Raw genomic sequence first — 461,373 nt, forward strand, 5'->3', positions numbered from 1 at the left:
TCCGCGATCAGCTCGCCGCAGCAGACGTTATTGTCGCCAATAAAGACGATCGCGCCACGGCGGAAAGCCAGGCCGCGCTGGACACGTGGTGGCAACATTTCGGCGGCAATCGGACGCGGGTGCAGGCCACTCAGGGGAACATTGATAGCGCCCTGCTCGATCTTCCCCGCCTGAATCTGGCGGAACTTCCAACCAGCGCGGAGCATGCGCATCACCATCCTGCAAAGCAGGGTCTGGCTGCGCTTAGCCTGCCGGAACACCAGCGCTGGCGTCGTAACCTGAACAGCGGTCAGGGGTATCAGGCCTGCGGCTGGATTTTCGATGCCGATACCGTTTTCGATACCATTGGCATCCTTGAGTGGGCCAGGCTTGCGCCGGTCGATCGCGTGAAAGGGATCATGCGCACGCCTGACGGGCTGGTGCGAATCAACCGCCAGGGCGACGATTTCTTTATCGAAACGCAAAACGTCGCGCCGCCTGACAGCCGAATAGAGTTAATTAGTGCGGTTAACGCCGACTGGAATGCCCTGCAGACCAGCCTGTTGAAGATTCGTTTAAGTTCGGGCGGCTAACGTTGCCCCAGTTTTCCTTCTATGCTGAACGTTATGACAACTCGATTTCCCCTGATACTACTGCTTAATGTCGCCGGTCTGGCGCTTTTCTTCTCCTGGTATATCCCGGTGAATCACGGTTTCTGGTTCCCGCTGGATTCAGCCCTGTTCCATTTCTTCAACCAGGGGCTGGTGAAGAGTGACGCCTTCCTGTGGCTGGTCGCGATCACCAATAACCGCGCCTTTGATGGTTTTTCCCTGCTGGCCATGGGCTGTCTGATGCTCTCTTTCTGGCTTAAAGAGGATGTCACGGGGCGCCGTCGCATCCTGATTATCGGGCTGGTGATGCTTCTGGCTGCGGTGATTATTAATCAGCTGGCGCAACATCTGATGCCGGTAAAACGCGCCAGCCCTTCGCTCTCTTTCCCGAATATTTATCGCGTGAGTGAACTGCTGCATATTCCAACAAAAGATGCCTCGAAAGACAGTTTCCCGGGCGATCACGGCATGATGCTGCTTATCTTCGCCGGTTTTATGCTCCGCTATTTCGGCAAGAAGGCCTTTGCTATCGCCCTTCTTATTGTGGTGATATTTGCATTCCCGCGCGTGATGATTGGCGCACACTGGCTGACGGATATTGTTGTGGGTTCGCTTTCCGCCGTGCTGATTGGTCTGCCGTGGGTTCTGATGACGCCTTTGAGCGATCGCCTGATTACCGTTTTCGATCGCTATCTTCCGCGTAGAAAGCAACAAAACTTGAACAAATAAATACCATTTTTTAACGTAAACTATCGGGGATCATCACGATCCCTGATAATGCTCATCCTGCGATCTTTCTGCACTGTCATATTCTTGTCATCACATTCGTGATAAAAATGAAGCAATTGCGCGATTACGCGGCGGATCTGCCGCTATTTTGTGCAATGACAAATTTTTACTTCCTGTATCACAATTTCTTATAAAAAAAAGGTTCTTTTTACTCGCAATAGCCCTGGCAATCGGTTAATCTCGAACTCGTTTTGCCCCATGGAGATAATTATTTCGATGGTGAATAATTTTGTGCGCTGCACCACAAATGTCACCAGAAACAATTGTCTCAATGTGAACAGATAATTAGTCTCGTCACGTTTGGCATTTTTATAACGATATTTGTCGTTAAGGACTTCAAGGGAAAATAAACAAAATGGTCAAATCTCAACCGTTTCTGAGATATATCTTACGGGGGATCCCGGCGATAGCAGTCGCGGTACTGTTATCGGCATGTAGTACATCGAACACCGCAAAGAATATGCATCCTGAGACGCGTGTTGTGGGAATGGAAGATTCCTCGTCACTGCAAGCCTCTCAGGATGAATTTGAAAATATGGTACGTAATCTGGACGTGAAGTCCCGCATTATGGACCAGTATGCTGACTGGAAAGGCGTGCGTTACCGTCTTGGCGGCAGCACCAAAAAAGGCATTGATTGTTCCGGTTTTGTACAGCGTACGTTCCGTGAGCAATTTGGGTTAGATCTTCCGCGTTCGACTTACGAACAGCAGGAGATGGGCAAGTCGATTTCACGTACCAAACTGCGCACCGGTGATTTAGTGCTGTTCCGTGCAGGTTCGACGGGTCGACATGTGGGCATCTATATTGGTAATGACCAGTTTGTACATGCCTCCACCAGCAGCGGTGTGACCATTTCCAGCATGAATGAACCATACTGGAAGAAGCGCTACAACGAAGCGCGCCGCGTACTGACCCGCAGTTAATATGATAATTGTATCGTTGGTTATCCCTTGGCTGGCGATACAATAAAAAAAAGCACTGCTTCGGCGGTGTTTTTTTTTGCCCGTTACACTGAATACATCCAGCGGCATTTCAGGAATCACGACGTCTATGCTCACCCGCTACTTCTCCAGTCATCGCAAGATACTGATCCTCAGTATTATTACCGGCCTGGTCACTGCCCTGCTCCTGGGTTCATTGCAATTTTTCTGGAGCTACCATAAGCGTGAAGTCCGGTTCGATACGCTGATCATGGATGTGCGCATCTATATGGAGAGCTATTTTGACGAGCTGAAAGCCTCCATCGACGTGCTCCAGCCGCTGACGCTCAATAATTGCGCGGACGTTAACGCGGAGCTGACCTCACGTGCGGCCTTCAGCCTCAACGTGCGCGCGTTTCTGCTGGTCAGGGATAAAATGGCTTTCTGCTCGTCAGCCACCGGGCCACTGAATGCTCCGATGGAGGAGCTCATACCCGGGCTGCACATCAACAAGCAGGTGGATATCGCCCTGCTGTCCGGCACGCCCATGCTGCCTAATAAGCCGGCGATTGCCATCTGGTATCGTAATCCGCTCGTGAAGGACGGCGGCGTATTCACCTCAGTGAATCTCAACCTGACGCCGTACCTGCTTTATACCGCGCGCCAGGACGAGTTTGCAGGCATCGCGATCGTCATCGGCGACAATGCGTTATCCACCACCTCAAGCACCCTCGTCAAAGCAAAGGATTTACATGAAACGCCTGCGCGCACTGCGACGCTCAAAGACGTTCCTCTGACCATCAACCTGTACGCCGAGGAGTGGACGAGCGATGAGATACTTTACGCCCTGTTCTTCGGGCTGGTGTGCGGCATTGCGGCAGGGTCGCTTAACTTCTACATCCTCACGACGCGTCTCAATCCGGGCAAAGAAATTCTGAGCGCCATTAAGCGCGGCCAGTTCTACGTAGTTTATCAGCCCGTTGTCGATGCCAAATCGCTCAGGATGACCGGGCTTGAAGTTCTGATGCGCTGGAAACACCCGACCATGGGTGAAATCCCGCCGGACGCCTTTATCAATTTTGCCGAAGCGCAGAAGTTGATTGTCCCGCTGACGCTACATCTGTTTGATCTGATTATTCACGATGCGCCAGTGTTACAGACCGTACTGCCGCCGGGGGCGAAAGTGGGCATCAATATCGCGCCGGGGCATTTGCATGCGGAAAGTTTTAAAGACGATATGCGCACCTTCAAGGCTCTGCTGCCGCCCGATTATTTCCAGATCGTACTGGAAATTACCGAGCGCGACATGCTTAATCATCGGGAAGCCAACAGCCTCTTCGAATGGCTGCACAACGAGGGGTTTGAAATTGCCATTGATGATTTCGGCACCGGCCACAGCGCGCTGATCTATCTTGAACATTTCACCATGGACTACCTGAAAATCGACCGTGGTTTTGTCAACGCAATCGGTACAGAAACCGTGACCTCCCCGGTGCTGGATGCCGTACTGACGCTGGCAAGAAGGCTGAATATGTCGACCGTTGCGGAAGGGGTGGAAACGCCGGAACAGGCAGCCTGGCTGCGCGAACATGGGGTTAATTTCCTGCAGGGATACTGGATTAGCCGCCCGATGCCGCTGGAGCAGTTCCGCACGTGGCAAAATACGCTGTCGCCTGACGGTGAATAATTTCACATTGCCCGTGGCGTCACTTATTATTCAGCTTAACTGAGCCGGTCTGTAAAAGAGGGAGCCGCCGCGAGATGTTAATGCGCTTTATGTTGCTTTGGTTGGCAGTCGTGAGCCTGTCCAGCCAGGCGCAAACCATCAAGGAGAACATCGCGTTCGCCGTGATTGGCGAGCCCAAATATGCGGTCAACTTCACGCACTTTGATTACGTCAATCCTGCCGCGCCGAAAGGCGGAAAGGTCACGCTCTCCGCGACGGGAACGTTCGACAACTTTAACCGCTTCGCCCTGCGCGGCGTGGCTGCGGCACGAACGGAATCACTTTACGATACGCTTTTTGTCACGTCGGATGATGAACCTGGCAGCTACTATCCGCTGATTGCCGACAACGTGCGCTACGCGGATAATTTTTCCTGGGCCGAAATCACGCTTAACCCTCGGGCCCGATTTCATGACGGCACACCGGTCAAGGCCAGCGACGTGGCCTTTACGTTTCACAAATTCATGACCGAAGGCGTACCTCAGTTCCGTATTGTGTATAAAGGCACGACGGTACGCGCCATTGCGCCCCTCACCGTACGCATTGAACTGAGCGAACCGAACAAAGAGAATATGCTCAGCCTGTTCTCGCTGCCGGTTATGCCTGAATCGTTCTGGAAAAACCATAAGTTAAGCGACCCGCTCTCCACACCGCCGCTGGCCGGTGGCCCTTACCGCATTACCGACTGGCGCATGGGGCAGTACGTGGTCTATTCCCGCGTGAAAGACTATTGGGCGGCAAACCTGCCGGTCAACCGCGGGCGCTGGAATTTCGACACCCTTCGCTATGACTACTACCTTGACGATAACGTGGCGTTTGAAGCGTTCAAAGCTGGCGCCTTTGATTTGCGCGTGGAGAACAGCGCCAAAAACTGGGCGACCCGCTATATCGGTAAAAATTTCGCTAAAGGCTACATCGTTAAAGACGAGCACAAAAACGAATCCGCCCAGGACACGCGCTGGCTGGCGTTTAACATTCAGCGTCCGGTATTTACCGACCGCCGCGTTCGGGAAGCAATTTCCCTCGCTTTTGATTTTGAATGGATGAACAAAGCGCTGTTTTACGGGGCGTACAGCCGCGCGAACAGCTATTTTCAGAACACCGAATATGCCGCGCGCGATTACCCGAAAGCCGACGAACTGATCCTGCTGGCGCCGCTGAAAGCGGAAGTGCCGCCAGAAGTGTTTACCACGGTGTTTCAACCTCCTGCCTCAAAGGGTGACGGCTACGACCGGGACAACCTGCTGAAGGCCAGCAAGCTGCTGGATGAGGCGGGCTGGCAGCTGAAAAATCAAAAGCGTGTGGATGCCAAAACGGGCAAGCCTCTCAGTTTTGAACTGCTGCTCTCCTCCGGCGGCAATGATCAGTGGGTGCTCCCGTTTAAGCACAACCTTGCGCGGCTGGGGATCACCATGAACATTCGTCAGGTCGATAACGCGCAGATCACCAACCGCATGCGCAGCCGCGATTACGACATGATGCAGCGCCTGTGGCCCGCGCAGCCGTGGCCCAGTTCGGACCTGCAAATCTCCTGGGCCTCCAGCTACATCGACTCTTCGTACAATGCGCCAGGCGTAAAAAGCCCGGCGATTGATGCGTTGATTGCGAAAATTGTGGCGGCGCAGGGCGATAAAGAAAAACTCCTGCCGCTCGGTCGCGCTCTCGACAGGGTGTTAACCTGGAACTACTACATGCTGCCCATGTGGTATATGGGCGAAGACCGCCTTGCTCGCTGGGATAAATTCTCCGTGCCAGCGGTGCGCCCTGTCTATTCGCTGGGCTTTGACACCTGGTGGTATGACGTTAATAAAGCAGCCAGACTTCCCGCTGAGCGGCGATAAGGAATTATCATGGGTGCCTATCTGATCCGCCGGCTCCTGCTGGTCATCCCCACGCTGTGGGCCATTATCACCATTAACTTTTTTATCGTGCAAATTGCCCCCGGCGGTCCGGTCGATCAGGCGATTGCCGCCATCGAGTTTGGCAACAGCGGCGGCATGCCCGGCGGCGGCGGAGAAGGCATGGGCGCGAGCCACGCGCGCACCGGCGTGGGGAATATCAGTGAAAGCCATTACCGCGGCGGGCGCGGGCTGGATCCGGAGGTGATCGCCGAGATCACCCACCGCTACGGTTTTGATAAGCCGATACACGAGCGCTATTTCAAAATGCTCTGGGATTACATTCGCTTTGATTTTGGCGATAGCCTGTTTCGCAGTGCGTCAGTATTAACGTTGATCAAGCAAAGCCTGCCGGTTTCGGTCACGCTGGGGCTGTGGGGGACGCTGATTATCTATCTGGTCTCTATTCCGCTCGGGATCCGCAAGGCGGTTTATAACGGCAGCCGCTTCGATATGTGGAGCAGCACCTTCATCATCATCGGCTATGCTATTCCGGCGTTCCTGTTTGCCGTTCTGCTGATTGTCTTCTTTGCCGGGGGCAGTTATTTCGACCTCTTCCCGCTGCGGGGGCTGGTTTCCGCCGATTTCAGCTCGCTGCCGTGGTACCAGAAAATCACCGACTATCTCTGGCATATCACGCTGCCGGTTCTGGCAACGGTGATCGGCGGGTTCGCCGCCCTGACCATGTTGACCAAAAACGCCTTTCTCGATGAAATCCGCAAGCAGTATGTCGTCACCGCCCGCGCCAAAGGGGTCAGCGAAAAGCAAATCATGTGGAAACACGTTTTCCGCAACGCCATGCTGCTGGTGATTGCCGGATTTCCGGCCACGTTCATCAGTATGTTTTTTACCGGCTCGCTGCTGATTGAGGTGATGTTCTCGCTCAACGGTCTGGGCCTGCTGGGCTACGAAGCCACCGTGTCGCGCGATTATCCGGTGATGTTTGGCACGCTCTATATTTTCACCCTGATTGGCCTGCTGCTGAATATCATCAGCGATATCAGCTATACGCTGGTCGATCCCCGAATTGATTTTGAGGGCCGCTGATGCCGCGTTTAAGCCCCGTTAACCAGGCCCGCTGGGCCCGTTTTCGTCACAACCGCCGCGGTTACTGGTCGCTGTGGATTTTTGCTGTTCTGTTTGTCCTGAGCATGTGTTCGGAGCTGATCGCCAACGACAAACCGTTGCTGGTGCACTTTAACGACCGCTGGTACGTGCCGGTGCTGGCTAACTACAGTGAAAGCGACTTCGGCGGCCCGTTTGCCACACCGGCGGAGTATCAGGATCCGTGGCTGCGCCAGCAGATCGAACAGCACGGCTGGGCCCTCTGGGCCCCGGTGCGCTTTGGCGCAAACAGCATTAATTTCGCCACCACAACCCCCTTCCCTTCCCCGCCCTCTGCGCAAAACTGGCTGGGGACGGATGCCAACGGCGGCGACGTGCTGGCGCGCATCCTTTACGGCACACGAATTTCGATTCTTTTTGGGCTGATGCTGACCCTCTTTTCCAGCGTGATGGGCGTGGTGGCTGGCGCCGTTCAGGGCTACTACGGCGGAAAAATTGACCTGTGGGGGCAGCGTATCATCGAAGTCTGGTCCGGTATGCCAACGCTGTTTCTGATCATTTTGCTTTCCAGCGTGGTGCAGCCGGGCTTCTGGTGGCTGCTGGGCATCACCGTTCTGTTCGGCTGGATGGCGCTGGTGGGCGTGGTGCGCGCGGAGTTTCTGCGCACCCGTAATTTTGACTACATACGCGCCGCACAGGCGCTTGGGGTGAGCGACCGGGGGATCATCTTCCGCCATATGCTGCCAAACGCCGTGGTGGCGACCCTCACCTTCCTGCCGTTTATTCTGTGCAGCTCCATCACCACCCTCACCTCGCTGGACTTTCTGGGCTTCGGCCTGCCGCTGGGCTCACCCTCGCTCGGCGAACTGCTGCTACAGGGCAAGAATAACCTGCAGGCGCCGTGGCTGGGTATCACCGCCTTCCTTTCCGTGGCGGTGCTGCTTTCGCTGCTGATTTTTATTGGCGAAGCCGTGCGCGATGCCTTCGATCCCAACAAGGCGGTATAAGATGACGCAGCCTCTTCTCAGTATTGATAACCTGTCGATTGCCTTCTCGAAGCAGGGTGAGTCGCGGACCGTAGTCACCGACCTGTCGCTGCAGATCCAGCGCGGCGAAACGCTGGCGCTGGTGGGAGAATCCGGCTCAGGCAAGAGCGTCTCGGCGCTCTCCATCCTGCGTCTGCTGCCCTCTCCGCCCGTGAGTTATCCGCAAGGGGATATTCTGTTCCACGGTCGTTCGCTGCTGCACGCTGACGAACATACCCTGCGCGGTATTCGCGGCAATAAGATTGCTATGATCTTCCAGGAGCCCATGGTTTCCCTTAACCCGCTTCATACCCTGGAAAAGCAGCTTTATGAAGTGCTCTCTCTGCACCGCGGTATGCGCAAAGAGGCCGCGCGGGGCGAAATTCTGGATTGTCTGGAACGAACAGGCATACGCAATGCGGCCAAACGGCTGAACGATTTTCCGCATCAGCTCTCCGGCGGCGAACGCCAGCGGGTGATGATTGCCATGGCTCTGCTCACGCGCCCCGAGCTGTTAATTGCCGACGAGCCGACGACGGCGCTGGACGTGACGGTGCAGGCGCAAATTCTGACGCTATTGCGTGAGCTGCGTGACGAGCTGGACATGAGCCTGCTGTTTATCACGCACAACCTGAGCATCGTGAAAAAGCTGGCCGACAGCGTCGCGGTCATGCAAAACGGACGGTGCGTTGAACAGAACACCGCCTCCACACTGCTGAACGCGCCGCAGCATCCCTATACGCAGCGCCTGCTCGACAGCGAACCTTCCGGCGACCCGGTGCCCCTCACGGCAGACAGCACACCGCTGCTGCGCGTCGATGACTTATCCGTCTCGTTCCCGATCCGCAAAGGCATTCTGCGGCGCGTCGTTGACCAGAACCCGGTCCTGAAAAACATCCGCTTCTCGCTGCGCCCGGGTGAATCCCTGGGGCTGGTGGGCGAATCCGGTTCGGGGAAAAGCACCACCGGTCTGGCGCTGCTGCGCTTAATTGCCTCTCAGGGCGAGATCCTGTTTGACGATATGCCGCTGCACCGCTGGAACCGCCGCCAGATGCTGCCCGTCCGCCCGCGCATGCAGGTGGTGTTTCAGGATCCCAACTCCTCGCTTAACCCGCGCCTCAGCGTGTTGCAGATTATCGAAGAGGGCCTGCGCGTTCACCAGTCTGAGCTGAGCGCGCAACAGCGGGAACAGGAGGTGATGCGGGTGATGGCGGAAGTGGGCTTAGATCCCGAGACCCGCCACCGCTACCCTGCGGAATTTTCCGGCGGCCAGCGCCAGCGTATCGCCATCGCCCGCGCGCTGATCCTGAAGCCGGAGCTGATTATTCTGGATGAACCGACCTCGTCGCTGGACAGAACCGTCCAGGCGCAGATCCTGGCGCTGCTGAAAGGGCTACAGGAAAAGCACCGGCTGGCCTATATCTTTATCAGCCACGATCTTCAGGTGGTTCGGGCGCTATGCCATCAGGTGATTGTGTTGCGGCAGGGTGAGGTTGTCGAACAGGGTGATTGCCAGCGCGTCTTTACTGCGCCAACGCAGAACTATACGCGCCAGCTGCTGGCAGCAGACTAGCGCTTAAAACGGGTACTGGCCGGAGAAAGGCTCAGCAATCGCAACGCCGAAGTTTTTCAGGCGGCAGGTTGCGGCAAACTCGTCCTGGCTTTTGACAAACAGGCACGGCTCCCCTTCACACTCCAGTACGGAGCTGTCCACTTCGATATCCGTCAGGGCCTGGCTGAGACGCTCCATCACCCGCCACGCATTTTCGTCGCTCGGGCTCAATAGCTTAAGCGCCACCAGGCAATTCTCGCAACCCGCGACGCTTTGCGGAATCGGTTCAACTTTCGAACCTGCAAAACCCGCCGACCAGCGATAGCTCTGGGGCAAGCGATGGACAATGGAGAGTTGTAATGTATTCACGTTCGTTCCCCGGAAGCAAAATTTACTTCACAATTTATTTACATTTATAGTAACACATCATCGCCAGCCTGCACTATTCAGCGCTTTTTTATCGGTATTCAGGCTCGCGTCGGCGCTATATGTACCCGTTTCTGCGATCTAACTCAACCTTTTTGAATACAATGATGTGACTTTTTACATAAATAGATTTTACATAAAATAAACAAACACGGGGTAAACGAACGGGGTTTGGTTGATATGCGTCAACAAAAAAGGCCCTGCCGGGCCTTCTCTGCGTTTTAGTGGGCCGCTTTTCGCGGTCGACTGGCGTAAAGACAGAAGAGTACAGAGCTGGTTGCGCAAAAAGCCATCGCCCACAGCATAGGCCAGGCCGTGCTGAAGGTCGCCATAGAGAGCAACGCCCCGACGATGGCACCAATCCCGAAGCGGAAGGTTCCCGCCAGTGACGAAGCGGTCCCCGCCATGTGCGGGAACTCATCGAGGATCACCGCCATCGCATTGGATGAGATCATCGACACGCAGCCGACAAAAGCCGCCACGCCGATCACCAGCGCCCAGAAACCCACGTCCAGAAACGCGCTCACCACCAGCCAGACCGCCATCACAAACTGGATCCACAGCCCGGCGCGGAACATGTTCAGCGCCCCCACCCGCCGGACAAAGCGGCTGTTAATGATGGTCAGCACAAACAGGAAGACAATATTGAGCGCAAAGTAATAGCCAAAGTGCTGCGGCGAAACGTGGTTCAGTTCGATATAGACAAACGGCCCGGCGCTCAGGAAAGAGAACATTCCGGCGAAGCTGAACCCGCTCGCCAGCATGTAGCTCAACACCCGCTTGTGGCGAAACAGCGAGGCGAAGTTGCCTATCGTGGTTCGAATATGAAATTTCTGGCGGCGCTCGACGGGCAGGGTTTCATCAATAAAGAAGAAAATCATTGCCGAGGCCAGCAGCGCTGCCAGCGCCAGGATCCAGAAAATCGCGTGCCAGCTAAACCACACCAGCACCGCACCACCGGCCATCGGTGCCACCAGCGGCGCAATTGTCGTCACCAGCATGACGAACGACATCATGCGGGAGAACTCTTCTTTCGGGTAGATATCACGCATCAGCGCGTTGATCACCACGCTCGCGGCAGCGGCGGCCAGCCCGTGCAAGAAACGCATGGCGATCAGCTGATCGATACTCTGCGCCAGCGCACAGGCGACCGCTGCAGCCGCAAAGACCAGCGTCCCGCCCAGAATCACCGGTTTGCGCCCCAGGCTGTCGGCCATTGGGCCATACAGCAGCTGTCCGAGGGCGAAACCGAGAATATAGGTGCTGAGCGTCATCTGCGCGCTGCCTGCCGGTACGCCGAACTGCGCGGAAATCACCGGCAGCGCAGGCAGATACATGTCAATAGACAGCGGCATCAACATCGCCAGCAGGCCAAGAATAAAGACGATTTTGAACGACGAGTGTGGCCTGGTGGTCACTGGGTTCTCCTGAAACTAGTGGAAGGCAGACCGACGCTGGCGATCTCTTCTTCCGTCAGCGGGCGATATTCGCCGGGCGCCAGGTCGGGATCGAGGGCGATTGCGCCGATGCGTTCACGGTGCAGGCCCACAACGTGGTTCCCCACGGCGGCAAACATCCGTTTGACCTGGTGGTAACGCCCTTCGCTGATGGTCAGACGGACCTCCGTCGGCGCGATCACTTCAAGCACCGCCGGTTTGGTTAGATCTTTCTCATTATGCAGCTGAACGCCTTTGGCGAATTGCTCTGCCGTGTCATCCGCAACCGGTGACTCCAGCGTGACCAGATAGGTTTTCTCGCAGTGGTGACGCGGGGAAGTGATGCGATGAGACCACTGTCCGTCGTCGGTCATCAGCACCAGCCCGGTGGTGTCGATATCGAGGCGCCCCGCAGCGTGCAGCTTGTGCGCCACCGGCTCGTCGAGAAAATAGAGTACCGTCGGGTGATCCGGATCGTCCGTTGAGCAGACATAGCCTTCCGGCTTATTAAGCATGAAGTAGCGCGGACCGTGCTGCTGGGTCAGCGGATTACCGTCGTACTCAACCTGATGATCAGGCAGGAGTTTGAACGCGCTGTCTCTCACAATCTCGCCGTCCACGGTAACGCGGTTGGCGCGAATTTCACGCCCGGCAATAGCGCGGCTTACGCCGAGTTGCTGAGCGATAAACTTATCAAGTCGCATGAAATCTTTTTAGCCTTAATGGTGCTGGAAGTCGGACCGTGTGTCCGAAAAAAGAAGCAGTCAGGAACGGTTCAGTATAATGGTCTGGTTGCGCCACTCAAGGGAAAAAGTTTCGTGGCATACTATACGCGGAATAACGAAACCGAGACCCCATGACTTTTACACTTCGTCCCTATCAGCAGGAAGCCGTCGACGCCACCCTCGCCTGGTTCCGTAAACACCGGGAACCAGCGGCGATTGTGCTGCCGACCGGTGCAGGCAAAAGCCTGGTCATCGCCGAGCTGGCCCGCCTGGCGCGCGGTCGCGTGCTGGTGCTGGCCCACGTTAAAGAGCTGGTGGCGCAAAACCATGCCAAATATTGCGCGCTTGGGCTCGAGGCTGACATTTTCGCCGCCGGGCTAAAGCGTAAAGAGAGCCACGGCAAAGTGGTCTTCGGCAGCGTGCAGTCGGTCGCGCGTAATCTGGACCTGTTTCGCAGCGAGTTTTCGCTGCTAATTGTCGATGAGTGCCACCGCATCAGCGATGACGATGACAGCCAGTATCAGCAAATCCTCACTCACCTGAAAGAGGTGAACCCTCACTTACGCCTGCTCGGCCTGACGGCCACCCCGTTTCGTCTGGGTAAAGGCTGGATCTACCGCTTTCATTATCACGGCATGGTGCGCGGCGATGAGAAGGCGCTGTTCAGCGACTGTATCTATGAACTTCCGCTGCGCTACATGATTAAGCACGGCTACCTGACCCCGCCGGAGCGGCTGGATATGCCGGTCGTGCAGTACGACTTCAGCCGCTTACAGGCGCAGAGCAACGGATTATTCAGCGAGGCCGATCTTAATCAGGAGCTGAAAAAACAAAAGCGTATTACCCCGCATATCATCAGCCAGATTGAGGAATTCGCGCAGACGCGCAAAGGGGTGATGATCTTTGCGGCCACGGTTGAACACGCGCGCGAAATCACCGGATTGCTACCCGCTGACGACGCGGCGCTGATCACCGGCGAAACGCCCGGCCCGGAACGCGATAGCCTGATTGAAGAGTTCAAAGCGCAGCAGTTTCGCTATCTGGTCAACGTCTCGGTCTTAACCACCGGCTTTGACGCCCCGCATGTCGACCTGATTGCGATTTTGCGCCCGACGGAATCCGTCAGCCTGTATCAGCAGATTGTCGGACGTGGGCTGCGCCTGGCGCCGGGCAAAACCGACTGCCTGATACTGGATTACGCCGGTAACCCGCACGATCTCTACTCCCCGGAAGTGGGCGCGCCAAAAGGCAAAAGTGACAACGTGCCGGTGCAGGTTTTCTGCCCGGCCTGCGGGTTTGCCAACACCTTCTGGGGAAAAACCACCGCCGACGGCACGCTGATTGAACACTTTGGCCGCCGCTGCCAGGGCTGGTTTGAAGATGATGAGGGGCATCGCGAGCAGTGCGATTTCCGCTTCCGCTTCAAAAACTGTCCGCAGTGCAACGCCGAAAACGACATTGCCGCCCGCCGTTGTCGTGAGTGCGACACGGTGCTGGTCGACCCGGACGACATGCTGAAAGCGGCGCTGAAGCTGAAGGATGCGCTGGTGCTGCGCTGTTCCGGCATGACGCTGCAGCCCGGTGCGGATGAAAAAGGCGAGTGGCTGAAAATTACCTATTACGACGAAGATGGCGCTGACGTCAGCGAACGGTTCCGGATCCAGACGCCTGCCCAGCGCACGGCTTTTGAACAGCTGTTTATCCGCCCGCATACCCGCACGCCGGGCGTACCACTGCGCTGGATAACCGTCGCGGATATCGTGCATCAGCAGGCGCTCCTGCGCCATCCGGATTTTGTTGTCGCCCGCAAAAAAGGCCAGTTCTGGCAGGTTCGCGAGAAGGTCTTTGACTATGAAGGACGCTTCCGCCGGGCAAATGAATTGCGCGGTTAGCGGACTTTTCATTGATGTGAGGGGCATTTGAGTATAAAATGCCGCCCGCTTCACATCCGTGAGGCAGAACACTCACCTGCTGCTGGGTCGCCTGTAGTAGGGTTTTAAATACAGAGAGAAATCAATGTTCACTATCGAAGCAGAAGTACGTAACGTGCAGGGTAAGGGTGCGAGCCGCCGCCTGCGTAACGCTAACAAGTTCCCGGCTATCGTTTACGGTGGCGAAGCTGCTCCAGTTTCTATCGAACTGGATCACGACAAAGTGTGGAACCTGCAGACCAAAGCTGAATTCTACAGCGAAGTTCTGACCATCGTTGTTGGCGGTAAAGAAGAAAAAGTGAAGGTTCAGGCTGTTCAGCGTCACGCGTTCAAGCCAAAACTGACTCACATCGACTTCGTTCGCGCGTAATCGCAAACCTGTCGAGAAAAACCCCGCTTCGGCGGGGTTTTTTTATGGCTGCTATTTACCGCCAGACGTGCGACGCTGAAGCTGATCGCGCAGGTTCGGCGGCGTGCCTTTGATGGTTAGCGTATCGGTAGCCGGATCCCAGAAGATGCGTTCCCCCAGCAGCATGGCGTCGAAGTTGATGGTTAACCCACCGCCGCTACCGGCAAACTTAGTGAGCTGGCGCAGCGTACTGCGATCCGCCGGGAAGCTCTCCTCAAGCTCATAGCCCTTCTCCGCGGTGAATTCCTGGAAGCTGACCTCGCTGACGCCCGCCAGCTCTTTTGACAGCGACTCCAGCTCAATCTCTTCACCCGCCTGCAGCTGCTCGTTACAGTAGCTGTAAACCTGCTGACGCACGGTCTGACGCTCGGATTTATCGAGCTGCGCTTCCGCCGTGAAGTCATCAACGGCCTGCAGCAGCCCTTTGTTCTGCGCTTTGGCGTTCAGGCCTTCGCTGGCACCGAGGAAGTCCATAAAGAAATCCGCCACTTTACGGCCCACGCGCCCCTTCAGGAAAGTCAGGTAGCGGGTCGACTCCGGGTTGGTTTCCCACTCGGTTAAATCAATACGTGCCACGATATCCGCATGGTTGATATCCAGATAGTGCGTTGAGCTGATGTCCAGCTGCTCGTTCACGCGCATGCTGCTTAAGTTATTCAGCACGGTAACCAGCAGGTACTCGACCGCCAGGTAGCGATAGTGGCAGAACAGGACGATACCGCCGTCGGCGAACGGATATTTCGCCAGCTCGTCGCGCAGACGCCCGGTTGCCGCGCGGCTAAACGCCAGGAAATCCTCTTCGCCCTGACGCTGCAGGCGCAGGCTATCGGCCAGCTCACTCTCTTCGCTGAACAGACCATAGGCTTTGTTTTTGGCGCTGTAGACGCGATGCAGCTCTGCCATCATTTCCACAACGGTTGCCGTGGGTTCCAGTAACGAATCGCGTAGCACCACTTCAAGGGTTTGCTCATCACGCTTGATAAGCTGGTGCAAGGCAATCTGGTTGATTTCCAGACTCATGATAAACTCTCCTTTTAGACCGGGCGGTATTCAACCACCACCAGGACATGTGTGCAACAACAGATAAAAAAGGGGAAAAAAAGCTGTTGCTACGGTAATATGTTGCCCTTTCATCAACAAACTGATTTTGATTTATGCCACAACATTCCCGCTACAGTGATGAACACGTTGAACAACTGCTCAGTGAGCTGGTCAACGTACTGGAAAAACATAAAACGCCGACCGATCTCTCCCTGATGGTTTTGGGAAATATGGTCACCAACCTTATCAATACCAGCGTTGCTCCGGCTCAGCGTCAGGCGATCGCAAAATCTTTCGCCCAGGCCTTACAGTCATCCGTCAGCAACGACCAGGCCCATTAAGGGAAACGAACAACAGTTTATGGTGACGAATCGTCAGCGCTACCGTGAAAAAGTCTCCCAGATGGTCAGCTGGGGACACTGGTTTGCCCTGTTTAACATTCTGTTAGCGACGGTGATTGGCTGTCGTTATCTGTTTGTCGCAGACTGGCCAACAACGCTAACCGGGCGTATCTACTCCTGGATGAGCGTTGTGGGTCACTTTAGCTTTTTGGTATTCGCCACCTATTTGCTGATCCTTTTCCCTCTGACGTTTATCGTCATGTCGCAGCGTCTGATGCGGTTCCTTTCCGCTATTCTTGCGACGACAGGGATGACGCTGCTGCTTATCGACAGTGAAGTGTTCACCCGCTTCCACCTGCACCTTAATCCCATCGTCTGGGAACTGGTGATTAACCCGGACCAGAACGAAACGGCCCGCGACTGGCAGCTCATGTTCATCAGCGTCCCGGTGATCCTGTTGATTGAGATGCTGTTTGCCACCTGGAGCTGGCAAAAGCTCCGCAGCCTGACCCGGCGCCGCCATTACGCGAAGCCCGTCGCCGCGCTCTTTTTTGTCTCTTTTATCAGTTCGCACATCATGTATATCTGGGCGGATGCGAACTTCTATCGCCCAATCACCATGCAGCGCGCGAACCTGCCGCTCTCTTACCCGATGACGGCCCGTCGTTTCCTGGAGAAACACGGTCTGCTTGATGCGCAGGAGTTTCAGCGCCGTCTGGTGGAACAGGGGAATCCGGAAGCGGTCAGCGTTCAGTATCCGCTGAGCGATCTGCGCTATCGCGATATGGGTCGCGGACAAAACGTCCTGCTAATCACCGTTGATGGCCTCAACTATTCTCGTTATGAGAAGCAGATGCCTGCGCTGGCTGATTTCGCCAGCAAGAACGTGTCGTTTACCCAGCATATGAGTTCCGGTAACTCAACGGATGCAGGTATCTTTGGCCTGTTCTATGGAATTTCTGCCGGTTACATGGATGGCGTACTGTCAGCCCGTATTCCTGCGGCGCTGATCACCGGGCTTAATCAGCAGGGCTACCAGTTAGGGCTGTTCTCATCGGACGGTTTCAACAGTTCACTGTACCGCCAGGCGCTGCTCTCTGATTTCTCACTGCCTGCCGCGCAGAGCCAGTCTGATACCCAGACCGCAAACCAGTGGATTAACTGGCTGCAGCGCTACGCGCAGGAAGATAACCGCTGGTTCTCGTGGGTGGCCTTTAACGGCACAACGCTCAGCGACAGCAACCAGGCTGGCTTTACGCGCCGCTACAGCCGCGCGGCCGGTGATGTCGACGCGCAGATTGGCCGCGTGCTTGATGCACTACGCGAATCAGGCAAGCTTGATAACACCGTCGTGATTGTGACCGCGGGCCATGGCGTGCCGCTAGGCGACGAGACGAAGAGCATGAGCTGGTCACGTCCGAACCTGCACGTTCCGCTGGTGATCCACTGGCCGGGCACCCCAGCGCAGCGCGTTAACATGCTTACCGAGCATAAAGACGTGATGACGACCCTGATGCAACGCCTGCTGCATGTCAGCACGCCAGCAAACGAGTATTCGCAGGGGCAGGATCTCTTCAGCGCCACGCGCCGCCACAACTGGGTAACGGCAGCGGGCGGTAACACGCTGGTGGTGACCACGCCGAAGCTGACGCTGGTGCTGAACAGCAACGGGAACTATCAGACCTATAATCTGCAGGGTGAGCGGTTGAAAGACCAGAAACCACAGCTGAGCCTGCTGCTGCAGGTCCTGACGGATGAGAAGCGTTTTATCGCTAACTGATTAATTATAAACCAGTTAGCGACAGATTCCCTTGCATTCAAAACGGAATCGAGTAGTATTCTTTTTATGCGTCGGCACGTAGCGCAGCCTGGTAGCGCACCGTCATGGGGTGTCGGGGGTCGGAGGTTCAAATCCTCTCGTGCCGACCAAAATCACATTGAAAACCAGCCTCTTATGGCTGGTTTTTTTATAATCGCTACCCTTTGGACATCATCTTCCCTGCGCTTTCCCCCTTCATCCTTATGACCAATATGTAAACACCAGCGCACCAGTATCGATATACATTGGATAGAGGCCGCCGGCACCTTACAACTTTCCTCTGCATTCGTTCGCTGAAATATTTCATTACATATTTATCATCCCCCTTCGCTTTACATTGACACTAGTGTCAATCTTGTAGATTACGACTACAGCGAGGAGAAGAGTATGCGACCATCCGATCTGGCAAAACTCACCGGAGTAAGCAACAGAGTTCTGCGTCATTATGAATCGAAAGGGCTCATCCGTTCACGGCGACTAGATAATGGATATCGTGATTATGATCCGAAGGAAGCAGAAAAAGTGAAGTGGGTAATCTCATTAATTAAATGTGGATTCAGTACCAGGCAGATAGCTGAGCTGGAAAAGTTCTCGCAGATCAGCGATATGGATGATGACCGTTTTATTATGTGCCTGGAACAGCACCGGAATAAGCTACAAGCACTGGATACGCTGATTGAGTTACTCAATGAACGTCGAAACGCACTCGCTGCACGGATACATTCTTACGAATAATGAATATTTTTATCAGAAAGAGATGAAATATGAAACGTTTAGAAAATAAGGTTGCCTTAATTACCGGAGGCAGCAGCGGCATTGGGCTGGCAACAGCAAAAATTTTTATCGATGAAGGTGCCAAAGTCATCATCACCGGAAGAGATGAAAATACGCTGAATCAGGCCATGCGTGAACTGGGGGATAAGAATGCTATTGCAATACAATCAGATATTAGTGATTTAAATAATCAAGAGGCCGTTTTTTCAACCATTGAAAAACGCTTCGGTAAACTGGATATTGTTTTTGCCAATGCAGGGATTATTTTACTTTCTGATTTTCAGGATTCCACCGAAAGTGACTTTGATCGCCAGTTTAATATTAATGTGAAAGGTACATTTTTTACCGTACAAAGGGCTCTACCGCTGATGCCACAAGGCGGGTCGATTATATTGACCTCATCCATTGCTCACTACAAGGGCCTTGACGGACACAATATCTATGCTGCGACAAAAGCTGCGTTACGTTCTTTCGCTCGAAGCTGGACAACGGATCTTAAAAACCGAAGTATCCGTGTTAACTGCATAAGCCCTGGCCCCATCGCCACGCCAATCATCAGCAAAATGGGCATTTCTGAGGCAAACCGTGAATTGTTTGATACGAACGTAGCGAGCCATATTCCTGCCGGGCGATTTGGCAAACCAGAAGAAGTTGCCGCCGCTGCGCTTTTCCTGGCCTCAGATGAAAGCCGTTTTATATCGGGTATTGACCTCAGTGTGGATGGCGGGATGGGGCAGATTTAACCTGGATAAAAAATAATATCAAATTTGATTAAAAGACATCAATTTTGATGAAGTTCTTTTTGCTGAATATCTCTATATTTGTTGCCATGAAGGGCCCATCACTATCCAGTGTTTATTAAAGGTATTTATATGAAAAAACGTATTATTATTGCCGGTGCAGGTTTTGCAGGTATGTGGGCGGCCATCTCTGCGGCCAGACTTATACATTTAAACAACGCTGACAATCAGGTCGATATATTTCTTGTTTCGCCTGAACCAAAATTAACCATACGCCCACGGCTTTATGAGGCCGTTCTTGAAAAGATGGACCCCTCGATTCTTGAGGTGCTTGAGGCGGCGAATGTGAAATATATTCGTGGCCGGGTTATTGATATTGATACACAAAATAAAACGATTACCGTCCAAAAGCCAGATGAAGAAACCCGGGTTAATTTTGATAGTTTTGTGCTGGCTGCGGGAAGTCAGGTCTTCCATCCAGAATTGAAAGGGTTGAAGGAATATAGTTTCGATGTCAACTCGCTGGAAAAAGCCCGCGAACTTGATGCGCATTTACAGTCGCTGGCAGCAGAACCTGATTCGCAGGCACGGAATACCGTCGTGGTTGCAGGAGGAGGATTAACTGGTCTGGAAACCGTAACAGAGATGCCGGAACGTTTGAACACACTGTTTGGCGTGGAAAGCCAGCCACAGGTCATCATCGTTGATAATGCGCCCAAAATTGGGCAGGCAATGGGAGAGGAAGCCTGTGAGATTATCAATCAGGCACTGGTCAGCAGCGGAATTGCGGTACGCACAGGCGTAAGGGTTTCATCCATCGAGGCGAATGGCGTCACGCTATCGGACGGTGAGTTTATTCCCAGTAAAACGGTCATCTGGACCGCCGGAATGCGTGCCAATCCATTAACCCGCTTTATCCCCGGTGAACACGATTCGCAGGGACGCGTAATCAGCGATTCCTTTTTACGCGCCCCCGAAGCCAACGGTATCTTTGTTACCGGAGACACGGTGAAGGTGCCTACTGATAATGATGGCAATTACAATGTAATGTCCTGTCAACATGCCATGAGCCTGGGGCGCGTGGCTGGACACAACGCGGCGGCTGAACTGCTGGCGTTGCCATTGCACCCCTACAGCCAGCCTAAATACGTTACCTGCCTCGATCTTGGCAAATGGGGAGCCGTTTATACCGAAGGCTGGGATCATCAGGTGATGTATCAGGGCGAGGAAGCTAAAAAAATTAAGCAGGAAATTAATACCCTGTGGATTTATCCCCCTGAGCCCGATCGGGAGAAAATGTTCTCTGTCGCGAATCCCGATTATATTATTGTGCCGTAAATTACAACGTCCTCGCTGCACTACATCGAGGTTATTTTTCTAAACCTCATTTTGCAGCATGGCTCTTTTTACGCCACTGACTGGGAGTTAATCCCGTCATTTTTCTGAATGCACTGGTAAATGCATTTTGCGAATTGTAGCCGCTTTCCAGTGCAATTTCAGAAACCTGCTTGTTGGTGGATTGTAATTGTAAAAAAGCACGTTCCATTACGCGCTGTTTGAGCCAGCCATAAGGCGTAAGACCGGTACTGTTTTTAAACGCCCGACAAAAATGTGCGGATGACATGCCCTGCTCTGCCGCCAGAGCCTGAATAGTCACCTCCCCTATCGGGCTGCTATCCAGGATTTCAAGCGAATTTTTAAGAACACGTGGGGACAGAAAATAGTTGGCCTGTTGGACATGTGCCTTAACAGGGGAATGGTTCTGTATCAGTTGAAGTACCAGCGCCAGCATTAAATGTTCGCAAAGGAGATGAGTGATTCGATTGTTATCTGAAAGGGTATCATGAATAGCTGAAATTATTTTTGCGGTTGTATCATCAAAATAAGCAGTACGGAACAGGAGCTCCGTTAGCGGGGCATCAACCTGTAATAACAGATCGTTGAACGTTTGATTGGGAATATAAAAATGAATTACATCAACGGTGCCAGACATATCCCAGCGTGACGAACTGCCACGGGGAATAGTCGTAATGGTGCCTTCTCTGATGGTATCTCTAACTTACCTGATGTCCGGTTCTTCGCTCAACGGTTTGCATATTGCCGAAGTGCGCGATGATAACGTGTTGATCCATGGGCGCAATAGTTTCGTGCAACGGCCCGTGTGGCCATCGATAACAGTTTACAGATAAGGGATTGCTGCTGGTAATGCTTAATTCTGGCTGGTTTTTTAATACTCGGGTCATCTCCTTGACGGTATCTTTAAGTATAACCTCATGATTATTCATCATAATGCTCGCAACGCCAGTGTAATTAGTCTCAAGAGTATAGGTGAAGTTTAAAACGTTAACTCAATTGCCATAAATCCGTCCGCGTTATCACCACGATAGCCGGGAGTTTACATCTGTTGTCAGGAGGTATTATGCAATTATCTAAAAATGCGGCTGAGTCAATGCCTGCAGATGATCGCCTGTCCGTCTCTCCATCTGAACCAGAATTAGTCCCATCGCGTTACCCGCTAAAGATCGGCGATATTGAAGTTCTTGTAATCAGTGATGGTGTTCTGTCCTTACCAGGCCCAATGCTGGGCCATAATGCCGATCCCTTCGTGAGATCAGCCTGGTTTAAAGAGATGTTTTTACCCTACGACGAACTCGACTGGGCTCTTAATGTCGTCGTGGTAAAAAGCGCTGACAGAACCATCCTCATCGATGCAGGTATGGGTGCCGCCTTTCCTGACCTGCCACGAGCCGGACGGACAGTCCAGCGGCTGGAATCAGCCGGTATTAATCTCGGCTCCATCACTGACGTGGCGATTACCCATCTGCATATGGACCATATAGGGGGGCTGCTTATCGAAGGAGTAAAAGAGCGTTTGCGTCCTGACCTGCGTATTCATGTGGCAGAAGCTGAAGTTAACTTCTGGGAATCGCCCGATTTTTCCCAGGTATCCATGCCTACAGGTTTCCCGGAAGCACTCAGGAAAACGGCAACACGGTTCTTACAGGAATACAGGGGCCAGTTGAAAACTTTCGAGAACCAGAGTGAGGTAGCCCCTGGCGTTCTCATGATGCGTATTGGTGGTCATACGCCTGGTCATAGCGTCGTCCGTCTGGCATCACATGGTGAACGCTTAACGTTTGCTGGCGATGCGGTATTCCCGGTCGGCTTCCAGCATCCTGACTGGTTCAATGGCTTCGATCATTATCCCGAAGAAGCTGCTCGCGTGCGGATTCAACTCTTGCGGGAACTCGCTGCCAACCGGGAGTCTCTTGTGGCAACACACCTCTCCTTCCCGTCTGTGTGCCATGTCGCCATTGATGGAGATACCTTCCGTTGTGTGCCGGGACACTGGAGGTACTGAAAACCTGACGATTGCAGAGCATACGGTCGTATAGAGTGCAATCAAAAGAGGTTTGAGAAAAAATAGGCGCCTCCCCCGGCTGAGCTATTGAAAACCAGCCTTTTACGGCTGGTTTTTTTATTTCACCTCATCCGGCGTTTTGCTCAGATACACCAGTGTCGCCAGACAAATCACCGCCCCGGCATAAAACGTATACTGCGCCCCCCACGTTTCCCAGATGGCACCGGCCCCGAGACTGGCGACTAATAACCCCACGCCGCTGACCAGGCTAAAAATACCGTAGGCGGTACCGCGCAGATCCGCAGGAGCCGTTTTAGCAATCATTGCCGCCAGCAACCCTTGCGTCATCCCCATATGAATTCCCCAAAGCGCAACGCCTAAAATAATGCCGGCCCAGTGGGTGCTCATCGCCAGAACTATGTCCGCACCAATCAGCACCACCAGCCCCCACTGCAGCAGCCGGGTGTGGTTCATCGTGTCGGATAGCTTGCCAAACGGATAGGCTGAAAGGAAGTAGAGCAGGTTCATGGCAACCATCACCAGCGGGATCAGCGCCAACGGCACCCCCGACTGCTGCGCGCGAAGGACAAGAAAAGCTTCACTGAAGCGTGCGAGCGTGAAGACGGCGCCGAGGCCAATGACCCACCAGCAGCCTTTCCCGAGGCGCCTGAGGTTCTCTTTTTTGATGGGATTCGTGCGTTTATGTTCGACGGGGGTTTTCGGCTCATGCAGGCCAAAGAAAAGCAGCGCCACAGCGAGCACGCCGGGTATCACCGCGATCCAGAAAATAGTGCGAAAATCATCGTTCCACAGCAGCATTAAGCCTACGGCCAGCAGCGGCCCGAGAAATGCGCCGATGGTGTCCATCGACTGACGCAGACCAAAAGCCGCGCCGCGAAGTTCCGGCGGCGTAACGTCAGCGACCAGCGCATCGCGCGGCGCACCACGGATCCCCTTCCCTACCCGGTCGATTAAGCGTGCCCCCAGAATCATGCCCGACGAAGAGGCGATAGCGAACAGCGGCTTACTCAGCGCGCCAAGACCGTAGCCCAGCACCGCCAGTCCTTTACGTTTGCCCAGGTAGTCACTGATTGCCCCAGAAAAAACTTTGATAAACAGCGCGGTGGCCTCAGCCAGGCCTTCAATCAAGCCAATGAAAATCACGCTGGCTCCCAGCGTCGTGACCATAAACAGCGGCAGCAGGCTGTGAATGATCTCCGAGGAGATATCCATCAGCATACTGACTCCACCTACAACCCAGACGCCTTTCGGGATCCGGCTGAGCGTTGCAAACCGGGAAAACATTGAACATCTCCTGCTTTATGTCGACCAACCTCGTTCGACACAGAATATCCTGGAAATGCGAATAAATATCATCAAACATAAAAAAAGCCAGCCCGCAGGCTGGCTTTTTATAGCAGGTGAATGCTTAGTGTTTTTCACGTCCGCCCAGGAAGAAAATGCCCAACGGGATAGCAAGCAGCACGGTGAAAACAAGGCTGTAAACGAAGATCATCGCCGATTGCAGCACATACATGCTGGTGGTCCAGGCGGAGAGAGGAATGTTGTACTGTTCGATGACGCCAACGATGGTGGCCCGCCCGACGCACGCGGCAGCAATCATAAACACGACCAGTAGCGCCAGGAGGAACTTGCGGCCTTCAGGCGTTTTCAGTTTTGCACGAACCATCTCTCTTCCCTTTTACAGATGAATAACATTATATGAGGTCTAAAATAACACGAACGCCCGCCAGACTCCACCTCAGTACAAAAAACCAATAAAACCATCAAAAACAAGTTTATTGTTCTGTATATAATGAAAATGTAAGTAAATACCACCATCCATTCATATGCGTTATGTTAATCTGTGCAGGACCGTTTTGACATAAAGGAATGACAATGAAAAACGCCCCTAAATTTGCCATCGCCCTCATCGCCGCCGCGTGCGTCAGCACCAGCGCTTTCGCCAATGATGCCCAAAAAGCACAACCGCTGGAAAAAGTCGCTCCGTATCCGCAAGCGGAAAAAGGTATGAAGCGTCAGGTGATCCAGCTGCCGGTTCAGCAGGACGAAGCGAATTACAAAGTGGAACTGTTAATTGGCAAAACGCTGGAAGTGGACTGTAACCAGCACCGTCTGGGCGGTCAGCTGGAAAGCAAAACGCTGGAAGGCTGGGGTTACGACTATTACGTCTTTGATAAAGTAACCTCTCCGGTCTCTACCATGATGGCCTGCCCGGACGGCAAGAAAGAGAAGAAATTTGTGACGGCGTATCTCGGCGACAACAGTCTGCTGCGCTACAACAGCAAGTTGCCGATCGTGGTCTATACGCCGGAAAACGTGGAAGTGAAGTATCGCGTATGGAAGGCGGACGAGAACGTCGGACAAGCGGTAGTACGTTAAAAATAAGTCGGGTGGCGGCTTCGCCTTACCCGACCCGGACAGGGTGCGCTCTGGTGCCCTCACCCCCCCTCTCCCACGGGGAGAGGGAGAAAACACTAAAAACGGTAACAGATGTTACCGTTTTGCTTTTACCTTACAGCGCGATATCCGCAACCGGTTTGTTTTCCGGCTGAGGCTTCAGCTCCGCTTTCGGCGCAGCATCCGCAGCCTGCGGCTTCACATACTGCAGTTGCAGTACGCGGCTGGTATATTCCAGCTCTTGTTCCGTCGCATCCACGTTACCGTTCAGCTTTGTGCCGTAGGATGGAATAATGGTTTTCAGCTTCGCCTGCCATTCAGGGCTGGCGACTTTGTCTTTAAACACTTTTTCCATCAGGTGCAGCATGATTGGCGCAGCGGTAGACGCACCCGGTGACGCACCCAGCAGCGCGGCAATCGTGCCATCTTTATCGCTCACCACTTCGGTACCCAGACGCAGCACACCACCCTCTTTCGGATCGCGCTTGATGATCTGCACGCGCTGACCCGCCTGCCACAGACGCCAGTCTTCTTTCTTCGCCTGCGGATAGTACTCTTTCAGCGCCTCGAAGCGTTCTTCATCAGAAAGCATCACCTGGCTAATCAGGTATTTCACCAGATCGAAGTTATCCAGACCCACGTCCATCATCGGTTTGACGTTAGAGGTAGTAGTCGCGCTCAGCAGATCCCACAGGGAGCCGTTTTTCAGGAACTTGGTTGAGAAGGTCGCGAACGGTCCGAACAGCACCACGCGTTTACCGTCAAGCATACGGGTGTCGATGTGCGGAACGGACATCGGTGGCGCGCCCACGGAAGCCTGACCGTACACTTTCGCCAGATGGCGATTCACCACTTCCGGGTTCTCGGACACCAGGAACTGGCCGCCGACCGGGAAGCCCGCGTAGTCGTCAGCTTCAGGAATACCGGACTCCTGCAGCAGCTTCAGCGCCGCGCCGCCCGCACCGATAAAGACAAACTTCGCCTTGATGACGTGCTCAGCTTCGTTGTTTTTCAGATCGGCAACGGTCACGCTCCAGCTGTTATCCGCGTTGCGCTTAAAGCCGCGCACTTCGGTGCTGAGCTGCAGATTGAAGTTCTCTTTCTTCTTCAGGGATGCAACCAACTGACGGGTGATTTCGCCGTAGTTCACGTCGGTACCAATTTCGGTACGGGTCGCCGCCACTTTCTGGTTCGGGTCACGACCTTCCATGACCAGCGGTGCCCACTCTTTGATCTGCGCGTGGTCTTCGGAATATTTCATGCCGCGGAACAGCGTGCTCTGCTGCAATGCAGCGTAACGCGCGCGCAGGAAGTTAACGTTCTGCTCACCCCACACAAAGCTCATGTGTGGCACGGTGTTAATAAAGGAGTGCGGATCGTGCATCACGCCGCTGTTAACCTGGTGAGACCAGAACTGGCGAGAAATCTGGAACGCTTCGTTGATCTCTACCGCCTTCTCGATACTAATGGAACCGTCCTTTTTCTGCGGCGTATAGTTCAGTTCCATGAGTGCCGAATGTCCGGTACCGGCGTTGTTCCAGCCGTTCGAACTCTCCTGCGCCACGCCATCGAGGCGCTCGACCATGGTCATGGACCAGTCCGGCTGCAGTTCTTGCAGATAGGTTCCCAGCGTGGCGCTCATGATGCCGCCACCAATTAAAAGGACGTCCGTTTCCTGCTCTTTTGGTGCGTCTGCTTTCGCTGCCATTGAGACGGCGTTGAGCCCGACGGCCAGAGAAAAGAGCATGGCAGTCATTTTTTTCATAATTTATGCCTTAGTGTAAAAGTGCTTGATGCGTGGAAAGTGCAGGTGAAACAAGCTGCGTGGGCACGGTAACAACTTTTAAATATTGTTTAAAGGTTACGAAATTATTGTAATTGTGAAATTTAATGATGGATTGTTTGTAGGGGATTGCGGCGCGCAACTGGCAATACGGGGAATTTATGGCTACTATGCTGCACTTTGTGATCGCGCGCACGGAAGCCTGCCCTAACCAGCGAACTGTTATGTCATTATCCCATTCTGCTGTTTCCCCTGAAGACCGTGTAGCCAGCGTACTGCGTTCCCCTAAACAACTGACGCGTGAAACGCTGGCGGGGGTGATTACCGCTCTGGCGCTGATCCCCGAAGTCATCTCATTTTCCGTGGTGGCGGGCGTTGACCCGAAGGTCAGCCTGATCGCCTCCGTGGTGCTGTGCCTGGCTCTGTCCGTGCTGGGCGGTCGTCCGGCGATGGTCACGGCAGCGGCCGGTTCCGTGGCGCTGGTCATTGGCCCGATGGTGCATCAGCACGGGGTACAGTACATTCTTCCCGCCGTACTAATGGCTGGCGTGATTCAGATTCTGTTTGGCGTGCTGGGCATGGCAAGACTGATGCGCTTTATTCCCCAGTCGGTGATGACCGGATTTGTTAACGCCCTGGGCATTTTGATCTTCTTCGCTCAGGTGCCGCATTTCTGGAGCCGAAGCCCGCTGATTGTCGGTCTGTTCGTGCTGACGCTGCTGATCGTGCTGTGGGTACCGCGCTATATCAAAAGCATCCCTTCCCCACTGATTGCGATTGTTGTGCTTACCTTATTTACCGTTTCAACCGGTCAAATCCTGCCGACCGTGGGTGATGAAGGCTCCATGAGCGGTGGTTTGCCGGGGCTTACCGAGCTGCTGGTGCCGCTTAATTTACAGACGCTGAACATTATCTGGCCGTGCGCTTTGAGTATCGCCTTCGTCGGCCTGCTGGAGTCCCTGCTGACGGCAAAGCTGGTGGATGAGCTGACCGTAACGCCATCGAGCAAACGCCGTGAGAGCATCGGGCTGGGCGTCGGCAATATTCTGGCCGGTTTTTATGGCGGTATTGCGGGCTGCGCGATGATCGGACAAACCATCGTCAACGTGGAGATGGGGAAAGGACGAAGCCGCGTTTCAACCCTTGCGGCGGGCATTGTGCTGCTGATCCTGGTGACGGCGCTCAGCGAAGTGATGGCAAAAATTCCAATGGCGGTGCTGGCGGGGATTATGGCGATTGTCGCCATCAAAACCTTCAGCTGGCACAGTCTTCAGCCCGCCACGATAAAAAAAGCCCCGATTGCCGAAACGGTGGTGATGCTGGTGACGGTAGCCGCCACGGTATCAACCGGCAACCTGGCCATTGGCGTGCTGGGCGGGATTATCGTCATGGCCCTGCTTCCCGCCCGCATTAAGCGTCGGCTTAAAGCAGAAAAATCGTTGCCAGCCCAAGAAAAATAAAGAAACCGCCGGTATCGGTGATGGCGGTGATCATCACGCTCGACCCCACCGCGGGGTCGCGCCCCAGTTTGGTCATCGTCAGCGGGATAATGACGCCCATCATTGATGCCACCAGCAAATTCAGCACCATCGCCAGCATCATCACCCCGCCTAAGGCCATATCGTCATACAGCCACCAGGTAATGCCACCCATAATCCCGCCCCACACCAGGCCGTTGATCAGCGCCACGCCCATCTCTCTGAAGATAAGAAAGGCGAAATTACCGGGCTGAATGTTTTCCAGCGCCAGCGCGCGAACGATCATGGTGATGGTCTGGTTTCCGGTGTTACCGCCAATTCCGGCCACAATCGGCATCAGCGAGGCCAGCGCCACCAGCTGCGAAATGGTGTGTTCGAAACCGTCAATCACGCGGGAGGCAATAAAGGCGGTACACAGGTTGATAGCCAGCCAGGCCCAGCGCGTTTTCACCGCCTTGCCCACAGACGCGTGGACATCATCTTCCGCGCTAATCCCGCCGAGTGCGCGCAGGTCGTTATCGGTCTCTTCATAGACTACGTCGACGATCTCATCGATGGTCAGACGGCCCATCAGCTTGCCGACGGAATCAACGACCGCCGCGCTCACCAGGTCATCACGCTCGAAGGTACGCGCCGCTTTTTCCGCATCGTCTTCCGGGGAGAATACCATCGGCTCGTTTTCCATCACCTCGCTCACCTTCCGCTGGGTGCTGTTGAGCAGGATGGTTTTCAGCTCCAGCTCGCCGAGCAGGGTTTTGTCCCGCGAGGTGACAAACAGTTTATCGGTGTTATCCGGCATTCTGCCCAGGCGGCGCAGGTAGCGCTGCACGGTGCCGAGCGTGACGTCAGGACGTACCGTGATAACGCCAAACTCCATGATCGCGCCGACGCTATTTTTCTCGTAGTGCATCACCTGACGCACGCGCGCGCGTTCATCGGCAGGCAGTGACGCCAGCAGGCGGCCGGTCAGGTTTCGCGGCAGATGCTGAACCAGATAAATCTGCTCGTCGATATCCAGGGTTTGCACCGCGTCGAGAATATCCCGGTCGCTCATCTCGTCGATCAGGTCATCCCAGACGTTTTCCGACGCCTCAAGCAGCACCTGCCCGCGCTCGTGATCCTGCACCAGGCGCCACAGGGCGTGACGCTCTTCCGAGGGAAGCGCTTCCAGGGTATCCGCCAGATCCGGCGGGGGTAGATGGGCAACCAGGGCACCTACCTCAGCAATATCGTCGGCTAAGGTGCCGACATCATATTGCTCAGCCAGGGTCAGTTTGCCTAATAGCGTAGAGGTGACCGCTTTATCAGTCGTGAGAAGCCAGATGAGTCGCGCACGCTCCTGGTCACGCTGCCTGGCGCTGTTTTTCTTTAATACCGACATTAATCATAAATCCATGAAATAAGTTGGCATTAAGCATAGCGCGGGGATATGTAAATAAGAATAAACAACGGGCCGAGGTGGAGAAAAATACGTCATTACAGCCACGATCTATCCCCTCTCCCTGTGGGAGAGGGTTAGGGTGAGGGCATCAGGCCGTACGCGCCACCGCATCACGCGACGCGGCATCGCGCTCTTCGCCGGTCAACTCGCTCAGCCTGCCGTCGCGCATCTCCAGCAGGCGGTCAGCATGTATGAAGTAATGATCGTCGTGGCTGATGGCGAAAATGGTTTTGCCCATCTCCTGCATCAGCGGCAGCAGCACCTGATAAAACTCGCGGCGGAAATGCGGATCCTGATCCGCCGCCCACTCATCCAGCAGAATGATGTCACGCTCTTCCGCCAGCGCCAGCAGCAGCGCCACGCGCTTCTTCTGGCCTTTGGAGAGCTTGAGGTTCAGGATTTTGCCGTCCTGAAGCTCCAGCTTGTGCGCCATCTGCAGCTGCGCAAGCCATTTTTCCACCAGCGCCGGATTGGCCTGCTGCCCTTCCGGCCCCAGCAGCTGGTCAAACAGCCAGACATCGGTAAATACCGCAGAGAAAAGCTTGCGATAATCCTCGGGTTTCTCCGCGCTCAGCGCCTTGCCGTCCAGCAGGATCTCGCCCGACTGCGGCTGATAGAGTCCGGTGAGCAACATCGCCAGTGTAGATTTACCGCTGCCGTTGCCGCCGATGAGGAACAGCAGTTCTCCCCGGTGAATGGTCAGATTGACCGGCCCCACGGAGAAGGCGTTGTCCTGATAGCGGAACGTTACGTCGCGCAGCTCCAGCGTCTGCCAGTTGGGGAACGCCTGCGGGCGCGGGAATTCAGCCTTAAATGGTGCCAGGTCGAACTTCTTAAGCTTGTTAAACGCTACCTGCGCACTGAGTAACGTAGGCAATGCGCCGACGGCCGAGAGCAGCGGCGTACGCAGGAACAGCAGCGTCAGCGAGTAGGTCGCCGCCACGTTGGTGTCCGCCCAGCCCAGGCTGTTTGCCATCCAGAACACCAGGCCAATGGCGCCCAGCATCATAATGTTGGACCAGTTCACCGCGCTCAGGTGGAAGGTATCGGCGCGAATAATGTGGTGCCGGTATTCGCGCGCGTCCGGGATATAGAGGTTATTGAAGATATGCTCGGCACGCTCGCGGTTGAGGGTCAGCTCTTTGCGCCCTTCCAGCACCGTCTGGTAATCGTTATAAAGTTTGTCTTCCGTTTCGCGCAGGACCGCCATGTGTTTATAGACGCGCGACACCAGCACGAAACCGCCCCAGATGGTGATGGCAATCCACACCGCGGTCACCGCCAGCATTTTTGTCGAAAGCCAGGCGAGATAGGCCGCCGAGCCAAAGGTCAGGATGATCCCCTGCACCAGCTCCGGCAGGCGGACAAACGCGATAGTAATCGCACGCACGTCGCTGGTCAGCCCCGCCAGCAGGGAAGCGCTGCCGAGCTGCTCCACGCGCTCAACCTGCGTGTCGAGGATCCGCTTAATGAATTCGCTGCGCAGGCGAAAAACGAAATGGTGGCCGAGCGCGGTCAGCGCCAGCTGGGAACCCAGCGTGACCGCCATCAGCAGCAGCAGCAGGCCGAGAAACTCCGGCAGAACCGAGAGTGAGGTGTCGACCATTTCAATCAGCCGCACGTTAATAAATGCGATCAGACCAATACCCAGCGCAGCGCTGGCGAGGCTTAACGCCATCACGGCGATGAAGGGCCAGCGGTACTGACGCCAGACAAGAAGAAGTAGTTGCATGCAGGCAATCCGGACAATAAAAATCAGCCAGCAGTGTAAACTGCCCTGCGCGGACATCAAGAATAATTCTTATTTTTGTTTGCTCAACCCCGCCTGACGGAAAGTCAGATTAAAACGGTACTCGCCCGTGAGGGGATGCACACCGGGCTTGAGGGGCTGAATTCCGTGATAAAACAGCCGTGATTCCCTGCCCCACACCACCACGTCGCCATGCTCCAGCATAATGCGCGTGAGCGGATCGTTGCGGCGTAAACCGCCAAACTGGAAGACGGCGGGCAGACCCAACGATACCGAGACGATGGGCGCGCGCAGATCGGGTTCATCTTTGTCCTGATGCAGCGAGAGCTTCGCGCCGACGGCGTAGCGGTTAATCAGACAGGCATCCGGCCGGAAGTCAGGGTAATCTGCTGCAACGGCAGCCTCGTGGCAGAGAGCCTGGAAAACCGCAGGCATCGGTGGCCACGGCTGGCCAGTGGAGGGATCGACCGGGGCATAGAGATAGCCCCGCTCGTTCGTGGCCCAACCTAACTCCCCGCAGTTAGCCATGGCAACAGACATGGTGTAGCCGCCCGGCGTCACCATATGGCGAAACGGTGAAACGGCCATCACCTCGTCGATACCGGCAAGCAGCGCCGCCGCGCGGGAGAGTGCAAAGCGGCGCAGAATCGTCGCTCCCGGCGCAAGCGGCTCCTGCCAGGGTTCAGCATCCGCAAAAAGATCGAGCATTATTCCTCCCGGCGTTTCGCCTCACGTTTCAGTAATTGCGCTTTTCGCGCCGCCCCCCATCGGTAACCCGACAGCGCGCCGTCGTTGCGAACCACGCGATGACAGGGGATTACAATCGCCAGCCTGTTTGCCGCGCAGGCACCGGCGACGGCACGCACCGCGTTGGGCTGGCCAATCGCCTGCGCCACCTGCTGATAGCTGGCCGTTTCCCCGCAGGGGATGTCACGAAGAGCCTGCCAGACCCGCTCCTGGAACGCGGTGCCGCGTATATCCAGCGGCAGCGCCAGCGGCACCGCGTGGTTATCAATACTGGCAATGACCTGACGGATACGCTGCGCAAAGGCATCTTCCCGTGGAGCACATTCCGCGTTTGGAAACAGCGTCGCCAGCTCTTCGGCTAATTCTGCATCGTTGTCACCCAGCAGTATCGCGCAAATCCCCCGCTCGCTTTCAGCGACCAGACAGCGTCCTAACGAACAGTCGTCAATGGCGTACTGCACCGATACCTCACCTTTGCGGTACTGTTTCGCCGTCATCCCCAGCGCGTCGTTGGCCTTGCGGTAATAGGTGCTGCTGTCGGGAAAACCTGCCGCCAGCACGGCATCGGTAATTTTGTTCCCCTGCGCAAGCGCCGTACGCAGACGCTGCCCCCGCGCCGCCTGCTGCCAGGCTTTTGGCGTCATCCCGGTGACGGACTTAAACAGCCGGTGGAAATGGAAAGGACTCATGGCGACCTGCTGCGCCAGCCCTTCCAGCGTCAGCGCGGGATCCTGCTCCAGAAGGCGACAGGCGTGCTCCACTTTCGCCAGCTTCTGCTGCTGCGGATCGCGTTGGTCCGGCATACAGCGCTTGCACGGGCGAAATCCGGCCTGAATGGCATGCTGGACATCAGGATAAAAGCAGACATTTTTACGCAGGGCGTGACGGGCACGGCAGGATGGGCGGCAAAAGATCCCCGTCGTCTGTACGGCAAAGACAAACCGGTCGTCAGCGCGCGGATCGCGGGCCAGCACGGCCTGCCAGCGATCCTCATCGGTCATGAAGGTTGGATTTTTCATCATCAGCTCCTCTTACAAGCATACCTTTAGCCTGCCTGAGCGCCAGCGATAAAAAACCCGCAACCTTGCTTTTTAATTTTTGTCGCTTACCAGGAAGCTGTTGAACTGCGGCGAGCTCCAGGTTTTAAACCCGTCGCCCTCTTTGGTGATCATATAAACCGCCAGCCCTTCCTGACGAACCACCTCTTTAGCTTTTTCCGGGCCGAGCACCATTAATCCGGTATCCCAGGCATCCGCTTCCAGCGCGGTGGGGGCTATCACCGTCACCGAGACCAGATTATGCGTGATGGGACGCCCGGTCTGAGGGTCAATCACGTGCGAAATACGCTTCCCGTCGAGTTCGTAATAGTTACGGTAGCTGCCGGACGTACTGATGCCGTGCCCGTTAATATCCACAATGGCCTGTACGGCGTTTTGCCGATCGGTCGGTTTTTGAATCGCTACGCGCCACGGTTTGCCGGTGGCGTTCATGCCCCGGCTGACTAACGCGCCGCCCACGGAGACCAGGTAGCGCGATATCCCTTCCTGCGTCATCAGCGCCGCAAGGTGATCCGCCGCGTAACCTTCGCCTACCGTTGACAGATCGACAAACAGATCGGGGATGTCTTTCTGCAGATACTGCTGGCCGTACTGGTTGATCACCGTCAGATGCTTTAATCCTGTCCGGGCGCGGGCATCATCAATGGCCGCCTGATCGGGGGTGGTATCCGGCTGATTGTTCGGGCCAAATCCCCACAGGTTCACCAGCGGTCCGACGGTCACGTCCATCGCGCCGTTGGTTTTATATCCCACGCGCATTGACTCGGTAACAATATCAGCCATCGCTTCGCTCACCGGCCACAGGGAGGTACTGGTGGAGAGATTAAAGCGCATCAGCGCCGAGTCATTTTTATAGGTTGAGAGCAGCTGGTCGTCGGCATCCAGCTGAGCCTGGATTTTGCCGCGAAGCTCTTCAGCGCGGGTTTTATCCAGGTTCATCACGCTGACGCGCCAGAAGGTGCCCATCGTTTTGCCTTCGAGCACCGTCGCGGCGGGTGCATCGGTTTTCACCACGGGCGCGGAATCATCACACGCGGTCAGGAAAAACAGCATAGCCAGAAAGCTGGCGCGTAAAAAAGTCATGTCCATTCATTATTATCCTCATGCCAGGGCGGCAAGAGTACACCAAAACGGTGGCATTGTGAGAACCAGAAAGACACAAAAAAGGGGCCATCAGGCCCCTTAAGTCACACGATGACGCGATTAGAACTGGTAAACCAGGCCCAGCGCGACGATATCATCAGTACCGATACCGGCCTGACGGGTGAACTCATTTTCATCAACCAGGTTGATTTTGTAATCCACGTAGGTGGACATGTTTTTGTTGAAGTAGTAAGTCGCGCCTACATCAACATATTTCAGCAGATCCTGATCGCCGTAACCTTCGATGTCTTTCCCTTTGGACTGCAGGTAAGCCACGGATGGACGCAGGCCGAAGTCGAACTGGTACTGAGCAACCACTTCGAAGTTCTGCGCTTTGTTAGCAAAACCGTAAGCGGTAGTCGGGCTGTCGCCGTTAGAGGTACCGAAGCGGGTTGCGTTGTAGGTCTGAGAGTACTGCGCTGCCAGGTAGATGTTGTTGGCGTCGTATTTCAGGCCGCCAGAATAGACTTCTGCGTGATCGCCGTTACCGTAAACGCCCGGTGCGTTCTGGTCAGCGGTACGTTTGGAGGAGGACATCGCACCACCCACGCTGAAACCTTCGCCCAGGTTATAGGTTACGGATGCACCGTAGCCGTCGCCGTTCTGTTTCAGCAGGCTACGTCCACCGACGTTCTCGCCGCTTACGCTGCCGTTTTTACCCTGATACTGCAGAGCAAAGTTCAGGCCATCCACCAGACCAAAGAAGTCCTGGTTACGGTAGGTCGCCACGCCGTTAGCACGAGACTGCAGGAAGTTATCTGAACCATAGGTATCGCCGCCAAATTCTGGCAGAACGTCAGTCCAGGAGGTTACGTCGTAGATCACACCGTAGTTACGACCGTAATCGAAAGAGCCTGCTTCAGCGAATTTCAGACCGGCAAACGCCACACGCGTCCAGGACTGGTTGTCGCTTTCAGTCGTATTGCCCTGAATCTGGTATTCCCACTGGCCGTAACCGGTCAGCTGATCGTTAACCTGAGTTTCGCCTTTGAAGCCAAGACGCATGTAAGTCTGGTCGCCGTCGGCACTCTTGTCGTCAGAGAAATAGTGCAGACCATCTACTTTGCCGTACAGATCTAATTTGTTGCCATCTTTGTTGTAAATTTCAGCCGCATTTGCTGCGCCTGCTACCAGGAGTGCTGGTACCAGGAGGGACAGAACTTTAACTTTCATTTTATTAACCCTCTGTTATATGCCTTATAATTGCCACTGCTTACTGGTTAACCCTCATTAACCAGTCGGCAATTTCATTCTCCGCAAAATTGCAGAATAATCCAATGCGAATATGATACGAAAACTTTGAAGATGTTTCATTTACCCACCAACATGTTTCAAATTGTAAATATCAAGGAACTTTTACAAAGCACAAATAGCTTAGAAACTTAGCACTTATAATCAAAAATAAAAATCACCGCATATATATCAATAAGTTAAAATAAAAACCGTTACCGCACTGAATGACAAAACAAGATCGCGCCCAAACTCTAAAATAACTCTCGCTATCATCATTAACTTTATTTATTACCGTCATTCAGCTTTGAATGTCTGTTTATCCCTAATTCAACCGGATGCATCGCATTCGGTTTTTTTTTACCCTTCTTTACGTAACTTTTCTTTTTTTGTGCTACCGCCACGTAATTGTAACGACTATTAACTAAATTCGCCGCCACGCCTCGTCATTATGACGAAATTCACTCAAAACTTAATTTCTTGTTAATTCGTGCTATTTACTGACAGGAAGCCCTGATTATTTGTACACGCATCGTGGATTTGTACACCTTTAGCGCGTTCCGCCTCTCTCGTACGGCTTATCGAAAAAGTCGCTTCTTTCCAGGACAGAGGCGCTGGAAATTCAGTTATTACCCTTTATACTGCCCTATCGCCACAGAGCACGACCATAACGGGTTAAAGATATCAATGAGTCAGACTGAAACTACCGCCCCGAGCAAATTCTCCCTCCTCCCCGGGAGCATCACCCGTTTCTTTCTTCTGTTGATCGTTGTGCTGTTAGTCACAATGGGCGTGATGGTACAGAGCGCGGTTAACGCCTGGCTGAAGGATAAGAGCTATCAGGTGGTGGATATAACCCACGCCGTCCACAAGCGCATTGATACCTGGCGCTACGCCACCTGGCAGATTTACGACAACATTGCGGCTGCGCCTGCAAGCTCATCCGGAGATGGGCTTCAGGAGACGCGGCTTAAGCAGGATGTTTACTATCTTGAAAAACCGCAGCGTAAAACTGAGGCGCTAATCTTTGGCTCCCACGACAGCGCGACCCTCGAGATGACGCAGCGTATTTCGACTTATCTGGATACCCTCTGGGGCGCCGAAACGGTGCCGTGGTCGATGTACTATCTGAACGGTCAGGACAACAGCATGATCCTGATCTCAACGCTGCCGTTGAAAGATCTCTCTTCCGGATTTAAAGAGACCACCGTGGGCAGCATCGTTGATTCCCGCCGGGCAGAGATGCTGCAGCAGGCCAACGCCCTTGATGAACGTGAAAGCTTCTCATCGCTGCGCCGGCTGGCCTGGCAAAATGGTCACTATTTTACCCTGCGTACCACCTTTAACCAGCCGGGACATCTGGCGACGGTCGTGGCCTTCGATTTACCCATTAATGATTTGATCCCGCCGGACATGCCGCTCGACAGCTTCCGCCTGGAGCCGGACAGCAGCACCCAGAACATGCGTGCGGCGCCTGATAAAGAGGCCGCAGAGAGCGTCACAATCTCCTTTAACGGCTCAAAAATTGAAATTGCCTCGTCGCTGAACTCAACCGGCATGCGTCTGGTGTGGCAGGTTCCGTTTGGTACGCTGCTGCTCGACACCCTGCAAAATATTCTGCTGCCTCTGCTGCTGAATATTGGCCTGCTGGCGCTGGCGCTGTTTGGCTACAGCACCTTCCGTTTCCAGCCTGGGCGCCAGAGCGATGCCTCTGCGGTCTCCGCGGGCAACACCAATGAGCTGCGCGTATTACGCGCGCTCAATGAAGAGATTGTTTCCGTGCTGCCGCTTGGGGTGTTAGTTCACGATCAGGAAGCGAATCGGACGGTGATGAGCAATAAAATTGCTGACCACCTGCTGCCGCACCTTAACCTACAGAACATCACCACCATGGCGGATCAGCACCAGGGGGTTATTCAGGCCACCATTAACAATGAACTGTACGAGATCCGTCAGTTCCGCAGCCAGGTAGCGCCACGCACGCAAATCTTCATTATCCGCGATCAGGATCGCGAGGTGCTGGTCAATAAAAAGCTCAAGCAGGCGCAAAGGCTGTATGAGAAGAACCAGCAGGGGCGCGCGGCATTCATGCAGAATATCGGCGATGCCTTCAAGCAGCCATTAAAAACGCTGGCGACCCAGGCGGCGGCGTTAAACACGTCTGAAAGCCACCAGCTTGCCTGCCAGGCCGACTCGCTGGTCCGTATGGTGGATGAGATCCAGCTGGCAAACATGCTGGAGAATGATTTCTGGAAAGGCACCCCTTCTCTCTTCTCCATTCAGGATCTGATCGATGAAGTGGTTCCTGAAGTCCTGCCCGTAATTAAGCGCAAAGGACTGCAGTTGCTGATCAACAACCATTTACCGGCCAATGACGAACGCCACGGCGATCGCGAGGCGCTGCGCCGTATTCTGCTGATGATTATTCAGTACGCCGTAACCACCACGCAGATCGGCAAGATCACCCTTGAAGTGAGCACCGACGAGTCGGCGGAAGATCGCCTGACGTTCCGCATTCTGGACACCGGGGAAGGCGTGACGACAAGTGAAATTGATAACCTCCACTTCCCGTTCCTGAACGACACGCAGAGCGATCATTACGGCAAGGCCAATGCTCTGACCTTCTGGCTGTGCGATCAGCTGGCGCGCAAGCTCGGCGGCCATCTGAATATTAAGGCCCGTGAATCGCTCGGCACCCGTTACTCTCTGCACGTGAAAATGGCCGCCAATCCGCAGGAAGAAGATGAAGAACGCCTGCTGGATGATGTCGTGGTGATGGTGGATGTGACCTCAAACGAGATCCGCAATATTGTGGTTCGTCAGCTCGAAAACTGGGGCGCGGCCTGCATCACGCCGGATGAAAGGCTGGCAAGTCAAGAATTTGATCTGTTTTTAACTGATAATCCGTCTAATCTTACTGCCTCCGGCTTGCTTTTAAGCGATGATGAGTCAGGCGTGCGGAAAATCGGCCCTGGCCAGCTGCGCGTCAACTTTAATATAAGCAATGCGATGCAGGAAGCTGTACTACAACTAATAGAAGAGCAACTGGCGCAGGAAGAGATAACGGAATCCCCGTTAGGCGGCAATGAAAATGCCGAGCTTCACGCCAGCGGATACTATTCACTCTTTGTTGATACAGTACCAGATGATGTTAAGCGGTTGTATACTGAGTCCGCTGCGAATGATTTTGCAGCGCTGGCGCAGACAGCACACCGGCTTAAAGGGGTGTTTGCCATGCTTAATCTGGTTCCCGGCAAGCAGTTATGTGAAACGCTGGAACATCTAATTCGTGAGAAAGATGCCTCTGGCATTGAAAAATACATCAGCGACATTGACGCCTACGTCAAAAGCTTGCTGTAGCAAGGTAGCCTTATACATGAACAATATGAACGTAATTATTGCCGATGACCATCCGATTGTACTGTTCGGTATTCGCAAATCGCTTGAACAGATCGAGTGGGTGAATGTAGTCGGTGAATTTGAAGACTCTACAGCACTGATCAATAACCTCCCAAAGCTTGATGCACACGTGCTCATTACCGATCTCTCCATGCCTGGGGACAAATACGGTGATGGGATTACGCTCATCAAATATATTAAACGTCACTTCCCTGACATTTCGATCATTGTTCTGACCATGAACAACAACCCGGCAATTCTGAGCGCCGTGCTGGATCTGGACATCGAAGGGATTGTGCTGAAACAGGGCGCACCGACCGACCTGCCAAAAGCGCTCGCTGCGCTGCAGAAAGGCAAAAAGTTCACGCCTGAGAGCGTCTCTCGCCTGCTGGAAAAAATCAGCGCGGGTGGCTACGGTGACAAACGCCTGTCCCCGAAAGAGAGTGAAGTTCTGCGCCTGTTCGCCGAAGGTTTCCTGGTGACCGAGATTGCCAAGAAACTGAACCGCAGTATTAAAACCATCAGCAGCCAGAAGAAATCAGCAATGATGAAGCTGGGCGTGGACAACGATATTGCTCTGCTGAACTATCTCTCCTCCGTAACGCTGAGCGCAACGGATAAGGATTGATCCCGGACGGGTGTGCGGCCTGATGCCCTCACCCCGCCCCTCTCCCCGTGGGAGAGGGTGAAAAACGTAAAAGGCCCTCGCGGGCCTTTTTTATATTCTGGTTTTTCTCACGCGGTCCGCATAAACCGACAACGTCTGTTTCAGTACGTCCAGCGTCACCGGTTTCGACAGGCAACTGTCCATTCCCGACTCCAGACAGCGCTGTTTCTCTTCCGCCAGCGCGTTCGCCGTTACGCCCACCACCGGCAGCGTCAGGCCAAGCTGTCGGATGCGCTGAGTCAGACGGTAGCCATCCATATTTGGCATGTTGACGTCGCTCAGCACGATATCAATATGATTTTTACTCAGCACGTTCAGCGCATCCACACCGTCATTGGCCGTTTTGCACTGATAACCCAGCGATCCAAGCTGGTCAGCCAGCAGGCGGCGGTTAATCGGATGGTCATCCACCACCAGAATCATCATATCGTCATTCACTGACGCCAGACCTTCCGGTGACGGCAGCGCGCCTGCACCGTCGCTCTCTTCCAGCTCGACTTTGTAGATACGGGCCAGCAGGCTCAACAGCTCATGCGGCGTTGCCACGCTATGCACCCACTCTCCTGGCGCGCGCTCAGCCGGGATGCCGATATGGCGGCGGCAGAAGAGTACCGTCCCTCTTCCCTGCCACGGCTGCTCCGGCATCTCGTCAGCAATCAGCACATCGTCCATGTCCGGCGTCTGGCCTTCATAGCGGCACACCCTGACGCCGCTGTACGTGAGCAACGCCGTCAGGTAATCATTCAGCGAGGCATTGTGGACTGCCAGCCAGCAGCGCTTATCGCTCAGCCCGTCAACCGTCGTTTTTGCCGGATACTGCGCCGAGTAGAGCGGAATACGGATGGTGAACTGGCTGCCCATGCCGGGCTCGGTATCCACCGAGATATCACCGTCCATCATGCTGACGAGCTTCTCACAGATCGCCAGCCCCAGGCCTGTGCCCTGGAAGTTACGCTGGACGCCGGTTCCGACCTGGAAGAACGGGTCGAACAGACGAACCACCTCTTTCGCCGGAATGCCCACCCCCGTATCGCGCACGCGAATGCTGAGGTAATCTCCCGCCCGGCAGACGTGCAACACAATACAGCCGATATCGGTGAATTTAATGGCGTTGCTGAGCAGGTTTGAGATGACCTGCTGCAGGCGCATCGGATCGCCGTGCAGCGTCAGCGGCACGTCCGGTTCAATAAAGCAGTAGAGCCCCAGCTGTTTACGCACCACCAGCGGCAGATAGTTGGCGCTGATGTGGTTCATCACCTCACGCGGCGAAAACTCGCGCGGCTCGATTTTCAGCTGCTCAGACTCAATTTTGGAGAAGTCGAGAATATCGCTGATGATCTTCAGCAGCAGACTGGAGGAGTTGTTCATCGCCGTCACCAGCCTGTCGACCCCTTTCGGCAACTCTTTCGTCTGCAGCAGATCGAGGTTACCAATGATGCCGTAAAGCGGCGTACGCAGCTCGTGGCTGACGGTAGCAAGGAACATGGATTTCGACTGGCTGGCCTGCTCCGCGGCCTGCGCCATCTCCTGCAGCGACTCTTCCATCTTCACGCGTGCGGAGACATCCACCAGCACGCAAATCGCCACGTTTTCATTGCGATAGCGGGAATGGACAAAGCTGATCTGCAGGTTGGTGTGTGTGCTGGTGAGCACGTCGACAAAGTTCACCTGCTGGCCACAGATGATTTGCGTCAGCCTTTGCCGATCCTCGTGCGTCAGCATGTTCAGGTAGTTGTGCGCCAGCTCGTTACTCAGGATGTTGGTCCCGTCCTGGGTACGCAGAATGCAGATCCCTACCGGTGCCGAGGCGACAATCTTACGGTTAAACTGCTCGTGCTCCTCCAGACGCTGGGCGTCGTTTTCGGCAGGAATAAAGATTTTCCGCTCATACATGCGCGCCAGCGTAAACAGCGCGCCCCCCACCAGCAGGTTCAGCAGAATCGCATTCATAATAAGGATGCGGATCCGCTCAAGCACCATATCCACCGGCAGCGAGTAGACGATACTCAGCGACGAAGGCGGCAGGCTTTTTTTCAGCACCAGCTCGCGGAAGCCGGAGGTATAGCCAAACCATGAGCGCTCCTGCATCCAGTGCGGCTCAACGTTCAGGCGATTATCTGGCCCGGCGAGTGAGATCAGCTGATGCCCGTTTTCATCCAGAATGGTCACGCCCATCGGCAGGCTGCCCGGCGTGAAGAAGTTTTCCATGCGGATAGTCTGCTCAATCCCCAGCAGCGCCTGCAGGCGATTGCCCAGATAAACAGGAGTGAGAGCGTAAAAATAGCCCACGCCCATGCGCGGCCCCTGGCTTATCCAGAAAATGTTGTTCCCGCGCTCATCCTGCGGCGCATTGCGATATTTCACAATGCGCTCGTGCAGGCTTTTCAGCGCATCATCGCGCTCGACGGGTACATCGCGCAGGCCAAAATCAGCCATACAGAGATTTTCGCTGCCGATCAGGAACACGCGGTTGAGATCGTAGGCGGCGGAGAAATTGTCGCGCCAGTAGCGCATAAACCAGGCGAGGGATTCCAGCGACCCGCGCCAGGTGTTGCTCATGGTGGAGCAATCGGAGTCCGGGAACAGCGGCTGGAAGTCCGGCACTTCGGTTTTGTCATTACGCCCGCGCAGGGCAAGGATACCGTTTTCCGCCGTGAGCCGATTTTCGGCGATGTACTTCAGCTCCTTCATCACGTCAGACGTTCGCTGAATGTAGCGCTGGGCCTGATCGGAGCTTAAATTAAACTCCTGACGGATCTCCGCTTCTTTCTGGTGCAGCGCATTGACGATGTAAAACACCGACAGCAAGGCCACCAGCAGCCAAAGCAGGAGCGCCAGCGCCCGGAACAGATAGCGAGAAACTTTCAGCGTAGTACGAAAGGAGACGAGGTATTTCAAAGGGGCGAGGCTCCGCCGTCGGGGTCAAAAGAATGTGGTTAAGGTAGCGGTAAACGCGGCTTGTCGCAACGTTCACGTATCTGCATCTGCAAAAGAAAAGGGCCGGAATCCGGCCCTTTTTTGCATCAGGAGACATTACTCGTCAGCGTCATCCGCTGCGTCGTCGTCGCTCTCCGCTTCCGGTGCGATTTCATCATCACCTTCCGCGACGCTGCCGTCGATAGAGTCGAGCTCTTCATCATCTACCGGCTCAGCAACGCGCTGCAGACCCACCACGTTTTCATCTTCCGCAGTACGGATGAGGATAACGCCCTGGGTGTTACGGCCTACCACGCTGATCTCAGACACGCGGGTACGCACCAGCGTACCGGCATCGGTGATCATCATGATCTGGTCAGCATCGTCCACCTGCACCGCGCCCACAACGGACCCGTTGCGCTCGGTCACTTTGATGGAGATAACGCCCTGGGTGCCGCGTGACTTGGTCGGGTATTCGCTTTCCGCCGTACGTTTACCGTAGCCGTTCTGGGTGACGGTCAGGATTGCGCCTTCGCCACGCGGAACGATCAGGGAAACTACAGAGTCTTCACCCGCCAGCTTGATACCGCGTACGCCGGTCGCCGTACGACCCATTGCGCGCACGGCGTTCTCTTTAAAGCGCACCACTTTACCGGCCGCAGAGAACAGCATCACTTCATCCGAACCGGAGGTCAGATCCACACCGATCAGCTCGTCGCCTTCGTTCAGGTTCACCGCAATAATACCGGCGGAACGTGGGCGGCTGAATTCGGTCAGCGCGGTTTTCTTCACGGTACCGCTCGCGGTCGCCATAAAGACGTTCACGCCCTCTTCGTACTCGCGTACCGGCAGGATGGCGGTGATACGTTCGTTCGCTTCCAGCGGCAGCAGGTTGACGATAGGACGACCACGTGCGCCACGGCTCGCTTCCGGCAGCTGATAGACCTTCATCCAGTACAGGCGGCCACGGCTGGAGAAGCAGAGGATCGTGTCATGGGTGTTGGCCACCAGCAGGCGGTCAATAAAGTCTTCTTCTTTAATACGTGCCGCAGATTTGCCCTTACCGCCACGACGCTGTGCTTCGTAGTCGGTCAGCGGCTGATACTTCACATAGCCCTGGTGAGACAGGGTGACCACCACGTCTTCGCGGTTGATCAGATCTTCAATGTTGATATCAGAGCTGTTCGCGGTGATTTCGGTGCGACGCTCGTCGCCGAACTGATCGCGGACCAGCTCCAGCTCTTCGCGGATCACTTCCATCAGGCGCTCGGCGCTACCCAGGATGTGCAGCAGCTCAGCAATCTGCTCCAGCAGCTCTTTGTACTCGTCGAGCAGTTTTTCATGCTCAAGGCCGGTCAGCTTCTGCAGGCGCAGATCCAGAATCGCCTGGGCCTGCTGTTCAGTCAGGTAGTACTGACCGTCACGCACGCCGAATTCAGGCTCGAGCCACTCAGGACGCGCGGCGTCATCGCCCGCACGTTCCAGCATCGCCGCCACGTTGCCCAGATCCCACGGACGCGCAACCAGCGACGCTTTCGCTTCAGCCGGGGTTGGTGCACGACGGATCAGCTCAATGATCGGGTCGATGTTGGCCAGCGCAACCGCCAGTGCTTCAAGAATGTGCGCACGGTCGCGCGCTTTGCGCAGTTCGAAGATGGTACGACGGGTCACCACTTCGCGGCGGTGACGCACGAACGCGCTCAGGATCTCTTTCAGGTTCATGATCTTCGGCTGGCCATGGTGCAGCGCAACCATGTTGATACCGAAGGAGACCTGAAGCTGAGTCTGGGAGTACAGATTGTTCAGCACAACCTCACCCACCGCGTCGCGCTTGATTTCAATCACGATGCGCATACCGTCTTTGTCAGACTCGTCGCGCAGCGCGCTGATGCCTTCAACGCGTTTTTCTTTTACCAGCTCGGCGATTTTTTCAATCAGGCGCGCTTTGTTCACCTGATACGGGATCTCGTGAACAATGATGGTTTCACGGCCGGTTTTAGCGTCCGCTTCCACTTCGGCGCGGGCACGGATGTAAATCTTGCCGCGACCGGTACGGTACGCTTCTTCAATACCGCGACGACCGTTGATGATCGCCGCCGTCGGGAAGTCCGGGCCCGGGATGTGCTCCATCAGCCCTTCAATGCTGATGTCTTCATCGTCGATATAGGCCAGGCAGCCGTTGATCACTTCCGTGATGTTGTGTGGCGGAATGTTGGTTGCCATACCGACGGCGATACCGGACGAGCCGTTCACCAGCAGGTTAGGGATCTTCGTTGGCATAACGTCAGGAATTTTTTCCGTGCCGTCGTAGTTATCAACGAAATCAACCGTCTCTTTTTCCAGGTCGGCCATCAGCTCATGGGCAATCTTCGCCAGACGGATTTCCGTATAACGCATTGCCGCGGCGGAGTCGCCGTCGATAGAACCAAAGTTACCCTGACCATCTACCAGCATGTAACGCAGCGAGAATGGCTGCGCCATACGGACGATAGTGTCGTACACCGCGATATCACCATGGGGATGGTATTTACCGATTACGTCACCAACGACACGGGCAGATTTTTTGTAGGCTTTATTCCAGTCATTGCCCAATACGTTCATGGCGTATAGTACGCGACGGTGTACCGGCTTCAGGCCATCGCGGACGTCCGGCAGCGCACGGCCAACAATGACCGACATCGCATAGTCCAGATAGGAGCTCTTCAGCTCTTCCTCGATGTTAACCGGTGTAATTTCTCTCGCAAGGTCGCTCATCTAACCGCTATCCCTCTACTGTATCCCGGATTCAAAGGTCGCAAATTATAACACAGCCGAGGTGATTGAGGTAAACCTATACGCTTTATTCACAGGGATTGCCTGATATACTCATTCGTCTTGCTAAATAAGGAGTAAAAGCGCCCATGAATGCCGAAAAATCCCCGGTGGCTCACAACGTTGACCACGAAGAGATTGCCAAATTTGAAGCGGTGGCGTCCCGCTGGTGGGATCTCGAAGGTGAGTTCAAACCGCTGCATCGCATTAACCCGCTGCGTCTGGGCTATATCGCGGAGCGTTCCGGCGGTCTGTTCGGTAAGAAGGTTCTCGACGTCGGTTGCGGCGGCGGCATCCTGGCGGAGAGCATGGCGCGCGAAGGAGCCACCGTCACCGGCCTGGACATGGGCTTTGAACCGCTGCAGGTTGCCCGTCTTCACGCGCTGGAGTCAGGTATACAGGTGGAATACGTGCAGGAAACCGTGGAAGAGCATGCGGCAAAACATGCCCACCAGTACGATGTGGTGACCTGCATGGAGATGCTGGAGCACGTTCCCGATCCGCAGTCCGTGGTAAACGCCTGTGCAAAACTGGTGAAGCCGGGCGGCCAGGTTTTCTTCTCGACCATCAACCGCAACGGCAAAGCCTGGCTGATGGCCGTGGTCGGCGCGGAGTATGTGCTGCGCATGGTGCCGAAAGGCACGCACGACGTGAAGAAATTCATCAAGCCAGCCGAGCTGTTAAGCTGGGTTGACCAGACGTGGCTGAAAGAGCAGCACATCACCGGTCTGCACTACAATCCGCTGACAGATAAATTCAAACTCGCACCGGGCGTGGATGTTAACTATATGTTGCACACCACCGCCAAAAACGACTAACGTCATTCGTTATTCTTATAAAGATTGCGCGACATCATGTTGCGCAATTCTGACCTCCCGTTGAAGAAATCAGCACTCGATCAAATTTTGAATTTTTTTTCTAAATTATTGACATCTCTTCCAGGCCTTACGGTACGAGGACTTACGCTTTTTTACCCTTTCACAACCTCAATTTAACGTCAAAATCAACCCTTGTGCTGAAAAGATTCGATACTAGAATACTCACCATATAGCGTTTTTCTTATCGCAAACCCCCTATATGTAGTATTTATCCACAGAGTTAGTCACAAGACGGATCTGTGGATAAGCGGGGGATATTTTTTATTTCACGGACAGGTAAAACCCACATGAATCAGAGTCTGCTGGTGACAAAGCGCGACGGTACAACCGAGCGTATCAATCTGGACAAAATCCATCGAGTTCTCGACTGGGCAGCAGAAGGACTGAACAACGTATCTATATCCCAGGTTGAACTGCGTTCTCATATTCAGTTCTACGACGGCATCAAAACGTCTGATATCCACGAAACGATCATTAAAGCAGCGGCAGACCTCATCTCCCGCGACGCACCGGATTATCAGTACCTCGCTGCGCGTCTGGCGATTTTCCACCTGCGTAAGAAAGCCTACGGCCAGTTTGAGCCGCCGAAGCTGTACGATCACGTAGTGAAAATGGTCGAGCTGGGCAAATACGACACGCATCTGCTGGAAGACTATACGGAAGAAGAGTTCGAGCAGATGAACGGGTTTATCGATCACTGGCGCGACATGAACTTCTCCTACGCGGCGGTGAAGCAGCTCGAAGGCAAATACCTGGTTCAGAACCGTGTAACCGGTGAGATCTACGAAAGCGCCCAGTTCCTCTATATTCTGGTGGCCGCCTGCCTGTTCTCTAACTACCCGCGTGAGACCCGTCTGGACTACGTGAAGCGTTTCTACGATGCGGTATCGACGTTCAAAATTTCTCTGCCAACGCCAATCATGTCTGGCGTGCGCACCCCTACCCGTCAGTTCAGCTCCTGCGTACTGATCGAGTGCGGTGACAGCCTGGATTCCATCAACGCCACCTCCAGCGCCATCGTGAAATACGTCTCCCAGCGTGCCGGTATCGGCATCAACGCCGGTCGCATCCGTGCGCTGGGCAGCCCGATTCGCGGCGGTGAAGCGTTCCACACCGGCTGTATCCCGTTCTACAAGCACTTCCAGACGGCGGTAAAATCCTGCTCTCAGGGCGGCGTGCGCGGCGGTGCTGCGACTCTGTTCTACCCGATGTGGCACCTGGAAGTGGAAAGCCTGCTGGTCCTGAAAAACAACCGCGGCGTGGAAGGCAACCGCGTGCGTCACATGGACTACGGCGTGCAGATCAACAAGCTGATGTACACCCGTCTGCTGAAAGGGGAAGACATCACCCTGTTCAGTCCGTCCGACGTTCCGGGCCTGTACGACGCGTTCTTCGCCGATCAGGACGAGTTTGAGCGCCTGTACACCAAATACGAAAAAGACGACAGCATCCGCAAGCAGCGCGTGAAGGCGGTAGACCTGTTCTCCCTGATGATGCAGGAACGTGCCTCTACCGGCCGTATCTACATCCAGAACGTTGACCACTGCAACACCCACAGCCCGTTTGATCCGGTGGTTGCGCCAGTGCGCCAGTCTAACCTGTGCCTGGAGATCGCCCTGCCGACCAAACCGCTGGAAGACGTGAACGACGAAAACGGTGAAATTGCGCTGTGTACGCTGTCCGCGTTCAACCTGGGTGCGATTAAGAGCCTGGACGAACTGGAAGAGCTGGCCGTGCTGGCGGTTCGCGCGCTGGATGCCCTGCTGGACTACCAGGATTACCCAATCCCGGCGGCAAAACGCGGTGCAATGGGCCGTCGCACTTTAGGTATCGGCGTGATCAACTTCGCCTACTGGCTGGCGAAAAACGGCAAGCGTTACTCTGACGGCAGCGCCAACAACCTGACCCACCAGACGTTCGAAGCGATTCAGTACTACCTGATGAAAGCTTCTAACGAGCTGGCGAAAGAGCAAGGCGCGTGCCCGTGGTTCAACGAAACCACCTACGCAAAAGGCATTCTGCCGATCGACACCTATAAGAAAGACCTGGATGCGATCGTCAGCGAGCCGCTGCATTTGGACTGGGAAGGCCTGCGCGAGTCCATCAAAACGCACGGTCTGCGTAACTCCACGCTCTCTGCCCTGATGCCGTCCGAGACCTCTTCGCAGATCTCCAACGCCACCAACGGTATTGAGCCACCGCGCGGCCACGTCAGCATCAAAGCGTCGAAAGACGGCGTGCTGCGTCAGGTGGTGCCGGATTACGAAACGCTGGGCAACAACTACGAGCTGCTGTGGGAAATGCCAAACAACGACGGCTATCTGCAGCTGGTGGGCATCATGCAGAAGTTTATCGACCAGTCGATCTCTGCCAACACCAACTATGACCCGACGCGCTTCCCGTCCGGCAAGGTACCGATGCAGCAGCTATTGAAAGACCTGCTGACCGCCTACAAATTTGGCGTGAAAACCCTGTACTATCACAACACCCGTGACGGTGCAGAAGACGCCCAGGACGACATGGTACCGTCAATTCAGGACGATGGCTGCGAAAGCGGCGCATGTAAGATCTAATGAAGGGCGGGGATATCCCCGCCTTTATTTCGTAAGACAGGACACACTCATGGCATATACCACCTTTTCACAGACGAAAAACGACCAGCTCAAAGAGCCGATGTTCTTCGGCCAGCCGGTCAACGTGGCACGCTACGATCAGCAAAAATATGACATCTTCGAAAAGCTGATTGAAAAGCAACTCTCCTTCTTCTGGCGTCCGGAAGAAGTGGACGTCTCCCGCGACCGTATTGATTACCAGTCGCTGCCGGATCACGAAAAGCATATCTTCATCAGCAACCTGAAGTACCAGACGCTGCTGGACTCCATTCAGGGCCGTAGCCCGAACGTGGCACTGCTGCCGCTGATCTCCATTCCGGAGCTGGAAACCTGGGTGGAAACCTGGGCGTTCTCCGAGACGATCCACTCCCGCTCTTACACCCACATCATCCGCAACATCGTGAACGATCCGGCGGTAGTGTTTGACGATATCGTTACCAACGAGCAGATCCAGAAGCGCGCGGAAGGCATTGCGCACTACTACGACGAGCTGATCGAGATGACCAGCTACTGGCATCTGCTGGGCGAAGGCACCCACAACGTGAACGGCAAAACCGTTACCGTGAACCTGCGCGCGCTGAAAAAGCAGCTGTACCTGTGCCTGATGAGCGTTAACGCGCTGGAAGCGATCCGCTTCTACGTGAGCTTCGCCTGCTCCTTCGCCTTTGCCGAGCGCAAACTGATGGAAGGCAACGCTAAAATTATCCGTCTGATCGCCCGCGATGAAGCCCTGCACCTGACCGGCACCCAGCACATGCTGAACCTGCTGCGCAGCGGTACGGACGATCCGGAGATGGCGGAAATCGCCGAAGAGTGCAAGCAAGAGTGCTACGACCTGTTCGTGCTGGCGGCCCAGCAGGAGAAAGAGTGGGCAGACTACCTGTTCCGCGACGGCTCCATGATTGGCCTGAACAAAGACATCCTGTGCCAGTACGTTGAGTACATCACCAACATCCGCATGCAGGCGGTTGGTCTGGACCTGCCGTTCCAGACGCGCTCTAACCCGATTCCGTGGATCAACACCTGGCTGGTATCCGATAACGTGCAGGTCGCGCCGCAGGAAGTGGAAGTAAGCTCATACCTGGTCGGTCAGATTGATTCTGAAGTCAACACCGACGACCTGAGCGACTTCCAGCTCTGATGAGCCGCGTAACGCTGAGCCTTTCTGGCACGGAAGTGCTGTGCCAGGAAGAGCACCCTTCCCTGCTGGTGGCGCTTGAGGCGCATCAGGTGGAGGTAGAGTACCAGTGTCGTGAAGGCTATTGCGGCTCCTGCCGCTGCCGTCTGGTCGCAGGCCAGGTGGACTGGCTGACCGAACCGCTGGCCTTTATCAGTGAAGGGGAAATTTTGCCCTGCTGCTGCCGGGCAAAAGGCGATATTGAGATCGAGATGTAAAAAAGGGCCTTACGGCCCTTTTTCTATTTTAAGAACGTCACCGCTTTATCCGGGAAATCCGTAAACAGCCCGTCCACGTCCGCCTGCTTATACAACACCTCGTAAAGCTGATTCACGTCCGTGGCATACGGCGGCAGCTGGTCTGCACGCACCGTATAAGGATGCACCTGCATCTTGCTGGCGTGCGCCTCTTTCACCATCGCCGTCAGCTTCACGTGGCCAGGCGTTGAGCCTTCCGCCACCAGCATGTGGTAATCCGGCCCGATGCCGTCGGCGTACTGCGCAATCTGCTTCATCGCGCCTGGCTTAAACATCCAGTCGTAGTTGTAGTTCACCCACTTCCCGTCCGGCTGCTTCTCCTGGGTTTCGTTCCAGTCGGTATAGGCAATCAGCTGTACCAGATTGAGATCCATCCCCATCTTCGGCTCCAGCTCGGTTTTAATACGCTTCAGCTCGGCGGCATCAAAACACTGCAGGTAAACTTTGTCCTTCTTGCTGGTGTAGCCGTACTGTTTCAGCACCTCCAGCGTCTTCGCGGCAATGTCCTTCCCTTCCTGATGGTGGAACCACGGCGCTTTGATCTCCGGGTAGATGCCGATATTTTTCCCGGTCGAGTGGTTCAGCCCCTGAACAAACTCAATCTCCTCCTGGAAGGTATGGATCCGGAAGTCAGATTTGCCCATCGGGAAGCGGCCCGGATAGACCTGCACCTTCTTGCCGTTTTCAATCTCGAAGCCTTCGGTAAACTTCAGGGAGCGGATTTCATCCAGGGTAAAGTCGATGGCGTAGTAACGGCCATCTTTGCGCGCGCGGTCCGGGAAGCGCTCCGCCACGTCCGTCACGCGGTCAAGATAGTGGTCATGCAGGACGACCAGCTGGTCGTCCTTGGTCATCACCAGATCCTGCTCCAGATAATCCGCGCCCTGCGCATAGGCCATCGCTTTCGCCGGCAGCGTATGCTCCGGCAGATAGCCGCTGGCACCGCGATGGGCGATAACGATTTTATCCGCCGCCAGCGCGGAGCCTGTCATCAGGCCTGCCAGCAGCATACCGGTTGCTAATTGAGTTAACTTCATCGCAATGCTCCTTATTGACGACGCGCCAGCACTTCCGCGTGGTGACGTTTCTCGCCGATCATCACAACCACCAGCAGCAGAACCGCCAGCACGCTGCCGCCAATCATCACCATAAAGCCGCCGTCCCAGCCGAAGAAGTCAACGGTGTAGCCCACGATGGCGCTCGCCGCGACCGAACCGCCCAGGTAGCCGAACAGACCGGTAAAGCCTGCCGCCGTGCCCGCCGCTTTTTTCGGCGCCAGCTCCAGCGCGTGCAGACCGATCAGCATCACCGGACCGTAAATCAGGAAGCCGATAACGATCATACAAGCCATATCTACGGACGGGTTGCCCGGCGGGTTGAGCCAGTAAACGACAGTGGCGATAGTCACCAGGGTCATAAAGAACACGCCCGTCGCGCCGCGGTTGCCCTTGAACACTTTGTCCGACATCCAGCCGCAGATCAGCGTGCCCGGGATCCCGGCGTATTCATACAGGAAATAGGCCCAGGAGGATTTATCCAGCGCGAAGTGCTTCACCTCTTTCAGATAGGTCGGGGACCAGTCGAGGATGCCATAGCGCAGCAGGTAAACGAACACGTTCGCCACCGCGATGTACCACAGCAGCTTGTTCGGCAGCACGTACTTCATGAAGATCTGTTTCGCGGTCAGCTCTTCTTCGTGCTTCTCGCTGTAATCATCCGGATAGTCGTTTTTGTACTCTTCAATTGGCGGCAGGCCGCAGGACTGCGGCGTATCGCGCATCAGCGCAAAAGCAATAATCGCCACCAGAATAGCGCCAAAGGCAGGCATGTAGAGTGCCGCGTGCCAGTCGTTGAACCAGGCCATCCCCAACAGGAACAGCAGAGGCGGAAGCCCGCCCCCGACGTTATGCGCGCAGTTCCACACCGATACAATGCCGCCGCGCTCTTTCTGCGACCACCAGTGCACCATGGTACGTCCGCACGGCGGCCACCCCATCCCCTGGAACCAGCCGCAGAGGAACAACAGCACGAACATAATCGCAATACTGGACGTCGCCCACGGCACAAAGCCCATGAACAGCATCACCGCCGCGGCCAGAATCAGACCGGCGGGCAGGAACACGCGCGGATTCGAACGGTCCGACACAGAGCCCATGATGAATTTCGAAAAACCGTAGGCGATAGAGATCCCCGACAGCGCGAACCCCAGATCGCCGCGGGAGAAGCCCTGCTCCACCAGATACGGCATGGCAAGCGCAAAGTTTTTACGTACAAGGTAGTACGCCGCGTACCCGAAGAAGATCCCGAGGAAGATTTGCCAACGCAGACGGCGGTAGAGAGGATCGATCTCTGCCTCTGGCAGTCGCGCCCGATGCGGCGCAGGTTTGAAGATACTGAGCATAACAGCCTCCGTGGCCTTTCAAAAAATGACCAGGCATCTCGCGCCCGGTTACAGAGGCGGGGATGTTAAAAAAACATGCGCTTTGTTACTGTGAATCAACGCACAGATTGTTACAGAAATATGACAGAATGCGCAAAAAAGCGCATGAAATCACGTTTCAGTTTCGAATTTCGCGCGTTTATGTTCGAAATCAAACAAACCACACGATCTATGTGGCTAAATGCTAAAAAACGAACATAGAGGAAAGGCAATGGCAATCCACGATCCACGCTATAGCGATGTGATTATCATTGGCGGTGGCGCAACCGGCGCCGGCATCGCACGCGACTGCGCCCTTCGCGGCTTAAGCGTCACGCTGCTGGAGCGCCACGATATCGCCACGGGCGCAACCGGACGAAACCACGGCCTGCTGCATAGCGGCGCGCGGTATGCGGTTACAGACGGTGAATCCGCGCGCGAATGTATTGCTGAAAACCAGATCCTCAAGCGTATCGCCCGTCACTGCACAGAGCCGACCGACGGCCTCTTTATTACCCTTCCTGAAGATGACCTCGCCTTTCAGAAGACCTTTATTACCGCCTGTACCGCAGCGGGCATTCAGGCTGAGGCCATGGATCCGGCACTGGCGCGGCGGCTGGAGCCGTCGGTGAACCCGGCGCTTATTGGCGCGGTGAAAGTCCCCGACGGCACCGTTGACCCCTTCCGCCTGACCGCCGCCAATATGCTCGACGCTCGCGAACATGGCGCGCGCATTCTGACCGGGCATGAAGTGACCGGACTTATTCGCGAAGGTCATCGCATCTGCGGCGTGCGGATCGTTGATACGCAATACAACGAACACAGCGAACTGTATGCCGCCGTGGTGGTCAACGCGGCGGGGATCTGGGGGCAGCGTATTGCGGAATACGCCGACCTGTCGGTGCGCATGTTCCCGGCAAAAGGCTCGCTGCTGATCCTCGACCACCGCATTAATAACCACGTCATCAACCGCTGCCGCAAGCCGTCTGACGCCGATATCCTCGTGCCGGGCGACACCATTTCGTTAATCGGCACGACCTCAACCCACGTGGACTACGGCGAGATTGACTACAACCGCGTGACCGCCGAAGAGGTCGACATTCTGCTGCGCGAAGGGGAAAAACTGGCGCCGGTGATGGCGCAGACGCGTATCCTGCGCGCCTACGCGGGCGTGCGTCCCCTTGTCGCCAGCGATAACGATCCGAGCGGACGTAACGTCAGCCGCGGCATCGTGCTGCTCGATCACGCCGAGCGCGACGGCATGGACGGGTTTATTACCATCACCGGCGGTAAGCTGATGACCTACCGCCTGATGGCCGAGTGGGCGACCGATGCCGTCTGCCGCAAGCTCGGAAATACCGAACCGTGCGTTACCGCAGAACAGCCGTTGCCGGGATCGCGCCAGTCTACCGAAAAAACGCTGCAGAAAATCATCTCCCTTCCCGCGCCGCTGCGCGGGTCCGCGATTTACCGCCACGGCGACAGAACGCCGCAGTGGCTCGGTGAAGGAAGATTGAGCCGCAGCCTGGTGTGCGAGTGCGAAGCCGTTACCGCGGGCGAAGTGCAGTACGCGGTAGAGAACCTGACGGTTAACAGCCTGCTGGATCTCCGCCGCCGCACCCGCGTCGGAATGGGAACCTGCCAGGGCGAGCTGTGCGCCTGTCGTGCCGCCGGGCTGCTGCAGCGTTTTCACACCACCACCGCCACCCAGTCGCTCGATCAGCTCAGCGCGTTTTTAAACGAGCGCTGGAAAGGCATTCAGCCTGTCGCCTGGGGGGATGCCCTGCGCGAAAGCGAATTTACCCGCTGGGTCTATCAGGGGCTTTGCGGTCTGGAGAAGGAGCAACACGATGAAATTTGATACCGTCATCGTCGGCGGCGGGCTGGCAGGCCTGCTCTGCGGCATCAAACTCACGAAGCAGGGACTGCGATGCGCCATTATCACCCGCGGCCAGAGCGCCCTGCATTTTTCGTCAGGCTCGCTGGATCTGGTGGACGAAGCGTACCGCGATACGCTGCCGCCGGAGCACCCCTATCACCTGATTGGCGCGCACAACGTTGACCGCTTTGCGCTGGAAACCGAAGCGCTGCTGGCGGACAGCGGCGCGCGTATGAAGGGGAGCACCAGGCAAAATCATCAGCGCATTACGCCGCTCGGCACCCTGCGTTCCTCGTGGCTTAGCCCGGAGGAAGTGCCCGTTGCCCCCTTAACTGCCGCGCGCGTGCGGGTGGTGGGCATCAGCGGCTTTCTGGATTTTCAGCCCCATCTCGCGGCAGCATCGCTCTGTCGCCAGGGGGTTAACGCCGACACGGCGGAAATAGAGCTGCCTGAGCTTGATGTCCTGCGCGATAACCCGAGCGAGTTTCGCGCGGTGAATATCGCCCGTTTTCTGGATAATGAGGACAAATGGCCGCTGCTGTATGACGCGCTCAGGCCGCTCAGCGACAACTGTGACGCCCTGCTGATGCCCGCCTGCTTTGGTTTAAACGACAACCGGCTCTGGCGCTGGCTCTCGGATCGCCTGCCCTGCTCGCTCGGCCTGCTGCCCACGCTGCCCCCTTCCGTACCCGGCATTCGCCTGCACACCCAGCTCCAGCGTCGGTTTGTGGCGCAGGGCGGCGTGTGGATGGTGGGTGACGAGGTGAAAAAAATCACCCTGACCGACGGCGCGGTGAGCGAAATCTGGACGCGCAACCACGATGATATTCCGCTTCGCGCCCGCTATACGGTTCTGGCAAGCGGGAGCTTCTTCAGCAACGGGCTGCTGAGCAGCCGGGAAGGCATTCGGGAAGCCATTATGGGGCTGGATGTTCGGCAGAGTGCCTCCCGCGCGGACTGGTACCAGAGTGATTTCTTCTCGCCGCAACCCTGGCAACAGTTTGGCGTAATTGCCGATAGCCAGCTGCATCCGCAACTTTCCGTTAAACCCGTCGGTAATCTTTTTGCCATTGGCTCGCTGCTGGGCGGTTACGATCCGATCGCTCAGGGGTGCGGTGGTGGAGTTTGCGCCGTCACGGCGCTGTATGTGGCAGAGCAGATTAGCCAGCGCACGGAGGCTGAATAATGAACGACACCCGTTTTGAAAGCTGCATTAAATGCACCGTCTGTACCACCGTCTGCCCGGTCAGCGGCGTGAACCCGCGCTACCCTGGGCCAAAGCAGGCCGGGCCGGACGGCGAGCGCCTGCGTCTGAAGGACGGCAAGCTGTATGACGAGGCGCTGAAATACTGCATTAACTGCAAACGCTGCGAAGTCGCCTGCCCGTCGGATGTGAAAATCGGCGATATCATCCAGCGCGCCCGGGCGCGCTACAGCACGCAAAAGCCGACGCTGCGCGATGCTATCCTGAGCCATACCGATTTGATGGGCAGCGTCTCAACGCCGTTTGCCCCGCTGGTGAATGCCGCGACCTCACTCAAACCGGTGCGTCAGCTGCTGGATGCGACGCTGAAGATAGACCATCACCGCAGCCTGCCGAAATATTCCCACGGCACCTTCCGTCGCTGGTATAAATCCGTCGCGGCGGAGCAGGCGCAGTATGACGATCAGGTCGCCTTTTTCCACGGCTGCTATGTGAATTACAACCATCCGCAGCTGGGAAAAGACCTGCTGAAGGTGCTGAACGCCATGGGAACGGGCGTACAGCTGCTCAGCAAGGAGAAGTGCTGCGGCGTGCCGCTGATTGCCAACGGGTTTACCGATAAAGCGCGCAAGCAGGCTAAAAGCAACGTCACCTCCCTGCGCGAAGCGATTGTCGATAAAGGCATGCCGGTGCTGGCGACGTCGTCCACCTGTACCTTCACCCTGCGCGATGAGTATCCGCACCTGCTGGACGTGGATAACACCGGCCTGCGCGAGCACATCGAGCTGGCAACACGCTTCCTGTGGCGCAAGCTCGACAGCGGTCAGACGCTGCCGCTGGGGACATTGCCGCTGAAAGTGGTGTATCACACCCCGTGTCATATGGAGAAAATGGGCTGGTCGCTCTATACGCTGGAGCTGCTGCGGTTAATTCCGGGGCTGGAGCTGACGGTGCTGGATTCGCGCTGCTGCGGCATCGCAGGCACCTACGGCTTTAAGCGTGAAAACTACGAAACCTCGCAGGCGATTGGCGCCCCGCTGTTCCGCCAGATTGAAGAGAGCGGCGCGGATATCGTGGTGACGGACTGCGAAACCTGTAAATGGCAGATTGAGATGTCCACCAGCAAGCGCTGCGAACATCCGATCAGCCTGCTGGCGAAAGCGCTGGGGTAAGCATTGCCGGGGCGAGAGCCCCCCGGCAAACGCATCATTCAATGAACAGCGAGTCCACGACGTTAATCCACCCGTGCTCGCTGGCAACCTCTTTACCGTTCAGCCAGCGGCGCAGCATGTTCAGCGCCATCATTGCACACACCTCCTGACGTACCGCCAGGCTGTGTCGCGTGATGCTCATTTTCACCCGCAGCGCATGCGTGCCCTCCGGCGTTGCCAGCGCAAAATTAAGATGTTCCTCATCCAGCCCGCCGACAAACAGCGCCAGGCCGGCAAAGTGTTTCACCCTTCTCTCGGAAGCCCAGCGCGCGGTCTGCGCCAGCGTCTCCTGCTGGAACGGCACCACCTCACTGGCAAGCAGCGGCGCGTTGACGCGCGACAGCTGCAGCGCCAGCAGGCCGCCGGTAAACTGCTCGCTTAAGGTCACGCTGAGCTGGCGAGTCTGCAGATGCTTTGCAATCTGCGCGGGTAACCCTTCCGTTCCTTCAAAGATCAGGCTTTCGCCCGCCACGCGCTGCACCTCAGGCCACAGAGCCAGCATCGCCTCTTTTTGCGTAGCCGGTCCTGTTAATTTGAGCTCAATGATCGGCATGGAGGAGCGATAGCCCATGGACACACCCGGCGGCAGCGCAAGGTGGTCAAGGCTCTGAGCGAGATCGCTTTCCGAGCGGCCAAAGGTGGTCAGACGCAGGCACAGCGGAGGTTCAGGCAGAGTAAAACGCTGGCGAAGGCGCGGCAGGATCTGCTGCTCGACCATCACTTTAAATTCAGATGGCACGCCCGGCGTGAAGAACATCAGGCAGCGGTTCAGCTGCATGGAAAACCCGCAGGCGGTACCGACCGGGTTATCGACCAGCTCAGCGCTGGCGGGGATCTCAGCCTGTTTGCGGTTGCTGGGGGCCATAACGCGGCCACGTTCGGAGAAAAAGCGCTCCATCTGCGAAAGCCACGCCTCGTGCAGCACCAGCCCTTCGCCTTTTGCGGTCGCGGCGGCCAACGCACTGAGATCGTCACTGGTGGGGCCGAGCCCACCGTTCACAATCAGCACGTCGCACTGTTCACTGCGCTCACGCAGGATGCTGACCAGTGACTCAAGATTGTCTCCCACCGTATTGCGGCGCGTTAACGGTAATCCTTGCTCAAAGAAAAGATCGGCAAGCCAGGCTGCATTGGTATCGATAATCTGTCCGTGCAGCACTTCGTCGCCGGTGGATAACATCTCCACGTTAATCATTGTGTTCTCCCGCTTATTTGGTCAAAACACTATAGCGCAAACGCGGGGTGGAGATGAGAGAAACTGGCGCGACGGAACGCCGCGCCGGAACGATTAGAAACCTGCGCTGACGCCCACGTACGGGCCGTCAGCCAGCGCGTTATCGCGGTTGCCGTCTTTGCCGGCCAGGTTCAGGTAACGATAACCCGCTTCGATGGTAATCGGACGCATGATGGTCCAGCGCGCGCCGGCGTTGGCTTCTTCATAGCTGTCGATACCGCTGGAGAGGGAATCAGGCGAGTAGTAGTACTCGCCGAACAGGCCGAAGCTGTCGCCAATTTTCCACTGCAGGCCGCCACCTACTGCCGCCGCGTAACCTTCATCACCGTCGTTCGGGTTGGTATAGATGCCTTTACCGCCGACCGTTGCCAGGAACGGCCCCAGAGGAAGGTTGAGACCGAGGCCGAGGCTTGCCGCGTCGCCGTCGTCATCATTGTGCGTCCAGCCGCCGGTCATCGCCAGGCCGGAGGTCTCCGTACCCATGCCAAAACCGAGGTGGGTATAGTCTTCACCCGCCGAGCCATTAATGCTAATGGCGTTAGCCGCCGCAGATACAACCATCAGGCCGAGGCCCAGTAATGCCACTTTTTTCATTGTCGCGATCCCGCATAATTATAGAGAAGTCCCCAAAACCGCGAGATTTTAACCTGAGTCTCCGGGGGATCAAGCACTCTGCGTGCGACAGACAGGAAGATTGTAACGATTTGAAACTCGCGGCTTTTTTACGTAAGCAGCAGAAAGCGCATTTTGACGCACAGGCCACCCAGCGTTTCGCTGCGGGTCAGCTGCAAATGTCTGCGGTGCAGCCGGGCGATGTCCCCCGCCAGCGCCAGCCCAATCCCGGAACCGGCGGCCTCCCCGACGTTGCCCAGACGGTGGAAAGGCTGCATCGCCTGATGGATCTGATCCTCTTCAATGCCTGGGCCGCTGTCTTCAACGCTCAGCTCAACGGCGCCGCAGTCCACGCGCAGGAAAACGGTCACGGTCCCGCCCGCAGGGGTATATTTAATCGCGTTTTCCAGCAGGTTGGCACACAGCTCGCCCAACAGGACGTCATCGCCTTCGATCGTGACCGGCTGCTGTATACCGTCATACCCCAGATCGATTGCTTTGCTCCGCGCCTGCGCCAGCCGTGAGAAGCAGCAGTTCTGCACCACCTGAACCAGATCCACGGGCGCAAACTGACGCTCTCCCTGCTCTTTTCCCTTCACTGCCGAAAGCTGCAACAGCCGTTCGGTGAGCACGATAGTGTCGTCCAGGGTGGCATTCATTGCCCGCAGGCTCTCCTGCCACAGGGCGGGATCCTGACGAGCGAGGGCGACGGAGACCTGGGTTTTAAGCACCGCCAGCGGAGTTTTGAGCTGGTGCGACGCATCCGCGTTAAAGCGTTCCTGACGCGACAGCACGCCGCGCAGCCGGTCAATATAGCGGTTAAAGGCGACAATCAGCAGCCGGGTCTCCGACCAGGGCAGCAGCTCCGGCAGCGGTGCGAGCAGGCCCGGCTCGCGCCGCACCATCAGAGACGAAAGCTGGCGCATCGGGCGCAGCACGCGGCGCAGCAGCCACGCGGTCAGCACCAGCGTCAACAGCACCAGCAGCCCCTGCGAGACCCAGGATGAAAAGAGCAGCTGGCTGGCGAGATAGCGGCGGGACTGGAGCGTCTCCGCGACGTAAATCTCCGCCATGCCGAAAATATTGGCTTCATTAACCGGCTGCAGCAGGCGCGCGACCCGAATGGCCTGGCCGCGATATTCAGTGTGGTAAAACCACGCCAGCGCCGGATAGAGCGTGGTGCGCGACGTCGCAGGCGGCATCTTCGGCAGATCGTCATAGCCGGAGATCACCCGCCCGTCTGGGTCGACCACCTTATAGTAGAGCCGGTCATTCATGTTGAGCTCGAAGCTGTCGAGCACCACCCACGGTACGTCCACCGCCAGCCTGCCGTTGCGCACCTCCAGCCGCTCGGAGATGGTGCGGGCAGAGGATAACAGCGTGCGGTCGTAAGCCTGCGTGGCCGCCTGCAGCGCGCTGACGTAGCTGTTAAAAGCTGACAATCCCCACAGCAGCAGCAGCGGCAGGCCAAGGAAAAGCAGCAGTTGCAGGTAGAGCGACTGCGGCTTAACCCACCTCATCGCCGCACTCCAGCACGTACCCAAGCCCCCGCAGGGTGGTGATCCGCACGCCGCTGCCGGTCAGTTTCTTACGCAGGCGATGAATATAGAGATCGATGCTTTCAGGGCTGACGTCGTCGTTCAGGCTGAACACCTGGTCGAAAAGCTGCTGACGTGAAACCGGACGGGTCCGGCGGTGCATCAGCACTTTCAGCAGGGAGAGCTCGCGCGGTGTCAGGGAAAGCGGCTCGTCGCGCAGCAGGAAAAAGCCCTCGTCGTCATACTCCAGCTCACCAAGACGCTGGCGCTCCTGCGTCCGCCCCTCACTTCGGCGCAACAGGGCGCGCAGACGTGCGTCGAGCTCCTCCAGCTCAAACGGTTTTGGCAGATAGTCGTCAGCCCCGGCGTTCAGTCCCTTCACCCGATCCGCCACGTTGCTGCGGGCGGTGAGGAACAGGACGGGCAGCGTCTGCCCCCGTTTTCTGAGGCGGTGGACCACTTCCAGGCCGTCAAAACCGGGCATGCCGATGTCCAGAATAGCGACCGCGTAGTTTTCCCCCTGCAGCAGATGGTCGGCGGCACGTCCGTCGGAGACGCAGTCCACGGCAAAGCCTTCCTGCACCAGCGCTTTCTCCAGCCAGTGAGCCAAGTCACGATTATCTTCTGCGAGTAAGAGACGCATGTCACATCCTGTAAAGTTGGTGTCCCGTTGAAAGGGAAATGAAAGGTTATTGTTTTAACAATCACGCAACGGAACCGCTACACGGTGGTTCACATAATCAGAAAAAAGACCCATACCCGTACCCCGGCGTGAGGATAAACGATGAAAAAACAATTACTTTCTACCCTTGCTGCAAGCGTATTGCTGTTGAGTACCTCTGTCGTTCAGGCCCAGGACGCTCCGTCCCGTACCGAATGTATCGCCCCGGCCAAACCGGGCGGTGGTTTCGATCTCACCTGTAAACTCATTCAGGTCAGCATGCTGGAGACGAAGGCCATTGAGAAACCGATGCGTGTCACCTACATGCCCGGCGGCGTGGGCGCGGTGGCCTATAACGCCATCGTCGCCCAACGTCCGGCGGAAGCGGGAACGGTGGTGGCCTTCTCCGGCGGCTCGCTGCTGAACCTGTCTCAGGGCAAGTTTGGCCGTTACGGCGTGGACGACGTGCGCTGGCTGGCGACCGTCGGCACCGACTACGGAATGATCGCCGTGCGTGCCGATTCCCCATGGAAATCCCTGAAAGACCTGCTCACCGCCATGGAAAAAGATCCGAACAGCGTGGTGATTGGCGCAGGGGCGTCTATCGGCAGCCAGGACTGGATGAAAGCGGCCCTTCTCGCCCAGCAGGCGAAGGTTGACCCGCACAAGATGCGCTACGTGGCCTTTGAGGGCGGCGGCGAACCGGTCACCGCGCTGATGGGCAACCACGTTCAGGCCGTTTCCGGCGATCTCAGCGAGATGGTGCCGTACCTGAGCGGGGATAAAATCCGCGTGCTGGCGGTCTTCTCCGAAAACCGTCTGCCGGGCCAGCTGGCGAACGTTCCAACCGCCAAAGAGCAGGGCTATGACCTGGTCTGGCCGATCATCCGCGGGTTCTTCGTCGGACCAAAAGTCACCGATGCCGAGTACCAGTGGTGGGTCGATGCGTTCAACAAACTCCAGCAAACCGAGGAATTTAAAAAACAGCGCGATCTGCGCGGGCTGTTTGAGTTCAACCTGACCGGTAAGCCGCTGGATGAGTACGTCAAGAAACAGGTGAATGACTACCGCGAACAGGCGAAAGCCTTTGGCCTGGCGAAATAACCGGAGGCGCTATGAGCGATCGTATTTTTGCCGGGATATGGCTGCTGCTCTGCATTGGCGGGATGTTTGTCGCCTGGCAGATCCACAGCGAATACAGCTATGAACCCGTGGGACCCCGCCCCTTCCCGATGGGCATCGTCGGCCTGATGCTGCTCTGCTCGGTGGCGCTGCTGCTTCGCCACCCGGACACCGTCGAGTGGCCGCCGCGTCGCATTCTGCAGCGTCTGCTGGTGATGGTGATTGTCCTGCTGATGTATGCCTGGGGCTTTGAATGGCTCGGCTTCCCGGTGGCGACCGCCATTCTGACGATGGTCATCGGCATGCTGTTTAACGCCACCCTCCCCGCGGCGGGGATCTCAGGCGTGGTGATGGGGATTTTACTGTGGTACGCCTTTGACCGCCTGCTGGACGTGACGTTACCGCTCGGCGCCTGGCTTAATTAACGGAGCACGCTATGGATACCTGGATTTACCTCTCGCAGGGGTTCGCCGTGGCGATGACCCCGGAAAACCTGGTGATCGCCCTGATCGGCTGTTTCGTGGGCACGATTGTCGGCCTGCTGCCGGGCCTTGGGCCGATCAACGGCGTGGCGATATTACTCCCGCTGGCGTTTGCCCTGCATCTGCCCGCGGAATCAGCGCTGATCCTGCTGGCCACGGTCTATATCGGCTGTGAATACGGCGGGCGCATCTCGTCGATCCTGCTTAACGTACCGGGGGATGCGGCGGCGATCATGACCGCCCTGGACGGCTACCCGATGGCGCGGCAGGGACGCGGCGGCGTGGCGCTCTCCATCTCTGCGGTCAGTTCATTCTTTGGCTCGCTGATTGCCATTGGCGGCATCATTCTGTTTGCCCCTGCGCTGGCCCAGTGGTCTCTGGCGTTTGGTCCGGCAGAATATTTTGCCCTGATGGTGTTCGCCATTGCCTGCCTCGGCAGCATGATGGCGCAGAATCCGCTGAAGTCGTTTTTGTCCGCGCTGATTGGCTTAGGGTTAGCCACCGTCGGCGTGGATGCCAACACCGGGGTCTATCGCTTTACCTTCGACAGCGTTCACCTGTCCGACGGCGTGCAGTTCATTGTCGTCGTGATCGGCCTGTTCTCTGTCTCGGAAATCTTACTGATGCTGGAGCATACCAGCAGCGGGCAGACGCTGGTGCGCAAAACCGGCCGGATGCTCTTTAACGCCAAAGAGGGCGCGCAGTGCATCGGCACCACGCTGCGCTCGTCGGTAATTGGCTTCTTCGTCGGCATTCTGCCGGGTGCCGGGGCGACCATCGCCAGCGCCATCACTTATATGACCGAGAAAAAGCTCAGCGGCAACAGCGACAGCTTTGGTAAAGGCGATATTCGCGGCGTCGCGGCGCCCGAGGCGGCCAATAACGCCTCGGCCTGCGGCTCGTTTATCCCGATGCTGACGCTGGGCGTGCCGGGATCCGGCACCACGGCGGTGATGATGGGCGCGCTGACGCTCTATAACATCACGCCCGGCCCGGCGATGTTCACCGAGCAGCCCGATATTGTCTGGGGGCTGATTGCCGCGCTGCTGATCGCCAACGTCATGCTGTTGGTGATGAATATCCCGCTGATTGGGCTGTTCACCCGGATGCTGACCATTCCGCTGTGGTTCCTGGTGCCCGCCATTGCCGCCGTCTCTGCGGTGGGAGTGTACGCGGTGCACAGCACCACGTTTGACCTGGTGCTGATGGTGGTTCTGGGCGTGTTCGGTTACATCTTACGAAAAATGCACTTCCCGATGTCACCGCTGATTCTGGGCTTTGTGCTGGGTGAGATGCTGGAACAGAACCTGCGCCGCGCCCTCTCCATCAGCAACGGCAATATGTCGATACTGTGGGACAGCAGCGTCGCGAAGGTTCTGTTAGCGCTGGCGGTCATGGTGATTGTGGTGCCGCCGGTATTACGCCTGCTGCGTCGCCGTCAGCGCAAACCGGAGCCGGATATCGGCTAATTATATGGACAGCTGGGCATTGACCCACTGCTTTAACGCCTGGCGGGAGATCTTAATCCCGCCATTTTTTAGCTCAGCCGGCAGCACAAGCCAGTGAACAGGCTGCTCAAAGCGCGCCAGTTTGCCTTGAACCCATTCCGGGAAACGGGTGATATCCGTTCCCGGCTCACACTCCACCACCGCCACCGGACGTTGTCCAAACTCGGCGTCGTCCAGCGGGACGATAAACACCTGGTTAATCTGCGGGTGCGCGGCAATAACGCGCTCCAGCGATTCCGGCTGGACCCCCTCTCCTCCGCTGAAAAAGAGATTGTCCATGCGGCCTAAAATCGTCAGACGGTCCCCATGCCATTCCCCGCGATCGCGGGTGGCAAACCAGCCCTGCGCGTTGGTCAGCGGAATTAGCGCGCCGTCCCGCCAGTAGCCGGAAGCCATGCTCTGCGCTTTGATCCAGACTTCACCGTTAACGACCTGCACCTCTCTGCCCGGCAGCACACGGCCTACATCTGGATCGCCGTCAGCCTCTTTTGCACAGACGGTCGAGGCAAACTCGGTCAGGCCGTAGCCGCAGTACGTCCGAATCCCCTGCTCACGGGCCTTTTGCGTCAGCGTCACGGGAATGGCCGCCCCGCCAAGCAGCACCGCTTTCAGTGCGATGTGGCTTTCGTTATTCAGAAGACGCCAGAGCTGGGTCGGCACCAGCGAGGCGTGAGTGCAGCCGCGCAGCGCCTGCTCCAGCGGCTGCTTTTCGCGCACGGTTAAGCGCGCACCGGCCTGCAGCCAGCGCCATAAAATTCCCTGGCCGGAAACATGAAACAGCGGCAGCGAAAGCAGCCAGTCGTCGTTATCCCCGTAGGGCATCAGCGACAGCACGCCGCGGGCGCTGGCAAGATGGGCGGCGCAGGTATGCACCGCCGCTTTCGGCAGCCCGGTGGAGCCGGAGGTGAGCGTCATGGAGGCCAGCCGCGCCGGCTGCCACGCAGCGTAGTACGCATCCTCTGGCTCGCGCAGGCTCAATGCAGTAAGGCCGTCGTAGCGGCCGTCCAGCACCAGCGCAAAGCGCAGCGTCATCTGCGGGAGTAATACGTCCAGCAGCGGACGCGGCAGCTGCGGATTAACGGGAAGAATACGTGCGCCGCACTGAAGCAGCGCCAGCCATGCCAGCAGCGTTTGCGGATGGTTATAGGCCAGCAGCAGTACGCCGTCGCCCTCCGCCACGCCCTGCTGGTGAAACCCTGCCGCGAGGCGGTCGACGCGCGCGCACAGCTGCTGCCAGCTAAGCACCTCGTCGTTCAGCCTGAGGGCCGGTTTTTCAGCATACTGCGCGCACCAGTGCCGCCAGGGCCAGTCGGTAAAACTCATCGCAGCGGCTCCAGCGTCTCTGCGTCGAGACACAGCAGCGCGCTGCCCGGCCACGGGCGAAGAAGCTGCGCCTGCATCAGGTTCAGCGTGTCGAGGCCGGGAACCGTGTCCGGCGTTAGCCAGGCGGCAATGCGCGCCAGCTGGGTCAGCCCCAGGCTGGACTCAATCGACGAGCTGATCACCGCCGTCAGCCCCAGCGCGTGCGCCGCCGCGACCTGCTCACGCACTTTCACCAGGCTGCCGGTCAGCGTCGGCTTAATCACCACCGCGCTGACGCCGGGCTCGGCAACAAATTCAAAATCGTCCTCGCGCAGGCTTTCATCCCAGGCGATAGCAATCCCCGTTTCGCGGGCAAAGGCGCGCGAGTCATCGCGGGTTTTGCACGGCTCTTCGAGGAAGGCAATGCGGCTGCGGTACGCCGGATTAACGTACTTCGCGAACTGCTGCGCCTTAAGCGGCGTCCATGCGCGGTTGGCATCCAGACGCAGGTGCAGGTCGGGGATCGCTTCCAGCAGCAGGTTAGCGACCATTCCGTCACGCACCGCTTCGTAGAGACCGACTTTAATTTTCGCCACTTTCTCGCCAGGCATGGCGGAGAGCTGTGCGAACAGCTCGTCAGGATCGCCCGTGCAGAGCGGTGCCGCGCGGTAGTCAGCCTCTTCCGGCAGGCTACCGTCCAGCTCCGCCAGCGCGCAGCTGATACCGAAAGCGGCGGAAGACACGTCCGGTAATGCCGGGTTTGCGCCCTCATGCCACTGTTCTGTCCACGCCAGCAGCGCCGCCTGAGCATCATCCAGCGATTCCAGGCTAAAGCCCGGCAGAGGCGAAACTTCGCCCCAGCCTTCCCGCCCGTCCTGCTGCAGATGCACGAAGAAGCCGTCACGGGTTTTTAACCGCCGTTCACGCAGCACCACGCCCGCGTCCATCGGTATCTGCCAGCGGTAAACCTGCGCGCGACGCATTACGGATTCCGTTTGTATTTGCTGAAGTCCGGCTGGCGTTTTTCGTTAAACGCGTTGCGTCCTTCCTGACCCTCTTCGGTCATGTAGAACAGCATGGTGGCGTTACCCGCCAGCTCCTGCAGGCCCGCCTGACCGTCGCAGTCGGCGTTGAGGGCCGCTTTCAGGCAGCGCAGCGCCATCGGGCTGTTTTGCAGCATTTCACGGCACCAGCGAACGGTCTCTTTTTCGAGATCGGCAATCGGCACCACGGTGTTCACCAGGCCCATATCCAGCGCTTCCTGCGCGTTGTACTGACGGCACAGGAACCAGATTTCACGGGCTTTTTTCTGCCCGACGATGCGCGCCATGTAAGAGGCACCCCAGCCGCCGTCGAAAGATCCCACTTTCGGGCCAGTCTGGCCGAAGATGGCATTTTCAGCGGCAATGGTCAGATCGCACATCATGTGCAGCACGTGGCCGCCGCCGATGGAGTAGCCCGCCACCATCGCGACAACCGGTTTCGGGCAGGTGCGGATCTGGCGCTGGAAATCGAGGACGTTCAGGTGGTGCGTACCCGCATCGTCCTGGTATCCGCCGTAGTCGCCGCGCACTTTCTGATCGCCGCCGGAGCAGAACGCTTTGTCCCCTTCCCCAGTCAGGACAATCACGCCAATGTTGTCGTCATAGCGCGCATCCGCCAGGGCCTGAATCATCTCTTTGACGGTCAGCGGACGGAAGGCGTTACGTACCTGCGGACGGTTGATGGTGATTTTGGCAATGCCGTCAGCGGATTTGTGGTAACGAATGTCGGTGTAACCTTCGGAGCAGTCCTGCCATTCAACCGGGGCGTAAAGCATGTGTTCATCAGGATAGATCATAGAGTGTCCTTTATTCGAAGACGCAGTATCTGAGCCAGACTCGCCGCGACCGCAGCGGGATTTTCCCGGTGGGCGTTGTGTCCGGCGTTGGGAATGACATGGCGAACGGCGTTGAGCTCTGCGGCAAGGGCCGCAAATTTCTCATCACGTTCACCGTAGAGATAATCAAAGGAGAAATTGCGTGCGCAGAGCGCAGCGCGCAAATCGGGCTGCACGGCCAGCGACGTTGCCTCAAGCATCATCGCCAGCGTTGTGCCATTGTTCTGGCTGCGCAGGGCGACAAGCGCATTACGCTGGGCATCGGTGAGGGAGGCAAACACGGGCTGTTGATACCAGTCGGTAAAGACGTTATTCAGCGGTTCGGTACGAAAACGCGTCGCCCAGCGGTGGTCGGATGCCCACCGCACGTGACGCTCATCGTCATCCTGCAGGCCCGGATGTCCACCTTCAACAATCACCCCCAGCAGCCCCTTCGGCTGCTGGCTGGCATGAAACATCGCAATGCGGCCGCCGAGGGAGTACCCCACCAGCCAGAATTTCAGTATGTTGTAACTAAGCAGAGTTCGGGTGAGCAATTTGCTCATCTCGTCGAACCCTGTCACGGCAATATCCCCGGACTCACCGTGGCCCGGCAGGTCAAGATAGAGCCGGGAATACTCGCTCAGATCCTTCCCGACGGCCTGCCACTCGCGGCAGTCGCCGGAAAAACCGTGCAAAAAGACCAGCCAGGGATAACCCGGTTTTCCAGCCTGCTGCACGCCTGAGAGGATCACAGCTGGCTCACCTGCGCCAGCAGGCTTTGCAGGGTCTGCGCGCCGTCGGCATCATTCACCACCAGCTCAATCAGCGTCGCGCCCGGCTGCTTCCAGGCGGTGCTTAACGCCGCATCCAGCTGTTCCCAGCTTTCCGGGCGATGGTATTTCAGGCTGAACATCGCCGCGGCGTGTTCGAACTGCACGTTCTGCGGCATCAGATAAAAGCGTTCGCGCTCGCTCTGGGGCGTTGGCAACAGGGAGAAAATCTGCCCGCCGTTGTTGTTCACGACGATCAGCACAAACGGTGCGGACGCCTGACGCAGGAGCGCCAGCGCGTTGAGATCGTAGAGCGCGGAGAGATCGCCCACGATCGCCAGCGTTGATTTCGCGCTGGCGCGCTGCACTCCTGCCGCCGTTGAGAGCAGCCCGTCGATGCCGCTGGCACCGCGATTGCTGTACACCGGATAGCCCGCTGGCAGCTTCGAAAAGGCATCAATCAGCCGCACAACCAGGCTGTTACCGACAAACAGCTGACCCTGTTCCGGCAGATACTGGTGAATGCGGTGCGCCAGCCCGGCCTCGCTGAATGCCTCACAGCGCGCTTTGGTGATTTCCCACGCCTGACGCGACAGTTCCGGGATCGCCACCGCCCAGGGCTTGCGCTTTTCCGCCGGATGAAGCGTCAGCCAGGCGTCGATACTGCTGACCAGACGACGACCGCGATGATGCGCCGGGTCAAGCCGCCCTTCCAGCGCATCCACCAGCCAGTACTCTTCCGGGGTGCAGGTTGCCTGCCACTGCAGCAGACGTTTTCCGGTGAGGCTTGCGCCGATCTGGACCACAATCTGCGCCTGCGAAAGCTCAGTAACCGCTTTCGCATTACCCAGCCAGAGGTCTGCACACGGCAGCGGCTGGCCGGTCTGGGAAAGCACGTCGCCAATCAGCGGCCAGCCGAGGGTTTGCGCCCACTCGGCGACCAGCCTGCCTTCGGCGGCGCTCATGCGCCCGGCGATGACCACACCGCGCTTTTGTCGCCAGAAAAACCAGTCGCGCTGTTTCGCGCTCTCAAGATGCGTCAGCTCGCGCAGCCAAGGTTTTTCGCTCTGCCACCAGTCGCCAAGCGACTGCTGCCAGTTAAGGCCGGTATCGTCCAGTTCGCCGTACAGCGGTTCGGCAAACGGACAGTTGATATGCAGCGCCCCGCTACGCAATGTCGCCATGGCGTGATCGACGGTGGAGACCAGCCAGCTTGCCGGGATATCCTGGGTGGGACGCGGTAGCGAAACCGTCTGCGAAGGGTGCGAAGAAAAGAGTCCCGGCTGGCGAATGGCCTGATTGGCGCCGCAGTCGATTAGCTCAGGCGGACGGTCGGCCGTGAGCAGGATCAGCTTTTCACCGGTTAACCCGGCTTCAATCAGGGCCGGATAGAGATTCGCCACGGCGGTACCGGAAGTGACAATCACCGCCACGGGTTCTTTGCTGACCTTCGCCAACCCGAGCGCGAGATGCCCCAGGCCGCGCTCATCAAAGTGGGTGTGGTGAACAAATGCCTGGTTTTCAGCCGCCGCCAGCGTCAGCGGCGTTGAACGAGAACCCGGTGCAATACACACATGCCTGACGCCATGGCGCGTCAGGGCTTCAAGGATCACCGCCGCCCAGCGTCGGTTAAAAGAACTTACTGACATGAGATTGTCCGGTATCAAGAATGCGACACAGTATAAATAATAGAAAAAATTGGAATTTTGATATGAATCGGGATTGCGCGAATCAGTATTAATCCCTTAGGAGCAGAGAACGCAATCCAGCGGCCTTATTTTCTATCTCCTGCCACTCCTGTTCCGGGTCTGACCCGCTGACAATGCCCGCCCCGGCGTAAAGCCGCAGGGCGTCATCCTGTACGCGCGCCGAGCGCAACGCCACGCAGAATTCGCTTTGTTCGGGGGATAAATACCCGGCCGATCCGGCGTACCATTCGCGGTTAAAGGGTTCAACGTGCTGAATAAACTCGCGCGCAGGCTGTCGCGGTAGCCCGGCTACGGCTGCCGTCGGCTGCAGCACGTGCAGGCACAGTTCATCGTCGGCCTGTTTGAGTTCGGTCCAGATACAGCGGCGTAAATGTTGCACTTTACGCAGGCGGACGACCTGAGCGGGCAACACCTCCAGCGCCTGCGTGTGGTGCTGAAGACGCTGGCAGATATCTTCCACAACCAACATATTTTCGCGCTGGTTTTTATCATCATTCAGCAACCAGTCGCCCAGTCGCTGCGCCTGTTTATCGTCAATATGGCTGGCGACGGTGCCCGCCAGCGCTTCGGTGCGCAGCAGCGTGCCGCGCCGCCGCCAGAGACGCTCGGGCGTGGAGCCGAGAAAGGCATTGCTGGCGTCGAAAATCATGCAGAAATGATAGCAGTTTAAATTCAGGGCGCGGCTGGCGGCCATCAGCGCGACGGGGTTAACGCGCTGCCTGCACTGCAAATCGGTCGCCCTCGCAAGAACCACCTTTTCGAAATCACCATGCGCGATGGTCTCTGTCGCCTTACGGATAAGGCTCAGCCATTGCGGTTTTTCCGGGTAATGGGTTTCACGCTTAACCTGCACGGAGAGCGGGCGGATCGGTCTGGCGGGAAGCAGATACTGTAAGAACGCCCGCGCGGTGTCGGCATCGTCCTCAAGCGAGCTGTCGCTCCACAGCTGCAGGCGCAACGTGGCGTGGCCAGCGGTACGTCGCCACAGCAGGCGCGGTAAAAAGAGGTTGCCCTGCTCAGGGTTAAAGGCGTTCAGGCCGCAGATACGGGTATCATCAGGCGCGTGTTGCGCGCTTAAAAACTGTGAGGCTAACGCCAGAGAGGAGAATTGGGTGACCGCACCCAGCGCGGCCAGCTCTTCATCGCCGTTACGTTGCTGCCAGTAAAACTGTGGATAGCATTGCTGCTCGCCCAGCCAGGCGAGGGGATCGAAGGCATCGTTTAACGGGAAAGAGACGTCGAAATGACGCAGGCCGGATGTCGCTGGCAACGCTTGCGAAAGCTGGGTACGCAGTTGCTCCAGCGCGAGGAAAATCGAATTCACGCGAACCTCTCCCTGTTAAAACCTCATATTATACGGGGTACTGGCGATAAATAGCAGTACCCACGTATAGGGAGCGGTTAAGCGCATTAACGACGGGCTAACAGCAGCCCCAGCACCAGGCCTACGGCAGCACCCACCCCAATGCCCTGCCAGGGTTTTTCATGGACGTAATCATCAGCACGATAAACCGCTTTTTTGGCGCGGTAGTAGTACGTATCAGACGCATGGCTGACGCGGTTTTTAACGTCGTGCAGCGCCTGTTCGGCACGGGCTTTCAGCTCGATATATTTCTGATCGGCAGGGTCACCCGAGGAACGTAACACCTCTTCCAGCGTTTCGCTCAGTAAGGTCAGGTCGTCGTCGATACGGGTATCCCAGGATTGAAATGACATATTTTTCTCCATGTTAGTACACCAGTTCGCTAACTATAGACAACGACGCGCCATTACGCCTGTTTCGCTTCCCGCGCCATGCCGATATGCGGAATACCGTCTTCGTCGTAGATGTCAGTCACCGGCGTAAAACCAAAATGGCCGTAGAAGGATTGCAAATGCGCCTGTGCGCCCAGGTATAACGCCTTGTCCGGCCACTGTTTTTGGCACGCTTCCAGCGTTTTTTCCATCAGCTGGTAGCCCAGCTTTTCGCCGCGCGCCTTACCGCTGATGATGACGCGGCCTATCACAACGGGCTCAAAATCGTCTTCGCTTTTCAGAATCCTCGCATACGCCACCAGCTCGTCATCCTTCCAGCCGAGAATATGGCGGTTCTCGCCAATGAGGTCATCGCCATCGATATCCTGATACGGGCAGGTCTGTTCAACCACAAACACTTCACAGCGCAGTTTAAGCAGCGCGTAAAGGGAATGAACGGTAAGCTCGCTGTGGTGTAAATCTTGCCATTGGATCATGTCAGTCTCCTTCCTGGGGTTCATCACGTTATACTAAACCCCTTCCCGGACGGCAAAGGGCTAATTGCGTTATGGAACTGATTTTTCTGGGTACGTCCGCCGGCGTGCCAACCCGCACACGAAACGTGACGGCAATTCTGCTGGATCTTAAGCACCCCACCCGCGGCGGGCTGTGGCTGTTTGACTGCGGGGAAGGGACGCAGCATCAGCTGCTGCACACCGCGTATCATCCCGGCAAGCTGGACAAAATTTTTATCACTCACCTGCACGGCGACCATCTGTTTGGCCTTCCCGGCCTGCTGTGCAGCCGCTCGATGGCCGGTAACGCTAACCCGCTGACGATTTACGGGCCTGCGGGAATTCGTGAATTTGTTGAAACCACGCTGCGCCTGAGCGGATCGTGGACCGATTATCCGCTGGAGGTGGTTGAGATCGCCGAAGGTCTGGTATTCGATGACGGGGATTATCAGGTGCGTGCTTACCCGCTTAACCATCCGGTGGAGTGCTACGGCTATCGCGTGGAAGAGCATGATAAACCCGGCGCGCTGAACGCCGCCGCGCTTGTTGCCGACGGCGTAAAGCCAGGGCCGCTGTTCCAGCGACTCAAACAGGGCGAGAGCGTTACGCTGGAGGACGGTCGCACCATCAACGGCCAGGATTATCTCGCCGCCCCTGAGCCGGGCAAGAAGCTGGCGATCTTTGGCGATACAGCGCCGTGCCCTGCCGCCCTGCAGCTTGCCCAGGGCGTGGACGTGATGGTGCACGAAGCCACGCTGGAAACGGCGATGGAAGAGAAAGCCAACGGCCGGGGCCATAGCTCCACGCGTCAGGCGGCGCAGCTTGCCCGTGACGCGGGCGTCGGGAGGCTGATCGTCACTCACGTCAGCTCTCGCTACGACGCACGGGGATGTGAAAGCCTGCTGGAAGAGTGTCTGGCGGTGTTCCCGGCGTGTGAGCTGGCCGAAGATTTCGCTAAGGTCAGCGTTTAGCCCTTCATTTTTCTCTCAGAATGCCGATAACGATTAAAAGGTCAGCATTTCTCTCGAGGGTAGAATGGATAATTTCCAGAAAGATATTGATGACAGGGCGAATCTCACCCTGTCGAACCGTTTTGAACTGTTGCTGTTCCGTCTTGGCACCTCTCTGAACGAAAATAAATCCGAGCTGTTTGGCATTAATGTTTTTAAGCTGCGTGAAATTGTGCCGATGCCGGAATTCACGAAACCCGCCGGGATGAAGTCTCCGCTGATGGGGATGGTAAATATTCGCGATCAGGTCATTCCTGTGATTGACCTGGCCGCCGTGGCAGGCTGTAAGCCCACCACCGGGCTGAACATCCTGCTGATCACCGAATATGCCCGCAGCGTACAGGCCTTTGCCGTGGAATCGGTTGAGAACATCATGCGTCTGGACTGGAAGCAGGTGCACGCGGCGGAAACCGCCGTCAGCGGTCGCTACATCACCAGTATTGCCTGCCTGGATGAGAAAACGGATACCAACGATCTGGCGATGGTACTGGACGTTGAGCAGATCCTGTATGACATCACCCCGGCCAACCACGATCTGCACGCCACCAATCTGAAAACCACCAAGTTCAACATCAAGCCGGGTTCTGTGGCGATTGTGGCGGAAGATTCTAAAGTGGCGCGTTCGATGCTGGAAAAAGGTCTTCAGGCGATGGAGATCCCGGCGCAGCTGCACATCACCGGCAAAGACGCGTGGGAGAAAATTGGCGTGCTGGCCGCACAGGCGCAGGCCGAGGGTGTGCCGATCACCGATAAGATTGCTCTGGTGCTGACCGACCTCGAAATGCCGGAGATGGACGGTTTTACGCTGACGCGCAAAATCAAAACCGACCCGGTTCTGAAGGATATTCCGGTGGTGATCCACTCCTCCCTTTCCGGCAACGCCAACGAAGATCATATTCGCAAAGTGAAGGCGGACGGGTATGTGGCGAAGTTTGAGCTGAACGAGCTGTCGTCGGTGATTGAAGAGGTGCTGGATCGCTCGATGAAGAAGATTGATGGGCCGCTTATAAGCAGGAAGCAGCTGGCTTAGTTCCTGTGCGGGCTGGTGCCCTCACCTCATCCCTCTCCCACAGGGAGAGGGCGCAAACCATAAAAAAACCCGCCGAGGCGGGTTTTTTGTTTTTACATCAGCGGCATCGCTCGCTGCACGATATCAATCAGCGGCTGCGGATAGATACCGAAGATCAGCACCAGCAGCGCAGAGATCAGCACTACGATACCACCGGCGCTGTACTGCCAGTTGGATGGCGCATCGCGGTTGAGCTGCTGAGGCGCGCTCAGGTACAGGCTCACGGCCACACGCAGGTAGTAGTAGAGACCAATCGCGGAGCCAATTACCACGCCCGCAGTCAGCCACCACAGGTGCGCCTGCACACCGACGGCCAGCACGTAGAACTTACCGATAAAGCCCAGCGTCATCGGGATACCCGCAAGAGAGAGCATCATCACGGTCATTACCGCGGACAGGATCGGACGATGCCAGAACAGACCACGGTAGGAGAACAGTGAATCGGCATCCGGACCACGGTACGGGCTGGACATCAGGCTCACCACGCCAAACGCGCCGAGGCTGCTGAACAGGTAACCGGCCAGATACACGCCTACGGCTTCCATCGACATCTCACCGCTCTGCAGCGCAATCAGCGCCACCAGCAGGTAGCCCAGATGAGAGATAGACGAGTAGCCCAGCAGACGCTTGATGTTGGTCTGGCTCAGCGCCATCAGGTTACCGAAGATGATAGAGACGAACGCGATGATGCCCAGCACCACGCGAACCGCTTCGCTGTCACCCACCGGCGCGTACAGGAACAGACGCATGACCACACCGAAGATAGCGATTTTGCTCGCCGTCGCCAGGAAGGTCGACACCGGAGCCGGAGCGCCCTGGTATACGTCTGGCGTCCACAGGTGGAACGGCACCAGAGAGAGTTTGAAGCCAAGGCCAACAATCATCATGCCCAGACCCGCCAGCAGCAGCGGCTCATGCAGCATGCCGTCGCCGAGGCTCTTGCCGAGCGCCATAAAGGAGAGGTTACCGGACTGTGCGTACAGCAGCGCAATACCAAACAGCAGGAACGAGGACGCAGCAGCAGACAGAATGGTGTACTTGATGCTCGCTTCCAGAGAGCGCTTCTGACGGAAGGCGTAACCAATCAGGCCGAACAGCGGCAGAGAGATCAACTCAATACCGAGGAACAGCGCAGCCAGGTGGTTCGCATTCGCCAGCAGAATGCCGCCCAGCGCGGCAATCAGTACCAGCAGGTAAAACTCTTCTTTGTTGTCGTTGTAGCCTTCGAGCCACGGGTACGCAAAGGTACAGGTTGCCAGGCTCGCCAGCAGCACCAGACCGGTGTAAAGCATGGCGTAACCGTCAACGCGCATCAGCGGGGTGACGTCCATCGCCCCGCCCTGGCCAACAAACCAGAGAGAGACTAACGCGGCGTTCAGGCCGATGACCGACAGCGTGGCATTCAGGAAGTGATTGCGTCGCCACGCAATGGAGAGCATCACAACCACCACCGTCAATCCGACGATCAGCAGCGGTAGCAGCGCGATCAGTTGTTGTGGAGTTATTGTCATGGCGAATTACGGCCTTGTAGTAGAAGCAGAATTAACAAACCACTGCTGGATGTTACCCATCGCGCTGTGCGAGGTATCCAGAATCGGCTGCGGGAAGAAGCCCAGCAGCACCAGCAGTACGACCAGCAGCAGGATGATGAACAGCTCACGCAGCGACATCCCCGGCAGTTCTTGTGCAGCAATTTCGCTCTTCGCTTTACCGAAGTAAGCGCGGTGCAGCATCGCCAGCGAGTAGACGGAAGCGAACACCAGACCAAAGGTGGAGATCACAGTAATCACCGGTACCACTTTGAAGCTGCCGAACAGAATCATAAATTCGCCGACGAAGTTACCGGTGCCCGGCATCCCCAGGGTAGCCACCGCGAAGAACATGGACAGCGCTGGCAGCCATTTAATTTTGCTCCACAGGCCGCCCATCATACGCATGTCGCGGGTATGCAGACGTTCGTACAGCTGACCACACAGAATGAAGAGACCGGCTGCGGACAGACCGTGCGCAATCATCTGGATCACCGCGCCCTGGTACGCCAGCTGGCTGCCGGTGTAGATAGCAATCAGCACGAAGCCCATGTGGGAAACGGAGGTGTAAGCAATCAGACGCTTGATGTCGTACTGCGTGAAGGCCATCCAGGCGCCGTAGAAGATACCGATCACACCCAGCCACATGGCAATCGGCGCGAACTCTGCGGAGGCGTTCGGGAACAGCGGCAGCGCGAAACGCAGCAGACCGTAGGCCGCCGTTTTCAGCAAGATGCCCGCCAGGTCAACGGAACCCGCCGTTGGTGCCTGAGAGTGCGCGTCTGGCAGCCAGCCGTGCAGCGGAACGACCGGCATTTTCACCGCGAACGCGATGAAGAAGCCCAGCATCAGCAGGTATTCGACGCCGTGCGACATTGGCGTCTTCAGCAGATCTTCGTAGTTGAAGGTCCAGGTGCCGGTTGCGTTGTGGTGAACGAACACCAGCGCCAGTATGGCAATCAACATCACCAGACCACTCGCCTGGGTATAGATGAAGAACTTGGTTGCCGCCGTGATACGCGTTTTACCGTCGGACGCCTTGTGGCCCCACAGCGCGATCAGGAAGTACATCGGCACCAGCATCATCTCCCAGAAGAAGAAGAACAGGAACATGTCGATGGCAAGGAACACGCCGATCACGCCGCCCAGGATCCACATCAGGTTCAGGTGGAAGAAGCCCTGGTATTTTTCGATTTCTCGCCAGGAGCAGAGTACCGCCAGAACGCCGAGCAGACCGGTCAGCACCACCATCAGCAGCGACAGACCATCAATCGCCAGGTGGATCGTAATGCCGAAACGCGGGATCCACGGCAGGATGAACTCAGACTGCCACTGCGGAATGCCCGCAGACTGGGTCAGTGAGTAACCGCCCTGCAACCACAGTTGCAGGCCAAGCGCGAGCGTCAATCCCATGGTGATCAGCGCGATCCAGCGCGGCATCTTCACGCCAAAGCGTTCGGTCTGCCAGCACAGGAAGCCGCCGATGAAGGGAATTAATATTAGCCAGGGTAGTAACATGGCGATTTACATTCCTTTTTAAGGCCCCCAGCAGGGGCCTGATTTTCAACGAATTCGAATAAAATTCACTTAACGATCAACGCAACACCATCAGCAGCGCCAGCACGACAACCGCACCGATGCTCATGGACGCCACATACCAGCGCAGGTAACCGTTCTCGCTGTACAGCAGGCCTTTACCTGCAAAGCGGGAGAGGATCGCCGGGATGTTCATCAGGCTGTTCAGCGGGTCGCGCTTCAGCAGCCACGCGATGCCCAGGAACGGCTTAACGAAGATCATGTCGTACAGCCAGTCGAAGCCCCACGCGTTGTACCACCAGGTGCCCAGCAGACGGCCCGGCGCACTGTTGGCAACGGCAGTCACCAGCGTACGTTTGCCCAGCCACAGCCATGCTGCGATCAGGATGCCCGCGATAGCGACCACACCGGAGGTGATTTCAAGCGTCAGAACGCGACCGTGCTCAAGCTCGGTGGTGTCTGGCAGTACGCCCTGCAGCGGTGGCACAATCATCGCGCCAACGAAGGTGGAGAGTACCAGCAGCACAATCAGCGGCAGGTGGTGGGTAATCCCCTTCCCTGCGTGAGCGTGAATTTGTTCTTTACCGTGGAATACGATGAAAATCATACGGAAGGTATACAGGGAGGTCATGAACGCACCGACCAGACCCGCAACCATCAGATTGATATGACCATTCGCCATGGCACCCGCAAGGATTTCGTCCTTACTGAAGAAGCCCGCGGTGATCAGCGGCAGTGCCGCCAGCGCCGCGCCGCCCACCAGGAAGCAGACATACACCAGCGGGATGGACTTACGCAGTCCGCCCATCTTGAAGATGTTCTGCTCGTGATGGCAGGCCAGAATGACGGAACCGGATGAGAGGAACAGCAGCGCTTTAAAGAACGCGTGCGTCATCAAGTGGAAAATGGCTGCGTCCCATGCCTGAACGCCCAGCGCCAGGAACATGTAGCCAATCTGGCTCATGGTGGAGTACGCGAGAACGCGTTTGATGTCGGTCTGCACCAGCGCGGCAAAGCCTGCCAGCACCAGCGTGACCGCACCGACGATACCCACCAGATGCAGAATTTCCGGGGTCATCAGGAACAGGCCATGAGTACGCGCAATCAGGTAGACACCGGCGGTGACCATGGTCGCGGCGTGGATCAGCGCGGAGACAGGGGTTGGACCCGCCATCGCGTCGGCCAGCCATGTCTGCAGCGGCAGCTGCGCGGATTTACCCACGGCACCACCCAGCAGCATCAGCGTTGCCCACCACAGCATGTTGTTGCCTGCTGCGAAGTGCGCTGGCGCCAGTTCCACCATTTCGCGGAAGTTAAGCGTGCCCAGTTCGTTGTATAGAATGAACAGCGCGAACGCGAGGAAGACGTCACCCACGCGGGTCACGACGAACGCTTTCATGGCCGCTGCGCCATTCTTCGGATCGGTGTAGTAGAAACCGATCAGCAGGTAAGAACACAGACCAACGCCTTCCCAGCCCAGATACATCAGCAGCAGGTTATCGGCCAGCACCAGAACGACCATGCTGGCGATAAACAGGTTGGTGTAGGCGAAGAAGCGGGAGTAACCCTCTTCACCGCGCATATACCAGGAGGCGAACATGTGGATCAGGAAGCCGACGCCGGTGACCACGGAAAGCATGGTCAGCGAGAGGCCGTCCAGCACCAGGTTGAAGCCGATGTTGAAGTCACCGACCGACATCCAGGTCCACAGCGGTACGCTGAAAGGCTGACGCCCGTTGTTAAAGAAGTCGATACCCGCATACGCTGTGACCAGCGCAGCCAGACCGACAGAGCCCATGCCAACGGTCGCAGACAGATTCTCAGACCAGCGGCCGCGAGAAAACGCCAGCAGCACGAAGCCAATCAGCGGAAAAATAATGGTTAAGGCAAGCATGTTCATCCACGCAACTCACTTACTGAATCGATGTTCAGATTCTGGCGGCGACGATGGAGCTGCAGCAACAGCGCCAGGCCAATACTCGCTTCGGCAGCCGCGAGGCTGATGGCGAGAATGTACATCACCTGACCATCGGTCTGGCCCCAGTAGCTTCCGGCGACCACGAAGGCCAGCGCGGAGGCGTTAATCATGATTTCCAGACCGATCAGCATAAACAGCAGATTGCGGCGGATAACCAGACCGGTCAGACCCAGAACGAATAAAATCGCAGCGAGGATCAGTCCATGTGTTAAGGGGATCATGCGCGCTCCTCCGTTTTTCTTTTCGCGCGGTCGTCAGTGCGGTTGCTCAGCACCTCGCCAGCACGCTCTTCGCGGCCAACGTGGAAAGCCACAACCAGGCCTGCCAGCAGCAGCATAGAGGCCAGTTCCACCGCCAGAACGTATGGGCCAAAGAGTGTGATACCCACCTCTTTAGCGCCGATTGGCGTGCCGTCGATGCCCTGATCGTTCACGCCCAGAATGGCGTAAACGATCACCACCAGCATGATGGCCGACAAAATTGCCGGGCCAATCCACACCTGCGGTTTTAACCACTGACGTTCCTGCTCAATTTCAGAGCCGCCCAGGTTCAGCATCATCACCACGAACACGAACAGCACCATGATGGCCCCGGCGTAGACGATGATTTCCAGCGCACCGGCAAAGTGCGCGCCCAGTGCGAAGAACACCCCGGAAATGGCCAGCAGCGAGATGATTAAGTACAGCAGCGCATGCACCGGATTGGTGTGCGTGATCACTCGCAGCGTAGCCAGGATGGCGATAAGGCCACAGATATAAAAAGCGAATTCCATTGCCCTCTCCTTACGGTAACAGGCTCTTGACGTCGATAGGCTTGGCTTCGTTCTCTGCTTCGCCCTTATCTTTGCCGTCGATTGCCATACCCGCCATCCGGTAGAAGTTATATTCCGGGTATTTGCCCGGACCGGAAATCAGCAGATCCTCTTTCTCGTACACCAGGTCCTGACGCTTGTACTCACCCAGCTCGAAGTCTGGAGTCAGCTGAATCGCCGTGGTTGGGCACGCTTCTTCACACAGACCGCAGAAGATGCAGCGTGAGAAGTTGATGCGGAAGAACTCAGGGTACCAGCGGCCGTCTACCGTTTCTGCTTTCTGCAGAGAGATACAGCCTACCGGACACGCTACCGCACACAGGTTACAGGCAACGCAGCGCTCGGAGCCGTCCGGGTCGCGCGTCAGCACGATACGGCCACGGTAGCGCGGCGGCAGATATACCGGCTCTTCCGGGTACATCCGGGTTTCGCGTTTGGCAAACGCGTGCAGGCCGATCATCCAGATACTGCGTACCTGGGTACCGAAGCCTACCAGTAATTCTTTTAAGGTCATGGTCTATAGCCCCTTATGGCTGCTGCCAGAGAATGACAGCTGCCGTTACCAACAAGTTGACGAGCGTCAGCGGCAGGCACACTTTCCAGCCGAAGGACATTACCTGGTCATAACGCGGACGCGGTAACGCTGCGCGAATCAAAATGAACATCATCATGAAGAACGCGGTTTTCAGCGCGAACCAGATGAACGGCGGTAAGAACGGGCCATGCCAGCCACCAAAGAACAGCGTTACCATCAACGCGGAAATGGTGACGATACCGATGTACTCGCCCACGAAGAACAGACCGAATTTCATACCGGAATATTCAATGTGGTAACCGTCGGCCAGTTCCTGTTCGGCTTCTGGCTGGTCAAACGGGTGACGGTGACACACGGCCACGCCCGCGATAGCAAAGGTAATAAACCCAAAGAACTGCGGGATAACGTTCCAGATGTCGGCCTGGTTGTTGACGATGTCGGTCATGTTGAATGAACCGGCCTGCGCCACCACGCCCATCAGGGAGAGACCCAGGAACACTTCGTAGCTCAGCGTCTGCGCGGAAGCACGCATCGCACCCAGCAGGGAGTATTTGTTGTTACTGGACCAGCCTGCGAACAGCACCGCGTAAACCGCGAGGCCTGCCATCATCAGGAAGAACAGAATGCCGATGTTCAGGTCAGCAACCACCCAGGTCGGGCTGACCGGAACGATAGCAAACGCCAGCAGCAGCGAGGTGAAGGCGATCATCGGTGCCAGAGTAAAGATCACGCGGTCAGAGAAGCGCGGGATCCAGTCCTCTTTAAAGAACATCTTGATCATGTCCGCGACCAGCTGGAGTGAACCACCCCAGCCCACGCGGTTCGGTCCGTAACGGTTCTGGAACAGACCGAGCAGACGACGTTCACCAAAGCTCATGAACGCGCCGCAGGTGACCACCACCAGCAGGATAACAATCGCTTTCAGAATGCTCAGCAGGATGTCGATAAGATCCGGCGTTAACCAACTCATGCTTTTGCCTCCTGCAGATTATCAAGACGCGCACCCGCCAGAACCGGCGCGATGCCAGGCATACCCATCGGCAGACCCACCTGCCCTGCTGTCAGACTTTCAGAGATAATCAGCGGCAGGCTGATTGTCTGACCGTCATAGCTAAAGGCAATGTTTGCGCCCGCGTTAACGCCAAGCTTCGCGGCATCCGCCGGGTTGAGCTTGATGTACGGCTGCGGCATACGGGTCTGGAAGACCGGTGAACGCTGGGACAGCTCGTCGCTACCGAACAGATGGTAGTACGGCGCGATACGCCAGTTGCCATCCTGCGCCTGGAAGCTCGCCGGTACGGTGGTGAAGAAGTCCAGACCGGTTTCGGAGGCTTCAATCAGACGCACGCCCGGATCGCCGTGGCGCAGGGAGCCACCCACTTCAGCCTGGAACTTGTTCCATGCCTGCGGGGAGTTCCAGCCTGGCGCCCATGCGAATGGGATTTGCGAACGCGGCGCAGACGGCTGGTTGTTCCCTTCCATGGAGAAGGCGAACATGGTGTCTTTATCCTGCGGCTGGCGCGGTTCGTGCACGCTGATATTGGCGCGCATTGCGGTACGGCCGCTGTAGCGGTGCGGTTCACGCGCCAGTTTCTGGCCGCGAATGCGGAAGCTTGCTTCAGGTGCGGCATCTTTAATGCCTGCCAGCTGAGGCAGTTTTTCGACTACCGCGTCGATAACGTGGTCGAGCTGCGTCCAGTCCACTTCACGGCTCTGTACGGTGCTGTGCAGGGAGTGCAGCCAGCGCCAGCTTTCCAGCATCACGGTGTTGCTGTCGTAGTACGCCGGGTCATAAACCTGGAAGAAACGCTGTGCGCGGCCTTCGTTGTTGATAACCGTACCGTCGCTTTCTGCGAAGCTTGCCGCAGAGAGCACCAGGTGCGCTTTGTCCATGATCGCGGTGCGCTGATGGTCAATCACCATCACCAGCGGCGCTTTGGAGAGCGCGGCGTCAACGCGAGCGGCAGACGCGTGGCGATGCAGATCGTTTTCCAGCACCACAACGGCGTCAGCGGAACCGGATTCCAGTTCACTTAACGCTTCTTCCAGCGAGCCGCCGCCGATCATGCCCAGACCAATGCTGTTCACCGCACGGGCAATCATGGTCACACCCACATCAGCACCGCGGCCTTTCAGGGCTTTGGCAACGTTGGCTGCCGCCTGAATGATCTCCGCGCTGCCGGCGTTGGTACCGGAAATAATCAGCGGTTTCTTCGCACCCGCCAGGGCCTGAACAATCACGTCGACCTTGTTTTGCAGGTCGCGATCCAGTTCGACGGCTGGCGAGTTGCTGTCCAGCGCGTGGGCAATCGCAAAGCCAAGACGCGCCTGATCTTCAACCGGCGCGCAGTAGGTCCACGCAGCGATATCGTCCAGACGGGTATTGTCAACGTTGGTCACAAACAGAGGATGCTTCGCGCGCTGGCCGATGTTGAGGATCGCCGCAATCTGCCAGTCGGCCACTTTCTGCGCCGCTGCCATTTCACGTGCTTTACCCTTCACCGCCTGACGAACCGCCAGAGCCGCGCGTGCGCCGGTTTGCGTCAGGTCTTCACCCAGCACCAGAACCGCATCATAAGATTCAATTTCGCGCAGCGCAGGGGTATGAACACCACCTTCACGCAGCACTTTCAGTACCAGCTGCAGACGTTCCTGCTCGCCCTGGGCGATACCGGTATAGAAGTTTTCCGCACCCACCAGCTCGCGCAGCGCGAAGTTGCTTTCGATGCTGGCGCGCGGGGAGCCGATACCGATCACTTTCTTCGACTGGCGCAGAATATCTGCCGCGCCCTGCATCGCCTGCTCGGCGTTCAGGGTAATGAAATCGTCGCCACGGCGCTGAACCGGCTGACGCGGACGGTCTTTCAGGTTCACATAGCCATAGCCGAAACGACCGCGGTCGCAGAGGAAGTAGTGGTTAACGGTACCGTTGTAGCGGTTTTCGATACGACGCAGTTCGCCGTAGCGTTCACCCGGGCTGGTATTACAGCCGAGGGAGCACTGCTGGCAGATGCTTGGTGCAAACTGCATATCCCATTTACGGTTGTAGCGCTCGGAGTGCGTTTTATCCGTGAATACGCCGGTCGGGCAGATTTCTACCAGGTTACCGGAGAATTCGCTCTCCAGAGTTCCGTCTTCCGGACGACCGAAGTAGACGTTATCGTGTGCGCCATATACGCCCAAATCCTGACCGTCTGCATAGTCTTTGTAGTAACGCACGCAGCGGTAGCAGGCGATGCAACGGTTCATTTCGTGAGAGATGAACGGCCCCAGGTCCTGGTTACGGTGGGTACGCTTGGTAAAGCGATAGCGACGGAAGCTGTGACCGGTCATTACGGTCATATCCTGAAGGTGGCAGTTACCGCCCTCTTCACAAACCGGACAGTCGTGCGGGTGGTTGGTCATCAACCATTCCACCACGCTTTCACGGAACTGTTTGGCTTCTTCGTCATCAATCGAAATAAAGGTGCCTTCGGTGGCTGGCGTCATACAGGACATCACCAGGCGACCACGCGTGTCTTCCGCGTTTTGATATTGCTTCACCGCACACTGGCGGCAAGCACCGACGCTGCCCAGCGCCGGATGCCAGCAAAAGTACGGAATATCGAGGCCAAGAGACAGACAAGCTTCCAGCAGGTTGTCCGCCCCGTTGACTTCGTATTCTTTGCCGTCTACATGAATCGTAGCCATTAGCATGCTTCCAGTTGGCTCGGTCGAGACCGAGCGTTAATCAAAATTCTTGTCGTTACCAGCGCGCTTTAAGCAGGTTCGGCTGAATACCATTGATTGAATGGGTATTGCTGAACGGCTGCTTGATGCCTGCTTCGAACTCGTCGCGGAAATATTTGATCGCGCTCTGCAGAGGTTCGACGGCACCCGGTGCGTGGGCACAGAAGGTTTTACCCGGGCCTAAGAATCGACACAGTTGCTCAAGCGTCTCGATATCCCCAGGCTGGCCTTCGCCACGTTCGATAGCACGCAGGATCTTCACGCTCCACGGCAGACCATCACGGCACGGCGTACACCAGCCGCAGGACTCGCGGGCGAAGAACTCTTCCAGGTTACGCACCAGCGACACCATGCCGATCTCGTGGTCGACGGCCATCGCCAGCGCCGTACCCAGACGGCTGCCTGCTTTACCAATGCTTTCGAATTCCATTGGCAGATCAAGGTGGGCTTCGGTCAGGAAGTCTGTCCCTGCCCCACCCGGCTGCCAGGCTTTAAATTTCAGGCCATCGCGCATGCCGCCGGCGTAGTCTTCAAGAATTTCGCGTGCGGTGGTACCGAACGGCAGTTCCCAGACGCCAGGATTTTTAACGCGGCCGGAGAAGCCCATCAGCTTGGTACCGGCATCTTTACTTGAGGAGATGCCCTGATACCACTCCACGCCGTTGGCGAGGATAGCCGGAACGTTGCACAGGGTTTCGACGTTGTTTACGCAGGTCGGTTTACCCCATACGCCGGAGCTTGCCGGGAACGGTGGCTTGGAACGCGGGTTCGCACGGCGACCTTCCAGGGAGTTAATCAGCGCGGTTTCTTCACCGCAGATATAACGCCCGGCACCGGTGTGAACGAACAGTTCGAAGTCAAAGCCGGTACCCAGGATGTTTTTACCCAGCAGGCCCGCTTCGGTCGCTTCGGCAATCGCGCGACGGAGGTTTTCCGCCGCTTCGATGTACTCACCGCGCAGGAAGATGTAGCCACGGTACGCTTTCAGCGCAAACGCGGAGATCAGCATACCTTCCACCAGCAGGTGCGGCAGCTGCTCCATCAGCAGGCGGTCTTTATAGGTGCCCGGCTCCATTTCATCGGCGTTACACAGCAGGTAACGGATGTTCATGGATTCGTCTTTCGGCATCAGGCTCCACTTCAGGCCGGTGGAGAAGCCCGCGCCGCCGCGCCCTTTCAGGCCCGAATCTTTTACCGCGTTAACGATGTCGTCCGGCGCCATGCCGCCAAGGGCTTTACGCGCACCGGCATAGCCGTTTTTGCTCTGGTATTCGTCGAGCCATACCGGCTGTTTGTCATCGCGCAGACGCCAGGTCAGCGGATGCGTCTCAGCAGTACGAATTACAGTTTTCATTTGTACTGCTCCAGCAGGTCAGGAATCGCTTCCGGCGTCAGATGGCTGTGAGTGTCCTCATCAATCATCATGGTCGGCCCCTTGTCGCAGTTACCCAGGCAGCAGGTTGGCAGCAGAGTAAAGCGTCCATCGAACGTGGTCTGGCCCGGCTTGATATTGAGCTTCTTCTCAATCGCAGCCTGAATGCCCTGATAGCCGGTAATGTGGCAGACAACGCTGTCACAGTAGCGGATCACATGGCGGCCAACCGGCTGACGGAAGATCTGGCTGTAGAACGTGGCTACGCCTTCTACGTCACTTGCCGGAATACCCAGCACTTTTGCGATCGCATAGATCGCCCCATCCGGCACCCAACCACGCTGTTTCTGTACGATTTTCAGCGCTTCAATGGACGCCGCACGCGGGTCTTCGTAGTGGTGCATCTCGTGCTCAATGGCGGCACGCTCTGCTTCACTCAGCTCAAAAGCCTCGGTTTGTGGTTGTTGATTCTCGTGCATAATTAGCGGTCCACATCTGACATAACAAAATCGATACTACCCAGATACACAATCAGGTCGGAGACCAGACTGCCGCGGATGGCGGACGGGATCTGCTGCAGGTGCGCAAAGCTCGGCGTACGCACGCGGGTACGGTAGCTCATGGTGCTGCCGTCGCTGGTCAGGTAGTAACTGTTAATACCCTTGGTCGCTTCAATCATCTGGAAGGATTCTTGCGCCGGCATGACCGGACCCCAGGAAACCTGCAGGAAGTGGGTGATCAGGGTTTCGATATGTTGCAGCGTGCGCTCTTTCGGTGGCGGCGTCGTCAGCGGGTGATCCGCCTTGAACGGGCCTTCCGGCATGTTGTTGAGGCACTGCTCAAGGATGCGCAGACTCTGGCGCAGCTCTTCCACTTTCAGCATCACGCGGGTGTAGCAGTCGGAAACGCCGCCGCCCACCGGGACTTCAAAGTCGAAGTTCTCGTAGCCAGAGTAAGGACGGGCTTTACGCACGTCGAAATCAATACCGGTTGCACGCAGACCAGCACCTGTGGTTCCCCACTCCAGCGCTTCTTTCGCGCCGTAGGCAGCAACGCCCTGGGAACGGCCTTTCAGGATGGTGTTGCGCAGCGCGGCTTTCTCGTAGGAGGCCAGACGTTTTGGCATCCAGTCGAGGAATTCACGCAGCAGACGGTCCCAGCCGCGCGGCAGATCGTGCGCCACGCCGCCGATACGGAACCAGGCCGGGTGCATACGGAAACCGGTAATCGCTTCCACCAGATCGTAGATTTTCTGACGGTCGGTAAAGGCGAAGAAGACCGGGGTCATCGCGCCGACGTCCTGAATGAACGTGGAGATGTACAGCAGGTGGCTGTTGATGCGGAACAGTTCTGACAGCATAACGCGAATCACGTTAACGCGATCCGGTACGGTGATGCCTGCCAGTTTCTCAACGGCCAGCACGTATGGCATTTCGTTTACGCAGCCGCCGAGGTACTCGATACGGTCAGTATACGGAATGTAGCTGTGCCAGGACTGACGCTCGCCCATCTTCTCAGCACCACGGTGGTGGTAGCCAATGTCAGGGACGCAGTCGACAATCTCTTCGCCATCAAGCTGAAGAATAATACGGAATGCACCGTGCGCAGACGGGTGGTTTGGACCGAGGTTGAGGAACATGAAGTCCTCGTTTTCGGTGCCGCGCTTCATGCCCCAGTCTTCCGGCTTGAAGGTCAGCGCTTCCATTTCCAGATCCTGCTTGGCTTTGGTCAGCTCAAACGGATCGAATTCGGTCGCACGTGCCGGATAGTCTTTACGCAGCGGGTGGCCGGTCCAGGTCTGCGGCATCATGATGCGCGTCAGGTGCGGGTGGCCGTCGAAGGTCATGCCGAACATTTCCCAGGTTTCACGCTCATACCAGTTGGCGTTCGGGAAAAGTTTGGTGATCGTCGGCAGATGCATGTCGTTTTCAGACAATGCCACCTTGAGCATGATATCCGTGTTGCGGTCTATTGAGATCAGATGGTAGAAAACGGAAAAATCCGCAGCAGGGAGACCCTGGCGGTGCGTTCTCAGACGTTCGTCCATGCCGTGTAAGTCAAACAGCATGACGTAAGGTTTTGGCAATTTCTTGAGGAAATCGACAACTTCCAGCAATTGCTCACGCTTCACCCAAACAACGGGTACCCCGGTGCGGGTCGCCTGAACGGTAAAGGCATCCGGCCCAAAACGGTTGCGCAGTTCGCCAATGACCGGGTCATCGAGATGATCCCGGGTCTGCCATGCGGCTTCTTGCGCGGTTAAGTCGGTCATATTGTTCACCATTGCAAATGGTCCGTGGTGACTGTTGAGCCTGGCTTCGCGCTATTTGAGTAGTGATATGCGAAGGTGTTCTCCAGGCCTACAGGCGCAAATTAAATTTCGTCAGGCGTACGCAGGTTGGTGACGGCAATACGTTCACCACGTTTACGCTCGCGCTCAGACTGCATGTTCGCGCGATAAACACCCTGATCGCCAACAACCCATGAGAGTGGGCGGCGTTCTTTACCGATAGATTCCTGCAGCAGCATCAGCGCCTGCATATAGGCCTCTGGACGCGGCGGGCAGCCCGGGATGTAAACATCCACCGGAATGAACTTATCAACGCCCTGCACAACGGAATAAATGTCGTACATACCGCCAGAGTTTGCACATGCGCCCATGGAAATAACCCATTTTGGCTCCAGCATCTGGTCATACAGGCGCTGAATAACAGGTGCCATCTTGGTAAAGCAGGTACCGGCCACCACCATCAGGTCAGCCTGACGTGGGGAAGCACGCAGTACCTCGGCCCCAAAACGCGCAACGTCATGCACCGCAGTGAATGACGTCACCATTTCAACGTAGCAGCAAGAAAGGCCAAAGTTGTATGGCCAGATGGAGTTCTTACGACCCCAGTTGACCATATCGTGCATGGCATGTTCGAGTTTGCCCATGTACACGCTTTTATTGACTTCTTGCTCCAGGGGGTCGGTTACGATCTCCTGTTTTTGCAGGGGGTAACGGTCATTCTCACCGTTAGGATCTATGCGGGTGAGCGTATAATCCATCTTATTGCCTCGCTGTTACTGCTGACGATTAGAGATACTGTTTTCCGGGTTGATGTGTTCACGACGTGAACGCGCAGGCGTCCAGTCAAGCGCGCCAATACGCACCAGATAAACCAGACCGGCCAGTAACACTAAAATGAAAATTGCGGCCTCGACAAAGCCCACCCAACCACTTTCGCGGATGGAGGTCGACCATGCGAACAGGTAAAGCGCTTCCACGTCGAAGATGACGAAGAACATCGCTACCAGATAGAACTTGGCAGACAGGCGTAAGCGAGCGGAACCTACTGAATCAATACCTGATTCGAAAGGTGTGTTTTTGTGCCTTGCACGGGCGCGACCGCCCAGGAACCAGCCGCCGACTAACATCAGGCAGCACAGGCCAATGGCTACAATAAGAAAGATTGCGAATGCCCAGTGATGAGCGATGACTTCTGTGGATGTTGACATACTCATTGCTTACTCATCAAAAGTGATACCGATGACACTGCTCTTGCTGGCAGATAGGCATCACATCGATTCATGGGGAGGAACAAATAACCTTACACTAACTGTCAGAAATGAGACGTAGACAGCAAAATGATGGGGTTTTTTACTCCTTTCTATAACCTATTGTCAACTTTAACAAAGGTTTCTTCACATTAAATTACATCGAGCGATTCTCATTAACATTTGGTGCCCTTTAACCCTGGTGGGTACATGACTTTCCGTCAAATGCATGTTGTTGAATCGTGTCCGTTTTGGAAGTAAAAAAAATAACCCTCCTATTTTGACAGGATTTGCCAACGATTCCTCCCCCCAAATAGGAGTATTTTCTTGATCTGAGACACGCTTTTGTTAATTCAACCAAAAAAACGGCAACATATTTGCTGTTTTTTTAACATTGATGGGTTATGGATGAACTTAGAACGGAAAGCGAACAACATTTAAGCAAAAGCATTTATAGCATTGATAAATAGCATGTATTTGTTAATCCCCTTCGCCTCAAGGGGATATCATTGCTAAAAAAAAGCCACTGCGTGCGAAAACGACACGAGTGGCTTTTTTTTACACTTACAATTTGTTACCAGAATTTTGAGCGATTGATCACTCAAAGTCACCTTCAACGATCAGGGAATCATCCCCCCCTTCGGAGGTAACATGCTCGAACTGCCACGGGTTATGGTAGTTTTGCATCGCCTCGAACACCACTTTCGCCAGCTCGTTATGACTGGACGCGTTATGGCAAAGCAGGTACTCGGTATCCGGCAGCGCAGGAAGCCCGTCTGATTTACCGAGAACACGTAGATCCGGGCTCATCATTTCCACCGGACGGGCCGTCACGCCAAGACCGGCTTTCACGGCGGCACGCACCGCTGGCAACGTGGACGCCACATATGCCAGACGCCACGGAATGTTGGCTTCATTTAACGCCGTCAACACCATGTCGCGGAACGGGCTCGGATCGTCCAGTAATACCAGCGGAACGGGTTCCCCTTTTTGCAGCACATATTCAGCCGCGCAATACCAGTGCGTTGGCGATGTGCGCAAGGTCAGACAATCAAATTGTCCGGGACGATGCGTGGTGACCACCAGGTCAACCTTATTCTCATTTAACATCTCAACCATAAAGGCATTGCGTTTAACGCTAACATCCAGCGCAAGCTTCGGATAAACCGAACTAATTCGATTGAGAAGAAACGGCAATATAGTATCCGCTGACTCATCAGATGCCCCTAAAGTTAACACCCCCTGAAGGTTGCTAAACATTAATGACATACATGCTTCATCATTAAAGCGAAGAATTTTCCTGGCATAACCCAGAAGCTGAATACCGTGTTCCGTTAAGAGCTTATTACGCCCATGTCGGGCAAAAAGCTCTTTACCAACCAGTTGCTCCAACCGCTGCATTTGCTGGCTCACGGCGGACTGAGTTCGGCAGACGGCGGCAGCAGCAGCTGCAAAAGTGTTGAGATCGGCGACCGCAACAAACGTTCTCAGCAGATCGAGGTCGAGATTCATTATCGGACGATTTGCATTTATCATATCTATTCACTTTCAGGTTGCTCGTGCGGAGCTGCCCGGGTTGAAGCTGTGTGTAACAGTTAAGCAATTCCCTCTGAAGATTTTCCCTCGCATCCCGGCCCGGCAGACTGCCTGACAGATAGTTATTGTGCTGCTTTATATCAACAGTCAGAAAGCACGTTTCATGACGTTATTTTTATTCTCTTAAACGTTCAGGATATTTAGATGTTCGCAGGTGTATGTAAATTACATTAAAGGCGTAACACCTTTTCTGCCATCTTTATCGCAGCGTTGTCAACGTAGCAGGAGATGTTTGACACATTCCGGCCAGAGATAACTCCAACAATAACAATCAATTAAATCGGAAAATCAGTTTCAGATATACAAACCCAGTACATCTTTCATCAGCTTTCCCTAAAGACATCTTAACCCAAATCCACTTTATTTATAAGTCTTATTGCAATATTAAGGATTAAAGGGCTTTGTTAAGCTTCTAAACTAATTTTATTAAAATTAACTAAAGTTGCATTTTGTTCGTTAATAATAAATAAATTTTAATTTAGATTAAGGTCATTCATTAATAACACTTAACATTAATTTCACATGAGTAACTTTTAGCCTCCTCAGGCTATTACTGCAAGATCCCGGCAACACTCAGGTTTTACGAAGTGTCACGCAACGTGATTTTTGTTGCCGATCTGCATGTCATTCATTTTACATCAGGACAATATACAACATTCATAGAAATGAACAGCATAATCAACCTAAACATGTGATTTAAGCATTGCGTTAATACACTAAAATAGCGCACAGGCAGCGTAAAAGATTCGCCATAATTTCGCGACATGCACAAAATCTTCTCCTGCACACCCTTCAAAACGAAGCGTGGGGGGAGTACATTATTCCGTGCTGACTTCCACGGCAGGGAGTGGCGATAATAGCGAAAAGGTTAAAGGTTCATGTCCCCTATCGAAAAATCCAGCAAGCTAGATAACGTCTGTTATGACATCCGTGGCCCGGTTCTGAAAGAGGCAAAACGCCTTGAAGAAGAAGGTAATAAGGTTCTTAAACTCAACATTGGTAACCCCGCGCCATTTGGTTTTGAAGCGCCGGATGAGATTCTGGTTGATGTGATCCGCAACCTGCCTACTGCACAAGGCTATTGCGACTCAAAGGGACTTTACTCCGCCCGTAAAGCCATTATGCAGCACTATCAGGCGCGCGGTATGCGTGATGTCACCGTTGAAGATATCTATATCGGCAACGGCGTGTCCGAACTGATCGTTCAGGCTATGCAGGCTCTGTTAAACAGCGGTGATGAAATGCTGGTTCCCGCGCCGGACTATCCGCTGTGGACCGCTGCCGTATCACTGTCCAGCGGTAAAGCGGTGCACTACCTGTGCGACGAATCCTCTGACTGGTTCCCGGATCTGGACGACATTCGCGCGAAAATCACGCCTCGCACGCGCGGCATCGTGATTATCAACCCGAACAACCCGACGGGCGCGGTCTACTCAAAAGAGCTGCTGATGGAGATCGTGGAGATCGCCCGCCAGCACAACCTGATCATCTTCGCTGACGAAATCTACGACAAGATCCTGTATGACGCGGCGCAGCACCACTCTATTGCCGCGCTGGCGCCGGATCTGCTGACCGTCACCTTTAACGGCCTGTCTAAAACCTACCGCGTGGCCGGTTTCCGTCAGGGCTGGATGGTGCTGAACGGCCCGAAAAAGCACGCGAAAGGCTATATTGAAGGGCTTGAGATGCTGGCATCAATGCGCCTTTGTGCCAACGTGCCGGCGCAGCACGCGATCCAGACGGCACTCGGTGGCTATCAGAGCATCAGTGAGTTTATTGTCCCTGGAGGTCGCCTGTACGAACAGCGCAACCGCGCGTGGGAACTGATCAACGATATCCCGGGCGTCTCCTGCGTCAAGCCGAACGGCGCGCTGTATATGTTCCCGAAAATTGACGCGAAGCGCTTCAATATCCATGACGATCAGAAAATGGTGCTCGATTTCCTGTTGCAGGAAAAAGTGCTGCTGGTTCAGGGGACGGCGTTTAACTGGCCGTGGCCGGATCACGTGCGTATCGTGACGCTGCCGCGCGAAGACGATCTCGAAATGGCCATCAGCCGCTTTGGGCGTTTCCTCTCCGGATATCATCAGTAATCTTAAAATCAGGCTACTTCGGTAGCCTGATTTGCATCTTCCCTCCCCTCCCCGCACAATGAACGCCTGTCGCAGTGAAGACAAAAGGTAACCTATGAGTCAGAGTCATTTCTTTGCCCACCTCTCCCGCCTGAAACTGATCAACCGCTGGCCGCTGATGCGCAACGTGCGCACCGAGAACGTGTCGGAGCACAGCCTGCAGGTTGCTATGGTCGCTCATGCGCTGGCTGCGATTAAGAATCGCAAATTTAACGGGCAGGTGAATGCCGAGCGCATCGCTCTGCTGGCGATGTATCACGATGCCTCGGAAGTACTGACCGGCGATCTGCCTACGCCGGTGAAATATTTCAATTCGCAGATTGCGCAGGAATATAAGGCTATCGAGAAGATTGCCCAGCAAAAGCTTATCGACATGGTGCCCGAAGAGCTGCGCGATATCTTTGAGCCGCTCATCGAGGAGCATCAGTATACGGAAGAGGAAAAGTCGCTGGTCAAGCAGGCCGACGCGCTGTGTGCCTATCTGAAGTGTCTGGAAGAGCTGTCTGCGGGCAATAATGAGTTTTTACTGGCGAAAACGCGTCTGGAAAAAACGCTGGAATCCCGCCGCAGCGAAGAGATGGACTATTTCATGCAGGTATTTGTGCCGAGCTTTCATCTGTCACTGGATGAAATCAGCCAGGATTCACCGTTGTGATTTTTAGCCGGGTGGCGGCTTCGCCTTACCCGGCCTACGTTTCTGCGCTCACGCTAAAACGGGAATAAAACCGGAATTAACACCACGCACACCACCATCACCAGCACGGTGAACGGCACGCCCAGCTTCACGAAATCGCTGAATTTGTAATTCCCCGGCCCCAGCACCAGCGTATTCACCGGCGAAGAAACCGGCGTCATAAACGCCGCGGACGCCGCCATCGCGACCATCATCGCAAACGGATAAGGTGAGACGCCCATGGATTTCGCCATCGCCAGCGCGATAGGCGCCATCAGCACCGCCGTCGCGGTATTGGAGATAAACAACCCAATTGAAGCGCACATGATAAACAGACAGACCATCATCATGTACGGCCCATACCCGCCGCCAACGTCCATTAAGCCTTTGACAATTAAATCCACCCCGCCGGTTTTTTGCAGCGCCAGGGCGAAGGGCATCATTCCGACGATAAGAATAATGCTCGGCCAGTGAATGGCTTTATAGGCGCTTTCAGCATCGATGCAGCGGAATTTCCCCATCAGCAGGCAGGCGATAATGGCCGCAACAGGATTGGGAATTTCATCGGTCAGCATGAGCGCGACCATCAGCACCAGACAAAAAATCGCATGCGGCGCCTGGCTGTGCGCCGGAGAAGCATCACTCTCTTCAACCGGCATGTTGAGCACCACAAAATCGCGCCCCTTTTGCCCGAGCTGGCTAATCAGCTTCCAGTTACCGACAACGAGGAAGATATCGCCCAGCAGGATCGGCTCATCCACTACCGCCCCTTCCATCGCCACGCCATCGCGTTTCAGCCCAACGACGTTCAGGCCATAGCGGGTACGGAACCCCATTTCACGCACGGTTTTACCCAGCAGTTCCGATTCCGGGATCAGAGACACCTCGGCCATGCCAACATCCAGCGCCTGATCGGAAAAATACTCCCCGCGCAGCACCATCGGCTCCAGCAGTTGTTCACTGCAAAACTCACGCAGATCCACTTCGGCGGTAGACATATCAATCAGCAGGACGTCTCGCGCGCGGAATTCGGACACCCCGTTAACGTTGACGATCACCCGGCGGAAACGGCGCCAGCGCTCCACCCCGATCACGTTCGCACCGTAGCGTTCACGCAGCCTGAGATCGTCCAGCCGCTGGCCGACCATCGGCGAACCGGGGCGAATGGCCAGCCGGCGCGCTCGCCCGGTGAGACGGTACTCTTTAATCAGATCGCGGAAGGTGCGTCGTTTCCACCCTTCTTTGCTCTTATCCTGTTTGTCGCCTTTCAGCGCAAAACGGGTCAGCAGCATGTAGACCACGCCCATTGCCAGAATCACCAGCCCAAGCGGGGTAACGCTGAAAAAACTGAAGCCCTGGAATCCTTCCCGGATCAGCTCGCTGTTGACGACCAGGTTCGGCGGCGTAGCGACCAGCGTCATCATCCCGCTGATCAAACCGGCAAAGCTCAGGGGCATCATCAGGCGCGACGGCGAGCTCTGCATCCGCATGGAGACGCTCAGCACCACCGGGATAAAGATGGCGACCACGCCCGTTGAGCTCATAAACGCCCCCAGCCCCGCGACCGTCAGCATCAGGTAGATCAACATTTTGGTTTCGCTGCTGCCGGCCACCTTGACCAGCCACGCGCCCATGATGGTCGCAACGCCAGTACGGACAAGACCATCGCCGATGATAAACAGAGCGGCAATCAGGATAACGTTGGGGTCGCTGAACCCGGAGAAAGCTTCCGGAAGCGTGAGCGTGCCGCTCAGCACAAACGCGACGATGACAAACAGGGCGACGGCATCCATGCGCACCTTGCCCGTTGCAAAGAGAATAATGGCGATTAACAGCAGGCTCAGGACCCAGATCAGTTCACCGTTCACAACCTATCCTTGTCAGTGGAAGTTGATGAATTTTGCCATAAAAAAGCCCCAGCAACGTGGGGCTATATCATGGGATTACATTTTTAGCGAGACGGTTACAACTCCGTCTGGCGCTTTCGACACCGCCAGCGCCGTCAGGGAATCAATCACAAAATCCGCCTCATCCAGCCGGTGGGATCCCGCCGGAACGTTAACGGCAATGACGTGGCTCCCTGCGTTCAGCCCTGCCAATACGCCAGCCGCCGCGTCTTCCACCACCACACAGTCTGCTGGAGCAAAACCCAGCTGTTCAGCGCCGAGCAGGAACGCATCGGGCTCGGGTTTCCCGCGCTTAACGCGCTCTGCGGTAATGAACACCTCCGGCGTCGGTAAACCGGCCGCCTTATGGCGCGCATGGGCTACAGGGATCGAACCGGACGTGACGATAGCCCACGGGATCTGTGCTTCGTTCAGCTGCTCAAGCAGTTCGCGCGCGCCGGGCAGCGCGGCGATGCCATCGGTATCGGTGGCTTCAATTTGCTCAAGATATTTGAACTCTGCCTGAATCTCTTCCTCAGAACGCCCCGCCAGGAAGTGCCGCAATGAGGTAATGGCCTGTTTGCCATGGATGAAATTCAATACGTCCTGATGGTCGATGCCGTGCCGGTCGGCCCAATGGCACCACGAGCGCTCAACAACCGGCAGCGAATCCACCAGCGTACCGTCCAGATCAAACAGAAAACCTTTACACTGCACACGCACCTCCGTCAGGCATTAATGATTTGTTGAATTTCGTTGCTGCTTAAATGGTACTGGCGCGGGCAGGCGTGCCACGCGCTCAGCATGCGCTGGTATTTATCCCACATTGGGGTCTGCGCGTTGAAGCCGTGGGTGCCCGCATCAAAGTGGGTATAACGCCCTTCGGTGTTCACCATAAAGCGAACGTAGCTCAGATAGCGCGCTTCCGTCGCAGCATCAAAGCCTAAGAAGGTCACACGACGCTCGTCAATGGTCTGCTGGTCTTTGAGATTAGTCCAGGACACATGCAGGGCGTGGTACATCTCCATAATGTCGATCACGATGCGGCAGGTTTCTTCTTTCAGCTCGCCAAACTCGCGGTCCAGTTCGCGCATTTGCAAACCAAACCCACGTTCGACGATGGTCTGCAGGCGGCTGTAGCGCGCAGCGTTGTCGGGATCAAGCATTGTCATCATCTTGTACTGGTTAGACAAAATCAGACGTTGAGCATGGGTCATTTCCATCTTTCGACTCCTGTAGCGCATTGCACTGTAAAAAAAAGACACGGTAACGGTTTGTTACTGTGCCTTCTTTTGTTAGTCGTTTCGATGATCAATCACAAGTCATCGAGGAATGTTTTATCCAGCTGCTTAAAAGCGCGCTTTAACGTGTCGGCCAGCGCCTGGTAATCCGGCTTGCCTTCAACGGGTGCCAGCGCCTGTCCGGCCTCCTCCAGTTTTCCTCGCACTTCATAAAACCAGTGTAAAATAGAAGGCGGAAGCGGCGTGATGGAACGTTTACCTAACCACCACAATCCCTGCATCGGCAGGCTTAACGCAAACAGCGCCGTGGCAACGGCTGGACCAAGCTGTCCACCCAGGGCGATTTGCCAGCACAGGGTAAAGATAGCGACAGGGGGCATAAAGCGAATCGCATAGCGCGTGGCGCGGATCGTGCGATTCTCAATAAACATCGGCGCGAGGCGCTTTTCCAGTGGCCACGTCTTTGAATAATGCTGCCCCCGGCGAAACAGACTGAAGAAGTTCACGGATGGGATTTCGGGTGTCGACATGGCTGTACCTCAACTTCACATATAAAAATTAAAATTTTCGTGCAAAACCACAACAGGCTATGACAACGTTCAAAATATTTTGTCATCGCTACCCCGTATCGGGTATTCTGTGCCAGCCTGATAGGGCCGTAGACGAGAAGCGGTAACTCGTCAAATTATCGCATATTATGCCATTGTCTGAAAAATGTTCAAAATGGCTTAAAATCATAGGTATTTCTTCCATCCTGCCAGAATGTTCGTTTGGCATGATGTTAATCATAAATGTCTGGGTCAGCATGCGTTACGCTTTTAGACTCACTGACGTTTTTTTAGCCACGTATCAATTATAGGTACTTCCATGTCGAGTAAGTTAGTACTGGTTCTGAACTGCGGTAGCTCTTCACTGAAATTCGCCATCATCGATGCGCTTAACGGTGACGAGTACCTCTCTGGTTTGGCCGAATGTTTCCATCTGCCTGAAGCACGTATCAAGTGGAAGATGGACGGCAGCAAACAAGAAGCGGCTTTAGGTGCAGGCGCCGCTCACAGTGAAGCGCTGAACTTTATCGTTAACACTATTCTGGCACAAAAACCAGAACTGTCTGCTCAGCTGACTGCGATTGGTCACCGTATCGTCCACGGCGGCGAAAAATACACCAGCTCCGTGGTGATCGACGAATCAGTGATTCAGGGGATCAAAGACTCTGCATCCTTCGCACCGCTGCACAACCCGGCTCACCTGATCGGTATCGCTGAAGCACTGAAGTCCTTCCCGAATCTGAAAGAGAAAAACGTGGCTGTGTTCGACACTGCGTTCCATCAGACCATGCCGGAAGAGTCTTACCTGTATGCCCTGCCGTACAGCCTGTATAAAGAGCACGGCGTTCGTCGTTATGGCGCACACGGCACCAGCCACTTCTATGTGACTCAGGAAGCCGCAAAAGTGCTGAACAAGCCGGTTGAAGAAGTGAACATCATCACCTGCCATCTGGGCAACGGTGGTTCTGTTTCCGCTATCCGCAGCGGTAAATGTGTTGATACTTCCATGGGTCTGACCCCGCTGGAAGGTCTGGTGATGGGTACGCGTTCCGGTGACATCGACCCGGCGATTATCTTCCACCTGCACGACACCCTGGGCATGAGCGTTGACGACATCAACAAAATGCTGACTAAAGAGTCTGGCCTGCTGGGTCTGACCGAAGTCACCAGCGACTGCCGCTATGTTGAAGACAACTACGCCGAGAAAGCAGACGCTAAACGTGCAATGGACGTTTATTGCCACCGTCTGGCGAAGTACATCGGTTCTTACACCGCGCTGATGGACGGTCGTCTGGACGCGGTTATCTTCACCGGCGGCATCGGTGAGAACGCGGCAATGGTACGTGAGCTGTCCCTGGGCAAACTGGGCGTTCTGGGCTTCGAAGTCGATCACGAGCGTAACCTGGCTGCCCGCTTCGGCAAGTCTGGCTTCATCAACAAAGAAGGCACCCGCCCGGCTATCGTTATCCCAACTAACGAAGAGCTGGTCATCGCGCAAGACGCGAGCCGCCTGACTGCCTGATTCCACACCGCCAGCAATGCTGGCGGTGCTGTTTTGTAGCCCGCCCAACGCGGCGGTAACGAAAGAGGATAAACCGTGTCCCGTACTATTATGCTGATCCCTACCGGAACCAGCGTCGGCCTGACCAGCGTCAGCCTCGGCGTGATCCGCGCTATGGAACGCAAAGGCGTTCGTCTGAGCGTCTTTAAGCCAATCGCCCAGCCACGTGCCGGTGGCGATGCGCCAGACCAGACCACCTCCATCGTTCGCAAGAACTCCAATCTGCCAGCGGCTGAACCGCTGAAGATGAGCCACGTTGAGTCTCTGCTCTCCAGCAACCAGAAAGACGTGCTGATGGAAGAGATCATCGCCAACTACCACGCTAACGCGCAGGACGCGGAAGTGGTGCTGGTTGAAGGCCTGGTCCCGACCCGCAAACACCAGTTTGCCCAGTCTCTGAACTTTGAAATCGCGAAAACCCTGAACGCAGAGATCGTTTTCGTAATGTCTCAGGGTACTGATACCCCAGAGCAGCTGAAAGAGCGTATCGAACTGACGCGCAGCAGCTTCGGCGGTGCGAAAAACACCAGCATCACCGGCGTGATCGTGAACAAACTGAACGCACCGGTTGATGAACAGGGCCGTACGCGTCCTGACCTGTCCGAGATCTTCGACGACTCTTCCAAAGCGAAAGTCATCAAGGTTGACCCGGCTAAGCTGCAGGAATCCAGCCCGCTGCCAGTTCTGGGCGCGGTGCCATGGAGCTTCGATCTGATTGCCACCCGTGCAATCGATATGGCGCGTCACCTGAACGCTACCATCGTTAACGAAGGCGACATCAACACCCGCCGCGTGAAGTCCGTGACCTTCTGCGCGCGCAGCATTCCGCACATGCTGGAGCACTTCCGCGCAGGTTCCCTGCTGGTGACCTCCGCAGACCGTCCGGACGTGCTGGTTGCTGCCTGCCTGGCGGCGATGAACGGCGTGGAAATCGGTGCAATTCTGCTGACCGGCGGCTACGAAATGGACGCGCGCATCAGCAAGCTGTGCGAACGTGCGTTCGCTACCGGCCTGCCGGTGTTCATGGTGAACACCAACACCTGGCAGACCTCTCTGAGCCTGCAAAGCTTCAACCTGGAAGTGCCGGTTGATGACCACGAGCGTATCGAGAAAGTTCAGGAATACGTTGCGGGCTACATCGACGCAGACTGGATTGAATCCCTGACCGCGACCTCCGAGCGCAGCCGCCGTCTGTCTCCTCCAGCCTTCCGCTACCAGCTGACCGAGCTGGCGCGTAAAGCGGGCAAACGCGTTGTTCTGCCAGAAGGCGACGAGCCACGTACCGTTAAAGCAGCTGCCATCTGTGCTGAGCGCGGCATCGCGACCTGCGTGCTGCTGGGTAACCCGGATGAGATCACCCGCGTTGCGGCGTCTCAGGGCGTTGAGCTGGGCGCTGGCATCGAAATCGTTGACCCGGAAGTGGTTCGCGAAAGCTACGTTGCCCGTCTGGTCGAGCTGCGTAAGAGCAAGGGCATGACCGAAGCCGTTGCGCGCGAACAGCTGGAAGACAACGTGGTGCTGGGCACGCTGATGCTGGAGCAGGACGAAGTTGACGGTCTGGTTTCCGGTGCGGTTCACACCACGGCGAACACCATCCGTCCACCGCTGCAGCTGATCAAAACCGCCCCAGGCAGCTCTCTGGTTTCTTCCGTGTTCTTCATGCTGCTGCCTGAACAGGTTTACGTTTACGGCGACTGCGCGATCAACCCGGATCCAACCGCAGAACAGCTGGCTGAAATCGCTATCCAGTCCGCGGACTCCGCGATTGCCTTCGGTATCGAACCGCGCGTGGCAATGCTCTCCTACTCCACCGGTACCTCTGGTGCAGGTAGCGACGTAGAGAAAGTCCGTGAAGCGACCCGTCTGGCGCAGGAAAAACGTCCTGACCTGATGATCGACGGCCCGCTGCAGTACGACGCAGCTGTGATGGCCGACGTTGCGAAATCCAAAGCGCCGAACTCTCCGGTTGCCGGTCGCGCTACCGTGTTCATCTTCCCGGATCTGAACACCGGTAACACCACCTATAAGGCGGTACAGCGTTCTGCAGACCTGATCTCCATCGGGCCAATGCTGCAGGGCATGCGCAAACCTGTGAACGACCTGTCCCGTGGCGCGCTGGTTGACGATATCGTCTACACCATCGCTCTGACGGCGATTCAGTCTTCGCAGCAGCAGTAATTAGGACCGTAGGCCCGGTAAGCGCGAGCGCCACCGGGCAACAAAAAAGGCGACCACCAAGGGTCGCCTTTTTTATTTACAGCAGCTCTCTCGCCGCCGACACAATGTCATGCGCCGTCAGGCCATACTCCTTCTGCAGGAACTCCTGCGTCCCCACCTGGCCGTAGCGCTCCTTCACGCCCACTCGCCGCATCGGCACCGGGCAGGTTTCCACCAGCACTTCCGCCACCGCCGACCCGAGGCCGTTGTGGATGCTGTGGTTTTCGCAGGTGACGATACGCCCGGTTTTCTCGGCGTAGTTTTTTACCAGCATCCGGTCGATGGGCTTCAGGGTAAACATGTCGATGACCGCCGCGCTTACCCCCTCCTGCTCAAGCTGGCGCGCCGCTTCCAGCGCTTCCGCCACCATGATGCCGTTGGCAATCAGCGTGATATCGTTTCCTTCGCGTAGCACGTTGCCTTTGCCAATGGTGAAGGTTGAGCCCGGCGCATAGACGCTCGGCGCCTGCTTGCGGATGGTACGTACCCAGTAGAAGCCTTCGAGATTGATAAGCTGGCGCAGCACGTCCTCGAACATTACCGCGTCGGTCACCTCCAGCACCACCGAGTGCGCCAGACCGCGAACAATGCCCATATCCTCGAACGACATGTGCGTCCCGCCGTTGTGGCAGGCCGTCACGCCCGCGTCTGAGGCAATCACCTTCACGTTGTTGCGCTGGTAGTCCAGGGACATAAACAGCTGGTCGAAGCAGCGGCGGCTGGCAAACGCGGTGAAGGTGTGCACGAACGGCTTACGGCCGGTGAGCGACAGCCCCGCCGCGGTGCCAATGACGTTGGCCTCCATAATGCCGCAGTTAATTACGTGCTGCGGATAATCGCGCGCCACGCCGTCCATCGCCATTGAGCTCATCAGGTCTGCTTCCAGAGCGATAATCTCGCTGCCGGCCTCAATCTGCTTTGCCACAAAGCCCGCGTAGACCTTACGCATCTCAACAGCATCTTTCTGTCCTGCCGGTGCAACCTTAATCATGTGAAGCCTCCAGTTGGCGAATCGTCTCGTTGAGGGCCGCTTTGCTCTCCGCGGTCAATCGCAGGTGGTGCGAATTGCTGAGCTGTTCCAGATACGGCACCCCCTGCCCTTTGATGCTGTCGAGGATGACGACTAACGGACGCGCATCAGCAGCCGGGATCCGTGACGTCACCGCCAGCAGTGCCGGAACGTCATCCCCCTTCACCGTCACCACGTCAAAGCCAAAGGCGCGGAATTTACCTTCCAGATCGAACGCGCTGATAATCTCGTCCAGCTCGCCATCGAGCTGCTGTTTGTTCCAGTCCACGAACACCGCCAGGTTGTTCAGGCGATGGTGGGCGATAAACTGGAACGCTTCCCAGCACTGGCCTTCGTTCAGTTCGCCATCACCGACGATGCAGAAGACCCGATTCGGTCGCCCCGCCAGCTTGTGCGACAGCGCCATGCCACCCGCAATGGAGATCCCCTGCCCCAGCGAGCCGGTGGTGGCATCCACACCGCGCGTTTTCAGGCGGTCCGGGTGGCTTGGCAGACGCGTACCGTTCTGGTTCAGGGTGCTCAGCTCTTCCATCGGGAAGTAGCCTTTAATCGCCAGGGTGCTGTAGAGCGCCGGGCCTGCATGACCTTTTGACAGCACAAAGTAATCGCGCTCAGGCCAGTCCGGATCCGCCGGGTCGATCTTCATCACTGCGCCGTACAGCACCGCCAGGGTTTCGACCACTGACATGCTGCCACCGTAGTGCCCAAAGCCCAGCTGCGTTAGCGATTTCAGCGTCTCAAGGCGGATCTGACGCGCCAGTTCAGTTATCTCGTTCTCATTCATGATTTGGCTCCGGTGTTTTCCTGCGCGTTACCGCCCGCAGGCTTGTTTTTCGCGAATACGTTGTAGGCCACCAGCAGCGCGAACAGCGCCACAACCAGCCCGGTAATGGCAAGCGGTGACAGGAAGCGCGCCAGATTGCCCAGCACAATCCCGACCGCGCCGAAGTCGGCGTCTGAGAAAGTGGTGTTAGCAAAGCCAATTGCGCCCAGCACCGGCAACAGCAGGACTGGCAGGAAGGTGATCAGCAGGCCGTTGGCGAAGGCGCCAATCATCGCCCCGCGGCGTCCGCCGGTGGCGTTACCAAACACGCCTGCCGTTGCGCCAGTGAAGAAGTGCGGCACCACGCCCGGCAGGATCAGCACCCAGTTGAACTGTCCGCAGATGACCAATCCCACAATTCCCCCGAGGAAGCTGAACAGGAAGCCAATCAGCACCGCGTTTGGCGCATACGGGTAGACCACCGGGCAGTCCAGCGCAGGACGCGCGTTCGGCACCAGTTTTTCCGAGAAGCCGGTAAAGGCCGGGACGATTTCCGCCAGAATCAGGCGCACGCCCTGCAGGATGATGAATACGCCCGCCGCGAAGGTGATCGCCATGATGATGGCATAGACGAGGTAGTTCTGACCGCCGCTGAAGGTCGCCTCGACGTACTCGCGTCCGGCGCTCACCGCCATGATCAGGTAGATAATCATCATGGTCAGAGAGATGGAGATCGAGCTGTCGCGCAGGAAGCTCAGATTCTTCGGCAGGTTCATCTCTTCGGTTGAGCGGGAGCCTTTGCCGACCTTGCTACCAATCCAGCCGGACAGCACGTAGCCCAGCGTGCCGAAGTGGCCGAAGGCAATTTCATCGTTGCCGGTGATGCGCTTCATGTAGCGCTGCGCAATTGCCGGGAAGAAGGCCATGATCAGGCCGAGGATTAGCGAGCCGGTAAACACCAGCCCTACCCCTTCAAAGCCCGCCACCGTCAGGATCACGCCAATCATGCACGCCATGTAGAAGGTGTGGTGCCCGGTCAGGAAGATGTACTTCAGGCGGGTAAAGCGCGCAACGATAATGTTCGCCACCATCCCGAAGGCCATAATAAGCGCGGTCGCTGCACCGTATTTTTCCAGCGCAATTGACACAATCGCTTCATTGTTGGGAATAATGCCCTGGATAGTAAAGGCGTGCTCAAACATACCGCCTAACGGATTTAACGACCCCACCAGCACCGTGGCACCACCGCCCAGCACAATAAAACCGAGAACCGTTTTAATTGTGCCTTTTACGACGTCAGAAAACGCTTTTTTCTGCGCGACCAGACCAATTAACGCAATTAACCCCACCAGAACCGACGGGACTTTTAAAATATCGACAACGAAATTCAGCGTTTCAAGGATAAACATATCCACCTCGCCTTATCAGGGTTATTGTCTGTCGAACCAGGCGCGCAGCTGCGCTTCGAGTTCGTTGATATCAATGATGTTGTTGATCACCACCAGCTGGCTTTCCGGCACGCTGGCGCTGGCCGCAATGTCTTTCGCCATCACGAACAGGTCAGCCGCACCCGGCGTGGCAGAGGAGAGATCGGAGTGTTCAACCTCGGCGTTAATGTCCAGCTTTTTGAGCACCTTTTTAATGTTCATTTCGACCATAAAACTGCTGCCCAGGCCGGAACCGCAAATAGCCATGATTTTCATTGTTGTCCCCTTATTTTGAGTAGAGTACGCCCCATCACGCTGGCGCGTAATGTTGTGAATAACCGGATTAAAAAATTAAATCAGAAGCGGTCAATAATGGCTTTAATGTCCTCCAGGGTATTCGCCTGATGTAATTTCTCCATATCTTCGTCGCTGGAAAATAATTCAGCGAGCGCGGATATCATTTCGATATGGCTATGTTTATCCGGTGCCGCAAGCATAATAATCACATCGACAGGGTCAAACTCTCCGGCACCAAAAGAGACGCCCTGTTTTAGTTTTAATAATGACAACCCCAGTCCTTTGGCTCCCTCCTCCGGCCGCGCATGCGGCATCGCCAGCCCTGGTGCCAGCACATAATAGGGTCCTAACGTATGGTGCTGCTGGATGATGGCCGTGATGTATTCAGGTTCAATCACCTGTAAATCAAGCAGCGGCTTCGCGCACAGCTCCAGCGCCTGTGGCCAGTTTTCCACGCTATCCTGCAGCGTGATGGTTGTATCATATATCCACTTTTTGAGCATTTTTTACTCCCGCGACACGACCAAGATGGGCAAACTTTATTCAACCCATCAATCATTAACTGCGATCGCGATCACAAAGATAGCGCTATCAACGGCCAACATGCAGAAATGTGATAGCGCTATCAAATTATCATCATCGTGTGAAATCACAGCAAAAAAAGGGATTTAAGGCGTATACTGCGTGTCACGTGAAACGAAGGAAAAACGCGTCTGGTCAGCAGGAAGGTGTATGTCTTTAACCCGTAAACGGCGCAGTACCGGAAAAGTAACGCTGGCTGATGTCGCACAGCTTGCCGGCGTAGGCACGATGACCGTCTCCCGTGCCCTTCGCACGCCCGAACAGGTCTCCGATAAGCTGCGTGAAAAAATTGAAGCCGCGGTGCAGGAGCTGGGTTATATGCCCAATCTCGCCGCCAGCGCACTGGCATCCGCGTCCTCATGGACGATTGCGATGGTTGTTCCCAACCTTTCCGAAGCCGGTTGCTCTGAAATGTTTGCTGGCTTACAGCAGGTGCTGCAGCCTGCCGGATACCAGATTATGCTGGCTGAATCCCAGCATCGGCTTGAGCAGGAAGAGAAGCTGCTTGAGACCCTGCTGGCGTCAAATATCGCCGCCGCGATTTTGCTCAGCGTTGAGCACACCGACACCGTTCGCCACTGGCTGAAAAATGCCTCGATTCCGGTGATGGAGATGGGGGCGATGCGCGCCGATCCGATTGATATGAATATCGGCATCGATAACGTCGCCGCCATGTTTGAGCTGACGGAAATGGTGATCAAGCGTGGCTATCAGAATATCGGCCTGCTGTGCGCCAACCAGGAGCAGTGGATTTTCCAGCAGCATCTGCAGGGCTGGTACAAGGCGATGCTGCGCCATCATCTGTCGCCGAACCGGGTTATCAACGCCGCCATGCCGCCGAGCTTCTCGACCGGCGCGGCACAGTTGCCAGAATTCCTGCTGGCGTGGCCGGAGCTGGATGCGCTGGTGTGCGTATCAGACGAGCTGGCCTGCGGCGCGCTGTATGAATGCCAGCGTCGGCGTATTAAAGTCCCGGACGATTTAGCAGTCGTGGGCTTTGGCGACAGTGACGTGAGCCGCGTTTGCCAGCCGCCGCTGACGACGATGGCGGTACCGCATCGCAGAATTGGGATTGAGGCAGGAAAAGCGCTACTGGAACGTCTGAATGATGGAGACTGGCGCGACCATAAACCCATCGCGTCCAGCCTCTGTCTGCGGGAAAGCTGTTAAGACTTACTCAGCCTCTTCCTCTTTTTCCGCTTTGCTTTCCGGCTTAGCGGACTCGTTTTTGGCGTTGCGGGTCATCCACAGCGCCAGCGCTTTTAACGAATCCGGGGTGAATTCGTCGCAACGCGCGGTAATCTCTTCCGGCGTCATCCAGCAAACTTCGCTCACTTCCTCTTCCTGCAGGGCGAAAGGCCCGTGGGATACGCAGCTAAACAGTCCGCCCCAGACGCGGCAGTTTTCGTCTTCGAAATAGAACTGGCCGTGCTCGGCAAACGGCACGCCCGCAATACCTAACTCTTCTTCCGCTTCACGACGCGCGGAATCCAGCAGCACTTCATCGGCCTGCACGACGCCGCCCGCAGTGGCATCCAGCATGCCGGGAAGAAAATCTTTGGTGTCCGTGCGGCGCTGGACCAGAATCTTGCCCATACCGTCATGCACAACGATGTACGTTGCACGGTGGCGCAGACGCTCTGCACGCATTTGTTCGCGGCTCGCCTGCGCGATCACTTCATTTTCTTCGCTGACAATGTCAACCCATTCAGTACTTGCCAAATGATTCTGCTCCACCATCGGGAAACCTTCTCGTCTAAGCGCTCTTTCGGCGCGTTTGCAGTTGTGGTGTAACTTACGGATTAATCGCTACCTGCGCAATAACTTGCTGATCATTAAGTGCGATAACGCTCAGGGTATTTCCATCCAGCAGGCCGTAGCTCGCAGGATATCCGCCTTTCGGGATGCTGACCGACCCCGGGTTAAAGTGATAGATCTCACCGCGATTTTCCGCCACCGGAATATGAGTATGGCCGTAAACCAGGACATCGCCAGCCGCGAGCGCCGGGAGATTATCCGGGCCGAAAAGGTGTCCGTGGGTCAGAAACAGGCGGCTGTTTTCCAGCAGCACCTGTTGCCACGGCGCGGTAAGGGGAAAATGCAGCAGCATCTGGTCGACTTCGCTGTCGCAATTACCGCGAACGGCGATAATGCGCGAGGCAAACGGGTTAAGCTTTTCCGCCACCTGCGCCGGGGCATAGCCTTCCGGCAGCGCATTGCGCGGACCATGATTCAATACATCACCCAGAATAATCAGCCACTGCGCGCCGCTTTGCGCGAAAATGGAGAGAACACGCTCGGTAGCGGGCAGCGATCCATGGATATCCGACGCAAACATCAGTTTCATCAGTCACTCCTCGGGAAAACAGACTGCCCCTATCATACCTGAAGCGTCAGGGCTTATCAGCCCGCGCGCTTAGCGGAGAGTGCCACATAGCGCTGTACGGAGGCCCGCTGCCACTGGAACGCCGCATAATCCACCAGCAGCTGCGGAACGTCGTCGCCGTTGAGGATCAACCGATTTAACATCAGAGCCAGATCGGTATCGGCAATACACCACTCGCCAAACAGATTCGGGTTGCCGTGAGCGAGCAGCGCGGTAGCGGTCTCAATCAGCTTTTGGGCGCTGTCGGCACCTTCTGCGCTGAGCGCGGGCTTTTTCACTCCGGCAAACACGACATCCGTGGAGCGCTCGACGCGAATCGGCACAAGGTCGCTACGCAGCCATGCCTGGATCTGCCGTGCGCGGGCGCGCTTTTGCAGATCGTGAGGATAGATGCGCTCCCACTCAGGCGGCGCAAAACGATCTTCCAGATATTCATCGATCGCCGACGATTCGCTCAGCGCAAAGCCATCGATCTCCAGCACCGGCACGCGACGGGTCAGGTCGTAACCCTGCCACTGGGGTTTGAGGTGTTCACCACCGTCGAGGTCGACGGTCTTCAGGGTAAAAGAGAGCCCCTTTTCGGCCAGCGCAACGTAAACGCTCATAACATAGGGAGAAAAGAAATTCGCATCGGACCACAGTGTGATAACGGGCTGGTTCATAACATCCTCATCGGCTGATCGGTTTTTACTCAACATATAATCTCTTTGCGTCGCTGTCACTTGATGAAAACTCACGATTTACAACAAGCACCTATACTCATTTGTCATGGCACCATTATTCGCATGGACAGGAGTTGAGAATGATTGACCTTTATTACGCCCCTACCCCAAATGGCCATAAGATCACCCTCTTTCTCGAAGAAGCCGAACTGGATTACAGAATCATTCGCGTGGATATCAGTAAAGGCGAACAGTTCAACCCCGTGTTTCTGGCTATCTCGCCGAACAATAAAATTCCGGCCATTATTGATAACCAGCCAGCGGACGGAGGCAGGCCGTTGAGCCTGTTTGAATCCGGTGAAATTTTGCTTTATCTGGCGGAGAAAACCGGCAAGCTGCTGAGCGGTGAATTGCGTGAGCGTCACCACACCCTGCAGTGGCTCTTCTGGCAGGCAAGTGGCCTGGGGCCGATGCTGGGGCAGAACCACCACTTTACCGCCTTTGCGCCGCAGACCATTCCTTACGCCATCGAACGCTATCAGGTTGAAACCCAGCGTCTTTACGGCGTTCTGAACCAGCGGCTGGAGAAAACGCCGTGGCTCGGGGGCGATCATTACAGCATTGCCGATATCGCCTGCTGGCCGTGGGTGAATACGCATGAAAAACATCGGATTGACTTAGCCTCTTACCCGGCGGTGAATAACTGGTTTGAGCGTATCCGGACCCGCCCGGCCACCGAACACGCGATGCAAAAAATCCAGCAAATTTAACCCTGTAGGAGGCTGGGTGCCTGTGAGGCTCTCATGTATTATGGGCGGGAAATACTGACACGGAGAAGACCTGCAATGTCACAGCCCGACGCTATTATTCGTATAAAAAATTTACGCTTGCGCACGTTCATTGGTATCAAAGAGGAAGAGATTGCCAACCGTCAGGATATTGTCATTAATGTGGTGATTCACTACCCGGCAGACAAAGCGCGGGCCAGCGAAGACATCAATGACGCGCTGAACTATCGCACGATCACTAAAAACATCATCCAGTACGTGGAAAACCACCGCTTCTCTCTGCTGGAGAAATTAACTCAGGATGTGCTCGATATCGCACGCGATCATCACTGGGTCACTTATGCTGAAGTAGAGATCGATAAACTTCACGCCCTGCGCTATGCCGACTCCGTCTCCATGACGTTAAGCTGGCGACGCCAGGCGTAAACCTGGAGGTTGTATGAAGATTCTGCTGACCGGCGGTACAGGCCTGATTGGGCGCCATCTCATTGCGCGTTTGCAGGCGCTGCATCACGACATTACCGTAGTGACCCGCAGCCCGGAGAAAGCGCGCCAGGTGCTGGGCGCTGGGGTCGATATCTGGAAAGGGCTGGCCGATCGGCAGAATCTGGATGGCTTCGACGCCGTCATCAATCTTGCGGGCGAACCCATCGCCGACAAGCGCTGGACCGAAGAGCAGAAACAGCGGTTGTGCAGCAGTCGCTGGAACATCACCGAGAAGCTGGTTGAGCTGATTCGCAACAGCCAGACCCCGCCCTCGGTGCTGATTTCAGGCTCTGCGACGGGCTATTACGGCGATCTTGGCGAGGTGGTGGTCACCGAAGAGGAACCGCCGCACAACGAATTTACCCATAAACTCTGCGCCCAGTGGGAGCGTATCGCCTGCGCGGCGCAGAGCGATCGTACCCGCGTCTGTCTTCTGCGTACCGGCGTGGTGCTTGCGCCGAAAGGCGGCATTCTGGGTAAAATGCTTCCTCCCTTTAAGCTGGGGCTCGGCGGGCCGATCGGCAACGGGCGTCAGTATCTGGCCTGGATCCATATCGACGATATGGTGAACGCCATTATCTGGCTGCTGGATAACGATCTGCGCGGGCCGTTTAACATGGTTGCGCCGTATCCGGTGCGTAATGAACAGTTTGCCCATGCGCTGGGGCATGCCCTGCATCGTCCGGCCATTTTACGCGTGCCTGCGACGGCGATTCGCCTGATGATGGGGGAAGCGTCAGTGCTTGTGCTGGGCGGTCAGCGCGCGCTGCCCAAACGGCTGGAAGCGACCGGGTTTGCCTTCCGCTGGTATGATTTGGAAGAGGCGCTGGGGGATGTGGTGGGCTGAATATGTTACAGTGATACGCCATGTTCCGATGAAATGGCGTAACAATGGCAACCATCACCACTCCCCGGCTTCACCTCACCCCTTTCGAACCCTCTGACTGGGCGTTCTTCCGCTCGCTGCGTGAAAACCGCGACATCATGCGCTATATGGCCTCGATTACACCTGAAAAAGAGACCCGACGCGTGTTTGCCGCACGCATGATGGCGGAGCATGTCTTCGTGATCCGCTTTCAGGATGACGATACGCCGCTGGGCGATATCGGTCTGCAAATCAGCCCTGAGAATCGTGAAGAGGCGGATATCGGCTATACGGTTGTGCCTGCCGCACAGGGGAAAGGCATCGCCAGCGAGGCGCTGCGCGCAGTGTGTGATTACGCGTTTAACCAGACCGGCGTGAGAGCGATAAACGCGTACGTGCTGGCGGACAACGGCGGGTCTGTGCGGGTGCTGGAGAAAGCCGGGTTTGTGCGCACGCAGGTGCTGGAAAAGGCGTATGAGATTGACGGCGTGCGTTATGACGACTGGGTGTATCGCCTGGAGTGTGGTGCGGCCTGAGGCCCTCTCCCAAGGGGAGAGGGAGAAAGTCGAAAGATTACTTCAACGAGCCCTTCAGGAACTGCTGCAAACGCGGGCTTTGCGGGTTCGCCAGCACCTCATCGGGGTGCCCCTGCTCTTCAATTTTCCCCTGATGCAGGAAAATCACGTGGTTCGAGACGTTACGGGCGAAGCCCATCTCGTGCGTCACCACGACCATGGTTTTGCCCTCTTCCGCCAGCTTCTGCATGATGCGCAGCACTTCGCCAACGAGTTCCGGGTCCAACGCGGAGGTCGGTTCGTCGAACAGCAGCACTTCCGGCTCCATTGCCAGCGCGCGCGCGATGGAGACGCGCTGCTGCTGACCGCCGGAGAGATGCACCGGGTACTTCATCTGCTGGCGCTCGTCGATCCCCACTTTCGCCAGATATTTCACAGCACGTTCGCGGGCTTCCTGCTTGCTCAGTCCCAGAACCTGAACCGGCGCTTCCATCACGTTCTCCAGCACCGTCATGTGGCTCCAGAGGTTGAAGTGCTGGAACACCATCGTCAGGCGCGTACGCAGCAGGCGCAGCTGATTTTTATCCGCCACCTTCAGCTGGCCGTCTTTGTCACGCACCAGATCGATGTTCTGCCCGCTCACCACAATCGAGCCTTCGCTCGGCTTTTCGAGGAAGTTAATGCAGCGCAGGAAGGTACTTTTACCCGAGCCGGATGAGCCGATGATACTGATCACGTCGCCCGCATTCGCCTGCAGCGACACCCCTTTCAGCACTTCATGTTCGCCGTAGCGTTTGTGCAAATCAATAACGTTTAATTTGTTCTCAGCCATCATCTTTCTCAGTGCGTCGAAGAAGGTTTTATATGCTGCAACCAGCGTTTTTCAGCCTTACGGAACAGGCTAATCAGAACATAAGAGATAATTAAATAGAGCACCGCCGCAATGCCAAACGCGGTAAACGGCTGATAGGTCGCGGAGTTGATATCGCGCGCGATTTTGAGCAGGTCCGGCACCGTCGCGGTAAAGGCGAGCGCGGTGGAGTGCAGCATCAAAATCACTTCATTGCTGTAGGCCGGTAGCGCAATGCGCAGCGCCGACGGCAGAATAATGCAGCGGTAAAGCTTCACGGAGGAGAAGCCGTAGGCGCGCGCCGCCTCGATCTCACCGTGCGGCACGGAACGAATGGCCCCGGCGAAAATCTCGGTGGTATAGGCGCAGGTGTTGAGCGTTAGCGCCAGCACCGTACAGTTCAGGCCGCTGCGGAAGAACGCATTCAGCATTTCCGTGCCTTTTACGATCTCAAGCGTATACATCCCCGAATAGAACACCAGCAGCTGCACGTACAGCGGCGTGCCGCGAAACACATAGGTAAACAGCCAGATCGGGAACTGAATAAATTTATTGTTCGACACGCGGCCGATGGCGAGAAACACCGCCAGAATGCCGCCCATCACCACGGAAGAAATCAGCAGCCAGAGCGTAATCGCCACGCCGGTAAAGCGATAGCCATCCGTCCACAGCAGGGATTTCCAGTATTCCTGAATAATCTCAATCACAGGTCAGCCCTCTTCACACCCACGGAGTAGCGACGTTCGAGCAGAAGCAGCACACCATTGGAGACGGTCGTAAAGACCAGATAGATCACACCGCAGACCACCGCAAAGTAGAAGGGCTCCCAGGTACTCTTGCCCGCCAGTTGAGTCGCTTTCACGACATCTTCCAGACCGAGCAGCGAGACCAGCGCCGTCGCTTTGAGGATAACCTGCCAGTTGTTACCAATGCCCGGCAGCGCGTAGCGCATCATGGCCGGGAACATGATCCGGCGAAACGTTTGTGAAGAGGTAAACCCGAACGCGGTTGCCGCTTCAATGTGTCCTCTGGGGACCGCCATATAAGCGCCACGGAAGGTTTCCGTGAAGTAGGCACCGTAGATAAAACCGAGGGTGATAATACCGGCCACCATCGGGTCGATATCAATTTGTCCCATGCCCATCGCGTCCGTTACGGCGTTCAGCGCAATCTGCAGACCGTAAAAGATAAGCAGCATCAGCACCAGATCGGGTACGCCGCGAATGAGCGTGGTATAGCCTTCGAAAATGAGCGCCAGCGGTTTGTTAGCCGAAAGCTTCGCCCCTGCGCCCGCCAGACCTATCAGCACCGCCAGTACCACGGAGCTGATAGCCAGCTCAAGGGTGACAAGCGCGCCCTGAAAAATAACGCCAGAAAATCCGTACAGCATACCGCGAGCCCTGTCGTATCGTGAGTGGTAAACCGTGTCTTATCCCCTCCCGCAGCGGGAGGGGCCGCACGTTATTTGACGGAGCGATTAGCCGCCGTACACATTAAAATCGAAGTACTTTTTCGCCAGCTTGTCGTAGGTGCCATCAGCGCGCATTTCAGCAAACGCTTTGTTCAGCGCCTCACGCAGTTCGTTGTCTTCTTTACGCAGGCCCATACCGGTGCCCACGCCAAAGAGCTTCTCGTCCTTAATGGACGGACCGCCGAACTTGTAATCTTTGCCTACCGGCTGCTTCAGGAAACCTTCGCTTGCCGCAACTTCATCCTGGAATGCCGCATCAATACGGCCTGCCGTCAGGTCTGCGTAAATATTTTCCTGACCCTGATAGGAGACGATTTCAATCCCCTTCGGTGCCCAGTGTTCGTTACCGTAGGTTTCCTGCGTGGTGCCCTGCAGCACGCCCACGCGTTTCCCTTTCAGCGACTCAAGCGTTGGCTGAATATCAGAAGATTTAGCCACCACCAGACGGGAATCGGCCGCATAGAGTTTGTCGGTGAAGGCAATCTCCTGCTGACGTTTCTCGGTGATGGAAAGCGAGGACATAATCACGTCGATTTTTTTGGCTTTCAGGGATGGGATCAGCGCATCCAGCGGGTTTTCGACGTAGGTACACTGCGCTTTGATGCGTTTGCACAGCTCGTTAGCCAGATCGATGTCAAAACCCACCAGTTCACCCTTTGAATTCTTCGATTCAAACGGGGCATAGGTTGGATCGGTACCAATACGGATTTTCTGCGGAATAGCTGCGAATGCCGCGGTGGCGCTGGAAAAGGCCAGTACCAGAGATAGTGACAACACGAGTTTTTTCATATTTGTCCTCAACAAACTGTCTTCATACGGTTTTTACGACGACGGGGTGGCATTAATGTGCCATTAATCCCCGCTGTCAGGCAAAGAATAATGCCTTCCAGACGGGAATTTTTGCATTATAAATGCTTAAGTATGCACGTGGCGACCCAATATGGTGCACACGTTGCACCATACTGAATCATCCACACCCGCGACGCACCATGTCGGTGCGTTAGTCACCGTAGACGTTGAAGTCGAAGTATTTTTTCGCCAGTTTGTCGTAAGTACCGTCTTTGCGCAGCTCCGTGAACGCTTTGTCAAAGGCGGCTTTCAGCTCTTTATCGTCCTTACGCAAGCCGATACCGGTGCCGTCACCAAAGTATTTTTTGTCTTTCACGGACGGTCCCGCAAAGGTGTAGTCTTTACCCGCAGGCTGCTTCAGGAAGCCTTCGCTCGCGGCGACTTCATCCTGGAACGCGGCATCCAGACGGCCTGCCGCCAGGTCAGAGTAGATCAGATCCTGGTTCTGGTAAGCCACCACGTCGACGCCCTTCTCGCGCCAGTTCGCATTCGCGTAACCTTCCTGGGTCGAACCCTGGAGCACGCCCACATGCTTGCCTTTCAGCGAGTCGATGGTCGGTTGAATCGGGGAGCCCTTGGCGGCAATCAGACGAGAATCCGCAGCGTAGAGCTTGTCAGAGAAGGCAATCTCCTGCTGACGCTTTTCGGTGATGGAGAGAGAAGAGATAATGGCGTCGATTTTCTTGGCTTTCAGCGACGGGATTAACGCGTCGAAGTCGCTGCCCACCCATGTGCATTTCACTTCCATACGTTTGCACATTTCATTTCCCAGATCGATATCAAACCCCACGAAATCGCCTTTCGCATCCTTGGAAGAGAATGGCGCGTAGGTTGCGTCTGTACCGATACGAACCGTCTGTGGAAGCGCTGCGTAGCTACCTGCTGCCGCACTTAACCCCACCAGCAAAGACAGAGCCAGAACCGTCTTCTTCATACATTTACCCTCAAGTACCGTGATTTTATTATGTATTGTGTTGTGTTGCAGGCTTCTCTTGCAGGTCTTATGCCACATTGCCGTCTGATCAAAACTTCGACGTTAAATATGTTAATAAAACGTTGCGATATTGCCTTAATGGTGAAAGATAGCAGGTCTGCCGAACGAACCGGAGAGAGAAAAAGGGAAAAAACGAATTAAATGTCGAGGATATGATCGCCGTTGCATAATTGCCCTGAAACAGGGCAACGTCTCTTTTCATGCACAGCATTTGTGCACAGTATCAGGCACCCTGCCAGCGGGTGAAGAGATCTTCCGGCAGGTCGATGTCAAACTGATCCAGCACGCGGTTAACGGTCTGGTTAATGACATCGTCCAGCGACTGCGGGCGATGATAGAACGCCGGAACCGGCGGCATGATCACCGCGCCCAGCTCGGCGGCCTGGGTCATCAGGCGAAGATGGCCCAGATGCAGCGGCGTTTCCCGCACGCAAAGCACCAGCGGTCGACGCTCCTTTAGCACCACATCCGCCGCGCGCGTCACCAGGGTGTCGGTATAGCTGTTCACAATCCCGGAGAGCGTTTTAATGGAACAGGGCAGGATAACCATGCCGGCGGTTTTAAACGAGCCTGAGGAGATGCTGGCGGCGATATCGCGCGCATCGTGGACTACGTCCGCCAGGGCCTGAACATCACGCAGGGAGAGATCCGTTTCAAGGGAGAGGGTCTGCCGCGCCGCCTGGCTCATTACCAGATGCGTTTCCACTTCTGCCACGTTCCGTAAAACCTGTAGCAGACGAACGCCGTAAATCGCGCCGCTGGCACCGCTAATGCCTATGATGAGTCGTTTCATGATTTCGCCCTTGCTGAATTCTGGGCTGACTGTGCAGGATTTTGCGGGGAGTTGCAAGTGAGGGCGAGCGCCCTCACCTGCAGAGAGATTAACCTTCGTTGTGCATCTCTAAGCTTTCGAGATCGTTTTGCAGCTGAACGGCTTTCGCATCGTCGTTGCGCAGCGAATCAAGATAGTCGAGGTACTGCTGGTCAACGTCTTTCGTCACGTAGACGCCGTTAAACACGGAGCATTCGAACTGCTGAATTTCCGGGTTCTCGGCGCGCACCGCGTCGATGAGATCGTTCAGATCCTGGAAAATCAGGCCGTCGGCACCGATGATCTGGCGAATTTCATCCACTTCACGACCGTGAGCGATCAGCTCGTTGGCGGTTGGCATATCAATGCCGTACACGTTCGGGAAGCGAATCTCCGGTGCGGCAGACGCCAGGTAGACTTTCTTCGCCCCTGCTTCGCGCGCCATCTCAATAATTTGCTCAGAGGTGGTGCCGCGAACAATGGAGTCATCCACCAGCAGAACGTTCTTATCGCGGAATTCCGCGCGGTTGGCGTTCAGCTTACGGCGCACGGACTTACGACGCAGGTGCTGGCCCGGCATGATAAAAGTGCGGCCAACGTAGCGGTTCTTCACGAAGCCCTGACGGTACGGCTTGTCCAGAATGCGGGCGATTTCCAGCGCGATATCGCAGGAGGTTTCCGGGATAGGAATAACCACGTCGATGTCGAGATCGTCCCACTCGCGGGCAATCTTCTCGCCAAGCTTCGTGCCCATATTCACGCGCGCGCTGTAGACGGAAATCTTATCGATGAAAGAGTCCGGGCGGGCAAAGTAAACGTATTCGAACAGGCACGGGTTGCTGACCGGGTTATCTGCACACTGGCGGGTAAACAGCTGGCCCTTCTCGGTGATATAGACCGCTTCGCCCGGCGCAACGTCGCGCAGGAACTCGAAGCCCAGGGTATCCAGCGCCACGCTCTCAGAGGCAACCATATATTCGGTACGGCCATCGCCGAGGTCGCGCTTGCCCAGCACCAGCGGGCGAATGCCGTTTGGATCGCGGAAAGCCACCATGCCGTGACCGATGATCATCGCCACGCAGGCGTACGCGCCGCGGATCTGGCGGTTGGTCGCGGCAATGGCAGCAAAGATGTTGTCTGCTTCCAGCGGGTAGTGGCGGAAGTTATCCAGCTCGCTGGCGAACACATTGAGCAGGATTTCTGAATCAGAGGTGGTGTTAATGTGGCGACGTTTCTCTTCGAACAGCTTCTTACGCAGCTCATGGGCGTTGGTCAGGTTGCCGTTATGGGCAAGCGTGATGCCATACGGTGAGTTGACGTAGAAAGGCTGTGCCTCAGAGGCGCTGGAACTGCCAGCAGTAGGATAACGAACGTGACCGATCCCCATATTACCTTGTAGACGCTGCATATGGCGGGCTTCAAACACATCGTTTACCAGGCCATTCGCCTTACGTAAACGGAAGCAGTTGTTTGCATCAATGGTGATGATACCCGCAGCATCCTGCCCACGGTGCTGAAGCACCGTTAACGCGTCATAAATCGACTGGTTTACCGGCATGAAACCGGCGATACCGACAATACCGCACATTCGTCTTTTCCTCGTTAAGCCACATCTCAGGGTTTATGCCCTGGGCAAAAAACTCGACGAGCTTTGCAGATAGTCAAAGAACCATCTGATGATGAAGCTGAACTCCGGAATGAGCTGCGATTTCTGCCAGTCTTCACTTTTGGAGAACCCGGTGAAGGTATCCAGGAAGAACAGGATCGCGGCCACAATCAGCACGCCTCGCAACGCCCCGAAACAGATGCCGAGCACCCTGTCCGTTCCTGACAGACCGGTTTTCTCGACCAGCTGACCTATCACGTAATTGACGATAGCGCCGACAATCAGCGTCGCGATAAACAGCACCGCGATGGCGATTCCATTTCGGACCAGTTCATCTTCAAAGCCCGTGAACCAGACAGACAGGTAAGTGTAGTAATGACTGGCAACAAAGAAAGCACAACCCCAGGTTACCAGCGATAACGCTTCACGAACAAAGCCACGGATCAGGCTAACCAGACAGGAAAAACCAATCACCGCAATGATGGCGTAATCAATCCAGACCATATGTGTCCCACGATTAAACGCCCTGTCATCCAGTTCGGGGCGAATTCTAACAGAAAAAGAAAACGTTTGCGTAGGGATTTCCTTCCCGCGCGTAAATAAAAAAGGCGCTGAAAAAATGTTCAACGCCCCTCACCCTAACCCTCTCCCCAAAGGGGAGAGGGGACTGTACGATGCAGTATGATACAAACGCGCTCGATGCGATTTTCACCCTCTCCCCTTTGGGGAGAGGGCCGGGGTGAGGGGGAAATCTTATCAGTTCGCGCTGTAGCTCATCACCACACCGCTCAACCCGGAGATCTGCTTCAGCTCACCCAGCGACCCTTTCAGTTTGTCTTTAGACGCTTCTGGCCCCACGAGGATACGGGTAATTTTACCCTGCACCGGCGTGGAAGGTGAAGTGTAAACACGGTATCCCGCACTGCGCAGTTTACCCACCACCTCATTCACCTTGTCCGCATTTTTCAGCGCACCGAGCTGCACCACGTAGGCTTTGCCCGTTGGGGCAGCAGCGTCCTGCTGCGTCGGTTTTGCTGGCGGAGGCGTCTCTGACGCTGCGGCGAGCTGTTCTGCCGCTTTATCACGCTGCGGTTTCGGCTTCGGTTTTTCAACAGGCTTAGGCTTCTCTACCGGCACCGGATCAATTTCAATGTTGTTATTCGCCGCCAGACGTGACGGATCGAGCGACGGTGCAGCGGCATCGCCCGCGCGAACTTCTTCCGCCGCCCCTTCAGGCGGCTGAGCAGGCAGCGCCTGGGTCGCCGCAGGCAGCATATCCGGCTCATCGCGGTCGCCCGGCTTCGGTACCAGCGGAATGGCTGCAAACTCGTCCTGATAATGCTTTTTCTGCCCGTCGAGCAGCCCGGGAAGAATAATCACCCCGAGCGCGACCAGCACAATGGTTCCTGTTAAACGGTTCTGAAACTTACTCGCCACCGGTTCTCCCCGCGTCCATCACTTCCATGACATGTGCCACCGTGTGGAAAGAGCCACACACCAGCACGGTATCTTCTGGTTTAGCCTCCGCCATCGCGGCCTGCCAGGCCTGCGCCACGCTACTGTAGATTGCGCCTTTGCCGAGATGTTCCATCAACTGCTCAGCCGTCGCGCCGCGCGGCCCCTCCAGAGGAGCACAATACCAGCTATCGACCACACTCTCCATGCAGGCCAGCGTTCCACCGATATCTTTATCATGAAGCATACCGATAACCGCCAGCACGCGCCCGGTTTTTGGTAACGATTTGAGACGTCCTGCGAGATACGCCGCCGCATGCGGGTTGTGCGCCACGTCGAGAATCAGACGCGGTGACTCGCTGACAATCTGGAAACGACCCGGCAGCAGCGCATTCTGAATGCCGTCGCGGATCGCCTGCTCGCTTATCGTTAATCCGCTGGCGCGCAGTGCCGCGAGCGCGGTTGCCGCATTCGGCTGCGGTACCTGCGGCAGCGGCAGGTTGTCCAGCGCGCCCTGCGCATCGCTGAAGCGCCAGCCGTTGTCCTGCACCTCATACTGCCAGTCAACGCCGCGGCGCAGCAACTGAGCGCCCTTCTCGTTTGCTACATCAGCGATGGTGTGCGGCATGTCTGGCTCGCCAACCACGGCGGGCTTATTCGCGCGGAAAATGCCGGCCTTCTCGCGGCCAATGCTTTCACGATCCGGACCCAGCCAGTCGGTATGATCCAGCGCGATGCTGGTGACCACCGCCACGTCCGCATCCACCATATTGGTGGCATCAAGACGTCCGCCCAGCCCCACTTCCAGGATCACCACGTCCAGCTGCGCCTGTTTGAACAGCCACAACGCCGACAGGGTGCCGTATTCAAAATAGGTTAATGAGGTTTCCCCGCGCGCAGCTTCGATAGCCGCGAACGACGCCGTATGGGCAGATTCCGCCAGCTCGCTGTTCTGCACGCGAACCCGCTCGATATAGCGGACCAGGTGGGGAGAGCTGTACACGCCAACTTTGTACCCCGCGGCCATCAGGACAGATTCCAGCGTGCGGCAGGTCGTACCTTTACCGTTGGTGCCCGCGACGGTAAACACGAAAGGCGCCGGTTTGAGCACGTCAAGACGCGTGGCGACCTGGCTTACGCGCTCAAGCCCCATATCGATGGTTTTACTGTGCAGGTTTTCCAGATAAGAAAGCCACGCGGCCAGGGGCGACGTGGCTTGGGGAATGCTTTTATTTTCCATAATGCCCGGTTGTCATTAACAGATTAGAAAGCAAAAGGGCAGCGCCAATCGGCCCTGCCCTTTTCAGTTATCAGGCCTCGGGTTCCTGATCCGGTACCACCACGCCTTCGCGCGGCTCATCCGGGTTCGGCGCAGGCAGATTCATCAGCTTCGCCAGGACGCTTGCCAGTTTCAGGCGCATTTCCGGGCGGCGGACGATCATATCGATAGCGCCTTTCTCAATGAGGAACTCACTGCGCTGGAAGCCCGGCGGCAGTTTTTCACGTACGGTCTGCTCGATAACGCGAGGACCGGCAAAGCCGATCAGCGCTTTTGGCTCGGCAATGTTCAGGTCGCCCAGCATCGCGAAGCTTGCAGATACGCCACCCATTGTTGGGTCGGTCAGCACGGAAATGTACGGCAGACCGCGCTCCTGCATTTTCGCCAGCGCCGCAGAGGTTTTCGCCATCTGCATCAGGGACATCAGCGCTTCCTGCATACGTGCACCACCGGAGGCGGAGAAGCAGATCAGCGGACAGTTGTCTTCCAGCGCCTGCTCAACGGCACGCACAAAACGTGCACCCACGACAGAACCCATTGAGCCCCCCATGAAGGAGAACTCAAACGCGGCGGCAACTACAGGCATCTCATGCAGGGTGCCTTTCATGACGATCAGCGCGTCTTTCTCGCCGGTCTCTTTCTGTGCAGAGGCCAGACGATCTTTGTATTTTTTGGAGTCGCGGAACTTCAGCACGTCTTTTGGCTCAAGCTCGCTGCCCAGTTCTACCAGAGAACCTTCGTCCAGCAGGCTATGCAGGCGGTTGCGCGCCGACATACGCATATGGTGGTCACACTTCGGACACACCTCAAGATTGCGTTCCAGCTCTGCGCGATACAGAACCTGGCCGCAGCTATCACACTTCGTCCATACCCCTTCAGGAATGCTCGCTTTGCGCGTTGGGGTAATGTTGCTTTTAATTCGTTCAATCCAGCTCATTGATAACCTTTCTGCCTGAACCTGGTCGTATGCCAGTTTTGCTGTAAGAGGCGAATAATGCCATTTTTGCCTCCAACAGACCATGAATGTTGCACATTAAAACATAACAGCCCGAAACTTTGGATAAAAAAGTGGTCGAACCGCCAGGGTGCATTTACTTCGCTTGCTTTGCCGCCGCGCGTTTGTGACGGATAATTTCGATGACGCCAGGCAGTACGGAAAGCACAATAATCGCTACAATCAGTAACTTAAGGTTTTCCTGAACCACCGGCAAATCGCCAAACAGGTAGCCTGCATAGGTGAACAGCAGCACCCACAGCAGTGCGCCTACCACGTTATACATCGCAAAATGACGATAGGACATATGGCCCATTCCCGCCACAAACGGTGCAAATGTGCGCACAATAGGCACAAAACGCGCAAGGATAATGGTTTTTCCGCCATGACGTTCATAGAAGGCATGGGTCTTGTCTAAATAGCTGCGGCGGAAAATTTTCGAGTCCGGATTGCTGAACAACCGCTCACCGAACACCCGCCCGATGGTGTAGTTGACCGCATCACCGATAATCGCCGCGACGATCATCAGCACGACCATCAGGTGGACATTCAGGTCATTGGTTGGCAGGGCAGATAACGCACCGGCCACGAACAGCAGCGAGTCTCCCGGCAGGAACGGGGTAACGACCAGACCGGTTTCACAGAACAGAATCAGGAACAGAATGGCGTAAACCCAGACGCCGTACTGCGCGACCAGCTCCGCCAGGTGAACATCAATATGCAGAATGAAATCAATCAGAAAACGTATTACATCCATATTGTCTAAGCCTTAATTGCACCTTTGTTTAGTCCGCTAAAAATAGCGGCCCCATTGGCGGCTTTGGCAGGTCAAACCGATCCGGATAGTCTACCGAAACCAGATACAGCCCTTCCGCTTTCGCCGTGGCTGCCGCAAGCGTTCTGTCCTTCGCTGCCAGCAGGTCTGCAATCCAGCTCTCCGGCTGGTGTCCGGCACCCACTTCCATCAGGCTGCCTACAATATTCCGCACCATATGATGTACAAAGGCATTGGCTTTGATATCCACCACCACATACGCGCCAAAACGACTGACGTTAATGTGCATGACGTTACGCCACGGCGTGCGGGACTGACACTGCACCGCACGAAACGACGTGAAGTCATTTTCACCAATCAGACACTGCGCCGCGCGATGCATACGTTCAGCATCGAGCGGTTCATAAAAATGCGTCACACCCTGGCTTAACACCGCCGGACGCAGACGCTGGTTGTAGATGACATAGCGATAGCGACGCGCGGTGGCGCTGAAGCGCGCGTGAAAATCATCCGGCACAGCTTTCACCCAACGCACCGCGATGTCACCAGGCAAATTCGCATTTACACCCAGCGTCCAGGCTGCATCCTTACGCACGGCGGTGGTTTCAAAGTGCACCACCTGCCCCGTGCCGTGAACACCCGCGTCCGTGCGCCCTGCACACAGGACGTTAATCGGCTCGTTTGCCACCTGAGAGAGCGCTTTCTCCAGTTTCTCCTGGACGCTGCGCACCTCATTCTGACGCTGCCAGCCATAGTATTTACTGCCATCGTATTCAATACCGAGGGCAATTTTATGAACCGGCTTTTGTTCCACTTCGGACATCAGTACAGATACTCCTGCACCAGCTTCTCAGCGATCTTGACCGCCATCAGCGCGCCGCCAAAGCGAACGTTGTCCGCAACGGACCAGAACTGAACCTGCTCCGGCATACCGTAGTCGTTACGCACGCAGCCAACGGAGAGATGCGCGCTGCCGGTAGCGTCGCCCACCTGGGTCGGGAATTCGCTCTCTTCGGAAAGGACAATGTCCTCACCGCGGCCAAACGCGTCGCGCGCTTCTTCAGCCGCCAGCGGACGCAGGGCTTCAAAGCCGACCATCTGCGCGTGGCCGTAGAAGACCGGGGACTGCACGACGCTGGCGGAGATCATCAGACCTTCATCCTGCAAAATTTTGCGGGCTTCATCGACGAGACGACGCTCTTCGCGCACGGAACCTTCACGATCCGGCAGCAGCGGCAGCATGTTGAACGCCAGCTGGCGGCCAAAGAAATCATCTTCGTCGATCGGGATGCCGTTCAGCAGCTTCGCACTCTGCCCTGCCAGCGCATCGACCGCTTTTTTACCGTTCGCCGACGCGGACAGCAGGCTGGTCACGGTAATGCGCGACAGGCCGCCGTCGTCGATCAGCGGCTTCAGCGCGGTCAGCAACTGGCTGGTCAGGCTGTTCGGTACCGCAATGACGTTACGGTTGCGGTAGTCAGCCAGCACAAACGGGTTGACGTCCGGGACCACCAGCGGCACGTCCGGCTCAAGGGAGAACAGACCACTCAGGTCGATCACCAGACAGCCTGAATTGGTCGCTTCTTCAATATAAGACGCCGTTGCCTCTGCACCCGCGGCAAAAAACGCCAGCTGCGCCTGGGTCCAGTCAAACGCGGCAGCATCCTGAACCATCACGGATTTACCGCCAAAACGCAGATGTTCGCCCGCACTGTCGGTGCGCGCCAGGGCATATATTTCTCCCACCGGGAACTGACGCTCGGCAAGGGTTTCGAGCAGGGCTTCACCCACAGCACCCGTGGCACCTAAAATGGCAATGTTCCAGCCTTCAGACATGGTGGTTTACTCCAGAAATAAAAAAGCGTCCCTGCCGGAGTATCCGACAGGGAGCATTAAGAAGACATTAATGCGCCGGGTGATGGACGGCGTTAAAACCCAGTTTTTTCAGCAATGTCGCAGCCGCTGCGTCATCGCACATCACATACAGGGAAGACCACTCGCGACGCTCAACGTAATTCTTGCGCAGCTTGTCAAACTCACCCGGGATCCACGCCACCTTACGCAGCAGTGCATCATCGCGGCGCACATCATACACCAAATGCACCAGCCTTTTCAGCGTTGCCTGATCGAGCGGGCCGTGCAGAGTGATGCGACCAAATTCAGGTGCGGGGAGTAAGGTATCCAGTGCCACCTGCTGCGGATGACCGATAAAGGCGCTGTAAGCTTCAAACACCTGCGTCGTGCCACGCGCTTTGCCTTCAAGCGTGTAACCGGCGATATGCGCGGTGGCTACATCCACCTTGTTCAGCAGCTCAACGTTGAGATCCGGCTCCGGCTCCCAGACATCCAGCACTACGCTGAGATCTTGCCCTTCATTCAGACATTTCAGCAGCGCGGCATTATCCACCACCGGGCCACGGCAGGCATTTATCAGAATAGTGCCAGCCTTCAAACGGCGAATTAGCGTCTCATCGGCCAGATGCAGAGACTTATACGGCCCCTCTTTAAACAGCGGCGTGTGGAACGTCAGCACATCGCACTGCTCAACCAGCTCATCCAGCGCGCGGAAATCCCCTTCCTCACCGTTGTCTTTGCGCGGCGGGTCACAGAGCAGCGTGCGGATCCCCAACGCTTCAAGGCGCTTTTGCAGGCGCCAGCCGACGTTACCCACGCCGACAATCCCCACGGTGCGGTCTTTCAGCGCAAAACCGTCGCGCTCGGCCAGCATCAGCAGGGAAGAGAAGACATATTCCACGACGGCAATGGCGTTACAGCCCGGCGCGGCGGAAAACCCGATCCCCGCCTGCTTCAGCCATGTATCATCCACATGATCGGTCCCTGCCGTTGCGGTTCCGACAAACTTGATCGCTTTACCGGCAAGCAACGCCTCATTTACTTTGGTCACCGAGCGCACCATCAGCGCGTCTGCGTCATCCAGTTCGTTGACCGGGATTGGGCGACCAGGGACAGCCTTAACGTTACCCAGGCGGCTAAACAGCTCACGGGCATAAGGCATATTTTCATCAACGAGGATTTTCACGTCTGAGTACCTGTTTGAGAGGAAGAAAACCTGCCAAGTGTGCCATAATCTGGCCGCCAGGCATATACGTATGCCGGGTTTACGCTGAGTTTTGACTTTAAGGATTTTTGACGATGCAGCCTATTTCAGGTACGCCGCCACGCCCTCCGGGTGAAGGCCCTGTCACGCCAAACGTTGCCGGTGAACAACCGCTATCCACGCAACAGCGCACCGTGCTGGAGCGACTGATCACGCGCCTGATTGCGCTGACTTCACAGCAAAACGCGGAAGTCTGGGCCGGGGTGAAGCATGATTTAGGCGTGAGAAACGATGCACCGCTGCAGTCGCGCCATTTCCCTGCCGCCGAGCAAAACCTGAACCAGCGTATTACTACCGCGCAGCAGAACCACACCACGCGCCAGATTGTCGCACAGCTGACCGAGCTACTGGGCCAGGGAAATAACCGCCAGGCAGTCAGTGATTTTATCCGCCAGCAGTACGGCCAGACCGCCCTGGGCCAGCTGACGCCAGACCAGCTGAAAACCGTGCTGACGCTACTGCAAAACAATCAGCTGACCATCCCGCAGCCGCAGCAGCGTCCGTCAACCGAGCGCCCGCTGCTGCCTGCCGAACACAACACGCTGAATCAGATGGTGACGAAACTGGCTGCCGCTACCGGCGAGTCGACGAAGCTTATCTGGCAATCCATGCTGGAACTCTCCGGCGTGAAGGACGGTGAGCTGATCCCGGCGAAGCAGTTTACCCATCTGGCGACCTGGCTCCAGGCGCGCCAGACGCTCAGCACTCAGAGCGCCCCTACCCTGCATAGCCTCCAGGCGGCGCTGAAACAGCCGCTGGAACCGCACGAGTTCGATATGATTCGGGATTACGCCCAACAGAACTGGCAGGCTACGCCGCAAACGGTGCTGACCACCGCGCAGGTGCAGGATGTGCTCAATCAGATCTTCGTTCGCCGCGCCGAGCGGGAAGGCGGCGCGCCGGAGGTAAGAAACATTCAGCCGATCTACAGTCCGCTGTTTGCGCCCGTTGTGGAGACATTCAGAACGCTCTCTGCCCGTCCGGGGCTGATGTTGATTGCGCTACTGATTGCGCTGGCGATTTTCTGGCTGGTTGCCTAAAACTGCCGGGTGGCGGCTACGCCTTACCCGGCCTACGGTTCGTGCGGTTGTAGGCCCGGTAAGCGGAGCGCCACCGGGCATAAAACTACGACCTGCGAAACGCCACCAGCGTCACCACAATCCCCACCACGGCAGAAACCGCACCGGCCAGGAAGACAGACGGGTAGCCAAACGAGGTGGCTAACACCCCGGCCAGCGGCCCGGTAATTCCGTATGAGATATCCTGAAACGCCGCATAGCCGCCCAGCGCCGTACCGCGCACCTGCGGGGCCACGCGTTTCACTACCTCCACGCCCAGCGCCGGGAAGATCAGCGAACAGCCGCAACCGGTAAGCGCCGCACCCAGCAGCGCAACGGAGGCGACCGGTGCCTGCCAGAGCAGCACCAGCCCAATGGTTTCAATCACCAGTGACGCTACCGCCACCTTCACACCGCCAAAGCGATCCGGCATCCAGCCGAACAGGACGCGCATAAGCACAAACGCGCCGCCAAACGCGGTAAGCGTAAAGCCCGCCATCGCCCAGCCGCGGCTCATAAAATAGAGCGAGACGAAGGTGCCAATCACCGCGAAGCCTACGCCCTGCAGCGCCAGCCCGAGTCCCGGCTGCCAGATCTGTCCAACTACACTCCAGAGGGATGGGCGCTCGCCTTTGTGAGCGGGCACCTTACGTACCGAACCGTTAAACGCCCACGCCAGCAGCGGCAATACCATCGTCGTTGCGGCCAGCGCCGCAAATCCAAACTGGCTATTGATGAGCAGCCCAAGCGGTGCGCCCGCGGCCAGCGCGCCGTAGATAGCCATGCCGTTCCAGGACATCACTTTGCCGGAACGCGCGGGTCCTACCAGCCCCATCCCCCAGGTCAGGGTGCCGGTCAGAAGCTGGCTTTCACCAAAGCCAAGGATTAAACGCCCTAGCACCAGCAACGCAAATTTATACGCGGCATCGACCGGCAGGAGAGCGGCCAGCAGCCACGCGCCGCCCGCCAGCCCGCAGGCAAACATGCCCTGCAACGCCGAGCGTTTTGCACCGTGCTGATCCGCCAGCCGACCGGCGTACCCGCGGGTTAACACCGTGGCTAAAAACTGAATGCCCACCGCAATGCCGACCAGGGTGTTGCCATAGCCCAGCTCCTGATGAACGAACAGCGGGATCACCGGCAGCGGCAGGCCGACGGTCATGTAGGTCAGGAATACCGCAAAGGCGATGCGGAAAAGAGAGAGGTTCCCAGAAGGAGTGCCCTTCTCGGGGGTAACAGCCTTCATGCATAACTCCGTGTTCAGGCATAAAAAAAGGGAGCCTTCCGGCTCCCTTCTATTATACATTCAAACGCTTATGCTTTCAGCTTGCGCATAACCAGCGTGGCGTTAGTGCCGCCGAAGCCGAAGCTGTTGGACATAACGGTGGTCAGCGTCGCGTCCATTGGTTTGGTCACGATGTTCAGGCCAGCCGCCTGCTCGTCCATCTCTTCGATGTTGATGCTTGGGGCGATAAAGCCGTTTTCCAGCATCAGCAGAGAGTAGATCGCTTCCTGCACGCCAGCCGCACCCAGAGAGTGGCCAGTCATCGCTTTGGTTGCGGAGATAGCCGGGCTGTTGTCGCCGAACACTTCACGGATCGCGCCCAGCTCTTTCACGTCGCCTACCGGCGTAGAGGTACCGTGGGAGTTCAGGTAGTCGATTGGGGTATCAACGCCGTGCATCGCCATCTTCATGCAGCGCACCGCGCCTTCACCGGACGGTGCAACCATGTCGGCGCCGTCGGACGTCGCGCCGTAGCCCACGATCTCAGCGTAGATGTGCGCGCCGCGCGCCAGCGCGTGCTCCAGCTCTTCAACCACAACCATACCGCCGCCGCCCGCGATGACGAAACCGTCACGGTGCGCGTCATAGGTACGGGAGGCTTTGTCTGGGGTTTCGTTGTACTTGGTGGACAGTGCGCCCATCGCGTCGAACTCACAGGCCATTTCCCAGCCCAGCTCTTCGCCGCCGCCAGCAAACACGATGTCCTGTTTACCCAGCTGGATCTGCTCAACCGCGTTGCCGATACAGTGTGCGGAAGTTGCACACGCGGAGCTGATGGAGTAGTTCACACCGTGGATTTTGAACGGGGTCGCCAGGCATGCGGAAACCGCAGAACCCATGGCTTTAGTGACCACGTACGGACCTACCGCTTTCAGACCACGCGGGCTACGCATGGCGTCAGCGCCGAATACCTGCGCTTTTGATGAGCCGCCGGAACCGGCAATCAGGCCCACGCGCGGGTTGTTCTGATAAACCTCTTCACTCAGGCCAGAATCTTTGATCGCTTCCTGCATGGAGAGATAAGCATAAATAGAGGCATCGTTCATGAAACGAACCACTTTACGGTCAATCAAACCGGTGGTGTCCAGTTTGACGTTACCCCATACGTGGCTACGCATACCAGAATCTTTAAACTCTTCAGAGAAAGTGATCCCGGAGCGTCCTTCACGCAGAGATGCCAGGACTTCCTGCTGGTTATTACCGATGCTGGAAACGATGCCCAGGCCAGTAATCACTGCACGTTTCATTCAATACCTCTGTAAGTCGCACTATAAAAAGTTTCGAGTCGCACAATAGCGTACACTTGTACGCCGAACAAGTCCGATCAGACATTTTCTGCGGAAATTTGCACCGATGGACTCACATCGTTAAGATCGTGCCACTGCCTGTCAGACGAGTAACTTACGTGAAACAAAACGCTATACAACCCGCCAACCTCGAATTCAACGCTGAGGGTACACCTGTTTCCCGAGATTTTGATGACGTCTATTTTTCTAATGATAACGGACTCGAAGAAACCCGCTATGTTTTCCTCGACGGAAACCAGCTCAGCACCCGCTTCCCGGCGCACCCGCGGAGCCTGTTCGTTGTCGCGGAAAGCGGATTCGGCACCGGGCTCAATTTTCTGACCCTCTGGCAGGCATTTGATCAGTTCCACGCTGCCCATCCTGAGGCTACGCTCCAAAGATTACATTTCATCAGTTTTGAAAAATTTCCGCTTACCGCACACGATCTGCGGCTCGCCCATCAGCGCTGGCCGGAACTTGCCGCCTGGGCCGAACAGCTTCAGGCGCAATGGCCGCCGCATATCGGCGGCTGCCACCGTCTGATTCTGGACGGCGGACGGGTGACGCTGGATTTATGGCTGGGCGACATCAACGACCTCACCGATACGCTCGACGACTCGATGAACCAGACGGTGGACGCGTGGTTCCTGGACGGCTTTGCCCCCGCCAAAAATCCGGATATGTGGAACCAGCATCTGTTCAGCGCGATGGCGCGTCTGGCGCGTCCTGGCGCAACGCTCGCCACCTTTACCTCTGCAGGCTTTGTTCGCCGCGGCCTGCAGGACGCGGGCTTTACCATGCAGAAGACCAAAGGCTTTGGCCGCAAGCGCGACATGCTGGTCGGCAGAATGGATCAGACGCTGGATATTCCCGCTCAGGCCCCCTGGTTTGCGCGCAGCGCGAGCACATCTCGCGAAGTGGCAATCATTGGCGGAGGGATCGCCAGCGCCCTGCTCGCGCTCGCGCTTGTGCATCGTGGCTGGGAGGTAACGCTCTATTGTGCTGACGAGATGCCCGCCAGCGGGGCCTCTGGCAACCGTCAGGGCGCGCTTTATCCGCTTTTAAGCGCGCACGACCCGGCACTGTTCCAGTTTTTCCCTGCGGCCTTTACCTTCGCCCGTCGCCTGTACGACGGGCTGCCAGTGGCATTCGACCATGACTGGTGCGGCGTGACGCAGCTCGGCTGGGATGAGAAGAGCCAACAAAAAATCGCGCAGATGCTATCGCTGGGTCTGCCGGAGGAGATTGCCCGCGCGGTAAGCGCGCAGGAAGTGGCAGACACCGCGGGCGTGGACACCGGCTGTGGCGGTATTCATTATCCGCTCGGCGGCTGGCTGTGCCCGGCTGAACTGACCGCGGCGGCGATTAGCCTGGCGCAGTCACGCGGGCTGACGGTGCACTATGCCCACAAGGTTGAATCGCTTAGCCGAAGAGAGCACTGGAATCTGCATTTTGCTGATGGCAAAGCGGCACAGCATGCCAGCGTTGTGCTGGCAAACGGACATAACATCAGCCAGTTTATCCAGACAGAGACGTTGCCGGTTTATCCGGTTGGCGGCCAGGTAAGTCATATTCCTTCCGCGCCCGAACTGAGCAAGCTGCGTCAGGTGCTGTGCTATGACGGCTATCTGACGCCGCAAAATCCGTCAAATGCTCATCACTGCATCGGTGCCAGCTACCATCGTGGCGAAGCGGATATGCGCTACAGCGAAGCGGATCAGGCGCAGAACCGCCAGCGCCTGATTGACTGTTTCCCGAACGCGGCGTGGGCGAAGGAGGTTGACGTCAGCGCGGGGGAAGCGCGCTGCGGCGTGCGCTGTGCCACCCGCGATCATCTGCCGATGGCGGGAAATGTGCCGGACTATGAGGCAACGCTTGAGGCCTATCAGGACCTTGCTGATAACCGGGATAACGCGGTAAGCGCGCCGGTTTATCCGGAGCTGTATATGCTGGGTGGATTAGGGTCTCGCGGGCTGTGTTCCGCGCCGCTGCTGGCAGAGGTGTTAGCCGCGCAAATGAGCGGCGAGCCTGTTCCGCTGGACAGAACCACGCTTGCAGGACTGAACCCGAATCGGCTGTGGGTACGGAAACTGCTGAAGGGGAAAATGATTAAGTAGGGTGCAGTCAAATCCCCTCACCCCGGCCCTCTCCCCAGAGGGGAGAGGGAAGAGAAGGCAGCTTAGCGTTTAGCCTGCTGGAACAAATTGTCCCACATGCCCAGTACCAGAGACTGGTCGCGCGGAGAGAGCTCCCCGGCCAGAATGGCTTTTTCCAGGCTGCGAGTGACTTCAGCGTGAACGGCGTCGGCAGAGTGATCGTCACCTGCTTCCAGCTCAGCTACTGCCAGCGTCAGGTGACCACGCAGATAACCGCTGGCGAACAGCTCATCATCACTGGCGTGTTCCACCATGTCATCAATTAACGCCAGAATGCGTGATTCAAATTCTGCGATCATCTTCTTTCCTCTGTTAAAGATCTTCCGGCCAAGGGAAGCATTCCGCCGTGATCTCCGGCGTGTGGTAATAATTCTGTAAAGCCTCGATCAGGCGCGCCGGACGTTCCGGGATGCCTTTCTCAAGATATTCCATCACCTGCGCATGCACGCGGCGCTGGAAGACGATACGGTCTGGCTCGAAGTCACCTTCGAGGTTGTCACAGCTTACGTTGAACGGGAAACCCGCCGCGACGCAGAATAGCCACTCCAGCGCCTGCGGCTTGACTTCCACATCCTCAAACTGCCCCTGGGTGGCGGCGTCACGCCCGTCCGGGCAGTACCAGTAGCCGAAGTCCACCAGTTCGCGCCGGGCTTTCCCCGCGATGCACCAGTGCGAAATCTCGTGCAAACCACTGGCGTAAAAACCGTGGGCAAAGACAATGCGGTTATACGGAACCTCTGCATCAGCAGGAAGATAGATCGGTTCGTCGTCGCCTTTAATCAGACGGGTATTAAAATCATCAGCAAAACAGCCGTCAAAGATCTCGATCAGCTGTTCGTATTTATGCGTACTGTTCATTAGTTCATACCCAACCAGGTGAGGATCTCCTGTCCATGGCTGTCATAAAGAAGTTTGGCGCTCATCACCGCCGAGACGATAACAATCATCGGGCGGATCAGCTTTTGCCCTTTGCTTAATACCAGACGCGAGCCCGCGCGCGCGCCCAAAAACTGCCCTGCCATCATCACAAAGCCGGTTGCCCAGATGACCTTGCCGCCTATGATAAACAGCAGCAGGCCGCCGACATTTGAGGTCGCGTTCAGTACTTTGGCATGGGCGGTGGATTTGGCGAGGTTAAACCCGGCCAGCGTCACGAACGCCAGCGCGTAAAACGAGCCTGCGCCCGGGCCGAAGAAACCGTCGTAAAAACCCACACAGCCCCCGGCAATCAGCGCAAACGGCAGGCCGTGCAGTCGTCGCGCCCGGTCTTCCTCGCCGAGCTTAGGCATCAGCAGGAAATAGAGGCCGATGCAGATAACCAGAATCGGCAGGATCTGGCGCAAAATGTCCGACTGCACATGCTGCACCAGCAAGGCGCCCCCCGTCGAGCCAATAAACGTCATCAGGATATTGAGCTTCTGGTCGGCGAGATTCACCACCTTGCGGCGAACAAAATAGAGCGAAGAAGAAAGCGAGCCGCCGCACGCCTGGAGTTTGTTGGTAGCAAGCGCCTGCGCCGGGCTCATGCCTGCCGCCAGCAGCGCGGGCACGGTTAACAACCCTCCGCCGCCCGCGAGCGCATCGATAAAACCGGCCAGCATGGCCACGAAGAACAGCACCACCAGCAGCAGCGGTGACACCATAAACAGATCGACGAAATTATCCATTAAAGTACATGCTCATCCAGTAGCGCCTGGCAGGAAGGCGGCAACGGAGGCGGTGTCTTCTTCTCAGGCTTAGAGGTTCCAGGTTTTGCTGGCTCAAACCAGCTTTGCAGTTCGTAACCACAGCCATCGCCTGGCGGAGGTAACGGCTGATCTTCACATTCCAGGCTGTTCGCCGGGCAGCGCAGACGAACGTGCATATGCGCACGATGCTGGAACCACGGGCGTACTTTGCGCAGCCAGTCGCGGTCGGTTCCCGCATCCAGACAGAGCTGCTGCTTGATGGCCGGGTTAACGAAAATCCGCGTGACGTCGTTATCTTCTGCTGCCAGCTTGATCATGCTGGAAACCTCCCTCGTCCAGAGCGAGGGCACCACGCTTTTGCCATCGCGCGCCACCAGATCCAGCGCCTGCGGTTTCAGCAGTTGCGCAGACGTCCAGCGCGTTTTCGGTAGCTGCAGGAAGATATCGACATCCAGTCCGGTCTGGTGGCTGGCGTGCCCGCCGTTAAAGCGGCCACCGGCAGGCATCCCCATATCGCCAATCAGCATCGTCCCCAGCCCCAGGTTATGCACCTGATTTCCCAGTCGCTGGATGAACAGCACCAGATCCGGGTGGCCGAAGTAACGACGCTGGTCGGTACGCATCACCTGGTAAGTGTTCGATTGCAGCGGCAGCTCCTGCGCCCCGACGATACAGCCGTTAGAGAAGGCGCCGATAGATTGTGCGCTCCCCGCCACCGGATGGGTGATTTTTTGCCACGGCGTGGCGGCCAGACTGGCTCCACTGGCAAGCAGCGCCAGCAGAGCAATTGCGGTTTTTTTCATGTTTACCAGCGTGGAATGGTGGTCGTCACATCCGCATTCTGCGCGCGCTGGCGCAGGAAGTGATCCATCAGCACGATCGCCAGCATCGCTTCTGCGATCGGCACCGCGCGGATCCCCACGCACGGATCGTGGCGTCCTTTGGTGATCATCTCAACTTCTTCACCAGAGCGGTTAATCGTGTGGCCCGGCACGGTGATGCTGGAAGTTGGCTTCAGCGCGATGTTGGCAATAATCTGCTGTCCGCTGCTGATACCGCCGAGAATGCCGCCCGCATGGTTGCTCTGGAAGCCCGCCTTCGTTATTTCATCGCGGTTCTGGCTGCCGCGAAGCGCCACCACGCCGAAACCGTCACCAATTTCGACGCCCTTCACCGCGTTGATGCTCATCAGCGCGTGAGCGATATCAGCGTCAAGACGGTCAAATACCGGCTCGCCCCAGCCCGCCGGAACGCCGTCGGCCACCACGGTGACTTTCGCCCCAATGGAGTCGCCCTCTTTTTTCAGGCCGCGCATCAGTTCGTCCAGCGCGTCAAGCTTGTCGGCATCGGCGCAGAAGAACGGATTTTGCTCGACCAGGTCCCAGTCCTTGATCGCCAGCGGGATGTCGCCCATCTGGGTCAGGCAGCCGCGAATGACGATGCCAAATTTCTGTTGCAGGTATTTCTTAGCAATCGCCCCTGCCGCCACGCGCATCGCGGTTTCACGCGCGGAAGAGCGTCCGCCGCCGCGATAGTCGCGGAAGCCGTACTTTTGCTCGTAGGTGTAATCGGCGTGGCCCGGACGGAAGACGTCCTTGATAGCACCGTAGTCCTGAGAACGCTGATCGGTGTTCTCGATCAGCAGACCAATGCTGGTCCCGGTGGTGCGGCCTTCAAAGACGCCAGAGAGAATTTTAACCTGGTCCGGCTCGCGACGCTGCGTGGTGTAGCGAGAGGTGCCCGGGCGACGACGGTCGAGGTCGTGCTGTAAATCGGCTTCGGTCAGTTCGATGCCTGGCGGTACGCCATCAACGATACAGCCCAGCGCCAGTCCGTGCGACTCGCCAAAGGTGGTCACGCGGAATAACTGTCCAATACTGTTTCCTGCCATCACGGCTCCGATGTTGTTGTTTGTGTTTGAGCGTTGTGAAACGGGCCGAAGCCCGCTGGATTAATCTTTATAGATGCTGAAGTGTTCGCGCGCGTCGAGCAGCTGCGCTTTGGTCAGCATAAAGACGCCGTCACCGCCGTTGTCGAACTCAAGCCAGGTGAACGGCACATCCGGGTACTGCTCTATCAGATGTACCATGCTGTTGCCCACTTCACAAATCAGAACGCCGTCGTCGGTCAGATAATCCGGCGCGCAGGCCAGAATGCGGCGGGTCAGCTTCAGGCCGTCTGAGCCTGACGCCAGACCCAGCTCCGGCTCGTGACGGTATTCGTTCGGCAGATCGGACATGTCTTCCGCATCGACATACGGCGGGTTAGTGACGATCAGATCGTACTGCAGCGTCGGCAGGTCGCGGAACAGGTCAGAGCGGATAGGCGTAACGTGATGAATCAGACCGTGCTCTTCAATGTTGTGTTCGGTCACGGCCAGCGCGTCGGTGGAGATGTCGACCGCGTCCACTTCCGCTTCCGGGAAGGCGTACGCGCAGGCAATTGCGATGCAGCCGCTGCCGGTGCACATATCGAGAATGTGCTGCGGCTGATGGTTAATCAGACCTTCAAAGTGGTTGTTAATCAGCTCACCAATCGGCGAGCGCGGTACCAGCACGCGTTCATCGACGTAAAACTCGTGGCCGCAGAACCAGGCTTTGTTGGTCAGATAGGCGACCGGAATGCGCTCGTTCACGCGGCGGATCACGCGCTCAACGATGCGGTGTTTTTCGCTGGAGGTCAGGCGCGCGGTGCGCATGTCTTCCGGGATATCCAGCGGCAGGTAAAGAGACGGCAGAACCAGTTGAACGGCCTCATCCCACGGGTTATCGGTACCGTGACCGTACCAGATATTGGCGGCGCTGAAGCGGCTAACCGACCAGCGCAACATGTCCTGTATGGTATGCAGCTCGTTTACTGCTTCATCGACAAATATTTTATCCACTCTTTCCTCCAGGGCATGCTCGCATAATTTTCGGCGGCTAGTTTGCCATGAAGACGGCGATAAATCAGCAATGACGCGTACCGCTTGAGGTTAAAAAATGCGTTTAGTCGGGTACACTATCGGAAATACGAGATGAGAATGACGAATGAAAAAGAAAACATCGCTCAGCGAGGAGGATCAGGCTCTCTTCCGACAGCTGATGACCGGGACGCGTAAAATTACGCAGGACACGATTGTTCACCGTCCGCAGCGTAAAAAAATCAGCGAGGTCCCGGTTAAACGACTGCTCCAGGAGCAGGCCGATAACAGCCACTATTTTTCAGATGAATTTCAGCCACTGCTCAATACGCAGGGAGCAGTGAAGTACGTGCGCGAAGACGTCAGCCATTTCGAGCTGAAAAAGTTACGCCGCGGGGATTATTCGCCGGAGCTGTTTCTCGATCTGCACGGTTTAACGCAGATGCAGGCGAAACAGGAGCTGGGGGCGTTGATTGCCGCCTGTCGCCGCGAACACGTTTTTTGCGCCTGCGTGATGCATGGCCACGGTAAACATATTCTTAAGCAACAGACGCCGCTGTGGCTGGCTCAGCACCCGCACGTGATGGCGTTTCATCAGGCACCCAAAGAGTACGGCGGCGATGCCGCATTGCTGGTGTTGATTGAAGTTGAGGAGTGGCAGCCGCCAGAGTTGCCCTGACAGAACGGCGGGAGGCACATTGCGCCCCGCCATATCGCACGTCACGTCAGATGGCTTTTGCCATCTTCAGGTTGCACGGACTCATTTGCCAGTTGAAGACCCCTTTGCCGGTTTCGTCGAGGGTGACGTTAGCAATGGCAGAAGTGGTGAACATAGGCGGCGTTTCGCCCGGGCACAGTTCAGATACCAGATAGCCGACCAGCGGCAGGTGGGAAATGACCAGTGCGGAAGCGACACCTTCATTGCACAGCGCCTGAAGGTAAGCGCTGACAAGACCGACATCGCCGCATGGCGTCAGTTCAGGGAGAACATCCACGCTGGATGGCAGGTTCATACACTCCCCTACCACGTCCAGCGTCTGTTCTGCACGCAGGAACGGACTCACCAGAACGCGTTCAATGTCCACTTTATGACCTTTAAGCCACGTCGCCATTTGACGGGATTCGTCACAGCCACAGACGGTTAAAGGACGTACTGAGTCACTGGCGGCATCGAGTGCCGCGTCGCCGTGACGCATGATAAAAACTTGCATATTGCACCGCTTTTGTTAACCAGAATCACCGGCGTTAACTACCCGCGATTAATGCTCTGAGGTAGAAAACCCGATGGCCGGGCATTGTGCCTGATCCATTCGGTGAATGAAACGCTGTTTTTTACCTCAATGGCGTAAGTATAGTCAATCTCTGTTTACAAAATCGCCAGAACAGGTTCATTCACCTCAGGATTTACCCTTCTTTGACCTCAGCTTACGAGGACAGTTTCCCTTGCAGGCCAAAACGTCTGGCCGCGTTCCGCCATCTGCAATAATTCGTCACACGGTGTAAACCGCGGACCGTACTGCGAGGCAAGACGTTGCAAAATGGCAACCACTTCACCCGCGCCGAGTGTATCCATGTAACGGAACGGGCCGCCAAGGAACGGCGGGAAACCAATACCAAATACCGCACCGATGTCGCCATCGCGTGCGCTCTTGATCACCTGTTCACCAAAGCAGCGCGCCGCTTCATTGAGCATCATCATAACGCAGCGTTCAGCGCACTGAACGGCAGACAGTTTCCCCTGGCCGGTAGCCGAAATAAGCCCATAAACCGAAGGGTCGACCTGTTTCTTGCTTTTACGCCCTTTCGCGCCGTAAAGATAGAAACCGCGTTCATTTTTTCTGCCTTTGCGATCGTCCTTCAAAATTGCGGAAACAATATTTGCAGGCGGGGAAAAACGTTCGCCATAAGCCGCTTCCAGCACAGGTATAATTTTAGTGCCGGTGTCGATTCCCACCTCATCCAAAAGTTGGATTGGCCCGACGGGGAAGCCAAACTTCACTAAAGCCTCATCGACGTGCTCAATTTTCTCCCCTTCCGTCAGCAGCCGCATGGCTTCGTTGATATACGGTGCCAGAATACGGTTGACGTAGAAGCCAGCCTTGTCCGCTACCACAATCGGGGTTTTGCCCTGTTTTTTCGCCAGCTTCACCACGGTGGCGATGGTTCGCGGGCTGGTGGTCGCGTGTGGAATAACTTCCACCAGCGGCATTTTTTCGACCGGGCTAAAGAAGTGCAGCCCTATTACCTGCTCCGGTCGCGCGGCTTTCGCCGCAATATCGCCAATCGGTAACGACGAGGTGTTTGAGGCGAAAATGGTGTGCGGTGCGCAGTGTTGCTCCACGTCAGCCACCATCTGCTGCTTAAGCGCCAGATCTTCAAATACGGCTTCAATCACCAGGTCCCGGTGTGCAAAACCGCTGTAATCCGTCGTGCCGGAGATCGTCGCCAGGGTTTTATCACGCTCGCTTGCCTTGATATGGCGGCGTTTGACCTTCTGATCAAGGTTCTGCCAGCTGTACTGCAGCGCGTGATTGATGCCCTTTGCGTTGATGTCTTTGATACGCACGGGCAATTTGCCTTTGCTGGCGGTAACAAATGCAATGCCGCCGCCCATCAGCCCCCCGCCCAGTACGCCAACGGCGTGCAGCGGCGCAGGATCTGCGTCGCTGCCGGGATCTTTTTTCACGTCCGTACTTGCGAAGAAGATGCTGCGAAGTGCCTGAGACTGCGGCGTCATCGCCAGTTCACCAAAGGCTTTGGCTTCAGCGGCATAGCCGCTGCTGCTTCCCTGAGACAACCCGTTTTCAATCACTTCCAGAATGCGCTTTGCCGCCGGGTAGTTGCCTTTGGTTTTTTGCTCGGTTTTTTTGCCCACCACGTTGAACAAAAGCGCACGCCCCAGCGGCCCGGCGAGCACGCGCTCGCGTACAGGGAGAGGACGTTTTGTCTGACGTCCTTTTAGCGCCAGCTCAACGGCAGCGTCCAGTAAAATAGTGTGCGGAACAACGTCGTCAACCAGACCCACTTTCAGCGCCTGACGGGCGCGCAGCTGCTTGCCTGTTAAGATCATCTCCAGCGCGGTGCTGACCCCCACCAGGCGAGGCAAACGCTGTGTTCCACCCGACCCCGGCAGCAGGCCTAATTGCACTTCCGGCAGGCCCAGCACGGTTTTAGCATCATCGGTGCAGATACGGCTGTGACAGGCCAGCGCCAGCTCCAGCCCGCCGCCCAGACAGGCACCGTGGATCGCGGCAATAACCGGGATCGGCAGGGCGTTGATCTCGGCCATCACCTGCTGTCCCTGACGCGCCAAATCTTCAGCTTCCTGCGCGCTTTGCGCACGTGCAATCATGTTGATATCGGCCCCGGCAATAAAGTTATCCGGCTTGGCCGAGATAAAGACCAGGCCGCGGATCGCTTTATTTTCGCGGATCTGCTTGAGCATAGCGCGAACCTGAGTGCCGAATTCAGCCTTCAGGGTATTCATCTTTTCATCAGGCACATCAATAGTGATAACCGCCACGTTATCGAGGCGAACCGTCAGATTAAATGCAGATGGCATATCCATTATTCAGCCTCCAGAACCATTGCTGCGCCAAGGCCCCCCGCCGCACACGCGGTGACAAGGCCAAACCCGCCGCCACGGCGACGGAGTTCGTGTAAAGTTTGGGTGATCATTCGCGCGCCCGTGGCTGCAAACGGATGGCCGTAGGCGATCGAGCCACCCAGCACGTTGAATTTGCTTTGATCGACTTCGCCGGTGGCGTGGGCGCGGCCCAGCACGTCGCGTGCAAAACGCTCGCTTGCCAGCAGCTGGACGTTTGCCAGGGTTTGCGCGGCAAAGGCTTCGTGCATATCAATCAGGGTTAAATCGGCCAGCGTCAGCCCCGCGCGATCCAGCGCCAGCGGCGTGGACCACGCCGGACCTAACAGCATGTCCTGCCAGACATCAATAGCGGTAAAGGCATAGCTGCGCAAATAGCCCAGCGGCGTGATGCCCAGCTCTTTTGCACGCGACTCCGTCATCAGGATCACCGCAGCAGCGCCATCGGTCAGCGGTGTGCTGTTGGCCGCCGTCACGGTGCCGTGCTTGCGGTCAAAAGCCGGACGCAGTTTGGCGTAATCCGCCAGCGTCGAGGTACCACGAATATTGTTGTCTTCAGTAAGAGGCTCACGATAGGGAGGCGTGTAGGCGGTCATAACCTCTTCGGTCAGTTTGCCCTCCGACCAGGCTTTCGCTGCCAGCTGATGCGAGCGATGCGCCAGCGCATCCTGCTGTTCGCGGGTAATACCGTAGGTTTTCGCCATCTGCTCGGCGGTATCGCCCATGCGCAGGCCGGTGGAGTATTCCGCTACGGCAGGTGGCACGGGCATGAGGTCACGCAGGCGTAAACGCGAGAAGAGTTTGAGCTTCGCACCGGTGGTGCGGGCTTTATTGGCATCCACCAGAATGCGGGCCAGCTTTTTACTGACGCCAATCGGCAGTACGGAGGAAGAATCCGCGCCACCCGCAATCCCGGCGCGAATGGTGCCCGCCATCAGACTTTCCGCCACGTTTGCGACCGCCTGGAAGCTGGTCGCGCACGCGCGGCTGACGCTGTAGGCATCGGTATGAACGTTCATGCCGGTACCGAGAACAATTTCCCGCGCAATGTTAGGGGCTTCAGGCATCTGTACGACCTGGCCGAAGACCAGCTGTTCGATGACCTCAGGCGGAATTTCGCTGCGAGCCAGCATCTCCCCCACTACCATTTTCCCCAGTTCGACAGCCGGTATACCGTGAAACGCCGTCGCCTGACGCGCAAACGGCGTACGCAGACCGCTGACAATGGCAATGCGGTCACCTTGTCGGGTGATTAGCGGTAATGCCTGACTCATAACCTTCCCCTGTGAAAAATTTTACATGACTATAAAGTGGTCTGACCTGATAACAGTCTTAACCATTTTTTTACATTCAGCCAATCAGGGAAGCATAAAAATGCGAGGTAAAACACAGAGAAGAAAAAGAAAATGCCCAGGGTAAAAGCAAAACGGTAACCCGTAGGTTACCGTTTTTAGTGTTTGCGCCCTCTCCCGTGGGAGAGGGTTGGGATGAGGGTACCAGACCGCAGGAGTTAACGCAGACCCAGCTGGAAAATCAGCGTTTCAGCTTCGCAGGCAAACACAAAGTCGATATCCAGCTTCACGCCACCGTCCACTTCCGTGAAGGTGGATTTGATTTCACACGGATCGGACTCCACATCACGCGCGCGCTTGCTCAGCGCGGCCAGCGTCTCTTCGGCTTCTGCACGGTTGGTGAATACACGGCTGTAAGACGCGGTGCAATCGGTGTTGTCCATGATGGTGCCAACATCCATACAGCAGCAAACCGGGGTTTCATCAGCACTGCATTTACTCATAGCTCAATTTCCTCTGTATTCGCGCTATGCGCGAGATAAACACGATGCTGCTATTTTACGCCCCGGCGCTGGCTCTCTCCAGCCGTTAATGGCGCAAAATCGGATAAGTGACCGATATCACACTAAAAAATGATCTAAAACAAAAACCACCCTTTTGAGTGAGCCGCGATGGTCACAATTTTGCCAACCAGATCTCGTTTCAAGAAACATGTTTGAAAATATTAATAAACAAACTTGCAACATTCCGGCTGGTCGGACCTATACTCTGGCCACTGGTCTGATTTGTCTGTCATACCTCAGACCCTACACTTCGCGCTCCTGTTACGGTATGTAACAATTATTGAATAAAAATAACTCAATGAGGTTATGGTCATGAGCCAGAAAACCCTGTTCAACAAGACTGCGCTGGCAGTCGCAGTGGCAATCGTCTCTACTTCCGCCTGGTCAGCGGGCTTTCAGCTAAACGAATTTTCTTCCTCTGGCCTTGGCCGTGCGTATTCAGGGGAAGGTGCAATCGCTGATGATGCTGGTAACGCAAGCCGTAACCCTGCATTGATCATGATGTTCGATCGCCCGACCTTCTCTGCTGGTGCGGTGTATATCGATCCTGATGTCAACATTTCCGGCACGTCACCTTCTGGTGCGAGCCTGAAAGCAGATAACATTGCGCCAACGGCGTGGGTACCTAACCTGCACTTCGTTGCACCAATCAATGAACAATTTGGCTGGGGCGCATCCGTCACGTCTAACTATGGCCTTGCTACCGAGTTCAATAACAACTACCCGGCAGGCGAATACGGCGGTAAAACAGACCTGACAACGCTGAACCTGAACCTGAGCGGTGCTTATCGTCTGAACGATAACTGGAGCTTCGGTCTGGGCTTTGATGCCGTCTACGCTGATGCAAAAATTGAGCGTTACTCCGGTGAACAAACGGCTCGCCTGCCGAAAAACAGCAACAAAATTGCCAGCCTGAAAGGCGATGAGTGGGGCTATGGCTGGAACGCCGGTATTCTTTACGAGCTGGACAAAAACAACCGCTGGGGCCTGACCTATCGTTCCGAAGTGAAAATTGACTTCGACGGCGATTACAAGAGCGGCATCCTGACGCCGGTCAACAGCCTGGTCCCTGGTGCGGGCACCACCATCCCGTGGGGAACTTCCGGTCAAACTGTCCCTGGCTCACTGTCACTGCATCTGCCAGAAATGTGGGAAGTCTCCGGTTACAACCGCGTTGCGCCACAGTGGGCTATTCACTATAGCCTGGCCTATACCAGCTGGAGCCAGTTCCAGGAGCTGAAAGCAACCGGCAATAATGGTCAAACGCTGTTCTATAAAGATGAGAGCTTCCACGACGCCTACCGCATTGCGTTGGGTACCACCTATTATATGGATGACAACTGGACATTCCGTACCGGTGTTGCATTCGATGACAGCCCGGTACCGGCTGATAAGCGCTCTATCTCCATTCCGGATCAGGACCGCTTCTGGGTGAGTGCTGGCGCCACCTACGCGTTCAACGAGAATGCGTCTGTCGATGCGGGCGTTTCTTATATGCATGGCCAGAAGGTGACCTTCAAGGAAGGCCCGTACGAATTTACCTCTGAAGGTAAGGCGTGGCTGTTCGGTACTAACTTCAACTACGCGTTTTAATCGCGCAGGGATCAAAAAAGGTGAGCGTTGCTCACCTTTTTTATTTATTCCGAATCAATATCTTTGAGTTCGTTTTCAATAGCCTTCGCGTTTGGATTATCTTCCGGCTTCAGCTTGCCACCGTTGGCAATAAAGTCATGATTCTGGAAGTACGCTTCACGCACCATAATGTACGGATCGGACGACTGGCGCAGCAGGCCATCTGAATCAAGCAGTTGCGCGCGCGTTTCAATCCCTTCCACCGTCCATTTGCCAACCGACAGCGGCCAGGTGAGCCACGACAGGACCGGATACAGCGTATCGACCATATCGCCACCCTCATCACGCACGGTGAAGCTGCCATAGAACGGCAGATGAACGTAAGGCCCGTAACCGACGCCATAATGCCCCAGCGTACTGCCGAAACGGTGCGGCTGTTCACGCTGCAGTTTCGGGTTAGCCATGCCCGCGACATCGATAAAGCCACCCATCCCCAGAAGGGAGTTCAGGAAGAAGCGCGTAAAGTGCACCATCCCCTGATACGGATCGCCCTGCAGGAAATAGTTGACCATCACCGCAGGCTCTTCCAGGTTACTGGTGAAATTGCTTAATCCGTTACGTGCGGGCTGTGGAACATAATCGCGCCATGCCACAGCCACCGGGCGAACCACATACGGGTCCAGCACGTTGTAGTTGAAGCTGTACATCGAGCGGTTAAATCCTTCGAGAGGATCGGAGCGTCCCGTTTGCTCCCCGGAGCTGGCGCAGCCCACAAGCATCGTCGCGCCCAGCGCAAGCGCCGACAGCCGAAGTTTCATAAATATCTCCCTGTTCAGTATGGCTATCGTTGATTGCCATCCGTAACGGAGCAGGTGGCGCTCCGTCTGAAAACGTGCAAGTGATTGTAACAGCACGCTTCACGATGTCTATGAGTACAATTACGGGCAGTAATCACCGTGACTCTGATCTCAGCATAGCCTGACTTTTAGAATTCGTTTCGCTGGCAATTTTATAATGTCTTTGAACGAGATGTATCACCTTTGTTGTCATTCCCGCCAAATTAAGAGCATCCCCACAGGCATCCCGATAAAAGCCGCTACGCTTAAAAGAAAGATTATCCTGTGGGAGCCGTTATGAAAGATGTGGGTGAAGAAAAAATTGGCGAGAGTAATGAGGAACATGAAATCGAAAGCGAGGAGAAAGCACGCGGCGAGAAGATAGAGATTGATGAAGATCGTCTTCCCTCCCGCGCGATGGCGATCCATGAACATATTCGCCAGGATGGTGAAAAAGAGATGGAGCGCGATGCGATGGCCCTCTTCTGGTCAGCTATCGCTGCGGGGCTGTCAATGGGGGCTTCACTGCTCGCTAAAGGAATCTTTCATGTTCAACTGGAAGGCGTTCCGGGCGGATTTTTACTGGAGAACCTCGGCTATACCTTCGGCTTTATTATCGTCATCATGGCCCGCCAGCAGCTGTTTACTGAAAACACGGTGACCGCCGTACTGCCAGTGATGCAAAACCCTACCCTCGGCAATTTTGGTTTACTGATGCGGCTGTGGAGCGTGGTTCTGCTGGGCAATATCATCGGTACGGGCATTGCGGCCTGGGCGTTCGAATATATGCCGATATTTGATGAGCCCACCCGGGACGCGTTTGTGAAGATCGGTATGGATGTGATGAAAAACACGCCGGTCGAAATGTTCTCTAATGCCATCATCTCCGGCTGGATTATCGCCACAATGGTGTGGATGTTCCCTTCTGCCGGTAGCGCTAAAATCGTGGTGATCATCCTGATGACCTGGCTGATTGCGCTGGCGGATACCACGCATATCGTGGTCGGCACCGTTGAAATACTTTATCTGGTCTTTAACGGTACACTTCACTGGAGTGATTTCTTCTGGCCGTTCGCCCTTCCAACGCTGGCGGGGAATATCTGCGGCGGAACGTTTATCTTTGCGCTGTTAAGCCATGCCCAAATCCGTAACGACATGTCTAATAAACGCAAAGCCGAGCTTAAGGCGCAGGCAGATAAAGATAAAACAGCAAAAAAATCAACCTGAATGGTGACTCTTTGAGCAGTCAGGCGGCAATGCGCTTAACGCAAAGTGTAAATAACGCTATACTCGTGCCGCCTCGTCCCCTTAGTTAAATGGATATAACGAGCCCCTCCTAAGGGCTAGTTGCAGGTTCGATTCCTGCAGGGGACACTTTGATCTTCCTTTTATTAGCCTGACAATCACCTGAACTCATTGCGCAGACATATTCTGTTTAATTTGAGCATATCGCGTTGCCAGTTGTTTAAGATGAAGCTCCAGTTGAGTCTTTTCAGCTTCAGGAAGCGCATATCCGGCAGGATATTGCGACAGGCGTCTGAGCTGTTCCTCAGCCGGTATCGTACGGTTAAATGACTGAATTGTCGAAAAAACCACGGATTTAAGCTCACTCACCGTTATATATTTTCCTTTTTGCTCATCCAGACTACTCAGGCGATTACTCAGTTGCTGAAGCTTCATCATTCCCTGATACCAGCTGTTCATGGCGTCTACAGGCAACGCCGTCGCGTTAAACTTTTTTTGCCACTGTATTATCAGCGCCTTAGACTCTTCTGGCCGTAATGTCTCGAGCTGTTCTAACAGCTGAAGACTATAAACAATACTCCAGTCAGGAGGCAGCTTATCCAGTCGTGCAAGCTGCTGCTGCGTATCTGAGATAAACGTAGACGGTAGCGTTCCTCGCTGCATTAACGCATCTTGCTGAACAGGCGTGAGCGCTTCAGGTAAGGGTGCCAGAGAGGCGACGATCTGAGCCGTTAATGGATCGGGTCTGGACAGCAATCCCCCTCCCCACGCCACGGCGATGCAAACCACCAGCGCAGAACACGCCCCAGCGACAAAAGGTTTCCACGATCTGACAGACCCGGGAACCGTTATACGGTCTTCACTATTCCGCTCAGTTTCCTGCTGCACAACATAGACCCATTTCACCTCTTCGGTCGGCTCTACCCTCTCCGGAGGCGATTCACTACCAGGCCTGCTCTCATTCAAATCCGTCATGCCATTACTGTTTTCCAGCCTTGCTGCGCTTGAATGTATCAACACTCGTAAGGTATCGAACTGGCTAAGGTGTTTGAGTTCAAGGCGCTGGAGCACCTCGCCCAGGCGGGTAAGCAACGCTTCAGCGCTATAAAGCTCGCTAAGATCACCCTTGTCCAATGGAAGCATACGCAAGAGCTGCTGCAGGCGCTGGCTCAGGCTGCTAAGAATTTCCATACGGACCTGTAACGCCTGCGGCCAGAGAACATCCCACTGACGGCTAATCAGAGCCTCCAGGATAGCGAGCCCTTCATTCAGACCAGTTAATCGAGACAGATGCGTACGGGCAAGGGTGTACCAGGCTGCGGTCTGCAACTCAACGCCGTTTTGCTCGAATAATGAAAGGCAGCACTTTTCAACGTATAGCCAGTTCACATCCGGGCGCGCCGGATGGCTCAGTTTATTCATTTCATTACGCAGGGATGTATATTCCGGCAGCGTGCGCGGGTCGCAGCCGGTTTTTAACGTTTTATGTGTGGTCATCCTGGAAGGCCTGAATATCCGTGTCGGTTAATATCGTCAGTTGATGTGTGAGGCTGTTTTACGATTTAGAATTGCAATGATGAATAGAGGGAATAAATATTATCGCTATGGCAACAGCGCTAAAATCAAACCGAAAAAAATACCTTCATCAAATAGTTGCCCTGACTGAGGCGACGTATCAGGGGGAGTGTAAGTCCAGTTATTCACTCCCCCCACCCGCATGAACAGGCGTCCTTGAGAAATCACATTTTCTCCGGAGCAGAAAGTCACCTCGACACAGCCCGCCACGCCCTGACCAAAAAGAAATACCGGCATAAACTTTACCGCCCGGCTGTCATAACGCAGAACGATACCGGTGATCTCGAAAGCTCCTCCCTCCACCAGCAGGTCAGGAACAGATGCCGTCAGCGGCTCGACATTCAGTCCGGTACCTGTCAGCCACTCATCCATTTGCGTCTGAAGTTGCTCCATTCGCAGGCGAAACTCAGCTATGTCCCTCTGACTCTTGCTACAAGGCAAAGCCGGCGCAGATTGTCTGGCCTGCAATTTTTTCATGAACTGTGATTTTATTGACATGGTGCTAACTGACCTTATATTCGGGTTGACGTGTCGAGATACTGCTGTTGCCTGAGGTGCCTCAACAGAACCCGTCCTTCGGGCTTAAACTCGGTGCCGTAGCGCACCAGCCCAATACCTTTGAGCTCTGCGTCAATGGCATAGCGCAGTTCGCCGGGTACGTTCTGCTCCAGCAGAACCACGTCTATTTTTTTCAGGCGTGGCTCATATTTGAGCAGGACGGCAGAGAGCGTCGACATCAGCTTATGTGCTGTACCTGGGAGCCCCTGCAGAATAGTGGTCATGTCCGGCAGGCCATAATCCGGTATATGTGCCAGAGTCCCGGCGCGGCAATTGAGGATCCGTTGCATATTATCTAGCACCGACAGGATGACCTGATTTTCTTCACTAATATGCTGAAGATCGAGATCACCGACAAAATTACCGTAAAGCATCTCGCATAATGAGGGTGAATTGCGCGGCATGATCAATTCCCCTCCTCAGGAGTCACAGCAAACACGCTGCCACCATCGTTTCTATCCAGTAACGACCAACGGGCCGGATGCTTCTGTCCATGGTTATCTTCAAATTCTGGCATCACCTGTCCGGCTCGAGTGTGAGTATATTGCGTTGTGCCATTAACAATGGTCGCCCAGCGACCATCGAACGGTGCAAGAATGCCGCTCCAGCAGGTAATACGTTGTTTTTCTTCCTGCAAGAGTTTCTTTTCACGCCGTGGCCAGTTATAAAGCTCTTCCGGTTTCCCCTCCGGGAAAAAACCCTCTGGCGGAACATCAATAAACTCACCTTCAACACGACGGATCAGTGTCCAGCCTGTTTTGGCCCACTCAGTTTCATCCCAACTATAATCTCTCTCCCCTGTTACTGGGTCTATCCAGTCGCAACGTGTTCTTCCCTGCAACGCTGATACTGGCTCACCATAGTCAGCATGAATAAAACGAGCAGGAGAGAAATCAACATCAGGTAAATAGATCCCACTTAAAGTGGGTTTGTCACCTAATTCGATGCGTACTAAAGTATCAAGTTCATAACGAGGAATCTGTGAGGGAAGTTCGTTTTTATATTCCAGAGTAAAATCATTATAAGTTAAAGTGCCTTCACGCCAGGTAGCATCTAATGTAATAGATAACCTTTTATCCAACTCTGCCGCTATACTTTCAAGTTCAGATATTTTTTTTATTTCATCTTCTGTCATCCAACCATTCCAGCAGTCGGTAATGCCTTTGGTGATGGAACTCATCGCCCCACCAACATGAAATGCTTTAATATCATTATTCATACGAGCAATATACCCTTTAACGTACTGCTCTTTGACTGGACGAATATTCGGCATCACACGATTTCCCCACACCATATCAACCTGTTGCCAGAGAGGGAGTTTACGGCTGTTTAACGGAATTTCTCTCAGATAACGGGCAAATGCGGCTTCATGAGCGTCGATATAGGCAATAATCGCATCGCGGGTTGCTGCGTAATGTTCAGGGGAAATAAACTTCTCCAGTAAATAACATTCCTGAGGATGTAAGACTGCCATTATTTTTTATCCTTTGGTTCATACCAGTTATGGGTGTTTTCCAGCTTCGGTAATCCCTGATATGGATAAACAGGGTCGTTAGCCGCATCACCATACCCCCAGCCTGTTTTCTGTCGTGGCCCTGTGTACTCTTTTTTCAACTGCGACGGGTCCAGAACAATCTGTACGGCTCCACCTTCCAAAGAATATTCTGTGGCACCGTACGCATCTTTTTTAAACTGTGTTCCAGCTCTTCCCTCCCAGACTTTTAGTGATTGACCTCGCGGAACGGTATAAGTGACAAACTCGCCGTTTTCATTCCAGCTCTTCCACACGGCAAATCGCCGCCGCCAGTCGCTTTTACTGGTCAGCGTGTCAAATTCAGCCTTGTGCATCCAGCAGATGTTGTTATCGCTCGACGATGGGTCAACCACACGATAGATAACCGTGCCTGGTGGGATTTCAGCCGCCTTCATGGAAGAGTCGAAGGTATCAAACTTACCTTTCAACGCCAGGTTTTCGCTGGTTTTGCTGATATCCGGCCAACCTTCAGAAATCTTATTCGTATGTTTTCTGCTGATTAGTTCAAGCGCCGGATACGCTGCTTTTGTCACCCCCACATCCACCCAATCCGGCTTCTCACGTTTGAAATAGTCGATTTCTTCACTGGCACGGGCCGCGCCGTAGAAATGAGCATTCTCACCGACATGTGCACGAAACGCATTATCCCCTTCTACTCTCAGGCGATTCGCAAGGCGCTCCAGAATGTCGTTCAGTGGTTTCAGCGCTTTCGCCAGCATTGCATTCGCTTTGCTGCGTACAGAGACCAGCGTTTCCCACAGAGCCGCGACCGGGCGTTGCAGACTGGATGGCCCCCAGCGAGTTACTGTATCGAACAGACTGCGCGTCACTTTCATCAGCTTGTCCATCACCTCAAGCAGCGACGATGTACTGAGCATGCTTTTCAGTTCATCAATTTTGCCTGCCAGATAGTGACAGGGATTGTAGATACGAAGCGTTCGTAACGTACTACGAACCGCAGAAGTATCCAGAAAACGGTTGAGCTGTGCGATACTCCCGTCCAGCAGGCGACTGTAGTTACCCGCCTTGCTCAGCTCGTTAAAATGGGCTTTGCGCACGGACAAGAACATCACTTTGGCACTCCCCTTGACCAGCGAGCCCAGAGTCGGGAAGCAGCCGACCAGCGTCAGACCAAGGCTCACCCACGGCCAGACCTCAGTATCATTTTCCTTTATCTTCTTACAGTTGGCGATAAGGTCACGGACGTCGCAAATCTGATCCACCAGAGGGATCATCGAGATAACCGTTCCGGTAACGATCTGCCCGGTCGTCTGCCGTTCGTTAAAGTCGCCCTGAAGCGTTTCCCACAGCCACTCTCCGGATGCTTTGGCTTTATCTGCCAGCTCGTCATACCAGCTTTGTGGTGGGGGCTGGTAGAAAGCCAGTGCGTTCTGAAGTTCCTGATCTATCATTTTTATCCCTCCCTGATGCTGGTTTTTTCCAGCAGTAAATCCCACGATGCCCAGGGCTTATCCGGCTCAGGCGGTGGAAGCTGGTAAGTCACGGTCGCTGACTCAAACGGCACATTTTTGTGCAGGGCATATCCCTGCTCATTCAGTACGCCAGCGAGTTCGCTGCCACCGTCGAAATGAAGGGTATAAAGCACTTTCGGGATAGCATCCTGCCCGTCAAAGAAATTAAGCGCGAGGTCGTGTTCTCCCTTGCCGGGCAGATGTGGCATTTTTACCGTCTGCGAAGCACCACTTTCCGTATCCAGCCGGCTGGCCTTACGGGTATACGTCCCCGCCGTCTCATACTTGATTTGTCCCTGCTCGATGAGGATGGAGCTTCCGCCCCCCACCAGACGTATTCGCTTCTTCCCGGCCAGCAGCATCTCTCTGGCAGAGATGAGGGTCAGTTTCTGCTCCGCGCTCAGGTGCATCACCCCGTTCTGCGCCTGAAACTGTACCGGCCCCTGTGCCGAAATCAGGCTCAGCTTGCCGTGTTGGGCAAACATTCCCACGCTGTCGCCCGCCAGTCCGGTGATATGCCCCTGGGTCCCGATACTGATATCACCACCGGCATTCAGGGCAATATTGTCAGTGGCCGCCAGCTGCAGATGCTCTGCGCTGGTAAACGCCATCCCCTCGGGTGCTGAGAAGTGAAGCATCTCATTGATAGTTTTCAGCCGTGTGGCGAACATCGCCTGCTGGCTGGCGATATCAGCTTCCAGGGCTTTTGCCTGTCGGGTTGCTGTGGCCAGTCCCTCGATTTGCGTCCGGACGGCCTCAATCTCTCTGAGAGCCACGTCCATATCCAGCACATCGCCTTCGCCGTGCACTTTGCCATCGGCGGTGACCAGCAGCCCTTTTGCCACACGGATAACCCCGTATTCATCGGTGCGCAGCTCAAAGCCGGTGCCTCGCGGCTCGTTCTGTGCATCAACGATATGGCCCTGGTTAAGGGCAGTGGCCCCGAACGGCGTGCTGAGTGCGATATGTTCACTCTTGCGCTGGTCTTCCATCCGCAGCTCGTTCTGACCCGCGGTGCGCAGGATGTTCTGGCTGCGGTTGTCGCGGGTGACCACGTCCGGATGTTCAGAATCATGGAACGCATGGGCAATGTACGGGCGATCCGGGTCGCCGCCGTCAAAGGCAACCCCCACTTCGGTGCCATTTATCAGCGGCGTGTGCCAGCCGTACGTTTCCCCGGCGTACGGTTTGGCCTGACGTATCCACAGGTAGTTATAGCCCGGCTCTGCGTCTTCACGGCTGAAGTCCAGCTTCACCCGGTAGCGCCCCGTTTCATCAAGATGCGCGTAAGGCGCGTTCTTCTCGTCGCTCTCGACACGAGCAGTCAGCGTGCCGGCGATAAGCGGGCGCGGTGCAGGCTCGGGTCTGAAGCAGAACTGCTCACTGTAGGGCATACCCCAGACGGAAACGTGCAGACGGGTGTCCCGGGCGGCGCGGAAAGTGGTAAGCGTGATAACCATGCCTTCTTTCAGCTCCGGCACATCACTGTCGCCGGTTTCCAGCACTATGCCCGGCGTCAGGTGACTGGCGTTGCTGAAGAGATGCAGGCTGATGGCCCTGTTCAGTTCACGTTCGTGATGGATACGAGCATAAAACGCCCCGCTTTCGGTTTCAGGTTCTGAGGTAGTGTCGTCGCCCGCTTCACGATAAGGGGCAAGATAGCGGTAATATTCGCCAGTTGTGACCGCTTCACTTCTGACACTGACGGTCGCATCCATCGGCGTACCGGCCGTGCGGTAGTTGTAATCCCGGGTGGCCACACTGCCAGTTACAGTGTGGTGCCATACTCTGGCATCCCATACCGCTTCGACCGCGCCGTCATACAGTGCAGAGGGCTCACGGTACGGCAGGCGCACATCAAACTGGTAGTGCAGCTGGCTGTCGGCAAAGATTACGGTGTCCAGCCCGGTGGTGGTATTCACCCCGGTACGAAACCAGATACCGACCTCAGCAAGGATTCGCTGCATAAACTGCAGGTCAGTCTCCCGCCATTGGGCGATAAGCTCACGTACCGGGTAAGAGCGTTCCAGCCGGAATTCAAAATCCCCCCCTTCCAGCCCGTGTCTACGCAGGACCTGTTCCACCAATTCTGGCACCGAAACATTCTGCCATACCGCGCAGCGGCGGGTATGAGCAAGCAGTGCCAGACGCGAGGAGAGCGTTACGGCGAAATGCGTCTGGTCCGCAGTCTCTCTTAGGACCTCAAAACCAGTGATAATGCCCTGTACCAAACGGCCTGAAAGCATGCTGAGGGTGGCATACTTCAGCAGTGCATCCTCGCGGCCGATGCCTTTCTGAGGTGTGGTGAACTCAATGCGCCATTCGAACGGGGCATTCAGCGCTTCGCGGCCGTGGAAGTTCAGCACATCCGGCTTCAGGATGCTGTCGTTAATCTCAAGGCAATATCGGGTCTGCCCGTCAAACAGCGCCAGCCAGTTATCCAGGATCGTATCCATGTACTTACTCCTTCACCGGGTCCAGGGTCAACCCGGTGCTGTTGAGCTGGATGGTACGCGGCTTATCCGGGTCGAGGTCATCGAGGCTCAGCACCAGCTTCCAGGTGTTATTATGTATATCCGGACGATTGAACAGCCCCACCACCGCTACAAATTTCGCCTCTTCATTCATTGGCATATTGAGGGTTACGCTGCCTTTGGGCATTACCAGCAGTGACTTACTGACCACAATGTCTTCTTTCAGGGTGGTGTCTGCATCGCGCAGCAGCTTCTGGTAGTCGGCAGCGTCCACCTTCTGGCGGTCTTTGAGCTGGTAAACCTGCACCATGGTGGCCAGCGGCGTCTGGCTTTCATCGGCGTTAATAGCCGCACGGGGTTCAAAATCGAGATGCAGCACCTTTATTTTTTTGTAGAAAATGGCTCTGGTTGCGCTGACCGTGCCGTCCGTTACGGCCTGAGTCAGGCCACATGCGGTCAACAGGGAACAGAACAGCATCAGTGCAGTGCTGCGCGGCAGGGAAGCGAAAGTCATTCGTGGAGTCCTTTTCAGCGTTCAGAAACAGGGGTGTGTTGAATGTGGTATGTATCTGAATATCAGTCGAAGCGATAGCCGCCGGGTTGTGCCGGCCGCAGAGTCTCACAGGTGAGCCCCTTATAGATACCCAGGCTCACAGTCAGATGCGTACGGGTCGTGGGACGGTCCCGCTTCAGTCCCAGCACGCCGGTGCGGCCCAGCTGTACCCAACTTGTCTTACCCAGACGGGGTTCAGGCAGACAGCTTACCGGTACCGTGAGGCGAAGGCGTACATCGGAACGATAACCCATGTACACCCGCAGCAGCACCATCAGGTCGGTGTGTATCTGGCCGCCGGGCAACCAGTCCAGTGCCTCTTGCGGGTTGTCGGTTGCGAGCATCAGCAGGATACGACTACAGGCCTCTTTCCCGGTCCTACCGAGCGTGGCACGCTGTGTCAGTGAAACCCGGTTTTCTTTACCGAGCCCGCTGCGATTCTCTGTGGGGACTTTCACCGGATCCGGGCTGATAACCGTGGCACGGGTTTCCGGGGCCAGCAGACTCACCAGCTGATGTATCCCTTCGGCATTGCGCGTTGGCAAACGCATGGTGCCGAGCAACGCCAGGAAGCGGGAGACCGGCGTGGCTACCTGTTCTGCAGTGCCTGGGATACCGAGACCAACTAGCCCCAGCAGACACTGAGAAGTCTCATCCACCCCGCCTGCTTCAAAGGTTGCAGGGTAGGCATATTTGCGCCAAATGCGGTAGTACTGGGTATGGATGCGATGGCTGAAGATATCAAGAAACGCGGTGGTGGCTTCATGCCCTTCCCGGCGTTGGGCGATATCATCGAGATATGCCGTCGGCAGTGGGGAGTCAACCCCGTACAGCCCAAGAAAAGTGGTGCGTACCGTCGGCGACAGATCAGGGTTGTCCTCGTCGGTTTCGACCGCCTTCAGTTCACTGACCGGGAACCCCATGCCCGGCCACGGTCGAAAACGCACCGGGTCGGCAGAGATTTTCTCGGTACTGCCGAGCTTCGGTGCATCCGGATTTTCCTGCTCCAGCAACTGACAGAAACGATAGAAATTAACCCGCCAGATATCGTCGCGAAGCCGCTCCGTCAGCCCGGAATGTGCTGGCTGTGATTCTCTTTCCATCGCAGTCGTTTCCCTGTTGGTTGCAGCACCAGTGTGAGCTGATTAAAGAGGTGAACATCGGCATACAGGCCAAAGAAGCGGTGCAGCATTTCACCAAATAGAGTGACATCGCCCTCTCCGGCAAATTTGTCCGCGTTAAGAGTGATTTCGATATCGACCCCGCGCAGCATAAAGCCCTTCTCAAAGCGGCGGATAAGGACATGCTTCACCGCCACAATTGCCTCCAGACGGCGACGGTTCATCTCATCATCGGTCCAGTCATAGAGTGCCAGCGTGCCGCGCAGCACTTCCGGGTTATCCATCATGCTTAAAAAGCTTGAACCCAGATGGCTCATCACACGCCAGTGGAAGCGATCATTTGCCGGCGGATAGAGTGGCAAGGTCGGCACCTTCAGGTTCATGACCTGAACTGGTACCTTGCCCGCTTTCACCACTCTATCCAGCAGCGTACTCTCGAGTGACCGGCGCGGCAGCTGTCCGTTGGTGCCGGTGATGCGAATGGAGAGCGACTCCGGAGCATGCGACAGTTGTTCCATCTCGAATGACTTTCCGCCGAGGATAAGCCAGGTGTCATACAGACCAGAGGGGCCGCGCTTCACGCGGGTATGGAAGTAGCGCTCAGGTGCGTCATGGCGCATCATACCGCCGCGGTGGCGGAAACTTGTGAACGGTACGTACGGATGCTTACCATTCTTCACCGCACCGAAAATGGAGTCCACGCTGTAGATTTCTGTATGCCCGTCCTGAACGCGCATCGGGCGCAGCAGGTATTCGTTCTGCAGCGGGTCAGGCGTCAGCGGGTCCGCTTCAAGTGAGAACAGGTTAATGACCGGCGCACAGTGCAGGCGGAAATTATCGGTCTCAAACGGCATGTCTGACGGCCAGCCGCCGTCGAGTACGATATCGGTCTCAAACCAGGTGGTTTTCTGACTCAGTCCGGCAAGCTCCAGACCTTTCAGCTCCACAAACATAAACTTCTCGCGGAAGCTGAAATACTCCAGCAGCAGCTGGTAGCCACTGAATGCAGAATCCCCTTTCGGCCACAGGCGATCAGCATCATCAAAGCCCATCGGCTTGCACCAGCCGTCAAAGCGGACCCGTTCAGTACGGGTTTCAGCGTGACGGACGTACATCGCCTGTACCCGTCGGGTCAGCGCCAAATGCAATGCCGAGGCCACAGGGCTGTCGGCATCAAGATAAATGGCGACCTTATCAATTCCGGCTTTAGACCAGTCCACCTTGTCCGGGCACTCAAAGCGCAGGCTAACGGCAGCCCGACCATCCGGCTCGATTTGCAGACGCGCCTCGGCCAGGTGCAGCGGCTGCAACGGTACATCACGGGTGGTGCGATACTGGCAGACCGTGTTATCGGGACCAACCGGGCGCGACAGTACGGAAAAGCCATTTTCCAGCACTTCCATTTTGCGAAGCTGACGCCAGTCCGGCGTGAAAGCCACCACGGAGAGCGATGGGATGGTGCGCATGTAATGCGGCCACAGCAGGCTCACAAGCCCTTCGGTCAGCTCCGGCAGGTCATCATCAAGCTTTTCACGCAGGCGGCCCATCAGGAAGGCGAAGCCCTCGAACAGGCGCTCCACATACGGGTCGCGAGCCCCGGTTTTATCCAGGTTGAGCATGGCTGCGCGGTCGGGGTGGGCACGGGCAAACTCTTTACCGGCTTCGCGCAGGTAGCGTAATTCGGCTTCGTAGTAGCGAAGGGTTAAATCATCCATGTAGGGAGATCCTGAATGTAGAAATCATCAAAAAAGAGACGTCATCAGTACAATGACCAGAAAATGCAGAATCTATCCGCACAGCACCATCGCACGTGCAGGATCGAGGGCGATCAGCGCGGCCAGGAGACTGTCCATTTCTGGAGCAAAACGGGCTTTGTCGCTCTCGCTGCGTCCGGCCTTCAGACGCAACAACCGAAGACGGCGGGCCTGTACATCAAACAACAGCCCGGGTTCCCACTCATTCAGAGTCAGTTGTGGGGCGCTCCCGGTAAGCTCACCCAACAAGTGCAGCGCAAGCTCATTACGCCCGTACTGCTCAGCCACCCGAGCCATAACTAAACGGAGTAACCAGCGACTGCGGGGAGAGACCATTTCTGGACGATTCTGAAGCCAGATCAGCGCAGCCTCCGGGCCATCACGATCGCCTTTTTCCATGGCCTCCACTTCCAGCGCAAATATGTCATCCGTCTGTCCTCCATTTACCACCGCAGGCTCATCAGCAAACCCTGGTATTTCATCGTTGACTTTTTCATTTATCCAGTTCAGCGTCACCTCATCGGCCAGCGGGGTACCATCGTTCCAGGCAAGTGTCTCCAGTCCTGGGAGACGTTTCAGTAACAGCCTCAGGTCGCTGAGTATGTACTCCGCCCAGAGCTCCCACGACCCGCCCGCCCGGCTCAGACCCTGCCACAGATACCACTGCAAATCGAGCCAGAAGCGGTTACCGCCTTCGGTGAACATTACATCCACCTGCTCTACCAGTTCAGTCCAGCTTTGTTGCAGGTACAGGCGTTTAAGCTGAGCTCGGTATTCTGCCTTCGGCGGCAGCAGACGCGTCCTGCCGCTCGCATCCAGTGCTGGCAGTTGCATCACCAGGTCCCAGCGGGCGGCCTTCATCATCCGGTGGGCGGCAAGCCAGCCCTGCGGCTGATCAACAACCCAGCCGGACAGCACGCGCAACTGGCGTACCAGCTCAACTTCCGATTTGACGATAGCGGCTTCCGGAACAGCAGCACCCAATGTCGGTCTGCTGTGAATGATTTCACCTGTATGGTCCTGGCATGATGAAGCAACCGGAGTATCCAGCCCGCCGCTACCTGCAATGCGGGTTTCCAGCGTACGCAGCAAGCCAGTAAACGCAGGGCGTTCCGCCTCCGGCAAGGTTCCCAGCGCGTACTCCAGCAGGCACAGCGCCGCCGCCGTTCTGGCGGTCTCTTCCCGCGTCACGTCCGGCCAGCGCGAGAATGCATCCAGCATTTTCTCACTGTTCAGCCAGTCGAGTGCAGTCAGTCTTGCAGTGCTTCGCTGCGGATGACAGTATCCCCCGGTCTGGCTGAGCATGGCAGTGAGGAGCAGGATGCCATCAGTCAGCCCGATATCGCCGTCAAGCTGCAGACGGGCAAAAGCATACCAGGTCACCACCCGGATATCCCGGGCTTGTCGGGTAAGAATACTTTCCGCCAGGCGGCACAGCACCCCGGTATCGGTGCCGGAAAGCTTGTTGATTTCCTCACGCATCAGCTGGAAATCATCCTCATAGGTTGGGTCATCCCCGGCTCCATGACCGGTCGTGAGAGGTGTCAACCACGGCGACCACCGGGAGAGACTTTCGCGGGTCTGTGCAAGCAGCACAGCACGCTGGGCTGCATCCGGAAGACACAGAGTCAGGAGTGTTTCTGCAGTCGCCATTCATTCGTCTCCGGCAAGAGTGGGCGTGCGGTCAACTTCACCCAATGTAAAGATGGTCTGCGGCAGGCTGAAGCCCTGCAGTTCGAGTAGCGCCAGCGGCCCGTCACCAAGCTCGCTGCGCATGATAAATTTCAGAGGATTACCGTCCGGGGTGATCCACACCAGTTGGGTACGACTGCTGTCGAGCGGGGTGATCAGCGCCTTATCGAGCAGACGAATAAACCCCCAGTTGCCCTGGCTGCTGTTATAGAGACGCATCTCAGAACTGGTTGAGCGCCAGCTCAAGTCGACTCCCGGATAGTACGTGTTACCAGGCCAGGTGAAACTCTGCCAGCTTTCCATCTGGTTGAAGTAATCGAGTTTCTGGCCATCGAGCGTCAATTGGGTGCGGGCCACATCGCGTGACGGTCGGGCCATCAGTTCGAAATGAACCCCGGCATCGCCCTGAGCAAAAACGATATCCGAGATATCGGCAAGCTTGTTGATGGCGGCAAGAAACGCCGGACTGATGCTCATTCCCTGACTGGCAGCCGGATCCACCACCCAGTGGTTGCCTTCCTGATGCAGCATGCCGCCGAGGTTAGTTTTGATAAATGCCGCTATACGCCCGGAGTCGCTGCGCAGGAACTGGGCCAGCAACGGCAGAGAGGCATCGCTGCCGGTGGCCTTAAACGGATAGCGTCCGGCAAATGCGGTGTTCCACTGCGAAACAATGGTGCTCTGCCAGCGGGTATTCAGGCTACCTGCGGCAGGAGCCAGCACCTGACGCCAGGCCAGGTCGAGCGGCTGCACAAACAGCGCCTGCCCGAAGCCGTTCCACTCCTGCCCGAGACTTGCCGCCACCAGAGAGCCATAGTCACGGGTATCAGTCAGGTCAATGGCTTTCCCCTGGAAGACGGTCTGAGCCAGCATTTGCGCCATCGCCTGCGGATCAGGGGCACTGGTCACCTGCTGAAGCTTGAGACGAACCTGGGTCACACGGGCAAGCCAGGACTGGAAGCTGAGGTTACCATTTGAGCCGGCACCGTCCTTGCCGGCCATCAGACCCGTGAGCGGACCAAACACGCCGTCCAGCGGCCCTTTGGGCCCCTGCGCCTGCTCGATAAACTGTTTTACGTTCTTCTTACGCCCCACTAATTTTTTCGCCGAGTCCACCAGGGTGTCAGCCAGGGCTTCACCTTTGGCTCCGGTCTGCCCCTGCCAGGCAAGCGTATTCATCAGCGCCACCAGAGGTGACTGACGCACATCTGCCAGCAGATTCAACTGGGCAATGGCTTCGGAGAGCGAGGCAGCTTCATGCCACTGAATGCTGTTGGCCATATTGAGCCAGGCGTTGCCAAAATCGGTGAAATAGCGCTCCGTCAGGCGCTGTTTCAGGGATTCGGGTGACACATCACTACCTGGCTGATGGCTTTTGTCGGTCAGCACCCAGTCGATTTCATCACGTCGGGTCTTCACCACCTCATCAATTGCATCCCCTACCTGCTCTTCCCACGCCTGACGCGTAAACATCCCTGGCACCACTTCTTCAGAAGAAAACAGGGATGACGCGTCCGTGTCACCGGTCATGTCAGATAGAGTTAAATCCGGCCAGTTACGGGCAATGCGTCCGAGCATCTCCTGGTACAGACCGGATTCGGCGTTACGCTGACCAATCTGTTTGAGTAAAATTTGGCGCACCGTACCCACCAGTTCGCGGTCAGGGGTAATTTTCCACTCCGGGTGTGCCGGCAGGTTCTGCGCCCAGAAGCCGAGCAGCTTCGGCGCCTGGGTCTGCCACACGCTGTCCGGCACGCCGCTGCGGTGCGGCCAGGCTTTCAGCATATTGCCTGCCAACCACTCCGCATCAGCTTTGTCTGGACGGGCCAGCATCAGGTAGCCTTTAAGCAGGCCGTAGGTCTTCTGAGTGGCTGACGTGCGTGCGGTGCTTGCTGGTGGCAACTGCACAAAAGCATTAAGCTGGCGGTGAAGTTCGTCTGCCAGCGCATCGCGCATCAGCTGCTGGTTGTTACGGGCGTATAATGGCCAGAGCATCTTCAGCGTGTCGCTGTCCTGGTTCAGGCCAAAGCGGGTGTACCACGGCGCACCGTGCACTTCACGGTTCTGCAGACGGGCAATGGTCTGCTGCAGTGCTAACTGGTTACGCAGGCGCTCCGGAAGAGGCTGTTTAGTGTCAGCGGCAACCCGGGCCGTATCCTGGGCCAGCCAGATTTGGGTGCGGTTGACGGAAAGAGACAGTAGCGTACCCGACCCCCAGAGCAGTACCAGACCGAGCAGTACCAGGCGCAGCACCTTTTGCCAGTGGAAACCGATTTTACGGGCATGCACCTGCAGGCTGTCGTTTTCGAGCGCCTGCCATACCGGTGGTGAAAGGCGCGCATGCGGCACCGTTTCGGTCCCTGGCAATGCCGGACTGAACATCACCCCACGCAGACGGTATGGGGCTGGCCCTGACATCAGCGTGGTCAGTAGCGGGATCAGGGAGCGTCGCAACGAGCCGCGCAGAGCTTTCGACAGGTTCAACAGCCAGTGGTGCTGTGAGTTCTCCAGCAGCGCTGCCACGCCGGGCGTCTGCAATTCTGACGACAGTGTGGTGAGTGTCTCGCGGGTCTCTTCCGTTGTTGCGCCAGAACCAAATAACGCGCCGGTTGGGGGGACACCCTTCCCGTCCTGAGACCATGAACCTTCCCGAACAAGCCACAGCCAGACCGGTAGCTGCCAGCCCAGCAGGGTATCTGTTTTCTGACGTACACGCACCAGCGTGTCCTGCTTAGCCGTATCGGGCAGTGCAGCCGCATTCATCACCTGCACCACGCCATCCAGCGGACGTTGTGGGCGCACGTCTTTCAGGACAGACAGGAACTCATCATCGGGCACGCTCTCCGCCAGACCGCCGTAAATAAGCACAATCCCGTCACTCTCCTGCCAGTGATCGCGCTTAAGACCTGGCACCACCTTTTCGATATCTTTATCACTGCCCTGTACCAGCAGCAGGCGCACTTTTGCCTTCCAGCGACGACGGTAGCGCAGACGCAGGTGATCGACCAGCACCTCAGCCACAAATCGGGAGGTGTCCGCGTCAGTATGCTTTGCCTCAGGCTGGGATGCAGCAGCCTGCTGTCCGGAGGCGACCACATCCAGCTTTCCCTGCTTCTCACCGTTCTTCGTGAATACAGTTTCAAGTACCCAACCGATGATCAGTGCTGCCAGTATTAACAGTAGGCTGATGATCACTATGCCGGTCGTACTGAACGGCCCGATGTTGAAGGTGTCCCTAACCCACTCCGGCCAGAACCAGAGTGCGCCGCCAATGAGGCAGACAGATAATGCGCCCAGGAGCAGCGCAAGCAGTAAGGTGGATGCGATTTTCATAACGGAGGAGAGCAATCCCTTGAAAGTTATTCTGGTGTGACAATACAGAGTTGTCGGTTGTCTTCAGACAGTTCCGTGACAATAAGCTGCGCTTGACTGTCATTCAGGCACTGGCGGGTTGCCAGCTGTAACGCCTGCCAGGGAGCGGCAACGCCCGCAAACCCGACAACCGTATCAATATGGGTAATTTTATCGGCTTTAAGCCCCGGGGCATGTGCCTCCCGGGCCTTGCTGAAGATATCGCCGGAGGCCATCTGACCACCGCTGGTCCAGGCCTGCTTCAGTGCAGTTCTTTCCTGTCCTGACCACATCATGACGCGCTCAAATGCCCGATCGAGATTGCCATCGCGACAGATCTGCGGTCGGTGGACCCTGACCGACACATCCGGGATGGCCTTCAGGCGGCAGTTGGTCAGCAGTAACATGGAAATGGCCTCGCCACTGTCCTCTGGCGGGTGTTCGTAAAGCTGAGCGCTGACCACCAGTAACGCAGCAGCACGGTCATAATGGCAGTCCAGCCAGTAGTCCAGGATTTCCAGCCCCGTCAGGTCGCGAATGCGCACCAGCGGATGAGACACGCTTTTTTGCAGGAGCGATGGCAGTGTCGAAAACTGTTCACCGGTATCCACCGCCAGATAACAGCTCAGCGTCGACGGGAGCAACGACACCAGATTCTGGACATGGGCGATTACCTCCTGAAAATAATGCGCCTCCCGGTCAGCCATCTCTCCGGTGGCGCCCAGCGCCCGGTGACGAACCGGATTGCCACCATTAACGGGCTCACAGGGCATCATCAGGGGTTTTTTAGCTAACACAGCCTCGTGCGTCACTGGACTGGCAGACCCCAGCCCGTTAATCAGGACTTCACCGATGAGCCAGGCAAAGCGTTGTCCACGAGCAACATCTGCGCGGTACCAGGCGGCGGCCGTGGCGTTTTTCCTTTCACAACGTTCACGGAGGAGTGTGTAACCAAAATAACGCCCGACAACCAGCAGACCCCACAACACGACAGGCAGCGCTGTTACCAGCCCCCAGAACGCTGCACCTGAGCGCTCGCCCTTCCATAACAGGAAAGTGGCCGTAACCCCTGCCAGCAACATCACAATGCCCTGGAGCAGCCAGCGTTTAAAACGCGGACGGGGCGGCAGTTTTTCCTGCGCGGGGATACGTTCTAGTTCAACTGGCACGTTTACCCCACCAGTGCATTAGGCAGTGAGCTGATAAGCGTACAACCACAGCCACACTTATGGCCGTGGAAAGCCACAGGCACACCGCGATCGCGATAATTTGGGTTACCTTCGACGATGGTGGTATCACCATGCTCAGGGCAGGAAACACGGTCACCTTTACGGGCCACACCGATATCACCGAAAAACATGGTTGTTGAACAGGACAACACTGCACCACCATGAGTGGTTTTGTCGCCGAGACGGATTATCCCTTGCATATTTATCCTTTAAGTTAGTAATATCCGTTTGTAGGTACATATTCTGATGGTCATCCCAATCAATCGACTGTCAGAACGTCAGTTCTTTGTAAAATCATTTTGGTTTGACATTCACAAATTGATGTTTTTTCATTGAGAGAAATTTCACTTTTCTCGAAACCTTTAACCTTGCCGCAGATTTTATTCTTATCGTTCAGTAACAACATCGTAACGCGAGGTCTGCGTATTGATCTTATAATTAACGCTCACATCAGGCCCAGTACTGTAACAATTCAATCGAATTTGAGAGCCATCACTTTCTATATTTTGAAAAATAGACGTCATATACGTTCCAAATTCACAGCCATTCATCTGCGGGTTGATGACCTGTATTAACTTACCACTTTTCTTATCGATAACATTTACTTTATTAATTACAATGCCATCTGTACTCGCTTCATAAACACCAATGAAACCATGTTGTTTAGTCTGACCCCAAAATGGAATATCCAATGTCTTGGCACTTCCATTTATAACACCATCACTAACTTCAACAGTCTCCTTTAAATTTACTTTTAAAGTTGACCGTTCATTGTGCCACTCTCCAAGAAAACCAGTAGAATTCCGTGTTAGATTGAAAGGGCATTTTGAGACTTCAAACCCCTCTCCTTGAACAATATACTTTTCGAAACTTTCATCGCTGACAGCCTCACATAATACAATTGAACTTGATTCGTTTACGCCATATAGAGGAATGGGTGACCTGTGGTTATCGTAATAGTAGCTCCCCTCTACATTTACCTTCCCCCCAAAGTCATAAAACTGAAGAGACAAATGCACGGGATATTTCCCGATATAACCTTCATAATTCCTTACGACATATGGCATGTATGCAGCTTGAATTGAAGCACTCAGGAATAGTGTACAAAAACAAAAAGCAACTTTAATTTTAGTCATCGTTCCTCCTCGATTTTGAATCAATTAAAACGCATCAGCAAAGACGTTAGTTGATTTGATTTTTTCAAAATGTCCGCGTCGTTTTTCATAGCTAGTTGTATGAAGATTCACTTTTGCCGTGATTTTATCTACTACTGCTCCCGTATCACCCTGATCAGCAAGTTCATAAAGTTTTTCACGGAGCCAGAAGTAAACAGCAGAGCGTACGCAATAGGTCCCTTTCTCAAGCATTGATGGATTGTTTATAAAATCAACATCGGTGCCCCAGTTCTTTTTATAGTAATCGGAAAACCCCTGGTAATTTACTTTTCCTGTTAGATGAATACCACCTCTACCTCGGTATGTACTTCCATCACCTGACGAAACACTTCCATTCCCTAATCTGTTAGCATAAACTCTATCAGCAATAGCAATCTCATTTGCATGTTTCGTGATTTTTCCATTGACTTTTGTATATGAGTATTCCTTTGCTTCTACAGGATGAGTTCTAAAATAACTAAAATTAGCCTTAAGCCCCTCTTCGCTGTAATTAAGGCCCTCGACAGGACTTGCAGCACTGCCCATCTCCTCTCTTAATTGAGCAAAAAAGTGGTTAACTCTCAAAATGGTATCCAATTTATATTCACTTGCATGAGTATTAATCTCATCCGCAATATCCTGAAGGAATGAGGACTTCGTAGGTGATTTTAAGCCATTGAACACTTTATAAAGCATATTCACTGTTATATGAATAGTACGTTTATCTGCAATGGCGTTCAAAAAAATCACCGGATGCATATGCCAGACAGACTTACCACTGCTGAATCCGTCCACCTTGCTCATCCATTCCATATCATCAAACCACTGTCTGACATAGCTGATACACAGCGGATCCAGCTGCTTTAAAAACGTTCTCCACCGGTGATGGCTGCTGCCGCCAAACCATTCGCTGTCGTGTCTGACCACCATCCGCGCCGCGATATCCCTGACATCCAGCTCCGCGTAATTCACCGCCTGACGCAGCTCTTCGCCGGAAAGGTCACCACTGTTATCGCTGTCCATTTTTCGCAGAATAGCTTTGTAGTAATCCGACACCTGTTTTTCCCGGATACCGCGCTCAGGGCGTACCCACTCTGCCATTCTGGTGAAACCGTCCTTGATCCACCCCTCACGCAGGGATTTCGTCATATCAGACGTGGACGGCTCTTCAAATGCTTTAAAGCCCAGTTTATCCAGGTCGTACTGCCCGATATCCGCATCGACATCGTCTTCGCTTACCCAGGCCCCGTCCCCGATATCAAACCAGCGCTTGCCGTTGCTGTCTTTGAACGGATGGCATTTTTCCTGCGGCATAATTTTGTGAATATCTTTCTTCACCTGTCCTCTGGTCCGGGTGAAGGTATCGCCGGAACGGCTATAAATGAAGCTTTCCGGGTGGATATAAACGTATTTCGGGCCGCTCTTCACCTGTGCCTTATTGCCCAGAAAATCGACCATCCGGCTGTCGGTGCTGAGCACTTCAATGTGTACGAACGCACTTTTCTCCACCCCGTGCATGTCACAGGGAGCAATGTCTTCCGCCAGGTAGCCCACAGCATCGCCTGCTGCAACCTCCAGTCTGGTTGCAGGTGTAGCGACGGCATCAAATGTCCCCTGCGCTACAGCCTGCTGCATCCAGGCTGGCAGGTGTGCCCTCTGTTCACCGGCAGGTGTCATGTATTGCGGGTCAAGCGACACCCAGAACGCCATGCCGGTCATTTCGGATTTGCTGTTCAGCATCCGGGCAAGACCGAACGTCTGTTTCTGTCCCTTCAGATCAAAGGTGATCTCACGCAGCACAATGACGCTGTCGCCCGTTTTCAGCTTATTCTTCGCAACCGGCGCCTTATCTCCGTCTTTTTCCTTGCCGGTATATTCACGCTGACTCAGCCCGTCACCCTTCTCAGTGACCTGATACAGGCTGTGCTCTGGGAAGGCAGACAGCGGAGCAAGCCCGATATAGAGCGAGTAAAAATCGAGGCTGTTGTCCTTTTTTTCGGGATCGGGGGTACAGGTAGATTTGACCAGCACAAACGTACTGGAATACTGCAGCGGGTTATTGATGTATTTACCGGTCAGATAGTCCTGATTAATGCGCCAGGCCACCACTTCGCCGCCCGCCATAAACTGAAGCGGCACCGCCGTGTCTGCCGTCTCGTTTGTCAGCACAGAACCCGGGGCACTCTTACGGGTGATGTGGATCCCGCCATGCCACATGTTATTCGTTCCGGCCAGCCAGGAGCCATGAGGCTCCTGTAAGAGCGGCTGCATCATGTCATCCACGGTGGCGTAGTTATCGCCATTCGCTTTTCGGGCAGGAAAACAGATTTTCATTCCGGTCATCCTTAACGTGAAGGGATATTACGTGTTTTGGGCGGCGTCACGCTGGCGTTTGTCTGGCTAAACCTGGGCGGCGTAATGTCCATGCTGCCACCCGCCATCGGTGAGCGGTAATGCGCGGATTTGACCAGGTAATCCCCCGGGGTTTCTTCCAGAATGCCGCCGTTGTCCAGCGTGATACTGGAGCCTCCGCCGTTAAGTCGCAGTTTAGGCGCACTGATGAGCAGTTCATCCATGTTACTGCTGATGGTAAACAGCAGCTCAGATGTCATCTCCATCGAACTCGCCTCTGCGCGGATCTCAACATCCCCCTGATTAGCAATCATCTTCGCCCCGGACTGATGAGCAAACAGCCCGACAGACTCACTGGCAGCCAGCGTGATGTTCTTCATTGCTCCCATATCCAGATGCTGACCTGCACTCAGGATGGTGTTCTGCTTGCTGGTCATCTGAAGATGCTCACCCGACGTGAACGCCACGCCCTGCGGTGCGCAGCCCAGCAGTGCCGCGGACTGAAGGTCTCTCAGGCGGTTTTCCAGCAGTCTGTTCTGGCTTTCGAGGTCACAGGTGAGTGCCTGAGCCTGCTGCGCAAGCAGATTGAGCCGCTTCATTTCGGCCGCTGACTGGTTCAGGCGTTCAATAGCCGGCGCCATATCCAGCATTTTGCCCTGTGCCGCCGGCTGTGCATCAGCAGTCAGGAACATCCCCCGTCCGGCACGCAGCGCCCCGTATTCATCGGTGCGCAGTTCAAAACCAGTTCCGCGGGGCTCACGCTCACTATCTACAACGTGACCGCCGTTGAGTTGCGTCTTGCCAAACGGCGTCGCCAGCTTGAAATGCTCTTCCTGACGCTTGTCTTCCAGACGGAATTTGTTGTCTCCGGCCGTACGCCAGATGTTGCGCGTGTGATTATTACGGGTGACGTGGTCCAGGTGTTCTGAATCGTGCTGAGCATGGGCGATGTAGGGACGGTCAGGGTCACCCCCGTCGAACATCACCGAGACTTCAGTGCCATCAAGCAGCGGGGAGTGGAAGCCATAGGTATCCCCGGCGTACGGTTTCGCCAGGCGAAGCCAGAGGTAGGCATAGCCCTGTTCGGTGCTGTTGCGGTCGAAATCGAGCCGGACACGGTAGCGTCCCTGATTGTCGAGGTAAGCATAGGTGTCATGCTTTTCATCACTTTCCACCCGGGCAGGCAGGGAGCCGGCCACCACCGGGCGGTTCAGCAATGCCGGGCGATAGCAGACCGTTTCGCTGTAAGGAATGCCCGTAAAGCGCAGCTGAAAGCCTTTGTCGCGTGCACCTGAGGTGTGAATACCAGTGATGACGATGCCATTCTTCAACGAGTCAGGCAGTCCACTGCCCTGCGGCTCCAGCACTTCGCCCGGAGTCAGAACCGGCCTGCTTGCTCGCCCCGTGACTGTTTGCTGATCATTGAGGTAGCGCTCATGGCGCAGTCGGGCATACCAGGCACCGCTCTCCGGAGTGTGCTCATCCCCCTGACTCAGGAACGGCTCAGCATAGTGATACACCTCACCGATGGTGGCCCCACTCTGCTGACGAACCGTCACCGAACTGTCCTGCGGGGTCAGCGCATCGCGGTAGTTATAGTCGCGGGTAGCCACACTACCTGTGACCACGTGGTCTGTTGGCCGAATATCCCAGACGCTCTCCTCGCCGTTATCACTGGTGCGTGACGGTGGAATAATGGGTAGCTTCACGCCAAACTGATACTGCATCTGGCTGTCCTGGAAAATCACCACATCCTGTTCAATGCGGCCGTCCATCTCAAAGCGCCAGAAGATACCCACCTCAGCCAGCAGGCGCTGAACAAAGGCCAGATCTGTCTCACGCCACTGGGTGATGAGCTCCCGGGCCGGATAGGTCTGAGACAGACGAAATTCAAAATCCGCTCCTTCCAGCCCATGAGAGCGCAGTAGCTGCTCCACAACTTCCGGTACGGACTGATTGAGATAGATCGCACATCGCTCGGTGTGCTGCATCAGGGCAATACGCGGCACGAGTCGCAGGGCGTAGGTGGTTTCATCCCCCGACACGGAGATGCAGCGGAAATCATCCACCACGCCATAGACCGTACGCACCGGCACGGCTGGCGTACCGTCATAAAGAGGCATCTGGAAGGTAAAGGAAGCGGGTTTAAGCATCAACTCACTGCCGGCAATGCTCGCCGCACAGGTGAAGGTGACATCATAGTGCCACGACTGACTCAGCGTTTCAGTGGCACGATAGCGCAGGACATCGAGAAAATGCGGGCAGTCATGGACGTCCACACGATAGCGGGACAACCCTAGCACTTCGTCCGTTTTCTTCTGTGCCAGACTGGTCGGGTTCTCCATCATCATGCCTCTCCTGTGGTGTCCGTGGCATCAAACTCAAGCACTATCCCCTCTTCGTCATTCCAGCCGAGCGTCAAGGCGTGCGGTTTCTGTTTTGTAGCCATGCGAGTCAGCAGTTGCTGACTCAGCACCGGCAGAATTTGCTGGTTGAGCAGACTGTCGACGTTGCGCGCCCCAGTATCCGGCAGCAGGCAGGCGGCGGTCAGAGTGTCATATAGGCTCTCGTCAATGTGCGTGGTCAGACCGTAGTGACGGTTCAGGCGCTTACTGACCTGTGCGAGTTTCATCTCCACGATGGTACGCATGGCCGCTTCGGCCAGCGGGCGATAAATCACGGTCTGAAAGCGGGCCAGCAGCGCCGGCTGGAAGTGGTCACGCAATATCGGGCGCAGCAGCTCGTGCAGGTCGCCTTCGGTGGCCTCCGGCTGTTCGTCCAGCAACTGCATCAGGTAGTCGCTCCCGAGGTTGGAGGTCATCAGAATAACCGTGTTGCGGAAGTCGATTTCACGCCCTTCGCCATCGCGCATAAAGCCGCGGTCGAAGACCTGATAGAACAGGTTCATGACGTCGCGGTGCGCTTTTTCCACTTCATCGAGCAACACCACGCTGTACGGACGCTTGCGTACCGCTTCGGTGAGGATGCCGCCCTGGCCGTAGCCAACGTAACCTGGGGGTGAGCCTTTCAGCTGGGAAACAGTGTGAGGTTCCTGGTACTCGGATAGGTTGATGGTGATGAGTGACTTCTCACCGCCGTATAGCACATCCGCCAGCGCCAGCGCGGTTTCCGTTTTCCCGACACCACTCGGGCCGACCAGCAGGAACACGCCCTGCGGACCATCCTCGGACGTGAGACCTGTTTTCGCCGCACGCAGTCGCTGGGCGATGGAGTTCAGAGCCATATCCTGCCCGACCACACGTTTACCGATTTCATTTTCCAGGGTCAGCAGTTCGGTCTGTTCATCTTTCATCAAGGAAGATAACGGCACGCCAGTCCAGTCGGCAATTACGTTAGCTACTGTGCGCGTGTCGACATCCACCTGAATCAGCGCATTACCTTGCTGTTCACTTTCCAGTTGCTGCCGAAGCTTCAGGATTTCTGCCTGCTTGCTGACACCCTGACGGCTGGCCATCAGTTGCATAGCAATGGCTTTTTCAGCATCAAAGCGGCATTCTTGCTGCAGAAGGGTGGCTTCAAGCGCATTTTGCTGCTGTTCAATAATGCTCAGACGGTCTTCGTGGTGGCAGCTGCCAGCAGCAATATCCTCCAGCAAAGCCTGCTCTTCGAGTTCAAGAGCCGTCAGTTGTGCTTTCAGACGGACAATGGCTTCCGGTACGGTGTCGAGGCTCATACGCACGCGGGCGGCCGCGGTATCAAGCAGGTCAACCGCTTTGTCCGGCAACTGGCGTCCCGTCAGGTAACGGCGAGACAGGGTGACTGCGGCTTTGATCGCGTCGTCAGTTATCTGCACATTATGATGTTCGGCGTAACGAGATTTGAGACCGCGCAGCATCAGGCAGGCAGTGTCGTCATCTGGCTCATCGACTTTCACCATCTGGAAACGGCGCTCAAGAGCGGCGTCACGCTCAAAATATTGCTTGTATTCGCTCCAGGTGGTTGCGGCAATGGTACGCAGCTCGCCACGCGCCAGGGCTGGTTTCAGTAGGTTGGCCGCATCGGCCCCCCCCGCCTGATTGCCCGCGCCAATGATTGTATGAGCTTCATCAATAAACAGTAAAATCGGGGTGGGCGACCGCTGTACAGCATCGATGACATTTTTCAGGCGCTGTTCAAATTCGCCCTTAACCCCTGCCCCCGCCTGCAACAGACCGAGGTCGAGGGTGCGCAGAGTAACCGGCTTCAGGCTTTCCGGCACGTTGCCTTCGGCGATACGTAAAGCCAGACCTTCGACCAGCGCCGTTTTGCCGACGCCTGGTTCGCCCACCAGAATCGGGTTGTTCTTGCGACGGCGGGAAAGGATATCCACCATCTGGCGGATTTCCGTATCACGACCAAACACGGGGTCAATCTTCCCTTCTTTTGCTTTGGCGGTAACGTCGAGCGTAAATTTATCCAGCGTGTTCTGCAGCGCTGGATCGAGTTCACCTTCTTTCAAGTCCACGCCGACCGGACGACCGACAAATTCCACTCCACCTCCGTAGCTCTGCGAAAGTTCCGCTTCCTGCTGCTTCTCCGGGCGTTCATCTGACTGCGCATCAAGCAGTGGACGCAGACGATCCAACTGACTCTGCCCCAGCGTCAGCAGTGGCCACAGCCCGTTGCAGCGTACCAGGTTTTGTTTTTCCACCAGTGCCATTAACAAGTGCTGGCTTCGGATTTGCTCTTCACCGTTAAGAGAAGCAATCAGCCATGCTTCCTGCATTAGCGTTTGAATAGTGTCAGACAATTGTGGACGTTGACGTATTGAGCGCGGCTGCTTGTCCAGCCAGCCCAGCAAATCCTGCCAGATGGCGTCCATGTCCCACTCGTAGCGGCGTGCCAGCACCGTCAGGTCACCTTCACCCTGCTCCAGCAGTTTCAGCAACCAGTGCTCAGGCAGAATTTCCGTATGGCCGCGGGTCTGACACAGAGAGGCTGCCCCTTCCATGGCGCGAGCGCAGTAAGGGTTGAGACGTCGAAGGAGTATTGCCGGGTTTTCCATGTTTGCTTGCTCACTGTTGAGGACCGTTCAGGCACGCTACCGCCCCTGGCCGTTACCGAGGCCCATAAGGTCTGTTTCCGGGATGTGGTGTTTTTGCTGAGCGCCCGCAAAGGCAGATGCTTAGCAAAAAGAGCGGACAGATAATTTCTGCCCGCTTGCGACTTACGCAGTGGCGCGTTCGTTCCAGGAATCGGAATGAATGATGTTGCCGTCTTTGTAGGTCCAGGTGATTTTTTCGTAACGCAGTTCGATCTGCTCAAGGTGGTTATGCTTCTCGTAAGCAGGATCCTTAATGTCGTGCATCACTGGATTTACTTTCACCACTTTCACGTTTTCCAGTTTGGTGTTGAAGTACTCCACTTCCTGGCCCGCGTCGTTGATTTTGTACCACTTGAATTCAGCAGACTTCAGGGTCTGGCCGGTGGTCACCGCCTTGTACAGATACGGGCTGGACGAGTCGATTTCCTTGGTGAACAGGAACGGAGTATGAATACGCGTACCGGTCAGCTTGCCGGTGTTGTTATCGGTCGGGATGTACAGGTTATGCTGCTGTGCAACCACTTCGATGCTGCCGTCACGATCCTGAACGTCCACGGACCCTTTGATGTCCGCGCCGCCGTCGTCTTTCAGCCAAAGATAAACAGGAATTGCCATGGAATTACTCTCCATTGTGTTGTGATGCGTCATCATCCTGCGATGACGCCTGGGTGTGGCCCGGTATCTGACAGGCATTGGCCTGCGGTACCAGACTGATTTCGACACGGCGGTTGAGCGCGCGGCCCTCCGGGGTGTCATTGGTTGCGACAGGGCGGCTTGCGCCATAGCCCTGCACCGCAAAACAGCTTTCCGGTACGTCACCGGTGTCACGCATCCAGTCGCGTACCGCTGTGGCACGCTCAAGGGACAGCGTCTGGTTCAGTTGCGCATTACCGGTGTTATCCGTATGACCCGCGACCACAATCAGCCAACCCGGTTTGGCCTTAATGCCAACCAGCGAATTGACCAGCATTTTGGTCGAGCCGGTTTTCAGCACCGCTTTGCCGGAGTCAAACAGTGACATACTGTCGAGACGGACAATTTTCGGTACTGGCTTTGGCTTCGGTTTTGGCAGTGGCGGCGGAGGCACATAGGTATCAATGGCCTGCTGTACCGCCAGCCACAGGCGGTTGCCCGGATACAGCCCGAGCCCGTAGCGATGGGGCTCTCCCTGACGCTGCCAGCGCTCCAGCAGCAATGCATCCTGCTGCAGGGCGTGCAGAGCCTGCGCTTTCGGGGAATAGTGGTTCATCGGGATGGCCTGCCAGCGCTGAAGATCTGCGCTGACCTTGCGGATAAACGACTGGTTATGCCGCACGGACAGGGCAATAGCACCCAGGACGCATAACAGCAAAACCATCACCACCCGACGCCCGGTTTTGCCACCCTGCAACGGGGTGGTGTAGGGGGCCAGCAGCGGTAGTACCGCATCGGCAAAATGCCAGCGTGGTTCATAGGTCGTGATACGACCGGCAGGGGCAATGCGGGTCTGACGGAACAATAACTTTGGCCACAGCGCTGCTGCCGAGGTGGATATCGATCCGAGACGCAGGGTGACAGCAAACGGTCGTATGATCGGACACAGCCTGTGCGCTTTGCCCAGTTCGTCCAATATCACAGAATGAAGCAACGATGTCGCCTGTGTCAGGTACGGCTGAATAAAGGCCGTTTGCGGGCACTGCTGCCATTCGCTAAGGATGACAGCAGGTTCATCTTCAGGACACACCAGGGTCGTATTGTCCCGCACCACTATCCAGGGCGTGTCCGGGCCGCTAAATTCGGTGTTCAGAACCACCGGCACGCTATAGCCGGTCAGGTCACGTAACTGCTTCATCTGCTGACGCAGCGCTGTCAGGGAGGCGCGCAACAACGCCTCATCTTCATGCTGGTCCGGCAGACAGCGGTACATCACAGTTAGCTGGCCTGCCATCGTCGGCGTACGGGCCAGAAGACGCTCTGCAAAAGGCGTAAGTCCGGTAAGTTCCGCTACCCGTAGATACCAGCCCTCCGCCGTGCCCCGGCACGGCCCCCCCGCGAACATGGCATCATCCACATCACCGCATACCAGCACCACCGGTCCGGTATGATTTTCCGGTAGAAAGTGACCAGCGTCATCCGTCTGCTGTGCCGGCCGTTTTTGTCGGTAACGCCGATGGATAAGGACAGTGGAAAGCAGCAGTGCGAGCAGCGTCAGGACCGATTTACCTGCAACCGGCCATGCGAGAAACCCCCAGACCAGCCACAACACCGCGACAATACACGGCAATACCGGCAAGGCAGCCCGAGCAAGTGTTCGTCCACGCATTAGGGCTGCTCCGGCAGTTGCTGGTGCAGCAGATCCTGCAACCACAGATGACCACTCAACCACACAGCACCAGTCAGGATCGCCGCCAGTACGGTCCAGAACCATACGGACCTCAGCAGGTTATAGTGACGACGCCCGGTCTTCTGAACCACCAGCGAGGAGCCGGTTTCAAGCGGTGGCACGCGCTCATTCAGTACTGCAATAACTTCATCACGACGGGCCTGCCCCACGCCGGACAACCGGTACTGCCCCTGAAAACCGAGTGCAAGCACCCGCTGGTAACAGGTCAGTACGGCAGGCTCGGGTGCGGGGTGTCGCAATATCTCCGCGATGCGGTCATACAGCGCTTCACCGGCACGCAGTGAGCCAAAGTACACCGCCTGCAGCGGGGCTGAACGCCAGGCTCTCTGCCCCGCGTCCAGCATGGTCATGTTCAGTGCGTCACGGAACGTATCATCAGTGGAATGATTCTCTGTGGCGTCTGTTCCGTTGATATCCGCTACTGCGGCTTTCGGTTCCTGCCTGCGGTTTAGAACGGTTTCATCAAGTAGGGCGCACTGTGCGTAGGTAATGTGATCGATACTTTCTGCATCAAATCCGACCCTGTCCAGCGCCTCACGCACGCTCTCCACCTGCGCTTTACACGCGGCATACAGTGCCGGGCCATCCGTTATCTGGCCGCCGTGACGCAATTGCGCCACTGTGAGCCAGGTTTCTGCCAACAGGGCATCAATGTCGAAGTCCTTTATCATGAGCGCAGCACCGCAAACAGTTCCAGCTCAAGCTCGCCGAGCACGGACGGAACATAAAAGACGCAGACGCCTTGATCCAGCATTTCGCGGGCCGCATTACTCTCCATATCTAGCACAAAGTACTGGTTCTCCAGACGCACCGGTAGCGCAGCAGGCACGCGGCTCAGGGCAATAAGTCCAATACCTTCAACAGCCAGACCGGACACTTCGCCAACATTAGCCGGAGCACCAGCAATACAGACTTCGGCAAAGCGTTCTGCAGTCTGCCAGGCAGGCTGATTTGCCCGAACGGAGAGATAGAAATCGGCTTCATCGCGCAGACGAATATCGTGCAGCACCGCTTTCCAGGTTTCGGGATCCAGGCGATCCATTCGGACAGCCACCACGCGTGACGGCAGGCTGGCTTCCAGCAGTTCGCTGATAAGGTCAAAGAGTGGCGGGAAGGTTTTCTCCGGCGTGAGGTGGTCGTAACCCGGAATAGCATCCAGATCGTGCTCAAGCGAGAAAGTCAGCATACTGCCGGCAAGACTAGCCAGTTCGCGCCAGACTTGCTCAGGATGCCTGTAAGGGAAACGCTCATACTCCGAGAGCACCCGGGCATGCGAATTCAAGGCATTCAGCAGCCAGAAAAGTGAAACATCGGCGACCGCAAAATCAGCCATCCTGTCGTTGCTCTCACGACGCATGGACATCAGCCGCTGACGGCGGGAGCGCAACTGACGATTCAGTAGTGCCAGGCGCTCACACAGATTACGACTTGCCGAAAAGAGTGCCATAGGAGGGATAAAGTCCGGATCCTGACGCCACCCCCCTTGCCCGTCCGGCAACAGACGGGCAATGGCACATCTATCCCAGGCGCCGTTATCTTCATGTCCGAAACGGAATGCCAGATTAAAGCGTGCCACCGCCATCGACTCTTCTTCTTGCCCGAAACGATCGGCGATCGTCTCCCAGGCTTCTCGATAGCGCAGAGGGCGCTCTGCAGGTACTGTATCCGTCTGAACGTTGACGATCCCGGCCTGCATTACTGGTAACGCCACAAACACCGTCACAGGGGCATTATTGGCAGGAGCCGGTGCCTCGATTTCACGCGGCTCCGGTGGCATGTCGCAGAACCGTGTATCGATCAACGTGTCATCCGGGAGCCAGAGACGCAGTGATTGCGCCTGGACCCGGCCGAAGGCCAGCATCGCTTCATCCAGCTCAACTAGACCAACGCCCCATGGAAAGGCATTTCCACGGGCGGCGATGCCGGCCCGGGAAAATGCTTCCCATTCGGACTGCTGCTGAAACTGTTGAGGGGCTAAAAGCGCCCCTTCATTCCATAACGGACGATGAATTTTCATCCCTGATTTCCTCTCGCCTTACGATTTCGCTTTCGGCATCTGGGAAACCAGCGACAAATTGACGTCCATGCCTTCCACCTGGAAGTGCGGGATAGCGTACAATTTCACGCGGAAGAAGCCCGGATTATCCTCAATATCTTCCACCACCACTTTCGCATCACGCAGTGGATGAGACGCCTGGAGTTCATCGCCAGGATCGGTCATTTCGGTCACCAGGCTACGGACCCAGGTATTCAGCTCCAGTTCCAGCAGTCGGCGATCCTTAGTGGTACCAATGTTTTCACGCTGAATCAGCTTCAGGTAGTGGGCGATACGCGACAACAGGAAGATGTACGGCAGACGCGCATTGATGCGGCTGTTCGCCGTTGCATCTGCGGTGTCATACAGCGCTGGTTTCTGCGTGGAGTTAGCCGAGAAGAAGCAGGCGTAGTCGCGGTTTTTGTAGTAGGACAAAGGAATGAAGCCCAGATTCGCGAATTCGAATTCACGGGTTTCCGGGATCATCACTTCGCTCGGGATTTTCACCTGGTTGCCGGTACCAAGATCGTACAGATGGATCGGCAGGTCCTGGACCGCACCGCCAGCCTGCGGGCCGCGGATTTGTACACACCAGCCATTATTGATAAAGCTACGCACCATGTTGGACGCGAAGGCAAACGATGCGTTGGTCCACAGGTATTTGTCGTGATCCGGACCTTTGACTTCTTCGACATAATTGAAGCTGCGAACCGGAACGGTATCCGGGCCATACGGCAAACGACCCAATACGCGCGGCATCACCAGGCCAATGTAGCGGGCATCGTCAGTATCGCGGAACGATTTCCACTTGATGTACTCTGCGCGGTCAAAATAGTTACCAATATCTTTAATCGCCGCGACGTCTTCCATTGACTCTTTGAGGAAGAATTTCGGGCCTGCCGAGCCGATAAACGGCATGTGTGCGGCAGCAGAGACTTTGGAGATATTGCGCAGCAGAGCGACATCCTGCGCTGAAGCGTCGAACTCGTAAGCGGAAATCAGCGCCGCAATCGGCTCGCCGCCTGGGGTGTCATATTCATCAATGTAGGTGTGTTTATAAAGACCACTCTGAATGACTTCTGGACAGTCTTCAAAGTCCTGACGCAGGTCTTCTTTAGACATGCTCAGCAACTCAATTTTCACGTTCTGGCGAAAATCGGTTTTATCCACCAGCGACTTCACGCCGCGCCACAGGCTCTCGACCGCCTGAAACTCTTCATGGTGCATCACGGCGTCAAGCTGACGGCTGATCTGATAATCAAGCTCAGCGATATGGTGATCAATCAGGCTTTTATCCAGTTTTTCGACTTTTGAGCCTGCTTTGGTCAGACATTCCAGAAAGACCTGCATACCGGCTGTCAGACGTTCATCGGCGGTGGCATCCGACATCGCCTGCGCATCTTGCCAGATATCCAGGGCGCTCAGCTCAGAGACAGGGCTCAGATTGATTTTCTCAAACAGGGAGGCGTAAACCCCACCCGCAGCCGGGCGTTCCAGCACCACGCTTTCACCGCCAGAAATATTATTTTGTACAGACATGAGCATTCCTTGATTAATCCGTTAAAACAGCCTGATGGTTACGATTTTTTTGACGCCAGTGCGGATAATTCATTTCGCAACTCAGCGCTAAGCGACTGGTCAAGAACGATTTTTTCCAGCTCCTTTCGGAAAGTCTGGTTATCCAAAAGGTTGGCTTTCAAATCACGGAGCAAGTTGCGCATCGCCAGCATTGCCTTAAGCTGCGGTATCTGGGCCGCCACCTGCTCAGGCGTGAAATCTTTCATGCTCTGGAAAGTCAGTTGAATAGCGTCCTCTCCCCCATCATCAGACAGCGTATTTTTAACGGTCAGATTAACTTTTGGGGAATATTCGGAAAGGACACTGTCAAAATTATTTTTAGTGATGTTAACTTTTTCACGCTCAGATATTGGCGCAGAATCCTGACCATTGCAGAAATCGCCTGTAACCAGCAATTTCAGCGGTAATTCCATTTTTTTGCTTGCTCCGCCAGTATGCAGGTCAAGCTTCAGGTTAATACGTGCCTTCGGCACTTCATTCTGAAAACTGTCAGCCATCTAATCATCCCTCTTTGTTTTGCTAAGCAAACTTCACGGTGTCGTTCTTGATGCGCAATAATAGAATAATGATCGGCACAAAATCAAATGTGCAGATCATTTATCCGTCATGAGGAATTTCTTAAGAATTTTCCACTGAAATATTATTATAGAAAGATTGTTCAACCCAGAAATCACACTGCTCTTTACGCATAAATCGAAGATTTATCTCGAATAAACAATCAAAGTCAGCTAAACGCTAACAAAAACATCGCGTATTGATTTGCATCATAACATTAAGCCCAAAAGCAAAGAAAGGAGCCCTTGACGTTATTTTATGCTGATTAAAAAGAGATATTAAGAAATAATGAAATCTCTCATCTTTATTGATTGCATGAATAATAAATAAGAAATATCACAGAGAATTTTCTTATTCCTTCACCTGGAACGGTAAATAATTTTCTTAGATAAGTGACCAGGCACAAATTATCTCGCCGCCCGTTTTTACCAACTCCCCTGCTGATCAAATGTTGTTTCCATCACCACCGCATGCAAACTGATGTGCTGTTAGCAAGCGAATATAAAAACTGTAAAATCAAATACCTCCCCGATTGCCGCTTTTTTAATCAAAAACGAGTAATAGCACATAACGTATAACGGTGCTACATTACGCCGACCACCCAAATCAGCAGTGATCAGGCAACGCCGTAAAGTTCGGTAAAGCCTGCAACCATCACCTTGAAGAACGGTCTTATTGGCACGTCGTATCGCACTCGCTGCGCTACCTTTACAGGCTCCACATAGGTTTCACTATTTTGTCTCAATCCAAATTTGAACGTGCGTTTTTACACCCGCGTTACTGGTTTACATGGTTTGGTCTTGGCGTTCTCTGGCTACTGGTTCAACTCCCCTATCCTGTGCTGCGTTTGCTAGGGTCGAAACTGGGCAGCGCATCCCGCTATTTCCTGAAACGTCGCGAATCCATCGCGCGCAAAAACATCGAGCTTTGCTTTCCTCAGTACAATGCTGAAGAACGTGAGAAACTCATCTCCGAAAACTTTAAATCTATCGGCATGGCGCTGTTTGAAACGGGCATGGCCTGGTTCTGGCCGGATGAACGCGTCCGCAAGTGGTTTGATGTAGAAGGGCTGGATAACCTTAAACGCGCACAGCTGCAAAAACGCGGCGTGATGGTTGTTGGCGTGCACTTTATGTCACTGGAGCTGGGCGGGCGCGTGATGGGGCTTTGTCAGCCAATGATGGCAACCTACAGACCGCACAACAGTGCGCTGATGGAGTGGGTTCAAACGCGAGGCCGCATGCGATCCAATAAAGCGATGATCAGCCGTAATAATCTGCGCGGTATGGTTGGCGCCCTGAAGAAAGGCGAGGCAGTCTGGTTTGCTCCCGATCAGGATTATGGACGCAAAGGCAGTAGCTTTGCTCCCTTCTTTGCCGTAAAAGACGTTGCGACGACCAACGGTACCTTCGTCATTTCACGTTTGTCGGGTGCCTCCATGCTGACCGTGACGATGGTGAGAAAAGCGGATAAGTCAGGCTACCGTCTGCACATCTCTCCGGAAATGGCTAACTATCCGGAAAACGAGTGTGAAGCAGCAGCGTTTATCAATAAGGTCATTGAAACTGAAATCATGCGCGCACCGGAGCAATATCTCTGGATGCATCGCCGTTTCAAAACGCGCCCTCTTGGCGAAGCCTCCCTCTATATTTAAGCCCTGCATGAAGGTTAGTTTCGCTAAGAAACTAGCCTTTTCAATCACCTGTCAACTCACTGCTAAACCGTCCTTGTTAGCGTCGCCCAAAGTGAATTTATTGCGTTGTGAAATCAAACTGTCGCCGTTCCACGACACTCGTAAGTAGCGGAAATTATTTAAAAAAATCCCTCTTGTCACTCCTCATTTTTAAGCGTACATTAGCGCCGTCTGGCACCAGGAAAGCACAGAATTCTGAGCGGGAGTCATCGGCGTAACGGGAAAATTCTCATTTCTGTTTAGCCGGGATTTCAGTTCTCTATAATCAGTTGGACTCTGTTTTTAAATGCGTACCACAAGATACGCGGAGCGATGAAACGTGAAATATTTCTTTATGGGCATTTCGGTGATCGTTTTAGTCTGGGCCGGAACCTTTGCCCTGATGATCTAGTGAGAACATGCAGTCAAAAAAACAGGAGCCATTTGGCTCCTGTTTTTTTATGTCATGAGGACACGGGGTTTTCAGCAACGCTCTTTGCTGAGAGCAGGCCATCGGCCCGGAACATACTCTTGATGCCCCTCACCGCCTGACGAATACGATCGCTGTTTTCGATTAAAGCAAAGCGCACATGGGTGTCACCATAATCACCAAAGCCGATGCCCGGGGACACACAGACCTTCGCGTCCTGCAGCAGCTTTTTAGCAAACTCCAGCGACCCCATCGCTGCGTACGGCTCCGGGATTTTCGCCCAAACGTACATGGACGCTTTCGGCATCTCTACCATCCAGCCGGCCTCATGTAACCCTTTCACCAGCACGTCGCGGCGACGTTTATACTGAGCAGCAATGTCGTGAACGCACTGCTGATCGCCCTCCAGAGCGGCAATAGCGGCAACCTGCAGCGGGGTGAAGGTACCGTAATCGTGGTAACTCTTGATACGCGCCAGTGCACTTACCAGCGTTTTGTTACCCACCATAAAGCCAATACGCCAGCCCGCCATGTTGTAACTTTTCGACAGGGTGAAGAACTCCACCGCCACGTCACGCGCGCCCGGAACCTGCATTATCGACGGGGCTTTCCAGCCGTCATAGACAATATCGGCGTAGGCTAAATCATGAACCACCAGCACGTCATAACGTTTGGCCAGAGCGACAACCTTCTCGAAGAAATCAAGCTCCACGCACTGCGCCGTTGGGTTCGACGGGAAACCGAGGATCATCATCTTCGGTTTCGGGTAGCTTTCGCGAATAGCACGTTCCAGTTCGTTAAAGAAATCGACACCTTCCACCAGCGGCACAGAGCGCACCTGCGCCCCGGCAATCACCGCGCCGTAGATATGGATTGGGTAACTTGGATTGGGTACCAGCACCGTATCGCCGTGATCCAGCGTGGCCAGCATCAGGTGTGCCAGCCCCTCTTTCGAGCCGATGGTGACAATCGCTTCACTTTCCGGATCGATATCAACCTGATAGCGATCCTGATACCAGCGCGAGATCGCGCGACGTAACCTGGGAATACCGCGCGAGGTTGAGTAGCCGTGCGTATCCGGGCGCTGAGCAACCGTGCAGAGCTTTTCAACGATATGCGGTGGCGTTGGGCCGTCAGGGTTACCCATGCTGAAATCAATGATATCTTCGCCGCGCCGACGCGCAGCCATTTTCAGTTCAGCAGTAATATTGAAAACATAAGGGGGGAGACGATCGATACGCGTGAAACGGCGTTCAGGACTGAATTCAGCCATAGATTCCTCAGATTAACGTTAGCGCCCGGACCGTCCGAGCGACGCTGCCACCGATGTGGCGTGCTTAGAAAATAACCTGAAAAAAAACACGCTGTCGAGAGGGAAATGAAAAAAAAGCGCACGCGCGAAAACCGGAACACGGCCCTGCCTGATAGCGGAAGCATGGGTTCTGATAACGCCATTCCGTTAGCCGTTATTTAACACAATGATATCAAAACAGTTACCTGGCGAACTAACGCTGAGAAAAAATCAGGGCACATCAATCCTCGGTATATAATCCCCTTTGTAAATTACGGTTTTTCCTCATTTGATAAACCTGACGGATAGCTGGTCAATGCGCCTCAGGTTTTTTATGATGGTTCTTTCCCGTTTTCCCAGGTCTGCTCGTGCACGAAATATTCACTATGCTGCTGGCGGTATTTGACCGTGCGGCATTAATGCTGATTTGCCTGTTCTTCCTCATTCGCATTCGCCTGTTTCGCGAACTGTTGCACAAATCCGCACACTCGCCGAAAGAGCTGCTGGCAGTAACCGCCATCTTTTCGCTGTTCGCCCTGTTCAGTACCTGGTCCGGGGTGCCGGTAGAGGGTTCGCTGGTTAACGTACGTATTATCGCCGTCATGTCCGGCGGGATTTTGTTTGGCCCGTGGGTGGGTATCATCACCGGCGTAATTGCCGGAACGCACCGCTACCTGATTGATATCGGTGGCGTTACGGCGGTGCCGTGCTTTATCACCAGCATTATTGCCGGGGTGCTTTCCGGCTGGATCAGCCGCAAGATCCCGAAAAAGCAGCGCTGGCGCGCCGGGATCGTCGCAGGCATGGTGTGCGAAACGCTGACCATGATCTTGGTCGTCGTCTGGGCCCCCACCACCGCGCTGGGGCTGGATATCGTCTCGAAAATTGGTATTCCGATGATCCTCGGCAGCGTCTGCATCGGTTTTATCGTGCTGCTGGTACAGAGCGTTGAAGGGGAAAAAGAGGCCAGCGCCGCCCGTCAGGCCAAGCTGGCGCTGGATATCGCCAACAAAACGCTGCCGCTTTTCCGCCACGTTAACGCGGAGTCGCTGCGTCAGGTCTGCGAGATCATTCGCCACGACATCCACGCTGACGCCGTTGCCATCACCAATATCGACCACGTTCTGGCCTACGTTGGCGTCGGGGAGCATAACTATCGCGATAATGATGACACCATTAGCCCAACCACCCGACAGGCGATTAACTACGGTAAAATCATTATTAAAAACAACGATGAAGCCCACCGGACGCCGGAAATACACTCGATGCTGGTGATCCCGCTATGGGAAAAAGGCGTGGTGACGGGCACGCTGAAAATTTATTACTGTCACGCGCATCAGATCACCTCTACGCTACAGGAGATGGCCATTGGCCTGTCGCAGATTATCTCCACCCAGCTTGAGGTCTCCCGTGCCGAGCAGCTGCGCGAGATGGCAAATAAGGCAGAGCTGCGCGCGCTGCAGAGCAAAATCAATCCCCATTTCCTGTTTAACGCGCTGAATGCCATCTCTTCCTCCATTCGTCTTAATCCGGACACCGCGCGCCAGCTGATTTTTAACCTGTCGCGCTATCTGCGCTACAACATTGAGCTGAAAGATGACGAGCAGATCGACATCAAAAAAGAGCTGTATCAGATCAAAGACTACATCGCGATCGAGCAGGCGCGCTTTGGCGACAAGCTCACGGTGATTTACGATATTGATGAAGAGGTCAACTGCGTGATACCGAGCCTGCTGATCCAGCCGCTGGTCGAAAACGCGATTGTTCATGGTATTCAGCCCTGCAAAGGCAAAGGGGTGGTCACCATCAGCATCACCGAAAGCGGCAACCGGGTGCGAATTGCCGTGCGCGATACCGGCCACGGGATTAATCCAAAAGTTATTGAACGGGTGGAATCTAACGAGATGCCGGGAAATAAAATCGGGCTGCTGAACGTGCACCATCGGGTCAAGCTTCTCTATGGCGACGGGCTGCATATTCACCGTCTTGAACCAGGCACTGAAATCGCTTTTTACGTCCCGAATGAACGCTCCCCTGTTCATACGACGACATCACTGTTACCTCAGGGTGAGTAATATGAAAGTCATCATCGTAGAAGATGAATTCCTGGCTCAACAGGAGCTCAGCTGGCTTATCAAAACCTACAGCCAGATGGAGATTGTGGGTACCTTTGATGATGGTCTGGATGTACTGAAGTTTTTGCAGCATAACCGGGTCGACGCGATTTTCCTGGATATCAATATTCCCTCCCTGGACGGCGTATTACTGGCGCAAAACATCAATCAGTTTGCCCATAAGCCGTTTATTGTGTTCGTTACCGCCTGGAAAGAGCACGCCGTTGAGGCCTTCGAGCTGGAGGCATTTGACTATATTCTGAAGCCTTACCAGGAGTCGCGAATTGTCAGCATGCTGCAAAAGCTGGAGGCCGCATGGCAGCAGCAGAGCGCTCCCGCTAGCGCCACTCCAACGGTACGCGAAAACGACACCATTAATCTCGTCAAAGACGAGCGCATCATCGTGACGCCGGTCAATGATATTTACTATGCCGAAGCCCATGAAAAGATGACGTTTGTCTATACGCGGCGGGAATCGTACGTGATGGCGATGAACATCACCGAGTTTTGCAGCAAGCTGCCGGCGGCACACTTTTTCCGCTGCCACCGTTCGTTTTGCGTCAATTTAAACAAGATCCGCGAGATCGAACCCTGGTTTAACAACACCTACATTTTGCGTCTGAAGGATCTGGATTTTCAGGTACCGGTAAGCCGCAGCAAGGTGAAAGAGTTCCGCCAGCTGATGCACCTGTAAAGAAAGCACCCTCTCCCGCGGGAGAGGGTTGTGATGCGTCAGAGGATTTGACCGAGAACCTGACGCAGATGGGCACCCGAACCCAGCAGGCCAGGGTTATCGTGCACGATGAGATAAACAGGAATATCCTGCACGTAGCTTCTGAAACGCCCTTTATCTTCAAACCCGCCGCGGAAGCCCGAGGCTTTAAAGAACTCGAGGAAGCGCGGTACGATCCCGCCCGCAATATAGACTCCACCAAAGGTGCCCAGCGTTAGCGCCAGGTTGCCGCCGAAACGCCCCATGATCACACAGAACAGCGACAAAGCACGACGGCAGTCGATGCAGCTGTCCGCCAGCGCGCGTTCAGTGACGTCTTTCGGCTGCAGGTTTTCCGGCAGACGACCGTCCGATTTCACAATCGCGCGGTACAGGTTCACAAGCCCCGGCCCTGACAGGACGCGCTCAGCGGAAACGTGGCCGATCTCCGCGCGTAACTCTTCGAGGATAATGCCCTCCTCTTCACTGTTTGGCGCAAAATCCACGTGGCCGCCTTCACCCGGCAGGCTCACCCAGCGCTGAGCAACATGCACCAGGTGCGAAACGCCCAGACCGGTACCGGCACCGTAGACCGCAATCGGCTTGCCTTCGACCGGCTCCGCGCCGCCAAACTGAATCAGGTGCTCCGGCTTGAGCATCGGGATCGCCATGGACACCGCGGTGAAGTCATTGATAATTTCCAGATGCGCGAACCCGAGGTTCTTTTTCATCTCTGCGATGGAGAATGCCCAGGTATGGTTGGTCATTGCTACCCAGTCGCCGGTGATCGGGCAGGCAATGGCGATGCAGCCGTCTTCGACGCTCACCTGATGCTCGTCCAGATAGACGCGGACAACGGCCTCGAGGCTAGGATAATCCAGCCCGGAGTAGGTTTTCGCCCGGGAAATTTCACCGCTACTTACATCGCATAATGCGAGGCGCGCGTTCGTGCCGCCCACATCGCCTACCAAAGCATACTTTGTCATTCTTCTACTGCTCCGCTAAAGTCAGAATAAATCTTTGGGACACTGTAAATTCAAGGCGTGATAACAACAACGACCGGAAGGTGAATGCCCGTGGATTATCGATCTTCGTCACAGAATAACTTTACCGTTTCAGCACCTTTTGCACTATTGCCATAAAGCTTAATGTGCAAAGTAACGTCATTGCGTTTTGTACAAGGAAATCATCATGCTCCACCCGCGAGCCAGAACCATGCTGTTGCTGGCAATTCCGGCGCTACTCATTGGCGTGGCCTCAAGCCTGGTCCTTATTATCGTGATGAAAGTCGCGTCGGTGCTGCAAAGTCTGTTATGGACGGCGCTACCGGCAAAACTGGGGGTAACCGCGGATTCGTCTGCGTGGATCATCCTGATGCTGACGTTAACCGGTATTGCGGTGGGCCTGGTGATCCGTTTCAGTCCCGGCCACGCCGGACCGGACCCGGCGCTGGAACCCCTGATTGGCGCCCCGGTTCCCCCCTCAGCGCTGCCGGGGCTGATCGTCGCGCTGATCGTGGGCCTGGCGGGTGGCGTCAGTCTGGGCCCCGAGCATCCAATTATGGCGGTGAATATTGGTCTGGCGGTTTACCTTGGCTCACGCATTCTGCCTCGCGTCGGCGCGCTGGACTGGACCATCCTCGCCTCCGCTGGCACCATCGGGGCGCTTTTCGGCACGCCCGTTGCTGCTGCCCTGATCTTTTCTCAGACGCTGACCAGTGATAACGACGTTCCGCTCTGGGATAAGCTGTTTGCTCCGCTGATGGCAGCGGCTGCCGGCGCGCTGACGACAAGCCTGTTTTTCCATCCCCATTTCTCCCTCTCCCTGCCGCACTACGGAGAGATGCAGATTGCAGATATATTCAGCGGCGCCATCGTCGTCGCGATCGCTATCGCACTGGGAATGGTGGCGGTATGGTGTCTTCCGCGCCTGCACCGACTGGTGCATAAACTCAAACATCCGGTATTGATTCTGGGAACGGGGGGATTAATCCTCGGTGTTTTAGGGACGATTGGCGGAACGGTGACCATGTTCAAAGGTCTGGACGAGATGCAGCAGCTGGCCTTCAGCCAGGTGTTTAGCGTCTCTGACTATCTGCTGTTTGCCGTCATCAAACTGGCGGCGCTGGTCGTCGCTGCCGCGTGCGGTTTCCGCGGCGGGCGCATCTTCCCGGCGGTGTTTGTCGGCGTGGCGCTGGGGCTGATGCTGCACGAGCACGTCGACGCGGTGCCGGCGGCGATTACCGTTTCCTGCTCAATTCTGGGGCTGGTACTGGTGGTGACGCGGGATGCATGGCTGAGCCTGTTTATGGCGGCGGTGGTAGTGCCGGATTCGACGCTGTTCCCGCTGCTCTGCATCGTGATGTTGCCCGCCTGGCTCCTGCTGGCGGGCAAACCGATGATGATGGCCTGGCGAAACGATAAGTAATCAGACGCTATTGCGCGCTTCCAGCGCTTTGGTAATGGCTCCCAGCAGCGGTGGGATATCGGCTTTTGGCAGCATCACCTCAATCAGCGAGAGCCGCTCGTGGTGCGCTACTTTTTCAAGCACGTCCGCCAGCTGCTCCGCTTCACTGACCCGCCAGCACTGGGCCTGAGGATCAAGGCTCAGGGCCTGCGGGATTTGCGTCCAGTTCCATAGCGCAATGTCGTTGTAGCGCTGTTCCGGCCCGTGGATCGCCCTTTCCACCGTGTATCCTTCGTTGTTGAGCACCAGAATGATGGGATGTTGTTTATCACGCAACATTGACCCGAGCTCCTGAATGGTCAGCTGTGCCGCGCCATCCCCCGTCAGCACAATCACGCGCCGGTTCGGGCATGCCGTTTGCGCCCCGAACGCCGCGGCCAGGGTGTAGCCGATCGAGCCCCACAGCGGCTGGACGATAAAATTCACGTCGGCAGGCAAACGCAGATCAATCGCACCGAAGGCCGAGGTGCCCTGATCGGCCAGGATGATGTCTCCCGGGCGAATAAACGTTTGCAGCGTCTGCCAGAAATTCTCCTGCGTAAGCGAGCCGTCCGGCTGCGGGAAATTCATCGCGCTTTGCGATGCCGGAACAGGCTTAACATGCACATGCTGTTTACACAGCTCCAGCAGCGTTTCAATGGCCTGCACCATCGGGATGCCGGTAAACCAGATATCGCCGACGCGGGCGGCATGAGGCTGGACTTCTATCGTCTGCGCCAGCGTTAACTGATGGGTAAACCCGGCCGTCAGGGTATCGGTAAAACGGGTGCCGATACACAGCACCGTGTCCGCCCCCTCTATCGCCTCTTTTACCGGGCCGGCACTGGCCGAACCGCTGTAGGTACCGTAAAAACCAGCGTTACGTTCGTCGAATATGCCTTTGCCCATCAGCATGGTGGCATGCGCCATCGGCACGTCCTTCACCCACTTCTGTAGCGCATGCTTCAGCCCGTGGCGCAGGACAAGAAAATCCGCTAACAGCGCGGTACGCTTACTGGCTACCAGTTGACGCTCCGCAGCGTCCCTGAACGCTTTCAGGCAGGCGCTGTCAGCATGCGCATGCCGAAGTGTGAGAGCGTTTACAGGCTGTGTGGCCGCTTTTTTTGCCACATCGGCAGGCAACATCAGGTAGCCAGGACGGCGCTCCCGGAGCATGGTGGTCAGTACCCTGTCGATTTCATAACAGGCGTTTTGTTCGGTCAGGATCGCCTGCGCGACGGTAATCGGCTCGCTCATATGGTAGAAATGACGGAACTCCCCATCGCCCAGCGTATGGTGCAGCAGTTCCCCTCTTTGCTGTGACGCCATCCCCGGCGCGCCAACAATATGCAGCACCGGAACGTGCTCAGCATAGCTGCCCGCAATGCCGTTCATGGCACTTAACTCTCCGACGCCGAATGTTGTCAGCAGCGCGGCGAAGCCCTTGCATCGGGCGTATCCGTCAGCGGCATAAGAGGCGTTTAACTCGTTGGCACAGCCCACCCAGCAGATATCCGGGCTGTCTATCACGTGGTCGAGAAACTGCAGGTTATAGTCGCCCGGCACGCCAAACAGATGATCGGCTCCACAATCTGTAAGACGGTCCAGCAGGTAATCGGCGACGCAGTATGGGGTACGCATAAACAGGTATCCTTCTAATGTTGACCTCACCTTGAGTATTAAATAAGCGTGATGACTGTCCAGAATTGGCGACAAGAAGAGTATGGAAAGAATGCTTTACAAAAAATGCTGGGCTATGCTGCTTTTTTTCACGTTAATGTAAACGCATACACTGTTTTTTATCTTCAGTACGAGGGGTCCTACGAATGGGTTATCAGCCGGACAAAAATCGTTATCAGACAATGCAGTATCGCCGCTGCGGGCGAAGCGGACTCAGGTTGCCCGCGGTCTCGCTGGGACTGTGGCATAATTTTGGTGACGCCACGCTTATCGAAAACAGCCGTCAACTTTTACAGCGCGCGTTCGATCTGGGTATTACACATTTCGACCTTGCCAATAACTATGGTCCCCCGCCGGGGTCGGCCGAACGTAATTTCGGCCGTATTTTGCAGGAGGATTTTCTGCCCTGGCGCGACGAGCTGATCGTCTCCACGAAGGCGGGATATACCATGTGGGATGGCCCTTACGGCGACTGGGGCTCACGTAAATACCTGCTGGCGAGCCTCGATCAAAGCCTGAAACGCACGGGTCTGGAGTATGTCGATATCTTCTATCACCACCGTCCTGACCCGGAGACGCCGCTGCAGGAAACCATGAAAGCGCTTGACCATCTGGTGCGTCAGGGAAAAGCCCTGTATGTCGGTTTATCCAACTATCCTGCCGAGCTGGCGCGAAAAGCGATTGATATCCTGAACGATCTGGGCACGCCCTGCCTGATCCACCAGCCGAAATACTCGATGTTCGAACGTGCGCCGGAAGAGGGTTTGCTGGATGTTCTGCAGGAAAAAGGGGTCGGCTGCATACCCTTCTCGCCGCTGGCAGGCGGGCAATTGACCAACCGCTATCTGAACGGTATTCCCGCAGACTCTCGCGCAGCAAGCGGCAGTCAGTTCCTTAACCCGGATCAGATCACCGAGGAGAAACTGGAGAAGGTACGTAAGCTAAACGCCCTGGCGGAAAGTCGTGGTCAGAAGCTGTCGCAGATGGCGCTCGCCTGGGTGTTACGCCATGAGGAAGTCACGTCGGTGCTGATCGGGGCCAGCAAAACGGCTCAGATTGATGATGCCGTGGGTATGCTGGAAAACCGCCAGTTTACCGCGGAAGAACTTTCTCTAATCGATCAGATCCTGAGCAGTTCAAAATAAATCCACTTTTAGCAAAAAGTGCTCTCATTCAGGAATTCGGAGTTGAGGCGATGAAACGAGCCTTTACCAACTCGTAATATTGCGTTAACAGGCTCCACAAAGGCCCCGATCGTGAAGGAGATAGAGTATGTTCAGGTCACTGATTCTTGCAGCGGTATTACTGGCTTCGGCCCCGCTCGTCGCCACTGCGGGCGAAATCACCCTGTTGCCATCAGTAAAATTACAAATTGGCGATCGTGACGACTACGGCAGATACTGGGACGGTGGCTATTGGCGCGACCGTGACTACTGGAACCGTCATTATGAATGGCGTGGTGACCGCTGGCGCAGGCACGATAACGGCCTGCATCGTGGCTGGTATAAAAACAACGCCTATGAACGCGGCTATCGCGAAGGCTGGAACGATCGTGACGACCGCCGCGGCGGCTGGGGTCACGGCGGAAAAGGACGAGGTGGTCACGGCCACGGCCACGGTCATCATTAATGCAAAAAGGAGCCACCCGGCTCCTTTTTCTTTTATAACCCGAGCGCTGTGCCAATCAACAACCACAGGTTTAGCGCTACGACCACCACCACGATGGCCCACCCGGCCCGTTTTACCCGCGTCGTGTTAACCAGATCGCCCATCAGGTTTTTGTTGCTGGTAAAAATCAGCAGCGGTACCAGCGCCAGCGCGATGCCAAAGCTTAGCAGCACCTGGCTCATCACCAGAATTCGTGTTGGATCGAGCCCCATCAGAATCACGATAAACGACGGAAGCATGGTGACAGAACGACGCACCCACAATGGAATATGGAAGCGAACAAATCCCTGCATCACCACCTGCCCTGCCAGCGTCCCCACCACCGTGGAGGAGAGACCGGCGGCTACCAGGCTCAGCCCAAATATCGTGGCGGCAGCATGGCTCAATAACGGCTCCAGCGTGAGGTAAGCCTGGTCGAGATCGGCGACGCCAGTATGACCGTTAAAGTGGAAAGCTGCAGCTGCGGTGGCCATCATCGCCAGATTCACGAAACCCGCAATGGTCATGGCGATAGCCACATCCCATTTGGTTGCCGAGTAGCGTTCTTTACGCGTACCGCCGTGAAGGTGCTGGGTCAGCGAAGAGTGGAGATAAATAACATGCGGCATGATGGTCGCCCCAAGCACACCGGCGGCGAGAAATACCGCTTCTGACGTTGGCAGGCTGGGAATGACCATCCCTTTCCCAAGCTGCGCCAGGTTCGGCTGCGAGAAAACGAGCTCGACAATATAGGCCGCAGCAACAAACAGCAGCAGGCCGCCAATGACCTTCTCCAGCGGTTTTTGCCCCCTACGCTGTAACATCAGGATCAGGAATGTGGCAATCCCCGTCAGGACCGCCCCCTGTAACAGCGACACGCCCAGAATCAGCTTAAAACCGATCGCCGCCCCGATAAATTCAGCGAGATCGGTTGCCATGGCGATGATTTCCGCCTGAACCCAGTAGAGCCACACCGCCGGACGCGGATAGTGGTCACGAATTTGCTCCGCCAGGTTTTTACCCGTGGCAATCCCCAGTTTTGCAGAAAGCATCTGAATCAGCATCGCCATCAGGTTTGCCCAGACGACCACCCACAGCAGCTTATAGCCGAAGCTGGCCCCGGCCTGAATATTGGTCGCAAAATTACCCGGATCGATATAGCCGATGGCAGCAATGAACGCAGGTCCCATTAACGCGAACCGCAACTTGCGCGCTGCTCTGCCACTGCTACCCTCTACGCGACTGTTTGTCATCATCTGCCTCTGGAAATATAGCCTTTGCTATGTTTAATGCTATCAAAATGAGAATGATTATCAAGATCATTCGGGAAGTTTAAAATGATTTCTCTGATAGCTAAGAACAATAGATGGGCAGGTGGCGCGACATCACAGAATGTGAAAATGCACGGTCATTTGTGAAGCGTAGCACACAAACTTAACTTTTCACTCATTTACCTAACATAACAAAAATGTATTGTGGATCACTAATTTTGAGACTCGTCACAGGATGTAACTATAGTGTGCCCTTGATCTCGTTTTCTTTTCGCTTGTTACATAGAATGTGCACGAAAATTAAACCTGCCTCATATTTGGAGCAAATATGGACCGCGTCCTTCATTTTGTCCTGGCACTTGTTGTCGTTACTGCACTTGCATTGCTGGTCAGCACAGACCGCAAAAAAATTCGTATTCGTTATGTTGTCCAACTGCTGGTCATTGAAGTTTTACTTGCGTGGTTCTTCCTGAACTCCAACGTAGGCCTCGGCTTCGTGAAAGGCTTCTCCGAAATGTTCGAAAAACTGCTCGGATTCGCCAACGAAGGGACCAACTTTGTCTTCGGTAAAATGAACGACGAAGGTCTGGCATTCTTCTTCCTGAAGGTGCTGTGCCCAATCGTCTTCATCTCCGCGCTGATTGGTATTCTGCAACACATCCGCGTTCTGCCGTTCGTCATTCGTGGCATTGGTTTTCTGTTATCCAAAGTAAACGGCATGGGCAAGCTGGAATCTTTCAACGCCGTAAGCTCCCTGATCCTCGGTCAGTCTGAGAACTTCATCGCGTATAAAGATATTCTCGGCAAAATGTCCCGTAACCGCATGTACACCATGGCGGCAACCGCAATGTCTACCGTATCCATGTCTATCGTGGGCGCGTATATGACCATGCTGGAGCCAAAATATGTCGTTGCTGCGCTGGTTCTGAACATGTTCAGCACCTTTATCGTTCTGTCGCTGATCAACCCGTACCGCGTTGACGCCAGCGAAGAGAATATTCAGATGTCAAACCTGCATGAAGGCCAGAGCTTCTTCGAAATGCTGGGCGAGTACATTCTGGCAGGTTTCAAAGTGGCGATTATTGTTGCCGCGATGCTGATCGGCTTTATCGCCCTGATCTCCGCACTGAACGCCCTGTTCGCCGCTGTGCTGGGCATCTCCTTCCAGGGCATCCTGGGCTACATCTTCTACCCTGTCGCATGGGTGATGGGTGTTCCGGCTCATGAAGCACTGCAGGTAGGCAGTATCATGGCGACCAAACTGGTTTCTAACGAATTCGTTGCGATGATGGATCTGCAGAAAATCGCCAGCACGCTCTCTCCACGTGCGGAAGGCATTCTGTCCGTATTCCTGGTCTCCTTCGCGAACTTCTCGTCCATCGGTATTATCGCCGGTGCGATTAAAGGCCTGAACGAAGAACAGGGTAACGTGGTTTCTCGCTTTGGCCTGAAACTGGTTTACGGCTCCACCCTGGTGAGCGTCCTGTCTGCTTCTATCGCTGCGCTGGTTCTGTAACGTTTACCGTAAAAAAAAACCGGGAGTCTTACTCCCGGTTTTTTTATGCCCGTAATTCTTCCAGCGGTTTGGGTTTGCCTATCAGGTATCCCTGCAGGTAGTCCACGCCGAAGCGTAGCAGCATCTCCCGCTGCGCTGGCGTCTCAACATATTCTGCCACCACACACAGTGATTTCGTCTTCGCCAGATTACATATCGACTGGACGATCATTGCGTCCATATCATCAGTACAAATATCTTTCACGAAACAGCCGTCAATTTTAATGATGTCTGCCTGCAGGCGTCTCAGACGCTCATAGTTGGCGTAGCCGGTTCCAAAATCATCGATGGCAATACGGAAACCGTAATCCCGCAGTTGCTGAATATTGTGGATGCTGCAGCCGGAATTGGAAAAGGCCTGCTCTTCGGTGATCTCAATCACCACAGCCTGAGGCGCAACGCCGTACCGTTCAAAGAGAGAGCAAATCTCGGTCGCCACCTCTTTTTGCATCAGCGTAAGCGGCATCAGATTGACAGAGAAACGGGCGCCAGCCTGCGTCGCTGGGTGATCGCGCAGCCACAACAGCAATTTTTCCATGATGCACATATCAAACCGATGGCTGAGGTTGAACTGGGCAATCAGCGGAATAAAGCGGTCAGGGGTGATGATCTCGCCCTCGCTCTCCATACGCGCCAGAATTTCGTAGTACCCGCTACCGTCAGCTTTCTGGATCGGCTGCGTGTATAAATGGAACTGATCCGCCTCCAGGGCGTGCTTAATCCGCGCCAGCATCAGGACACGCTCCGTTGTTTGTCCTGATGCAGCTTCCAGGCTATTCGTCAGCGCAAGAACGTTGTGCGCTCCGCAGGATTGCTCGGCCAGCCAGCTCAGTTGCCCCAGCGTGTGGTGCAGTCTCTCACCGTTTTCGACCATTCCCCAGGACGCGCCAAATTCGATATCCAGCCCGGTATTATTCCAGAAAATCTTACGGCTGTTCAGCCGATCAACCATATGCTGGAGGCGCTCAGCCGTTCCCTGCCCAAGTAATACCAGCACCAGCTCGCTTCCCGGCAGCTGGAAAAGCGTCTCATCTTTCTGCAACAGCGGCTGGAGGGAGGTCGTGATCATCCGTTTGCAGTGCACCCGCATGAGAATGCCGTAATGGCGGCTCAAAAACTCCAGATTATCCATGCGAAGGCAACACACTTTGGCATCCGGATGGTCGAGGAGAAAATCTTCCAGCGCACGAATGTTGGGTAATCCGGTCAAAGGATCGGTGAGCGCCCTGTCCTGCCAGCCCTGCTTCAACCATTCGCTACGCTGATAGATCCGCGACATATAAAGCAGGCAGATAGCAAAAGAGATCAGCACCGACAGGATAAAGGAGAGCGAATGGCCCGACTCCACACCGTTAAGAAAGTTGTAGTTGTAGGTCAACAGCAGAAGCGCGGAGGTGGCCCACAGCAGAGAGATAAGCGCGTAGCTCAGACGGCTAATCGCTAATGTAAAGAGAATGAAAGTAACCGGCATCAAATAGCCTGCAATAACAGGCGACTCAAAAGGCGCACATAAAATTGCAATAATGGCGATTAACAGCATCAGCCAGACGAATATATATAATGATTTCTTGTGTAAAAACACGGGCTTCACACTTCGCCGCCAGAATTTGACGGCATAACGAGGATTAATAATCATTCTTAACGGATAATAGAACATCATGGTAAAAATCATCGCCGCGCATATCAGACTTTGAATGTCAACGACGTTATAAATTACTGTTCCTTCGCCAAAGAAAGTGGAGATTGTGACCGGGAAATCAAAGAAATAGCCAGCCAGATACATCGACATTTTAATGCCTATCGGCACCATAAAGCCGAGCCAAAATATGCGTAAACCGATGTATTTGTTGGGCATGCAGTAGCGCCAGCGTCGGCCCAGAAGGAGGCGCAGGACGCCGCAGGCAGCGAATACGGAGAACGTCTGACAGAACAGTAATACTGAATATTGTAGCGGTGCTAAATTAACGTTAAATATATTAGCAACCATAAAACTTATAAGAATAGGCAGAATACCGCGGCGCCCCAATAACAGCATAACCGCCAGCATAACGCTTAACGGGAGCCACGCTAAATAAACGTCATGCTCATTAACAATTGCACGAGGGGAGAGATAACGGGAAACGGGAACCGCAATCAGGCAGATCGCCAGAGCAATTATAAATATCTTTACATTATTATACGTTTTTCTATTCATTAAGCTGGAGAGATTATTATCCGTTCATATCATTGACCGCATGGATAATAGGTTTATTAATTACACGAATCAAGTTGAAGTCTATTTATAGACTGATTTATTGATTTCGGTTGAGGTGAGATATGGGAAAACACCATTTTGGCAACAAAATATGTTTAGGGGTGTTACAAACACATAAAAAAACCCTCGTCTTTTGACGAGGGTTTAAAATTTTGGTGGAGCTAAGCGGGATCGAACCGCTGACCTCTTGCATGCCATGCAAGCGCTCTCCCAGCTGAGCTATAGCCCCACATTTGACTTTACTGACCGCACTCTGTTGGGTTCAGAGTTTGGTGGAGCTAAGCGGGATCGAACCGCTGACCTCCTGCATGCCATGCAGGCGCTCTCCCAGCTGAGCTATAGCCCCATCGTAAAGCTGTCATGTTGACGGGCGGCATAATATGAATTCCGCTGCGGAGTGTCAACGGCAAAATCAATGACTGCAGTTCAATCGCCGAAAAATCATGCAAATGAATCACTTTGCGAGCCTGCTCGCAGTCATGAGTTAAGCCTGTCACGTTTTCACGTAAAACGGTGCTATAAAATGAGCCGTTAATTACCCACACGAATATTCAGGAAATTGCATGATCAAGGAACGAATGACGCCAGAAGAGTTAGCCCTGCTCACTGGCTATAGCCGACAGACCATCAATAAATGGGTACGTAAAGAGGGTTGGATAACATCACCAAAACCAGGAGTCCAGGGCGGGAAAGCGCGCCTGGTGCATGTGAACGATAAGGTGCGTGAGTTTATCCGCAGCGCACGCCGGGCAACGGAAACATCCGCTATGCCTGACGGCATCAGCCATGATGGTTCGCTTCATACCCTACTCCTGACGCTGGCAAATGAAATGACGCCGGAAGAGCAGAAGCAGATGACATCGCTGTTAATGCGGGAAGGGATTACCGGTTTGCTGCAACGTTTAGGGATTCGCGACCAGAACTAATATGAAAAGATTACGTAGCAAAATGACCACGGAAGAGCTGGCGGAAAGTTTGGGCGTTGCCAGACAAACGGTGAATCGCTGGATACGCCAGCAGGGGTGGAAAACCGAAGGGCTCAACGGCGTGAAAGGCGGTCGGGCGCGGCTTATCCACGTTGATGCACGGGTGAAGGAACACATCATGAGTCTGCCCGCTATCCGTAACCGTCAGGCGGTTTATCATCTGGCTGAAGTGACCTCATCCTACAATGAACAGCCCACGCACCTGCGTCCGGGCATTATTGAAACGCTGGAGAGTATGACCGAGCTTGAACAGCAGCGCCTGGATACCTTACTAAAACGTGAAGGCATACGCGGTTTTCTTACTCGTCTGGATATTGCTGAATAAAAAAAACGGCAGGGTATCCTGCCGTTTTCTTGTATAAGGCGTTGTTACTGCTGATTTTCGCGTTCAGCAATAAAGTCCAGCGCCTTGTTAATGCGCGCCACGCTGCGTGACTTACCGATGGCATGAACGGTGACATCCAGAGCCGGAGACTGACCCGCACCGGTCACCGCAACGCGCAGCGGCATGCCGACTTTACCCATACCCACTTCCAGCTCGTCTGCCGTCGCCTGAATGGCGTGATGCACATTCTCAGCGCTCCAGTCGGTGAGCGCAGCCAGCTTGTCGCGCACCACTTCCAGCGGCTGACGCGCAACCGGGCGGAGGTGCTTCTTCGCGGCGTCAGCGTCGAACTCATCAAACTCTTCATAGAAGTAGCGGCAGCTTTCGGCAATTTCTTTCAGCGTTTTGCAGCGCTCGCCGAGCAGTTTCACCAGGTCCGCCAGCTCAGGGCCAGTGCGGGTATCAATGTTTGCCTGCTCAATGTGCCACTGCAGGTAAGTCGCCACATATTCCGGCGGCATGGTATTGATGTAGTGATGGTTCAGCCACAGCAGCTTGTCGGTGTTAAATGCGCTGGCAGATTTGCTCACAGAGCTCAGAGAGAAGAGTTCGATCATCTCTTCGCGGCTGAAGATCTCCTGGTCGCCGTGAGCCCAGCCCAGACGCACAAGATAGTTCAGCAGCGCTTCCGGCAAATAGCCGTCGTCACGATACTGCATAACGCTGACCGCACCGTGACGTTTAGACAGCTTTTTACCGTCGTCGCCATTAATCATGGAGACGTGCGCATAGACCGGAACGGGCGCATTCAGCGCTTTCAGGATGTTGATCTGACGTGGCGTGTTATTGATATGGTCTTCACCACGAACAACGTGGGTAATTTCCATATCCCAGTCGTCAACCACAACGCAGAAGTTGTAAGTTGGGGAACCGTCGGTACGGCGAATGATCAGATCGTCCAGCTCCTGGTTGCTGAATTCAATTGGGCCACGGATCTGATCGTCAAAGATCACCGAACCATCCTGCGGGTTAGCAAAACGCACCACACACGGTTCATCAGCGGCATGCTCGCTGTGGTCGTGGCGGCAGCGGCCGTCATAGCGCGGTTTCTCACCGTTCGCCATCTGCTCTTCACGCAGCGCATCCAGACGCTCTTTGGAGCAGTAGCATTTATAGGCCGTGCCCGCCACCAGCATCTCATCGATGACGGCGTTATAGCGGTCAAAGCGTTTGGTCTGGAAGTAAGGGCCTTCATCCCACTCCAGGTTCAGCCAGTTCATACCATCCATGATGGCTTCAATTGCTTCCGGCGTGGAGCGCTCAAGATCGGTATCTTCTATACGCAGCACGAACTCACCTTTGTTGTGGCGTGCAAAAAGCCAGGAATAGAGAGCAGTACGAGCACCACCGACGTGCAGATAGCCTGTCGGGCTCGGCGCGAAGCGAGTTTTGATTTTCATGAAATGGCCTTACGTTATAAAGATGCCGGCAATCGGCAAATCCCGGGGAAAAAACAATGGGCAATATTCTATCACTGTGGGGGGATTCCTCAATGTCGATCCCTTTATCGGGGTGGAGTTTGCTGTTTTTGTTTAGAAATCATGCGCCACCGCCCGTTTTGCGATCGTTTTGTTTAATTTTACGACGAACGAATAAAAACTTTAGAAAATGCGTTGACTCATTTTCAACTCTCCCTATAATGCGACTCCACACAGCGGGGGTGATTAGCTCAGTTGGTAGAGCATCTCCTTTACACGGAGGGGGTCGGCGGTTCGAGCCCGTCATCACCCACCATCTACTTCGGTAGACTCGCAGTGTAGATAAGAATTGAGATTGGGCGATTAGCTCAGTTGGTAGAGCATCTCCTTTACACGGAGGGGGTCGGCGGTTCGAGCCCGTCATCGCCCACCATTCTCACCTTATCGCAGCAGTTCCGAAATGGGCGATTAGCTCAGTTGGTAGAGCATCTCCTTTACACGGAGGGGGTCGGCGGTTCGAGCCCGTCATCGCCCACCATTTCGGGTCGTTAGCTCAGTTGGTAGAGCAGTTGACTTTTAATCAATTGGTCGCAGGTTCGAATCCTGCACGACCCACCAATGTAAAAAAGCGCCCTAAAGGCGCTTTTTTGCTATCTGCGCTTTACATCTTCAACGTCGCAATCAACGTCTTTACTGCCGGCGTCGCCTGTTTCTCGTCATACACCACATACAAATCAGCCGGTATACGCTCCCGTAACGGACGAAACACCACGCCCGGCCACTGCATTTGCGCGTAGCTGTCGGCAGCAAGCGTAATCCCCATCCCCATGCTGATCATCGCCAGTACCGTTTGCGGTTCAACGGCTTCACGCACAATCATCGGCGAAAAACCGGCCTGCTGGCAGACGCGGTGCAGAAATGCCCAGTCAGAATGGGCTGAAGGCATCGTGACAAAATACTCATCCTGCAGTTCTGCAAGCGCGATGGTAGGCTCCCTGACCAGACGGTGATCTTCCGGCATCGCCACCAGAAAAGCCGCTTCACGCAACCGCAGGCTGGTAAACCCCGCGGCAGGTTCCGTTGCCATTCGCCAGATCCCGACATCCAGCTCCCGGCGCTCAAGCAGCGCCATCTGCATTACCGGCGATTTTTCGCGAAAAACAACATCAACATTCGGATGCTCTTTCAGGAAAGCACGCATCACCGTGCGCACCTCGCTCCACATGGCCGTGCCGACAATGCCCAGCTCAATGCGCCCTGCTTCCCCCCGGCCAATTTGCTCGACGCGAGCCAGCGCCTGGTTTGCACTGGCGAGCAAACGACGTGACTCTTCCATCAGCACTTTACCGGCGTGCGTCAGGGCGACACTCCGCGAGTGGCGAATAAAAAGTAAGGTGCCCAACTGGCTTTCCAGCTCTTTAATATGCAGGCTTAACGGTGGCTGAGACATATTGAGACGGGCCGCAGCCCGTCCAAAATGCAGTTCCTCAGCCACGGCCAGAAAATAGCGCAACAGCTTGAGATCGGTTCGGTAGACACGTTCCATCAAAACATATCCTGGCGATAACACTTATGCGCCTACCTTAAAGCCTTTCAGCGTTCGGAGGGGAAATTTAGTGCGCAACTGTGCGCATCTCGCTGTTTTTACTGGTGTGGCGGTAGTTAAAGCTGAAATAAAACACCACGGCAAGCGCCAGCGCATAGGCCGCAAACACCAGCCAGATCGTCTGCCAGTCTTTCACCCCGTCAACCGAGAAATAATCGACCGCCGCACCGCTCAACACCGATCCGAAATACGCCCCAATACCGTTAACGGTCGTCATAAACAACCCTTGCGCGCTGGCGCGGATATCGGCGCTGACCTCCTGTTCAACAAATACCGAGCCGGAAATGTTGAAGAAGTCGAACGCGCAGCCGTAAACAATCATTGAGAGCATGAGCAGCGCAAAGCCCGTCGCGGACGGGTCGCCAAAGGCAAACAGACCAAACCGCAGCATCCAGGCCACCATGCTCATCAGCATGACGGCTTTAATGCCAAAGCGCCCGAGAAAGTAAGGAATGGTCAGAATGAACAATACCTCAGACATTTGCGAGACGGAGAGCAAAATTGATGGGTATTTGACGATAAAGCTGTCGGCATACGCCGGATTTCGCGCAAAATCATGCAGGAACGGACTACCGAAGGTATTGGTTATCTGCAGCACGGCGCCGAGCAGCATGGCGAATAAGAAGAACACCGCCATACGGGGCTGCTTAAACAGGATAAACGCATTGAGGCCCAGCTTGCTTGCCAGAGACGGAGACGTTTTCGACTTTATAACCGGAATGGCCGGCAGCGTCAGAGAGTAGAGCGCCAGCAGCAGAGACGCGCCAGCCGCAATGTAGAGCTGCACATTACTTAGCTCCGCTCCCATCAGGCTTATGGCCCACATTGCCGCAATAAAGCCCACGGTGCCGTACACCCGCACGCGCGGAAAATGGCTTACCGTATCAAGTCCAGCCCGTTCAAGACAGGAGTAGGAAATGGTGTTAGACAACGCAATCGTGGGCATAAAGGCCATTGCATTGACCAGCATGACCCAGAACATCAGCCCCGGCTCACTGACCTGTGCGGCATAGCAGAGCGCGACGGCGCAGACGAGGTGGCAAATAACGTAGGCGCGGTCGGCCCGCAGCCACTTGTCGGCAATAATCCCCACCAGCGAAGGCATAACGATCGCGGCAAGGCCTTTGGAGCTATAGACCATGCCCACGTCGGAGCCGGTAAAGTGTAGGGTGTTGATCATGTAAGCGCCGAGGGTAACCAGCCAGCTCCCCCAGATAAAATATTGCATAAAGGACATCAGCTTTAAGCGAGTCGTGATGTTCATAACCCATTCCTTATCGCAGTGTGGCCCTGGCGGGCCACTTTATTGTTTTACTCAGGCAATATGGCGAAGGAAACCACAGATAAGATTGATAAAGTTCTGGCGGGAAAGCTCGGCGGCGGCAAGGGTTTGTTCATGCGAGAGTTTGACCTCTCCCAGACCTTCAGCGAGATTGGTAATTGCTGAAACCGCCACGACCTTCAGGCCGCAGTGGCGCGCGGAAATCACTTCCGGCACCACGGACATGCCCACCACGTCGCCGCCGATAATTTGCATCATGCGGATCTCCGCCGCCGTCTCGAAGTTCGGACCGGGATAAGAGACAAACACCCCTTCATGCAGCGGGAAGCCTTCTTTCGTTGCCACGGTTTGCAGAACGGCGCGGTAATCCGCGTCGTAAGCATTGGCCAGTGAGAAGAAACGCTCGCCGAAGCGCTCATCGTTGAGCCCCACCATCGGCGTGCCCGGCATGGTGTTGATATGGTCGCTCAGGGCAACCAGGCTTCCAGGCTGAACCTCCGGGCGCAGTGAGCCCGCCGCGTTGGTGCTAAACAGCAGCTCGCATCCCAGCAGCGTTAAGGTGCGGATCGCGTCAGTCATGATGGTCATCCCGCGACCTTCATAGAAATGCCCCCGCCCCTTCATGCAGGCAACAGGCACGCCGGCCAGATGTCCCAGCACCAGCTCGCCAGCATGTCCATGCACGGTGCTCACCGGGAAGCCCGGCAGCTTTTCATAGCTCAGGGAAACGGCGTCCTCTATCTGGTCGGCAAGCGCGCCAAGGCCGGAGCCGAGAATAAACGCCACGCGAGGGGTGAAGTTTGGTTTAGCCGCACGGATGATATCGGCACAGTACCACGGGTTATTTGAGAGGGTCATAGAGGCTCCTTGAGAATGAAGGTTGCGATATCACGGATCGCATGACCTTAGTCTTATATCCAAAGCCTGTGCTCTACCTCCAATACACTTTCCCTGCACCATCGATACTGATTGTGTATCAATGCAACTCCCTGCCAGATATGGCAGTTTTTCTCAAGCTAATCCCGTCGGTGCCGATACCTCTGTTTTATAGCGCGAGGAAAAAGTATGACGACCATTCAGGCTTCAACCCAACCCATTCAAACCAGCAGCGGCGGAAGCGGCGCTTCCGGCAGTAACGATATCGCTGCGCAAATCAGCCGCATTCTCGACAAGATCAAAAAGCTGACTCAGCAGTTAAAAGAGCTGGCGAACAGCCCCGGCAGTGCTGATGAGAAGAAAAAGCAGCAGGAACTGATTCAGACCCAGATCAAAGTGCTGCAGGCGCAGCTCGCCGCACTGCAGCGCCAGCAGGCGGAAGAGGCCCAGAAGAAGCAGGATCAAAAAATGGGCAACGTGGAGGGGGTAAACACCCCGTCAGAGAATCATCAGATTGATATCTACATTTAATCTTCTGATGCGTTAAACAGTGGGTCGCGTATGCGGGCCTCGGTTAATCGTTGCGCCTGAATACGCACCACTTCCCAGATGGCCTGTGCCGCCCCCGAGAGGGAGCGATTTTTTCGCCGCACCAGCATCAGCTTTCTTTCGACAACGGGCGTCAATCGCTTCACCGCCAGTCGACTCCCCTGCGGCAGGGGAAGCGCCAGGGCGGGCAACACGCTGATGCCAATTCCGGCTTCCACCATCGGAAACAATGTGGCCGGGTGGCCTATCTCCTGCACGATCGTTGCGTTAACGCCCTGATTCACCAGCGCGGAATCAATCAGCGGACGGCTGCCTGAGGCATAATCCTGCAATACCAGGTTCGCCCCCTGCAGGGACTGCCAGCTGACCTCGGGCAACGCTGCCAGCGGGTCGTCGTCCCGGCAGAGCAGCAAAAAAGGCTCAGAAAGAACGCTTTCACACTCCAGATCGCTCACCTGGCCGGGATCGATCACAATACCAAAATCCACATCCCCCTGGCGGATACTCTCCAGCACCCACTGCTGCGGCCTGTCATGCAGGACAAAATCAATATCAGGGTAGCGATGGTTTCCCTCGGCGATACATTGAGGAATAAGGTGTGCGGATATCGTCTGGCTGGCCGCAACCCGCACGGTCCCCGAAAGCTGTTGTCCCAGCCGCCCCACATCCCGGAGCGTGCTGTTAAGCTCATCCAGCAGACGTTCGAGGCGCAGGGCCAGCTGCTGCCCCGCTTCGGTCAGGACCACTTCGCGCGTGGTGCGGTCAAGCAACCGGACGCCGGTCTGATTCTCCAGCTCTTTCACGCTGTGGCTGACCGCCGACTGGCTCAGGCCAATCATCTCCCCTGCCCGACTGAAGCTGCGGGCATGGGCGACGGTGACGAAAATGCGAAGCTGGCGTAGGAAGTAATTCATCTGTTTAATTCATAAATGGATGCAATAAATCAATTTTATTTCTCAAATGGAAAAAAGCACAATAGCGACATCTGTTTTCAGGAGTCATTATGAAACTATTTCGTATTCTTGATCCGTTTACACTCACCCTGGTAGCTACCGTTTTACTGGCCTCGTTCTTCCCCGCCCGCGGCGGTTTTGTCCCGTTTTTCGAGGGTCTGACGACGGCCGCCATCGCGCTGCTGTTCTTTATGCACGGTGCAAAACTCTCCCGTGAAGCGATTATTGCTGGCGGTAGCCACTGGCGACTGCATCTTTGGGTGATGTGCAGTACCTTCATCCTGTTCCCGATCCTCGGGGTGCTGTTTGCCTGGTGGGCGCCGGTTAACGTCGATCCTGCGCTCTACACTGGTTTCCTGTACCTCTGCATTCTGCCAGCCACCGTGCAGTCCGCCATTGCCTTTACCTCTCTGGCGGGCGGGAACGTTGCGGCCGCGGTCTGTTCGGCGTCGGCATCCAGCCTGTTAGGGATTTTCGTCTCCCCGCTGCTGGTGGGCCTGCTGATGAACATGCACGGCGCGGAAGGTAACCTTGAGCAGGTTGGAAAAATCTGCCTGCAACTGCTGCTGCCGTTTGTTCTGGGCCATCTCTCGCGCCCGTGGACCGGGGCGTTCGTGGCGAAGCACAAGAAATGGATCTCCAAAACCGACCAGTCGTCGATTCTGCTGGTGGTCTATTCCGCCTTCAGCGAAGCGGTTGTGAATGGGATCTGGCACAAGGTGGGTGCAGGCTCGCTGCTGTTTATCGTGGTGGTCAGCATCGTCCTGCTGGCGATTGTCATTGCGGTAAACATCTTCGTGGCGCGCAAGTGCGGCTTCAGCAAAGCCGATGAAATCACCATTGTCTTCTGCGGCTCCAAAAAGAGCCTGGCGAACGGTATCCCGATGGCGAACATTTTGTTCCCCACCTCGGTGATTGGGATGATGGTGCTGCCGCTGATGATTTTCCATCAGATCCAGCTGATGGTCTGCGCGGTGCTGGCGCGTCGCTACAAGCGCCAGACGGAAAAGCTGGCGCAGGAAGAGACCCGCGCCGCGAAGGCTTAAGGACGTTTCAGGGGCTGCACCAGTTGGGTCAGCCCCTCGGTTTTAATCAGTAGCGTGATAGCCATCAGCTCGCCCAGTCGCCCGGCAGGAAATTCGTCCTTGCGCGCGAACCACAGCAGGTACTCCTCCGGCAAATCGATCAGCCTGCGGCCCTTATATTTACCGAACGGCATCTCCGTATTAGCGATCTCAACGAGCTGCTCTTTCTCCACGTTACTCTCCTAACAGACGCATCATTTCCGCTTCGTCGATAACCTCAATGCCGAGTTCCTGAGCTTTCGCCAGCTTAGAACCCGCCGCTTCCCCGGCAATCACCAGGTCGGTTTTCTTCGACACGCTGCCCGCCACTTTGGCCCCCAGCGCCACCAGGCGCGCTTTTGCATCATCGCGTGAAAGCTGGCTCAGGCTACCGGTCAAAACCACGGTTTTCCCGGCGAACGGACTGTCGATCTCTTCGGCGTTAACCACCACCGGCGCGGGCCACTTGATGCCCTCCTCCAGAAGCTGGCCGATGACGTCGCGGTTGCTCTCTTCGGCGAAGAAGTTAAAGACGTGCGTGGCGACGACGATGCCGACGTCCGGGACTTTCTGCAGCTCGTCTATGCTTGCCTTTTCCAGCGCCTCCAGCGTACCAAAGTACGCTGCTAATCCTGCCGCCGTCGCTTCGCCCACTTCACGAATGCCCAGCGCGTACAGGAAGCGGGCGAAGGTCGTCTCTTTCGCCGTCTCCAGCGCATTAACCACGTTCTGGGCTGACTTCGGACCCATGCGATCCAGGCCGGTCAGTTTACCTGCCGTCAGCCTGAAGAGATCTGCTGGCGTATGGACATACTCTTTCTCAACCAGTTGATCGATAATCTTGTCGCCCATGCCGTCGACGTCCATCGCCCGACGGGAGACAAAGTGCTTCAGGGACTCTTTACGCTGCGCGCCGCAGATCAGGCCGCCCGTACAGCGGGCCACCGCTTCGCCTTCCACACGCTCAACGTCAGAGCCGCACACCGGGCAGTGGGTCGGGAAAACAACCTCGCGCGTATCATCAGGACGTTCTGACTCTACGACGTTGACCACCTGCGGGATAACATCGCCCGCGCGGCGAATCACCACTTTGTCGCCAATGCGCAGGCCAAGACGTTCGATTTCATCGGCGTTATGCAGCGTAGCGTTGCTCACCAGCACGCCCGCGACCTGCACCGGCTCCAGACGTGCGACCGGCGTAATGGCCCCCGTACGTCCTACCTGGAACTCCACGTCGCGAACAAAGGTCATCTGCTCCTGAGCAGGGAACTTAAACGCCACCGCCCAGCGCGGCGCGCGCGCCACAAAGCCAAGCTGCTCCTGCAGCGCCAGCGAATTGACCTTGATGACAACGCCATCAATATCAAAGCCGAGCGTCGGGCGGTCCTCTTCCACTTTGTGGTAGAACGCCAGCACCGCTTCCGGCGAGTCGCAGAGCTGAACGCGGTTGCTCACCGGCAGGCCCCAGGCTTTAAACTGCAGCAGACGCCCGAGGTGCGTATCCGGTAGATCGCCTCCCTCCAGAATACCGACACCGTAGCAGAAGAAAGTAAGCGGTCGCTTCGCGGTGATACGCGGGTCAAGCTGGCGCAGAGAGCCTGCCGCCGCGTTACGCGGGTTAGCAAACACTTTCCCACCGGTGCGACGCGCTTCTTCATTGATTTTTTCGAAGCCCGCCTGCGGGAGAAACACCTCGCCGCGCACTTCCAGACGCGCAGGAATGTTGTCACCCTGCAGCTTCAGCGGGATAGCACGGATGGTTCGCACGTTGGTGGTGATATCTTCCCCCGTCGTACCGTCGCCACGCGTGGCGGCCCGTACCAGCACGCCGTTTTCGTAAAGAAGGCTGACCGCCAGGCCGTCGAGCTTCAGCTCGCAGCACCAGGTGAGGGAGTCGCTGCTCTTCAGACGGTCCTGCACACGCTTGTTAAACGCGAGGAAGCTCTCTTCATCAAAGACGTTGTCCAGCGACAGCATTGGCACTTCGTGGCGCACCTGGCTGAATGCCCCCAGCGGCTCAGCACCGACGCGCTGGGTAGGGGAATCCGGCGTAATCAATTCCGGATGCTTCGCCTCCAGCTCGCGCAGCTCGCGCATCAGGCGGTCATACTCCGCATCCGGCACTTCCGGCGCGTCCATAACATGATAGAGATATTCATGATGGCGAAGCGTGGTTCGCAGTTCAGTGAGTTGTTGTTCGATTGAGTCCATATCGCACCATCAATGAGAAAAAACCCCCGACAGGCGGGGGTTGAGGAGGAGTTGAAGTAAACGCGACGATTACGCGTTGGCTTCCTTAACTTCGCGGATGCGGTCCTGATACTCGCGCAGCTTTTGCGGGGTCATCATTCGACGCTGATCGTCAAGCACGACGCCGCCCACTTCGTCAGCGATATGCTGAGCGGACTGCAGCATCAGCTTGAAGTTTTGCAGCTCGTCGCCGTAGGACGGCACCTGCATAAAGATAGTGACACCCGGCGTCACGAAATCACCGGTCATTTCCGGGTCAAAGGTACCCGGGTTGACCATATTGGCCAGGCTGAACAGCGCCGGCCCGCTACCGTCAGGGCTCAGGTGGCGATGGAAAATATTCATATCGCCAAATTTAAACCCTGCCTGTTGAATACTGTTAAGCAGCACGTCACCGTTGAGATGGCTGCCATGATGCGCGGCCACGTTCATGATGATCACCGCTTCTTTACGCTGCGGTTTTTCAACAACCGGTTCAGGCTCGACGACCGGCTCTGGCTCAACGTGCGGAGCCGGAGCGGGCTGTGGCGCAGGCTGTACATGCACAGGCTGCTGTGGCTGTTGTACAGGCTGCGCAGGCTGCTGTTGCACGGGCTGCTGCACAGGTTGCTGTTGAACCGGCTGCGGCGCAGCGGGTTGCTGTTGCACAGGCTGTTGCGGCGGCTGACGCACCGGTTCTTCCGCCGGCTGCGGCGCTGGCTGGCGCGGCTGGGCAGAGGCATACGGCGGTTGATACTGGTGCTGCGGAGCGCGGGGGGCTTCATGCTCCCCATGAGCCGCGCCGGGCGCAGTATTGACCCGATGAACACGAACTTCACCCACGCCGTCGTCGTCACGATCTACGATGTCATCTTCACTGTCATCGTCATCACGACTGGACTTCATGCGCTTCAGTGGGCGATCGCGAAACATCGAGGAACGCTCTTTACGGCTGGTCCAGAAACCATGTACCAGTAAAGCGATTATGGCGATCGCGCCAACAATGATTAATATCAGACGCAAATCCTGCATCATTATATTCTCTGTTGTTCTAACACCTTGCCACCACGGCAAACATTTACTCACTAAGAGTATTTGCCGTTTACGTCAAGTGCAAGTGTGTGCAGAGCATTCACAGCATAAAGATGAAGTAAATTGTGCTTTTTGCTGGTTTTTCGAACATTTCCGAACTGGTCATTGGTCCGCAAGTGGATAATATAGGCGGGCAATTCCACTGGTTGTGAAAAAAGGAGTACAGCCTGGTTATGGTTTCAACATCATCTTCTCCCCCACGCAGCGGCGTCTGGTATTTTTCTCAAGGCTGGAAACTGGTCTCACTGCCGGGTATTCGACGCTTCGTCATTCTTCCGCTGGTAATCAATATTATTCTGATGGGCGGCGCGTTCTGGTGGCTGTTCACAAAGCTCGAAAGCTGGATCCCATCGCTGATGAGCTACGTGCCGGACTGGCTGCAGTGGCTTAACTACCTGCTCTGGCCGGTGGCGGTGATCTCCGTGCTGCTGGTCTTTGGGTACTTCTTTTCGACGATTGCGAACTGGATAGCCGCACCGTTTAACGGACTGCTGGCGGAACAGCTTGAAGCGCGGCTTACTGGTGCAACACCGCCGGATACGGGCGTACTGGGGATCATGAAAGATCTCCCGCGCATCATGAAGCGCGAATGGCAGAAGTTTGCCTGGTACCTTCCCCGCGCGGTTGTGCTGCTTGCTCTCTACTTTGTACCCGGCATCGGGCAGACGGTCGCACCGGTGCTGTGGTTCCTGTTCAGCGCCTGGATGCTGGCCATTCAGTACTGCGACTACCCGTTCGATAACCACAAGGTGCCGTTTAAAGCGATGCGTACCGCCCTGCGCACACGTAAGGTTGCCAATATGCAGTTTGGCGCGCTGACCAGCCTGTTCACCATGATTCCCTTCCTGAACCTGTTCATTATGCCCGTCGCGGTCTGCGGTGCGACGGCGATGTGGGTCGACTGCTACCGTGCTAAGCACGCGTTATGGAAGTAATGCAAAAATGTGTAAAACAGGGGTGGCTTATGCCGCCCCTTATTCCATACTGATACCCATTATTTCCTTGCAGTATATAGATATGCGAATTCCTTACTTCCCCCTACCTGCTTAGCAGGTATGCTGGGTCGGTATCCCAATTTCATACAGTTAAGGACAGGCCATGAGTAAGATTTATGAAGACAACTCGCTGACTATCGGTCATACGCCCCTGGTTCGACTGAACCGTATCGGTAATGGACGCATTCTGGCGAAGGTCGAATCACGTAACCCGAGCTTCAGCGTAAAATGCCGTATCGGTGCAAACATGATTTGGGATGCGGAAAAACGTGGCGTTCTGAAGCCTGGCGTTGAGCTGGTGGAACCGACCAGCGGCAACACCGGTATCGCACTGGCCTATGTGGCTGCCGCACGCGGCTACAAACTGACGCTGACCATGCCTGAAACCATGAGCATTGAACGACGCAAACTGCTCAAAGCGCTGGGCGCGAACCTGGTGCTAACCGAAGGCGCGAAAGGCATGAAAGGTGCCATTCAGAAAGCTGAAGAAATTGTCGCCAGCGATCCGGCAAAATATCTGCTGCTTCAGCAGTTCAGCAACCCGGCTAACCCGGAAATTCACGAGAAGACCACCGGCCCGGAAATCTGGGAAGATACTGACGGCCAGGTTGACGTATTTATCTCCGGCGTAGGTACCGGCGGTACGCTGACAGGCGTGTCTCGCTATATTAAAGGCACAAAAGGTAAAAAAGAGTTGATTACCGTTGCCGTTGAACCTACCGACTCACCGGTTATCGCTCAGGCGCTGGCGGGGGAAGAGCTTAAACCTGGCCCGCATAAAATTCAGGGCATCGGCGCAGGCTTCATTCCGGGTAACCTGGATCTGAAGCTGATCGATAAAGTCGTTGCCATCACTAACGAAGAAGCCATCTCTACCGCGCGTCGTCTGATGGATGAAGAAGGTATCCTGGCGGGAATCTCTTCCGGTGCGGCCGTTGCGGCAGCGCTCAAACTTCAGGAAGATGAAGCCTTTACCAATAAGAATATTGTGGTTATCCTTCCTTCCTCGGGTGAGCGTTACTTGAGCACCGCACTGTTTGCCGATCTGTTCACTGAAAAAGAGCTGCAACAGTAGTGCCAGTATGTTAATAACGCGTAAAAAAGCACCTTTTCAGGTGCTTTTTTGTGGCCTGCTTCAAACTTTTGCCCCTCCTGGCATTGCTTCACCCCGTTGTGTCTGGTATTTAAACCAGCAATTATTTTGAAGCGTGAAATTAATCAGTGAACGAAATAGCCTTGCTGAATCGATTTTATGATTTGGTTCAAGTCTTCCTTTCGCTGCATAATGTTTAATGACGAATGAAACGTCAGCGCTAACAATACAGGCTAAAGTTAAGCCGCCAGGCTAGACTTTAGTTCCACAACACTAAACCTATAAGTTGGGGAAATACAATGTTCCAGCAAGAAGTTACCATTACCGCTCCGAACGGTCTGCACACCCGCCCTGCTGCTCAGTTTGTTAAAGAAGCGAAAGGCTTCACTTCTGAAATCACTGTAACTTCCAACGGCAAAAGCGCTAGCGCAAAAAGCCTGTTCAAACTGCAGACTCTGGGCCTGACTCAGGGCACCGTTGTTACCATCTCTGCTGAAGGTGAAGACGAGCAGAAAGCAGTTGAGCATCTGGTAAAACTGATGGCTGAGCTCGAGTAAGTTTCCGGGTTCTTTTAAATATCAGTCACAAGTAAGGTAGGGTTATGATTTCAGGCATTTTAGCATCCCCGGGTATCGCTTTCGGCAAAGCACTGCTGCTGAAAGAAGACGAGATCGTCATCGACCGGAAAAAAATTTCTGCCGACAAGGTTGATCAGGAAGTTGAACGTTTTCTGAGCGGTCGTGCCAAGGCATCTGCGCAACTGGAAGCGATCAAAACTAAAGCTGGCGAAACTTTCGGTGAAGAAAAAGAAGCCATCTTCGAAGGGCACATCATGCTGCTCGAAGATGAGGAGCTGGAGCAGGAAATCATAGCCCTGATTAAAGATAAAGGCATGACGGCCGACGCGGCTGCGCATGAAGTTATCGAAGGTCAGGCAACTGCCCTGGAAGAACTGGATGATGAATACCTGAAAGAGCGTGCGGCTGACGTGCGTGACATCGGTAAGCGCCTGCTGCGCAACATCCTGGGCCTGGCCATTATCGACCTGAGCGCGATTCAGGATGAAGTTATCCTGGTTGCCGCTGACCTGACCCCGTCAGAAACCGCACAGCTGAACCTGAAAAAGGTCCTCGGTTTCATCACCGACGCGGGCGGCCGTACCTCCCACACCTCAATCATGGCGCGTTCTCTGGAACTGCCTGCCATCGTGGGTACCGGTAGCGTCACCTCTCAGGTGAAAAACGGCGACTATCTGATTCTGGATGCCGTAAACAATCTGGTTTACGTCAACCCAACTAACGAAGAGATCGAAAAACTGCGCGCGGTTCAGGAGCAGGTTGCGACTGAAAAAGCGGAACTCGCTAAGCTGAAAGACCTGCCAGCCATCACGCTGGACGGCCATCAGGTAGAAGTGTGCGCAAACATCGGTACCGTACGCGACGTTGATGGCGCTGAGCGCAACGGTGCGGAAGGTGTTGGTCTCTATCGTACAGAATTCCTGTTCATGGACCGCGACGCGCTGCCAACTGAAGAAGAGCAGTTTGCTGCGTACAAAGCCGTCGCAGAAGCGTGTGGCTCACAGGCGGTTATCGTCCGTACTATGGACATCGGTGGCGACAAAGAGCTGCCGTACATGAACTTCCCGAAAGAAGAGAACCCGTTCCTGGGCTGGCGTGCCGTGCGTATCGCAATGGATCGTAAAGAGATCCTGCGTGATCAGGTTCGCGCTATCCTGCGTGCCTCTGCTTTCGGTAAGCTGCGCATCATGTTCCCGATGATCATCTCTGTTGAAGAAGTGCGTGCACTGAAGAAAGAGATCGAAATCTACAAACAGGAACTGCGCGACGAAGGTAAAGCATTTGACGAGTCAATCGAGATCGGCGTGATGGTGGAAACACCAGCAGCGGCGACCATTGCGCGTCATTTAGCCAAAGAAGTTGATTTCTTTAGTATCGGCACCAATGATTTAACGCAGTACACCCTGGCAGTTGACCGTGGTAATGATATGATTTCACATCTCTACCAGCCAATGTCACCGTCCGTACTGAACTTGATCAAGCAAGTTATTGATGCTTCTCATGCAGAAGGTAAATGGACTGGCATGTGTGGTGAGCTTGCAGGCGACGAACGTGCTACACTTCTGTTGCTGGGTATGGGTCTGGACGAATTCTCTATGAGCGCCATTTCCATCCCGCGCATTAAGAAGATTATCCGTAACACGAACTTCGAAGATGCGAAGGTGTTAGCAGAGCAGGCTCTTGCTCAACCGACAACGGACGAGTTAATGACGCTGGTTAACAAGTTCATTGAAGAAAAAACAATCTGCTAATCCACGAGATGCGGCCCAAATTACTGCTTAGGAGAAGATCATGGGTTTGTTCGATAAACTGAAATCTCTGGTTTCTGATGATAAGAAAGACTCCGGAACTATTGAGATTGTTGCTCCGCTCTCCGGCGAGATCGTCAACATCGAAGACGTGCCGGATGTAGTGTTTGCTGAGAAAATCGTTGGTGATGGCATTGCTATCAAACCAACTGGCAACAAAATGGTTGCTCCAGTTGACGGCACCATCGGTAAAATTTTTGAAACCAACCATGCGTTCTCTATCGAATCTGATAGCGGTATCGAACTGTTCGTTCACTTCGGTATCGACACCGTTGAACTGAAAGGCGAAGGCTTCAAACGTATCGCGGAAGAAGGCCAGCGTGTTAAAGTTGGCGACCCGGTGATTGAATTCGATCTGCCACTGCTGGAAGAAAAAGCCAAGTCTACCCTGACGCCGGTTGTTATCTCCAACATGGACGAAATCAAAGAACTGATCAAACTGTCTGGCAGCGTCACCGTGGGTGAAACCCCGGTTATCCGCATCAAGAAGTAATTCTTGCCGCACAGAAAAATGGCGCCTTCGGGCGCCATTTTTGTTTATGCGGGGAGGATAAGCTCGTCGTAGCCTTTCGACTGGGTATAAAGCATCACGTCAGTCACCCGATCGCCGGCCATGCGAATGGCATCAGCAACGGTTTTCCCCTCAACAATTCCGCTCACCAGTTCTGAACAGAACAGGTCGCCCGTCCCTTTCAGATCGGTTTCTACGCGCGGATGCGCGCTGACGGTAACGCCCTCATGCGTCACCAACACCACGTGGATGTTTTGCGGATCGTCAGCGACCGGCGCGCTGGTGATCGCCACCCATTTCAGAGTGTCAGAGAGCAATCCCTGCGCGGCGGCAATAGCGCTTTCCGGCGTCCTGCACGCCTTACCGCTTAACACTTCCAGCTCATAGACGTTTGGTGTAATCCCCTGCGCCAGCGGAAGCAGGTGCTCCCGGTAGGCTTCCGGAATATCCGGCTTGACGTACATTCCGCTGTCGATATCGCCGATAACCGGGTCGACCAGCACCAGCAGGTCAGGATGCTGCGCTTTGACCGCCCTCAGCCACTGCGCCAGCAGCGCGATCTGGCTGGCGCTGCCCATGTAACCGGTAGTGACCGCTTTAAGCTCGCGCAGGATCTCACGCTCTTCCAGTGCCTTAAGGTAGCCGCTGAACCACTCGTCGGGGATCACCCCGCCGTAGAAGGTGTCGTAGTGCGGCGTGTTGCTGAACAGCACTGTCGGCACGGCGGTGACGTTCAGCCGGTGGGTACGAATGTTCGGCACCGCAATGCTGTTCCCCACGCTGCCGTACACCACCTGCGACTGCACCGCGACAATGTCGGTTTGCTGCGCCCGGGTGTTATCCCGGAATAGAATCATCTCCATGACGCTTAAATCCCCGCCCCCTGCGAATAACTCTCTTCACCAAAGACGCCGGTAGACAGATAGCGATCGCCGCGATCGCAAATAATCGCCACCACCACCGCCCCCGGGTTTGCCTGCGCCACCCGAATCGCACCCGCTACCGCGCCGCCCGAGCTGACGCCGCAGAAGATACCTTCACGCACGGCCAGCTCACGCATGGTATTTTCCGCCTCGCGCTGATGAATATCCAGCACCTGGTCCACAAGCTGCGCATTAAAAATGCCCGGCATATACTCCGCCGGCCAGCGGCGAATGCCCGGAATGCTACTCCCCTCTTCCGGCTGCAGGCCAACGATGGTGACAGCTTTCTCCTGCTCGCGCAGAAACCGCGACACGCCGGTAATGGTGCCGGTAGTCCCCATGCTGGAGACAAAATGGGTGATGCGCCCGCCGGTCTGCTGCCAGATCTCCGGCCCGGTGGTGGTGTAGTGTGCGTACGGATTGTCCGGGTTGTTGAACTGATCGAGCAGCTTACCTTCGCCGCGCTCGGCCATCGCTAACGCTAAGTCGCGTGCCCCTTCCATCCCCTGCTCTTTGGTGACCAGAATCAGCTCGGCCCCGTAGGCGCGCATCGCGGCGCGGCGCTCCTGGCTCATGTTGTCCGGCATCAGCAGCTTCATGCGGTAGCCTTTCAGCGCGGCGATCATCGCCAGCGCAATACCGGTGTTGCCGCTGGTGGCCTCAATCAGCACGTCGCCTGGCTTAATTTCGCCGCGTTTTTCGGCCTGAACGATCATCGACAGCGCCGCGCGGTCTTTCACCGACCCCGCCGGGTTATTGCCTTCGAGTTTGACCCAGATTTCGCTGCCGTTGTTCGGCCCCATGCGCTGAAGCTTGACCAGAGGAGTGTTGCCGATGGTGTGTTCGAGTGTATTCACGATTTTTACTCAATAAAAAGCCCGGTAAGCATCACGCCACCGGGCGAAAAACATACTCAATAACCTATCAGGCTGACTCAGCCAGAGCAATATCCTCGCGCGCCTCAATCCGCTCGTTACCGTGATAAATACGGGCATGCTGCAGCCCGACAAACAGGCGCTCACCCCGGTGCGGCGGGACGTCGTCGCGCATGACCACGGTCAGCGGCTCGGTATACCATCCCAGCGGCTGTACCACCAATTGGGTGTAGTGCCCTTTAGGGCTAGCTTCCAGTACCTGTACTGGCAGCGGAGAGTCCAGGCTGGTGCGGCGGCTGACGTCCACCTCCCACGGGCGCAGGAACAGATCGACCGGCCCCTGGTGCGCAGAAGTGTAGCCCAGTGGCCAGCGGTGCGCGCCGACGTGGAACTGCCCGCCGCGAATGGTGCCCTGCAGACGGTTCACCTCGCCCATAAACTCCAGCACGAAGCGGGTCGCCGGCTCGCGCCAGAGCTGCTCCGGCTCGTCAACCTGCTCAATGTTGCCCTGGCTCATGACCACTACGCGGTCCGCGACCTCCATGGCCTCTTCCTGGTCGTGAGTCACGAAGACGCTGGTGAATTTCAGCTCTTCATGCAGCTGACGCAGCCAGCGGCGCAGCTCTTTGCGCACCTGCGCGTCCAGCGCGCCGAAGGGTTCATCCAGCAGCAAAATTTGTGGCTCAACGGCCAGCGCGCGCGCCAGCGCCACGCGCTGCTTCTGCCCGCCGGAAAGCTGGGCCGGGAAGCGGTCCGCCAGGTGAGCCAGCTGTACCATCTCCAGCAGTTTGGTCACTTTCGCCTTAATGGTTGCCGCATCCGGGCGTTCACGACGCGGCAGCACGGTCAGGCCAAAGGCGATATTGTCGAAAACGGTCATGTGGCGGAACAGCGCGTAATGCTGGAATACAAAACCCACTTTACGATCGCGGGCGTGCAGGCGGCTCACGTCAGTGCCGTGGAAGCGGATGTGCCCGCTGGTCTGATGCTCAAGCCCGGCGATAATCCGCAGCAGCGTGGTTTTGCCCGAGCCAGACGGCCCCAGCAGCGCTACCATTTGTCCGGAAGGGATATCCAGTGAGATATCATTCAGCACCTGGGTGCGACCAAAAGACTTCTTAATATTGGCAATCTCAATGCTCATGATTTCCCTCCTGATGCTGACGTTTTTCCTGATTCTCTAAACGCCACTGCACCACACTCTTCAAAAACAGGGTCAAAATGGCCATCAGCGTCAGCAACGCTGCGGCAGTAAAGGAACCGACGGTGTTGTAGTCCTGTTCCAGTAACTCAATCTGTAACGGCAGCGACAGCGTTTCACCACGAATCGAGCCGGAAACCACCGACACCGCACCAAACTCACCGATGGCGCGGGCGTTGGTCAGCACCACGCCGTAAAGCAGCGCCCAGCGAATGTTCGGCAACGTCACGCGGCGGAACATCTGCCAGCCGGATGCGCCCAGCAGCACCGCCGCTTCGTCTTCATTGCTGCCCTGGCTTAACATCACCGGCACCAGTTCGCGTACCACAAACGGACAGGTCACGAAGATGGTCACCAGCACCATGCCCGGCCAGGCGAACATGATCTGCAGGTTATGTTCATCCAGCCAGCCGCCCAGCGGGCCGTTGGAGCCGTAAAAGAGCAGGTAAACCAGACCGGCAACAACAGGCGACACGGCAAACGGGATATCCAGCAGGGTCAGCAGCAGCTGACGTCCCGGGAAGTTAAAGCGCGTCACCAGCCAGGCCAGCAGCGTACCGAAGACCAGGTTCACCGGTACGGTGATTAACGCAATCAGCACCGTCAGCCAGATGGCGTGCAGCATGTCCGGGTTCGCCAGGTTTTCCAGCGCGGGCATCAGCCCCTTGCTGAACGCCTGGACGAAGATATAAATCGTCGGCACGACGAGGATGAGGGCGGAAACCAGCACGCCCACGCCAATCAGAAACCATTTACCCCAGTTGATGCGGGGCGCATCGTATCGCTTCAATTGCGTAACTTCCGCCATCAGTGACCTACCACACGTCGACCAAAGCGACTTTGCAGAGTGTTAATCGAGTACAGCAGCAGCAGCGAGGCCGCCAGGATCACCGAGGCAATCGCGCTCGCCGCCGGATAATCAAACTCCTGCAGACGGATAAAAATCATCAGCGAGGTAACTTCCGTTTTCCAGGCGATGTTCCCGGCGATGAAAATCACCGCGCCGAACTCACCGAGGCTGCGGGTAAACGACAGCGCAACACCCGCCATCAGCGCCGGAGAGAGCTCCGGCAGAACCACCTTGCGGAAGCTCTGCCAGCGGGTGGCGCCCAGCGTTTCCGCCGCTTCTTCGTATTCCGGACCCAGCTCTTCCAGCACCGGCTGCACGGTACGGACCACAAACGGGATGCTGGTGAAGGCCATCGCCACCGCGATCCCAAGCCAGGTATAGGTCACTTTGATATCAAGCTTTGCCAGCCACTCGCCGTACAGCCCGTTCACGGAGAAGAGCGACGCGAGGGTCAAGCCCGCAACCGCCGTCGGCAGCGCAAACGGCAGATCCATCAGTGCATCAAGCAGCGTACGGCCCGGGAAGCGATAGCGGGTTAAGATCCACGCCATCAGCAGGCCAAACACGCCGTTAAAAATCGAGGCGACAAACGCCGACAGCAGCGTCACCTTGTAGGCCGCTACCACCTGCGGGTTGGTGACCACATCCCAGTACTGCGCCCAGCTCATCTGAGCAAGCTGCATCACCAGCGCGCTGAGCGGCAACAGCAGGATCAGGCAGACGAACAGCAGGCTGGTCCCGAGACTTAAGGTAAAGCCCGGCAGCACGCGTTTTGTCGAAACTGCAAACATTACTTACGCCCCGCCGCCAGCAATTTGTCTAACTCACCGCCGCTGGCAAAATGCGTTTTCATCACCTCAGGCCAGGAGCCGAAATGATCTTCCACGCGGAACAGCGCGGTCTGCGGGAATTTGTCTTTCAGTTTGTTCATGACGTCCGGGTTGTTCACGCGGTAGTAATAATCGGTGATGATGGTCTGCGCCTGCGGGCTATACAGGTAGTTGAGATAAGCTTTTGCCGCTTTCTCGGTCCCGTTTGCCTGCACGTTTTTATCCACCCACGCCACCGGGAACTCGGCCAGGATGTTGGTTTTCGGGATAACCACTTCGAAGCCCTGCGCTTCGTACTGTTTACGAATGTTATTCACTTCGGATTCAAAGCTGATCAGCACGTCGCCCAGCCCACGCTCGGCGAAGGTCGTGGTCGCCCCACGTCCGCCGGTATCAAACACTTCGACGTTTTTCAGGAACTGGGTCATGAACTGCTCGGTTTTGGCTTTGTCGTTGCCGTCAGCCTTGTCCGCCGCGCCCCACGCGGCTAAATAGGTGTAGCGCGCGTTACCGGAGGTTTTTGGGTTCGGGAAAATCAGCTTCACGTCGGAACGCACCAGGTCGCTCCAGTCGTGGATATTCTTCGGGTTACCCTTGCGCACCAGGAAGCCCATGGTGGAATAGAACGGCGAGCTGTTGTTCGGCAGACGGCTCTGCCAGTCCGCCGGGATCAGCTTGCCCTTGTCGTGCAGGATCTGCACGTCAGTCACCTGGTTGTAGGTCACCACGTCCGCTTTCAGCCCCTGCAGGATCGCCAGCGCCTGTTTGGATGAACCGGCGTGAGACTGCTTGATGGTCAGCTTATCGCCGTTATTGTCTTTCGCCCACTGCTGTTCAAACGGCGGGTTAAGGGCGGCAAACAGCTCGCGGGAGACGTCATACGAACTGTTTAACAGTTCAGTCGCCTGCGCCTGGGCCACCAGCAGTAAACCTGCCAGCGCCAGAGTTCCTTTTTTCAGTACAGTAACGGCCATTGCGCACCCTTATAAATGTGATGACTATCTTATAGTCATAATATTTATAACGAGGTCGAAAGGAGTAACGGTTTTATATACCGTTTGGTGATTTAGAAGCAGAAAAGGGAATAAGGCACTTTTCCCCTCTCCCCTGTTGGGAGAGGGACAGGGTGAGGGGTATTACAGCGCCAGCAGGCGCTCAACGGACGGCGCAAAGTAGTAGCCGCCGGTCACCGGTTTGGTGAAGCGCAGCATGGCGTCGCGCTTGCCGTCGGTGTCACCGAACATGCTCAGCAGCTGCTGCTCAATGTTGTACAGGCGCGCGCAGTAGGCGCAGAAGTAGAGGCCGTGCGTGCCGCTTGCCGTGCCGTACGGCAGGCTCTGACGAACAATCTTCAGCCCTTTACCGTTCTCTTTGAGGTCAACGCGGGACAGGTGAGAGGTCACCGGACGCTCATCGCCGTCAATCTCTTCGTTGGCTTCTTTGGTGCGGCCAATCATCATCTCCTGGTCGTGCACACTCATGCGGTTAAGCTGCTTGAGGTTGTGCTCCCAGCGCTGGACGAACACGTAGCTGCCGCCCGCGTCCACGCCGTCTTTGATCACCGCCACTTCACGGCGCGTCTCTTCACCCGCCGGGTTTTCGGTGCCGTCAACGAAGCCGCTCAGATCGCGCTCTTCCACCCAGCGGAAGCCGTGAACCTCTTCCTGCACGTCGATGCTGTCGCCAAAAGCCTCTACCGCCGCCTGTGCAACGGAAAAGTTCACGTCGTGGCGCAGGGAGAGGATGTGGATAAGTACGTCGTACTGGGTGGCCGGCGCCAGGCCTTTGCCGTAAGGGATGAAGTCTTTCAGCTCTTCCGCCCCTTCGCCGCCGCTCAGCTGACGCCAGACGTTATTGCCGAAGGCAACAACGGCACCCAGATGGGCTTCCGGGAATTTGGCCTGGAAGGTGGCCAGTTTATCAACGAAAACTTTGCTGGCCGCGCGCAGGGCATCCACGTCCCCTTTGACATTGGCTTCAATCCAAATCGCCGCGCGGCAATGTTCTGGCAAAATGCCACTCTGAACCTGAGACATCGCTCCTCCTGAAATAAAGATGCCACGTCAGCGTGGCATTGATGGCGGCTATTATACCCGGATTTCAGCGAGGCGGTTTGTTCAGGCGCAAATTACTGCTTCCAGACTATTTTGCTCACTTTCCAGCTCTTCAGCGTGTCGTCAGAGGGCATCAATCCTTCCGGGCCGCTCCAGGTTCCGGTGAAGATATAGCTGATGTGCTGGCTGCCTTCCGCCTTACATTCCACCGCGACCTTGTCGTCTGATGGTACGCTGGTGCAGTTGCCAAAGGCCTGCTTATAAAGTTCGCTAAACGGCGTACCCACTTTCACACCGCTCGCCGTCGGAATATCGTCATCCATCACGGCAATTCGGTTTACCGTGCCTTTGTCACCGTTGATCACCAGCGCCAGCTTGTCGCCCTTCAGCGCTTCAAAGTAACGCACAATGTTGCCATTCTCGGTTTTCATGCCGCTGCGCAGGCGATAGTCACTGCTCAGGGCATCCTGAATGGCGTCCTGCTCCAGCGCCGTAGACGCGGTAATTTTTCCTACGCCCTGCTCGGTGACTTCGGTGGACGAACCAAACCAGTTCCACGGATAGGCCGCAGACCAGTTAATGGAGGAGAGCGTCGAACAGCCGGTCAACGCCAGCGGGAGAGCGCATAAAAGTAAACGCAGCGATTTCATTGAAACGTCCTTTCTAATTAAATCAACGCTTGTTGGAGTGCGACTTCGGCAAAAAGTGCCGCATTAATCATCCTGATGCCTAAAACAGGCGCGAAGACGCGGGTTGGTCAGCAGCCACAGCAACGCCACGATATCCGCCACCACCAGCGTAATGCCAATACCCGTCAGCGGTTCACCGTACCACCAGAGCACCGGCTGCCAGAAGAGCAGCGCAATCTGGGCGAGGATCAGCAGCCAGCGAAGCCCGCCCCACAAGCGTGGCATCAGGTGCCGCCGCCCGCTGACCAAAAACGCCAGCACGGCAGGAATGCCCGGCAGTAATCCGATCCAGAAGGCATCGTGATCGGGATAGAAGAGATTCAGCAGCGTATCGCCCTGCCCGCGCGAGGCGCCGGCCATCACAAACAGCACCCAGGTGCGGGCCTGGAGGAGCAAAACGCACCAGAATAAGAAAGGCAGCCTGACGCGGCCCTGCGCGTCATAGTCAGCCGGGTGGATCTCAGTACTCTTCATCTTCAATCAAACGCTTACCTAGCGTCAGCACGTCGGCGTGCTCGTAGCCCAGACGCTCATACATGCCCAACACCACGTCGTTATCTTCCCGCACCATGATCTGGATTTTCGGGCAGCCTCGGGCGATGAGTTTCTTTTCCAGACGATTAAGCAGCGCATTGGCGATGCCGCGCGCCCGGTATTCCGGGTGCACGCCCAGATAATAGGCCGAGCCTCGGTGGCCATCGTAGCCGCCCATGACGGTGCCGACGACCTCGCCGTTCACTTCCGCGACCAGAAACAGGCTGACGTCGTGGTTTACCTTACGCTCGATGTCCATTTCCGGGTCGTTCCACGGACGCAGCAAATCGCAGCGCTCCCAAAGGGTGATCACCTCTTCGAAATCTTCCTGGCGAAAAACGCGTATCTCCATGGTATTAACTGCCTTTTCGGGTTTAAAAACAGTGATTATGGCGTGAACGGGACGTTTAGCCAATAACCGGGGAAAATCTCGCCAAAATTTGGCATAATGTCACTTTGTCACGTATTGAAATGAAAAGTAAAACAATTCTCAATAAGGACTGTCGTAACGGGAAACACGATACGATATAACACCAGGACCCCATTTTTTAGTATTCAGGCCGCATGAGCACATTCAAACCATTAAAAGCACTCACATCGCGTCGTCAGGTTCTCAAAGCGGGGCTGGCGGCCTTAACGTTAACGGGCATCGCTAAGCAGGCTCAGGCTAAAGACGAAAGCACGCTCAAAACCGGTAACGGACACAGCAAGCCGAAAACCAAAAAGCCGGGCGCAAAGCGTCTGGTGATGCTCGACCCGGGCCACGGCGGGATTGATACCGGCGCCATTGGCAAAAACGGGTCGAAAGAAAAACACGTCGTGCTGGCGATTGCAAAAAATGTGCGATCGATTTTACGCAGCAACGGCATTGACGCCCGCCTGACGCGCTCCGGCGACACGTTTATTCCGCTGTATGACCGCGTTGAGATCGCCCACCAGCACGGTGCGGATCTGTTTATGTCGATCCACGCGGACGGCTTTACCAACCCGTCAGCCGCAGGCGCTTCGGTGTTTGCTCTCTCCAACCGCGGCGCCAGTAGCGCCATGGCGAAGTACCTCTCCGACCGAGAAAACCGGGCGGATGAAGTGGCCGGGAAGAAAGCCACCGATAAAGATCATCTCTTACAGCAGGTGCTGTTTGACCTCGTGCAGACGGACACCATTAAAAACAGCCTGACGCTCGGCTCGCATATTCTCAAACGGATTAAGCCGGTGCATCGTCTGCACAGTAAAAGCACCGAACAGGCGGCGTTTGTGGTGCTGAAGTCACCGTCCATCCCGTCCGTGCTGGTGGAAACGTCCTTTATTACCAACCCGGAAGAAGAGCGCCTGCTCGGCACTGCGGCGTTTCGCCAGAAGATCGCCAACGCCATCGCCTCCGGCATTATCAGTTACTTCAACTGGTTCGATAACCAGAAAGCGCACTCCAGGAAACGCTGATGAAACCCAATGCACAGCTGGTCAAAACGTTCCTGCTGCAGCAGCAGGATGAGATTTGCCGGAAACTGGCCGCCGCAGACGGCGGCGAATTCCAGGAAGATAGCTGGCAGCGCGAAGCGGGCGGCGGCGGGCGCAGCCGCGTGCTGCGTAACGGCGGCATCTTCGAACAGGCGGGAGTGAATTTCTCCCACGTTCACGGCGATGCCATGCCCGCGTCTGCGACCGCGCATCGCCCTGAGCTGGCGGGCCGCAGCTTCGAAGCGATGGGCGTCTCGCTGGTGATCCACCCGCATAACCCGTTCGTGCCGACCAGCCACGCCAACGTGCGCTTTTTCATTGCAGAAAAACCGGGAGCCGAACCGGTCTGGTGGTTTGGCGGCGGTTTCGACCTCACGCCCTACTACGGCTTTGAAGAGGATGCCGTGCACTGGCACACCACCGCGCGCGACCTCTGCCAGCCGTTTGGCGAAGACGTCTACCCGAAATTTAAAAAGTGGTGCGACGACTACTTTTACCTGAAGCACCGCGACGAGCAGCGCGGCATCGGCGGATTGTTCTTTGACGATCTCAACACGCCGGATTTTGACACCGCGTTCAGCTTTATGCGCGCGGTGGGCGAAGGCTTTACCGACGCGTACCTGCCGATTGTCGAACGCCGTAAAAACACCGACTACGGCGTGCGCGAGCGCGAGTTCCAGCTTTATCGTCGCGGGCGCTACGTGGAGTTCAACCTGGTGTGGGATCGCGGTACGCTGTTCGGCCTGCAGACCGGCGGACGCACGGAATCGATTTTAATGTCGATGCCGCCGCTGGTGCGCTGGGAGTACTGCTACGAACCAAAAGAAGGCAGCCCGGAGGCTGCCTTGAGTGAGTTTCTTAAAGTACGCGACTGGATTTAACTGCCGGATGGCGCTGCGCTTATCCGGCCTACTCAATCCGTAGGTCGGGTAAGCGAACGCGCCACCCGACAAAACGCCCTTACAGCGGCTGCGTCTGCGCCTCAACTACCGCCAGCGCCACCATGTTCACGATGCGGCGCACGGAGGCAATCGGCGTTAATACATGCACGGGTTTCGCCACGCCCATCAGCACCGGCCCCACGGTCACCCCTTCAGAGCTGGAGACGCGCAGCAGGTTATAGCTGATACGCGCCGCTTCCACGTTCGGCATAATCAGTATGTTCGCCGATCCCTTCAGCGGGCTGTCCGGCATACGTTCGTTACGGATGCTCTCCACCAGCGCGGCATCGCCGTGCATTTCCCCGTCAATCATCAGCTCTGGCGCACGCTCGCGCACCAGCTCCAGGGTCTGGCGCATTTTGCATGCCGCCGCGGATTTAGACGAACCAAAGTTAGAGTGCGACAGCAGCGCCACCTTCGGCTCGATACCAAAGCGGCGCACGGTCTCGGCGGCCATTACGGTGATCTCCGCCAGCTCGTCCGGAGTCGGATCGTCATTCACGTAGGTATCTGCAATAAAGGTGTTGCCGCTTGGCAGCAGCAGCGCGTTCATCGCCCCGGCGGTATGAACGCCGTCGCGATAGCCGAAGATCTCCTGCACCACGCTGAAGTGCTCGTGGTAATCGCCGATGGTGCCGCAGATCAGCGCATCCGCTTCGCCGCGATGCACCATAATCGCGCCGATCACCGTGGTATTGCTGATCACCGCCCGCTGCGCCTGCTCCTGGGTGATCCCGCGACGCTTCATGATCGCGTAGTATTCGTTCCAGTACTCCTTAAAGCGCGGATCGGATTCGTTGTTAACGATCTCGAAGTCGACGCCCGGCTTGATCTGCAGGCCCAGCTTCTGAATACGCATCTCGATCACGCTCGGACGACCGATCAGGATCGGCTTCGCCAGCCCTAAGGTGATCAGCTCCTGCGTCGCGTGCAGCACGCGCGCCTCTTCCCCTTCCGCCAGCACCACGCGCTTCGCGTCGGCGCGCGCCTGGGAGAATATCGGCTTCATAAACAGGTTGGTTTTGTAGACAAACTCGGTGAGCTTATCGACGTACGCGTCGAAATCGGTTATCGGGCGCGTCGCCACGCCGGAGTCCATCGCCGCTTTGGCAACAGCTGGCGCAATTTTGACAATCAGGCGCGGGTCGAACGGTTTTGGAATAATGTAGTCCGGGCCAAAGCTCAGATCCTGATCGCCATAGGCAGACGCGACCACTTCGCTCTGCTCGGCGTGGGCCAGCTCCGCAATGGCGTGAACCGCGGCCAGCTTCATCTCTTCGTTGATCGCCGTTGCGCCCACGTCCAGTGCACCGCGGAAGATGAACGGGAAGCAGAGCACGTTGTTGACCTGGTTCGGGTAATCCGAACGGCCGGTACAGATAATGGCGTCTTCGCGCACCGCTTTCGCCAGCGGCGGCAGAATTTCCGGCTCAGGGTTCGCCAGCGCCAGAATCATTGGCGCGCGCGCCATTTTCTTCACCATCTCCTGGGTCAGCACTTTCGGTCCTGAACAACCAAGGAAGATATCCGCGCCGTCAATCACGTCCTCAAGCGTACGCTTGCCGTCGTCTTCCACCGCGTACGCCGCTTTGGTTTCCGCCATGTTCGGCTCGCGGTCCTTATAGATCACGCCTTTGGAATCGCAGACTACAATGTTGTGTTTCTGCATCCCCAGCGCCACCAGCAGGTTCATACAGGCGATGGCCGCAGCCCCCGCACCGGAGACCACCATGCGCACGTCGGAGAGATTTTTCTCCACCACGCGCAGGCCGTTGAGAATGGCAGCGGTGCTGATGATCGCCGTACCGTGCTGGTCGTCATGGAACACGGGAATGTTCATACGCTCGCGCAGCTTCTGCTCGATATAGAAACATTCCGGCGCTTTGATGTCTTCCAGGTTGATACCGCCGAAGGTCGGCTCCAGCGCGGCCACCACATTGATGAATTTATCGGGATCGAGTTCGTCCACTTCGATATCGAACACGTCAATACCGGCGAATTTCTTGAACAGAACGCCCTTCCCTTCCATCACCGGCTTACCGGCCAGCGCGCCGATGTTACCGAGACCCAGTACCGCCGTGCCGTTAGAGATCACTGCGACAAGGTTGCCGCGCGCGGTGTATTTGTAGGCCGCCAGCGGGTCTTTTTCGATCTCCAGACACGGCGCAGCAACGCCCGGCGAGTAGGCCAGCGCCAGATCGCGCTGCGTCGCCAGCGGCTTGGTGGGGGAGACCTGAATTTTACCGGGGACAGGGAACTCGTGAAAATCGAGGGCACTCTGTTTCAACTGCTCATCCATCTTATTTTTCCTTTCACGTATCGATCAAAAGGGTGACGTAAGCGATCCTGATGCACACCCTGGTGTGTCGCCTAGTATCGCCTCAGGACAGCGCATAAACTTTGAAGGCTGCCAAACTCTCACCATCAAACATTAAAAATTGTTATCAATTTATATCAGCCATGTTACCCGTCTCAAAAGCAATGCCTCCCCCGTCTGCTATGCTTTTTTGTTAAGTCCATCATGATTTTCTCAGAAGTGTGAACTAACGCACTCATCTAACTCTTTTATTTCCAAGGAGTAATTATTTATGAACCAGCTAGACGGCATCAAACAATTCACCACCGTGGTTGCAGACAGCGGCGATATCGAGTCGATTCGCCACTATCAGCCGGAGGATGCGACCACCAACCCTTCGCTGCTGCTCAAAGCGGCGGGGCTTGCCCATTTTAGTCATCTGATTGATGACGCGATTGCCTACGGCAAACAGCGCGGGAAAACGCAGGAGCAGCAGGTTGCCGAAGCCAGCGACAAGCTGGCGGTTAATTTTGGTGCGGAAATTCTGAAAAGCATTCCGGGGCGCGTCTCTACCGAAGTGGATGCCCGCCTCTCATTCGACCAGGAAAAGAGTATTAACAAGGCGCGTCGTCTGGTGGAGCTCTACCAGGAGCAGGGGATCGATAAATCACGCATTCTGATCAAGCTCGCGTCGACGTGGGAAGGCATCCGCGCGGCGGAGGTGCTGGAAAAAGAGGGTATCCACTGCAACCTGACGCTGCTGTTCTCCTTTGCGCAGGCGCGCGCCTGTGCCGAGGCGGGCGTGTTCCTGATCTCGCCGTTTGTCGGGCGTATTTACGACTGGTACCAGGCGAAGCAGCCGATGGATCCGTACGTGGTAGAGGAAGACCCTGGCGTGAAGTCGGTGCGTAATATCTACGATTATTACAAACAGCACCGCTACGAAACCATCGTGATGGGGGCCAGCTTCCGCCGCACCGAGCAGATCCTGGCGCTCGCGGGCTGCGACCGCCTGACCATCTCCCCTGATCTGCTGAAAAAGCTGCAGGAGAGCGACGAAACGGTGATGCGTAAGCTGGTACCGACCTCTACCGTCCTGCCGAAACCAAAAGCCATGACCGAAGCAGAGTTCCGCTGGGAGCATAACCAGGATCCTATGGCCGTGGAAAAACTGGCGGACGGCATTCGCCAGTTCGCCGTCGACCAGCGCAAACTTGAAGATCTTCTCGCCGCCAAACTTTAACCTTGCCACGGAGTGAACTATGTCCCGTAAAGAGCTCGCCAACGCCATTCGCGCCCTCAGCATGGATGCCGTGCAAAAAGCCAATTCCGGCCACCCTGGCGCCCCGATGGGGATGGCCGATATTGCCGAAGTGCTGTGGAACGACTTCCTGAAGCACAACCCTAACGACCCGACCTGGTACGACCGCGACCGTTTTATTCTTTCCAACGGCCACGCCTCGATGCTGCTCTACAGCCTGCTGCACCTTTCCGGCTACGATCTGCCGCTGGAAGAGCTTAAAAACTTCCGCCAGTTGCACTCCAAAACGCCGGGCCACCCGGAGATTGGCTATACGCCGGGCGTTGAAACCACCACCGGGCCGCTGGGCCAGGGGCTGGCCAATGCCGTCGGGCTGGCGATTGCCGAGCGCACGCTGGCCGCGCAGTTTAACCAGCCGGACCACGAGATTGTCGATCACTACACCTACGTCTTTATGGGTGACGGCTGCCTGATGGAGGGGATCTCCCACGAGGTCTGCTCGCTGGCCGGCACGCTGGGGCTCGGCAAGCTGATTGGCTTCTACGACCACAACGGCATCTCCATCGACGGGGAAACCGAGGGCTGGTTTACCGACGACACGGCAAAACGCTTTGAAGCCTATCACTGGCACGTGGTGCACGAAATCGACGGCCACGATCCTGAGGCGGTAAAGAAAGCAATTCAGGAAGCGCAGAGCGTGACGGACAAACCCTCCCTGATTATCTGCCGCACCACCATTGGCTTCGGCTCACCGAACAAAGCGGGCAAAGAAGAGGCGCACGGCGCGGCGCTGGGCGAGGAGGAAGTGGCGTTAACCCGGCAGAAGCTGGGCTGGAAATACCCGCCCTTTGAGATCCCAAAAGAGATCTACCGAGCCTGGGATGCGCGCGAGGACGGTGAGAAAGCACAGCACGCGTGGAACGAAAAATTTGCCGCCTACAAAAAAGCGCACCCGGAGCTGGCCGCCGAGTTTTCCCGCCGCATGAGCGGTGGCCTGCCGGAGGACTGGGACGATAAAACCCAGGCGCTGATTGAAAACCTGCAGTCTAACCCGGCGAAAATCGCCACCCGTAAGGCGTCGCAAAATACCCTGAACGCGATTGGCCCAATCCTGCCCGAACTGCTGGGCGGCTCGGCGGATCTGGCGCCAAGTAACCTGACGATCTGGTCCGGCTCGAAATCGCTCAAAGAGGACATCGCCGGGAACTACATTCACTACGGCGTGCGCGAGTTCGGGATGACCGCCATCGCCAACGGCATTGCCCACCACGGCGGCTTCGTGCCGTATACCGCCACCTTCCTGATGTTCGTCGAGTACGCCCGTAACGCGGCACGCATGGCGGCGCTGATGAAGGCCCGGCAGATCATGGTTTACACCCACGACTCCATCGGGCTGGGTGAAGATGGCCCGACGCACCAGGCGGTGGAACAGCTCGCGAGCCTGCGCTTAACGCCGAACTTCAGCACCTGGCGTCCGTGCGATCAGGTCGAGGCCGCGGTGGGCTGGAAGCTGGCGGTGGAACGTCACAATGGCCCAACGGCATTAATTCTGTCACGCCAGAACCTGGCGCAGATTGAGCGCACGCCGGAGCAGGTAAAAAACATCGCCCGCGGCGGTTACATCCTGAAAGACAGCGGCGGCAAGCCGGACGTTATCCTGATTGCCACCGGCTCTGAGGTGGAAATTACGGTGAAAGCGGCGGAGAAACTGACCGCCGAAGGTCACGCGGTGCGCGTGGTATCCCTGCCCTCAACGGATATCTTTGACGCCCAGGATGAGGCGTACCGGGAATCGGTACTGCCGTCCAGCGTCGCGGCACGCGTGGCGGTGGAGGCCGGTATTGCCGATTACTGGTACAAATATGTGGGACTGAAAGGAGCGATTGTTGGCATGCGGGGTTACGGTGAATCCGCCCCTGCCGACAAGCTGTTCCCGTATTTCGGCTTTACCGTTGAGAACGTGGTGGAGAAGGCGCTGAGCGTGATCTAGTGCGGTCTGCGTTGCCGGGTAAGCGACAGCGCCACCCGGCAAAACTAGCGTGTGATCCACAGCGTGGGCCAGGCATCTGGCCCATTCCAGTTATCACAGCTCGGCTCCTCGGCGTAGCGCACCAGGCGGAAACGCTGGCCGTCAAAACGCCAGCGCGTCTGGATCCCACAGTCTCCGATCCCGCGCCCCAGCGCCAGCGTCGTCAGCTCGCGCGTCTTCTCATCAAAGCGGGTATTCATGAGCTCCATGTCACTGCTCTGGCTGGAGGGGGTAAACGGCAGACGCAGCCTGACGCTTCTGGCAGCAAACGGTTTTTTACGCGACACCAGCCACGCGAGGTCGACGGTATTGTACGCGCCCGCTTCACAGCTGATGATCATCAGCGCTTTGTCATCGGTCAACGCGGTCACGCGCACTTCCCGACGGTTTGGGTCGAGGGAGCACTGGCTGTGGTTCATGCGCCAGTTACCGTAATCCAGCAGATCGTTCAGTTCGCCATGCGTCAGTGGCGTCGGCGTCGGGTTCACAACGGCTACCTTTTTTAACGCTGGTGCCGGCGGCACGCTCAGCGGCGGGCTATCCCCTTTTCTAATCCATGCCGTTTCGCTGCCAACGCGCTTCTGCTGGGCGTCGATAAACAGCAGCGCCGCTTTCAGGCCGACCAGCGAGATCGTCTGCTTTCCTCCGCGCAGGGTCAGCGCCTGCCCTTCCTGAATGGTTTTCAGAAACGTGGTAATGGTGCCCGTATCGTCAGTCTTGAGATGCCAGGACGTTAACTGCCAGTGCGGTGCAGTGAGTTTTAACGGAACATTGTCGAGCAGCAGGCGCGGGGCGATGTCAGGCTCTTTTACAGGTGGGGCCGAAAGTCCGCCGAGATCGATGCGCAGGCTGGCGTCCGTTTTCGCACCGGCGCTACGGCTCAGGGTCATGACCAGACCGTGATGCTCGCCGGTATTGCGCGCTACGCAAAAATTCTGGTTATTGCAGGTAACCTGCCAGTCTGAGAAGGACTGCTGTGCAGGCGCGGCCCACACCCGCGGTGCAGGTAGCACGCAAAAAACGAAGAGAAGAAAAACGCAGTAGCGCATGAATGGCACAGCCCCGGAAACGAATAGGTCAATCTGGGGCGTATCTTCGTGCCCAGGGCGGGCGGGCTCAATCGGATTTATCGGATAGATTTATCTGAAATACAACTTATCACGATACCTGAGCGCCGTTCATCAGTCCGCTGGTTTGCAGATACTGCAGCAGGATCACCGCTTTACCGTCGCGGATTTCGCCGCGTTTGACCATCTCAACGGCCTGAGCGAAAGGCATTTCCAGCACTTCAATATCTTCATCCTCTACGCCGCCGCCGCGGTGAGTGCGCTGGGCATCGGTGTATTCCGCAATGAAGAAGTGGACCAACTCGGTGACGCCGCCAGGGGACATGAAAAGCTCAAAGACTTTTTGCACCTCTCCCACTTCAAAACCTGTCTCCTCGACGGCCTCCTTGCGGATGCAGACTTCCGGCTCATCGTCATCAAGCAGACCGGCGCAGGTTTCAATCAGACGCCCGTCCTCGTTGCCGTTGACCCAGGTTGCGACCCGAAACTGGCGAATCAGCACCACGCTCTGCTTTTCACGGTTATACAGCAGAATGGTTGCGCCATTGCCCCGGTCGTAGACTTCGCGTTTGTGGCGAATCACGTCACCGTTCTTACGGGTTAAATCGTAAGTGATGTTACGCAGGACAAAGTAATTTTCAGAAAGGATTTTGTCTTTGATAACGGTAATGTTCAGGGACATACGGGCTCCACGGCTAAATGAGTCTATTTATACTACCCCGTGAAGCCCGCTTTGTCGTTCGTCGGCTCAGGCAGCGCGTCTCTTCCCTCCAGATTTCAGGTTAATGCCCAAAGCGGTATTCGGATCAATAACCTTATCTTTAGTACGAATAAGCTATTTGCTCGCTACGCCGTTATCAGGCAATGTACAACTGCCCGTGACCTGTGGCTGAGCCATTTTATGCAGAGATCCGTTCCGTGACCGTTAAACGCCCCGTTTCAGGGAGCCTTGCCTGGGCTTTCTTTTCGATCATTGCCTTGTCTGTGCTGACCAGCACCGTCGCGCTGCTGACGCTTGCAAGCAGCCAGCGTGACGCTGAAGCCATCAATATTGCGGGTTCACTGCGCATGCAGAGCTACCGTCTCGGCTATGAAATGCAGCGCAACAGCCCTTCTCTCATCGCGCATCGCGAGAGCTGGCAGCGGACGTTAAGCGCCCCCTCCCTGCAGAAGCTGAACCGCTGGTACGTCCCGGACAACGTTAAAGCGCGCTATCAGCAGCTGCACGTGGCCTGGCTGGAAATGGATAAGCACATCGCCCGCGGCGACAGCGCCTGGTATGACGCGCATATTGAGGATTTTGTCGGCCGCATTGATGCCTTTGTGCTCGCCCTCCAGCACTACACCGAAAATAAAATCCAGACGGTGACCCTGCTCTCTCTGGCTGGCGCGCTCGGGATCCTGCTGCTGACGCTGTTTACCCTGCGGCGCATTCGTCGCCAGGTGGTGTTGCCGCTGAACAATCTGGTGGCGGCCAGCGAACGCATTGAGCGAGGCGAATTTACGACCCCAGCGCCGGACACCGCCCTGCCCAACGAGCTGGGTCAGCTCTCCCGCGCCTTTAACCATATGTCGGGCGAACTGCATACTCTGTATCGTTCGCTTGAAGCCTCCGTCGCGGAAAAGACGCGGCATTTACATGAGGCCCACCAGCAGCTCGACATGCTGTTCAAATGCTCCCAGGCGCTGAATACCGGGCAGATAGACAGCCTGTGCTTCCGGCACATTTTGCAGATTGTCCATGAATACACGCAGATGAATTACCTGGAATTACGCACCAGCGACGACTGGCGGCTGTGTGAAGGCACGGAGTCGGACGCTCTCCCTCTGCAAAACCTGCCGGTTCTGATGCAGGACACCCTCTACGGCGAGCTGCGCTGGCAAAGCGAGGCGGGCAGCGTTCCCCTCCCGCTGATGAGAAGCGTGGCGACCATGCTCGGGCGCGGGCTGTACTTTAACCAGGCGCAGAAGCATTACCAGCAGCTGCTGCTGATGGAGGAGCGCGCCACCATCGCCCGCGAGCTGCATGATTCGCTGGCGCAGGTGCTCTCCTATCTGCGGATCCAGCTCACGCTGCTTAAACACGCCGTACCGGAGGATAATGCCCCCGCGCAGGCGATCATCACCGACTTCTCCCGCGAGCTGAACAACGCCTGGCAGCAGCTGCGCGAGCTGCTGACCACCTTCCGCCTGACGCTGAATCATGCGAATTTACCCGCGGCGCTGCAGGAGTCCCTCGATGCCCTGCAGAGCCAGACGCAGGCGAAGCTGCATCTCGACTGCCGTCTCTCCTCGCTGGCGCTGGATGCGCAGAAGCAGGTGCATTTGCTGCAGATCGTGCGGGAGGCCGTGCTCAATGCGATCAAGCACGCTCAGGCCAGCGAGATCACCGTCAGCTGCGTGACCGCCGTAGACGGTACGCACAGCGTCAGCATTCGCGATAACGGCATCGGGATTGGCGAGGCCAGCGAGCCGCCGGGACACTACGGGTTGAACATTATGCGAGAACGCGCGCAACGGCTCGGCGGAACGCTGCACTTTTCGCAGCCGCAAAGCGGCGGCACGCAGGTCAGCGTGACGTTCCCGGTGCCCGCGCCGTTAACCGGTAAATAACGGTAAAGGAGGAAGCGCGGAGAAAAGCGCATGATAATTTACACTATCTCCTTTATTTCTCCACGTTTGGTCTTCGTCTTGCCGCTACAGTGATGCGGGCAATAAACAATAATGACGTGCAGCAAAACGAGGTCACTTTTTCATGGCGAATTTTTTCATCGATCGCCCCATTTTTGCCTGGGTACTTGCCATTCTGTTATGTCTGACGGGTGTCCTGGCCATTACTTCACTTCCTGTTGAGCAATATCCCGATCTGGCGCCGCCTAACGTGCGGGTCACGGCAAACTACCCCGGCGCTTCCGCGCAGACGCTGGAAAATACCGTGACGCAGGTTATCGAGCAGAACATGACGGGCCTCGATAACCTGATGTACATGTCGTCGCAAAGCAGCGCGACGGGTCAGGCGACGGTCACCCTGAGCTTTAAGGCAGGCACTGACCCGGACGAAGCGGTACAGCAGGTACAAAACCAGCTGCAGTCGGCCATGCGTAAGCTGCCCCAGGCCGTGCAGAACCAGGGCGTCACCGTGCGTAAAACCGGTGATACCAACATTCTGACCATCGCGTTTGTCTCCACCAATGGCTCGATGGATAAACAGGATATTGCGGACTACGTCGCCAGTAATATTCAGGATCCGCTCAGCCGCATTAACGGCGTCGGGGATATCGACGCCTATGGCTCTCAGTACTCAATGCGCATCTGGCTCGATCCCAACAAGCTGAACAGCTTCCAGATGACGGCGACCGACGTAACGGATGCCATCAAAGCTCAGAACGCGCAAATTGCCGTGGGGCAGTTGGGCGGAACGCCTTCCGTCGATAAACAAGCGCTGAATGCCACCATTAACTCACAGTCCCTGCTGCAGACCCCGGACCAGTTCCGCAACATCACCCTGCGCGTGAATCAGGATGGCTCGGAAGTGCGTCTGGGCGATGTCGCCACGGTGGAAATGGGCGCTGAAAAATACGACTACCTGAGCCGCTTTAACGGCAACCCGGCCTCCGGCCTGGGGATCAAGCTGGCCTCCGGCGCGAACGAAATGGCGACGGCGAAACTGGTGTTAGACCGTCTGGATGAGCTGTCGCAATATTTCCCGCACGGGCTGGAGTACAAAGTCGCCTATGAAACCACCTCCTTCGTTAAAGCGTCGATTGAGGACGTGGTGAAGACCCTGCTGGAAGCGATCGCCCTGGTATTCCTGGTGATGTACCTGTTCCTGCAAAACTTCCGCGCGACGCTGATCCCCACCATTGCCGTCCCGGTGGTGCTGCTGGGTACCTTCGCGGTGCTCTATGCGTTCGGGTACAGCATTAATACCCTGACGATGTTTGCGATGGTGCTGGCGATTGGCCTGCTGGTGGATGATGCCATCGTGGTGGTCGAAAACGTCGAGCGCATCATGAGCGAAGAGGGGCTAACCCCGCGACAGGCAACGCGCAAATCGATGGGACAAATCCAGGGGGCGTTAGTCGGTATCGCGATGGTGCTGTCGGCAGTCTTTATTCCGATGGCCTTCTTTGGCGGTACAACCGGGGCGATTTATCGTCAGTTCTCGATAACCATCGTCTCGGCGATGGTGCTCTCCGTGCTGGTAGCGCTGATCCTCACCCCCGCGCTCTGTGCCACCCTCCTTAAGCCGCTGCACAAAGGGGAACATCACGGCCAGAAAGGGTTCTTCGGCTGGTTTAACCGCATGTTCAACCGCAATGCCGAGCGGTATGAATCTGCCGTCGGCAAGGTGCTGCACCGCAGCCTGCGCTGGATGATGATTTACGTTGTGCTGCTGGGCGGTATGGTGTGGCTGTTCCTGCATCTGCCTACTTCGTTCCTGCCGCAGGAAGACCGGGGAATGTTCATTACCTCAGTGCAGCTCCCGAGCGGATCCACGCAGCAGCAGACACTGAAGGTGGTTCAGAACGTAGAGCAGTACTTCTTTACTAAAGAGAAAGATAACGTAGTGTCGGTCTTCTCCACCGTCGGCTCCGGTCCGGGCGGGAACGGGCAGAACGTCGCCCGCATGTTTGTCCGTCTGAAAGACTGGGACGAACGCGACACCAAAACGGGCACCTCGTTTGCCATTATTGAGCGCGCGACCAAAGCGTTTGCGCATATTAAAGAAGCGCGCGTCTTTGCCAGCAGCCCGCCGGCCATCAGCGGTCTCGGCAGTTCTGCCGGGTTTGATATGGAGCTGCAGGACCACGCCGGTGCGGGCCACACGGCGCTGATGGCCGCGCGCGACAAGCTGTTAGAACTTGCAGGGAAAGATCCCGGCCTGACCCGCGTCCGTCACAACGGTCTGGATGACAGCCCGCAGCTGCAGGTGGATATTGATCAACGTAAGGCGCAGGCGCTGGGCGTTTCCATCGACGACATCAACGACACGCTACAAACGGCGTGGGGTTCAAGCTATGTGAATGACTTTATGGATCGCGGTCGCGTTAAAAAAGTGTATGTGCAATCCGCCGCGCCATACCGCATGCTGCCAGACGATATTAACCGCTGGTATGTACGCAATAATGCGGGCGGAATGGTGCCGTTCTCGGCCTTTGCCACCTCGCGCTGGGAGAGCGGTTCACCGCGTCTGGAGCGCTATAACGGCTATTCCGCGGTTGAGATCGTCGGTGAAGCCGCGCCGGGCGTCAGCACCGGTACGGCGATGGACACCATGGAAAAGCTGGTGCAACAGTTGCCCGCAGGGTTTGGTCTGGAATGGACGGCGATGTCTTACCAGGAGCGTCTCTCCGGGGCGCAGGCCCCTGCCCTGTATGCGCTTTCTCTGCTGGTGGTCTTCCTCTGCCTTGCCGCGCTGTATGAGAGCTGGTCGGTTCCATTCTCCGTGATGCTGGTAGTGCCGCTTGGGGTTATCGGTGCGCTGCTGGCAACCTGGATGCGCGGCCTGGAGAACGACGTTTACTTCCAGGTGGGGTTACTCACGGTGATCGGCTTGTCGGCGAAAAACGCCATCCTGATCGTAGAGTTTGCCAACGAGATGAATGCCAAAGGTCACGAGCTGATGGCAGCCACGCTGCACGCCTGCCGCCAGCGCTTACGTCCGATCCTGATGACCTCGCTGGCGTTCATTTTTGGTGTGCTGCCGATGGCAACCAGCACGGGTGCAGGCTCAAGCAGCCAGCATGCGGTGGGTACCGGTGTGATGGGGGGCATGATTTCAGCCACCATTCTGGCGATTTATTTTGTGCCGCTGTTCTTTGTGCTGGTGCGTCGTCGCTTCCCGCTCCGGGAACGACAGGAATAACCCGCAGCCATAAAAAAAGGCGGCTTTATCGGCCGCCTTTTTATTGTGTGATTAATTCACACTATGGTTATTTTACTTATTTTAGTGCTCTTGCAATTCTTACTGAATGTCATTTACGAAGCATGCCTTCGATAAAATCTTTCCAGTTCCCCAGTTCACGTTCAATCATAACAACCTCTCTTATTATTATGCGCATTCTACGAAAACGTATCATCATTGTGAAGACTATTTAACCAATTGCTGTGATTGTACCCCGCCACCGCTGGAGATTTATGATAAATATGAACGGAGAAGCTTAAATTTTGTGTGACGGCCAGCAATATTTTGAAATAACCCTACGAACGGGTGAGTTTTATTTTTCCGTTGAGTTTAATAGCAATTTAACCCTGATGGACTTCTATGCTTAAATGGTGAAAGAATATTCAGCGTACAGCTGTGAGTTGAATTAAGAAGAAGTGTAAATCCAGAGCATTCCTGAATGTGTTATATTCCGCTTAAGGATATATCATCGAATTTACTGAACATTTTATCGCCATAAGAGCAAAAGGATTCAACATGGTTGTGATGTACGGCATTAAAAATTGCGACACCATCAAAAAAGCGCGCCGCTGGCTGGAAACCAATAACGTCGAGTACCGCTTCCACGATTACCGTGCCGACGGGCTTGATGCAGAATTTCTGCATACCGCCATTAACGAACTGGGATGGGAAGCGCTGCTGAACACCCGCGGCACCACCTGGCGTAAACTGGACGAATCCGTGCGCACCAGCATTCACGACGCCGACAGCGCGGCAAAACTGATGCTCGACATGCCGGCAATGATCAAACGCCCATTGCTCTGCAAGCCAGGTCAGCCTATGCTGCTGGGTTTCAGTGAAACCCTTTATTCTGACTTTTTCGTTGAGGTGTAGTGTATGTCATGCCCGGTCATTGAGCTGACTCAACAGCTTATTCGCCGTCCCTCCCTTAGCCCGGACGACGCAGGTTGTCAGGCATTAATGATTGAGCGCCTGCGCGCCATCGGTTTTACCGTTGAGCGCATGGATTTTGGCGACACCCAGAACTTCTGGGCGTGGCGCGGCCAGGGCGAAACGCTGGCCTTTGCCGGGCACACTGACGTCGTTCCCGCAGGTGACGCGGATCGCTGGATTAACCCGCCATTTGAACCGACCATTCGCGATGGCATGCTCTTTGGTCGCGGCGCGGCAGACATGAAAGGCTCGCTGGCGGCGATGGTGGTGGCGGCAGAGCGTTTTGTGGCTCAGCACCCGAACCACAAAAACCGTCTCGCGTTTTTGATCACCTCCGATGAAGAAGCCAGCGCCCATAACGGTACCGTAAAAGTCGTTGAAGCGCTGATGGCGCGCAACGAGCGCCTCGACTACTGCCTGGTCGGGGAGCCGTCCAGTACCGAAGTGGTGGGTGATGTCGTCAAAAACGGGCGCCGCGGCTCGCTGACCTGTAACCTGACCATACACGGCGTTCAGGGGCACGTGGCCTATCCGCATCTGGCCGATAACCCGGTTCATCGCGCTGCGCCAATGCTGAGCGAACTGGTGGGCATTGAGTGGGATAAAGGCAACGAGTTCTTCCCGCCGACCAGCATGCAGATCGCCAACGTCAAGGCCGGGACCGGCAGCAATAATGTCATCCCGGGGGACTTCTTCGTCCAGTTCAACTTCCGCTTCAGCACCGAACTGACCGATGAGGCGATCAAAGCGCGCGTTGTCGCTCTGCTGGAAAAATACAACCTGCGCTACACCGTTGACTGGTGGCTTTCCGGCCAGCCGTTCCTGACGCAGCGCGGTAAGCTGGTGGATGCGGTGGTGAACGCCATTGAGCACTATAATGAAATTAAGCCACAGCTGCTGACGACCGGCGGCACCTCAGACGGGCGCTTTATCGCCCGCATGGGTGCACAGGTTGTCGAACTGGGTCCGGTTAACGCGACGATTCACAAAATCAATGAGTGTGTGAACGCAGCTGATTTACAACTGCTGGCCCGCATGTATCAACGTATTATGGAGCAACTCGTCGCCTGACGAACGCTCAGAGAGGAATAGCGAATGGATTGGCTTTCAAAGTACTGGTGGATTCTGGTGCTGGTGTTTCTGGTCGGCGTACTGCTGAACGTGATTAAAGACCTTAAGCGCGTTGACCACAAAAAATTTCTCGCGAATAAGCCGGATCTTCCGCCGCACCGTGATTTTAACGACAAGTGGGACGATGACGACGACTGGCCGAACAAAGACCAGAAGAAGTAATTGTGCCCTCTCCTCACCCTGACCCTCTTCCCAAAGGGGAGAGGGGCTGGGGTGAGGGGCAACTCACATAAACTCTACAATATCATCATCATTCGGCTTACCGCCGCTGAGCGCTTCATCAAAGTAGTGCTTCGGCACGGTATAGCGCAGATGGTCGAGCGCAAACTGCATGCTGCGGTCGTCAATCGCGTGGCCCAGATCGTCCACAATATCCAGCGTCACATCCCCGCCTTCGCGCATCAGCGCTTCCTGGGCCGCCACCGCATGTGAAAGCTCAATCACCCGGTCTTCGCCACCGTGAATAAGATGGATGGTGGTCTGCGTGGTCGCGCTTGTCGGCAGCGTCGCATAACGCCCGTTAAACGCGATGACGCGTGAAACCAGACCCGGCTGCGCTTTTACGCTTTCCAGCGACATGATTGACCCCTGAGAGAAGCCAATCAGCGCCGTTGCGTCAGCGCCAACGCCGCTCTGCTGCTGCCAGTAGCGCACAATGTCGATGAAGGTGGGCATGATGGCATCAATGCGCGCCTGACGGTTCTCCTCCGTCACGCCCTGGACAGAGAACCACTGCCGTCCGTCAGGGCCGCACGGCTCCACGCCACCGATGCTGACAATCAGCGCTTCCGGGAAAATGGGGGCAAACCAGCTGCCAATCTGTCCCATGTTGACGGCATTATCGCCCACGCCATGAAACAGGAGCAGTAACTGTTTAGCCGGTTTGTCAGGGCTTTGAACAACAAAATGGTCGTGTTTCATGGCGGTCTCCTTAATTGATGAGCAGGATTTTACGCCTCTGCGGGGTAATGACCATGCCACTTTACTGAAGAAGTCATTGAAAAAATTGCCATTGCAAAATGTCGGCCTTCAGCTGCTGACAGCGGGAAGCGTCGAGATGCTCAAGCGCCTGCGCAGTTTCATCACGCAGCTTTGCCAGCAACGCTTTTCGTCCGCTCTCGTCCGTTCGTCCCGCCATTTTCCCACGCAGCGCCGGGATCGGCATATCTGTGGTTAACACCAGCCGCGTCAGGGCGGCAACCGAGGTTGAAAACGCCCGGTGCGCAAAGGCAAACCCCGCCAGCTCCAGCCAGTCGTCACTATTAAGGGTAGCTTCCCAGGCATCGGTCACCGGGATCTTTTCGCCGTTCCGGACCGACAGTACGCGCACATCGCGACACAGGCGCTGGTGCTCCTTCGCGCACAGGCGGTGCCCGGCCTCGCTCAGCGGCAGTAAGGCCATCGCCGTGTAACACCCGCTGCTGGCCTCCCGATGGCTACCCATTCGCACCAGCACAAAGCCGCACTGCCGCCAGAAACGCCACAGCTCGTCGGTATAGCCAAAGCTGACCGAGAGATAATCTTCACCGCTGGCGCTGCGAATAAGCCGCTGGCCGATGCCCTCCCGTTGACGGTGGGGATGCACCGCAATGCGGCTAATCCGTCGCCCCTTAAGCGTCGCCGCAAGTGGCGATCCGCCGTGCGCCGCCAGCGACTGCGCCACAAGGTTCCCGCGTGGACGGCGAGAGCCCGACCACACCGCACGGCTAAGCTCGGGGGACAGACCGCCCTCCTCCACCAGCCAGAGTGCGCCTGCGATATCCGCCCCCACCTGTGCAACCGCAAAGTGTTGGCCGGGGGCGTCCATCATCCGGCGTAAATCGAGGGGTGAGGTGCGGTAATGCGCGGCACACAGCAGTTCATACACGCTTGCCACGCGCGCCGGGTCGCTCTCCCATATCTGCGGCTCCAGCGACCGTAAACGCACGTCACCTTCCGGTTTGCGGTCAATAAGCGCATCATTAAACAGCAGCGTATTCGCCACTATCCGCTCAAGCGGACACCCGGCCGCCCAGCGAATGGGGGTGGATAAGGTATAACGCCGCAGCCCGCTGAACCGGGCGCAGAACTTAAGCAGAAACCCCCTGCCCGTGCCTTCATAACCCTGGACCGTCGTGGTTAACAACACGCGGGGAAAGCGCGCCACCAGCTTTTCGAGTAGCGGTCCGGGGATGGCGGCGGCCTCATCAACAATCAGCCAGTCGGCCTGCAGCGTGGAAGCCAGCAGCGCATCCGGGGCCATAAAGTGGAAACGCTCACCAGCGAAGCGCGCAATGACATCAGCCGCCCCTTTAGCCGGTGCCGTCACCACTGCATTTCCGGGGATGCCGTTGAGCAGCATCCCCGCCAGGGCTGACTTTCCGCGTCCGCGCGGTGCCGTCACGGCAGCGACGCCCGCAGGCATGGTCAGAAGCGCGTCGAGGATCTCAACCTGTTCACGCTGCGGCTCGCCGCTGGCAGGCTGCCAGGCGGGTGAATCCGACGCCGCGGGAAGAGAGAGAGGACGATGCTGTTGCCAGACGATCGCATCCGCATCGGCGGCAAGCGTCCGGCAAAAATGGTGAACGAAGTGCGGGGTGACAATCGCCTCCGCGCTGTCGCTCCAGCGAACGGAATCGCCGTCGGGCTTCGCGGCCCAGTCGGCGAGCGGCGGAACCAGCAGCACCAGCAGGCTTCCGGCGCGCAGCGTCCCGCTGAGCGCAGCAAAGGCTGAGACGTCAAACCCGGCGCGCGCGTCAAAAACGGCGTGCAGGAATTCGCGTCCCAGCAGCCCGCTGATGGCTTTAGAAGGATTTTCATCCAGCCACAGCCAGTCTCCTGATAAGGCCTCACGCAGGCCGGTCGCCCGGCTCAACGTCCATTGTTCATCGCCAGTGAGCACCACCAGACGGCGGTGCCCGGAACGCTGAAGCTGTGTAATCAGCTGTTCAAACCCCAGCATCACATAGCTTTGCCGAAGGTATTACACTGGGCCGGCTCGCCGCTGTCAAAGCCGCGCTTGAACCAGCTGTATCGCTGCTGTGACGTACCGTGAGTGAAACTGTCCGGCACGACATGCCCCTGGCTCTGCTGCTGTAAACGGTCGTCGCCGATGGCCTCAGCCGCGTTTAACGCTTCTTCAAGATCGCCGGATTCCAGCACGCCCTGCTGCTGCATGCTGTGGCCCCAGACGCCCGCGAAGCAGTCTGCCTGCAGCTCCATTTTAACGGAAAGGCGGTTCACTTCGGCCTGAGACGCATTTTGCTGGAGCTGGCGCACTTTGGGCTCAATTCCCAACAGCTTTTGCACGTGATGGCCGACTTCATGCGCAATCACATAGCCCTGGGCAAAATCGCCGCCAGCGCCAAGCTTGCGTTTCATGTCATCGTAAAAAGAGAGATCGATATAGACGGTGCCGTCCGCCGGGCAGTAGAACGGCCCCATGACCGATTGACCCGTACCGCAGCCGGTGCGGGTTGCGCCACGGTACATCACCAGTTTCGGCTGCTGATAGGTGCGCCCCATCTTCTCGAACTGCTGACTCCAGGTGTCTTCAGTTGTGGCGAGAATAACGGAGGTAAATTTGGCCGCTTCATCTTCATTCGGGCTGATGGAGCGCTGAGAATGCTGTTGCTGCTGCAGCGGTTGACCGGTCATCAGACCGGTGAGATCGACGCCATAATAGCCCGCGACCAGCACCACAATCAGCAGGATGATACCGCCCTTGCCGCTGGGTAAGCGGAAGCCGGGCCCGCCCATTGAAGGGCCGCCGCCACCATCACTGCGTCTGTCTTCTACATTGTCACTTTCACGACGCCCTTGCCAGCGCATATCTACCTCGAACTATTCCATTAATAATAGCTATGATCGTAGGCGGTTAACGGCAAGATTACCATTGGAAACAAAGGTAAGACGCCAAAGGATGCGAACATCCTTTGGCAACTGAGGGACTTAGTCGAGCTTAACGCCTAAACGGTGAGCAACCGCTTCGTATGCTTCAATCAGGCCACCCAGGCTCTGACGGAAACGATCTTTGTCCATTTTATCCAGGGTTTCTTTATCCCACAGGCGGCTACCGTCCGGCGAGAACTCATCGCCCAGCACCACTTCGCCTTTGAACAGACCAAACTCCAGCTTGAAGTCGACGAGGATCAAGCCCGCGTCATCAAACAGCTTTTTCAGCACGTCGTTGGCTTTGTAGGTCAGCTCCTGCATACGCGCCAGGTTCTCTTTGCTCACCCAGCCGAAGGTTTCGCAGTAGGATTCGTTGACCATCGGGTCGTGCATGGCATCGTTTTTCAGGAACAGGTCGAACAGCGGTGGATTCAGTTCGATACCTTCTTCAATGCCCAGACGCTTCACCAGGGAGCCCGCCGCACGGTTACGAATAACGCATTCGACCGGAACCATATCCAATTTTTTCACCAGACATTCCGTATCGGACAGCAACGCTTCCATCTGGGTCGGGATACCCGCTTCGGCCAGTTTGGTCATAATGAAGTGGTTGAACTTGTTGTTCACCATGCCTTTACGATCGAACTGCTCAATGCGTGCGCCATCCCCTGCTGACGTATCATTGCGGAACTCGAGCACCAACAGATCCGGGTTCTCCGTGCTGTATACGGTCTTCGCTTTGCCACGATACAACTCAGCTTGCTTCTGCATCTTCATTACTCCTGGTGTGATAATTTGTGTTCAAAACGGGGTATATTATGCCACGCACACGTTTGCGTAGCACGAAAATAAAAAGGGCGGGATTAACCCGCCCTCGTATTTATTTGCTGAATGCTGCCTGGAAGACAGCGACCAGCGCATCGTTCTGCGCCTGGGTCAGCGTATGACCTTTCGGATCGATAAACTGCAGACTGCTGCGGTTATCGAGGTCACCTACCTGAATCTTATAGTCACCGGAGGCAAGCTGAGGATCTTTGGCACCCAGTTCCTGCCACGCGCTGTCGGACAGCGGCTTATAGGTCGCCGTCATGCTGCCAGTTGAGCGGGTGCTGTCGGTCACTTTCATGCCCACTTTTTCCAGCGTCGCCGGCAGACGCTGCCAGGTCTGGTTAAACGGTGCACGCACCACCAGCATCGGCAGGCCGGTATCATCCGCACCGCTCTGAACGTCGTAAGTGACGCCGTTACGGTTCTGCGCGGCGTTCGCGGCATCGGTAGCGGTCTTATCCAGACCTGCGGCAATCACGTTCAGCATTTCAGTGCTGTAACGCTGCATAGAGGCGGCATCCGCAACCGGTTTACCCGCCTGCTCCAGGTTCAACAGCTTAACGTTAACCGCCTGCTGGTAACCCTGTGGTTTCACGGAGACTTGATAACGACCACGGTACTGCTGGTCTTCATCCAGACGGTTCCACTCGATCCAGTCGGTGGTTAATGTCTGGCTGGCGTCATCGCGTTTATCGATGGTGTAGTTCTTCGCCTGAATAACGCTCACGACCTGTGGCCACAGAGTGCTTCCACGGGCGCTTTCAACCAGCAGAGACGCCGTATCACCGGTGAACTGGGTACGCGCCCCGCTCACCAGCGCCAGAGGCTGTGCTGGCGGACGAATATCAAGCGCCTTACCGACCAGGCCGCTGCCGTTGGTCACGGGGATATTATAATCGCCGTTCTGAATCGGCAGGATCATACCAGCCGGTGCATGAAGTTCAGCAAGCGGGGTCGCATCCAGATAGGATTCATCACCGCTCACCTGGCGCTTGTAGCGCGAGTCTGAACTACAGGCAGCGAGCAGCATAACAAGCGAAACACTCGCAACCTTCGCCAGGCGCGACTTCTGTACTGAATAAGCCATCAAATCTCCCTAAACTTTACAGCAAACCGGCATGCTTCAGCGCTGCCCTGACGATGTCGCGACCGTGGTCGGTAATCGGTGTCATTGGCAAACGCAGCGTATCGGATGCTACAAGCCCCAACTCCTTACACGCCCATTTCACTGGGATCGGATTGGGTTCGACAAATAATTTATTGTGCAACGGCATCAAACGCTGATTAACGACACGCGCTTCATCAAAGTGACCGGCTGCGGCCAGTTTGCACATTTCAGCCATATCGCGCGCCGCAACGTTTGCCGTTACGGAGATCACGCCATGACCACCGAGCTGCATAAAGTCCAGCGCGGTCGCATCATCACCACTCAACAGGATAAAGTCGTCTGAAACCAGCTCTTTGATCTGATGAACGCGGCTTAAGTTCCCTGTCGCCTCTTTAATACCGATAATATTTTTTACTTCCGAGAGACGACCAACGGTTTCCGGCAGCATATCGCAGCCGGTACGGGACGGCACATTATACAGAATTTGTGGCAAGTCAGTATGTTCAGCGATGGCTTTGAAGTGCTGGAACAACCCTTCCTGAGTAGGACGGTTGTAGTAAGGAGTCACCGTCAGGCAGCCCACGATGCCGCTGTCGTTAAAACGTTGGGTCAGACTGATAGCTTCTGCGGTTGCGTTTGCCCCTGTTCCCGCGATAACCGGGATACGCCCGTCCGCCAGTTCCAGGGTCAGCATCACCACATCGCCGTGCTCTTCGTGGCTCAGCGTTGCGGATTCACCGGTAGTCCCTACCGAAACGATCGCCGAGGTTCCGTTGGCGACATGGTAATCAATGAGCTTCTTCATGCTTGACCGGCAGACATTACCTTTTTCATCCATCGGTGTAACAAGCGCGACAATACTTCCCGTGAACATGAGCCATCCTCTGTGCGAACAAGAGCCTCAATGTTACGTTTGGAACTGTAATAAAAGCAAGCGACCTGAGGCGCTCAGGCGGTTGTATGCATGTTTTTTTTATGCTTTCCTTAGGAAGACTTAACCATGCAAAGGAAGAACAGGTTTGACAACCTCATCACAACATTACCTGGTTATCACTGCGCTGGGTGCCGACAGGCCGGGTATCGTGAACACCATCACCCGTCACGTGAGCAGCTGCGGCTGTAATATCGAAGACAGCCGCCTGGCGATGCTCGGCGAAGAGTTCACGTTTATCATGCTGCTGTCCGGAACATGGAATGCCATTACCCTGATCGAATCCACCCTGCCGCTGAAAGGCGCGGAGCTGGATTTGCTGATCGTGATGAAACGCACCACCGCGCGCCCGCGTCCGGCCCTGCCCGCAACCGTCTGGGTGCAGGTTGAAGTCCCTGATTCCCCGCATCTGATTGAGCGCTTTACCGCGCTGTTCGACAGCCATCAGATGAACATTGCCGAGCTCGTCTCCCGCACGCAGCCGGGCGACGAGAGCGCCGTTCCTACGCTGTTTATTCAAATTACCGCGCACAGCCCTGCCTCACAGGATGCGTCAAATATCGAGCAAGCGTTCAAAGCCCTCTGTACAGAATTAAACGCGCAGGGCAGTATAAGTGTCGTCAATTATTCGCAGCACGAACAGGATGGAGTTGAGTAATGAATCCACTGAAAGCCGGTGACATCGCACCGAAATTTAGCTTACCGGATCAAGACGGCGAGCAAGTAAATTTGACCGACTTCCAGGGACAGCGTGTTCTGGTCTATTTCTACCCGAAAGCCATGACCCCCGGCTGCACCGTACAGGCCTGCGGCTTACGCGACAACATGGATGAGTTGAAGAAAGTCGGCGTGGAAGTACTGGGTATCAGCACCGATAAACCAGAAAAGCTGTCACGATTTGCGGAAAAAGAGCTGCTGAACTTCACGCTGCTTTCCGACGAAGACCACCAGGTCTGCGAGCAGTTCGGCGTCTGGGGTGAAAAGACCTTTATGGGTAAAACCTATGACGGGATTCACCGCATCAGCTTCCTGATCGACGCTGACGGCAAAGTTGAGCATGTGTTTGACGACTTTAAAACCAGCAACCACCACGACGTGGTGTTGAACTGGCTGAAAGCAAGCGCGTGATAAACAGCAAAACGGCAACCCAGGTTGCCGTTTTTAGTGTTTTCCCCCTCTCCCCGTGGGAGAGGGTCGGGGTGAGAGCATCAGGCCGCACAAAAACTACTTCTCTTCCACCGCCGGGACATCCGGCCACGCATGCACCACCGCTTTAATCAGCGTCGCCAGCGGAATGGCAAAGAACACGCCCCAGAATCCCCACAGCCCGCCGAAAATCACCACTGACAGGATAATCACCAGCGGATGTAGGTTCACCGCCTCGGAGAAGAGCACCGGTACCAGCAGGTTACCGTCCAGCCCCTGAATAATCAGGTATACCGCAAAGCAGCTCCAGAACTCGGTGCCCAGACCAAACTGGAACAGCGCGACGCCCACCACCGGAATGGTCACTACAAACGCGCCGATGTACGGGATCAGAACCGAGAATCCAACCAGCACCGCCAGCAGCAGCGAGTAGTTCAGGCCGAAGATCAGGAAACCGATCCAGGTCGCGACCCCGACCACAATCATCTCCAGCACTTTGCCGCGAATGTAGTTGGTGATCTGCTGGTTCATCTCCTGCCAGACCTGCCCGGCCAGCCCGCGATTGCGCGGCAGCACGCGGCGTACCGCATTCAGCATCTGCTCTTTGTCTTTGACCAGGAAGAACACCATTAACGGCACGAGGACAAGATAAACCGCCAGCGTCAGCAGGCCGACCAGCGAGGCCAGTGAGTATTTCACCACCGAGTCGCCCATCGTCATGATGCGGGCGCGCATGTTTTCGGCCATCGCATCAATGATCCCCGCATCCATCAGCGCAGGATAACGGCGCGGCAGCGTGGCGGCAAAATCTGACAGCTTATTTAGCATGCCGGGCATATCGCGGATCAGGTTGATCCCCTGCTGCCAGGCAACGGGCATCACCACGAAGGACATCAGCAGCAGAATGCCGACAAACAGCACCAGCACAATGCTGGTCGCCCAGCGACGGGAACAGCCGATATGTTCCAGGCGCGCCGTCGGCCACTCCAGCAGGTACGCCAGCACAATCGCCACCAGCAGCGGGGCGAGCAGGCCGCTAAAGAAAAACAGAATACCGAACCCGGCGACCAGAATAACCAGCAAAGCAATGGCTTCCGGGTCGCTAAACCGACGCCGGTACCACTGCATTAACATTTCGAGCATACAACCCTTCCCTGAATCGAATGGCGGGAGTGAGACGGTGAATTGTATCTAACTGTCACAAAAAAGACTTTCCTTTTTGTATCTCCATCACGTTTCGCAAAACCCTGATCAATGGGATTTTCTTCATGACTTAACACGGCTACACTCCCAGAGCAGCAGAGATGAACGATATGCCGGTTCATCGGTCAAATTAGCACATCCAACATACAGGACAGTGGTTATGTTCAGGCAGTTGAAAAAAACACTGGTTGCGACACTGATTGCCGCAGTGACGGTCGGTCAGGTGTTGCCGGCTTTCGCTGACTCGTCCGATTCATTGCCGGACATGGGCACCACGGCAGGAAGCACGCTCTCTATTGGGCAAGAGATGCAAATGGGTGATTACTATGTGCGTCAGCTGCGCGGTAGTGCTCCGCTGATCAACGACCCTTTGCTGGTACAGTACATTAACGGGCTGGGAATGCGTCTGGTGGCGCACGCCGACTCGGTAAAAACGCCCTTCCATTTCTATTTAATCAATAATGACGAAATCAACGCCTTCGCCTTCTTTGGCGGGAACGTTGTGCTGCATTCAGCGTTATTCCGCTACTCAGACAACGAAAGCCAGCTGGCATCGGTGATGGCGCACGAAATTTCGCACGTTACCCAGCGTCACCTGGCGCGTGCCATGGAAGACCAGAAACGTAACGCCCCGCTGACCTGGGTAGGGGCGCTGGGCTCTATTCTGCTGGCGATGGCCAGCCCGCAGGCCGGGATGGCTGCCCTGACCGGTACGCTGGCGGGAACACGTCAGGGAATGATCAGCTTCACCCAGCAAAATGAGCAGGAAGCAGACCGCATCGGCATTCAGGTTTTACAGCGCTCCGGCTTTGACCCGCAGGCGATGCCGAGCTTCCTGGAGAAACTGCTCGACCAGGCGCGCTACTCGTCGCGTCCCCCGGAAATTCTGTTAACCCACCCGCTGCCGGAAAGCCGTCTGTCGGACGCGCGTAACCGAGCCAACCAGATGCGTCCGGTGGTCGTGCAGTCATCGCAGGATTTCTACATGGCGAAAGTGAGAACGCTCGGCATGTACAATTCCGGACGTAACCAGCTCACCAGCGACCTGCTGGATACTCTGTCGAAAGGCAACGTGCGGGAGAAGAACGCCGCGCAGTATGGCCAGGCGTTACAGGCGATGGAAGCCAGCAAATACGACGAGGCGCGTAAAGCGCTGCAGCCGCTGCTGGCAGCCGACCCGAACAATCCGTGGTATCTCGATCTCTCGACGGATATCGATCTGGGACAGAAAAAAACCACCGATGCGATTAACCGCCTGAAAGGGGCGAAAGACATACGAACCAACCCGGTGCTGCAGCTTAACCTGGCGAACGCTTACTTACAGGGCGGTCAGCCTGCGCAGGCCGTGACCATTCTGAACCGCTACACCTTTAACAATAAAGACGACCAGAACGGCTGGGAGCTACTCGCCCAGGCCCAGGGTCAGCTGGGTAACCGCGATCAGGAGCTGGCGGCGCGGGCAGAAGGGCTGGCCCTGGCGGGTCGTCTCGATCAGGCTATTTCCCTGCTCAGCAGCGCCAGCTCGCAGGTGAAGCTCGGCAGCCTGCAACAGGCCCGCTACGATGCGCGCATCGACCAGCTGCGCGGTTTGCAACAGCGCTTTAAGCCGTACGAAAAGATGTAATCAAGGAGAAGTCATGACAGACGCGGTAAAAATTTACCATAACCCCCGCTGCTCCAAGAGCCGCGACACGCTCAGCCTGCTGAAATCTAACGGCATCGACCCTGACGTGGTGCTGTATCTCGAGACGCCGCCGGACGCGCAGACGATCCGCCATCTGCTAAACATGCTGGAGATGGGCAGCGCGCGCGAACTGATGCGTCAGAAAGAAGATCTGTATAAATCACTGAATCTGGACGACGCGCATCTTACCGAAGAGCAACTGATTCAGGCAATGGTCGAGAATCCAAAGTTGATTGAGCGCCCGATTGTGGTGGCGAACGGCAAGGCGCGCATTGGCCGTCCGCCGGAAGATGTGCTCGACATCCTCTAGTCCTTACGCCGCAGCGCTTCCAGAAACGCCTGCGGCGTCCTTTCCCCCAGCTTTTTCTGCGTTTTTCCCCGGTTATAAAACTCACACAGGGTGACTAACACCACTCCTGCTGGCACAGCATTCACGCGCGGAATAACGTCGCGTAATGGCACCGCCACCTGAAGCGCATTGTGTTTTTGGGGATGCGTTTTTACAGCCACATCTTTTGCAGGCTCCGTCAGCTCAAAGCCAAAAGTCTCAACAGATTGTATATCAGCGGGACAGGCATTCAGCAGCGCCTGCGTCCAGGTATTGAGCAACTGGGGCGAAAGACCCGCATAGAGCCGGGCATAACACCAGCCGCTTACCGGTTCGCGCGCCCAGAGCAGATGTTGTTCACCCCCATCGTCCATATGCAGGGACAAAGGTAAATGATGGAGCATCAGCATATGTGGCCGCATGCCAGCCTTCAGCGCTTTTATTCCCTGCAACGGCCTCCCTTTGAACTTCGCGGAGGCCGGTTTGAGATAGCGATTCAGCGTTGCCCTTGAAACGGGGATCCCCAGCACGTCGTTAACCATCTGCAGCAGTTCATCCAGCGGCGCCCCCGAGATGTCGCGCAGGGCATTGACCAGCGCAGACTGCTCCTGTCTCAGCGCTTTGTGTATCACTTTTGGCGTCGTGTGGTTATCCGAAACCTGTTCACGGTTGCGCCAGCGCCTGACGGTGGTAACGGAGATCCCCAGCTCAACGGCCAGCTCTCTGTCGCTTTTATCTGACTGTTGAAGGTAGCGGCGGATGCGCGGCGTGGTGGTCGCATTGGCGTGAAGTTTAATTTCCATCGCAACAACTCCGTTAACTAATCATATGAGATTTATATATCACAGGCGATTGCTTTGTGACCGATTTCACCTTTCGCTCGCCGCGCTTCACTGATAATCCACAGACATAACATAAACCATGCCACTCAATCTTGTACGGAGTTCACAATGAACAATGTTCTGGGATTTCTTGAAGCAAAACTGATGCCCCTGGCGGCCAAAACGGCCCAGCAGCGTCATCTCGGGGCCATTCGCGGTGCCTATGTTTCATTCATGCCGTTTATTATCGTCGGCTCCATCCTGCTGGTGATCTCCTCTTTCCCGAACCAAACCTATCAGCAGTTTATGTCTCAGGCCTTTGGTGAGAGCTGGAGCGCGATTATTGAAATCCCGTTCAACGCGGTGTTTTCCACTATGTCGCTGTTCATTAGCTTCCTGGTCGCCTTCCGCCTGGCGGAACACTACGGCGAGGACCGCATCTCCTGCGGCATCCTGGCGCTGGTCGCGTTTCTGATCCTGACCCCGTTTATTAAGGTGGCGGAAAACGGCGGTATTACCGTTATTCCGGTGGAATGGATTGGCAGCAAAGGATTGTTCGTGGCGATGATCGGCTCGCTGCTCTGGACGGAGCTGTTCTGCTGGCTGAAGCGCAAAAATCTGGTCATTAAAATGCCGGACGGCGTGCCGCCTGCGGTGCAGGAGTCCTTCGCGGCGCTGATCCCGGCCCTGCTGGTGATGATTCTGGTACTGGGTATCCGCATCGTCTTCGAAAACACCCACTACAACACCATCCATCAGTTTATTTATGAAGTGGTTGCCACGCCGGTGCGCCACTACGGCACCTCATACTTTGGTGCGCTGATGACCGTTTTCAGCATCACCATTCTCTGGTCAGTGGGCATTAACTCCGGCTCGATGATTAACGGCATTATTCGTCCGCTGTGGATGGAAAACCAGACCGACAACATCGCCGCGATTCAGGCGGGCACGACGCCGCCGCACATCATTACCGAACAGTTTTTTGACATGATCTGGATGGGCGGCGCGGGCGCCACGCTGTCGCTGGTGATAGCGATGCTGATTTTCGCGCGCAGTAAAAACATGCGTGAAGTGGCGCGCCTCGGCGCCGGGGCTTCGGTGTTTAACATCAACGAGCCAATTCTGTTTGGCCTGCCGGTGATCATGAACCCGATCATGCTCATCCCGTTCAACCTGGTGCCGCTGGTGCTGGTCACCGTGCAGTACGTGGCGATGAAGGTTGGCGCTGTCGCCGTCACCACCGGGGTGTTTATCCCCTGGACGCTGCCGCCGGTCATCAGCGGCTTTATCGTCACCGGGCACCTGAGCGGCAGCGTGATGCAGCTGATTAACCTGCTGATCGGCGCCATGCTGTACCTGCCTTTTATGCGTATCGTGGATAAACAGTACCGCGCGGCGGAAACTGCCACCGTAACGCAAACCGACACCACCCTTGCAAAACAGGAGTAAAGCATGTGGGGAATTATCGCCACCTGGCGAATGGCGCTTGAAGGCATAACGGAATCTGCGTCTGCCCTGGCGGCGGGTAAACCGGTCGCTACGGCGGTAGTCGATGCCGTCGCCGCCGTCGAAGACTTTCCGCTGTATAAATCCGTCGGCTACGGCGGACTGCCCACCGAAAACGGCGAGGTCGAGCTGGACGCGGCGTATATGGACGGCGACACGCTGGCCTTTGGCGCGGTGGGTAATCTGGTGGATATCGCCAACCCGGTGCGCGTGGCGCACGCGCTGAGCCGCCAGCGCTACAACAGCCTGCTGGTCGGCGAGGGCGCGCGGGAATGGGCGCTGAGCCAGGGTTTTGCCGACAAAACTATGCTCACCGACCGCGCGATGCAGCACTACCGCAAGCGCTGCCGCGAGACGCTGGATAAGGGCTTAAGCCCCTACGACGGGCACGACACCGTCGGCATTATCGGTCTCGACAAGCAGGGCTCGATGAGCGTCGCCACCTCCACCAGCGGCCTGTTTATGAAAAAGCGCGGCCGCATTGGGGATTCGCCGATTATTGGTTCCGGCTTTTACTGCGACAGCGAAACCGGCGCGGCCACCGCCACGGGCGTCGGCGAAGATCTGATGAAAGGCTGTACCAGCTATGAAATCGTTCGCCGGATGGCGCAAGGGATGACGCCGCAGCAGGCGGCGGATTCCGTGGTGTTCGAACTGGAGGACAAGCTGATGTCGCGCTTCGGTCGCGCGGGCGATCTCTCCGTGGTGTGCATGAACAACAGGGGCGAATTCGGGGCCGCGACCAATATCAAAACCTTCTCGTTTGTGGTGGCGACGGCTCGTCAGCCCCTGACCGTGTTTCGCACGGAACGCCTGCGGGAGAAAACGCACTATCACGCCGTGGACGAGGAGTGGATGCAGGCCTATGCCGCGCGGATCCGCGCGCCGATTGAGGAGTCATGATGATCACGTATCAGTTTATCACCGCGCTTTCTGACGCGAAGCCGCAAAGCCATTTCATCGCGTCCACCTCCTGTACGCTTTTGCCCGAAACGGCGTTGGTCGCGGAAATGCGCGAGTCTGACGGCATCGCAGACACGCGCTTTGGTTGCGCGCCGTTTGCCCGTATCACTCTACTGCCCGATGCGCTCTGGCATGACGCACTCACAGAAGGCCTGCTTGCCGCCCTGCGACCGCTAATTGCCTCCCCCGCCAGCGCAGATATCGTGCTGGACGTTACAAATATCGACGACGTCGTGCTGGCACAGGTGCTGCGTTTTCTCTTTAATCAGGCGCACAGGCTGAGCGACCTGAAGTTGAAGAAAACCGATGAATCGTCGGTACGCCTTACGCGCATCACCGCCCTCTGTCTGCCAGAGCAGCAGGAAAAGCTGGAAACAATTTTCCGCCAGCAGCAGGCCATCGCCCACGGCATGGTCGCGGCGCGACGCCTGGCGGATATCCCTTCCGACCGCTGCACGCCGCAGTTTATGGTCGAAGAAGCGCAAAAACTGTGTGCCGCCTTCCCCGCCCTGCGGTGCGACGTGTTGGATAAAGAGCAAATCATTGAGCAAGGGCTGGGACTGCTGCACGCCGTCGGCAAAGGGGCGACCTGTCCGCCACGTCTGCTGGCGATTCATTATGACGGTGTCAACGACGGCCCGGTGCGCTGCTATGTGGGAAAAGGCATAACGTTTGATACCGGCGGACTGTGGCTGAAGGAAGGCGCGGGCATGTACACCATGAAATACGATATGTGCGGTGCGGCTAACGTGCTGGGGCTGATGCTGACCGTGGCAGAGCTGGCGTTGCCCGTGCGCGTGATGGGCGTGCTGGCGCTGGCGGAAAACGCCATCGGTCCGGATGCCATGCAGCCCGGTTCGGTAGCAACGGCCTGTAACGGCATCACGGTAGAAATCAACAACACCGATGCCGAAGGCCGACTGGTACTGGCGGATGCCATCGCCTGGGCCAGCCAGCGCCACCCGCAGGCACGCTATATCATTGATATGGCGACCTTAACCGGTGCGGTGGTGAAAGCGCTGGGGTATGAGCTGAGCGGGTTAATGACGCAGGACGAACCGCTGCGCACCGCGCTGACGCAGGCGGGTAAACGGAGCGGCGACGAAGTGTGGCCCCTGCCGCTGGATGCGCGGCTGAAAAAGCAGACCGACAGCGCCATCGCCGATCTGTGCAACACGCCGACAAACAACGCGGCAATCAGCGCCTCGGCGGCGTGGCTGCTACACCACTTTTGCCCGCCGACAATCCCGTGGGCGCATCTGGATATCAGCGGTACGGCGCTGTGGCGTGAAAACGGACGGAGCGTGGCGTCGGGCAGACCGATTCCGCTGCTGGTTGAGCACCTGATGGGGGATCTTTAGCCGCCACCGGGCAAAAACTCAAAGCTTGAGGATATCTTTCACAAACGGAATGGTCAGCTTGCGCTGGGCGGTAATAGAGGCGCGATCGAGCTGATCGAGGGTATCAAACAGCGTGCGCATTTCGCGATCGAGACGCTTGAGCAGGAAACGGCCCACGTCCTCCGGCAGCTCAAAGCCGCGCTGCTTTGCGCGCAGCTGTAACGCCTGCAGCTTATCTTCATCGGATAACGGCTGGAGCTTGTAGATTTGCCCCCAGTCCAGACGGGACGCCAGATCCGGCAGCCCCAGATTGAGCTGGCGCGGCGGACGATCGCCGGTGATCAGCAGCCGAGTTTTACCCGATTCCAGGATGCGGTTGTAGAGGTTAAAGATCGCCATTTCCCACGGTTCGTCCCCCGCCACGCATTCGATATTATCGATGCAGACCAGCGAGAGATGTTCCATTCCCTCCAGCACCTCAGGCACGAACCAGGTACGTTTATCCAGCGGCACATAGCCTACCGCGTCACCGCGCGCTGAAAGCTCCGCGCAGGCGGCATGCAGGAGGTGGCTGCGCCCCGCGCCTTCGCGTGACCAGATATAGATGTATCCGCTGTGATCCTGGCGCAGCACGTTTTGCAGTGCAGCCAGTAAAGAGGGGTTATCACCCGGCCAGAAACTCGCGAAAGTTTCGTCGTCAGGGAGATAAAGTGGCAGAGAGAGCTGTGCCGGTCCGTTCAGAAATACCTCAACCAGAGATCTTACATAAAATCGGCGATGAGTTTATCACGGAACCAGCCGGGAGAGAACCGGGCGATCCTTCGCCCGATTAAAGGATCAATGTGGCGCTTTTTCGCTTTCGTCCGCGTCCAGTACCACTTCTTCCGGGCGGATCACCGAGATCAGCTTGAAAATCAGGCTCAGGCCCACGCCGACGATGGTTGCCAGCGCCATGCCCTTCAGCTCGGCCGCACCGATGTGCACCTTCGCGCCGCTCACGCCGATGATCAGGATAACGGAGGTCAGGATCAGGTTCTGCGCTTTGCTGTAATCCACTTTGGATTCAATCAGCACGCGAATACCGGACGCCCCAATCACCCCGTACAGCAGCAGGGAAACGCCGCCCATCACCGGGACCGGGATAATCTGGATCGCTGCCGCCAGCTTGCCCACGCAGGAGAGCAGAATGGCGATGATCGCCGCGCCGCCGATAACCCAGGTACTGTAGACGCGGGTGATCGCCATCACGCCGATGTTTTCACCGTAGGTGGTGTTTGGCGTGGAGCCGAAGAATCCGGAGATAATGGTGGAGAAACCGTTGGCAAACATGGAGCGGTGCAGGCCCGGGTCGCGGATCAGGTCGCGCTTCACGATGTTCGCCGTCACCACCAGGTGGCCGACGTGCTCGGCAATCACCACCAGCGCGGCAGGCAGAATGGTGAAGATCGCAAACCATTCGAAGCGCGGGGTGTAGAAGGTTGGCAGCGCGAACCAGTGCGCCTGAGCGATTGGGGTAGTATCCACCACGCCCATGACGAAGGAGAGCGCGTAGCCCGCCAGCACGCCGATCAGGATCGGGATAATCGCCATAAAGCCACGGAACAGCACGGAGCCAAACACCGTCACGCCCAGGGTTACCAGCGAGATAATGATGGTTTTGGAATCCGGTGACTGACCGTCCGCAGGCAACAGGCCGGCCATGTTCGCCGCCACGCCCGCCAGCTCCAGGCCGATGACGGCAACAATGGCCCCCATCGCCGCAGGCGGGAACATCACGTCCAGCCAGCCGGTACCGGCTTTCTTCACGATGAAGGAAACCAGGCAGAACAGCACGCCACACATGATAAAGCCGCCCAATGCGACCTCATAACCCAGCGGCAGCAACAATAACACCGGCGAGATAAAGGCAAAGCTCGATCCAAGATACGCCGGGATTTTGCCTTTACAGATAAAGAGGTACAGCAGCGTACCGATGCCGTTGAACAGCAGCACGGTAGCCGGGTTAATGTGGAACAGGATTGGCACCAGCACGGTTGCGCCAAACATGGCGAACAGGTGCTGCAAACTAAGCGGGATAGTCTGTAAAAGCGGCGGTCTTTCACTCACCCCGATAGCACGGCGCGTCATAGTGTTTTCCTCTGAGATGGTTAGTTATGTGTGTTTTATTCAAAAAAAAGCCGACTATCAAAGTCGGCTTAGTTATCGTTATTCGATTATTTCGTACCAAAGATCTTATCGCCGGCATCACCGAGCCCCGGGATGATGTACCCGTGCTCGTTCAGCCCCTGGTCGATAGAGGCGGTATACAGCTCAACGTCCGGGTGCGCTTTTTCCAGCGCCGCGATCCCTTCCGGAGCAGCAACCAGAACCAGCACCTTAATGCTGCTGCAGCCCGCTTTTTTCAGCAGGTCGATGGTGGCGATCATAGAACCGCCGGTTGCCAGCATCGGGTCAACCACCAGCGCCATACGCTCGTCGATGTTAGAGACCAGCTTCTGGAAGTAAGGCACCGGCTCCAGCGTCTCTTCATTACGGTAGATACCCACCACGCTGATGCGCGCGCTTGGCACGTGCTCCAGCACGCCTTCCATCATACCGAGACCGGCGCGCAGGATTGGCACCACGGTAATTTTCTTACCTTTGATCTGCTCAACCTGCACCGGGCCGTTCCAGCCTTCGATGGTCACTTTTTCTGTTTCCAGATCAGAGGTCGCTTCGTAGGTCAGCAGGCTGCCCACTTCAGAAGCCAGTTCGCGAAAACGCTTCGTGCTGATGTCATGCTCACGCATCAGGCCCAACTTGTGTTTAACGAGTGGGTGTTTCACTTCCACAATCTTCATTCTCTTTCTCCTCTGAGGTGGCATCCGCAAAAAAATCGCGGGATTATACCGCTTTTTTCGGATTAGGCCATACCCATCTTGCTTGACGTACATCAATCAAAAACAAAAAAGCCGGAGGCTGGGCTCCGGCTTGGGTGCGGGGTCTTGCCCGGTGGCGCTGCGCTTACGCGGGCCTACGTGTAGTGTAGGTCGGGTAAGCGTTAGCGCCACCCGACAATTAGAGGTTGTCGCCGTTGCTCGCAATCACCTGCTTATACCAGTCGAACGATTTCTTCTTGCTGCGGTTCAGGGTGCCGTTTCCTTCGTTGTCTTTATCCACAAAGATAAAGCCGTAGCGTTTTTTCATTTCGCCGGTTCCGGCAGACACCAGGTCGATACAGCCCCACGGGGTGTAACCCATCAAATCCACGCCGTCTTCCACCACCGCTTTTTTCATTTCGCGGATGTGCGCGGAAAGGTAGTCGATGCGGTACTGGTCATTCACCGTGCCGTCGCTCTCCTGCACGTCAATCGCGCCAAAACCGTTTTCCACAATAAACAGCGGCAGCTGATAGTGATCCCAGAACCAGTTCAGGGAGTAGCGCAGCCCGACCGGATCAATCTGCCAGCCCCAGTCGGATTTCTGCACGTAAGGGTTGGAGACCAGGCTCTTGCTCTCGTCGTAATCCAACTGCGGGTTGTCCGCCGTCGCTTTGGTGGCGAAAGACATATAGTAGCTGAAGCCGATGTAATCCACGCAGCCCTGCTTCAGCGCGGCTTTATCTTCTTCGGTGATATCCAGCGCGAAGCCGCGACGCTCGAAGTAGTTGAGCAGATGCTGCGGATATTTGCCGCGCACGTGCACGTCGGTAAACCAGTAGCGACGGTGCATAGCATTCATCGCCATCATCATGTCGTCCGGCGCGCAGGTCAGCGGGTAGATAGGACACATGGCAATCATGCAGCCGATCTGCAGCGACGGGTTAATCTCACGCCCCGCCTTCACCGCCAGGGCGCTGGCCACCAGCTCGTAGTGCGCCGCCTGGAACATCACCGGCTCGCGGTCTTCACCCGGCGCGTACTTCAACCCGGAGTTGGTAAACGGCGCAAAGTCTTCGTGGAAGTTGGCCTGGTTGTTGATCTCGTTAAAGGTCATCCAGTACTTCACTTTATGCTGGTAGCGCTCAAAAACGACCTTCGCAAAGCGCACAAAGAAGTCGATCAGCTTACGGTTGCGCCAGCCGCCGTATTCCGTGACCAGGTGGAACGGCATCTCAAAGTGGGAAAGCGTAATAACCGGTTCGATACCGTACTTCAGACATTCGTCGAACAGATCGTCATAGAATTTCAGGCCCGCCTCGTTCGGCTCAAGCTCGTCGCCTTGCGGGAAGATACGCGTCCAGGCGATGGAGGTACGGAAGCATTTGAACCCCATCTCGGCAAAGAGTTTGATGTCTTCTTTATAGCGGTGGTAGAAGTCGATGGCCTCATGGTTAGGGTAATTTTTCCCCTCCAGCACGCCGTTAGTGATTTCACGCGGCACGCCGTGCGCGCCCGCGGTCATGACATCGGCCACGCTCACACCCTTGCCACCCTCTTTCCAGCCGCCCTCAAGCTGGTGTGCCGCAACGGCGCCACCCCACAGAAAACCTGCTTTGAATCCTGACATTCGCTTTCCCTCATTCTGCGTTATTTTCTGCAAAAACAATTACAGAAACCGGTTTCAGTTCGATGATGTGCAAAGAGGATATTCGTTGCAAGCAGATCACCGAAACCGGTTTCATTTTCGTGAACGGAGTCAAGTTTGGCTGCATTTACAGATCCCGAAGAAAAAAAGATCCCCGCGCCGAGAATAGGCTCGCAAACGTTTGCCTGGACTGTTAGAATTGCGCCGATTTTTCTTACTAGCTATGCAATCGCGTGGGGATTTAAGCCGTGACCAACAAAACTTCTCTCAGCTACAAAGATGCCGGTGTTGATATTGACGCAGGTAATGCGCTGGTTGACCGAATCAAAGGTGTGGTGAAGAAAACCCGCCGCCCGGAAGTGATGGGTGGTCTGGGTGGCTTCGGCGCACTGTGCGCGCTGCCGCAAAAATATCGTGAACCTGTTCTGGTCTCGGGTACTGACGGTGTAGGCACCAAGCTGCGCCTGGCGATGGATTTAAAACGTCACGACACGATCGGTATCGACCTGGTCGCGATGTGTGTGAATGACCTGGTGGTTCAGGGCGCAGAGCCGCTGTTCTTCCTCGATTACTACGCGACCGGCAAACTGGATGTGGATACCGCAGCCAGCGTCATTAACGGTATCGCCGAAGGCTGTCTGCAGTCCGGCTGTGCGCTGGTGGGCGGCGAAACCGCGGAAATGCCGGGCATGTACCACGGCGAAGATTATGACGTCGCGGGCTTCTGCGTCGGCGTAGTAGAAAAATCAGAAATTATCGACGGCAGCAAAGTGGCCGATGGCGATGTGCTGATCGCCCTGGCCTCCAGCGGCCCGCACTCTAACGGCTACTCTCTGGTGCGTAAAATCCTCGACGTGAGCGGCTGTGACCCGCTGACCACCGAGCTGGACGGCAAGCCGCTGGCCGACCACCTGCTGGCCCCAACCCGCATCTACGTGAAAAACGTGCTGGAGTTGATCGAGAACGTTGACGTTCACGCTATCGCTCACCTGACCGGCGGCGGCTTCTGGGAAAACATTCCGCGCGTTCTGCCGGACAACACCCAGGCGGTGATCGACGAATCCTCATGGCAGTGGCCAGCCGTCTTCAACTGGCTGCAGACCGCAGGCAACGTGAGCTCTCACGAAATGTACCGCACCTTTAACTGCGGCGTGGGCATGGTTATCGCCCTGCCGGCAAGCGAAGCGGATAAAGCGGTTAAACTGCTGACCGAGAAAGGTGAAAACGCGTGGAAAATCGGTACGATTAAAGCTTCCGACTCCGAACAGCGTGTGGTCATTGAATGAAAAACATCGTGGTGCTCATTTCCGGCAACGGAAGCAATTTGCAGGCCATCATAGACGCCTGCAAACAGAAGAAAATTAATGGCACCATTCGGGCAGTTTTCAGCAACAAGGCCGACGCGTTCGGCCTTGAGCGCGCGCGGGAAGCGAACATTCCGGCGCACGCGCTGGAAGCCAGCCAGTTCGCCGGGCGTGAGGCCTTTGACCGCGAGCTGGTGCAGGAGATTGACGCCTACGCGCCGGACGTGGTGGTGCTGGCGGGCTATATGCGAATCCTCAGCCCGGCCTTCGTCGAACACTACGCCGGTCGACTGCTGAATATTCACCCTTCTCTGCTGCCAAAATATCCCGGCCTGCATACCCATCGTCAGGTGCTGGAAAACGGCGACGAGGAGCACGGTACCTCTGTCCACTTCGTGACCGACGAGCTGGACGGTGGTCCGGTGATCCTGCAGGCGAAAGTGCCGGTCTTTGACGGCGACAACGAAGACGACGTGACCGAACGCGTGCAGACCCAGGAACACGCCATTTACCCGCTGGTGGTAAGTTGGTTTGTTGACGGGCGTCTGGCGATGCGCGACGGTGCAGCCTGGCTGGACGGTGTGAAGTTACCCCCGCAGGGTTATGCTGCCGAAGAGTAGTTTGCTATATCGGGTGGCGCTGCGCTTACCCGATATTCCCTCCCCCAACCTGCTAAATTCCCCAACAAAAAAAATAACTGTCATACTTTTCTGGCACTGTTGGACATATCGTGGAAATGCTCGCCATAATAAGGACGAGACGGATTTACCACGTCCTGTGATTGAACTGGAGTGTGAGCTGTAATGGGTCAGGAAAAGTTATATATCGAGAAAGAGCTAAGCTGGTTAGCATTTAACGAACGTGTACTCCAGGAAGCGGCAGACAAAAGTAACCCGCTGATCGAACGCATGCGTTTTTTAGGCATTTATTCCAACAACCTGGATGAGTTCTACAAGGTTCGCTTTGCCGAGCTGAAAAGACGGATCATCATCAGCGAAGAACAGGGCTTAAACTCTCACTCGCGGCATCTGCTGGGCAAAATCCAGTCCCGCGTGTTGAAAGCCGATCAGGAATTTGACGGCCTGTATAACGAACTGCTGCTGGAGATGGCGCGCAATCAAATCTTCCTGATTAACGAACGTCAGCTTTCCGTTAACCAACAAAACTGGCTGCGCCACTACTTTAAACAGTACCTGCGCCAGCACATTACCCCGATTCTCATCAACCGCGAAACCGATCTGGTACAGTTCCTGAAGGATGACTACACCTATCTGGCGGTGGAAATTATTCGCGGTGAATCCATCCGTTACGCGCTGCTGGAGATCCCGTCCGACAAGGTGCCGCGTTTTGTGAACCTGCCGCCGGAAACCCCGCGCAGACGCAAGCCGATGATCCTGCTGGATAACATCCTGCGCTACTGTCTGGACGATATCTTCAAAGGCTTCTTCGATTACGATGCGTTAAACGCCTACTCGATGAAGATGACCCGTGACGCCGAATATGACCTGGTGCACGAGATGGAAGCCAGCCTGATGGAGCTGATGTCCTCCAGCCTGAAACAGCGCCTGACGGCCGAGCCGGTGCGCTTTGTCTATCAGCGCGACATGCCGGACGCCATGGTGGAGATGCTGCGCGAGAAGCTGACCATTTCGCGCTATGACTCCATCGTGCCGGGTGGCCGTTATCACAACTTTAAAGACTTTATTGGCTTCCCGAACGTCGGCAAAGCCAATCTGGTGAACAAGCCGCTGCCGCGTCTGCGTCATATCTGGTTCGACAAGTTCCGCAACGGATTCGACGCCATCCGCGAGCGCGACGTGCTGCTCTACTACCCCTACCACACCTTTGAACACGTGCTGGAACTGCTGCGTCAGGCCTCGTTCGACCCGAACGTGCTGGCGATCAAAATCAACATCTACCGCGTGGCGAAAGATTCCCGCATCATCGATGCGATGATCCATGCCGCGCACAACGGCAAAAAAGTCACCGTGGTGGTTGAGCTGCAGGCGCGCTTCGACGAAGAGGCCAACATTCACTGGGCGCGCCGTCTGACGGAAGCGGGCGTGCACGTGATCTTCTCCGCGCCGGGGCTGAAAATTCACGCCAAGCTGTTCCTGATCTCCCGTAAAGAGGGCGATGACGTGGTGCGCTATGCCCACATTGGTACCGGGAACTTTAACGAAAAAACCGCGCGGATTTACACCGATTACTCGCTCTTAACCGCTGACGCCCGCATCACCAACGAGGTGCGCCGGGTCTTTAACTTTATCGAAAACCCGTACCGTCCGGTGAGCTTCGACTATCTGCTGGTCTCGCCGCAGAACTCGCGCCGCCTGCTGTACGATATGATCGACAAAGAGATTGCCAATGCCCAGAAAGGGCTATCGTCCGGCATCACGCTGAAGCTCAACAATCTGGTCGACAAAGGGCTGGTGGACAGGCTGTACGCGGCGTCCAGCTCCGGCGTGCCGGTTAACCTGTTGATCCGCGGCATGTGCTCGCTCATTCCGGAACTGGAAGGCATCAGCGACAATATTCGCGTCATCAGCATTGTTGACCGCTACCTGGAACACGATCGGGTCTATATTTTCGATAATGCTGGCGATAAACAGGTCTATCTCTCCTCGGCAGACTGGATGACGCGCAATATTGACTACCGAATTGAAGTCGCAGCGCCGCTGCTGGATCCGCGTCTGAAACAGCGTATCCTCGACATTATCGAGATCCTGTTCAGCGATACGGTGAAAGCTCGCTATATCGACAAAGAACTCAGTAACCGCTATGTACCGCGCGGCAACCGTCGTAAAGTGCGGTCGCAACTGGCGATTTACGACTATATCAAATCACTCGAGCAACCTGATTAACCTATGCCGATAAATGATAAGACCCCACGTCCGCAGGAATTCGCCGCGGTCGATCTAGGCTCAAACAGTTTCCACATGGTCATCGCCCGTGAGGTGGATGGCGCGCTGCAGATCATCGGTCGTCTGAAGCAGCGCGTCCACCTGGCGGATGGGCTTGATGAACGCAGCATGCTCAGCGAAGAGGCGATGGAGCGCGGGTTAAACTGCCTGTCGCTGTTTGCTGAACGCCTGCAGGGCTTCTCGCCCTCCAGCGTGTGCATCGTGGGCACCCACACGCTGCGCCAGGCGCTGAACGCGCCGGAGTTCCTCAAGCGGGCCGAAAAAGTGATCCCCTACCCGATTGAGATCATCTCCGGTAACGAGGAAGCGCGTTTGATTTTCATGGGTGTTGAGCACACCCAACCGGAAAAAGGGCGCAAGCTGGTTATCGATATTGGCGGTGGCTCAACGGAACTGGTGATCGGCGAAGACTTTGAGCCGCGCCTGGTGGAAAGCCGTCGTATGGGCTGCGTCAGCTTCGCGCAGATGTATTTCCCGGGCGGCACCATCACCCGCGAAAACTTCCAGCGGGCGAAAATGGCGGCTGTCCAGAAGCTGGAAAATCTGGCCTGGCAGTACCGTATTCAGGGCTGGAACGTGGCGCTGGGCGCGTCGGGCACCATCAAGGCGGCGCATGAAGTGCTGCTGGCGATGGGTGAAAAAGACGGTTTTATCACGCCTGAACGCCTGACCCTGCTGACCGAAGAAGTGCTGAAGCATAAAAGTTTTGACGCCTTAAGCCTGCCGGGGCTTTCCGACGAGCGTAAGGCGGTCTTCGTGCCGGGGCTGGCGATCCTCTGCGGCGTGTTTGACGCGCTGGCGATCAAAGAGTTGCGCCTTTCCGATGGCGCGCTGCGTGAGGGCGTGCTGTATGAGATGGAAGGCCGCTTCCGCCATCAGGATATTCGCAGCCGCACCGCGCAGAGCCTGGCCAACCAGTACAACATCGACCGCGAACAGGCGAAGCGCGTGCTGGAAACCACAGTGCAGATGTACGAGCAGTGGGAGGAGCAAAATCCTAAGCTCGCGCACCCGCAGCTTGCCGCGCTGTTGAAGTGGGCCGCGATGCTGCACGAGGTGGGGCTGAACATCAACCACAGCGGCATGCACCGCCATTCCGCCTATATTTTGCAAAACAGCGACCTGCCTGGCTTCAATCAGGAGCAGCAAACCATGATGGCGACCCTGGTGCGTTATCACCGCAAAGCCATCAAGCTCGACGATCTCCCGCGCTTCACGCTGTTCAAGAAAAAGCAGTTCCTGCCGTTAATTCAGCTGCTGCGCCTGGGCGTGCTGCTGAACAACCAGCGCCAGGCTACCACCACCCCGCCGACGCTGAAGCTCAAAACCGACGACCATCACTGGACGCTGAGCTTCCCGCACGACTGGTTCAGCCAGAACGCGCTGGTGCTGCTGGACCTGGAAAAAGAGCAGCAGTACTGGGAAGCGGTCACCGGCTGGATGCTCAAAATCGAAGAAGAGAGCGCGGACGTCGCCGCGTAAGGGCTCAGGCGTCCCCGGTGGACGCCTCTGCTTCCGGCAGTGACTCAAGCGCAACCGGGCTGCCGATCAGGTAGCCCTGGACATAATCGATACCCAGCGCGTGAACCGCGCTACGTATCTCTTCAGTCTCCACATATTCTGCCACCACCAGCATCTTCTTCATGCGCGCCAGGTGACAGATAGACGCCACGATCTGGTAATCCAGGCTGTTGTTGACGATATTGCGGATAAAGCTGCCGTCGATCTTAAGAATATCGGCATCCACGCTTTTCAGTCGCGCATAACTCGCATACCCGGTACCAAAATCATCAATCGCAATACGCACCCCTGTTTTCTGCAGCTGCCTGAGGGTGTGTAGCGCCTGCTCCGCGTTGCAGAAGGTGCTGCACTCCGTGACTTCAAAGATCAGCTGCCACGGCTCAATGGCATATTTCGCCAGCAGGCGGCTCACCTCAAGCGGGAACTGTACCCGGCACACGGTTGAAGGGGCCAGATTAATGGCAAAGCGCTGGCCGGGCAGCCTTTCGCGATGCGCCGCGAGGAAGCGCAGCGTGTGGTCCAGCACCCACAAATCCACCCGCGAAGAGAGGCCAAACTCCTGGGCGACGGGCAGGAACTGTTCAGGCGAGATCAACAACCCGTTTGCATCAGGCATGCGCAGCAACACTTCGTGATAACCATCACCGCGCAGGCCGCGAACGGGCTGCACTAACAGCGTAAATTCGTCGTTATCCAGCGCGTGCTGCAGGCGGCTCATCACCGCGACTTTATCTTTCAGGCTGCGCTGCAGATGGACGGCACCGCGCTGCTGAAGATTTTCCGGATGGTTAGAGGAGAGCGACAGATCGGCAACGACCCCGAGTTCACCCAGCACCAGATAGAGGTGGTTAACCGGCGAACGCACATAGCAGTAGCTCACACCCACCTGCGGCTGCAGCGGCATCCCGTCCCAGACAAAGCGGAACTGCTTGATATGTTCGTCGAGGGTCTCAATCCGCTGCTGGTGCGACTCGGCGTTAAGACGAACCGCCATGTCATACCCGGTCAGGTGATAGACCTGCTCATTGGACTGGAGCGTACCGTTAATCCACTGCGCCAGCTTCTGCTTGTACTGAATGCGCAGCAACACGCCATAGTTACGGCCCAGAACCTCCAGCTCAGGAATGCGCAGTAAACAGAGCGCCGACCAGGGGTTTTTCGCCAGATCGCGCGACAGCGCCCGCAGGTTAGGCATATGCACGACCGGGTCAAGCAGCGCCAGCCTGCGGGAACGTTTGTTCACCGTGCGCTGCCGCGTCGCCAGCATCGACATGTAAATCACAACAAACGAAAAGACCAGATAACTGGAAGAGGTGATCGCCAGCTGGATATCGTACCCCTGGTTCACAGGGATATAGCGATAAAAATAGTGAATAGAAACCAGCAGCACCGGCGTCCAGATCAGCGAAATCAGCTTATAGCCTAAACGCATCGCGCCCCAGAGCATCACCGGCATCAGCAGCGACAGGGTGTAGTTGGTGGTGAAAATCGAACTGTTTTCATTCAATGGCAACAACAGCAGCGAAAGCAACCCACCGAGTGCCACCGTCCACAGCAGAAATTCTGTTGCCGTCACCTTTTTGTCTATCTGCAAACGGATTTGCGAGATGAGGCTTTTGATATACCTCGGATGGCGAATCAGGCGAACAAGCAGATAGCTCAGCGGCACGCCCGTCAGCCCGCTGACCAGCAGCGCCTGATAGTTGATCAGCGTGCGAATATTGAGCGGGTTAAGCCCTGCCAGGCTCTGGCGACTCTCATATACGCCCAGATATACCGCGAACTGGAACAGCAGCAGAAACAGCGTCGCGGGGCAGAAGGCCTGCCAGAAGATGCGCTGCGCCATCAGCCGCACGTCGCCGTAAGCCGTCATATTACGTCTGGGGGCAAACACCCGGTAGCCACCCCAACTGAGCACCAAAGGAACGACAAAATGGAGGATCCCTGCGACGGTTTCAAACAGCCCAACCGACGGGTAATAGCGGATAAACAGGGATAATAAAATCCCGGGAAGCGCTTCCAGACCAAAAAACATCATCAGTGAAAGCAAAAATGAGAGCGGTAAATAATAAAGGGCCGCAATACCGTCCCCCAGCTGCGTGAACGTATTCGCCACGCTCAGCACAGGAAGTAAAGCCACCGGTAAAATAAGCGGCAATGCCCACCAGCGGTGTTTATTGTTTTTCAGAAAAGCGAAAATGTTCATAGATGCCCGATTAAACCCCTTTTTCTCCAGAGGGAAAAATAAAGACAGGCATCCAACCTGACCTGGCGCCGCCCGGCGACGTGCGGGGCGAACTGTGTGGAGGAAGGATTTTAAATAGCAGGGCCGGAAATCCGTTGACTTAAATCAAACTATTTTACGCAAATAAGTCTTGCCTGAAATTTTTTTGAAATAATTTTCTTCATATTATCAATATGGTAAATGCAAATATTAATTTCAATAACAATAATTAATGTAAACGTTGACGGTTATTTACACATTACGGAATTGACCCTCTCATCCCGCTGTGCCTTAATATCCCCGTCGCCCAAAAGGGCATACCCAGGAAAAAGAGAGTGAGTCAGGCCACGCGTATGCGCAAACGACACCGTTTTAACACCCGGATGACCCGCATCATACTGCTCATCAGCTTCCTGTTTTTCTTTGGCCGCTTCGTTTACTCTTCAATCGGCGCCTGGTATCACCATCAGGATAAGACCCAGTCGCAGCAGTCCAGCCTGAACGTCGACGCCGCCGATCGCTAACCCACTGATGGGTTTTGCACCAGCCGAATAATTCCTGCGATCCCTTTGCTGAGGATTTTATCCTGCCGCATTACGATGGCGAGCTGGCGCTGCAGCATGGGCGTGAGCGACATAACGCAGAGTCCTTCACGGTCAGCGTCATGCTCAACCGCCATTCGCGGAACAATACTGTAGCCGAGCCCCACGCGAACCATACGTTTAATCGCCTCAATGCTGCCAAGCTGCATCACCGGCGCGATCGTTAACCCCTTGGCCGCAAACCAGCCATCAATGAGCGCCCGGGTACCGCTGCCTGACTCAAAGGCAATCAGCGGCTGAGCATGGAGCGCCTCCGGGGTTAACTCCCTGAAAGCGTCCTGCTGCTCCCGCGACGCGATAAAAACAAACTCCTCGTCCATCACCGGCATGACGTCCAGCGCTCTACCGCTGACCGGTAGCGTCACCAGCCCCATATCAAGACGGTTCTCTTCGATGGCCCTGACGATGTCAAGGGTGTTGCCTGTTGTTACACCCACCCGCAGAAGAGGATAGTCGCGGCGCAGCTGTTCCAGCAGGGGCGGCAGGAGGTGGATACAGGCCGTCGCCCCCGTGCCAAGGGTAATGGTCCCGCTGACATCGTGACTGAACGCGCTCACGGACCGGAGGGTTTCGTCCACAACCTGCTGAATGCGCTCTCCGTGCACCAGCAATGCCTCTCCGGCCGCTGTAGCCTTAATGCCCCGCCCGGTACGCTCCACCAGCCGCGTTTGCAGAAACTGCTCCAGCTGGCGTATTTGCAGGCTGACGGCGGGCTGGGAAATGCCCAGCAGATCCGCCGCAGAGGAAAAGCTGCCGCGCTGGATCACCAGACGGAACGTCGCGAGATAGCCGAGATTAAGCGTCGTCATTCAAAGTTTCTCTTATACAGCGCATAAGGTTGCAGGCCTGCCAGCACAATACCGCGCTCGCTATGCTCAGGACAACTGCATAACGGAATGAAAAACAATGGAAACACCTGCCCTGCCTCGCCGCCTTGCCTTTACTACCGGATGTAATCAGCTTATCAACTGGGGGATCTCATTTTATTTGCCCGGCACTTTTGCGCGGGCGATTTCAGCCGACCGGGGGTGGTCAGCGCCGCAGATTTACCTCGGCCTGACGCTGGCGATGCTGGTGATGGCCGCGGTCTCCCCATTTGTCGCCCGCCTGCTGGCACGCTTTGGCGGCCAGAAGGTGGTGATGGGCGGCACGCTGCTGATTGCCGCAAGCTGCGCGGGTATGGCGTATACCCGGACGCTGTCTGGCTGGTATGGCGCCTGGCTACTGTGCGGCCTCGGGATGCGCCTGTCGCTGTATGACGCACTGTTCGCCGCGCTGGTCAATCTTTATGGCCAGCAGGCACGCGGGACGATCTCACGTATTACCCTGATGGGCGGGCTGGCGTCTGCCGTCTTCTGGCCGCTGGGTGACATTTTACTCAAGGTGATGACATGGCAGGACGCGCTGAAAATCTACGCCCTCTTCGGATTACTGAGCGCCCTGCTGCTTCGCCACTTACCGTGTCAGCGCTTTATGGTGAAGCCAAAAGCAAGCGCGCCGGTCTCGCCACGAGACAGGCGTAACGGCTGGCTGTATGCGACCTTTATTGCGCTCATTACCTTCGTCTCAAACGGGACCTCTACCCACCTTCCCGAGTTTATCGCCAGTTTCGGCCTGCCAGTCGCGGTCGGCATGCTGTGGGGGATCGGCCAGACGGGCGCGCGCTTTATGGCGGTGCTGGCGGGTGCACGCTTAACTCCGTTAAAACTCACGCTTTTTACTGCCCTTGCCATGCTGCTTTGTTTTCTCATCGGGCTGAGCAGCACCCTGTTTGCCTGGTGTGCCGCCGGATTTGTGCTGGGCTATGGCGCAATTAACGGGCTGGTAACCATTGTCAAAGCGACCCTGCCGCTGGAGCTGTTCAGCGCGGAACGTTACGCCAGCCGGACAGGCATGCTTCTCATCCCGGGCCAGCTGATGGCCGCGGCTTCCCCGTTTGCCTTTGCGTGGCTGAATAAAACACTGGGTATTACGGGCACGCTGTGGTTTTCGGTGAGCCTGACGCTGATTATCGCGGGGCTGGCGGTAAGTATGTTGAGATCGCAACCGCAGCAGGGCGTCCCTGCCCTGAGCGACTAGAGCACAAAGCCACCGTCAATAGTCAGGCTCGCTCCCGTCATATATCCGGACTCCTCGCCAGCAAGCCATGCGGCAAGCGATGCGATCTCGTCCGGCTGCCCGATGCGCTGCAAAGGGATATGCGCCACGATCTGTTCCGCCATTCCGGCCGTCATATCCGTGGCGATGGGGCCGGGCTGGATGTTGTTAATGGTGATCCGCTTAGGCGCCAGATCCAGCGCCAGGTTTTGCACCATCGCAGCCACCGCGGCTTTACTCATTGCGTAAACGCTGCTTCCCGCATGCCCGGTCCGCACTGCGGTGTTGCTGCCAATGGTGATCACTCTTCCCCCTTCCGCCATCCCATTTACTGCCGCCTGAATAGAGAGGAAAACCCCGCGCACGTTCACCGACAGCGTGGCATCCAGATCTTCCAGCGAGAATTCCTCAAGCCTTCCAAGCCGCAGAACGCCTGCGTTCACTACGGCGACATCCAGCCTGCCGTAATGTTTAATCGTGGTATCAACCGCAGCCTGAATAGCGGCAGCGTCCGCGCTATCCGCATTAATCGCCAGCGCCTGTCCGCCCGCATCAGCAATGGATGAGACAAGCGCATTCGCCCGGTCCGGGCGTGATACCCACGTCACGGCAACGCGATACCCTTCCTTCGCCAATCGCACCGCTATAGCCGCGCCAATTCCACGTGCGCCGCCGAAAATCAAAGCGACTTTTTGACTATTCATCATATTTTCTCCGGTCAGTTTGCGCACCCGATGGGGCGCCTGGAGATACCATGCCAGCAAACAGCCTGTTGTGCCCGGGCAGAATGTATCACACTGTATCTGCCCCATCAGGCTTACGCGTCGATACAAAAACCCCGCATAAGCAAACAGGTGCGATACATAAAAATGGTCTGCTGTCTCTCGTGACATTCCCCACGAGGAGATACCGAAATGATTCGCCAGCATCTGTTGCTTTCCATACTCGCCCTGACGACTTCCGTCTGCGCTGCCCCCCTGAGCGGCCTCAGCGCCGCCGACGTTAACGGCCCTGCCGCCGTTGCGCCGCTGGAACACCCGCAGCCGCCCGCCAGGCTGATCGTCGATCCGCCGCTTGCCGGGCCGCTAAGCAAAGGCGCGGTGTTTATCCAGTACCGTGCCGAAAACCTGCGCATCGAGCCGGTATTTGGCCCCGAGGCGCTCAAGGTGACCCCGCGCATCGGGCACATTCACGTGGTGGTGGACGGCGCGCCGTGGCACTGGGCTGACGCCAGCGGCGAGCCGGTGATCCTGGTGGGGCTGCCCGCCGGTAAGCACAAGGTAACGATCATCCTGGCCGACCCAACACACAAGCCGCTCGACCACAAAACTATTGAATTCACCGTCCCGCCCCACGCGGCGGTCCACCATTTTTAAGGAGTCTGAACATGAAAGCATTGTCTGTACTGACGGCTGGCCTGCTGGCGCTTTCCGCCAGTGCCTTCGCGGAAAGTAAAACCAGCGTTGTGCTGGTGCACGGCGCGTTTGCCGACGGCAGCAGCTGGAATAAGGTGATTACCCTGCTGCAGAAACAGCACGCAGAGGTCATTGCCGTCCAGCTCCCGCTCACCTCGCTTAAGGATGATGTTGCCGCCACAAAACGGGCCGTCGCCCGTGCGAAGGGTGACGTGGTGCTGGTGGGCCACTCCTGGGGCGGCACCGTCATTAGCGAGGCGGGCAACGATGCGCGGGTAAAATCGCTGGTATATGTGGCGGCATTCGCGCCGGACTCCGGCCAGTCGACGGCGGATCTGGCAGGAAGCTACCCTGCGCCACCGGGCAGCGCGGGTATCGCTAAAACGGCGGACGGCTATTTATACCTGCCGACGGAAGCCGTCAGGAAGGACTTCGCGCCTGACGTGAAACCGGGTGAACAAAACGCTATTGCGGCCACGCAGGGGCCGATTAAGGCCGATGCTTTTAGTGAAAAGGTCGCCCACGCGGCGTGGCATGACAAACCGAGCTGGTTTGTGGTCAGCAAACAGGATCGGATGATCAATCCTGACCTGGAGCGCGCGATGGCGAAGGCGATTCATGCGAAAACCACCGAGGTGGCGGCAAGCCACGTGTCGATGGTCAGCCAGCCGCAGATCGTTGCCCGGACGATTGAGCAGGCGATCGACGCAAAGTAATATTTTGCGAACTGTAGGCCGGGTAAGCGCAGCGCCACCCGGCAAAAAACAGCCTCAGCGCCCGCCATACGCGGGATAATCGCGATTAATCCACGCGTGGTCATCTTCCCACGTAAACATCCACTTGCGCACCGGCCCGGCCATCACGTTAAGGTAATAGCTGTCATACCCGGCCATCGTCGCCACCGGGTGGTAGCCCTTCGGCACCATCACCACGTCACGGTTGTAGACCGCCATGCACTCATCCAGCGTTCGGTCGTCGGTGTAGACGCGCTGCATGCAGAACCCCTGCTCCGGGTTGAGGCGATGGTAGTAGGTCTCCTCAAGATACGTCTCGTGCGGTGGGTTATCCGTGTCGTGCTTGTGGCTCGGGTACGAGCTGGTGCAGCCCTCATTGGTCCACACCTCCACCACCAGCAGGCTGTCGGCGGGCTTGTCTTCCGGCAGAATGTTGTGCACGTAGCGCTGGTTGTGCCCCTTGCCGCGCGCTTCGCCGTCAATATCCTGCGGGGCAATCAGGCGCGTCGGGTACGTGCCTTTGCCCGGCGCGGCGCAGACCGCCAGCTCCAGTTTCGTCAGCGCCTTCACCTGCACCGTCTCCTGCGGGGTGACGTACACCGCCCACGGCTTAACGCGCTCGAACGGGCTCATCCGCTCGCCGATGTCGTTAAACTGCGCGGAAGGGGTGCGGATGGAGGCGCGCCCGGCGACCAGCACCAGGCAGCGCTCTTCGCTGACGGCGGGCAGCGTCAGCGTCTGCCCCTCCTGCAGCTCATACGCCTCAAACCCAACGTATCCCCACCCTGCGCGTTCCGGCGTGACGGACTGGGTGCGCCCCTCCGCGTTCGGCTGTTGCCAGCGTGATAACAGACGTGACATGTCACCTCCTCAAATAAGTCCGGCGTCGCGCGCCAGGCGGCTCAGGTTGTTATACCCCAGACGAGCGTAAGTCAGCGGATGGGCAACCGCCGGATCCTGCTCAGCCTCAACCACCAGCCAGCCGTGATAGTCCTGCGCCTTCAGCAGGCTCATGATTGGCGGGTAATCCACGCAGCCGTCGCCCGGCACGGTAAACACGCCGCTCAGTACCGCATCGAGGAAGCTGGTTTTGCGGTTTTTAACCTCCGCCAGCACGTCGGCACGTACGTCTTTGCAGTGGACGTGGTTGATGCGCGACGCCCAGCGCTGCGCCACCGCCAGCGGATCGGCCCCGGCAAAGGTCAGATGACCGGTGTCCAGCAGCAATCCGACCGCTTCGCCGGTATGGGTCATCAGATTGTCCACGTCGTCGGCGGACTCAATCACCGTCCCCATATGGTGGTGATAGGCAATCTGCACCCCCTGCTGCTGCGTATAGCAGGCAAACTCGGTAAGCTTCTCGCCGTACTCCTTCCAGCGCGCCTGCGGGAAGCGCGGGCGCAGATGCACCGGGGTCTGCTGCTCGCCGTGAATACAGCCGCTCACTTCCGCAAACACCAGCACCTTCGCCCCCAGCTCGCGCAGCAGCGTCAGGTGCGGCTGCACGGCGGCGATTTCCTCCTCCACGCTGCGCTCCAGCAGGCGGCCGGAGTACCAGCCGGAGACCAGCTGCAGGTCGTGGCGCTGCAAAATCGGGCCAAGCAGGCGCGCTTCGCGCGGGAATTTATTGCCCAGCTCGAAACCGGCAAAACCGGCCTCTTTCCCTTCACTCAGACAGGTCTCCAGCGACGTCTCCGCGCCGAGAGAAGGCAGATCGTCGTTCGTCCACGTCAGCGGGTTAATGCCCAGTTGTACACTCATTGTCATCTCCATTATGCGTGTCCGCGCTCGCGCCACCAGGCGATAAGCTGCAGGTAGTTGTCCCGAATGCGCGCCACCAGCTGCGCATCGTCAATATCGTGTTTCAGCCACGCGCGGGAAGCCTCGCCAAACAGCGTGCGGCCCACGGCAAAGCCTTTGACTACCGTCTGCCCCGCTGCGGCTCTGAAGTCGGCGCGCAGCTGTTCCGCCGGTGCGTCCAGGCCGAGGATTACCACCCCGCGGCAGTGCGGGTCCCGGCGTTCGATAATCTCGCTCAGCGCCGTCCAGCCGTCGGCCGTGAGCGGCGGCAGCTTCCACCAGTCCGGGTAAATGCCCAGGTTGTAGAAGCGGGAGATGGCGCGCAGGTAAAGCTCGTCGCTGCGCGGCATGCTGGCGGGCAGGATCACCTCCAGCAGCAGCTCGTGCCCGGACCGGCAACAGGCGTGGTATACCTCGGCGATTTTCTGCTCCTGCTCCAGGCGCAGACCGTGGGCGTCTTCTGGGTGGAAGAAGACCAGGCACTTCACCACGTGCTCCTGCGGCCAACTGATAAGCTGGGTGCCGATGTTGCCGTGCTCCATCTCCAGCGGCCGGGAGCCCGGCAGCTCGATGGGGCGACCAATCCACCACCCTTCCCCGGTGATCGCGTTCAGCGCGTCCTGACCAAAGGTGCCGTCGCACAGCAGACCGGCTTTGCCCTCCAGCCCGGCGCGGCTCGCCGCCTCGCGGCTGGCCTGCAGGATCAGCTGTTTCAGCGCCGGAATGCGCTTAAGCGACGCGCCGCACTGCATCGCCATATCCTCAAGCTGGCTGCGGTGATCGAAGGCCATCACGCACAGCTCCGGCCATTCGCGGCGGCGGGTGGTGACCCGGTGCAGATGGTTAAGACGCGGGTCAAGATCCGGGCGTGGCACAACCGCAGCGCGGGAGAGATAGTCATCCAGCTCGATTTTGCTCGGCATCGCCGGGGCGCAGCCGTGGCGCGAGACCACCAGCGCGCCGCAGGCGTTGGCGTAACGGCACGCCTGCTCCCAGCCCTCGTCGTTCAGGTAGCCGCGCAGCAGGCCGGACATAAACGCGTCCCCCGCGCCGAGGACGTTCAGCACCTCCACGCGCACGCCGGTGACCGTCAGGCCGTCGTCCAGCCGGGGCGGAATGGCGTCGGTATAGACTGAGCAGCCCAGCGCGCCGCGCTTGCAGACCAGCGCTGCGTCACTGACGGCGCGCACCTGCCCCAGCGCCTGCAGGGTATCCGTGCAGCCGCCCGCAATGTGAAATTCCTCTTCGGTACCGACAATGACGTCGAAGAGGTGCAGCACCTCCTGCAGCTCGCGGGTGACCTGGTCGGCGGCGATAAAGCGTGTTTCGCCGTCGCCTAAAGAGGTCAGCCCCCACAGCACCGGACGGTAGTCGATGTCCAGCACCGTGCGCACGCCGTGGCGGCGAGCATAGCCCAGCGCCGTCAGCACCGCCTCGCGGGTCTGCGGATGAGAAAGGTGGGTCCCGGTGATGGCAAGACAACGTGCGGAGGCAATGTAGCTTTCGTCCACATCGCTGGCGGTAATCGCCATATCCGCGCAGTTATCGCGATAAAAAATCAGGGGAAAGGTGTCCCGGTCTTTAATGCCGAGTAGCACCAGCGCCGTAAGGCGTTGTTTATCGGTAATCAGATGACTGGTATCACAGCCCACCTGGTTGAGCTCTTCGCGCAGGAAGCGGCCCATATGTTCATCGCCGACGCGCGCCAGCATCGACGAGCGCAGACCCTGACGCGCGGTGCCATACGCCACGTTGCCGGACGAGCCGCCGAGATATTTGGCGAAGCTCGACACATCCTCCAGGCGGGCACCAATCTGCTGACTGTAGAGGTCAACCGCCACGCGGCCCATGCATATCACATCAAACTGCTTTTCCACGTTGATACCTCATCAGACAATGTCGTTCACGTTCAGCCAGCGGCCCTGCAGGTGCGAGAGTGCAATCGCGTCCAGCACGCGCGACACCTTCCAGCCCTCTTCGAAGTCCGGCCACATCGGCGCGTCGGCGGCAATCCCGTCCACCAGGTCGCGCACCTCCACCGTTTTTTGATCGTTAAAGCCAATCCCGTGGCCTGCGCCCATACAAAACGCGGCGTAGTCCGGGTGCGCCGGGCCGACGAGCAGCGTGCGGAACCCCTGACGGTTCACCGGATCGTCATGCAGATAGAGCTTCAGCTCGGCCATGCGCTCCTGGGTGAAGCTGATGGCGCCTTTCGTCCCGGTGATGACGTACGACAGCCCCATCTTGCGGCCGCAGGCGACGCGGGAGGTTTCAATCACCCCCTGCGCCCCGCCCGCGAAGCGCACCATCGCGTGGGCCTGATCCTCGTTTTCCACCGCAATCATCTCTGACGATCCGGCCTTCGTCGGGCGCGCCGGGACCACGATCTTCAGGTCGCCGCAGACCTGCTCAATCTCCCCCACCAGGTACTGAGCCATGTTGACGATATGCGCCGCGAGGTCGCCCAGCGCCCCCAGCCCGGCGGTCTCTTTAAAGCAGTGCCAGTGAATGGGCGACAGCGGGTCGGCCATATAGTCTTCGTTGTGGGTGCCGTAGAAGTGGATCACCTCGCCAATCTCGCCGCGCGCGATAATCTCCTTCGCCAGCTGCGCCGTCGGGTTCTTCATGTAGTTGAACCCCACCAGCGTTTTCACCCCGGCCCGCTTCGCGGCGTCGACCATCTCGCGCGCGTCGTGGGCGTTCAGCGCCAGCGGCTTCTCCGAGTAGACGTGCTTGCCGTGGCGGATCGCCTCCAGCGCCATCTCCTTATGCAGATGGTTAGGTGAGCAAATATCCACCACGTCAATGGCCGGGTCGGCCACCAGCGCCCGCCAGTCCCCGGTGGAGCGGTTGAAGCCAAACGCCCGCGCGCGCTCTGCCGCCAGCTCCGGCGTGACTTCCGCCACCATCTCGCGCACCAGTCTGCCGCGCAGGTTGAACACCGTCGGGGCCTGGGCATAGGCGATAGCGTGCGCCTTGCCGATATAACCGGTGCCAATTAATCCAATACGAACCTCTTTCATCGTGATCCTCACAGTGCGCCGCGACGGCTCTTGGCATAGGTATCGAATGCCACCGCCAGAACGATAATTAATCCGGTGATAATTTGCTGGTAGTAGGCCGAGACGTTCATCAGCACCAGGCCGTTAATCAGAATGCCCATGATGATGGAGCCGATAATGGTGCCGCCGATGCGCCCGTAGCCGCCCATCAGCGAGGTGCCGCCAATCACCACCGAGGCGATAACGCGCAGCTCAAAGGAGATCCCGGCCACCGCCTCGGCGCTACCCAGACGCGCGCTCAGGATGAAGCCCGCCAGCCCGGCCAGACAGCCAATAAGCACATAGACGCTGACCAGCACGCGCTTGACGTTGACCCCCGCCAGGCGCGCCGCCTCCGGGTTACCGCCGATGGCGTAGACGAAGCGGCCCCAGCGGGTTTTATGCAGTGCCAGATAACCGCCGACGGCGACGATGGCAAAGATCCAGATCGGAATGGAGATGCCGAGCAGCTCGCCGCGCCCCCACCAGCGGTAGCCGGGATCGAAACCGGCGATCGGCGCGCCGTCGTTGATCACCAGCGTCAGGCCGCGCCAGATGGTCATCCCGCCGAGGGTGACGATAAACGGCGGCAGGCGCAGGCGGGTGACGCCCAGACCGTGCAGAAAGCCAATCGCCGTGCCCATCGCCAGACAAATCCCCAGCCCGATCAGCCAGCTCATGCCGCCCCAGGCGTTCGGGTCGACGGTGGTGAAGTTATCCCCCTTAATGACGTACGCCGCGGTCATGGCGCACACCGCCAGAATGGAGCCCACTGAGAGGTCGATCCCGGCGGTCAGAATGACGAAGGTCATCCCCACGGCCATGATCCCGTAGATGGAGACTTCGGTCAGGATGTTGAAAATGTTGCGTTCAGAGAAAAAGTTACTGTTCTGCGACTGGAAGAAGATCAGCAGCAGGATCATGAAAATCAGCACCCCGAAGCGCTCAAAGAAGGCGATGGGATCGATGCGTCCGGCGCGTTTGACCGGGGCCTGCGTTTTAGAAATCATCTGCGTCATGAGAAACTCCGTTATGCCGCGTTCAGGGCGTTGTGGTTGATGGCCATCATCGTCATCAGCCGTTCTTCGTTAGCGTCGTCACCGTGGATCTCGCCGGTCACCCGGCCTTCGCTGAGGGTGATGATTCGGTCAGACACCGCCATCACTTCAGGCAGATCGGAGGAGATCACGATCACCGCCACGCCCTTTTTCGCCATGTCAAACAGCACCTGGTGCACTTCCGATTTGGTCCCCACGTCGATGCCGCGCGTCGGCTCATCGACGATCAGCACCCGCGGGTTGAGCGCCATGCAGCGCGCGAGGATCACCTTCTGCTGGTTGCCGCCGGAGAGCTTGCGCACCTCCTGCGCGCTGTTGACCATTTTGATCTGCAGCGCCTGGCGGTAGGACTCAATCAGATCATCCTCTTTACGGGTGTTCACAAACCAGCGCCACTGCAGCAGCGAGGAGAGGCAGGAGAGCGACAGGTTGTCGCGAATAGACAGCCCGAGCACCGCCCCCTCTTTTTTGCGGTCTTCCGGCACCAGCGCCACGCCCTGGTCGAGAGCATACAGCGGGTCGCGCGGCTGGTACGGCACGCCGTCCAGCTCAAAGCTCCCGCAGGTAAAGGCATCCGCGCCAAACAGGCAGCGGGCCACCTCGGTGCGTCCCGCCCCCACCAGCCCGGCAATACCCAGAACTTCCCCGGCGTGGACGTGGAAGCTGATGTCGTGCAGGGCGATGCCGTGCGGATCCAGCGGCGGCTTTTCGCGGCTCAGCCCCTTCACCGCCAGACGGACGGGTTTGTCTTGATGATGTGTTTCGCTGGCGGGGCGGCGGTTAAAGGCCACGTCGCGTCCGACCATCAGGCGGATCAGCTGTTCTACGTTGGTCTCCGCCACCGCGCCGGTGCCGGTAAAGCGGCCGTCCTGAAATACGGTGAAGCGATCGCAGAGCTGGAAAACCTCGTGCAGACGGTGGGTAACGTAAATAATGCTCACGCCGCGGTTTTTAAGCTCCCGCACCACGCGGTGCAGGCTTTCCACCTCGCTGTCGCTCAGCGCGGCGGAGGGTTCGTCCATGATGATCAGGCGGGCGTTGAGGGTCAGCGCCCGGGCGATCTCCACCATCTGCTGCTGGGCGACGCTCAGACGGGCGACCGGCGTGGTCGGCGCAACGTTCAGCTGCAGGTAATCGAGAATCACCTGCGCCTCCTGGTTTACCGCTTTTTCGTCGACGATCAGGTTCCGCTTGCGCGGCTCGCGCCCGAGAAACATGTTTTCCGCGACGGTCATGTTGGGCAGCAGGTTGAACTCCTGGTAGATGGTGATAATGCCCTTGTTCTGCCGTTCCACCGGGGAGTCGTCCACCGGCAGCGTTTCGCCGTTGAACCAGATATCCCCGCGCGTTTGCGGCTGCGCGCCCGCGAGCGCCTTCAGCAGCGTGGATTTTCCCGCTCCGTTTTCCCCCAGCAGGGCGTGGATCTCCCCCGCGCCGACGGTCAGCTGGGCGCTGCTCAGCGCCCAGACGCCGGAAAAGCTTTTTGCCAGGTCGGTCACTTTCAGTAAGGGTTGCGACATCGGTCTGCTCCTCCTCATGCTGAGCCGCCGGAGGCGGCTCGGGACATATCAGTTACCGGCCTCACCGATACGCTCAGCCTGCTGCAGGTTCTCTTTGGTGATAAGCGTTGGCGGGTAGTCGGCCCCGGTGATGGCTTTCTTCTCGCGCACGTTGGCCACCAGCTGGCTCATCGCCGTCTGCACCGCAAAGCCCGGACGCTGATCCGCCGTTACCGCCAGCCAGCCGTCGCGCACGCGGGCCAGCGCTTCCGGCACCGCATCAAAGCCGGTCACGAGGATTTCACCCGGCTTCACGCCCTGGCTCTGCAGGGCTTCAATCGCGCCCAGCGCCATATCGTCGTTGGCGGAGAGGATCACCTGCGGGCGTTTCGGTAGCGAAGGCAGAACGCTTTCGACGATGCGCATCCCTTCAGAACGCATCCAGTTGCCCGTCTGATCGGCGACGATCTTGTACTTATCCCCGCCCGCCTTCAGGCTGTCGCGGATCCCTTTGGTGCGTTCAATATTGGAGGAGGAGCCCGGCTGGCCGGTGAGCAGGATGATCTCTGCCCCGTCGGGGAATTTGGTTTTGACGAAGTCGCCAATCGCCTGGCCGCCTTTGTAGTTGTTGGCGCCAAAGTGGGGCACTTTCTTCTGGCTGTCGACGGAGCGGTCTAGGGTGACCACCGGCAGCTTCGCATCCTGAATTTCATCCACCGCGCTGGAGACCGCGTTCACGTCGTTCGGGGAGACGATAAAGCCCTGCGCCCCGCGGGTGATGGCGTTTTCCAGGTCAGCCACCTGCTTCGGTGAACTGCCCTGCCCGTCCAGTACCTGAAGCTTCACGCCCATCTCTTTCGCGGCTTTCACCGCCGTACGCTGCATGTGAACCTCAAACGGCATGGCCAGGTTTGGCGTACTGAAAACAATCTGCTCGTTTTCGGCGAGGGCGGCCCCGGACGTCATGGCGATGAGGGCGGCTACGATCAGTTTTTTCATTATTATGTCTCTCTGTGTAGGGTTGTTGTGTTTAGAGGACGATCTCGCGCTGGCTACGCAGCGACTCCAGCGCTTTATCCGCGAGGTACAGCGCACGTTCACCATCATCGCCGCTGCAGTCAGGCACCGCTTCGCCGCGCAGGACCGCAACAAAGTGTTCCCATTCCGCGGCGTAAGCGGATTTGTAGCGCTGCAGGAAGAAATGTTCCGGCAGCGCGCTGGTGCAGCCCTGTTTGCCGTAGTGCTGCACCTGGTTTTCCAGAATATTGCCGGCGCACAGCAGCCCTTCGGAGCCGTGCAGCTCCAGGCGCTGGTCGTAGCCGTAAGAGGAGCGGCGGCTGTTGACGATGGTCGCCATCGCGCCGGAGGCATATTTCAGAACGATAAACGCGGTATCGATATCCCCCGCCTCGCCAATCGCCGGATCCACCAGGTTACTGCCCTGGGCATACACCGACACCGGCTCTTCGCCCATGATGAAACGGGCCATGTCGAAGTCGTGAATGGTCATATCGCGGAACATGCCGCCGGAAACGCGCACGTACTCCGCAGGCGGTGGAGACGGATCGCGGGAGATGATCAGCAGCGATTCCGGCTTGCCGATGCGCCCGGCCTGGGCATCGGTTTTCACGCGGCGGAACTGCGGGTCAAAGCGGCGGTTAAAGCCGATGAACAGCGGCACGTCGTACTCTTTAACCACCTTCAGGCAGTCGCGCACGCGGGCAAGGTCGAGATGTACCGGCTTTTCGCAGAAGATAGCCTTGCCGTGGCGGGCGGCCATTTCAATCAGATCCGCGTGAGTGTCGGTGGCGGAGGCGATCAGCACGGCGTGAACGTTAGGATCGGTCATCGCCTCATCCACGCTCTGCTGGCGGGCCTGATACTGCGCGGCGAGACGGGTGGCAAATTCCTGATTCGGGTCAACCACGGACCAGAGGGTGGTCGCGCCGTGGCTGGCGATGTTAGCTGCATGTACCTGGCCAATTCGGCCAGCGCCCAGTAAAGCAATGTTAAACATAACGGCTCCCGGTGTTGGTGAATGCTGTGAACTAACGACCCTATAAATAAAACATTTATTTCATTTTTATAAATAGTGAAAATTATGTTTTTGAGTGCGGGTTAACACTTTTGAGATGTATGAGATAATTTTTGTTATCAATCTCACAACATGGGAGGGGGGGCATCTTCCACTCACTCCGGCCCTCTCCCCAAAGGGGCGAGGGAGAAAAGAGCGCACCAATCTATCCCCTCTCCCCTTTGGGGAGAGGGTTAGGGTGAGGGGAAAATGAAATGAAAATTTCGTTACGGCAGAAAAACTCAATACTGACGGGCTTTTTTCACCTGCGCCTGCGTTTGCTCCGCGGCCTCACGCACGGCAGACGACTCTGCCACCTGCGCGTCACCGGTTCGCCACCACGAGGCGTAGTCATGGGTCATGGTCTTCGGCAATACCTTGATGTCCAGCAGCGTCGGGCCCGGATGGGCGCGTGACGCCTCAAGTGCCGCAAGCAGGCTCTGCTCGTCGTTCACGCGCCACGCGCGGCAACCGTAGCTTTCCGCGTTTTGCGCAAAATCGACCTTCACCAGCGGCCCGTCAAGCCGCCCGGTTTCCGGGTTGCGATGGCGATTTTCCGTGCCAAAGCTGCCCATTCCGTGCCCCATCTGCAGGTTGTTGATGCAGCCGAAGCTGGCGTTATCAAACAGCAGAACGGTGACCTTAATGCCCTCCTGCACGGCGGTTTGCAGTTCGGAGTGCAGCATCATGTAGGAACCATCCCCCACCATGGCGTATACCGGCAGCACGGGTCTGGCGAGCTTCGCGCCAAGCGCCGCCGCAATCTCGTAGCCCATGCAGGAGTAGCCGTACTCCAGGTGATAGCTGTCCGGCGTTTTGACCTGCCAGAGGCGCTGTAAATCCCCCGGCAGCGAACCGGCCGCGCCCACCACGATGGCGTTATCTTCAATATGCTGATTAATCAGCCCCAGCACCCGCGTCTGGGTCAGCCGGGTGTTGAGCGACTCGCCGTATTCCGCCAGCTGCGCGTCCAGGTGCCCCGCCACTTCGGGCGCATCGTCAGGATGCCACTGGCGATCCCACAGGCGGCGGCACTCGTCGCGCCACGCGGATTTCGCCCCGGCGATCGCCTCTCCCCAGCCGCTGCGGTAATCGCCGAGCGCGTGGGTTAAGGCCTGGAGGCCGGTTTGGGCATCGGCAATCAGCGCGGTGGCGTCCAGCTTCAGGGCATCAAACTCGGCCACGTTCAGCAGCAGGAATTCGACGTCCGGGTGGGAAAAGAGCGCCTTGGAGCCGGTGGTAAAATCGGTCAGCCGCGTGCCGATGCCGATCACTAAATCCGCCTGTGGCGCAAGCTGGTTGGCGGCCATTCCGCCCGTCACCCCCACGCCGCCCAGATTAAGTGGGTGGTCACTTACCAGCGCCCCCTTTCCGGCCTGGGTTTCGGCAAACGGCAGTTGCAGCGTCTCGACAAATTCGCGAAACGCCTCATGCGCGCCGGAGTAGCGCACGCCGCCGCCGCACACCACCAGCGGACGACGCTTGCGGGCAATCAGCGCCCGCGCCTGCGCCAGACGCTGCGGGTCAGGTGGACGACGTTCGATGTGGTGCACACGACGCGCAAAGAAGCTCAGCGGGTAGTCCCACGCCTCTCCCTGCACGTCCTGCGGCAGGCAGATGGTCACCGCGCCGGTATCTGCGGGGTCAGTAAGCGTTCGCATTGCGCTTAACATGGCGCTCATCAGCTGCTCGGGGCGGTTAATGCGGTCCCAGTAGCGGGAGACCGGACGGAAGCAGTCGTTGGTGCTGATGCTGAGATCGTGATACTGCTCGATCTGCTGCAGCACCGGGTCCGGCTGGCGGCTGGCATAGATATCGCCCGGCAACAGTAAAAGCGGGATGCGGTTCGCCGTGGCGGTGGCCGCGGCGGTCACCATATTGGCAGCCCCCGGCCCGACGGAGGAGGTGACGGCAAAAATGCGCTGACGGCGATGCTGTTTAGCGAATCCCGTCGCCATATGGGCGATACCCTGCTCGTTGCACCCCTGCATGATTTTCAGATGACCGGGATCCTGCTCCAGCGCCTGGCCGATACCCAGCACGTTGCCGTGCCCAAATATCGTCGCCACGCCCTCCACGAAGGGCGTTTCGTTGCCGTCAATGCAGACGTACTGTTGATTCAGGAACCGGACCAGCGCCTGAGCCATGGTCATACGTTCGGTTTGCATAACGCCTCCTGTCAGCCCAGCGTCGGCATGGAGAACGCAGCGCCTGTCTCCTGCTGCATTTCCGGCCAGCGCGCGGTGATGGTTTTCATTCGGGTGTAGAAACGCACACCGTCATTGCCGTGGACGTTGAGCGCACCAAAAATCGAGCGCTTCCAGCCGCCGAAGCTGTGGAACGCCATCGGCACCGGGATCGGCACGTTGACCCCCACCATGCCAGCCTGCACCTCTTCGCAGAAGCGGCGCGCGCAGCCGCCGTCGCGGGTGAAGATCGCCGAGCCATTACCATATTCATGGCGATTAATCAGATCCACCGCGCTGGCGTAATCTGCTACGCGCACCACAGAAAGCACCGGGCCAAAAATCTCTTCTTTATAGATGGTCATCTCCGGGGTGACGTTATCAAACAGCGTCGGCCCGACGAAGTAGCCCTGCTCGTGGCCCTTCACGCTGAAGCCGCGCCCATCCACGCGCAGTTTCGCCCCCTGAGTTTCCCCGCTGTCGATGTAGCCCAGCACCTTGCTGCGGTGCGCGGAGGAGATGAGCGGCCCCATTTCGTTTTCCGGCGACTGGTCCAGGCCCGGCCCGACGCGCAGCGCGGCAATCTGTTTTTCCAGCCGGGCGCAAAGGTCGTCGGCGGTTTTATCCCCCACCGCCAGCACCACGGAGAGCGCCATGCAGCGTTCCCCCGCCGCGCCGTAGGCCGCGCCCATGATGGCGTTGGTGGCCATCTCCATGTCGGCATCCGGCATTAAAATGCAGTGGTTTTTCGCGCCGCCCAGCGCCTGACAGCGCTTACCGTGGGCGGATGCGGTCTGGTAAATGTATTCCGCAATCGGCGTAGAGCCGACAAAGCTCACCGCCTGCACGCGCGGGTCAGTCAGGAGCACGTCAACGGACTCTTTATCGCCCTGAACCACATTGAAGACGCCGTCCGGCAGGCCGGCCTCTTTCAGCAATTGCGCCAGCGCGAGCGCAAGAGAAGGATCTTTTTCCGACGGTTTCAGCACGAAGGTGTTGCCGGTCGCCAGCGCAATCGGGAACATCCACATCGGCACCATCGCCGGGAAGTTAAACGGCGTGATCCCGGCACAGACGCCGAGCGGCTGCATCAGCGAGTGGCTGTCGACGCCCGTGCCGACGTTGGCAGAGTGTTCACCCTTTTGCAGATGCGGGATGCCGCAGGCAAACTCCACCACTTCCAGGCCACGGGTCAGTTCGCCCACCGCGTCGGAGAAGACCTTGCCGTGCTCTTCGCTGATAATGCGGGCCAGGCGCGTCATGTTCTCCTCCAGCAGCGCCTTGAAGCGGAACATCACGCGCGCGCGCTTAAGCGGAGCCTGGCGCGACCACGCAGGAAACGCCTGCTGCGCGGCGGCAATGGCCTGTTCGGTTTCCCGTGCCGTACTCATCACCACCTGGCGGATCTGCTCGCCGGTGGCCGGGTTGAAGATCGCCTGAACGCGCTGGCCTGAACCGGTGACACATTCGCCGTGAATAAAATTCGCTACCGTCTCCATCCTTAACCTCTCGCTGTTGATACGTGACTGTTACCTGAACACTGTGTACTGAACACTATATATGAAACAAATATTCCATTTTAAGTTGAAATAAAATAAATGATGATTATTGTGATCAAGGATGGATTTTTATGTTAACAGGCAACAACACTGACGCCGCGTGCGCTATTAAGGAATTTCGGGCGAGGAAATGGCTGAAGCTTCTGTTTCATTTTTGTTGCCAGATGGATGGCCGACATTTAAAAGGCGCGGTTTTGCGTTTAGAATCATAAGACTGTATTTGGGGGATAACATGACGACAGCAACCAGCCTGAACGAACTGCAGCAACAAATCCGCGATCGCTACGATAGCCTGAGCAAGAGGCTGCAGCAGGTCTCCCGCTACGTGCTGGATAACACAAACAGCGTGGCCTTTGATACGGTTGCCGTCATTGCCGAGCGCGCCGACGTGCCGCCCTCAACGCTGATCCGCTTTGCCAACGCCTTTGACTTCACCGGCTTTAACGAAATGAAACAGCTGTTTCGCATGAACCTGGTGGAGGAGACCGCCAGCTACAGCGACCGCGCCCGGCTGTTCCGGGAGATGGAGAGCGAGGCCGTGCCGGAAACGCCGCTCGATATCCTGCAGGAGTTCGCCCGCTCGAATGCGCAGGCGCTACAGCAGCTGGCCGCCCGTGCAGAGCCGGAAATGCTGGAGCGCGCGGTGCAGCTGCTGGCCGACGCCGACACTATCTACATCGCCGGGCTGCGCCGCTCCTTTAGCGTCGCGGCCTACCTCACCTACGCCCTGAGCCACCTGGAATGCCGCCCTATCCTGCTCGACGGCATGGGCGGGATGCTGCGCGAGCAGATCAGCCGCATTAAGGCGCGCGACATCGTGGTGTCGATCAGCTTCTCGCCGTACGCGGAAGAGACGGTGATGGTCAGCGAAACCGCCGCCAGCGTCGGCGCACGGCAGATCGTGATTACGGACAGCCAGATCAGCCCGCTGGCGACGTTCAGCGATCTCTGCTTTGTGGTGAAAGAGGCGCAGGTGGATGCGTTTCGATCTCAGTCGGCAACGCTGTGCCTGGTGCAGTCGCTGGTGGTGGCGCTGGCGTATAGGTTGGGTGGCGGGGAGAAATAGCCCCCAATGCCGTTTGGTGGGCCGGGTAAGGTATAGACGATACCCGGCCGCCTGAAGAGCATTAGCCAGACATTAACGGCTTCTTATCTCGGGGCAATCAGAATAACTGACGGAATAGAGGGAATTCAGACGTTGCCCCGTAATCTGTAACACCCGCAGTAAAAGCATGATGCCGCGGCGGGTATCAGGATCGTTGAGCATGGCAAACACCTGCCGAAGCGAAATATCCCCTTCCCGGTTAATTTGCTCTCCCCAGGCCATACGTAGCGCGGTTCCCCCTTCCCAACCGACGGTTACCACATCTTCAAATACGGCAGCCAGCTTTTCGACCATCGCGCTGTCGGTCATTTCCAGCATGTCTGCTGCTAAGGCCAGCAGATCAACCAAATTATTCAGGCGATTGCCTGCCATCAGCGGGGCAAGGCTTTTAAGTAACTGTTCCTGTTCACTCATTAGAACATCCCCCTCACGACACCCCAATAGAGACCACGGTTAAAACCGTTTCGCAGCATGCCGCCGAGTTTCGTCGCAGGCATGGGCGTCACGTCATTGCGATAGTCATACACCAACGGCATACCGGTCCAGAGCCCCATCTGCGCAACGGCCTGAACCCGTCCATCATAATGGTTACCGCTTCCGGGCGGTCTGCCGTACAGCTCCGCCACAATGTTATCGGCAACGATCGGCGCCTGGTTGTGGCACGATCCCCCAGCTTTACTGATCGGGAGGTCAACGGTATCGCCGATCACATACACCCCTTCCAGGCCGTAGACGCCCAGCGTTTGGTGATCCGTCGGCAGCCAGCCTTCACCGTTCTGAACCTCACTGAGTCCCGTATTACGCACCGCTTCGACCGCCCTGATGGGAGGCGTTGCCATCAGGATGTCGAAGTTCTGCGAGTCGCCCTCGGCGGAATAGGCAATTTTGCTGTCAGGATCGACATGGCTTAAGGTAAAGCCGCGCTGATGCTGTATCCCTTTGGCAGCAAAAATATCGCCCAGCGCCTCCCCAACCGGACGCTGCAGGAACAGGCAGTTTCGCAGCAGCTGCGCGACGGTCGGATAGGTATAAACAATCTCAACCTGATTACGTACGCCGCGCTGGCGCAGATAGTCGTCAACCATAAGCGTGGTTTCAATAGGGGCGATGCCGCACTGATGGGGAACATTCGGCGTTTCCGGGAAAGAGACGGTAATAAATATTCGCCCCTTTTTAATGGTGGAGAGCTTATACGCTAATTCTCTTGCCGCCGCGTATTGATAAAAATGGTCGCCCGCTTCGGCAAGGCCAGGGATTTTTTGCGGGAAAGGCGTGCAGCCGGTTGCGATAACCAGCAGATCCCAGTCGTAATGTTGCTTACTGGCCCCGTACAGTCGACGCTGTTTAAAATCGAACGACTCAATCTTATCGGTAATAAATCGAATTTCCGGACTCAGTAACTGCCGTTCAGGCCGGGCCAGCTCATGATGATGGAAGAGGTTAAACGCGACGTACATAAACGCGGGTTTGTAGTAATGCACCGGTGATTCGGAAATCAGTACCAGCTCTACCTGACCGGCAGCAATTTCACGTCGTAATTTTCTGGCCAGCAGGTTGGCAACAATGGTTCCTCCCGTGCCGCCGCCGACAATCATTATGCGGTTTTTCATTCCTTTATTCGCTCATGGTAGTGAATGGGAATTCACGTAACCAGACCGCTTCACTGTTACGCTCAGCTAAAGGGTAGTAACAGAGTAATATTCCGCAATACAACTTTTAACTAGAAATTTAATTTTGACAATCACATCATAATTTATAATGTACGCTACAAAATATAATTTATATCCCTATAACGTACTCTTTTCCTGTGGTCTCTTTCCATCACCATTATTCGCCAAAGAGCAGCTTTGTGTACTTTTTAGATATAGCCCCGGAGCGCTGTCCGTTCGCGCCATAATAGCGATCTTCACGGCACAGTCGTTCCTTCACATCGCAGAAAATACCGTTGGCAAAGGTGAATTCGGTCAGATCGACATTGCTCGACGTGAACACCTCGTTTGCAGCAGCCTTCTTACCGAGATACGTCTCTGTCAAATCGCGGGATAATCCCTTGTCATTCGCGCATACATATCGGTCGCAGAGCACGCCCGATACTGGCGACTTGAGCCTGGCGGGGGTCCTGGCCTGAGCGGACATGGCGGACACGGCCAACAGCGCGGCCATAGAGCATGCGAGAATTGACTTGTTCAAGATGATAATCTCCGTTGGTTAATGCGTGCCTGCTTTGCACCGGGCGCGGTGGAACCATGATGAGGGTGAAAAACCCTGGAGGGTTCTGAGTTTCAACAGGAAACGCCCCGTATGGCTTTTCGTCGACTGAAACGTCGTCGAAAGTTCAGCTCGGAGGCAATTGTAAGGGCCCTATCCCGGTGAGCCATGCGATTTTAGAGACCTGAACTAATATGCTCTAAACGGAGTGGGCTTGTGGGACGGGTTAGGTCCGTTCTGAGCGAATTACAGACAATAACCATAAAGTTATTGCTGAGGTCAGAAAGACCCAGCATTTAATCTTGTGCAAAACGTAACTAGCCCTAAGGCGCCACACCTGTTTTTAAGTCAAATTATCGATGTAAAACCACCTGATAGCTCATTGCTTTGTAAATCAATATAGTTCAAAAAAATCCTGAGTAGATGGTTTTGTGTTAAGAATTATTCACCATCATGTTAAATGAAAGTAGATTTGAGCATAAAAAGGTAAACTCCTTTTAAAACAGATAGTTAACTAAGGGCTTGCAACATTCTTACAGAATTTATATAAATTTTAAGTGCTTACTTCCTTTGAATGCTTTCTTTAAATCCTTTTGAAATTTATTAATGAGCTTGTCTGCATAGTCTTCTGCGATATTCATCGCTTTAGCCTTAACAACAAAGATGAGAGAAGTCACATCATTTTCGCGCCCGCAGTTTGCGCACACAATCAGCGAGCCATGAAGAGGGGCGTAGTTTTCGTGTGGCAATGCAAACAGCACGGAGTGGCAGAAAGTACATCTCAGGCCGATGGATTTCTTCAGTTCTTCCATGTGGCTTACCTTTTATAAAAGTCCGGTAAGAGAACCAGCAACACCGCCTACCACAGAAGAAGTGAGTGGATGCTCTAGGAACTTTGTTAAAAGCGACTTAGCTTCTGCCTTTTCTTCTGAAGTCGCTTCAGCACGGTCAATTTTGTCTATCACTTCCTGAAAGACATTGTAAATATTCTGCGTATTACCATCACCTACCTGAGCTGACCCGGCAACATGGATAGCGCCAATGGTATAACTGCTCCTTGCAAGTTCATAAGAGCGGTTCTTACCGTGCTTAACCGACAGCGCGCGGCTCTGTCCTTCTTCTGTTAATACCACACGATCGTATCTGGTTGACATGTTTTTCAACAAGCCGCGTGAATGGCATCTATTTATAATTCCAAATAAATTTTCTTCTGACCAACTATGTAACTTCTCTATTTCATTACGATCCCCTTGCCCCTGAGCAAAACCCCAATACGTATCCTTTATAGTTCCCCCGATTCGTTCCATATCGTCATTCATAAAAATCAATAAAGCATCAATATCGTTTTGAATTTTATCCGAATCCATTTTTATTCCTTTTTAACAGAGTGCTGAAGTTGAGATCTAGGGATGTATAGCCATTATAATTTACGCCTGAGCTTGACGTTCATACAATTTATCACATTTAGAGAATAATACATGGACACAATCAGAGGTGTAAGCTTCCCTGCAAAAAGAACCATCAACTTTTAGAGACTCTGGCACTCCAACTTCCATTGTTGGCACAAAGCAGACAGAGCAGATACAGAAGCATGATGTCCGTTGTGAGCGAGGTGCGAACGCTGACCTTTCATATTTGTACGATTCACTCTCTGGCCTGCGCTGGCGTATGTATCATAGATGCAGGCACTCACTAGCATGGTCGGAGATTGCATATGCTGATATATAACGTTTTTGAACGGCATATTGGCGTTCAACGTATGAATGATTGGTGGCTGGTATTTCGTGCTGACCTGACGGAGAGAAAGTTTTCTCGGCTCTATGACATCGCTATTCCAGACGATATGACTGAAGGAGAGATTGCCGGCTGGCTGGGTGACATTTTCCATGAAGCCGCAACCGATCGTCATCCAAATGTGGAACGCATCGAATAAGAATTTAATGGTAAGCCTTACATTGCGCCCGCTCCTGGCACTAACCTGACATGGTGTTGCCAGCCACATCCCAAAAAAAAGCCCGCAATCCGCGGGCTTAGAGATAATTTAGAACCTGTTACTACCAGACGTTTCCGGTTGGGAAATCATTCCCACTCAATCGTAGCCGGTGGTTTACCGCTGATGTCATACACCACGCGGGAAATACCGTTCACTTCGTTGATGATGCGGTTAGACACGCGGCCCAGGAAGTCATACGGCAGGTGCGCCCAGTGCGCGGTCATGAAGTCGATGGTTTCCACCGCACGCAGGGAAACCACCCAGTCGTACTTACGGCCATCGCCCATCACGCCGACGGAGCGAACCGGCAGGAACACGGTGAACGCCTGGCTTACCTTGTTGTACAGGTCAGCTTTGTGCAGCTCTTCGATGAAGATCGCGTCCGCGCGACGCAGCAGGTCGCAGTACTCTTTCTTCACTTCGCCCAGCACGCGCACGCCCAGACCCGGGCCCGGGAACGGGTGACGGTAGAGCATTTCGTACGGCAGACCCAGTTCCAGGCCGATCTTACGCACTTCGTCTTTGAACAGCTCGCGCAGCGGTTCAACCAGACCCATCTTCATCTCTTTCGGCAGGCCGCCCACGTTGTGGTGAGATTTGATGACGTGTGCTTTACCGGTAGCGGAGGCCGCGGATTCGATCACATCAGGGTAGATGGTGCCCTGCGCCAGCCACTTCACGTCGTCCAGCTTCAGCGCTTCTTCGTCGAACACTTCCACGAACACACGGCCGATGATCTTACGCTTGGCTTCCGGATCGTTCTCGCCTTTCAGCGCGTCCAGGAAGCGCTGCTCGCCTTCCACGTGAACGATGTTCAGACCGAAGTGGTCGCCGAACATGTCCATGACCTGCTTCGCTTCGTTCAGACGCAGCAGGCCGTTGTCCACGAAAACGCAGGTCAGGTTTTTGCCGATGGCGCGGTGCAGCAGCATCGCGGTCACGGAGGAGTCCACGCCGCCGGAGAGGCCGAGGATCACTTTGTCATCGCCAACCTGCTGGCGGATACGCTCAACGGCGTCGTCGATGATTTTGGCCGGGGTCCACAGGGCTTCACACTGGCAGATGTCACGCACGAAGCGCTCCAGCATGCGCATACCCTGACGGGTGTGGGTCACTTCCGGGTGGAACTGCACGCCGTAGAAGCGTTTTTCTTCGTTCGCCATGATGGCGAACGGGCAGCTTTCGGTGCTGGCAACGGTCACGAAGTCAGACGGGATGGCGGTGACTTTATCGCCGTGGCTCATCCACACGTCCAGCAGCGGTTTGCCGTCTGCGGTCAGGGAGTCTTCGATACCGCGCACCAGCGCGCTGTCGGTGACCACTTCTACCTGCGCGTAGCCAAATTCGCGCTCGTTAGAGCCTTCTACGTGGCCGCCCAGCTGCATTGCCATGGTCTGCATACCGTAGCACACGCCGAATACCGGCACGCCCGCTTCGAACACATACTGCGGCGCGCGCGGGCTGTTCGCTTCGGTGGTGCTTTCCGGGCCACCGGACAGGATGATGCCGCTTGGATTGAATTCGCGAATTTGTGCTTCCGTGACATCCCACGCCCACAGCTCACAGTAAACGCCCAGCTCACGCACGCGACGCGCCACCAGCTGAGTGTACTGAGAACCGAAGTCCAGGATGAGAATGCGATGTTTATGAATGTTTTCCGTCATTGACGCTAATTCCGAGGCAAGAGAAACAAAAACAGAGCGCCCGATTTACTCGTCGTCTTTCAGGCTGCAGGTGCGTTGGCTGCGTCCATTCGCCCCGGTCATATAGTTAACTATGCTCCCGGGGTCTCATGGACTTGCCGCCTTCCTGCAACCCGAAATCCATAGAGTAACTGGATCGGGCGCGGAAACTTATCAGGAGCCCAGACGGTAGTTCGGGGACTCTTTGGTGATCGTCACGTCGTGAACGTGGCTCTCCTGGATACCCGCACCGCTGATGCGTACGAATTCCGCTTTGGTACGCAGCAGGTCAATGGTACCACAGCCGGTCAGACCCATACAGGAGCGCAGGCCGCCCATCTGCTGGTGAATGATCTCTTTCAGACGGCCTTTATAGGCAACGCGGCCTTCGATACCTTCCGGTACCAGTTTGTCAGCGGCGTTATCGGTCTGGAAGTAACGGTCAGAGGAACCTTTGGACATCGCGCCCAGAGAACCCATCCCACGGTAAGATTTGTAAGAACGGCCCTGGTAGAGTTCGATTTCACCCGGGGATTCTTCGGTACCGGCGAGCATGGAGCCGACCATCACGGCAGCTGCGCCCGCGGCGATCGCTTTAGCGATGTCGCCAGAGAAGCGGATACCGCCGTCAGCGATAACCGGAATACCGGTGCCTTCCAGCGCTTCAACCGCGTCAGAAACCGCGGTGATCTGCGGAACGCCCACGCCGGTCACGATACGGGTGGTACAGATAGAGCCAGGGCCGATACCCACTTTCACCGCGCTGCAGCCAGCGTCAGCCAGGGCACGCGCGCCTGCGCCAGTTGCCACGTTGCCCCCGATGATCTGCAGATCAGGGTATTTAGCACGGGTATCACGAATACGTTGCAGCACGCCTTCGGAGTGGCCGTGTGAGGAGTCAATCAGCAGCACGTCAACGCCCGCAGCAACCAGCGCGTCAACGCGCTCTTCGTTACCAGCACCTGCGCCAACCGCAGCGCCGACGCGCAGACGGCCATGCTCATCTTTACAGGCGTTTGGTTTACGTTCAGCTTTCTGGAAATCTTTAACGGTGATCATGCCGCGCAGGTGGAAGTTCGCATCCACAACCAGCGCTTTCTCAACGCGTTTTTCGTGCATTTTCGCCAGCACCACGTCGCGGGTTTCGCCTTCGCGGACGGTCACCAGACGCTCTTTTGGCGTCATGTAGACGCTGACAGGCTGGTTCAGGTCAGTCACGAAACGCACATCACGACCGGTAATGATGCCGACCAGTTCATTGTCTTCGGTCACAACCGGGTAACCCGCGAAGCCGTTACGTTCGGTCAGGGCTTTCACTTCGTGCAGGGTGGTGGTTGGCAGAACGGTCTGTGGGTCGGACACGATACCGGATTCATGCTTCTTCACGCGGCGAACTTCTTCCGCCTGACGCTCGATAGACATGTTTTTGTGGATAAAGCCAATGCCGCCTTCCTGTGCCAGGGCGATAGCCAGGCGCGCTTCCGTCACGGTGTCCATTGCCGCGGAGAGCATAGGAATGTTCAGACGAATGGTTTTCGTCAACTGCGTGCTGAGGTCGGCAGTATTCGGCAGAACGGTGGAATGAGCGGGAACGAGGAGGACGTCGTCAAACGTCAGTGCTTCTTTAGCGATACGTAGCATGGGCAATATCTCTGACCTGGGTGGTTAAATATTGCCGTGGCATTATACAGAGCGTAACCGATTGCATCCACACTTTTTTAAAAAAAATGCTTGCGCTCACCTCTCAGCAGGTTACTATCGACTGAATAACTTGCTGATTTAGAATTTGATCCCGCTCACATGTTATCCTCTCAATCCCCCTCAATTTATACTGTCAGCCGCCTCAATCAGACGGTGCGTTTGCTGCTTGAGCAGGAAATGGGGCAGGTCTGGATCAGCGGCGAAATCTCTAACTTCACGCAGCCGTCCTCCGGACACTGGTACTTTACCTTAAAAGACAACACCGCTCAGGTGCGCTGCGCGATGTTCCGTAACAGCAACCGTCGCGTGACGTTCCGCCCTCAGCACGGCCAGCAGGTTCTGGTTCGCGCCAATATCACCCTGTACGAGCCGCGCGGCGACTATCAGATCATCGTAGAGAGCATGCAGCCTGCGGGCGAAGGCCTGCTGCAGCAGAAATATGAACAGCTGAAAGCCATGCTCTCTGCCGAGGGGTTGTTCGACCAGCAGTTCAAAAAACCGCTGCCCTCACCTGCCCACTGCGTTGGGGTCATCACCTCGAAAACCGGTGCGGCACTGCACGATATTTTGCACGTGCTGAAGCGTCGCGACCCTTCCCTGCCCGTCATTATCTACCCGACCGCCGTTCAGGGTGACGATGCGCCGGGCCAGATTGTGCGCGCCATTGAACTGGCAAACGCCCGTCAGGAGTGTGATGTATTAATCGTCGGGCGCGGCGGCGGCTCGCTGGAAGACCTGTGGAGCTTTAACGACGAGCGTGTGGCGCGGGGAATTTTTGCGAGCGTTATCCCGGTGGTGAGCGCCGTCGGCCACGAAACGGACGTGACGATCGCGGATTTTGTCGCGGATCTGCGTGCGCCTACGCCGTCCGCAGCGGCGGAAGTGGTCAGCCGCAACCAGCAGGAGCTGCTGCGTCAGATTCAGAACGGTCAGCAGCGCCTTGAGATGGCGATGGACTATTTCCTTGCCAACCGTACCCGCCGCTTCACCCAGCTTCATCATCGTCTTCAGCAGCAGCATCCTCAGCTGCGCCTTGCCCGTCAGCAGACCGTGCTGGAGCGCCTGCGCCAGCGGATGAACGTTGCGGTGGACGCGCAGCTTAAGCGCGCGGCGTCGCGCCAGCAGCGCGTGACCCAGCGCCTGAACCAGCAGAACCCGCAGCCGAAAATCTATCGCGCGCAAACGCGGATCCAGCAGCTGGAGTATCGCCTGGCGGAGACTCTCCGGGCGCGCCTGAGCACCACCCGCGAACGTTTTGGCAATGCGGTGACCCATCTTGAAGCGGTCAGCCCTCTCTCCACGCTGGCGCGCGGCTATAGCGTGACGACGGCAACGGACGGCAAAGTGCTGAAGCAGACCAAACAGGTGAATGCCGGCGATGTGCTGACGACGCGTCTGTCAGACGGCTGGGTTGAAAGCGAAGTGAAATCAATTAAACCGGTGAAAAAGACGCGTCAGCGTAAAAGCGGATAATTCTTCGCCGGTTACTTACTATACTGCTGCTATTCCCTTTTTTAATAAGGAGAGCAGCATGCCCCATCTTCATAGCGTTATTCCCCCTTATATTCTTCGTCGTATTATCGAAAGCGGTTCCGAGCCGCAGCAGCGCTGCGCCCGTCAGACCTTAACCCACGTCCAGACACTGATGGCCCACATGCCCGGCAAACCCGCCGCGCCGCACGTCAATAAAGCCGGACAGCTGGAGCGTGATATTTACGATGCGAAGCAAACTCAGGAGCTACCGGGTACCCAGGTGCGCTATGAGGGCCAGCCTTCCAACGGCGATGTGGCGGTGGACGAGGCGTACGATTATTTGGGTATTACCCATGATTTCTTCTGGAAGGAATATCAGCGTGATTCGCTCGATAATAAAGGTCTTATTTTGACCGGCACCGTGCATTACGGTCGGGAATATCAGAACGCCTTCTGGAACGGTCAGCAGATGGTATTCGGCGACGGCGACGGGGAAATCTTCAACCGCTTTACGATTGCCATCGACGTGGTGGCGCACGAGCTGAGCCACGGCGTGACCGAGACCGAAGCCGGGCTGATCTATTTTGAACAGTCGGGCGCGCTGAACGAGTCTCTGTCTGACGTGTTTGGCTCGCTGGTTAAACAGTACCATCTGAAGCAAACCGCCGATAAAGCAGACTGGCTGATTGGTGAAGGGCTGCTGGCGAAAGGGATTAACGGCAAAGGGCTGCGCTCGATGTCTGAACCCGGCACCGCCTACGACGATCCCCTCCTCGGCAAAGACCCGCAGCCCGCGCACATGAAAGATTTCATCAAAACGCGCGAGGATAACGGCGGCGTGCATCTTAACTCCGGCATCCCTAATCGGGCATTTTACCTGGCCGCAACGGCGATCGGTGGCTACGCCTGGGAAAAAGCGGGTTATGCCTGGTACGACACGGTTTGCGATCGCAATCTGGCCCAGGATGCGGATTTTGATGCCTTCGCAAAACTGACGATAGCGCACGGCGAGAAACGCTCCGGTAGCGACGTTGGGGTGGCGATAAAACAAGCCTGGGAACAGGTGGGAGTGCTGTAAATGCAGGTTCCGGAACTGACGGATGACGCCGTGGTTGAGCTGGCCCGGGAAGGCGGCGTCGCTTTTATCCCTAAGCTGAGCGGCCAGCGTACCATCGCGCTCTCTTCGCTTAATGAGGCCCAGCGCCAGCGTCTGGTTAGCATCCTGGAGCAGGCTTTCCCGCGCGGCCAGCCGCCCGGTCAAGCCTCTTCCCCAGGCAGCGGTGACCAGCGCTATTTCCGCATCCAGATTATCTGGACCGGCCAGAATCAGGCGCACTACGCCGATATCATCGTGCTGGTACCCGAGCAGGAAGCGCCCGAGTCGCTGGTCGAGCTGTGGCAGAAAGGCGAAGGCTGCGTGTGCGATTAGCCTTCGGCCCGAACAAACTCCACGCGTTTTTTAGAGATAAGACCGTGGCCGTTCTGGCAGAAATAGTCCACCGCACCGCAGGCTTTTAATACCTGGAGTGGCTGATGACACTCCGGGCAGCGGGCGTCGAGCGCGATATCTTTATTACAGTTTTCGCAGTGCGCGACCCCGTTCTGGGGCTCCAGCGGCGCCTGGCAATCCGGGCAGGTAATCGTCATGGTGACTCCTTCAAAGCGTTCAGGTCTGTGAGAATTTTACCACGTCGCGTTCAGTGCGGGCCACGTAACTGTTGCTGCAAGGTCAGCAGCAGCGTCACTTCCTCGATCCTGCGGCGCGTCGTGCGGCTCACCTCGTGCGGATCCCGTTCAAAGAGACTTTTTGCCCCCAGAATATGCTCCGCAAGACAGTGCTCGTAGATCGTACCGGGAATATGCCAGCGCTGAATACCTTTGCCCTCAATGAGCTCCAGCACATCTTCCGCGCCGCGTCGGTCGTAGTTGATAATGCGCTCGTCGCGTAAATAGAGCCGCAGACCCTTTTGTCCGCCCGCAGGTCCCGCGTATTTGTTAAGCCAGATGTCCACCGGCACGCCGCTGATGCTTCCCTGCAAGTGCGCCTCGCCTTCCGCCGTGGTCAGGTCGCCCTTGGCGATATCGCGACCCAGGCGGTCTTTTGCCGTAACCACCTGCAACGTCATATCGTCCTGACCGCCCAGATAGCGCACCGTTTCACGCAGCATCGCCAGTACGTGCGTACCGATATCCAGAATCACGCCATCAGGATGGCGAAGCGTTCTCCTGTCCGGTTCTCCGGTCGCGAAATTGAGCGCGATGGGTTCCCCTGCGGCGTTATATCCGCTCGGCTCCTGCAAAAAGCCCTCGATTCTGGCGATGTCAGAAACATGGTCAACCAGCGACTGCTTCACCGTTTCCATGCGCGCCATCCAGTGGTCAAGTGCCAGCACGCGGGATGCGACACCGGGCATTGCCAGCAGCGCGTTGAGTTTTTCGATTTGAGGAAGCGTGGCGACAATCGGTTTTTCAACCACAATCCGTGGGATCGGCGAGGCAATCGCCTGCTCAAGCACCTCAAGGTGGTGCAGTGACGCCGTGGTAATAAACAGAGTATCAAGCGGATGGGAGAGGAGTTCAGCCAGTGTGGCACAGCGCGTTACGCCCTCCGGCTGTTTTACGGGCTGGATATCAAAACCCAGACAGTGAGGGAGATTATCAAAGCATTTTCGTATTGCGGGCAGGTAAGCTGTTTCAACGACTGCGCCAAGACCAACAAACCCTAACAGCATGTTCTTACCTCGTCGAATAAATTGCCGGGGCATAACGCTGCCCCGGCAAGATCGAGGTTTATGAGGCGTTAGCTGCCGGTTTAGTTTGCGCATTTTCCAGCATGCGGCGCACCGGAACAATGAGGACGATCAGCACTGCGGCACAAATCAGCAGCGCGATGGAGCAGCGGGCAAAGAGATCCGGCAGCATATCCAGCTGATCGGCCTTCACGTGGCCACCAATCAGGCCTGCGGCCAGGTTACCCAGCGCGCTGGCGCAGAACCACAGCCCCATCATCTGGCCGCGCATTCTTTCAGGTGCCAGCAGGGTCATGGTCGCCAGACCGATCGGGCTCAGGCACAGTTCACCGAGCGTCAGCATTAAGATACTGCCCACCAGCCAGAACGGCGATACACCCGCCCCACCGTTGCTCAGCACGTTTTGTGCCGCCAGCATCATCAGGCCAAAGCCCGCAGCCGCGCACAGAATGCCGATAACAAATTTGGTGATGCTGCTCGGGCGAATGTTCATACTCGCCAGCTTCGGCCATGCCCAGCTGAACACCGGGGCCAGCAGGATGATGAACAAGGCGTTGATTGACTGGAACCACACCGCCGGGATCTCGAAATCACCGATCATGCGGTTAGTGTAGTCGTTGGCAAACAGGTTGAACGAGGTTGGCTTCTGCTCAAACGCGGACCAGAAGAACGCGGCGGAGACCAGCAGAATAAAGCAGACCAGCAGCCTGGCGCGTTCTTTCCGGTTCAGGCCCGCGAAAATGAACAGGTAGATAAAGTAGAGGGCAACGGAGGCCGCAATCACATACACCAGTACGCTGGCTACCGCGACCGGGTTAATGACGATCACGCCCTGCGCAATCAGCGTCACGAGCGTTGCCACGCCTGCCGCCAGCGCGAGCAGCCAGACGCCCACGCCGTTGCGCTTCACCACCGGGCTGTTCCAGGTGGAATCGAGGCCGACTTCGCTGTCGTAGCGCTTCATCGCCGGAACCGCAAATACGCGGAAGATAATCAGCGCCACCAGCATCCCGATGCCGCCAATACCAAAGCCCCAGTGCCAGCCGTGAGTTTTAATCAGCCAGCCGGAAATCAGCGGAGCAATGAACGAGCCCATGTTGATACCCATATAGAACAGTGAGAAACCGCCGTCACGACGCGCATCGCCTTTTTTATACAAGGTACCGACCATCACCGAGATACAGGTTTTGAACAGACCAGAACCAAGCACGATGAACATCAGACCGATAAAGAACAGGTTATTGCCCATAATGGCCGACAGCGCGATCGACAGGTGACCGAGCGCAATCAGGATCGAACCGTACCAGACGGCCCTCTGCTGGCCGAGCCAGTTATCCGCCAGCCAGCCGCCCGGCAGCGCAGCCAGGTACATGGTGCCAGCAAAGATACCGACAATCGCCGAGGCGTTTTCACGCGCCAGGCCCATCCCGCCGTCATAGACGGTGGCGGCCATAAACAGGATCAGCAGCGGACGGATGCCGTAAAACGAGAAACGCTCCCACATCTCGGTAAAGAACAGCGAACCGAGCGGATAAGGGTGGCCGAAGAACGTTCGGCTCTCTTTTTGATTAACAGAGGATTGCATAATTCTCCCGAAAGGTATGTGTCGTGCTTGTAAACACCAGCAAGTACGCCGGCCAGTTACGTATCTGACCGATTTTTTACATGCGGCGAAAAGTTAGTTAACCATTTGATAACCAGTCGCTAGTTTTGTCTAGTACCGAACCAGGGACTTTAAGATGAAAATTCGACGATTGTCTACTTTCTTAGATTTAAACGTGGTTGAAAGTGAATAGTGATTGACTTCACAAAGAGAGAACCGGCGGTATGATTTGGGCAAAAAAAACCCGCGATAAACGCGGGCTTTCGTGAAACTGGCAAAGCTTATTTGCTTTTCTTAATGTGCTTAATCAAACGCTTACGCTTACGCATCTGGTTTGGCGTCAGGGTGTTGCGCTTGTTGGCGAACGGGTTTTCCCCTTCCTTGAACTGGATGCGGATAGGCGTGCCCATCACGTCCAGCGATTTACGGAAGTAGTTCATCAGGTAGCGCTTGTAGGAATCCGGCAGGTCTTTCACCTGGTTGCCGTGAATCACTACGATTGGCGGGTTATAGCCACCGGCGTGGGCATATTTCAGCTTCACGCGACGACCGCGCACCAGCGGCGGCTGGTGGTCTTCCGCAGCCATATTCATGATGCGGGTCAGCATGGCGGTGCTTTGACGACGGGTGGAGCTGTCATACGCTTCACGCACGGATTCAAACAGGTTACCCACGCCGCTGCCGTGCAGCGCCGAGATGAAGTGCACACGGGCAAAATCGATAAAGCCCAGACGGAAGTCCAGAGTCTCTTTCACCTGCTCGCGCACTTCATTGCTCAGGCCGTCCCATTTGTTGACCACGATGACCAGTGAGCGCCCACTATTGAGGATAAAGCCGAGCAGTGAGAGATCCTGATCGGAGATACCTTCGCGCGCGTCAATGACCAGCAGCACCACGTTGGCGTCTTCGATCGCCTGCAGAGTTTTGATAACGGAGAATTTTTCCACCACGTCGGTGATTTTTCCGCGCTTACGCACGCCCGCCGTGTCGATGAGTACGTATTCACGTTCATCGCGCTGCATCGGGATGTAGATGCTGTCACGCGTAGTGCCCGGCATGTCGTAGACGACCACGCGCTCTTCACCCAGAATACGGTTAGTAAGCGTAGACTTACCTACGTTTGGACGACCGACAATCGCCAGCTTGATCGGCAGATCCTGCGGGTTGAAGTCGTCCTCAGGCTCTTCTTCTTCGCCCTCTTCACCGTCTTCGAACTGCGCCCAGTATTCAGCGTCTTCGTCCACTTCTTCCGGCGGGTTCACTTCGTCAACCCACGGCAGCAGAACGGTTTCCAGCAGGCTGGTCACGCCACGACCATGTGATGCGGCAATCGGGTAGATTTCACCGAGACCCAGAGACCAGAAATCCGCGACGGCCTGATCGGCATCGATACCGTCAGTTTTGTTCGCCACCAGGAAGGTCGGCTTTTCGCGTGAACGCAGGTGTTTGGCGATTGCGGAGTCCGCCGGCATCAGGCCAGCGCGCGCATCCACCATGAACAGCACCACATCCGCTTCTTCAATCGCCAGCAGCGACTGTTCCGCCATGCGGGTTTCTACGCCGTCTTCTGTGCCGTCAATACCGCCGGTATCGATACAGATGAACTCGCGTCCTTCCACCTCTGCACGACCGTACTTACGGTCACGCGTCAGCCCCGGGAAATCCGCAACCAGCGCATCACGGGTGCGTGTTAAACGGTTAAAAAGAGTGGATTTTCCAACGTTAGGGCGCCCGACAAGCGCGACCACAGGTACCATGTTTGAAGCCTCATAAAATTCAAATAAACGTCGCTTTCGCGGCGTTTTTAAAAATGTCAAAACGGCTCCTGAGTGAACAGGAGCCGTTTAGTATACTACAACCGCCGGGTAATTAACGCGTGATCGCGTACAGCGTGCCGTCTTTTGCCTGAATCAGCAGTTTGCCGTCAGCCACAACCGGGTCGGTCAGGAAACCAGAGCTGTCGACTTTTTGCTGTGCAACAAAGCGACCATTCTCCGGATCGATCCAGTGCATATACCCTTCGCTGTCGCCAACCACCAGGCTACCGTTGTACAGCACTGGCGCGGTCAGCAGACGGTGCAGCAGATCGCTTTGCGTCCACAGCGTCACGCCGCCTTCGGTGCTCAGCGCCAGCAGGCGGTCGTTCTGGTCAACCATATAAATGCGGTTACCATCGACGATGAAGTCATTTACAGAGCCCAGCTCACGTTTCCACATGATCTGGCCGCTGCGCAGATCCAGCGCGGTCAGGTTGCCGTTATAGGCCAGCGCGTAAACCACACCGTCAACGATAACCGGGGTAGTGTCTACGTCGCTCAGGCGGTCAATTTCCGTGGAGCCAGTGGCCTGAGAGATGCGCTGCTGCCAGATCATCTGGCCCTGCTGCATCAGCACGGCGCTCACGCGGCCGTTGTCACCGCCCACAATGGCAGCGCCAAAGGCGGTCGCAGGTGCTGATTCACCGCGCAGAGAGAGCGCAGGCATATCCAGGTTCACGGTCCATTTTACCAGACCGTCCGCTTCGTTCAGCGCCTGCAACTGGCCGTTACTGGTATGAATCAGCACCAGACCGTCGCTCACCACCGGGCGAGACAGAGACTCACCGGCCACGGTTGTTTGCCAGGCAATGGAGCCGTCGCTGCTGTTCAGCGCATACACCTGCGCTTTTTCGCTGCCCACGTAGACGTGACCGCCGGAAACGGTCAGACCGCCAGACAGCAGTGCAGGTTTACGGGAGAACCAGCCGTCTTTTTCCGCCAGGTTAACGGACCAGACTTCTTTCCCGTCATCGGCGTTCACAGCTTTCACGGTACCTTTGCGGTCAGCGGCATAGACAACGCTGTCTGCATACGCCGGATGAAGGTTGGAATAGAAATCACCAATCCCACTGCCCACGGAGACATCCCACGCGGTGGAAGGGGTAAACTGGTTTTCAACCGTCGGCAGTGGGGACATTTTCACAACGTCTTCTTCGCCACTGAACAGTGAACAACCACTCAATAACGTAACAGAAAGCAGTCCTGGCAGAAGTAATTTACGCAATTGCATCGGGTCCCTCTCAGACGGACAAATTATTTATTTTCATCTGCATCATTTCGCTCAGCGCAGGTGACGCTTTGCTCTCTACGCCAGCTTGCCACGCTTTACGCGCGCCCGCTTTGTCACCTTTGCTCAGCAGTGCTTCACCGCGCAAATCGGCAACGATGGCAGCAAAACCTTCGCCTTTGATGGTATCGAGCGTTTTCAGCGCGTCATCCGCTTTTTTCTGCTGAACCTGAATTCGTGCCAGGCGCAGATTGATCACCGCTTTCAGGTTTTCATCGCTTGCGGCAGCAAGGCCCTGAGAGAGCTGAGCAACGGCTTTATCCAGTTCGTTTATATCCACGTACTGCTGAGCCACTTCCAGCGCAGCCAGTGCACCGTAGGTGTTTTTGTTGTCAGCCGCAAATTTCTCTGCCGCAGCCAGCGTTTGCGGCTGGTCTGCACGAATCGCGCTAACGGTATTTTCATACGACAGGGACGCGCCGCGCGCGGAATTCGCCTGATGGTTGTTCCAGTAACGCCAGCCCACCAGCGCACCCACACCTAAAATAACCCCAACAACCAGCGCTTTGCCGTTTTCAGCAAAGAAGCGTTTAATCGCGTCGACCTGATCGTGTTCGTTCTCGTACATTTCCACGCCGTCTTTCTCCTTAGCCCAATAGAGTGCGCAAGTGCGCCGCAACGCCGTCCTGCGTTACCGTTGTCTGCTCACCAGAGCGCAGGTCTTTTACTACCACTTCGCCGTTAGCCACTTCGGACTCGCCCAGCACCAGTGCAATACTTGCGCCCCACTTATCGGCACGAGCAAACTGTTTTTTGAAGTTGCCGCCGCCATGGTTGGTCATCAGCTTAACGCCCGGCAGCGCATCGCGCACGCGTTCGGCAAGCTGCATCGCCGCAGACTGCGTTTCCGCGCCTGAAGCCACCAGGTATATATCGACAACGGAATCTGCTTTAAATTCCGGATTAACTGCCTGAACCAGCAAAACAAGTCGTTCAAGACCCATCGCGAAGCCAACAGCAGGTGCTGCGCGACCGCCAAGTTGCTCAACCAGACCGTCATAACGGCCGCCGGCACATACGGTGCCCTGCGAACCGAGGCTGGTGGTTACCCACTCAAACACGGTGCGGTTGTAGTAGTCCAGACCGCGCACCAGACGCTGGTTCACGGTATAGGCGATGCCCGCCGCTTCAAGCAGCTTGCAAAGACCCGCGAAGTGTTCGCGAGAATCGTCGTCCAGGTAGTCACCCAACGCAGGCGCATCATTTAACAGCGCCTGGACGTCAGGATTTTTGGAATCCAGCACACGCAGCGGGTTGCTGTACATGCGACGCTTGCAGTCTTCGTCGAGCTTCTCTTTATGCTGTTCCAGGAACGCCACCAGCGCATCACGGTAGTTAGCGCGCGCTGCCAGAGAACCGATTGAGTTCAGTTCCAGCGAAACGTGCTCAGAGATGCCGAGCGCACGCCACCAGCGGGCCGTCAGCATAATCAGTTCGGCGTCGATGTCTGGCCCTTGCAGACCAAAAACTTCCACACCCAGCTGGTTGAACTGGCGATAACGACCCTTCTGCGGACGTTCGTGGCGGAACATCGGGCCGATATACCACAGGCGCTGCTCCTGATTGTACAGAAGACCATGTTCGATGCCGGCGCGTACGCAGCCCGCCGTACCTTCCGGACGCAGGGTCAGGCTGTCGCCGTTGCGGTCCTCAAAGGTATACATCTCTTTTTCAACCACGTCGGTGACTTCGCCGATCGCGCGTTTGAATAACGGGGTCTGCTCTACAATCGGCAAACGGATTTCGCTGTAACCGTAGCTGCCGAGCACCTGCTTCAGCGTGCCTTCAATGCGCTGCCAGATGGCGGTTTCGCCAGGCAGGTAATCGTTCATGCCGCGGATGGCTTGAATGTTTTTTGCCACGTTTATTCTCTTTCTATATACAAAAAAAACCCAAAGAATGGGTTCAATCATACATGGGAAGCGGTACGCTTCCCATCACGTTATTTTTCAACCTGCTGAACGTTGATGCGCTGTGTCTCGTCCATCATGGCGGCTTTGGCGCGGATGCGAGCTTCAAGCTGGTCAATCATGTCGCTATTATCCAGACGATCTTTACGAACGCCATCTTCATAGAGACCACTTTTCTTGTTACCGCCGGTGACGCCCAGGGTTGACACCAGCGCTTCACCCGGACCGTTCACCACGCAGCCGATGATGGAAACGTCCATCGGAGTGATGATGTCTTCCAGACGCTGCTCCAGGGCATTGACCGTACCGATCACGTCAAATTCCTGACGCGAACAGGTTGGACAGGCAATGAAGTTGATCCCACGCGAGCGGATACGCAGTGATTTCAGAATATCGAAACCGACCTTGATCTCTTCTACCGGATCCGCCGCCAGCGAGACGCGCAGGGTGTCGCCGATCCCTTCGGAGAGCAGCAGCCCCAGACCGATCGCAGATTTTACAGAGCCACTGCGCAGACCGCCCGCTTCGGTGATCCCGAGGTGCAGAGGCTGATCGATCTCTTTTGCCAGCAGGCGGTAAGACTCCACCGCAAGGAAGACGTCGGACGCTTTTACGCTGACTTTAAACTGATCGAAGTTAAGACGATCGAGATGATCGACATGACGCATCGCGGATTCGAGCAGCGCCTGCGGCGTCGGCTCGCCGTATTTTTCCTGCAGGTCTTTTTCCAGGGAACCGGCATTCACGCCGATACGGATAGGAATATTTTTATCGCGGGCGCAGTCCACTACCATGCGGATACGCTCTTCGTTACCGATGTTGCCCGGGTTAATACGCAGGCAATCGACGCCGTATTCGGCCACTTTCAGCGCGATACGGTAGTCGAAGTGGATATCCGCAACCAGCGGAACGCTGACCTGCTGTTTGATCAGTTTGAACGCCTCGGCGGCATCCATGGTCGGGACGGAGACGCGAACAATGTCCGCGCCTACACGTTCTAATGCTTTGATTTGGTTGACCGTCGCTTCCACGTCCGTGGTGCGCGTATTGGTCATCGACTGGACGGCGATAGGTGCCCCATCGCCGACTGGCACATTCCCAACGTAAATCCGTTTCGATTTTCTACGTTGAATCGGAGCCTGGTTATGCATGAAAAATCTCCCGCGTTGCCCGTCTGTTACTGTGCTGCTGATTGTTCGGCATTAACGGTAAGACGTGCAACCTGGTTAGTTCTGATAAAGCGGCTCAGGTCGACAGGTTTTCCTTGATACTGGATCTGTACCGCTGCCGGAGCGCCGATTTTAAGTTTGTAAGGAGCCTGACCCGTTAGGTTTAACGTGCCATCTTTCCGCTGCAGGCCGCTGAACAGTTTTTTGCCTGTCGCGTCAGTGACTTCCAGCCAGCAGTCGGCGGTGAAGTTCATCACCAGCGCGTTAGGATCGGCAGCAGGAGCAGCAGTGGCCGCCGGGTCGGTCGGCAGAGATGCTGCGGTGTTATCCGCAGGCTGAGTGGCCGCAGGCGCGTTCGTTGCGGTATCCACATTTGCCTGAGAAGGCGCGACAACCGCGTTTTGATCCTGAGCCTGAGGTGCAGTGGTGTTCGCCGTAGCTGCCGGAGCCTGCGCGGCATCGGATGCTGGCGCCGCAGTCTGCGGTTCGCTTGAGGTGTCTGCGCCGTCAGTATTCAGCGGCACGCTCTGTGCGCCACCATTTCCAGCCTGATTGAGTTCAGCGGAGGATTGATCGGCCATGGTGGTGATCTCTTCCTGCTGCGCCTTGTGGTTTTGCCACCACCATGCGCCGGTCAGGCCGACAACAACAAACAGCACCAGCCAGGTAAAGCTCATCAGCCAACCATCACGTTTTTTACGACGTTTTCCCAGAGAGAAGGTCTGCATCGGCGCAACTTTGGCTGCACGAACAGGTGCCTGCTTCTCCATCATCGGCAGTAATTCGTCTTCGGGGATGTGCACCAGTTTTGCATAAGAGCGGATATAGCCGCGCAGGAAGGTTGAAGCCAGATCGGCAGGCGCCTTATCTTCTTCAATATCGCGAACCGTGGAAACCTTCAGGCACAAGCGTTCCGCAACGGCTTGCTGGCTGAGTCCGAGTTGTTCACGGGCGTTGCGAAGACGAACGCCAGTGGAGAGTGCTTCATGTTGGTCGTGAGTGGCTTCAGTATTCATTCGCTACAACTACTGGTACGTGAAAAATAAGGGTTCAGGTGCCGGTGAGTCACAATGCCACCCGCACCGCGAAACTTCTGGTCAGTTAACCTTGAACAGACAGTATAAGACTGTCAGCCGGTAGATGACAGTGCAGCTCTGCCCGCCTGGCTAAACTGTTGTTACGTCGTTACATACTGCCCGAAACTCATATGAAACGCACCGTAATTATTAATCAAACATCACGAATCTGACTGATTATTCAGTCAGATTATGCATCACAGCGTAGATAATGCGCCGTGATGCATAATAATCAAACAGCTTTAACCGCAATGGTCTCGCCCTGCATGCGTTTACGCAGGGTACGTTTGGTACGGTCGATGACGTCACCGGCCAGCTGTCCGCATGCAGCATCAATATCATCACCGCGGGTTTTACGCACAATCGTGGTGAAACCGTACTCCATCAGCACCTTGGAGAAACGGTCAATACGGCTGTTCGAGCTGCGGCCATACGGCGCGCCCGGGAACGGGTTCCATGGGATCAGGTTGATTTTGCATGGCGTATCTTTCAGCAGTTCAGCCAGCTGATGCGCATGCTCGGTACCGTCGTTAACGTGGTCAAGCATCACGTATTCGATAGTTACGCGGCCCTGGTTCGCGTTGGATTTCTCCAGATAACGACGCACGGCAGCGAGGAAGGTTTCGATATTGTACTTTTTGTTGATCGGTACAATTTCGTCACGAATTTCATCGTTTGGTGCGTGCAGGGAGATGGCCAGCGCAACGTCAATCATGTCGCCCAGCTTATCCAGCGCAGGTACAACGCCAGAGGTAGACAGCGTCACGCGACGCTTGGACAGGCCAAAACCGAAGTCATCCAGCATGATTTCCATCGCCGGAACCACGTTGGTCAGGTTCAGCAGCGGCTCACCCATCCCCATCATCACCACGTTGGTGATAGGACGCGTACCGGTCACTTTTGCCGCACCCACGATTTTCGCGGCACGCCAGACCTGACCGATAATTTCGGACACGCGCAGGTTACGGTTAAAGCCTTGCTGTGCGGTTGAGCAGAATTTGCACTCCAGCGCACAGCCAACCTGAGAGGAGACGCACAGCGTGGCGCGATCGTCTTCCGGAATGTAGACGGTTTCAACGCGCTGATCGCCTACCGCAATCGCCCATTTGATGGTGCCGTCTGCCGAGCGCTGCTCTTCCACTACTTCCGGCGCGCGGATTTCAGCCACTTCTTTGAGCTTGTTGCGCAGCACTTTGTTGATGTCGGTCATCTCATCAAAGTTGTCGCTGCAGTAGTGGTACATCCACTTCATCACCTGATCGGCACGAAACGGCTTCTCACCCATATCTTTAAAGAACTCGCGCATCTGCTGACGGTTCAGGTCCAGCAGGTTAATTTTTCCATTTTTATTGGGAACCGCAGGAATGGCGACTTCGGAGGTATTCACTAATTCAGACATAATTTTTTCCGGCCTCGTTGTTACACGTTATGGCCCATGGAGGGTTGAATAGAAACGCCCCGGAAAGCGGTCTGCTCGTCCGGGGCGTTGCATTGTACAAAGTCTGGCGCAGGGATGCCACGTCTGGACGCGGCATTTACGAAAATAATGTGTAAACGAAACCGTTAAATTAACGGGTACGTGGACACACTTCGCCTTCAGCGAAGAAGAACGCGATTTCGCGCGCAGCAGACTCAACGGAGTCGGAACCGTGGGTGCCGTTCTCGGTGAAGCTGTCCGCGTAGTCAGCGCGCAGAGTACCTGCCAGCGCGTTGTCCGGGTTGGTTGCACCCAGCAGATCGCGGTGACGCTGTACCGCGTTTTCGCCTTCCAGTACGGAAACCACGATCGGGCCGGAGGTCATGAACTCAACCAGACCGTCAAAGAATGGGCGACCTTCGTGCTCAGCGTAGAAACCGCGAGCCTGTTCAACGGTCAGGTGCAGCATTTTGGTGCCAACGATCTTAAACCCTGCTGATTCAAAGCGAGCGAAGATGCTGCCAATAACGTTTTTTGCCACCGCGTTTGGTTTGATGATGGAAAAAGTACGTTCAATAGCCATGATAACCTCTGTAAAATGTTCTGTTGTTTTGCATACCTGAGTATGGTGTGGCGCGGATTATAAAGAGCAATAGCGCCATTGCCTATGGATTCAGGTAACATTTTTTTAAAATAAGACGAGTTTTAGCAACAGCTCACATCTGAAAGCTGTTTCAGGATCACTGCAGCGTAAAATTCACCGTCGCGACCTGCCCGGTCTCATCCATAACGAGTAATTGATAATCGCCCGACTTATCAAGCTGTAATGTGTAAACTCTTCCCTTCACACTCAGCGGTTCACCGTTCAAAAACCACCAGCGCTCGCCGCTGTTGCCGGTCGCCTGAAGCGGCAGCGAAACGCGGGACTCCCCCGGCAGACGTTTTATGACGGCTCCTTCGCGCACGCCTGTCAGGATGAGTGGCGCAGGTGCGTCCTGCGACAGCGGAGGACAGGTTGTTGATGAAGGCGGGACCCGTACCGTGCGACGCTCGGTCGCAGGCAGCCACGGCTCCAGCGGCAGCGGCCAGACATCCAGGACTTTTTCCGTTGCATCAGGGCAATCTGCCGCAACGCGTTTGCCTTCTTTATCCACCCAGACCGGGAAACGAATGCCGCGAATGCCTTCCTGTTCCGGTAATAGCAGCGTGGGTGGTTCACTCCCTTCCAGCAGCCAGGTCGACAGGCGACGGCGGCAGTTTTCACTCCCTTCCGGCAGCGACTGGCCGCCCGGCCAGCAGATGACGCCCCGCCCGACGCTTTCCGGGCGCGGATCGCGCGGCTGCCGGGCTTCGTCTACCGTAGAACGTGACTGAAGCAGGTTATTAACCTGATTCAGGAGCGGAACCGCACTGGCAAAACCAAACTGCCCCGCCACCGGCGTGCCGTCCGGTCGTCCGGTCCATATACCGATGACGTAACGGGCATTCAGACCGATGGCCCAGGCATCCCGGTAGCCGTAGCTGGTTCCCGTTTTCCACGCCAGCGGCGCAATTTGCGGCAGCGCGCTGTCCGGCAGCGGCTGTGACTCATTCGCCAGAATACGGCGAATAATCCACGCCGAGCCTGGCGATAACAGCGGGCGTTCAGTCAGGGGATCGCCGGGCTGCAGGCGTAATCTTCCCGCTTTACCGTGACGGGCAAAAGCACTGTAGGCGGCGGCAATATCCGCCAGCCGCGCGCCTGCGCCTCCCAGAATCAGCGACAGATTCGGCTGCGCCCCCGCAGGCAGGATCAGCGGCAGCCCGGCGTTGCTAAGCATCCCGGCAAACCGTTTGGGGCCATAGGCTTCCAGCACCTGTACCGCTGGCAGGTTGAGGGAGCGCACCAGCGCTTCACTCATGCTGACCGGCCCGTGGAACCCGCTGTCAAAATTTCCCGGGCGATAGTCACCGGTTTTTCTGGGGACGTCCTGAAGCAGCGAGGCGGGGTGGATCAGGCCGTCGTCCAGCGCCATACCGTAGATAAATGGCTTTAACACCGATCCCGGGGATCGGATCGCATTGACCATGTCCACATGACTAAAACGACTGTCATCGTTAATATCCACCGAACCGACCCAGCCGCGCACCTTCATGTCGGTATGATCGACGACGATCAACGCCAGCGAACTGCGTGCCGGCAGGCGGGATTTCCAGTTCATCGCCAGCTCTTCCAGCTGGCGCTGCAGTCCGGCATCCAGCGTGGTGACAATTTTCGTATCGCGACTTTTGCCGAGCATCATGCGTGCAAAGAGCGGCGCCAGCTGCGGCATCTGCCGGGGAGCCAGCCATACTGGCTCTTCACGGGACTCCTCCACCTGCTTTGCTGACCAGACGCCCTGGGTCATCATACGGTCGAGCACTTTGTTGCGTGCCGCTTCGGCCCGCTCCGGCCAGCGATCCGGGCGCAGACGGCTGGGCGCCTGTGGCAATACCGCCAGCAGCGCCGCGTCGGAATAACTCAACTGCGAAGGGGGTTTCCCAAGATAGGTCCAGCTTGCCGCCCCCACGCCCTGCAGCGTGCCGCCAAACGGGGCGCGATTGAGATAGAGCGTGAGAATGTCGCGTTTGGAAAGATGCCACTCAAGCTGCATCGCCCGCCAGAGCTGACGAACTTTGCCGCCAACGGTGCGCGGATGCGGATCCAGCAGGCGCGCCACCTGCATGGTAAGCGTACTTCCTCCCGAAACCACTCTTCCGGAGCTGAGATCCTGCCAGGCAGCGCGCAGGACAGAGAGCGGGTTTACACCTGGATGCTCCCAGAACCAGCGATCTTCATACTGGATCAGAGCTTCAAGATAACGGGGAGAAACCTCTTCAATGGTCACCGGGTAGCGCCAGATGCCTTCGCTGTCGGCAAAACGCCAGAGCGGCGCGCCCTTCTCGTCCACCACAACTCGCGCAGGGTTAACCTCTTTCAGAGGCAGTGGCCACAGGCGGTCGGCGGCGATAATCAGCCCCCCTAAAACGAGAAGCGCTCCCGCCAGCCAGAGCCAGCGGGAGCGTGTCAGACGTGCCATTCGCATGTTACGGAACAACGATCAGCGGGCCGCTGGCCGCACCCGTTGCCCGCCACTGCGGAACATACATAGACTCCACCATCGGCACCGGCACCTGGTAGGTTCCCGGCGTCACGGCACGGGCCAGATAAACCAGCGTGACCGGCTGACCTTCATTTACCGGCACGGCGGCCACAAAACGATCATCGCGGAACTCCATATGCTGAATATCCGCCTGCTGCATCTGGCTGAGCAGGTTCTGCACTTCGCTGCCGCTGTCCTGCAGGCTGGCGCTGCTGCTCGACAGGTTCTGGTTTTCCAGCTCCAGACCTGCCGGGAGGAGATCCACCACCAGCGCGTCCGGCACATTCTGGCTGGCTTTCACTTCAAGCCAGACCAGCACCAGTTCACCGCTTTTCAGCGAAGAGAGTGATTTGCTGCTGCCGTCTGTTGCCAGGATATGGCGTTCCACCTGCAGCACGTTTGAGCTCGGCTGAGGCGCATATTCCGGATAGCCGATGCTGTCGAGTCGCACCCACAACGGTGCCATACCGGTATTGGTTACCTGCAGCGCGCCAAGCTGGTCGCCACTTACGTTTTGTACCTGCGCCTTATCGCCGCCGGATGCGGAATCAGACAGAGAGGTTTTCGCCTGCCATGCACCTGACAGGGTTTGCAGCGAACGTCCAGCCAGGAACAGCGCATTGCTCTCCTGGGTGGACAGCCAGCGCTGGCCAAAAGCCTGTTCAGACAGGGCATTCAGCAGCGTATTTTGCGCATCCGGCAGCAATTTATACTCATCGAGAAGGGAGAGCATCAGCGCATTATCGCGAAGCGGGCTGCCATAGTCGGCCATCCAGGTTTTGCTGTCGTTGCGCGGCGTTTTAAGTGCCAGATCCAGCGCCTGCTGGCTGCGCGGGGCATCGCCCATCAGTTTGAGCGCCATACCCAGCTGCATCAGCGGCAGCCCGGAAGCCGCCTGAGCGTGACGATCCCAGATTTCACGCAGCGCGCCAAGCGGCGCTTTTTGCTGACGCGCCAGCACCAGCGAGGCATACGCCTGTACGGCAAATTTGCTGGCCTGGGTGTTGTCGCTGTAGCGAATGGACATCATGCCCGGATCCTGCAGGTAGCGCAGCAGACGGCTATTAGCATTGTTCACCGCATCTGCGGGTACGCTGTAGCCCTGCTCGCCCGCGCGTACCAGGAAGTCAGTCACATAGGCGGTCAGCCAGTACTCTTCCGGGCCATTTTTATCCCACAAGGCAAAACCGCCATCATCACGCTGCATCTGCAGCAGACGAGAGATCCCAATATCAATGGCAGCACGGCGCTTGTCATCGGTATCTCCTTTTATACCAAGCGCGGTAAGCTGCGCGGCGTTGGTATAGAGGGACGGGAACAGGCCGCTGGTGGTCTGCTCCAGGCAGCCATACGGATACGCCTGCAGTTCGCGGATGTAGCGCGCCAGGTTGAGCGGTGGTTTGCCGCTCAGCAGCAGTTGCCCCTGCAGGATGGCAGGAGAGAAATCGTTGATATGCTGCGCCGGTGCGATCCAGGACTCACCGGGGTTCAGCATGGCACCGGTATTTACCGTCTGCGCCGGGAACGCCGGACGCACGCCGATTTTCCAGCTCTTCTGCTGCGGGGCAAAGGTTTCGCCCGGAAGCTCCAGGCCGGTAACCTGCGCCGTCACCTCACCGTCGCCATACCCCTCCAGCGCGCGCACCGGAATAAACAGGGTGCTGCGCGCGCCCGGAGGCAACTGAACAGGCTGCGGCTGTGCGCCTTCCAGTGACAGTTTGCCTGTCGCGCTCAGGGCGACGTTCAGCGTTTGCGGTTTGTCGGTCAGGTTAGTGAGATCCAGCGTCAACCGTGAGGTATCTCCACTTGCCAGGAAGCGCGGCGTATTAAGCTCGGTAATAACCGGCGCGGCCACTACAACCTTACTTTCGCTGCTGCCGAAATCATCTTCCGTCCAGGCCTGCGCCATCAGACGCAGCTCGCCGTTGAAATCACCAATCGGCAGCGTAACGGTGCCTTCACCGTTGGCATCCAGCGTAACCGGCTGCGCCTGCTGGGCAATAATGGTGACGTGGTTCACCGGCGGTTTGCCGCCGCGCTTGAGTTCATCGCCGTCACCACCGAAACGCAGCGCGGCCATACGACCCTGCCCTTCAATGACCTGGCCGTAGATATCGTAGATATCCGCGCCGTAACGCTTCTGACCGAAGAAAGCCTGCCACGGATCCGGCGTGACGTAATCGGTAATATTCAGCACGCCGCTGTCCACCGCCGAGACCAGGACGTTCACTTTCTGCGGAACCGCCCCCTCTTTCACGCTGGCTTTAACTTTCACAGAAAGCGTCTGATTCGGACGCATTTTATGTGGGTTATCCAGCGCAATGTTCAGGCGACGATTTTCATCCCCCATCGGCAAATGCAGCAGGCCGACCGCGCGTTTTGGCGTGGCGGATTTGGATTTATCGCCAGGACGAACCACCAGCGTGCTGAGGTAGAGATCGTGACGTTTCCAGGCTTTATCCACCGGAATGGAGAGATCCAGACCGTTTGCCGGCACGTCGATCTCTTTCCACCACAGCGGCCCTTCGCTGGATTCGATCATGGCATAGCCCTTGCCTGCGGCTGGCGCTGCAATGTGCAGGTTTATGGTATCGCCTGGCTGATAGGCTGGCTTATCCAGTTTCAGCGTCACGCGGTCAGGACGCGCCGCACCCGTGCCGTCGCTGTTATCCTGCCAGCTGTAACCTGCCCAGAAGCGCACGCTGCTGACCATCTCATCAGGCGCTTTCACTTCCAGACGGTATGAGCCCCACTCCACTGGAAAGGTGACTTTACCGGTTTCATCTGCCTTGAGGCTAAGCTCCTGCTCGCCCTCAATCAGATCTTTTTGATCGAACTGAGACTGCCAGCCTTCGCTCTCAGACCAGTTCCAGAAGTAGTCACGGCGTTCGCGAATCAGGCGAACCTGCAAACCGGACACCGCTTTTTTCGCGCCGCTGGCATCGGCATAGACGATGTCAAAGCTGGCGTTGCCGTTCTCGTCGACAATCGGCTGGTTGACGGTGGTATCGGTGCGGTAGTCGTACACGGCTTTACTGGCGAACTGAGGGCGGATACCCGGCAGCTCCGCCGCCGGCCAGATAGCCTGCTCGGCACGACGCGTCACCGGACGACCGCCGGATTCCAGCAGGCTGGCCTGCAGGATCAGCTGCAATGGAGAGTGCACCTCTTTCCACTGACTTTCAGTGGTGACCTGACCACGTCCCTGCTCGTCCAGCGTAAGCTGCACTTCGTCCAGGCTACGGCTCAGGTTTTCCTCGGCGATATCACCAAACTGGAAGCCCGGTAGCGCTGCAACCGCCTCACGCAACGGACGCAGGAAAAGCTGGCCCTGCAGCGAGTTGCCGTTGGCAGGTGCGCCGTAGAGGTAGTAGCCCACGACGTTAAAGTCCACATCATCCTGTGGGGAAACCGGTGCTTTTTCTGCCGTCAGGTTCAGCGCCATGCGTTCAGGCATGAAATCTTCGACGTGGAAATCCCACATGCGCTGCTGGTTATCGCCCGTGTTGGCACGAATATGCCACATGCCGGTCTGCGCGCCGCTATCAAGCGGGTAGTTGAAGCGATAGAGACCGTTCTCAGGCTGTACAACGATCGTGCGCGCGACCTGGCCGTCCGGGCGCAGCACGTCAAGTTTGACGGGCTGATCGGGAAGCGGTTTTCCGTCGCTGTCGCGCAGCAGGCCGTTGAGGATCACTGTTTCACCTGGACGATAGAGATCGCGCGGGCCAAACATAAAGAACTGTTTGCTGTAGCCAGGGCTACCGGCGATATCGAACTCCGCCAGATCCAGCGCCGGAAGCTTGAGATCGAGCAGCGTGGTCTGGCCGTCTTTGCTGGCCAGAATAAGCGCGGCTTCTTTATCGGTTTCAAGCTTCGCATGACCGTCGGCGTCGCTGTTGGCTTCGGCGAGGGTCTGGCCCTTGTCATTCAGCAGCGTGACGGTGACACCGGACTGCGCCGCACCGTTTTCCAGACTCTGGGTGAAAATGTCCAGCCGGTTATGATAGCGGTGAGCGGACAAACCGATATCGCTCAGGGTAAAGAGCGTTGCGGCATTGCTGTAGCTGTAATGCCCGGCCTGATTCATCACCGCAATGTAGACGCCAGACTGCTGGAGCGGCTTGATATCTTTGAGCGGCAGGAGCAATTTTTCACGCGTGTTGCGCGCCGGGTTGAGATCGAAGCGGCCGGTGTAGACCAGTTCCGCCATCTTCAGCAGATTGTCAGATTCCCAGTTGGTCAGCGAGTTACGGTACTCCCACTGGCTGACAAACGAGGCCAGCGACTCCGGCTTCACGCGGTAGAAATTGACGTCCACATTGTTGACGTTAAGCGCCATCACTGGCAGACCTTCCACCACCTTGCCCGGCAGCAGCGAGCCGCGACTGGCAAAGCCGACCGTCGGCTCTATATCTCGCGTGGTCAGGGCTTTTTCATAATCAATGCCAAAGGTCGCCTTATTCAACGCCTTCAGGCCGCGTTCAACGGTGACGACCAGATTACGGTTAGGCTCCAGATGACGCAGGCGCAGCTCTTTCAGATTGGGCGCAAGCTCCCACGCCCCGTCAACTTTGCCGCTTTTTTTATCCACGACATGCACCGTTTTGGCGAAATCCTGATCGGGATCCAGCGGTACAGAGAAGGTCAGCACCAGCGTGGCGGCACCGTCGAGCTGAACTTCAGAGGCATCCAGCAGGGTCAGCGCTTTTCCCTGACTCTGGGCGGCCAGTTTAGCCAGCGTTTCAGCATTGGGCTTTTCCGCGGCCTTCGGTGTTGATGCGGTGGATGCCGCGGGAGCCGCAGCCTGGGGCTTATCGTCGCTATTATCACAGCCGACAAGCGTAAACGTAGTGAGCAGCGCGAGAGAGATCGCGGCTAAGCGAAACGGTTTCATCCTTTGTCCCTGGCCTGAGGAGGCCTGTTGGTCGTCGTCCGGATAAGTATTATCCGCAAGTTTCGTTAATACAAAAAGTCCATTTTTAGGATCTGGAAAGCGCCTCGCAGAATGGCATCACACCGTTACACCGGGATGGAACCGCGATCACAGCCCATAACGTCACATGTTACCTTTCACGTCATTTGTTTTTAAAACAATAAGATAGGTGGATAAACTCGCCTGAGGGCTGCTAGTTTTATGACCATGACGCACCCCGAGTGCGCGGTTCAATAAGAGAGAAAGCCATGAAACGAGCCGTGAACGCCCTACAAAATTTCGGAAAATCATTGTATGGACCGGTACTTATCTTACCGATCGTCGGTCTGTTTATCGCCTTTGGTAACGTGCTGGGTAACGGTAATCTCGCAGAATACCTGCCGTTTCTGGGCCATCCTCTGATTCAGCATATTGGTCAACTTATCGCGAAATCTGCCGTGTCGGTGCTGGTCAACCTGGCGCTGGTGTTTGCCGTCGGGATCCCAATTGGTCTGGCGACGCGCGATAAAGGCTACGCGGCGCTGATTGGTCTGGTGACCTTCGTGGTGTTCATTAATGCCATGAATGTGACGCTGCAGCTGCAGGGGGAACTGGCCCCGGCTGACCAGATGAAAGCCGCCGGGCAAAGCATGGTGCTGGGCGTGCAGGTGCTGGAGATGGGGGTCTTTGCGGGGATCCTCACCGGTGCGCTGTCGGGATATCTGTACAACAAATACTCCGGCGTACAATTTAACGGCGCGATGGCGATTTACTCCGGCCACTGTTTTGTCGCCATCGTCATGTTGCCCGTCTCTATGCTGCTCGGCGTGGTAATGAGCGAACTGTGGCCGTTTGCCCAGCACGGTATTAGCACCCTGGCGCTGGCTATCAAAGGCTCCGGGCCGTTTGGCGTGGCGATCTACGGTTTTCTTGAACGCATTCTGGTGCCAACCGGCCTGCACCATCTGGTTTATACGCCGTTCCTCTATACCGAACTGGGCGGCACGCAGGAGGTGTGCGGCGCAACCTATCAGGGCGCCCGCAATATCTACTTCGCCGAGATGGCCTGCCCGGAGGTGAAGCAGCTCAGCAGCACCGTAGTCTGGGATGCACGCGGCATCAGCAAGATGTTCGGTCTGCCTGCCGCCGCGCTGGCGATGTACATGACCGCAAAGCCGGAGCGTAAAGCCATTGCGAAAGCGATTTTGATCCCGGCGGCACTGACCTCGCTGCTGGTGGGTGTGACCGAGCCGATTGAGTTCTCCTTCCTGTTCGTCGCCCCGCTGCTGTTCGTGGTGCATGCAGTGCTGACCGGCATCGGCATGATGCTGTTCTCGCTGCTGGGCGTTCACGCCATCGGCGCCAACGGGATTATCGATTTCATCCTCTACAACCTGCCGCTCGGTACGGAGAAGTCCAACTGGCCGATGTACATCGTGGTCGGGCTGATCATGTTCGCCCTCTACTTCGTGGTGTTCCGCTTCCTGATCCTGCGCTTCAACATGAAAACGCCCGGACGTGAGGATGAGGACCAGGAGACGCGCCTTTACAGCAAGCAGGAGTACCAGGCGAAGGGCAATAACGACGGGCTGGGTGAATCCATCGTCGTCGGGCTGGGCGGACGGGAAAATATAGAGGTGGTGGATAACTGCTACACCCGCTTACGCGTCACGGTGAAGGACGTTGACATCATCGACGAACCACGCCTGAAGGCAACCGGCGCGAAAGGGATTATCAAACAAGGTAACAACGTTCAGGTGGTCTACGGGCTGCATGTCAAAAAAATGCGAGAAGCCGTTGAGACGTTTCTCTGAAAGGAGCTAAAGATGTTTACACCCCCATTCATTTTGTCGATTGCCGGCGGCGGCAGCACCTACACGCCGGGTATTGTAAAAAGCCTGATGGTGCGCCTGCAGGATTTCCCGCTGGCCGAAATTCGCCTTTATGACCTTGACGAGGCGCGTCAGAACACCATTGCGCCGGTGGTTGAGAAGGTCATTCGCGACCACAGCCAGAGCATTAAATTTACCGTCACCAGCGACCCGGAAGTGGCTTTCAGCGGCGCGCATTTCGTCTTCGCCCAGATGCGCGTCGGCCAGTACAAGATGCGCGAGCAGGATGAAAAGATCCCGCTGCGTCACGGCGTGGTCGGCCAGGAGACCTGCGGACCGGGCGGGCTGGCATACGGACTGCGCACGATCCTGCCGATGGTCGAACTTATCGATCTGGTCGATTGCTACGCGCATGAGAAAGCCTGGATCGTGAACTACTCCAACCCGGCGGCGATCGTCGCGGAGGGCGTGCGCCGCCTGCGTCCGGACGCTCGCGTGCTGAACATCTGCGATATGCCGGTGGCTGCGATGCGCAATATGGGCGCCATTCTGGGTGTCGATCGTCGCAAACTGGAGGTGGACTACTTCGGCCTGAACCACTTCGGCTGGTTTACCCGTGTGCTGGTGGACGGCGAAGACAAGCTGCCGGAATTGCGTAAGCATATCGCGAAGTTTGGCCTGCTGACGGAGGATGCCGCCAAAACCGACCCGCAGCATTCCGATCCCTCCTGGGTGAAAACCTGGCGCAACATTAAGCCAATCATGGACAACTTCCCGGAGTATCTGCCGAACCCGTATCTGCAGTATTACCTGATGCCGAACCAGATTGTGGAGCATCAGAACCCGGACTATACCCGGGCCAACGAAGTGATGAACGGGCGTGAGAAAAAACTGTTCGCCGCCGCCGAAGAGTACAAGCGCACCGGAATTTTACCGGATGCCTTCCACGTGGGCGTGCACGGCGAGTTTATTGTTGATGTCGCCTGCTCGCTGGCCTTTAACCTGCGCCAGCGCCATCTGGTAATGGTGGAAAACCGCGGGGCGATCGCCAACCTGCCTTATGATGCGGTGGTGGAGGTGCCCGCCTATATCACCTCCGAAGGTCCAGAACCGATTTGCGTTGGTCAGGTACCGCTGTTCCATCAGACTCTTTTGCAACAGCAGCTCGCCTCTGAACAGCTGCTGGTGGAAGCAACCATAGAAGGCAGCTATGAGAAAGCTCTGCAGGCGTTTACCCTCAACCGCACCGTGCCGACCATGGAACATGCGAAAGCGATTCTGGATGAGATGATCGAGGCCAACCGCGACTACTGGCCTGCGCTGCAAAAAGCCTGGCAGGACGGCGAAACGGTGAAAAAATAGGGGCTTGCTCGCGAGTTGAACGTGGTTTGCTTGTCGGTGTCAGAAAAAACACCGACAATCCTTTTTTACGGAAAAGAATGGAGGCAACCCATGTCCACCTCATATTTTGTCGCTGCCGACTGGCTGATTGAGCACGGCGACGATCCGGAAGTCCAGATTATTGACGCGCGTATGGCCCCGCCGGGGCAAGAGCATCGTGACGTCCCCGGTGAATACCGCGCAGGGCACCTGCCGGGTGCGGTATTTTTTGATATCGAAGCCCTCTCCGATCACAACTCTCCCCTGCCGCACATGCTGCCGCGCCCGGAAGCGTTTTCCGTGGCGATGCGCGAGCTGGGCGTCAGCAAAGATAAACACCTTGTTGTTTACGATGAAGGTAATCTCTTCTCCGCGCCGCGCGCGTGGTGGATGCTGAAACAGTTTGGCGTGGAAAAAGTGTCGATTCTGGCGGGCGGGCTGGCGGGCTGGAAGCGCGACGAACTGCCGCTTCAGCAGGGCGATGTGACGCTGCCGGAAGGGGAATTCGACGCGACATTCGACGCTAACGTGGTGAAGCGTCTGACCGACGTGCTGGTCGTGAGCCATGAAAAAACGGCGCAAATCGTCGATGCCCGCCCCGCCCCGCGCTTTAATGCGCAAGCGGACGAGCCGCGTCCGGGGCTGAAGCGCGGACATATCCCGGGGGCGCTGAACGTGCCGTGGGGCGATTTGGTGTTTGAGGGCGAGCTGAAAACCACCGATGAATTACGTGCCATTTTTGACCGTGCAGGCGTGGATTTACATCGTCCGATTATCGCCAGCTGCGGCTCCGGCGTAACAGCCTGCGTGGTGATCCTGGCGCTCGCTACGCTCGGCGCGAACGACGTCACGCTATACGACGGCGCATGGAGCGAATGGGGTGCGCGAGACGATCTGCCTGTCGAACCCGCGAAATAATGGATAACCGCCTGGCCACGCTGTTAACGCGCGGGGCATCGCTGACCCGCGCGGAGTATCGCGTCCTCGCCCACCTCACGGAGCATCCGCTGCTGGTGGGCAACATCACGGTGCGCGAGCTGGCGCAGGCGACCTTTGTTTCGACCGCCACCATCATGCGGCTGTGTCAGAAGCTGGGGTTCAGCGGCTTTAGCGAGTTTATCTGGCACTGCAAGCAGCTGCTCTCCGACACGCCGCATATTGCCGCTCAGGGACAGTCGCTTCCTGAACTTCCGGCGCTGTTTAATCAGTTTATCGCCAACTATCAGCACACCTTCCAGTGGGTCACGCAGGAGAAGAGCCAGCAATTTGCCGACCTGCTGCGCCAGAAAGAGAGCTTTTTTCTCTACGGGGCCGGTTTTTCCTATCTCTTTGCGGAGTACCTGACCAAGAAGCTGCAGGTGCTGGGTAAAACGGCGTTCATCTCCGGGCCGGGGGACAGCCGGAATATTTTCCTCAGCAATGCCGCCCGCTATCAGGTGTTTATCGCCGTTTCGCGCAGCGGCGAAACGGAGCAGGTGCTGGATAAAGCGCGGATTGCCAAAAACGTCGGCATGACGATCGTCGCCTTTACCCGCGCCTCAGCCAATACGCTGGCGGGCATGGCGGACGTGCACTTTGCGCTGTATGACGAAGCGGTACACTTCGCCGCCGAAGCCGCGGGGGTGACGTCGTTTGAGTCGAATCTGGTGCTGCTGATGGATCTACTGCTGCTGGAAGCAACGGGGTGATATTCACCCCGTCGTAATCAGATGATGCGGTTGGTCTTGAGATCGCGCAGGAAGCCGCCCCAGCGACGCTCGTAGAACGGTGTGATGTGCTCGGTAATAAAGTGGCTGATGCCCTTCTCACCGTTTTTCACCTGGCAGATATCAATGGGCTCATCGCCCGGGAGCGTGTCGGTCGCCACGCTGCCCGCCGCCTGAATGATGTCGTCGATATCACCGTCGGCTTCAATACCAATCAACAGTACCGGCTGTTCATCCGCTTGCTCTTTAATCGAACAGAGGAATGCGCGTCTTACCGGCTTCAGGGTTTTGAATAACGTGGTCAGGGAATCGATCATCTGCGCAGGCGGCTCTGCAACCTCAGACAGCAGCAGCGTTTCGCCCCCTTCCAGCACTTCCTGGGTGCTGAGCGGGTTGCCCTCTTCACCAATCAGATGGCTGATCTCGCGCGGGGTGAACTCTTTCCCGGTCGGCAATTTGGCATTGAGGAACAGCGTCTGCCCCAGCGTCATCTCGAACAGCGTGCGTACCGGCATTACCACGAACGCCTGTTCGTCTTCTACCGCTTCCTGCAACGCTTCCAGCGAGGTGAAGAACGGGATCACCGACGTGCCGTCATCTTTCTCCCAGTGCAGCAGATCCAGCGCGCTGTCTTCAACGACCTGCTCGCCTTCCGCCGCGGTGCCCGGCACCCAGACGGTGGATTCCAGCAGCGTGCGGAAAAATGCCGGACGGTGGGCGGGCTCGGTCGCCGCCTGCTCCAGCAGGGTTTCTAATTCGTTTTTGGTATCTGACATAGTTTCGCTACTTCAAAGATACGCCGGGTGGCGCTTTGCTTACCCGGCCTACAAAACCGTAGGCCCGCACAAGCGTAGCGCCACCCGGCAAAAAAGATCACTCAGCCGTCAGCAGGTTCGCCACGGTACGCACGCCCAAACCGGTCGCGCCCGCGGACCACTGCTCAACCGCCGCTTTACGGTAGGTTGCGGAGCAGTCGATGTGCAGCCAGCCTTCATGATAGTTCTCAACGAAGTGCGACAGGAAACCTGCTGCAGTGCTTGCACCCGCCGGGTACGCCGCGCTCGCGGTGTTGTTCAGCTCGGCAAAGTTAGACGGCAACTGGCTGCGGTGGAACTCGGCCAGCGGCAGACGCCAGAACGGTTCGTTTTCCGCAGCGGCGCTTGCCAGCAGGCGAGCGGCCAGCTTGTCGTCGAAGCTGAACAGCGCGTGGTAGTCGTTACCCAGCGCCGTTTTCGCCGCGCCGGTCAGGGTCGCCATGTCGATAATCAGCTCTGGCTTCTGCGCAGAGGCGTCGATCAGACCATCGGCCAGCACCAGACGGCCTTCGGCATCGGTGTTCATCACTTCAACGTTTTTGCCGTTGCGGTAGCGAATGATGTCGCCCAGCTTGAAGGCGTTACCGCTCACCATGTTGTCCGCGCAGCACAGGTAGAGCTTCACGCGCTTGTTCAGACCGCGGGTGATGGCAAACGCCAGCGCGCCGGTAATGGTTGCCGCACCGCCCATGTCGGACTTCATGGAGTCCATGAAGGCGCTCTGCTTCAGGCTGTAGCCGCCGGTGTCGAAGGTGATGCCTTTACCCACAAGGCAGGCAAAAACCGGCGCTTCTTTATCGCCGGTTGGGTTGTAATCCAGCGCCAGCAGGACCGGAGGACGTTCAGAACCGCGGCCCACGGTGTGGATGCCCATGTAGTTCTGCTCGCGCAGGTCTTCACCTTTGGTGATGCGGTAAGACATTTTGTCGCCCGCCACGCCGCACAGCAGGTCAACCGCACGCTGCGCCAGCTGCTCCGGGCCTAACTCTTCCGCCGGAGCGTTAATGGTGTCGCGCACCCAGTCGATAATTTGCAGGCGGCTTTCCAGCTCTTTTTGACCGGCTGCATCCAGGTTCGCCCACTCGATTTTGCGGGTGCCTTTCGGCCCTTTGTAGCCAGCCCAGAATGCCCAGCTGCGGTCGGTGTCCCAGCCTTCGCCTTCCAGGGACACATGCTTAATGCCCAGGCCGTCAATTTTACGCGCAGCGCGCTGGATCAAACCTAAGTCATCTTTGCCCGTCAGGTGCAGGGTAATACCGTCGTTGTTGATGCTCCAGGTGGCTTTCTCGCCCCAGCGTGCGTCAGCAGGCTGCATAGAGAGCGTAATCTTCATCGCTTCGGTCATTTTATTTATCCTTATTAGCAAACGGGCCGCCTGAAGGCAGCCCGTTAAGTGATTTACTCTGCTTCATCTAACCAGACTAACAGAATCGCCTCCAGAATTTTTTCATTGGATGCGTTTGGATCGTCGTCGAAATCCTCTAAATCGCAGATCCACTGGTGCATGTCGGTGAATCGTACGGTCTTCGGATCGAGATCCGGGTTCGCGTCGTAGAGCGCTTCGCCGATTTCACGGCTGTCTGTCCACTTCAGTCCCATATCAATGCTCGCGTGCGTGGTTGATGGTGTAGCGTGGGAATTCCACGACCAGATCTTCATCGGTCACCGCGGCCTGGCAGCTCAGGCGGCTGTCGGGCTCCAGACCCCATGCTTTATCCAGCATGTCATCTTCGTCTTCGGTGCTCTCGGCGAGAGAGTCGAAACCTTCACGCACGATGCAGTGGCAGGTGGTGCAGGCACAGGATTTTTCACAGGCGTGTTCCACTTCGATACCTGCACGCAGGGCTACATCGAGAATGGTTTCACCGGTCTTCGCTTCCAGAACAGCGCCATCCGGACAGAGGTCCGCATGAGGCAAAATAACAATCTTTGGCATATTAAACCTCGTCCACGGACTGGCCTTTCAGCGCGACGCGGACAGATTTGTCCATGCGGCGAGCAGCGAAGTCCTGGGTTTGTTTATCAACGTTTTTAATGGCTTCTTCTATTGCGTCAGCGTCATTGCCTTCAGCGACCTCGCTTAAACGCGCGGCAGCCTCGTCAATCACCTGGCGCTCAGCGGCGCTTAACAGCGCGGCATCGGCAGCGAGCGCGCCGTTCAGGCTTTCCAGCACGCGTGCAGCTTCAACTTTTTGTTCAGCCAGCATACGCGCCTTCACATCCTGCTCAGCGTAGCTCATTGAGTCCTGAATCATGGAGGCGATTTCGCCATCGGTCAGGCCGTAGGACGGCTTCACCTGAATGGACGATTCAACGCCGGTGGATTTTTCCATCGCCGTCACGCTCAGCAGGCCGTCCGCATCCACCTGGAAAGTCACGCGAATATGCGCCCCGCCCGCCGGCAGCGCCGGAATGCCGCGCAGCGCAAAGCGCGCCAGAGAGCGGCAGTCCTGCACCAGCTCGCGTTCGCCCTGCATCACGTGGATGGACATCGCGGTCTGGCCGTCTTTAAAGGTAGTGAACTCCTGCGCGCGCGCCACCGGAATGGTGGTGTTACGCGGGATCACTTTCTCTACCAGGCCGCCCATGGTTTCTAAACCCAGCGACAGCGGGATGACATCCAGCAGCAGCATTTCGCTGTCCGGCTTGTTGCCGACCAGAATATCGGCCTGGATCGCGGCGCCCACGGCAACCACTTTGTCCGGGTCGATGGAGGTCAGCGGCGTACGGCCAAAGAATTCGCCCACGCGCTCGCGTACCAGCGGCACGCGCGTTGAGCCGCCCACCATGACCACTTCCAGCACCTCGTTCGCCTCAACGCCCGCATCTTTCAATGCGCGACGGCAGGCCATCAGGGTGCGTTTCACCAGCGGGGCAATGAGATCGCTGAACTGGTCGCGGGTAATTTCACCCTGCCAGCCCGCAACGTTTACGGTAACCGACTGGGCATCGCTCAGGGCGATTTTGGCGTCGATAGCCGCGTCCAGCAGTTCACGCTGGATGCGGGCATCGCTGCGATCGCTAATGCCCGCCTGCTCGCGGATGTAGTCTGCCAGCAGATGGTCAAAGTCATCGCCGCCCAGCGCGGAATCCCCGCCGGTCGCCAGGACTTCGAACACCCCGCGGCTCAGGCGCAGGATCGAGATGTCAAAGGTACCGCCGCCGAGGTCGTAAACCGCAATGACCCCTTCCTGACCGGAGTCGAGGCCGTAGGCAATCGCCGCCGCCGTCGGTTCGTTCAGCAGGCGCAGTACGTGCAGGCCCGCCAGACGCGCGGCGTCTTTGGTGCCCTGACGCTGTGCATCGTCAAAATAGGCCGGAACAGTAATGACTACGCCGTCCAGATCGCCGCCGAGCGTCGCCGTCGCGCGCGCCGCCAGCGCTTTGAGGATGTCGGAGGAAACACGAATCGGGTTCAGCAGACCGGCCGCGGTCGCGATCATCGGCAGGCCGTTTTCACTGGCCTGCAGCTGATACGGCAGATGCGGGTAGCGGGTCTGGATATCGGCCAGCGAGCGGCCCATCATGCGCTTTACGGAGCTGATGGTGTTGGCCGGATCGCGCGCGGCGTTGGCGCGGGCGTCATAGCCGACCGCGTGGCCCTGCTGCTGGTAGTGGACCACGGAAGGCAGCAGATAGCGGCCCTGCTCGTCGGCCAGCGTTTCCGCCTGGCCGCTGCGCACGGTCGCCACGAGGGAATTGGTGGTGCCCAGATCAATACCCACCGCCAGACGACGCTGGTGCGGTGCGGCACTTAAGCCAGGCTCACTAATTTGTAATAAGGCCATAATTGCTTCCGAAATTAAAAATCGAGCAGCTTTTCTTCGAGTTGTTCAGCGCTGCTTCGCAGTTTATCGAGAAAACGGAGTTTGCGCACAGTATCTGCCGCCACGTCCCAGGTCTCGTTGTTCAGTTGCTCCACCATCTGCTGATGGCGGGTATCGAACATGCCCTTCACGCGCTTGATGAAGCTTTCCAGACGCGCTTCGTCTTTGGCCTGTTCAATCTCATCCAGCTCTTCGCGAAGCTCCAGCTGTTCCATCAGAAACGCGGTGTCGCGCACGGTATGCTGCTCGCTCGCCAGGTCGAAACCATGCAGTGAAAGCAGGTACTCGGCACGGCTCAGCGGATGGCGCAGCGTCTGCCAGGCCTGGTTGATGGTGGCAGAGTGGGAAACCGCGGCCAGCTGTTCTGCCTGAGTACCGCTGGCGAATTTATCCGGATGATACTGACGCTGCAGATCCTGAAAACGGATCGTCAACGCCTGGAGATCGATCGGGTATTGAGCGGGTAGTCCGAAGAGAGCGAAGTAATCCATAACAATCTCAGGGGTAGCCTGTTAGAACAAACCCCACACACAGAGATCCTGCGGTGGGGTTTCGGATGACGCGCGGTTAAACGTGGAAGCTTTCGCCGCAACCACACTCGTCTTTGACGTTCGGGTTCGTGAATTTGAACCCTTCGTTCAGGCCTTCTTTGACGAAGTCCAGCTGAGTGCCGTTGAGGAATTGCAGGCTTTTGCCATCGACCACCACCTTCACGCCTTTGTCTTCAAACACGGTGTCGTCAGACGCCGGCTCATCAACAAACTCCAGTACGTAAGCCATACCAGAACAGCCGGAGGTACGTACGCCCAGTCGCAGGCCAAAGCCTTTACCACGGTTCGCCAGAAAAGAGCTTACTCGCGCGGCAGCGCTGTCGCTAAGGGTAATCGACATACTCAAACCTCAATTATTTTGCTTCACGTTTGCTTTTGTAATCCGCAATGGCGGCTTTGATCGCGTCTTCTGCCAGGATAGAACAGTGAATTTTCACCGGTGGCAGTTCGAGTTCTTCAGCAATATCCGTGTTTTTGATTGCCTGTGCTTCGTCCAGAGACTTGCCCTTCACCCATTCGGTGACCAGGGAGCTGGACGCGATTGCAGAACCGCAGCCGTAGGTCTTGAAGCGCGCGTCCTCAATGATACCTTCATTGTTGACTTTAATCTGCAACTTCATCACGTCGCCACACGCTGGCGCGCCAACCATGCCGCTACCGACAGATTCATCGCTGTTGTCAAAAGAGCCAACGTTGCGCGGGTTTTCGTAATGATCGATGACTTTTTCGCTGTATGCCATGATTGAATTCTCCTTATGTACCGATTAGTGATGTGACCATTCAATGCTGTTCAGATCCACGCCCTGTTTGAACATTTCCCACAGTGGAGAAAGGTCGCGCAGACGGCCGATGGAGTTACGAACCAGCTTGATGGTGTAGTCAATCTCTTCTTCGGTAGTAAAACGACCTAAAGAGAAACGGATAGAGCTGTGTGCCAGCTCGTCAGTCATGCCCAGCGCGCGCAGCACGTAGGATGGCTCCAGGCTTGCAGACGTACAGGCAGAACCGGAAGAAACGGCCAGGTCTTTCAGCGCCATGATCAGCGATTCGCCTTCAACATAGTTGAAGCTGACGTTGAGGATGTTCGGCGCGCCCTGCTCGAGATCGCCGTTCAGATACACTTCTTCCATATCTTTCACGCCGTCCCAGAGACGGTTACGCAGCGTGCGCAGGCGTGCCATCTCGGTTTCCATCTCTTCTTTCGCAATGCGGTACGCTTCGCCCATGCCCACGATCTGGTGAACAGGCAGCGTACCGGAACGCATACCGCGCTCGTGACCGCCGCCGTGCATCTGTGCTTCGATGCGGATACGTGGCTTACGACGAACGTACAGCGCGCCGATCCCTTTCGGGCCATAGATTTTGTGGCCGGAGAAGGACATCAGGTCCACTTTCAGCTGGCTCAGGTCGATAGGCAGTTTGCCCACGCTCTGGGTCGCGTCCACATGGTAGATGATACCGCGCGCGCGGCACATTTCGCCGATGGTCGCGATGTCCTGTACCACGCCGATTTCGTTGTTGACGTGCATGATGGAAACCAGAATGGTGTCATCACGCATGGCCGCTTCGAGCTCTTTGAGGTCAATAATACCGTTGCTCTGCGGGGCGAGATAGGTTACTTCGTACCCTTCACGCTCCAGCTGACGACAGGTGTCCAGCACGGCTTTGTGTTCGGTTTTGCTGGTGATAATGTGCTTGCCTTTTTTCTGATAAAAGTTGGCTGCACCTTTGATCGCCAGGTTGTCGGATTCGGTCGCACCGGAGGTGAAAACAATCTCACGCGGGTCGGCACCGACCAGGTCAGCAATCTGATTACGGGCGATATCCACCGCCTCTTCAGCATGCCAGCCAAAACGGTGTGAACGGGAAGCTGGGTTACCAAAGTTTCCGTCCAGGGTCAGACACTGCATCATTTTCTCGGCAACACGCGGGTCCACCGGCGTGGTTGCGGAGTAGTCGAGATAAATCGGTAATTTCATTGCTCTATAAACTCCGTACATCGCTTCAATGCAAGGAATCAGGCAACCGGCTGGATGTACGACCGAGTACGCGGGGTGTTAGCACCCCGGCCTGATTCTGAAATACTTATCGTTTTATTACGCGCGTAATTTGACGTCGATAGCGTCCTGCGCGCGGGTGCTGCGTTGTGAATCATGGCTGTGCTGACGGCCAGAGACATCCAGAACTTCCTGGTTATTAACCAGTTCACCCAGGGTGATGTTGTTCAGGAAGCCGGTGAGGCGGTCGCTCAGATCGCGCCACAGCGCGTGGGTCAGGCACTTATCGCCGCCCTGGCAGCCGCCTTTACCCTGGCAACGGGTCGCGTCAACGGATTCGTCAACCGCGCTAATCACTTCGCCAACCGCAATACTGCCCGCGTCTTTCCCCAGCAGATAACCGCCGCCCGGGCCACGAACGCTGGAAACCAGTCCATTTTTACGCAGTCTGGAGAACAGCTGTTCCAGGTAAGAGAGGGAGATCCCTTGTCGTTCAGAAATATCAGCCAACGGAACCGGGCCCGCTTCGGAGTTGAGCGCAACGTCCAGCATCGCGGTCACGGCATAACGCCCTTTAGATGTCAGTCTCATGTCTTACTTAACCTCAAACTCGCCCCTGCCCGGGGTTTTTTATTGTAAAATGGGGGTATTGCATAGCAGGGCCAAGTCTGACATTCCTGACTAAAATGGTCAACTATTTACTTGACTGTTTTAGTCAGGTATTTAACCTTCCGTGCCGTTTTGCCTGGGTGCGGCCTGATGCCCTCACCCCGGCCCTCTCCCACGGGGAGAGGGGGAAAACAAACCGGCATTACTCTTTATTCTTCTGCTCAATCGACGCCAGAATCCCGCGGAGGATATTCAGCTCCTGGCTTTCCGGGCGCGCGCGGGTGAACATACGGCGCAGCTTGTTCATTACCTGGCCCGGGTGGCCTTCGCGGATAAAGCCGGTAGCGAGCAGCGTCTGCTCCAGGTGACCGTAGAAACGCTCAAGGTCGTCCACCAGCGGATAGGCCGTCTCTTCTTTCGGTTCTGCCTGCTTTTCCTGCGTCGCCAGCCACGCCATACGCACTTCGTAGGCGATAACCTGCACCGCCATCGCCAGGTTCAGTGAACTGTATTCCGGGTTGGCGGCAATCGCCACGTGGTAGTGGCACTTCTGCAGCTCATCGTTGGTCAGGCCTACGCGCTCGCGGCCAAACACCAGCGCAACCGGCGCCTGCTCCGCTTCAGAGACGCTTTTCAGGCCGCATTCACGCGGATCCAGCATCGGCCACGGCAGCGTGCGTGAACGCGCGCTGGTGCCGACAACGAGGCTGCAGCCGGCCAGCGCTTCGTCAAGGGTATCAACGATCTGGGCGTTGCCGATCACGTCGCTGGCACCGGCCGCCAGGGCGATGGCCTGCGAGTCGGGTTTCACCAGCGGGTTAACCAGCCACAGGTTCGTTAAGCCCATGGTTTTCATAGCGCGGGCAACGGAGCCCATGTTGCCGGTGTGCGATGTTTCGACCAGCACGATTCGAATGTTTTGCAGCATAATTTTTAGATGTCTGAATTCAATGTCTGAAGAATATTCGGGCATATTATCATAAACGGGAGACATAATCCGATCCCGCTGCTATACTCTGCGCCGATTTTCCTGTTCTTTAACATCCAGTGAGAGAGACCGATGCATCCGATGCTGACCATCGCCGTGCGCGCAGCGCGCAAGGCGGGTAACGTAATTGCCAAACACTACGAAACGCCAGACTCCGTAGAAACCAGCCAGAAAGGCAGCAATGATTTCGTGACTAACGTCGATAAAGCCGCAGAAGCGATTATTATCGAAACGATCCGCAAATCTTACCCACAGCACACCATCATCACCGAAGAAAGCGGTGAACATGAAGGTACCGATCAGGATGTTCAATGGGTTATCGATCCACTGGATGGCACCACCAACTTCGTTAAACGCCTGCCACACTTCTCTGTGTCTATCGCAGTACGCATTAAAGGCCGTACTGAAGTCGCCGTTGTTTACGATCCAATGCGTAACGAACTGTTCACCGCTACCCGCGGTCAGGGCGCACAGCTGAACGGCTACCGTCTGCGCTGCAGCAACGCACGCGATCTGGACGGCACCATCCTGGCGACCGGTTTCCCGTTCAAGGCGAAGCAGCACGCAACTACCTATATGAATATCCTGGGCAAGCTGTTCACCGAATGCGCGGACTTCCGTCGCACCGGTTCTGCTGCGCTGGATCTGGCCTACGTTGCCACCGGTCGCGTTGACGGTTACTTCGAACTGTCACTGAAGCCGTGGGACTTTGCTGCGGGCGAGCTGATCGCGCGTGAAGCAGGCGCGATTGTTTGCGACTTCACCGGCGGCCACAACTATATGACCACCGGCAACATCGTTGCGGGTAACCCACGCGTTGTTAAAGCCATGCTGGCCAACATGCGTGACGAGCTGAGCGATGCGCTGAAGCGTTAATCCCCTCACCTCAGCCCTCTCCCCAAAGGGGAGAGGGTGTTAAACGGCACCGCACTCATCCACATCGTTACCGCCGCCACCAGCAGAATAACCCCGCCCGCCAGCGCGAGCGTCGTCCAGCCTACCTGTCGCCACAGCACCGGCGTTTTATTGCCGCTGAGTTTTACCGCCAGCTGACGGAAGCTGTGAACCAGCAGCGCCAAAGACGAAATGGTGAGAGACGTTCCCGCCGCCATCGCCAGCGCCGAGAGCATGCCCCAGCCAAACACGCCAATCACCTTACTGAACAGCAGCACCATGATTGCACCCGAGCACGGGCGCATCCCCATTGAGAGAATTATCATCAGCCGCGCGCGCCAGTCGTCACCGCTCTGTAATTGCGCCTGCGTCGGCAGATGCTGATGCCCGCAGCCGCAGTGTTCATCATGAACGTGGTGCGGCGTAAAGGTTTTGAATTTGGGCTTTTGCAGCAGTGCGCGCAGTTTTTTCAATGCCCGCCAGCAGAGGATGAGCCCCAACACGCCGACCAGCGCATAGCTGCCCTTCTCCAGCCAGAAGCTGCTCAGGTGCAGCTGGCGCGCGGGAAGCTGTAACAGTGAAAGCACCACGATCACCAGCGCAATCGCCACGCCGCCCTGAAGAAGAGATGAGGCCAGCGTGAGGCCAATGCTCGATTTCAGTTTTGACGGATGGGTGGCAAGCCAGGTTGTGATCACGATTTTGCCGTGCCCCGGCCCCAGCGCGTGCAGAACGCCGTAGATAAAGCTGAACGCCAGCAGGGATCCACCCGCTTTGGTCGGGTTCTCCGCCACCGCCTTCAGCAGACCGCTCATCTGTTGGTTGACCTCACGCTGCCAGATAATGCTTTTCATCATCACCTGAGGCCAGGCCTGCCACAGCCAGAGCGAACCGCCGACGGCGAACAGTAAAAAGAGCGCCAGCGGCCAGAGGTGCAGCCAGCGGCGAGGCTTCCGAACCGGAGAGGTGATCACTGACATTGTAACGTCACCTCCTGCGCAAACTGTTTACCCAGCTCCATGTCCTCCGGCGGGGCATCCTCTTTATCAAGAGAGACAGCAAAATTCAGCGTCTCTTCGCTGGGCTTCGGTGTGTGGACCGTAACTTTGCAGGATTTTTGCAACGATGCGGGAAGCTGCACGTCGCTGTCCTCGGCGTAGCTCATATCGACATAGTAGGAGGGGTCAAAGGTGGAAAACGTATAGGTTTGCCCAGCCAGCGGCTGCGGGTGCGCCAGCGGGAGCACGAACGTCAGCACCGCCTGATGACCGTCGCGGGACAGGCCGTATTCTGTCGGGCGATTGAGGAACTTCACCTTTTGTCCGTTATGCCAGAATTCGGTGAAATAGTGTTGCCCGAGCACGTTGGCCATCACTTCTGCCGCCAGTTTTTTCCAGATCTCATCGCCCGGCTTCGCGTTTCCCGCATCATAAAGCAGATCCGCCGAGGTGATTTCATCCATCGTCCAGCGCATTTTCAGGCCGCTCAGCTGCGTGCCATCGGTGACCGGCTCGGTTTTCAGGCTGATAAAACTGTGAGGATGCGCGCTGGCGGAAAAGGTGATAACCGCCAAAAATAACGCCATCGCACTTTGTTTAACTGTCTGCATCAATTCCTCACGTCAAAAATTCTGTGATGTTCCCCAGCAATCCTGAGTGAAAGGGCTGCCGGCGCGCTTTTCAGCGCCCATCCTTTAGCTATTCTTATCAAACATTCACACTGGATACCCGACAGATGATGACGACGCTTGAAATTCCATCTGTGCTTTCCAGTTCGCAGCGCCGCTGCCAGGTGCTTTTAATGCTTTACCTGCCCGATGCTGCCGTCACCGCACAGAGCATAATCGCTGCCAACGGCGTGGACGACGTTATGGCACGGCAAGATATAGCCGAGACGCGCGATGAAATCCAGCGCTATCACCGGCTGGATATCGTCACGCACCATGACGGCAGCTACCGAATTGAAGGCACCGCCCTGAATCAGCGTTTATGTCTGCTGCACTGGCTGCGCAGGGCGCTCCGCCTTTGCCCGCAGTTTGTCTCGCACCAGTTTACGCCAGCCTTAAAAACGGCACTTAAACAGCACGGCATCGCGCGGCCGCTTTACGACGATGCTAACCTGCGGGCGCTGATCAACTTCTGCTCACGCAAGCTGCAGCGTCAGTTTGAATGCCGCGACGTCCAGTTTTTGCAGCTCTATTTACAATACTGTCTCATCCAGCATCATTTAGGGAATACGCCGCAGTTTTCCCACGCCCAGCGCAGCTGGACCCAGTCGCGGGGAGAGTATTTTACGGCGCAGGAGATCGTCCGTCACTGGAAGCGGCGCGTGCCGCAGGGCGCGCACGTGGACGAGCAGCTGTTTCTGGCGCTGCTGTTTATGATGCTCCGCACGCCCGATCCGGTGCTTGATAAACACCAACAGGATCAGCGCCTGCGCCGCGCCATTGTACGCATGGTGGCCCGTTTCCGCTCGCAAACCGGGATGAACTTCAGCGATGAGCAGGGGCTGACCGATCAGCTATATATCCATCTGGCTCAGGCGCTGGACCGCTCGCTGTTTGAGATCGGCATCGACAATAGCCTGCCCGAGGAAATTCACCGTCTCTATCCCCGGCTGTTACGCACAACTAAAGAGGCACTGTTTGAGCTGGAAGCCGAATTTGGGCTGCGGTTCTCCGATGAAGAGATGGCGCTGGTGGCGGTGATTTTCGGTGCCTGGCTGATGCAGGAGACCGATCTGCATGAGAAACAGGTGGTGCTGCTGACCGGGGAGGATAAATCCTGTGAGGAGGTGATTGAACAGCAGCTGCGCGAGTTAACCCTGCTGCCGCTCAACATTCGCTATCTGACGCTGCAGGCGTTCCAGAAAGAGGGGGCACCGCGCGAGGCCGCGCTGGTTGTCACCCCCTATCCTACCGCGCTGCCGCTGTTCTCGCCGCCGCTGATCCACGCGGTTGAATCACTGAACGTGCAGCAGCAGGAACATATTCGCGCCATGCTGGAATCGTAGCTACGCGCGCGCGGCCACTTTCGGTCGAATAAACATCGCCGGGAGCGCAACCAGCGCCATAACCCAGAATACGCCGTGCCCCAGGTGCTGATACAGGAAGCCTGCAAAGACCGTCATCACCGCAATGCTGCCCCCCATCGCCACCGCAGAGTAGACCGCCTGCAAACGGATCACGTCCCCGCCCTCACGCGCCGCGATATAGCGCATCGCCGCCAGATGGCACACGGTGAAGGTGCCGCAGTGAAGGATCTGCGCCACAATCAGCCACGGCAGATCGGTCGTCCAGCCCATAATCCCCCAGCGCGCCACGCCGCAGACGGCGGAAAGCAGCAGCAGATCGCGCGCGCCGAAGCGGCGGAACAGCTTTTTACTGAGCGCAAAGATGATCACTTCCGCAACCACGCCGAGCGACCAGAGATAACCCACCGCAGAGGCAGAGTAGCCCGCCCCCTGCCAGTAGATGGCGCTGAATCCATAATAGGCCGCATGTGCCCCCTGAAGCAGGCAAACGCACGCCAGAAAACGCCAGCTTTGTGCTACCAGGCTCCGCCAGGCGGGCCAGCCCGCGCTCTCCTGATGACGGCTTTCCCCTTGCGGCATCACCGACGGACGCAGCAGCATCCCCAACAGCATCGAGGCTATACCGATACTGAGCAGAGCCAGAATCGCGCGGTAGTCGTAAAGGCTGACCAGTTTCCCCACCAGCGCCGAGCCGATCACGAAGGCAATCGACCCCCACAGGCGCACGCGGCCATAGTCCATGGTGATCTGCTTTTGCCAGGTGTTTGCCAGCGCGTCCGTTAAGGGAACCAGAGGAGAGAAAAACAGGTTAAAGCCAACCATCACTACCATCAGCCAGGAAAACTGGTGGCTGACCCAGAAGCAGGCCGCAAAGACCAGCGTCAGCAGCGCCAGAATACGCACCGCTTTAATCAGTAAAGAGGGATCGCTGACGCGGGGGGCAATCAGCAGGCTACCGAGGAAACGTGCTACCAGCCCCGCGCCCAGCAGGATGCCTATAGTTTCTGGCGTCAAACCAATACCCTTGAGCCAGACGCTCCAGAAAGGCAGAAAAATACCGTAGCTAAAAAAGTAGGTGAAGTAGCTGAGCGCCAGCCAGCGTGTGGAATGCAAGACCATGAATCCCTCCCGAAATGGAGGCGATAGTCTGGCGTTTATCCTGCACTTTAGCAAGTCGTTAGCGCGCTATAAATTAACGATAAATTAACATCATGAACAGCCGGTCGGCGTATGGCGAGAGCGACAAAATTGTATTACGTTTAAAAGACATCGCCTGAAGAGGTCGTTTGCCATGAACAGCTTACGTTATTTCGATTTCGGCTCCTCACGCTCCTTCCTGCTATTGATTGCCCGCATCGCCATCGTTGTCCTGTTTATTATTTTTGGCTATCCCAAACTGACGGGGTTTAGCGGCACCGTTCAGTATATGACGTCGCTCGGTACCCCCATGCCCATGCTGGCCGCGATTATTGCGGTGGTGATGGAAGTGCCCGCGGCGATTCTGATCGTACTGGGCTTTTTCACCCGCCCCCTCGCGGTTCTGTTTGTTTTCTATACGCTGGGCACGGCGGTGATTGGTCACCATTACTGGGATATGACCGGTGATGCGGTTGTGCCGAATATGATTAATTTCTACAAGAACGTCAGTATTGCTGGTGCGTTTATTTTGCTGGCAATTACCGGGCCCGGAGCCATCTCCCTCGACCGGCGTTAAGCCATAAAAAAAGGCCGCAAGCGCGGCCTTTTTTATTTCTGCAAAGCAGAGGAACTATGCGTATACCGGGAAGCGTGCGCAGATATCCAGAACTTTACCTTTGACGCGCTCGATAACCGCGTCGTCATTGATGTTGTCCAGAACGTCACACATCCAGCCAGCCAGCTCTTTCACTTCCGCTTCTTTAAAACCGCGGCGAGTCACGGCCGGAGAACCGATACGGATACCGGAGGTCACGAACGGGCTCTTCGGATCGTTTGGTACGCTGTTTTTGTTCACGGTGATGTTGGCGCGGCCCAGGGCAGCGTCAGCTTCTTTACCGGTCAGGTTTTTATCAACCAGATCCAGCAGGAACAGGTGGTTTTCAGTCCCGCCAGACACCACTTTGTAGCCACGGTTCAGGAACACTTCCACCATCGCTTTGGCGTTCTTAGCAACCTGCTGCTGGTAAACCTTGAACTCTGGCTCCATCGCTTCTTTCAGCGCTACCGCTTTAGCCGCGATAACGTGCATCAGCGGGCCGCCCTGCGCGCTTGGGAATACGGCAGAGTTCAGTTTTTTGTACAGCTCTTCGTCACCGCCTTTCGCCAGGATCAGGCCACCGCGTGGACCCGCCAGGGTTTTGTGAGTGGTGGTGGTCACAACGTGAGCGTGAGGAACCGGGTTCGGGTAAACGCCTGCGGCGATCAGACCCGCAACGTGTGCCATGTCAACGAACAGGTACGCGCCGATGCTGTCTGCAATTTCACGCATTTTTGCCCAGTCAACGATACCGGAGTAAGCCGAGAAGCCACCGATGATCATCTTCGGCTTGTGCTCTTTGGCCTGCTTCGCCATGTCTTCGTAGTCAATTTTACCGGACTCATCAATACCGTAAGGGATGATGTTGTACAGTTTGCCAGAGAAGTTAACCGGGGAGCCGTGAGTCAGGTGGCCGCCCTGCGCCAGGTTCATACCCAGAACGGTATCGCCCGGCTGCAGCAGCGCGGTGTAAACAGCGAAGTTAGCCTGAGAGCCAGAGTGCGGCTGGACGTTCGCGTAGTCAGCGCCGAAGAGTGCTTTCGCACGGTCAATCGCCAGCTGCTCAACGATATCAACGTATTCGCAGCCACCGTAGTAGCGCTTGCCCGGGTAACCTTCAGCGTATTTGTTGGTCAGCTGAGAGCCCTGCGCCTGCATAACGCGCGGGCTGGTGTAGTTTTCGGAGGCGATCAGTTCGATGTGCTCTTCCTGACGTACTTTTTCCTGCTCCATAGCCTGCCACAGTTCGGCATCATAATCGGCAATGTTCATTTCACGCTTTAACATCCGCATCTCCTGACTCAGCTAACAAGTAAATTTTGGCCTGAAAAGGCAGTCCTGTTGGACGACGGGCAACAGTATAACTGAATAGTTCTGTGATAACAGGTCTTGACAAACGATTTTACGCAAACGTTTACCTTCACGCCACGCAAGGGTTTGAGGAATAAAGCTCTCATCATTTTCAACGGATTTCTTTTCAGGTTTGTGATGCATATTTTTCACGATGCAAAGAACCATTTACATTGCAGGGGTATTTTTATAAGATGCATTCAAAATACATCATTAAAGTAACATCAGAAGGAAGCTGCTATGCTCGACGCCCAAACCATCGCTACCGTGAAGGCCACTATTCCCCTGCTGGTTGAAACGGGTCCTAAACTGACCGCCCATTTCTACGATCGCATGTTCACGCACAACCCGGAGCTCAAAGAGATTTTCAACATGAGCAACCAGCGTAACGGCGATCAGCGTGAAGCGCTGTTCAACGCTATTGCCGCCTACGCCAGCAACATCGAAAACCTGGCGGCATTGCTGCCTGCGGTGGAAAAAATCGCGCAGAAGCACACCAGCTTCCAGATCCAACCTGAGCAGTACAACATTGTCGGCGGCCACCTGCTGGCGACGCTGGACGAAATGTTCGGCCCGGGCCAGGAGGTGCTGGACGCCTGGGGTAAAGCCTACGGCGTGCTGGCAAACGTATTCATCAACCGTGAAGCGCAAATCTACAGCGAAAACGCCGGTAAAACGGGTGGATGGGAAGGTACACGCGCCTTCCGCATCGTCGAGAAAACGCCGCGCAGCGCACTGATCACCAGCTTTGAGTTCGAGCCAGTGGACGGTCAGCCGGTTGCCGATTACCAGCCAGGTCAGTATCTGGGCGTCTGGCTGAAGCCTGAAGGCTTCCCGCACCAGGAGATTCGCCAGTACTCCCTGACCCGCAAGCCAAACGGCAAAGGCTACCGCATTGCGGTGAAGCGTGAGGACGGCGGTCAGGTTTCCAGCTGGCTACATAACGAAGCCAACGTGGGCGACGTGGTCCATCTGGCCGCGCCGGCGGGCGATTTCTTTATGGCCGTTGAAACGAATACCCCGGTTACGCTTATCTCTGCGGGCGTCGGCCAAACGCCAATGCTGGCGATGCTGGACACGCTGGCGAAAGCAAACCACGACGCGCAGGTCAACTGGTTCCACGCTGCGGAAAACGGCGACGTGCACGCCTTTGCGGATGAAGTGAAAACGCTGGGAGCGGCCCTGCCGCGTTTCACCGCGCATACCTGGTATCGCCTGCCGACGGAGGCAGACCGCACTGCCGCACGCTTTGACAGCGAAGGTCTGATGAATTTAAGCCAGATGGAAGGGGCGTTTAGCGCGCCTGAAATGCAGTTCTACGTCTGTGGACCAGTGGCGTTTATGCAGTATGCCGCGAAGCAGCTGGTTGAGCTGGGCGTGAATAAAGGCAACATTCATTACGAATGTTTCGGGCCGCATAAGGTGCTGTAACGCAAAAAGCCCCTCGAGCGAGGGGCTTTTTTTCGCCGGGTGGCGAATTGTTAAATCGCTGCGTCGTCTTCTTCACCGGTACGGATACGGATCACACGCGCCACGTCAAAGACGAAGATTTTCCCGTCGCCAATTTTGCCCGTCTGCGCCGTACGGATAATGGTATCCACGCAGGTATCGACGATATCGTCGCTGACCACGATTTCAATTTTTACTTTCGGCAGAAAGTCGACCATGTACTCTGCGCCACGATAAAGCTCGGTGTGGCCCTTCTGGCGACCAAAACCTTTCACTTCCGTCACGGTCATCCCGGTGATGCCCACTTCCGCCAGCGCTTCACGTACATCATCCAGTTTGAAAGGTTTAATAATCGCATCAATCTTTTTCATGGTGGGTCCTTAAACTCTTGCCTGTAAGCTGCCTCGTAATCGATTGCTCACAGTACCATACGGCATTACTCTTTAAAATCGTTTGCTTCCAGCTCGTGGCGTGAGAGCAGCTTATAGAACTCGGTGCGGTTGCGTCCGGCCATCCGCGCCGCGTGGGTCACGTTGCCTTTGGTTATCTGCAGCAGCTTGCGCAGATAGTTCAGTTCGAACTGGTTACGCGCTTCCGCAAACGTCGGTAAGGCCGTGTTTTCCCCTTCCAGCGCCTGCTCCACCAGCGCGTCACTGATAACGGGCGACGACGTCAGCGCCACGCACTGCTCAATCACGTTCACCAGCTGGCGCACGTTACCCGGCCAGCTGGCGGCCATCAGCCGTTTCATCGCATCGGTGGAAAACGCGCGCACGAACGGTTTATGACGATCGGCCGCCTGGCGCAACAGATGGTTCGCCAGCAGCGGAATATCTTCCGCGCGCTCCGCCAGCGCCGGGATCTTCAGGTTCACCACGTTCAGCCGGTAGTAGAGATCTTCACGGAACTCGTTGCGCGCCATCACTTTGGGCAAATCGCGGTGGGTGGCGGAAATGATTCGCACGTTGATGTCGATGTCGCGGTTGCTGCCCAGCGGGCGAACTTTTCGCTCCTGCAACACGCGCAGCAGTTTGACCTGCAGCGGCGCAGGCATGTCACCAATTTCGTCCAGGAACAGCGTGCCGCCTTCCGCGGCCTGGAACAGCCCTTCACGGCTGCTTACCGCACCGGTGAAGGCGCCGCGGGCATGGCCAAACAGTTCAGATTCGAGCAATTGTTCCGGCAGCGCGCCGCAGTTGATGGCGATAAACGCGTTTTTGCTGCGCGGGCTGGCGTTGTGGATCGCCTGCGCCAGGATCTCTTTCCCGGTTCCGCTCTGGCCGTTAATCAGCACGCTAACGTCGGACTGTGCAACCATTCGCGCCTGCTCAAGCAGACGCAGCATTATCGGGCTGCGGGTGACGATGGATTCACGCCAGGCGTCGTCACCGGACGGTGCGGCGTGCTCCAGCGCGCTGTCGATGGCTTTGTAGAGCGCGTCTTTATCCACCGGCTTGGTAAGAAAGCTGAACACGCCCTGCTGGGTTGCGGCAACAGCATCCGGGATTGACCCGTGCGCCGTCAGGATTATTACCGGCATGCCCGGCTGCTGCTTCTGGATTTCGGCGAACAGCTGCATACCGTCCATTTCGTCCATCCGCAGGTCGCTGATCACCAGGTCGATCTTCTCGCGGCTGAGGACTTTAAGCCCCTCCTGCCCGCTCTCGGCGGTCACCACGGTGTAGCCTTCACTCACCAGACGCATCCCCAGCAGCTTTAACAGACCGGGATCGTCATCCACCAGTAAGAGATGGGCGGGTTTACGGCTCGTCATGCTTCACATCCTCTTGTTTCTGCGTGTCGCTGTCCGGTGCAGCGGATGAACTGCCAGGCTGATATTTACGCGACGAGAGCTGTCTTTCAATATCGGTCAGGTTTTCCAGCTTGCGGGTCGTGGTATCCAGCTGACTCCGTAAATGTTGCTGCTGTTGACGCAGCGTATCAAGCTCGCTGTCGGTTGACTGCTGTAGCTTACTGTAGCGGGAGCGCTCTTCAGACAGCTGAAGCTGGAGCGTCTGCCCATCACGCCAGAGCTGGTAAACCGGGCGCACCTGTACCGGAAGATTGACCACAAACGTGTCCAGCCGGGTCACGTTGGCCCGACGCTCAACGGGGGTAATTTTCGCATCAGCCAGTAATATCCCGCGTTTGAAAGCATCCTGCCAGGTATCGTCATCCAGCATCGCCGCTTTCGAGCGGGCGTCCACTGGCGCAAGCCGCTGGGCGCAATCTATCCCGCGCAGCCAGAACAGGGGATTATTCTCGACATCATGTCCTGACAGGTTCCAGATGTCGTCACAGCGGGTGGAGAGAAAATCAGCCAGCTGGTTATCTGGCCATTTATCTTCCTGTTTATCGCTTATTGCACTTTGCGGGGCATGGGATACGCACCCCACCAGGACTAAACAGGGCAGACTCAGAAAACGCGTTTTGCTGGAAAAGACCGCGCGTACGGCGCGGAAAAAGACGTGTGACATACTCACCAGACATAGATTCATTTTATTAATTTTTCCGGCTCAGGGGCAGTTCAATACGGAAGCAAACATCCGAACGTTCGTCCGTGGCAATGTTTAGCTCACCCTGCATGCGTCGTATGCAGTCCCGGGCGATGCTTAAGCCCAGACCACTTCCTTTTACCGCACCCTTCCGCTGATGACTTCCCTGGAAAAAGGGTTCGAAGATCATGGTTTTTTCGTCATCGGGGATCGGGGTGCCGGTGTTAGCGACGTCAATAAACACCCGGGAACCCTTCGTATAGCTTCGGATATAAATGTTACCGGATTCAGTACCATAGTGCACCGCATTGGAATAAAGATTATCCAGAACGCTCATCAACAGCATGGGTTCAGCCAGGCAGGTTGGCGCACTCAGCTCCACCCCGGTATGCATCATTTTAGCTCGTGCCGGCAAGCTATGGGCGGAGATCACCATATCCACCAGCGGCTCAATCTCGACGGTTTCCAGCACCACCGTCCCATCTGCCAGCTTGCGGTTGTAGTCCAGAAGCTGCTCAATCAGCTTTTGCAGATTGCGGCTGCTGGCATCAAGAATCTCGACGATCTCTTTCTGCTCCGGCGTAAGCGGTCCTGCCACTTCATCTGCCAGCAGCTCCGTTCCTTCACGCATGCTGGCCAGCGGCGTTTTCAGTTCATGGGAAATATGGCGCAGAAACTGGTGGCGCTGAGATTCGAGCCACGCCAGGCGCTCAGACAGCCAGATAATGCGCTGGCCGACGGATCGCAGCTCGCGCGGGCCTTTAAAGGCGACCGTATCCCCGAGTGATTTCCCCTCCCCCAGGCGGTTAATCATACGCTGGATGCCCTTCACCGGGCCGATGATCATGCGGGTAAAGAGCAGCACCAGCCCGAGGCTTACCAGGAACAGCACCAGCGCCTGCCAGCCGAAGAACTGGCCGCGCTCGGCAATCTCCTGTTGCAACTGCTGCCCGCGAGAGAAAATGACCGTGCGCGTTGACTGCACCATTTCGGTATTGGCGGCGGCGAATGCCTCAAGGCGCGCGGCGGCAGCCGTATCCGGGCCGCTGTTCTGGCACTGCAGCTGAGCGAGATCGTTCAGATCCTGGCGCAACGCCTGATACAGCTTGTCATCCGGCAACACACCTGCGTGGGCATCCAGCATTTCGCTGTAGCGTTTGCGCTGGCTCTGGTACACCTTCTCCAGCGTCCGATCGTCGAGCACGCAGTACTGACGATAGCTACGCTCCATCTCCAGCGCGGCGTTGGTCATCGCTTCACTGCGCCTGGCGTCGATAAGCGTGGTGCGGTTCGTTAATGCCGCCTGGGCACTGAGCGCGTTGAGGCTCTGCCATGCCTGCCAGGCAAGGATCAGCAGCGGCAGCAGGATCAGCAGGAAGGCCATCATCACGAGCTGTCGCAGGGAGCGGGGGAAAACGGGCCAGCGTTTCAACGCATTACTCTCTTCATGGGGGTTTACGGAGAGCGTAACTGAGTCTGCCCTTCAGATACAACAAAGCCGGGTAAAAACCCGGCTTTGTCATGGAATAAGGCGGTGCCTAACTCGACGTTTCGCCCTGGCCTGATAAAGCAACGCAATGATCAGTAGTTGGACGGCAGGCACCTTTTTGTGCGTCATTCGAAGTTTATGTAGCACGTCCCGAAGGGGCTGACATAAGAAGGTGAATGAGCCACTGGTTAATAATTATGCAACACCCGTGCCAGAATGCAAAACAAAATATTAACATGTTGAAATATATAGTTTTTACTCGTTTACCTTGTTGGTTGTGCACTGAATGATTTCCAGGCTAAGTGTCGCTATTAAGCAACACCTTAACGGGAACCCGCCCCGCCTTATATAAATCAATGAGTTAAATGTCTCCATTCGGAGACAGTCAAATACCCTCTTTGTCGCAATTTTGCGACACGCATAAAAAAGCCCGGTGGCGCTACCGCTTACCGGGCCTACAAAGTACCTGCTTTACGTCTTAACCCAGCTGCTTACGCGCGTTGCGGAAGATACGCATCCACGGGCTGTCCTCGCCCCAGTTTTCCGGATGCCAGGAGTTGCTCACGGTACGGAACACGCGCTCCGGATGCGGCATCATGATGGTCGCGCGACCGCTTTCGCTGGTCACCGCCGTAATACCGTTGGCGGAGCCGTTCGGGTTCGCCGGGTAGGTTTCTGTCACCTTGCCGAAGTTATCGACAAAGCGCAGCGCCACCAGGCCTTTGCTCTCAAGCTGAGCCAGATGCGCCGCATCGCGCACTTCTACCTGACCTTCACCGTGGGAAACGGCGATTGGCATCTGCGACCCTACCATTCCCTGCAGCAGCAGAGACGGGCTTTGGGTCACTTCTACCAGGCTGAAGCGTGCTTCGAAGCGGTCGGACTGGTTACGCACAAAGCGTGGCCAGGCTTCGCTGCCCGGGATCAGTTCGCGCAGGTTAGACATCATCTGGCAGCCGTTACACACGCCCAGCGCCAGCGTCTGCGGACGGTGGAAGAAGGTCTCGAACTCGTCACGCACGCGGCTGTTAAACAGGATGGACTTCGCCCAGCCTTCGCCCGCGCCCAGCACGTCGCCGTAGGAGAAGCCGCCGCACGCCACCAGCGCCTGGAAATCTTCCAGACCGGTACGGCCCGCCAGCAGGTCGCTCATGTGGACGTCGATGGCGTCAAAGCCCGCACGGTGGAAGGCTGCCGCCATCTCAACGTGGGAGTTAACGCCCTGCTCGCGCAGCACCGCCACTTTCGGACGCGCGCCGGTCGCGATGTACGGCGCGGCAATGTCTTCGTTGATGTCGAAGGAGAGCTTCACGTTCAGGCCTGGATCCTGGTCATTGGCCTTCGCGTTATGCTCCTGATCGGCGCATTCCGGATTATCGCGCAGGCGCTGCATCTGCCAGGTGGTTTCTGCCCACCACATGCGCAGCGTGGTGCGACTTTCGCTGAACACCGCGTGGCCGTCTGCTTCAATGACGAAGCGGTCGCCATGAACGGCTTTACCCAGATAGTGGACGCAGTCTGCCAGACCGTGCTTCGCCAGGATCGCTTCCACCGCGTCGCGATCCGCGGCACGTACCTGAATCACCGCGCCCAGCTCTTCGTTAAACAGCGCCGCCAGACGGTCTTCACCAAGCGTTGCAATGTTCGCTTCCACGCCACAGTGGCCGGTGAAGGCCATCTCTGCCAGCGTCACCAGCAGGCCGCCGTCGGAACGGTCGTGGTAGGCCAGCAGCTTACGCTGCGCCACCAGCGCCTGGATGGCGTCGTAGAAGCCTTTCAGTTGGGCAACGTCACGCACGTCGGCTGGCTTATCGCCAAGCTGGCGATAAACCTGCGCCAGCGCGGTGGCACCCAGCGCGTTGTGACCTTTACCCAGGTCAATCAGCAGCAGGGCGTTGTCTTCGGTCACAAGCTGCGGCGTAACGGTGTGACGCACGTCTTCCACGCGGGCAAACGCGGTGATCACCAGCGACAGCGGAGAGGTCATCTCGCGCTGCTCGTTGCCTTCCTGCCAGCGGGTTTTCATCGACATGGAGTCTTTGCCCACCGGAATGGTCAGGCCGAGGGCAGGACACAGCTCCTCGCCCACCGCTTTCACGGCTTCATACAGGCCAGCATCTTCGCCAGGGTGACCGGCTGCGGCCATCCAGTTTGCAGAAAGTTTGATACGTTTGATGTCGCCAATCTGCGTCGCGGCGATGTTGGTCAGCGCTTCACCGACCGCCAGACGGGCAGAGGCCGCGAAGTCCAGCAGCGCCACCGGGGTGCGTTCGCCCAGCGCCATCGCTTCGCCGTAGTAGCTGTCGAGGCTCGCGGTGGTCACGGCGCAGTTAGCGACCGGGATTTGCCACGGACCAACCATCTGATCGCGCGATACCATACCGGTCACGGTACGGTCGCCGATGGTCACGAGGAAGGTTTTCTCTGCCACAGCAGGCAGATGCAGCACGCGGTTAACCGCTTCCGCCACGGTAATGCCCTGGCGATCCAGCGCTTTGCCTGCCGCTTTACGGGTTGTTACGTCGCGGGTCATCTTCGGCGTTTTACCGAGCAGCACGTCCAGCGGCAGATCGATCGGCTGGTTGTCAAAGTGGGTGTCGCTTAAGGAAAGGTGCTGCTCTTCGGTCGCTTCACCGATAACGGCATACGGCGCGCGCTCGCGGCGGCACAGCTCGTCAAACAGCGGCAGCTGATCCGCAGCAACCGCCAGCACGTAGCGCTCCTGGGATTCGTTGCACCAGATCTCCAGCGGGCTCATGCCTGGCTCATCACTCAGGATGTCGCGCAGGTTGAAGCGCCCGCCGCGGCCACCGTCGCTCACCAGCTCCGGCATGGCGTTGGACAGACCGCCCGCGCCCACGTCGTGGATGAACAGAATCGGGTTGGCATCGCCCAGCTGCCAGCAGCGGTCGATCACTTCCTGGCAGCGACGCTCCATTTCCGGGTTGTCGCGCTGCACGGAAGCAAAATCGAGATCCGCGTCAGACTGGCCGGAGGCCATAGAGGAGGCCGCACCGCCGCCCAGACCGATGTTCATGGCCGGGCCGCCGAGCACGATCAGCTTCGCACCGACGACGATCTCGCCTTTCTGGACGTGATCGGCACGGATGTTGCCGATCCCGCCCGCCAGCATGATCGGTTTGTGGTAGCCGCGCAGCTCTTCGCCGTTGTGGCTGTCCACTTTCTCTTCGTAGGTACGGAAGTAACCGTTCAGCGCCGGACGACCAAATTCGTTGTTGAACGCCGCGCCGCCCAGCGGGCCTTCGGTCATGATATCCAGCGCGGTCACGATGCGCTCTGGCTTGCCGAAATCTTCTTCCCACGGCTGTTCAAAGCCAGGGATGCGCAGGTTAGAAACGGAGAAACCGACCAGACCCGCTTTTGGTTTCGCCCCACGGCCGGTCGCCCCTTCGTCACGGATTTCACCGCCGGAGCCGGTCGCCGCACCCGGCCACGGAGAAATGGCCGTCGGGTGGTTGTGGGTTTCCACTTTCATCAGGATATGCGCAGGCTCCTGATGGAAGTCATAACGCCCTGCTTCGCGATCGGCGAAGAAGCGGCCCACCTCGGAACCTTCCATCACCGCGGCGTTGTCTTTATAGGCAGACAGCACGTGGTCAGGGGTTTGTTCCATGGTGTTTTTAATCATTTTGAACAGCGACTTCGGCTGCTGTTCGCCGTCGATAATCCAGTCGGCGTTGAAAATCTTATGGCGGCAGTGCTCAGAGTTGGCCTGCGCGAACATGTAGAGTTCGATGTCGTTCGGGTTGCGGTTGAGCTTAACGAACGCGTCCTGCAGGTAGTCAATTTCGTCTTCTGCCAGCGCCAGGCCGAGACGCAGGTTGGCGTCAATCAGCGCCTGACGGCCCTGCCCCAGCAAGTCTACGCTCTGTACCGGCGCAGGCTGATGGTGGGAGAACAGTTTCTGTGCGTCATCCAGAGAAGCAAACACGCTCTCCATCATGCGGTCGTGCAACTCCGCCGCAACGGCCTGCCACTGCGCGTCGCTCAGGGTAGAGGCTTCAACGTAGTACGCCACGCCGCGCTCCAGACGGTTAATCTGGCTCAGGCCGCAGTTGTGAGCAATATCGGTGGCTTTGGAAGACCAGGGGGAGATGGTGCCCGGACGCGGCGTCGCAAGGATCAGTTTGCCGGTTGGCGTATGGCTGCTCAGATTTGGGCCATACTTGAGCAGGCGTTCCAGCTGTACGCGCTCCTCTGCATTCAGGGGGGCATTCAGGTCAGCAAAATGGACATACTCAGCGTAAATATTGCTTACCGGAAGGTCGGCCGCCTGAAAACGTGCCAGCAGTTTGGTAATACGGAAGGCAGACAGTGCAGGCGAACCACGCAGAATTTCCATCATAAGTCTCTCGTCTTCGAAGCGCCGGGGCGCTTACAGTGTGCGCAAGGGGGGAAAACGGGCGTCATTATAGAGAATCCTGAGCGTCGACGAAACCGTTTGCGTCGAAATAAAATCGACTTCAGCATTTAACAATAGATGTGACCTGTCTCTCTAATTGGTTGCCAAGTGGCGCAAGTTTACGCAAAATGCCGCTCATTCAATGGCAAACCTTATGATTAACATGGCTACAGCAGACTGAGGCAACCGGCGTCGCAGAGAATTAACTAATTGAAAAAATTAAAGATTAATTATCTGCTCATCGGCATTGTTACGTTGCTGCTGGCAGTGGCCCTCTGGCCTTCCATCCCCTGGTTCGGCAAAGCCGAAAACCGAATCGCCGCCATTCAGGAGCGGGGGGAACTGCGCGTCAGTACCCTCAACTCTCCGCTGATTTACAGCGACATCAACGGCAAAACCATCGGTCTGGATTATGAGCTGGCGCAGCAGTTCGCTGACTACCTGGGCGTGAAGCTCAAAATTACCGTGCGTCAGAACATCAGCCAGCTGTTTGACGACCTGGATAATGACGATGCCGATATCCTCGCTGCCGGGCTGGTGTACAACAGCGAGCGCAGCAAGAACTACCAGCCAGGACCGACCTACTATTCAGTTTCCCAGCAGCTGGTCTATCGTGTCGGGAGCCTGCGCCCGCGTACGCTGGCCTCGATTAACGCGCAACAGCTAACAATTGCTCCCGGCCACGTGGTGATTGACGATCTGCGTGAGCTGAAAGAGAAAAAATATCCCGACCTGAGCTGGACGGTTGACCCTAAACTCGGCACGACGGAGCTGCTGGATCAGGTCAAAGATCAGAAACTGCCCTACACCATCGCTGATTCGGTGGCGATCAGCCTGTTCCAGCGGGTGCATCCTGAAATCGCCGTGGCGCTGGACGTGACGGACGAACAGCCGGTGACCTGGTTTACCCATCTGGATGACGACCAGACCCTCTCGGCGGCCATGCTCGATTTCTATAACACCATTAATGAAGACGGCACGCTGGCACGCCTTGAGGAGAAGTACCTCGGCCACGGTGATGACTTTGACTACGTTGACACCCGCAGCTTCCTGCGCGCGGTGGACAGCGTCCTGCCGGACCTGCAGCCGCTATTCGAAAAATACGCCCAGGAAATTGACTGGAAACTGCTGGCGGCGATCTCGTACCAGGAGTCCCACTGGGACACCCAGGCCACGTCGCCCACGGGCGTACGCGGACTGATGATGTTAACCAAAAATACCGCGTTAAGCCTGGGCGTGAACGACCGTACCGATGCGGAACAGAGCATCAGCGGCGGGGCGCGCTACCTGCAGGATATGATGGCTAAAGTGCCGGAGACGGTGCCGGAAGAGGAACGGATCTGGTTTGCGCTGGCGGCCTACAACATGGGCTATGCGCACATGCTTGACGCGCGGGCTCTGACGGCGAAAACGAAGGGGAACCCGGACAGCTGGTCAGACGTAAAACAGCGCCTGCCGCTGCTGAGCCAGAAGCCATGGTACAACAAGCTGACGTACGGCTACGCGCGCGGACATGAAGCCTACGCCTATGTGGAAAATATCCGTAAGTATCAGATTAGCCTGGTCGGCTATCTGCTGGAGAAAGAGAAAGAGGCGACCGAGGCAAAACAGCTGGCGGAAAGTTATCCGGTTGTGGCGCCGGACGAGCTTAATCACCCGACAACTTCAATTCTGCCTTTTGTTGCTTTTTCTGCTGACGGCGCATTCGAAAGAAATCGCTTAATAGCCCCGAACACTCTGGTGCAAGTACCCCACCGATAGTCTGCACCTGATGATTCATTCCCGGGTGACCCAGCACGTCCATCAGTGAACCGGCGGCCCCGGTTTTTTCATCCCGCGCGCCAAACACCAGGGTTCCGATTCGGCTGTGCACCATTGCACCGGAGCACATCACGCACGGCTCCAGCGTCACGTACAGGGTGGTATTGAGCAGGCGATAGTTTTGCAGCACCAGTCCGCCCTGGCGAAGCGCCATTATTTCGGCATGCGCGGTAGGATCGTGGCGACCAATAGGACGGTTCCACCCTTCCCCAATCACCTGGTTGTTATGAACCAGCACCGCGCCCACGGGCACTTCGCCCTCGTCCCAGGCACGTTGAGCCAGCGCCAGCGCGTGGCGCATCCAGTATTCATGATTGTGTTCTGAGGTGGACAAGGGCTGATACTCCAGTCGAAAAGCGGGCGGCATTATACACACCCCTTATAGATAAGACTATTCGAGTTGCTGAAGTTCACCGAGGGGAGTAACGCGCCAGCGATGCTGGCAAAAATAGAGCAGCGGGTTGTCCTGCTTGCTGTCGCTGTAGCCGCTGTAAAGGCGCAGCGGCGTGCCGATGCGTTTTTCCAGTTGGGCCACTTTTTCATGCCCCAGGCAGCGCATCGTCAGAACCCAGCCGCCGTAGCCGCGGGAAATTTGCGTAGCGATAAGATTGACGCGCGGCAGCCAGGGGGTATCAAAGTAGACCTGCTCCACCAGCGTCTGCGGGGAGCCGGTAATCAGCCAGATGTCGGCATCGTTGGCGTCAAGATAGCTGGTCAGGCGCGCCTGAACCACGGGAAACGCGGCGACGTGGCCGCGGAACCAGTGCGCGAAATCCTGTTCGAGCTGTTTGAGCCGCGCTTCGCTGTGGCCAAAGGTGCATCCCCACAGCAGCAGGCTCATCGGCCATCGCGCCGCCCGGCCTTTCACCAGCAGCGCGATGCCAATCACAGGTAAGAGCGGCAGGACAAGCAGCGCGTTCAGAGGCTGGCGCCGCAGCAGGTAGCGCATAAACGTACCAAACATATCCTGCTGATGCAGCGTTCCATCCAGATCGAAAAAGACAACGCGACGCTCGTGATTGGCCAAACCTTACTCCTCTGGGTCGTTGAATCCTAACAGCCAGGTAAACAGGAACCCGGCGATCACCGCTACTAAATAGCCTAACAGATAGAGCATGACTTTTCCGGTCACGATGGTTAACGCCAGCGGTAAACCGGAGAGACCAAAGGTGATAACCGTAGCGACTTTCCAGTAGCTGATAAGCGCCCCGCCTACCGCGCCCCCCAGACAGGCTGCAAGGAAGGGTTTACCCAGCGGCAGCGTGACGCCGAAGATCAGCGGCTCGCCAATGCCGAGCAGCCCGACCGGCAGCGCCCCTTTGATCACCTTTTTCAGGCGCGCGTTGCGGGTTTTCATCAGGACGGCAATCGCTGCCCCCACCTGCCCGACGCCCGCCATCGACAGGATAGGCAGCAACGCGTTATAGCCGTGCGCCTGCACCAGTTCGACGTGAATGGGAACCAGCCCCTGATGCAGGCCGGTCAGCACCAGCGGCAGGAAGGTGCCAGACAGCACCGCCCCCACCAGCAGGCCGCCGCGGTCGATAGCCAGAGACGCGCCGTGAGCGATGGCGTCAGAGATCCACCCGCCTAGCGGCTGCAGGACAACAATCGCGACGCTACCGGTAATTAACGTGGTCAGCAGCGGGTTGAGTATCAGCTCAATCGAGCCAGGCAGAACCGCGCGTAGCTTTTTCTCGATCCAGGACATCAGGATAACCACCAGCAGCACGGCTATCACCCCGCCGCGCCCCGGCTGGAGCGCCTCGCCAAACAGCGTGATTTGCGCCAGCTGCGGGCTGGACAAGATCCCCGCCATTACGCCGCCCATGGCCAGCGATCCGCCAAACACCTTCGCGGTATTGACCCCGACCAGGATGTTCATGATGGCAAACACCGCGCTGCCGAAGATCCCGAGAATCCCCAGCAGGTTCGGATACTGCGTGGCAAAGTCCCCGACGATATCCGGCCGCTTGAGGATGTTGATGATCCCGGTGATCAGGCCGGAGGCAATAAACGCCGGGATCAGCGGGATAAAGACGTTTGCCAGCTGTCGCAGCGCGTCGCTCATCGGGGCTTTGTATTTCGCCTTCGCCTGCGCTTTGGTACGTTCAGCGTCGTCGACCGTCACGCTCGCGCCGCCGACCATCAGCGCGCGCATGGCATCGACAACCTGCGCCGCTTTCCCGGGCCCGACGATCAGCTGATGCTGCTGCCCCTGTTTCACGTACCCGCTCACGCCGGAGAGTTGTTTCAGGCGCGGCACGTCAAGCTGATCGTCGTTATGCACCTCGACGCGCACGCGCGTCATGCAGTTTTCCAGACGCTGAATATTTTTCTCCCCACCAATCCCCTGCAGGATATCGCTGGCGAGCGCTGCTGTTTTGTCCATACACGCCTCTGCTAGTTTTCTAACGCCGCCCGTAAGAAGCCATTATGCGCCTCAAGTTTGGCTCGTGCTGCTGCTGCATCCAGCCCGCTTAAAATCATCAGGATGGCCGGTTTGACGTCGTGATCGGTCTGCCTGAGCACCGCCTCCGCCTCTTCCCGAGCCGCGCCTGTCGCCTCCATCACCATGCGGCAGGCTCTGTCCACCAGCTTGACGTTGGTGGCCTGCATATCCACCATCAGGTTCTGATAGACCTTGCCGAACTTCACCATCGCGCCGGTGGAGATCATATTGAGCACCAGCTTTTGCGCGGTCCCGGATTTCAGGCGCGTGGAGCCGGTGAGCGCTTCCGGCCCGACGACCGGAGAGATGGCGATAGCGGCGACCTGCGCAATCGGTGAGCCCGGGTTACAGGAGATAGCGACCGTCGTGCAGCCCGTCCGGTTGGCGTATTCCAGGCCACCAATGACGTACGGCGTGCGCCCGGATGCCGCCAGCCCGACCACCAGATCCTGCGCGGTCAGGTTCAGTGCTTTCAGATCATCTTCACCCAGCTGTTTATTATCTTCCGCCCCTTCTACCGCTTTCAGCAGCGCACCGGGACCACCGGCAATTAAACCGACCACCAGGCCGTGCGGAACGCCAAAGGTGGGCGGACATTCGGAAGCATCCAGCACACCGAGACGCCCGCTGGTACCGGCCCCCATATAGATAATGCGACCACCGGCCTTGAGGGCTTCCGCCGCCGCATCGACCGCTTTCGCCACCTCAGGCAATGTCTCTTTTACTGCCTGCGCGACCAGCGTATCCTGTTGATTAAAACGGTTAACCAGCTCCAGGGTGGAGAGGGCATCCAGATCCATGGTTTGCGGGTTACGCGTTTCAGAAACAAGTGAGCCAAGATTCATCTTTTGTACCTCAAGAATTTTTAATTCATAATAATCACACTATAATGGAATATAAAATTCATTCAGGCGAGCAAAATTCGTATTTGCGCAGACAATCACATTTCCGCCGGGAGTACCTATGAACTGTTTAATTCGCATTCGCCAGCGCTACGCCGGCTTTGCTCAAAGCGACAAAAAGCTGGCGGATTTTCTGCTTTCTCAGCCCGATCGCGCCCGCCACCTCAGTTCTCAGCAGCTGGCAAGCGAAGCCGGAGTGAGTCAGTCAAGCGTGGTAAAATTTGCCCAGAAGATCGGGTTTAAGGGTTTTCCCGCTCTTAAGCTGGCAATCAGCGAAGCGCTGGTGAGTAACCCGAACCCGCAGTCCATGCCGGTGCATAACCAGATCCGCGGCGATGACCCGATGCGTCTGGTCGGGGAAAAGCTGATCAAGGAGAACGTGGCGGCCATGCACGCCACGCTGGATGTGAATACCGAAGAGAAATTACTGGAAAGCGTGGCGATGCTGCGGGCGGCGCGGCGTATTATTTTGACCGGTATTGGCGCGTCCGGTCTGGTGGCGCGTAATTTTGGCTGGAAGCTGACTAAAATCGGTTTTAACGCAATCGTCGAGCAGGATATGCACGCCCTGCTGGCGACCGTGCAGGCGATGGATCCTGACGATCTGCTGCTGGCGATCTCCTACTCCGGCGAGCGCCGCGAGATCAACATGGCCACCGATGAAGCCCTGCGCGTCGGCGGGAAAATTCTGGCGATCACCGGCTTTACGCCCAATGCGCTGCAGCAGCGGGCAACGCGCTGTTTATATACCATTGCCGAAGAGCAGGCCACGCGCAGCGCGGCGATTTCATCCACCAGTGCGCAAATGATGCTGACGGATCTGCTGTTTATGGCGCTGGTGCAGCAGGATCTGGAGCGCGCGCCCGAACGCATTCGCCATAGCGAAGAACTGGTAAAGAAACTGGTTTGACGCGTATAATGCCCGCCCAGTTTGTGTTGTTTCTGAGAATTTCCTGATGGCGCTGTTAATTACCAAAAAATGCATCAATTGCGATATGTGCGAACCCGAATGCCCTAACCAGGCAATTTCGATGGGCGACAGCATTTATGAGATTAACAGCGACCGCTGCACGGAATGCATCGGCCACTATGAAACGCCGACCTGCCAGAAGGTGTGCCCGATCCCCAATACTATCCTGAAGGATCCGGCACACGTCGAAAGCGAAGAACAGCTGTGGGATAAGTTTGTGCTGATGCACCACGCAGACAAACTTTAACTTTCGATAATCACCGTCGCGCTGGCATAGTGGCGTTCATCTGCGATCGTCACGTGCATATGATTCACCCCCAGCTTCTCCGCCAGTTTTTGCGCTTCTCCCCACAAACGCAGGCTCGGTTTGCCCAGATCATCGTTAAACACTTCGAACTGGTTAAATGCCAGGCCGTTACGAATGCCGGTCCCGAAAGCTTTGGCTGCCGCCTCTTTTACGGCAAAGCGCTTTGCCAGAAAACGCACCGGCTGCTGATGCGTTTCCCAGATGGCCCATTCGTTATCGCTCAGCACGCGTCTTGCGAGGCGATCGCCGCTGCGGGCGATCACCGCTTCAATGCGGGCTATTTCAACGATATCGGTGCCTAAGCCCAGAATGGCCATTACTGACGCGCTTCCAGCATCAGGCGTTTCATTTCAGAGACCGCCTCTTTTAGGCCGCTCATCACCGCGCGTCCAATAATGGCGTGGCCGATGTTCAGCTCGTGCATTTCCGGCAGGGCGGCAATGGCCTTCACGTTGTGGTAGGTCAGGCCGTGGCCGGCGTTGACCTTCAGGCCCAGGCTCGCGGCGTAGGTGGCCGCTTTGGCGATACGCTCCAGCTCTTTGGCCTGTTCGGCATCATTTTTGGCATCGGCATAGCAGCCGGTGTGGATTTCGATATACGGCGCGCCCACGTCAGCAGCGGCTTTGATCTGGGTGAAATCAGCGTCAATAAACAGAGAAACCAGAATTCCGGCATCCGCCAGGCGCTTGCAGGCATCGCGCATTTTGTCCTGCTGCCCTGCCACGTCCAGACCGCCTTCTGTGGTCACTTCCTGGCGTTTTTCCGGCACCAGGCAGCAGAAATGCGGTTTGGTCTCGCAGGCAATCGCCAGCATCTCTTCGGTGACCGCCATCTCCAGATTCATACGGGTGTCCAGCGTCTGGCGCAGAATGCGTACGTCGCGGTCAGTGATATGGCGGCGGTCTTCACGCAGGTGAACGGTAATGCCGTCGGCGCCAGCCTGTTCAGCGATAAACGCCGCCTGAACCGGATCGGGATACGCCGTGCCGCGTGCATTGCGCAGCGTGGCGATGTGATCGATGTTGACGCCTAACAGTAATTCAGCCATGACAATCCTCGGTTTTCTTTTCGATTCTGTGGTCTAACGTTTCGGCATAAACTGCCTGAATAATTCGCGGCTCTTTAAGGGCTTACCGCCAAGATACGGCTTGAGGGCAATCCGGGTAAAGCGTTTTGCGGCGCGCAGGGTATCTTGATCGGGAAACTCGCGCTCATATAGCGCCCGGAGCTGGCGACCGGTAAAGGTGCTGTTGTCTATCACAATACTGGCAATGAAGCCTTTTTCTTCGCGATAGCGGTAGGTCATGGTGTCTTCCACCTCATCACCGCTGCCCGCGCAGTGCAGAAAATCCACGCCGTACCCGAGATGACCCAGCAGCGCCAGTTCGAAACGGCGCAGCGCAGGCTCGGGCGTGCCGGTTGCGCCAGCCAGTGCCTGGATACAGTGCAGATAATCGAAGAAAAGTTCCGAGAAGCGAGTCTCATGTTCAAGGACGCGAGAGATAAGCTCGTTGACATACAGACCGCTGTAGAGCGTGATGCCAGAAAGGGGAAGCGCCAGAGAGACGGCTTCTGCGCTGCGCAGAGTTTTGACTTCCCCTCGCCCGCCAAAGCGAACCAGCAGCGGCGTAAAAGGCTGTAAGGCACCTTTCAGATTAGAACGTTTGGAACGTGCGCCTTTCGCAACAAGGCGCACGCGGCCTGACTCTTCCGTGAAGACGTCCAGCATGAGGCTGGTTTCGCTCCAGGGACGACTATGGAGAACGAAGGCGCGCTGCCAACCTTCCATTATACTCGTCGTCTTGAGTTACTGGTCTTCGCCGTAACCGAGGCTGCGCAGAGCACGCTCATCATCGGCCCAGCCAGATTTCACTTTCACCCACAGTTCGAGGTGAACCGGCGCTTCGAACATCTCCATCATGTCCTTACGGGCTTCAATGCCGATGGTTTTGATCTTGGCACCTTTGTTGCCGATCACCATCTTCTTCTGCCCTTCACGCTCAACGAGGATCAGGCCGTTAATATCGTAGCCACCGCGCTCATTGCTCTGGAAACGCTCGATCTCTACCGTCACAGAGTACGGCAGCTCAGCGCCCAGGAAACGCATCAGCTTTTCACGGATGATTTCAGACGCCATAAAGCGCTGAGAGCGATCGGTGATGTAGTCTTCCGGGAAATGATGAATCGCTTCCGGCAGATGCTTGCGCACGATGCCCGCGATGGTATCGACGTTCATACCGGTCTCAGCAGACAGCGGAACGATATCAAGGAAGTTCATCTGGCTGCCCAGCCACTGCAGATGAGGCAGCAGGTCAGCTTTTTCCTGCACGTTGTCAACTTTGTTGACCGCGAGGATGACCGGCGTTTTGCCGTCACGCAGCTTGTTCAATACCATTTCGTCGTCCGGCGTCCAGCGGGTGCCTTCCACAACGAAAATCACCAGCTCTACATCGCCGATGGAGCTGCTCGCCGCCTTGTTCATCAGACGGTTAATGGCACGCTTCTCTTCCATGTGCAGGCCCGGGGTATCGACGTAGATCGCCTGATACGCGCCTTCAGTATGGATACCGACGATGCGGTGACGCGTGGTCTGCGCCTTACGCGAGGTGATGGAAATCTTCTGCCCAAGCAGATTATTCAACAGGGTGGATTTGCCGACGTTCGGACGTCCGACGATGGCAATAAATCCGCAATAGGTTTTTTCTTCGCTCATTCCAGCTCCAGCATTTTCAACGCCTGTTCGGCGGCAGCCTGTTCAGCCTTACGACGGCTTGAACCTGTGCCCACCACCGGTTCACTCAGGCCACTGACCTGGCAATGGATGGTAAATTCCTGATCGTGCGCTTCGCCACGCACCTGCACCACCAGATAGGATGGCAGCGGCAGATGACGACCCTGCAAATATTCCTGCAGGCGCGTTTTCGGATCTTTTTGTTTATCGCCCGGGCTAATTTCGTCCAGACGAGTCTGATACCAGTTAAGGATCAGCTTTTCGACGGTCTGGATATCGCTGTCCAGGAACACACCACCAATTAATGCTTCGACCGTATCGGCAAGAATAGATTCACGACGGAAGCCGCCGCTTTTCAGTTCACCCGGCCCAAGACGCAGACATTCGCCCAGTTCAAATTCGCGCGCGATTTCCGCAAGGGTATTACCCCGAACCAGCGTGGCGCGCATGCGGCTCATATCACCTTCATCCACGCGCGGGAAACGATGATAAAGCGCATTCGCAATCACGAAACTTAAAATAGAGTCGCCCAGAAACTCGAGACGCTCATTGTGCTTGCTGCTGGCACTGCGGTGGGTTAATGCCTGTTGCAACAACTCCTGATGATGAAAAGTGTAGCCCAGCTTCCGTTGAAGCCGATTAATTACGATGGGGTTCATGCGATACCAATAAATGAATGCGTCAAAAATGCAGCACACGAAACCGACCTGAGAAAACCAACGCGGTTTCGTGTGCCGTGGCACCCTTGCAGGGCCAACCTTAAACTTCGGGGGAATATTCTATACACAACGACAGGGGATGTCGTTAGTTCGAAGAGATTTATCGTGGAAATAATTCACGTAGCCGCTAATTAAAGCGGCTACGCGTTCATTTAGTGAGAATTAATGGATTCCGCCAATACGATTCAGGCGAACGCCAGTCGGCCATTCACCTTCCTGCTTCTCAAAACTCATCCAGATGGCGGTAGCTTTACCGACCAGATTCGCTTCCGGCACAAAGCCCCAGTAACGGCTGTCCGCTGAATTATCGCGGTTATCACCCATCATGAAGTAGTGCCCTGGCGGTACAATCCAGCTTGCCAGCTGCTGGCCCGGCTGCTGGTAGTACATACCCAGCTGATCCTGCGCGATTGGCACAGTGAGGATGCGGTGAGTGACATCACCCAGGGTCTCTTTGCGCTCAACCAGGCGGATACCGTTCTCTTTAGTTTCGCCTTTCGGCAGCTGGAAGAACCCGTTCGTTGCTTCACCGCCGTTACGGCGGGCGAAGGTCTGCACAAAATCACTTGGCTCAACGTTTGAGTAGGTGATTGGCAGCGCATTTTCACAGGCGGTACCGGAACTGCAGCCCGGCTGAACGGTGACTTCCTTCGCAACCGGATCGTAGGTCACTTTATCTCCCGGCAGACCCACCGCGCGCTTAATGTAATCCAGACGCGGATCGTCCGGATATTTAAACACCACGATGTCGCCACGTTTCGGATGACCGGTTTCGATCAGCGTTTTCTGGTAAATCGGATCTTTGATGCCGTAGGCAAACTTCTCAACCAGAATAAAATCCCCGATCAGCAGCGTTGGCATCATGGAACCCGATGGGATCTGGAACGGTTCGTAAATAAACGAACGTACCACCAGCACAATTGCCAGCACCGGGAATACCGACGCGCCCGTTTCCAGCCAGCCCGGTTTCGGGCCAACTTTCTTCAGGGTTTTCGCGTCCAGCTGGTCGCCAGTCGCTGCCTGCGCGGCAGCCTGACGTTCGCGGCGTTTTGGGGCGAAGATAAACTTATCCAGACACCACAGCAGACCTGTCACCAGCGTAGCGATGACCAGGATCAGGGCAAACATGTTCGCCATGCCAACTCCTTAAAGGTTATTTGCCGTCTTTACCGACATGAAGAATGGCAAGGAATGCTTCCTGCGGCAGCTCAACGTTACCGACCTGCTTCATACGCTTCTTACCTTCTTTCTGCTTCTGCAGCAGCTTTTTCTTACGGCTGACGTCGCCGCCATAGCACTTCGCCAGAACGTTTTTACGCAGCTGTTTCACGGTTGAACGCGCGATAATGTGGTTGCCAATGGCCGCCTGAATCGCAATGTCGAACTGCTGACGCGGGATCAGATCTTTCATCTTCTCAACCAGCTCGCGGCCACGGTACGGCGCATTGTCGTTGTGGGTGATCAGCGCCAGCGCATCCACGCGCTCGCCGTTGATCAGCACGTCCACACGCACCATGTTTGAAGCCTGGAAGCGTTTGAAGTTGTAATCCAGTGACGCATAGCCACGAGAGGTAGACTTCAGACGGTCGAAGAAGTCGAGGACCACTTCCGCCATCGGGATTTCATAGGTCAGCGCCACCTGGTTACCGTGGTAAACCATGTTGGTCTGCACGCCACGCTTCTCAATACAGAGCGTGATGACGTTACCCAGGAACTCCTGCGGCAGCAGCATGTGACACTCTGCGATCGGCTCGCGCAGCTCGTGAATGTTATTCAGCGGTGGCAGCTTGGACGGGCTGTCGACGTAGATCACTTCTTTCGACGTCGTTTCCACTTCATACACTACCGTCGGTGCGGTGGTGATCAGATCCAGATCGTATTCACGTTCCAGACGTTCCTGAATGATCTCCATGTGCAGCAGGCCGAGGAAGCCGCAGCGGAAGCCGAAGCCCAGCGCCGTTGAGCTTTCTGGCTCGTAGAACAGGGAGGCATCGTTCAGGCTCAGCTTGCCGAGCGCATCGCGGAAGTTTTCGTAGTCATCGGAGCTGACCGGGAACAGGCCTGCATAAACCTGCGGTTTCACCTTTTTAAAGCCAGGCAGCGCTTTGTCTGCCGGGTTACGCGCACCAGTCAGGGTATCGCCTACTGGCGCGCCGAGGATGTCTTTAATCGCGCAGACCAGCCAGCCTACCTCGCCGCATTTCAGCTCGGTACGGTCAACCTGTTTTGGCGTGAAGATACCCAGACGGTCTGCGTTGTAGACCTGTCCGGTACTCATAACCTTGATTTTGTCGCCTTTACGCATGGTGCCATTTTTAATACGCACCAGAGAGACCACGCCCAGGTAGTTATCGAACCAGGAGTCGATGATCAGCGCCTGAAGCGGGGCATCCGGGTCACCTTCCGGTGGTGGAATATCACGCACCAGACGTTCCAGCACATCGGGAACACCCACACCGGTTTTAGCCGAGCAGCGCACGGCATCAGTCGCGTCAATGCCGACAATATCTTCAATCTCTTCCGCCACGCGCTCAGGATCGGCGGCAGGCAGATCGATTTTGTTCAGAACCGGCACAACCTCGAGATCCATTTCCATCGCGGTGTAGCAGTTCGCCAGGGTCTGGGCTTCAACGCCCTGCCCGGCATCGACCACCAGCAGCGCGCCTTCACAGGCGGCCAGCGAGCGGGAAACCTCATAGGAGAAGTCAACGTGGCCTGGGGTGTCGATAAAGTTCAGTTGATAGGTTTCGCCATCAGAAGCTTTGTAGTCGAGCGTCACGCTCTGCGCTTTGATGGTGATACCGCGTTCGCGTTCCAGGTCCATGGAGTCCAGTACCTGGGCTGCCATTTCACGATCAGACAGGCCACCGCAAATCTGGATAATACGGTCAGACAGCGTCGACTTACCGTGGTCAATGTGAGCAATGATCGAAAAGTTACGTATGTTCTTCATATAGTTAAATAATTATGCCTTACGAATTCCTGGAGGCCGCTGTTCTTAGCCTGACGTTTTTCAGTGCGAAAACGCAGCATTCTACACTACATACCCGCAACCTGGAAATGCACTTAGAGCCAAGCATAGCGCGAAGAAATGGCGTTTTCTTTTTTGAGATGTAAATAATGATAAAGCCCGGTGGATCACCGGGCCTCAGAAGAGAGCGTCTCGACGCGAAGTTGGTCAGGTGCCAGTGCAACGCTCAGGATAACGGGCTGCCACGCTTCGCGGGCAGCAAGCTTCGGCGAGAGGCCTTTAGCAAGCCAAAATCCACCTACGCCCCCTAGTGCAGCACCGCACAGAGAAGCTACATCCGTGCCAAACAGCATTTGAAAAATACCGCCCATCACAAACAGGCCGAGCAGTGGAGAAAGATAAACCAGCATCGCGGAAGTGAGCAGGCTGCCTTCCGCAATCCCCAGTTCGACCTTCTGACCGGCTACCAGCGGCTGTTCGCTCGGCACGGAGATCGTATGCGACGTCTGCGGCCCTAATTTATTGAGCACGCGGCTGCCGCAACCGGCTCGGGATGCACAGCTATTGCATGAGGCTTTAACATCACAGCTGACCAGCGCAATGCCATTCTGCCAGGAAACCACGGTCGCCCACTCTTTAATCATTGTGCGGCCCTGAATTTAATGCTGTCAGAGATTCGCTTCGCCGTCTGCGGCGGGAGTTCACCCACAATCGTGATCTCAGCGTTATCACGTACCGTGGTGCTGACCGTACGACGCCCGGTACGCAGCATTTGCTCAGAACTGTTTGCCGTTGCGCGGTTGATGTTCACCGAGAAGCTGAACAAGCCATCGGAATAGAGACGTGATTCAACCGGCGTATCAATGGTAGGCAGCTGACGACGACTGCTTGATACTTCGCTAAACCCTTGTGGGATCCAGGAAGGCACCCAGTTGAAATTCACGGAATCCCCGGCCGGGACAGAGAGCAACGGCGGCAGGCTGGCCTTCGCCAGATTCTGCATGCTGTTGCCAACCTGATTGTTGACGCTAAAGGAGATAACGCGGAACTGTTCCAGCGTCTCGCCGTCGCGGTCGAGCAGATCTACACGCATCGGCAGCTTGGTTTCCGCATCAATCCAGACGATATAGCTGTAGCGCGTGCCATCGCGCGCAACCACGCGGATGACCTCACACAGTCGGTCTGCAATGCGCGTACGCCCTACTGAAATAAAATCATAGTAAGGAGCGAGCCGTTTGAAGTCGGTATAGATAAGCGACGGCAGAGAATCAACGATATAGTCGCCATTCAGCGTGAAAGGCTCCAGACCAGGCTCGAAATAGCTGATTTCATTGCCCCGCTGGACAACTTCCCGACGCGGGCCATCCATCTGTAAAAGCTGGGCGAGCGGCTGGTTATCAAGACGGGCGTGGCGATAGCGTAGAGACTCGACACCCTGCTTATTGATGCTGATAAATGCCAACTCGTAATTGAGTGACTGGCTGGCCAGATTCATTTGCTGCAACAACGCCCCGGATGAAACATCAGCCGAGGCGTTGGCAGAGAAGAACAGGCTACCCGCCATCAGAGACATGGCGAACCAAAGTTGCTTCATTACTGCGATTGCGTTCCTAAAGTTTGGTTTCCGGGCACCTGCACCGCAGCTTGCTGGGTTTGGGCCTGCTCAAACTGAAGCTGTTCAGAGTGCAGACGACGCTGCAACTCGTAATCCTGCAACATCGCATTAATGCGACGGCGCTGCTCCTGCACCTGCTGTTGCTGACCGCCGCTGGCGGATGCATCAGCCGGTACGCCCAGACTTACCGGGCTGGCTTTGCCCATCATCGGCAGTGTGTTAAACACTGGCGCTTCAGGCTGCTGATTAGTTTCAGACTGAGTATTATAGTGCTGGACGCCAACGATAACTGCAAGCGATACGCATGCAGCCACCCCCATTTGGGTGAGCTGGCTGGCCCATGGACGCACCTTATGCCAGAACGGCATTTTCTGCCACTGGTGCGGTGCGGGTTGAGCTTCAGGAATCAGCGGAGTGGTTTGATGAACAGGCTCATTCTCAATGGCCGCCATCACGCGAGCTGAGATATCGAAATGGAGCACCTCGCCGGTATCGCCGCGCAGCGTATCGCGGATGAGATGGTAGCTCTCCCAGGTCTCTTGCATTTCGGGAGAATGAGAAAGCTCGTTGAGCAGCTCATTATCCAGCGTCTCACCATCCATTAAAGCGGAAAGTTTTTCTTTCTGCATGCCTAATACCTTTTCCAGTATCCCGCTATCGTCAACGCCTGATAAGCGGTTGAACTTTATTATCAATAGCTTCTCGCGCACGGAAGATTCGTGAACGAACCGTGCCGACCGGACAATCCATGATAGCGGCTATCTCTTCATAGCTCAGACCATCAAGCTCCCGTAACGTAATTGCCATGCGTAAATCTTCCGGGAGCGACTCGATCGTGCGAAAAACAATTTGTCTCAGTTCTTCTGACAACATTAAGTTCTCAGGGTTCGAAATTTCTTTCAGCGCACCGCCACTTTCGAAGTTTTCGGCATCGATAGCGTCCACATCGCTTGACGGCGGACGACGCCCCTGAGCAACCAGATAATTCTTTGCCGTATTGACAGCAATACGGTACAGCCAGGTATAAAAAGCACTATCTCCCCGGAATGAATCCAGCGCGCGATAGGCCTTAATAAAAGACTCTTGCACCACATCAGGTACATCACCTGACGGTACATAGCGGGAAACCAGACTCGCCACCTTATGCTGGTAGCGCACCACCAGTAAGTTAAAGGCTTTCTGATCTCCCTTCTGGACCCGTTCAACCAGGACCTGGTCCGTTAACTGCTCGCTCATCCGAGGTAATGTCTCCCCAAACCTAAATTCCACGCGTTATCGAAACGCCACTCTACAACTACCGCACTTTGAGCAAGCACCGAATTAGAGTGTCTGATCTTCAATAAGTTCCGTAACGCCTTTGTTTTTGTTCATCGCGCCGCAGACCGTTCATTTTCTCTCATTATAAGTCTGTTCACGATACGCACCACTTTATGACAAGAAACATCTTTTTCCCGCCAGAAGAGTAACGCAACACGGGCTTTATTTCACCACAAAATCTGACGCTAACGATCTGCTTCGCAAAATAATTTCATTCATTTACCCTCCGTTTACCCCGGCTTACGCGTTTAGTCATTGCAACAATCCGTAAAAAATAACGTGCGATATCTCGCATTCAGGTGCTATTCTGCCTCAACACTGTTTAGTAAATTAAACAACCAATCATGAACACAACACCTGAACTTCATTGTGATGTACTGATCATCGGCAGCGGTGCTGCTGGACTTTCTCTGGCGCTGCGTCTGGCAGAACATCAGAGCGTTATCGTTCTGAGCAAAGGCCCGATAAGTGAAGGGTCCACATTTTATGCCCAGGGCGGCATTGCCGCAGTGTTTGACGAGACAGACAGCATTGCGTCGCATGTGGAAGATACGCTGATTGCCGGAGCCGGGATCGTGGATGCGCACGCAGCGGAGTTTGTCGCCAGCAATGCCCGTCACTGCGTTCAGTGGCTCATCGATCAGGGTGTTTTATTCGATACTCAGGTTCAGCCCAACGGTGAAGAGAGCTACCACTTAACGCGTGAAGGCGGCCATAGCCACCGCCGCATCCTGCACGCTGCGGATGCCACCGGAAAAGAAGTGGAAACTACGCTGGTCAGTAAAGCGCTTAACCATCCGAATATTCGGGTTCTTGAGCGAAGTAACGCCGTTGACCTGATTATCTCCGATAAAATTGGCCTGCCCGGCACGCGTCGCGTCGTGGGAGCGTGGGTCTGGAACCGTAATAAAGAGAAGGTGGAAACCTGTCAGGCGAAGGCTGTGGTGCTGGCGACGGGCGGCGCCTCAAAGGTATATCAGTACACCACTAACCCGGACATCGCCTCCGGCGACGGTATCGCGATGGCCTGGCGCGCCGGCTGCCGAGTGGCGAACCTCGAGTTTAATCAGTTTCACCCCACCGCCCTGTTCCACCCTCAGGCGCGCAACTTCCTGCTGACGGAAGCCCTGCGCGGTGAAGGCGCTTATCTGAAACGCCCTGACGGTACCCGCTTTATGCCGGACTTTGACGCCCGGGGTGAACTGGCCCCGCGCGATATCGTTGCCCGCGCCATCGACCATGAAATGAAGCGTCTTGGCGTGGACTGCATGTATCTCGATATCAGCCATAAGCCGGCAGAATTCATCCGCCAGCATTTCCCGATGATTTACGAAAAACTGCTCAACCTTGGCATTGATTTAACGCGCGATCCGGTGCCCATTGTCCCGGCTGCCCACTATACCTGCGGTGGCGTCATGGTTGACGATCACGGGCGTACTGACGTGGATGGTCTGTATGCTATTGGTGAGGTGAGTTATACCGGGCTTCACGGTGCGAACCGCATGGCGTCTAACTCGCTGCTTGAATGTCTGGTGTACGGCTGGTCAGCAGCGGAAGACATCACCAGGCGCATGCCTTACGCCCGCGAGACAGAGCATCTTCCTGCCTGGGATGAAAGCCGCGTAGATAACCCGGACGAGCTGGTCGTTATCCAGCACAACTGGCACGAGCTACGGCTGTTTATGTGGGATTACGTAGGGATTGTGCGCACCACGAAACGTCTTGAACGCGCACTGCGCCGCATCACCATGCTGCAGCAGGAAATTGATGAGTATTATGCCAATTTCCGCGTCTCCAATAACCTTCTGGAGCTGCGCAATCTGGTGCAGGTTGCCGAGCTGATTGTTCGCTGCGCGATGATGCGCAAGGAGAGCCGCGGGTTGCACTATACCCTGGACTACCCGGATCAGCTTCCTGAGTCCGGCCCGTCGATACTCGCCCCGCAGGTTTACATAAACAGATAAAACGCCTGGGTCAGGGCAGTGTAATCTTCGGAGTAACGCTGGTCTGGCCCACGGATCACCATTCGATCATTAAAGCATTCACCCTCTTTTGGCGAGAGCGCCAGCAGCACGCGGTGCGGCAGTCGACCTTCCGTGTCCGAAATATCGGTACGCAGACGTAACGTCCAGCCGATCTCCTGCGCGATACCAATGAACGTGTTGCCCGTACTCTCCGGCAGAACCACGCAGAAAAAACCCTCTTCGGAGATCAGTTCTGCCGCACTGGTGAGCAGCGCTTTATGATCGAGAGAGCCGGTATAACGCGCCTGTTCGCGCTCGGGTGTACCGCACTCCACGCCGGGCTCATAGTACGGTGGATTGCTGACAATCAGATCGTAACGCGCGGTTTGTTCAGGCGCCCAGGCCAGCACGTCTGCGCATTTAACGCTAATCCGGTCTGCCCATGGGGATTCGGCCGCATTTTCACTCGCCTGCCCTGCGGCCTGCGCATCCAGTTCCACTGCATCAATGGTGACATGCTCTTCCGTTCGCTGCGCCAGCATCAAGGCCACCAGCCCGCTGCCGGTACCGATATCAAGAATACGCTTAACACCTGCGACAGGTGCCCATGCTCCCAGTAGAATGCCGTCTGTACCGACTTTCATGGCACAGCGATCGTGAGCGACAAAAAATTGTTTAAACGTAAAACCATCGCGGCGAAGCTGCGCTTTGAGTTGAGACATGTCAGGGCAACCTTCTAAGTGAAACTGGAGTAGCATAGGGGAAAGCGAACTCACCGAAAAGCGATATCCATACAAACAGATGAAGATTACAGCCGTAACGTCTATAATCAGCGCCCCACACAGAGGTAGAACATGACTGTAACGACTTTTTCCGAACTTGAACTCGATGAAAGCCTGCTCAATGCACTTGAGAGCAAAGGCTTTACACGCCCGACCGCCATTCAGGCAGCGGCCATTCCGCCTGCGCTTGAGGGCCGCGATGTGCTCGGTTCTGCGCCAACCGGCACGGGGAAGACAGCAGCCTATTTGCTGCCTGTGTTGCAGCATCTGCTCGATTTTCCACGTAAAAAATCTGGCCCGCCGCGTATTTTAATCCTGACGCCTACGCGCGAACTGGCCATGCAGGTTGCCGATCACGCGCGTGAACTCGCGGCAAATACTCATCTGGATATCGCCACGATCACCGGCGGTGTTGCGTATATGAACCACGCGGAAGTGTTCAGCGAAAACCAGGACATCGTCGTCGCTACGACGGGCCGCCTGCTGCAGTACATTAAAGAAGAGAACTTCGACTGCCGTGCAGTAGAAACGCTGATTCTGGACGAAGCTGACCGCATGCTGGACATGGGCTTCGCACAGGATATCGAGCATATTGCCGGTGAAACGCGCTGGCGTAACCAGACGATGCTGTTCTCTGCCACCCTTGAAGGGGACGCGATCAAGGACTTCGCTGAGCGTCTGCTGGAAGATCCTGTAGAAGTTTCCGCCACCCCCTCCACTCGTGAGCGTAAGAAGATCCACCAGTGGTACTATCGCGCGGACAACCTTGAGCATAAAGTTGAGCTGCTTAAGCACCTGCTGAAGCAGGAAGATGCTCTGCGCACCATCGTGTTTGTGCGTAAGCGCGAGCGCGTGCACGAGCTGGCTGAAATGCTGCGTAACGCCGGGATCAACAACTGCTATCTTGAAGGCGAGATGGCGCAGGTTAAACGTACCGAAGGCATTAAGCGTCTGACCGATGGCCGCGTTAACGTGCTGGTCGCAACAGACGTTGCCGCGCGCGGGATCGACATCCCTGACGTGAGCCATGTCATTAACTTCGATATGCCGCGCAGCGGCGATACTTACCTGCACCGTATTGGCCGTACCGGCCGCGCGGGCCGCAAAGGTATTGCGATTTCACTGGTTGAAGCGCATGACCACCTGCTGTTGCAGAAAATTGGCCGCTATGTCGACGAGCCGCTGAAAGCGCGTGTTATTGATGGCTTGCGCCCAACCACACGTGCGCCGAGCGAAAAAATGACGGGTAAACCGTCCAAGAAAGCGCTCGCGAAACGTGCTGAGAGAAAAGAGAAAGAAAAAGAGAAGCCGCGTGTGAAGCAGCGCCATCGCGATACCAAAAACATTGGTAAGCGTCGTAAGCCAAGCGCTGCCGCGCAGGATACGAAGACTGAAGAGTAAGAAAAAGCCGGGAATTTCCCCGGCTTTTTTTATTCACACCCTTAGCTGAAGCCTTACAGGCTTTCAGTAAAGGTACGGGCGATAACGTCGCGCTGTTGTTCTGGCGTCAGTGAGTTAAAGCGAACCGCATAGCCGGACACGCGGATGGTCAGCTGTGGGTATTTTTCCGGGTGCTCAACGGCATCCATCAGCGTTTCGCGGCGCAGCACGTTAACGTTCAGGTGCTGGCCCCCTTCAACGCGCACTTCTGGCTGCACTTCCATTGGAATTTCACGGTATTCGATTTCGCCCAGTTTGTTCACCGGCACGATTTCATCTTCAGCAAAACCCGCTTTCGCAACGACACAGCGCGCTTCGTTTTTCTCGCTGTCCAGCAGCCAGAAAGAATTGAGCAGATCGTCGTTTGCAGCTTTAGTAATCTGGATACCTGTAATCATGTGTTGCCTCCCTTAGGCTACATTAACTGATGTCGGCCTCTCGCGGCCAATTGGTAAAACCATTGTTTCTTGTGTGTATATATATCATTCACCCCACGGTGATTTATTGATTTAAATCAACAAAAACACCAACCACATAAAGAGTGTGGTTTGAATTTATTGTTTTAGATCAATTTCCAGACCTTACCAACTCAACTTACGATGCATCATTTCAAAATAAATTTAACGACTTAGCACGCATTTCAACGCGTAATTTTGCTCACCGGGGTTAAACAGGTAAGCTAGTCACAGATTGAGATTCGCAGGAGAGCGACATGACGACACCTTTAACCTGGCATGACGTGCTGGCAGAAGAAAAGCAGCAGCCTTATTTTATCAATACGCTCAGCACCGTTGCTGCTGAGCGTCAGTCCGGACAGACGATTTATCCGCCGCAAAAAGACGTTTTCAATGCCTTTCGCTATACCGAACTGAGCGATGTAAAAGTGGTTATTCTGGGTCAGGATCCCTATCACGGCCCGGGGCAGGCGCATGGGCTGGCGTTTTCCGTTCGTCCGGGCGTGGCTATCCCCCCTTCTCTGCTCAATATGTATAAAGAGCTTGAGGGAACCGTGCCGGGGTTTACCCGCCCCAACCACGGTTATCTTGAAAGCTGGGCGCGCCAGGGCGTGCTGTTACTGAATACGGTGCTTACCGTACGGGCGGGCCAGGCGCACTCGCACGCCAGTCTTGGGTGGGAGACCTTTACCGATAAAGTCATCAGCCTTATCAACGAGCATCGTGAAGGGGTTGTGTTTTTACTCTGGGGATCGCATGCGCAGAAGAAAGGGGCGATTATCGACCGTCAGCGTCATCACGTGTTGAAAGCACCGCACCCGTCACCGCTGTCTGCCCATCGCGGTTTCTTTGGCAGTAATCATTTTGTTCTGGCAAATGAATGGCTGGAAAAACGTGGCGAAACGCCAATTGACTGGATGCCTGTGTTACCGGCTGAGAGCGAGTAAAATTTGAATGTGCCGGGTCAGGCCCGGCACATAAGAGGCTTATGCCTTATTCTGACGCCACCACTCGGCCAGCAGCACGCCGGTCGCAACGGATACGTTCAGACTTTCCACATTACCTGTTCCGTCGATAGAGACGCTCAGATCCGAACTGGAGAGCGCCGCATCAGACAGACCATCGCGTTCCTGACCCAGCACCAGCACCATCTTGCGCGGCAGCGTGGCTTTAAACAGCGGCGTACCGGCGTGGCTCGAAGTCGTCACAATGGAATAGCCCGCTTTACGGAACTGCTCAAGGGCATCCAGAACGCTGTCGCCGGTGATCGGCTGTACGTGCTCGGCTCCGCCTTCCGCTGTACGGATCGCGGCACCGGATTCCAGCAGCGCGGCATCCTGCAGCAGCACGCCTTTCACGCCAAAGTGCGCGCAGCTGCGCATCATTGCGCCCAGGTTGTGCGGGTTACCCACATCTTCCAGCGCCAGCACGCAGTCATCGGCATCCGCCTGGCTGACCCACTGCTGCACGGTGGTGCCGTTACGCTTTTTGATCAGGAAGCAAACGCCGCCGTGGTGTTCAGTACCGGACGCTTTGGTCAGTTCAGCATCATCAACCACGTGGTAGGCTTTGCGGTTCGCGGCCATCCAACGCAGCGCTTCTTTAAAGCGTGGGGTCACGCTCTGGATAAACCACGCGCGGACGATACACTCCGGACGGCTCTGGAACAGCGCCTGACAGGCGTTCTCACCGTACACGCGGGTCTCTTCCGCACGCTGACGGCGCAGCACTTCCGGGTCGATAAAGCTTTTACCGCTGATACCGCCGTGATCGGCTTTTTCCGGCGTCTCATCGCCAGGGGCACGAGAAACGGTGCGCCACGGGGAGGCGTTATCACGTGAGAAATCATCACGCGGACGGTCATCGCGTTTGCGATCGTCACGCTTACGGTCATCACGTTTGCGGTCATCGCCGCGGTTATTTCTGTCATCGCGGGCGGGGCGACGGCCACCGTCTGCACGAGAAGACGCCGGACGCCCGCCACCTTTTCCGGTACGCGGATTTTGGGTGCGTTTATCAGAGTCATCATCACTGCGGACATACATCACTTTGACCTTGCCGCTTTTGTTTTTCATTTCGTCGTTCATGCTTTTCTCCACCAGCGCTGCGCGAAGCGCGCAGATTACCCGATGTGCCACCGCATAGCCATAATTTCGTACAAAAGCCTGTGACTATTGTTCTCATTGAATAAAACGCATTGTTGTTTCAAACAGGCTCATTGATAATATGTAACATATTAGAAACATTATCGGCGTTGTGCCGCTGTCCCACGGCTCTATCAGAGGTTAGTTATGAATACCGTATGTGCCAACTGTCAGGCTCTTAATCGCATTCCGGACGATCGGATTGAAGATGGTGCGAAATGCGGACGTTGTGGCCATGAATTGTTTGATGGCGATGTCATTAACGCGACGGGTGCTACGCTGGACAAACTCCTCAAGGACGATCTCCCGGTGGTGATCGATTTCTGGGCACCATGGTGTGGTCCGTGTCGTAACTTCGCGCCAATCTTTGAAGATGTTGCCGAAGAGCGTAGCGGTAAAATGCGGTTCGTTAAGGTCAATACCGAAGCCGAACGCGAGCTGAGCGCACGTTTTAATATTCGCAGCATTCCGACCATTATGATCTTCAAAAACGGAGAAATGGTCGACATGCTCAACGGTGCGGTTCCAAAAGCCCCCTTCGATAGCTGGTTAAACGAATCACTGTAACATTCCCGGGGCACATCTTGTGCCCCGCCCCTGCCTCTGCGAAAATGGGGTTTTTCCTGCCTTTTCGCCCATGACTGATAACGCTGTACTACAATTACGCGCCGAGCGTCTTGCGCGCGCCACCCGCCCATTTCTGGCCCGCGGCAATCGTATTCGCCGCTGTCAGCGCTGTCTTTTGCCGCTGAAAGTGTGCCTGTGTGAAACGCTTGCTCCGAGCGAGGCGAAAAGCCGTTTTTGCCTGGTCATGTTCGATACCGAGCCGATGAAGCCCAGTAATACGGGGCGTCTGATCGCCGATATTCTGCCGGATACCGCCGCGTTTCAGTGGTCGCGCACTGAGCCACCTCAGGCTCTACTCGACCTGGTGGCTAGCCCGGACTATCAGCCCATGGTCGTTTTTCCGGCATCGTATGCAGGCGAACAACGTCAGGTGCTTACGGCGCCGCCATCCGGTAAACCGCCGCTGTTTATTATGCTGGACGGTACCTGGACCGAAGCGCGGAAAATGTTTCGCAAAAGCCCTTACCTCGATGCCCTGCCGGTTATTTCTGTCGATCTTTCCCGCGTCTCGGCCTATCGCCTGCGTGAAGCCCACGCTGACGGGCAATACTGCACCGCCGAAGTGGCCATTGCGCTTCTTGATTTAGCAGGAGATACCGCGGCGGCCGGAGCCCTGGGTAACCATTTCTCATGTTTTCGGGAACGCTATCTGGCGGGAAAAACCGTTCATAAGGGCAGTATCACAGCAACAGAACCAGAAAGCGTTTAAAATCATCAGGTCGCTTGCATTCACAGGAGGCCTGCATGAGCCAGAGAGGGTTAGAAGCGCTACTCCGTCCTAAATCCATTGCCGTTATCGGCGCATCCATGAAACCGGATCGTGCAGGCTATCTGATGATGCGTAACCTTCTCGCCGGAGGATTTAATGGCCCCGTCATGCCCGTCACGCCAGCTTATAAGGCTGTTCAGGGCGTACTTGCGTGGCCGGACGTGCAGAGTCTGCCTTTCGTACCGGATCTCGCCGTTTTGTGTACCAACGCCAGACGTAATCCGGAACTTCTGGAAGCACTTGGCAAGAAAGGGTGTAAAACCTGCATCATTCTCTCGTCTCCGCCTGAACAGCAGCCTGAACTGCTGGCCTGCGCCAGCCGCTATCAGATGCGTCTCCTTGGGCCAAACAGCCTGGGTCTGCTTGCGCCCTGGCAAGGGCTGAACGCCAGTTTCTCTCCGGTCCCCATCCGCAAAGGCAAACTCGCGTTTATTTCACAATCGGCTGCGGTATCGAACACCATTCTCGACTGGGCGCAGCAGCGTGAGATGGGCTTTTCCTACTTCATTGCTCTCGGCGACAGCCTGGATATCGACGTTGATGAACTGCTGGATTTCCTGGCGCGTGACAGCAAAACCAGTGCGATCCTGCTTTATCTTGAGCACCTGAGCGATGCCCGTCGTTTTGTCTCGGCTTCACGAAGTGCTTCGCGCAATAAACCGATCCTTGTTATCAAAAGCGGTCGCAGCCCTGCGGCGCAGCGTCTGCTGCAGTCTCATTCCGGTATGGATCCGGCCTGGGACGCTGCCATTCAGCGCGCAGGGTTGCTGCGGGTGCAGGATACACACGAGCTTTTTTCCGCCGTTGAGACCTTAAGCCACATGCGTCCGTTGCGCGGCGAGAAATTGATGATTGTCAGTAACGGTGCAGCCCCCGCCGCGCTCGCGCTGGATGAGCTGTGGCTGCGTAACGGCAAGCTGGCCACGCTGGGTGAAGAGACGCTGCAACGCCTCAAAGAGGCGCTTCCGCCAAGCGTGACGCCCGGCAATCCGCTTGATTTGCGCGATGACGCCAGCAGCGATCGCTATATCAGGGCGATCTCCATTTTGCTGGATAGTCAGGATTTCGATGCGCTGATGATCATCCACTCCCCCAGCGCAGTCGCGCCGGGCAGTGAAAGCGCGCGGGCGCTCATTGATGCCGTGCACAATCATCCACGAGGCAAATATGTCACCCTGCTGACCAACTGGTGCGGTGAATTTTCCTCTCAGGAGGCACGGCGCTTGTTCAGTGAAGCGGGGCTGCCCACCTACCGCACGCCGGAAGGCACCATCACCGCGTTTATGCATATGGTGGAATATCGCCGCAATCAGAAACAGCTACGTGAAACGCCGGCGTTGCCGGGCAATCTGACGGCGAACACCGTCGACGTTCACCGGCTATTGCAGCAGGCTATCGACGAAGGCGCGACGTCGCTTGATACGCATGAGGTCCAGCCCATTCTGGGCAGCTACGGGATGCAAACCCTGCCGACCTGGATCGCCAGCGACAGCGCTGAGGCCGTGCATATTGCCGAGCAAATTGGCTATCCGGTGGCCCTGAAGCTGCGCTCCCCCGATATCCCGCATAAGTCTGATGTTCAGGGGGTTATGTTGTACCTGCGTACGGCAACGGAGGTGCAACAAGCTGCTGATGCCATTTTCGACCGGGTCAAAATGGCCTGGCCGCAGGCAAAGATCCACGGATTACTGGTGCAAAGCATGGCCAACCGCGCCGGGGCTCAGGAGTTACGGGTCGTGGTCGAACACGATCCCGTCTTCGGCCCTCTCATTATGCTGGGAGAAGGCGGCGTGGAGTGGCGCCCGGAGGAGCAGGCCGTAGTGGCGTTACCGCCGCTGAACATGAACCTGGCGCGTTATCTCATCATTCAGGCGATTAAAAGTAAAAAGATCCGTGGCCGGAGCGCGCTGCGTCCGCTTGATATTGCCGGGTTAAGTCAGTTCCTGGTACAGGTATCTAACCTGATTGTGGATTGCGCCGAGATCCAGCGTCTGGATATCCATCCGCTACTCGCCTCCGGCAATGAGTTTACGGCGCTTGACGTGACGCTGGATATCGCGCCATTTGAAGGAGACAGAGAGAGCCGCCTGGCGATCCGCCCGTATCCCCTTCAGCTGGAGGAGTGGGTCGAGATGAAGAATGGGGAACGCGCCCTGTTCCGCCCTATCCTGCCGGAAGATGAACCGCAGCTGCGTACCTTTATTTCCCAGGTTACGAAAGAAGATCTCTATTACCGCTACTTTAGCGAAATCAACGAATTTACCCACGATGATTTAGCCAATATGACCCAGATCGACTACGATCGAGAGATGGCGTTTGTCGCCGTTCGGCGTTCTGATAAAGGCGATGAGATCCTCGGCGTGACGCGCGCCATTTCCGATCCGGATAACGTTGACGCGGAATTTGCTGTGCTGGTGCGCTCCGATCTTAAAGGCCTGGGTCTGGGAAGACGGCTGCTGGAAAAACTCATCAGTTATACGCGAGATCACGGATTGTTACGCCTCAATGGCATTACTATGCCTAACAATCGCGGTATGGTGACCCTGGCGCGAAAACTCGGATTTGACGTTGATATTCAGCTGGACGAAGGTATTGTTGCCCTGTCCCTCAGCCTGACATCACCCGATAAACACGAGTAAGCTACTGGAAATGTTACCCACTTTGGACGGGACTGGTGGTATCATTGTCCGCTTATGTTGTTTGCATGGTACAGACAACCCTTCAATGAACAGAGAAGAAACGCACTGTGATGTTGTCAAAATTTAAGCGTAATAAACATCAACAACACCTTGCTCAACTACCGAAGATTTCTCAGTCAGTTGATGATGTAGAGTTCTTTTACGCTCCCGCTCATTTTCGGGAGACGCTTCTGGAAAAGATTGCCAGCGCCACGCGACGCATTTGCATTGTGGCGCTGTATCTAGAACAGGATGAAGGCGGGCGCGCGATCCTGAACGCGCTCTATGAAGCCAAGCGTCAGCGCCCGGAACTTGATGTTCGCGTGCTGGTAGACTGGCATCGCGCACAGCGTGGTCGTATTGGCGCTGCCGCTTCAAATACCAACGCAGACTGGTATTGCCGCACGGCGCAGGAAAAACCTGGCGTCGATGTACCTGTTTATGGCGTCCCGGTGAATACCCGCGAAGCGCTCGGCGTCCTTCATTTTAAAGGGTTCATCATCGATGACAGCGTGCTTTACAGCGGCGCAAGCCTCAATGATGTCTACCTTCATCAGCTCGATAAATACCGCTACGACCGTTATCATCTGATCCGTAATCCTCAGATGGCCGATATCATGTTTAACTGGGTTGATAAAAATCTGGTTCATGGCCGCGGCGTTAATCGCCTTGACGATCCCGACCGCCCTAAGAGCCCGGAAATCAAAAATGATGTTCGCGCCTTCCGCCAGGAGCTGCGCGATGCTGTTTATCATTTTCAGGGTGATGCGAACAACGAAGAGTTATCCGTTACCCCGCTGGTAGGGCTGGGTAAATCAAGCCTGCTGAACAAAACGATTTTCCATCTGATGCCGTGCGCGGAGCAGAAACTCACCATCTGTACGCCGTACTTCAACCTTCCTGCCGTGCTGGTGCGTAATATCATTCAGCTGCTGCGCGACGGTAAAAAAGTGGAAATCATCGTCGGGGATAAAACGGCGAACGACTTCTTCATTCCTGAAGATCAGCCGTTCAAAATTATCGGTGCGCTGCCTTATCTCTATGAGATTAACCTGCGCCGTTTCCTGAGCCGTTTACAGTATTACGTGAACACTGACCAGCTGGTTGTGCGTCTCTGGAAAGATGAAGACAACAGTTACCATCTGAAAGGCATGTGGGTCGACGATGAGTGGATGCTGCTAACCGGTAACAACCTGAATCCGCGCGCATGGCGACTGGATCTGGAAAACGCTATCCTGATCCATGACCCACAGCATGAGTTAGCCGCACAGCGTGAACGTGAACTGGAGTTGATTCGCACGCATACCACGGTGGTTAATCATTACCGCGAATTGCAGAGCATTGCCGATTACCCGGTTAAGGTCCGCAAGCTGATTCGCCGCTTACGTCGTATCCGTATCGACCGACTTATCAGCCGTATTCTGTAATACCCAGCCCTGTCACCCGCAGGGCTTTTTTATGGAGCCCGTTAATGCGTATTCCTCTGTTACTGAGCATCCTATTTCTGAGTGGCTGTAGTCATATGGCCAACGATAGCTGGTCCGGACAGGATAAAGCGCAGCATTTCCTCGCTTCCGCTATGCTGTCCGCAGCTGGTAATGAATATGCGCAGCATCAGGGATACAGCCGGGATCGTAGCGCGACGATAGGGTTGATGTTCTCAGTCGGTCTTGGGGCATCAAAAGAACTGTGGGATAGCCGCCCCGCAGGGAGCGGCTGGAGCTGGAAAGATTTTGCCTGGGATGTCGCCGGCGCAACGACCGGCTATGCCCTGTGGCAGATGGCGCGCTATTAAAGTCGAATGCCTTTCCCTTTGCGATGCAGCATCAGGGAAACAATAAAGGCCAGTGCGCCCATTATTGTTACGTACCAGAAGAATGTCGTTTCACTTCCCCATGATTTAAGCGACAACGCAACGTACTCCGCAGAGCCGCCAAACAACGCGTTGGCTACTGCATAAGAGAGCCCTACTCCTAACGCACGAACCTGCGCCGGGAACATTTCGGCTTTGAGTATCCCGCTGATCGAGGTATAGAAACTGACAATCACCATTGCCAGCATGACCAGCGCAAATGCGGCATATGGCGATGATACGTGCTGGAGCGCAGACAAAATAGGCACGGTACATAACGCCGACATTCCACCAAAAATCAGCATCGACGTACGTCGACCAATTTTATCCGAGAGCGCGCCGATAATGGGTTGTATGAGCATGAAGACAAACAGCGCGACAGTCATGACTACGCTGGCGACATTTGCGTGCATGCCGGTAGTGTTCACCAGGTACTTCTGCATATAGGTCGTGAATGTGTAAAAACTAAGGGAGCCGCCCGCAGTAAAACCCAGCACCATCAGAAAAGCCTTGCGGTTACGCCATAACCCTTTGAATGTTCCCGCTTCCTTCAGCGTTCTGACTTCCTTCTGAGAAGTTTCATCTAACTGACGGCGTAGCCAAAGCGCAACAACTGCCAGTACAGCACCCATCGCGAAAGGAATTCGCCATCCCCAGGCGTGGAGTTGTTCGTCTGTCAGAATCTGCTGCAGGATCACCACCACGAGAATCGCCAGCAGTTGTCCACCAATCAACGTGACGTACTGGAAGGAGGCGTAAAAGCCTTTACGGCCTTCCAGCGCAATCTCACTCATGTAGGTTGCACTGGTACCGTATTCACCGCCCACCGACAATCCCTGGAATAAGCGGGCCAGCAAAAGTAGCGCCGGAGCCCACGTGCCAATCAATTCATATCCCGGTAAGCAGGCGATCACCAGAGAACCAAAGCACATCATACACACCGAGATCAGCATGGAGGCCTTACGCCCGCGACGATCCGCAATGCGGCCGAAGAGCCAGCCTCCGATGGGTCGCATTAAGAACCCTGCGGCAAAAACGCCAGCCGTTTGTAGTAGCTGCGTCGTGGTGTTGCCGGAGGGGAAGAAAATATGTGCGAAGTAGAGTGAACAGAATGAATAGACGTAAAAGTCGAACCATTCAACCAGATTCCCTGAAGAGGCACTGACGATTGCCCATACCCTTCTTCGGGTATCGCCGTTAGCCAGCGTCCCGTGTGATGTAATGCTTTCTGTCATTGTGATTATGCTCCTGCCATAAACTGCGGCGTATTGAGCCAGGAGACTCAATTACCTCGTAAATGAAATGTTATAATTTTGTTATAAATAACATTGGGACCGCGATCACACATTCCATTAGCAGGATAAGGGATTAAGAGAAAGGCCAGGGTGGAAAAAGAAAAGCAAAAAACCCCGCACCTTTCGGTACGGGGTTCTTCTTAATTGATGCCTGGCAGTTCCCTACTCTCACATGGGGAGACCCCACACTACCATCGGCGCTACGGCGTTTCACTTCTGAGTTCGGCATGGGGTCAGGTGGGACCACCGCGCTAAAGCCGCCAGGCAAATTCTGTTAATCTGTATCAGGCTGAAAATCGTGTCTCTTCGCCAAAACATCTTCGGCGTTGTAAGGTTAAGCCTCACGGTTCATTAGTATCGGTTAGCTCAACGCATCGCTGCGCTTACACACCCGACCTATCAACGTCGTCGTCTTCAACGTTCCTTCAGGAGACTTAAAGTCTCAGGGAGAACTCATCTCGGGGCAAGTTTCGTGCTTAGATGCTTTCAGCACTTATCTCTTCCGCATTTAGCTACCGGGCAGTGCCATTGGCATGACAACCCGAACACCAGTGATGCGTCCACTCCGGTCCTCTCGTACTAGGAGCAGCCCCCCTCAATTCTCCAGCGCCCACGGCAGATAGGGACCGAACTGTCTCACGACGTTCTAAACCCAGCTCGCGTACCACTTTAAATGGCGAACAGCCATACCCTTGGGACCTACTTCAGCCCCAGGATGTGATGAGCCGACATCGAGGTGCCAAACACCGCCGTCGATATGAACTCTTGGGCGGTATCAGCCTGTTATCCCCGGAGTACCTTTTATCCGTTGAGCGATGGCCCTTCCATTCAGAACCACCGGATCACTATGACCTGCTTTCGCACCTGCTCGAGCCGTCACTCTCGCAGTCAAGCTAGCTTATGCCATTGCACTAACCTCCTGATGTCCGACCAGGATTAGCTAACCTTCGTGCTCCTCCGTTACTCTTTGGGAGGAGACCGCCCCAGTCAAACTACCCACCAGACACTGTCCGCAACCCGGATCACGGGTCTACGTTAGAACACCAGCCATTAAAGGGTGGTATTTCAAGGACGGCTCCACGCAGACTGGCGTCCACGCTTCAAAGCCTCCCACCTATCCTACACATCAAGGACCAGTGTTCAGTGTCAAGCTATAGTAAAGGTTCACGGGGTCTTTCCGTCTTGCCGCGGGTACACTGCATCTTCACAGCGAGTTCAATTTCACTGAGTCTCGGGTGGAGACAGCCTGGCCATCATTACGCCATTCGTGCAGGTCGGAACTTACCCGACAAGGAATTTCGCTACCTTAGGACCGTTATAGTTACGGCCGCCGTTTACCGGGGCTTCGATCAAGAGCTTCGCGTTGCCGCTAACCCCATCAATTAACCTTCCGGCACCGGGCAGGCGTCACACCGTATACGTCCACTTTCGTGTTTGCACAGTGCTGTGTTTTTAATAAACAGTTGCAGCCAGCTGGTATCTTCGACTGATTTCAGCTCCACCCGCAGGGGCTTCACCTACATATCAGCGTGCCTTCTCCCGAAGTTACGGCACCATTTTGCCTAGTTCCTTCACCCGAGTTCTCTCAAGCGCCTTGGTATTCTCTACCTGACCACCTGTGTCGGTTTGGGGTACGATTTCGTGTTACCTGATGCTTAGAGGCTTTTCCTGGAAGCAGGGCATTTGTTACTTCAGCACCGTAGTGCCTCGTCATCACACCTCAGCGTTAAAAGGTACCGGATTTACCTGGAACCTCCGCCTACATGCTTAAACCGGGACAACCGTCGCCCGGCTAACATAGCCTTCTCCGTCCCCCCTTCGCAGTAACACCAAGTACAGGAATATTAACCTGTTTCCCATCGACTACGCCTTTCGGCCTCGCCTTAGGGGTCGACTCACCCTGCCCCGATTAACGTTGGACAGGAACCCTTGGTCTTCCGGCGAGCGGGCTTTTCACCCGCTTTATCGTTACTTATGTCAGCATTCGCACTTCTGATACCTCCAGCAACCCTCACAGGCCACCTTCAACGGCTTACAGAACGCTCCCCTACCCAACAACACATAGTGTCGCTGCCGCAGCTTCGGTGCATGGTTTAGCCCCGTTACATCTTCCGCGCAGGCCGACTCGACCAGTGAGCTATTACGCTTTCTTTAAATGATGGCTGCTTCTAAGCCAACATCCTGGCTGTCTGTGCCTTCCCACATCGTTTCCCACTTAACCATGACTTTGGGACCTTAGCTGGCGGTCTGGGTTGTTTCCCTCTTCACGACGGACGTTAGCACCCGCCGTGTGTCTCCCGTGATAACATTCTTCGGTATTCGTAGTTTGCATCGGGTTGGTAAGCCGGGATGGCCCCCTAGCCGAAACAGTGCTCTACCCCCGAAGATGAGTTCACGAGGCGCTACCTAAATAGCTTTCGGGGAGAACCAGCTATCTCCCGGTTTGATTGGCCTTTCACCCCCAGCCACAGGTCATCCGCTAATTTTTCAACATTAGTCGGTTCGGTCCTCCAGTTAGTGTTACCCAACCTTCAACCTGCCCATGGCTAGATCACCGGGTTTCGGGTCTATACCCTGCAACTTAACGCCCAGTTAAGACTCGGTTTCCCTTCGGCTCCCCTATACGGTTAACCTTGCTACAGAATATAAGTCGCTGACCCATTATACAAAAGGTACGCAGTCACCCCATAAAGAGGCTCCCACTGCTTGTACGTACACGGTTTCAGGTTCTTTTTCACTCCCCTCGCCGGGGTTCTTTTCGCCTTTCCCTCACGGTACTGGTTCACTATCGGTCAGTCAGGAGTATTTAGCCTTGGAGGATGGTCCCCCCATATTCAGACAGGATACCACGTGTCCCGCCCTACTCTTCGAGTTCACAACCTGTGTGCTTTCGTGTACGGGACTATCACCCTGTACCGTCGGACTTTCCAGACCGTTCCACTAACACACAAGCTGATTCAGACTCCGGGCTGCTCCCCGTTCGCTCGCCGCTACTGGGGGAATCTCGGTTGATTTCTTTTCCTCGGGGTACTTAGATGTTTCAGTTCCCCCGGTTCGCCTCGTTAACCTATGTATTCAGTTAACGATAGTGCAACGGATTGCACTGGGTTTCCCCATTCGGACATCGCCGGGTCAAAGGTTCATATCACCTCGCCGGCGCTTTTCGCAGATTAGCACGTCCTTCATCGCCTCTGACTGCCAGGGCATCCACCGTGTACGCTTAGTCGCTTAACCTCACAACCCGAAGATGTTTCACTTCTGATTGCGAAAATTTGAGAGACTCGAACACACATAACATGTGTGTCGTTTCAATTTTCAGCTTGATCCAGATTTTTAAAGAGCAAATATCTCAAACATGACTCGCAAGTCAGTTTTGAGATATGACGGCAGGTGACTTTCACTCACGAACCAGCAAGTGGCGTCCCCTAGGGGATTCGAACCCCTGTTACCGCCGTGAAAGGGCGGTGTCCTGGGCCTCTAGACGAAGGGGACACTGAAGTCTCAATCGCAAGACGCCTTGCTGCTTACTTTTCATCAGACAATCTGTGTGGACACTACAAAGGCAGGTTCTTTAAGGTAAGGAGGTGATCCAACCGCAGGTTCCCCTACGGTTACCTTGTTACGACTTCACCCCAGTCATGAATCACAAAGTGGTAAGCGCCCTCCCGAAGGTTAAGCTACCTACTTCTTTTGCAACCCACTCCCATGGTGTGACGGGCGGTGTGTACAAGGCCCGGGAACGTATTCACCGTGGCATTCTGATCCACGATTACTAGCGATTCCGACTTCATGGAGTCGAGTTGCAGACTCCAATCCGGACTACGACGCACTTTATGAGGTCCGCTTGCTCTCGCGAGGTCGCTTCTCTTTGTATGCGCCATTGTAGCACGTGTGTAGCCCTACTCGTAAGGGCCATGATGACTTGACGTCATCCCCACCTTCCTCCAGTTTATCACTGGCAGTCTCCTTTGAGTTCCCGGCCTAACCGCTGGCAACAAAGGATAAGGGTTGCGCTCGTTGCGGGACTTAACCCAACATTTCACAACACGAGCTGACGACAGCCATGCAGCACCTGTCTCAGAGTTCCCGAAGGCACCAAAGCATCTCTGCTAAGTTCTCTGGATGTCAAGAGTAGGTAAGGTTCTTCGCGTTGCATCGAATTAAACCACATGCTCCACCGCTTGTGCGGGCCCCCGTCAATTCATTTGAGTTTTAACCTTGCGGCCGTACTCCCCAGGCGGTCGACTTAACGCGTTAGCTCCGGAAGCCACGCCTCAAGGGCACAACCTCCAAGTCGACATCGTTTACGGCGTGGACTACCAGGGTATCTAATCCTGTTTGCTCCCCACGCTTTCGCACCTGAGCGTCAGTCTTTGTCCAGGGGGCCGCCTTCGCCACCGGTATTCCTCCAGATCTCTACGCATTTCACCGCTACACCTGGAATTCTACCCCCCTCTACAAGACTCTAGCCTGCCAGTTTCGAATGCAGTTCCCAGGTTGAGCCCGGGGATTTCACATCCGACTTGACAGACCGCCTGCGTGCGCTTTACGCCCAGTAATTCCGATTAACGCTTGCACCCTCCGTATTACCGCGGCTGCTGGCACGGAGTTAGCCGGTGCTTCTTCTGCGGGTAACGTCAATCGACAAGGTTATTAACCTTATCGCCTTCCTCCCCGCTGAAAGTACTTTACAACCCGAAGGCCTTCTTCATACACGCGGCATGGCTGCATCAGGCTTGCGCCCATTGTGCAATATTCCCCACTGCTGCCTCCCGTAGGAGTCTGGACCGTGTCTCAGTTCCAGTGTGGCTGGTCATCCTCTCAGACCAGCTAGGGATCGTCGCCTAGGTGAGCCGTTACCCCACCTACTAGCTAATCCCATCTGGGCACATCTGATGGCAAGAGGCCCGAAGGTCCCCCTCTTTGGTCTTGCGACGTTATGCGGTATTAGCTACCGTTTCCAGTAGTTATCCCCCTCCATCAGGCAGTTTCCCAGACATTACTCACCCGTCCGCCACTCGTCACCCGAGAGCAAGCTCTCTGTGCTACCGTTCGACTTGCATGTGTTAGGCCTGCCGCCAGCGTTCAATCTGAGCCATGATCAAACTCTTCAATTTAAGTTTGATGCTCGTGAATTAAACTTCGTAATGAATTACGCATGTTCACTCAGAGACTTGGTATTCATTTTTCGTCTTGCGACGTTAAGAATCCATGTCACTTTGAGTGCCCACACAGATTGTCTGATAAATTGTTAAAGAGCAGTGCCGCTTCGTTTTCGCTGCGGCGCGGGGTGTGCATATTACGCTTTCCCGCTTCAGAGTCAAGCGTTTGTTTTGCTTTTCTCTGCTGACCCGGCGGCGTGTGTGCCGTTGTTCCGTGTCAGTGGAGGCGCATTATAGGGAGTTATTCTGAGGCTGCAAGAATAAAGTGAAAATTATTTACTGACTGCTCACTTTCCAGGCAAATCACATCCCAGACCTCAATTCTCGCCTGGTTTTTAAACAAAAACGAGCCGCAAGCGGCTCGTTTTTGCGTTTTGTGACTTACTGCACTGCCACAATGCGATCGTCGTTGGCTTCCAGACGGATAACTTTACCTGGGATCAGCTCTCCTGAAAGAATCTGCTGCGCCAGCGGGTTCTCGATCTGCTGCTGGATAGCACGTTTTAATGGACGCGCACCGTATACCGGATCGTAACCATTCGCGCTCAGCAGCTTCAGCGCCTCGTCGGAGATGTGAATTTCATATCCACGCTCTTCCAGACGTTTGTACAGACGCTGCAGCTGGATCTGCGCAATCGACGCAATGTGTTTCTCACCCAGAGGATGGAAGACTACTACTTCATCTATACGGTTAATGAACTCCGGACGGAAGTTATGGCTCACCACACCGAGCACCAGATCCTTCATATGACCGTAATCCAGTTCACCGAAGCGTTCCTGAATCAAATCGGAACCCAGGTTCGAGGTCATGATGACAACCGTATTACGGAAGTCGACCGTTCTCCCCTGCCCGTCGGTCAGACGACCATCATCCAGTACCTGAAGCAGGATGTTGAACACATCAGGGTGCGCTTTTTCCACCTCATCCAGCAGAATGACGGAATAAGGACGACGGCGCACCGCTTCCGTCAGGTAACCGCCTTCTTCATAACCGACATATCCCGGAGGCGCACCGACCAGACGCGAGACGGAGTGTTTCTCCATAAACTCGGACATATCGATACGCACCATCGCATCGTCGCTGTCGAACATAAAGTTAGCCAGCGCTTTACAAAGCTCTGTTTTACCGACGCCGGTTGGCCCCAGGAACAGGAACGAACCGATCGGGCGATTAGGATCTGAAAGCCCTGCGCGGCTACGGCGAATGGCGTTGGAAACTGCTTCAACCGCTTCGTTCTGGCCAATAACGCGATTATGCAGATCCTGCTCCATGCGCAGAAGTTTTTCACGTTCGCCTTCCAGCATGCGCGCCACAGGAATACCGGTCCAGCGAGCAAGCACTTCGGCAATTTCCGCATCCGTCACTTTATTACGTAACAGACGCATCGTTTTGCCTTCAGACTGCGTCGCGATCTCAAGCTGTTTCTCCAGCTCAGGGATTTTGCCGTACTGCAGTTCAGACATACGTGCCAGGTCACCGACGCGACGCGCCTGCTCAATAGCAATTTTTGCCTGTTCCAGTTCTGCTTTGATTGTCTGGGTGCCAGAAAGGGAAGCTTTCTCGGCTTTCCACTCTTCTTCCAGCTCAGAATACTGGCGCTCTTTATCGTCCAGTTCTTCGTTAAGCATATCCAGGCGTTTTTTACTCGCCTCATCAGACTCCTTCTTCAGCGCCTGCTGTTCCAGCTTGAGCTGAATGATGCGTCGGTCGAGTCGGTCTAACTCTTCCGGTTTCGAGTCAATCTGCATACGAATGCTCGACGCGGCTTCATCGATAAGGTCGATGGCTTTATCCGGCAGCTGACGGTCAGCGATATAACGATGCGAAAGCGTCGCCGCGGCAACGATGGCCGGGTCAGTAATCTGCACGTGGTGGTGCAGCTCATAGCGCTCTTTCAGACCACGCAGGATCGCGATGGTATCTTCAACGCTTGGCTCGGCAACAAACACTTTCTGGAAACGGCGTTCCAGAGCGGCATCTTTTTCAATGTACTGGCGGTACTCATCCAGTGTAGTGGCACCGACACAGTGAAGCTCACCGCGCGCCAGCGCAGGTTTCAGCATGTTCCCGGCATCCATCGCGCCGTCCGCTTTACCGGCTCCTACCATGGTGTGCAGTTCGTCGATAAACAGGATGACGTTGCCTTCCTGTTTCGCCAGATCGTTCAGCACGCCTTTCAGACGCTCTTCGAACTCACCGCGGTATTTCGCACCGGCCACCAGCGCGCCCATGTCCAGGGCCAGCACACGGCGGCCTTTCAGGCCTTCAGGCACTTCACCGTTCACGATTCGCTGCGCCAGCCCTTCAACGATGGCGGTTTTACCGACACCTGGTTCACCAATCAGTACCGGGTTGTTTTTGGTACGACGCTGCAGTACCTGAATCGTACGGCGGATCTCTTCGTCACGGCCGATAACCGGGTCAAGCTTGCCCTGTTCGGCACGCTCGGTCAGATCGACCGTAAATTTCTTCAAAGCCTGACGTTGGTCTTCGGCTCCCTGATCGTTCACGCTTTCACCTCCGCGCATTTTCTCAATCGCCTGAGTCACATTTGCGGTGGTTGCACCGGCAGATTTCAGCAGGTCGGTCAAGGTACCGCGTGATTCAAGCACCGCCAGAACAAACAGTTCTGACGAAATAAAGTTGTCCCCACGTTTTTGCGCCAGCTTGTCGCAAAGGTTCAACACGCGTACCAGATCCTGCGACGGCTGCACGTCGCCGCCGGTACCTTCTACCTGCGGTAAACGGCTCAGCGCCTGATCGATAGCGGTGCGTAACTGGCCAGCATTAATGCCAGCGGACGTTAATAAAGGACGTACCGATCCCCCTTCCTGATTCAGCAAGGCGCTCATTAAATGAAGAGGTTCGATAAATTGGTTGTCGTGCCCCAGTGCGAGGGACTGGGCATCGGCGAGAGCAAGCTGGAATTTATTAGTAAGACGATCCAGACGCATAACTCCTCCCATAACAGGTCAAATTTGCTACTGGAGATTAAATGAGGTCATCCCTCAATTATTCAAGGTTAATGACCTGAATTATGTGAAAAGAAAACGGCACGTGCCGGATCGTCTTGATTCTTTAGGTTATATCAGCCAAATGAAACTTGCCATACGCCCCGTCGTCTTGTCGCGGCGATAAGAGAAAAAATCATCCTTTTCGGTGAAGGTACAGCGATCTCCGCCGAAGATCTGGGTCACGCCAGAATTATTCAGGCGCTGGCGGGCAAGCTGGTAAATATCGGCCAGATATTTATCTCCCGAAGGCAGGAAAGCTTCCACTGCTTGCGGATCTTTTTCCATGAATGCTTCGCGAACCTCCGGCCCCACTTCAAAAGCGCGAGGGCCAATGGCCGGGCCAAGCCAGGCCATGATATTGGCTGGCTCATCGTTAAAGCAGGCGATAGTTTCTTCGAGCACGCCTTCACACAGGCCACGCCAGCCCGCGTGCGCTGCTGCCACCTCCGTACCGGCACGGTTACAAAACAGCACCGGCAGACAATCGGCGGTCATCACCGCACAAACCGTTCCCGGCGTATTACTGTACGAGGCATCAGCGCGTTTAGAAGCATAGGGCTCCCCCGTCAACTTCAGCACCGCGTTACTGTGAACCTGTTCCAGCCAGACCGGTTTCGACGGCAGATTCCCCGCAGCAAACAGACGCTTACGGTTTTCTTCAACGTGTTCCAGGTTGTCGCCACAGTGCGCACCGAGGTTCAAAGACGCCCACGCGTCCTGGCTTACGCCACCGATACGGGTTGAACTGCAGGCGGCCACGCCTTCAGGTAGTGGCCACGCCGGGACAATCAGTTTGGTCATAACCAGTCCACTTGATCCTTATGTTCTTCGAAATCAGCACGCATGGCGTCAATAAGTTCCACCATATCCTGCGGGATAGGCGCATGCCATTCCATCTGAATGCCTGTAATCGGATGATAAAGACGCAGCATGGTCGCGTGCAGCGCCTGACGATCGAATTTACGCAGTACGCTGATGAACTCGTCCGACGCGCCTTTTGGCGGACGCGGACGACCGCCGTATACCTGATCCCCCACCAGCGGATGGGTAATGTGCGCCATGTGTACGCGGATCTGGTGAGTACGACCGGTTTCCAGGCGCAGGCGCAGGCGCGTATGAATACGGAAGTGCTCCATAATGCGATAGTGCGTCACTGCCGGTTTACCCATCGGATGCACCGACATATGGGTACGTTTCGTCGGGTGACGGCTGATCGGCTCTTCTACCGTGCCGCCAGCGGTCATGTGCCCAATCGCCACCGCTTCATATTCGCGGGTGATTTCACGCAGCTGCAGCGATTCCACCAGACGGGTCTGCGCAGGAACCGTTTTCGCCACCACCATCAACCCGGTGGTGTCTTTATCCAGACGGTGCACGATGCCCGCGCGCGGGACATCTGCGATCGGCGGATAATAATGGAGAAGTGCGTTGAGTACCGTACCGTCAGGATTTCCCGCCCCCGGATGAACAACCAGGTCGCGCGGCTTGTTGATCACCAGAATGTCATCATCTTCATAAACGATGTCCAGTGGGATATCCTGCGGCTCGAAGCGGATTTCCTCTTCGATTTCAGCATTGATGGCAACAGCTTCCCCACCAAACACTTTCTCTTTTGGTTTGTCCCAGATCTTGCCGTTTACCAGCACGCGCTGGTCAAGGATCCATTCTTTTATGCGTGAACGCGAATAATCAGGGAACAATTCGGCCAAAGCCTGATCTAAGCGTTGACCGAGCTGATTTTCGGAGACTGTTGCGGTGAGTTCTACTCGTTGTGCCATAAACTGCTTCTTTGTTTAACGTTGGGTTTTACGGCTTTGCCGTTTAATATAGTGTGCTATTGTAGCTGGTCTTAATCGGGAGCAGGAACAGAGTTTCTCCCGGACAAACATTTGAGGAAAGTCAAAACGTCATGACGCGCATGAAATATCTGGTGGCAGCGGCCACGTTGAGCCTGGCTTTGGTGGGCTGCTCCGGTTCGAATGAACAGGTCCCTGACAATCCGCCGAATGAAATCTATGCGACTGCACAACAAAAGTTGCAGGACGGTAACTGGAAACAGGCGATAACGCAACTGGAAGCGTTGGATAATCGCTATCCATTTGGTCCGTATTCGCAGCAGGTACAGTTAGATCTTATCTACGCCTACTACAAAAATGCCGACCTGCCGCTGGCTCAGGCAACTATCGATCGTTTCATGCGTCTGAACCCGACTCATCCTAACATCGACTACGTCATGTACATGCGCGGCCTGACCAACATGGCGCTGGACGACAGCGCCCTGCAGGGCTTCTTCGGTGTGGATCGTTCCGACCGTGACCCGCAGCATGCGCGCGACGCCTTCAATGACTTCTCCAAGCTGGTGCGCGGCTATCCAAACAGCCAGTACGTGACTGACGCCACCAAACGTCTGGTGTTCCTGAAAGATCGTCTGGCGAAATATGAGTACTCCGTTGCGGAATACTATACCCGCCGTGGCGCATGGGTTGCGGTGGTTAACCGCGTAGAAGGTATGCTGCGTGATTATCCGGATACTCAGGCAACGCGTGACGGCCTGAAGCTGATGGAAAATGCTTACCGTCAGATGCAGATGACCGCTCAGGCTGAGAAAGTGGCCAAAATCATCGCCGCCAACAGCAGCAACACCTGATATTGCCTCAATGCAAAACGGCAGCCCGAAGGCTGCCGTTTTTTTTATTCATTCCAGAGCGCCGCTGAAGCGCTTTAGCCTCAACACATCCAGTCAACTATGGCTCCAATTTTTGCCTTCGACAAGGTAAATCTCACCTCTTCCTGTCCTGCCTCACAAAAAAGATTCCCTGACAAAAACCGACAAAATAACGTGATCTAAATCACACATTTTGACATTAGGTCGGGTATGCTGGAATCACCAAGACGGAAAGACAAGAGGTAAAATTTATGACAATGAACATTACCAGTAAACAAATGGAAATTACTCCGGCAATTCGCCAGCACGTCGCAGACCGTCTCGCCAAACTGGATAAATGGCAAACACATTTGATTAATCCACATATCATCCTGTCCAAGGAGCCGCAGGGTTTCATCGCTGACGCAACTATCAATACTCCAAACGGCCATCTGGTCGCCAGCGCAAAACATGAGGATATGTACACCGCTATTAACGATTTGATCAACAAGCTGGAACGGCAGCTCAATAAAGTGCAACACAAAGGCGAAGCCCGTCGCGCCACTACATCGGTGAAAGACGCAAGCTTTGCGGAAGAAGTTGAAGAAGAGTAATCCTTTAAATTGAGTGTACCGCCAACGCGCCTTCGGGCGCGTTTTTTGTTTTTTATTGACAGGGTGAAAACAGTGCGGGTACTTTAACGGTATCAATCACAGGATGACTTTATGAAACTCACGCCGTTCTTCTTCGCATTCTTTTTTACCTTCCCCTGAACGGGAGGCGTTTCGTCGTGTGATAAAGAATGCGAAGACGAACAACAAGGCCTCCCACACCGGGGGGCCTTTTTTATTGATAACGATAAAATGAGACAGGCAACACTATGACACCGGAAAACCCGTTACTGGATTTGCGCGTAAAAATCAGCGCGCTGGACGAGAAATTACTGGCGCTGCTGGCCGAACGCCGCGCACTTGCCGTTGAAGTGGGAAAAGCCAAACTGGATTCCCATCGCCCGGTACGTGATATCGACCGCGAGCGCGATCTGCTGGAGCGTCTGATCCAGCTCGGTAAAGCGCATCACCTCGATGCCCACTACATCACCCGGTTGTTCCAGCTCATCATTGAAGACTCCGTACTCACTCAGCAAGCGTTACTCCAGCAGCATCTGAACAAAACCAATCCGCACTCTGCGCGTATCGCCTTCCTCGGTCCGAAAGGCTCTTATTCTCACCTGGCCGCACGTCAGTATGCTGCACGCCATTTCGAAGAATTTATTGAGAGCGGCTGCGCGAAGTTTGCTGATATTTTCAATCAGGTAGAAACCGGCCAGGCGGATTACGCCGTGGTGCCGATTGAAAACACCAGCTCCGGCGCGATTAATGACGTCTACGATCTGCTCCAGCACACCAGCCTGTCGCTGGTTGGCGAGCTGACGATCCCTATCGATCACTGCGTGCTGGTCTCCGGCTCCACCGACCTGAGCAAGATCGAAACGGTCTACAGCCATCCTCAGCCGTTCCAGCAGTGCAGCCAGTTCCTGAACCGCTATCCGAACTGGAAAATTGAATACACCGAAAGCACCTCGGCGGCGATGGAAAAAGTGGCGCAGGCTAACTCGCCAACCGTCGCTGCGCTTGGCAGCGAAGCGGGCGGCGCGCTGTATGGTTTACAGGTGCTGGAACGCAACCTGGCAAACCAGACGCAAAACATCACCCGCTTCGTGGTGCTGGCCCGCAAGGCAATCAACGTGTCAGACCAGGTGCCGGCGAAAACCACGCTGCTGATGGCGACCGGTCAACAGGCCGGCGCGCTGGTTGAAGCCCTGCTGGTGCTGCGTAACCACAACCTGATCATGACGAAGCTGGAATCACGTCCGATCCACGGTAACCCGTGGGAAGAGATGTTCTACCTCGATATCCAGGCCAACCTGGAATCTGCCTCTATGCAGAAAGCCCTGCGCGAGCTGGGTGAAATCACCCGTTCTATGAAAGTGCTGGGCTGCTACCCAAGCGAAAACGTCGTCCCGGTCGATCCGATCTAACGTTCGATAAACCGACTTTTCTTCATCCCTGCCACACTCACCGGCAGGGTGAAGATGGCGCCGGAGAGCGGATACTTCGCCACCTCCTCCGCGTCCATATTTTCCCGCGTGGTGGTAATGAACAGTGTTTTCATATCATCGCCGCCAAAGCAGACCATCGTCGGGCAGCGTACCGGCAGTCGATACTCTTGCAGTTGCTCCCCTTGCGGTGAAAAGCGTGCGATACGCCAGCCGTCAAACAGCGCGCTCCAGTAACAGCCTTCCACATCCATCGCCGCACCATCCGGTATGCCTTCCCCCTCTTTAAACTGATGAAATACCTCACGCTTGCCGGGTTCACCCTGTTCATCAACTGGCGTACGATAAATAACGCCGTTTGGCGTGTCTGAGGTAAACATCCACTGCTGATCCGGGCTAAACGCTAAGCCGTTATGCCCGTGAATATCACACTGGATCACTTTTGGTGTCAGGTCGTTATCAATACGCATCAGCAGGGCTCCGTTGTAATCCCCCGGCCCCCAGAACGTACCCGCGTAGAACCGCCCCTGATGGTCAGTGCCTCCATCGTTAAATCGGGCCAGCTGCGGGTTAGAGGGGTTATCACACACCTTGCGGCGCAGCAGGCCGTGTTTATCGGTCAGCCAGATACCCGTTCTCATCGCAACGATAAAACCACCCTGCTCGCGCAGCGCGAAACAGCCCACCTCCTCATGGAAAGAGAGCACTGTATGTTCCGCCGTCGGCAGATGGTAGCGGTGGATCTCTCCTTCCAGAATATCGGCCCAGTAGAGTGCATTCTCTTCTGCGCTCCACGTCGGGCATTCGGGCAGATGCCCGGTGTAGTTTAACAGCAGCTGCGGTTCGGCCATGACAGTTCCTCAAAATGAAAAAAGCCAGCATTGCTGGCTTTCAGTATATACATCATCGTATTACTGGCGACTGTCATTTGCCTGACGCAACAGCGTTCGGCTCTCGCTCTGGAAACGCTGCGCATAATCGCCGAACCAGTGCTCGACCTTGCGGAAGCTGTCGATAAACGCCTGCTTGTCTCCGTGCTCCAGCAGCGTAATGGCTTCGCCAAAGCGCTGATAGTAGCGCTTAATCAGCGCCAGATTGTTTTCGGAAGACATAATAATGTCGGCGTACAGCTGGGGATCCTGAGCAAACAGACGCCCGACCATCGCCAGCTCCAGACGATAGATAGGTGAAGAGAGCGCCAGAAGCTGTTCAAGCTGGACGTTCTCTTCCGCCAGATGCAGGCCGTAGGCAAACGTCGCAAAGTGGCGCAGCGCCTGAATGAACGCCATGTTCTGATCGTGCTCGACCGCGCTAATGCGATGCAGCCGCGCGCCCCAGACCTGAATCTGCTCCAGGAACCACTGGTAGGCTTCCGGCTGACGGCCATCGCAGTAAACCACCACCTGTTTCGCCAGGCTACCGCTGTCCGGGCCAAACATCGGGTGCAGACCCAGCACCGGGCCATTATGCGCAGCCAGCATTGCCTGCAGTGGACCATTTTTGACAGAGGCCAGATCCACCAGGATGCAATCTTTCGGTAAAGGAGGAAGCTTCCCGACGATCTGCTCCGTCACGTGGATCGGCACGCTGACGATAACCATCCCGGCATCTTTCATCAGTTCCGGTGCCTGCGCCCAGTCCTCTTTTTCCAGAATGCGTACCTGATAGCCAGAAAGGGTCAGCATTTTCTCGAACAGGCGCCCCATCTGCCCTGCCCCGCCGACGATCACCACCGGACGCAGGGACGGACAGAGGGTCTTAAAGCCCTTATCGTTTTCGCTGGAATAGGATTCGCGCATCACGCGACGCAGAACATCTTCAATCAAATCCGGTGAAACGCCCAGCGCCTGCGCCTCTTTACGACGGGAGGCAAGCATAGAGGCTTCGCGCTCCGGGACGTAAATCGGCAGGCCGTATTTGCTTTTAACTTCACCGACTTCGGCCACCAGCGCCATGCGGCGCGCCAGCAGGTCCAGCAGCGCCTTATCCACTTCATCAATTTGATCGCGCAGTGCGGTCAATTCAGCAACCATAACTAACCTCTTAAGCCAGACGCGTCGCCAGCTGGCCGTTCAAATCTTTGTGGATCTCTCGCAGCAGCGCATCGGTGGTTTCCCAGCTGATGCAGGCATCCGTCACGGAGACGCCGTGCTTCATGGCGCTGCGCGGCTGTTCAGATGACTGATTGCCTTCATGAATATTGCTCTCAATCATCAGTCCGATAATAGAACGGTTGCCGTCTTTGATCTGCGCGACCACGGATTCCGCAACCGCAGGCTGGCGACGGTAATCTTTATTCGAATTACCATGACTGCAATCTACCATCAGTGCCGGGCGCAGTCCCGCCTGCTCCATCTCTTTTTCACACTGCGCCACGTCCGCCGGGCTGTAGTTTGGCGCTTTCCCGCCGCGCAGAATCACGTGACCGTCCGGGTTACCCTGCGTTTGCAGCAGGCAAACCTGGCCCGCCTGGTTGATACCGACGAAACGGTGCGGCATGGCGGCAGCGCGCATGGCGTTGATCGCCGTCGCCAGGCTGCCATCAGTGCCGTTTTTAAAACCAACCGGCATCGACAGGCCAGACGCCATCTCGCGGTGGGTTTGCGACTCCGTGGTACGCGCACCAATTGCGGACCAGCTGAACAGATCGCCCAGGTACTGCGGGCTGTTTGGATCCAGCGCTTCGGTTGCCAGCGGCAGACCCATGCTGACCAGTTCCACCAGCAGGCGACGCGCAATCTTCAGGCCTGCTTCCACATCAAACGAGCCATCCATGTGCGGATCGTTAATCAATCCTTTCCAGCCAACGGTCGTACGTGGCTTCTCAAAATAGACGCGCATTACCAGGTAGAGGCTATCGCTGACCTCCTCCGCTAATGCTTTAAATCGACGGGCGTACTCAATGGCGGTTTCAGGATCGTGAATAGAACAAGGCCCACAGACCACCAGCAGGCGCGGATCGCGGCCAGCGATGATGTCTAAAATGGTCTGGCGTGAGTGCTCAATCTGAGCCTCCTGCGCGACGCTCAGCGGAAATTCTGCTTTCAGTTGATCCGGGGTAATCAAAACCTGTTCGTCAGTGATATGTACGTTGTTCAGCGCGTCTTTTTGCATGATAGCGATCCTGTAAAGCTCGTTTGCGATAGTTGTTTTCCTCAATGAGGTGGAGCAACGATACCATAACAAGTAAAGATTTCAATCCAAAATACGTAAATATTACTTTACAGCACTCAATTTAAAGCAAAAACATGCCATAAGATATGTAAAGTTTAAATTACACAGCAGTTTTCTACCGCCAGGCTATGCTGAAGAAAAAAGGAGAATGGCTATGCGTTCAATTGCTCTCGTGCTGTTGTCGCTGTTTTTATCAGGCTGCCAGATTAATCCTTACACATTCCAGCCCGACTGGACGAGCCCTGACTGGTTCAGTGCGGGTAAAGAAGACGCAATGAATGGTTTGCCGGTTAAAGATAACCAGACCCTGGCCGATAGTTTTAACGAACCCCACGTTGATCGTAGTGAATATCTTCGCGGCTATGCTGATGGTCAGAAGAAAGTGTGTGAAGAAGGTTTTATTCATGCCTGGGGGTTAGCGGGCAAATCTTTTCCCGCCAGCTGTGATACCGTTGAAAATGCAGCGAAAATGCATGATTCATGGCAAAAAGGATTAGATGAAAGCATGCGCTCCAGCAGGCTTAATTAAGCCTGTTTTTATTCGCCATGAAATAAACAACTGTAGGATTTAGCTTAGGTCAGCATTACGCTATTTCTGACATAATGACGGCTTTGATAAACAATGGTATTCTGCCCGCAACTCTTATGGACATCTATTTCCGGAGCGGTGTGGCGGATTCTGGTGAGAAATTCATACTTGATCTCTTTTTTCCGACTCACTCTGGTGCTAATGCTGTTCCTTATGGTGGGCCCTGCAGCGGCAGGCACGCTTACGGAAACGGATAAATCGGTACGCTCGATTGTCTCAGGCATTGTGAGCTATACGCGATGGCCGTCACTTTCCGGGCAGCAGCCTAAACTCTGCATCTATGCCTCTTCTCATTATACGCATGCACTCAGCAGCAAGAATGGGCAAAACGAGTTACCTTATACGCCCGTTATTGTACGTAACGATCGGGAAGCTCTGGCCGCAACATGCGATGCGATTTATTTCGGGTCTGAATCACCGGCAAAACAACTTGAATTAATAAGTCAATATCAGGGCAGAGCATTGCTATTAATCTCAGAGCAAAATCCGGAATGTGTTATTGGCAGTGCCTTTTGCCTGATAATCGATCGCGGCCAGGTACGATTCTCCGTTAACCTGGATGCATTGACGCGCAGTGGCGTAAGAGTCAATCCGGATGTATTAATGCTTGCGCGGAATAAGCAGCATGGATAAAGATTTCACGACGACACCGCGTCCAACGTTTAAAAGAACGCTCAGACGAATCAACATGATAAGCGTCATCATCACGATGACGTTAATATGGCTGCTGCTCTGTTTTGCCTCCGTCGTAACATTAAAGCAATATGCGCAAAAGAATCTTGAATTAACCGGCGCTACAATGAGCCACAGCCTGGAAGCCTCGCTGGTTTTCAACGACTCGCTGGCGGCCAACGAAACGCTCGCCGCCCTGGGTAAGCAGGGACAGTTCGCCGTGGCGGAAGTCATCAACGTGCATAATAAGCGTTTTGCTTACTGGTCCTGGAACCCGAAGGATAATAACGACACGCTGGGGGCGCTGGTCAGTCGCTGGCTTTTCCCCGTCCCTGTTTCGCAGCCCATCCTGCACAACGGCGCAAAGATCGGTGAAATTCGTCTTACCGCGCGTGACAGCCTTATCAGCCATTTCATCTGGATGTCGTTTGCCGTCCTCACCGGCTGTATTCTTTTTGCTACCGTCGTCGCGCTTACCATTACTCAGTCTCTGCATCGCGGCATGGTCACGGCGCTGCAAAATATCACCGACGTTGTGCATGACGTCCGTACCAATCGCAATTTTTCCCGTCGGGTGAAAGATGGGCGCATTGAAGAATTCCATCAGTTTGGGGAAGACTTTAACAGCCTGCTGGACGAGATGGAGGAGTGGCAGCTAAAGCTCCAGGCGAAAAACGCTCAGCTGCTTCGTACCGCCATGCACGACCCGCTCACCGGTCTTGCTAACCGCGCTGCGTTTCGTAACAGCATTGCGGCGTTAATGAATGACCCCTCGGCAAAAACGAACTCGGCCCTGCTTTTCCTCGACGGTGATAATTTTAAGTTTATTAACGACACCTGGGGACACGCGGCAGGAGACTGCGTGCTGATTGAAGTCGCCAGCAGGATGGTGGAATTTGGCGATAAACGCCATCAGTCCTACCGCCTTGGCGGTGATGAATTTGCCATGGTGCTGTACGGCGTGCATTCTGAACCAGAGGTTCAACACATTTGTGCTGCGTTAGCGCAGCAGTTTATCCGTCCGTTTGATCTGCATAACGGACAAAAAGCATCGATGTCACTCAGCATTGGCTTTGCTCTGGCGTGGGAAAATGCGTCCGTAGAAGCATTACTGGAGAAAGCCGACCGCAATATGTACCAGGTCAAAAACCAGCGTACGAAAACAATAAGTTAGAAAGGAAATTCTATGTTGAAACGATACTTCGCGCCGTTAGTCCTGGCCTCAATGGTTCTGGCAGGCTGTCAGTCGCCGCCTCAAGGCAAATTTACTCCTGAGCAAATCGCGGCGATGAAGTCATACGGTTTTAACGAACTGAACGGCGACTGGTCGCTTGGTATGTCGGACACCATCCTCTTTGATAAGAATGACGCCAGACTGCGCCCGGAAAGTGAAAAGCAGATCCAGTCCATGGCTTCTCGCCTGGCACAAACCGGCCTGAACCACGCACAAATGGACGGTCACACGGATAATTACGGTGAAGCAAGCTACAACGAAGCGCTGTCGTTAAAACGCGCCAATGCCGTGGCCGACGCCTGGGCGAAAGGCGCGAATATCCCGCGCAGCAATCTCACCACACGGGGATTAGGCCAAAAATACCCGATTGCCAGCAACAGTACTGCGCAAGGGCGCGCTGAAAACCGCCGCGTCGCAGTGGTTATCAGCACGCCATAGGGTTATTTAGCGGATGATTCGGCGAGCGCCACCCTGGTTGCCGCTCGCCAGCGCAGCCAGTCCACCAGAACAAACAGCGCCAGGCTCACCCCCATGACAGGCAAAGCCAGCCCCAGCAGTACGCTGATTATCACCGTAACGGCTCTTCCCCACCCTGACAGCGCCAGCCAGCTCTGACAAAGCGTCTGCACCGGGTTCACTGCAGACTGCGCCGGACGACGCATCCACCACATCCGGTATCCCCAGATGATAAGCACACACAGGGCAAGACCGAACGCAATGAGCAGCAGCTGATTCACCAGCCCGAATAAGATCCCCATATGGAAATCCACCCCCCAGCGGGTCAGCTTTGCCATGAGCGGGAAATCCTCGAATCGGGTGCTGTCCAGCACCTGCATCGTAACGGGATCGACCGCAACGGCATCCACCTGAGTCGGCCAGCGGCGATCGATTTCCGTGACTGTCCAGGCGCGATCCATTGTTTTCGCCGGGCGGATCTCCAGCCGGTTGGCATTGATTCCCGCGTGACGCGCCACGCTTAACACGCCATCAAACTGCGTCAGATCCATCGCCATTTCCGGCATCACCATCCCGCCGTGATGGCCTCGGTGTTCGGCGTGCTCATCCACGATCTCCGGCACGCCGGAAAGTGTCGTATTCACCTGCGGGGTGAGCCAGTTCATCTCAGCGCGCAGCTTATCTACGTTCCCCCCAGCCCATTGAGACCAGGTCAGGCCGGTTGCGGAAAACAGCAGCATGCCTCCCAGTAATATCCAGCCGAGCGTCACATGCACCCGACGACGGTTCTGGAAGCGATTGTTGATCCGCCGTTTGGGTCGGGTATAAAACCACAGGGCAATACCGCCCAGTGCGGCAACCCACATCCAGGAAGCGGCCAGTTCGCTATAGAGCCGCCCGATATCGCCCAGCATCAGAGAGGTATGCAGGTAATCAATGGTCTGACGCAGCGGTAAAATCCCGCTGGTGCCGTATACCGTCATATCCCCCAGCACCGAAAGATTCACCGGATCAATAAAGATCGCCCGGTTTTCCGATGGCCCCAGCGTTGGGTCAGCAAACATCACGCGGGTGGTTTCCCCTTCAGCCAGCCCCGGGCGAACGGCGTATAAGCGCACATCTGAACCAACGGCTTTCTCTGCCACGGCAATTTGTTCTGCCAGCGGCTTCGGCTCACCCAGGGAATCCGTGTGGAGCGCGTGCCGGTAGAGCGCATTCTCCAGCTGTGGAGTCGCCACGTACAGCGTACCGGTCAGCGCGGCAAAGAAGATAAACGGGCCAACAAACAGCCCAACGTAGAAATGGAGGCGACGCAGCAGGTTTCCCCATGCCGCGCGCGGAGTGCAGGTAGTCATACTTTTCCTTTTTAAGGCAAAAAGTTATCGATTTCGTTTTTAAAGGGAAAAAGCAGACTGCCGCGGCGGCGCGCGGGTATCAGGGTAAAGCCAGGGGAAAAAGTGCCAGTGGCTGACCACCTGGCGCGGCGGCTTAATGCGAAGCCTCTGCAGCACCGCGCTGAGCAGAACGATCAACGCCAGCATCACGCCAGGGACATGCGCTAACAGGACGCAGTAGCCGCACGCTTCCGCATGATCGACAGGCATGGAATGCTGCATATCGCTATGATGCACATCCATCGACATCATGCTCATGTCATGATGCATGCCCGGCATCGCGCTCATGGGATCTTTCTGCAGCGAGACGGTGATAAGCGGCGCCACCACGATCAGCAGGATCGCAAACAGCGCGGTCAATGCCGCTGTACGTTTCCGTTTAGGCTGATGCAGTACGTTATCCACTTCTCCTCCACTCAAGAGGCAAGCATTGTAAATGATTTATGACGAAAGGGTTAACGCAAGAGTTGCGATGGGGTAAAAAAAAGGGCCAGCCTTTCGGCCAGCCCTTTCTAACAGGATGTCGCTTAAGCGAATCTTAGTTCAGACGCTCTTTAATACGAGCAGACTTACCAGTACGCTCACGCAGGTAGTACAGTTTAGCTTTACGTACAGCACCACGACGTTTAACAGCAATGCTGTCAACTACCGGAGAGTGAGTCTGGAAGACACGCTCAACGCCTTCGCCGTTGGAAATTTTACGAACAGTGAATGCAGAGTGCAGACCGCGGTTACGAATAGCGATAACCACGCCCTCGAATGCCTGCAGACGTTTTTTGGAACCTTCAACAACCCATACTTTCACTTCCACGGTGTCACCTGGACGGAAGGAAGGTACGTCCTGCTTCATCTGCTCTTGTTCAAGTTGCTTAATAATGTTGCTCATAATTTAATCTCTTATCCTGGGTAAACTGATATTCGGGAGCGTATTACGCCTTCCCATCATGTTCATGCTGCTGGTGCGCGTGTTCGGTTTTGAACTCGGCCAGCAACTTTGCTTGCTCTTCAGTCAGAGCCAGGTTTTCCAGAAGTTCAGGTCTTCTAAGCCAGGTTCGGCCCAGCGACTGCTTCAAACGCCAGCGACGTATCTCGGCATGGTTTCCAGACAGTAACACTGCCGGTACTTCCATCCCTTCTAACACTTCAGGACGAGTATAGTGTGGACAGTCCAGCAATCCATCGGCAAAGGAATCTTCCGTTGCCGAAGCTTCATGGCCCAGAACACCCGGAATGAACCGGGCGACGGAGTCAATCAGCGTCATCGCTGGTAACTCACCACCGCTGAGAACGTAATCGCCGATAGACCATTCTTCGTCAATCTCGGTTTGGATTACGCGCTCATCTATCCCTTCATAGCGCCCACAGACCAGAATCAGCTTTTGATTCGTCGCCAGTTCGCTCACGCCCGCTTGATCAAGCTTGCGTCCCTGAGGTGACAGATAAATCACCTTTGCGCCTTCACCTGCCGCGGCTTTTGCTGTGTGAATGGCGTCCCGTAAGGGTTGCACCATCATTAACATCCCCGGTCCGCCGCCGTAAGGACGATCGTCCACGGTACGGTGTCGGTCATGAGTAAAGTCACGAGGACTCCAGCTCTGGATGTTCAGCAGGCCATTCTTTACTGCCCGGCCAGTTACCCCGTAATCGGTAATCGCGCGGAACATTTCAGGAAACAGGCTAATTATGCCAATCCACATAGCGCCGTCTTTTACCGTTTATCCGGAGAATTTAAAAACCAGGATCCCAATCTACTTCAATCGTTTGAGTAGTGAGATCGACTTTCTTGATAACCTGTCCATCGAGGAACGGAACCAACCGCTCCTTGATGCCAAATGCATCTTTCAGGTTTGCCTTAATGACGAGAACGTCATTTGACCCGGTTTCCATCATATCGATGACTTTCCCCAGGCTGTAGCCTTCAGTGGTGACCACCTGGCAACCCATAAGGTCTTTCCAGTAGTAGTCGCCCTCTTCCAGCTGCGGCAACTGCGACGAATCCACGACAATTTCACAATTAGTCAGCGCATTCGCGGCATCACGATCGTCAACGCCTTTCAGCTTGATGATGATGTCCTGATTGTGGTGACGCCAGCTTTCCAGCTCGACCTCTTCCCACTTACCGGCTTTCTGGATAAACCAGGGCTGGTAATCAAAAATGCTATCAGCGTCTTCAGTGGAGGAAAACACTCTGAGCCAACCACGGATACCGTAGCAAGAACCCATTTTTCCCAATACGATCGGTTCAACAGGTGCTTTATTGCTCATCATGACCACCGTGACAGATTAAGCTGCTTTGTTTGCTGCTTTGATCAGCGTAGCAACGCGATCGGAAACAGTAGCGCCCTGGCCAACCCAGTGAGCGATACGATCCAGATCCAGACGAGTTTCTTCTTCTGCGCCAGAGGCCAGTGGGTTGAAGAAACCAACGCGCTCGATGAAGCGACCGTTGCGTGCATTACGGCTGTCAGTCACAACAACCTGGTAGAACGGACGCTTTTTAGCGCCGTGACGTGCTAAACGAATAGTTACCATAACATCCTCTTGTGTGAATAAAACAACCGGGCCCCATCGAGGAACGGAGCCCGGGTGTCATATTAAAAGCCCGAAAATTTTACTCATTTTCGGGCAAAAAGCAATCTCAAAAGCGATTAACGTCCTGGAAAACCTGGGGGCATCATGCCTTTCATGCCGCGCATCATCTTCGCCATACCGCCTTTCTTCATTTTCTTCATCATGCGCTGCATGTCGTCGAACTGTTTCAGAAGGCGGTTAACGTCCTGCACCTGCATACCGCAACCGGCTGCGATACGGCGTTTACGGGAGCCTTTGATGATGTCCGGGTTAGCGCGCTCTTTCAGCGTCATCGAGTTGATGATCGCCTCCATACGCACCAGCACCTTATCATCCATCTGCGCTTTCACGTTGTCAGGGATCTGGCCCATGCCCGGCAGTTTGCCCATCAGGCTGGCCATGCCGCCCATGTTTTTCATCTGACGCAGTTGCTCAAGGAAGTCGGTGAGATCGAAACCGTCGCCTTTTTTCAGCTTGCTGGCCAGCTTCTCGGCCTGCGCGCGGTCAACCTTGCTCTCAATATCTTCGATCAGCGACAGCACGTCGCCCATGCCGAGGATACGGGAGGCAATACGATCCGGGTGGAATGGCTCCAGCGCTTCGGTTTTCTCGCCCACGCCGAGGAATTTAATCGGCTTACCGGTGATGTGACGAATGGAGAGCGCCGCACCGCCGCGGGCGTCGCCGTCCACTTTGGTCAGCACCACGCCGGTTAACGGCAGCGCTTCGTTAAACGCTTTTGCGGTATTCGCCGCATCCTGACCAGTCATGGCGTCAACAACAAACAGGGTCTCTACCGGGTTGATAGAGGCATGCACCTGCTTGATCTCATCCATCATCGCTTCGTCAACGTGCAGACGACCGGCGGTATCCACCAGCAGCACGTCGTAGAATTTCAGCTTCGCCTCTTTCAGCGCCGCATTAACGATGTCGACAGGCTTCTGCGCCACGTCGGACGGGAAGAAATCCACGCCGACCTGCTCGGCCAGCGTTTCCAGCTGTTTGATTGCCGCCGGGCGATAGACGTCCGCAGAAACCACCAGCACTTTTTTCTTGTGCTTTTCACGCAGGAATTTACCCAGCTTACCGACGCTGGTCGTTTTACCCGCACCCTGCAGACCCGCCATCAGCACCACGGCCGGTGGCTGAGCTGCCAGGTTAAGCACCTGGTTCTCTTCACCCATCGCCGAAACCAGTTCGTTACGGACGATTTTGACGAACTCCTGACCCGGCGTCAGGCTCTTGTTAACTTCATGACCAACTGCCTTCTCTTTAACGCGGTTGATAAAATCACGAACAACCGGCAACGCCACGTCTGCTTCCAGCAGCGCCATGCGCACTTCGCGCAGCGTTTCCTTGATGTTCTCTTCAGTAAGGCGTCCGCGGCCGCTGATGTTGCGCAGCGTGCGCGACAAACGATCGGTTAAATTATCAAACATTGTCTCTCGCCTGAGTAGAAACGTTGGGTCGCATCGAGCGACACATACACAGAATTTTGCCGGAGTATAACATGAAGGCGCCTTTGTTGTTATGCAACGGTTGGAGCAGGCGTCACGTAACGTTATACTGCTTCTCTTTCTTATTAAGACAACTGTCGATGCCTATATGCCTGTTTTCGCACTGATCGCCCTTGTTGCCTACTCTGTCAGCCTTGCGCTGATCGTTCCTGGACTGCTGCAAAAAAACAGCGGCTGGCGACGCATGGCTATTCTTTCGGCGGTTATCGCACTGATAAGCCACGCGTTTGCGCTGGAATCACGCATCATTCCCGGCGACGGCAGCGTGCAGAATCTGAGCGTACTCAACGTTGGCTCACTGGTCAGCCTGATGATCTGTACGGTGATGACCATCGTCGCGTCTAAAAATCGCGGCTGGCTGCTGCTGCCGATTGTCTATACCTTCGCGCTGATCAATCTGGCCCTCGCCACCTTTATGCCTAATGAGTTCATTACGCATCTGGAGGCAACCCCGGGGATGCTGGTGCATATCGGCCTGTCGCTGTTTGCCTACGCGACGCTGATCATCGCCGCGCTTTACGCCATGCAGCTCGCCTGGATTGATTACCAGCTGAAGAATAAAAAACTGGCGTTTAACCATGAAATGCCGCCGCTGATGGTCATTGAGCGTAAGATGTTCCACATCACTCAGGTGGGCGTGGTACTGCTGACGCTCACGCTCTGCACGGGCCTGTTTTACATGAAGAACCTGTTCAGCGTGGAGAATATCGATAAAGCCGTGCTCTCCATCATCGCGTGGTTTGTCTATATTGTCCTGTTATGGGGCCATTATCATGAAGGCTGGCGCGGTCGCCGCGTGGTCTGGTTCAACGTCGCGGGTGCGGGTATTCTCACCCTTGCCTATTTTGGCAGCCGCTTCATACAGCAATTTGCTGGCTAAGTAACAAAAGGAGTTCCCCCTGGAACACATCTCTACCACCACGCTGATCGTTATCCTGATCGTCATGGTGGTCATCTCCGCCTATTTCTCCGGCTCGGAAACCGGCATGATGACCTTAAACCGCTACCGGTTACGTCATCGTGCTAAACAGGGTAACCGTGCCGCTCGTCGTGTTGAAAAACTGCTCCGCAAGCCGGATCGCCTGATAAGCCTGGTGCTCATCGGCAACAACCTTGTCAACATTCTGGCCTCTGCCCTCGGCACCATCGTCGGAATGCGCCTGTACGGCAACGCCGGGGTCGCAATTGCCACCGGCGTGCTGACGTTTGTGGTGCTGGTGTTTGCCGAAGTGCTGCCGAAAACCATCGCCGCGCTTTACCCTGAGAAGGTGGCCTACCCGAGCAGCTTCCTGCTGGCCCCCCTGCAGATCCTGATGATGCCGCTGGTCTGGCTGCTGAACATGGTCACGCGCGTTTTAATGCGAATGGTGGGGATCAAAGCTGACGTCACCATCAGCAGCGCGCTCAGCAAAGAAGAGCTGCGCACCATCGTGAACGAATCCCGCTCGCAGATCTCCCGGCGCAATCAGGACATGCTCCTGTCGGTGCTGGATCTGGAAAAGGTGAGCGTGAACGACATCATGGTGCCGCGTAACGAAATCGTGGGTATCGACATCAATGACGACTGGAAAGCCATCGTCCGCCAGCTGACGCACTCCCCGCACGGGCGCATTGTGCTGTACCGCGACTCGCTGGATGACGCCATCAGCATGCTGCGCGTGCGCGAAGCATACCGCCTGATGACCGAGAAAAAAGAGTTCACTAAAGAGGTGATGCTGCGCGCCGCCGACGAGATTTACTACGTGCCGGAAGGCACCCCGCTCAGCACGCAGCTGGTAAAATTCCAGCGCAACAAGAAGAAAGTCGGCCTGGTGGTCAACGAGTACGGCGATATTCAGGGGCTGGTGACGGTCGAAGATATTCTGGAAGAGATTGTCGGGGACTTCACTACCTCAATGTCTCCTTCTCTCGCGGAAGAGGTCACCCCGCAAAACGACGGCTCGGTGCTGATTGACGGTAGCGCGAACATTCGCGAACTCAACAAAGCGTTTAACTGGCATTTGCCGGAAGATGAGGCTCGTACGATTAACGGGATGATTCTGGAAGCGCTGGAAGAGATCCCGGCGGCGGGCACGCGGGTGCGCATTGAGCAGTACGATATTGATATCCTGGACGTGCAGGACAATATGATTAAGCAGGTTAAAGTCCTGCCCGTGAAACCACTGCGCGAAAGTATCGCGGAATAAAGTTGTAGGCCGGGCAAGGCGAAGCCGCCGCCCGGCACTACGGGACGGCAAATTACGCTTTCGCTTTCGCCACGGTCACCATTGCAGCGCGAATGGTACGGCCGTTCAGGGTGTAACCTTTCTGCATCACGCCCAGCACTTTACCGGCTTCAATCTCTTCAGATTCCACCATCGCAATGGCCTGGTGAACGTTTGGATCCAGCGGGACGTCGGTATCAGCAATCACTTCCACGCCAAACTTACGCACCACGTCGAGCATGGATTTCAGCGTCAGTTCAATACCTTCGATCATCGCCGCGTTGTCCGGATTCGCTTTGTCAGCGACTTCCAGCGCGCGATCGAGGCTATCGATGACTGGCAGCAGTTCGTTGACGAATTTCTCCAGCGCAAACTTATGCGCCTTCTCAACGTCCTGCTCGGTACGACGACGCAGGTTTTCCATTTCCGCCTTGATGCGCAGAACACTGTCGCGTTCGCGATTCTGTGCTTCTACCAGTTGGGCTTCCAGATTCGCAATTTTTTCATCGCGCGGGTCCACCTGCTCAGCAGATGCGTCTGGCTCTACAGCCTCAACTTCATCGTGCTGTTCCGTGATAATTTCTTCAGGGGCTTGCCCCTCAGGCGTTTTCTGTTCTTTACTACTCATGAATTTCTCCGCGTTTTTCTGCATTCATCTCGCTAACTTCGCTTATTATGGGGATCAGTTTCCTGGATTCAAGGGAACAAGAGAGATTGTCATCATTCATCAGGCACAAGGACCTCCAGAAAATGAATAATCATTTCAGGTGTATTGGGATCGTCGGGCATCCGCGTCACCCTACCGCATTGACGACACATGAAATGTTGTATCGCTGGTTGTGTAGCAAAGGCTATGAAGTGATGGTCGAGCAGCAGATTGCGCAGGAGCTGCAGCTGAAGAGCGTCAAAACCGGCACGCTGGCGGAAATTGGCCAGCAGGCCGATCTCGCCGTGGTGGTGGGCGGCGACGGCAACATGCTCGGCGCGGCGCGCACGCTGGCGCGTTATGACATTAAGGTCATCGGCATCAACCGTGGCAATCTCGGCTTTTTAACCGACCTCGCCCCGGACAACGCACAGCAACAGCTGGCCGACGTACTTGAAGGCCACTATATCAGCGAAAAACGCTTTTTACTGGAAGCGCAGGTGTGCCAGCAGGACTGTCAGAAGCGCATCAGCACCGCGATTAACGAGGTGGTGCTGCACCCCGGAAAAGTGGCGCATATGATTGAGTTCGAAGTTTATATCGACGAAATCTTTGCCTTCTCTCAGCGTTCCGACGGGCTGATTATCTCTACTCCCACCGGTTCAACCGCCTACTCGCTCTCTGCGGGCGGCCCGATCCTGACGCCATCACTGGATGCCATTACGCTAGTGCCGATGTTCCCGCACACGCTTTCCGCCCGCCCGCTGGTGATCAACGGCGACAGCACGATCCGTCTGCGCTTCTCGCACCGCCGTAACGACCTGGAAATCAGCTGCGACAGCCAGATCGCGCTGCCGATTCAGGAAGGTGAAGATGTCCTCATTCGTCGGTGTGATTACCACCTGAATCTTATTCACCCGAAAGATTACAGCTATTTCAACACATTAAGCTCGAAGCTTGGCTGGTCAAAAAAATTGTTCTGATTTTGCATCCAGGACTTTACTGTATATAAAACCAGTTTATACTGTATGAAAACACAGTTATGGTTTTTCATACAGGAAAACAATTATGCTGGCACAACTGACCATCAGCAACTTTGCCATTGTTCGTGAGCTTGAGATCGATTTCCACAGCGGCATGACGGCGATCACCGGGGAAACCGGTGCGGGTAAATCCATTGCCATTGATGCCCTCGGCTTGTGCCTTGGCGGCCGTGCAGAAGGAGACATGGTGCGCATGGGCGCAAACCGTGCTGACCTGTGCGCGCGTTTCTCCCTGAAAGACACCCCTGCGGCCCAGCGCTGGCTGGAACAGAATCAGCTCGAAGATGGACGTGAGTGTTTACTTCGCCGCGTGATCAGCAGCGACGGACGCTCGCGTGGGTTTATCAACGGCACGGCGGTCCCGCTCTCCCAGCTCCGCGAACTCGGCCAGCTGCTTATCCAAATTCACGGTCAGCACGCGCATCAGCAACTCGTTAAACCCGAACAGCAGAAAGCGCTGCTTGATGGCTATGCGGGTGAGTACGCGCTTACTCAGCTTATGGCAGAGCACTATCGCCAGTGGCATCAGAGCTGCCGCGAGCTCGCGCAACACCAGCAGCAAAGCCAGGAGCGCGCCGCGCGTGCAGAGCTACTGGCGTACCAGCTTAAAGAGCTGAACGAATTCAACCCACAGGCGGGTGAGTTTGAACAAATTGACGAAGAGTACAAGCGCCTGGCGAACAGCGGTCACCTGCTCTCAACCAGCCAGAATGCCCTCAACATGCTGGCAGATGGCGAAGACGTTAACCTGCAGAGCCAGCTGTACAATGTCCGTCAACTGGTCACCGAACTGTCCGGCATCGACAGCAAACTCTCTGGCGTGCTGGACATGCTGGAAGATGCCGCCATTCAGATTTCGGAAGCAGGCGACGAGTTGCGCCACTACTGTGAGCGGCTGGATCTCGACCCGAACCGTCTGTTTGAGCTGGAACAGCGCATTTCCCGCCAGATCTCGCTGGCGCGCAAGCACCACGTTACGCCGGAAGAGCTGCCGGGCTACTATCAGTCTCTGCTGGACGAGCAGCAGCAGCTCGACGATCAGGCTGACTCGCAGGAGACCCTCTCTCTGGCGGTGAACCTGCACCATGAACAGGCGCTGGCGACAGCGCAAAAGCTGCATGAAATTCGTCAGCACTATGCTCAGGAGTTAAGCCAGCAAATTACCGACAGCATGCACACGCTGGCGATGCCGCACGGCGTGTTCACCATTGATGTTCGCTTTGAAGAGAACCACCTGACGGCGGAAGGTGCGGATCGCATCGAATTCCGCGTCACCACCAACCCGGGGCAGCCGCTGCAGGCGATTTCAAAAGTGGCCTCCGGCGGTGAACTGTCGCGTATTGCGTTGGCGATTCAGGTGATCACCGCGCGTAAAATGGAAACTCCGGCGCTGATATTCGATGAAGTGGATGTCGGGATCAGCGGCCCAACGGCGGCGGTTGTCGGCAAACTGCTGCGTCAGTTAGGCGAATCCACGCAGGTTATGTGCGTGACCCACCTGCCTCAGGTCGCGGGCTGTGGACATCATCACTTTATCGTTAGCAAAGAAACCGATGGCGAAATGACCGAAACGCACATGAGGCCGCTGGATAAACGCGCGCGTCTGCAGGAGCTGGCACGCCTGCTCGGCGGCAGTGAAGTCACGCGTAATACGCTCGCGAACGCGAAAGAACTGCTGGCGGCATAAACTTTTTCGGGATCTCAGGGTCATACAGAACAACAAAAACGCCGCCAGACCGGTTTCAAAGTGGGGCAAGGTCTATTATCATCGGCATATTACATATGAGCCGCGTTCTGCTCGGGCCCGAAAAGGAATCAAATCACTATGCGTTGTAAAATGCTGACCGCTGCTGCAGCGGTTCTTCTGATGTTGACCGCAGGCTGTTCCACTCTGGAGAAAGTGGTTTACCGTCCTGACATCAACCAGGGGAACTACCTTACCCCTAACGATGTGTCCAAAATCCGCGTGGGGATGACACAACAGCAGGTCGCTTATGCACTGGGAACCCCGATGATGTCCGATCCGTTCGGCACTAACACCTGGTTCTATGTATTCCGTCAGCAGCCAGGCCACGAAGACGTGACCCAGCAGACCCTGACTCTGACCTTCAGCAGCGCCGGTGTGTTGACCAACATCGACAACAAACCAGCCCTGACGAAATAATCAGGCGTAAGAAATGCAAAAAGGTGCTCATTGAGCACCTTTTTTGTTTTGTGTTGCTCCCCTCGCCCCTTTGGAGAGAGGGTCAGGACAAGGGGAAGAAAGCGCTACTTAGCCGATTTCTCCGCACGTTGACGACGCAGCTCTTTCGGGTCAGCAATCAGCGGACGATAAATCTCCACCCGGTCGCCCTCTTTCAGCACGTCGCCCAGCTTCACCGGACGGCTGTAAATCCCGACCTTATTTTTCGCCAGGTCGATATCGCTGCGAAGCTCAAGGATGCCGGACGCGCGGATAGCCGCTTCTACGGTCGCTCCCTCTTCCAGCGTCACGCGCTGCAGATACTGCTTCTCCGGCAACGCGTATACCACTTCCACAGCGATCTTATGCGACACTGTAAACCTCTTTGGCGCGAGTCGTGAACGCCTGAACCATATTCGACGCCAGCTCTTTAAAGATGCGGCCAAACGCCAGCTCAATCAGCTTATTGGTAAATTCAAAGTCCAGGTGGAACTCAATGCGGCAGGCGTCTGCACTCAGGGGTGTAAATTTCCAGCCACCCATCAGTGACTTAAAAGGACCATCCACCAGATGCATCAAAATACTCTGATTGTTGGTCAGCGTATTGCGGGTGGTGAACGTCTTGCTGATCCCCGCTTTGGAGACATCCACCGCCGCGGTCATCTGCGTCGGGCCAGACTCCAGAACGCGGCTCCCGGTGCATCCCGGAATAAACTCTGGATAAGACTGAACGTCGTTCACTAACTGATACATTTGTTCCGCGCTGTATGGAACAAGCGCAGTACGGCTAATCTGAGGCATAGCATTTTCCATGGTCACACAACGGACAAATAATAACATTTATCACCTGTTAAAAAAACGCTAAGCCTCATCTCGTGCTAAGATAGCGCGTTAGACCTCACAGGACGCAATGAGGTGACTTTTTGAAATCAGATTACCGACGGCTTTACGACACTTATGACGAAGAAAAAAGCACATAAACCAGGCTCGGCGACCATTGCGCTCAACAAGCGTGCTCGCCACGAGTATTTTATTGAAGAAGAATTCGAAGCTGGCCTTGCGCTGCAGGGCTGGGAAGTAAAATCGCTGCGCGCCGGGAAAGCCAACATCGGCGACAGCTACGTGATCCTGAAAGACGGCGAAGCCTTCCTGTTCGGCGCGAACTTTACGCCGCTGACCGTCGCCTCGTCGCACTACGTCTGTGACCCAACGCGCACCCGCAAACTACTCCTTAACAAGCGCGAGCTGGAATCCCTCTACGGACGCATTAACCGTGAAGGTTTCACCGTGGTCGCCCTGTCGCTGTACTGGAAAAATGCCTGGTGCAAAGTGAAAGTTGGCGTCGCGAAGGGTAAAAAACAGCACGACAAGCGTACTGACCTGAAAGAGCGCGAGTGGCAGCTCGACAAAGCGCGCATTATGAAAAACGCAGGACGGTGATTCTGCGCACTTATTGTACTATTCAATAAGTTAGCGTTCCGGGCTGGTATCCAGGAAGTGAAATCTGGTATACTTAGTTCAACACTATTGGGGCTGATTCTGGATTCGACGGGATTTGCGAAACCCAAGGTGCATGCCGAGGGGCGGTTTGCCTCGTTAAAAGCCGCAAAAAAATAGTCGCAAACGACGAAAACTACGCTTTAGCAGCTTAATAACCTGCTCTGAGCCCTCTCTCCCTAGCTTCCGCTCTTAAGACGGGGATCAAAGAGAGGTCAAACCCAAAAGAGATCGCGTGGAAGCCCTGCCTGGGGTTGAAGCGTTAAAACTAATCAGGCTAGTTCGTTAGTGGCGTGTCTGTCCGCAGCTGGCGTGCGAATGTAAAGACAAACTAAGCATGTAGTACCGAGGATGTAGAAATTTCGGACGCGGGTTCAACTCCCGCCAGCTCCACCAAAATTCTCCATCGGCGATCACCAGAGTCGACTGATGAAGTCCTGAAAGCCCGCACGGCGCAAGCCCTGCGGGCTTTTTTGTGTTTCATTCCTACCGTTTCCCCATCCCTTTGACAAACATCAACACCCTCCCCCTACTCCTGTGCAAAATTACTCACACCACCCAGCGCTAAGGATTAGCCGCCCTAACCCGGAAGGAACCGCAACATGCACAGACCTATCGTCGTCATTATCTTTATTCTCCTGACCCTCGCCGCCCTCGCTGAGATAGGCTATTTATCCTTTGGATAATCCTTATACGAAATATCCCCTCACCACGGGACGTTGATCTCATTACAGTTTTTTCCTAAAGCCATCCCGCTTCGCCTGTGCCATGCTGAATCACGCTCATAACCGATAACGTTAAATGAGGATATTATGAAAAAAACAATTATCGCATTATCTGCCGTTCTGCTGGCTTCCCCAGTATTTGCTGCGACCACACATGCAACTGACGATACCGTCGCTACGGCGAACGCAAACGCCAACGAAGCGAAGCAAAAACTGCACGAAGAGCAGAACAAAGGTGAAGAGCTGAAGCTGAAACAGCAGCATGCTGCGGAAGGTAAGAGCGAAACCTTTGGCAGCAAGGTCAGTGAAGATTCCCAGAAGGCCTGGCATAAAACCAAAGAAGGCACCGAGAAAGGGTGGGATGCCACCAAAGAAGGCGCTGAGAAAGGCTGGAACAAAACCAAAGAAGGTGCCAGCGAGCTGGAAAAGAAAGTCACTGAGTAATCCCTTTGAAAGGCCGCATACGCGGCCTTTTTTATTACCCCCCGCATTAAAGCCGAAAAGATCCCAGAGGTGGTGCGGCCGGAAAGGTCTTCGTCGTTTCTCAATTGTTCTTCAAATTGCTGCGCGTCGGCGCGGTACATCTCGCCGTCGATTCATTCCACGATGGCTTCATCGCTGTAGGGCGGTGTAGAGAGAGGATATTCATACAGGACTCCCCGTTAAGAGGGAATGACGTCAGTAAACGTCCGGTGCCCCTGTTTTTATTCATCCTGCAGATCATTTTTTTATCCCCTGCATCAGGCGAATGCATGAACCGTATTGAAAATAAAGCAGGTTATTATATGCCTGCTCGCACTTTATTATTCCCCACTCGCAGTAGCAGAGTTTTGACTAAGCATAAGAATATATTTTAAATCCCTTTTAATATAATATATCTTACATCAAAAATGTTACCCTAACTTAAACACACATTTAGCAACCTTAAACAACGATGCGTTTAATTGCGTCAAAGAATTGCCCTACCAATTATTACAGCACGCATAAACCACAAACAAAAAATGTAACCAGGAAATAAAAAGCACTTCAAAAACAACAGAATATGAAAATAATCTTATAATTCACATCAATAAATTAATGTCCCCTTCACTGTTTACTCCTTTATTTACGGAAGCTTAATTTGCACATTCAGAGTTTTCTGGCTATATCATTTTTATATCCTCAAAACCAAATCCTCTATTAATTACAGGGTTTTATAAGGCACAAAATACGCATAAAAAACATTCTGTCTCATAAGTAATTAGATTCGCTCTGATGTTGCCACTCTGAATTCTGGCGGGCATCGTTCGCTCTAAAAAAGACGGTGAGTACTGTGTAATGAACAGTCACTCCGCCGGGGGCGCCCTTTACCTTCTCCAGAGATGGCTCGTCTTGCTCGTCGTTCACGATAACTCTGCTGGAGTAATACCTAAATGAGCCAAATCTCTGTTATTTCAAAACTCACTGGCGTGGAAACGACTACGGAAGGCACGCAGGTTACGCTGAGCCATTCCTCTATCGTTGAGCTTCAAGTAGAGCGTGCTGATGTCTCCCACTTCGCACGAAGTGGTAACGATCTGGTGGTGACGCTGCACTCAGGGGAAGTGATCACCCTTAAGAATTTCTACGTCACGGACGCGCAGGGCGTTAGCCAGCTGGTATTGCAGGAAAGTGACGGCGCGCTATGGTGGATTGAAGATCCTGCCGGGGCCGCCACCTACGAATCTATCGCCTCTACGGATGTGCTGCTTGCAGCCTCCGGTAGTGATGCCGGTGGCGCAGCCATCTGGCCGTGGGCGCTGGGCGGCATTGTCGCGGCTGGCGGCATCGCGGCGGCGGCAAGCTCCGGTGGCGGCGGCGGTGGGGATGACGATGATGGGAATAACAACAATCCTAACCCTAACCCCAACACGCCAGTCGATCCATCCAACCCGGATACGACACCGCCAAATGCGCCAACCAGCCTTCAGTTCTCGGGAGACGGTAAAAGCGTCACCGGTACCGCCGAGCCCGGCAGTACCATCACCCTGAAAGACGCGAACGGTAACGTCATCGGCACGGGGAAAACCGGCAGTGACGGCAACTTTACCGTGTCTCTCGGCACTCCACTGACCAACGGCGAACAGGTAACCGCTACCGCGACGGATGCGGCCGGGAATACCAGCCAGGGTACCACGATTACTGCGCCGGATCTCACCGCGCCCGATGCCCCGACGATCGGTAGCGTGACGGACGATGTTGATCCTCAAACGGGGTCGGTCACAAACGGCGGCAGCACCAACGATCCACGCCCGCAGCTCAGCGGCACCGCGGAGGCGGGCTCCACAGTAACCATCTATGACGGCGGAGTCGCAATTGGCACGGCGGTTGTCGCCAGCAACGGCACCTGGACATTTACCCCGTCAGTTGATCTGAGTGAAAGCACCCACCAGATTACCGTGCAGGCAACTGACGCCGCCGGCAACATCGGACCGGCCTCTCCGGTATTTACCCTCACCGTGGATCTTACCCCGCCGACAACGCCGACCGCGATTGTGCTGACCGACGACACGGGCGTTATCAGAGGGACCATTACTGCAGGCACCCCTACCGATGCGTCACAGCCGATCCTGGCGGGAACGGGCGAGCCCGGTGGCACAATCACTATTTACGATAACGGCGTCGCGGTTGGAACCACAACGGTGCTGCCGAACGGCACCTGGAGCGTCACGCCAGACGGCCCACTCCCGGACGGGACGCACTCGATAACCGTCGTTGAAACCGATGCTGCCGGAAACCAGAGTACGGCATCAGAACCTATCATCTTCACCGTGGATACCACGCCGCCGCTGGCCCCCGGCGACCTCGTCGTTTCGAATGATGGCGGCACTATCACCGGCACCGCCGAGCCTGGCAGCACGGTAACCATCCGTGAAGGCGACGCTATCCTTGGTACTCCAGTGGCTGACAGCGAAGGTAACTTTAGCCTGACGCTGACCCCGCCTAAGCTCAACGGTGAAATTCTGACCGCAGACGCCACCGACGTTGCGGGCAATACGGGGCCGGCAACCTCCGCGGCGGCGCCGGATGTCACCCCACCGCAGGCCCCGGTTATCGTGTCGGTGATTGATGATGTTCAGGCGACGGTCGGTCCCGTGGGCCAGAATGGGCTGACCAACGACCGGGCACCGACCCTGAACGGCACGGGCGAACCCGGCTCGACCATCACGATCTCCAACGGCAGCGACGTTATCGGCACGGTGGAGGTTCCCTCCTCCGGTCTGTGGAGCTTTACGCCGCCCTCACCGCTGGTTGATGGCACCTACGTGCTGACGGCAACGGCGACGGATGCAGCCGGTAACCCGAGTGGCCAGTCAAACGCGTGGACAATTATCGTTGACGGTACTGCGCCAGCCGCACCGGTGATTACGCAGGTCATTGACGACGTGCCCGGACGCACCGGGTCGCTCGACATCAATGAGACCACCAACGATTCAACCCCGACGCTCAGCGGTACCGCCGCGGCCAACGCCACGGTCACCATTCGCGTGGACGGGGTTGACATTGGTACCACCGTCGCCAATGGCCTCGGCGTATGGATCTTTACCCCAGACACCCCGATCGCCGAGGGTCCACATACCCTGACCGCCGTCGCAACTGACGCGGCAGGCAACACCAGCGACGTCTCTAACAGCTGGGGCATCACCATTGACAGCGTGGCCCCGGTAGCTCCGGTCATTACCCAGGTGGTGGATGACGTGCCAGAGCGCCTCGGCGCGCTCAACTCTGGCGACAGCACCAATGACACCACGCCAACGCTCAGCGGCACCGCGGAGCCGGGCTCAACCATCATCATCCGCCAGGACGGCGTCGATCTCACAACGATTGTGATCGACAGCAGCGGCACGTGGACCTATACACCAACCACACCGCTTGTTAACGGCACCTATACCTTTACCGCCGTCACCACCGATGGGGCGGGTAATACCAGCCAGCCGTCAGGCGGCTTCACCCTGACCGTCGATACCACGCCGCCAGCGGCAGCCACCATCGCCACCGTGACCGATGATGTCGGCGGCGTTAACGGGCCGCTTACCAGCGGCGACACCACCGACGACACCACGCCGACCCTGAGCGGCACCGCGCCGGAAGATGCGGTGATTACCGTCTATGACGGTACCACCCTGCTCGGCACCGCGACCCTCGACGGCAGCGGCGGCTGGAGCTTTACCCCCATTATTCCGCTCACCGACGGCCCGCATACGCTGACGGTGCATGCCACGGATGCCGCGGGCAATACCACCATCTCAACGCCGTTCGAACTGACGGTGGATACCGTCGCGCCTGCCACGCCGGATATTCCGGCAATCACCGTCAACCCTGACGGCACAGCAACGCCGCTGAACCCGGGAGAAACCACCCGCGACACCACGCCGACCCTGAGCGGTACCGGCAATCCGGGCGATACCGTGACGATCTACAACGGCGGCGTCAAACTTGATGATGTACTCGTGGACGGCACCGGCAACTGGACCTGGACGCCCACTACCCCGCTGCCTAACGGCACCTATGACATTACCCTGACCGTGACCAACATGGACGGCACGGGCAACGAAAGCGCCCCATCACAGCCGGTCACTATCACCATTGATACCGATGCACCCGTCGCACCAGCAGCACCGGTGATTACCGACAGCGTCAGCCAGATAACCGGCCCTGTCCCTGATGGCGGAACCACCAACGATCCACGTCCGGTCCTGAGCGGTACCGGCACGGCGAATGACGTTATTAACATCACTGATACCGTTAACGGCACACCGACCGTCGTGGGCACCGTCACGGTAGACAGCAGCGGCAACTGGAGCTGGCGTCCTGACAGTAATATCGGCGAGGGCAGCCACGTTTATACCGCCACCGCCACTGACGAAGCGGGCAACGTCTCTGACCCTTCTACAGGGATCACCATCACCGTCGATACCATCGCACCGGATACTCCGGTGATTGGCGCCGTCGCCGGTGAGCCGAATGGCGGTGTTACTACCGATACCACGCCAACCGTCGGCGGAGCCGGTGTGACGGGTGAAACGGTAATCGTTTACAATAATGGCGTCGAGCTTGGACGCGTGGTTGTGGCTAACGGCGAGTGGTCTTTCACCCTGCCCACGCAGACGGATGGCCCGCTGAACATCACCGTTGCGGCAGTCGACGCTGCGGGTAACGTCAGTGATCTCAGTCCGGTATTTACCGTCACCGTCGATACCACTGCACCTGAGATCCCGCTGATTAACAGCGTTGAAAACAGCCAGCTCACCAACGGAACGCTCTATACCCGCGACGGTACGCCAACCCTCAACGGCACCGGTGAGCCGGGCTCCACCGTGATTGTCAGCGTGGACGGTACGCCATCCACAGTCCAGGTCATCGTCCAGCCGGATGGTACCTGGAGTTGGACCGCAGACACCACACTGCCGGAAGGTCCACACGATATCACCGTCTCGTCGGTCGACCCGGCGGGTAACGCTTCAGGAAGCTCTGCGCCGCTTGCCGTCACGGTGGATACCGTGCTTCCGACAACGCCGGACAATATCAGCGTGGCCGCAGAGGGGACGCCGCTGACCGGTACTGGCGAAGAGGGCGCCACCATTATCGTTACAGACGCCAGCGGTAACGTGATCGGTACCGGGGTGGTCTCTGGCGGCAACTTCTCCGTGGCGCTCAGCCCGGCTCAGCAGGACGGCGCGGCGCTGACCATCACCGCTACGGATGCCGCAGGGAATCTCAGCCCTGAAGCATCCTATACCGTCACCGGTACGCTGCCGAACATCCCGGACGTGCCCGTCATTACGGCCATCGTCGATGACGTCGCCCCGGTCACCGGCGATGTGAAAGGCAAAACCACCAACGACACCACGCCAACGCTTACCGGTACGGCCGAAGCGGGCAGCGTGATTACTATCTATCAGGACGGTAGTACGACGCCATTGACAACGGTGACCGCCGACGGCAGCGGCAACTGGAGCTATACGCCAGACGCGCTTGGCGAGGGGCTGCACACCTTCGAGGTAACCGCAACCCTCAACGGTGCCACCAGCGGCCGCTCTCCGGCGGCCAGCGTGACCGTCGATCTTACCGCGCCGGACACGCCAACCATTGGCTCGGTCATTGACGACGTGGGTCCTGTCACCGGTCCGCTGACCAGCGGCCAGACCACTAACGACAACCAGCCGACCCTCACCGGCACCGGCGCGGTGGGTGACACCATCTCCATCTACAACAACGGCGTGCTGCTGGGAAGCGTGCCGGTCAGCGATACCGGCACCTGGAGCTACACCACGCCTGCCCTGCCAGAAGGCAATAACGTTCTGACCATCCGCGAGACCGATTCGGCGGGAAATCAGAGCGGTCCTTCGGCGGACTTCACCCTCGTGGTGGATTCTGTTTCCACCACGCCGGTCATCACCAGCGTAACGGATAATGTGGGAAATGCAGCCACCCCGATAGTCAGTGGCAGCGAAACGAACGACGCCACGCCAACGCTTACAGGGACCGCGGACGCAGACAGCGTGGTGACCATTTTCGACGGCGGCACCCAGATTGCCGTAGTAACGGCTGATAGCACCGGCGCGTGGACGTTTACTCCTGATACGGCACTCGTCGAAGGCTCGCACAGCTTCACCGTCCGGGCGACCGACCCGCAGGGCAACGTCAGCGAAGTCTCAGCCCCGTGGAGCATGGTGGTTGACCTCACGGCACCAACGGTTCCAACGCTGGATACGGTGAACGACAACGTCCCTGGCGGCGTCACGGGCAACCTCACCAGCGGGCAGGCGACCAACGACAACACCCCGACGATTAGCGGCACCGGGCAGCCGGGCAGCACCATCTACATCATGAATAACGGTACGCAGTTGGGTACAGCGATCGTCGACGGAACCGGGAGCTGGTCCTTTACGCCGACCACGCCGCTGGACGACGGCAGCTACTCCCTGCGCGCGTACGCAACGGATGCTGCGGGCAATGCCTCGGCTAACTCGTCGGTCTTCGTCTTCACCGTCGATACCGCAGCCCCTGGCGTGCCGGTGGTGACCACTGTGATTGACGATGTCGCACCGACTACCGGTACGCTCACGTCGGGCAGTATCACCAACGACGCGCGCCCAACCTTCAACGGCACGGGCGACGTGGGCTCAACAGTGCACGTGATTGTTGATGGCAACGAAATTGGCACCGCCGTGGTCAATGCCCAGGGCGGTTGGACCTTCACGCCGGGTGCCGATCTTGACGAAGGGCCACATGTCATCACCTTCAACGCCACCGACGCGGCGGGCAATGCGGGTAGCACAACAGCACCGTTTAACCTGACGGTAGATACGGGCGTACCGTCTGCGCCGGTCATTTCGACTGCGGCAGACAACGCGGGCAGCGTTCAGGCTCCGCTCACTTCCGGGCAGAGCACCGACGACACCACGCCAACGCTGAACGGCACCGCGACGGCCAACGCCACGGTCACGATCTATGAAAACGGGCAACCCGTCGGCACCGTGCTGGCAGACGGTACCGGCGCATGGAGCTTTACGCCGTCAGCGCCGCTGGCCGCCGGCAGCCACACCTGGACCGCCACGGTCACCGATGCTGCAGGGAACATCAGCCCCGCCTCGCCAGACTTCACGCTGATTGTCGATACCACGGCACCCACCGCGCCGGTTATCAGCCAGGCGATTGATGATGTGGGGACCATTACCGGGCCAATCACGTCCGGGCAGACGACCGACGACACCGTTCCGCGGCTGGTCGGGACCAGCGAACCGTTTGCCACCGTCAACATCTATGAAGGCACCACGCTGGTCGGGACGGGCACCGCTGACGGCAGCGGCAGCTGGAACATCCTGCTCAACACCACGCTGACGTCGGGCGCGCACAGCTTCACCGCGCAGGCCACCGATGCCGCAGGCAACACCAGCGTATCGTCCGCAAGCTTTAGTCTGACGATTGACACCGCGCCGCCTGCGCTGCCGGTGCTCACCAGCATTCTGGATGACGTTGGCAATGCGGCGACGCCAGTCGCGAACGGAGGAATAACCAACGACGCGCAGCCAACCCTCAGCGGTACGGCGGAAGCGGGTTCTACGGTGAAAATCTTCGATAACGGCGTGCAGATTGGCAGCGTGACCGCCACCGGCGGGGCGTGGAGCTATACGCCATCTCCGGCACTGAGCAACGGTCCGCACACGTTGACGTTTACCGCCACCGATGCCGCAGGCAACGCCAGCGCGCCAACCGCCGGATATACGATTAACGTTGATACCCTTGCCCCAGCCGCGCCGGTCATCAGCGCGGTGGTTGATGATGTCGGCAGCGTCATCGGCCCGGTTACCGGCACCAACCCGACCAACGACACGCGTCCGGCGCTGAGCGGGACCGCCGAAGCGAATGCAACGGTACGGATCTACGATGGCATCACGCTGGTGGGCACCGTCACCGCCGACGCCAGCGGCAACTGGACGCTGCCAGAAACCACCACGCTGACGCAAGGCACCCATAACTTCACCGCCACGGCCACCGATGCCGCAGGCAACACCAGCCCGGCATCGGCCGTGACGACGATTATCGTCGATCTGACCGCGCCAACGGCCCCAACCGGAACCTTTAACGCCGACGGTAGCGTATTAACCGGCAATGCCGAAGCAGGCAGCACCGTCACCATCCGTCTCGCGGACGGCTCGACGGTGACCACCACTGCGGGCAGCAACGGCACGTACAGCTACACCTTCATTAACAAACAGACCGAAGGCCAGACGCTGCAAATCACCGCCACCGACGCGGCGGGCAATACCTCGCAGCCCGGCTCGGCCCTCGCACCGGTGGTGCCGCTCTCCGCCAGCAATAACGTTGAAGAGCTGGATCTCAGCACCACGGCCACCGTCACCAACAGCCAGTACAGCGACTACGGCTTCCTGCTGGTCGGCGCCGTGGGTAACGTCCTGACGCTGCTGGGGAATGACACCGCTCAGGTCAACTTCACGGTGGGCAGCGGCGGCAGTGCCGATATCGTGGTGAACGCCAACGCCACGGGCGCGGTGCTCTCTCTGCTCAACACCCTTGAACTGGTGGTTCAGCATTACGTCAACGGCGCCTGGACCACCGTGGTGGATACCGGCCAGCCGCAGTTTGCTGACCTGCTGACCCTCGGCGCAACCGGCGTATCGCTGAACCTGACCGGGCTGGCGGACGGCGACTATCGCGTGCTCAGCTATAACACCAACCTGCTGGCGACCGGCTCCTACACCAGCCTCGATGTGGCGGTGAAAGAGACCGGCCCGGGCACCGTCACGGGTGACACCAGCCTGGACGGTAACGTGATCACCGACGTCGACCCAACCGCGGGCAGCGATAACGCCCCGGCAGGCGCGACGGTCACGGCCGTCACCAACGCGCAGGGCACCACCAACATCACGGCTGACGGCACGGTGATTCAGGGCCAGTACGGCACGCTGACCATTAACCGCGACGGCAGCTACACCTACAACCTGACCGACACCAGCGCGGCAGTCATTGGCCGGACGGAGAGCTTCACCTACACCATCACCTATAACGGTGCCAGCGCGTCGGCGAACCTGGTGCTGTCGCTGGGTGCCGGTACGGTCAACGGTATTGTGGCGGTAGACGACACGGCCTCGCTGACCTTTGACACCACCGTGAGTGAAATTAATAACGGTACCTCGTCTCAGGGCGGCTTCACCCTGGTGGGCATTAATCTCGGCAACACGCTGGGGCTTAACCTGCTGGACGATATGACCAACCCGATTATCTACAACGTTGAGGAAGGTACCACCCGCACCATGACCATCCAGGCCTCCGTGGGCGGCGTGGCGCTGGCGTCGGTGTTTGATCTGTACGTCTATAAGTTCAACAACGCGACCCAGACCTTCGAGCAGGTACGCGTCGAGTCGGGCTGGCTCCGCGCCCCGTTGCTGGGCGGCACATCACCGCAGCTGACGCTGCAGCTGCCTGCCGGGGAGTACCTGTTCCTGCTGAATACCGCGTCCGGGATCACCGCCCTGACCGCCTACACGCTGAGCGTCCTGCAGGATCATGTCTACAGCGTGGCGAGCATCAGCGAGACGACCACGGGCGACGTGCTGGCGAATGACCCGGTTCCTGCGGGTACGGTAGTCAGCGAGGTCAACGGCGTGACGGTCAACAGCAGTGGCACAACCGATATTCAGGGGGAATACGGCACGCTGACCATTAATTCATCCGGCCAGTATACCTATATTCTGAGGAGCGGCGTCGGCGTGGACCATATCAGCACGCCGGATACCTTCGTCTACACCATTACCGCGCCAGACGGCACGAAAGACACCGCATCGCTTAACATCACCCCAACCGCGCAGGCGATGAATGCGGTGAACGATGTCAGCGCCGTGATGGATGTGACGTCAGTGCATCACACATCGGTCTACTCCGATACCACCGTCGGCAGTGCCAGCTGGACAACGGCGCTGTTCTCATCAACTCAGGGCTCCGGCAGCGGGACCTTCGTGGTGGATCCGAACACCGCGCTGCATAACGCCTCGCTGCACTTCAACGTGGCCTCGCTGCTGGCGCTGGGCGGGCTGACGGTGAACTGGTCAATCAGCGACAGCACGGGCGTGATTCGTACCGGCTCCTTTAGCGGTGGCTCGCTGCTGGGCGGCAATATTGACGTCCCGCTGACCGGGCTGGATCTGAACGCCGGGACCTATACGCTGAGCTACACCGGCAGCGTACCGGGGCTGAGCGTCGGGAACATCACCATCACCCCAAGCGTCAACGGCACCACCTACTCGCTGAGTGATTTCGACGCCACGGGCACCCACACCGTCAACGGCAATATCTTTGACGGTACCGACTCTGGCGGCGTGCTGGATCAGCTGCACTCGGTGGATACGCGCGTCAGCATTACCGATTTCAACGGCGTCACCACCACGCTGGATCCGTACACTGGCAGCGCCACCGTCAACATAACGGGCCATTACGGCCCCCTGGCAATTGCCGCGGACGGGCATTACACCTATACCCTCAACAGCGGGGTATCGCTCTCAACCATGACGTCGAAGGAGACCTTCAACTACACCCTGACCGATGCCAGCGGCAACACCGATACCGCGTCGCTAACCATCAACATGGCGCCGAAATTTATCAGTTCGGAGCATAACGATGTGATTAGCGGTACGGCCTACGGCGATACGCTGATCTATCAGGTGCTGAACAGCACGGTGGGCAACGCCACGGCGGGTAACGTCAGCAGTACCGCTGGCGATCACTGGAACGGCTTCTCGCTGGCGCAGGGAGACAAGATCGACATTGGCGACCTGCTGGTGGGCTGGGACGGGAATACCGCTTCGTTGGGGAATTATATCCATGTCACACAAAGCGGTAGCAACACTGTGATCTCCATCGACCGTGACGGTACAGGGAGCACCTACACTAATACTGCACTCGTTACGCTTGATAACGTGCAGACCACCTACGACGAGCTTGTAAACCAGCAACACATCATTACCTGATAGCACCTGTAGTACCTAACCCGGGCGCACAGCGCCCGGGCATAAATAATAAAGCTGTACTTTTTTATTAGGGACATGACATGGGAATAAAGATGCCTTACTGGTGGCTCTCGTGCTGCCTGATATCTGTGCCCGCCATCGCGGCAAACCTTGCGGCGATGATTAATACCGGACAACTTCGCGAAACGCAGGAACTTCCCTCACTGAATGGCCGCGTCGCCCCGGTGTCAGGCAAAGCTGCCCCCGGTTCATTACAGCTTGGCGAGGCCGTCAACCGCGCCGTCACCTGGCATCCGGCGATCGCTGAAGCCGTGGGCAAACTCTACGAACAGAACGAAGAGGTCGACGTCGCCAAATCGAAATACTATCCGCAGATTAACGCCGGCATGGACAACGGATATTCCCACGACGGCGACCAGAATGGCTTTACGCCGTCGCTGGTGCTCTCTCTTTCACAGATGCTTTACGACTTCGGCAAAGTGGCAAGCCAGGTGCGGGCCGAAAATGCCGGGGTCGCCCAGCAGCAGGCCAACGTACTGGTCAGCATCGACACCATCGCCCACGATACCGCTATCGCCATGGTGCAGGTACAAACCTGGCAGCAGATGGTCGACACCGCCAAAGAGCAGCTCGATGCCCTCTCCTCAATAGGCACGCTGACCCGCCAGCGTAACGACGAAGGGGCTACCTCGCTCTCTGACGTAGTACAGACCGACGCGCGCATTGAAGGCGCGCGCGCCCAGCTGATGCAGTATCAGGCCAGCCTCGACAGCGCCCGCGCCACGCTGATGAGCTTCCTTGGCTGGAACAGCCTGAACGATATCAGCAATGATTTTCCGCAAAAGCTGGCCCGCAGCTGCGATATCGCCGAGCCGGACGATCGTCTGGTGCCTGCGGTCCTTGCCGCCTGGGCGCAGGCGAACGTCGCCCAGGCGAACCTTGACTACGCCGATGCCCAGATGACGCCAACCGTCTCGCTGGAGCCGGAAGTCCGTCACTACCTGAACGATCGCTACGCGGGTAACGAAACGCGGGATCGCACCCAGTATTCCGCCTGGGTGAAAGTGCAGATGCCGCTCTATCAGGGGGGCGGACTCACCGCACGACGTAACGCCGCCGGACACGCGGTGGAAGCAGCGCAGTCCACCATTCAGCGCACGCGCCTTGATATTCGTCAGAAGCTGCTGGAGGCCCGCAGCCAGGTGATGAGCCTGCAAAGCACGCTGCAAATTCAGGGCCGCCAGGAGGCGCTGAGCGCCCGCACCCGCGAACTTTACCAGCAGCAGTATCTCGATCTCGGCTCGCGCCCGCTGCTGGACGTGCTCAACGCCGAGCAGGAGGTCTATCAGGCGCGCTTTACCCAGCAGCAGACCCTCGGACAACTGCACCAGCTGCAGCTCAACTGCCTGTATAACACCGGGCAATTGCGTCATGCGTTCGATCTTGATAACCGCACCATCCAGACCGTGGAGATCCAGCCATGAAGCAACTCGACATCCCGCAGGGTGACAACATGACGGACGCGTCGCTGGAACAGTGGGCGCAGGCTTTTGGCTACGTTGCCACGCGCTACCGCGTCGCCTGCTCGCCCGGCTCGCTCATCGCGGGCGCGCCGTGGCTGAAAGGCAAACCGATGGTGCCCGCGCTGACCCAGCTTGCCCGTGAAGCCGGGCTGACGTTCCAGCTGCTGACGGCCGATCAGCAGTCGATCAACAGCTGGCGTCTGCCGGTGGTGGTGGAGCTAAGCGACGGAAAAATCGGCGTGATCGACAATTTTGATGGCGAAGATACGCTTGAGGTCACCTTTTTCGATAACGAGACATACACCAACCGACTGTCGATGAGCGCGTTGTTACCCGCTATCCGCCATGTGATCGCCCTGCGTCCGCTGGCCGCCCTGAAAGACAGCCGCGTGGACGCCTACATCTCAAAATACCGCCCGGACTGGCTATACCGGCTGGTGATGCGCGACCTGCGCCCCTACAGCTGGGTGATGCTCGCCGCGCTGTTTATCAACATTCTGTCACTCTCCGGGATTGTCTTCTCCATGCAGGTGTATGACCGGGTGATCCCCGCCCAGTCCTACCCGACGCTCTACGTGCTGACCATTGGGGTGCTGATCGCTACCCTGTTTGGCTTTGTGCTGCGCGTCGCGCGCGGTCACATTATGGATCTGCTCGGCAAGCGCTCGGATCTGCGCGTCTCGGATCGCGTGTTCGGCCACGCGTTACGGCTGCGCCACAGCGCCATTCCGCGCTCCACCGGCAGCTTTATCTCTCAGCTGCGAGAGCTGGAACAGATCCGCGAGATGGTCACCTCTTCTACCATCTCGACGATTGTCGATCTGCCCTTCTTCTTCCTGTTTGTGGTGGTGCTGGCGATCATCGCGCCGCAGCTGGCGTGGATCGCCCCGGTAGCAGCGGTAATCATGGTCCTGCCCGGTCTGCTGCTGCAAAAGAAGCTGGCGGAGCTGGCGAAGCAGTCTGCCCATGAATCGACCCTGCGTAACGCGGTGCTGGTAGAGAGCGTGCAGGGTCTGGAGGACATCAAGCTGATGCAGGCGGAAAACCGCTTTTTGCAGCAGTGGAACAGCTATATCCAGATCACCGCGGAATCTGGCCTGCGCACCCGCGAGCTGACGCAGAACCTGATCAGCTGGGGGATGACCGTCCAGAGCCTGGTTTACGCCGCCGTGATCGTGGTCGGCGCGCCGATGGTGATCGACGGCACCCTGACCACCGGCTCGGTGGTAGCCGCCTCAATGCTGGCCTCCCGGATGATCGCCCCGATGGCAACGCTGTGCGGCGTGCTCGCCCGCTGGCAGCAGGTGAAAGCCGCCAAAGAGGGGCTGGACAGCATTATGCAGCTGCCGACCGAGAACCAGCGCGAGGAGACGCCGATCCGCCAGGACGTGCTGCGCGGACACTATCTTTTCGAGCAGGCGCAGTTCCGCTATCAGCAGGAAGATCCTCGCATGGCGCTGCGCATTAACCGCCTGGAGATCAGGCCGGGCGAGAAAGTGGCGATCCTCGGGCGTAACGGCGCGGGCAAATCCACTCTCCTGCAGGCGATGGCGGGCGGAATGGATCTGGCGGCCGGCGAGCTGCGGCTTGATAACTTCAGCCTGCCGCATCTGGACGTGGCGGACGTGCGGCGAAACGTCGGCTTTATGACCCAGAACGCGCGGCTGTTTTACGGCACCCTGCGCGAGAACATCACGCTCGGCATGCCGCGCGCCACCGACGAAGAGATTTTCGAAGTACTGGAGATGTGCGGCGCGGCCAGCTTTGTGCAGAAGCTGCCGAAGGGGCTGGACTACCCGATTATGGAAAACGGCGTGGGGCTCTCCGGCGGGCAGCGGCAGTCCATCCTGCTGGCGCGTATGCTGCTGCGCGACCCGAATATCGTGCTGATGGATGAACCGACCGCCTCCCTTGACGAGCATACCGAGCGGGAGTTTATCCAGCGTCTCGGGGCGTGGCTCGGCAACCGCACGCTGGTTGTCGCCACCCACCGCGTGCCGGTGCTGGAGCTGGTGGAGCGCGTGGTCGTGCTCAAAGATGGGATGCTGGTCATGGACGCGCCAAAAGCGCAGGCGCTGAACAACAGCCGCATGCAGCAACAGCAGCAGGCAGCAACCGGACGGGAGTGGAAAAATGAAAATCAGTCAGCGTGACGTTGCGGCAATGGACGATCTTGATAACGCCCTCGACTCCGAGAGCGGCTACACCGGTGCGCGGCGGATCGTCATCTTCTCGCTGCTGATGTTTGTGGCGCTGGGCGTCTGGGCGTGGTTTGGGATGCTGGATGAGGTCTCAACCGGCTCGGGGAAAGTGATCCCCAGCTCGCGCGAGCAGGTATTACAGTCTCTCGACGGGGGGATCCTCACCGAGCTGAACGTTCACGAGGGCGATCAGGTGCAGGCCGGACAGGTGCTGGCGCGACTTGACCCAACGCGTTCTGAATCGAACGTCGGCGAAAGCGCGGCGCGCTACCGCGCGTCGCTGGCCTCCAGCGCGCGTCTGTACGCCGAGGTAAACGATCTTCCGCTGAAGTTCCCGCCTTCGCTGGAGAAATGGACCGAACTGACCGCCGCCGAAACGCGGCTCTACAACTCGCGCCGCGCCCAGCTGGAGGACACGCAGCGTGAACTGCGTTCGGCGTTAGACCTCGCGAACAAAGAGCTGGCGATCACCCAGCGGCTGGTCAAAACCGGGGCCGCCAGCCACGTGGAAGTGCTGCGCCTGCAGCGGCAGAAAAGCGACCTGGAGCTGAAGCTCACCGACGTGCGCTCGCAGTACTACGTTCAGGCGCGCGAAGCGTTATCCAAGGCCAACGCCGAAGTCGATATGGTCTCGGCGATCCTCAAAGGCCGCGAGGATTCCGTCACCCGCCTGACGGTAAAATCCCCGGTGCGTGGGATCGTGAAAAACATCAAGGTCACCACCATCGGCGGCGTGATCCCGCCCAACGGCGAGCTGATGGAGATTGTGCCGGTGGACGATCACCTGCTGATTGAAACCCGCCTCTCGCCGCGCGATATCGCCTTTATCCACCCGAACCAGGAGGCGCTGGTCAAAATCACCGCCTACGATTACGCCATCTACGGCGGGCTGCACGGCGTGGTGGAGACGATTTCCCCGGACACCATTCAGGACGAAGCCAAGCCGGAAGTGTTCTATTACCGCGTGTTTATCCGCACCAGCCAGGATTACCTGGTGAATAAGGCGGGCAGGCACTTCTCAATTGTGCCAGGGATGATTGCCACAGTGGATATTAAGACCGGAGAAAAAACGGTGCTGGATTATCTGATCAAGCCGTTTAACCGGGCGAAAGAGGCGCTGAGAGAGCGGTAGTCAAACGCCGGGTGGCGGCGATCTTCCCCCTCTCCCTAACCCTCTCCCCAAAGGGGCGAGGGGATGGTTCGCTGCTCGCATTAATTGTGGAGATTCCTCAGCCCTGTGGGAGAGGACATCATGCCGCACCCACACCACAATACGCCTTTTCTGGAATCCGCCTCGAAGAAACCGCTTTTAATGGCGCCTTACGCTTTCCTTCAGCCTGCATCCGGGTAACATAGCTGCCAATAAAAACGCACTTGCGCACTGTGCAAGAGTGCATTACTATCCACATAGCTTCATGGACTGGAGCTCATAAGCACTATGATTAATCATTTTCGTGATCAATGGCTTAAGGATTTTTTTCTGTATGGGAAATCAAGCAATGTGATCCCTTCAAGACTTGAATCAGCCTTAGCGAGGAAGCTGGATATGATCAACGCTGCTACCTCGCACCGGGAGCTGAGATCCCCGCCAGGCAATATGTATGAATCGCTGAATCCCCCGCTTGCAGGGTACTCTTCGATTCGCGTGAACAGGCAATACAGGTTGGTATTCAGGTGGTCAGAGGGCAAAGCAGACGATCTCTACCTCTCTCCGCACAAGTACACGCCATACAAATGAGGCATTACCTATGACTCTTCAACAGGCTCTACGCAAACCCACCACGCCGGGCGATGTGTTGCAGTATGAATACCTTGAGCCGCTCAATCTGAAAATTAGCGATCTCGCGGAAATGCTTAACGTGCACCGTAACACCATCAGCGCTCTCGTTAATAATAATCGTAAACTGACGGCCGATATGGCAATCAGACTGGCCAAGGCGTTTGATACCAGTATTGAATTCTGGTTGAACCTGCAGCTAAACGTCGACATCTGGGAAGCACAGACCAATTCCCGGACTCAGGAAGAGTTGAGCCGTATAAAGACGGTCGCGGAAATTATGGCAAAAAGGAAATCAGGCAGGCCGGATGTGGCATGAGCGGTCGTTTTCCCCGGTACGATATTGACCGCACCGGGTTTTACTCGTAATTACAGGGAGGTCTTCAAACGTCGAACCGCTTCTTTCAGCTCTTCATCCGTTGGCGTGACGAACGACATGCGCAGCGTCGCGTGGTCCGGCTCGTTGCAGTAGAAGAACTCGCCCGGTACAAACACCACGCCGTTGCTTAAGGTTTTTTCCAGCCATTTCGTCGTATTCATGCCGTTGTTCATTTTCGCCCAGAGGAACATGCCGCCCTTCGGCTTGTGGAACGACATCACATCGCCCAGCCCGGCTTCCAGTTCCATTGCAAACGTCTGGTATTTCTGGCGATAGGCCTCGCGGATCATTTTAATCTGGTTCGCCAGACGACCGGTTTTCAGGTACTCGTAGGTCATCAGCTGGGACAGCGTGCTGGTGTGCAGATCGGTGGTTTGCTTGAGGTTCACCACCGCGCGCTTCAGCCATTCCGGCACCAGTACCCAGCCCACGCGGGTACCCGGCGCGAGGATTTTAGAGAAGGTGGAGGTGTACACCACGTTATCTTCATTGCCGATATCTTTGGCATGGGCAATCAGCGGGCGGAACACGTCGTCGGTGTAGTTAATTTCGCTGTACGGATCGTCTTCGATAATCACGAAATCATAGCGCTTCGATAATGCCACCAGCTGTTTACGACGCGCTTCGGAAAGCGTCACGCCGCCAGGGTTACCAAAGGTTGGAACGATATAGACCGCTTTGATGGTTTTCCTTGCCACCAACGCCTCAAGTTCATCGACCTTCATGCCATCACCGTCGGTGCCAACGGATTCAAAGCTGGCCTGCGCCAGGCCAAAGACCTGCAGCGCGGCGAGATAGGTTGGACGCTCAACGACAACCGTATCGCCCGGGTTAATTAACGCGCGCGCCAGCACGTCCAGAGATTGTTGAGAGCCGGAAGTAATGACGACATCATCGGCCTTACAGGCGATGCCACGCCCCTCGCAGATGCGTTTAATTTCCTCGCGCAGCCCCGGCACGCCTTCCGTCAGGCCATACTGGAACGCCTCGCCAAAATGCTGCGATAAGACGGCATCAGCGGCGATTTTCAGCCCTTCGTGATCGAACAGATCGGGATTGGGAATACCGCCACCCAGCGAAATCACACCTGCCATTTTGCTGTGTTTTAATAATTCACGGATGGCAGATGATTGCAGGCCCTGCGCGCTGCTGGCGAGTTTGTTTGCAGACATTCTTTGATTACCTTCTTTTTTTATATTGTGCCCAATCTTAGCAGAAGATGAGCAATAAATTCCGTTAGCTTAGGGAGGGGACGTAAATCCTGTCGCCACAGTAAATGCACCGGCCTTGGTGCGGGGGTGAACGGCTCCAGCACACGTACCAGCCTGCCGCTTGCCAGCTCTTCCGCTACCAGCACTTCCGGTTGCAGCAATAACCCTGCCCCGGCCCGCGCCGCCATGCGTAAGCCGTAGCCGTCGTTGCATCGTAAGATCGCATCCCGCTTCCAGCGCACCTCCACTTCCACGCCCGGCAGCCGCCACTCGTTGCGCGCGGTCCACACCGTGTGCGACAGACAAAGATGATCCACCAGATCGGCAGGCGTCTGCGGCGTACCGTGTCGCGCCAGATAATCCGGCGCGGCGCAGATCACCATGTTGTAGGGGCACAAATATTTCGCCACCAGATCGTCATTGCGAATATCGCCAATGCGAATGGCCAGATCGACCCCCTCCTCCACCAGATCCACCATCCGGTTAGTGAGATCCAGTTCGATACGCACTTCCGGGTAGCGCTGCAAAAAACTGGCCGTCAGAGGAGCGATCGCGCAGCCGCCAAACGACGTGGGGGCGGTGACGCGCAGGGTGCCGGCGGGCGCCGCGCGCAGCCGTTCAACCGCGCTTTCGGCAATCGAGACCTGCTCCAGCACCCGCCTGGCCTCTTCGAAATAAACGCGTCCGGCGTCGGTCAGGCTCTGACGACGGGTATTGCGCTCCAGCAGGCGCGTACCGAGCTGCGATTCCAGCAGCGCAATATATTTCCCGACCATGACCGCCGACATCTCCAGCCGCGCTGCCGCGCCGGTAAAGCTGCCGCTTTCTACCACCGCGATAAACGTCTCCATGCCGCGAAGCTTATCCATATTCCGAACCTCTGGTTAGTAATCATCTAACTTTAGCCCAGTTTATCTGAGTTTTTATTTATTAAAGAATGAGGGCTCACAACATCAAGGAGTCTGCTATGAAAATCGTCATTATTGGTGCCAGCGGTACGGTCGGTCGTGCAGTAACGGAAGAGTTGAGTCGTCGCCACGAGGTCATCCGCGTCGGCCGCACGCAGGGAGACTATCAGGTGGATATCACCTCGCAGGCGAGCGTGCAGGCGCTGTTTGAGAAAATCGGCCCGGTGGATGCGATTGTCTCTGCGAGCGGTGGGCTGCACTTCGGCCCGCTCGCGACCATGAAAGACAGCGATTTCAACCAGGGCCTGCAGGACAAGCTGCTGGGGCAGGTGCGTCTGGCGCTGACCGGCCAGCACTACCTGAATGAAGGCGGCTCGATTACGCTCATTAGTGGGATTGTGGCGCACGAGCCGATCGCACAGGGGGTGAATGCCACCACGGTAAATGCGGCGCTGGAAGGGTTTGTCCGCGCCGCAGCGTGTGAACTGCCGCGCGGGATCCGCATCAACCTGATTAGCCCGACGGTACTGACGGAATCCGCCGACGCGTATGACGGTTTCTTCCCCGGCTTTGAAAGCGTTCCCGCCGCGACCGTTGCCCAGGCCTACCGCCGCAGCGTTGAAGGGGTGCAGAGCGGGCGGGTGTATAAGGTAGGTTACTGAGCCTTACGGGCGGAGATCAGCACCAGCAACGGGCGCTCCGCCTCTTCAGCCAATGCAGGCCAGGCGTCAATTTGCGCCTGCGTTGGTCCCCACTCGTTGACCTCGCTTATCGTTAACCCGGCCTTGATCAGTGCGTTAAGCGTGGTGCCCAGCGTGCGGTGGTATTTAATCACCCCATCCGCCAGCCAGTTGCTGACGCGCTGGCTTTCGTCCTGATAATGGTTCACGCCCCAGTACCGCGCGCCGCTGTCGTCGGTCAGCCAGCCCTGACGGGAAGCGCAGGTGTAAATCGGGTGCTCCATCGAAAAGACCAGACTACCGCCCGGTTTTAGCGCGCGCTGAACGTTGGCGAATAGCGTGTCCAGTTCCGGCAGGTAGTGCAGCGCCAACGAGCTGTAGACCAGATCGAGGCTATTCTCGTTGAGCGTCAGAGACTCCAGATCGCTACGCTGATAGTGGATCCGATTGTCATCAGTCAGTTCATCCGCGCGGGCGAGCATCTTCTCTGAGATATCGACCCCTGTGACGCCAGCAGCGCCCAGCTCACGCGCCGCGCGGCAGAACCAGCCGTAGCCGCAGCCGAGATCGATAACCGCTTTGCCGGTTAAATCCGGCAGCATTTTTTTCAAGGCAGGCCACTCCGGCGCGCCGTCCAGGCCCTGCACCGAGCGCGGAAGCTGGGCGTAGCCTTCAAAAAACGCCGGGTTGTCGTAGATGTTTTGTGCCATGACGGACTCCTGTTATCGCAACAGAGGCGAGGGTAAAATACCCCTCGCCCGTTGGCAACGTATCCGTCTGATAAATCAGAGTCTGCGCCGGATCTTCTCTACCATGGCGGCGGTCGAAATCCCGTAGCGGTCGTGCAGGGTTGGCAGCGCGCCCGCATCAAGGAACGCGTCCGGCAGCGCGACGGTATCAAAATCCACGTTAACACGGTTGCGCATCAACAGCGACGCGACGGCTTCGCACAGCCCGCCCACGCTGCTGTGGTTTTCCGCCACAATGACCAGCCGTCCCGGCTTCGCGGCCTGGGCCAGGATCGTCTCTTCGTCCAGCGGCTTAATGGTGGGCGAGTGCAGCACCGCCACGCTGACGTTATCCTTACGCAGCTGCTTCGCCGCCTCCAGCGCGCGCATGGTCATCAGCCCTGATGCGACGATCAGGACATCGCTCCCCTCTTCAAGCAGCACGGCTTTGCCAATCTTAAACTGGTAGTTGTACTGGTCCAGCACCACCGGCACCTTGCCGCGCAGCAGGCGCATATAGACAGGGCCGTCGTGCGCTGCCATCGCCGGCACCGCCTGTTCCGTGTCAATTGCGTCACAGGGATCGATAATCGTCATGCCCGGAATACCGCGCATAATCGCAATATCTTCCGTCGCCTGGTGGCTCGGCCCGTAACCGGTGGTTAGCCCCGGCAGCGCCGCGCAGATCTTCACGTTCAGGTGCTCTTCAGCAATCACCTGATGGATAAAATCGTAGGCGCGGCGGGTGGCGAAGACGGCATAGGTGGTGGCGAAAGGAATAAAGCCCTCTTTCGCCATGCCGCCCGCCGCCCCCATTAAAAGCTGTTCTGCCATGCCCATCTGGAAGAAGCGTTCCGGGTAGGCCTGGGCAAAAATGTGTAGATCGGTGTACTTCGACAGATCCGCCGTCATGCCGACGACCTCCGGTCGCTGTTCCGCCAGCTTCACCAGCGCGTGGCCGAACGGTGCGGCGCGCGTCTCCTGGCCTTCTTCCGCGATAGAGGCAATCATCGCCGACGTGGTTAAACGCGGCTTTTTCTCCGTAGTCTGGCTCATTACAGCACTCCTTCAGGTTTGTTGGCATCCAGCACGGCGAGTGCCTTTTGCCACTCGTCAGCATCCACGCGAATAAAATGGTTCTTGTCCCGCTTTTCGAGGAACGGCACACCCTTGCCCATCAGCGTGTCGCACAAAATGACGCGCGGCTGGTTTTCCGGGTAGCGTTTGGCGTTATCAAAGGCCGTCACCAGCGCAGGAACATCGTTGCCGTTTACGCGCTGCACGTACCAGCCGAAGGAGGTCCATTTATCCTCCAGCGGCTCAAAGCCGAGGATCGCGTGCGAGTTGCCATCCGCCTGCTGGCGGTTAATGTCCACCAGCACGATCAGGTTCGACAGGCCGTGATGTGCCGCCGACATCGCCGCTTCCCAGGTTGACCCTTCATCCAGCTCGCCGTCCGACATGGAGTTAACGACCCACGCCGCGCTCTGCTTGTGCATCAGCCCCAGCGCCATGCCAACGCCAATGCTTAAGCCCTGCCCCAGCGAACCGCCGGAGATCTCCATGCCCGGCGTGTAGGTAGCCATACCGGACATCGGCAGGCGGCTGTCGTCCGCGCCGTAAGTCTCCAGCTCCTCTTCAGGAACGATCCCGGCTTCAATCAGGGCCGCATAACAGGCAATGGCGTAATGGCCGTGGGAGAGCAGAAAACGGTCACGCCCTTCCCACTCCGGCTCGCCCGGCTTAAGGTTCATCCCGTGGGTAAACGCGGTGGCCAGCACGTCGGCATAGCCCAGCGCCTGCCCGATGTAGCCCTGCCCCTGCACTTCGCCCATGCGCAGCGCGTAGCGGCGAATACGCCAGGCCGCGGCGGCAACCTGTTGAACTGTGGTATCCGTCATCGTCGTCTCTCCTTAATGGATCAGCATTCCGCCGTTCACGTCGAGCGTGATACCGGTGGAGTAAGAAGAAAGGTCGCTGCCGAGGAACAGCGCGGCGCGGGCAATATCCTGCGCGTCGCCGAGGCAGTTAAGCGGAATGCCTGCCAGAATGGACGTTTTCATCTCATCGCTCAGCTTGCCTGCGGTGATGTCCGTCTGGATAAGCCCCGGCGTGATGCAGTTTACGCGCACGTTGTCTGGCCCGAGCTCGCGCGCCATGGCTTTTGCCAGCCCCAGCACACCCGCTTTTGCAGCGCTGTAGTGTGGGCCACCGAAGATGCCGCCGCCGCGCTGGGCGGACACCGATGAAATGCAGACGATGCTGCCCGACTTTTGCGCGCGCATAGTGGGAATAACCGCCTGGGACATTAGCAGCGTGCCGCGCAGGCTGACGTCCAGCACCGCATCGTAATTTTCGCGTTTGATATCCATCAGCTTGATCGGCTGAGTAATGCCGGCGTTATTCACCAGAATATCGATGCGCCCGTATTTCCCCAGCACCTGCTCAATGGCGGCATTAACCTGTAATTCATTGCTGACGTTCGCCGCAAGGCCCAGATGTTCGTCGCCCAGGCTCGCGGCGGCAGCCCGGCTGGCTTCGGCATCTAAATCAATAATGACCACTTTCGCGCCCTGTTCGGCATATAATTTCGCCGTAGCGAAACCCAAACCGCGTACGGAAGCCGCGCCGGTAATAACGGCGACTTTATTTTTCAGTAGCATATATTTACTCCATTCGGACAAGAGGGATTTAATGATTTATTTCGGCTCTTCCAGCAGCATAATAATAATTAAGCCAATGGCTGCGCAAATACCGAAATAAATAAACACGGAATTAAAACTGCCTGTTTTATCCAGCAGATAACCCGCCAGCATCGGGGAAACAAATCCGCCGAGATTACCGCCGCTATTGATGATGGACGCGGCAATGGGATAGGTTTTACTGTCCGCAACAGCCATGCCATAAGCCGTAAAAGCGGGCCAGCCAATATTCAGACAGAGGCCGACAAAAAATAGCCCGACGCAAACCGCCACGGTGCTTTGCGGAATATTCAGCATAATGACCATCATTAAAACGGTGCTGATGGCGGTAAACATCATGGTCGGTTTACGTCGACGGCCGAGCAGTTTGTCGGAGACGTAGCCGCCAAAAATCGCACCGATAAATCCGCCGATGCACGGCATGCTGGCGACCAGGCCCATGCTCATAAACGTAAAGCCTTTCTCTTTCACCAGATAGAGCGGGATCCACGTCAACAGTCCGTACAGCACGCTGACCATCATAAAATAGGCCAGGCAGTCGCCGAGAATATTCTTCGAGGTAAACAGCCCTTTCACCGTGCTTACCGGGGCTAACTCCCGCACGCGGATCAGCCGATCGAGGCGTGCAAAGCCCGGTGAAATCACGATGTTTTCCCGTCTGGCGTCCGGCGTCTCCTGACCGGCGGTAATCGTCTCCAGCTCCGCTTTAGAGACGAATGCGCTCTCGGACGGCTTCGTGCGTACCAGCAGATACCACAGGACGGCAATGACCAGGCCTGGGATCGCAAAGGAGAAGAAGACCCAGCGCCAGCCCCAGGTCATGGCGATCCACACGGCCAGCGGCGGCACGAGGATGGGCGCGAACATGGTGGCGGCGATGTAGACGCCCGTGGCCGTGGCCTTCTCCTTTGGCGGAAACCAGTTGTTGATGGTAGAAGCCAGCCCGACCGGGCACGGCCCCTCTGTTAACCCCAGCCCCAGGCGGATACACTTCAGGCCCAGAACCGAGGTTGCAGTGCCCATCAGCCAGGTAAAGGCAGAGAAGCCGAATATCGACAGCGCCACCATGCCGCGAATTCCCTTTTTGGCAATAAAAAAGCCCGCAGGAATTTGGCTCAGGGCGTATCCCAAAAAAAACATGCTGGCGATGGCACCGGCTTCGAAATTATTGATATGAAATTCGTCAATGATAAACGGCAGTACCGCACCAATATTTGTTCGGTCAGCATAGTTAATGGCATAAACAATAAAAATTAATGCCAGCACAACGAAACGGTAATTGGTTTTTTTAGTCTTTATGTAGGGGACAGCTTGTTCTATACGAGACATAACTTACCTCATTATTCGAACACCGTGAGTCGTTTTATTATTGCGTTCAACGTCAATATATCGGCTCACCCATGAAACGCCATTCAATAAAGCTCATTTATTGCTGAGATAAATTTGATTCGCGATACAGCTCAAAAAAATAATATCGGGATAAAATTGCCCGCTCGCAGTCTCAATGTTATGTTTTTTATCAATTATCGTGTAAGGAGTAGGCCATGCCCGCGCAGGATCGCCAGACGTTATCGCTGCCCTCGCTCAGAAATTTGCAGGCGTTTATCGCCGTTGCCAACGCCCTGAGCATCCATCAGGCGGCGGAACAACTCAACGTCACGCCGTCGGCGGTAAGCCACCAGATCGCGTCGCTGGAATCGTGGCTTGGCAAGAAATTATTCATCCGCAGCGGCAAAGGGGTTCAACTCACCCCGACGGGAGAAAAATATCTGCGGGAGGTCTCAGCGGCGATGAGCGCCATCGGGCGCGCCACCGATCAGATCGTGAAAGAAAAAGACAATGCCGTGCTTCGCGTGCACTCTTCCCCCACCTTCGGGCTGTCATGGCTGTTGCGCCGTCTGGGCAGATTCCGCGCCGAATATCCTGATATCACCATCAATCTCACCTGCTCCTATGAGAACCTGCAGTTCGCCAGAGATAATATCGACATTGATATCCGTCACGGTATTCCGGACTGGGACGCCTACCGGGTGATGACCATTAAAAACGACACGCTGGTGGTATTGGCCTCGCCGGGCTATGCAGAAGAGCATCCCATCAGCACACCCGCCGATCTGCTGCAACAGTCGCTTATCTCGTCCACCAGTACTCTGGTGAACTGGGAAAAATGGTTCGCCTGGCACAATATCGACAGGCCCTGGCTCAATTTCAGCCTCAGCTTCGACCGTTCCTACATGAGCTTTGAAGCGGCGCGCATGGGGCTGGGGTTTATTCTGGAGAGCAAAATGATGGCTACCGATCACCTGAAGGATGGCTCACTGGTGCAGGTGCTGCCGGATGAGATGGGGATCGCCATTAACGCGCATCATCTGGTGATGCCGCACATGAACGAACGCGCGTGGAAGATCCAGCAGTTCGTCGAGTGGATTGACCGGGAGTTGCGATTGTCGGGGTATCACCTGTAGCGATACCCCAACGTGGCGTCAGGCGACCGAGCCCCAGACGAGGTTGCCCCTGTGGAACGTCGCGGTACGCGGTGAAATGCGCGCCACCGCTTCGGCGGAACAGGAGGCATCCACCAGCACAAAGCTGGCGTCGTCCTGCGCTTTTGGCCACACGCGCTCGCCTTTATCGTTCAGCGGCAGCACGTCACCGGTGGCAATGCCGAGCGCGCGGGAGAGCGTCTGCTCATTAGGGCGGATATAGAGCTGCGCGTAGAGATTGGCTTTTTCCAGCATGTCCCCCAGGCCGTACGGCGACCAGTGGTCAATCACGCTGTCGGTGCCCGTCATCACGAACACGCCCTTCTCGCGCAGCTGCTTCAGCGGCATATGCAGGGTTCCAATCGGCACGGTGGAGGCGATGGTCACCTGCTGCGCCGCCATGCGGGTGGCAATCTCATCCACCTGCTGCTCGTTGAGCGTTGCCAGCGCGAAGGCGTGGCTGATGGTCAGCTTGCCCTTCAGCGCCGGCGTTTTCTCCACGGTTTCCACCATGTAGTTCACCGCCGCCACGCCCGCCGGGCTGGTTTCGTGCAGGTGAATGTCCACCCCTTTGTCGTAATCCAGCGCAATCTGGAACATCAGATCGAGGGATTTCTCCATCGCGCCGTCGACGTTGGTTGGGTCCAGCCCGCCCACGTAGTGCGCCCCGGCCTGCATCGCCTCGCGCATCAGGTTTTCAGAGTTGGACAGCAGCAGGCCGTGCTGTGGGAAGGCAACGATTTCACAGTCAAAACCTGCGGCCCGGCGCGCCAGCACCGCCTGCAAACTTTCCAGGTTTTTCAGGCCGGATACCGGCTCTATGTTGCAGTGGCTGCGGGCAATGGTAGAGCCTTTCGACTGGATCAGGTCGATAAGCGCCTCCGCGCGTTCCTGGGTGTAGGGCTGTAGCTCCGGCAGCAGCTTCTGCTCAAGGCGGATCATGTCCTGAATCGTAGTGCCCGCCGGGCGATTCAGGGAGCGCCACGGACCGCCGTAGAAGGTTTTATCCAGATGGATGTGCATGTCGCGCATCGCCGGAAGCATCAGCTTTTTACCCGCGTCGTAGTGCGGCAGCGTGGCGTCGGCGTGGCTCTTGTTATCGCGCAGGGCGACAATTTTTCCGTCCTTGATCTCCAGCGTTTTCAGCTCGGTGCGGGTGCTCGTCGCCACGCTGCCGTTGAAGTTGAACCCGGCCTCCAGCAGCACGTTGTCGAGGTAATAGTGTTTTGCGGTGATACTCATCGGTTTGCCCGTCTCGCAGGTTGGCTTTGCTGAGTCGGCAGCATACGCGACGGAGCCGGTGGCGCCAAACAGCGCACAGGCGGTGACCATTTTGCCGCTCTGGCTGATAAATTCGCGGCGGCTTTTGTTTTCACTCATCTTATCTTCCTTCATTAACAATATGGGTGCCGGTTTCCCCGCGAAGCGCGGCGGCCAGGCAGTCCGGCGAGGTGATGACAACACGCCTGCCGCCGTGCTTTAAAAATTCCAGCGAGGCGACGATTTTGGGCAGCATGCTGCCCGCCGGGAAGTGGCCTTCGTCCATGTAGCGCATCATCTGCGCCACGTTTACCGTGTCCAGCACCTGCTGGTTCGGCTTGCCGAAGTTAACGCACACTTTCTCCACGCCAGTGGTAATCACCAGTACGTCGGCGTGGATCTCGCGCGCCAGCAGCGCGGTGGAGAGATCTTTATCAATCACCGCGTCGACGCTCTGATAATCTCCCTCTTCGCTGCGCACGACCGGAATTCCGCCCCCACCCGCGCCGATCACCACGTACCCTTTTTGGGTCAGCGTCTTGATGGCATCCGCCTCGACAATCCGCAGCGGCTGCGGCGAAGCCACCACGCGGCGATAGCCCCGGCCCGAGTCCTCAACAAAATGCCAGTCCGGGTGCGCGAGCTGCAGCGCGTCGCGCTGCGCCTCGCTGAAGAACGCGCCGATCGGTTTCGTCGGGTGCGTAAAGCCGGGATCGTTTTTATTCACCTCCACCTGCGTGACGACCGTGACCGCTTTTTGCTCCCCGCGCGCGGCCAGACGGTTATTGAGCGCCTGCTGGATCAGGTAGCCAATGCCGCCCTGGGTATCCGCCACGCAGTTTGCCAGCGGCGTCAGCGGCAGCCCTTCCCGCTCGTGGGCGATTTCGGCGCGGCGCAGATCCAGCCCCACCTGCGGGCCGTTGCCATGGGTGAGGACGATGTCATAGTCGGAGGCCAGCATCTCCAGAACCGACTCGGCCACCGCTTTCACCGCCTGCGCCTGATGTTCAACCGACTGGCTGGCGTTATCTTTGATAATGCTGTTGCCGCCGATGGCGACGACCATAAGCTCTTTCATACGTGTTCCTTCGCAACAGTAACTCCAGCGCTCGCAACTTCCCGGCTATCAAGGAAATGCTTCACCACAAACATGCCACCCATCATCAGATACGCGGTGACGAACATCAGCGAACTGCCTTCGGCAAAGCCCACCACCGGGGCGTGGATCACGCCAAACAACGCCAGCAGCGCCCCGCCCGCAGCCGCAACGGCCCCGCGCAGCGGTTTGTTGATGATGGCGAAGATGGCGATACACCCCCAGAGCATGCTGGCAAGCGGCGCGCCGTTGCCGAGATGCACTAACCCCTCGTAGTAGATGCCCTTGCTGTGCAGCACGTCGCTGCCGATTTTCGCTGCGCTGGTGCCTGCCGCCCCCATCACGCTGTTCATCATGGTCAGCGCCCAGTTGGCGATCCACGGGAACAGGCAGATGAAGATCACCGGCACCTCCACTTTGGGCGTTTCCCTCACCACCTGGTTGGCCGTCACGACGCCGATAAACACCAGAATCGGCACGATGGCGGTCATCGGTATGATGGCGAGCATAAACGCCCCCAGCCCGAACAGCGGCACGATGAACATGGTCACGCCGGAGGCCAGCGTGTAGCCGATGCTGGCCCCCATCGCTTTCCATCCGGGGTGGCCGACGTAAACCGTCACCGGGAACGGGTTCCCCATCAGGCAGCCGAGCATGGAGGCCAGGCCGTTCGCCAGCATCACCTTACGCGTCGGGTATTCATCCCCCGCCGCGTGGGCGCTTTCGATGTTCTCCAGGTCAAAGATGTAGTTCGCAAGCCCCAGCGGTACGGCGGATGCCAGGTACGGCAGCGCGTGCGGCAGCCCCTGCATAAAGCTGTTCACGTGCACTTCCGGCGGGTTAAAGCCGAAGGAGGACATGGACGCTTTAATGGCTTCCGGGCTCTGCAGGCCGGAGATCCAGGCCAGTGCGGTACCGGCTATCAGCAGCAGCAGGCCGGTCGGGATTTTGGCGAAAATCGGCTTTTTGCCAAACCAGTTAATGAAGATCAGCAGCAGGACGATGAACGACACGGTAGGCGCTTCGAACGCCTGCAGCATCGGGTTCATCGCCAGCAGCAGCAGGCCAAGCCCGGACAGGCACGACAGCAGCACGGTGCGCGGGATCATCTTGCGGATGGTTTCCCCTAAAAACGAGCCGCCAGCCAGGATCATCGCTTCCACAAAGCACCACACCAGACCGATCTGGATCGCGAACTCCGCATCGCCGGTCTGCTGGTAGACCGGCATCAGCACCAGGAAGGTTACGGTGAAAATCGACGGCGCGCTCGGGCCGGACGGCAGCGCGGTGACGTCCGTTCGTCCAGTGGCGCGCGCCATCTGCAGGCCAAACCAGGCGTAGCAGATACTCGCCACCAGCACCGCCAGCCCGAAGGCCGGCGCGATGCGTCCATAAACAATCTCCTTCGGGATGCCGACGACAAAAATGAGCAGCCCCATCATGGTCAGCAAATTGGTCAGGTTGTTGGTCATCAACCCGAAATATGCCGCCCAGTCACCTCTTTTCCACTCCAGTTTCATGTTTTTCATGGATGCATGCCTTATAAAAAGTAGCGATCGCGGAAGGTCAACAGCGCCTTTTCAAAACAGCTAAACGGCGGGTGAACGATGCCCGCCCCAATCATGCCGATACCCGCGTCTTTGTGGGCAATGGCGGTGTTAATGACCGGCAGAATGCCGCTGCCCGCGACTCTGGTAATGTCGATGGCGGTTGGAATGCCCATAAACGAGAGCAGCGGAATGGTGACGTTCGGGTTTTCGCCGAGGGTGATTTCGCGCATCTGGCGGGAGAAGTCGATGGCTTCCTCCACCGTGCCGCCCACCAGCGCAACGATGGCCGGGGCCGTCGCCATCGCAAAGCCGCCGATGCCGTAGGTTTCGGTGATGGCGCTGTCGCCGATGTCCAGCCCGGAATCTTCCGGCTTATAGCCTGCGAACATCGGGCCAATCACCTGCTGCGCCGGGCCGGTGAACCACTGCCCCGGCAGGCCGGAAATGCGCAGGCCGAACTCGTAGCCGTTGCGCGCCATGGTGGTGACAACGGTGCTGTACTCAATGCCGTGGGCGGCGTCCAGCGCGGCCTTACACATCGCCATCCACGTCGGGCCGGAGAAGTAGTCGCTGCTGGCGACAAACTCGAACACCTCGCGCTGCTGCGCCACCGGATAGCCCGCCTGGATCAGCCCCGGCGTCAGAGCCTGAATAAGCAGCGTGGTGCCCGCGTTGTTGCGGTTGTGGCACTCGTCGCCCATGTGCAGCGCCTGGGCCAGCATCAGACGCAGATCGATTTCGCCGATAATGTTCATGGCGTCGCGCAGCATCGGGCCGAGCACGTCGCGCATCCAGTTAAGACGGTCGATCACGCTCTGGTCGTTGGCGCCCATGCGCAGGATCTTCGCCATCTGCTCGCTGAGGTTGGTGAACGCGCGGTTGCCGTAGGTTTTGTTCTCAACGATGTGCATAAACATCGATGCAGAGGTGACGCCCGCCATCGAGCCCACGCAGTCGTGCTCGTGGCACGGCGAGAAGGTGATGTCGCCTGAAGCCGCGAGCCTTGCGGCGTCCTCCAGATCCGTCGCCAGCCCTTCAAATACCAGCGCGCCGGTGACCGCGCCCTTCATCGCCCCGCACATGTTCTCCCAGGAGACGGGCGGACCGGCGTGCAGAATGGTGGTGCGGGTCATCCCCGGCACCACGTTAATGGCCTGGTCATAGCCCACCAGCACCGGATGGGATTGAATAATGCGCTCAAGGGCGATGTTGTTCGCGGCGGCGATCTTCTCCGCCAGCGATTTTTCCGCCAGCTGGTCGAGCGCCTCCACCACCTGCATATTGCCCTGCCCCGGCGGCGTCCAGTCGAGCTGGGTCACGGGAACGTGCTGTTTTTTGAGATCGTCGCTGAACATCGCAATGCCAACGTTAATCACGTTCAGCGGCTGGTTGAAAAAGGTCGTCATTATGCTTTCTCCCCTTTGCAGACAAATTCGCGTGCCAGTAATCCGGTATTGGTGCTGCTGCTGGCCCAGATGACGCCTGCGTCGGTCAGCAGCTGGCACTGCTGTGCCAGCGACTGCGGATCCTGGTCAGTGCCGAGCACATAGCCGAGGATCTCCAGCGGACGGTTATCGGCCTTCGCGATGGCCTGCGCCTCTTTGATAGCGTCGAGCATCACGCCGACCGGATCCTCGTGCGCGCCGAAGCCGAGCACGAAGTCCATCACGATCACGCCCACCTCCGGATCGCGCGCCTCCTGCAGCAGGCGGCTGATGCGGTTGGTCGGGTCGATCATCGGGTGCGGCTTGCCGTTGGTGAAGTCGTCGTCGCCGAAGTCGAGGAAGGTGTGGGCCTGGCTAACGCTGATGTCTTTCAGACGCCTGGCCGGATCCGGCTGGATGTTGCTGTAGACGTCGTCGAATTTCGCAAGCGCCGCGAACATCGCCTCGTCGCACAGGGTGCCGCCGCAGAACAGGCCACGAATGTACTTCTGCTGCGGGGTCAGGCGGGCGCGCACCTCTTCAATCAAAGGCCAGTTGAGCGGATGCAGGTCCAGGGACTCTTTTTTGATGCCGGTAAGCAGGACCGCCTTCAGAGCCGCCTCTTTGGTGCCGCGGGCAAACTGCAGGCCGTCTTCATCGGCGGGCGGTTCGCTGCGGCCAAGGAAGCAGACAACCACCGGCTTGCGGCAGGCGCGCGCCCGGGCCAGTACCTTCTCCGCCACGGCAGGGGCCGGCGGCTTGGAGATCAGCGCGATGACCTGGGTGCTCTCGTCGGCTTCCAGCATATCGATAGCATCGAGCATCATCAGGCCGCCGATTTTCTCGCTGAGATCGCGCCCGCCGGTGCCGATCAGCTGCGACACGCCGCCGCCGAATTCATGGATGCGCACGCTCAGCTCCTGGCTACCGGTGCCAGAGGCGCCGACGATACCAATCGGCCCGCGGCGCACCGCGTTGGCGAAGCACAATCCCGCGCCGTTGATGACGGCGGTGCCGCAGTCCGGCCCCATCATCAGCAGCCCTTTCTGGTGCGCCAGCTGCTTCAGCGCCAGCTCGTCGTCGAGCGACACGTTATCGGAAAAGAGCATGACGTTAAGATCGTTTTCCAATGCCTGGCGGGCTTCGCGGGCGGCGAAGGTGCCGTTGACAGAAATCACCGCAAGGTTGCTGTCCGGGCGATGGGTTTTGGCGCTGGCAATCGTGGCGTAGCGCGCTTCATGGGTACCTGCGCTCTCTTTACGCGTGAATAACGCCTCAATAGCGGCCAGGGTTTCATCATTTGCCGCGTCGCCTTTAATCACGATCATCAGGTCGCCGTTTTTGGCGTCCGCTAATTCCGGCATTAATAGCCCAAGATTTTTTAATACGCCTTTGTTCATTTCCGTCGCCATGGCGACAAACGCCTGCTCGACGCCCGGTAATTTATTGGCTTTGGTGGAAACGGACATCAATGACACCGAATCAAAGTACGTATTCTTTTTTATGACGATTTTGGTTGGCATTGTTTTCTCCTGAATGCGGATAAAAGGGGGCCGCCGTCGTGCAGAATGCACGTCGGTAAAAATACTGTTTGAATTTACGGCCAGACGGGAAAGGCTGGCCGAATACGTTATGCGCCCGCCGCCAGCAGCAGGTCGGCTATTGCATCGAAGCCTTTTTCCCGCGCCAGTTCGAGCGGGGTTTTACCGTATTTATCAGTCATGTGCGGGTTCGCGCCGTGGTCCAGCAGCAGCTTCACAATTTCCTGCTGCTTTGCGCCGCCGTCATTCAGCACGATGGCTTCCAGCAGCGGCGTCCAGCCGACAAAGTTGGTGTGGTTGACGTTAATATCGGTTTTTTCCAGCAGTTCGCGGACGATCTCCACGTGCCCTTTTTCACTGGCAGGGGTAATGCCCACGCCGCCGAAGCGCGTCAGGCGGTCGAGATCCGGATTTGCCGGAAGGACAATGCGCAGCAGGGTTAAATCGTTTGTCAGGCAGCTAATCAGGAAGGGGTTAAAGCAGGTCTGATCCTGTTTATCAATATCCGCCCCGGCGGCAATTAATAACTCTACGCAGGAATAATGCTTTTTCAGGCTGGCAATAATAATGGCGGTTCTTTTCTGGCGGTTGGTGGTGTTAATATCCACGCCTTTCTCCAGACAGGCTTTTAGCGCATCACTATTGCCCTCCTCTGCCGCCAGCAGAAATTCAGTAACGAGTTCAGTTGCAGACATATTCAGACTCCTGATGTTTTTATTTCTGTTGACCTGAGAATAGCAACAGCCTGGTCATAAAAGAATCCGCTTAAAAAGGATTCATCGACAGTCAATTCATTGTTGAGGTAAATTCAACAGTCTGGCTAAAACGTGCGTCTGTGCAACCTTTTTCTTATGTTTCACCGCGTTTTAGCGCTGCAGCCTGCATTATGCTTATGTCTGATGAAGCCTTGCTGAGCGCGGCCTGCGTCAAATAGTCAGAACTGTGATCGGCTTCAAATGCGTTGTAACAGTGTTGTTAAAATATGTTCAAAACTGATGGCTGAAGGGAGTGAGATATGAATTCCATCTTTACCGAAGAGAACCTGCTGGCCTTCACCACCGCGGCGCGCTTCGGCAGCTTCAGCAAAGCCGCCGCCGAGCTGGGCGTGACGACCTCCGCCATCAGTTACACCATTAAGCGCATGGAGACCGGGCTGGACGTGGTGCTGTTTGTGCGCAACACCCGCAGCATTGAGCTGACCGAATCCGGGTTTTACTTTTACCGCAAGGCCACCGACCTGCTGAACGACTTCCACGCCATCAAGCGCGGGATCGATACCATTTCACAGGGCATCGAGGCGCGGGTGCGCATCTGCATTAATCAGCTCTTGTATACGCCGCGCCATACCGCCAGGCTGCTTCAGGTGCTGAAAAAGCAGTTTCCCACCTGCCAGATCACGGTGACGACCGAGGTGTATAACGGCGTATGGGATTCGATCATCAACAATCAGGCCAATATCGCGATTGGCGCGCCGGACACCCTGCTCGACGGCGGCGGGATTGATTACACCGAAATCGGCGCCATTCGCTGGGTCTTTGCCATCGCACCGGAACATCCTCTCGCCTTTGTTCCCGAACCGATAGCGGAAAGCCAGCTGCGCCTGTACCCCAATATCATGGTGGAAGATACCGCGCATACCATTAACAAGAAGGTCGGCTGGCTGCTGCACGGGCAGGAGGCCATTCTGGTGCCGGATTTCAACACCAAGTGCCAGTGTCAGATTCTGGGGGAAGGGATTGGTTTTTTGCCGGAATACATGGCGAGGGAGGCGGTGGAGGATGGGCTACTGATAACGCGGCGCATCAACAACCCGCGTCAGGACTCGCGCATGCTGCTTGCCACGCAGCATGCGGCGACCGGTCAGGTGACGCGCTGGATCAAACAGCAGTTTGGTCCAGCGGGCGTGCTGACGAGCATCTATAGCGATTTACTGTGGCGCGCTTAGCTTTTGGTCTGGACCCAAAACGCGTGGATAAGACCAGGAATGTAGCCCAGTAGGGTCAGAAGAATATTCAGGATAAACGCCCAGCCAAACCCTTTGCCAAGCAGTACGCCCAGTGGAGGAAGAATAATCGTAAAGACAATACGCCAAAAACCCATAAAGACTCCCTGCAAGCTAACCAGTTGAAAATAAAAAGAGTATCTACTCTAAGCGTAGCCAGTTTATCGGCTTATGCCATAGTGCTCTCTTCCTTTTACCCTCTTTTACGCTTTTGACACTGGTTTAACAGGCGCATTTAGTTTAGCATTTACTTAATTAAGCAAACACTAAACTAAAATGACCGAACTCGAACAACTTCAGGCCAGCGCCGGGCAGGCCGCCGCCCTTTTGAAAGCGATGAGCAATCCGCGTCGGCTGCTGATCCTGTGCACATTATGTGGCGCACCAGGCACCAGCGCAGGCGATCTGGCGCGCGCCACGGGGCTTAGCCCCTCCGCCACGTCGCAGCATCTGGCGCGTATGCGTGAGGAAGGGCTTATCGACAGCACCCGCGAGGCGCAGCGCATTCTCTATTTCATTAAAAACGATGCGGTGCATCAGCTCATCAGCACCCTGAAAACCCTTTATTGCCCGTAAGGAGCCGCTATGTCACTTCCACTGATTACCCCGCAACAGGCCCACGCCCGCGTGGCTGAGGGGGCGAGACTGATCGACATTCGTGATGCCGACGAATATGCCCGCGAGCATATTGCCGGGGCACAGTCGGTGCCGCTGGATACGCTACCCGGCGGGCTTAACGCGAGGGCTGGTGAAACGGTGATTTTCCACTGCCAGTCCGGCGCCCGTACTGCAGGGAACGCTGGCCGCCTTGCGCAGGCCGCCGGGCCCGCTCAGGCATTTGTGGTCGAGGGTGGCATTCAGGGCTGGAAGCAGGCGGGCCTGCTGACCATCGAAGACAAAACCCAGCCGCTCCCGCTGATGCGCCAGGTACAAATTGCCGCCGGGCTGTTGATTCTCTGCGGCGTAGTGCTGGGCTACAGCGTCTCTGAGGGCTTTTTCCTGCTGAGCGGTTTTGTGGGTGCCGGGCTGCTATTCGCTGGTCTGACGGGGTTTTGCGGCATGGCGCGGCTGTTGAAGGTGATGCCATGGAACCGGCGTACCTCATAAGCAGTAATCCATGAATTACGCTGTACCCGCCGCCAGACGTGGGCTAAGGTGAAGATCGCTAAAACAATGAGGAGGTCATATGTTTTCTGTTGGTGATTATGTGCAACCGCGTAAAGGCGGCCCAAAGCTGAAGGTGCTTGAAGTGAACGGTGAAAGCGTGGTGGCGGTACAGGCCAGCAATGAGCAGGGTGAAAAATATACCCTCAAGGCCGCAGACCTGGCGCTCTATACCGAAGAAGGCGATTTCGGCGTCTGCTGAACAAACAACCGGGCGGAATATTCCGCCCGGCCTGCGGATTAGATCAGAAAATCATCCAGTGATTTACCGTTTGCCAGCGCGCTGGCAATAGGCTTCGGCGTGCGGCCCTGACCGGTCCACGTTTTCTCTTCACCGTTCTGGTCAATAAAGCGGTATTTCGCTTCACGCGGTTTACGCTTTTTAACCGGTTTACCCGCCTGCGCCAGGTCTGAACCCAGCAGGTCAGTCGGAGAAATACCATCGGCTTTCATCAGTTCCAGCAGGGTATTAATTTTTTCCTGCTGTTCAGCGCGCTGCTGCTCTAATTCCGCCAGCTCATTGCGTTTCTCTTCAGTAACGACCCTGACTTTTTCCAGCATTTCCTCAAGAACGTCCAGCGATAATTCACGCGCCATCGCGCGCAGGGTTCGGATATTATTAAGATTCTGTAACGTCAAAGACATATTATTTGAAAACCTTTTCTTTGGGGTAAATAGATAAATCGGGCACAGAATAATTCATTTCATTTGAAATATCTACCCAGAGGTCTGTATGGACATAATTGTAAATATATTTAAATATCGCCGTTAATAATAGCGTATAGCGTTTGTGGAAAGCAGGCGGATCTAATCACCGCATCAATATAAATGGTCAATTTTAATCCAAATCTCAGCACACTGCTCTCCCATCAGGAGAGCGGATTTCCGCTTCAGAAGCAAAGGAATTAACCTGTTGATTTATATAAAAAACACCTTATCAGAGACAGATTATAACGAACCGGGCAAAAAACAATCATTTTTAGAGAATTTTGTGGACAAAAGGCGATTAAATAAAAATTAATCACTAGTTGTTAGTTCAAACACAGAGATATACGCTATACACGTCAAACAAACCAACCTAAAGCACTAATCGCTGAAGGAAAACCGATTCTACTGCGTTCTTCTCAAGGAGTTCAGACATGTTCTCGCCGCAATCTCGCCTGCGCCACGCGGTGGCGGATACTTTCGCGATGGTTGTCTACTGTTCCGTTGTGAACATGCTGATTGAAATATTCCTCTCCGGAATGACCTTCGAGCAGTCACTTTCGTCTCGTCTGGTGGCGATCCCGGTCAATATTATTATCGCCTGGCCTTACGGGTTATACCGCGATGCGGTCATGCGTTTCGCGCGCCGTATTAGCCCGGCAGGCTGGATGAAAAACCTGGCCGACGTGCTGGCGTACGTTACGTTCCAGTCTCCGGTTTATGTCGCTATTCTCCTGACGGTAGGCGCAGACTGGCACCAGATCGCCGCAGCGGTCAGTTCGAATATCGTGGTATCAATGCTGATGGGTGCGGTATACGGCTATTTTCTCGACTACTGCCGCCGTCTGTTTAAGGTCAGCCAGTACAGCCAGGTAAAAGCATAATGTGAAGCGACTGGCGAAAGCCAGTCGCAGTTTTACTGTACGTCGCCAAACAATCCCTTAAGAAACCGCTCCAGCGCCATACGCGAGCTGAAACCGTGCGGAATACCATAATGCTCATGCCGTTCACCGCCTAAATAGAGCGGAAATTGCTGATAATGATCGCAGGTTTTAATATCCGAGGCAGGTTCAGCAAATGACAGACTTCTGTCTTTCAGCGTCGGGTGAATAATGAGTGCGGTACGTCCCATCCTGGCTTCACGATTAACATACACATAATTCTCGCCTCGGCGATATCCATACGCTTTTGGCGTCACCTCATCCATGGTGAATCCCTCTTTTTCAAGAACGCGTGCCACCTCGTCAGGTCGTAAATACATATCTTTTCCTCGTTATCTTTTCCTGCCCGGCAACCTTACAGTAATCAGCATTAGCAGGGCTTTCAGAATAGTCCATAAACTGCCGGATAACGCGTGATGCGCTTCAGGTATTAAATTTCTGAACTAAACTAAACGGGAACACAAAATTACGGAGGATCGTATGTTTAACAGACCGAACCGAAACGATATTAACGACGACGCGCAGGATATTCGTAATGATGTCAGCCAATTAGCGGACACGCTGGAGGAAGTGCTGAAATCCTGGGGTTCCGATGCAAAGGATGAAGCAGATGCCGCGAAACGTAAGGCTCAGTCTCTGCTCCGTGAAACCCGCGCCCGTATGAACGGACGTTCACGCGCCACGCAGGCTGCCTGTGACATGGCCAGCTGCGCAACCACCTTCGTGCGTGAAAAACCACTGTGTACGCTGGGAACGGTCGCGGCGGTCGGCATTTTTGTCGGAGCCCTGCTCAGCCTGCGTAAGTAAGCACCCGTTCTCAACCCCGGTGGCCTCAGGCGCCGGGGCTTTTTTATGCCTGTAAGCCTGAAATACCCGTACAGCCCGCCCTGCCCCGTTGTGCTCATCACTCAGGCAATATCAATCTAAATTTCCCATATCTTGTATGGTTGAATCTTTCATCAACTACATCTAGTATTCCCTTTAGAAAGACACACACCCTATGACGCGTTAACTCGCGCCGTTTTCTCATTCTAAATGGAAATACGAATCATGAGCATTATTATTTACACTCGTAACGATTGTGTTCAGTGCCACGCCACAAAACGGGCGATGGAGAGCCGCGGCGTGGCGTTTGAGATGGTAAATATCGACCTGGTACCCGAGGCCGCAGATACTCTGCGCGAACGGGGTTTCCGCCAGCTTCCGGTGGTGATTGCCGGTGAGACAAGCTGGTCAGGCTTTCGCCCGGACATGATTAACCGCCTGAGCGCTCAGGCCGCCCGTGCATGAGTGGGCTGGTCTTCTTCTCCAGCAGCTCGGAAAACACGCTCCGCTTTATTGAGCGTCTCGGGCTACCCGCGATACGCATTCCGCTCAACGAGCGGGAGCGTATTCAGGTAGACGAACCTTACATTCTGGTGGTGCCCAGCTATGGCGGCGGCGGGACGGCGGGGGCTGTGCCTCGCCAGGTGATCCGCTTTCTGAACGATCCTCATAACCGCGGGCTAATCCGCGGCGTGATCGCGGCGGGGAATCGCAATTTCGGCGACGCCTTTGGCCGCGCCGGGGATGTCATCTCTCAAAAATGCGGCGTGCCGTATCTCTATCGTTTTGAACTGATGGGGACACAGCTGGACGTCGAAAACGTGCGTAAAGGAGTGAACGAATTTTGGCAACGACAACCGCAGAACGGGTAATTCAGGCAACGCCGGACTACCACGCATTAAATGCGATGCTAAACCTCTATGACCGGGAGGGGCATATTCAGTTTGGCAAAGATCGCGAGGCGGTAGAGGCCTTTTTCGCCGCCCACGTCCGTCCGAACAGCGTCGCTTTTGGCAGCCAGCAGGAACGTCTCGACTATCTGGTTAATGAAGGTTATTACGAGGAGCGCGTGCTGACCCGCTACGACCGCGCCTTCGTGGTGACGCTGTTTGAACGCGCCCATGCCAGCGGTTTTCGTTTCCAGACCTTTCTCGGCGCGTGGAAGTTCTACACCAGCTACACCCTGAAAACCTTCGACGGCAAACGCTACCTGGAAAGCTTTGAGGATCGTACCGTGATGGTGGCGCTGACGCTGGCCCAGGGCGATGAAGCGCTGGCAGAACGGCTGACGGAAGAGATCCTCTCCGGCCGCTTCCAGCCCGCCACGCCGACGTTTCTCAACTGCGGTAAGGCCCAGCGCGGCGAGCTGGTCTCCTGCTTCCTGCTGCGTATCGAAGACAATATGGAGTCGATTGGCCGCGCGGTGAACTCGGCGCTGCAGCTTTCCAAACGCGGCGGCGGCGTGGCGTTTCTGCTCTCGAACCTGCGTGAAGCGGGCGCGCCGATCAAGCGCATTGAAAATCAGTCCTCCGGCGTGATCCCGGTGATGAAGATGCTGGAGGACGCGTTCTCCTATGCCAACCAGCTTGGCGCACGCCAGGGCGCGGGGGCGGTTTACCTGCACGCGCACCACCCGGACATTCTGCGTTTTCTCGATACCAGGCGCGAAAACGCCGATGAAAAAATCCGCATCAAAACCCTGTCGCTCGGCGTGACGATCCCGGACATCACCTTTAAGCTCGCCAAAGAGAATGCCGACATGGCGCTCTTCTCGCCGTATGACGTGGAGCGAATTTACGGCAAAGCCTTTGGCGACGTGGCTATCAGCGAACTTTATGACGAGCTGGTGGCCGACGATCGCATTCGCAAAAAAACCATCAACGCCCGCGATTTCTTCCAGACGCTGGCCGAAATTCAGTTTGAGTCCGGCTATCCGTACATCATGTTTGAGGACACGGTAAACCGCGCCAACCCGATTGCCGGACGCATCAACATGAGCAACCTGTGCTCGGAGATTTTGCAGGTCAACAGCGCCTCCGCTTACGACGAGAACCTGGACTACGCGGAGATCGGCAAAGATATCTCCTGTAACCTCGGCTCGCTGAATATTGCCCACACCATGGATTCGCCGGATTTTGGCCGCACGGTGGAGACCGCCATTCGCGGGCTGACGGCGGTGTCGGACATGAGCCATATCCGCAGCGTGCCGTCTGTTGAAGCGGGCAACGCCGCGTCCCACGCCATCGGCCTCGGGCAGATGAACCTGCACGGGTATCTGGCGCGCGAGGGTATCGCCTACGGCAGTCCGGAGGGGCTGGATTTCACTAATCTTTATTTCTACACCATCACCTGGCATGCGTTGCATACCTCGATGATGCTGGCGCGCGAACGCAACCAGCGGTTCGCGGGCTTTGAGCAGTCGCGCTATGCCAGCGGGGCGTATTTCAGCCAGTATCTGGAAGGCGACTGGCAGCCGAAAACCGAAAAAGTGCGCGAACTGTTTGCTCGCGCGGGGATCGTTCTGCCGACGCGCGAGATGTGGCAGCAGCTGCGTGACGACGTGATGCGCTACGGCATTTATAACCAAAACCTGCAGGCCGTGCCGCCAACCGGTTCGATTTCCTACATCAACCACGCCACGTCGAGCATCCACCCGATCGTGTCGAAGATTGAAATTCGTAAGGAAGGCAAAACCGGACGCGTTTACTACCCTGCCCCGTTTATGACCAACGAGAATCTGGCCCTGTATCAGGATGCTTACGAGATCGGCCCGGAGAAAATCATCGATACCTACGCCGAGGCCACGAAGCATGTGGATCAGGGATTGTCGCTGACGCTCTTCTTCCCGGACACCGCCACCACGCGGGATATCAACAGAGCGCAGATCTACGCCTGGAAGAAAGGCATTAAGACGCTCTACTACATTCGCCTGCGCCAGCTTGCGCTGGAAGGCACCGAAATCGAAGGCTGCGTGTCCTGCGCGCTGTAAGGAGAAAGGATGAAACTGTCACGCGTGAGTGCCGTTAACTGGAACAAAATCCAGGACGATAAAGACCTGGAGGTGTGGAACCGCCTGACCAGCAACTTCTGGCTGCCGGAAAAGGTGCCGCTCTCCAACGATATCCCTGCCTGGCAGACGCTGAGCCACGCCGAACAGCAGCTGACGATCCGCGTCTTTACCGGCCTGACGCTGCTGGATACCATTCAAAACACCGTCGGTGCGCCCGCACTGATGAGCGACGCGCTGACGCCGCACGAAGAGGCGGTGATGTCGAACATCAGCTTTATGGAGGCGGTACATGCCCGCTCCTACAGCTCGATTTTCTCAACGCTGTGCCAGACCAGAGACGTGGACGCGGCCTACGCATGGAGTGAAGAGAGCGAGTCATTGCAGCGCAAGGCGGAGCTGGTGCTGGAATATTACCGCGCAGACGAGCCGCTGAAGAAGAAGATCGCCAGCGTGTTCCTGGAATCCTTCCTCTTCTATTCCGGCTTCTGGCTGCCCATGTACTGGTCGAGCCGGGGCAAGCTCACCAACACCGCCGATTTGATTCGCCTCATCATTCGTGACGAGGCGGTGCACGGGTATTATATCGGCTATAAGTATCAGAAAGGGCTGGAGAAAGTCAGCCCGGAAAAACGCGAGGAACTCAAAGGTTTCGCCCTCGATTTGCTGATGGATCTGTACGACAACGAGCTGAGCTATACCGAAGAGCTGTACGCCGGAACGGGCTGGGAGGAGGACGTAAAAGCGTTCCTCTGCTACAACGCCAATAAGGCGCTGATGAACCTGGGCTACGACGCGCTATTCCCGCCGGAGATGGCGGAGGTAAACCCGGCAATCCTCGCGGCGCTGTCGCCCAATGCGGACGAAAATCACGATTTCTTCTCCGGGTCCGGATCGTCGTACGTGATGGGTAAAGCGGTGGAGACGGAAGATGAGGACTGGGATTTTTAATGTATGAATTAACGTTCATTAATTAAATATAAATCTCATTATTTCCATATCACTATTTCACCAGGCGCTACACTGTAATTTCCTCGTCATATTCGCCTGAATCACACCGATTCAGGCGAAATTTCCCGATGCAGCAGCAAAAAATTGAGAAAAATTCAATCCGCCCTCAGCCCTTTATTCATGGGAAATTCAGCCGTTTCGCTTGTGGCAAAATTCACGCTAATGGCGGACTCAGGGTTGTCTCAGATTCTCAGTATGTTAGGGTTATGCCCGTTAACAATTTACCATGGTAATCATATCGACATAAACAAATAACAGGACACTCTCTATTGCATGGCAATTAAATTAGAAGTGAAAAATCTTTATAAAGTATTTGGCGAGCATCCACAGCGCGCATTCAAATATATTGAGAAAGGCCTTTCGAAAGAGCAAATTCTGGAAAAAACCGGGCTATCGCTTGGCGTTAAAGACGCCAGTCTGGCCATTGAAGAAGGCGAGATTTTTGTCATCATGGGGTTATCCGGTTCGGGTAAATCCACTATGGTTCGCCTTCTCAATCGCCTGATTGAACCCACCCGCGGACAGGTGCTGATTGACGGCGTGGATATCGCCAGAATATCAGACGCAGAGCTTCGCGAGGTGCGCAGAAAGAAGATCGCAATGGTGTTTCAGTCATTCGCGCTGATGCCGCACATGACGGTGCTGGATAATACCGCCTTCGGCATGGAATTAGCCGGTACGCCCGCTCAGGAACGTCAGGAAAAAGCCCTTGATGCCCTGCGTCAGGTCGGGCTGGAGAATTATGCGCATGCGTACCCGGATGAACTTTCCGGGGGGATGCGTCAGCGCGTGGGATTAGCCCGCGCGTTAGCCATCAATCCAGACATATTATTAATGGATGAAGCCTTCTCGGCCCTCGATCCGTTAATTCGCACAGAGATGCAGGATGAGCTGGTAAAATTACAGGCCAGACATCAGCGAACTATTGTCTTTATTTCCCACGATTTAGATGAAGCCATGCGTATTGGCGACCGAATTGCCATTATGCAAAATGGCGAAGTGGTGCAGGTCGGCACGCCGGATGAAATTCTCAATAATCCGGCAAATGATTATGTCCGTACCTTCTTCCGCGGCGTGGATATTAGCCAGGTGTTTAGCGCCAAAGATATTGCCCGCCGAACCCCGAACGGCATTATCCGTAAAACCCCAGGCTTCGGCCCGCGCTCGGCGCTGAAGCTGCTGCAGGATGAAGACCGTGAATACGGTTATCTGGTTGAACGCGGCAATAAGTTTGTCGGCGTTGTCTCCATCGACTCCCTGAAAACCGCGCTTAGCGAAAGCCAGGGCATCGATGCGGCGTTAATTGACGCTCCGCTTGCCGTGGACGCCGAAACGCCGCTCAGCGAGTTGCTCTCCCACGTCGGCCAGGCGCCGTGCGCCGTGCCGGTCGTCGGTGAGGAACAACAGTACGTCGGCATCATCTCAAAACGGATGCTGCTGCAGGCTTTAGATCGCGAGGGGGCGAACAATGACCGATCAAACTAACCCGTGGGGGACCACAGAGGCAGCGGACAGCGCTGCGCAATCCGCCGACGCGTGGGGCTCCACGCCTGCACCCGCCGACGGTGGCGGCGCGGCAGACTGGCTGAACAGCGCACCCGCGCCTGCGCCAGAACACTTCAACATCATGGATCCGTTTCATAAAACGCTGATCCCGCTGGACAGCTGGGTCACGGAGGGGATCGACTGGGTGGTTACCCACTTCCGTCCGGTCTTCCAGGGGATCCGCGTCCCGGTGGATTATATCCTGAACGGCTTCCAGCAGCTGATGCTGGGCATGCCCGCGCCCGTAGCGATTATTCTGTTCTCCCTGATCGCCTGGCAGTTCGGTAGTGCGGGTATGGGCATCGCCACGCTCATCTCCCTGATTGCCATCGGCGCGATTGGCGCCTGGTCACAGGCGATGATCACCCTGGCGCTGGTGCTGACCGCCCTGCTCTTTTGCATTGTCATCGGCCTGCCGATGGGGATCTGGCTGGCGCGCAGCCCGCGGGCGGCGAAGATTATTCGCCCGCTGCTGGATGCGATGCAGACCACCCCGGCATTCGTCTATCTGGTGCCTATCGTGATGCTGTTCGGCATCGGCAACGTGCCGGGCGTGGTGGTCACCATTATCTTCGCCCTGCCACCGATTATTCGTCTGACCATTCTCGGGATCAACCAGGTGCCTGCGGACCTGATTGAAGCGTCACGCTCGTTCGGCGCCAGCCCGCGCCAGATGCTGTTTAAGGTTCAGCTCCCGCTGGCGATGCCGACCATCATGGCGGGCGTTAACCAGACGCTGATGCTGGCCCTGTCGATGGTCGTCATCGCCTCAATGATCGCCGTTGGCGGTCTCGGCCAGATGGTGCTGCGCGGCATTGGCCGTCTCGACATGGGGCTGGCCACCGTCGGCGGCGTCGGGATTGTGATCCTCGCCATTATTCTTGACCGCCTGACCCAGGCCGTCGGTCGTGATTCACGCAGTCGCGGCAACCGTCGCTGGTATACCACCGGCCCCGTCGGGTTACTCACCCGCCCATTTACAAAATAAGGAACAACGATGCGACAGAGCGTACTTTTTGCTACCGCGTTTGCCACCCTTGTCTCCACCAGCGCGTTTGCCGCTGACCTGCCGGGCAAAGGCATTACCGTGCAGCCGGTGCAAAGCACCATTTCGGAAGAGAGCTTCCAGACCCTGATCGTCAGCCGCGCGCTGGAGAAGCTGGGCTATACGGTCAACACCCCGAGCGAAGTGGATTACAACGTGGGCTACACCTCGATTGCCTCCGGTGACGCCACCTTTACCGCGGTGAACTGGCAGCCGCTGCATGACGACATGTATGCCGCCGCCGGTGGCGACAAGAAATTCTACCGCGAAGGCACCTTCGTGACCGGTGCGGCACAGGGTTATCTGATCGACAAGAAAACCGCGGATAAATACCACATCACCAATATTGAACAGCTGAAAGATCCGAAGATCGCCAGACTGTTCGACACCAACGGCGACGGCAAAGCGGACATGATGGGCTGTTCTCCGGGCTGGGGCTGTGAAGCGGTGATTAATCATCAGAACAAAGCCTTCGACCTGGCGAAGACCGTCGACGTAAGCCACGGCAACTACTCGGCGATGATGGCCGACACCATTGCCCGCTTTAAGGAAGGCAAGCCGGTGATCTACTACACCTGGACACCGTACTGGGTGAGCGACGTGCTGAAGCCGGGCAAAGACGTGGTGTGGCTGCAGGTGCCGTTCTCCTCCCTGCCGGGCGAGCAGAAAGATATCGACACCAAACTGCCGAACGGCATGAACTACGGTTTCCCGGTAAACACCATGCACATCGTGGCTAACAAAGCCTGGGCCGAGAAAAACCCGGCAGCGGCGAAGCTGTTCTCGGTGATGAAGCTGCCGCTGGCGGACATCAACGCCCAGAATGCGATGATGCACGCGGGCAAATCCTCTGAAGCGGATGTGAAAGGCCACGTGGACGGCTGGATCAAAGCCCACCAGCAGCAGTTCGACGGCTGGGTGAAAGAGGCGCTTGAGGCGCAGAAGTAAAAACACAACACAACCTTACCCCTCCCCCCTTTGGGGAGAGGGTTAGGGTGAGGGGCATAAACCGCACAATCCAGCACGTAACAATCCCCCAACATTCACAATCATTGGTTATTATGGTTTCCGGAAAAATAATCACTTAACTAATGATTTCTGAAACCAATGACAAAAACAACTCAAGGGCTTAGCCCCGCACTTATCCTTTTAATGTCCGTGGCAACGGGTCTGGCGGTCGCCAGCAACTATTACGCGCAGCCTCTGCTCGACACCATCGCCCGCGCGTTCAATCTCTCCGCCAGCTCCGCAGGCTTTATCGTCACCGCTGCACAGCTTGGCTATGCCGCCGGGCTGCTGTTCCTGGTGCCGCTCGGCGATATGTTTGAGCGCCGGATGCTGATCGTCTCTATGACCCTGCTGGCAGCTGGCGGCATGTTGATCACCGCCAGCAGCCAGTCGCTGACGATGATGATAGTCGGTACCGCGCTAACGGGGCTGTTCTCCGTGGTGGCGCAAATCCTGGTTCCGCTCGCCGCAACGCTCGCCTCGCCGGAAAAACGCGGCAAGGTGGTGGGCACCATTATGAGCGGCCTGCTGCTCGGAATTCTGCTGGCGCGAACCGTTGCCGGGCTGCTGGCAAGCCTCGGCGGCTGGCGCACCGTTTACTGGGTGGCGAGCGTGTTGATGGTCATCATGGCGCTGGCGCTGTGGCGCGGGCTGCCGAAGGTAAAGCAGGAAAACCACCTGAATTACCCGCAACTGCTGGCCTCGGTTTTCAGCCTGTTCACCGAGGATAAGCTTCTGCGTACCCGCGCCCTTCTCGGGTGCTTCACCTTCGCTAACTTCAGCATTCTGTGGACGTCAATGGCGTTCCTGCTGGCCGCGCCGCCGTTCAATTATTCCGAAGGGGTGATTGGACTGTTCGGCCTGGCCGGTGCCGCAGGCGCACTGGGCGCTCGCCCGGCAGGCGGGCTGGCTGATAAAGGCAAATCGCATATGACCACGACAGCCGGACTGATTTTACTCCTGCTCTCCTGGGCAGCCATCTGGTATGGACACGTCTCGGTGCTGGCGCTGATCGTCGGTATTCTGGTGCTCGACCTGACCGTACAGGGCGTGCATATCACCAACCAGACCGTGATTTACCGCGTGAAGCCCGAGGCGCGTAACCGTCTGACGGCCGGATACATGACCAGCTACTTCATTGGTGGTGCGGCGGGGTCGTTAATTTCAGCATCGGCGTGGCAGCATGCTGGCTGGTCAGGCGTGTGTGGGATAGGGGCAATCGTCGCCGCGCTTAACCTGCTTGTATGGTGGCGCGGCTACCATCGCCAGGAGGCGATTCACTAAGTTTTACATTGCTTTGGGCCTCTTAGGGTGTAAAGGGGCCCTGCAGTCTGTTAATGTAAACGCAATCATTTATCCCAGAAATTTTAATGTGGGTGACATATCTACAATTGGCATGAATAGTTCAGACCCCCGTCCCCACATCCTCTCTTCAGCGGGTTTATACCCTACGCTTTCTGTGCTCACCGGGTCACGGATTTACCCGGCGCTCTCTGATGGTGACATACGTTTGGCGGATATAACCGCACAAATAATTCATTTACATTATTTGTCACTGTCGTTACTATATCGGCTGTAATTAATGAGGTTATGCCCAAAATGGATAGTTCGTTTACGCCCATTGAACAAATGCTTAAATTCCGCGCCAGTCGTCATGAGGACTTCCCGTATCAGGAAATCCTGCTGACCCGCCTGTGCATGCACATGCAGGGTAAGCTGCTGGAAAATCGTAATAAAATGCTGAAAGCTCAAGGGATTAACGAGACGTTGTTTATGGCGTTGATTACGCTGGAGTCTCAGGAAAATCACAGTATTCAGCCTTCTGAGCTGAGCTGCGCGCTGGGATCGTCCCGTACCAATGCGACCCGTATTGCCGATGAGCTGGAAAAGCGCGGCTGGATTGAGCGCCGCGAGAGCGACAACGATCGCCGCTGCCTGCATCTGCAACTGACCGAAAAAGGTCACCAGTTCCTGCGCGAGGTGCTGCCACCTCAGCATAATTGCCTGCACAAACTGTGGTCTGCCCTCAGCCCTGCCGAGCGCGACCAGCTTGAGCATATTACTCGCAAGCTGCTCACCCGTCTGGACCAGATGGATGAAGACGGCGCCGTTCTTGAGGCGCTGCGCTAACGCGACGACACGCTCAACAATCCAGATTTAAAAAAGAAAACCGACAGGCCAGCACGTCACACTGCTGGCCTTTCTGACAACAGGTCGGCTCAGCCGATGTGAAAATAAGAAGATCGTGGAGAACAACAATGAGCGCAAATGCGGAGAGCACTACCCCGCAGCAACCGGTCAACAAGAAAGGCAAACGTAAGAGCGCCCTTCTTCTGTTGACCTTGCTCTTTATTATTATTGCCGTGGCATATGGGATCTATTGGTTTTTAGTATTGCGTCATGCAGAAGAGACTGACGACGCCTACGTGGCAGGGAACCAGGTACAGATTATGGCGCAGGTGTCGGGCAGCGTGACGAAAGTCTGGGCTGACAATACCGACTTTGTGCAAAAAGGCGATGTGTTGGTGACCCTCGATCCGACCGACGCCCAGCAGGCCTTTGAGAAAGCCCAGACCGCGCTGGCCTCCAGCGTCCGTCAGACCCGCCAGCTGATGATCAACAGTAAACAGCTGCAGGCCAACATCGACGTGCAGAAAACCGCACTCGCGCAGGCGCAGAGCGACCTGAACCGCCGTGTACCGCTCGGCACCGCCAACCTGATTGGCCGTGAAGAGCTGCAGCACGCGCGCGACGCGGTTGCCAGTGCCCAGGCACAGCTGGACGTGGCGATTCAACAGTACAACGCCAACCAGGCGATGGTGCTCGGCACCAGCCTCGAAAACCAGCCCGCCGTTCAGCAGGCGGCGACTGAAGTACGCAACGCATGGCTTGCCCTGCAGCGTACCAAAATCGTCAGCCCGATGACCGGCTACGTCTCCCGCCGTTCCGTCCAGCCAGGGGCGCAGATTAGCCCGACCACGCCGCTGATGGCGGTCGTGCCGGCAGACAACCTGTGGGTAGACGCTAACTTTAAAGAGACGCAGCTCGCCCATATGCGTATCGGCCAGACCGCGACGGTCGTCAGCGACATCTACGGCGATGACGTGAAGTACACCGGGAAAGTGGTGGGTCTGGATATGGGGACGGGCAGCGCCTTCTCCCTGCTCCCTGCGCAAAACGCCACCGGTAACTGGATCAAAGTGGTTCAGCGTCTGCCCGTGCGTATCGAGCTGGATGCCAAACAGCTGGCGGATCACCCACTGCGTATCGGCCTCTCAACGCTGGTGACGGTCGATACCGCTAACCGCGACGGTCAGATCCTCGCAAGCCAGGTGCGTAGCAGCCCGGCTTATGAAAGTAACGCCCGTGAAATTAGCCTCGATCCGGTCAACAAGCTGATCGATGACATCGTGAAGGCAAACGCCGGTTAATCCGAGGGTGAGCGTTATGCAACAGCAAAAGCCGCAAAAACCGCTGGAAGGCGCGCAGCTGGTCATTATGACCATCGCGCTGTCGCTGGCGACATTCATGCAGGTGCTGGACTCCACCATCGCAAACGTGGCGATCCCAACCATCGCCGGCAACCTTGGCTCGTCGCTGAGCCAGGGAACCTGGGTCATTACCTCGTTCGGGGTGGCGAACGCCATCTCCATCCCTATCACCGGCTGGCTGGCGAAGCGCGTCGGTGAGGTGAAGCTATTCCTCTGGTCCACGGTAGCGTTTGTTCTTGCCTCCTGGGCGTGCGGCATGTCCAGCAGCCTGACGATGCTGATTTTCTTCCGCGTCATTCAGGGGATTGTCGCCGGGCCGCTGATCCCGCTGTCGCAGAGTTTGCTGCTGAGCAACTACCCCCCAGCAAAACGTTCGGTCGCGCTGGCGCTGTGGTCTATGACCGTTATCGTCGCGCCTATCTGCGGACCGATTCTGGGCGGGTATATCAGCGATAACTACCACTGGGGCTGGATCTTCTTTATCAACGTACCGATTGGCGCCGTCGTGGTATTGATGACGCTGCAGTCGCTGCGGGGACGAGAGACGCGCACCGAACAGCGGCGAATCGACAGCATCGGGCTGGCGCTGCTGATCCTGGGCATCGGCAGCCTGCAGATTATGCTCGACCGCGGTAAAGAGCTCGACTGGTTCAACTCGCAGGAAATCATCATCCTGACCATTGTCGCGGTGGTGTCGATAAGCTTCCTGATTGTCTGGGAGCTGACGGACGATAACCCGATTGTCGATCTCTCGCTCTTTAAATCGCGAAACTTCACCATCGGCTGCCTGTGTATCAGCCTCGCCTATATGCTCTACTTCGGCGCGATTGTTCTGCTGCCGCAGCTGTTGCAGGAGGTGTATGGCTATACCGCGACCTGGGCGGGACTGGCCTCGGCGCCCGTTGGGGTGATCCCGGTACTGCTGTCGCCGATTATTGGCCGCTTCGCCCACAAGCTCGACATGCGTCGGCTGGTGACGTTCAGCTTCATCATGTACGCCGTGTGCTTCTACTGGCGCGCGTATACCTTTGAGCCGGGAATGGACTTTGGCGCCTCGGCGTGGCCGCAGTTCATTCAGGGCTTTGCGGTGGCGTGCTTCTTTATGCCGCTGACCACCATTACGCTCTCTGGCCTGCCGCCTGAGCGTCTGGCGGCGGCATCAAGCCTGTCGAACTTCACCCGTACGCTGGCGGGCTCCATCGGGACGTCGATCACCACCACCCTGTGGACCAACCGTGAATCGATGCACCACGCCCAACTGACCGAAGCGGTGAACCCGTACAATCCGAACGCCCAGCAGATGTACAGTCAGCTTCAGGGCATGGGGATGACGGAGCAGCAGGCATCCGGCTGGATTGCCCAGCAGATCACCAATCAGGGGTTGATTATCTCGGCAAACGAGATTTTCTGGATATCGGCAGGGATCTTCATCGTCCTGCTGGGGCTGGTGTGGTTTGCCAGACCGCCGTTTGGCGCCGGTGGCGGCAGCGGTGGGGCGCACTAATTCGCGTTGTCCAGAACGCGACAGCGATTGTCAGTTTCGATAAAGCAGCGCTCCTGAAATCACTTCACGATAGTGAAAAGACAACAGGAGCGCATCATGCTGAACACACCCGCCGACAAATACCAGCCTTATCCCACCGTTTCATTGCCCGACCGCCGCTGGCCGGAGCAGACCATCACCCGCGCGCCGCGCTGGCTTTCGACCGACTTACGCGACGGTAACCAGGCGCTTGCTGAGCCGATGGACAGCGCCCGCAAGCTTCAGTTCTGGGATCTGCTGCTGGGCTGCGGATTCAAAGAGATCGAGGTCGCTTTTCCTTCCGCCTCGCAGACGGATTTCAACTTTGTTCGTCAGCTGATTGAAGAGAACCGCATCCCCGATGACGTCACGATTCAGGTGTTAACGCAGGCGCGGGAAGATCTCATCCGTCGCACTTTTGAATCCCTGCGCGGCGCGAAGCAGGCCACCGTTCATCTGTATAACGCCACCGCCCCGCTGTTCCGCCGCCTGGTGTTCGGCATGGAAAAAGCACAAATCGTTGAGCTGGCGACGCGCGCCACGCGCCTGATTCGTCAACTGTGTGAAGAGAACCCTGACACCCGCTGGCAGTACGAGTACTCCCCGGAAACCTTCTGCTTTACCGAGCCGGAGTTTGCGCTGGAGATTTGTGAAGCCGTGGCGGAGATCTGGCAGCCGTGCGATGCGCGGCCCATGGTGATCAACTTACCCGCTACCGTCGAGGTTAGTACGCCCAACGTCTACGCCGACCAGATCGAGTATTTCTGCCGCCACTTCAGCCGCCGCCGCGACGTGTGCATCAGCGTGCATCCGCATAACGACCGCGGCACCGGCGTCGCCAGCGCGGAGCTGGCAGTGATGGCAGGTGCAGACCGCGTTGAAGGCTGCCTGTTTGGCAACGGCGAGCGCACGGGCAACGTCTGTCTGGTGACGCTGGCGATGAACCTTTACAGCCAGGGCGTTAGCCCGAACCTGGATTTCAGCGACATGAACCGGGTGGTGGAAGTGGTGGAAGCCTGCAACCAGCTGCCGGTGCACTCACGTCATCCGTGGGCGGGTCGGCTGGCGTATACCGCCTTCTCCGGCTCGCACCAGGACGCGATCAAAAAAGGCTTTGATGCCCGTAAGCCTGACGATCGCTGGGAGATGCCCTATCTGCCCGTCGATCCGCAGGATATCGGCTGCACCTACGAAGCGGTGATCCGCGTGAACAGCCAGTCAGGAAAAAGCGGCAGCGCATGGCTTATCGAGCAAAATCATGGGCTGAAACTGCCCCGTGCCCTGCAGCAGGATTTCAGCCAGCACGTGCAACAGGAAACCGATAGCCACGGAAAAGAGATGACGCAGAATGCGCTGTGGCAACTGTTCCGCACCCGCTATGGGCTGGTAACCACGCCGCAGTTTGCGCTGCAATCCTACCACAGCGACGGCCAGCAGGACGGCCAGCTGCGCTTAACGGCAAGCATCTATACGCAGGGGGGAGCGCGCCAACTGGAGGGCCAGGGCAACGGTCTGCTCTCCGCCGCCGCTCAGGGCTTAAGCCGCTGGGTTAACGCGCCGTTTGTGATTAAGGATTATCACGAACATACGTTAGGCGAACGCAGCGACAGCCGCTCGGTGGCCTATATTCGCTGTCTGTTCCAGGACGGTACCAGCCGCTGGGGCGTGGGCATCGACAGCGACGTGGCGCGCGCGTCGCTTCAGGCGCTGCTTAACGCCGTCAGTCGTTCTTAAAGTAATCGCTGGGTGAAGTTCCCATCACCCGGCGGAACATCGCCGTAAAGGCGCTGTGGCTGCCATAACCCAGATCCAGCGCCACGCGTAATACCGGCTGGCCCTGCGCCAGCCGTACTAAAGCTTCCAGCAGTCGCGCCCTTCTCACCCACTCGCTATAGCTCACGCCCGTCTGCTGCTGAAAATGGCGGTTCAGCGTGCGTTCGCTCATCCCTACAATGTCTGCGGCCTGCGCACTGCTCCAGCTTTCTCCCGAGGACTGTCGAATCTGCTGGCAGAGGTGGCGCAGCGCTTCACTTTCCGGCTCGGGAAGGTAAAACGGCAGTGCCGGCATGAGACGAATTTCATCGAGGATCAGCTCATAAACCCGTTCATCGCGGCTACCGGGTGCGTAAGATTCCGGCAGCGTCAGGGAGGTAAGGATCAGCTCGCGCAACAGCGGTGAGATCTGCACGATCTGACAGGTCGCCGGGAGATCGGCGCGCGCCAGCGGATCGATGAACAACGTTCGCGCTGCGACGTTGCCGGTGATACGAAGCGAGTGCTGTGTCCTCGCCGGTAGCCAGACGCCGCGCCCGGGAGGAACAACCCAACATCCTGATGCAGTATCGACCCGCACCACGCCAGTCAGGCTGTGCAGCAGCTGCGCGCAGTCGTGCTGATGCCACGGCTCGCTGTCGCCGTGAACGTAATCATGGGCAAACGGAACGAGGGGACGATGGGTAAAGGAGAAGGTTGCGGTTGTGGTCATGGGGTTAAACCACCCTCACCCTACCCTCTCCCTGAGGGAGAGGGAAAAGGTGCACTAGATGTGCAGTTCCTGCAGTTTTTCTTTTGGCAGGGCCAGCTCTTCGTTGCTGTTCACGCGAACGTCACGCTCGATGATGTGACGCGCGATCTCCTGCGCTTCTTCCAGAGAGTGCATCTGGTAAGTGCCGCACTGGTAAACGTTCAGCTCAGGGATCTGGTTCTGCTCTTTCACTTTCAGCACGTCTTCCATCGCCGCTTTCCACGCATCGGCAACGCGTTTCTCTTCAGGCTGGCCAATCAGGCTCATGTAGAAACCGGTACGGCAGCCCATCGGGGAGATATCGATGATCTCAACGCCGTTGCCGTTCAGGTGGTCACGCATGAAACCCGCGAACAGGTGTTCCAGGGTATGAATGCCTTTCTCTGGCATCACTTCTTTATTCGGCACACAGAAACGCAGATCGAAGACGGTGATCGTGTCGCCGTGCGGGGTGTGCATGGTCTTCGCCACGCGAACTGCAGGTGCTTCCATACGGGTATGG

At 56.4% G+C, this 461,373-nt stretch carries 405 protein-coding genes, 9 tRNA genes, 3 rRNA genes, 1 other RNA gene and 1 other annotated feature (2 of these 419 running past the window's edge); of the genes, 159 read left to right on the top strand and 259 right to left on the bottom strand.

Going from position 1 to position 461,373, the window contains the following annotated elements:
• From MX657_RS15475 to yejF, 8 genes are all read left to right on the top strand, one after another.
• A protein-coding gene (locus tag MX657_RS15475) for a CobW family GTP-binding protein (protein ID WP_346806119.1) crosses the window boundary here: on the top strand, positions 1-572 show its 3' portion. The gene continues 415 nt to the left of window position 1, outside the view; 572 of the gene's 987 nt are visible here — the last part of the coding sequence; its start codon lies off the left edge, out of view; the stop codon is at positions 570-572.
• 33 nt (positions 573-605) lie between these two features.
• Entirely contained in the window at positions 606-1,319 is a 714-nt protein-coding gene (locus MX657_RS15480) for a phosphatase PAP2 family protein (protein WP_119915521.1), read from the top strand.
• A gap of 415 nt (positions 1,320-1,734) precedes the next feature.
• Positions 1,735-2,304, top strand: coding sequence for a bifunctional murein DD-endopeptidase/murein LD-carboxypeptidase (gene mepS / locus MX657_RS15485; protein ID WP_028013877.1), 570 nt, complete (start codon positions 1,735-1,737; stop codon positions 2,302-2,304).
• Positions 2,305-2,431: 127 nt separating this feature from the next.
• Positions 2,432-3,988 (top strand): cyclic di-GMP phosphodiesterase, encoded by a 1,557-nt coding sequence (locus MX657_RS15490; protein ID WP_346806120.1) that lies wholly within the window; start codon positions 2,432-2,434, stop codon positions 3,986-3,988.
• A 74-nt stretch (positions 3,989-4,062) separates the two neighbouring features.
• Positions 4,063-5,868 carry an extracellular solute-binding protein gene (locus MX657_RS15495; RefSeq protein WP_336239275.1) on the top strand — a complete coding sequence of 602 codons (1,806 nt, stop codon included), beginning with the start codon at positions 4,063-4,065 and terminating at the stop codon, positions 5,866-5,868.
• A 9-nt stretch (positions 5,869-5,877) separates the two neighbouring features.
• The gene (locus MX657_RS15500) at positions 5,878-6,972 is read left to right on the top strand and encodes a microcin C ABC transporter permease YejB (protein ID WP_080328596.1); all 1,095 of its coding nucleotides are present in this window, start codon (positions 5,878-5,880) and stop codon (positions 6,970-6,972) included.
• The gene (locus MX657_RS15505; protein WP_080328595.1) at positions 6,972-7,997 is read left to right on the top strand and encodes an ABC transporter permease; all 1,026 of its coding nucleotides are present in this window, start codon (positions 6,972-6,974) and stop codon (positions 7,995-7,997) included. Before MX657_RS15500 ends, MX657_RS15505 begins: the two co-directional genes overlap by 1 nt.
• A gap of 1 nt (position 7,998) precedes the next feature.
• Entirely contained in the window at positions 7,999-9,588 is a 1,590-nt protein-coding gene (yejF, locus tag MX657_RS15510; RefSeq protein ID WP_252002020.1) for a microcin C ABC transporter ATP-binding protein YejF, read from the top strand.
• Between the two features lie 3 nt (positions 9,589-9,591).
• On the opposite strand, the gene MX657_RS15515 is transcribed toward yejF, so the two are convergent.
• The 3 genes from MX657_RS15515 to rsuA form a co-directional block, all read right to left on the bottom strand.
• Positions 9,592-9,936 (bottom strand): YejG family protein, encoded by a 345-nt coding sequence (locus tag MX657_RS15515; protein ID WP_028013883.1) that lies wholly within the window; start codon positions 9,934-9,936, stop codon positions 9,592-9,594.
• A 278-nt stretch (positions 9,937-10,214) separates the two neighbouring features.
• Positions 10,215-11,411, bottom strand: a complete 1,197-nt coding sequence (locus MX657_RS15520; protein ID WP_080328593.1) for a Bcr/CflA family multidrug efflux MFS transporter — start codon at positions 11,409-11,411, stop codon at positions 10,215-10,217.
• Positions 11,408-12,133, bottom strand: a complete 726-nt coding sequence (gene rsuA / locus MX657_RS15525; RefSeq protein WP_346806121.1) for a 16S rRNA pseudouridine(516) synthase RsuA — start codon at positions 12,131-12,133, stop codon at positions 11,408-11,410. The genes MX657_RS15520 and rsuA overlap by 4 nt, the downstream gene beginning before the upstream one ends.
• 152 nt (positions 12,134-12,285) lie before the next feature.
• On the opposite strand from rsuA, the gene MX657_RS15530 reads away from it, so the two are divergent.
• Together MX657_RS15530 and rplY are read left to right on the top strand one after the other, a co-directional pair.
• On the top strand, positions 12,286-14,046 hold the full coding sequence (locus tag MX657_RS15530) for a DEAD/DEAH box helicase (RefSeq protein ID WP_119915470.1): 1,761 nt from the start codon (positions 12,286-12,288) through the stop codon (positions 14,044-14,046).
• 124 nt (positions 14,047-14,170) lie between these two features.
• On the top strand, positions 14,171-14,455 hold the full coding sequence (gene rplY, locus MX657_RS15535) for a 50S ribosomal protein L25 (protein ID WP_080328590.1): 285 nt from the start codon (positions 14,171-14,173) through the stop codon (positions 14,453-14,455).
• A gap of 51 nt (positions 14,456-14,506) precedes the next feature.
• Here rplY and yejK read toward each other — a convergent pair whose 3' ends face one another.
• The gene (yejK, locus tag MX657_RS15540; RefSeq protein ID WP_008500957.1) at positions 14,507-15,514 is read right to left on the bottom strand and encodes a nucleoid-associated protein YejK; all 1,008 of its coding nucleotides are present in this window, start codon (positions 15,512-15,514) and stop codon (positions 14,507-14,509) included.
• A gap of 134 nt (positions 15,515-15,648) precedes the next feature.
• Between yejK and MX657_RS15545 the strand changes: the two genes are divergently transcribed.
• From MX657_RS15545 to MX657_RS15570, 6 genes are all read left to right on the top strand, one after another.
• Positions 15,649-15,876, top strand: coding sequence for a YejL family protein (locus MX657_RS15545; protein ID WP_014884596.1), 228 nt, complete (start codon positions 15,649-15,651; stop codon positions 15,874-15,876).
• A 19-nt stretch (positions 15,877-15,895) separates the two neighbouring features.
• Positions 15,896-17,656 (top strand): LPS biosynthesis-modulating metalloenzyme YejM, encoded by a 1,761-nt coding sequence (yejM, locus tag MX657_RS15550; protein WP_119915469.1) that lies wholly within the window; start codon positions 15,896-15,898, stop codon positions 17,654-17,656.
• A gap of 72 nt (positions 17,657-17,728) precedes the next feature.
• Positions 17,729-17,805 (top strand) — tRNA-Pro (locus MX657_RS15555).
• 277 nt (positions 17,806-18,082) lie between these two features.
• On the top strand, positions 18,083-18,430 hold the full coding sequence (locus tag MX657_RS15560; protein ID WP_119915468.1) for a MerR family transcriptional regulator: 348 nt from the start codon (positions 18,083-18,085) through the stop codon (positions 18,428-18,430).
• 29 nt (positions 18,431-18,459) lie between these two features.
• Positions 18,460-19,212, top strand: coding sequence for a glucose 1-dehydrogenase (locus MX657_RS15565; protein WP_346806122.1), 753 nt, complete (start codon positions 18,460-18,462; stop codon positions 19,210-19,212).
• Positions 19,213-19,341: 129 nt separating this feature from the next.
• Positions 19,342-20,547, top strand: coding sequence for an NAD(P)/FAD-dependent oxidoreductase (locus tag MX657_RS15570; protein WP_252002014.1), 1,206 nt, complete (start codon positions 19,342-19,344; stop codon positions 20,545-20,547).
• 46 nt (positions 20,548-20,593) lie between these two features.
• Here the strand turns inward: MX657_RS15570 and MX657_RS15575 are convergent, their stop codons facing one another.
• Positions 20,594-21,202 carry a helix-turn-helix domain-containing protein gene (locus MX657_RS15575; RefSeq protein WP_346806123.1) on the bottom strand — a complete coding sequence of 203 codons (609 nt, stop codon included), beginning with the start codon at positions 21,200-21,202 and terminating at the stop codon, positions 20,594-20,596.
• Positions 21,203-21,628: 426 nt separating this feature from the next.
• Between MX657_RS15575 and MX657_RS15580 the strand changes: the two genes are divergently transcribed.
• Positions 21,629-22,570, top strand: a complete 942-nt coding sequence (locus MX657_RS15580; RefSeq protein WP_346806124.1) for an MBL fold metallo-hydrolase — start codon at positions 21,629-21,631, stop codon at positions 22,568-22,570.
• A 117-nt stretch (positions 22,571-22,687) separates the two neighbouring features.
• Here the strand turns inward: MX657_RS15580 and MX657_RS15585 are convergent, their stop codons facing one another.
• Entirely contained in the window at positions 22,688-23,875 is a 1,188-nt protein-coding gene (locus tag MX657_RS15585; protein ID WP_346806125.1) for an MFS transporter, read from the bottom strand.
• Positions 23,876-23,999: 124 nt separating this feature from the next.
• Positions 24,000-24,260 (bottom strand): DUF2534 family protein, encoded by a 261-nt coding sequence (locus MX657_RS15590; protein WP_008500962.1) that lies wholly within the window; start codon positions 24,258-24,260, stop codon positions 24,000-24,002.
• A 209-nt stretch (positions 24,261-24,469) separates the two neighbouring features.
• On the opposite strand from MX657_RS15590, the gene eco reads away from it, so the two are divergent.
• A complete protein-coding gene (gene eco, locus MX657_RS15595; protein ID WP_119915463.1) occupies positions 24,470-24,973 on the top strand; it encodes a serine protease inhibitor ecotin in 504 nt (167 codons plus the stop codon).
• A 133-nt stretch (positions 24,974-25,106) separates the two neighbouring features.
• On the opposite strand, the gene mqo is transcribed toward eco, so the two are convergent.
• Positions 25,107-26,756 (bottom strand): malate dehydrogenase (quinone), encoded by a 1,650-nt coding sequence (gene mqo / locus MX657_RS15600; RefSeq protein WP_119915462.1) that lies wholly within the window; start codon positions 26,754-26,756, stop codon positions 25,107-25,109.
• 188 nt (positions 26,757-26,944) lie between these two features.
• Between mqo and MX657_RS15605 the strand changes: the two genes are divergently transcribed.
• Positions 26,945-28,234: a SulP family inorganic anion transporter gene (locus tag MX657_RS15605; RefSeq protein ID WP_346808564.1), complete on the top strand. Its 1,290-nt coding sequence runs from the start codon at positions 26,945-26,947 to the stop codon at positions 28,232-28,234.
• Here the strand turns inward: MX657_RS15605 and mgtE are convergent.
• The 6 genes from mgtE to MX657_RS15635 all read right to left on the bottom strand — a co-directional run bounded on the left by mgtE (position 28,197) and on the right by MX657_RS15635 (position 35,564).
• Complete coding sequence (gene mgtE, locus MX657_RS15610) at positions 28,197-29,633, bottom strand: magnesium transporter (RefSeq protein WP_080328585.1); 1,437 nt, start codon at positions 29,631-29,633, stop codon at positions 28,197-28,199. The genes MX657_RS15605 and mgtE overlap by 38 nt on opposite strands.
• Before the next feature lie 148 nt (positions 29,634-29,781).
• On the bottom strand, positions 29,782-31,425 hold the full coding sequence (locus tag MX657_RS15615; RefSeq protein ID WP_346806126.1) for a multidrug ABC transporter permease/ATP-binding protein: 1,644 nt from the start codon (positions 31,423-31,425) through the stop codon (positions 29,782-29,784).
• Positions 31,426-31,494: 69 nt separating this feature from the next.
• On the bottom strand, positions 31,495-32,151 hold the full coding sequence (alkB, locus tag MX657_RS15620) for a DNA oxidative demethylase AlkB (protein WP_346806127.1): 657 nt from the start codon (positions 32,149-32,151) through the stop codon (positions 31,495-31,497).
• Complete coding sequence (gene ada, locus MX657_RS15625) at positions 32,151-33,209, bottom strand: bifunctional DNA-binding transcriptional regulator/O6-methylguanine-DNA methyltransferase Ada (RefSeq protein ID WP_346808565.1); 1,059 nt, start codon at positions 33,207-33,209, stop codon at positions 32,151-32,153. Before ada ends, alkB begins: the two co-directional genes overlap by 1 nt.
• Positions 33,210-33,281: 72 nt before the next feature.
• Positions 33,282-34,337 (bottom strand): FAD:protein FMN transferase ApbE, encoded by a 1,056-nt coding sequence (gene apbE, locus MX657_RS15630; protein WP_346806128.1) that lies wholly within the window; start codon positions 34,335-34,337, stop codon positions 33,282-33,284.
• A gap of 114 nt (positions 34,338-34,451) precedes the next feature.
• The gene (locus MX657_RS15635) at positions 34,452-35,564 is read right to left on the bottom strand and encodes a porin OmpC (protein ID WP_080328581.1); all 1,113 of its coding nucleotides are present in this window, start codon (positions 35,562-35,564) and stop codon (positions 34,452-34,454) included.
• A 744-nt stretch (positions 35,565-36,308) separates the two neighbouring features.
• On the opposite strand from MX657_RS15635, the gene rcsD reads away from it, so the two are divergent.
• Together rcsD and rcsB are read left to right on the top strand one after the other, a co-directional pair.
• Positions 36,309-38,981 carry a phosphotransferase RcsD gene (gene rcsD / locus MX657_RS15640; RefSeq protein WP_346806129.1) on the top strand — a complete coding sequence of 891 codons (2,673 nt, stop codon included), beginning with the start codon at positions 36,309-36,311 and terminating at the stop codon, positions 38,979-38,981.
• Positions 38,982-38,997: 16 nt separating this feature from the next.
• On the top strand, positions 38,998-39,648 hold the full coding sequence (gene rcsB, locus MX657_RS15645) for a response regulator transcription factor RcsB (RefSeq protein WP_003859405.1): 651 nt from the start codon (positions 38,998-39,000) through the stop codon (positions 39,646-39,648).
• 90 nt (positions 39,649-39,738) lie between these two features.
• Here rcsB and rcsC read toward each other — a convergent pair whose 3' ends face one another.
• Together rcsC and gyrA are read right to left on the bottom strand one after the other, a co-directional pair.
• Positions 39,739-42,585 (bottom strand): two-component system sensor histidine kinase RcsC, encoded by a 2,847-nt coding sequence (gene rcsC, locus MX657_RS15650; protein ID WP_080328579.1) that lies wholly within the window; start codon positions 42,583-42,585, stop codon positions 39,739-39,741.
• A 135-nt stretch (positions 42,586-42,720) separates the two neighbouring features.
• Entirely contained in the window at positions 42,721-45,357 is a 2,637-nt protein-coding gene (gene gyrA, locus MX657_RS15655; protein ID WP_346806130.1) for a DNA topoisomerase (ATP-hydrolyzing) subunit A, read from the bottom strand.
• Between the two features lie 146 nt (positions 45,358-45,503).
• On the opposite strand from gyrA, the gene ubiG reads away from it, so the two are divergent.
• The 4 genes from ubiG (at position 45,504) to yfaE (ending at position 50,299) form a co-directional block, all read left to right on the top strand.
• A complete protein-coding gene (ubiG, locus tag MX657_RS15660; RefSeq protein ID WP_046888293.1) occupies positions 45,504-46,232 on the top strand; it encodes a bifunctional 2-polyprenyl-6-hydroxyphenol methylase/3-demethylubiquinol 3-O-methyltransferase UbiG in 729 nt (242 codons plus the stop codon).
• Between the two features lie 347 nt (positions 46,233-46,579).
• Positions 46,580-48,865 carry a class 1a ribonucleoside-diphosphate reductase subunit alpha gene (gene nrdA / locus MX657_RS15665; RefSeq protein WP_080328578.1) on the top strand — a complete coding sequence of 762 codons (2,286 nt, stop codon included), beginning with the start codon at positions 46,580-46,582 and terminating at the stop codon, positions 48,863-48,865.
• Between the two features lie 49 nt (positions 48,866-48,914).
• Positions 48,915-50,045 carry a class Ia ribonucleoside-diphosphate reductase subunit beta gene (gene nrdB, locus MX657_RS15670; protein ID WP_014884611.1) on the top strand — a complete coding sequence of 377 codons (1,131 nt, stop codon included), beginning with the start codon at positions 48,915-48,917 and terminating at the stop codon, positions 50,043-50,045.
• Positions 50,045-50,299 (top strand): class I ribonucleotide reductase maintenance protein YfaE, encoded by a 255-nt coding sequence (yfaE, locus tag MX657_RS15675; protein ID WP_003859419.1) that lies wholly within the window; start codon positions 50,045-50,047, stop codon positions 50,297-50,299. Before nrdB ends, yfaE begins: the two co-directional genes overlap by 1 nt.
• A 23-nt stretch (positions 50,300-50,322) precedes the next feature.
• Here the strand turns inward: yfaE and glpQ are convergent, their stop codons facing one another.
• Positions 50,323-51,375, bottom strand: coding sequence for a glycerophosphodiester phosphodiesterase (gene glpQ / locus MX657_RS15680; protein ID WP_346806131.1), 1,053 nt, complete (start codon positions 51,373-51,375; stop codon positions 50,323-50,325).
• An 11-nt stretch (positions 51,376-51,386) separates the two neighbouring features.
• A complete protein-coding gene (gene glpT / locus MX657_RS15685; RefSeq protein ID WP_028013908.1) occupies positions 51,387-52,739 on the bottom strand; it encodes a glycerol-3-phosphate transporter in 1,353 nt (450 codons plus the stop codon).
• Positions 52,740-52,989: 250 nt separating this feature from the next.
• Between glpT and glpA the strand changes: the two genes are divergently transcribed.
• From glpA to glpC, 3 genes are read left to right on the top strand one after another with little or no spacing between them, the layout of a single operon-like run.
• The gene (glpA, locus tag MX657_RS15690) at positions 52,990-54,618 is read left to right on the top strand and encodes an anaerobic glycerol-3-phosphate dehydrogenase subunit A (protein ID WP_346806132.1); all 1,629 of its coding nucleotides are present in this window, start codon (positions 52,990-52,992) and stop codon (positions 54,616-54,618) included.
• Positions 54,608-55,822, top strand: a complete 1,215-nt coding sequence (gene glpB, locus MX657_RS15695; RefSeq protein WP_346806133.1) for a glycerol-3-phosphate dehydrogenase subunit GlpB — start codon at positions 54,608-54,610, stop codon at positions 55,820-55,822. The genes glpA and glpB overlap by 11 nt, the downstream gene beginning before the upstream one ends.
• The gene (gene glpC / locus MX657_RS15700; RefSeq protein ID WP_080328573.1) at positions 55,822-57,012 is read left to right on the top strand and encodes an anaerobic glycerol-3-phosphate dehydrogenase subunit GlpC; all 1,191 of its coding nucleotides are present in this window, start codon (positions 55,822-55,824) and stop codon (positions 57,010-57,012) included. The genes glpB and glpC overlap by 1 nt, the downstream gene beginning before the upstream one ends.
• Before the next feature lie 34 nt (positions 57,013-57,046).
• Here glpC and MX657_RS15705 read toward each other — a convergent pair whose 3' ends face one another.
• The 4 genes from MX657_RS15705 to tctD all read right to left on the bottom strand — a co-directional run bounded on the left by MX657_RS15705 (position 57,047) and on the right by tctD (position 61,078).
• Positions 57,047-58,246, bottom strand: a complete 1,200-nt coding sequence (locus MX657_RS15705; protein WP_346806134.1) for a nicotinamide mononucleotide deamidase-related protein YfaY — start codon at positions 58,244-58,246, stop codon at positions 57,047-57,049.
• Positions 58,247-58,339: 93 nt separating this feature from the next.
• Entirely contained in the window at positions 58,340-58,879 is a 540-nt protein-coding gene (locus MX657_RS15710; protein ID WP_080328571.1) for a YfaZ family outer membrane protein, read from the bottom strand.
• 128 nt (positions 58,880-59,007) lie between these two features.
• Positions 59,008-60,417: a sensor histidine kinase gene (locus tag MX657_RS15715; RefSeq protein WP_346806135.1), complete on the bottom strand. Its 1,410-nt coding sequence runs from the start codon at positions 60,415-60,417 to the stop codon at positions 59,008-59,010.
• Positions 60,404-61,078, bottom strand: a complete 675-nt coding sequence (tctD, locus tag MX657_RS15720; protein WP_119915451.1) for a transcriptional regulator TctD — start codon at positions 61,076-61,078, stop codon at positions 60,404-60,406. The genes MX657_RS15715 and tctD overlap by 14 nt, the downstream gene beginning before the upstream one ends.
• A 141-nt stretch (positions 61,079-61,219) precedes the next feature.
• Between tctD and MX657_RS15725 the strand changes: the two genes are divergently transcribed.
• Genes MX657_RS15725 through MX657_RS15735 form a run of 3 tightly spaced genes read left to right on the top strand, consistent with a single transcriptional unit; the run spans position 61,220 to position 64,169 of the window.
• Complete coding sequence (locus MX657_RS15725; RefSeq protein ID WP_080328569.1) at positions 61,220-62,200, top strand: Bug family tripartite tricarboxylate transporter substrate binding protein; 981 nt, start codon at positions 61,220-61,222, stop codon at positions 62,198-62,200.
• An 11-nt stretch (positions 62,201-62,211) separates the two neighbouring features.
• On the top strand, positions 62,212-62,643 hold the full coding sequence (locus MX657_RS15730; RefSeq protein WP_080328568.1) for a tripartite tricarboxylate transporter TctB family protein: 432 nt from the start codon (positions 62,212-62,214) through the stop codon (positions 62,641-62,643).
• 11 nt (positions 62,644-62,654) lie between these two features.
• Complete coding sequence (locus MX657_RS15735; RefSeq protein WP_119915450.1) at positions 62,655-64,169, top strand: tripartite tricarboxylate transporter permease; 1,515 nt, start codon at positions 62,655-62,657, stop codon at positions 64,167-64,169.
• Here MX657_RS15735 and menE read toward each other — a convergent pair whose 3' ends face one another.
• The 8 genes from menE to MX657_RS15775 form a co-directional block, all read right to left on the bottom strand.
• Positions 64,170-65,531, bottom strand: a complete 1,362-nt coding sequence (gene menE, locus MX657_RS15740; protein ID WP_346806136.1) for an o-succinylbenzoate--CoA ligase — start codon at positions 65,529-65,531, stop codon at positions 64,170-64,172.
• Positions 65,528-66,493, bottom strand: coding sequence for an o-succinylbenzoate synthase (gene menC / locus MX657_RS15745; RefSeq protein WP_346806137.1), 966 nt, complete (start codon positions 66,491-66,493; stop codon positions 65,528-65,530). Before menC ends, menE begins: the two co-directional genes overlap by 4 nt.
• Positions 66,493-67,350, bottom strand: coding sequence for a 1,4-dihydroxy-2-naphthoyl-CoA synthase (gene menB / locus MX657_RS15750; protein WP_080328564.1), 858 nt, complete (start codon positions 67,348-67,350; stop codon positions 66,493-66,495). The genes menC and menB overlap by 1 nt, the downstream gene beginning before the upstream one ends.
• Positions 67,347-68,123 (bottom strand): 2-succinyl-6-hydroxy-2,4-cyclohexadiene-1-carboxylate synthase, encoded by a 777-nt coding sequence (menH, locus tag MX657_RS15755; RefSeq protein WP_080328563.1) that lies wholly within the window; start codon positions 68,121-68,123, stop codon positions 67,347-67,349. Before menH ends, menB begins: the two co-directional genes overlap by 4 nt.
• Entirely contained in the window at positions 68,120-69,790 is a 1,671-nt protein-coding gene (gene menD / locus MX657_RS15760; RefSeq protein ID WP_218727022.1) for a 2-succinyl-5-enolpyruvyl-6-hydroxy-3-cyclohexene-1-carboxylic-acid synthase, read from the bottom strand. Before menD ends, menH begins: the two co-directional genes overlap by 4 nt.
• 88 nt (positions 69,791-69,878) lie before the next feature.
• Positions 69,879-71,174, bottom strand: a complete 1,296-nt coding sequence (gene menF / locus MX657_RS15765) for an isochorismate synthase MenF (protein WP_346806138.1) — start codon at positions 71,172-71,174, stop codon at positions 69,879-69,881.
• 86 nt (positions 71,175-71,260) lie between these two features.
• Positions 71,261-71,566: a stress response protein ElaB gene (elaB, locus tag MX657_RS15770; protein ID WP_028013924.1), complete on the bottom strand. Its 306-nt coding sequence runs from the start codon at positions 71,564-71,566 to the stop codon at positions 71,261-71,263.
• A gap of 53 nt (positions 71,567-71,619) precedes the next feature.
• Positions 71,620-72,081 (bottom strand): GNAT family N-acetyltransferase, encoded by a 462-nt coding sequence (locus MX657_RS15775; protein WP_119915443.1) that lies wholly within the window; start codon positions 72,079-72,081, stop codon positions 71,620-71,622.
• A 71-nt stretch (positions 72,082-72,152) separates the two neighbouring features.
• Between MX657_RS15775 and rbn the strand changes: the two genes are divergently transcribed.
• A complete protein-coding gene (rbn, locus tag MX657_RS15780) occupies positions 72,153-73,070 on the top strand; it encodes a ribonuclease BN (protein WP_346806139.1) in 918 nt (305 codons plus the stop codon).
• 64 nt (positions 73,071-73,134) lie between these two features.
• A complete protein-coding gene (locus tag MX657_RS15785; protein WP_116338576.1) occupies positions 73,135-74,139 on the top strand; it encodes a chemotaxis protein in 1,005 nt (334 codons plus the stop codon).
• Between the two features lie 92 nt (positions 74,140-74,231).
• On the opposite strand, the gene nuoN is transcribed toward MX657_RS15785, so the two are convergent.
• The 14 genes from nuoN to lrhA all read right to left on the bottom strand — a co-directional run bounded on the left by nuoN (position 74,232) and on the right by lrhA (position 90,741).
• A complete protein-coding gene (nuoN, locus tag MX657_RS15790; RefSeq protein ID WP_061097547.1) occupies positions 74,232-75,689 on the bottom strand; it encodes an NADH-quinone oxidoreductase subunit NuoN in 1,458 nt (485 codons plus the stop codon).
• A 6-nt stretch (positions 75,690-75,695) separates the two neighbouring features.
• Positions 75,696-77,225, bottom strand: coding sequence for an NADH-quinone oxidoreductase subunit M (gene nuoM / locus MX657_RS15795; RefSeq protein WP_023312532.1), 1,530 nt, complete (start codon positions 77,223-77,225; stop codon positions 75,696-75,698).
• Positions 77,226-77,301: 76 nt separating this feature from the next.
• Positions 77,302-79,143, bottom strand: a complete 1,842-nt coding sequence (gene nuoL / locus MX657_RS15800; RefSeq protein WP_023325763.1) for an NADH-quinone oxidoreductase subunit L — start codon at positions 79,141-79,143, stop codon at positions 77,302-77,304.
• Positions 79,140-79,442: an NADH-quinone oxidoreductase subunit NuoK gene (gene nuoK / locus MX657_RS15805; protein ID WP_003861496.1), complete on the bottom strand. Its 303-nt coding sequence runs from the start codon at positions 79,440-79,442 to the stop codon at positions 79,140-79,142. The genes nuoL and nuoK overlap by 4 nt, the downstream gene beginning before the upstream one ends.
• A complete protein-coding gene (gene nuoJ, locus MX657_RS15810) occupies positions 79,439-79,993 on the bottom strand; it encodes an NADH-quinone oxidoreductase subunit J (RefSeq protein ID WP_008500212.1) in 555 nt (184 codons plus the stop codon). Before nuoJ ends, nuoK begins: the two co-directional genes overlap by 4 nt.
• Before the next feature lie 10 nt (positions 79,994-80,003).
• Positions 80,004-80,546, bottom strand: a complete 543-nt coding sequence (nuoI, locus tag MX657_RS15815) for an NADH-quinone oxidoreductase subunit NuoI (protein WP_003861491.1) — start codon at positions 80,544-80,546, stop codon at positions 80,004-80,006.
• 13 nt (positions 80,547-80,559) lie between these two features.
• Positions 80,560-81,537: an NADH-quinone oxidoreductase subunit NuoH gene (gene nuoH / locus MX657_RS15820; protein WP_008500211.1), complete on the bottom strand. Its 978-nt coding sequence runs from the start codon at positions 81,535-81,537 to the stop codon at positions 80,560-80,562.
• Positions 81,534-84,257, bottom strand: coding sequence for an NADH-quinone oxidoreductase subunit NuoG (nuoG, locus tag MX657_RS15825; RefSeq protein WP_080328556.1), 2,724 nt, complete (start codon positions 84,255-84,257; stop codon positions 81,534-81,536). The genes nuoH and nuoG overlap by 4 nt, the downstream gene beginning before the upstream one ends.
• Positions 84,258-84,312: 55 nt before the next feature.
• The gene (nuoF, locus tag MX657_RS15830; protein ID WP_006811381.1) at positions 84,313-85,650 is read right to left on the bottom strand and encodes an NADH-quinone oxidoreductase subunit NuoF; all 1,338 of its coding nucleotides are present in this window, start codon (positions 85,648-85,650) and stop codon (positions 84,313-84,315) included.
• Positions 85,647-86,147, bottom strand: a complete 501-nt coding sequence (gene nuoE, locus MX657_RS15835) for an NADH-quinone oxidoreductase subunit NuoE (RefSeq protein ID WP_008500208.1) — start codon at positions 86,145-86,147, stop codon at positions 85,647-85,649. Before nuoE ends, nuoF begins: the two co-directional genes overlap by 4 nt.
• Before the next feature lie 2 nt (positions 86,148-86,149).
• Positions 86,150-87,952: an NADH-quinone oxidoreductase subunit C/D gene (gene nuoC, locus MX657_RS15840; protein WP_028013933.1), complete on the bottom strand. Its 1,803-nt coding sequence runs from the start codon at positions 87,950-87,952 to the stop codon at positions 86,150-86,152.
• An 89-nt stretch (positions 87,953-88,041) separates the two neighbouring features.
• Positions 88,042-88,716 carry an NADH-quinone oxidoreductase subunit NuoB gene (nuoB, locus tag MX657_RS15845; protein WP_003861482.1) on the bottom strand — a complete coding sequence of 225 codons (675 nt, stop codon included), beginning with the start codon at positions 88,714-88,716 and terminating at the stop codon, positions 88,042-88,044.
• A gap of 15 nt (positions 88,717-88,731) precedes the next feature.
• Positions 88,732-89,172, bottom strand: coding sequence for an NADH-quinone oxidoreductase subunit NuoA (gene nuoA / locus MX657_RS15850; protein WP_014171000.1), 441 nt, complete (start codon positions 89,170-89,172; stop codon positions 88,732-88,734).
• 630 nt (positions 89,173-89,802) lie between these two features.
• On the bottom strand, positions 89,803-90,741 hold the full coding sequence (gene lrhA, locus MX657_RS15855; RefSeq protein ID WP_080328555.1) for a transcriptional regulator LrhA: 939 nt from the start codon (positions 90,739-90,741) through the stop codon (positions 89,803-89,805).
• 938 nt (positions 90,742-91,679) lie between these two features.
• Between lrhA and alaA the strand changes: the two genes are divergently transcribed.
• Both alaA and yfbR read left to right on the top strand, forming a co-directional pair.
• On the top strand, positions 91,680-92,894 hold the full coding sequence (gene alaA / locus MX657_RS15860) for an alanine transaminase AlaA (RefSeq protein WP_003861471.1): 1,215 nt from the start codon (positions 91,680-91,682) through the stop codon (positions 92,892-92,894).
• A 94-nt stretch (positions 92,895-92,988) separates the two neighbouring features.
• On the top strand, positions 92,989-93,588 hold the full coding sequence (gene yfbR / locus MX657_RS15865) for a 5'-deoxynucleotidase (RefSeq protein WP_346806140.1): 600 nt from the start codon (positions 92,989-92,991) through the stop codon (positions 93,586-93,588).
• A gap of 53 nt (positions 93,589-93,641) precedes the next feature.
• Here yfbR and MX657_RS15870 read toward each other — a convergent pair whose 3' ends face one another.
• The 4 genes from MX657_RS15870 to yfbV form a co-directional block, all read right to left on the bottom strand.
• The gene (locus tag MX657_RS15870) at positions 93,642-95,474 is read right to left on the bottom strand and encodes an SLC13 family permease (protein ID WP_346806141.1); all 1,833 of its coding nucleotides are present in this window, start codon (positions 95,472-95,474) and stop codon (positions 93,642-93,644) included.
• Positions 95,475-95,549: 75 nt separating this feature from the next.
• Positions 95,550-96,209, bottom strand: coding sequence for a sugar phosphatase (locus MX657_RS15875; RefSeq protein WP_346806142.1), 660 nt, complete (start codon positions 96,207-96,209; stop codon positions 95,550-95,552).
• Positions 96,210-96,220: 11 nt separating this feature from the next.
• Positions 96,221-96,715: a YfbU family protein gene (locus tag MX657_RS15880; RefSeq protein WP_003861461.1), complete on the bottom strand. Its 495-nt coding sequence runs from the start codon at positions 96,713-96,715 to the stop codon at positions 96,221-96,223.
• A 92-nt stretch (positions 96,716-96,807) separates the two neighbouring features.
• Positions 96,808-97,263, bottom strand: coding sequence for a terminus macrodomain insulation protein YfbV (yfbV, locus tag MX657_RS15885; RefSeq protein ID WP_045339250.1), 456 nt, complete (start codon positions 97,261-97,263; stop codon positions 96,808-96,810).
• 337 nt (positions 97,264-97,600) lie between these two features.
• On the opposite strand from yfbV, the gene ackA reads away from it, so the two are divergent.
• Entirely contained in the window at positions 97,601-98,803 is a 1,203-nt protein-coding gene (ackA, locus tag MX657_RS15890) for an acetate kinase (protein WP_346806143.1), read from the top strand.
• Between the two features lie 75 nt (positions 98,804-98,878).
• Positions 98,879-101,020 (top strand): phosphate acetyltransferase, encoded by a 2,142-nt coding sequence (pta, locus tag MX657_RS15895; protein ID WP_346806144.1) that lies wholly within the window; start codon positions 98,879-98,881, stop codon positions 101,018-101,020.
• A gap of 76 nt (positions 101,021-101,096) precedes the next feature.
• Here the strand turns inward: pta and MX657_RS15900 are convergent, their stop codons facing one another.
• From MX657_RS15900 to MX657_RS15920, 5 genes are all read right to left on the bottom strand, one after another.
• Entirely contained in the window at positions 101,097-102,050 is a 954-nt protein-coding gene (locus MX657_RS15900) for a transketolase family protein (RefSeq protein WP_119915438.1), read from the bottom strand.
• Complete coding sequence (locus MX657_RS15905) at positions 102,043-102,873, bottom strand: transketolase (RefSeq protein WP_080328548.1); 831 nt, start codon at positions 102,871-102,873, stop codon at positions 102,043-102,045. The genes MX657_RS15900 and MX657_RS15905 overlap by 8 nt, the downstream gene beginning before the upstream one ends.
• Positions 102,870-104,261: a PTS ascorbate transporter subunit IIC gene (locus MX657_RS15910; protein WP_119915437.1), complete on the bottom strand. Its 1,392-nt coding sequence runs from the start codon at positions 104,259-104,261 to the stop codon at positions 102,870-102,872. The genes MX657_RS15905 and MX657_RS15910 overlap by 4 nt, the downstream gene beginning before the upstream one ends.
• A gap of 21 nt (positions 104,262-104,282) precedes the next feature.
• Positions 104,283-104,555, bottom strand: a complete 273-nt coding sequence (locus MX657_RS15915) for a PTS sugar transporter subunit IIB (RefSeq protein WP_080328546.1) — start codon at positions 104,553-104,555, stop codon at positions 104,283-104,285.
• Between the two features lie 80 nt (positions 104,556-104,635).
• Complete coding sequence (locus MX657_RS15920; RefSeq protein WP_080328545.1) at positions 104,636-105,079, bottom strand: PTS sugar transporter subunit IIA; 444 nt, start codon at positions 105,077-105,079, stop codon at positions 104,636-104,638.
• A 229-nt stretch (positions 105,080-105,308) separates the two neighbouring features.
• Here MX657_RS15920 and MX657_RS15925 point away from each other — a divergent pair, with 229 nt between their 5' ends.
• Positions 105,309-106,328, top strand: a complete 1,020-nt coding sequence (locus tag MX657_RS15925; protein ID WP_080328544.1) for a LacI family DNA-binding transcriptional regulator — start codon at positions 105,309-105,311, stop codon at positions 106,326-106,328.
• A gap of 3 nt (positions 106,329-106,331) precedes the next feature.
• Here the strand turns inward: MX657_RS15925 and yfcD are convergent, their stop codons facing one another.
• The 3 genes from yfcD to yfcF are packed head-to-tail and all read right to left on the bottom strand — an operon-like array spanning position 106,332 to position 108,206.
• Positions 106,332-106,898 carry an NUDIX hydrolase YfcD gene (yfcD, locus tag MX657_RS15930; protein WP_010433290.1) on the bottom strand — a complete coding sequence of 189 codons (567 nt, stop codon included), beginning with the start codon at positions 106,896-106,898 and terminating at the stop codon, positions 106,332-106,334.
• Positions 106,899-106,953: 55 nt separating this feature from the next.
• Positions 106,954-107,505: a phosphodiesterase gene (yfcE, locus tag MX657_RS15935; RefSeq protein WP_133300902.1), complete on the bottom strand. Its 552-nt coding sequence runs from the start codon at positions 107,503-107,505 to the stop codon at positions 106,954-106,956.
• A gap of 56 nt (positions 107,506-107,561) precedes the next feature.
• Positions 107,562-108,206, bottom strand: a complete 645-nt coding sequence (yfcF, locus tag MX657_RS15940; protein ID WP_080328542.1) for a glutathione transferase — start codon at positions 108,204-108,206, stop codon at positions 107,562-107,564.
• A gap of 140 nt (positions 108,207-108,346) precedes the next feature.
• On the opposite strand from yfcF, the gene yfcG reads away from it, so the two are divergent.
• From yfcG to MX657_RS15960, 4 genes are all read left to right on the top strand, one after another.
• Entirely contained in the window at positions 108,347-108,976 is a 630-nt protein-coding gene (gene yfcG, locus MX657_RS15945) for a GSH-dependent disulfide bond oxidoreductase (RefSeq protein ID WP_346806145.1), read from the top strand.
• Positions 108,977-109,051: 75 nt separating this feature from the next.
• The gene (folX, locus tag MX657_RS15950; protein WP_346806146.1) at positions 109,052-109,420 is read left to right on the top strand and encodes a dihydroneopterin triphosphate 2'-epimerase; all 369 of its coding nucleotides are present in this window, start codon (positions 109,052-109,054) and stop codon (positions 109,418-109,420) included.
• 13 nt (positions 109,421-109,433) lie between these two features.
• The gene (locus MX657_RS15955; RefSeq protein ID WP_346806147.1) at positions 109,434-110,327 is read left to right on the top strand and encodes a TIGR01777 family oxidoreductase; all 894 of its coding nucleotides are present in this window, start codon (positions 109,434-109,436) and stop codon (positions 110,325-110,327) included.
• 44 nt (positions 110,328-110,371) lie between these two features.
• On the top strand, positions 110,372-110,881 hold the full coding sequence (locus MX657_RS15960) for a GNAT family N-acetyltransferase (RefSeq protein WP_346806148.1): 510 nt from the start codon (positions 110,372-110,374) through the stop codon (positions 110,879-110,881).
• Between the two features lie 37 nt (positions 110,882-110,918).
• Here MX657_RS15960 and hisP read toward each other — a convergent pair whose 3' ends face one another.
• The 15 genes from hisP to pdxB all read right to left on the bottom strand — a co-directional run bounded on the left by hisP (position 110,919) and on the right by pdxB (position 124,984).
• The gene (hisP, locus tag MX657_RS15965; protein ID WP_080328537.1) at positions 110,919-111,692 is read right to left on the bottom strand and encodes a histidine ABC transporter ATP-binding protein HisP; all 774 of its coding nucleotides are present in this window, start codon (positions 111,690-111,692) and stop codon (positions 110,919-110,921) included.
• Between the two features lie 8 nt (positions 111,693-111,700).
• The gene (locus MX657_RS15970; protein WP_028013953.1) at positions 111,701-112,417 is read right to left on the bottom strand and encodes an ABC transporter permease; all 717 of its coding nucleotides are present in this window, start codon (positions 112,415-112,417) and stop codon (positions 111,701-111,703) included.
• Positions 112,414-113,100, bottom strand: a complete 687-nt coding sequence (locus tag MX657_RS15975; protein WP_080328536.1) for a histidine ABC transporter permease HisQ — start codon at positions 113,098-113,100, stop codon at positions 112,414-112,416. Before MX657_RS15975 ends, MX657_RS15970 begins: the two co-directional genes overlap by 4 nt.
• Positions 113,101-113,187: 87 nt before the next feature.
• Positions 113,188-113,970 (bottom strand): histidine ABC transporter substrate-binding protein HisJ, encoded by a 783-nt coding sequence (gene hisJ / locus MX657_RS15980; protein ID WP_047367997.1) that lies wholly within the window; start codon positions 113,968-113,970, stop codon positions 113,188-113,190.
• Between the two features lie 211 nt (positions 113,971-114,181).
• Positions 114,182-114,964, bottom strand: coding sequence for a lysine/arginine/ornithine ABC transporter substrate-binding protein ArgT (gene argT, locus MX657_RS15985; protein ID WP_346806149.1), 783 nt, complete (start codon positions 114,962-114,964; stop codon positions 114,182-114,184).
• 283 nt (positions 114,965-115,247) lie between these two features.
• Positions 115,248-115,817 (bottom strand): UbiX family flavin prenyltransferase, encoded by a 570-nt coding sequence (locus tag MX657_RS15990; protein WP_048958028.1) that lies wholly within the window; start codon positions 115,815-115,817, stop codon positions 115,248-115,250.
• Between the two features lie 88 nt (positions 115,818-115,905).
• Complete coding sequence (purF, locus tag MX657_RS15995) at positions 115,906-117,423, bottom strand: amidophosphoribosyltransferase (RefSeq protein WP_014884664.1); 1,518 nt, start codon at positions 117,421-117,423, stop codon at positions 115,906-115,908.
• Positions 117,424-117,456: 33 nt separating this feature from the next.
• Positions 117,457-117,945, bottom strand: a complete 489-nt coding sequence (cvpA, locus tag MX657_RS16000) for a colicin V production protein (protein WP_000262116.1) — start codon at positions 117,943-117,945, stop codon at positions 117,457-117,459.
• 252 nt (positions 117,946-118,197) lie between these two features.
• Positions 118,198-118,878, bottom strand: a complete 681-nt coding sequence (gene dedD / locus MX657_RS16005; protein ID WP_346806150.1) for a cell division protein DedD — start codon at positions 118,876-118,878, stop codon at positions 118,198-118,200.
• Complete coding sequence (gene folC / locus MX657_RS16010) at positions 118,868-120,136, bottom strand: bifunctional tetrahydrofolate synthase/dihydrofolate synthase (protein ID WP_346806151.1); 1,269 nt, start codon at positions 120,134-120,136, stop codon at positions 118,868-118,870. Before folC ends, dedD begins: the two co-directional genes overlap by 11 nt.
• A gap of 70 nt (positions 120,137-120,206) precedes the next feature.
• Positions 120,207-121,112, bottom strand: coding sequence for an acetyl-CoA carboxylase, carboxyltransferase subunit beta (gene accD / locus MX657_RS16015; RefSeq protein WP_014884667.1), 906 nt, complete (start codon positions 121,110-121,112; stop codon positions 120,207-120,209).
• A gap of 154 nt (positions 121,113-121,266) precedes the next feature.
• Positions 121,267-121,926, bottom strand: a complete 660-nt coding sequence (locus MX657_RS16020; protein ID WP_061097521.1) for a DedA family protein — start codon at positions 121,924-121,926, stop codon at positions 121,267-121,269.
• Between the two features lie 28 nt (positions 121,927-121,954).
• Positions 121,955-122,767 (bottom strand): tRNA pseudouridine(38-40) synthase TruA, encoded by an 813-nt coding sequence (truA, locus tag MX657_RS16025; RefSeq protein WP_119915426.1) that lies wholly within the window; start codon positions 122,765-122,767, stop codon positions 121,955-121,957.
• On the bottom strand, positions 122,767-123,780 hold the full coding sequence (locus tag MX657_RS16030; protein WP_080328533.1) for an aspartate-semialdehyde dehydrogenase: 1,014 nt from the start codon (positions 123,778-123,780) through the stop codon (positions 122,767-122,769). Before MX657_RS16030 ends, truA begins: the two co-directional genes overlap by 1 nt.
• Positions 123,781-123,847: 67 nt before the next feature.
• Positions 123,848-124,984: a 4-phosphoerythronate dehydrogenase PdxB gene (gene pdxB / locus MX657_RS16035; protein WP_346806152.1), complete on the bottom strand. Its 1,137-nt coding sequence runs from the start codon at positions 124,982-124,984 to the stop codon at positions 123,848-123,850.
• Between the two features lie 113 nt (positions 124,985-125,097).
• On the opposite strand from pdxB, the gene flk reads away from it, so the two are divergent.
• The gene (gene flk, locus MX657_RS16040) at positions 125,098-126,102 is read left to right on the top strand and encodes a flagella biosynthesis regulator Flk (RefSeq protein ID WP_265194649.1); all 1,005 of its coding nucleotides are present in this window, start codon (positions 125,098-125,100) and stop codon (positions 126,100-126,102) included.
• Positions 126,103-126,187: 85 nt separating this feature from the next.
• Here the strand turns inward: flk and MX657_RS16045 are convergent, their stop codons facing one another.
• A complete protein-coding gene (locus MX657_RS16045; RefSeq protein WP_252001979.1) occupies positions 126,188-127,366 on the bottom strand; it encodes an MFS transporter in 1,179 nt (392 codons plus the stop codon).
• Positions 127,367-127,434: 68 nt separating this feature from the next.
• A complete protein-coding gene (gene fabB / locus MX657_RS16050) occupies positions 127,435-128,652 on the bottom strand; it encodes a beta-ketoacyl-ACP synthase I (protein WP_028016207.1) in 1,218 nt (405 codons plus the stop codon).
• Positions 128,653-128,810: 158 nt separating this feature from the next.
• Between fabB and mnmC the strand changes: the two genes are divergently transcribed.
• Entirely contained in the window at positions 128,811-130,808 is a 1,998-nt protein-coding gene (gene mnmC, locus MX657_RS16055) for a bifunctional tRNA (5-methylaminomethyl-2-thiouridine)(34)-methyltransferase MnmD/FAD-dependent 5-carboxymethylaminomethyl-2-thiouridine(34) oxidoreductase MnmC (RefSeq protein WP_346806153.1), read from the top strand.
• A gap of 62 nt (positions 130,809-130,870) precedes the next feature.
• Here the strand turns inward: mnmC and MX657_RS16060 are convergent, their stop codons facing one another.
• The 6 genes from MX657_RS16060 to prmB are packed head-to-tail and all read right to left on the bottom strand — an operon-like array spanning position 130,871 to position 135,419.
• Positions 130,871-131,146 (bottom strand): YfcL family protein, encoded by a 276-nt coding sequence (locus tag MX657_RS16060; RefSeq protein ID WP_028013966.1) that lies wholly within the window; start codon positions 131,144-131,146, stop codon positions 130,871-130,873.
• 13 nt (positions 131,147-131,159) lie between these two features.
• Positions 131,160-131,705, bottom strand: coding sequence for an elongation factor P hydroxylase (locus tag MX657_RS16065; RefSeq protein WP_045330974.1), 546 nt, complete (start codon positions 131,703-131,705; stop codon positions 131,160-131,162).
• Positions 131,705-132,514: a sulfite exporter TauE/SafE family protein gene (locus MX657_RS16070; protein ID WP_080328528.1), complete on the bottom strand. Its 810-nt coding sequence runs from the start codon at positions 132,512-132,514 to the stop codon at positions 131,705-131,707. Before MX657_RS16070 ends, MX657_RS16065 begins: the two co-directional genes overlap by 1 nt.
• Positions 132,514-133,338 (bottom strand): penicillin-insensitive murein endopeptidase, encoded by an 825-nt coding sequence (gene mepA, locus MX657_RS16075; RefSeq protein ID WP_217479097.1) that lies wholly within the window; start codon positions 133,336-133,338, stop codon positions 132,514-132,516. The genes MX657_RS16070 and mepA overlap by 1 nt, the downstream gene beginning before the upstream one ends.
• A gap of 2 nt (positions 133,339-133,340) precedes the next feature.
• Entirely contained in the window at positions 133,341-134,426 is a 1,086-nt protein-coding gene (gene aroC, locus MX657_RS16080; RefSeq protein ID WP_218727056.1) for a chorismate synthase, read from the bottom strand.
• A gap of 60 nt (positions 134,427-134,486) precedes the next feature.
• Entirely contained in the window at positions 134,487-135,419 is a 933-nt protein-coding gene (gene prmB, locus MX657_RS16085; RefSeq protein ID WP_023312578.1) for a 50S ribosomal protein L3 N(5)-glutamine methyltransferase, read from the bottom strand.
• Positions 135,420-135,564: 145 nt separating this feature from the next.
• On the opposite strand from prmB, the gene smrB reads away from it, so the two are divergent.
• Positions 135,565-136,116, top strand: coding sequence for an endonuclease SmrB (gene smrB, locus MX657_RS16090; protein ID WP_032646638.1), 552 nt, complete (start codon positions 135,565-135,567; stop codon positions 136,114-136,116).
• Positions 136,117-136,162: 46 nt separating this feature from the next.
• Here smrB and sixA read toward each other — a convergent pair whose 3' ends face one another.
• From sixA to MX657_RS16110, 4 genes are all read right to left on the bottom strand, one after another.
• Positions 136,163-136,648 (bottom strand): phosphohistidine phosphatase SixA, encoded by a 486-nt coding sequence (gene sixA / locus MX657_RS16095; protein WP_346806154.1) that lies wholly within the window; start codon positions 136,646-136,648, stop codon positions 136,163-136,165.
• A gap of 209 nt (positions 136,649-136,857) precedes the next feature.
• Complete coding sequence (fadJ, locus tag MX657_RS16100) at positions 136,858-139,005, bottom strand: fatty acid oxidation complex subunit alpha FadJ (RefSeq protein ID WP_346806155.1); 2,148 nt, start codon at positions 139,003-139,005, stop codon at positions 136,858-136,860.
• Positions 139,005-140,315, bottom strand: a complete 1,311-nt coding sequence (fadI, locus tag MX657_RS16105) for an acetyl-CoA C-acyltransferase FadI (RefSeq protein WP_080328525.1) — start codon at positions 140,313-140,315, stop codon at positions 139,005-139,007. Before fadI ends, fadJ begins: the two co-directional genes overlap by 1 nt.
• 236 nt (positions 140,316-140,551) lie before the next feature.
• Complete coding sequence (locus MX657_RS16110) at positions 140,552-140,836, bottom strand: YfcZ/YiiS family protein (protein ID WP_028013973.1); 285 nt, start codon at positions 140,834-140,836, stop codon at positions 140,552-140,554.
• 372 nt (positions 140,837-141,208) lie between these two features.
• Here MX657_RS16110 and fadL point away from each other — a divergent pair, with 372 nt between their 5' ends.
• Complete coding sequence (gene fadL, locus MX657_RS16115) at positions 141,209-142,489, top strand: long-chain fatty acid transporter FadL (RefSeq protein WP_119915416.1); 1,281 nt, start codon at positions 141,209-141,211, stop codon at positions 142,487-142,489.
• A gap of 44 nt (positions 142,490-142,533) precedes the next feature.
• Here fadL and mlaA read toward each other — a convergent pair whose 3' ends face one another.
• Entirely contained in the window at positions 142,534-143,286 is a 753-nt protein-coding gene (gene mlaA / locus MX657_RS16120) for a phospholipid-binding lipoprotein MlaA (RefSeq protein WP_119915415.1), read from the bottom strand.
• 315 nt (positions 143,287-143,601) lie between these two features.
• Here mlaA and MX657_RS16125 point away from each other — a divergent pair, with 315 nt between their 5' ends.
• Together MX657_RS16125 and MX657_RS16130 are read left to right on the top strand one after the other, a co-directional pair.
• Positions 143,602-144,531 carry a formate/nitrite transporter family protein gene (locus MX657_RS16125; RefSeq protein ID WP_346806156.1) on the top strand — a complete coding sequence of 310 codons (930 nt, stop codon included), beginning with the start codon at positions 143,602-143,604 and terminating at the stop codon, positions 144,529-144,531.
• 75 nt (positions 144,532-144,606) lie between these two features.
• Positions 144,607-144,678, top strand: a tRNA-Arg gene (locus MX657_RS16130).
• A 39-nt stretch (positions 144,679-144,717) separates the two neighbouring features.
• On the opposite strand, the gene MX657_RS16135 is transcribed toward MX657_RS16130, so the two are convergent.
• From MX657_RS16135 to tssB, 23 genes are all read right to left on the bottom strand, one after another.
• The gene (locus MX657_RS16135; protein ID WP_346806157.1) at positions 144,718-146,046 is read right to left on the bottom strand and encodes a VasL domain-containing protein; all 1,329 of its coding nucleotides are present in this window, start codon (positions 146,044-146,046) and stop codon (positions 144,718-144,720) included.
• Between the two features lie 105 nt (positions 146,047-146,151).
• The gene (locus MX657_RS16140; RefSeq protein ID WP_346806158.1) at positions 146,152-146,622 is read right to left on the bottom strand and encodes a hypothetical protein; all 471 of its coding nucleotides are present in this window, start codon (positions 146,620-146,622) and stop codon (positions 146,152-146,154) included.
• 14 nt (positions 146,623-146,636) lie between these two features.
• Complete coding sequence (gene tssE, locus MX657_RS16145) at positions 146,637-147,086, bottom strand: type VI secretion system baseplate subunit TssE (RefSeq protein ID WP_346806159.1); 450 nt, start codon at positions 147,084-147,086, stop codon at positions 146,637-146,639.
• Between the two features lie 2 nt (positions 147,087-147,088).
• The gene (locus MX657_RS16150; protein WP_346806160.1) at positions 147,089-148,156 is read right to left on the bottom strand and encodes a type VI secretion protein ImpA; all 1,068 of its coding nucleotides are present in this window, start codon (positions 148,154-148,156) and stop codon (positions 147,089-147,091) included.
• Complete coding sequence (locus MX657_RS16155; RefSeq protein ID WP_346806161.1) at positions 148,156-149,628, bottom strand: hypothetical protein; 1,473 nt, start codon at positions 149,626-149,628, stop codon at positions 148,156-148,158. Before MX657_RS16155 ends, MX657_RS16150 begins: the two co-directional genes overlap by 1 nt.
• A gap of 2 nt (positions 149,629-149,630) precedes the next feature.
• Positions 149,631-152,144 carry a type VI secretion system Vgr family protein gene (locus MX657_RS16160; RefSeq protein WP_346806162.1) on the bottom strand — a complete coding sequence of 838 codons (2,514 nt, stop codon included), beginning with the start codon at positions 152,142-152,144 and terminating at the stop codon, positions 149,631-149,633.
• A gap of 4 nt (positions 152,145-152,148) precedes the next feature.
• Complete coding sequence (gene tssJ, locus MX657_RS16165) at positions 152,149-152,676, bottom strand: type VI secretion system lipoprotein TssJ (RefSeq protein ID WP_265194666.1); 528 nt, start codon at positions 152,674-152,676, stop codon at positions 152,149-152,151.
• Positions 152,677-152,738: 62 nt separating this feature from the next.
• Positions 152,739-153,818 (bottom strand): type VI secretion system baseplate subunit TssG, encoded by a 1,080-nt coding sequence (gene tssG / locus MX657_RS16170; RefSeq protein ID WP_346806163.1) that lies wholly within the window; start codon positions 153,816-153,818, stop codon positions 152,739-152,741.
• Positions 153,782-155,551, bottom strand: a complete 1,770-nt coding sequence (tssF, locus tag MX657_RS16175; RefSeq protein ID WP_346806164.1) for a type VI secretion system baseplate subunit TssF — start codon at positions 155,549-155,551, stop codon at positions 153,782-153,784. The genes tssG and tssF overlap by 37 nt, the downstream gene beginning before the upstream one ends.
• A 72-nt stretch (positions 155,552-155,623) precedes the next feature.
• Positions 155,624-157,243 (bottom strand): type VI secretion system protein TssA, encoded by a 1,620-nt coding sequence (gene tssA, locus MX657_RS16180; protein WP_346806165.1) that lies wholly within the window; start codon positions 157,241-157,243, stop codon positions 155,624-155,626.
• Complete coding sequence (locus tag MX657_RS16185) at positions 157,244-160,615, bottom strand: ImcF-related family protein (protein ID WP_346806166.1); 3,372 nt, start codon at positions 160,613-160,615, stop codon at positions 157,244-157,246.
• A 26-nt stretch (positions 160,616-160,641) separates the two neighbouring features.
• Entirely contained in the window at positions 160,642-161,802 is a 1,161-nt protein-coding gene (locus MX657_RS16190; RefSeq protein ID WP_346806167.1) for a hypothetical protein, read from the bottom strand.
• 2 nt (positions 161,803-161,804) lie between these two features.
• Complete coding sequence (locus MX657_RS16195) at positions 161,805-162,062, bottom strand: PAAR domain-containing protein (protein WP_071704081.1); 258 nt, start codon at positions 162,060-162,062, stop codon at positions 161,805-161,807.
• A gap of 186 nt (positions 162,063-162,248) precedes the next feature.
• On the bottom strand, positions 162,249-162,998 hold the full coding sequence (locus MX657_RS16200) for a hypothetical protein (protein WP_346806168.1): 750 nt from the start codon (positions 162,996-162,998) through the stop codon (positions 162,249-162,251).
• A 24-nt stretch (positions 162,999-163,022) separates the two neighbouring features.
• Entirely contained in the window at positions 163,023-165,350 is a 2,328-nt protein-coding gene (locus MX657_RS16205; RefSeq protein ID WP_346806169.1) for a hypothetical protein, read from the bottom strand.
• An 11-nt stretch (positions 165,351-165,361) separates the two neighbouring features.
• The gene (locus tag MX657_RS16210; RefSeq protein WP_346808566.1) at positions 165,362-167,716 is read right to left on the bottom strand and encodes a type VI secretion system Vgr family protein; all 2,355 of its coding nucleotides are present in this window, start codon (positions 167,714-167,716) and stop codon (positions 165,362-165,364) included.
• Positions 167,716-170,373 (bottom strand): type VI secretion system ATPase TssH, encoded by a 2,658-nt coding sequence (gene tssH / locus MX657_RS16215; RefSeq protein WP_346806170.1) that lies wholly within the window; start codon positions 170,371-170,373, stop codon positions 167,716-167,718. Before tssH ends, MX657_RS16210 begins: the two co-directional genes overlap by 1 nt.
• Before the next feature lie 162 nt (positions 170,374-170,535).
• The gene (gene hcp / locus MX657_RS16220; protein WP_218727063.1) at positions 170,536-171,027 is read right to left on the bottom strand and encodes a type VI secretion system effector Hcp; all 492 of its coding nucleotides are present in this window, start codon (positions 171,025-171,027) and stop codon (positions 170,536-170,538) included.
• A gap of 4 nt (positions 171,028-171,031) precedes the next feature.
• Entirely contained in the window at positions 171,032-172,714 is a 1,683-nt protein-coding gene (locus MX657_RS16225) for an OmpA family protein (RefSeq protein ID WP_346806171.1), read from the bottom strand.
• Positions 172,714-173,466: a type VI secretion system protein TssL, short form gene (tssL, locus tag MX657_RS16230; RefSeq protein WP_119915414.1), complete on the bottom strand. Its 753-nt coding sequence runs from the start codon at positions 173,464-173,466 to the stop codon at positions 172,714-172,716. The genes MX657_RS16225 and tssL overlap by 1 nt, the downstream gene beginning before the upstream one ends.
• Complete coding sequence (gene tssK, locus MX657_RS16235; protein WP_119915413.1) at positions 173,463-174,812, bottom strand: type VI secretion system baseplate subunit TssK; 1,350 nt, start codon at positions 174,810-174,812, stop codon at positions 173,463-173,465. The genes tssL and tssK overlap by 4 nt, the downstream gene beginning before the upstream one ends.
• Positions 174,813-174,830: 18 nt before the next feature.
• Complete coding sequence (tssC, locus tag MX657_RS16240) at positions 174,831-176,375, bottom strand: type VI secretion system contractile sheath large subunit (RefSeq protein ID WP_080328504.1); 1,545 nt, start codon at positions 176,373-176,375, stop codon at positions 174,831-174,833.
• A gap of 32 nt (positions 176,376-176,407) precedes the next feature.
• Complete coding sequence (gene tssB, locus MX657_RS16245; RefSeq protein WP_080328503.1) at positions 176,408-176,905, bottom strand: type VI secretion system contractile sheath small subunit; 498 nt, start codon at positions 176,903-176,905, stop codon at positions 176,408-176,410.
• 791 nt (positions 176,906-177,696) lie between these two features.
• Between tssB and lpxP the strand changes: the two genes are divergently transcribed.
• Both lpxP and ypdK read left to right on the top strand, forming a co-directional pair.
• Positions 177,697-178,617: a kdo(2)-lipid IV(A) palmitoleoyltransferase gene (gene lpxP, locus MX657_RS16250; protein WP_217479226.1), complete on the top strand. Its 921-nt coding sequence runs from the start codon at positions 177,697-177,699 to the stop codon at positions 178,615-178,617.
• A gap of 358 nt (positions 178,618-178,975) precedes the next feature.
• Entirely contained in the window at positions 178,976-179,047 is a 72-nt protein-coding gene (gene ypdK / locus MX657_RS16255) for a membrane protein YpdK (protein ID WP_099458937.1), read from the top strand.
• Positions 179,048-179,099: 52 nt separating this feature from the next.
• On the opposite strand, the gene alaC is transcribed toward ypdK, so the two are convergent.
• Positions 179,100-180,338 carry an alanine transaminase gene (alaC, locus tag MX657_RS16260; protein WP_028013978.1) on the bottom strand — a complete coding sequence of 413 codons (1,239 nt, stop codon included), beginning with the start codon at positions 180,336-180,338 and terminating at the stop codon, positions 179,100-179,102.
• 386 nt (positions 180,339-180,724) lie between these two features.
• On the opposite strand from alaC, the gene MX657_RS16265 reads away from it, so the two are divergent.
• Both MX657_RS16265 and MX657_RS16270 read left to right on the top strand, forming a co-directional pair.
• Entirely contained in the window at positions 180,725-182,431 is a 1,707-nt protein-coding gene (locus MX657_RS16265; RefSeq protein WP_119915410.1) for a sensor histidine kinase, read from the top strand.
• 1 nt (position 182,432) lies between these two features.
• Entirely contained in the window at positions 182,433-183,164 is a 732-nt protein-coding gene (locus tag MX657_RS16270; protein ID WP_119915409.1) for a LytR/AlgR family response regulator transcription factor, read from the top strand.
• Positions 183,165-183,202: 38 nt separating this feature from the next.
• On the opposite strand, the gene glk is transcribed toward MX657_RS16270, so the two are convergent.
• On the bottom strand, positions 183,203-184,168 hold the full coding sequence (glk, locus tag MX657_RS16275; RefSeq protein WP_119915408.1) for a glucokinase: 966 nt from the start codon (positions 184,166-184,168) through the stop codon (positions 183,203-183,205).
• 205 nt (positions 184,169-184,373) lie between these two features.
• Between glk and MX657_RS16280 the strand changes: the two genes are divergently transcribed.
• Positions 184,374-185,609, top strand: coding sequence for an ion channel protein (locus MX657_RS16280; RefSeq protein WP_119915407.1), 1,236 nt, complete (start codon positions 184,374-184,376; stop codon positions 185,607-185,609).
• On the opposite strand, the gene ipdC is transcribed toward MX657_RS16280, so the two are convergent.
• A complete protein-coding gene (gene ipdC / locus MX657_RS16285; protein WP_346806172.1) occupies positions 185,610-187,268 on the bottom strand; it encodes an indolepyruvate decarboxylase in 1,659 nt (552 codons plus the stop codon). It abuts the gene before it with no gap.
• A gap of 185 nt (positions 187,269-187,453) precedes the next feature.
• Here ipdC and mgrA point away from each other — a divergent pair, with 185 nt between their 5' ends.
• Together mgrA and MX657_RS16295 are read left to right on the top strand one after the other, a co-directional pair.
• The gene (mgrA, locus tag MX657_RS16290; protein WP_252001944.1) at positions 187,454-188,452 is read left to right on the top strand and encodes an L-glyceraldehyde 3-phosphate reductase; all 999 of its coding nucleotides are present in this window, start codon (positions 187,454-187,456) and stop codon (positions 188,450-188,452) included.
• A gap of 127 nt (positions 188,453-188,579) precedes the next feature.
• The gene (locus MX657_RS16295; RefSeq protein ID WP_059354071.1) at positions 188,580-188,936 is read left to right on the top strand and encodes a DUF2502 domain-containing protein; all 357 of its coding nucleotides are present in this window, start codon (positions 188,580-188,582) and stop codon (positions 188,934-188,936) included.
• Between the two features lie 32 nt (positions 188,937-188,968).
• Here MX657_RS16295 and MX657_RS16300 read toward each other — a convergent pair whose 3' ends face one another.
• A complete protein-coding gene (locus MX657_RS16300) occupies positions 188,969-190,207 on the bottom strand; it encodes an Nramp family divalent metal transporter (RefSeq protein ID WP_346808567.1) in 1,239 nt (412 codons plus the stop codon).
• A gap of 346 nt (positions 190,208-190,553) precedes the next feature.
• Between MX657_RS16300 and MX657_RS16305 the strand changes: the two genes are divergently transcribed.
• Complete coding sequence (locus MX657_RS16305) at positions 190,554-191,741, top strand: NupC/NupG family nucleoside CNT transporter (RefSeq protein WP_008501591.1); 1,188 nt, start codon at positions 190,554-190,556, stop codon at positions 191,739-191,741.
• A 43-nt stretch (positions 191,742-191,784) separates the two neighbouring features.
• Here MX657_RS16305 and MX657_RS16310 read toward each other — a convergent pair whose 3' ends face one another.
• The 3 genes from MX657_RS16310 to MX657_RS16320 form a co-directional block, all read right to left on the bottom strand.
• A complete protein-coding gene (locus tag MX657_RS16310; protein WP_346806173.1) occupies positions 191,785-193,974 on the bottom strand; it encodes a sensor domain-containing phosphodiesterase in 2,190 nt (729 codons plus the stop codon).
• A gap of 213 nt (positions 193,975-194,187) precedes the next feature.
• A tRNA-Ala gene (locus MX657_RS16315) sits at positions 194,188-194,263 on the bottom strand.
• A 41-nt stretch (positions 194,264-194,304) separates the two neighbouring features.
• A tRNA-Ala gene (locus MX657_RS16320) sits at positions 194,305-194,380 on the bottom strand.
• A gap of 217 nt (positions 194,381-194,597) precedes the next feature.
• Here MX657_RS16320 and MX657_RS16325 point away from each other — a divergent pair.
• Both MX657_RS16325 and MX657_RS16330 read left to right on the top strand, forming a co-directional pair.
• Positions 194,598-194,960 (top strand): YfeC-like transcriptional regulator, encoded by a 363-nt coding sequence (locus MX657_RS16325; RefSeq protein WP_080328493.1) that lies wholly within the window; start codon positions 194,598-194,600, stop codon positions 194,958-194,960.
• 1 nt (position 194,961) lies between these two features.
• The gene (locus MX657_RS16330) at positions 194,962-195,345 is read left to right on the top strand and encodes a YfeC-like transcriptional regulator (RefSeq protein ID WP_080328492.1); all 384 of its coding nucleotides are present in this window, start codon (positions 194,962-194,964) and stop codon (positions 195,343-195,345) included.
• A 44-nt stretch (positions 195,346-195,389) separates the two neighbouring features.
• Here the strand turns inward: MX657_RS16330 and gltX are convergent, their stop codons facing one another.
• Positions 195,390-196,805 carry a glutamate--tRNA ligase gene (gene gltX / locus MX657_RS16335; protein WP_119915401.1) on the bottom strand — a complete coding sequence of 472 codons (1,416 nt, stop codon included), beginning with the start codon at positions 196,803-196,805 and terminating at the stop codon, positions 195,390-195,392.
• A gap of 258 nt (positions 196,806-197,063) precedes the next feature.
• On the opposite strand from gltX, the gene MX657_RS16340 reads away from it, so the two are divergent.
• The 4 genes from MX657_RS16340 (at position 197,064) to MX657_RS16355 (ending at position 197,441) form a co-directional block, all read left to right on the top strand.
• A tRNA-Val gene (locus MX657_RS16340) sits at positions 197,064-197,139 on the top strand.
• Between the two features lie 41 nt (positions 197,140-197,180).
• Positions 197,181-197,256, top strand: a tRNA-Val gene (locus tag MX657_RS16345).
• Positions 197,257-197,285: 29 nt separating this feature from the next.
• Positions 197,286-197,361: transfer RNA gene (locus tag MX657_RS16350), tRNA-Val, on the top strand.
• Between the two features lie 4 nt (positions 197,362-197,365).
• Positions 197,366-197,441, top strand: a tRNA-Lys gene (locus tag MX657_RS16355).
• Between the two features lie 43 nt (positions 197,442-197,484).
• Here the strand turns inward: MX657_RS16355 and MX657_RS16360 are convergent.
• The 3 genes from MX657_RS16360 to xapA form a co-directional block, all read right to left on the bottom strand.
• On the bottom strand, positions 197,485-198,369 hold the full coding sequence (locus MX657_RS16360) for a LysR family transcriptional regulator (RefSeq protein WP_080328490.1): 885 nt from the start codon (positions 198,367-198,369) through the stop codon (positions 197,485-197,487).
• A 67-nt stretch (positions 198,370-198,436) separates the two neighbouring features.
• A complete protein-coding gene (locus tag MX657_RS16365) occupies positions 198,437-199,693 on the bottom strand; it encodes a nucleoside permease (protein WP_346806174.1) in 1,257 nt (418 codons plus the stop codon).
• Positions 199,694-199,744: 51 nt separating this feature from the next.
• A complete protein-coding gene (xapA, locus tag MX657_RS16370; protein WP_346806175.1) occupies positions 199,745-200,569 on the bottom strand; it encodes a xanthosine phosphorylase in 825 nt (274 codons plus the stop codon).
• Positions 200,570-200,776: 207 nt separating this feature from the next.
• Here xapA and MX657_RS16375 point away from each other — a divergent pair, with 207 nt between their 5' ends.
• Positions 200,777-201,118 (top strand): FlxA-like family protein, encoded by a 342-nt coding sequence (locus MX657_RS16375; protein WP_080328487.1) that lies wholly within the window; start codon positions 200,777-200,779, stop codon positions 201,116-201,118.
• On the opposite strand, the gene MX657_RS16380 is transcribed toward MX657_RS16375, so the two are convergent.
• Positions 201,115-202,050 carry a LysR family transcriptional regulator gene (locus tag MX657_RS16380; protein WP_346806176.1) on the bottom strand — a complete coding sequence of 312 codons (936 nt, stop codon included), beginning with the start codon at positions 202,048-202,050 and terminating at the stop codon, positions 201,115-201,117. The two genes, MX657_RS16375 and MX657_RS16380, sit on opposite strands and share 4 nt — an antisense overlap.
• A gap of 89 nt (positions 202,051-202,139) precedes the next feature.
• Between MX657_RS16380 and MX657_RS16385 the strand changes: the two genes are divergently transcribed.
• Positions 202,140-203,135, top strand: coding sequence for a bile acid:sodium symporter family protein (locus MX657_RS16385; protein ID WP_252001935.1), 996 nt, complete (start codon positions 202,140-202,142; stop codon positions 203,133-203,135).
• Here MX657_RS16385 and MX657_RS16390 read toward each other — a convergent pair.
• From MX657_RS16390 to zipA, 3 genes are all read right to left on the bottom strand, one after another.
• Positions 203,132-203,347 (bottom strand): DUF3820 family protein, encoded by a 216-nt coding sequence (locus MX657_RS16390; RefSeq protein ID WP_003861328.1) that lies wholly within the window; start codon positions 203,345-203,347, stop codon positions 203,132-203,134. The genes MX657_RS16385 and MX657_RS16390 overlap by 4 nt on opposite strands.
• 1 nt (position 203,348) lies before the next feature.
• Complete coding sequence (gene ligA / locus MX657_RS16395; protein WP_346806177.1) at positions 203,349-205,364, bottom strand: NAD-dependent DNA ligase LigA; 2,016 nt, start codon at positions 205,362-205,364, stop codon at positions 203,349-203,351.
• Positions 205,365-205,433: 69 nt separating this feature from the next.
• On the bottom strand, positions 205,434-206,417 hold the full coding sequence (gene zipA / locus MX657_RS16400) for a cell division protein ZipA (protein WP_080328483.1): 984 nt from the start codon (positions 206,415-206,417) through the stop codon (positions 205,434-205,436).
• A gap of 230 nt (positions 206,418-206,647) precedes the next feature.
• On the opposite strand from zipA, the gene cysZ reads away from it, so the two are divergent.
• The 5 genes from cysZ (at position 206,648) to crr (ending at position 211,441) form a co-directional block, all read left to right on the top strand.
• Positions 206,648-207,409 carry a sulfate transporter CysZ gene (gene cysZ, locus MX657_RS16405; protein WP_080328482.1) on the top strand — a complete coding sequence of 254 codons (762 nt, stop codon included), beginning with the start codon at positions 206,648-206,650 and terminating at the stop codon, positions 207,407-207,409.
• A 163-nt stretch (positions 207,410-207,572) separates the two neighbouring features.
• Entirely contained in the window at positions 207,573-208,544 is a 972-nt protein-coding gene (cysK, locus tag MX657_RS16410; protein ID WP_028013996.1) for a cysteine synthase A, read from the top strand.
• Positions 208,545-208,861: 317 nt separating this feature from the next.
• A complete protein-coding gene (ptsH, locus tag MX657_RS16415) occupies positions 208,862-209,119 on the top strand; it encodes a phosphocarrier protein Hpr (protein WP_000487600.1) in 258 nt (85 codons plus the stop codon).
• A 44-nt stretch (positions 209,120-209,163) separates the two neighbouring features.
• Positions 209,164-210,891 (top strand): phosphoenolpyruvate-protein phosphotransferase PtsI, encoded by a 1,728-nt coding sequence (gene ptsI, locus MX657_RS16420; RefSeq protein ID WP_008501604.1) that lies wholly within the window; start codon positions 209,164-209,166, stop codon positions 210,889-210,891.
• A 40-nt stretch (positions 210,892-210,931) separates the two neighbouring features.
• Positions 210,932-211,441 carry a PTS glucose transporter subunit IIA gene (gene crr / locus MX657_RS16425; RefSeq protein ID WP_003861316.1) on the top strand — a complete coding sequence of 170 codons (510 nt, stop codon included), beginning with the start codon at positions 210,932-210,934 and terminating at the stop codon, positions 211,439-211,441.
• 44 nt (positions 211,442-211,485) lie between these two features.
• On the opposite strand, the gene pdxK is transcribed toward crr, so the two are convergent.
• From pdxK to MX657_RS16475, 10 genes are all read right to left on the bottom strand, one after another.
• Positions 211,486-212,322, bottom strand: coding sequence for a pyridoxine/pyridoxal/pyridoxamine kinase (gene pdxK, locus MX657_RS16430; protein WP_346806178.1), 837 nt, complete (start codon positions 212,320-212,322; stop codon positions 211,486-211,488).
• A 5-nt stretch (positions 212,323-212,327) separates the two neighbouring features.
• Positions 212,328-213,239 carry a cysteine synthase CysM gene (gene cysM / locus MX657_RS16435; RefSeq protein ID WP_252001932.1) on the bottom strand — a complete coding sequence of 304 codons (912 nt, stop codon included), beginning with the start codon at positions 213,237-213,239 and terminating at the stop codon, positions 212,328-212,330.
• A 67-nt stretch (positions 213,240-213,306) separates the two neighbouring features.
• A complete protein-coding gene (gene cysA, locus MX657_RS16440; RefSeq protein WP_061097451.1) occupies positions 213,307-214,401 on the bottom strand; it encodes a sulfate/thiosulfate ABC transporter ATP-binding protein CysA in 1,095 nt (364 codons plus the stop codon).
• Positions 214,391-215,266 carry a sulfate/thiosulfate ABC transporter permease CysW gene (gene cysW, locus MX657_RS16445; RefSeq protein ID WP_028014000.1) on the bottom strand — a complete coding sequence of 292 codons (876 nt, stop codon included), beginning with the start codon at positions 215,264-215,266 and terminating at the stop codon, positions 214,391-214,393. The genes cysA and cysW overlap by 11 nt, the downstream gene beginning before the upstream one ends.
• A complete protein-coding gene (gene cysT / locus MX657_RS16450; protein ID WP_014884745.1) occupies positions 215,266-216,099 on the bottom strand; it encodes a sulfate/thiosulfate ABC transporter permease CysT in 834 nt (277 codons plus the stop codon). The genes cysW and cysT overlap by 1 nt, the downstream gene beginning before the upstream one ends.
• Entirely contained in the window at positions 216,099-217,112 is a 1,014-nt protein-coding gene (gene cysP, locus MX657_RS16455) for a thiosulfate/sulfate ABC transporter substrate-binding protein CysP (protein ID WP_080328479.1), read from the bottom strand. Before cysP ends, cysT begins: the two co-directional genes overlap by 1 nt.
• Before the next feature lie 162 nt (positions 217,113-217,274).
• Positions 217,275-218,174 carry a Dyp-type peroxidase gene (locus tag MX657_RS16460; protein ID WP_346806179.1) on the bottom strand — a complete coding sequence of 300 codons (900 nt, stop codon included), beginning with the start codon at positions 218,172-218,174 and terminating at the stop codon, positions 217,275-217,277.
• Positions 218,175-218,266: 92 nt separating this feature from the next.
• Positions 218,267-218,842, bottom strand: coding sequence for an RpoE-regulated lipoprotein (locus tag MX657_RS16465; RefSeq protein ID WP_119915390.1), 576 nt, complete (start codon positions 218,840-218,842; stop codon positions 218,267-218,269).
• A gap of 63 nt (positions 218,843-218,905) precedes the next feature.
• On the bottom strand, positions 218,906-219,355 hold the full coding sequence (locus tag MX657_RS16470; protein WP_346806180.1) for a DUF2919 domain-containing protein: 450 nt from the start codon (positions 219,353-219,355) through the stop codon (positions 218,906-218,908).
• Positions 219,342-219,767 carry a GNAT family acetyltransferase gene (locus MX657_RS16475; protein ID WP_003861292.1) on the bottom strand — a complete coding sequence of 142 codons (426 nt, stop codon included), beginning with the start codon at positions 219,765-219,767 and terminating at the stop codon, positions 219,342-219,344. The genes MX657_RS16470 and MX657_RS16475 overlap by 14 nt, the downstream gene beginning before the upstream one ends.
• A 212-nt stretch (positions 219,768-219,979) precedes the next feature.
• Here MX657_RS16475 and amiA point away from each other — a divergent pair, with 212 nt between their 5' ends.
• Both amiA and hemF read left to right on the top strand, forming a co-directional pair.
• A complete protein-coding gene (gene amiA / locus MX657_RS16480; RefSeq protein ID WP_080328475.1) occupies positions 219,980-220,855 on the top strand; it encodes an N-acetylmuramoyl-L-alanine amidase AmiA in 876 nt (291 codons plus the stop codon).
• Positions 220,855-221,754: an oxygen-dependent coproporphyrinogen oxidase gene (hemF, locus tag MX657_RS16485; RefSeq protein ID WP_346806181.1), complete on the top strand. Its 900-nt coding sequence runs from the start codon at positions 220,855-220,857 to the stop codon at positions 221,752-221,754. Before amiA ends, hemF begins: the two co-directional genes overlap by 1 nt.
• A gap of 79 nt (positions 221,755-221,833) precedes the next feature.
• Here the strand turns inward: hemF and maeB are convergent, their stop codons facing one another.
• The gene (gene maeB, locus MX657_RS16490; protein WP_080328473.1) at positions 221,834-224,113 is read right to left on the bottom strand and encodes an NADP-dependent oxaloacetate-decarboxylating malate dehydrogenase; all 2,280 of its coding nucleotides are present in this window, start codon (positions 224,111-224,113) and stop codon (positions 221,834-221,836) included.
• Between the two features lie 289 nt (positions 224,114-224,402).
• Here maeB and tal point away from each other — a divergent pair, with 289 nt between their 5' ends.
• Both tal and tkt read left to right on the top strand, forming a co-directional pair.
• The gene (gene tal / locus MX657_RS16495; protein ID WP_080328472.1) at positions 224,403-225,353 is read left to right on the top strand and encodes a transaldolase; all 951 of its coding nucleotides are present in this window, start codon (positions 224,403-224,405) and stop codon (positions 225,351-225,353) included.
• 19 nt (positions 225,354-225,372) lie between these two features.
• Positions 225,373-227,361 carry a transketolase gene (gene tkt / locus MX657_RS16500; RefSeq protein WP_218727105.1) on the top strand — a complete coding sequence of 663 codons (1,989 nt, stop codon included), beginning with the start codon at positions 225,373-225,375 and terminating at the stop codon, positions 227,359-227,361.
• Positions 227,362-227,405: 44 nt separating this feature from the next.
• Here the strand turns inward: tkt and MX657_RS16505 are convergent, their stop codons facing one another.
• Both MX657_RS16505 and nudK read right to left on the bottom strand, forming a co-directional pair.
• Positions 227,406-228,449: a DUF1176 domain-containing protein gene (locus tag MX657_RS16505; protein ID WP_346806182.1), complete on the bottom strand. Its 1,044-nt coding sequence runs from the start codon at positions 228,447-228,449 to the stop codon at positions 227,406-227,408.
• 109 nt (positions 228,450-228,558) lie between these two features.
• Complete coding sequence (gene nudK, locus MX657_RS16510) at positions 228,559-229,149, bottom strand: GDP-mannose pyrophosphatase NudK (RefSeq protein ID WP_080328469.1); 591 nt, start codon at positions 229,147-229,149, stop codon at positions 228,559-228,561.
• A 236-nt stretch (positions 229,150-229,385) separates the two neighbouring features.
• On the opposite strand from nudK, the gene narQ reads away from it, so the two are divergent.
• Together narQ and acrD are read left to right on the top strand one after the other, a co-directional pair.
• Positions 229,386-231,080 carry a nitrate/nitrite two-component system sensor histidine kinase NarQ gene (gene narQ, locus MX657_RS16515; protein WP_346806183.1) on the top strand — a complete coding sequence of 565 codons (1,695 nt, stop codon included), beginning with the start codon at positions 229,386-229,388 and terminating at the stop codon, positions 231,078-231,080.
• A 142-nt stretch (positions 231,081-231,222) separates the two neighbouring features.
• Entirely contained in the window at positions 231,223-234,336 is a 3,114-nt protein-coding gene (acrD, locus tag MX657_RS16520; protein ID WP_346806184.1) for a multidrug efflux RND transporter permease AcrD, read from the top strand.
• A gap of 109 nt (positions 234,337-234,445) precedes the next feature.
• Here acrD and ypfM read toward each other — a convergent pair whose 3' ends face one another.
• Positions 234,446-234,505 (bottom strand): protein YpfM, encoded by a 60-nt coding sequence (gene ypfM / locus MX657_RS16525; protein ID WP_015572204.1) that lies wholly within the window; start codon positions 234,503-234,505, stop codon positions 234,446-234,448.
• 386 nt (positions 234,506-234,891) lie between these two features.
• On the opposite strand from ypfM, the gene MX657_RS16530 reads away from it, so the two are divergent.
• Genes MX657_RS16530 through MX657_RS16540 form a run of 3 tightly spaced genes read left to right on the top strand, consistent with a single transcriptional unit; the run spans position 234,892 to position 236,601 of the window.
• Complete coding sequence (locus MX657_RS16530; RefSeq protein WP_346806185.1) at positions 234,892-235,248, top strand: ArsC family reductase; 357 nt, start codon at positions 234,892-234,894, stop codon at positions 235,246-235,248.
• Between the two features lie 3 nt (positions 235,249-235,251).
• Complete coding sequence (dapE, locus tag MX657_RS16535; protein ID WP_333017373.1) at positions 235,252-236,379, top strand: succinyl-diaminopimelate desuccinylase; 1,128 nt, start codon at positions 235,252-235,254, stop codon at positions 236,377-236,379.
• A gap of 24 nt (positions 236,380-236,403) precedes the next feature.
• Entirely contained in the window at positions 236,404-236,601 is a 198-nt protein-coding gene (locus tag MX657_RS16540) for a hypothetical protein (RefSeq protein ID WP_023308751.1), read from the top strand.
• A 63-nt stretch (positions 236,602-236,664) separates the two neighbouring features.
• Here the strand turns inward: MX657_RS16540 and ypfH are convergent, their stop codons facing one another.
• The 6 genes from ypfH to dapA all read right to left on the bottom strand — a co-directional run bounded on the left by ypfH (position 236,665) and on the right by dapA (position 243,122).
• Positions 236,665-237,360 carry an esterase gene (gene ypfH, locus MX657_RS16545; RefSeq protein ID WP_346806186.1) on the bottom strand — a complete coding sequence of 232 codons (696 nt, stop codon included), beginning with the start codon at positions 237,358-237,360 and terminating at the stop codon, positions 236,665-236,667.
• 73 nt (positions 237,361-237,433) lie between these two features.
• Positions 237,434-239,380 carry a tRNA(Met) cytidine acetyltransferase TmcA gene (locus MX657_RS16550; RefSeq protein WP_346806187.1) on the bottom strand — a complete coding sequence of 649 codons (1,947 nt, stop codon included), beginning with the start codon at positions 239,378-239,380 and terminating at the stop codon, positions 237,434-237,436.
• Positions 239,380-240,249 (bottom strand): KPN_02809 family neutral zinc metallopeptidase, encoded by an 870-nt coding sequence (ypfJ, locus tag MX657_RS16555; RefSeq protein ID WP_346806188.1) that lies wholly within the window; start codon positions 240,247-240,249, stop codon positions 239,380-239,382. The genes MX657_RS16550 and ypfJ overlap by 1 nt, the downstream gene beginning before the upstream one ends.
• A 120-nt stretch (positions 240,250-240,369) precedes the next feature.
• Entirely contained in the window at positions 240,370-241,083 is a 714-nt protein-coding gene (purC, locus tag MX657_RS16560; RefSeq protein WP_023332985.1) for a phosphoribosylaminoimidazolesuccinocarboxamide synthase, read from the bottom strand.
• Between the two features lie 109 nt (positions 241,084-241,192).
• The gene (bamC, locus tag MX657_RS16565) at positions 241,193-242,227 is read right to left on the bottom strand and encodes an outer membrane protein assembly factor BamC (RefSeq protein WP_080328462.1); all 1,035 of its coding nucleotides are present in this window, start codon (positions 242,225-242,227) and stop codon (positions 241,193-241,195) included.
• A gap of 16 nt (positions 242,228-242,243) precedes the next feature.
• A complete protein-coding gene (gene dapA / locus MX657_RS16570) occupies positions 242,244-243,122 on the bottom strand; it encodes a 4-hydroxy-tetrahydrodipicolinate synthase (RefSeq protein WP_080328461.1) in 879 nt (292 codons plus the stop codon).
• A gap of 145 nt (positions 243,123-243,267) precedes the next feature.
• On the opposite strand from dapA, the gene MX657_RS16575 reads away from it, so the two are divergent.
• Positions 243,268-243,837 (top strand): glycine cleavage system transcriptional repressor, encoded by a 570-nt coding sequence (locus MX657_RS16575; protein ID WP_080328460.1) that lies wholly within the window; start codon positions 243,268-243,270, stop codon positions 243,835-243,837.
• Entirely contained in the window at positions 243,837-244,307 is a 471-nt protein-coding gene (gene bcp, locus MX657_RS16580; protein WP_032659360.1) for a thioredoxin-dependent thiol peroxidase, read from the top strand. Before MX657_RS16575 ends, bcp begins: the two co-directional genes overlap by 1 nt.
• 96 nt (positions 244,308-244,403) lie before the next feature.
• Here the strand turns inward: bcp and MX657_RS16585 are convergent, their stop codons facing one another.
• Positions 244,404-245,468: an AI-2E family transporter gene (locus MX657_RS16585; protein WP_119915382.1), complete on the bottom strand. Its 1,065-nt coding sequence runs from the start codon at positions 245,466-245,468 to the stop codon at positions 244,404-244,406.
• A gap of 220 nt (positions 245,469-245,688) precedes the next feature.
• Here MX657_RS16585 and bepA point away from each other — a divergent pair, with 220 nt between their 5' ends.
• Positions 245,689-247,152: a beta-barrel assembly-enhancing protease gene (gene bepA / locus MX657_RS16590; protein ID WP_217479142.1), complete on the top strand. Its 1,464-nt coding sequence runs from the start codon at positions 245,689-245,691 to the stop codon at positions 247,150-247,152.
• A gap of 13 nt (positions 247,153-247,165) precedes the next feature.
• Positions 247,166-247,522 (top strand): arsenate reductase (glutaredoxin), encoded by a 357-nt coding sequence (gene arsC, locus MX657_RS16595; RefSeq protein ID WP_080328457.1) that lies wholly within the window; start codon positions 247,166-247,168, stop codon positions 247,520-247,522.
• Here arsC and MX657_RS16600 read toward each other — a convergent pair.
• A complete protein-coding gene (locus tag MX657_RS16600; protein ID WP_346806189.1) occupies positions 247,519-248,343 on the bottom strand; it encodes an XRE family transcriptional regulator in 825 nt (274 codons plus the stop codon). The two genes, arsC and MX657_RS16600, sit on opposite strands and share 4 nt — an antisense overlap.
• Before the next feature lie 147 nt (positions 248,344-248,490).
• Here MX657_RS16600 and celB point away from each other — a divergent pair, with 147 nt between their 5' ends.
• Genes celB through MX657_RS16615 form a run of 3 tightly spaced genes read left to right on the top strand, consistent with a single transcriptional unit; the run spans position 248,491 to position 252,191 of the window.
• Positions 248,491-249,810 (top strand): PTS cellobiose transporter subunit IIC, encoded by a 1,320-nt coding sequence (gene celB / locus MX657_RS16605; protein WP_119915379.1) that lies wholly within the window; start codon positions 248,491-248,493, stop codon positions 249,808-249,810.
• A 3-nt stretch (positions 249,811-249,813) separates the two neighbouring features.
• Positions 249,814-250,770: a N(4)-(beta-N-acetylglucosaminyl)-L-asparaginase gene (locus MX657_RS16610; protein WP_346806190.1), complete on the top strand. Its 957-nt coding sequence runs from the start codon at positions 249,814-249,816 to the stop codon at positions 250,768-250,770.
• A complete protein-coding gene (locus tag MX657_RS16615) occupies positions 250,770-252,191 on the top strand; it encodes a leucyl aminopeptidase family protein (RefSeq protein WP_346808568.1) in 1,422 nt (473 codons plus the stop codon). The genes MX657_RS16610 and MX657_RS16615 overlap by 1 nt, the downstream gene beginning before the upstream one ends.
• Before the next feature lie 18 nt (positions 252,192-252,209).
• Here the strand turns inward: MX657_RS16615 and MX657_RS16620 are convergent, their stop codons facing one another.
• The 4 genes from MX657_RS16620 to MX657_RS16635 all read right to left on the bottom strand — a co-directional run bounded on the left by MX657_RS16620 (position 252,210) and on the right by MX657_RS16635 (position 256,658).
• Entirely contained in the window at positions 252,210-252,911 is a 702-nt protein-coding gene (locus MX657_RS16620) for a DnaA inactivator Hda (protein ID WP_211438414.1), read from the bottom strand.
• A gap of 96 nt (positions 252,912-253,007) precedes the next feature.
• Positions 253,008-254,297, bottom strand: a complete 1,290-nt coding sequence (gene uraA / locus MX657_RS16625) for a uracil permease (protein ID WP_080328452.1) — start codon at positions 254,295-254,297, stop codon at positions 253,008-253,010.
• Positions 254,298-254,383: 86 nt separating this feature from the next.
• Positions 254,384-255,010 (bottom strand): uracil phosphoribosyltransferase, encoded by a 627-nt coding sequence (gene upp, locus MX657_RS16630; RefSeq protein WP_008501641.1) that lies wholly within the window; start codon positions 255,008-255,010, stop codon positions 254,384-254,386.
• A gap of 217 nt (positions 255,011-255,227) precedes the next feature.
• Entirely contained in the window at positions 255,228-256,658 is a 1,431-nt protein-coding gene (locus MX657_RS16635; RefSeq protein WP_346806191.1) for a 6-phospho-beta-glucosidase, read from the bottom strand.
• 266 nt (positions 256,659-256,924) lie between these two features.
• On the opposite strand from MX657_RS16635, the gene purM reads away from it, so the two are divergent.
• From purM to ppx, 4 genes are all read left to right on the top strand, one after another.
• Positions 256,925-257,962, top strand: coding sequence for a phosphoribosylformylglycinamidine cyclo-ligase (gene purM, locus MX657_RS16640; RefSeq protein ID WP_119915376.1), 1,038 nt, complete (start codon positions 256,925-256,927; stop codon positions 257,960-257,962).
• Entirely contained in the window at positions 257,959-258,600 is a 642-nt protein-coding gene (gene purN / locus MX657_RS16645) for a phosphoribosylglycinamide formyltransferase (RefSeq protein WP_119915375.1), read from the top strand. Before purM ends, purN begins: the two co-directional genes overlap by 4 nt.
• A 183-nt stretch (positions 258,601-258,783) precedes the next feature.
• On the top strand, positions 258,784-260,844 hold the full coding sequence (gene ppk1 / locus MX657_RS16650) for a polyphosphate kinase 1 (RefSeq protein WP_080328448.1): 2,061 nt from the start codon (positions 258,784-258,786) through the stop codon (positions 260,842-260,844).
• Positions 260,845-260,847: 3 nt separating this feature from the next.
• Positions 260,848-262,386 (top strand): exopolyphosphatase, encoded by a 1,539-nt coding sequence (gene ppx / locus MX657_RS16655; protein ID WP_119915374.1) that lies wholly within the window; start codon positions 260,848-260,850, stop codon positions 262,384-262,386.
• A 4-nt stretch (positions 262,387-262,390) separates the two neighbouring features.
• Here the strand turns inward: ppx and MX657_RS16660 are convergent, their stop codons facing one another.
• Complete coding sequence (locus tag MX657_RS16660) at positions 262,391-264,631, bottom strand: EAL domain-containing protein (protein ID WP_346806192.1); 2,241 nt, start codon at positions 264,629-264,631, stop codon at positions 262,391-262,393.
• A 353-nt stretch (positions 264,632-264,984) separates the two neighbouring features.
• Between MX657_RS16660 and MX657_RS16665 the strand changes: the two genes are divergently transcribed.
• Entirely contained in the window at positions 264,985-265,173 is a 189-nt protein-coding gene (locus MX657_RS16665; RefSeq protein WP_116343197.1) for a YfgG family protein, read from the top strand.
• Here the strand turns inward: MX657_RS16665 and MX657_RS16670 are convergent.
• Entirely contained in the window at positions 265,170-266,060 is an 891-nt protein-coding gene (locus MX657_RS16670) for a LysR family transcriptional regulator (protein WP_346806193.1), read from the bottom strand. The two genes, MX657_RS16665 and MX657_RS16670, sit on opposite strands and share 4 nt — an antisense overlap.
• 97 nt (positions 266,061-266,157) lie before the next feature.
• Between MX657_RS16670 and MX657_RS16675 the strand changes: the two genes are divergently transcribed.
• Positions 266,158-267,330 carry an MFS transporter gene (locus MX657_RS16675; RefSeq protein WP_346806194.1) on the top strand — a complete coding sequence of 391 codons (1,173 nt, stop codon included), beginning with the start codon at positions 266,158-266,160 and terminating at the stop codon, positions 267,328-267,330.
• On the opposite strand, the gene MX657_RS16680 is transcribed toward MX657_RS16675, so the two are convergent.
• Positions 267,327-268,052 carry an SDR family oxidoreductase gene (locus MX657_RS16680; protein WP_080328647.1) on the bottom strand — a complete coding sequence of 242 codons (726 nt, stop codon included), beginning with the start codon at positions 268,050-268,052 and terminating at the stop codon, positions 267,327-267,329. The two genes, MX657_RS16675 and MX657_RS16680, sit on opposite strands and share 4 nt — an antisense overlap.
• Positions 268,053-268,262: 210 nt before the next feature.
• On the opposite strand from MX657_RS16680, the gene MX657_RS16685 reads away from it, so the two are divergent.
• Together MX657_RS16685 and MX657_RS16690 are read left to right on the top strand one after the other, a co-directional pair.
• Positions 268,263-268,724: a DUF6130 family protein gene (locus MX657_RS16685; protein ID WP_080328443.1), complete on the top strand. Its 462-nt coding sequence runs from the start codon at positions 268,263-268,265 to the stop codon at positions 268,722-268,724.
• A gap of 11 nt (positions 268,725-268,735) precedes the next feature.
• Positions 268,736-269,479 (top strand): alpha/beta fold hydrolase, encoded by a 744-nt coding sequence (locus MX657_RS16690; RefSeq protein ID WP_119915370.1) that lies wholly within the window; start codon positions 268,736-268,738, stop codon positions 269,477-269,479.
• A gap of 54 nt (positions 269,480-269,533) precedes the next feature.
• On the opposite strand, the gene iolB is transcribed toward MX657_RS16690, so the two are convergent.
• The 10 genes from iolB to MX657_RS16740 all read right to left on the bottom strand — a co-directional run bounded on the left by iolB (position 269,534) and on the right by MX657_RS16740 (position 282,654).
• Positions 269,534-270,358 (bottom strand): 5-deoxy-glucuronate isomerase, encoded by an 825-nt coding sequence (gene iolB / locus MX657_RS16695; protein WP_119915369.1) that lies wholly within the window; start codon positions 270,356-270,358, stop codon positions 269,534-269,536.
• A gap of 9 nt (positions 270,359-270,367) precedes the next feature.
• A complete protein-coding gene (gene iolE / locus MX657_RS16700; protein WP_346806195.1) occupies positions 270,368-271,258 on the bottom strand; it encodes a myo-inosose-2 dehydratase in 891 nt (296 codons plus the stop codon).
• 11 nt (positions 271,259-271,269) lie between these two features.
• Positions 271,270-273,174 (bottom strand): bifunctional 5-dehydro-2-deoxygluconokinase/5-dehydro-2-deoxyphosphogluconate aldolase, encoded by a 1,905-nt coding sequence (locus MX657_RS16705; RefSeq protein WP_346806196.1) that lies wholly within the window; start codon positions 273,172-273,174, stop codon positions 271,270-271,272.
• A 12-nt stretch (positions 273,175-273,186) separates the two neighbouring features.
• Positions 273,187-274,320 (bottom strand): Gfo/Idh/MocA family protein, encoded by a 1,134-nt coding sequence (locus MX657_RS16710; RefSeq protein ID WP_346806197.1) that lies wholly within the window; start codon positions 274,318-274,320, stop codon positions 273,187-273,189.
• 8 nt (positions 274,321-274,328) lie between these two features.
• On the bottom strand, positions 274,329-275,357 hold the full coding sequence (locus tag MX657_RS16715; protein ID WP_028014045.1) for an ABC transporter permease: 1,029 nt from the start codon (positions 275,355-275,357) through the stop codon (positions 274,329-274,331).
• 11 nt (positions 275,358-275,368) lie between these two features.
• Positions 275,369-276,916: a sugar ABC transporter ATP-binding protein gene (locus MX657_RS16720; protein WP_346806198.1), complete on the bottom strand. Its 1,548-nt coding sequence runs from the start codon at positions 276,914-276,916 to the stop codon at positions 275,369-275,371.
• 48 nt (positions 276,917-276,964) lie between these two features.
• The gene (locus MX657_RS16725; RefSeq protein ID WP_008502118.1) at positions 276,965-277,894 is read right to left on the bottom strand and encodes a sugar ABC transporter substrate-binding protein; all 930 of its coding nucleotides are present in this window, start codon (positions 277,892-277,894) and stop codon (positions 276,965-276,967) included.
• A gap of 31 nt (positions 277,895-277,925) precedes the next feature.
• Positions 277,926-278,912 (bottom strand): inositol 2-dehydrogenase, encoded by a 987-nt coding sequence (gene iolG / locus MX657_RS16730; RefSeq protein WP_047368086.1) that lies wholly within the window; start codon positions 278,910-278,912, stop codon positions 277,926-277,928.
• 299 nt (positions 278,913-279,211) lie between these two features.
• On the bottom strand, positions 279,212-281,137 hold the full coding sequence (iolD, locus tag MX657_RS16735) for a 3D-(3,5/4)-trihydroxycyclohexane-1,2-dione acylhydrolase (decyclizing) (protein ID WP_346806199.1): 1,926 nt from the start codon (positions 281,135-281,137) through the stop codon (positions 279,212-279,214).
• 11 nt (positions 281,138-281,148) lie between these two features.
• Positions 281,149-282,654, bottom strand: coding sequence for a CoA-acylating methylmalonate-semialdehyde dehydrogenase (locus MX657_RS16740; protein ID WP_119915364.1), 1,506 nt, complete (start codon positions 282,652-282,654; stop codon positions 281,149-281,151).
• A gap of 292 nt (positions 282,655-282,946) precedes the next feature.
• Here MX657_RS16740 and MX657_RS16745 point away from each other — a divergent pair, with 292 nt between their 5' ends.
• Positions 282,947-283,780: a MurR/RpiR family transcriptional regulator gene (locus MX657_RS16745; protein ID WP_023338648.1), complete on the top strand. Its 834-nt coding sequence runs from the start codon at positions 282,947-282,949 to the stop codon at positions 283,778-283,780.
• A gap of 72 nt (positions 283,781-283,852) precedes the next feature.
• Here MX657_RS16745 and MX657_RS16750 read toward each other — a convergent pair whose 3' ends face one another.
• The 5 genes from MX657_RS16750 to MX657_RS16770 form a co-directional block, all read right to left on the bottom strand.
• Positions 283,853-284,233 (bottom strand): DUF1641 domain-containing protein, encoded by a 381-nt coding sequence (locus tag MX657_RS16750; RefSeq protein WP_346806200.1) that lies wholly within the window; start codon positions 284,231-284,233, stop codon positions 283,853-283,855.
• Complete coding sequence (locus MX657_RS16755; RefSeq protein WP_346806201.1) at positions 284,233-285,429, bottom strand: NAD(P)/FAD-dependent oxidoreductase; 1,197 nt, start codon at positions 285,427-285,429, stop codon at positions 284,233-284,235. The genes MX657_RS16750 and MX657_RS16755 overlap by 1 nt, the downstream gene beginning before the upstream one ends.
• Before the next feature lie 217 nt (positions 285,430-285,646).
• On the bottom strand, positions 285,647-286,009 hold the full coding sequence (locus MX657_RS16760; protein ID WP_346806202.1) for a YcgJ family protein: 363 nt from the start codon (positions 286,007-286,009) through the stop codon (positions 285,647-285,649).
• 560 nt (positions 286,010-286,569) lie between these two features.
• Entirely contained in the window at positions 286,570-286,839 is a 270-nt protein-coding gene (locus tag MX657_RS16765; protein ID WP_346806203.1) for a hypothetical protein, read from the bottom strand.
• 12 nt (positions 286,840-286,851) lie between these two features.
• The gene (locus MX657_RS16770; RefSeq protein ID WP_346806204.1) at positions 286,852-287,394 is read right to left on the bottom strand and encodes a hypothetical protein; all 543 of its coding nucleotides are present in this window, start codon (positions 287,392-287,394) and stop codon (positions 286,852-286,854) included.
• A 347-nt stretch (positions 287,395-287,741) separates the two neighbouring features.
• On the opposite strand from MX657_RS16770, the gene MX657_RS16775 reads away from it, so the two are divergent.
• On the top strand, positions 287,742-287,960 hold the full coding sequence (locus MX657_RS16775; RefSeq protein ID WP_346806205.1) for a DUF7661 family protein: 219 nt from the start codon (positions 287,742-287,744) through the stop codon (positions 287,958-287,960).
• 146 nt (positions 287,961-288,106) lie between these two features.
• Here the strand turns inward: MX657_RS16775 and guaA are convergent, their stop codons facing one another.
• Positions 288,107-289,684 carry a glutamine-hydrolyzing GMP synthase gene (guaA, locus tag MX657_RS16780; RefSeq protein ID WP_346806206.1) on the bottom strand — a complete coding sequence of 526 codons (1,578 nt, stop codon included), beginning with the start codon at positions 289,682-289,684 and terminating at the stop codon, positions 288,107-288,109.
• A 192-nt stretch (positions 289,685-289,876) separates the two neighbouring features.
• Positions 289,877-291,343, bottom strand: coding sequence for an IMP dehydrogenase (gene guaB / locus MX657_RS16785; protein ID WP_014884799.1), 1,467 nt, complete (start codon positions 291,341-291,343; stop codon positions 289,877-289,879).
• 159 nt (positions 291,344-291,502) lie between these two features.
• On the opposite strand from guaB, the gene xseA reads away from it, so the two are divergent.
• The 3 genes from xseA to MX657_RS16800 are packed head-to-tail and all read left to right on the top strand — an operon-like array spanning position 291,503 to position 294,305.
• Complete coding sequence (xseA, locus tag MX657_RS16790; protein ID WP_346806207.1) at positions 291,503-292,876, top strand: exodeoxyribonuclease VII large subunit; 1,374 nt, start codon at positions 291,503-291,505, stop codon at positions 292,874-292,876.
• Positions 292,877-292,934: 58 nt separating this feature from the next.
• The gene (locus tag MX657_RS16795) at positions 292,935-293,954 is read left to right on the top strand and encodes a M4 family metallopeptidase (protein ID WP_080328428.1); all 1,020 of its coding nucleotides are present in this window, start codon (positions 292,935-292,937) and stop codon (positions 293,952-293,954) included.
• Positions 293,955-294,305 carry a protealysin inhibitor emfourin gene (locus MX657_RS16800; protein WP_006811517.1) on the top strand — a complete coding sequence of 117 codons (351 nt, stop codon included), beginning with the start codon at positions 293,955-293,957 and terminating at the stop codon, positions 294,303-294,305.
• On the opposite strand, the gene MX657_RS16805 is transcribed toward MX657_RS16800, so the two are convergent.
• The 13 genes from MX657_RS16805 to MX657_RS16865 form a co-directional block, all read right to left on the bottom strand.
• On the bottom strand, positions 294,302-294,523 hold the full coding sequence (locus tag MX657_RS16805) for a zinc ribbon domain-containing protein (protein WP_080328427.1): 222 nt from the start codon (positions 294,521-294,523) through the stop codon (positions 294,302-294,304). The two genes, MX657_RS16800 and MX657_RS16805, sit on opposite strands and share 4 nt — an antisense overlap.
• Positions 294,524-294,573: 50 nt before the next feature.
• Positions 294,574-295,608 (bottom strand): oxidoreductase, encoded by a 1,035-nt coding sequence (locus MX657_RS16810; RefSeq protein ID WP_346806208.1) that lies wholly within the window; start codon positions 295,606-295,608, stop codon positions 294,574-294,576.
• 58 nt (positions 295,609-295,666) lie between these two features.
• Entirely contained in the window at positions 295,667-297,211 is a 1,545-nt protein-coding gene (locus tag MX657_RS16815) for a peptide MFS transporter (RefSeq protein WP_217479164.1), read from the bottom strand.
• A gap of 299 nt (positions 297,212-297,510) precedes the next feature.
• Entirely contained in the window at positions 297,511-298,986 is a 1,476-nt protein-coding gene (gene der / locus MX657_RS16820) for a ribosome biogenesis GTPase Der (RefSeq protein ID WP_045399786.1), read from the bottom strand.
• Between the two features lie 112 nt (positions 298,987-299,098).
• Positions 299,099-300,277, bottom strand: coding sequence for an outer membrane protein assembly factor BamB (gene bamB / locus MX657_RS16825; protein ID WP_080328424.1), 1,179 nt, complete (start codon positions 300,275-300,277; stop codon positions 299,099-299,101).
• A gap of 10 nt (positions 300,278-300,287) precedes the next feature.
• Positions 300,288-300,908 (bottom strand): YfgM family protein, encoded by a 621-nt coding sequence (locus MX657_RS16830; RefSeq protein ID WP_346806209.1) that lies wholly within the window; start codon positions 300,906-300,908, stop codon positions 300,288-300,290.
• A 13-nt stretch (positions 300,909-300,921) separates the two neighbouring features.
• Positions 300,922-302,196, bottom strand: a complete 1,275-nt coding sequence (gene hisS, locus MX657_RS16835) for a histidine--tRNA ligase (RefSeq protein WP_346806210.1) — start codon at positions 302,194-302,196, stop codon at positions 300,922-300,924.
• An 80-nt stretch (positions 302,197-302,276) separates the two neighbouring features.
• The gene (ispG, locus tag MX657_RS16840; RefSeq protein ID WP_080328421.1) at positions 302,277-303,395 is read right to left on the bottom strand and encodes a flavodoxin-dependent (E)-4-hydroxy-3-methylbut-2-enyl-diphosphate synthase; all 1,119 of its coding nucleotides are present in this window, start codon (positions 303,393-303,395) and stop codon (positions 302,277-302,279) included.
• A 26-nt stretch (positions 303,396-303,421) separates the two neighbouring features.
• A complete protein-coding gene (gene rodZ, locus MX657_RS16845) occupies positions 303,422-304,429 on the bottom strand; it encodes a cytoskeleton protein RodZ (protein WP_217479165.1) in 1,008 nt (335 codons plus the stop codon).
• 292 nt (positions 304,430-304,721) lie between these two features.
• Positions 304,722-305,888, bottom strand: coding sequence for a bifunctional tRNA (adenosine(37)-C2)-methyltransferase TrmG/ribosomal RNA large subunit methyltransferase RlmN (locus MX657_RS16850; RefSeq protein ID WP_028014062.1), 1,167 nt, complete (start codon positions 305,886-305,888; stop codon positions 304,722-304,724).
• Positions 305,889-306,057: 169 nt separating this feature from the next.
• Positions 306,058-306,489 carry a nucleoside-diphosphate kinase gene (ndk, locus tag MX657_RS16855; protein ID WP_003860625.1) on the bottom strand — a complete coding sequence of 144 codons (432 nt, stop codon included), beginning with the start codon at positions 306,487-306,489 and terminating at the stop codon, positions 306,058-306,060.
• A gap of 157 nt (positions 306,490-306,646) precedes the next feature.
• Positions 306,647-308,971 (bottom strand): peptidoglycan glycosyltransferase PbpC, encoded by a 2,325-nt coding sequence (gene pbpC / locus MX657_RS16860; protein ID WP_346806211.1) that lies wholly within the window; start codon positions 308,969-308,971, stop codon positions 306,647-306,649.
• Position 308,972: 1 nt separating this feature from the next.
• Positions 308,973-313,925 (bottom strand): alpha-2-macroglobulin family protein, encoded by a 4,953-nt coding sequence (locus MX657_RS16865; RefSeq protein WP_346806212.1) that lies wholly within the window; start codon positions 313,923-313,925, stop codon positions 308,973-308,975.
• Positions 313,926-314,212: 287 nt separating this feature from the next.
• Here MX657_RS16865 and MX657_RS16870 point away from each other — a divergent pair, with 287 nt between their 5' ends.
• The 4 genes from MX657_RS16870 (at position 314,213) to MX657_RS16885 (ending at position 318,843) form a co-directional block, all read left to right on the top strand.
• On the top strand, positions 314,213-315,757 hold the full coding sequence (locus MX657_RS16870; RefSeq protein WP_119915350.1) for a PTS transporter subunit EIIC: 1,545 nt from the start codon (positions 314,213-314,215) through the stop codon (positions 315,755-315,757).
• Between the two features lie 12 nt (positions 315,758-315,769).
• Positions 315,770-317,137 (top strand): 6-phospho-alpha-glucosidase, encoded by a 1,368-nt coding sequence (locus tag MX657_RS16875; protein ID WP_346806213.1) that lies wholly within the window; start codon positions 315,770-315,772, stop codon positions 317,135-317,137.
• A 90-nt stretch (positions 317,138-317,227) separates the two neighbouring features.
• Positions 317,228-318,073, top strand: coding sequence for a 3-mercaptopyruvate sulfurtransferase (gene sseA, locus MX657_RS16880; protein ID WP_333017405.1), 846 nt, complete (start codon positions 317,228-317,230; stop codon positions 318,071-318,073).
• On the top strand, positions 318,073-318,843 hold the full coding sequence (locus tag MX657_RS16885; RefSeq protein ID WP_346806214.1) for a MurR/RpiR family transcriptional regulator: 771 nt from the start codon (positions 318,073-318,075) through the stop codon (positions 318,841-318,843). Before sseA ends, MX657_RS16885 begins: the two co-directional genes overlap by 1 nt.
• A gap of 17 nt (positions 318,844-318,860) precedes the next feature.
• Here the strand turns inward: MX657_RS16885 and sseB are convergent, their stop codons facing one another.
• From sseB to trmJ, 11 genes are all read right to left on the bottom strand, one after another.
• On the bottom strand, positions 318,861-319,637 hold the full coding sequence (sseB, locus tag MX657_RS16890; RefSeq protein ID WP_045326053.1) for an enhanced serine sensitivity protein SseB: 777 nt from the start codon (positions 319,635-319,637) through the stop codon (positions 318,861-318,863).
• A 97-nt stretch (positions 319,638-319,734) separates the two neighbouring features.
• Positions 319,735-321,021: an aminopeptidase PepB gene (gene pepB / locus MX657_RS16895; protein WP_080328412.1), complete on the bottom strand. Its 1,287-nt coding sequence runs from the start codon at positions 321,019-321,021 to the stop codon at positions 319,735-319,737.
• 53 nt (positions 321,022-321,074) lie between these two features.
• On the bottom strand, positions 321,075-321,275 hold the full coding sequence (gene iscX / locus MX657_RS16900; RefSeq protein WP_003860650.1) for a Fe-S cluster assembly protein IscX: 201 nt from the start codon (positions 321,273-321,275) through the stop codon (positions 321,075-321,077).
• A 1-nt stretch (position 321,276) separates the two neighbouring features.
• A complete protein-coding gene (fdx, locus tag MX657_RS16905; protein ID WP_003860652.1) occupies positions 321,277-321,612 on the bottom strand; it encodes an ISC system 2Fe-2S type ferredoxin in 336 nt (111 codons plus the stop codon).
• A 1-nt stretch (position 321,613) separates the two neighbouring features.
• Positions 321,614-323,464, bottom strand: a complete 1,851-nt coding sequence (gene hscA, locus MX657_RS16910; RefSeq protein WP_346806215.1) for a Fe-S protein assembly chaperone HscA — start codon at positions 323,462-323,464, stop codon at positions 321,614-321,616.
• Between the two features lie 14 nt (positions 323,465-323,478).
• A complete protein-coding gene (hscB, locus tag MX657_RS16915; protein WP_346806216.1) occupies positions 323,479-323,994 on the bottom strand; it encodes a co-chaperone HscB in 516 nt (171 codons plus the stop codon).
• A 76-nt stretch (positions 323,995-324,070) separates the two neighbouring features.
• Positions 324,071-324,394, bottom strand: a complete 324-nt coding sequence (iscA, locus tag MX657_RS16920; RefSeq protein WP_003860659.1) for an iron-sulfur cluster assembly protein IscA — start codon at positions 324,392-324,394, stop codon at positions 324,071-324,073.
• A gap of 13 nt (positions 324,395-324,407) precedes the next feature.
• On the bottom strand, positions 324,408-324,794 hold the full coding sequence (gene iscU, locus MX657_RS16925; RefSeq protein WP_003860661.1) for a Fe-S cluster assembly scaffold IscU: 387 nt from the start codon (positions 324,792-324,794) through the stop codon (positions 324,408-324,410).
• Positions 324,795-324,818: 24 nt separating this feature from the next.
• On the bottom strand, positions 324,819-326,033 hold the full coding sequence (iscS, locus tag MX657_RS16930) for a cysteine desulfurase (protein ID WP_008502157.1): 1,215 nt from the start codon (positions 326,031-326,033) through the stop codon (positions 324,819-324,821).
• 117 nt (positions 326,034-326,150) lie between these two features.
• Positions 326,151-326,642: a Fe-S cluster assembly transcriptional regulator IscR gene (gene iscR / locus MX657_RS16935; protein ID WP_008502158.1), complete on the bottom strand. Its 492-nt coding sequence runs from the start codon at positions 326,640-326,642 to the stop codon at positions 326,151-326,153.
• A 220-nt stretch (positions 326,643-326,862) separates the two neighbouring features.
• Positions 326,863-327,588, bottom strand: coding sequence for a tRNA (cytosine(32)/uridine(32)-2'-O)-methyltransferase TrmJ (gene trmJ / locus MX657_RS16940; protein ID WP_028014076.1), 726 nt, complete (start codon positions 327,586-327,588; stop codon positions 326,863-326,865).
• Between the two features lie 132 nt (positions 327,589-327,720).
• On the opposite strand from trmJ, the gene suhB reads away from it, so the two are divergent.
• Complete coding sequence (gene suhB / locus MX657_RS16945; protein ID WP_028014077.1) at positions 327,721-328,524, top strand: inositol-1-monophosphatase; 804 nt, start codon at positions 327,721-327,723, stop codon at positions 328,522-328,524.
• A 5-nt stretch (positions 328,525-328,529) separates the two neighbouring features.
• On the opposite strand, the gene MX657_RS16950 is transcribed toward suhB, so the two are convergent.
• Both MX657_RS16950 and MX657_RS16955 read right to left on the bottom strand, forming a co-directional pair.
• A complete protein-coding gene (locus MX657_RS16950; protein WP_346806217.1) occupies positions 328,530-329,522 on the bottom strand; it encodes a nickel/cobalt transporter in 993 nt (330 codons plus the stop codon).
• On the bottom strand, positions 329,513-330,151 hold the full coding sequence (locus MX657_RS16955) for a DUF1007 family protein (protein ID WP_346806218.1): 639 nt from the start codon (positions 330,149-330,151) through the stop codon (positions 329,513-329,515). Before MX657_RS16955 ends, MX657_RS16950 begins: the two co-directional genes overlap by 10 nt.
• Positions 330,152-330,276: 125 nt before the next feature.
• Here MX657_RS16955 and csiE point away from each other — a divergent pair, with 125 nt between their 5' ends.
• Complete coding sequence (gene csiE / locus MX657_RS16960) at positions 330,277-331,554, top strand: stationary phase inducible protein CsiE (protein WP_080328407.1); 1,278 nt, start codon at positions 330,277-330,279, stop codon at positions 331,552-331,554.
• On the opposite strand, the gene MX657_RS16965 is transcribed toward csiE, so the two are convergent.
• Positions 331,555-332,694, bottom strand: a complete 1,140-nt coding sequence (locus MX657_RS16965; protein WP_346806219.1) for a 3-phenylpropionate MFS transporter — start codon at positions 332,692-332,694, stop codon at positions 331,555-331,557. It abuts the gene before it with no gap.
• A gap of 172 nt (positions 332,695-332,866) precedes the next feature.
• Between MX657_RS16965 and MX657_RS16970 the strand changes: the two genes are divergently transcribed.
• Positions 332,867-333,289 (top strand): DoxX family protein, encoded by a 423-nt coding sequence (locus tag MX657_RS16970; protein WP_217479176.1) that lies wholly within the window; start codon positions 332,867-332,869, stop codon positions 333,287-333,289.
• A 54-nt stretch (positions 333,290-333,343) separates the two neighbouring features.
• Here the strand turns inward: MX657_RS16970 and glyA are convergent, their stop codons facing one another.
• On the bottom strand, positions 333,344-334,597 hold the full coding sequence (gene glyA, locus MX657_RS16975) for a serine hydroxymethyltransferase (RefSeq protein WP_119915341.1): 1,254 nt from the start codon (positions 334,595-334,597) through the stop codon (positions 333,344-333,346).
• A gap of 303 nt (positions 334,598-334,900) precedes the next feature.
• Between glyA and hmpA the strand changes: the two genes are divergently transcribed.
• Positions 334,901-336,091: an NO-inducible flavohemoprotein gene (hmpA, locus tag MX657_RS16980; protein WP_346806220.1), complete on the top strand. Its 1,191-nt coding sequence runs from the start codon at positions 334,901-334,903 to the stop codon at positions 336,089-336,091.
• Between the two features lie 50 nt (positions 336,092-336,141).
• On the opposite strand, the gene glnB is transcribed toward hmpA, so the two are convergent.
• The 5 genes from glnB to purL all read right to left on the bottom strand — a co-directional run bounded on the left by glnB (position 336,142) and on the right by purL (position 344,459).
• Positions 336,142-336,480, bottom strand: a complete 339-nt coding sequence (glnB, locus tag MX657_RS16985) for a nitrogen regulatory protein P-II (RefSeq protein WP_003860685.1) — start codon at positions 336,478-336,480, stop codon at positions 336,142-336,144.
• Positions 336,481-336,545: 65 nt separating this feature from the next.
• Positions 336,546-337,883: a two-component system response regulator GlrR gene (gene glrR, locus MX657_RS16990; RefSeq protein ID WP_028014084.1), complete on the bottom strand. Its 1,338-nt coding sequence runs from the start codon at positions 337,881-337,883 to the stop codon at positions 336,546-336,548.
• On the bottom strand, positions 337,870-338,607 hold the full coding sequence (gene qseG / locus MX657_RS16995; protein WP_346806221.1) for a two-component system QseEF-associated lipoprotein QseG: 738 nt from the start codon (positions 338,605-338,607) through the stop codon (positions 337,870-337,872). The genes glrR and qseG overlap by 14 nt, the downstream gene beginning before the upstream one ends.
• 4 nt (positions 338,608-338,611) lie before the next feature.
• Positions 338,612-340,036, bottom strand: coding sequence for a two component system sensor histidine kinase QseE/GlrK (qseE, locus tag MX657_RS17000; protein WP_119915338.1), 1,425 nt, complete (start codon positions 340,034-340,036; stop codon positions 338,612-338,614).
• 535 nt (positions 340,037-340,571) lie between these two features.
• Entirely contained in the window at positions 340,572-344,459 is a 3,888-nt protein-coding gene (gene purL / locus MX657_RS17005; protein ID WP_346806222.1) for a phosphoribosylformylglycinamidine synthase, read from the bottom strand.
• A gap of 267 nt (positions 344,460-344,726) precedes the next feature.
• Here purL and mltF point away from each other — a divergent pair, with 267 nt between their 5' ends.
• The gene (gene mltF, locus MX657_RS17010; RefSeq protein ID WP_080328400.1) at positions 344,727-346,277 is read left to right on the top strand and encodes a membrane-bound lytic murein transglycosylase MltF; all 1,551 of its coding nucleotides are present in this window, start codon (positions 344,727-344,729) and stop codon (positions 346,275-346,277) included.
• Here mltF and tadA read toward each other — a convergent pair.
• From tadA to murQ, 4 genes are read right to left on the bottom strand one after another with little or no spacing between them, the layout of a single operon-like run.
• Positions 346,165-346,704, bottom strand: coding sequence for a tRNA adenosine(34) deaminase TadA (tadA, locus tag MX657_RS17015; RefSeq protein WP_429844166.1), 540 nt, complete (start codon positions 346,702-346,704; stop codon positions 346,165-346,167). The genes mltF and tadA overlap by 113 nt on opposite strands.
• A gap of 24 nt (positions 346,705-346,728) precedes the next feature.
• A complete protein-coding gene (gene yfhb, locus MX657_RS17020; RefSeq protein ID WP_080328398.1) occupies positions 346,729-347,364 on the bottom strand; it encodes a phosphatidylglycerophosphatase C in 636 nt (211 codons plus the stop codon).
• A gap of 3 nt (positions 347,365-347,367) precedes the next feature.
• The gene (locus MX657_RS17025) at positions 347,368-348,729 is read right to left on the bottom strand and encodes a PTS transporter subunit EIIC (RefSeq protein WP_346806223.1); all 1,362 of its coding nucleotides are present in this window, start codon (positions 348,727-348,729) and stop codon (positions 347,368-347,370) included.
• Between the two features lie 11 nt (positions 348,730-348,740).
• The gene (murQ, locus tag MX657_RS17030) at positions 348,741-349,634 is read right to left on the bottom strand and encodes an N-acetylmuramic acid 6-phosphate etherase (RefSeq protein WP_080328396.1); all 894 of its coding nucleotides are present in this window, start codon (positions 349,632-349,634) and stop codon (positions 348,741-348,743) included.
• 118 nt (positions 349,635-349,752) lie between these two features.
• On the opposite strand from murQ, the gene MX657_RS17035 reads away from it, so the two are divergent.
• Together MX657_RS17035 and MX657_RS17040 are read left to right on the top strand one after the other, a co-directional pair.
• The gene (locus MX657_RS17035; RefSeq protein ID WP_028014092.1) at positions 349,753-350,601 is read left to right on the top strand and encodes a MurR/RpiR family transcriptional regulator; all 849 of its coding nucleotides are present in this window, start codon (positions 349,753-349,755) and stop codon (positions 350,599-350,601) included.
• Between the two features lie 46 nt (positions 350,602-350,647).
• Positions 350,648-350,908, top strand: coding sequence for a YfhL family 4Fe-4S dicluster ferredoxin (locus MX657_RS17040; protein ID WP_008502177.1), 261 nt, complete (start codon positions 350,648-350,650; stop codon positions 350,906-350,908).
• Here the strand turns inward: MX657_RS17040 and acpS are convergent.
• The 12 genes from acpS to rseD form a co-directional block, all read right to left on the bottom strand.
• A complete protein-coding gene (gene acpS / locus MX657_RS17045) occupies positions 350,905-351,285 on the bottom strand; it encodes a holo-ACP synthase (protein WP_333017416.1) in 381 nt (126 codons plus the stop codon). The two genes, MX657_RS17040 and acpS, sit on opposite strands and share 4 nt — an antisense overlap.
• Complete coding sequence (gene pdxJ / locus MX657_RS17050; protein WP_217479184.1) at positions 351,285-352,016, bottom strand: pyridoxine 5'-phosphate synthase; 732 nt, start codon at positions 352,014-352,016, stop codon at positions 351,285-351,287. The genes acpS and pdxJ overlap by 1 nt, the downstream gene beginning before the upstream one ends.
• Before the next feature lie 33 nt (positions 352,017-352,049).
• The gene (recO, locus tag MX657_RS17055) at positions 352,050-352,757 is read right to left on the bottom strand and encodes a DNA repair protein RecO (protein ID WP_080328393.1); all 708 of its coding nucleotides are present in this window, start codon (positions 352,755-352,757) and stop codon (positions 352,050-352,052) included.
• A gap of 18 nt (positions 352,758-352,775) precedes the next feature.
• On the bottom strand, positions 352,776-353,681 hold the full coding sequence (gene era, locus MX657_RS17060; protein WP_080328392.1) for a GTPase Era: 906 nt from the start codon (positions 353,679-353,681) through the stop codon (positions 352,776-352,778).
• Positions 353,678-354,358, bottom strand: coding sequence for a ribonuclease III (gene rnc, locus MX657_RS17065; RefSeq protein WP_003860711.1), 681 nt, complete (start codon positions 354,356-354,358; stop codon positions 353,678-353,680). Before rnc ends, era begins: the two co-directional genes overlap by 4 nt.
• A gap of 222 nt (positions 354,359-354,580) precedes the next feature.
• Entirely contained in the window at positions 354,581-355,555 is a 975-nt protein-coding gene (gene lepB / locus MX657_RS17070; protein WP_119915331.1) for a signal peptidase I, read from the bottom strand.
• A 16-nt stretch (positions 355,556-355,571) separates the two neighbouring features.
• On the bottom strand, positions 355,572-357,371 hold the full coding sequence (gene lepA, locus MX657_RS17075; protein WP_061097366.1) for a translation elongation factor 4: 1,800 nt from the start codon (positions 357,369-357,371) through the stop codon (positions 355,572-355,574).
• Between the two features lie 185 nt (positions 357,372-357,556).
• Positions 357,557-358,033: a SoxR-reducing system protein RseC gene (gene rseC, locus MX657_RS17080; RefSeq protein ID WP_252001850.1), complete on the bottom strand. Its 477-nt coding sequence runs from the start codon at positions 358,031-358,033 to the stop codon at positions 357,557-357,559.
• Positions 358,030-358,983 carry a sigma-E factor regulatory protein RseB gene (gene rseB, locus MX657_RS17085; protein WP_023331097.1) on the bottom strand — a complete coding sequence of 318 codons (954 nt, stop codon included), beginning with the start codon at positions 358,981-358,983 and terminating at the stop codon, positions 358,030-358,032. The genes rseC and rseB overlap by 4 nt, the downstream gene beginning before the upstream one ends.
• Entirely contained in the window at positions 358,983-359,633 is a 651-nt protein-coding gene (rseA, locus tag MX657_RS17090; protein ID WP_080328389.1) for an anti-sigma-E factor RseA, read from the bottom strand. Before rseA ends, rseB begins: the two co-directional genes overlap by 1 nt.
• Positions 359,634-359,664: 31 nt before the next feature.
• On the bottom strand, positions 359,665-360,240 hold the full coding sequence (rpoE, locus tag MX657_RS17095) for an RNA polymerase sigma factor RpoE (RefSeq protein ID WP_006176728.1): 576 nt from the start codon (positions 360,238-360,240) through the stop codon (positions 359,665-359,667).
• Positions 360,237-360,320, bottom strand: coding sequence for a rpoE leader peptide RseD (gene rseD / locus MX657_RS23725; RefSeq protein WP_233002681.1), 84 nt, complete (start codon positions 360,318-360,320; stop codon positions 360,237-360,239). Before rseD ends, rpoE begins: the two co-directional genes overlap by 4 nt.
• A gap of 345 nt (positions 360,321-360,665) precedes the next feature.
• On the opposite strand from rseD, the gene nadB reads away from it, so the two are divergent.
• Positions 360,666-362,285: an L-aspartate oxidase gene (gene nadB, locus MX657_RS17100; protein ID WP_346806224.1), complete on the top strand. Its 1,620-nt coding sequence runs from the start codon at positions 360,666-360,668 to the stop codon at positions 362,283-362,285.
• On the opposite strand, the gene trmN is transcribed toward nadB, so the two are convergent.
• Positions 362,270-363,007, bottom strand: a complete 738-nt coding sequence (gene trmN, locus MX657_RS17105; RefSeq protein WP_080328387.1) for a tRNA(1)(Val) (adenine(37)-N(6))-methyltransferase TrmN — start codon at positions 363,005-363,007, stop codon at positions 362,270-362,272. The two genes, nadB and trmN, sit on opposite strands and share 16 nt — an antisense overlap.
• Before the next feature lie 132 nt (positions 363,008-363,139).
• On the opposite strand from trmN, the gene srmB reads away from it, so the two are divergent.
• Positions 363,140-364,468, top strand: a complete 1,329-nt coding sequence (gene srmB / locus MX657_RS17110; RefSeq protein ID WP_080328386.1) for an ATP-dependent RNA helicase SrmB — start codon at positions 363,140-363,142, stop codon at positions 364,466-364,468.
• 53 nt (positions 364,469-364,521) lie between these two features.
• On the opposite strand, the gene grcA is transcribed toward srmB, so the two are convergent.
• Complete coding sequence (gene grcA / locus MX657_RS17115) at positions 364,522-364,905, bottom strand: autonomous glycyl radical cofactor GrcA (RefSeq protein ID WP_006176733.1); 384 nt, start codon at positions 364,903-364,905, stop codon at positions 364,522-364,524.
• Positions 364,906-365,219: 314 nt separating this feature from the next.
• On the opposite strand from grcA, the gene ung reads away from it, so the two are divergent.
• Complete coding sequence (gene ung, locus MX657_RS17120; RefSeq protein WP_023333064.1) at positions 365,220-365,909, top strand: uracil-DNA glycosylase; 690 nt, start codon at positions 365,220-365,222, stop codon at positions 365,907-365,909.
• Positions 365,910-365,948: 39 nt separating this feature from the next.
• Here the strand turns inward: ung and MX657_RS17125 are convergent, their stop codons facing one another.
• On the bottom strand, positions 365,949-367,049 hold the full coding sequence (locus MX657_RS17125) for a tRNA/rRNA methyltransferase (protein WP_041908658.1): 1,101 nt from the start codon (positions 367,047-367,049) through the stop codon (positions 365,949-365,951).
• Positions 367,050-367,253: 204 nt separating this feature from the next.
• On the opposite strand from MX657_RS17125, the gene trxC reads away from it, so the two are divergent.
• The 5 genes from trxC (at position 367,254) to MX657_RS17150 (ending at position 372,975) form a co-directional block, all read left to right on the top strand.
• The gene (gene trxC / locus MX657_RS17130; protein ID WP_080328385.1) at positions 367,254-367,673 is read left to right on the top strand and encodes a thioredoxin TrxC; all 420 of its coding nucleotides are present in this window, start codon (positions 367,254-367,256) and stop codon (positions 367,671-367,673) included.
• A 70-nt stretch (positions 367,674-367,743) separates the two neighbouring features.
• Positions 367,744-368,442, top strand: coding sequence for a tRNA-uridine aminocarboxypropyltransferase (tapT, locus tag MX657_RS17135; RefSeq protein WP_346806225.1), 699 nt, complete (start codon positions 367,744-367,746; stop codon positions 368,440-368,442).
• 35 nt (positions 368,443-368,477) lie between these two features.
• Entirely contained in the window at positions 368,478-371,141 is a 2,664-nt protein-coding gene (locus MX657_RS17140; protein ID WP_346806226.1) for a bifunctional acetate--CoA ligase family protein/GNAT family N-acetyltransferase, read from the top strand.
• A gap of 110 nt (positions 371,142-371,251) precedes the next feature.
• Positions 371,252-372,607, top strand: a complete 1,356-nt coding sequence (gene pssA, locus MX657_RS17145; protein WP_346808570.1) for a CDP-diacylglycerol--serine O-phosphatidyltransferase — start codon at positions 371,252-371,254, stop codon at positions 372,605-372,607.
• A gap of 44 nt (positions 372,608-372,651) precedes the next feature.
• Positions 372,652-372,975 (top strand): YfiM family lipoprotein, encoded by a 324-nt coding sequence (locus MX657_RS17150; protein ID WP_119915323.1) that lies wholly within the window; start codon positions 372,652-372,654, stop codon positions 372,973-372,975.
• Here MX657_RS17150 and MX657_RS17155 read toward each other — a convergent pair.
• The 8 genes from MX657_RS17155 to rluD form a co-directional block, all read right to left on the bottom strand.
• The gene (locus tag MX657_RS17155; RefSeq protein ID WP_346806227.1) at positions 372,972-374,267 is read right to left on the bottom strand and encodes an MFS transporter; all 1,296 of its coding nucleotides are present in this window, start codon (positions 374,265-374,267) and stop codon (positions 372,972-372,974) included. The genes MX657_RS17150 and MX657_RS17155 overlap by 4 nt on opposite strands.
• Before the next feature lie 209 nt (positions 374,268-374,476).
• Positions 374,477-374,592 (bottom strand): 5S ribosomal RNA (rrf, locus tag MX657_RS17160).
• A gap of 65 nt (positions 374,593-374,657) precedes the next feature.
• A 23S ribosomal RNA gene (locus MX657_RS17165) occupies positions 374,658-377,561 on the bottom strand.
• Between the two features lie 182 nt (positions 377,562-377,743).
• Positions 377,744-377,819: transfer RNA gene (locus MX657_RS17170), tRNA-Glu, on the bottom strand.
• Between the two features lie 85 nt (positions 377,820-377,904).
• Positions 377,905-379,444, bottom strand: a 16S ribosomal RNA gene (locus tag MX657_RS17175).
• Together the 16S, 23S and 5S rRNA genes with 1 tRNA gene alongside form the textbook arrangement of a ribosomal RNA operon.
• 426 nt (positions 379,445-379,870) lie before the next feature.
• Positions 379,871-382,444 (bottom strand): ATP-dependent chaperone ClpB, encoded by a 2,574-nt coding sequence (clpB, locus tag MX657_RS17180; RefSeq protein WP_252002424.1) that lies wholly within the window; start codon positions 382,442-382,444, stop codon positions 379,871-379,873.
• A 129-nt stretch (positions 382,445-382,573) separates the two neighbouring features.
• On the bottom strand, positions 382,574-383,305 hold the full coding sequence (gene yfiH / locus MX657_RS17185; protein ID WP_346806228.1) for a purine nucleoside phosphorylase YfiH: 732 nt from the start codon (positions 383,303-383,305) through the stop codon (positions 382,574-382,576).
• Positions 383,302-384,282 carry a 23S rRNA pseudouridine(1911/1915/1917) synthase RluD gene (rluD, locus tag MX657_RS17190; RefSeq protein ID WP_080330260.1) on the bottom strand — a complete coding sequence of 327 codons (981 nt, stop codon included), beginning with the start codon at positions 384,280-384,282 and terminating at the stop codon, positions 383,302-383,304. Before rluD ends, yfiH begins: the two co-directional genes overlap by 4 nt.
• Positions 384,283-384,413: 131 nt before the next feature.
• Between rluD and bamD the strand changes: the two genes are divergently transcribed.
• From bamD to pheA, 4 genes are all read left to right on the top strand, one after another.
• Positions 384,414-385,151, top strand: a complete 738-nt coding sequence (bamD, locus tag MX657_RS17195; RefSeq protein WP_023308867.1) for an outer membrane protein assembly factor BamD — start codon at positions 384,414-384,416, stop codon at positions 385,149-385,151.
• A gap of 269 nt (positions 385,152-385,420) precedes the next feature.
• A complete protein-coding gene (gene raiA, locus MX657_RS17200; protein ID WP_008502470.1) occupies positions 385,421-385,762 on the top strand; it encodes a ribosome-associated translation inhibitor RaiA in 342 nt (113 codons plus the stop codon).
• A gap of 110 nt (positions 385,763-385,872) precedes the next feature.
• Positions 385,873-385,998 (top strand) — a sequence feature (Phe leader region).
• Positions 385,874-385,921 (top strand): pheA operon leader peptide PheL, encoded by a 48-nt coding sequence (gene pheL, locus MX657_RS17205; protein WP_100249759.1) that lies wholly within the window; start codon positions 385,874-385,876, stop codon positions 385,919-385,921. Its footprint overlaps the feature before it by 48 nt.
• Before the next feature lie 30 nt (positions 385,999-386,028).
• Positions 386,029-387,189: a bifunctional chorismate mutase/prephenate dehydratase gene (pheA, locus tag MX657_RS17210; RefSeq protein ID WP_063442242.1), complete on the top strand. Its 1,161-nt coding sequence runs from the start codon at positions 386,029-386,031 to the stop codon at positions 387,187-387,189.
• On the opposite strand, the gene MX657_RS17215 is transcribed toward pheA, so the two are convergent.
• The 3 genes from MX657_RS17215 to aroF are packed head-to-tail and all read right to left on the bottom strand — an operon-like array spanning position 387,186 to position 390,321.
• A complete protein-coding gene (locus MX657_RS17215; protein WP_346806229.1) occupies positions 387,186-388,058 on the bottom strand; it encodes an SMP-30/gluconolactonase/LRE family protein in 873 nt (290 codons plus the stop codon). The genes pheA and MX657_RS17215 overlap by 4 nt on opposite strands.
• A 60-nt stretch (positions 388,059-388,118) precedes the next feature.
• Positions 388,119-389,240 (bottom strand): bifunctional chorismate mutase/prephenate dehydrogenase, encoded by a 1,122-nt coding sequence (gene tyrA, locus MX657_RS17220; RefSeq protein WP_080330257.1) that lies wholly within the window; start codon positions 389,238-389,240, stop codon positions 388,119-388,121.
• 10 nt (positions 389,241-389,250) lie between these two features.
• Positions 389,251-390,321, bottom strand: a complete 1,071-nt coding sequence (gene aroF, locus MX657_RS17225) for a 3-deoxy-7-phosphoheptulonate synthase AroF (RefSeq protein WP_346806230.1) — start codon at positions 390,319-390,321, stop codon at positions 389,251-389,253.
• 214 nt (positions 390,322-390,535) lie between these two features.
• On the opposite strand from aroF, the gene MX657_RS17230 reads away from it, so the two are divergent.
• From MX657_RS17230 to MX657_RS17245, 4 genes are all read left to right on the top strand, one after another.
• A complete protein-coding gene (locus MX657_RS17230) occupies positions 390,536-390,910 on the top strand; it encodes a DUF2799 domain-containing protein (RefSeq protein WP_346806231.1) in 375 nt (124 codons plus the stop codon).
• A gap of 201 nt (positions 390,911-391,111) precedes the next feature.
• Positions 391,112-391,603: a YfiR family protein gene (locus tag MX657_RS17235; protein ID WP_176212976.1), complete on the top strand. Its 492-nt coding sequence runs from the start codon at positions 391,112-391,114 to the stop codon at positions 391,601-391,603.
• A complete protein-coding gene (gene dgcN, locus MX657_RS17240; protein ID WP_080330254.1) occupies positions 391,596-392,816 on the top strand; it encodes a diguanylate cyclase DgcN in 1,221 nt (406 codons plus the stop codon). Before MX657_RS17235 ends, dgcN begins: the two co-directional genes overlap by 8 nt.
• 12 nt (positions 392,817-392,828) lie before the next feature.
• Positions 392,829-393,314 carry an OmpA family protein gene (locus tag MX657_RS17245; protein ID WP_252002417.1) on the top strand — a complete coding sequence of 162 codons (486 nt, stop codon included), beginning with the start codon at positions 392,829-392,831 and terminating at the stop codon, positions 393,312-393,314.
• 2 nt (positions 393,315-393,316) lie between these two features.
• Here the strand turns inward: MX657_RS17245 and MX657_RS17250 are convergent, their stop codons facing one another.
• The 7 genes from MX657_RS17250 to ffh form a co-directional block, all read right to left on the bottom strand.
• Complete coding sequence (locus MX657_RS17250; RefSeq protein WP_346806232.1) at positions 393,317-394,687, bottom strand: PepSY-associated TM helix domain-containing protein; 1,371 nt, start codon at positions 394,685-394,687, stop codon at positions 393,317-393,319.
• 39 nt (positions 394,688-394,726) lie between these two features.
• Positions 394,727-395,131 carry a DUF2946 domain-containing protein gene (locus MX657_RS17255; protein WP_346806233.1) on the bottom strand — a complete coding sequence of 135 codons (405 nt, stop codon included), beginning with the start codon at positions 395,129-395,131 and terminating at the stop codon, positions 394,727-394,729.
• Between the two features lie 133 nt (positions 395,132-395,264).
• Complete coding sequence (rplS, locus tag MX657_RS17260; protein ID WP_002914145.1) at positions 395,265-395,612, bottom strand: 50S ribosomal protein L19; 348 nt, start codon at positions 395,610-395,612, stop codon at positions 395,265-395,267.
• A 43-nt stretch (positions 395,613-395,655) separates the two neighbouring features.
• Complete coding sequence (gene trmD / locus MX657_RS17265; protein ID WP_080330250.1) at positions 395,656-396,423, bottom strand: tRNA (guanosine(37)-N1)-methyltransferase TrmD; 768 nt, start codon at positions 396,421-396,423, stop codon at positions 395,656-395,658.
• A 31-nt stretch (positions 396,424-396,454) separates the two neighbouring features.
• Positions 396,455-396,994 carry a ribosome maturation factor RimM gene (gene rimM, locus MX657_RS17270; protein ID WP_080330249.1) on the bottom strand — a complete coding sequence of 180 codons (540 nt, stop codon included), beginning with the start codon at positions 396,992-396,994 and terminating at the stop codon, positions 396,455-396,457.
• 15 nt (positions 396,995-397,009) lie between these two features.
• Positions 397,010-397,258 (bottom strand): 30S ribosomal protein S16, encoded by a 249-nt coding sequence (rpsP, locus tag MX657_RS17275; protein WP_022649067.1) that lies wholly within the window; start codon positions 397,256-397,258, stop codon positions 397,010-397,012.
• A 116-nt stretch (positions 397,259-397,374) separates the two neighbouring features.
• Positions 397,375-398,736, bottom strand: a complete 1,362-nt coding sequence (ffh, locus tag MX657_RS17280) for a signal recognition particle protein (protein ID WP_014884878.1) — start codon at positions 398,734-398,736, stop codon at positions 397,375-397,377.
• A 166-nt stretch (positions 398,737-398,902) separates the two neighbouring features.
• On the opposite strand from ffh, the gene MX657_RS17285 reads away from it, so the two are divergent.
• Both MX657_RS17285 and MX657_RS17290 read left to right on the top strand, forming a co-directional pair.
• Positions 398,903-399,694, top strand: coding sequence for a cytochrome C assembly family protein (locus MX657_RS17285; protein WP_014884879.1), 792 nt, complete (start codon positions 398,903-398,905; stop codon positions 399,692-399,694).
• 19 nt (positions 399,695-399,713) lie between these two features.
• Positions 399,714-401,000 (top strand): HlyC/CorC family transporter, encoded by a 1,287-nt coding sequence (locus MX657_RS17290; RefSeq protein WP_025759264.1) that lies wholly within the window; start codon positions 399,714-399,716, stop codon positions 400,998-401,000.
• Between the two features lie 52 nt (positions 401,001-401,052).
• Here MX657_RS17290 and grpE read toward each other — a convergent pair whose 3' ends face one another.
• A complete protein-coding gene (gene grpE, locus MX657_RS17295; protein ID WP_008502499.1) occupies positions 401,053-401,646 on the bottom strand; it encodes a nucleotide exchange factor GrpE in 594 nt (197 codons plus the stop codon).
• 122 nt (positions 401,647-401,768) lie between these two features.
• On the opposite strand from grpE, the gene nadK reads away from it, so the two are divergent.
• From nadK to bamE, 3 genes are all read left to right on the top strand, one after another.
• Positions 401,769-402,647 carry an NAD(+) kinase gene (gene nadK, locus MX657_RS17300; protein WP_346806234.1) on the top strand — a complete coding sequence of 293 codons (879 nt, stop codon included), beginning with the start codon at positions 401,769-401,771 and terminating at the stop codon, positions 402,645-402,647.
• A gap of 85 nt (positions 402,648-402,732) precedes the next feature.
• Positions 402,733-404,394 (top strand): DNA repair protein RecN, encoded by a 1,662-nt coding sequence (recN, locus tag MX657_RS17305; protein WP_346806235.1) that lies wholly within the window; start codon positions 402,733-402,735, stop codon positions 404,392-404,394.
• A gap of 138 nt (positions 404,395-404,532) precedes the next feature.
• Positions 404,533-404,871: an outer membrane protein assembly factor BamE gene (gene bamE / locus MX657_RS17310; RefSeq protein WP_014884883.1), complete on the top strand. Its 339-nt coding sequence runs from the start codon at positions 404,533-404,535 to the stop codon at positions 404,869-404,871.
• A 104-nt stretch (positions 404,872-404,975) separates the two neighbouring features.
• On the opposite strand, the gene MX657_RS17315 is transcribed toward bamE, so the two are convergent.
• The gene (locus MX657_RS17315; protein WP_023333124.1) at positions 404,976-405,263 is read right to left on the bottom strand and encodes an RnfH family protein; all 288 of its coding nucleotides are present in this window, start codon (positions 405,261-405,263) and stop codon (positions 404,976-404,978) included.
• Positions 405,253-405,690: a type II toxin-antitoxin system RatA family toxin gene (locus tag MX657_RS17320; protein ID WP_205626239.1), complete on the bottom strand. Its 438-nt coding sequence runs from the start codon at positions 405,688-405,690 to the stop codon at positions 405,253-405,255. The genes MX657_RS17315 and MX657_RS17320 overlap by 11 nt, the downstream gene beginning before the upstream one ends.
• A gap of 156 nt (positions 405,691-405,846) precedes the next feature.
• Here MX657_RS17320 and smpB point away from each other — a divergent pair, with 156 nt between their 5' ends.
• From smpB to MX657_RS17365, 9 genes are all read left to right on the top strand, one after another.
• The gene (smpB, locus tag MX657_RS17325; RefSeq protein ID WP_008502505.1) at positions 405,847-406,329 is read left to right on the top strand and encodes an SsrA-binding protein SmpB; all 483 of its coding nucleotides are present in this window, start codon (positions 405,847-405,849) and stop codon (positions 406,327-406,329) included.
• 89 nt (positions 406,330-406,418) lie between these two features.
• Positions 406,419-406,782: a transfer-messenger RNA gene (gene ssrA, locus MX657_RS17330) on the top strand.
• Positions 406,783-407,198: 416 nt separating this feature from the next.
• Entirely contained in the window at positions 407,199-407,555 is a 357-nt protein-coding gene (locus MX657_RS17335) for a hypothetical protein (protein WP_346806236.1), read from the top strand.
• Positions 407,556-408,523: 968 nt separating this feature from the next.
• A complete protein-coding gene (locus MX657_RS17340; RefSeq protein ID WP_346806237.1) occupies positions 408,524-418,618 on the top strand; it encodes a BapA/Bap/LapF family large adhesin in 10,095 nt (3,364 codons plus the stop codon).
• An 80-nt stretch (positions 418,619-418,698) separates the two neighbouring features.
• On the top strand, positions 418,699-420,102 hold the full coding sequence (locus MX657_RS17345) for a TolC family outer membrane protein (protein WP_346806238.1): 1,404 nt from the start codon (positions 418,699-418,701) through the stop codon (positions 420,100-420,102).
• On the top strand, positions 420,099-422,294 hold the full coding sequence (locus MX657_RS17350) for a type I secretion system permease/ATPase (RefSeq protein WP_346806239.1): 2,196 nt from the start codon (positions 420,099-420,101) through the stop codon (positions 422,292-422,294). Before MX657_RS17345 ends, MX657_RS17350 begins: the two co-directional genes overlap by 4 nt.
• Before the next feature lie 10 nt (positions 422,295-422,304).
• The gene (locus tag MX657_RS17355) at positions 422,305-423,474 is read left to right on the top strand and encodes an HlyD family efflux transporter periplasmic adaptor subunit (protein ID WP_119916274.1); all 1,170 of its coding nucleotides are present in this window, start codon (positions 422,305-422,307) and stop codon (positions 423,472-423,474) included.
• Positions 423,475-423,780: 306 nt separating this feature from the next.
• On the top strand, positions 423,781-424,080 hold the full coding sequence (locus MX657_RS17360; RefSeq protein WP_119916162.1) for a type II toxin-antitoxin system RelE/ParE family toxin: 300 nt from the start codon (positions 423,781-423,783) through the stop codon (positions 424,078-424,080).
• 10 nt (positions 424,081-424,090) lie between these two features.
• On the top strand, positions 424,091-424,438 hold the full coding sequence (locus MX657_RS17365; protein ID WP_119916163.1) for a HigA family addiction module antitoxin: 348 nt from the start codon (positions 424,091-424,093) through the stop codon (positions 424,436-424,438).
• Between the two features lie 50 nt (positions 424,439-424,488).
• Here the strand turns inward: MX657_RS17365 and MX657_RS17370 are convergent, their stop codons facing one another.
• On the bottom strand, positions 424,489-425,670 hold the full coding sequence (locus MX657_RS17370) for a PLP-dependent aminotransferase family protein (RefSeq protein WP_346806240.1): 1,182 nt from the start codon (positions 425,668-425,670) through the stop codon (positions 424,489-424,491).
• Between the two features lie 20 nt (positions 425,671-425,690).
• Positions 425,691-426,578, bottom strand: coding sequence for a LysR family transcriptional regulator (locus MX657_RS17375; RefSeq protein WP_346806241.1), 888 nt, complete (start codon positions 426,576-426,578; stop codon positions 425,691-425,693).
• A gap of 98 nt (positions 426,579-426,676) precedes the next feature.
• Between MX657_RS17375 and MX657_RS17380 the strand changes: the two genes are divergently transcribed.
• Positions 426,677-427,279, top strand: coding sequence for a short chain dehydrogenase (locus MX657_RS17380; RefSeq protein WP_217480485.1), 603 nt, complete (start codon positions 426,677-426,679; stop codon positions 427,277-427,279).
• Here the strand turns inward: MX657_RS17380 and MX657_RS17385 are convergent.
• The 5 genes from MX657_RS17385 to MX657_RS17405 form a co-directional block, all read right to left on the bottom strand.
• Entirely contained in the window at positions 427,273-428,007 is a 735-nt protein-coding gene (locus MX657_RS17385; RefSeq protein WP_346806242.1) for a class I SAM-dependent methyltransferase, read from the bottom strand. The genes MX657_RS17380 and MX657_RS17385 overlap by 7 nt on opposite strands.
• A 75-nt stretch (positions 428,008-428,082) precedes the next feature.
• A complete protein-coding gene (locus MX657_RS17390; protein ID WP_151412877.1) occupies positions 428,083-429,081 on the bottom strand; it encodes a transketolase C-terminal domain-containing protein in 999 nt (332 codons plus the stop codon).
• Positions 429,081-429,926 (bottom strand): transketolase, encoded by an 846-nt coding sequence (locus tag MX657_RS17395; protein WP_346806243.1) that lies wholly within the window; start codon positions 429,924-429,926, stop codon positions 429,081-429,083. The genes MX657_RS17390 and MX657_RS17395 overlap by 1 nt, the downstream gene beginning before the upstream one ends.
• A 12-nt stretch (positions 429,927-429,938) precedes the next feature.
• Positions 429,939-430,688 carry an SDR family NAD(P)-dependent oxidoreductase gene (locus tag MX657_RS17400; RefSeq protein WP_346806244.1) on the bottom strand — a complete coding sequence of 250 codons (750 nt, stop codon included), beginning with the start codon at positions 430,686-430,688 and terminating at the stop codon, positions 429,939-429,941.
• Positions 430,689-430,724: 36 nt separating this feature from the next.
• Positions 430,725-432,056: an MFS transporter gene (locus MX657_RS17405; protein ID WP_333017079.1), complete on the bottom strand. Its 1,332-nt coding sequence runs from the start codon at positions 432,054-432,056 to the stop codon at positions 430,725-430,727.
• 215 nt (positions 432,057-432,271) lie between these two features.
• Between MX657_RS17405 and MX657_RS17410 the strand changes: the two genes are divergently transcribed.
• Positions 432,272-433,192, top strand: a complete 921-nt coding sequence (locus tag MX657_RS17410) for a LysR substrate-binding domain-containing protein (protein WP_061097315.1) — start codon at positions 432,272-432,274, stop codon at positions 433,190-433,192.
• An 18-nt stretch (positions 433,193-433,210) separates the two neighbouring features.
• Here MX657_RS17410 and MX657_RS17415 read toward each other — a convergent pair whose 3' ends face one another.
• The 6 genes from MX657_RS17415 to MX657_RS17440 form a co-directional block, all read right to left on the bottom strand.
• Positions 433,211-434,590 carry an amidohydrolase family protein gene (locus tag MX657_RS17415; protein ID WP_346806245.1) on the bottom strand — a complete coding sequence of 460 codons (1,380 nt, stop codon included), beginning with the start codon at positions 434,588-434,590 and terminating at the stop codon, positions 433,211-433,213.
• Between the two features lies 1 nt (position 434,591).
• Positions 434,592-435,548 (bottom strand): carbamate kinase family protein, encoded by a 957-nt coding sequence (locus MX657_RS17420; RefSeq protein WP_119916168.1) that lies wholly within the window; start codon positions 435,546-435,548, stop codon positions 434,592-434,594.
• Positions 435,545-437,095: a xanthine permease gene (locus MX657_RS17425; protein WP_346806246.1), complete on the bottom strand. Its 1,551-nt coding sequence runs from the start codon at positions 437,093-437,095 to the stop codon at positions 435,545-435,547. Before MX657_RS17425 ends, MX657_RS17420 begins: the two co-directional genes overlap by 4 nt.
• Positions 437,096-437,106: 11 nt before the next feature.
• The gene (locus MX657_RS17430; RefSeq protein ID WP_346806247.1) at positions 437,107-438,522 is read right to left on the bottom strand and encodes a DUF1116 domain-containing protein; all 1,416 of its coding nucleotides are present in this window, start codon (positions 438,520-438,522) and stop codon (positions 437,107-437,109) included.
• Positions 438,522-440,063, bottom strand: a complete 1,542-nt coding sequence (fdrA, locus tag MX657_RS17435) for an acyl-CoA synthetase FdrA (protein WP_346806248.1) — start codon at positions 440,061-440,063, stop codon at positions 438,522-438,524. Before fdrA ends, MX657_RS17430 begins: the two co-directional genes overlap by 1 nt.
• A gap of 107 nt (positions 440,064-440,170) precedes the next feature.
• On the bottom strand, positions 440,171-440,776 hold the full coding sequence (locus tag MX657_RS17440) for an ankyrin repeat domain-containing protein (protein WP_218727220.1): 606 nt from the start codon (positions 440,774-440,776) through the stop codon (positions 440,171-440,173).
• Positions 440,777-441,096: 320 nt separating this feature from the next.
• On the opposite strand from MX657_RS17440, the gene MX657_RS17445 reads away from it, so the two are divergent.
• The gene (locus MX657_RS17445) at positions 441,097-442,026 is read left to right on the top strand and encodes a LysR substrate-binding domain-containing protein (RefSeq protein WP_217480492.1); all 930 of its coding nucleotides are present in this window, start codon (positions 441,097-441,099) and stop codon (positions 442,024-442,026) included.
• On the opposite strand, the gene MX657_RS17450 is transcribed toward MX657_RS17445, so the two are convergent.
• Positions 442,023-442,181 (bottom strand): YqaE/Pmp3 family membrane protein, encoded by a 159-nt coding sequence (locus tag MX657_RS17450; protein ID WP_014884952.1) that lies wholly within the window; start codon positions 442,179-442,181, stop codon positions 442,023-442,025. The two genes, MX657_RS17445 and MX657_RS17450, sit on opposite strands and share 4 nt — an antisense overlap.
• A gap of 178 nt (positions 442,182-442,359) precedes the next feature.
• On the opposite strand from MX657_RS17450, the gene MX657_RS17455 reads away from it, so the two are divergent.
• The 3 genes from MX657_RS17455 to MX657_RS17465 all read left to right on the top strand — a co-directional run bounded on the left by MX657_RS17455 (position 442,360) and on the right by MX657_RS17465 (position 443,449).
• Positions 442,360-442,659 carry an ArsR/SmtB family transcription factor gene (locus MX657_RS17455; protein WP_080330201.1) on the top strand — a complete coding sequence of 100 codons (300 nt, stop codon included), beginning with the start codon at positions 442,360-442,362 and terminating at the stop codon, positions 442,657-442,659.
• Positions 442,660-442,668: 9 nt separating this feature from the next.
• Positions 442,669-443,190 carry a rhodanese family protein gene (locus MX657_RS17460; RefSeq protein ID WP_119916174.1) on the top strand — a complete coding sequence of 174 codons (522 nt, stop codon included), beginning with the start codon at positions 442,669-442,671 and terminating at the stop codon, positions 443,188-443,190.
• A gap of 79 nt (positions 443,191-443,269) precedes the next feature.
• Entirely contained in the window at positions 443,270-443,449 is a 180-nt protein-coding gene (locus MX657_RS17465; protein ID WP_080330199.1) for a hypothetical protein, read from the top strand.
• Positions 443,450-443,487: 38 nt separating this feature from the next.
• On the opposite strand, the gene stpA is transcribed toward MX657_RS17465, so the two are convergent.
• On the bottom strand, positions 443,488-443,892 hold the full coding sequence (stpA, locus tag MX657_RS17470) for a DNA-binding protein StpA (RefSeq protein ID WP_080330198.1): 405 nt from the start codon (positions 443,890-443,892) through the stop codon (positions 443,488-443,490).
• Between the two features lie 494 nt (positions 443,893-444,386).
• Between stpA and alaE the strand changes: the two genes are divergently transcribed.
• Positions 444,387-444,836 carry an L-alanine exporter AlaE gene (gene alaE, locus MX657_RS17475; protein WP_080330197.1) on the top strand — a complete coding sequence of 150 codons (450 nt, stop codon included), beginning with the start codon at positions 444,387-444,389 and terminating at the stop codon, positions 444,834-444,836.
• A gap of 32 nt (positions 444,837-444,868) precedes the next feature.
• Here the strand turns inward: alaE and MX657_RS17480 are convergent, their stop codons facing one another.
• Complete coding sequence (locus MX657_RS17480; RefSeq protein WP_023308923.1) at positions 444,869-445,213, bottom strand: DUF2002 family protein; 345 nt, start codon at positions 445,211-445,213, stop codon at positions 444,869-444,871.
• Between the two features lie 160 nt (positions 445,214-445,373).
• On the opposite strand from MX657_RS17480, the gene MX657_RS17485 reads away from it, so the two are divergent.
• From MX657_RS17485 to leuA, 13 genes are all read left to right on the top strand, one after another.
• Entirely contained in the window at positions 445,374-445,700 is a 327-nt protein-coding gene (locus MX657_RS17485; protein ID WP_023308924.1) for a DUF883 domain-containing protein, read from the top strand.
• A 243-nt stretch (positions 445,701-445,943) separates the two neighbouring features.
• Positions 445,944-446,183: a glutaredoxin-like protein NrdH gene (gene nrdH, locus MX657_RS17490; protein ID WP_080330196.1), complete on the top strand. Its 240-nt coding sequence runs from the start codon at positions 445,944-445,946 to the stop codon at positions 446,181-446,183.
• On the top strand, positions 446,180-446,590 hold the full coding sequence (gene nrdI, locus MX657_RS17495) for a class Ib ribonucleoside-diphosphate reductase assembly flavoprotein NrdI (protein WP_219366381.1): 411 nt from the start codon (positions 446,180-446,182) through the stop codon (positions 446,588-446,590). The genes nrdH and nrdI overlap by 4 nt, the downstream gene beginning before the upstream one ends.
• Positions 446,563-448,707 carry a class 1b ribonucleoside-diphosphate reductase subunit alpha gene (gene nrdE / locus MX657_RS17500; RefSeq protein WP_346806249.1) on the top strand — a complete coding sequence of 715 codons (2,145 nt, stop codon included), beginning with the start codon at positions 446,563-446,565 and terminating at the stop codon, positions 448,705-448,707. The genes nrdI and nrdE overlap by 28 nt, the downstream gene beginning before the upstream one ends.
• A 9-nt stretch (positions 448,708-448,716) precedes the next feature.
• The gene (nrdF, locus tag MX657_RS17505; protein ID WP_265195567.1) at positions 448,717-449,676 is read left to right on the top strand and encodes a class 1b ribonucleoside-diphosphate reductase subunit beta; all 960 of its coding nucleotides are present in this window, start codon (positions 448,717-448,719) and stop codon (positions 449,674-449,676) included.
• Between the two features lie 333 nt (positions 449,677-450,009).
• Positions 450,010-451,221 (top strand): glycine betaine/L-proline ABC transporter ATP-binding protein ProV, encoded by a 1,212-nt coding sequence (gene proV, locus MX657_RS17510; RefSeq protein WP_080330193.1) that lies wholly within the window; start codon positions 450,010-450,012, stop codon positions 451,219-451,221.
• Positions 451,205-452,269: a glycine betaine/L-proline ABC transporter permease ProW gene (gene proW / locus MX657_RS17515; protein WP_119916181.1), complete on the top strand. Its 1,065-nt coding sequence runs from the start codon at positions 451,205-451,207 to the stop codon at positions 452,267-452,269. The genes proV and proW overlap by 17 nt, the downstream gene beginning before the upstream one ends.
• A gap of 9 nt (positions 452,270-452,278) precedes the next feature.
• Positions 452,279-453,274, top strand: coding sequence for a glycine betaine/L-proline ABC transporter substrate-binding protein ProX (gene proX, locus MX657_RS17520; RefSeq protein ID WP_139784221.1), 996 nt, complete (start codon positions 452,279-452,281; stop codon positions 453,272-453,274).
• 159 nt (positions 453,275-453,433) lie between these two features.
• On the top strand, positions 453,434-454,618 hold the full coding sequence (locus MX657_RS17525; protein ID WP_346806250.1) for an MFS transporter: 1,185 nt from the start codon (positions 453,434-453,436) through the stop codon (positions 454,616-454,618).
• Between the two features lie 315 nt (positions 454,619-454,933).
• On the top strand, positions 454,934-455,464 hold the full coding sequence (gene mprA / locus MX657_RS17530; protein ID WP_080330267.1) for a transcriptional repressor MprA: 531 nt from the start codon (positions 454,934-454,936) through the stop codon (positions 455,462-455,464).
• 128 nt (positions 455,465-455,592) lie between these two features.
• Entirely contained in the window at positions 455,593-456,765 is a 1,173-nt protein-coding gene (gene emrA / locus MX657_RS17535; protein ID WP_346806251.1) for a multidrug efflux MFS transporter periplasmic adaptor subunit EmrA, read from the top strand.
• Positions 456,766-456,781: 16 nt separating this feature from the next.
• Positions 456,782-458,329, top strand: a complete 1,548-nt coding sequence (gene emrB / locus MX657_RS17540) for a multidrug efflux MFS transporter permease subunit EmrB (RefSeq protein ID WP_346806252.1) — start codon at positions 456,782-456,784, stop codon at positions 458,327-458,329.
• Between the two features lie 96 nt (positions 458,330-458,425).
• On the top strand, positions 458,426-460,081 hold the full coding sequence (gene leuA / locus MX657_RS17545; protein ID WP_346806253.1) for a 2-isopropylmalate synthase: 1,656 nt from the start codon (positions 458,426-458,428) through the stop codon (positions 460,079-460,081).
• Here the strand turns inward: leuA and MX657_RS17550 are convergent.
• Both MX657_RS17550 and luxS read right to left on the bottom strand, forming a co-directional pair.
• A complete protein-coding gene (locus MX657_RS17550) occupies positions 460,068-460,832 on the bottom strand; it encodes an AraC family transcriptional regulator (RefSeq protein ID WP_346806254.1) in 765 nt (254 codons plus the stop codon). The genes leuA and MX657_RS17550 overlap by 14 nt on opposite strands.
• Positions 460,833-460,886: 54 nt before the next feature.
• Positions 460,887-461,373, bottom strand: the 3' portion of a protein-coding gene (gene luxS, locus MX657_RS17555; RefSeq protein ID WP_008499539.1) for an S-ribosylhomocysteine lyase. Its footprint extends 29 nt past the window's final position; the window shows 487 of its 516 coding nt (coding positions 30-516); its start codon lies beyond the right edge, outside the window — the gene reads right to left on this strand; the stop codon is at positions 460,887-460,889.

This window comes from Enterobacter chuandaensis (assembly GCF_039718975.1).
Classification (GTDB): Bacteria; Pseudomonadota; Gammaproteobacteria; order Enterobacterales; family Enterobacteriaceae; genus Enterobacter; species Enterobacter chuandaensis.

Bases quoted from the DNA above. Each gene is read 5' to 3' on its own strand.
- MX657_RS15480 (WP_119915521.1), top strand. From the start codon at position 606: ATGACAACTCGATTTCCCCTGATACTACTGCTTAATGTCGCCGGTCTG.
- mepS (WP_028013877.1), top strand. From the start codon at position 1,735: ATGGTCAAATCTCAACCGTTTCTGAGATATATCTTACGGGGGATCCCG.
- MX657_RS15490 (WP_346806120.1), top strand. From the start codon at position 2,432: ATGCTCACCCGCTACTTCTCCAGTCATCGCAAGATACTGATCCTCAGT.
- MX657_RS15495 (WP_336239275.1), top strand. From the start codon at position 4,063: ATGTTAATGCGCTTTATGTTGCTTTGGTTGGCAGTCGTGAGCCTGTCC.
- MX657_RS15500 (WP_080328596.1), top strand. From the start codon at position 5,878: ATGGGTGCCTATCTGATCCGCCGGCTCCTGCTGGTCATCCCCACGCTG.
- MX657_RS15505 (WP_080328595.1), top strand. From the start codon at position 6,972: ATGCCGCGTTTAAGCCCCGTTAACCAGGCCCGCTGGGCCCGTTTTCGT.
- yejF (WP_252002020.1), top strand. From the start codon at position 7,999: ATGACGCAGCCTCTTCTCAGTATTGATAACCTGTCGATTGCCTTCTCG.
- rsuA (WP_346806121.1), bottom strand. From the start codon at position 12,133: ATGCGACTTGATAAGTTTATCGCTCAGCAACTCGGCGTAAGCCGCGCT.
- MX657_RS15530 (WP_119915470.1), top strand. From the start codon at position 12,286: ATGACTTTTACACTTCGTCCCTATCAGCAGGAAGCCGTCGACGCCACC.
- rplY (WP_080328590.1), top strand. From the start codon at position 14,171: ATGTTCACTATCGAAGCAGAAGTACGTAACGTGCAGGGTAAGGGTGCG.
- yejK (WP_008500957.1), bottom strand. From the start codon at position 15,514: ATGAGTCTGGAAATCAACCAGATTGCCTTGCACCAGCTTATCAAGCGT.
- MX657_RS15545 (WP_014884596.1), top strand. From the start codon at position 15,649: ATGCCACAACATTCCCGCTACAGTGATGAACACGTTGAACAACTGCTC.
- yejM (WP_119915469.1), top strand. From the start codon at position 15,896: ATGGTGACGAATCGTCAGCGCTACCGTGAAAAAGTCTCCCAGATGGTC.
- MX657_RS15560 (WP_119915468.1), top strand. From the start codon at position 18,083: ATGCGACCATCCGATCTGGCAAAACTCACCGGAGTAAGCAACAGAGTT.
- MX657_RS15565 (WP_346806122.1), top strand. From the start codon at position 18,460: ATGAAACGTTTAGAAAATAAGGTTGCCTTAATTACCGGAGGCAGCAGC.
- MX657_RS15570 (WP_252002014.1), top strand. From the start codon at position 19,342: ATGAAAAAACGTATTATTATTGCCGGTGCAGGTTTTGCAGGTATGTGG.
- MX657_RS15575 (WP_346806123.1), bottom strand. From the start codon at position 21,202: ATGTCTGGCACCGTTGATGTAATTCATTTTTATATTCCCAATCAAACG.
- MX657_RS15580 (WP_346806124.1), top strand. From the start codon at position 21,629: ATGCAATTATCTAAAAATGCGGCTGAGTCAATGCCTGCAGATGATCGC.
- MX657_RS15585 (WP_346806125.1), bottom strand. From the start codon at position 23,875: ATGTTTTCCCGGTTTGCAACGCTCAGCCGGATCCCGAAAGGCGTCTGG.
- MX657_RS15590 (WP_008500962.1), bottom strand. From the start codon at position 24,260: ATGGTTCGTGCAAAACTGAAAACGCCTGAAGGCCGCAAGTTCCTCCTG.
- eco (WP_119915463.1), top strand. From the start codon at position 24,470: ATGAAAAACGCCCCTAAATTTGCCATCGCCCTCATCGCCGCCGCGTGC.
- mqo (WP_119915462.1), bottom strand. From the start codon at position 26,756: ATGAAAAAAATGACTGCCATGCTCTTTTCTCTGGCCGTCGGGCTCAAC.
- MX657_RS15605 (WP_346808564.1), top strand. From the start codon at position 26,945: ATGCTGCACTTTGTGATCGCGCGCACGGAAGCCTGCCCTAACCAGCGA.
- mgtE (WP_080328585.1), bottom strand. From the start codon at position 29,633: ATGTCGGTATTAAAGAAAAACAGCGCCAGGCAGCGTGACCAGGAGCGT.
- MX657_RS15615 (WP_346806126.1), bottom strand. From the start codon at position 31,425: ATGCAACTACTTCTTCTTGTCTGGCGTCAGTACCGCTGGCCCTTCATC.
- alkB (WP_346806127.1), bottom strand. From the start codon at position 32,151: ATGCTCGATCTTTTTGCGGATGCTGAACCCTGGCAGGAGCCGCTTGCG.
- ada (WP_346808565.1), bottom strand. From the start codon at position 33,209: ATGAAAAATCCAACCTTCATGACCGATGAGGATCGCTGGCAGGCCGTG.
- apbE (WP_346806128.1), bottom strand. From the start codon at position 34,337: ATGGACATGACTTTTTTACGCGCCAGCTTTCTGGCTATGCTGTTTTTC.
- MX657_RS15635 (WP_080328581.1), bottom strand. From the start codon at position 35,564: ATGAAAGTTAAAGTTCTGTCCCTCCTGGTACCAGCACTCCTGGTAGCA.
- rcsD (WP_346806129.1), top strand. From the start codon at position 36,309: ATGAGTCAGACTGAAACTACCGCCCCGAGCAAATTCTCCCTCCTCCCC.
- rcsB (WP_003859405.1), top strand. From the start codon at position 38,998: ATGAACAATATGAACGTAATTATTGCCGATGACCATCCGATTGTACTG.
- gyrA (WP_346806130.1), bottom strand. From the start codon at position 45,357: ATGAGCGACCTTGCGAGAGAAATTACACCGGTTAACATCGAGGAAGAG.
- ubiG (WP_046888293.1), top strand. From the start codon at position 45,504: ATGAATGCCGAAAAATCCCCGGTGGCTCACAACGTTGACCACGAAGAG.
- nrdA (WP_080328578.1), top strand. From the start codon at position 46,580: ATGAATCAGAGTCTGCTGGTGACAAAGCGCGACGGTACAACCGAGCGT.
- nrdB (WP_014884611.1), top strand. From the start codon at position 48,915: ATGGCATATACCACCTTTTCACAGACGAAAAACGACCAGCTCAAAGAG.
- yfaE (WP_003859419.1), top strand. From the start codon at position 50,045: ATGAGCCGCGTAACGCTGAGCCTTTCTGGCACGGAAGTGCTGTGCCAG.
- glpQ (WP_346806131.1), bottom strand. From the start codon at position 51,375: ATGAAGTTAACTCAATTAGCAACCGGTATGCTGCTGGCAGGCCTGATG.
- glpT (WP_028013908.1), bottom strand. From the start codon at position 52,739: ATGCTCAGTATCTTCAAACCTGCGCCGCATCGGGCGCGACTGCCAGAG.
- glpA (WP_346806132.1), top strand. From the start codon at position 52,990: ATGGCAATCCACGATCCACGCTATAGCGATGTGATTATCATTGGCGGT.
- glpB (WP_346806133.1), top strand. From the start codon at position 54,608: ATGAAATTTGATACCGTCATCGTCGGCGGCGGGCTGGCAGGCCTGCTC.
- glpC (WP_080328573.1), top strand. From the start codon at position 55,822: ATGAACGACACCCGTTTTGAAAGCTGCATTAAATGCACCGTCTGTACC.
- MX657_RS15705 (WP_346806134.1), bottom strand. From the start codon at position 58,246: ATGATTAACGTGGAGATGTTATCCACCGGCGACGAAGTGCTGCACGGA.
- MX657_RS15710 (WP_080328571.1), bottom strand. From the start codon at position 58,879: ATGAAAAAAGTGGCATTACTGGGCCTCGGCCTGATGGTTGTATCTGCG.
- MX657_RS15715 (WP_346806135.1), bottom strand. From the start codon at position 60,417: ATGAGGTGGGTTAAGCCGCAGTCGCTCTACCTGCAACTGCTGCTTTTC.
- tctD (WP_119915451.1), bottom strand. From the start codon at position 61,078: ATGCGTCTCTTACTCGCAGAAGATAATCGTGACTTGGCTCACTGGCTG.
- MX657_RS15725 (WP_080328569.1), top strand. From the start codon at position 61,220: ATGAAAAAACAATTACTTTCTACCCTTGCTGCAAGCGTATTGCTGTTG.
- MX657_RS15730 (WP_080328568.1), top strand. From the start codon at position 62,212: ATGAGCGATCGTATTTTTGCCGGGATATGGCTGCTGCTCTGCATTGGC.
- MX657_RS15735 (WP_119915450.1), top strand. From the start codon at position 62,655: ATGGATACCTGGATTTACCTCTCGCAGGGGTTCGCCGTGGCGATGACC.
- menE (WP_346806136.1), bottom strand. From the start codon at position 65,531: ATGAGTTTTACCGACTGGCCCTGGCGGCACTGGTGCGCGCAGTATGCT.
- menC (WP_346806137.1), bottom strand. From the start codon at position 66,493: ATGCGTCGCGCGCAGGTTTACCGCTGGCAGATACCGATGGACGCGGGC.
- menB (WP_080328564.1), bottom strand. From the start codon at position 67,350: ATGATCTATCCTGATGAACACATGCTTTACGCCCCGGTTGAATGGCAG.
- menD (WP_218727022.1), bottom strand. From the start codon at position 69,790: ATGTCAGTAAGTTCTTTTAACCGACGCTGGGCGGCGGTGATCCTTGAA.
- elaB (WP_028013924.1), bottom strand. From the start codon at position 71,566: ATGTCATTTCAATCCTGGGATACCCGTATCGACGACGACCTGACCTTA.
- MX657_RS15775 (WP_119915443.1), bottom strand. From the start codon at position 72,081: ATGATCCAATGGCAAGATTTACACCACAGCGAGCTTACCGTTCATTCC.
- rbn (WP_346806139.1), top strand. From the start codon at position 72,153: ATGGAACTGATTTTTCTGGGTACGTCCGCCGGCGTGCCAACCCGCACA.
- MX657_RS15785 (WP_116338576.1), top strand. From the start codon at position 73,135: ATGGATAATTTCCAGAAAGATATTGATGACAGGGCGAATCTCACCCTG.
- nuoN (WP_061097547.1), bottom strand. From the start codon at position 75,689: ATGACAATAACTCCACAACAACTGATCGCGCTGCTACCGCTGCTGATC.
- nuoM (WP_023312532.1), bottom strand. From the start codon at position 77,225: ATGTTACTACCCTGGCTAATATTAATTCCCTTCATCGGCGGCTTCCTG.
- nuoL (WP_023325763.1), bottom strand. From the start codon at position 79,143: ATGAACATGCTTGCCTTAACCATTATTTTTCCGCTGATTGGCTTCGTG.
- nuoK (WP_003861496.1), bottom strand. From the start codon at position 79,442: ATGATCCCCTTAACACATGGACTGATCCTCGCTGCGATTTTATTCGTT.
- nuoJ (WP_008500212.1), bottom strand. From the start codon at position 79,993: ATGGAATTCGCTTTTTATATCTGTGGCCTTATCGCCATCCTGGCTACG.
- nuoI (WP_003861491.1), bottom strand. From the start codon at position 80,546: ATGACCTTAAAAGAATTACTGGTAGGCTTCGGTACCCAGGTACGCAGT.
- nuoH (WP_008500211.1), bottom strand. From the start codon at position 81,537: ATGAGTTGGTTAACGCCGGATCTTATCGACATCCTGCTGAGCATTCTG.
- nuoG (WP_080328556.1), bottom strand. From the start codon at position 84,257: ATGGCTACGATTCATGTAGACGGCAAAGAATACGAAGTCAACGGGGCG.
- nuoF (WP_006811381.1), bottom strand. From the start codon at position 85,650: ATGAAAACTGTAATTCGTACTGCTGAGACGCATCCGCTGACCTGGCGT.
- nuoE (WP_008500208.1), bottom strand. From the start codon at position 86,147: ATGCACGAGAATCAACAACCACAAACCGAGGCTTTTGAGCTGAGTGAA.
- nuoC (WP_028013933.1), bottom strand. From the start codon at position 87,952: ATGGTGAACAATATGACCGACTTAACCGCGCAAGAAGCCGCATGGCAG.
- nuoB (WP_003861482.1), bottom strand. From the start codon at position 88,716: ATGGATTATACGCTCACCCGCATAGATCCTAACGGTGAGAATGACCGT.
- nuoA (WP_014171000.1), bottom strand. From the start codon at position 89,172: ATGAGTATGTCAACATCCACAGAAGTCATCGCTCATCACTGGGCATTC.
- lrhA (WP_080328555.1), bottom strand. From the start codon at position 90,741: ATGATAAATGCAAATCGTCCGATAATGAATCTCGACCTCGATCTGCTG.
- alaA (WP_003861471.1), top strand. From the start codon at position 91,680: ATGTCCCCTATCGAAAAATCCAGCAAGCTAGATAACGTCTGTTATGAC.
- yfbR (WP_346806140.1), top strand. From the start codon at position 92,989: ATGAGTCAGAGTCATTTCTTTGCCCACCTCTCCCGCCTGAAACTGATC.
- MX657_RS15880 (WP_003861461.1), bottom strand. From the start codon at position 96,715: ATGGAAATGACCCATGCTCAACGTCTGATTTTGTCTAACCAGTACAAG.
- yfbV (WP_045339250.1), bottom strand. From the start codon at position 97,263: ATGTCGACACCCGAAATCCCATCCGTGAACTTCTTCAGTCTGTTTCGC.
- ackA (WP_346806143.1), top strand. From the start codon at position 97,601: ATGTCGAGTAAGTTAGTACTGGTTCTGAACTGCGGTAGCTCTTCACTG.
- MX657_RS15900 (WP_119915438.1), bottom strand. From the start codon at position 102,050: ATGATTAAGGTTGCACCGGCAGGACAGAAAGATGCTGTTGAGATGCGT.
- MX657_RS15905 (WP_080328548.1), bottom strand. From the start codon at position 102,873: ATGAATGAGAACGAGATAACTGAACTGGCGCGTCAGATCCGCCTTGAG.
- MX657_RS15910 (WP_119915437.1), bottom strand. From the start codon at position 104,261: ATGTTTATCCTTGAAACGCTGAATTTCGTTGTCGATATTTTAAAAGTC.
- MX657_RS15915 (WP_080328546.1), bottom strand. From the start codon at position 104,555: ATGAAAATCATGGCTATTTGCGGTTCCGGCCTGGGCAGCAGTTTTATG.
- MX657_RS15920 (WP_080328545.1), bottom strand. From the start codon at position 105,079: ATGCTCAAAAAGTGGATATATGATACAACCATCACGCTGCAGGATAGC.
- MX657_RS15925 (WP_080328544.1), top strand. From the start codon at position 105,309: ATGTCTTTAACCCGTAAACGGCGCAGTACCGGAAAAGTAACGCTGGCT.
- yfcD (WP_010433290.1), bottom strand. From the start codon at position 106,898: ATGGTGGAGCAGAATCATTTGGCAAGTACTGAATGGGTTGACATTGTC.
- yfcE (WP_133300902.1), bottom strand. From the start codon at position 107,505: ATGAAACTGATGTTTGCGTCGGATATCCATGGATCGCTGCCCGCTACC.
- yfcF (WP_080328542.1), bottom strand. From the start codon at position 108,206: ATGAACCAGCCCGTTATCACACTGTGGTCCGATGCGAATTTCTTTTCT.
- yfcG (WP_346806145.1), top strand. From the start codon at position 108,347: ATGATTGACCTTTATTACGCCCCTACCCCAAATGGCCATAAGATCACC.
- folX (WP_346806146.1), top strand. From the start codon at position 109,052: ATGTCACAGCCCGACGCTATTATTCGTATAAAAAATTTACGCTTGCGC.
- MX657_RS15955 (WP_346806147.1), top strand. From the start codon at position 109,434: ATGAAGATTCTGCTGACCGGCGGTACAGGCCTGATTGGGCGCCATCTC.
- MX657_RS15960 (WP_346806148.1), top strand. From the start codon at position 110,372: ATGGCAACCATCACCACTCCCCGGCTTCACCTCACCCCTTTCGAACCC.
- hisP (WP_080328537.1), bottom strand. From the start codon at position 111,692: ATGGCTGAGAACAAATTAAACGTTATTGATTTGCACAAACGCTACGGC.
- MX657_RS15975 (WP_080328536.1), bottom strand. From the start codon at position 113,100: ATGCTGTACGGATTTTCTGGCGTTATTTTTCAGGGCGCGCTTGTCACC.
- hisJ (WP_047367997.1), bottom strand. From the start codon at position 113,970: ATGAAAAAACTCGTGTTGTCACTATCTCTGGTACTGGCCTTTTCCAGC.
- argT (WP_346806149.1), bottom strand. From the start codon at position 114,964: ATGAAGAAGACGGTTCTGGCTCTGTCTTTGCTGGTGGGGTTAAGTGCG.
- MX657_RS15990 (WP_048958028.1), bottom strand. From the start codon at position 115,817: ATGAAACGACTCATCATAGGCATTAGCGGTGCCAGCGGCGCGATTTAC.
- purF (WP_014884664.1), bottom strand. From the start codon at position 117,423: ATGTGCGGTATTGTCGGTATCGCCGGTTTCATGCCGGTAAACCAGTCG.
- cvpA (WP_000262116.1), bottom strand. From the start codon at position 117,945: ATGGTCTGGATTGATTACGCCATCATTGCGGTGATTGGTTTTTCCTGT.
- folC (WP_346806151.1), bottom strand. From the start codon at position 120,136: ATGGAAAATAAAAGCATTCCCCAAGCCACGTCGCCCCTGGCCGCGTGG.
- accD (WP_014884667.1), bottom strand. From the start codon at position 121,112: ATGAGCTGGATTGAACGAATTAAAAGCAACATTACCCCAACGCGCAAA.
- MX657_RS16020 (WP_061097521.1), bottom strand. From the start codon at position 121,926: ATGGATGTAATACGTTTTCTGATTGATTTCATTCTGCATATTGATGTT.
- truA (WP_119915426.1), bottom strand. From the start codon at position 122,767: ATGTCCGAAGTGGAACAAAAGCCGGTTCATAAAATTGCCCTCGGTATT.
- MX657_RS16030 (WP_080328533.1), bottom strand. From the start codon at position 123,780: ATGTCTGAAGGCTGGAACATTGCCATTTTAGGTGCCACGGGTGCTGTG.
- flk (WP_265194649.1), top strand. From the start codon at position 125,098: ATGCAGCCTATTTCAGGTACGCCGCCACGCCCTCCGGGTGAAGGCCCT.
- MX657_RS16045 (WP_252001979.1), bottom strand. From the start codon at position 127,366: ATGAAGGCTGTTACCCCCGAGAAGGGCACTCCTTCTGGGAACCTCTCT.
- fabB (WP_028016207.1), bottom strand. From the start codon at position 128,652: ATGAAACGTGCAGTGATTACTGGCCTGGGCATCGTTTCCAGCATCGGT.
- MX657_RS16060 (WP_028013966.1), bottom strand. From the start codon at position 131,146: ATGATCGCAGAATTTGAATCACGCATTCTGGCGTTAATTGATGACATG.
- MX657_RS16065 (WP_045330974.1), bottom strand. From the start codon at position 131,705: ATGAACAGTACGCATAAATACGAACAGCTGATCGAGATCTTTGACGGC.
- MX657_RS16070 (WP_080328528.1), bottom strand. From the start codon at position 132,514: ATGGATAATTTCGTCGATCTGTTTATGGTGTCACCGCTGCTGCTGGTG.
- mepA (WP_217479097.1), bottom strand. From the start codon at position 133,338: ATGAAAAAAACCGCAATTGCTCTGCTGGCGCTGCTTGCCAGTGGAGCC.
- aroC (WP_218727056.1), bottom strand. From the start codon at position 134,426: ATGGCAGGAAACAGTATTGGACAGTTATTCCGCGTGACCACCTTTGGC.
- smrB (WP_032646638.1), top strand. From the start codon at position 135,565: ATGAAAAAGAAAACATCGCTCAGCGAGGAGGATCAGGCTCTCTTCCGA.
- sixA (WP_346806154.1), bottom strand. From the start codon at position 136,648: ATGCAAGTTTTTATCATGCGTCACGGCGACGCGGCACTCGATGCCGCC.
- fadJ (WP_346806155.1), bottom strand. From the start codon at position 139,005: ATGGATATGCCATCTGCATTTAATCTGACGGTTCGCCTCGATAACGTG.
- fadI (WP_080328525.1), bottom strand. From the start codon at position 140,315: ATGAGTCAGGCATTACCGCTAATCACCCGACAAGGTGACCGCATTGCC.
- MX657_RS16110 (WP_028013973.1), bottom strand. From the start codon at position 140,836: ATGAGTAAATGCAGTGCTGATGAAACCCCGGTTTGCTGCTGTATGGAT.
- fadL (WP_119915416.1), top strand. From the start codon at position 141,209: ATGAGCCAGAAAACCCTGTTCAACAAGACTGCGCTGGCAGTCGCAGTG.
- mlaA (WP_119915415.1), bottom strand. From the start codon at position 143,286: ATGAAACTTCGGCTGTCGGCGCTTGCGCTGGGCGCGACGATGCTTGTG.
- MX657_RS16125 (WP_346806156.1), top strand. From the start codon at position 143,602: ATGAAAGATGTGGGTGAAGAAAAAATTGGCGAGAGTAATGAGGAACAT.
- MX657_RS16135 (WP_346806157.1), bottom strand. From the start codon at position 146,046: ATGACCACACATAAAACGTTAAAAACCGGCTGCGACCCGCGCACGCTG.
- MX657_RS16140 (WP_346806158.1), bottom strand. From the start codon at position 146,622: ATGTCAATAAAATCACAGTTCATGAAAAAATTGCAGGCCAGACAATCT.
- tssE (WP_346806159.1), bottom strand. From the start codon at position 147,086: ATGCCGCGCAATTCACCCTCATTATGCGAGATGCTTTACGGTAATTTT.
- MX657_RS16150 (WP_346806160.1), bottom strand. From the start codon at position 148,156: ATGGCAGTCTTACATCCTCAGGAATGTTATTTACTGGAGAAGTTTATT.
- MX657_RS16155 (WP_346806161.1), bottom strand. From the start codon at position 149,628: ATGATAGATCAGGAACTTCAGAACGCACTGGCTTTCTACCAGCCCCCA.
- MX657_RS16160 (WP_346806162.1), bottom strand. From the start codon at position 152,144: ATGGATACGATCCTGGATAACTGGCTGGCGCTGTTTGACGGGCAGACC.
- tssJ (WP_265194666.1), bottom strand. From the start codon at position 152,676: ATGACTTTCGCTTCCCTGCCGCGCAGCACTGCACTGATGCTGTTCTGT.
- tssG (WP_346806163.1), bottom strand. From the start codon at position 153,818: ATGGAAAGAGAATCACAGCCAGCACATTCCGGGCTGACGGAGCGGCTT.
- tssF (WP_346806164.1), bottom strand. From the start codon at position 155,551: ATGGATGATTTAACCCTTCGCTACTACGAAGCCGAATTACGCTACCTG.
- tssA (WP_346806165.1), bottom strand. From the start codon at position 157,243: ATGGCGACTGCAGAAACACTCCTGACTCTGTGTCTTCCGGATGCAGCC.
- MX657_RS16185 (WP_346806166.1), bottom strand. From the start codon at position 160,615: ATGAAAATCGCATCCACCTTACTGCTTGCGCTGCTCCTGGGCGCATTA.
- MX657_RS16195 (WP_071704081.1), bottom strand. From the start codon at position 162,062: ATGCAAGGGATAATCCGTCTCGGCGACAAAACCACTCATGGTGGTGCA.
- MX657_RS16200 (WP_346806168.1), bottom strand. From the start codon at position 162,998: ATGACTAAAATTAAAGTTGCTTTTTGTTTTTGTACACTATTCCTGAGT.
- MX657_RS16205 (WP_346806169.1), bottom strand. From the start codon at position 165,350: ATGAAAATCTGTTTTCCTGCCCGAAAAGCGAATGGCGATAACTACGCC.
- MX657_RS16210 (WP_346808566.1), bottom strand. From the start codon at position 167,716: ATGATGGAGAACCCGACCAGTCTGGCACAGAAGAAAACGGACGAAGTG.
- tssH (WP_346806170.1), bottom strand. From the start codon at position 170,373: ATGGAAAACCCGGCAATACTCCTTCGACGTCTCAACCCTTACTGCGCT.
- hcp (WP_218727063.1), bottom strand. From the start codon at position 171,027: ATGGCAATTCCTGTTTATCTTTGGCTGAAAGACGACGGCGGCGCGGAC.
- MX657_RS16225 (WP_346806171.1), bottom strand. From the start codon at position 172,714: ATGCGTGGACGAACACTTGCTCGGGCTGCCTTGCCGGTATTGCCGTGT.
- tssL (WP_119915414.1), bottom strand. From the start codon at position 173,466: ATGATAAAGGACTTCGACATTGATGCCCTGTTGGCAGAAACCTGGCTC.
- tssK (WP_119915413.1), bottom strand. From the start codon at position 174,812: ATGAAAATTCATCGTCCGTTATGGAATGAAGGGGCGCTTTTAGCCCCT.
- tssC (WP_080328504.1), bottom strand. From the start codon at position 176,375: ATGCTCATGTCTGTACAAAATAATATTTCTGGCGGTGAAAGCGTGGTG.
- tssB (WP_080328503.1), bottom strand. From the start codon at position 176,905: ATGGCTGACAGTTTTCAGAATGAAGTGCCGAAGGCACGTATTAACCTG.
- alaC (WP_028013978.1), bottom strand. From the start codon at position 180,338: ATGGCTGAATTCAGTCCTGAACGCCGTTTCACGCGTATCGATCGTCTC.
- MX657_RS16270 (WP_119915409.1), top strand. From the start codon at position 182,433: ATGAAAGTCATCATCGTAGAAGATGAATTCCTGGCTCAACAGGAGCTC.
- glk (WP_119915408.1), bottom strand. From the start codon at position 184,168: ATGACAAAGTATGCTTTGGTAGGCGATGTGGGCGGCACGAACGCGCGC.
- MX657_RS16280 (WP_119915407.1), top strand. From the start codon at position 184,374: ATGCTCCACCCGCGAGCCAGAACCATGCTGTTGCTGGCAATTCCGGCG.
- ipdC (WP_346806172.1), bottom strand. From the start codon at position 187,268: ATGCGTACCCCATACTGCGTCGCCGATTACCTGCTGGACCGTCTTACA.
- mgrA (WP_252001944.1), top strand. From the start codon at position 187,454: ATGGGTTATCAGCCGGACAAAAATCGTTATCAGACAATGCAGTATCGC.
- MX657_RS16295 (WP_059354071.1), top strand. From the start codon at position 188,580: ATGTTCAGGTCACTGATTCTTGCAGCGGTATTACTGGCTTCGGCCCCG.
- MX657_RS16300 (WP_346808567.1), bottom strand. From the start codon at position 190,207: ATGACAAACAGTCGCGTAGAGGGTAGCAGTGGCAGAGCAGCGCGCAAG.
- MX657_RS16305 (WP_008501591.1), top strand. From the start codon at position 190,554: ATGGACCGCGTCCTTCATTTTGTCCTGGCACTTGTTGTCGTTACTGCA.
- MX657_RS16310 (WP_346806173.1), bottom strand. From the start codon at position 193,974: ATGAATAGAAAAACGTATAATAATGTAAAGATATTTATAATTGCTCTG.
- MX657_RS16325 (WP_080328493.1), top strand. From the start codon at position 194,598: ATGATCAAGGAACGAATGACGCCAGAAGAGTTAGCCCTGCTCACTGGC.
- MX657_RS16330 (WP_080328492.1), top strand. From the start codon at position 194,962: ATGAAAAGATTACGTAGCAAAATGACCACGGAAGAGCTGGCGGAAAGT.
- gltX (WP_119915401.1), bottom strand. From the start codon at position 196,805: ATGAAAATCAAAACTCGCTTCGCGCCGAGCCCGACAGGCTATCTGCAC.
- MX657_RS16360 (WP_080328490.1), bottom strand. From the start codon at position 198,369: ATGGAACGTGTCTACCGAACCGATCTCAAGCTGTTGCGCTATTTTCTG.
- MX657_RS16365 (WP_346806174.1), bottom strand. From the start codon at position 199,693: ATGAACATCACGACTCGCTTAAAGCTGATGTCCTTTATGCAATATTTT.
- xapA (WP_346806175.1), bottom strand. From the start codon at position 200,569: ATGACCCTCTCAAATAACCCGTGGTACTGTGCCGATATCATCCGTGCG.
- MX657_RS16375 (WP_080328487.1), top strand. From the start codon at position 200,777: ATGACGACCATTCAGGCTTCAACCCAACCCATTCAAACCAGCAGCGGC.
- MX657_RS16380 (WP_346806176.1), bottom strand. From the start codon at position 202,050: ATGAATTACTTCCTACGCCAGCTTCGCATTTTCGTCACCGTCGCCCAT.
- MX657_RS16385 (WP_252001935.1), top strand. From the start codon at position 202,140: ATGAAACTATTTCGTATTCTTGATCCGTTTACACTCACCCTGGTAGCT.
- ligA (WP_346806177.1), bottom strand. From the start codon at position 205,364: ATGGACTCAATCGAACAACAACTCACTGAACTGCGAACCACGCTTCGC.
- zipA (WP_080328483.1), bottom strand. From the start codon at position 206,417: ATGATGCAGGATTTGCGTCTGATATTAATCATTGTTGGCGCGATCGCC.
- cysZ (WP_080328482.1), top strand. From the start codon at position 206,648: ATGGTTTCAACATCATCTTCTCCCCCACGCAGCGGCGTCTGGTATTTT.
- cysK (WP_028013996.1), top strand. From the start codon at position 207,573: ATGAGTAAGATTTATGAAGACAACTCGCTGACTATCGGTCATACGCCC.
- ptsH (WP_000487600.1), top strand. From the start codon at position 208,862: ATGTTCCAGCAAGAAGTTACCATTACCGCTCCGAACGGTCTGCACACC.
- ptsI (WP_008501604.1), top strand. From the start codon at position 209,164: ATGATTTCAGGCATTTTAGCATCCCCGGGTATCGCTTTCGGCAAAGCA.
- crr (WP_003861316.1), top strand. From the start codon at position 210,932: ATGGGTTTGTTCGATAAACTGAAATCTCTGGTTTCTGATGATAAGAAA.
- pdxK (WP_346806178.1), bottom strand. From the start codon at position 212,322: ATGGAGATGATTCTATTCCGGGATAACACCCGGGCGCAGCAAACCGAC.
- cysA (WP_061097451.1), bottom strand. From the start codon at position 214,401: ATGAGCATTGAGATTGCCAATATTAAGAAGTCTTTTGGTCGCACCCAG.
- cysW (WP_028014000.1), bottom strand. From the start codon at position 215,266: ATGGCGGAAGTTACGCAATTGAAGCGATACGATGCGCCCCGCATCAAC.
- cysT (WP_014884745.1), bottom strand. From the start codon at position 216,099: ATGTTTGCAGTTTCGACAAAACGCGTGCTGCCGGGCTTTACCTTAAGT.
- cysP (WP_080328479.1), bottom strand. From the start codon at position 217,112: ATGGCCGTTACTGTACTGAAAAAAGGAACTCTGGCGCTGGCAGGTTTA.
- MX657_RS16460 (WP_346806179.1), bottom strand. From the start codon at position 218,174: ATGTCTCAGGTTCAGAGTGGCATTTTGCCAGAACATTGCCGCGCGGCG.
- MX657_RS16465 (WP_119915390.1), bottom strand. From the start codon at position 218,842: ATGAAATCGCTGCGTTTACTTTTATGCGCTCTCCCGCTGGCGTTGACC.
- MX657_RS16470 (WP_346806180.1), bottom strand. From the start codon at position 219,355: ATGAAGAGTACTGAGATCCACCCGGCTGACTATGACGCGCAGGGCCGC.
- MX657_RS16475 (WP_003861292.1), bottom strand. From the start codon at position 219,767: ATGGAGATACGCGTTTTTCGCCAGGAAGATTTCGAAGAGGTGATCACC.
- amiA (WP_080328475.1), top strand. From the start codon at position 219,980: ATGAGCACATTCAAACCATTAAAAGCACTCACATCGCGTCGTCAGGTT.
- hemF (WP_346806181.1), top strand. From the start codon at position 220,855: ATGAAACCCAATGCACAGCTGGTCAAAACGTTCCTGCTGCAGCAGCAG.
- maeB (WP_080328473.1), bottom strand. From the start codon at position 224,113: ATGGATGAGCAGTTGAAACAGAGTGCCCTCGATTTTCACGAGTTCCCT.
- tal (WP_080328472.1), top strand. From the start codon at position 224,403: ATGAACCAGCTAGACGGCATCAAACAATTCACCACCGTGGTTGCAGAC.
- tkt (WP_218727105.1), top strand. From the start codon at position 225,373: ATGTCCCGTAAAGAGCTCGCCAACGCCATTCGCGCCCTCAGCATGGAT.
- MX657_RS16505 (WP_346806182.1), bottom strand. From the start codon at position 228,449: ATGCGCTACTGCGTTTTTCTTCTCTTCGTTTTTTGCGTGCTACCTGCA.
- nudK (WP_080328469.1), bottom strand. From the start codon at position 229,149: ATGTCCCTGAACATTACCGTTATCAAAGACAAAATCCTTTCTGAAAAT.
- acrD (WP_346806184.1), top strand. From the start codon at position 231,223: ATGGCGAATTTTTTCATCGATCGCCCCATTTTTGCCTGGGTACTTGCC.
- MX657_RS16530 (WP_346806185.1), top strand. From the start codon at position 234,892: ATGGTTGTGATGTACGGCATTAAAAATTGCGACACCATCAAAAAAGCG.
- dapE (WP_333017373.1), top strand. From the start codon at position 235,252: ATGTCATGCCCGGTCATTGAGCTGACTCAACAGCTTATTCGCCGTCCC.
- MX657_RS16540 (WP_023308751.1), top strand. From the start codon at position 236,404: ATGGATTGGCTTTCAAAGTACTGGTGGATTCTGGTGCTGGTGTTTCTG.
- ypfH (WP_346806186.1), bottom strand. From the start codon at position 237,360: ATGAAACACGACCATTTTGTTGTTCAAAGCCCTGACAAACCGGCTAAA.
- MX657_RS16550 (WP_346806187.1), bottom strand. From the start codon at position 239,380: ATGCTGGGGTTTGAACAGCTGATTACACAGCTTCAGCGTTCCGGGCAC.
- ypfJ (WP_346806188.1), bottom strand. From the start codon at position 240,249: ATGCGCTGGCAAGGGCGTCGTGAAAGTGACAATGTAGAAGACAGACGC.
- purC (WP_023332985.1), bottom strand. From the start codon at position 241,083: ATGCAGAAGCAAGCTGAGTTGTATCGTGGCAAAGCGAAGACCGTATAC.
- bamC (WP_080328462.1), bottom strand. From the start codon at position 242,227: ATGGCTTATTCAGTACAGAAGTCGCGCCTGGCGAAGGTTGCGAGTGTT.
- dapA (WP_080328461.1), bottom strand. From the start codon at position 243,122: ATGTTCACGGGAAGTATTGTCGCGCTTGTTACACCGATGGATGAAAAA.
- bcp (WP_032659360.1), top strand. From the start codon at position 243,837: ATGAATCCACTGAAAGCCGGTGACATCGCACCGAAATTTAGCTTACCG.
- MX657_RS16585 (WP_119915382.1), bottom strand. From the start codon at position 245,468: ATGCTCGAAATGTTAATGCAGTGGTACCGGCGTCGGTTTAGCGACCCG.
- bepA (WP_217479142.1), top strand. From the start codon at position 245,689: ATGTTCAGGCAGTTGAAAAAAACACTGGTTGCGACACTGATTGCCGCA.
- arsC (WP_080328457.1), top strand. From the start codon at position 247,166: ATGACAGACGCGGTAAAAATTTACCATAACCCCCGCTGCTCCAAGAGC.
- MX657_RS16600 (WP_346806189.1), bottom strand. From the start codon at position 248,343: ATGGAAATTAAACTTCACGCCAATGCGACCACCACGCCGCGCATCCGC.
- celB (WP_119915379.1), top strand. From the start codon at position 248,491: ATGAACAATGTTCTGGGATTTCTTGAAGCAAAACTGATGCCCCTGGCG.
- MX657_RS16610 (WP_346806190.1), top strand. From the start codon at position 249,814: ATGTGGGGAATTATCGCCACCTGGCGAATGGCGCTTGAAGGCATAACG.
- MX657_RS16615 (WP_346808568.1), top strand. From the start codon at position 250,770: ATGATCACGTATCAGTTTATCACCGCGCTTTCTGACGCGAAGCCGCAA.
- uraA (WP_080328452.1), bottom strand. From the start codon at position 254,297: ATGACGCGCCGTGCTATCGGGGTGAGTGAAAGACCGCCGCTTTTACAG.
- upp (WP_008501641.1), bottom strand. From the start codon at position 255,010: ATGAAGATTGTGGAAGTGAAACACCCACTCGTTAAACACAAGTTGGGC.
- MX657_RS16635 (WP_346806191.1), bottom strand. From the start codon at position 256,658: ATGTCAGGATTCAAAGCAGGTTTTCTGTGGGGTGGCGCCGTTGCGGCA.
- purN (WP_119915375.1), top strand. From the start codon at position 257,959: ATGAAAAACATCGTGGTGCTCATTTCCGGCAACGGAAGCAATTTGCAG.
- ppk1 (WP_080328448.1), top strand. From the start codon at position 258,784: ATGGGTCAGGAAAAGTTATATATCGAGAAAGAGCTAAGCTGGTTAGCA.
- ppx (WP_119915374.1), top strand. From the start codon at position 260,848: ATGCCGATAAATGATAAGACCCCACGTCCGCAGGAATTCGCCGCGGTC.
- MX657_RS16660 (WP_346806192.1), bottom strand. From the start codon at position 264,631: ATGAACATTTTCGCTTTTCTGAAAAACAATAAACACCGCTGGTGGGCA.
- MX657_RS16670 (WP_346806193.1), bottom strand. From the start codon at position 266,060: ATGACGACGCTTAATCTCGGCTATCTCGCGACGTTCCGTCTGGTGATC.
- MX657_RS16675 (WP_346806194.1), top strand. From the start codon at position 266,158: ATGGAAACACCTGCCCTGCCTCGCCGCCTTGCCTTTACTACCGGATGT.
- MX657_RS16680 (WP_080328647.1), bottom strand. From the start codon at position 268,052: ATGAATAGTCAAAAAGTCGCTTTGATTTTCGGCGGCGCACGTGGAATT.
- MX657_RS16685 (WP_080328443.1), top strand. From the start codon at position 268,263: ATGATTCGCCAGCATCTGTTGCTTTCCATACTCGCCCTGACGACTTCC.
- MX657_RS16690 (WP_119915370.1), top strand. From the start codon at position 268,736: ATGAAAGCATTGTCTGTACTGACGGCTGGCCTGCTGGCGCTTTCCGCC.
- iolB (WP_119915369.1), bottom strand. From the start codon at position 270,358: ATGTCACGTCTGTTATCACGCTGGCAACAGCCGAACGCGGAGGGGCGC.
- iolE (WP_346806195.1), bottom strand. From the start codon at position 271,258: ATGAGTGTACAACTGGGCATTAACCCGCTGACGTGGACGAACGACGAT.
- MX657_RS16710 (WP_346806197.1), bottom strand. From the start codon at position 274,320: ATGAAAGAGGTTCGTATTGGATTAATTGGCACCGGTTATATCGGCAAG.
- MX657_RS16715 (WP_028014045.1), bottom strand. From the start codon at position 275,357: ATGACGCAGATGATTTCTAAAACGCAGGCCCCGGTCAAACGCGCCGGA.
- MX657_RS16720 (WP_346806198.1), bottom strand. From the start codon at position 276,916: ATGTCGCAACCCTTACTGAAAGTGACCGACCTGGCAAAAAGCTTTTCC.
- MX657_RS16725 (WP_008502118.1), bottom strand. From the start codon at position 277,894: ATGAAAAAACTGATCGTAGCCGCCCTCATCGCCATGACGTCCGGGGCC.
- iolG (WP_047368086.1), bottom strand. From the start codon at position 278,912: ATGTTTAACATTGCTTTACTGGGCGCTGGCCGAATTGGCCAGGTACAT.
- iolD (WP_346806199.1), bottom strand. From the start codon at position 281,137: ATGCAAACCGAACGTATGACCATGGCTCAGGCGCTGGTCCGGTTCCTG.
- MX657_RS16740 (WP_119915364.1), bottom strand. From the start codon at position 282,654: ATGGAGACGGTAGCGAATTTTATTCACGGCGAATGTGTCACCGGTTCA.
- MX657_RS16745 (WP_023338648.1), top strand. From the start codon at position 282,947: ATGACGACAGCAACCAGCCTGAACGAACTGCAGCAACAAATCCGCGAT.
- MX657_RS16750 (WP_346806200.1), bottom strand. From the start codon at position 284,233: ATGAGTGAACAGGAACAGTTACTTAAAAGCCTTGCCCCGCTGATGGCA.
- MX657_RS16755 (WP_346806201.1), bottom strand. From the start codon at position 285,429: ATGAAAAACCGCATAATGATTGTCGGCGGCGGCACGGGAGGAACCATT.
- MX657_RS16765 (WP_346806203.1), bottom strand. From the start codon at position 286,839: ATGGAAGAACTGAAGAAATCCATCGGCCTGAGATGTACTTTCTGCCAC.
- MX657_RS16770 (WP_346806204.1), bottom strand. From the start codon at position 287,394: ATGGATTCGGATAAAATTCAAAACGATATTGATGCTTTATTGATTTTT.
- MX657_RS16775 (WP_346806205.1), top strand. From the start codon at position 287,742: ATGCTGATATATAACGTTTTTGAACGGCATATTGGCGTTCAACGTATG.
- guaA (WP_346806206.1), bottom strand. From the start codon at position 289,684: ATGACGGAAAACATTCATAAACATCGCATTCTCATCCTGGACTTCGGT.
- guaB (WP_014884799.1), bottom strand. From the start codon at position 291,343: ATGCTACGTATCGCTAAAGAAGCACTGACGTTTGACGACGTCCTCCTC.
- xseA (WP_346806207.1), top strand. From the start codon at position 291,503: ATGTTATCCTCTCAATCCCCCTCAATTTATACTGTCAGCCGCCTCAAT.
- MX657_RS16795 (WP_080328428.1), top strand. From the start codon at position 292,935: ATGCCCCATCTTCATAGCGTTATTCCCCCTTATATTCTTCGTCGTATT.
- MX657_RS16800 (WP_006811517.1), top strand. From the start codon at position 293,955: ATGCAGGTTCCGGAACTGACGGATGACGCCGTGGTTGAGCTGGCCCGG.
- MX657_RS16805 (WP_080328427.1), bottom strand. From the start codon at position 294,523: ATGACGATTACCTGCCCGGATTGCCAGGCGCCGCTGGAGCCCCAGAAC.
- MX657_RS16810 (WP_346806208.1), bottom strand. From the start codon at position 295,608: ATGCTGTTAGGGTTTGTTGGTCTTGGCGCAGTCGTTGAAACAGCTTAC.
- MX657_RS16815 (WP_217479164.1), bottom strand. From the start codon at position 297,211: ATGCAATCCTCTGTTAATCAAAAAGAGAGCCGAACGTTCTTCGGCCAC.
- der (WP_045399786.1), bottom strand. From the start codon at position 298,986: ATGGTACCTGTGGTCGCGCTTGTCGGGCGCCCTAACGTTGGAAAATCC.
- bamB (WP_080328424.1), bottom strand. From the start codon at position 300,277: ATGCAATTGCGTAAATTACTTCTGCCAGGACTGCTTTCTGTTACGTTA.
- ispG (WP_080328421.1), bottom strand. From the start codon at position 303,395: ATGCATAACCAGGCTCCGATTCAACGTAGAAAATCGAAACGGATTTAC.
- rodZ (WP_217479165.1), bottom strand. From the start codon at position 304,429: ATGAATACTGAAGCCACTCACGACCAACATGAAGCACTCTCCACTGGC.
- MX657_RS16850 (WP_028014062.1), bottom strand. From the start codon at position 305,888: ATGTCTGAATTAGTGAATACCTCCGAAGTCGCCATTCCTGCGGTTCCC.
- ndk (WP_003860625.1), bottom strand. From the start codon at position 306,489: ATGGCTATTGAACGTACTTTTTCCATCATCAAACCAAACGCGGTGGCA.
- pbpC (WP_346806211.1), bottom strand. From the start codon at position 308,971: ATGCGAATGGCACGTCTGACACGCTCCCGCTGGCTCTGGCTGGCGGGA.
- MX657_RS16865 (WP_346806212.1), bottom strand. From the start codon at position 313,925: ATGAAACCGTTTCGCTTAGCCGCGATCTCTCTCGCGCTGCTCACTACG.
- MX657_RS16870 (WP_119915350.1), top strand. From the start codon at position 314,213: ATGAAACGAGCCGTGAACGCCCTACAAAATTTCGGAAAATCATTGTAT.
- MX657_RS16875 (WP_346806213.1), top strand. From the start codon at position 315,770: ATGTTTACACCCCCATTCATTTTGTCGATTGCCGGCGGCGGCAGCACC.
- sseA (WP_333017405.1), top strand. From the start codon at position 317,228: ATGTCCACCTCATATTTTGTCGCTGCCGACTGGCTGATTGAGCACGGC.
- MX657_RS16885 (WP_346806214.1), top strand. From the start codon at position 318,073: ATGGATAACCGCCTGGCCACGCTGTTAACGCGCGGGGCATCGCTGACC.
- sseB (WP_045326053.1), bottom strand. From the start codon at position 319,637: ATGTCAGATACCAAAAACGAATTAGAAACCCTGCTGGAGCAGGCGGCG.
- pepB (WP_080328412.1), bottom strand. From the start codon at position 321,021: ATGACCGAAGCGATGAAGATTACGCTCTCTATGCAGCCTGCTGACGCA.
- iscX (WP_003860650.1), bottom strand. From the start codon at position 321,275: ATGGGACTGAAGTGGACAGACAGCCGTGAAATCGGCGAAGCGCTCTAC.
- fdx (WP_003860652.1), bottom strand. From the start codon at position 321,612: ATGCCAAAGATTGTTATTTTGCCTCATGCGGACCTCTGTCCGGATGGC.
- hscA (WP_346806215.1), bottom strand. From the start codon at position 323,464: ATGGCCTTATTACAAATTAGTGAGCCTGGCTTAAGTGCCGCACCGCAC.
- hscB (WP_346806216.1), bottom strand. From the start codon at position 323,994: ATGGATTACTTCGCTCTCTTCGGACTACCCGCTCAATACCCGATCGAT.
- iscA (WP_003860659.1), bottom strand. From the start codon at position 324,394: ATGTCGATTACCCTTAGCGACAGCGCTGCCGCGCGAGTAAGCTCTTTT.
- iscU (WP_003860661.1), bottom strand. From the start codon at position 324,794: ATGGCATACAGCGAAAAAGTCATCGATCATTACGAAAACCCGCGCAAC.
- iscS (WP_008502157.1), bottom strand. From the start codon at position 326,033: ATGAAATTACCGATTTATCTCGACTACTCCGCAACCACGCCGGTGGAC.
- iscR (WP_008502158.1), bottom strand. From the start codon at position 326,642: ATGAGACTGACATCTAAAGGGCGTTATGCCGTGACCGCGATGCTGGAC.
- trmJ (WP_028014076.1), bottom strand. From the start codon at position 327,588: ATGCTGCAAAACATTCGAATCGTGCTGGTCGAAACATCGCACACCGGC.
- suhB (WP_028014077.1), top strand. From the start codon at position 327,721: ATGCATCCGATGCTGACCATCGCCGTGCGCGCAGCGCGCAAGGCGGGT.
- MX657_RS16950 (WP_346806217.1), bottom strand. From the start codon at position 329,522: ATGTCAGTGATCACCTCTCCGGTTCGGAAGCCTCGCCGCTGGCTGCAC.
- MX657_RS16955 (WP_346806218.1), bottom strand. From the start codon at position 330,151: ATGCAGACAGTTAAACAAAGTGCGATGGCGTTATTTTTGGCGGTTATC.
- csiE (WP_080328407.1), top strand. From the start codon at position 330,277: ATGATGACGACGCTTGAAATTCCATCTGTGCTTTCCAGTTCGCAGCGC.
- MX657_RS16965 (WP_346806219.1), bottom strand. From the start codon at position 332,694: ATGGTCTTGCATTCCACACGCTGGCTGGCGCTCAGCTACTTCACCTAC.
- MX657_RS16970 (WP_217479176.1), top strand. From the start codon at position 332,867: ATGAACAGCTTACGTTATTTCGATTTCGGCTCCTCACGCTCCTTCCTG.
- glyA (WP_119915341.1), bottom strand. From the start codon at position 334,597: ATGTTAAAGCGTGAAATGAACATTGCCGATTATGATGCCGAACTGTGG.
- hmpA (WP_346806220.1), top strand. From the start codon at position 334,901: ATGCTCGACGCCCAAACCATCGCTACCGTGAAGGCCACTATTCCCCTG.
- glnB (WP_003860685.1), bottom strand. From the start codon at position 336,480: ATGAAAAAGATTGATGCGATTATTAAACCTTTCAAACTGGATGATGTA.
- glrR (WP_028014084.1), bottom strand. From the start codon at position 337,883: ATGACGAGCCGTAAACCCGCCCATCTCTTACTGGTGGATGACGATCCC.
- qseG (WP_346806221.1), bottom strand. From the start codon at position 338,607: ATGAATCTATGTCTGGTGAGTATGTCACACGTCTTTTTCCGCGCCGTA.
- purL (WP_346806222.1), bottom strand. From the start codon at position 344,459: ATGATGGAAATTCTGCGTGGTTCGCCTGCACTGTCTGCCTTCCGTATT.
- tadA (WP_429844166.1), bottom strand. From the start codon at position 346,704: ATGCCGCCCGCTTTTCGACTGGAGTATCAGCCCTTGTCCACCTCAGAA.
- MX657_RS17025 (WP_346806223.1), bottom strand. From the start codon at position 348,729: ATGGACAAAACAGCAGCGCTCGCCAGCGATATCCTGCAGGGGATTGGT.
- murQ (WP_080328396.1), bottom strand. From the start codon at position 349,634: ATGAATCTTGGCTCACTTGTTTCTGAAACGCGTAACCCGCAAACCATG.
- MX657_RS17035 (WP_028014092.1), top strand. From the start codon at position 349,753: ATGAACTGTTTAATTCGCATTCGCCAGCGCTACGCCGGCTTTGCTCAA.
- MX657_RS17040 (WP_008502177.1), top strand. From the start codon at position 350,648: ATGGCGCTGTTAATTACCAAAAAATGCATCAATTGCGATATGTGCGAA.
- acpS (WP_333017416.1), bottom strand. From the start codon at position 351,285: ATGGCCATTCTGGGCTTAGGCACCGATATCGTTGAAATAGCCCGCATT.
- pdxJ (WP_217479184.1), bottom strand. From the start codon at position 352,016: ATGGCTGAATTACTGTTAGGCGTCAACATCGATCACATCGCCACGCTG.
- recO (WP_080328393.1), bottom strand. From the start codon at position 352,757: ATGGAAGGTTGGCAGCGCGCCTTCGTTCTCCATAGTCGTCCCTGGAGC.
- era (WP_080328392.1), bottom strand. From the start codon at position 353,681: ATGAGCGAAGAAAAAACCTATTGCGGATTTATTGCCATCGTCGGACGT.
- rnc (WP_003860711.1), bottom strand. From the start codon at position 354,358: ATGAACCCCATCGTAATTAATCGGCTTCAACGGAAGCTGGGCTACACT.
- lepB (WP_119915331.1), bottom strand. From the start codon at position 355,555: ATGGCGAACATGTTTGCCCTGATCCTGGTCATCGCTACGCTGGTGACA.
- lepA (WP_061097366.1), bottom strand. From the start codon at position 357,371: ATGAAGAACATACGTAACTTTTCGATCATTGCTCACATTGACCACGGT.
- rseC (WP_252001850.1), bottom strand. From the start codon at position 358,033: ATGATTAAAGAGTGGGCGACCGTGGTTTCCTGGCAGAATGGCATTGCG.
- rseB (WP_023331097.1), bottom strand. From the start codon at position 358,983: ATGAAGCAACTTTGGTTCGCCATGTCTCTGATGGCGGGTAGCCTGTTC.
- rseA (WP_080328389.1), bottom strand. From the start codon at position 359,633: ATGCAGAAAGAAAAACTTTCCGCTTTAATGGATGGTGAGACGCTGGAT.
- rpoE (WP_006176728.1), bottom strand. From the start codon at position 360,240: ATGAGCGAGCAGTTAACGGACCAGGTCCTGGTTGAACGGGTCCAGAAG.
- nadB (WP_346806224.1), top strand. From the start codon at position 360,666: ATGAACACAACACCTGAACTTCATTGTGATGTACTGATCATCGGCAGC.
- trmN (WP_080328387.1), bottom strand. From the start codon at position 363,007: ATGTCTCAACTCAAAGCGCAGCTTCGCCGCGATGGTTTTACGTTTAAA.
- srmB (WP_080328386.1), top strand. From the start codon at position 363,140: ATGACTGTAACGACTTTTTCCGAACTTGAACTCGATGAAAGCCTGCTC.
- grcA (WP_006176733.1), bottom strand. From the start codon at position 364,905: ATGATTACAGGTATCCAGATTACTAAAGCTGCAAACGACGATCTGCTC.
- ung (WP_023333064.1), top strand. From the start codon at position 365,220: ATGACGACACCTTTAACCTGGCATGACGTGCTGGCAGAAGAAAAGCAG.
- MX657_RS17125 (WP_041908658.1), bottom strand. From the start codon at position 367,049: ATGAACGACGAAATGAAAAACAAAAGCGGCAAGGTCAAAGTGATGTAT.
- trxC (WP_080328385.1), top strand. From the start codon at position 367,254: ATGAATACCGTATGTGCCAACTGTCAGGCTCTTAATCGCATTCCGGAC.
- tapT (WP_346806225.1), top strand. From the start codon at position 367,744: ATGACTGATAACGCTGTACTACAATTACGCGCCGAGCGTCTTGCGCGC.
- MX657_RS17140 (WP_346806226.1), top strand. From the start codon at position 368,478: ATGAGCCAGAGAGGGTTAGAAGCGCTACTCCGTCCTAAATCCATTGCC.
- pssA (WP_346808570.1), top strand. From the start codon at position 371,252: ATGTTGTCAAAATTTAAGCGTAATAAACATCAACAACACCTTGCTCAA.
- MX657_RS17150 (WP_119915323.1), top strand. From the start codon at position 372,652: ATGCGTATTCCTCTGTTACTGAGCATCCTATTTCTGAGTGGCTGTAGT.
- MX657_RS17155 (WP_346806227.1), bottom strand. From the start codon at position 374,267: ATGACAGAAAGCATTACATCACACGGGACGCTGGCTAACGGCGATACC.
- clpB (WP_252002424.1), bottom strand. From the start codon at position 382,444: ATGCGTCTGGATCGTCTTACTAATAAATTCCAGCTTGCTCTCGCCGAT.
- yfiH (WP_346806228.1), bottom strand. From the start codon at position 383,305: ATGACCAAACTGATTGTCCCGGCGTGGCCACTACCTGAAGGCGTGGCC.
- rluD (WP_080330260.1), bottom strand. From the start codon at position 384,282: ATGGCACAACGAGTAGAACTCACCGCAACAGTCTCCGAAAATCAGCTC.
- bamD (WP_023308867.1), top strand. From the start codon at position 384,414: ATGACGCGCATGAAATATCTGGTGGCAGCGGCCACGTTGAGCCTGGCT.
- raiA (WP_008502470.1), top strand. From the start codon at position 385,421: ATGACAATGAACATTACCAGTAAACAAATGGAAATTACTCCGGCAATT.
- pheA (WP_063442242.1), top strand. From the start codon at position 386,029: ATGACACCGGAAAACCCGTTACTGGATTTGCGCGTAAAAATCAGCGCG.
- MX657_RS17215 (WP_346806229.1), bottom strand. From the start codon at position 388,058: ATGGCCGAACCGCAGCTGCTGTTAAACTACACCGGGCATCTGCCCGAA.
- tyrA (WP_080330257.1), bottom strand. From the start codon at position 389,240: ATGGTTGCTGAATTGACCGCACTGCGCGATCAAATTGATGAAGTGGAT.
- aroF (WP_346806230.1), bottom strand. From the start codon at position 390,321: ATGCAAAAAGACGCGCTGAACAACGTACATATCACTGACGAACAGGTT.
- MX657_RS17230 (WP_346806231.1), top strand. From the start codon at position 390,536: ATGCGTTCAATTGCTCTCGTGCTGTTGTCGCTGTTTTTATCAGGCTGC.
- MX657_RS17235 (WP_176212976.1), top strand. From the start codon at position 391,112: ATGCTGTTCCTTATGGTGGGCCCTGCAGCGGCAGGCACGCTTACGGAA.
- dgcN (WP_080330254.1), top strand. From the start codon at position 391,596: ATGGATAAAGATTTCACGACGACACCGCGTCCAACGTTTAAAAGAACG.
- MX657_RS17245 (WP_252002417.1), top strand. From the start codon at position 392,829: ATGTTGAAACGATACTTCGCGCCGTTAGTCCTGGCCTCAATGGTTCTG.
- MX657_RS17250 (WP_346806232.1), bottom strand. From the start codon at position 394,687: ATGACTACCTGCACTCCGCGCGCGGCATGGGGAAACCTGCTGCGTCGC.
- rplS (WP_002914145.1), bottom strand. From the start codon at position 395,612: ATGAGCAACATTATTAAGCAACTTGAACAAGAGCAGATGAAGCAGGAC.
- trmD (WP_080330250.1), bottom strand. From the start codon at position 396,423: ATGTGGATTGGCATAATTAGCCTGTTTCCTGAAATGTTCCGCGCGATT.
- rimM (WP_080330249.1), bottom strand. From the start codon at position 396,994: ATGATGAGCAATAAAGCACCTGTTGAACCGATCGTATTGGGAAAAATG.
- rpsP (WP_022649067.1), bottom strand. From the start codon at position 397,258: ATGGTAACTATTCGTTTAGCACGTCACGGCGCTAAAAAGCGTCCGTTC.
- ffh (WP_014884878.1), bottom strand. From the start codon at position 398,736: ATGTTTGATAATTTAACCGATCGTTTGTCGCGCACGCTGCGCAACATC.
- MX657_RS17285 (WP_014884879.1), top strand. From the start codon at position 398,903: ATGCCTGTTTTCGCACTGATCGCCCTTGTTGCCTACTCTGTCAGCCTT.
- grpE (WP_008502499.1), bottom strand. From the start codon at position 401,646: ATGAGTAGTAAAGAACAGAAAACGCCTGAGGGGCAAGCCCCTGAAGAA.
- nadK (WP_346806234.1), top strand. From the start codon at position 401,769: ATGAATAATCATTTCAGGTGTATTGGGATCGTCGGGCATCCGCGTCAC.
- recN (WP_346806235.1), top strand. From the start codon at position 402,733: ATGCTGGCACAACTGACCATCAGCAACTTTGCCATTGTTCGTGAGCTT.
- bamE (WP_014884883.1), top strand. From the start codon at position 404,533: ATGCGTTGTAAAATGCTGACCGCTGCTGCAGCGGTTCTTCTGATGTTG.
- MX657_RS17320 (WP_205626239.1), bottom strand. From the start codon at position 405,690: ATGCCTCAGATTAGCCGTACTGCGCTTGTTCCATACAGCGCGGAACAA.
- smpB (WP_008502505.1), top strand. From the start codon at position 405,847: ATGACGAAGAAAAAAGCACATAAACCAGGCTCGGCGACCATTGCGCTC.
- MX657_RS17335 (WP_346806236.1), top strand. From the start codon at position 407,199: ATGAAAAAAACAATTATCGCATTATCTGCCGTTCTGCTGGCTTCCCCA.
- MX657_RS17340 (WP_346806237.1), top strand. From the start codon at position 408,524: ATGAGCCAAATCTCTGTTATTTCAAAACTCACTGGCGTGGAAACGACT.
- MX657_RS17345 (WP_346806238.1), top strand. From the start codon at position 418,699: ATGGGAATAAAGATGCCTTACTGGTGGCTCTCGTGCTGCCTGATATCT.
- MX657_RS17350 (WP_346806239.1), top strand. From the start codon at position 420,099: ATGAAGCAACTCGACATCCCGCAGGGTGACAACATGACGGACGCGTCG.
- MX657_RS17355 (WP_119916274.1), top strand. From the start codon at position 422,305: ATGGACGATCTTGATAACGCCCTCGACTCCGAGAGCGGCTACACCGGT.
- MX657_RS17360 (WP_119916162.1), top strand. From the start codon at position 423,781: ATGATTAATCATTTTCGTGATCAATGGCTTAAGGATTTTTTTCTGTAT.
- MX657_RS17365 (WP_119916163.1), top strand. From the start codon at position 424,091: ATGACTCTTCAACAGGCTCTACGCAAACCCACCACGCCGGGCGATGTG.
- MX657_RS17370 (WP_346806240.1), bottom strand. From the start codon at position 425,670: ATGTCTGCAAACAAACTCGCCAGCAGCGCGCAGGGCCTGCAATCATCT.
- MX657_RS17375 (WP_346806241.1), bottom strand. From the start codon at position 426,578: ATGGATAAGCTTCGCGGCATGGAGACGTTTATCGCGGTGGTAGAAAGC.
- MX657_RS17380 (WP_217480485.1), top strand. From the start codon at position 426,677: ATGAAAATCGTCATTATTGGTGCCAGCGGTACGGTCGGTCGTGCAGTA.
- MX657_RS17385 (WP_346806242.1), bottom strand. From the start codon at position 428,007: ATGGCACAAAACATCTACGACAACCCGGCGTTTTTTGAAGGCTACGCC.
- MX657_RS17390 (WP_151412877.1), bottom strand. From the start codon at position 429,081: ATGAGCCAGACTACGGAGAAAAAGCCGCGTTTAACCACGTCGGCGATG.
- MX657_RS17395 (WP_346806243.1), bottom strand. From the start codon at position 429,926: ATGACGGATACCACAGTTCAACAGGTTGCCGCCGCGGCCTGGCGTATT.
- MX657_RS17400 (WP_346806244.1), bottom strand. From the start codon at position 430,688: ATGCTACTGAAAAATAAAGTCGCCGTTATTACCGGCGCGGCTTCCGTA.
- MX657_RS17405 (WP_333017079.1), bottom strand. From the start codon at position 432,056: ATGTCTCGTATAGAACAAGCTGTCCCCTACATAAAGACTAAAAAAACC.
- MX657_RS17410 (WP_061097315.1), top strand. From the start codon at position 432,272: ATGCCCGCGCAGGATCGCCAGACGTTATCGCTGCCCTCGCTCAGAAAT.
- MX657_RS17415 (WP_346806245.1), bottom strand. From the start codon at position 434,590: ATGAGTGAAAACAAAAGCCGCCGCGAATTTATCAGCCAGAGCGGCAAA.
- MX657_RS17420 (WP_119916168.1), bottom strand. From the start codon at position 435,548: ATGAAAGAGCTTATGGTCGTCGCCATCGGCGGCAACAGCATTATCAAA.
- MX657_RS17425 (WP_346806246.1), bottom strand. From the start codon at position 437,095: ATGAAAAACATGAAACTGGAGTGGAAAAGAGGTGACTGGGCGGCATAT.
- MX657_RS17430 (WP_346806247.1), bottom strand. From the start codon at position 438,522: ATGACGACCTTTTTCAACCAGCCGCTGAACGTGATTAACGTTGGCATT.
- fdrA (WP_346806248.1), bottom strand. From the start codon at position 440,063: ATGCCAACCAAAATCGTCATAAAAAAGAATACGTACTTTGATTCGGTG.
- MX657_RS17440 (WP_218727220.1), bottom strand. From the start codon at position 440,776: ATGTCTGCAACTGAACTCGTTACTGAATTTCTGCTGGCGGCAGAGGAG.
- MX657_RS17445 (WP_217480492.1), top strand. From the start codon at position 441,097: ATGAATTCCATCTTTACCGAAGAGAACCTGCTGGCCTTCACCACCGCG.
- MX657_RS17450 (WP_014884952.1), bottom strand. From the start codon at position 442,181: ATGGGTTTTTGGCGTATTGTCTTTACGATTATTCTTCCTCCACTGGGC.
- MX657_RS17455 (WP_080330201.1), top strand. From the start codon at position 442,360: ATGACCGAACTCGAACAACTTCAGGCCAGCGCCGGGCAGGCCGCCGCC.
- MX657_RS17460 (WP_119916174.1), top strand. From the start codon at position 442,669: ATGTCACTTCCACTGATTACCCCGCAACAGGCCCACGCCCGCGTGGCT.
- MX657_RS17465 (WP_080330199.1), top strand. From the start codon at position 443,270: ATGTTTTCTGTTGGTGATTATGTGCAACCGCGTAAAGGCGGCCCAAAG.
- stpA (WP_080330198.1), bottom strand. From the start codon at position 443,892: ATGTCTTTGACGTTACAGAATCTTAATAATATCCGAACCCTGCGCGCG.
- alaE (WP_080330197.1), top strand. From the start codon at position 444,387: ATGTTCTCGCCGCAATCTCGCCTGCGCCACGCGGTGGCGGATACTTTC.
- MX657_RS17480 (WP_023308923.1), bottom strand. From the start codon at position 445,213: ATGTATTTACGACCTGACGAGGTGGCACGCGTTCTTGAAAAAGAGGGA.
- MX657_RS17485 (WP_023308924.1), top strand. From the start codon at position 445,374: ATGTTTAACAGACCGAACCGAAACGATATTAACGACGACGCGCAGGAT.
- nrdH (WP_080330196.1), top strand. From the start codon at position 445,944: ATGAGCATTATTATTTACACTCGTAACGATTGTGTTCAGTGCCACGCC.
- nrdI (WP_219366381.1), top strand. From the start codon at position 446,180: ATGAGTGGGCTGGTCTTCTTCTCCAGCAGCTCGGAAAACACGCTCCGC.
- nrdF (WP_265195567.1), top strand. From the start codon at position 448,717: ATGAAACTGTCACGCGTGAGTGCCGTTAACTGGAACAAAATCCAGGAC.
- proV (WP_080330193.1), top strand. From the start codon at position 450,010: ATGGCAATTAAATTAGAAGTGAAAAATCTTTATAAAGTATTTGGCGAG.
- proW (WP_119916181.1), top strand. From the start codon at position 451,205: ATGACCGATCAAACTAACCCGTGGGGGACCACAGAGGCAGCGGACAGC.
- proX (WP_139784221.1), top strand. From the start codon at position 452,279: ATGCGACAGAGCGTACTTTTTGCTACCGCGTTTGCCACCCTTGTCTCC.
- MX657_RS17525 (WP_346806250.1), top strand. From the start codon at position 453,434: ATGACAAAAACAACTCAAGGGCTTAGCCCCGCACTTATCCTTTTAATG.
- mprA (WP_080330267.1), top strand. From the start codon at position 454,934: ATGGATAGTTCGTTTACGCCCATTGAACAAATGCTTAAATTCCGCGCC.
- emrA (WP_346806251.1), top strand. From the start codon at position 455,593: ATGAGCGCAAATGCGGAGAGCACTACCCCGCAGCAACCGGTCAACAAG.
- emrB (WP_346806252.1), top strand. From the start codon at position 456,782: ATGCAACAGCAAAAGCCGCAAAAACCGCTGGAAGGCGCGCAGCTGGTC.
- leuA (WP_346806253.1), top strand. From the start codon at position 458,426: ATGCTGAACACACCCGCCGACAAATACCAGCCTTATCCCACCGTTTCA.
- MX657_RS17550 (WP_346806254.1), bottom strand. From the start codon at position 460,832: ATGACCACAACCGCAACCTTCTCCTTTACCCATCGTCCCCTCGTTCCG.